The organism is Corynebacterium aurimucosum ATCC 700975 (genome assembly GCF_000022905.1).
Classification (GTDB): Bacteria; Actinomycetota; Actinomycetes; order Mycobacteriales; family Mycobacteriaceae; genus Corynebacterium; species Corynebacterium aurimucosum_F.
The window spans coordinates 170,605-629,563 of record NC_012590.1 but is presented as its reverse complement, the minus strand read 5'-3'; the positions used below and the strand labels follow the sequence as shown (position 1 = coordinate 629,563).

Sequence of the window (458,959 nt, the reverse complement as noted above, 5' to 3'; positions counted from 1 at the left end):
GGCCACTTCGAATTGCTACTTGTAAGCCGAGAAGCCCGTAATCTTCTTGCCCATAATCAGGGACTGCACGGTATCGGTGCCCTCGTAGGTGTGCATGGCCTCGATGTCAGCGAAGTGGCGCGCGATGTCGTTTTCCAGCAGAATGCCCACCCCGCCGAGCATGTCGCGGGCATCGGCGGCGATGCGGCGCGCAGCACGCGTGTTGTGGAGCTTCGCCGCCGAGGCTTGCTCCGGAGCCAAGGTCCCCGCAGTTTCGCGCAAAGAAACCTCACGGCAGGTCAGCATCATTTGGCTCAAATCGAGGACCATGTTGGCCAAGCGCTGCTGAATAATCTGCGCCTTCGCCAGCTCACGGCCAAATTGCACGCGCTCCAGCACATAAGAGCGGGCAATCTCATAGCAGGCCACCGCCGAGCCCAGCGCCATCCAGGAGACACCAATGCGTGTAGCAGTCAGCACGCGGGAAACATCCTTGAAGCTACGGCAGCCCGGTAGCTGATTAGAAGCGGGGATGCGGCAGTCGGTCAACGTAATGTGCGCCTGGTGGATGGCCCGCAGCGAAAGCTTGCCCTCAATCACGGATGCCGAATAACCGGGGGCCTCCTGCGGCACGATGAAGCCGCCAACGTTGCCATCCTCCATGCGCGCATAAATGATCGTGATGCCGCCGGAAGCGCCATTACCAATCCACTTCTTCTCACCGTTCAGGACCCACTCATCGCCGTCGCGCACCGCGGTGGTCTCCAAAGCAATCGAGTCCGAACCGTGAGCTGGCTCCGTCAACCCGAAAGCGCCGAGCAGCGAACACGAAGCCATCTGCGGCAGGTACTCAGCCTGCTGTTCCGGAGAGCCCAGCATGGCAATCGAACGCATAGCCAGCCCAGCCTGCACCGCAATCACCGTGCCCATCGAGGCATCCGCACGCGTGACCTCCATGAGTGCCAAGCCAGCACCGAGCGTCGACATCTGCTCGTGGCCTTCCACCGCCAGACCATCCGTCATCACGTCCAAGTCGCCCAAGCGCTGAACCAAGTCCAGTGGGTACTCCGCGGCCTGCCAGTGCTGGTTAATCACTGGGGCGGAGTACTCGCGAAACTGCGCCGCACGCTTCCACCCAGCAGCATCTGATGCAGAGAGGTCGTCAAAAACACCCAAGAAATCAGTGGTGGACTCGAAGAGGTTGTGAGACATGGTGAGTTCTCCAATAAACAGGCAATACGAATGGCGATTAGCCACAATTGTGACCCGAATCTCCATCGGCTGTCAAGTGCCCCACACATAACGCGGCACGACCCCACATAATGCGACATCACCACGCACGCACAGTCCCCAAACAAACCAGCCCCCCATCCATCCCCCACAGTCCACATCGCAGGTACACTAACCACCATTAGCTCATTGAGGAGGACGCCCACCATGGCCAACCAGAGACGCCGCGACCAAATCGCCGCCGCCGCACTCGACCTCTTTGACCAGCGCGGTTACCACGCCACCGGCATGGAGGACATCGCCAAAGCCGTCGGCATGCGCGCCTCCAGCCTGTACAACCACTTCTCCTCCAAGCAAGAGCTCCTCGCCGAAGTCACCATCACCGCCATGGAGGATCTGCTCCGCGCCAACGCCGCCTGCCTCGCCGGGCTGAGCGATCCCCGCGACAAGCTCGTCGCCACCATGAAAGCCCACGTCATCTACCACGCCACCCACGCCCGGCGCGTCCGCGTGGTCAACAACGAGCTCACCAACCTCGAAGAGCCCCACAAATCCGTCGTCCTGCAGCTGCGCCGCGATTATGTCGCCCGCTGGATGGCCGTGGTCAACGAGGGCGACTTCCACGCGGAAAACCTCAAAATCGCCTGCTGGGCGCTCATCGATATGGGCATCGGCGTCGCCCAATGGTTCAGCCCCGACGGTGATTACACCGCCGAGGCTTTAGGTGACATGTACGGCCAGTTCGCCCTGCGCCAACTTACCTAAGAGCTTGCCTAGGGCGCGCAGCCAATCTGCTGCTCTTCCTCACGCCCATCCGGGTACTGCACGCGCACGCGGGAGTAGACCTCGGCGTGGTATCCACACGCCACGCGCTTGTCGACGACCACCTTGACGCGATCCTCACTGAATTTGCCCTCCGCACAATTGGGGTCGCAGTCGTTCTCAATGGCCACGCCCTCCGCCTCCGCGGAGTCGGCTCCCCAGCGCTGCCAGTCCAGCTCATTGACCAAGTAGTTGTTATCCGCACAGGCCAGCGAGATGCGGTCTGGGCCCTCGAGGCCCGTCACGGACACACAGTCTAGGATCGCGGTGGCATCGATGGTGGTTTCCACATCCGGTCCCACTAGGCCGACCACGCGCACCAGTTGGCCGGTGGCGGGCAAGACGGAGAAGGAGACGCGGTCGGAATCGCGAATCACGGTGACCAGCTGGTCCTCGCCTTCGCCCTCAACAGTGCCGACCTCATTGCCCTCCGCGTCCGCCAGCATGTCATAGGCAATCTTCTGCTGCTCGCTACTTAGTCCCGGCTGGAGCAGCAGCTCCAACGCTCCAAGGGCGTGGTTCGGGAAGGAATCCGCCAGCTTCTCCAGCCCGGCGCGATCAGTCGCAACAACGAGGTCTTCCGGGTTGATGGAAGGCTGCGGGTCGAAGCCCGGGACCTCTCCTTGCGAGGAAACCTCCACGGCACCGCCGGCATCCACCGCATATTCGGTGATCGCGGTGGCATCGCCAAGCGTGTCGACGCGCTTCATGTATTCCTTCGCGGTCACGCCTTTATCCACGGCATCAGGCTGGGTGGCAGCAGCTTCGCCGGCCTGCGTCAGGATTTCCGCGGCCGAGGCCACAGGCTCCGAGTTATTGAGCAGCGGGAAGGCACCGCCGATGAGCGCGAGCACCGCGACGGAGGCCGCCGCAATAGTCCACGTGGGGCGGCCCTTCGTAATCTTTGCGAGGGTATCTTCGGAGCGGGCGAGGGAGGCGTCGTCAAGCGCGGCGTCAGGAACGGGGTTGGCGGCGCGGAGCATATCGAGAGAGTTAGGCATCGGTTTCTCCTGTGAGTTCGGAAAGGTGGGTACGCGCGCGGTGTAAACGAACGCGCACGTTATTGCGGGAAATGCCGAGGACCTCGGCGATATCGGGGTGGTCGAGGCCCTCCCACGCATGGAGGGTGAGGATTTCGCGCTCGGCATGCGGCAACTGCATCAACGCGCGAGTGATGTCGAGATTGGCATCGACAGCGTCATAACCGGCATAGGATTCCAGCTCATGGTCGTCGAGGTTCTCCGTCTCCCGCCGGGTGCGGTAGAACTCCCGCATCACATTGCGAGCGATGCCATAGAGCCACGGCAGCGGCGTGCCGCGCAAGGAGTCGAAGCCAGCCCACGCTCGCTCAAACACATCAGCCGCCAGCTCTTCCGCGTGACTCGGAGGGACGCGGCGGCGCAGGTAGGCCAGAACCGCCGGGTAATGCTCGCGAAACAAGCGGGAGAACTCCCGTTTGCGCGAACCAGGCAAGGTAAGGACAGACACTAAATAACTCCATATTGTTCGTGGGCTCACTGAGTATGTTGCATCAGACAGTCGAGCGTTACAGATAGGCACTGAAATGGTTTACTAGTAGAGCTATGGAACCACTCGAGCTCTCCGCCCTGACGGGCACGCAATCGCGCACCTACGGCACGCGCAAGATCACCAAGGATATGATCTCAGCACCCGTGCACGTGGCTATTGCACTATGGGATGAGCGCTGGGATTCCGCCGAGAACGGCACGATTGACGGCTGGGTCATCGCCGTTAATACCAAGAAAACGCGCTTCGTGCGCAAGGGCCAGATTCAGAAGGGCGACATCGTTGAAGTAGCCGTCCGCGAATTCGAGAAGGCCACGAAGAATATTCGGGGGCGCAAATGGATCGTCACTGGGCGCCGTCAAGCGGCACTGCGCGCCGCACTGGAGGAACGCGGCTATACCGTGACGGGGAGTTTTGCGGAGGAGAATAGGGCGTCGAAAAGCGCTAGCTCCGTGCGACGCAAGCAGGCCGGGATCACCGCTCGCCGCGCGAAGAAGGAAGGCGAGGCCCCGCGCAAGAAGCAGGTGGTCAAAGTGGAGACGCCGAAGGCGCACTGGTGGCCGAACTTCTCGACGGCCTCCTCGTGGCCCGAAGGCGCCACCGTGCGCATAGCCACGGATGCCTCCTCGGACACGGTGTTTAAGGGCTCGATGTGCTTCGTGGCCAGCAATGGTGACTACCGGTTGCGCACGCGCAGGACGACGGCCAGCACCGACGAGCTTGAGCTCGAATCCTTAACGCTCGCACTGAAGTACCTGCTCAAGGTCGGCGCAACCAAGGCGATCATCGAGTCAGACTCCGTCGCCGCCTTGGAGGCGGTGGAGCAGATTCGGACGAAGGGCTCGAAGGCCATGCGCTCCCGGGGCGTATGGAGGGGGCTGTCTTCGGGCTCGCGCTCGCGCTTCCAGCAAGCATGGCATGACGTGGAGGGAGTCTGCGAGGTGACCATTCGCCGCGTGATGGGGCATGCGGGCGACCCGCTTAACCGGGCGGCCGACCAGATTGCCTACATGGGCCTACGCGCAATAGCGCATCCGATGAAGCAATCACGCGCAACGCTGAAAGAGGGCATCAGAAAGACCTTGGCCAAGCTCTAATTCGGGGTTGGGTGCACCGGTGGCCTAGTGTAAATCGCATGAGCAATCCCTTTGACTCCAATCCTTTCGAGGAGCCGGCCAAGCCATTCAACGGCCGTGGAGCTAATCCCTTCGCGGAACCTGCGCGCGAGTCCTATGCGGAGCCCTCTGCGAATCCTTCGGTAGAACCTTTCGCGGATCCCATCTCGGAGCCTTTTTCCGAGTCTTTTGCCGAGCCCGAGCGCGCCTACGCCCCGGCGCCCATGCCGGACTATTCCCTTGAGCAACACTCAATGAATGGCACAATCCACAGCTTCTCCCTTTTCAAGGGGCTTTTGAGTCTGTTCTCGCTCCTCGTAGGCTTCACCGGAATTACTGATGGCGATGTGGCGATGGGCATCGGATTCGCGCTGCCCGGAGCGTGGTACTTCCTCAAGACGCTGCAGCAGAAGGCCAACCCGACCACGCCGCAAAAGCGCCACTGGTTTGTCATTTGGTTCATCGCCATCGTGCTCATGTTCTTCGGCGCCTAGGCCACAAGCCGCCGCCGCGCAATGACCCGCCGCCACACGATGCGCAGCAGCGAATGCGGAGTCGCCACTACCTCACGCAGGTAGTTCCACGGGCGGTCTTTCCGCGGTGTTCCAACACCATGCATGCGAATCCGAATCCCCAGGTGCCAGGCCCACAGGCGGGTGCGCAGCACGTGGAAGTCATTGGTCACCACGCGAAAGTAGCTATAGTCCGAGCACAACGCGTGGGCGCGCTCGAGGTTCTCGTTGGTGCTGGTGGCCAGCGGTTCGAGGAAAATCCGCTCCGGATTAACGCCCCGCTCAATGAGGTAGCGCGCCATCGGCTCTGCTTCCCCGTAACCGGAGACGATGATCGGCTCCTCCGGCAGCACGCGCGCCATCACCACCGCGCGATCCAAGCGGCTGCGCAGCAGCGAGCCAGGCACGCCGCTCTCGACGCGCGCACCCAACACCAGAAGCGGAAACTGCATGCCCGCTAGCTTAGCGTGCATACTGGTCAGCATGAGCATGTGCGTAGTCGGTTCCATCAACGCTGACCTCGTGGTCCACACCGCGCGGCACCCGCAGCCGGGCGAAACCCTGCTGGGCAGCGGCGGCACCATCACCGCGGGCGGCAAAGGAGCAAACCAAGCGGTTGCCGCCGCCCGCCTGGGCGCGCAGGTCAGCTTCGTCGGTGCGGTGGGCAGCGATGCTTATGCCGCGCCCGCGATGCACTACTTGCAAGCCAGCGGCGTGGACCTCACGCACGTCGAGGCCAGCGAAGAGGTGACGGGCCTGGCTGTCATTACCGTGGATAAGCAGGGAGAAAACACCATCATCGTGGTGCCTGGTGCCAATGCGCTTGTCAGCGATTCCTTCGTCACCACGCACTCCTCCCCCATCACCGGATCGGAGCTCATTCTGCTCCAGGGCGAGATTCCGGCGGAGGGTTTTGCCAAGGCCATCGAGCTGGCGAAGGGACGGGTCGTGGTCAACCTCGCACCGGTCATCGAGGTGGAAAAGGAAGCGCTCCTGCGCGCTGATCCGCTGCTGGCCAATGAACACGAAGCCGGGCTCATACTCGAGCAGCTGGGCTTGAGCGGCCAGGGCGCGCCAGCGGAGCTGGCGCAGCGTTTAAGGGAGGCAGGCTTTGCCTCGGTGGTTCTCACGCTGGGCGCGCGCGGCGCGCTCGTGTCTGAAGGCACCAAGCTTATCGAAGTCCCCTCTCCACAGGTCACCGCCGTCGACACGACGGGCGCGGGCGATGCCTTCGCAGGCGCGCTGTGCGCGAGACTACTCCACGGCGACGACCTCGTGGAGGCCGCCACCTATGCCGCTCGAGTCGGGGCTTACGCCGTCACCGGAGAAGGTGCGCAGGCGTCCTACCCCGATCTCGGGAGCAAGCTCCCCAGCTAATTACTCCCCGAGGAGCTGGGAACGCAGGTTCTCGTCCTTCTTCTCTACTTCGGCGGCCATGTTCTCCTGGTAAGCCGCCATCTTCTCCACCAGTGCTGGGTCGCCCGCGGAGAGGATGCGCACGGCGAGCAGGCCGGCGTTCTTCGCACCACCGATGGATACGGTGGCCACTGGAACCCCACCCGGCATCTGCACGATGGAAAGCAGCGAATCGAGACCATCGAGATCCTTCAGTGCGCGCGGGATACCGATCACCGGAAGCGGCGTGGCTGCGGCAACCATACCCGGCAGGTGGGCCGCACCACCGGCACAAGCGATGATGGCTTTGAGCCCGCGTTCGTGGGCAGACTTGGCATAAGCCAGCATCTTTTCTGGGGTGCGGTGCGCACTGACGACGCCCACCTCAAAGGGCACGCCGAACTCGGCGAACACCTCTGCGGCGGGCTTGACGGTGGGCCAATCGGAATCGGATCCCATGATCAGACCGACGAGTGGTTGCATGAAAAATCTCCTTCTTAGTTCGGGCTTAAGCCCACTGCGCGTAGACGAGGAAGTGGGCGGCATCGTGGGCGATGCCGCGGGTTTCCTCCACGTCCTCACCAACGACGTTGACATGGCCGATCTTGCGGCCCGGCTGGTGGTCCTTGCCGTAGAGGTGGATCTTCGCCTGTGGGTAGCGCTCCATCACTTCGCGGACGCGCTGCGGCATGGGCATCTGCGGATCTTCTTCGGCACCCAGCACATTGGCCATGACCGTAACCGGAGCCAGGGCTGCGGTGGACCCGAGCGGCAGGTCTAGCACGGCGCGCAGGTGCTGCTCGAACTGGGAGGTCACGCAACCATCCTGGGTCCAGTGGCCGGTGTTGTGCGGACGCATGGCCAGCTCGTTGACCGCGATATCTTCTTCCACGACCGCTCCTGGCGCGCCTGAAGCGGACGCGATGATGCAGCCGGCGTCTTGCTTCGTGGCAAAGGCGAAGAGCTCCACCGCCAACACGCCGGTAACGCCAAGCTCAGTGGCTACCTTGATGCCTACCTGCATGGCGCGCTCTGCCAGCTCCGGCGAAAGGTTCGGGGCTGGGGCAAAGGCCTCGGCGCAGATGCCGTCCCGCTGCACAGATTCGGTGACCGGCCAAACCTTCACCTCACCGGAGGGGCGGCGAGCGGCGAGCACGGACAGCTCGCGGGTAAGGGCAACTTTTTCCTCTGCCATAAGTGGGGTGCCTGCTGCGAGAAGTTCTTCTACCAGCGGCTCCAGCTCCTTCGCGGAGGGGAACCACACGCCGTGACCGTCGTAGCCGCCGCGGCGGGCTTTGAGGCACACATGACCGTCGACAAGCGCGGCGAAATCCCGTGCATCCTCCACCGATTCGATGGCGGCAAAGCGCGGCACCGGGGCGCCCAGCTCGGCCAGTTTCTGGCGCATGAGCAGCTTGTCCTGCGCGTAAAGGAGGGCGGAAGGCTGGGGCTGGACGTTGAGGCCGTCGGCGATGAGAGCCTCGACGTGCTCCGTGGGGACGTGCTCGTGCTCAAAAGTAATCGCGTCCGCGCCTTCCGCAGCGGCGGTGAGCACGTCAAGATCGTGGTAGTCGCCCAAAACGACGTCCGGGATCACCTGGGCGGCGGACTTGTCTGGCGCGGAGGCCAGCACGCGCAGGTGGATGTCGAGCTCCGCGGCGGCCGGCTGCATCATGCGTGCAAGCTGGCCGTCTCCATAAACAGTAACGAGGGGTTTGTGTTGTTCACTCACTCTTTCAATACTAGCCTTGGGCCATGATCGTCCGGCATACCATCTTTCAGAACTCCCTCATGACCGCGCTGTTGGATGGCATTTACGACGGCGAAATGACCATCGGCGAGCTCTTGGGCAAAGGTAATTTCGGCATCGGCACCTTCGATGCGCTGGACGGAGAGATGATTATCCTCGACGGCGTGTGCTACCAGCTGCGCGGTGATGGAACCGCGACGGTGGCTGACTTGGACCAGGGAACCCCCTTCGCGGTGGCGACGAACTTTGTCCCCCGTATTAAGGTGGCCGCGCCCAAAGGATTAAAGCGCGAGGAGCTGTCAGCCTTCATCGATGAGGTCGAGCCTTCCGCCAACTACATGTACGCGGTGCGTATCACCGGACGCTTCAGCAACGTAGTTACCCGCACGGTGGTCAAGCAGAGCAAGCCTTATCCACCGATGGCTCAGGCGGTGGGCGGCGATAAGGAGCTGCGCTTTGACGACGTCGAGGGCATCATCGGCGGTTTCCGCACGCCGGTCTTTGAAAAAGGAATTTCCGTTCCCGGATGCCACGTGCACTTCATCGACGCTGCGCGTACCTCCGGCGGGCACGTGTTGGACTACACGGTGGATGAGGCCACCATTGAGCTCTGCCCCGGAACGGACCTCGATCTGCGTCTGCCGCTGACCCACGATTTCCGCTCCGCCAACCTGGCCCCTGATGACTTGGACCAACAGCTGCACACGACAGAGATTAAGGGCTAGCCCCAGACCGGTTGCTCGTTGAGGATGTCTTCGACGCGCTTTGCTTTGGGGATGGAGGGGAAATACATCGGCTTGTCATAGCCGTGGAGTGCCAGCGAGATCCCGCCGCGGCGACGGCGCGCGCCACGAATATCGGTGAGCGGGATGGAATCAACGCGCTTGCCTTCGCGGGCGATGACGCGCAGGTTGGTCACGATGAAGCGCTTACGGCGGGCTTTCACCAAGGGAAGGACGAAGCGCCAGGCAGCAAGTAGGGCCCAAATAGCTACTAATCCATTGCGAAGCGCTAGGTCAATGCCGTTATAGTCACACCAGCCGATGGCAATCCAGCACACCCCGGTAATCACGACGAGCTCTAAAAAAGGAAAGAGCAGCGTGCGAAACGGGGCGGTCATGTCCGCGCGAACAACTTCGCCGCGGCCCATCTGCATGAGGTTCATGGGGCACATGGTACCTACTACCCCAGAAACACCGTTCTTTACCGAGGCCTCCCCTGCCCACGGCAGGCTCTGGGGCGCTTTAGCGCCGAGCCCCACAAATGGCATCTCACAGAAGGCATTAGTCAAAAGGTGTCTTTGGGGTCAAAGACACCTTTTGCGGGCCTGTAGATGGCGTTTTCAGGGGCAAAGACACCTTTTGACTAATGCCATTTGATAGATGCCATGTGGAAAGCACCTTAGTTGAGTGCCCTGGATGAATGCCCTAGTTGAGTGCAGCGCCTTCTATGGTGCTTCGCCGGTAGATGCCAAGACGCAACGCAGCGCGGACGGCTAATTATCAGCGGGACGCAGGTGGATAACATCACCGGCGGAGTAGTACTCGCCGCCGACGTTGATGCGGCCGTCGTCAGCCACGCCCTCGACGGTGCCGATCACATCGCCCGTCGGGGCTTCGAGCCGGACTTCCTGCCCGATGGAAGAACAGACCTTACGGTAATCAGCCATAAGCTGTGGGTCCTGCTGCTCCCACTGGGTAATGCGGTGGCGCAGGTTTTTCAGCACGGTGATAGCCAGCTGCGTGCGGTCGGTATCAAGGCCTTCGAGCGCGAGCGATGTCGCGGCCTCGATGGGTAGCTCCTCGCGGGTCAGGGTGACGTTGATGCCCATGCCCACGACCACGCGGGCTGAAGGCGGGTTCGCAGACTGCGTCTTGGGCGCGACCTCGGCCTTGTTGATCTCGGCCTTATTAACTTCAGCCTTGTTGATCTCAGCTTTGTTGATTTCGGCCTTGTTGACCTCGGCCTTCGAGACTTCAGTCTTCGGGGCAGACTTGAAAGCCTCCCCCACCGGGCCGGCTTCGGCGAGGATGCCGCAGAGCTTCTTGCCATCAATCTGGACGTCATTCGGCCACTTGAGTACCGCTTTCTCCACCGAGTCGGTCACGGCCAAACCGGCAGCCAGGGGCAGAGTGCCAAGGTGCTCTAGCGACTCCGGGAGGATCAGCACAGAAAAGATGAGCTGTGATCCCGCCGGGCTCACCCACTGGCGGCCCAAACGGCCCTTGCCAGCAACCTGTTCGTTGGCCAGCAGTACGGTGCCATCAGCCACCTTCTCCGCCTGCATGAGATCGGTGTTGGTGGAGCCGGTGGACTCGGTGTAATCGATGACAGCGAAGTCGTCGCTCAGCGCCTCGCGAATTCGGTCCATATCAAGTGCAGTCATGCACCCTAGGTTACCCGCCGAGCAGTGGCCTTCTAGAAGTAACTAAAAGTAATCCGGGTTGGCCAGAATTGTGCGGGCAGTAGCATCGTCAAGACAGGTAGTCAGCACCGCCTGCGGCAACGCATGGGTGACCTGCTCAGGCGTGACGGTGATCTGCCGCGTATCCGCCAGGAAAGACACAGTATCCCCAATCAACTTGTCGTAATCAGCGCGGTCTTGCGCCCCGAGGTTATCCGGCTTTCCTTCAGTCACCAGCACGTAACGAGTTGCTGGGGTGACCCATTCACAAACCCACTCGCCGTACTCTTGCAATTCCGAATCCGAGACATCCAGGCCCATCCCCTTCATGCTGGCGCGCATGGTGGAGCGATCTACACGGCCATTGTCCACCAACTGTGAACGGACTTCAGATGCGTCGACAGTATCGGCGAAAATAGCGCGGAACACGGTATCGCGCTGAGCCTCTGCAGCCGAAGTGGTCGGCGACGCCACGGATTCCTTCGAGGACATCGTCGGGGAAGGCCCTTCCGAAGAAGACTTGGTAGCGGAGGTCGATGACTCCGTAGTGGTCTCTGAAGATGCCGAAGACGCATCAACGGTCCCAGTAGAAACGGTTGTCAGTGGTGCAAAGGACTCAGTGGATTCCGTGCTGGAGCAACCGACCAAGAGCAGCGCGAGGAGAGGGGCGAACTTCTTCATAGCGAATTCCAGCCTAATGCACGCACCGCCAGGTGCTAGTGTGAATCCATGGCAAAGGTCACTTTTGAGAACGTCGGCATCACCTATCCCCGTGCCGAGAAACCCACGGTCAAAGACCTCAACCTCGAGATTGCGGATGGCGAGTTTCTGGTCCTCGTCGGCCCGTCCGGCTGCGGTAAGTCCACCACCTTGCGCGCCCTCGCGGGGCTGGAGCCGGTCTCCAGCGGCCGCATCCTCATTGACGGTAAGGATGTCACCGGACTTGAGCCTGGTGATCGCGATATCGCCATGGTCTTCCAGAACTACGCGCTCTACCCGCACCTCACTGTGGCCCAGAACATGGGTTTTGCCCTCAAGCTGGCCAAGATGCCCAAGGCTGAAATCAAAGCCAAAGTAGAAGAAGCCGCCAAGACCCTTGGGCTCACGGAGTACCTGCAGCGCAAGCCCAAAGACCTCTCCGGCGGTCAGCGTCAGCGCGTGGCCATGGGCCGCGCCATCGTGCGCGAGCCGAAGGCCTTCCTCATGGATGAGCCCCTGTCTAACCTCGACGCTAAGCTGCGCGTGCAAACCCGCGCGGAGCTGGCCAGCCTCCAACAGCGCCTCGGCACCACCACTGTCTACGTCACTCACGACCAGGTGGAGGCCATGACCATGGGCGATCGCGTGGCCGTGCTCAAGGACGGTGTTCTGCAGCAGGTTGCGCCACCACGCGAGCTGTACGACGCCCCCGCTAACGAATTCGTCGCCGGTTTCATCGGCTCCCCCGCGATGAACATCTTCGACTACAACGGCGGGCGCGTCGGCGTTCGCCCGGAAAAGATGTTCATCAATAAGGGGCCGATTGGCTTCCAAGGCACGGTGGAGTTCGTGGAAGAGCTAGGCTCCGAGTCCTTCGTCTACGTCATGGTGGGCGAGCAGCGCTTCGTGGCCCGCGCGAGCGACGACGTTCCGCAGCGCGGTGAGAACGTCGTGCTGACCTTTAACCCCCGCGAGGCTCACCGCTTCGATCCGGAGACCGGTCAGCGCGTCGAGGCTTAAGAAACACCACGGACAGGGGTGATTTCACCCCCGCTTGGAGTGAATTAAAAGCCAAAACCACGTGCGATGTGGGGATGATCCCCTATTTTGTAGTCATCAGAAGTTTTCCGAAAGGTGAATATTCAATGAAGAAGCCCTTCCTCCCCAGCTCGCTGCGTTCTGTCCGCCGCGGCGTTGTCGTCACCACCGCTGCACTCGCACTGACCTTGGCGGGTTGCTCCTCGAGCGACGAGGGATCGTCGTCAAGCACTGGCTCCGATGCCTCCACGACTGATGGTGACGGCCGCGGCCCCATCACCTTTGCCATGGGCAAGAACGATACCGACAAGATCACCCCCATCATCGAGGCATGGAACGCCGAGCACCCGGATGAGAAGGTCGAGCTCAAGGAGCTCGCCGGCGAGGCCGACGCTCAGCGCGAGACCCTCGTGCAGTCCCTGCAGGCGGGCAACTCCGACTATGACGTCATGGCGCTGGACGTGGTCTGGACCGCGGACTTCGCCGCTAACCAGTGGCTGGCACCGCTGACCGGTGACCTCGAGGTCGATACCTCCGGACTGCTGGAGCCCACCGTGGAGTCCGCCACCTACAACGACACCCTCTACGCGCTGCCGCAGAACACCAACGGCCAGCTGCTCTTCCGCAACACTGAGTTGGCGGACAAGGCTCCGGAGAAGTTCGAGGACGTCGCTTCTGCCTGCGAGGCCATCAAGGATGATGCTTCCTGCTTGACTACTCAGCTCAAGCAGTACGAGGGCCTCACCGTCAACACCGCCGGCTTCATCGAGGGCTGGGGCGGCTCCATCTTGGATGACGAGGGCAACGTCGCCGTTGACTCGGACGAGGCCAAGGAAGGCCTGCAGGCGCTTGTCGACGCCTACGAAGACGGCACCATCTCCAAGGACTCCACCGCCACCACTGAGGAGGAGACCAACCTCGCTTTCACCGAGGGCAAGACCGCTTTTGCCATCAACTGGCCGTACATGTACACCAATGCTGAAGAGGCTGGCGTCAAGTTCGAGGTGCAGCCGCTGGTGGGCAAGGACGGCGTCGGTGTCTCCACCCTCGGTGGCTACAACAACGGCATCAACATCAACTCCGAGCACAAGGCTACGGCCCTGGACTTCATGAAGTTCATCATCAACGAGGAGAACCAGAAGTCCTTCGCTGAGGCTTCCTTCCCGCCGGTACTGGCCTCCATCTACGACGATGAGTCCCTCGTCGAGGAATTCCCGTACCTTCCGGCTCTCAAGGAATCCCTGGAGAACGCCGCTCCGCGTCCGGTCTCCCCGTTCTACACCGCCATCTCCAAGGCCGTGCAGGATAACGCCTACGCGGCTCTGACCGCTGACAAGTCCGTCGATGACGCAACGAAGGACATGAAGGCAGCCATCGAGGCAGCCTCCCAGGGTTAATCCTCCCAGCGTGAAATGGGGGCGCGAGTAAGTCCACGCGACTTGCCCGCGCCTCCTTCTTTGATCTGGCTTCGTTCTAATGAATGTCTCAGCCACCCGCTATGATTTTCCCCAACCCCCGATAAACCCCTCCCCCCCTATTAATTAGAAAGGCAGGCACCGCATGGCTGGAGCACCGGCTACCGCGCAGCCCCGCAGACAGTATCTGCGCGTCGCTGCGCTCATCGCACCGGCGCTGATAGCGCTGGCCGTGGTCATCGGCTATCCCATCGTGCGCGCTGTGATGTTGTCCTTCCAGGGCAACAAGCGGCTTAACCCGACTACGGGTGTATTCGAGGAAGGCGCATTCGCAGGCCTCGAGAACTACCTGTACTGGATCACCAATCGCTGTATGTCTGCCACCGGCCAGGCCACCGCGTGCCCGGACGGCATCATTGCCACTGATTTCTGGCCCGCGCTCAAGATCACGCTCTTCTTCACCGTGGTCACGGTGACCCTGGAAACGATTTTGGGCATGTTCATGGCGCTGGTGATGAACGGTGAGTACCGCGGACGCGGTCTCGTGCGCGCGGCGGTGTTGGTCCCCTGGGCCATTCCCACCGCAGTCACTGCGAAGCTGTGGCAGTTCATGTTCGCGCCGGACGGCATCATCAACGCGCTCATCGGCTCACGCATTGCGTGGACCACGGACCCGTTTTATGCCCGCCTGGCGGTCATCATCGCCGACGTGTGGAAGACAGCCCCGTTCATGGCGCTGCTCATCCTGGCGGGCCTGCAGATGATTCCGCGCGATGTCTATGACGCGGCCCGCGTGGACGGCGCCTCGCGCATCCAAACCTTCTTCACTATTACCCTGCCGCTGGTGCGGCCAGCGCTCATGGTAGCCATCCTCTTCCGCACGCTGGACGCGCTGCGCATGTACGACCTGCCGGTCATCATGATCTCGGCCTCCTCCAACTCGCCGACAGCCACCATCTCCCAGCTCGTCGTGGAAGATATGCGTCAGGGCCACTTCAACTCGGCCTCCGCGCTGTCCACACTCATCTTCCTGCTTATCTTCACCGTCGCGTTCATCTTGGTGCGCTTCCTCGGCGCTGATGTCTCCGGTACTGCTCGCCAGAAGAAGGAGAAGAAGTCATGAAAAAGCTTGGCCACTACCTCGGCATCCTCTTCATCATGTTCTGGGGGCTCGCGCCCTTCTACTGGATGGTTGTCACCGCCTTGCGGCACAAGTCCCATACCTTCGACACCACCCCGTGGCCCACACACGTGACCTTGGATAACTTCCGGGACGCGCTGGCAACGGACAAGGGCAATGACTTCCTCAACGCGCTGGGGAACTCTTTGATCATCTCTCTGGTCACGACCGCAGTGGCGGTCCTCATCGGTGTTTTTACCGCCTATGCACTGGCGCGCTATGACTTCCCGGGCAAAGGTATTGTCACCGGCATCATCCTGGCCGCCTCGATGTTCCCGGCCATCGCGCTGGTGACCCCGCTTTTCCAGCTCTTTGGCAACCTCGAGTGGATTGGCACCTACCGCGCGATGATCATTCCGAATATCTCCTTCGCGCTGCCCCTGACTGTCTACACGCTGCTGAGCTTCTTCCGTCAGCTGCCCTGGGAGCTGGAGGAGGCTGCCCGCGTGGACGGCGCTTCCCGCGGTCAAGCTTTCCGCCTCGTACTCCTGCCCTTGGCCGCGCCCGCGCTGTTTACCACCGCCATCATCGCTTTCATCACAACGTGGAACGAGTTCATGCTGGCCAAGCAGCTATCCACCACTGCTACTGAGCCGGTGACCGTGGCTATCGCGCGCTTCTCGGGCCCCTCGGCCTTCGAGTACCCCTACGCCGCCACCATGGCCGCAGGCGCGCTGGTGACGGTTCCGCTCATCATCATGGTGCTCATCTTCCAGCACCGCATCGTCGCCGGCCTCACCGCCGGAGGTGTCAAGGCCTAATGCGCCGTGAACTGCTGTGGGACACCGCGCTGGGATTCGTTGGCTTCTTTGCCTTCCTGGCGCTGGCGCAAGCAGTCCTCAATCTTTTTCACCCCTCCCCCGCCATCTGGCCGGGGCTCCTCGCGGGCGCGCTGTGCCTGGCGGAGTATCTGCTGTGGCGGGCCAAACGGAAGGATCTCCGATGACCTGGCACGATAACGCCATCTTCTACCAGGCCCTCGTGGGCTCGTACAAGGACGCCCACGGCGAAGGCGTTGGCACGCTGCGCGGAGTTATTGAGAAGCTTGATTACCTCAAGTGGCTCGGCGTGGATTGCCTGTGGCTCTCCCCTTTCTACGCCTCCCCGCTGCGCGATGACGGCTATGACATCGCCGACTACTACGCCATCCACCCTGATTACGGCACGATGGAGGACTTTGACGAGCTCGTTGCCGAGCTCCATACTCGCGGCATGCGCCTCATGACGGATTTGGCTTTCAACCACACCTCCACCGATCACCCGTGGTTCCAGGCCTCACGCACCGATCCGGAAGGCCCTTATGGCGACTACTACGTGTGGGGCGATGATCCGTTGCGTTACCCGGAGATCCGCATCATCTTCACCGATACGGAGACCTCGAATTGGGCGTGGGACCCGGAGCGCAAGCAGTACTACTTCCACCGCTTCTACTCGCACCAACCGGACCTGAACTACGACAACCCGAAGGTCCACGAAGAAGTATTCAAGATTCTTTCCTTCTGGCTGGATAAGGGCGTAGACGGCTTCCGCCTCGATGCCATCGCCTACCTGTACGAGCGTGATGGGGTGGGCGGCGAGTCTCTGCCGGAGACCGTCGACTTTGTGGAGAAGGTCCGCGCCTTCATCGACGAGAATTACCCCGAGGCCATCATGATCGCGGAGGCTAACCAGCCGCCCGAAGAAACCATGGAGTTTTATGGCACGGGCAATCGCTTCCACATGGTGTTCAACTTCCCTGTGATGCCGCGGCTCTACCAAGCCCTCGCACTGGGGGACGCCACACCGGTCTACGACATCATGGCGGAACTTCCAGAGCTTCCCCAGGGCTGCCAGTGGGGCACCTTCCTGCGCAACCACGACGAGCTGACCCTCGAGATGGTCGACGAGGACCAGCGCGCGATCATGTATCAGCACTACCTGCCGGATGAGCAGATGCGTGCCCACGTGGGCATCGCGCGGCGCCTTGCCCCGCTGTTGGGGAATGATTACCGCAAGATTGAGCTTTTTTATTCACTACTCATGACTCTGCCGGGCGCACCTTTCTTGTATTACGGCGATGAGATTGGCATGAACGATGCCCCTGAATTGCCCGACCGCGATGCCGTGCGCACACCCATGCAGTGGGAGCCTGGCGAGGGTGCAGGGTTCAGCACCTCCGCCCAGACGCGCCGGCCCATCGTCGGTGGCGTTGGAGTTTCGGTGGAAGAGCAGCTTGCCGACGACTCCTCGCTCCTCCACCGCCTCCGCGGCCTAATCCAGCAGCGTAAGGCGCATCCGAAACTCGGCACCGCACCTTTCGAAGCCGTGGAAACCGGTCAGACGGGCGTGCTGGGATTCCAGCGCGGTGAGTTGTTGTGCCTGCACAACTTCACGGATCAGACCGTCGACCTGGGCCCAGTGGAGCTCGGGCCATATGGCTACGCCTGGCTGCCAGTTGAGGTCTAGAAGGCGCCGTGTTCCTCACCTCACATTTCGCGCTAGGTTAACTAAAAGTTAACTCGCCGTGAACGAAAGCTAGCTTTTGGAGGATTTTACCTATATAGTTGGTTCAACCCCATGATGTGGACGGCCGCATCATTACGACAAGAAATAGAGAGGTGAGCCAAATGAATACCCTGACCGGATTCCTTTCCGCCATCACTAACGAATTCAAGAGCGCCACCGGAATCAACCTTGACACGGTGCACTCGGCGCCGCTGGTGTCGCACATCGCCGAAGACCTGCTCAAGCACGGTCTCATCCCAGCCACCCACAAGGACATCGAAGAGTCCTACGCCACGCTCACGGGCACCTTCCCCAAGGAAGAGGATCTCGTAGACGCCGAACTCTTCCTCTACAGCCTGGGCTGGCTAGCCCCAACCTCCGAATAAAACCGCATAATCCAAGCCTCGCCCCAACACCCTAGGGGCGAGGCTTTTTATTGACCCCTACCGCCCAAACACTCGAAAACCGCGGTCACTACACTGACAGCCATGCATCCAACACGCCGTTTGCGAGGAAACCCTCACCTTTCCCACCCCGCCTACCTGCACAAACGCAGGCTGTGAGGGAAATCACCCGCATGCCGCTATACATTCCTATACAAAACTTCTCTACACTGTCGAAACATGACTATTTCCTCACATTTGTCGGAGCTTGACTCCCTGAGCGCCGACACCACCGCAGGCAAGATCGCTGAACTGAAGAGGCGTCGCGAAGCAGCGGCGCAGCCCATGGGCGAAAAAGCCCACGAAAAGGTCCACGCCCAGGGCCGCCTCACGGCTCGGGAACGCTTGGACTATCTCCTCGATGAAGGTTCCTTCGTAGAAACCGACATGCTCGCCGTGCACCGCACCACGGACTTCGGGATGGGCAAGAAGCGCCCGCTGACCGATGGCATCGTCACCGGCTGGGGCACCATCAACGGCCGCGAGGTCTGCATCTTCTCCCAAGACGGAACCGTCTTCGGCGGTGCGCTCGGCGAGGTCTACGGCGAGAAGATGATCAAGATCATGGAACTGTCCATCACCACTGGCCGCCCGCTTATCGGCCTCTACGAAGGCGCCGGCGCCCGCATTCAGGATGGTGCCGTGTCCCTGGACTGGATTGCCAAGACCTTCTACCAGAACGTCAAGGCCTCCGGCGTCGTCCCGCAAATCTCCGTCATCATGGGCGCTTGCGCCGGTGGCAACGCCTACTCCCCCGCACTGACCGACTTCGTGGTGATGGTGGATGAGAAGTCCAAGATGTTCGTGACCGGACCAGATGTCATCAAGACCGTCACCGGCGAAGAAGTCAGCCAGGAAGAACTCGGCGGCGCTGGCGTCCACATGCACAAGTCCGGCACCTCGCACTACACCGCTTCTAGCGACGAGGAAGCGCTCGATTGGGTCCACGACCTACTGACCTACCTGCCCTCCAATAACCGGCAGCTGACCCCGGTTGAGCCCTACGAAGATCTCGGCGAAGAAACCGTCGATGACCTCGTGCTGGATAGCATCATCCCGGATTCCCCGAACCAGCCCTATGACGTCAAGGAGATCATCGAGGCTCTCACCGATGACGGAGATTACCTGGAGATCCAAGCCGACCGCGCCGATAACGTAGTCACCGCCTTCGGCCGCATCGAAGGGCGCACCGTAGGGTTTGTGGCCAACCAGCCCCAGGTCTTCGCCGGCTGCCTCGATATCAATTCTTCCGAGAAGGCCGCGCGCTTCGTGCGCACCTGCGATGCCTTTAACATCCCGATCATCATGCTGGTCGACGTCCCTGGCTTCCTCCCCGGCGCCGACCAAGAACATGACGGCATCCTGCGCCGCGGCGCCAAGCTGCTCTACGCCTACGCCGAAGCCACCGTTCCGAAGATCACCGTCACCCTGCGCAAGGCCTACGGAGGCGCTTACTGCGTGATGGGCTCCAAGGGACTGGGAGCGGACGTCAACCTGGCCTGGCCCACCGCCCAGATCGCGGTCATGGGTGCTGCCGGCGCCGTCGGTTTTATCTACCGCAAAGAGATCAAGGCAGCCCACGAAAAGGGCCTCGACGTAGCTGAGCTGACCAAGTCCTTCGAGCGCGAGTATGAAGACCACATGCTGAATCCCTATAAGGCAGCGGAGCGCGGGCTTATCGACGCCGTCATTCTCCCCTCCGAAACCCGCAGTGCAATCGCCAAAAATCTGCGCTTCTTCACGGACAAGAACGTGGCTCGCCCGGCGCGTAAGCACGGCAACATCCCGCTCTAGGCCGCGCTCGGTTCGGCACAGATTAGTACAGAAGACGCACTGTATTACACTAGTGTCCCATGACTGACTTGAAGACGACCGCTGGCAAGATCGAGGACCTGAGCGCCAAGCTCACCGAGTCCCGGGCGCCGCAGGGAGAGGTTCCTGCGGCCCGCAGCGCCATCGAGGCGCTCTTTGACGCCGGATCCTTCGTGGAGACCGACGCGCTCGCTCGCCACCGCTCCACCGAGTTCGGCCGCGAGCACATCCGCCCTTACACCGATGGTGTCGTCACCGGCTTCGGAACCGTCGATGGCCGCAAGGTCTGCGCCTATGCGCAGGACGCCTCGCTGTTCGACGGCACCATGGGCGAGGTCTATGGCGAAAAGGTCACCAAGCTCTACGACCTGGCTATTAAGACCGGCGTGCCCATCGTCGCACTGGTGGCTGGCGATAAGCCCCGCGCCCAGGAGGGCATCGTCTCCTCCGCCATGCAGGCTCGCATCCTTGCCCGCGCCACCACCGCTTCCGGCCTCATCCCGCAGATCACGGCGGTCTACGCGGACTCCAAGGAGGCCTCGCTGGTGGCCGCGCTGTCCGATGTCGTCATCGCTCCGGACGGTGACCTGCAGGCGGACGGGGAGCATGAGGTGAACGTCGCCAAGCGCGTGCTCTCCTACCTGCCCTCCAATAACCGTGCCGCAGCTCCCCGCACCGAGGCCACCATCGTTGCGGGTTCCGTGGAGGAGAACATCACCGACGCCGACCACACCCTCGATACCCTCGTGGACGATGATGGCGCCGTCAATCTCGCCGACGTGGTCACCGCCACCTGCGAGGATGTTTTCGAGCTCGGCGCCCAGGTGCGCGGTGTCTTCACCGGCTTCGGCCGCGTGGAGGGACGCACGGTGGGCATCATCGCCAACCGCGACTCCTTCGATGCGGAAGCTGCCGCTAAGGCCGCGCGTTTCATCCGCCTCTGCGATGCCTTCAACACCCCTATCATCGAGTTCGTCGACACTCCGGCGCTGGACGTGGAGAAGGCAGCGCTGGCCAAGCTCGTGCACGCCTACTCCGCGGCGAGCGTGGGAAAAATCAGCGTCATCGTCCGCCGCGCGCACGGCACCGGATACATCGCCTTCGGTTCCAAGGAGCTCGGCGCGGACCTGTCCTATGCGTGGCCGACCGCCGAGATCGCCGTGGCTGATGCCCCCGCACTGGCCACCGAGCTGGAGCTGAGCGAAGAGGAGGCCGCCGCCTACCTCACCCCGTACCAGGCCGCTGAGCGTGGTCTCGTCGATTCTGTCATTACCCCGGCAGCCACCCGCGGTTCCCTCATTGAGGGCCTGCGCCTGCTGGATCGCAAGATTATTCCGACCCTGCCGAAGAAACACGGCAATATCGTTTTGTAGAGGTTTCCTATGACCGCTTCCCTGTTTACCGTTCTCAAGGGCAACCCCACCGATGCTGAAGTGGCGGCCCTGACCACGGTGCTCAGCCAGCTTGACTCCGAGGCGCGCGCCAAGGCCGCCGATACCCGCTCTGAGCGCGACCTGTGGGGCCAGCCGGGCGACGTGTTCAACCCGTCCGCCTTCCGCAACGTCCGCTACTACTAAGCACATGCGCCTAGTTCTGGCTTCTCAGTCCCCCTCCCGCCTATCCATCTTGCGGGGCGCGGGCGTGGAACCCGTCATTGCGCCGGCCCACGTGGATGAGCGGGCCATCGAGGAGCGCCTGGCCGGTGCTGAGCCCGCCGAGATCGTCTGCGCCTTGGCTGCCGCGAAGGCGGAGGCCATTGCTCCCGACTATCCCGAGGACGTCGTGGTGGGTGGGGATTCCATGCTGCTTCTCGACGGCTCCCTCCAAGGCAAACCCCACACCCCCGAGGCCACCGTGGAACGCTGGCACGCGCAGGCCGGCCGTGCCGCGGAGCTCATCACCGGACATTGCGTGCTCTACGGCGAGGAGCGCTTCGTTGAAGCCTCACGCACCACGGTGCACTTTGCCCAGGCCTCGGACGCCGATATCGAGGCCTACGCCCGCACCGGCGAGCCGCTCGAATGCGCCGGCGCCTTTACGTTGGAGGCCCTCGGCGGCTGGTTCATCGACCGCATTGAGGGTGATCCTTCCTCCGTCATCGGCCTTTCGCTACCGGTGCTGCGCCGCGCGCTGTATTCCTTTGGGCTCAACGTTTCCGAATTCTGGGCCCAGCACTAATTCTGAGCGAGCCCTTCTAGGTTCGCCCGCTCTGGTGGCCGTTGCGCCACATGGCTAGAGTGGGGCGGCATGGAAATGAAAGATATGCTCGCTCCCCCGCCCATCAAGCTGCCGGCCGATCCGGGTGCTGACAGCACTTCCGATCTCACCGCAGGAATTGTCGCCCACCCGGATTCCCCGCTGCTGTGGGCACTGCTAGCGGAGCAGGAACTAGACAAGCACAAGGGCGCTGAGCCCACCGCTTTCATCACCGCCTACGCCTATGCGCGTACCGGCTACCACCGCAGCCTCGACCGCCTACGCGGCAATGGGTGGAAGGGCTGGGGCCCAGTCCCCTTCTCCCACGAGCCCAACCAGGGCGTGCTGCGCGCGATTGCCGCACTGGGCCATGCTGCGAAGGCCATCGGTGAGGACGCGGAATATGACCGCATCCGCCAGATGCTTTCCGACGCCGACCCCGAATCCGTCGCCACCCTGCTGGACTAAACAGCCAGTAGCGCCGTTGCGTGCTTTCCCGCCTCCCCCAGTCCGCTACATGGTTCTGGTCACCTGGTTCTACTCAAAAGGTTTAGCTGGGGGCAGGTGAACCATCTAGGTGCCCAAAGATGGTTTGTTTGGGGGCACATGAACCTTCTGATCCGAACCATATGACTGGAACCACCCATGGCGGCTAGCGGACCTCCCCGACGGGCACGGCGCTTTAAATACAAAAATCCCGCGGACCTCGAATATTGAGGCCCGCGGGATTAGTCTGACTAACTTAAAGCAGCGCAGGGATTGGTATGCGATTAAGCCTTGTCGCCGTCTGCCTTGGCAACAAGGTCACCGGTGTTCTGCGCGGTACGGATGTTCGCCACGAAGAACTCCAGGATCAAGCGGAACTGGATGACATAGAAAAGGAACGCGATTCCACCGCCGATCACGGCACCGAGGAACGCCAGGATTCCGACAACAAAGCTGTCAGCGAAAAACGCGAAGGAGAAGAGAATCGTTCCTACCCAGAAGACTGCTGACAAAATGACGAGCAGCATGTAGATGAAGGAGGAGAACTTCAGGGTGACAAAGCTGCTGAAGGAGAAATCAAACAGCGCCTTGAAGAAGCCCGTGCTCTTAGAAGAACCACCGTTCTGTGCGGCCTGCTGCGGGTACTGATTGTTCTGCGGAGAGGCAGCAAAGGGCGAGTTCTGCTGGCCGAATCCCTGCTGCTCCTGTGCGCCGAAGCTCTGCTGTCCCTGGGAGCCGAAACCTTGCTGTTCCTGAGCGCCGAAGCCCTGATTCTGCTGGGAGTAGCTGTCAAAACCGGACGTGGAGTTGGAGTGAGAAGCCTGGGAGCCGAAGCCATCGCTAGACTGCTGCCCAAAGCCATGGCCCTGGTTGGATTCCGTCTGCGCACCGCCGCCAAAGCCGTCATTACCATAGCCGTTGCTGCTGTAGCTCTGGTTCGAGTTCGTCGACTCAGCGGAGTGCTCGGCACCAGCACTGCTATCGGTGTTGTAGGAAGCGTAGGAGGCGCCAAAAGAATCATGGTTAGCGCGGGTCTCATGGTTTTCAGACTTGTGGTCTGCTGACTCCGTGTTGGCAGAACCAGAGGCAGACTCGGACGCGGCAAAGCCGGAGCCAAAAGTGCTGTCCTTAGCTTCGCGGTCAGTGTCCGGCTGCGAATCCTGGGAAGAGGCGCTACCGAAGGAAGAAGTCTCAGCAGAGCTCTCAGAGTAATCGCCGTAGCCTGCTTGGCCGCCCCAGCCAAAACCGGAGTTTGAATCCTGAGCATTCCAGCCAGACGCCGAGCTATCATTGTTGGACTGGGGGCTGCCGTAGCTGCCAAAGCTACCGAAGTTATCGTTCCCAGCGTTCGCACCGTTGGAACCATTAAAGCTGTTATCGCCCACGTTGCTATCGCTGTTGTCGGCGTTCTCACCAAACTGGTTGGGGTTCGTCATTATTCCTTAGACCTTTCGGAGAATCATCGAATTTCGCAGCACGCTACAGCACTACACTGGCGCAATTTTTTACCCCTTCGAAGGTACCTGAGATCTCGCTCACTGGCAGCCCGGCTTGGGAATAAGCCCCAAGAAAATGAAAATTTCCCCTGCCACGGCAGGGGAAACTTGACAAGGCTAGCGCGAAAATAAACGCTTACGCGTGCTTGGCCTCCACGCGCTTGATGGCCTCAGCCGCGACCTTTTCCTGGATGCCCATGTCCAGCTCAGAGGTGAAGCCCACGCAGGAGCAGTTGATCTCACCAAGGACATAGGTGTCCTCACCGTTTTCACCGTCCGCCAGCATGAAGTCTGCGGTCCAGATCAGCGGGATGTTGTCGCCACCGAGCTTCTCAGCAATGACCGGGCGGACCTCAGCGAACATGTCGACGAGCTCCTGCCACTCCTCCGGCTTCTGGTAGGTGTACTTGGCGCCAGAGAACAGGGTGGCGGAGAAGGCGTCGCCGCCCTCAGCCGGCTTCTTGTGCACAACGAAGACTGGGTCTGGGCCCACGAGGAGAATACGAATCTCACCTTCGACGATGCGCGGCATGAAGCGCATGTCCACGAGCATGCCGTTGTCACCCACGATGTACTGGTCACAGAAGTCCATGAACTCGCCGAGCTCGCGCTCCTCGGTGTGATTGTCTACAGCCTCGGTGCACTTGATCTTGGTGTCGAGCGGCAGTGCGGTGCCCGGCTCCACGGACTCCGCCAGCTTCTCGTCGGCAAGGCGCACGCGCCAGATGCCGGAGCCGGTGGAGCCGCGGTTCTGCTTGAGCACGCGCTCGCCGTAGGACAGGGAGGCCGGGAAGGTCTTGTGGAAGGACTCGACGTCGTAATAGGCGGCGGTGTCAGCCGGAACCAAGTCCGTGTCATTGAGCTTAACCAAGGCATCCTTGGCGCCGTAGGCCATCATCTCGTACGGAGTGGACATGCCGACTAGGCCGGCGTCGGAAAGCTTGGTGAGCAAGTCGAAGTAGCCCTTCTCACCGCCCGGGATGTTGCCCGGGTTCACGCGGGAAATGTACGCATCGAAGTTTTCAGATACGTACTCGAAGAGCTTCTCGGACCACTCAGGGCGGTAGAACACAACCTCTGCGTGCCAACCTGCATCCTTGATGCAGTCGACGATCGGCATGGTGTCCTTACGGTGTCCATTGATCTGCTTGTCGGATCCGCCCTCAACCTCGAAGACGACGATTGCCTTGTGCACAGTGCTTCCCTTTCACTAGGGGTTAATGAGTGTCTCTTCTTAAAATAACGCAGGTTGGGCCCGTTCGCTCACCTGAAGAAGCGACGCCACAACGCGATAAAAGGCGAGCTTAACGCAGTTTTTATCCCCTGACCTGCACACTTGTTATAACCAGTCCATGCGAGCCGCCACTCTACGGCATAAAAATGTATCCAACACCACAAAAGGCTCTCCCCCGTGACCACTTTTCGGCCAAGCACGCTAGAGTTGAAGCGAACGTTTCCCCTTAACGAGAAAGGCAGGTGGACCGTGGCCGAATTCGACCCGAATCCCCCTTTCCAGGAGTACGCGCACCCTGAGCGCCTCGTGTCCGCACCGTGGCTATCCGCGCGACTGGGCATCAACGGCCTCCATGTCATCGAGGTTGATGAGGACTCGCTCCTCTACGATATCGGCCACATCCCCACTGCTATCCGCATCAACGTCCAGACAGAGCTGCTCGACAGCGCAACGAGGGATATCATCAGCGCCGAGGATTTCACCGAGCTCCTTCGCTCCAAAGGTATTGAGCGCGAGGACACCGTCGTCCTCTACGGCGACAAGTCCAACTGGTGGGCCGCATTCGCCCTGTGGATCTTCGAGCTATACGGCCACGAAGACGTCAGGCTACTCGACGGGGGACGGGACGCCTGGATGTCCGAAGAGCGCGATACCTCGTTTATGGTCCCCGACTCAACCACCTCCTCCTACCCTGAGGTTTCCCGCGAGGAATCATCCCGCATCTTCGTCGACGAGCTGCGCAGCTCCACCGCCACGGTGGTCGATACCCGCAGTCCAGACGAGTTCTGCGGCGAAGCTGCCCTCAAGAACGGAACTGGTGAGTCTGCCTACGGCACCACCTTGACCCACGGCCACATCCCAGGTGCCATCAACCTCGAGTGGGATCGAGCGGTCTACCCCAATGGCTGCTTCCGCGCGCTCAGCGAGCTGAAGGTAAGCTACGGCGAACTGGAGCCAGATACGGAAACAGTGCTCTATTCCCACGTCGGCGCCCAGGCCGCGCACACCTGGTTCGTACTCAAGTACCTGCTCGGTTTCAAGGCAGCGCGCGTTTACGATGGCTCGTGGGCAGAGTGGGGCAACATGGTTCGCATGCCCGTTGAGCGCTAAGAACACGCCGAATTAACCCCGCATCCACGCTGGTGCGGGTTTATTTTTTGACACGAAACCAAGATGTGAAGGTATCCTCATGTTTTGGTGTGCAAGAATAGTACGCAGTCCTATCAGAAAAAATGGAGGAGGGTTCCTGCCGTGGCAGTTGAAACCAAGAACATCACCAAGGTCCTCGTGGCCAACCGAGGTGAGATTGCGGTCCGCGTCATTCGCGCGGCTCGCGACGCCGGCATCGCATCCGTAGCGGTCTACGCCGAGCCAGATGCTGACGCCCCATTCGTCACGCTTGCCGACGAAGCCTTTGCACTCGGCGGGCAGACTTCCGCAGAGTCATACCTCGACTTCAGCAAGATTCTCGACGCCGCCTCCAAATCCGGCGCCGACGCGATCCACCCCGGCTATGGCTTCCTCTCCGAGAACGCCGATTTCGCCCAGGCCGTCATCGACGCGGGCCTGACCTGGATCGGCCCCTCCCCGAAGTCCATCGCCGACTTGGGTGACAAGGTCACCGCCCGCCACATTGCCGAGCGCGCCGACGCCCCCATGGCACCGGGCACCAAGGACCCGGTTGCCAGCGCAGATGAGGTCGAGGCCTTCGCCGACGAGCACGGTCTACCGGTTGCCATCAAGGCCGCTTTCGGCGGCGGTGGCCGCGGCATGAAGGTCGCGCACACCCGCGAGGAGATCAAGGACCTCTACGAGTCCGCCACCCGCGAGGCCGTCACCGCTTTCGGCCGTGGTGAGTGCTTTGTCGAGCGCTACCTGGATAAGGCCCGCCACGTCGAGGCCCAGGTCCTCGCCGACCAGCACGGCAATGTCGTCGTCATGGGCACCCGCGACTGTTCCCTGCAGCGCCGCTTCCAGAAGCTCGTCGAAGAGGCCCCTGCCCCATTCCTCACCGATGAGCAGCGTGCCTCCATCCACGAATCGGCCAAGCGCATCTGCCGCGAGGCCGGATACTACGGCGCCGGCACCGTGGAGTACCTCGTGGGCGCTGATGGACTCATCTCCTTCCTTGAGGTCAACACGCGCCTCCAGGTGGAGCACCCCGTCACTGAGGAAACCACTGGCTTCGACCTGGTTCGCGAGCAGTTCCGAATCGCGGAGGGCCGTGAGCTCTCCATCTCCGAGGACCCGGCTCCGCGCGGCCACGCCATCGAGTTCCGTATCAATGGCGAGGACGCCGCTGCGGGCTTCATGCCGGCCCCCGGAACCGTCGTCACCTACTCCGAGCCTTCCGGTCCGGGTGTGCGCATGGACTCCGGTGTGCGCGAGGGTTCCGTCATTGGTGGCCAGTTCGATTCCATGCTGGCCAAGCTCATCGTCTGGGGCCCGGACCGCGCGACTGCCATTGCGCGTGCACGCCGCGCCCTGGCCGAGTACCGCATCGAAGGCCTGCCTACGGTTATCCCCTTCCACCAAGCAATCCTCAACGATCCTGCCTTCACCGCTGAAGACGGCAACTTCAAGGTCTACACCAAGTGGATCGAGGAGGAATGGGTCAACGAACTGCCTGAGTACACCGACACCACCGAGACTCCCGAAGCTGAAGAGCAGGAAGCAGCTCAGAAGTTCGTCGTCGAGGTGGGCGGCCGCCGCATCGAGGTGGCCCTGCCGGGCAACCTCCTCTTGGGAGGTGGCAACAAGCGCAAGAAGTCGAAGAAGCGTCGTGGCAAGGGAGCCGCGGCCAACGTGTCCGGTGACACCGTGACCGCGCCGATGCAGGGCAGCGTCATCAAGGTCGCCGTCGAGGAAGGCCAGGAAGTAGAAGAGGGCGAGGTCGTCGTGATCCTCGAAGCCATGAAGATGGAGAACCCCGTCAAGGCCCACAAGTCCGGCACCGTGACCGACCTCAAGGTGTCCACCGGCACGCAGATCAACAAGGGCGAACCGATTCTGGAGATCAAGTAGTTCGCTGATGCCTTTTCGCTATCAAAGGGAACTGCACTACCCTTGCCTCGATTGGCACTGTTAAGTACTCTTTGACGTGATACCCCGGTGGAGCTCTGCTCTGGGTCACTGACCCGCTGAGTACTACTTACCGGGGTGCTGACTTGTCGCTCCGGGGGGATGCAGCAGTGGCGCATCAGGATAGCCAGTGGATTACGCAATGGCTCTCAACACCGCGTTGGCAGCCATTCCTTCGTGCTGCCCATCAAGACGGCGACGCTGCATTAGCACTATATGAATGGAACATCAGCGTCGCGATGGCTTTTCTCCACGACGCCTCACATGCCGAAGTACTACTCAGAAACTCTTATAACACTGTTTTAGAGCGGTGGTGGTTGGGAGACCAGCATTGGCTTATAGATCCCCAGTCCCCAGTGAATGCGCCCCTCCACCGAATGCGCGACGGAGTAGAAATAGATTCGAACGATAAGAACCGGCAATCAATAGCCGAAGCTCTACGACGCAATCATACGAAACATGCCAGTCCTGGAGCTTTAGTCGCCGAGCTCCCCTTTGGATTCTGGCGCCACTTAACAGACGCAGCTCATGAGCAGTTGCTGTGGATTCCTGCGCTGCACAAGGCATTTGCGCCGCGGACACGCCGCAAGGAAATCGAACAACATCTAGCGCGAATCAATCGTGTCAGGAACCGCGCTGCCCACAATGAGCCATTTATTAGCTCACGACGTCGCAGGGAGGCCCTTCACGCCTTCCGCTCGATCTTGAAAGTCGAGGACTTACTGAACCCACAAGTTACACGCCATACCACCGCCACGAGCACTCTTCTCTGGACCATTGAGAATCCACCAACTCCCCTCGAACCACTCAGTGAGTGACTAAATTCAGAGATCAAGTAGCCTCGAAAGGCATGAGCGTTAACGATTCTGAGTTCGGTGTACGGTTGGCCAAGGAGCACGACCGTACCTACCTCTCCCGCCTCCTTTTCCTCGCCGATGTCCTCGGTGATGAGGACGCCCATATCGGGGATTTCCACACACCTGACGTGGGGCTGTACATCGATGAATGGTCTCCCCATGTCGACGGCGGCGTCATCGCTGTCTCCAGCCATCGCGTGCCCGTCGGTGGTGCGTGGCTGCGCTACTACACCACTGAAGCGAAGGGCGCTGCCTACACCGGCAACCCCGAGGCCGATCCTTTCGATGAGTCCCAGTGGGCCACCGACCTCGACCCGGAGGAAATCCCCGAGCTCTTCATTGCTGTGGAGTCCCGCTACAGGGGCTTGGGCGCTGGGCGACGCCTCCTGCGCAACGCCTGCGACCTCGCCGAGGCGCAGGAGGCTCCCGCGGTATCGCTGTGGATTGAGCCGGAGAACACTGGTGCACGCAAGCTGTATGAATCCGAAGGCTTCGTCGACATCGACGTCCCCGGCCGCCCGGATGCCCACGTGATGCTCAAGCGCTTCTAGTACCGCCAGCCAACAAAGGTGTCGACTGTTGCGACCGGCTATTTGGTAGCAGTGTCGTGACTATCTGGTAGCGCTTCAGTGAGTATCTGGTAGCAGCTCACGGGGCTCGGGGTGATACTTCCGGTAGCCGCACCACTCGGGTGCGGCGTGTACTGGAAGGAGTCCGCTGATGACGGATTACCGTGCGGTGATGACGCTGCTGATTAGGAAGCGTTCTTACCGCCAGATTGAAGACCAGCTCGGGTGCTCGCACCGCGCGATTTCCCGAGCGAACCAAGCGCTGCGAAGCCTTGGCCTGACTACTGCCCAGCAGGTCGCGGCGTTGACGAATGACGAGCTGGACGAGATATTCGTTGATAAACGCACCAGCGGGCAAGGCGAGTTCGTCCCGATTGACTTTGACGCGGTCGTCAAAGCACGCACAGGGCGTGTGAAGCAGACACTGCAAGTATTGTGGGCTCGCTACACCACGATCCCCGCCCAGCCGGGACAGCGTCATTACAGCTACGACCGGTTTCGCCAGCTGGTTGCCTCCCATGTCGATGCGGCCGGGCTTACCGCCCGGATCACCCATGCACCAGGGCATACGATGCAGGTGGATTGGGCTGGGACCAAGATACGCCTGTACGACCCTGCGGGCACACCGGGTGCGAAAGTCAGCATTTTCGTCGCTTCGCTGCCGTATTCAGGGATGCTGTTTGCCTGTGCGTGTGTTGACCAGCGGCAGCAGTCCTGGCTTGATGCGCATCGTCAAGCGTTTGACTACTTCGGTGGGGTCTGTCAGGTTGTTGTCCCCGATAACGCGTCGACGGCGTCGAACGCGATCAGCACTGCTGATAGGAATCGGAAGGTCAACGACACCTACCAGCAGTTCTTGGAGCACCACAACACAGCAGCACTTCCCACACGCGCGCGTCGGCCGAAGGATAAAGCGAATGTGGAAGCTGCGGTAAAGATCGTCACGCACAAGATCATCCACGCCCTTGAAGGCCACCAGTGTGTTGACTTGGACGAGCTCAACGGAAAGATTGTGGGCTTAGTCGACGCGATCAACAGGTCCGTGCCGTTTCGCAGCCAGCAGTCAAGCCGCAGGGAGCTCTTCGAAGAACACGAGCAGCATCTCCTTGCTGACCTGCCGACAACCCCGTGGCAGCACACCGAGTGGAAGCGTGCGAAAGTGGCCCCGGATTTCCATATCACGGTTGCAACGGTGCGCTACTCCGTCCCGCACCAGCTTGTTGGCCGCACTGTCGATGTGCGCATCACAGGCCAGGTCTTGACCGTCTTTGACCAGGGGACAACCGTGGCAACCCACAGGTTTCGCATAAGCGTGGGGCCTATGTCACTGACTATGAGCACATTCCATCTGGAATGGACTCCACCCGTGGACTGTGGACAAGCGACTACTTTTATCGCGAAGCCAGCAAAACCGGCCCGGCAACACGCAAGGTCATCGAAGAACTCATCGCGGCGAAAGCCATCCCGGCCCAGGCGTACCAGTCCTGCCGAAACGTGCTGTCGATGGGCAAACACGGCAACAAACCAATCCTGGAAGAGGCATGCCAGCGCCTGACCGCCAACGACGGCAGCCGACGGGCGGTGTCATATACCGCAGTCAAAAACATGATGGCCGCCATACGCAAAGAACACGCCACCCGGCCCCGCGGGTTAGACCAAGCCCCGCGCAGCACCACAACCAACCAGCCCACCGCCCCTGTAGTCACCGACCGGGATACCACCGGCGCGTTTCTCGGCGGTGCAGAACAGTTCAGCATGGACAACCTCGCAAAGAAAGGAAACTAAACCCCTTGTCATCACCAACCCCGCCAACAGATCGCTTCCTTGACGAATCCGTCCTGCCCGACTTCACCGCGCTGCGGATGACAGCCTTCGGCAGAAGCGTCATCGACATCGCCAACGATCCCGCATTCGACGCATGGACGTTTTCCCAAAAGGTGCTCTACGCACTCGATAAAGAAGTCGCGGCCAGGCGTGAACGACGCATCAACAAACTGCTGAAAGCATCCCGATCGCCAAACCTTGATGCTTGCCTTGAAAACGTGGTCTGCACACCTGACCGCAACATCAACCCCGAGCAAGTCAGCAGACTCGCTCACGGACAATGGTGCCACCTGGGCCAAAACATTGTCATCCTGGGCAAATCCTCAGTCGGCAAAACCTACCTCGCCCAAGCCCTGATCACAGCAGCATGCCGCAACGACTACTCAGCACGGTTCTACCGCACCGACATGCTCGCCGCCGAACTAGCAGTCCTCCAACCCGATGACCCCGCACGACTGAAGTTCATCCAGCACCTCCACGACGTCGACGTCCTGGTCCTCGATGACTTCCTGACCACACCTGTTGATGCCGCAACCGCGCACCAACTTCTCAACATCCTCGCCGGGCGTGAAGGCAAAGTCTCAACGATAGTGACCTCACAATTCACCCCACTGGAGTGGTACAAGTCCATCCCCGACGCCGTGATCTCCGAGTCAATCCTCAACCGACTCGTCTCCGGCGCCGAGATCATCACACTCGAAGGACCAAACATGCGCCTGAACACCAACGCATAACCACCAACAACGCCTGAGTGAGACACCGCTACCGGATACTCACTCAGGCGCTACCAGATACTCACCACACCGCTACCATTTCAGTCTTCTGAACAGTCGACTATACTCGACACTTCCTCGGTTTCTTCTAAAGGTGTCGACTATACTCGACACCTTCGTCGGCGCGCCGACGGCAGCGCCAAGAGCGACGTTGCTCACCCACCCATGACCCAGGTCGGGTCACAACGACCGTTTCCGTAGAACGCTGCACGCATCTTCGCGAAACGGATTGCCTTCTTCGCTCCCCTAGCAACGCACAACGTCTACGTGTCTCCATCGACATGCGGGAGGCATCTGACAAAGGGCGCCTGGCAAAAGGCATCAGTCAAAAGGCGTTTTCACGGCTAAAAACGCCTTTTACTTAGGGCAGATGGCGTTTTTAGACCCAAAGATGCCTTCTACCAGATGCCTTTTGCGAGACACCCTCCTGACTTAGGCCAATGCAGTGCGGAAAAATCCCACCCCACCGCCGAAAACCACCGGTGAGCAGCGCCAAGAATGACGCTGCTCACCCATCCATGACCTAAGTCAACTTTTAGTTGATAACGGCGATGAGGTCGCCGCCCTCAACCTTGGTGGCGGCGCCAATGGCGACGCGCTCGATGGTGCCATCCTTGGTGGCGGAGATGGAGGCTTCCATCTTCATGGCCTCGATGACAGCGATCTGGTCGCCGGCCTTGACCTCGTCGCCCGGCTTGGCGGTCGGGTTCACCACGCCGGCAAACGGTGCGGCCACGTGGCCCTCGTTGGACGGGTCAGCCTTTTCCACGGTGGCTACGGTGGACTCAACGTTGTTGTCGCGCACCTTGAGCGGGCGGATCTGGCCGTTAACGTTGAGAACTACGTTGCGGATGCCCTTCTCGTCCGGCTCGCCCATTGCATCAAGACGCAAGGTAATGGGCTTGAGATCTGCACGGTCGTTGGAGCCCTCCGGGAAGTGGTGAACAATGTAGTCCTTACCTTCTTCCAGACCGTAGAAGAAGACCGTGTCCGTCAGCGCCTCGGTATTGCCGTAGGTGCGGCGGAACTCGTTGAACTCCTCGAACTGCTTCGGGAAGAGCAGGCGGTTGAGGGAAGCTCGGCGCTCAGTGGAATCATCCGAGGCGAGATGTGCCTTCTCTTCTTCCGGAACCGGCTTGACGGTGACGTCGCCAGGCGCGCGGCCTTCCAGAACCTTGTCGCGCAGCGGCGGCCAGCCACCCGGAGGCGTGCCGAGCTCACCGCGTAGGAAGGCGATGACGGAATCCGGGATGTCGTACTTGGTGGGGTTGACCTCGAAATCAGCCGGGTCCACGCCAGCACCCACGAGGTGCAGGGCGAGGTCACCAACCACCTTGGAGGACGGGGTCACCTTGGTCGGGCGGCCGAGCATCTCATTCACCGCAGCGTAGGTGTCCTCGATGACTTCGAAGCGATCCTCCAAGCCCAGAGCGGTAGCCTGCGCGCGCAGGTTGGACAGCTGGCCGCCCGGAATCTCGTGGCGGTAGACGCGGCCGGTCGGTCCAGGAATACCCTTCTCGAAGGGCTGGTAGAGCTGGCGCACAGCCTCCCAGTACGGCTCAAGGTCGGAAACTGCCTTGAGGGAGATGCCGGTGTCACGCGAGGAGTTCGAGAACGCCGCGATGATAGCGGACAGCGAAGGCTGAGAGGTGGTGCCCGCCAGCGGTGCGGAAGCACCGTCGACGATGTCGGCACCAGAAAGCGCTGCCGCGTAGTAGGTAGCCAGCTGGCCGCCAGCGGTATCGTGCGTGTGCACGTGAACCGGCAGGTCGAACTCCTTGCGCAGAGCCATAACCAGCTTGGATGCGGACTCCGGACGCAGCAGGCCCGCCATGTCCTTAATGGCCAGGACGTGGGCGCCTGTGTTGACGATCTCTTCGGCCAGCTTGAGGTAGTAATCCAGCGTGTAGAGCTTCTCATCCGGGGAGCACATGTCGCCGGAGTAGGCCATGGCGACCTCGGCCACGGTGGTGTTGGTCTCCAGGACGGCGTCGATTGCCGGGCGCATCTGGGTGACGTCGTTCAGCGCGTCGAAGATGCGGAAGACATCCACACCAGACTTGGCGGCCTCCTGCACGAAGCCGGTGCACACGTCGTTAGAGTAGGGCGAGTAGCCCACGGTGTTGCGGCCGCGCAGCAGCATCTGGATGTTTTGGTTCGGCATGGCCTCACGCAGCAGGTCCAGGCGGACCCACGGGTCCTCCTTGAGGAAGCGCATGGCGACGTCGTAGGTCGCACCACCCCACGCCTCCACCGAGTACAGCTCTGGCGTCATGCGGGCGACGGCCTCAGCAGCCGTGACCAGGGCGGTACCGCGCACGCGGGTAGCCAGCAGGGACTGGTGCGCATCGCGGAAGGTGGTATCGGTAACGGCCAAGGCGTCCTGCTTGCGGATCTTTTCTGCCCACTTCTTCGGGCCCAGCTCCAGCAGGTCGTCGCGGGAACCACGCGGCAACTCGAAGTTAAAGTCCAGATCCGGCAGCTTGTCAAAGGGGCGCAGGGTGGTCGGGCGCTCGCCGTTCGGCTTGTTGACGGTCACGTCAGCGATGTAGTCGATGATGCGGCCAGACTCATCCACGGCCGGCGGGGCCTTCAGCAGGTCTGGGTGCTCCGGAATGAAGCTGGTGTCCACGCGGGTGTTGACGAAGTCCGGCTCGCGCAGCAGTGCGCGTAGGAAGCCGATGTTGGTGGCCACGCCAGCCACGGTGAACTCGTTGAGCGCGCGCTGTGCACGTGCCACGGCCTGCTCGAAGGTGACACCACGGCAGGTCATCTTCACCAGCAGGGAGTCAAAGTTCGGGGAGATTTCCGCGCCGACGGCCGTTGCGCCGTCGAGACGCACGCCTGCGCCGCCCGGCGAGCGGTACTGGGTCAGCGTGCCGGTATCCGGGCGGAAGCCATTGGAGGGATCCTCGGTAGTGATGCGGCACTGGAGCGCCGCGCCGGTGATGTGGATTTCCTCCTGCTTCAGGCCAAGAGCTTCCAGAGAGAGGCCCGCGGCGATCTGCATCTGGGACTTCACGATGTCCACGCCCGTGACCTCCTCGGTCACGGTGTGCTCCACCTGCACGCGCGGGTTCATCTCGATGAAGACGTGGTTGCCCTTCTCATCGACGAGGAACTCGACGGTGCCGGCGCCCTCGTAGTTGATGTGCTCACAGAACTTCACGGCGTCCGCACAGATGCGGTCACGCAGCTCCGGGTCCAGCGTCGGCGCCGGGGCAATCTCCACGACCTTCTGGTGGCGGCGCTGCACGGAGCAGTCGCGCTCATACAGGTGCATGACGTTGCCCTGGGAGTCAGCCAGAATCTGCACCTCGATGTGTTGCGGGCGAATGACCGCGGTCTCGAGGTAAACGTTGCCATCGCCGAAGGCTGCCTCAGCCTCGCGGGAGGCCTCAGCACACTTGGTCTTCAGCTCCGCCTCGTTCTCGATGAAGCGCATACCGCGGCCGCCACCGCCGGCCACTGCCTTCACGAAGACGGGGAAGTTAAAGTCCTTGGCATATTCCGCCAGCTTGTCGACGTCCGTCGAGGGCTTCGAGTCCTTCAGAGTCGGCAGCCCCGCCTCCTGGGCAGCGGCTACCGCGGCGGCCTTATCACCGGTCAGGTCCAAGGTCTCCGGGGTGGGACCGATGAACTTAATGCCGTTGTCACGGCAAGCACGCGCCAAATCGGCACGCTCCGACAGGAAGCCGTAACCAGGGTAAATGGCATCCGCGCCGGACTTCTTGGCGGCGCGAATGACCTCATCGATGTCAAGGTATGCCTTGACCGGCTGGCCCTCGTTACCGATGCGCACTGCCTCATTGGCAAAGGCGCGGTGGAAGGAGTTGCGGTCTTCCTTTGGATAAATTGCAACGGTCTTGGAGCCGACCTCAAAGGCAGCGCGGAAGGCGCGCACGGCAATCTCACCGCGGTTGGCCACCAAGATCTTAGAGAAGGACTTGTGAGCAGTATCAGACACTGGGAGTGATCCTTTCAGATAAGCACAATACGAACTTAAGGATAGTGTCCGAGGCGACAACGCGGGCGGAAATCGACATATCGGTCAACAGATTTCGAATAGGTTCTCGCCAGACTCCTAGGCACACCCCTAGAAGACTCACCCCTTCATGAACAGCTCCCCTTCCCCATTACGTTGTTGGCAGTTCCGCTTGAAGGAACTCAGGATTCGTACTCCTAGCCCCATGCTGGGGCAGGTTATGTTTGTCTGCGTTCCTTCTGCCTTGGGGCAGTGGAACTAGTCGCTGGCTTCGGTATGGCTTGTTTTCGTCCCTGTCTGAAAATGATCCGGGGGGTGATGCCGCCGAAGGCAGTGGCATACTCCAGACTGCTAATAGGAACCTGACCCGCACAGAATGTGCGAGGTCTCAAAGTAATGTGGATGCCAGCGTGAAGTATGTCCGACCACCAGCGATGAAATAAGTCCCATACTCATTCAATTCGCTAGGAGGTCTGGCATGACCTACGACTATGTCATCGGCATGGACGTCGGTAAATACTTTCACCACGCTTGCGTCTTAGATATCGACGGCACCCAGGTGCTATCTAAGCGCATCAACCAAAACGAAAAATCCCTGCGCGCACTGTTTTCAGCGTTCAGCGCACACGACCACAAGGTCCTTGTCGTCGTGGACCAGCCCAATAACATTGGTCGACTAACTGTCGCGGTTGCTCAAGAACTCGGGATCGACGTGCGCTACCTTCCCGGTTTGGCTATGCGTCAACTCTCGCGCATCCACGCTGGCAATGCCAAAACTGATATCCGGGACGCCTATATCATCGCCCACGCTGCAAAGAACCTTCCGGAATCCCTCCGCAGCGTCGACCGCGTCGAAGAAGCCTTCCTCCAGTTGAAGGTCCTCAACGGTATCGACGAAGATTTAGCGCGCTCCTACACCAGGCTCATCAATCAGATTCGAAGTGCACTAGTAGGCTGCTACCCGCAATTCGAACAGGCCCTTCGCGGTCAGATAATTCACCGCAAGTGGGTTCTGCACCTACTTGCACGCTACGGCGGACCGACCAAGATAAAACGCCTCGGAAAGGCCAAGGCAACTGCCTTCGCTCGACGCTATAAGGCACGCAATCCTGAACCTGTCCTCGATGCCATTTTCGCTGCCATCTCTGAGCAAACAGTTGCCATTGCTGGTGCACACTATGCCGAAATGGGCGTAGCAATGTCGGCGAAGGACGCGCTTTTAAAGCTCGAGCACCGCACACAAATCGAGCAGGAAGTCATCGAGCTCATCAACGACATCCCCCACACTCAAATCCTGCTATCCATGCCAGGAATCGGACCAAAGACGGCAGCACAAATTCTCATGACCGCGGGCGACATGACCGACTTCCCGACAGCTGGGCACCTAGCCTCTTACGCTGGCTTATCACCTCGGACAAACCAGTCCGGGACCTCGATCATGTCGAACTCACTGAACCGAGCTGGCAATAAAAAATTAAAGAACGCCCTATGGCAATCATCTTTTGCATCCATCAGATTCCATGAGCGTTCCCGGCAATTCTATGAACGAAAGCGCCGTGAAGGCAAGAGACACAACGCCGCAGTAGTAGCACTAGCCCGCAGACGGCTCAACGTCCTCTACGCCATGATGCGCAACCACAAGCACTACCACGATCCCGCACCATCACAGGAAGACCTAGCAGCCTAGACACTAAGAGTAAAGATAGCCGACCGGGTAAAATCCCAGTCGGCTAGCAGCCATGCCCGAAAACAACACGACCAAACAACCCCGCAGAGAGAATCCGCCCCCAATTTCTCCACCCGCTAGGTTGACAACCTATATAGGAACACCCCCCGCACACAAACAATCGGACACCCTCTGCCCGGTATGCGCCTGCTCGCGCGCGCAAGCCGCACACTTGGCGAATACCTAGGCCGCGCCGGATGGCCGCCCTCGGACCGCGACGCTGCGGCTGGCGAGGGAGCGGACCAGGGTCAGACCGAGGAGAGCGCCCTTGCCTTGATCTGGTCGAACTCCTGCTGGGTAATCGCTCCCGAGTCGAGAAGGGCCTTCGCCGAGGCGATCTCATCGGTCGGGCTCGATCCGGCGGAGCCGCCGGCGACGGACTTGATGTACTCATCCTGCCGCTGCTGGAGCTCCTGGCGCGCCTCGACCGCGCGGTCGGTCATCCCCCGACCTCGAACAAGCAGGTACGCGAGCATTCCGATGAACGGCAGCGCGAGGATGAACACCACCCACAGCGCCTTCGCGAAGCCGCCGAGGTCCTTGCTGCGGAAGAGATCTCCGAAGATCCACCACAGGGACATGAACCATGCGAAGAAGATGAAGAACTCGAACATGGCGAGTAGGAATGAGCCGTTGTCGTCGAACATTTGCTGACTTCCTCCTGACTGGATGGACGCTGGCCGAGCGGTCCACGCGGACCCCAGCGCACGACGGTTAGGAACAAGGACGTGCCCGGGCCGTCGCCGAACCATGTTAGCAGCTTTTCCTCACCAAGCGTGGTAGCCGGGTTGCGACGCGCTGACCGGGTTGGGCTGGTGAAGACGGGCCTGGGACTCCACGATTCGTAGCGACCAAGCAACGGATCGAGAGGAGTCCCAGGTGAGTGTTGAGGCTACCGTCCTGCCCGCTGCGATGCTCGGCATCTCGGGGTTGGTGGTGCTTGCCGTCGGTGAGTACGGCGGTGAGCTGGAGCTGTTGGTGGAGACCTCCGAGTCGGTGACCGGGTGCCCGCGGTGCGGGGTGGTCGCGGTGGCCCACGGCCGGCGTGAGCATCTGGTGCGTGACATCCCCTCGGCGGGGCGGCCGGTGCTGCTGGTGTGGCGCAAGCGGCTGTGGCGGTGCGCCGAACCGGCGTGCCCGCAACGTACCCGGTCAGTACACCTAATAAAGCGACGTCAGTACGTTCGCTAATGCTCGAGCTGATCTTTCATCGCTCGTACCTCTTGGCTGCCAGCGTGGTCACTTATTCGCAACCGCCCACCGTGCGTTCTCTACACCCCTCACCGTTGCACTCATGTGAGACATTTGAACGCGCTGTGGCCTTATCCGTCCCCGCGGATTGCTCCTCGCCTGTCATTCCTGAAGGGTGTCAGGAAGTTTGTGTGTGAGGCTCTGATCTAGAAGGAGTTTCACCGATAATGACTACGGTGTCACCGAAGAAAACCATGACCCGGCGAGGGTCAACGAGATCAGCGAGAAGCTGATGGAAAATTCTGAAATCGCCAGCTTGATTAGCGAGCTGTCGAGCTCCGCTGATGATGCAAGCGAGCTGGTCAAAGGCCTGCTGCAAGCATCAATCAACGCTGGCCTTAAGGCGGAGATGGATGCGCACTTGGGCTACGGCCATTCCGACCGCAAAGCGAAATCCCAGGTCGAAACCGCACAGGAGAATAATCACCGTAACGGGTCGTACACCAAGACCGTCAATTCTGGCTACGGCGCAGTTGAGGTGACCGTGCCCAGGGATCGTGCCGGCACGTTTACTCCCCGGATGGTGCCCAAGGGTGCACGTCGGCTCACAGAGCTCGACGACATGATTATCTCGCTCTACGCCGGTGGGATGACCGTGCGCGATATCCAGCATCACCTCGCGACCACCCTTGGGGTGGATATGAGCCCGGATACGATCAGCACCATTACCGATGCGGTGTTAGACGAGGTCATGATCTGGCAAAACCGCCAGCTCGACGAGTTTTACCCGGTGATCTTCCTCGACGCGCTACGCGTGAAAATCCGTGACGGCCACCGCGTGGTCAACAAGGCTTGCTACATGGCGGTTGGTGTCGACATGGACGGCATCAAGCACATCCTGGGACTGTGGATCGCCGACAATGAAGGAGCCGCATTCTGGGCATCGGTGTGTGCGGATCTGGCTAACCGCGGTGTCCAAGACGTGTTCATTGTGTGCTGCGACGGGCTCAAAGGCTTGCCGGAAGCCGTGGAGGCAACCTGGCCGAATTCCATGGTACAGACCTGTATTGTGCACCTGATTCGGGCTGCGAACCGGTGGGTGTCCTACCAGGACCGCAAAGCAGTCTCCCGCGCGCTGCGTGAGGTCTACACAGCCGCTAACGAGGACACCGCACGTGCCAGCCTGGATGCTTTCGAGGCCAGTGAACTGGGCCGGAAATACCCCCAGTCGGTCAAAGTCTGGCGCGACGCCTGGGAGCGGTTCGTGCCGTTTCTGCAGTTTCCGCCGGCGGCACGCCGGGTGCTCTACACCACCAATTCAATCGAGTCGCTGAATGCTGAACTGCGTAAAGCTACCCGCAACAGGGGCCAATTCCCGAACGATACTGCCGCACTAAAGACGCTGTGGCTGATGATCTGCAACATCGAACAAGCGTGCCGCCCAGCGAGCGAAGAAAGCAAAGCGCGACATTGAGTGCAACGGCTATATTGAAGGAGCGAAAGCCACCGGGTGGAAACAAGCCATCAACCAACTAGCCGTGGCTTACCCCGACCGATTCGCGGACTACTTGTAAACCACCCCCCTTTAAACATGCAGCGGCCAAATAGGAGAAGAGTTACTTCGCTTTTAAAAAAATATAAACCTATTGACATGTTCTACCCTCCGTTTCTATCCTTCAATCAGGTTCATAAGAACCAACTTCATCCTTCACTTCCAAAGACCGCACGGTGAAGACAGAAAAGAGCTTATGAACTCAGTCACCATTTCTAACGTCCACAAGTATTTAGGCGAAGGCGCCCAGCGCACGCATGTTCTCAAAGGCGCAAGCCTAGAAGCTGGTGAAGGCGAGTTTCTCGGCATTTCAGGAAAGAGCGGCTCCGGTAAAACAACTCTCCTGCGCGCGGTTGCAGGTCTTCTACCTATCGATGAAGGCTCAATCTCGGTCTTCGATACCTGTGTATCCACCGCTGCTCCCAAGGAACTACTCGCCTTGCGCCGCAACACAATCGGCTTCGTCTATCAAGACGACCTGTTGATGAATGAACTCACAGCGCTCGAAAATGTCATGCTTGTGCTTGCTGCAGCGGGATTCGATGAGACGACGGCACACGACAAGGCTTGCGAGGCCTTAACCCAGGTAGGACTTGCAGAACTCGCTCAACGATTTCCCGCAGAGATGTCGCGCGGCCAATGCCAAAGAGTAGGAATCGCCCGAGCACTGTCTGGGAAACGGCGAATTCTCTTGGCTGATGAGCCGTCTGCTGCGCTCGATTCTGAAAACTCGCACGGCATTTTTCGACTCTTCAAGAAGCTGGCATCAACTGGCACAACCGTGATAGCGACCAGTCACGATCCCATCATGCTCGACTATTGCAGCACGGCCTACACGCTGATCGACGGCCAGCTTGGGAAAGCAGCCCCGAATGCTCAATGAACTAATCACGAAAGTCGTGCATTCTTCGAAACGGTATCGTTTCGGCGCAGCGGCAATCGCAGTGTGCTTAGGATTATTCGCATTTGCTGTCTCGGCTGATCTCTTCATGATGTTGTCCCCGCAGCAGAAGGCGCAGTCAGAATTGGGAAACAACGCCGTGCGGGTGGACGTGCCTGTGTACACGCGGGCGGGCGTGGTTGAACAGACGCTGCCGCAACTTGATTCCCCAGAGAGGGGCTTTACTACCCAACTCGAGACTTACGATCTCTATGTCGATAGCAATCCATCAGCTTCCCTTGTCTACAAGGAGTCTCACTGGGAAGAGCAAGCTCCCGATTTTGGGTTGGCATTGGTTCAGGGCCATTGGCCAAGCGCCCCCGGGGAAGTAATCGTCACTGAGGACGTTAACCTTAGCCTCGGAGAGAACACAACTGCATTCAACGGCACGCTACCGCTCCGCATCGTTGGCGTTGTATCGAATTCCTTCCACAGCCAGGAGAAAGCGGTGTACGGCGCATCGGGAACATGGAACACCATCGACGCCGACGCTTATTCCATGACCTCCGCTTCGGTCCGGCCGATTGTGTTCGGTTCCGAAGGAACGACTCCTGCCGAGCTCACCGACTTCATTAGCAGTCAGCTCGAAACTACAAACCTCGTTGATCGCGCCGCGCTTGACGACGCCTTTTCGACCTCACTCCTCACCCGCGAAAGCCTGCTCGCCACGCCGCCTTCAGGGTTCGCCGATAGCTATTCTTTCTTCTTCGGCCTGTTCGCCATTGTCATACCGTGTGCTTTGATCCTCTTTTTGTGGCGAGTCACGTACCTAGTTCTTCACCCGTTGAACCGGCGGTTCTTCGAGCTAGGAATCTCCCCCTTCCTGTTGTGGAAGTCCAACACATCCACCCTGCTTCGTTCAGCCCTGATGTACTCCGTCTTAGGCCTCGTTGTAGGTGCAGGCCTGGCGCAATGCGTGCGCCCTTTCATTTCGGGACTTGCGGGGTTGCCTGATCCTGGAGTCCTCATTCCGTGGAAATGGTTAGTGCTTCTTCTCGCTAGCTCGCTAGCAGCACTCCTGATTGGCGGTGTTGCCACCGCGCCGTCGACCCAGCCGCATCCGTTCTGGAAAGACATCCCGCTGCCGGCCTTATCGGCATCATTCTTGCGTTGGAGTGCTATTGCTATTGTCCTTGTGGCCGCGCTCTTTACGGTCGCTTCAGCACTGCTGGGGCCAGACGTGTTCGAAACCTGGGCGCCATTGCCAACCATGGCATTGTGCATCGTCTTTTCTCTTTTTCTCGCACGCTGTCCGCGAACCAGCCGGCCCTACACTCCAGCAGGCGTGGCCCTGAGATTTGCAGAGAAGCACCGGCAGCTTATTGGCACGGGTCTGACGTTGTTGGTCCTGTGCATGGGAACCGCCGTGTTTAGCAGTTCGATGTCAGCCAGCTTCACAGCCAGTGAGAATGACAGTTTGACGTCAACGATCGCCCCAAACCAGGCACACATTTTAGAGAAGACAGATGACGGGCTTTCCACGCGTGCTGAATCCGTTCAGCACCTAGCCACTGCGTTGGGCGTGCCCGCCCCAGTTCGTGTTTCTTATGTCCAAGCCACGCTGGACATGCCCGCGGAGATGTCGGGGACTTTTGGCGTACTGAGCGTCGAATCCGTTCGTAACGTAGAGCAACTCTTAGACCGAGAGCTTACTGCCTCAGAAAAAGAAGTCCTTAAGACTGGGGCATTAGTCCGCGATCACAGATTCATCAACCAAGACCACGTTTCAATCAACACGAGCAAGAATTCAGGCCACTCATCACTTTCAGCGCTGAGTATGGACTTCGGGCCACACTGGGAGAAGCTAGCTGGAGGATTTATCCTCGCATCCACGGCGCAAAATCTAGATGCACCGGCAGGTAGGACACAATGGGTCTTTACGGGTCTCCAGGAAGACCAAGAAAAGCGCTTTCTTGATAGCGCTGCACAAGCTCATATCCCCCACGAGCTCGTACTACTGCCACTGATTCAAACTTCTTCGACACCGCGGGCATTCTATATCAGCTTGGCAGCCGCGCTTCTCAGCGCGTTAGCCGTAACCTTTGTTTTCTCGCGGCAACTTGCTCGCGCTACCGAAGCAATCGAGACCACCTTCAAAGTACTAGGCCTCGATTCCTCCTGGCACCTAAGAATCGTTGTACTCACTACGGCCACACTGGCATGTGCCGCGATCATTACTGGCTGTCTCGCTGGAATCCTCCCGCTTGCCGGAATGGTCTACGCAATGGGAGATGGCCTCACTTTTGCCATCGATTGGAATGCACTTCTTGTTGCCGCAGGCGCAATAGCATTAGGCGCTGCATGTGGCGTCGGCATGACATGCCTTCGCTACGTGCAGCGCCCGTCGTCAAGCGCAACTGCTAACTAGATTTCCTTCGGCGGAACGGAGCGCTGCTCCTTGCCGTTGTAGGCGGACAGCGGGCGGATGAGGGAGTTGTTCTCGTTCTGCTCCACGATGTGTGCGGTCCAGCCGGTGATGCGGGCCATCACGAAGATCGGGGTGAAGAACTCAATGTCGAAACCAAGGATGTGGTACGCAGGGCCAGCCGGGAAGTCCAGGTTCGGCTGGATCTTGATGGAGGTGTTCTCGTACATGGTCTTGGCCATCTTCTCGTACATCTCCACCCACTGCTCCTGGCCGTGGTCCTTGGCCAGCTCGCGGAAGGCAGCCTCCATGGTCGGAACACGGGAGTCACCGTTCTTGTACACGCGGTGGCCGAAGCCCATGACGAGCTCCTTGTTCTTGAGCTTGTTCAGGGTCCACTCCTCTGCCTTGGCCGGGTCGCCGACCTCAAGGAAGTTCTTCATCACAGCCTCGTTAGCACCACCGTGCAGCGGGCCCTTCAATGCGCCAATAGCAGCGGTGACAGCGGAGTAGGTATCCGACATCGTGGAGGTCACCACGCGGCCAGCGAAGGTGGACGCGTTGAAGGAGTGCTCAGCGTAGAGGATGAGGGACTTATCGAAAGCCTCAATATCGGAGCGCGACAGGGCCGGGGAGCCTTCTTCCTCACCGAAGACCATCCACAGGAAGTTCTCCGCGAAGCCCTTCTTACGGGAAGGCTCGATGTAGCCCTCACCGCGACGGCGGCGAATATCGAGTGCGACGATGGTCGGCAGCTTCGCCATAAGCTCCAGCGCGGTGCGGCGAATGTGCTCAGAGTCCTTGGTGTACTCCTCCGGATCCTGGGAGCCGATGAAGGAGACTGCGGTACGCAGCACGTCCATCGGGTGGCAGGACTTCGGCATAGAAGTAATCAGGTCAATGAGGTGGCGGTCCAGGTGGCGCAGCGCCTTCTCACGAGCGGAGAAGCGTACGAGCTCGCCCTGGGTCGGCAGCTCGCCATTCCACAGCAGGTAAGCAACCTCCTCGAAAGAGCAGTAGCGTGCGAGCTCCTGAACCGGGTAGCCGCGGTAGGTCAGGGAGTTGGTCTCCGGGACGACCTTGGACACGGCGGTCTCGTCGACGACAACGCCGTACAGGCCCTTGCGGATCTCTGGGGATTCAGACATGGTGTTTTCTCCTTAAGCGGGGGGTGGTGTGAGTTCTGGAAAGTGGGGTTTAGTCAAAGGTGGGCTTGTAGCTGTCCTTGGAGTACGTGAACACGCTCTGGTCAAAGGCGTTGTACTCGTCGTAGCGCACCAGCTCGTAGAGGCGGGAGCGATGCTGCATGCGCTCGAGCCACTCCTCGGATTGCAGGCCGGTTTCCTGCATGTCGCGGAGGAACTCTTCGGTAGCACCCATGGCCACGCGCAGGGTGGACACCGGCCAGATGACGGCGTTATAGCCCAAGTCTTCGATGCGCTTGGCGGATAGCAGCTCGGTCTTGCCGAACTCTGTCATGTTGGCCAGCAGCGGGGTGTCCACGGCGGCACGGAACTTTTCAAAGTCCTCCGGCGAGTAGAGGGCCTCGGTGAAGATGAGGTCCGCGCCGGCGTCAGCATAGGCCTTGGCGCGCTCGATGGCCTCATCGATGCCGTGGATGCCGGCGGCATCGGTGCGCGCACAGATGATGAAATTCTCATCGCGGCGCTCGTTGACGGCGGCGGTGATGCGGCGAACCATGAGGTCCGTCGGCACCACTTCCTTGCCATCGAGGTGGCCGCAGCGCTTCGGGTTGACCTGGTCCTCCAGGTGGCAACCAGCCAGGCCGGCGTCCTCCAGCGCGGCGACAGTACGGGCGGCGGACATGGGTTCGCCGAAGCCAGTGTCGGCGTCGACAAGCACCGGCAAGTCCGTGGCACGGGCGATGTGCCCGGCGCGCTGCGCTACCTCCGTGAGCGTGGTCAGGCCGATATCCGGCAGCCCCAAGTCATTGGCCAGCACCGCGCCGGAGACGTACACGCCGCCGAAGCCGCCGATGTCCTGGATAAGCCGTGCGGTAAGCGGGTTGAAGGCACCCGGCAGTGTGGTGATTTCCGGTGCGTTCAGCGCCTCGCGGAAGCTCTTGCGCTTGCCGGCATTGCTGATAGTGGAGCCAAATAGGCCAGCCATTTAGAACAGTCCCTTCGAGGTCTCGGGTGCGGTGGCGATAGCCTCATCGGTGAGGCGAACGTTGAGCTCGCTGAGGTCAGTGAGGTTTTCCAGGTTCTGGGCGGCGGCGAGGAAGCGCTCCTGCTCCTCCTCCGAGACCTTGCCGGCGGCGAGCTTCTTGAACTTGTTGATGTACTCCTCGCGGCCGAAGGGGCGGGCGCCGAGCGGGTGGGCGTCGGCAACCGCGCGCTCATCCTCGATCACGGTGCCGTCCTTGAAGGTGATGACGGCCTTGCCACCGAAAGCCTTCTCATCCAGGTCGTTGGAGTGGTAGCGGCGGGTCCACTCCGGGTCCTCGACGGTGGAAATCTTGTGCCACAGGTCGATGGTGTCCTGGCGGTGCTTGCGCTCGTCAGAGTAGGAGGTCTCGTAGTCCCACTCGCCGTCCTGCAGGGCCACGGCGAAGATGTACATGATGGAATGATCCAGAGTCTCGCGGGAGGCGTTCGGGTCCATCTTCTGCGGGTCGTTGGCGCCGGTGCCGATGACGTAGTGGGTGTGGTGCGAGGTGTGCAGGACGATGGACTCAATGTCCTCCACCTTCAGGCCCTTCTCTGCCAAGGTCTTCTTGAGGGCAAAGGCCATATCAATTGGGGCCTGTGCCTGGTACTCCGCGGAGTGCTCCTTGGTGTAGGTGTCCAGGATGGCTCGCTTGGGCTCCCCGCCCCCCGGCAGGGGGACGGTGTAGGTGCGCTCCGGGGAGTGCAGCATCCACGCGATGAAGCCGTCCTCACCTTCCCAAATCGGGGCCGGGGCACCCTCGCCGCGCATGGAGCGGTCCACTGCTTCGATACCCATCTTGCCGGCAAAAGCCGGGGCATAAGCCTTCCAGGAGGAAATCAGACCCTTGCGGGACTGGCGCGTCGCGGTGGTGGTGTGCAGCGCCTGGCCGATGGCCTGGTAGATGGTCTCGACGTCGAGGTTCAGCATGGTGCCGAGGCCCGCGGCGACGGAGGGGCCGAGGTGCGCCACGTGGTCGATCTTCCACTCGTGGAGGCAGATGCCCTTGACCAGGTTGACCTGGATTTCATAACCGGTAGCCAGGCCGCGGATGAGGTCCTTGCCTGTCAGGCCCTTGTGCTGTGCCACGGCCAGAATCGGCGGGATGTTATCGCCCGGGTGGGAGTATTCGGCGGCGAGGAAGGTGTCGTGGTAGTCCAGCTCGCGCACGGCGGTGCCGTTGGCCAGGGCTGCCCACTCGGCGGAGTAGGTGCCGTCAACGCCGAAGATGGTGGCGCCGCCTTCTTGAGCCGGGTGGGCCTGCGCGATGACGCGGGCGGAGGTCACCGGGCGGCGCGTTGCGGAAGCGACGGCCACGGAAGCGTTATCGATGATGCGGTTGATGATCATCTCGGTGGTCTCGGCCGGAACCTCGACGGAATCCGCTGCAACCTTGGCGATCTTGTAGGCCAGGTGCTCTTCAATGGGGAAGTCCTCGGCGGACTTGTGGGTACGTACTTCGTGGTTAATCAACGGGGTTTTCCTCCTAGACAACAACAACGATTGCGATAGGCATCACACTAACCCTGGCCCGTGCGCCCTGCCACATGTGTAAACTGTGACTATCTGTTGCAGGCATGTGCGTTGTTTGCAAAACTTGTGGAAATACCAGCTGGGACGGCTTTTTAGGAGGGCGCAAGCAGTGAGCAAACACTACGCGGGGGCGAGAATCCACGCACTACGCAAGGAACGCCACCTCACGCAAGCCGCCATGGCGAAGCAGCTGGGGCTATCCACCAGCTACCTCAACCAGTTGGAAAATGACCAGCGCCCCCTCACCGTCACCGTCCTCATGCAGCTGACCCAGCGCTTCGGTGTTGATGCCACCTACTTCGCCGGGGACCGTGACCTGCGTGCGCTCGCCGAGCTTCGCCAGCTCTTCCCCGAGGCATCTGAGGCAACTCTTACCGACCTCAGCGGGCGCTTCCCTGAACTTCTGCCCCGGCTTGTCGACGCCGCCGCGCACACCCCCGCGGAAACCGGCCCTTTCGAGGCGGTCCGTGACTTCTTCTATGACGCGCACAACTACGTCCATAGTCTCGATATCGCCGCCGAGGAGCTCTCCGATTCGCTCGGGGACCGCGTCCTGCGCCGCGGGCGCTTAGCTTCCGTCTTACAGGATGAGTTCGGTGTCACGACGCGCTTTTCCTCCTCTTCCCCGCGGCGCCGCACCTTCCACAACCGGGAGCTACACCTACGCGCGGGCCTGACGGAATCCCAGCTGGTTTTTGAGATGGCGCTCCAGTACTGCCTGCTGGCCTACCCGGAGCATTGCGCGGAACTCGTCGCTGAATTACCAGGCGAGGAAGCACAGACTATTGGCACGCTGGGCCTCGCGCAATATTTTGCCGCCGCCGTGACCATGCCGTATACCCAGTTCCTCGCCACCGCGGAGGAAACGCGCTACGACATCGACGTCATCGCGACGGCCTTTGGCACTGGTTTCGAAACCACCGCGCAGCGCTTGTCGACGCTACAGCGGCCCGGCCACCAAGGTGTTCCCTTCTCTTTCATCCGCACCGACCGCGCAGGAAATATCTCCAAGCGCCAGTCCTCCACCGCTTTCCACTTCGCCCGCAGCGGTGGTTCCTGCCCGTTGTGGGTGGTGCACCGCGCTTTTGAAACGCCCAACCGCATCACGCGCCAGGTGGCCTCGATGCCCGATGATCACACCTACCTGTGGATTGCGCGCTTCGTCCAAGGCCAGGCCCAAGCCTGGGGCACGCCGCGCAAAGAATTCGTGGTGGGTTTAGGCTGCGATATCGCGCAGGCGGAACGCGTGGTCTACGCAGATGCGCTCAACCTCTCCCCTTCCGAGGCAACCCCCATCGGTCCCGGCTGCGCTGCCTGCCCGCGCCCGGCGTGCCCACAACGCGCCTTCCCACAGGCGGGCCGACCCGTCAGCCTCGACCTCAATGCCTCTCCGGTTTCGGCTTATGCCACCTCGTAGTTCTCTCATTTTCGCCTAGGCTTTCGAATTTCCTGCGGCAATGTCCGGTGGGCTTGCCAAGATAGGAGCTGTTCGGCACCGCGCCGAGCTCTCTTCCCTCACCTACGCAGGAGGTTCTCTCTCATGTCCAACCCTTATGCAGCTCCCCAGTTCTCCCCGGAGCCAACCCCGGAGCAGCCAGCACCACAGAAAAAGAAAGGCGGTTGCCTCAAGTGGGGCGCGGGTGCCGTTGCGGTATTCGTACTCGGCGGCATCGCCCTCAACGCAGGTTCTGATAGCGATCACCCGACTAACACCGCCGCATCGGAGCCAAGCACAAGCATCACTGCCGCCGAATCGCTGGAGTCTGCGCTGAGCACGCCGTCGCTCGATATCAACAACGCCGTAGCTGACGTGGAAACCGCCGGAGGCAATACCGGCAGCGATGACAACACCGTGCCCGCAGAACACAAGAATGCTCTCCGTGCGGCGAAGCGCTATCTGGACTTTTCCTCATTCTCCGAAGCTAAGCTCTATGACCAACTCACGAGCGAATACGGCTCGCAATTCTCACCCGAGGCAGCGCAATACGCCATGGACCAGCTCGATGTGGACTGGAACGCTGAGGCTCTCGAGTCCGCAGAAAGTTACCTCGACTTCTCCTCCTTTTCCAAGGCAAAGCTCTATGAGCAGCTGACCTCCGAGTACGGAGAGAAATTCACGCCAGAGCAGGCGCAGTACGCCGTCGACACAGTGAATGCTGATTGGATGGCCGAAGCCGTCGAGGCAGCGGAGAGTTACCAGGAGCTAATGCCAATGTCCGGCCCGGCACTATTAGAGCAGCTCACCAGCGAATACGGTGAACAGTTCACCATGGAAGAAGCCCAGCATGCGGTGAGCACACTGGGCTTATAAGCGCGAGCCGTAGCTAAATCAGACCTGGGTCTGATTTACGCGAGGGCTTTACTCAAGGTCGTCGTGGGCAACAAGGCGGCGGGCCGCCTCCGTGATGGTGCCCGACAGGGACGGATAGACCGCCAGGGAATCCGCGAGCTGGTTCACGGTGAGCTGGTTGGTCACCGCCACGGCGATGGGCAGGATGAGCTCGGAGGCAGTCGGCGCGACGATAACGCCGCCAATGACTCGGCCGGAGGTAGCGCGGCAGAAGAGTTTCACAAAGCCGTGCTGCAGGGAGCGCATCTTGGCGCGCGGGTTGGTGTTCAGCGGCATCATGATGGTGCGGGCGGCGACCTCACCGGCCTCAATCTCCGCCTGGGTAAAGCCCACGGCAGCGATCTCCGGGCGGGTAAACACGGCAGTCGCCACGGTCTTCAGACGCAGCGGGGACACGCCCTCACCCAGGGAGTGGTACATGGCGATACGGCCCTGCATCGCGGCAACGGAAGCCAGCGGGAACAGATCAGAGCAGTCACCGGCGGCATAGATGCCAGCGACGTTGGTGCGGGAGACGCGGTCAACCTCGATGTGGCCGGACGGCGTGGTGGCTACACCAACGTGCTCAAGGCCCAGGTTCTTGGTATTCGGAATGGAACCGATGGACATGATGACATGGGAACCGTGGATCTCGCGGCCATCCTGGGTCTTGACCACCACGTTGCCGTCCTCAGTGCGGGAGACCGTCTCCACGCGGCAGTTCTTCTCCAGCTCCACGCCACGCTCAGCCAGGACGGTCTCGAGGACGTCGGCAGCATCGGCGTCATCATGCGGCAGAATGCGGTCGCGGGAAGCCACCATGGTCACGCGCACGCCCATCTCCGCGAAGGCGGACACGAACTCCGCACCGGTCACACCGGAGCCCACCACGATGAGGTGCTCCGGCTCCTCCTTGAGGTCATAAACCTGCTGCCAGGTGAGGATGCGCTCGCCGTCCGGCTGCGCGCCCGGCAGAATGCGCGGGGTAGCGCCGGTGGCAACGAGGACGAGGTCCGCGTCGAGGGTTTCAGTGGTGCCATCCTTATGGGTGACATCAACCTTGTGTGCTGCACCCTTCACACCATGCTGATCCTCAGAGAAGGCGGCGCGACCATCAATGACCTTGACGCCAATCTTCTCTAGACCCGCGCGGACGTCACGGGACTGGTTAGCAGCCAGCGCCTGCACACGGCCGTTGAGGGCCTCCAGGCTCAGCTGCAAGGAGCTGAGCTGGTGGTTCAGGCCCATGTCATCCGCACGGCGGAAGTCGGTACGAATGTTGGCGCCAGCGATGAAGGACTTCGATGGCACGCAGTCCAAGAGAACGGAGGAGCCACCGGGGCCCTGTTCCTCAACCAACGTAATGTGGGCGCCGTACTTGGCGCCGGCGGTCGCAGCCTCGTAGCCTGCGGGGCCACCGCCGATGATTACGATGCGGGGGGCTTCCTGTGACACTGTCGCTCCTTTTTTAAAATTCTGCCTATAAGAACTCTGGGGAAATCCTTGTCACAGTGTAGTGCTTAGGCGCTTAATCCTCCACGTTGGCAAACTGTTCTGCTACGGAGCCAAAGAGTTTGACGCCTACGCCGATAGCCCGCTCATCAGGTGCCAAATCTCCCATGTGGAGATCGTGCTGTTCGCCTTCACCGGACCAGCAGCCAAGGCGAGCCATGGAGCCGGGGACCTTCTCCAGGTACCACGAGAAGTCTTCGCCGCCCGAGGACTGCGGTGCCTGAACCACGGCTTGCGGGTCGATGGCCTGGGCAGCGCTGGCGAGGAGGGCGGTGGAGACGTCGTCGTTAAGCACGGGCGGAACCCCACGGTGGTAAACCAGCTCATGTTCCACACCCAGGGGCGCTAACACCTGTTCCACCAACTCGGAGAAGAGCGTTTGCATATCCCGCCAGATTCCGATGTCTGCCGTGCGCATAGTGCCGGATACAGAACCGGTCTCCGGAATCGCATTCGGGGCATAACCCGAATTCACCTGGCCAAAGACCAAGACGGTGCCAGTGCGCGGATCAACGCGGCGCGAGAGCAAACCCGGCAGGTCCGTCAGCAGCTTGCCCAGCGCATAGACGACGTCCGCCGACAAGTGCGGGCGCGAGGTGTGCCCGCCGGGGCCAGAGACGTTGATTTCCACAACGTCAGTCGCGGAGGTAATCGCCCCGGCGCGGACGCCGATACGCCCAACGCGCAGCTTCGGTTCAACGTGGACAGCGAAGATGGAGTTCACACCTTCGAGCGCACCCCATTCAATGACGTCGGTGGCACCGCCCACCCATACCTCTTCAGCGGGCTGGAAGATGACACGAACTCCGAAATCTAGCGGATGCTCGCGGTTGAGGTCCGCCAAGGCGCAGGCCGTGGCCAGCGCAATGGTGGTGTGCATGTCATGCCCGCAGGCATGCATGACTCCGGGCACCTCGGAGGTGTATTCGAGGCCGGTGACCTCGGTGACGGGAAGCGCGTCAATATCGGCGCGGAAGGCCAAGCGCCCAAGTTCGGTATCGGGACCAATGTCCACCATGAGGCCGGTTTCGGGGAAAAGATGCGGCTCCAAGCCGTACTCACGCAGGGTGCGGGACAGGAAGCGGGTGGTTTCCACCTCGTTATTGGAGGTCTCCGGGTGGCGGTGAATATGGCGACGCCACGCGATGACCTCCGCGCGGTGGTTGCTGAACCACTCACTGACGTAGTCCGAGATCACTGCTTCCTCCTCCGTGGTTTTCTCTTGGGAAGAGTCTACAACTAGACCATGCGGTTCAGTTAGTCGGGCAGGTCACGCGCTAGATATACTGAGCGGTCTGCCCTGCCCGACGGTTTCGCTACAGGTCGATATTGCGGGGGCCGTAGAGGCGATCGCCGGCGTCACCCAGCCCCGGCACGATATAAGCGTCCTCATTGAGGGCAGGATCAATCGCTGCGGTGACCAAGCGAACCGGCAAGCCCGAGTTGGCCAGCGCATCAACGCCCGGCTGGGCGGAGACCATGCAGATCGCCGTGATGTCGGTAGCGCCGCGGTCCGCGAGGAGCTTCAGAGAGTGCAGGAGGGAACCACCCGTGGCGAGCATCGGGTCGACCACGAAGACGCTGCGGCCACTGAGATCCTCCGGAAGGGCCTCCAGATAAGGCACCGGCTCGTGGGTTTCCTCATCTCGCGCCATGCCGATGAAGCCGACCTGGGCATCCGGAATCATAGACAGCGCCGGGTCAATCATGCCCAGACCAGCACGGATGATGGGCACGATAATCGGCGGGTTCTGCAGGCGAGTGCCCTCCGCCGTGGCGACGGGAGTGACGCAATCAAAATGCTCGACGGGCAGGTCACGGGCTGCTTCATACACCAGCATGGTGCCCAGGTCTCGCAGGGCGGCACGGAAAGCGGTGTTATCACTGCGGGCATCACGCATCAGCGTGAGCCGGGAGGCGGCGAGGGGGTGGTCTACTACGTGGATATCCATGCCCTTCACTGTATAAGAATCCGCCGGGAACCGATCAGCGGGCGGTGCAGTCTAATAAGGCATGACTAGCTTTGACACATTCACTATTGACACCGAGCACACCCGCCGGCTGGCACACGAACTCGCCACCGTCTCCCAAGCCTCCGCCACTCCCCCTCCGGAGCTACCTATAGATTCCGTTCTGGGTGGTTTCACCGGCGCATTTAACTCCGCCATGGAGAACCTTGCTGCCCGCCTTGCCCAGGTCAGGGCGGATGCTGGTGCCGTGGCGGACTCCAGCTTCCGCATGGCCCGCGAAGCGGAAGACGCCGATGGTGTTCTCGCGAACGCGTGCGGGGGTCTGTGATGTTGGAGTCAGCACTCGCCCACATTGCCCGGATTCAGCCGGCGCAGCTTCCCGACGTCTCCCTGCCCACTGTGCCCGATCTCACTGCTGCAGGGCCGCTAGCGGAAATCGCGCATGGGGATCCACGGGCGTTGTTAGACACTGCGCGCCAAGCCACTGAGGATCTCTCCACCGCCCGCTCCGCTCTGGATGCTGCCCGCGGGCTCATCGCGGCGACAGTCAGGGACCTCATCGGTCTGGGCTTCGAGCTTCTCCAGCGCGGACTACCTATCGCCCTCGGGTTGCTCATCCCGAATCCTGCAACACAGGCTGCGGCGCGTTCAGCATTGCAAGCCCTGGCCATGGAATACGTTGGCAAAGCGATGCTTCGCGTCAAGCAGCTGGCTGGGGAGCTCCTGCAGGCAGCAGCTCCCCTCATACCCATTGGCCAGCGTGCTGTTCGCCCCTCGGTGCGCGGCCCGCAGGAGGAAGGCGTGGTGCGCCACGCACTCACCGCGTCCTCCACCGCAAGCGAAGGAACCACGCAAGGGCAGGCCGCAGTGCAAGCCGCGCTATCCCAGCTGGGAACACCCTATGGCTGGGGCGGTACCGGCAACGGCAGCTTCGACTGCTCGGGGCTGACCCAATGGGCCTGGCGCCAGGCTGGCGTGGAACTGCCGCGCACCGCTGAAAACCAGACCGTGGGCCGCCAGGTGAGCGCTGATGAGCTGCAGCCCGGCGACCTCGTCGTGTGGGATGGGCACGTGGCCATGTACTCCGGTAATGGGCAGATGGTGGAGGCCGGCAGCCCCGTGCAAACCAATCCGCTGCGCACCAACAACATGGGGATGGCTTTCAAAGGCTTCTGGAGGCCCACAGGGTAGACTATTTGCCCATGAACACCCGCGCTATTGTCCCCATCAAGCTCTCCCTCTCTGAGGGCGATTTTTATACCCTGTGGGCGCCAAAGTGGCGCCAGAACGGTGCCGAGTGGCAGGCCTTTCTCGGTGATGACGAATCCGTCCTGCTCTTTAATACCGAAGCCGAGATGCTCTGCTTCCTCGAATCCGGCACGAAGCATGACTTGCTCGACCACCCGAAGTGGGAGGTCTTCAACTCCCAAGCGGCGGACCGCGTCGTGCCGGAAAAGAAGCACGTCTACGACCTCATCGGGATGCCGAAGCACCTGGCCGGCCGTCCCAGCCACGAGAACGTGTCCACCGTCGCACGCTGCCTCGAGATTGCGCAGGCGCTGGCAGAGGTCAGCGCCGCAGAGCACACCGTCATCTTCTTCGCATCGCATTCCATCCTGCGCAATCCTGCCCGCGGTGCTGATCACTACGCCGGTGAACAGGGCATGAGCGAGTGGTCCGGCGTGGGCCGCGTTATCCACAGCAACTGGCGCTCGGTTATCGAAGACCTCGACAAGGTGGTCAAGGTCGTTCCTTCTTCTGACTTCACCCAGGATGCAACTACGAACGCCGCCACCCGTATCTCCGCCGCCAGCGAAGCAGCGGAGGAAGCCCGCAAGAAGGCCGAGGAAGAGCGCAAGGCCGCCGCGGAATCCGCCGATCCCTATGACAGCTCCCCGTGGGCCGCCGCGGGCATCGACCCGGTGAAGATCACCGCCGACCAAAGGACGGTCTACACCCTGCGCACCTACCTCGACGGCAAGCCGGTTTTCTTGGGCAAGTGGGGCGAAATCTTCACCTTCCCCAGCTCCAAGGTGCTCGTGCGCTGGATCATGGAAAACGATGACCACGACCTAGCAAAGGTCTCCACCTGGGAGGAAGTCGTTGCCGCAGCGAATGCCGGTGAGCTCGAGGTCACCGTTCACCCGGATAACCAGTACAGCTTCTACGGCATCGTCCGCGATATTGAAAAGGGCCCAGAGTCCGTTGATACGGACCAGATGAGCCGTTGCTACGAAGTCTGCGCGGATGCCGCCGACTGGGCCGGGGATGACTCCATCAACTCCTACATGCTGCAGAACCCACGCTTCCAGGACTACCTGGGCTACATGCTTGGTTCCACCGAGCACGCGGGGTACGTACCCTCCAAGCCCTACACCGAGCACGCGGAGTCCTGGAAGGGCTTGGAGGAAATGCTGACGAAGCGCTTCTCCCGCTTCTAGTTTTTACTTGTTACTCGGAAGACTCGCTGTCTTCTTCCACTTCGGAAGCGTCTTCCGCGAATTCCGGATCCGCCAGTTCCTCATAGGCAGGCAGGATTTGCTGCTCGATGAGGCGCTGGCGGTCCTCTTCGCTGGCAAAAGAGTTCTCAATCGCCTTGATGGTGAGGTCAAAGAACTCCTCCAGCCCATAGCCGAAGGTCTCGCTTAGGGCCAAGAAAACGTCGCTGAGCTTCTCCCCCGCCACCGTGCAGGTAAAACCGAGCTGCTGTAGCAGCGGCAGAGGATGATCAGCCAGCTCCTCTGCGGGCAGCTCTTCCAGCGGCGCGAAGGTCAAGGCAATGCGGCGATCCCGCACCCACGCGGATGCCTTGCCTGGGCGAACGCCGTCGAGATCAGCGCTGAAGTCATCGACGAGATCAGTGGCGTGCACAAGGCGCGTCGCACCCGCTTGCACCGCCGCCACGGCCTCCTCATAGGAGGCAACGTCCCGCTCCCACGGGATGAAGTCTGCGCGGAGCTTCTCAGCCGCAGACAACTCAGTCAGCGCCACGCCAACTGCGGCCTCACTGGCATCGCCCTCAACGATGAGGCGAGCATCAATTCCGGGAACGTCGAGTCCTTCCTGCGCCGCAGCGAGCGCCTCGGCAGCATCGAAGGAGAAAGCACTGGGGCGCAGGCGGAGCTCGGCGTAGACCACGTGGTCGTCGGCAAGCGCCTGCACAACAGCGTGGGTGGCCGCGCGGAGCTCCTCCGGGGTGGAAGCATCCGTGGGCAGCGGCGCGAAGAGCGTCACCTTGGGCAGGCCGGCGAAAATCTCGGCGCCGGAGTCTTTATTTTCGGGGCTAATCAGAGGTGCGTCATGCATGAGGATCATCCTAGGACGCGGTCTAGGATTAAGCACGCTATGAAACATGTCCCCGCGCTCCTCACTGCCATCGCCCTGGCCGCGACGCCGCCAGCGTTTGCAGAAGAGGAAGAGTCCTCATCGCCCACGCGCACCACCGCGCCGGATACCGACTCCTGCCCGCATTCGCTCGTCCCCGAAGAGCCGACGACCACCTCTGAGAGGTTAGCGCCCGGCCAGGAAGCCCCCACTCCCCTTCCCGCGGTTGAGGGCGCTGCGTGCGGCGTGACGGCCCCGCGCGGCTTTCGGCTGAACAAGGACGTTGTGGCTTCTGCGTGGATGGTCAGTGACCTGGACACCGGCGAAATCATCGCCATGAAGGATCCCAACGGGCGCTACCGCCCGGCCTCCATCATCAAGGCGCTGCTAGCGCTCGTGGTCATCGAGGAGCTACCCCTCGACCAGCGCATCACCGCCACGCTTGACGACGCCTCCGTCGAAGGCTCCGCCGTCGGCCTCGGCCCCGATGGGGTCTACACCGTGGAGCAGCTTCTGCAGGGTTTGCTCATGGCTTCCGGCAACGACGCCGCGCATGCCCTCGCGCAGGCTGTTGGCGGGGATGAGGAGGCGCTGGAGAAGGTCAACGCGAAGGCACAGGAGATTGGCACGCGCTCGACGGTGGCGGCGAGCTACTCGGGCCTGGACGCGGCAGGGATGTCGACGTCCGCGGCAGATATCTCGCTGATCTACCGCGCGGCTTTTGCCAACGACACCTTCGCGCGCATCGTCGATACAGAGCATGTGGACTTTCCCGGCTGGGGTGAGATGCCTGGTTATGAGCTGTGGAACGACAATGGGCTCTTCCTCAACGACCCGGATGGCATCGGCGGAAAGACCGGCTATACCGAGGACGCGCACCATACCTTCGTCGGCGCGATCAATCGCGACGGGCGCCGCCTCCAGGCGGTGCTCCTCGACACAACCGTCGAGCACGGTTTCCGCGCCTGGGAGCAGGCACAAATGCTTCTCGACGAAGCCTCCGACGTCCGCCCCGGCGATGGCGTTGGGCTTGTGGATGATTTCGCGGCTGGAAAAGAAGAGCCTTCGGAATCTGTACTAACCAGCCCGGTTCCTACCACGCCTTCTGCGCCCGCCACCTCGGAGGCGACTGCGGGGTCTTCGTCCTTTGGAGACTCGCAGGGCTGGATTGGGTGGCTCGTGGCGGGACTCGTCGCTCTCCTCGTGGTAGTGGTTGCTACTTTTTCACTACTTCGGCGTTAGCCAGGATGTCGTGCTGGCCGCGGAGGTTATTCTTGGCCCCAATCGTGGTCACCACGTAGAGGGCACCAAAGAAGGCAACCAGCGGGCCGATGAGCGGCACGAGGGAGGCCACGCGCCACCAGTTGCGCTTGATGCTCTGCTGCCAGGTGAGCTTGTTGTGGGTTGTGGCATCGCGCACCGTGTATCCAGCTATCAGCTTCGCCGGCGTTGCCCCTACGCGGACCTCAAAGCAGATGTAATAGGCCACCGTAATGATGGCGGAGACACTGGTGAGCCAGACCTCGCTCACATCCGAGTTGAATATCCCGACGCTCACGAAGAGGGACGCACCAATCGCCGCTATGACGTAATCGATGACGGCCAAGATCACGCGGGTGCCGGGAGTAGCGCGCGGGGCGTCCTGAGCAGGCGCGGTGGGCGCGGAAGCGTGGTAGCTCTCGCTCCAGCGGCCGGTAGTGGCGTAGTCATCCAGCTGAGCCCACGTGAGCCGAGCACCTGATTCCATCATTTGGTCATAGCCGGCTCGGGACGAGGGCTCGCAGAGAATGCGGGCGGCAACGGCGAGCTCCTCGCGTTCTTCGTCCTCGGGGAGGTAGCCGAGGCCTTCGAGGTGGGCGTCGGCAGCCGCCAGCTGCACGCCCAATTCGCGTGAGGTCGCGCGCGAATCCAGGGTGAAGTGCGCGTACAGGTTCGGGGCAAAAGACGCTGGTAGCATCCCGCCCTACTTTCGGCGCAGCAGGGCCCACGCACCCGCGGCGGCCGCACCAAGGGCAGCACCGGCGCCCAAGGTCACGCCCGTGTTCGGGCCCTGGCGGATCTCGTTGCGGACGCGGATGACTGCCTGATCCGGAACCGGCGGAACCAACAGTTCGAGGGACTCTTCGGTGGTAGCCGTCCACGCGGAGACATAAAGCACGACGCGCCAGACCAGGTACATGACAACCATGAGGACGATGACGGGGCCGAACACGGCACCGGCTGGGTTGCCCGCCGCGGAGGACATGATGACGGTGGACAGCTGCTTGATGGCTTCAAAGAGCACCGCGCCGATGGCCGCGCCCATCAGGCCCGACTTGGTGGGTACCTTCGTGCGCGGTAGGAAGGCCACCATCCACCAGAAGACGAGGAAGTTAGCGATTAGGCCGATCACGATTCCTGCGATAACCAGCACGGTCCCCATACCGGGGAAGGACTCAATGCCAACCCACTCGAAGATCTTTTGGGTCAGCCCGGAGGAACCGGCCGCCGTCACGCCGAAGGCAATAACCATGGCCACGAGTAGGCCGATGAGCCCCAGCAGGTCGCTGAGCTTCTTGGTCACAAAGTTGCCCGGGGCGTCAGTCGGATCCTGCATCCACATCGCCGAAATGCCGATGCGCAAGTTGTTCATCCAGCCGAGTCCAGACCACAGGGTGGTGAGGCCACCGATGCCGTACATCGCGCCGCGCTGTTCAATTGCGGTGTGGAGAAGCTCCGTGATCGAATTTCCCAGATCCCCCGACACAGCGTTGGTGATCTGCTCCTCCAGTTGCTGCATGAGATCGGGGCGATTCGCCAGCACGGTCGCGGCAGCGGCCACGGTGAGCATGAAGATCGGGAAGAGAGCCAGGACCGAGAAATACGTAATTCCTGCTGCGAACTGGTTGCCGCCTTGGCTGCCATAGCGGTCCAGCATCTTCATGATGTGGTCGATGAAGCCGGACTTCTCGCGGACTTTATCTACCGCGCCCGGCTCATCGGCATAGGCACGCTCGATGCCGTAATCATCGGTCTTCTTCTCATCAGGTCGTGTCGTTGGCGCCACAGGCCTTCCCCTTAAAAGTTAATTACAGAATCCTCTACACAGTCTTCGTCATGCTAGCCAACTCAGCCGCGACGCGCGGGGAGAAAGCCCACCGCCTCGTAGACCTTGTCCACGAGCGGGGTGGCAATCTCCATGGCGCGCTCGGCACCCTGGGCCAAGATGCGCTCGAGCTCGCCGCGGTCTTCCATGAGCTCGTCGTAGCGAGCCTTCAGCGGAGTGGTGAAAGCCTCGAGCGCCTCGGCTGTATCCACCTTCAGGTGGCCATAGCCCTGGCCCGCGTACTTGTCCACGAGGTCCGGGATGCTCTCCCCCGTCAGCGCGGACTGAATGGCCAGCAGGTTGGACACACCGGGCTGCTTCTCGCGGTCAAAGGCCACAACGCCGAGGTCATCGGTCACCGCAGACTTGATGCGCTTGGCGGAGGTCTTGGGAGCATCGAGCAGATTCACGATGCCCTTCGGGTTAGCGCCCGACTTCGACATCTTGGACGTTGGCTCCTGCAGGTCATAAATCTTGGCCGAGCCTTCCGGAATGAAGGCTTCCGGCACGCGGAAGACCACGCCGTACTTGTTGTTGAAACGCTCCGCCAGGTTACGGGTGAGCTCGAGGTGTTGGCGCTGGTCCTCCCCCACCGGCACGTAGTGCGGGGAATACAGAAGGATATCCGCGGCCATCAGGACGGGGTAGGTAAACAGGCCCACGGATGTGCGGTCCTGACCTTGCTTGAGGGACTTGTCCTTGAACTGGGTCATGCGGGAGGCCTCACCGAAACCGGTCAGGCACTGCAAAACCCACGTCAGCTCCGCGTGTGCGGGGACGTGGGATTGGACGAAGAGGGTAGATTTCGCCGGGTCGATGCCCAAAGCGATGAGCTGCGCGGCGCCCGCCACGGTGCGGTGGCGCAGCTCCTCCGGGTTCTGCTCCACCGTGATGGCGTGCAGGTCCGGGATGAAGTAGAAAGCCTCGTGCGAGTCTTGCAGGTCAATCCACTGTTTGAGCGCTCCGAGGTAGTTACCCAGGTGGTAGGAGTCCGCCGTGGGCTGGATGCCAGAGAGGACTCGGGAAGCGGAGTTCGATGCAGAAGTGGAGTCAGTCATGGTTGACTACTCTACTCTGCCCGCCTCCGCTGGGGCGGCGCTGCCTCAGTTAAATCTTGCGGGAGGTCGGGCTAATAACGTCCATCATAACGGCGAAACCAGCCACCATGAACGCGCCACCAACGCCCTGGAGGATGATCGGGCCAAGGAAGGCAAAGGACGGTCCGACGATGGTCCACCACCAGATACCCAGGGCAAGCAGAATAGCGCCGAGGACAAAGTAGATGATTGCGCGGGTCATGAGCATCTCCTGCGAAATAGAAAAGGACGTTAAGACGGAATTATCGTACCACTACTTGGAGTGGGCTACTTGTACTCCACCAGAAGCGGAGAGTGATCGGACCAGCGCTCCTCCACCGTTGGTGCTTTCTCCACCCACGTGCGCTGCGCGCGCTCCAGCATGGCCTTCGTGGCCGCTTGATAGTCAATGCGCCACCCGGCATCGTTGTTGAAAGCCTGGCCACGGTAGGTCCACCACGTGTAGGGGCCATCCGCCTCCGGGTGCAGGCGCCTGGCGACGTCAAACCACTGCGGATCCGCAGCCGCCTCCCAGGCGGTCTTGGTTTCATAGTCCACCACGCCGAGCCAGTTCCCGAGCCCCTTCTTGTCTTGCGGCTGCTCATCCGGGAAAGAACCGAATACGCGGTCCATGAAGGCGCGCTCTTCCGGCAGGTGGCCGGACTTTTTCTCGTTGGCCTTGTTGTTCTTTAGGTCCTGGGCGCGGTGGCAAATATTCCAGTCACCGCCGATGACGGCCTCCGGGTACGTTGCAGCCATCTCATCCAAAACTTCAGAGAACTCATCCAAGAACAAGTACTTCTCATCTTGCTTCGGGGAATCGGTATCACCAGACGGCAAATACAGGGAAGCCACCCGCACGCCTTCCACGGTGGCGGCGATGAAGCGGCCGGATTCGGCGAAGGAGCCGAAGCCTACGGAGACGTCGCCAAGCGCATGCTTCGATAGGATGCCCACGCCCGCGCGGCCCTTGGCGGCGGATTCGGCCTGTACCAGGTTCCATCCGGCCTCCAGAGCCGGGGCCAGAGCCTTCTGGGTCTGCTCGGGGTTGGCGCGCACCTCCTGCATAAGGACGACGTCGGCCGGAGTGGTCTCCAGCCACGCGTTCATGCCCGGGTTGTTCTCGTTGCGCTGTTTGCAGGCCGCGCGGATGCCGTTGACGTTGACGGAGGCGATGGTGAAACTCATGCCGGCCAGTCTAACTCTGTTCAATAATCTTCACGGAAGGGGCTAGACGGCGCTTGTCCCACATGGTGATAACCCAGGTGAGGCAGCCTGCCACCGCCAGGCCCGCCCCGGCCAGCGCGGTGGAGTTATAGGAGTAGCCCGCGCCCACGACTGCGCCGCCGATGGCCGCGCCCGCCGCATTGGCGATGTTGAGGGCGGACTGGTTCAACGCCGCCGCGAGGGTCTGCGCATCCCCCGCCACGTTGACCAAGCGCAGCTGCAGGGAAGGCACAAGGATGGAGCCAAAGAAGGCGAGGACGCCAAAGACGACCGTGCCCGCCCACGCGCTGTGCGCCACGAAGTAGAAGGTCACCGACACTCCAACCATGCAGATCAGCGCAAAAATGATTCCGAATTCCAGGTTGCGGTCCGCCAACCAGCCACCGGCGACGTTGCCGGTGGTCATGCCGATGCCATAGGCCATGAGCACAATCCAGGTGTGGCTCGGGTCCATGCCGGCGACGTCCGTCATGGTCCACGTGATGTAGGTATAGACGGCGAACATGCCGCCGAAGCCAACGGTGCCGAGGAACACGGTGAGCAGAACCTGGCTGTTCTTCAAAGCACCGAGCTCAGTAAACATATCTGTTTGTGGCATGCGCGTCATGTGTGGGAAAAGGAAAAAGAGCAGGATCATCGTGAGCCCCGCAATGGCCACGACCAAAAAGTACGCCGCATGCCAGCCCAATCCCTGGCCTAGGGCCTGGGCCGCGGGCACGCCGATCACGGTGGCGATGGACAGGCCCATGCCCACCATCGACATGGCAAAACCTTGGCGGCCAGGAGGTGCCATCGAGACCGCCGCCAGGTTAGCTACGGAGAAGTACGCGCCGTGCGGCAGGCCAGCGATGAAGCGCGCCACCAGCAGAACTCCGTAGTTCGGGGCCAAGGCCGTGAGCAGGTTGCCCACGAGCAAGAAACCAATAAGCAGGATAATGAGGCGGCGGCGTGGGAGCTTGCCCGTGAGTGCAGCGATGACCGGCGCGCCCACGACAACGCCGAGCGCGTAGACGGAGATGACTACCGACGCCGTGTCTTCCGTAATCCCGAAATCATCCGCGATGAGCGGCAGCAGGCCCATCGAGGTGAACTCCGTGGTGCCGATGGCAAAAGCGCCCAGCGCCATGGCAATCATGACGATGGTGCGGCGCGTCGTGGAGATTTCCGTCTGGCGTGGGACGGGGCGGCGTTGGATACGGGTATTCTTCGCTTTCACGTGGGCAGACCTTAGTACTTCCCCTCCCGAGCTCGTAAGTTCAGCCGGAAAGGTTGTGCCAAGTACACAGCCCTCCCCCGCTGGTGGCGCGAGTCACAGGGGGACCAGCACCGCGAGAAAATAAGACAGGTATCCTGTGAGGTTGAACAGTTTTCAACTTCTTTAGGAGAACCATGGCAAAGATTATCTGGACCCGTACCGACGAGGCGCCGTTGCTGGCGACCTACTCCTTCAAGCCCGTCGTGGAGGCCTTCGCTTCCACCGCAGGCATCGAGGTGGAAACCCGCGACATTTCCCTGGCCGGCCGCATCTTGGCCCAGTTCCCGGAGCGCCTTGGTGACAAGAAGGTCTCCGATGCCCTGGCTGAGCTCGGCGAGCTGGCCAAGACCCCGGAAGCTAACATCATTAAGCTGCCGAATATCTCCGCTTCCCTGGTGCAGCTGAAGAAGGCTATTGCTGAGCTGCAGGCCGCCGGCTACGACCTGCCAGAGTACGAAGAGGCTCAGGAGAAGTACGACGCCGTCAAGGGCTCCGCTGTGAACCCGGTTCTGCGTGAGGGCAACTCCGACCGCCGCGCCCCGATTGCGGTCAAGAACTTTGCTAAGAAGAACCCGCACAAGATGGGTGCGTGGTCCGCTGACTCCAAGACCAACGTGGCCACCATGGACGCTAACGACTTCCGCCACAACGAGAAGTCCGTCATCATGCCGGAGGAGGACACCCTCTCCATCGTCCTGAAAACCGCCGAAGGCGAGCAGACCCTGCTGGAGAAGCTGCCGGTCCTCAAGGGTGAGGTCATCGACGGCACCTTCATGTCCGCCAAGGCACTCGACGAGTTCCTCAAGGCGCAGGTTGCCCGCGCCAAGGAAGAGGGCGTGCTCTTCTCCGCTCACCTCAAGGCCACCATGATGAAGGTCTCTGACCCCATCATCTTCGGCCACGTCGTCCGCGCTTTCTTCGCTGACGTCTTTGAGAAGTACGGCGAGGAGCTCGAGGCCGCTGGCCTCAACGGCGAGAACGGCCTGGGCGCTATCTACGAGGGGCTGGACAAGCTCGAGAACGGCGCTGAGATCAAGGCTGCCTTCGACGCCGCGCTTGCCGCGGGCCCGGACCTCGCCATGGTCAACTCCCACAAGGGCATCACCAACCTGCACGTTCCGTCCGACGTCATTATCGACGCCTCCATGCCGGCCATGATCCGCACCTCCGGCCACATGTGGAACAAGAACGACGAGGAGCAGGACACCCTCGCCGTCATCCCGGATTCCTCCTACGCCGGTGTGTACCAGGCTGTCATCGAGGACTGCAAGGCTAACGGCGCCTACGACCCGACCACCATGGGTACCGTCCCGAACGTCGGCCTCATGGCGCAGAAGGCTGAGGAGTACGGCTCCCACAACAAGACCTTCAAGATCCCGGCTGCGGGCACCGTTGAGGTTCGCAACTCCAAGGGCGAGGCCCTCATCTCCCACGATGTAGAAGCTGGCGATATCTGGCGCGCCTGCCAGACCAAGGACGCCCCGATCCAGGACTGGGTCAAGCTGGCTGTCAACCGTGCTCGCCTGTCCGGCATGAAGGCCATCTTCTGGCTCGACCCGGAGCGCGGCCACGACGCCAACCTCATCGAGCTGGTCAAGAAGTACCTGGCCGATCACGACACCGAGGGCCTCGACATCTCCATCGAGGACCCGGTCACCGCGACCAAGATCTCCGTCGAGCGCATCCGCAAGGGCGAGGACACCATCTCCGTCACCGGTAACGTCCTGCGTGACTACAACACCGACCTCTTCCCCATCCTCGAGCTCGGCACCTCCGCCAAGATGCTGTCCGTGGTTCCGCTCATGGCTGGCGGCGGCCTGTTCGAGACCGGTGCCGGCGGCTCCGCCCCGAAGCACGTCCAGCAGGTTCAAGAGGAGAACCACCTGCGTTGGGATTCCCTCGGTGAGTTCCTGGCTCTGGCTGAGTCCTTCCGCCACGAGCACAACACCAACGGCAACGCCAAGGCTGGCGTGCTGGCTGCTGCTCTGGACAAGGCCACCGAGACCCTGCTGGATGAGGGCAAGTCCCCGTCCCGCAAGGTCGGCGAGAACGACAACCGCGGCTCCCACTTCTTCCTGACCCTTAACTGGGCCAAGGAGCTGGCTGCACAGTCTGACGACGCCGAGCTGGCCGAGGCCTTCAAGCCGGTTGCTGAGGCCCTCGAGGCCAAGGCAGGCGAGATTGAGCAGGCGCTTCTCGACGTCCAGGGCTCCCCCGTCGACCTCGGCGGCTACTACGCCCCGAACGAGGAGAAGCTCAACGAGACCATGCGCCCGGTTGCTGCCTTCAACGAGATCATTGATGGCCTGAAGAAGTAACTCCCCGCTTCTCCTCTAGCCCCTGCGTCTTAAGCCAGGGCTAGCCACCACAAAGGCTCGATCCACGATGAGTGGGTCGAGCCTTTTCTTGCTTCATTAACCACAAACAGTCCTAAAACAGCACCCCGCGACGCTATTTTTACCCGTTGAGCTGCGAAGACTGTTTCTTGCTTCTCGCGCCTTATCTCGCGGGGTTTTCATCCTTTGAACACCGAGGCCCCCAGTTAGTTAAAAAGTTTTCAATACTCGGGAACCGAGAAACCATCGCCTCCGACTACTAGTGCAGTTGATATCAGCGCCTGTCCATCACCCCTCCTGAACGCCCCGCGAACGTTCAGCAGGGGCCCTAATCGATAGACCCCGAAAGAGCACTACTTATGAGTCGGACGGCTCTGCGATCCTTCATTCAACGCATCCACTTTTATGGCGGCATGTTCGTCGGCCCCTTCATCCTCGTTGCGGCATTGACTGGCTGCCTCTATGCCATGGCACCCACCCTGGAGAAGGTGGTGTACCGCGACGTCATGACCGTTCCGGCAGTCGAGCACCCCGTGAGCTTGGAAGAACAAATCCAGGCCGCACAGCACGAGCACTCTGACATGCCCGTGTCCCAAGTCTGGCCGGCAACCAGCCCCACGGATTCGACGCGCGTGCTGGTCTCCGATGACAGCATCGATGAAAGCCTGCAGCGCACCGTCTTCATCAACCCCGCCACCGCCAAGGTCATCGGGGACTACCCCACCTATTCCGGCTTGGGCGAGATGCCGCTGCGCCGCTGGATTTCCTCCCTGCACGAAAGCTTCCACTTGGGCAAGGTCGGCGAGCTCTACTCGGAGCTTGCCGCCTCGTGGTTGTGGGTCATGGCCTGCGGCGGCCTCTATATGTGGTGGATTCGCCGCCGCCCGAAGAACAAGGCAACCGCGAACGCCACCCAACGCCAGCCCAAGCGCTCTGCCCGCTGGAAGGCCACCCGCCTGCATTCCACTATTGGCGCCTGGATCTTCATCGGCCTGCTTGGCCTCTCTGCCACCGGTATCACGTGGTCGGGACTGGCCGGCGACAACGTCGATTCCCTCGTCGAGCGCATGAACTGGAAGGCCACCCCCATCGAGACTGCCCTCCCCGGCACCACCGCTGAAACGCATGAGCACACCGGGCATGAAGGTCATGAAGGGCATGGGGTTGGAGGGGCGTCGTCAAGCTCGAGCGTAGCTACCGAGGCCGAGCGCGTCCTCGCCACCGGCCGCGCCGAGGGGCTGACCGGACCGCTGCGCCTGTACCCGCCGGAGGACGCCAACTCCGCCTGGCAGGTCAGCGAACGCTGGGTGGAATGGCGTACCACCTCCGATGCAATTTCGGTAGATGGCGCCACCGGAGAGATCATCGACCGCCAGCCTTTCTCCAGCCTGCCGCTGTTTAGCAAGCTCAGCAGCTGGGGCATCTACCTGCACATGGGCATCATGTTCGGCCTTCCTCTGCAGATTGCGCTGCTCGCACTGGGGCTGTCCACCGCCGCTCTCGTAGTGCTGGGGTACTACATGTGGTGGAAACGTCGCCCACGCTTCCTCCCGACTGCCCACTTCTCCTGGGCCACCACAGGGTTGGGCGCGCTCTTCGCCGCCACCGTCGGCGTCTTCCTACCGCTCTTAGGAATCACCTTGGCAGCGTTCCTGATTCTCGATGTCATCCTGGTAAACCGTGCCACCGCCCCGCGCAAGGAGCGCACACCGGTTCCGGTCGGATAGTTTAGTGAAAGCCATCACATAGGGCGGAGCTTATTAGGTACGGTAGTTTCTTATGACTAACCCACTACTGACCCCCTCCACGCTGCCCTACCAGCTCCCGCCGTTTGCGGAGATCAAGGTAGAGCACTACCGCCCTGCCTTCGACGAAGCACTCGCGCTTCACGACGCCGAAATCGCCTCCATCACCGACAACCCCACCGCGCCCACGTGGGAGAACACCGTGGAGGCGCTCGAGCGCTCCGGCCAGGACCTTGACCGCGTCATGGCGGTCTTTGGCAACCTCTCCGGCACGGATGTCACTGATGAGATGGAGGAGATCGCCGCCGACATCTACCCGCGCTTGTCCGCGCACTATGACGCGATCTACCAGAACGAGGTGCTCTACGCGCGCATCAAGGAGGCCACGCCGCCTGCCGACGACGCCGAAGGCCAGCGCCTCCACGACCACCTCCTGCGCACCTTTGCCCGCAAGGGCGCCGACCTCGACGCGGCCGGCAAGGCCCGTCTCTCCGAAATCAACCAGCGCCTGTCTGCGCTCTCCGAAGAATTCGGCCGCAATCTCATGGCGTCTACCCGCGAGCGCGCGGTTTCCTTCACCGAAGAGGAACTCGAGGGCCTGCCCGCCGAGCGCATCGCCTCCGCCAAGGCCGATGCCGAGGCGTTAGGCCGCGAAGGTTTTGTCATCCCGCTGGAGCTGCCGACCGTGCAATCGGAGCTGAGCCGTCTGGTGCGGGAGGATGCGAGGGGGAGGTTGTATGGGGCGTCGGCAAGCAGGGGCTCCGAGAACAACATCCCGGGTCTCATCGAGGCCGTCCAGCTGCGCGCCGAGCGCGCCGAGCTGCTGGGATTTGCCACGCATGCCGACTACGTCATCGCCGAGGAAACCGCCGCGACTGCCGATGCCGCCCGCACCATGCTCTTCGACCTCGCCCCCGCCGCCGCGGCCAACGCCGAAGGCGAGCAGAAGCTCCTCGCGGAGGAAGCAACGCTCAACGGCCAGGGTTTCAGCGCCGCGGACTGGCCTTATTGGGAATCCAAGGTCCGCGCCCGCGACTTCTCCCTCGATGAGGACGAACTGCGCAAATACTTCCCGCTGGACCAGGTCCTGGAGAAGGGCGTCTTTGCCGCCGCCGAGCGCCTTTACGGCATCACCGTCACCCCGCGCGATGACCTCGAAGGCTATGCGGAGGGGGTTCGTGTGTGGGAGGTGCGAGATGGGGACATCTCGCACGTAGGCATCGACTCGCACGAGGATAAGGGGATCGGCCTTCTCCTTACCGACTACTTCGGGCGCCCCACCAAGCGCGGCGGCGCGTGGATGAGCGAATTCGTGGGGCAGTCCCGACTGCTGGAGCGCAAGCCGGTCATCGTCAACGTCATGGGCATCACCAAGCCCACCGACGGATCCCAACCGCTGCTCAGCATGGACGAGGTCCGCACCGTCTTCCACGAATTCGGCCACGCCCTGCACGGCCTGCTTTCCGACGTCCGCTACCCCACCTTCGCCGGCACCAACGTGCCGCGCGACTGGGTGGAGTTCCCCTCGCAGATCAATGAGAACTGGGCGCTCGATAAGAACTTGGTCAAGGAGTACGCCCGCCACGTGGAAACGGGCGAACCGATTCCGGACGAGCTTCTCGACGCCATCTCCGCCGCCTCCGAGTTCGGCCAGGGATTCGCCACGTCGGAGTATCTGGGGGCATCGATCATCGACCTCGCGTGGCATTCCCTGAGTGCTGCCGACGCCGCCAAGCTGGAGGCCACCCCGGAGGCCGTCGCCGAATTCGAGGCCGAGGCCCTGCGCGCGGCCGGACTGGACAACAAGCTCATCGCCCCGCGCTACCGCTCGACCTACTTCAACCACATCTTCGCCGGTGGCTACTCCGCGGGCTACTACTCCTACCTGTGGGCCGAAGCGCTCGACGCCGATGGTTTCGAGTGGTTCAAGGAGCAGACCGACCTTCACGCAGCCGGTCAGAAGTTCCGCAATGTCATCCTGTCGAAGGGCGCGTCCCGCGACTTCACGGAGGCCTACCGCGAGTTCCGCGGCCGCGACAAGGACGTTGCGCCGCTGCTCAAGCGCCGCGGCCTCGCCGGCGCCTAGTACCCACGAAGCCTGACCCGCGCAGAATACTGACAAGCAAACACCACGAGCTCGGCATCTAAGGCCGAGCTCTCAAACCGAGTGCCGACTAGTTATCCACAGATTTCGGTGGGTAGCTGGTTGGGGTCTTGGCGGTGGGATGGGGTGCTTTTAGGCTGCAGGGTATGAGATTGCAGACGTACTTCGCCGCCCTCGGCCGCGCCATTGACCTGGTGGCCGAGTGCGCGGGCCTGTCTGAATCTGACTTGGTGGCCCTCGGCGCCGCGCCTGCCGACGCCACCGTGTTCCTCTCCCTCCACCACACCTACTTCGGGCACACCTCTTCGACGAAGAAGCAGCGTACGGCGGTAGAAGCCGCGCGCCGGCGCGGGCACGGGCTGGTGACCTTGCAGCTTATCGAGCACTTTGTGGACAAAGTCCGGGACCACAACAAGGCCTGGGACTTGCGGGTAGAGCTGTGCCAGACCAGCGCGGAGCTAGTGGAAAAGGTAGCGCGCAAGCGCCTACGTCAGATGCGCAAGCCCCGCACATATGCCGAGCGCGCCAAGCTCACCCAGCATGGCAACGGCCTGGCCACGCTCACGGTCACCGCGGACTCGCTGCAGCTGACTGGCGTATTCGAGAGCATCGACCAGGAACGCCCCGGCGAGAGTTTCTTGGAAAATCTGGACGGTGGCGGCGTCAAGACTGAGGTTGCCACCATGGCGGTCCTGCAGCTTGATGACTACGCCGAGCTGCTCAAGGGAAATACCGACAAGGACGGCGAAGAGTTCATTGTCCGCACCACCAGTGGCGCGACCATGACCGGCTCGCAACTGGTGGAGCGCGCTTTGCTGGACAAGGGGATCATCGTGGCGGTCAGCCGTGAGCATGGCCCGCTCGATGTGTTCCGCTTCCAGCGTTTCGCCACCGCCAAGCAGCGCCTCGCCTTGGCCGCGGAGAATCCCTGCTGCGCGTGGGAGGGCTGCAAGGTTCCCTTTGAGAAGTGCCAGATCCACCACATCAAGGCCTGGGCCCGCGGCGGGCCCACCAACATCCTCAACCTGGTGCCGCTGTGCCCGTACCACAACGGAGTCAACGACGATGACCCCGATGCCCCGCCCTCACGCGGCCACATGGATCGCATCGGCGGGCGGGTGGCATGGATCCCGCCATACGACGCCGCGCCGGTCTTCACCAGCACCTTCAACTAACTCTTCAACTCACCCTAATGCCCGTTAAGGCACCGGTGTGCCCCGTCCCGCCAGTGCAGGTAGCAGTGCAAGCAACGCCGCTACCAACGCCAGGGCATTCTTCCAGCACTGTTTGGTCGTACCCCGCAGGGAATCATCTCCTCGCGGGGCATTCGGCGTGCCGGCTTAACTTATGGAACTGATCATGCGCTCAATCCTGTCCCGCAAAAATGTTGGCTGGCCGAGCGGTTGGGCCGGATGTGCGGGGAAGCGGGCGGGCGGTTTAGCCGGCGTTGCGCAGCGCGGTGGCCAACCCGTTCATAGTGACCTGGATGGTCTTGGACACTAGGAACTGGTCATCGCCGCGGCGGTAGCGACGCAGCAACTCCAACTGGATGGCGTTGAGCGGAAGCAGGTATGGGTAGCGCCGCTTGAGCGACCTCGCCTGGCGCTGATTCTCACTGACCAGATCCGCGTTGCCGGTGACCTTGAGGTAGACCTCGCGGGTGCGCTCAAACTCCACGGAAATCAGGCCGAAGATACGGTCCGCGGTCTCCTTGTCGTCGACCAAGTTGGCGTACAGGCGTGCTAGCTGCATCTCCGCCTTGGCCATGACCTGCGCCATGTTGGCGAACACGGAGCGGAAGAAAGGCCAGGTGCGGTACAGCTCGCGCAGCTCCTCCCAGCGCTTCTCCTCATCCCCGCCAGCTTGCTGCACCCACGCCGTCACCGCGCTGCCCACGCCGAACCAGCCTGGAATGTTGGTGCGGGACTGCGACCACGACAGCACCCAGGGAATCGCTCGCAGATCCGTAATCGCGGTGGTCTGTTTACGCGAGGTCGGGCGCGACCCCAAGTTAAGCTCACCAATCTCATGCAGCGGGGTGGACTGGGTGAAGTAAGCGATGAACCCGGGGTCGTCGACAAGCTGGCGGTACGCCGTACCGCTCAAGTCCGCGAGCTCGCGCATGATCTCGTAGGCGCGCTCGGGATCCGCAATCGGCTCGGTATCCAACAGCGACGCCTCCAACGCGCCGGAAATGAAAGCCTCCAAGTGGCGGCGCGCGGTTTCCGGCGCACCGTACTTCGCAGAAATCACCTCACCCTGCTCAGTAATGCGCACCGACCCGGACACCGCGCCCTTCGGCTGCGCCAAAATCGCGTCATACGTCGGACCACCGCCGCGGCCCACCGCGCCACCCCGGCCATGCGCCAGCCGCAGCTCCACGCCGTGGCGCACGCAGAGCTCAACGAGGGCCAGTTCGGCGTCGTACAGCGCCCAGTTCGCCTGCAGGTAACCGCCGTCCTTGTTGGAGTCCGAATACCCCAGCATCACCTCTTGGACATCCCCGCGCGAGCGCAGATGCTCGCGGTAAACAGGCATCTGCCAGAGCTTCTCCAGAATGCTGGCCCCCGCCTTCAGATCCTCGATGGTCTCAAACAGCGGCACCACATCCACCTGGCCCAGGCCTACCTCCTTGAGCAGCACCATCGGCTCCAGAATGTCGGAGACCGTTCCCGTCATGGAAATTATGCAGTGCGACACCGACTTCGGACCAAAGTCCCGCACAGCGCGCGCCGCTGCACGGAAAATCCCCAGCTCCTTCGCGGTATCCTCGGTGAATTCCTTCTCCGTGCCCGGGAATAGCAGCGGACGGTTGGTCTGCAGCTCGCGCACGAGCAGCGCGACCTTCTCCTCCTCCCCCAGCGCGCGGTAATCCGGGGTGATCCTGGCCGCGGCGAAAATCTCGGTGAGGACGTTCTCGAAGGACTCCGAATTCTGGCGCATATCCAGCGTCGAGAGGTGGAATCCAAACGTGGTCACCGCCGAGCGCAGCCGGGCGAGGCGGTCATCGGCGATGATGTCATCGTTGAATTGGCGCAGCGAGCGGTCGATCACGTCCAGGTCACGTTTGAGTTCCTCCGGCGACGCATAGGCGCTTGGCGACGCCTCCCCTTCCAACCTCGCCAGCACCTTCTTACGGATGCCGAAGATGGCCCGGCGATAGGGTTCGTCGACGCGGGATTTTTCATCGTTGTGGGAGGCGTCGGCAAGCGCGCCCAGCTCTTTGGAGCTGGAGGAATAGCGATCCGATAGGGAGAGCTCGCGCTCCAGCTCGCCGAGTTCGTCGGCGTAATACTGGAGCACCGTCGCCGCGGCCTTGCGGGTGGCATAGGTCAGGGTGTGCTCGTTAACAAAGGGGTTGCCGTCATGGTCGCCGCCAATCCAGGAGCCGGGGCGGACGACGGGGGAATCGGGAAGCTGCTGGCCAAAGGTCTCGCGCATGGCGTGGCGGATGGCGCGGTTGAGGGCAGGGACCTGGTCGAGCAGCGACAGCTTGTAATAGCGCAGGCCGACGTCAATCTCGTCTTCAAGGGTGGGGCGGGCGATGCGAATCAGCGCCGTCTGCCACAGCAGCGTCATGCGCAGGTACATTTCCTTCTCGATTGCCGCCATGTCGCCGCCGCGGTGTGATTCCTTGAGGAGAGTCTTGATGCGGGTCTGGGTGTCAAAGACAGTACGGCGGCGGGTTTCGGTGGGGTGCGCGGTGAGAACGGGGGCGACGTGGGCGCCGCGGATGACGGAGGCTGCGTCGGCGGGCGCGACGCCTTCTTCTTTGAGCTTGGCGAATGTCTTGCGCAGGGACACTGGCGCCTCGACAGACTCGTCATCCAAGTCCTCCGCTAGGTTGGCGATGAGCGCGAAATAGCTGAACGCTCGCGCCACGAGGTTGACTTTGGTGATGTCGAGGTCGCGGAAAATAGCGACGAGGTCCTCCGGCTTAGCATCGCCGTGCGCGATGTCGAAGGCCATGCGGCGGGTGGATTCGACGAGCTCAAAGACGTCCTCGCCTTCCTGCTGCGCGATGACCCGGCCGAGCACCCGGCCGAGGAAGCGGATGTCTTCGCGGACTTGTTCTGGGGCAGGTGTGCTCACGGCGAGGAGCCTTTCTGGGAGTGACGTGTTCAGCTAGCACATCTCAATGTATCCCAGAGCACTATCGGGCGATAGTTATTTAAGAAAAGAGCTTGCGGGCAGAAAGGGGCTCGGACAGAAAGAGCTAATGGGCAAAGGAAGCGAGCCACGCGGCGTGGAGGCGCGAGTCACCGTTCTCTTCCGGATGGAAGCTCAGCGCTGTGACGCGCCCCTGCCGCACGCCCACAATCGCTTCGTGCCCCGCGGCAGGATGAGTTAGCTCCCCGTCATGTTCGGCGCCATCTTTGCACGCCGCGCTATCTTCGCCAGCCGCGCCACCAGTCACAGTGTCGGGCGCAGGGGCGGGCACGGTGGCGATGACCTCAACACCTTCGCCCACGCGGGTAACGATGGGCGCGCGGATGAAGCTCGCCTCAATATCGAGCGTGATGCTTCGGGGTCCTATGCCATACGCCTCGCCATCTCGGGACTCGGCACCCCATGCCCCAACCTCTGAGATCTCTGCATCGGGTCGCGGACCTTGCAGCGCGACGGGAACGACACGCTCCTCGGAGAAGCGTTGGTTGCCGAAGGCGTTGCGGCGCACGGTGACGTCGATAAGCCCTAGCGTCTGCTGGCCCGGAGCGGGGTTCTCCAGTTCGCGAGCGCTGTAGATGAGCCCCGCGCAGGTGGCGAGAACCGGCAGCCCACCCTCGACGGCGCGGCGCAACGGCTCCGCGACGCCAAAAGAGCGCGCCAACTTATCGATGGTGCTCGACTCGCCGCCCGGCAGCACCAGCCCGTCCAGCCCGTCGAGGTCCTGCGGCAGGCGCACCCGGCGCGTTTCGACACCGAGGCTCTCCAACACGGCAAGGTGTTCCTCCACGCCGCCCTGCAGCGCGAGGACACCGACGAGTGGTCGCACCGCGTTTACCAACCGCGCTCTGCCAAGCGGTGCGGGGCGGGGATGTCGTTGACGTTGATGCCTACCATGGCCTCGCCCAGACCGCGGCTGATCTTGGCCAGCTCGGCCGGCTGGTCGTAGAGGGTCGCCGCCTTAACGATGGCCTCCGCGCGCTTCGCGGGCTCGCCGGACTTGAAGATGCCGGAGCCGACGAAGACGCCTTCAGCACCCGTCTGGCGGACGAGGGCGGCGTCGGCAGGCGTGGCGACGCCACCGGCGACGAACAGCACGACCGGCAGCTTGCCGGTCTCTGCAACCTCAGCAACCAGGTCATACGGCGCCTGCAGTTCCTTGGCGGCGACGTAGAGCTCGTCGCGATCCAGGTTCTGGAGGCGTGCGATTTCGCCCTTGATGGTGCGCAGGTGCTTGACAGCCTCGGAGACGTCGCCGGTGCCGGCCTCGCCCTTGGAGCGAATCATGGCCGCGCCCTCGGTGATGCGGCGCAGGGCCTCGCCCAGGTTCGTCGCACCGCACACGAAAGGCACGCCGAAATCCCACTTGTTGATGTGGTTGACGTAGTCGGCCGGGCTGAGCACCTCGGACTCGTCGATGAAGTCCACGCCCAGCTCGCCGAGGATCTGCGCCTCGACGAAGTGACCGATGCGGGCCTTCGCCATCACTGGGATGTCCACGGCGTTGACGATGCCTTCGATGAGGTCCGGATCAGACATGCGGGCCACGCCGCCCTGGGCGCGGATATCGGCCGGCACGCGCTCCAGCGCCATGACGGCGGACGCACCTGCGTCCTCAGCAATTCGGGCCTGCTCCGGGGTGACCACATCCATGATGACGCCACCCTTGAGCATGTCAGCCAGTCCACGCTTGACGCGCGTCGTGGCGCGTCCCTGTTCATTCTTCTGTTCAGTCATGGCTCACATAGTGGCCCAGAAAATTGGTCCAAGACAAGAGCCATTTTCCGAGTGTCGAATTAGACCACTTATGATGGGGTCGTGTCTTTCCGCCTCGATCCATCTGATACGCGCGCGTTGCCGGTGCAGATTGCCGAAGCCCTCCGCACCCAAGTCGCGGCGGGCATTTTGCTGCCCGGCGAGCAGGTGCCGTCGACGCGTTCGCTGGCGCGCGATCTGGGCATTTCCCGAGGCAGCGTGGTTACCGCCTACGAGCAGCTCACCGCCGAGGGCTACCTCACCGCGTCGGTTGGCTCGGGCACAGTCATCAACCCGCACCTGCCCCATGGGCGCACCCCACAGCCTCACCCCGCGCCGCGGCCCAGTCCTGCCCCACCGCGCGTGGAGTTGACCCCCGGCTTGCCCGATACGGCCGGAATCATCACCCCCGAATGGAGGGCGGCGTGGCGCAAGGCCGCGGTGAATCCTTCCGGCGATCTTCCCCGCGAGGTGGCCGCGCACCTGCGCCACATGCGCGGGCTCACCGTCGACCCGGCTTACGTTGTCATCACCGCCGGCGCCCGCGACGGCCTCTCGGTGCTGCTGCGCGCGCTGGGAGGCCACCTACGAGTCGGCGTGGAATCCCCCGGCTACCCCAGCCTGCGCCGCGTCCCCCAAGCTTTGGGGCACACGCTTGTCGACGTCCCCACCGACGCCCACGGCGTCACCGTCCCCACCGTTGACCTCGACGTTCTCATCGTCACCCCCTCCCACCAGCACCCTTATGGCGGTTCGCTGCCGGCGGCCCGGCGCGCGGAACTCGTCGAGTGGGCACGCAGCAACGACGTGCTCATCATCGAGGATGACTTCGATTCCGAACTGCGCTACGTCGGCCAGCCCTTGCCCGCGCTGGCCGCGCTCGCCCCGGAGCACACCGTCTTGCTGGGCACGTTTTCCTCGGTGATTTCGCCGTCGATTGCCTGCGGCTACCTCGTGGTGCCGCCGAGCTTGCGCTCGGCGGTGGACCGCGTCCGGGAGGTCTTCGGCCAGCCCGTCGGTGCTATCCCCCAAGCGGCGTTGGCGAACTACCTGGCCAGCGGTGCGCTACGGCGGCATACCGGCCGGATGCGCCGCGCCTACAAGCGCCGCCGCGATCTCGTCCAAGCCGCGCTGGAAGACGCCCCCGCTACCCTTCTGCCCATCCACGGCGGGCTCCATGCGGTGTTGCTGTGCGATAACGCCGTAGTCGACCGCGCAGCTTCCCTAGGGCTAACGCTCACCCCGCTCAGTGACTACTGGGGCGGCGTGGCCGCCGAGGAAGGCGTGGTCTTGGGCTTTGGGCATTTGAGCGATGTCGAACTCGCCGCCGCGCTGGATCTGGTCAAGCAGGCCTTAACTAGCTGACATGTAGCTGGCCTGGCGCGTAGCTGCCCTAGCGCATACTGGGCTAGCTAGCGCTGGCCAAGGTCACGGTGGCGAGGGTGCGGCCCGTCGGTTGCTCGCTGCCACCCGCAGGTTCCTCGGTAACCATGACTTTGACCGCGGCACCGTCGAAGGGCATCCACACCCCATCGTGTGGGTCCTGACCGATAACCCCGGCTGAGGCCATCTCACCATCTGCACTGACTGCCCACACCTGGGCGCCCATGCCGTCGGCCAGTTGTGGCTGGCCATCGACCATCGCGCCGGATTTCGCCATCGAGGCGGAGGAAACGATATCCAGTTGCGCTCCCGAGACATCCGCATTGCCCTGCATAAGGTCCTCTGCCCCCATGATGTCATGCATAGATTTCTCGCCCGGCGATTCGGCTTCGACTCGCGCGCTATCCGCTGCATCGGGTTGACCCAACTGCAAGAGCTGCGGCGCTGCTACCACGCCCGCGACGAGCACTGCCGCGGCCGCTGGCACTGCCACGAAGGCCCGCCACCGGCGACGTGGAAGCTCGATAACCTCGGCAGCTTCGCCCCCGTCAATTTCCGCAAAGATGGCATCTTTCATTCGCGCTGGCGGTTCGACCTCGGGGAGGGAATCGAGGAAGTCGTCGAAAGTCTCATCAGAAAACTCATGCGTATTGCTCATCTTCCCTCCCTTCCGAGGATCGCTTTTAGCTTCTTAACGCCGTCGCGCACGCGCGTCTTCGCCGTACCTAGCGGGACTCCCGTTGATTCTGCCAGTTCAGCATGCGTCAAGCCATTGAAAAATGCGAGGGCTACCGCGGTGGAATGTGGCTCCCCGATCTCGCCGATAGCCCGGCGCAGACGCTGCGCTTCGACATGTCCTAGGGCCTCATCTTCGAGGGGCTCGGTGTAGGTAGCCTGGGTCAGCAGCGCGTCGCGGTCATCACGGTGCACTGCGGCAACGTGGCTACGCAGCTTATCGACGGCCCTCCCATGCGCCAGCCTGCCTACCCACGACCGCGCGTTCCCTCGCTGCGGATCAAATTTCGCAGCGGAAGTCCACACCTCAACGAAGACGTCTTGGGCAACCTCTTCCGCCAAAGCAGGATTGCGCAAAACGCTCAGGCACACGCTGTACACGGTGGGTGCGAGGGCGTCGTATAGCGCGCTGAAGGCATGCTTGTCTGCCGCAGCGGTCTGAACGAGCAGGTGGTTCAGCCGCGCATGTTCATCAGGTGACATCGCAGACACGGGTGTAGAGCTTACCTCCAGCAACGGGGCGGACATGGCACTTTTACTTAGTCATTTCTTCACTCGGCGCCATCATCTCATCGCTCTCCATTTCCTCGGTCATCTTTTCCTCGGTCATCATGGAATCCGACTCCATGGCGTCCGAGCTCGGGGCCATCATCTCAGAGCTGGGCATCATGTCCATGTCTTCCTTCGTGTCGTTGCAGGCAACCAACCCACTGGCGGCAACGGCAAGTGCAGCGGCGGTAGTAACAAGCTTCTTCATTTCGGTGCTCCTTCTTCAGGTTTTCGGGTCCGGTGTTTCCGGGCCCTGTATCTCACCATTCGGAGCCGCCCCGTGACGCGGATTGGATGGATTTAAAAAAGTTTGTGGCAATCCGTTTATCACGTGTGCTCCGAACTGATTGCATACCCACACCGCACCACAAGCGAAGGAGCACAGCATGTTATCAACGCTTTTCATCGGGTTTACCGGTGGTCTTATCACCGGCATCTCGCCCTGCATCTTGCCGGTCTTGCCGCTGGTCCTCGCAGTCAGCGGCGGCTCACGGTGGCGGCCATGGCAGGTCATCGGCGGGCTGGTGACGAGTTTTAGCCTCGTCACTCTTTTCGCCACAACGCTGCTCAATGCCTTGGGCCTCCCGGCCGACATCTTGTGGAAAGTGGGAATCGCGCTGCTCGTTCTCGTTGGCCTAGGAATGGTGTTCCCACGCGTGCAGGAAGCCCTAGAGTGGCCTTTCCAGAAGCTCCCGAAAGCTGGCGGCTTGCAAGCCAAAGCCCGCGACAAGGGCGGCTTCGTCGTTGGCCTAGCCATGGGTGTTGTCTTCGTTCCCTGCGCGGGCCCGGTACTGACCGCAATCTCAGTGGCGGGCGCCACCGGGACTGTCGACGCCCACATCCTCCTCCTCTGCCTCTCCTTCGCCCTCGGCGTGGCGATCCCGCTGCTGGCTTTCGCCTTAGGCGGCAACGAGGTGGGCAAACGCGTCGATGCTTTCCGCTCCCATCAACGCGGGGTGCGCATCGCTGCGGGAATTGTGGTGATCGCTATGGCCGGCGCCATCTCACTCGGCGCGCCCGCGTGGCTTCAGCAGAAACTCCCCAGCATCAACGTCGACGCTACGCCCGTTGAACAGGACGCTCCCACAGCGGAAGGAACCCCCGTGCCCGCGTTCGCGGGGCTGACCGGCTGGTTCAACACGGATGCGCCCGTCGATCCGCGCACCTCCGGCAAGGTCACGCTCATCGATTTTTGGGCCTATGCCTGCATCAACTGCCAGCGCAACAACACGCACCTGACCAAGCTCTATGCGCATTACAAGGACTACGGCTTCGACATCATCGGAATCCACGCGCCGGAATACGCTTTCGAGCACGAGGCCGACAACGTGCGCCGTGCGGCCCGCGAGCAGGGAATCGAGTATCCAGTGGCACAGGATAATGACTTCGCCACGTGGAAGAACTTTGGGAATCGGTACTGGCCGGCGCACTATCTCGTCGACAAGCACGGCATGTTGCGCCAATCCCACCACGGCGAGGGCGACTACGCCGAGACCGAGCGCCTCATCCGCGAGCTTCTCCTCGAGCGCGACCCCTCCATCGCGCTGCCTGAGCCCATTGAAGCAGCCGATGCGAACAGCGCGCCGCGCTCGCCGGAGACCTACCTCGGCACCGCACGCGCACAGTATTTCACCAACCCCGATTACCACGACGGCACGCACCAGTTCACCACGAGCGAGCCGCCGTTAGGTCAGTATTCGCTGGGTGGGACGTGGACTTTGGCCGACCAGCCCATCACCGCCGGACCTCACGCGCGCCTGCGACTGAATTATCGCGCCGCCTGGGTACAGCTCGTAACATCAGGGAGCGGAACGGTTCGCGTGCACCGCGCGGATGGTTCGGTCCGCACCTTCGACATCACCCAGGACGGCACGGTGGATCTCGTCCGGGAGCCTGACAATCACACCGAAACAATCGAGCTGGAAGTAAGCGAAGGCCTCTCGCTGTATTCCTTCACTTTTGGCTAGCGTGGGAATCATGAAGATTTCGCTGCATGGGCAATCCGCCGTGGCCGTCGAGGCTCCCCAGGGGCGCATCGTTATCGATCCCGGCCCCCTTTCAGATCTCAGTTGCCTCGAAGGCGCTGAGGCGGTGCTGCTCACGCACGCGCACGGCGATCACCTCGACGTCGATGCCGTGCGCGCGAGCGGCCTGCCAGTGTGGGGAACGCAGGAAGCCATCAACGCCATCGGCTCCGGCACCGCCGTGCATGCCGGAGAGACGTTCACGGTTCTGGGCCTTGAGATTCACGCGGTGGGCGGGCTCCACGAGGAAATCCACCCCAACATTCCGCGCCCGGAGAACCTGGGTTATTTCTTCGGCGGCGTGCTGCACCCCGGCGACCAGTGGTGCGTCCCTAAGGGACGCACGGTAAATGTCCTCCTGCTTCCCATCGCCGGCCCGTGGGTGCGCGGGGCGGATGCCGCGGATTATGCCATGCGCATCGGCGCGCGCGTGACGGTGCCCATCCATGACGCCGTGCTTTCCGACGCCGGCAAGCAAATCACCGACGGCATGCTCCAGCGCGCCGGCGTGACCGGCTACCAGCGCCCGCAGGTCGGTGAAAGCATCGACATCCAACAGGCGCCTTGAGCCTTCGCGCTGCGGGGAGATCTACAACGCGCACGGGCCACCGAACCAACCGCTCGGTCTATTTTTATTCTCGGGCTTGCCTGCGGTTTCCACAAAGCCACTAACAGCACTGAACCGCTTGGTCTAGCCTTTGTGGCATGAGCACCAAATACGATAATTCCGAAGTCAACGAGTGGTCTTTTGCCACCCGCGCCCTCCACGCCGGCCAGAACCTGGACGGCTCCACCAACGCACGCAACGTGCCGATTTACCAAACCACCTCGTATGTCTTCAACGACGCCGAGCACGCCGCCAACCGCTTCAACCTCTCGGATGCCGGCCCGATTTACACCCGCCTGACCAACCCCACCCAGGATGCGCTCGAAGAGCGCCTCGCTTCCCTCGAGGGCGGCGTCGCCGCCGTAGCTTTCGCTTCCGGCCAGGCCGCCGAAACCGCGGCCATTTTGAACCTGGCCTCCGCCGGCGACCACATTGTTACCTCCCCGCGCCTCTACGGCGGCACCTCCACCCTCTTTACCGTGACCTTGAAGCGCCTGGGCATCGACGTCACCCTCGTCGAGAACCCCGATGACCCGGCATCTTGGCAGGACGCCGTCCAGCCGAACACGAAGGCTTTCTACGGCGAGACCTTCGGCAACCCAGTCGCCGATGTTCTCGACATCCCTGCCATCGCCGAGGTAGCCCACAAGAACCAGGTCCCGCTCATCGTGGACAACACCATCGCCACCGGCGCGCTCGCCCGCCCGCTGGAGCTGGGCGCGGACATCGTCGTCGTCTCCACCACCAAGTTCTATACCGGCAACGGCTCCGCCATCGGTGGTGCCATCATCGACGGCGGCTCCTTCGATTGGACCGTCGAGCGCGACGGCGAGCCCGTCTTCCCCTACTTCGTCACCCCGGACAAGGCCTACCACGGCCTCAAGTACGCCGACCTGGGCGCACCGGCCTTCGCAATCAAGGCGCGTGCGGGCCTGCTGCGCGATACCGGTGCCGCCATCTCCCCCTTCAACGCCTGGCTGACGCTGAATGGCATTGAGACGTTGCAGTTGCGCGTCGAGAAGCACAATGCCAACGCCCAGGCCGTGGCTGAGTACCTAGAGTCCCACGCCAAGGTCACCACCGTCAATTACGCTGGCCTGGACTCCTCCCCGTACAAGGCCACCAAGGAGAAGCTCGGTTACGCCTACACCGGCTCCGTGCTCTCCTTCGACATCGACGGCGGCCGCGAGGAGGCCTGGGCGTTTATCGACGCCCTGCAGCTGCACTCCAACCTGGCCAACATCGGCGATACCCGCTCGCTGGTGGTACACCCGGCTACCACCACACACTCCCAGTCCGACGAGGCCGCTCTCAAGGCCGCGGGCATTACGCAGGCCACGGTGCGCCTGTCGGTGGGCATCGAGGATGTCAAGGACATCATCGCTGATCTCGAGCGTGGGTTCGCGGCCATTGGTTAGCGCCGTCCCGGAACTCGCGCCCGAAGGCGAGCTCGCCGTCGTCCCCATCGGTGACTTCACCACGGAAGCAGGCGCCGTGCTTGCCGACGCCCACGTGGCCTACCAACGCTGGGGCGCTTTTGCCGGCGACCCAGACGGCGTCAACAACGTCCTCGTGGTTGAGCATGCGCTGACCGGTGATTCCAATGTGGCGGACTGGTGGTCCGACCTGGTGGGGCCTGGCAAGGCTCTGGACACCACGCGCTGGTGCGTTATCGCGACCAATGCGCTGGGCGGCTGCAATGGCTCGACGGGGCCGAAGTCGCTGCACCCGGATGGAAAGCCGTGGGGCGGGCGCTTCCCGGCGCTGTCGATTCGGGACTTGGTGGAGGCCGAGCACGACTGCTTGAAGGAACTGGGCATTTCGCGTGTGCACGCGGTACTCGGCGGCTCGATGGGCGGCGCGCGCACGCTGGAGTGGAGCTTGCTGCACCCGGAAAGCGTGTCCGCGGTGTGCGTAATTGCGGTGTCTGCTCGGGCTTCGGGCTGGCAGATTGGCATCCAATCCGCGCAGATTTCCGCCATCGAGCGCGACCCGTTTTGGCATGGCGGAAATTACTACCTCACGGACAAGACTCCGCGGGATGGTCTGGCAGCGGCGCGCCGCATCGCGCATTTGACGTATCGCGGCGAGCAGGAGATCGACGAGCGCTTCGGCGCTACCGCACAGCAAGGCGAGAATCCCTTGGGTCCGCACCGCCAGCTGAACCAGCGTTTCGCGGTGAACTCCTACCTGGATTACCAGGGGGCGAAACTCACCGAGCGCTTCGATGCGGGTTCCTACGTGGTGCTCACGGAGGCGTTGAACCGGCATGACGTCGGCCGCGGGCGCGGCGGGCTCATCAAAGCGTTGGCGGCATCCCAGGTGCCGACGATGGTGGTGGGCGTGGACACGGATATCCTCTACCCCTATCACCAGCAGGAGCACATCTCTCGCAACGTCAACCAGCTGCTGGCGATGGCCAAGATTGTCTCCCCCGTGGGCCACGATGCCTTCCTGACGGAGACCCGGCAGATGAATCGCATCCTGCGCAACTTCCTGCTGCTCTCCGCGCCGAATGGCTTAGATGTAGGCCCTGCGTACGTCGGCGACGAATACTACATCTAAAGAGCCGTGTGGCTCTTTTTAGGAGTCACACGCATCACGAGCCCAGCGCGTCGATGGAAAAGGCCAGGAACGCCATAGCCGCGCCCAAGATGCCGGTAAAGCAGGCATCGAAGCGTCGGGAGCGCACCGCGAGCACGCCGACTCGGGAGGAGTCGCAGGTCAGGCGGACCACCGCCAGCCACATCAGCGCCCCGCCCAGCAGCAACGTGGCGCGGCGCCAGTGCTCAAACACGGCGTAGAAACCCGACACCACGACTGCCACGACGAACAGCCCGATGGCCAGCCACTGGATAGCCGACGGCAGCGCCGAGGGTTTCAGGTGCGCGTCGTGGGGATTGGCCAAAGACACCGGCGGCGCAACCTTAGCCTGCGCACTGGCTCGGCCCTGAGCCGGGCGCCGGGGCATCCGTTGCGCTCGGTGCCGCGGGCTTCCTTCTGACTGTGGGGACATGCTCATTGCTTGGGTGTTCGTGTTGGGGCGCTATTGAGCGGCAAGCTTTTCGGCGCGCTCGACGATATTGCTGACCAGGAACGCGCGCGTCAGCGGACCCACGCCGCCCGGGTTCGGGGAGACATAGCCGGCCTTCTCCCAGACATCCTCGGCTACGTCGCCGGCGAGTTTGCCGTCGACGCGGGACACGCCGACGTCGAGAACCGCGGCGCCTTCCTTAACCATATCGGCGGTCAGCATGTGTGCCTTGCCAGCTGCCGCGATAATGACATCGGCCTCACGGGTTTCCGCGGCAAGGTCCTTGGTGCCGGTGTGGCACAGCGTCACCGTGGAATTCTCGCTGCGGCGAGTGAGCATCAGGCCAATCGGGCGACCCACAGTCACGCCGCGGCCAATGATCACGACCTTCGCGCCATCGAGCTCTACCCCAAATCGGCGCAGCAGGTGGATGCAGCCATTCGGCGTGCACGGCAGCGGGGCCTCCTCGTTGAGCACCAGCTTGCCCAGGTTGATCGGGTGCAGGCCATCGGCGTCCTTGGCTGGGTCGATAAGCTCCAGCACGCGGTTCTCATCCAAGTGCTTCGGCAGCGGCAGCTGCACGATGTAGCCGGTGCAGGCGTCATCATTGTTGAGTTCCTCGATGACGCGCTCCAGCTCCTCTTGGGAAACGTCGGCAGGCAGGTCCTTGCGAATCGAGTTAATTCCGAGTTTCTCGCAATCGCGGTGCTTCATCTTCACGTAGGAATGCGAACCCGGATCATCGCCCACCAGGACCGTGGCCAGGCCCGGGGTAATCCCCTTCTCCTTGAGGGCGGCCACGCGCTGGGCCAGGTCCTCGAAAATCTCGTCGCGGTACAAGTTGCCATCTAGTTTGGTAGCGCTCATGCACACCATCCTAGACTGATGCCTATGAGCAGCTTGCACATCGTCTTCGACAACCCCGTGATCCCTACCAACACCGGCAACGCCATCCGCACCGCCGCCGTCACGGGCGCGAGCCTGCACCTCATTGAGCCGCTCGGCTTCAATTTCGAGGACAAGCACCTTAAGCGCGCGGGCCTGGATTACCACGACTTAGCAGACCTCAAGATCCACAAAGACTTCGACGCCTGCATGGAGGCCCTCCCCGACGCGCGTGTTTTCGCCTTTACCACCCACACAGAAAAGTGGTTCACCGACGTGGAATACCAGGAGGGTGATGTCCTGCTTTTCGGCACCGAGCCCACGGGCCTGCCGGAGGAGCACGCCTTCCACCCGCGGGTAACGGAGCGCGTGCGCATCCCCATGATGCCGGCGCGGCGCTCGATGAATCTATCCAACGCAGCGTCGACGGCCGTGTACGAGGCCTGGCGCCAGCTCGGCTTCCGTGGCGCGGTCTAACAAGTCGCGGCACAATATGGGTGGACTTTCACACCGAAGGAGACACCTTGCCTAGCCTGCGCCCACTTCTTGATTCCCTCACTACCCGCGTCGAAGCTTCGTCTGCCGCGCACGCCGCGCAGATCGCGCGCGTGGATCCCGTCCACCGCCCCGGAGCGGTCAACTTGGTGCGCTATATGGAATTGCGCTCCCAGGACGCCGTCGAACTCCAGGAAGGCCTCACGGCCTTGGGCGCCACGAGTCTCAGCCACCCGGAGCCCGCGGTGCTGGAGCGCCTCCACGCCGCGCGCAACGTGCTCGACGCCTTCGATGGCCAGGCACCGACCTACCCCGTGCAGCCCATCGCCACGGCCTATGCGGACGCGGACGATATCCTCGACGCCAACACCGAAGCCCTCCTCGGCCCCACCCAGGAGGACACCCACGCGCGCATCATGGTGACCCTTCCCACCGAGGCCGCGGAGGATTATGAGTTGGTCCTCGGCTTCGCCCGCGCGGGCATGGAATTAGCCCGCATCAACTGCGCCCACGATGACCAGGCTGCCTGGGCGAAGATGGTGGAGCACGTCCACCGCGCCGCCGAGGAGGTGGGGCGCGAGATCCTGATTTCCTGCGATATCGCCGGCCCCAAGGTTCGCACCGGCAGCATCGAGCCGGGTCCGCAGGTCATCCGCGTGCGCGGCGAGCGCACCGCTGCGGGCGAGCTGCTGAGCCCAGCAACGCTCGTGCTTCACGACGCCCCCTCCTCTACCCGCGCCCACGGGGTGGCGGGGGAGGCGTCGCCAAGCGCGGCCCGCCCAGCGGTAGCGCTGGAGGTGGATGGTGAGTGGTTGGCGCGCCTGTACCCCGGCAGCGAGGTGCGCTTCACGGAGGCGCGCGGGCGCTCCCGTGTGTTCACGGTGGAGAGCGTAGAGGTAGGCGTGGCCGTGCTGCACGGTGAGCGCAACTGCTACCTCGCCGAGGGGACGGTGCTCAACCACGGCGGGGAGATCACTCGGGTGCATGGGGTGCCGGCTCTCGAGCAGAAGATTCGCCTGCACCGCGGCGAGGAGTTGGTGCTCAGCACGTCTGCGGAGCCGGCGCGGATTGTGGAGGGTGAGGTCACCACTATTGGGTGCACGCTGCCGGAGGTGGTCGGTGCGCTCGAAGTCGGCCACCGGGTGATTTTCGATGATGGTGCCATCGCCGGCCGCGTCCGCGAGGTGCGGGAGAATGGTGCGGCGCGCGAGGCCGTCGTCACCGTGGAGCATGCCGGACCGACCGGCACCAACCTGGCCGCCTATAAGGGAATCAACTTGCCGGATACCGACGTCCCGCTGCCCAGTCTCACCGAGGAAGACATCGAAGCGCTGCGTTTTGTGGCCACGCACTGCGATATCGCGGCGGTCTCCTTCATCCGCACGCCGGCTGATGTGGCCTTCCTCTATGACACGCTCGAGGAGATTGCCGCCGAGCAGGAATCAGAGGAGATGGCGCAGCGCGTGCGTGACCTCGGCATCGTGCTCAAGATTGAGACGGTTCCGGCTTATGAGCAGCTGGGAAGTGTGCTGCTGGAAGGCATGCGGCATGCCAAGTTCGGCATCATGATTGCGCGCGGTGACTTGGCTGTGGAATTGGGGTTTGAGCAGATGGTCCAGGTGCCGGGGCGCATCATGAAGGTCGCGGAGGCGGCCCACATCCCGGTCATCATGGCCACGCAGGTGCTGGAGACTCTGGCCAAGACGGGGCTTCCCTCCCGTGCGGAAATCACGGACGCCGGCTATGCGCTGCGCGCGGAGTGCGTCATGCTCAACAAGGGCCCGCACATCACGGAAGCCATCCAGATTCTGGACCGCATGTCCCGCAAGCTGGGCCAATCGCGACTGAAGAATCGCCAGAGGCTGCGCCAGGTGAGCAGCTGGACCAATCCACTCGCTTAATCCGCGGTGCAACTGCGCCGCGTGGTGAGGATCACCTAAGAGATAGCCACAAAACCTAGACGGACCTATATTTACTAAGGGTACCCTATAAAGATAATGCTTATTCGGTAGTGCTTATTTAAGGAAGAGGGCTCACCGTGAAGTTATCTGAGTGCCCGCGACAAACCGCCGACGCTATCCCCGTGGGATGCACCATCACCCTGAGAGCCGAGTGCATTTCCTGCACCTGCGATGCCGCACTGGCAGTGCGCCTCGGCGAGCTAGGAATCCGCCCCGGCGCCACGCTGACTATGGGCCCGCGCGTGGCCGGCGGCGCCCGCGTTGTCTCGGTGGGCAGCTGCCGCTACGCCATCGATAAGGCAACGCTGCAAGCCATCGAGGTCTAAACCATGGCCACCACGAAACCCAGCTGCCACGGCGATCCGGGCGGCGCGGTAGCCCCTGCCGGAGCACCCATCATCGCGCTCGTCGGATCCCCCAACTCCGGAAAGTCCACGCTCTTTAACGCTCTGACCGGCGCGAAGGCGCAGACCGGCAATTGGCCGGGAACTACGGTTGAGGTCAGCCGCGGCGCCTGGAAGCTGGGGGAATCTACCGCCGATCTCATCGATTTTCCCGGCACCTATTCGCTCGATCCGCTCAGCCCCGATGAGGCGCTCACCCGCGCCATGCTCATCGATTGCCCCGATGATGAGCGCCCCGACGCCGTCGTCGTGGTCGTCGATGCCAGCGCCGTCGCGCGCGGCCTCAACGTGGCCCTCCAGTTGGCGGAGCAGCCCTACCGCCTCATTATCGCGCTAACGAAGACCGACGTGGCCCTCAACCAGGGCCAAACGGTGGACCCCGTTGCGCTCGCTGAGGCCACTTCCATCCCAGTGGTGGTGGTTGATGGGCGTAAGCGGGAGGGCGTCGAGAAGCTGCGAGAAGTTGTTGTTGATTCTCTGGTGGCTGAGCCGGTACGGCTGCGCGAGGACACCGGCCTGGAGGGCCGCTTCGCGGAGCTAGATGCGGCGGCGAAGGCCTCGGTGAGCGAGGTCGAGCACGCCACGCCACTCTCCCACCGCCTCGACGCGGTGGCCCTCCACCCAGTGGTGGGGCCGCTGCTGTTCCTGGCCGTGATGTGGCTGGTCTTCCAAATCACCACCACGGTGGCCGCTCCCCTCCAGGACGGTTTGGAAACGCTGATCTCCGGACCCTTGAGCGACTGGGCGCGGGCGGGGCTCGGGGCCATCGGCTTAGGTCACCCCCTCATTACGGGCTTGCTTGTCGACGGCCTCATCGGCGGCGTCGGCATGGTCCTCACCTTCGCCCCGCTCATGGCGCTGATGTTCTTGTGCTTGGCGGTGTTGGAGGATTCCGGCTACATGGCGCGTGCGGCGGTGGTCACGGATCGCCTTATGCGGGCCATCGGACTGCCGGGCAAGGCCTTCATCCCCATCGTGGTGGGCTTTGGCTGCAACGTGCCGGCGATCTCGGCCACGCGCGTGCTCGGCAGCCCGCGGCATCGCATCATGACCGCGCTGCTCATTCCGTTTACCTCGTGCTCGGCGCGCTTGGTGGTCTTCGTTATGCTTTCGGCCACGTTCTTCCCGGAGCACGCCGGCAGCGTGGTGTTCATCATGTACGTCATTTCCATCGCGCTGCTAGTGCTCGTTGGCTTGGCGCTGCGAAAGACGCTGTGGCGCGCGGTGCCTGAGGAAGCGCTGGTTATTGACTTGCCAACGTACCAGCTGCCCACCGCGCGCCTAGCGCTGAGCGTGATGTGGACGCGGTTGAAGGGCTTCCTGCAGACCGCCGGTGGCATCATCGTGAGCACGGTGGTCGTGGTGTGGCTGCTCATGGCCATCCCGGTTGGGGCCGCGGTGCACGAGACTACCTTGGGCGAGCCACCAGCACCGGAGGATTCCGCCTACGGCGCGGTCTCGCGCACCATTGCCCCGGCCTTTGCTCCGGCTGGTTTCGACTCGTGGTCCCTGGCCGGCCCGCTGGTCACGGGTTTCGTGGCCAAGGAGGCGCTGATTTCGACGTGGGCGCAGACCTACGCCGTCGACGACGTCACCGACGCCTCCGCGGAGGAGCAATCCCATAGCGCGCTCAGTGACCGCGTGCGTCAAGATTTCGACCGCGCCTCCGGTGGCCATCCCCTCGCCGCGGTGTGGGCCTACATGCTCTTCCTGCTGGCCTACACTCCGTGCGTGGCCACGATTGCCGCGCAGCGCCGCGAGATTGGCTGGCGCTGGACGCTCTTCGGTTTCGGCATTCAGCTGGCCACCGCGTGGGTGCTGGCAGTGGCGGCCTTCCAGATTCTGAGGGTGTTTATCTAGTGTCCGCCTCGCCCATTCACGCCGTGCAGCAAGCCATCGAATCCGGCGTGCGCTCGCGCGTAGCCATCGCGGCGCAGACCGGGCTGGAGCCCGGCACGGTCGATGTCATCCTGGATCACCTCACCGCCAGCGGGGTACTCGATATGGAGCCGCTCGGCTCCTGCCCCGCGGGCGGATGCGGGTCCTGTTCGGCGGCCTCGGCGTGTGCCGGCCCCAGCAGCACCCGCGGACCGGTGCTGCTTAAGCTTCGTCGCCGCTAGGAGCTGGCGCAGACTCGAGGGCAGGGAGGCGGCGGGAGCGCAAGCGGGTGAGGAGTTCGGAGGCGTCGGCAGGCGTGAGGTCCTGGCCGGCCATCTTGACTGGGCCCGCCACAAGGTCGAAGCGCACGGTGCGCACACCCGCGAGGTGACCCAACGGCCCCACCTTGAGAGTGAGCTCTTGGATGTGCGGGGTGCCAATCACCATGACGCGGCGGTTGATGCGGCCGCGGTGCACGATGGTCACGGGAAGCGGGGAATCCACGAGCGTCACCGACTGCTGTTTGCGGTCGACGGGACTGACCCAGGTGGCCCGGCGCGGGGAGGTATAGGTGGGCTGGGTGTGGCCTTCGGGGCGCGCATAGTCCTCAATCTGCGCGCGGTCTAGATCGGAGATGAGGGCTAGCAACTCCAGCGCCTGCTCGCGGGTGCCCACCGGCAGGATGCGCGTGGAACCTGACTGCTTGCCGCCGCCCTTCGCGCCATATCCGGCCACCGAGACGTGCACCTCGTACCAGCCGAAGCGCCTCCACAGAAAAGGCTGGCTCACCCGCACGCCGTGGATGCGGCTGATGCGGATGGTTTGGCGGCGGCGGTCGGCAAGACCGTAGGAGACGTTGAGGGCGTTGGCGGGGGCGTCGTGAAGCGCGGTGAACGTCCACGAGGAATCCACCAGACTCCACACCCGCCCCACGAAGCCCACGATGATAGGCAGCAGCGCGGTCCACATCCCGGGGAGGAAGAGCAGGCCGCCGATGACGAGTGCGGTAACCAACGTGGGCAGGCGCAAAGCCTCAGCGGCAATCGTGCGCAGGATGGGAATCTCCGGGATCAAGGCGGCGGGAGTTTCCGGCGCTGGCTCACTGGCAGACCCCTTATTTGTGCGCCGCAGCAGCTCCGCGCGCAGCTCTTCTGCTTTCGCCTTGGACAGGTACTCAATCTTGATCACCGACGAGGAACCGCCAGCCGTTTCCACCCGGACCGCCGCTAGGCCCAGCAGGCGCGCAATGATGGATTCCACGACATCCACCGCCTGAATGCGCTCGTAGCGCGCGGAGCGGAAGGACGTTGAGATGACGCCGTGGCGCAGCGCGATTTCATCCTCGGTGAGCTTGTAGCCCAGCTTGCGCCACCAAATTCCGGAGACGAGCCAAATCACCGTGCACACCAGCACGAAGGCACCGATGCCCAGCAGGGTGCCGCGGCCGACCTCGCCCAAGTGCCCACCCTGCACGTAAGACAGGACGTCCGACACCATGGAAGCGTTGACGTTCACCGCGAGAACGGCCACCAGCGCCAGAATCAGCGACCAAAAACGCAACAGCGGGGTGAGGCGGTGGACGCGGGTGTAGCCGTCGGCGTCGATAAGCGCGCGGTCCTTCACAGCCCGCTCATCCTCTCGCGGGCCTTGACGGCGAGGCGCTCGCGCAGGGCGTCGGCGTCGGCAGCAAGGAGGCCGGGGATGGTGGCGTCGCTGCTGGGCGACGCCGTGTGCAGTTTCACCTTTTTCAGCCCCATCGCCCGCTCGACGGGGCCGGCGGTGACGTCGACGAACTGGATGCGGCCGTAGGGCACGACGGTGAAGGTGTGCCAGATTTTTCCGCGGGTGACCAGTAATTCATCGGCGGTTTCCTGCCAGCCCAGGTTTTTCACCTGCGCGGGGATGAGCCACAGTTCGTAGAGTGCCCACGCAACGAGCGCGCCGGCTACCCAATAGAGCCAATCCCACCAGAAATATGCCGCCGCGGCCGCCAGGGCGGCGAGGATAATGTCCCAGCTCAAATTCGTGATGTAGCGGGCTTTAGTGAGTGACGGGGATACGGGGTTCATGCCAACACACTAACATGAACCCTTGACAAGTTGTTGGGTTTATACAACACTGTGGTGCATGTCCCCAAAGAAAAAGCCCACTCGCCCACTATTTAACCGGGTCCGCGTGCTTCGCGTTGAACGGGACATGACGCGCGCACAGCTTGCCGCCGCCATCGGGGTCAACCCCCAAACCATCGGCGCCCTCGAGCGCGGCGACCACTCCCCCAGCCTGGATCTCGCCTTCAATATCTGCGAGGTCTTTGACCTACCCGTGGAAGCCGTGTTCTCCCGGAACGAATTCACCCCCATGTCCTCCGAGATCTACCGAAAGGGATAAGCCACTCATGTCCGCCCCTATTCCCGATTCCGTTAAGACCCGCAAGCGCTACAGCACCCTGGCCGACCTGTCCACCGCCCTCATCATCGCTTCCATCCCCCTGCAGTTCTGGAGCGCCTTTACCTCACTCATGGTGGCCGCCCTTGGAACTTTGCTGTGCGCGTTGATGACCGCTCGCCTGCGTACCACTATCAACGCGGCAGACCTACCCGGAACGGAACTTGATGAGTACCAGATGCAGCAGCACCTTGAGGCCCGCGACGACGGTCTCAAATTCTCGCTCACGGCACTCGTCATCCTGCTGCCGGTGACCGGTCTCATTGCCTGGGGCGCCCGAGCCATGCCCATCATGGATGGAGCATTCGTATCCCAGCTCTATCTCAAGATCATCCTCCTACTCATAGTGTGGGTGCCCTTCTCTGTGGCGCGTTCCCTGGCAGGAAAGATGAACCGCGACGAGCTCATCTCGAAAGAATAAGCCGCTTAGCGGAAATCCCGCGAGCCGCGCGAGAGCGCCTCACCGAATGCCAGTGGCTCCAGCTGGTCCGCGGCAACCGTGACCGCCCCGGAGGCGTTCTGTACGATGCCGCGCACGATGAGCGCGGGTGCCGTCCGCGCGGTGACCTTATCCCGGGCCCACAGGCCGGGCGAGACCATCACGTTCATTAACCCAGTCTCATCCTCCAAACCAAAGAAGACCACTCCGCCCGCGGTCTGCGGGCGCTGGCGGTGCGTGACCACCCCGGCGATGCGCACGCGGGTGCCATCCTCCACGCCCGGCAAATCCGCCGCCGCCAAGATTCCGCGGGACTGCAATTCCCCGCGGACCTGCTCCATCGGCTGTTGGTTGTGGGTCACGCCGGTGCTCGCCACGTCTGCGGCCATGAGCTCAAAGGCACTCATCCCCGGCAAAAACGGCGCCTCGATCGCAGAAAGCCCCGGCAGCATTCCCGCCCGTTCTGTTGCGGCCACACCTGCCTGCCACAGCGCTTGGCGGCGATCCACCCCAAAGACATCCAAGGCTCCCGCCACGGCGAGGGCCTCCACATGATCGACGGTGAGGTCGGCGCGGCGGGAGAGATCGGGGACGCCGGCAAACGGCGCGGCCGCTTCAATGCGGTCGGCGGCCTTATCACCTAGGCCTTTGATGAGGTTCAGGCCCAGACGGATGCGAGTCTGGCCGTCCGCGCCCACCACCACGCGCGCTTCGCGGCCCGATTCGTTGACGCTAACCGGCAGCACCTCCACACCGTGGCGGCGCGCGTCCTGAATAAGCGACTGCGGCGAGTAGAAACCCATCGGCTGCGCACGCAACAAGCCCACGCAAAACTGCGCCGGGTAATAGCGCTTAAACCACGCAGAAAAGTACACCAAGGAGGCAAAAGACTGCGAGTGTGACTCCGGGAAGCCATACGCGGCGAAAGCCACAATCTTGGCCCACAACTTATCCGCCACTTCCCCGACAATCCCGTTGGTTTCCTCCAAGCCCTCATAAAAGCGCTGCTTGAGCGCTGCCATCTTGGCCGGCGAGCGCTTCGAGCCCATCGCGCGCCGCAGGTCATCCGCCTCCGCACCGCTGAATCCGGCGGCATCGACCGCAATCTGCATGAGCTGCTCCTGAAAGAGCGGAATTCCCAGTGTCTTGCCCAAGGACTTTTCTAACACCGGATGGTCATAGGTCACTGGCTCCTTGCCATCGCGGCGGCGCAGGTAAGGGTGCACCGACCCGCCCTGAATAGGACCCGGCCGGATGAGTGCCACCTCCACGACGAGGTCGAAGAAGACCCGCGGCTTGAGCCTCGGCAGCGTGCTCAGCTGCGCGCGCGATTCCACCTGAAACACGCCCACCGCATCCGCGCGGCAGAGCATGTCATAGACTTCCGAGTCCGCCAGGTCCAGCTCCCATAAGTTGACCATCCGGCCAGTGCTCTCCTCCACCAAGTCCATCATGTGGTGCAGGGCTTCGAGCATGCCCAGGCCCAGCAGGTCGAACTTCACCAGCCCGGCCGCCGCGCAATCATCCTTATCCCACTGCAGCACCGAACGATTCTCCATGCGCGCCCATTCCACGGGCACAACATCCGCAATCGGTCGATCACACAGCACCATGCCGCCGGAGTGAATGCCCAGGTGGCGCGGCTGGCCCAGGAACTGATCGGCCAAGGATTCAACGTCCGAAGGCGCGGGCGCAATGCCCTTCGACCAGGCATCGGCCGAGCCCTGCGGGTAGCCCAACGCGCGGGCGGCATCCCGCAGCGCCCCTTTGCGGCGGTACGTAATCACGTTGGCCACCTGCGCGGCGCGCTCGCGGCCGTGCTTGGCGTAGACGTACTGGATAACCTCCTCGCGCCGCCCGGATTCAATATCGATGTCGATATCCGGCGGTCCATCGCGGTCCGGGGAAAGGAAACGCTCAAAGAGAAGACCCGCGGAAATCGGCTCCGCATTCGTAATCCCCAGCGCGAAGCACACCGCCGAATTCGCCGCCGAACCGCGCCCCTGGCACAGGATATTCTCCCGTTTACAAAAGTCCACGAGATCACACACGATGAGGAAGTAGCCGGGAAAGCCCAGCTGCTTGACGACGCCCAGCTCATACCGCATCTGCTCCCACGCCCGTTCCCGAATTTCCTTAGGCCGCGTGGCATAGCGCGCTGCTGCTCGCTCGAAGGTGAGATGCTCTAGCCAGGACATCTCGGTATGCCCCTCCGGCACGTCGAAATCAGGCAGGTTCGGGGCCAGCGCTTCCCAGGTGAAGCTGCATTCCTCGAGGACGCGGACGGTCTCCGCAATAAGCTCGGGGCGCTCAGGCAGCAAGCGCGCCATCTGTTCCCCGGAGCGCAGCCAGGACGAGCCCATGGGGTGGGAGTTGGGGGAGGCGTCGGCAAGCGCGAGGCGTCTGGACAAGGCCTGTTTGGCGCCGGCTAGCCGCGCGTGTTCCCGTGCCGCGGCAGCTGGGCGGGCAGTGGCGATGGCGCGCGGAACCGGCAAGGAATCCATCAGTAGGTGGTGGTCGGCATCCTCCGGGAGCTGGGTACATGCGTACTCCAGAACCATGCTGTCTATTTTTATTCCATCGACCAGAAGATCGAAATGCTCCACCCACTCCCAGCCCACCAGGAAGAGACACTCATCCTGCAACTGCGCACCAATCTCCGCCAGGGAAGGATAGGACACGACCCCCTTCTCTCCCGCCTCCATGTGTGCGCGGGAGATGAGCCGGGATAGCCGCCGGTAGCCCTCCGGGGTGCGCGCCAAGACCGTCAGCGGGGCCGGGTCAAGACTGAGCTCCGCGCCGAAGACGGCGGGCAGCCCCACCTTGGCGGCGGCCTCCGCAAACTTCATAAGGCCATAGAATCCATCCCGATCTACCAGCGCAATCCCCCACAGTCCCAGATCGACGGCGCGCGCCACGAGCTCCTCCGGCTCGGAGGCGCCGCGCAGGAAACTATAGGAGCTCACCGCGTGCAGCTCGGCGAAAGGCACGGCGGAATGCCCCACCTTCGGCGCGTCCGTGGCCTGCGGCAGGTGATCCACCGACACCGGAACGGGCCCTGGACGGCCAGAGAGAATCCTCTCCACCCGGGACCACGGCAGCGCCTCACCCCCATTGAATCTCATAGCTCCACACACTATATTCGAACATGTATTCCAGTCAAGGTTTTCGTTGAACAAATACTCGGATAGACAAAGCGGTTCAATCGTTGCTAGTTTTTCCTGCAGTGAACACTCCTGCGGTGACACGACTTGCCGCACAAACCAAGAAGGGACACTAGGAACCCACCATGAGCATCCGTCGCGTACTTGCTGCCACCTCGGCAGCCGTCATCGCCGCAACCGGCCTGGTTGCTTGCTCCTCCGATTCCTCGGACTCCGCCGAGTCCGAGAACTCCGGCGAAGCCATCACCAAGGACTCCACCATCACCATCGGCACCACCGACGCCAACATGGAAGAGTGGGCCGTCTTCCAGGACCTGGCCAAGGAAGCTGGCTTCGACGTCAAGCTGGAGAATTTCTCCGATTACAACACTCCGAACCAGGCTCTGGACCAGGGCAAGCTAACGACGAACAAGTTCCAGCACCTGAAGTTCCTGGCTGAGTACAACAAGGGCAACGGCACCGACCTCGTCCCGCTGGCCGCCACCGAAATCTACCCGCTGGCCATCTACTGGAAGGACCACAAGGACCTCGCTGACATCGAAGGCCAGGAAGTCGCCATCCCGAATGACTCCACCAACCAGGGCCGCGCCATCGGCCTGCTGGTTCAGGAAGGCCTGGTCACCCTCAAGGAAGGCAGCCCGCTGACCCCCACCCCGCTGGACATCGATGAAAAGAAGTCCAAGGTCAAGGTCACCCCGGTGGACGCTGCCCAGACCCCGGCCGCGTACGGCGAGGGCAAGCCGGCCGTCATCAACAACTCCTTCCTCGAGCGCGCTGGCATTGACCCGCAGTCTGCCGTCGCTCAGGATGACCCGGACTCCACCGAGGCCGAGCCCTACATCAACGTCTGGGCTGTGCGTGCCGACGACGCCGATAACGAGACCCTCCACGAACTGGCCGAGCTGTGGAAGGACCAGAAGGTCACCGACGCCGTTCTGAAGTCCTCCGGCGACACCGCCGTGGCCGTCGACCGCTCCCAGGAGGAGCTCCAGGAGATCCTGGAGCGCCTCGAAGAGCAGGTCTAAGCACAATCCCACCACTGACTAACTAGTAAAGGACGAATCATGCGCATCCGCCGCCTCGTAGCAGCCGCCGCCGCTAGCTTGGTTGCTGCTACCAGCTTGGTCGCCTGCTCGTCTGCAAGCTCCGATTTCGCCGCCGGCACCGCCGAGGATCCCATCATCGTCGGCACCACCGACGCCGAGCTTCCGGAGTGGGGCGTACTCAAAGAGCTCGCTGCCAAGGAAGGCATCGAGATCGAGATGAAGAGCTTCACCGACTATGCCACCCCCAACCAGTCCCTGGCTGAGGGCAGCACGGATACCAACAAGTTCCAGCACCTGAAGTTCCTCGCTGAGTACAACGTGGGCAACGGCACGAACCTCGTTCCGGTGGCCTCCACGCAGGTCTACCCCATGCCGCTGTTCTGGAAGGGCCACGACAGCATCGACGGCATTGAGGGCCAGGACATCGCCATCCCCAACGACGCCACCAACCAGGGCCGCGCCATCAACCTGCTAGCTGCCAACGGTTTGCTGGTGCTCAAGGAAGAGGGCAAGCTCACCCCGGACCCCGCCGACATCGACGAGGCCGCATCCAAGGTGAGCATCACCCCGGTCGCTGCTTCCCAGACCCCGTCCGCCTTCGGCGAGGGCAAGCCCGCCATCATCACCAACTCCTTCTTCAAGCGTGCGGGTATCAACCCGGCCGACGCCGTGCTTTACGACGACCCGGAAAACCCCAACGCCGACCCGAAGATCCTGTTCGACCCTTACGTCAACGTGTGGGCTGTGCAGGAAAAGGACAAGGACAACGAGAAGGTCAAGAAGCTGGCTGAACTCTACCTCTCCGATGAGGTGAAGGCCGCGGTACAAGACACCACGGGTGGCACCACTATCTTTGTGGATAAACCACAGGCAGAGCTTCAGGAGATTCTGGAGCGGCTGGAAGAGGAAGCCTCCTCTAGCTAAGCGAATCTCCATTCTCCCCCGCGCTCACGCTCGTTTGCGTGACCCGGGGGATTTTGCCCGTTACTCCCTCCTCACTCACTACACGGACACGTACAAAGGAAAACCACGTGACTGAACAACAAGGCGCCCACCGGGGCACCCGGATTGAATTCCGCAATATCACCAAAGTCTTTAAGAACAAGAAAACCACCACGACAGCGCTTGATGATGTCTCTCTAACCGTCGAGCCCGGTGAGATCATCGGCATCATCGGCTTCTCCGGCGCAGGCAAGTCCACGCTGGTGCGCATGATCAACGGTCTGGACAAGCCGACCTCAGGGCAGCTGCTTCTCGACGGCACCGACGTCGTCCCCCTCCCCGAGTCCAAGCTCCGCGGCATCCGCCGCAACATCGGCATGATCTTCCAGCAGTTCAACCTCATGTCCTCGCGCACCGCGGCGGGCAATATTGAGTACCCGCTGAAGCTGCAGGGCGTCGACAAGCAAGAGCGTAAGAAGCGCGTCCAGGAACTGTTGGAGTTCGTCGGTCTGGCGGACAAGGGCGATAACTACCCGGAGCAGCTCTCTGGCGGCCAGAAGCAGCGCGTGGGCATCGCCCGCGCCCTGGCTAATAACCCTTCCCTGCTGCTGGCGGACGAGGCCACCTCGGCGCTCGACCCCACCACCACCCACGAGGTGCTCGACCTGCTGCGCAAGGTCAACCGCGACCTCGGCATCACCATCGTGGTGATTACCCACGAGATGGACGTCGTGCGCTCCATCGCCGACAAGGTGGCCGTCATGGAAAGCGGCCGCGTCATCGAGGCCGGCAGCGTCTACGAGGTCTTTTCCAATCCGCAGACCAAGGTGGCGGAGAAGTTCGTGGCCACCTCGCTGCGCAACACCCCGGACGTCGTTGAGGCCGATGACCTGCTGGCCCACGAGGGCCGTCTGTTCACCATCAACCTGACTGAAAAGTCGGGCTTCTTCGGCGCCGCCGGCAAGCTCGCGGACAAGGGCGTGTCCATCGCCGTAGTCCACGGCGGCATCACCACCTTGCAGAAGCACTCCTTTGGCAAGATCACCGTGCGCCTCAACGGCCCGGATGCGGCCATCGAAGATTTCTACGCACACATGCAACGCACCACCGATATTGAGGAGATCCAACGATGAACGTCACCTACCTCGCGCAGGCCAATTGGGATCGACTGGGCAGCACGCTTGTCGACGCCATCAAGGACACCCTCATCATGGTCGCCACCACCCTGGTGCTCGCCGGCATCATCGGCCTCGTGCTGGGCATCCTGCTCTACACCACGCGCCCGGGTGGCATCCTGCAGAACAAGCCCATCCACTTCGTCATCAATATCCTGGTGAACTTTGTTCGCCCGATTCCGTTCATTATCTTGCTGGCCTTTGTGCAGCCGCTGACGGTGGCGGTGCTGGGCAGCTCCATCGGCCGTGAGCCGGCCACGTTCGTCATGGTTATTGCGGCCACGTTCGCGGTGGCGCGCATCGTGGAGCAGAATCTCGTAGCGCTGGATCCGGGCGTGATTGAGGCGGCCCGCGCGATGGGCGCTTCGCCGTGGAAAATCATCACCACGGTCATCATTCCGGAGGCGCTGGGCCCGCTGGTGCTGGGCTACACCTTCCTGTTCATCGGCATCGTCGATATGTCCGCGATGGCGGGCTACGTCGGCGGCGGCGGTCTGGGTGACTTCGCCATCGTCTACGGCTACCGCGCCTTCGAATGGGAGGTCACCGTGGTGGCTACGCTTATCATCATCGTGCTGGTGCAGGCAGCGCAGTTCTTCGGCAACTGGCTCTCGGCCAAGATTATGCGCCGCTAGCCGCGCGCCGCGTCCTGCGACGCGGCGCGTAGGATACGGACGCGACGCGCGGCAAAGTAGGACGAGGTCTTCGGCTCGTCTCCGCAGGAGGAGACGATGCCGGAGGCCTCTTTTTCTTCGAGCTCTACGTCCCATGCGCGGCCGTCGCGGTGTCGCACAACGACGCCATTTCTCGCGGCGTCCACCGCGTCGACGGTGAGGTCGCCGTAGTGGAGGGTCTCGGAGGCGTCGAGAAGCTGGCGTGCTACCGCAAGCTCCGCCACCTGACCTTGAGGCGTGGTGAGGCCGGAACCACGGTTGGCGGGGTAGAAATACTCGCCGTGCAGCGCCTTGCCCACGAGCTCGCGGCCGGCGTCCACGTTGAGGCGACCGAAGGAATATCCCCAGGGCATCAGCAGCACCGACGGCGCGAAGCGGTGGCCTTTGGTGTGGGAGGTTTCCCACACGGTCTCCTCAAATTCGCATGCCAGGGAGGCAGCAAGCGGACGGCCCTTGATTGCGCAGCAGGCATCGCGCTTGGCGTGGGTGCACACGAGCACCAGCGGCAGGCACGTGCCAGTGGGGTGCTCAAGATCCAGATCGAGGATGTCCTCCGGGCCGTTCAGGACGTAATCCTGCACTAAGCCCTCGCGTGCCCACACAACGAAACAGCGGAAGTGCCCCGTCCCCCGCTCATGCCCGGCGCGCCCGGGGCGGCGAATGAGCTGCAGGCCCGCCACGCCTTTGAGCTTGGCCTTGAGCTTCGCAGTCAAGCCGGGGCCAAAGGTACGTCCGTCAAGCACGTCGCGAGACCACGCCATGGGCCACTCAAAAAGGACGTACACGGATTCTTGTTTAGCGGTACCGGCCAGGGGCTCGACCTGGACGTCAGAGCAGAAGGTCATGGCGCCATCTTAACTGGCATCACTTGCTTCACAACAATGTGGTTACGATGCTTAGCGCGATGCATATAATTCCCCGAAGTGCCACTACGCTCGAAGTCATGCCGAAACATAACCTCTTGCGCACAGCCGCCCCAGTGGCCGCACTCGTTGTCTCGGGTGCGCTCGCGCTTCAGGGATGCGCTCCGTCTTCCTCCCCGGACGGCAGCTCCGACGGCCCCACGAAGACTCTCGACGCCACCCTGTCCGGCGCCTCCACCTCCACGGCTACCGTTACTCCCACTGCCCCCTCCCCCGCCGCACCGGCTGGGCTGACCCCGCTGGGCGACGCCAACCTAGAGATGAAAACCCTCCGCCCACCGGCCCCCTCGGAGCTGGTGGTGACCGATGTCCGCGTGGGCAAGCATGAAGGTTTTGACCGCGTGGTCTTCGAGTTTGTCGGGGACGGTTCACCGGGCTGGTTCATTGATTACACCGATGCCCCCGCCCAGCAGGGCTCCGGCAACCCGATTGCTTATGAAGGTTCCACCGCGCTCGACGTCAGCATCGACGGCACCGCTTATCCCTTCCAACTCGACATGGAAGACCCAAACATCGGCACTATAAAGGGTGCCGGCGGGCTGGTGACCCAGGTGGTCAGCAGCGGTACCTTCGAGGCTCGCTCGCAGTTCGTTATCGGGCTTAATGAGCGCCACCCGTATTCGGTTCAGGTGCTCAGGGCGCCGACGCGCCTGGTCATCGACATCCTGAACTAAGCAGTTCAGGCATAGGTTGCCTCCACTGACCAGCGCCCGCCTGCCCACACGAGGAGCCAGGCGCGCTGGCCTTTGTCGTTTTCTCCGACGACTTGCAGACGCGCGCAGCGCTGCGCCGCACCTGCTTCCCACCACTCAGAGTCCACGGGCCACGGGCCGGCCCAACCGGTCACCCGGTAGCGGTGGCGCCCCCACCCCAGGCCTGCTGGCTCCCCGGAGAGGAGGGCCTCGGCGGTGACGATGATGTCCTTCGAGGAGGAGTCGATAAGCCGAATCCGCGCGGCTGGGTGCGCCAGGCTCGCCGGGAGCGGCGCTGGGATGCGCCCCGGCCACGTGCCTTCCGGCTGCGGATCACGCTGCTCACCATAGGGGACGTACTCGATGCGCTCGGCCACCCCGCGCCCGGCCGCCGGGCGGGGCTGCAGCACGCGGTCCACCCCCAGCTGGGATTGCACGCGCGCGATGACGCGCTTGGCCTGCTCGGCGGATTCGCCCGCACCCCACAGGAGCCCATCCCCCGGCGGGGCAACCTCCACTGGCTCCAACGCCAGCTTGACGATGCCCCCTCCCTCACCCGGCGCACTCCCCGCCCGCGCAGCACTCAGCCAGCCATCGAGCTGCCAGCGCACGCGGTCCGCCGTGGCGGCCTCGCTGAGCGCTTTCTGGGTACGCCAAATCCGCTCCAGGCGCTCGCCGCCCTCGAACTCCGCGGCAACGCGCAGCCGCAGGCACACCACGCCGGCCTCCTCGAGAGCGCCGTGTAGCCGCGCCGCGAGCTGGCGCGCGGCAAAAGCCGCAGCATCCACGCGTTCCAGAGGCTCCTCAAAACCCTGTTCCACACCCAAATCAGGGCGTGCAAGCTCCGGCGTCACGCGCCTATCCGGTGCGGCCGCGGCCACCGCGTGGCACCGCCGCCCGGCCTCGCCGAAACGGGTGGTAACTTGGCGCAGCGGCAGGCTCGCTAGCTCCCCTAAAGTGCGCACGCCCAACTGCTCCAAGGCGTGCACCACGTCCGCCGCACACCCCAGCGCCACCTCCGCAGCCAATACTCCCACCGGCTGCTGAGCCAGAAATTCGCGCGATTGCCCCGCCGGAACTACCGCGCCCAGGTTGCGGTGCCGCGCGGCAATCAGCGCGGTAGCAATCTCATCGGCGACGCCGACGGTGGCGTCGAGGTGGGATCTGGCGGTGGCGTCGACAAGCATCTCCACCGCCTTTGCCTCACTGCCGTGGAAACGCCCGGCCGCGCCCGCATCCACGATGACCAGGCCCGGACGCAGCACCTCCACCGAGGAGGCCACCGCATCCAGCCCCGCGGCGATCTCCGCGAAGACCACCCCGTCCCGATCCGGGTTGGCCTCCTCCACGCGCAACTCCGGCAGGAGGGCTTGGGCTTGGCGCACCCGCATCCCGCGACGCGCCCCCGCCCGGCGCGCCGCCGCGTTGCACACCGCCACGCGGTGCTGGGCGGCGATAGCGCACGCTGCCCTGTCGGCGTCCTGCAGCGCCTGGATAGGCCAATCCGGGAACCACAGCGCCGCGACCCTCACACGACCTCCAGGCGCGGGCGAGTGTCCGGCCGCTGCCCACACGTGAGCACTCCACGACGCGGGCGCATGCTTGCCGACGCCACCCGCACCCCTATATCAACTCCCCGAATCCGCCCGCTGCCCCGGCCCAAGCCATGTACCGCAACGACCTCCGCGCCTATCTCCACAGCCGTAGCCGGCAGCCGAGTCCCCACGGTGAGCAGGGCTGCCTGCCCAGCCCGCACTTTCGCCAGCACGGGGCGCGCCCGGGTGGGGCTCAGCTCGCCTGTCCCCTTGTGCACGACGAGGTCCAGCCCCTCACACAGCACGCCGGTTACCGCCCAGGGCTCTACGCCTGGATCGGGCACCGTGATAACCCGGGAGATATCACCTTCCTCGGCCACTTGTGCGAGTGAAAGATCTGACCAGCCCACCACCCCGACGTGTCCGCCCGCCGCGCTAACATGGGATATCAGCTCCACCACGAGCGCAGCACATTCCGCGCAGGCGGTTGCCTGCTTGCGAGGAAGGCCACCGCCCGGGAGCAGCTCAGATAGCCCTTCGGGGACTCCGAGGAGCTCCGCTTCCGGCTGTACCTGTGCAGAATCATCCGGGGTTTCCAGGCGTTGAATCTGGGCGCGCAGGACCGCAATTTGCTCGGCCTGCGATCCACCCACCATACGAACACCTGTTTGATTCATGGTTCCCATTATGAACCTCTCCCCGGACGCGCGCAATTGCGCTGGTAGCGTTAGGCGCCATGAATCCCCTCCGCGCGCACACCACCCCGATCCCCACTCCGCCGTGGGTACGCCTCGGCGCCTCGCTGCTAGCTGGTGCCGCCGTGGGGGCAGGTAGCAGCCGCATCCACTTCGGCCTCGCGCTAGGGCTCAGCCTGCTCTTCCTCCTCGCGGCCTGCGCGCTCGTATTCCTGCACCCCTACCGCGCGGACCTGCGCGATTATGCCCAGCGCCACAACGTCACCATGCTGCCCAACGCCGCACAGCTTATTCCCCTCATGGTGCTGTGGTTGATGGTTATGCTCTCCCCGCTCCTCGCACTACCTGCCTGGGGCAGCGCGCTGGTGTGGGTGCTCGTCGCGGGCGCGGCCTTCCTGCTCTTTCCCCACGTCGACGGCTCCCGCAAGCTCGCCTACGCTCCCCCTGCCTAGGCTGCGACTTAAGCCAGGTCGCGCGAGGTGGCCCAGCGCGTGAGCTGATGGCGGTTGGACTGCTGGGTCTTGCGCAAAATATTGGAGGCGTGCGTTTCCACCGTCTTGACCGAGATGAACAGCTGCTTGCCAATCTCGCGGTACGTATAGCCGCGCGCGAGCAGCCTCAAGACCTCCAACTCGCGGCGCGTGAGCGCATCCACCGCCGGGTCCTGCCCCTCCTCCGGCTCCGGCGCGGGCGATCCGGAGGCAAAAGCGTCAAGGACAAAGCCTGCCAGGCGCGGCGAAAAGTATGCGTCCCCGCTATGCACCTGCACCACCGCCTCGGCCAGGTCCGGGCCGGAAATATTCTTCGTCACGTAGCCGCGCGCGCCCGCCCGAATCAGCGCAATCACATCCTCCGCCGCATCCGACACGCTCAGCGCCAAAAACACCGGCCGCGCCGGCTGATTAGCCGTCGCGTTAATAACGGCGAGGCCGCCGCCGTCGGGCATGTGGACATCAAGAAGCACCACATCCGGCGAGGTGCGCGCAATGCCCTCCAGCGCCTCCGCGACGGTGCCGGCATCTCCCACGATCTCAATCTCCGGAGCCGCCGCCAACTCGGCGCGCACGCCCGCGCGGAAGACGGAATGATCATCAACCAAAAAGACCTTCACCATGCTCATAACGCTACCGCCAGCTCCACCTCGGTGCCCTCCCCCGGGGTCGAGGAAATCCGCACGCGCCCACCAGTTCCCTCTACGCGCGCGCGAATACTGTCACGAATCCCGTGCCTATCAGCGGGAACAGCATCCACGTCGAAACCCACCCCGCGGTCGCGCACAAAGATACTCAGCTCGCCCGCCAACAACTCCGCGTAGACGTCCACCACGTCCACGCCCGCGTGCTTGCCGGCATTCACCATCGCCTCACGCGCGGCCTGAATAAGCAGCTTCGCGGACTCCGTCAACTCCGTGTCCTCACCCACCGTCACTGCGGATACCCGCATGTCAAAGAGATCCTCCACCTCCCCGCACGCTGCTTCGAGGGCGCCGAAGCAGGTGGTGGGGGCGGCGGAAGGGGCGTCGAAAAGCCAGGCGCGCAGCTCGCGTTCTTGGGCGCGCGCCAAACGCGTCACCTCACGCGAATCCCCCGCCCGCTTCTGAATCAGCGCCAGCGTCTGCAGCACCGAATCGTGCAGGCGGGCGGCAATCTCGGCACGCTCCTCCGACACCGCCTTCGCCGCCTGCTCCTGCGACAGCGAACGCCAGAGCTTCAGCACCAGCGGCACCACCAGCGCGCCAAAGCCCACCAGCGTCAGCGCCGTGGCCAGGATCGCCGAACCCGATCCACTCTCCCACGTCACCGCCGCCACCACGACGCCACCGATGACCAGGACAGCACCGGCCGCCACAGCAACCAGGCCCACCGGGGTATTCAGGCCACGGTCATAGGCCAACCACGCCAGCACCGCGCCGATGGCCACCACCGCCAATGGCACCGCCACGCTTAGCGACGCCCCCGAAACCCCCAACACCCCCACCGCACTACCCGCCAGCGCCAGGAACACCAGCACGAGGGAGAGGGGGCTCCGGCGGGTGGAGGGGGCGTCGTCAAGCGCGGGCGTGAAAATCCACAGCCCGGCATAGGCCATCGCCCCCACCCCACCCAGCAGGGTCAACGCGGTCAAGGCGATGCGCACGGAGAGCGCCGAAACCCCCAGATTCTGCGCCAGCCCCGCCGCCACGCCGGCGACCACGCGGCCAGATTGGGGGCGCGACATCACGGGATAAGGCGCCGCGTTTTCTGCAGGCACATAGGGCGAAGTCATACTAGACATAGTCCCACGCACCACCCCTCGGGCACATCAGGGACAACCCTGAGGTCGAAAAATCAGGGCGATTACCGATACCGCCGCGAGACCCCACGCGGCACCATAAAAGCATGACGAAGAACAGCACACTCAACCAGATGTGGACGACCCGCCCCGTCCGCCTTCCTAAGAAACAGGGCGGTGACGCGCACATCGCTGGTGTCTGCGAAGGCATCGCGGTGCGCTACCAGCTTGACCCCACGATCGTCCGCGTGGCCTTCGTGGTCGCAGCACTCGCCTTCGGCGGCGGCATCGCTGCCTACCTCGCCGCGTGGGCACTCATGCCGCGCTTCGGTTCGCCCTACTGCCCGCTCGATGCGGCCCTGGGCAAAGATGGCGTCAAGGAGGAACAAGAGCTCGGCTGGGTGCTGATTATCGGCGTCCTTCTTACGTTTAGCTCCGGCCCGCTGTTCCTCAGCGGACAATTCCTCGCCGGCCTTCCGCCCGCTACGCTGACCTTCGGCCTGTTGGCGCTGGCGTGGTACGCCCTTCACCAACGCGAACCACTACCGCCCAGCGGGCTGTTGGCCACCGAACAGCCGGTGCGCGAGGAACCTGTCAACCTCAACCCTTATACCCCGGCAGACGGCCATCCTTTCCCACCGGGGCGCAGGACCCCGCCGTCCTGGGATCCGCTCGGCGTGGTGCCCGATGCCTGGGACCTGCCGGAGCCGGGCCCGCGGGAAGAACCGAAAAAGAAGCGCGGTTCGCAGTGGGCTGAGGCCGCGATTACCCTCGGCGCTGTGGGGGCTGCCCTGACGATTGCCTTCTTTGGAGGCACCTTCGTCATCGAGGCCGACGAAGAATCCGGCTTCAGCGCCCGCTTCAACGTCGGTGAGCAAGACATCGCGCCCACCCATGAAGATGAGCTCGAGGACTACTACGACCTGGGCATCGGCGAATCGACGGTGGACTTCAGCCAGCTCCACGAACTGAAAGACGAGCACGACGTCACCGTCGACGCCGGCATCGGCGCCGTCGAGGTCATCCTCCCGAAGGACATCCCCGTCGCGCTGACCTGTGATGACGGCCTGGGCGAGAGCAACTGCACCGAACGTCAGGACCCTGACGCGCTGTTGAACATTCACATCGACGCAGGCATCGGCGAAGTCACGGTCACCGGCTAAACTGGCCCACCATGATTCACTTCGGCAACGACTACCACCGCTCAGCCCACCCCCGCGTCCTCGAAGCCATTGCGGGGGCGGGTGGGGCTTATGCCGGTTATGGCGCCGACGAGCTCTGTGCCACGGCCGCTGAGCGCATCCGCACTGCCTGCCAGGCGCCGAACGCCGAGGTGCATTTCATGGTCGGTGGCACGCAGGCCAACGCCACCATCATTGCCCATCGCCTGCGCCCCTGGGAAGGCGTTATCGCGGCGGATAGCGGGCACATCGCCACCCATGAAACCGGCGCCATCGAGCACACTGGGCACAAGGTCATCACACTGCCGAACCAGCTGGGAAAGATCACCGCCGCGCAGGTGCGCGCATGCATGAAGGAATACCGCGCCTCCGGGGTAGAGGAACACATGCCGGAGCCCGCGCTGGTCTACATCACGCAGCCCACCGAGTTCGGCACCGCCTACTCCCGCGCGGAGCTCGTGGCCCTGCGCGCGGTCTGCGACGAGTACGAGTTGGGCCTGTTTGTCGACGGCGCCCGCCTCGGCTACGGCCTGTCCGCTTCGGACATCACCCTGCCGGACCTGGCCACGCTTGTCGACGTCTTCACCATCGGCGGCACCAAATGCGGTGCCCTCTTCGGCGAGGCCATCGTCTTCCCCGCGGGCGCGCCGCGCTTTCGCAATGCCATGAAGCAAAACGGCGGCCTGCTAGCTAAGGGCTGGTTGCTCGGCGCGCATTTCGCCGCCCTTTTCAGCGCCCCTCGTGCCTCCGCCGATGCGCTCCCCGGAACCAACGCTTCCTACGCAGACGCTAGCGCAACTACCCCAGACACTGAGGTCACCGGCACAGCTGCAACCACCCTCTACGAGCAGATCTGCGCCCGCGCCAATGCTCAAGCACAGCGCATAGCCGAGGCATTCCGCGCCGCAGGCATCGACATGCTCTTTGACTCCCCCACCAACCAGCAATTCGCTCTGCTGACACGCGAGCAAGAAGAAAAGCTCTTGCAGGACTTCGTGTGCCAGTTCTTCGAAGAACACGAAGGCCTACGCGTGGTGCGTTTTTGTACGGCGTGGTCGACGGAAGAGGGGGACGTCGATAAGCTCTGCGCTGCGATTTCTGCGCTCAAGTAGCGAGGTTGCCCAACCTGGTTTAGGCTGTGAGCTATGCAACTGGGGGGTTACATTCAAGCACTAGCGCGCGGGCTCGACGTGGTCGAGCAATGCGCCGGTGTCACGCGCGCGCAGCTGGTGCAGATGGGTGCGCGGCCAGATTTCGCAGAGAAGCTCCTGGGGCTGCACGCGCTGTACTTCGGGGACACGATGTTCCGCTCCCGGCAGCGCAAGGCCCGCCGCACGGGCCACGACGTGTTCACTCTCCTCGATATCGAGCGCTACTGCTCCAAGCTCAAGGCCCGCAAGGCCTGGGAGCTGCGCCAACTACTGGCCTCCACCCCGCGGGAGAAAATCCCCATGGTGGCGAAGGCCAAGCTCAAAGAGTGGCGCCCGCCCAAGGACCCAGCGCCGGGCGTGCGGGTGACGCGGCGCGCGGGCCGCAACCACACGCTGAGCATTACGGATTCCTCGCTCAATATTTCCAAACTGCTGGCCGTGCTGAAGACAACCGACAAGGACTTGCTCACCGCGGCGCATACCGTGTTCCGCGGCGGCGGTGGTTCCGGCCAGAAGCTGCAGTCCAACGTCATCGTGCGCTTGGATGAGCTGGACCGCATCGTGGATGGCGATGGTGAGGAGATTGAACTGCAGCTGACGAATGGGGCCACGGTGACGGGGGCGGAGTTCGTGCGCGAAAAGCTTGCCGACGTCGGACTCATCACCCTCGTCCATCCCCACCACGGCCCCGTGAACCTGTACATGGCGAGCCGTTTCGCCAACACCAAGCAGCGCCTCGCGCTGTCGGCGGAGCACCCGACATGCGCGTGGCCGGGTTGCAACGCGCCCGCTGAAGACTCGCAGATTCATCACCTCACCCGCTTCCAAGATGGCGGGCCGACGAATATGTCCAACTTGGTGCCGCTGTGTGCCTACCACAATGCGGTCAATGACGATGATCCGGAAAAGCCCACCGGCCGCGGGCGTCTCGACCGCATCGATGGCCGCGTGCACTACCTGCCGCCGTGGGCGGGGCCACCAATTCCCATCGAAAGCCCGGCCCACCCGCCGCGCTCCGCTCCGGCCCCTGCAACTCCTGCGGCCCCGGGTTCCGCCCTGAGTTCTGGGACGCGTACAGCTGCTCGGACATCCACGGATCCGCCAACATCCGACCCTCCCGCCTCACGTTCCGGCCCACCTTACGGCTCTGGCGCTGGGGAACCGCCGCATAACTCCGGCGAACCTCCGGACCCACCACCGAGTTGATGAGTGGATTTAGCCCGTAGACTTCGCCCTGATCTCACGATCAAAGCGCCACCCCGCCGGAACAACCGGTCGCGAGCCACCAGATCACTGGCTTGCGACACCCTGCGACGCACAGCCGCTTTCACCAGCCGCTCGCTGAGAAAATTTGCTCAGCGTGCGGCTACTCGCGCGCGCGTTATAGAGGTATGCATCTTAGCGCCGTGCGCACTAACGCCGTCGATACTGTCAACGAGCACGCTAGCGGCGTGCGCGCCCACAGTATGTGGGCTGCCGATGTGTGCTCACAAGTACGTCAGCGCCATCTGAAAATTTTGGTGAAGCTGACCAGCACCGTGGCCATGCAGACTCTCTATACCGCACCGCGGGCGGAACTCACGGCGAGAAATACGGGACAGCTTCAAGGCCATCAGCCGCACCAGCAGAACGTTAGGGGCTGAAAACGTAGAACGCGGCCGCGCCCCGTTAGTTAGGGCACGGCCGCGCTACGCAGCATCTGGGAGTTTGCTTCGCTACATGCTCTCTAGCACTGCGCTATCTCACTGAGATACTCCACTGCACTGATGCAGTGCGTGTCCCAGTGCCTTTCGGCTGCGCTTACTCCCACTCGATGGTTCCGGGCGGCTTCGAGGTTACGTCGAGCACCACGCGGTTGACTTCCTTGACCTCGTTGGTGATGCGGGTGGAGATCTTCTCCAGCACGTCGTACGGCAGGCGGGTCCAGTCCGCGGTCATGGCGTCCTCGGAGGACACCGGGCGCAGGACGATCGGGTGGCCATAGGTGCGGCCGTCGCCCTGGACGCCGACGGAGCGGACGTCGGCAAGCAGCACCACCGGGCACTGCCAAATCTCGCCGTCCAGGCCAGCGTTGGTCAGCTCGGTACGCGCGATGAGGTCCGCCTGGCGCAGCGTCTCGAGGCGCTCCTCGGTGACCTCACCGATGATGCGGATACCCAGGCCCGGGCCCGGGAATGGCTGGCGCGCCACGATTTCCTCCGGCAGGCCCAGCTCACGGCCGACGGCGCGCACCTCATCCTTGAAGAGCAGGCGCAGCGGCTCGACGAGCTCGAACTCGACGTCGTCTGGCAGGCCGCCCACGTTGTGGTGAGACTTAATGTTCGCGGTGCCGTCACCGCCACCGGACTCCACCACGTCCGGGTACAGCGTGCCCTGCACCAAGAACGCGGCGTCCTGGCCGTCCAGAGCCTGGTCGACGGCGCGCTCGAAGGAGCGGATGAACTCCGCGCCGATGGCCTTGCGCTTGGCCTCCGGTTCGGTCACACCGGCCAGCTTGTTGAGGAAGGCCTCGCGCTCATCAGCGGTGATGAGCTTGGCGCCAGTCGACGCCACGAAGTCCTTCTCCACCTGCTCACGCTCACCCGCGCGCAGCAGGCCGTGATCGACGAAGACACAGGTCAAACGGTCACCGATTGCACGCTGCACCAGCGCTGCTGCCACGGCGGAATCCACGCCGCCGGACAGGCCGCAGATCGCGCGGCCTTCCTCGCCGATCTGCTCACGCACATCGTTAATGAGCTGCTCCGCAATGTTCTCTGCGGTCCAGTTCTGCTCCAAACCTGCGACCTCAGTCAGGAAGCGCGTGAGCACCTCTTGGCCGTGCGGCGAGTGGAGAACTTCCGGGTGGTACTGCACGCCGGCCATCTTCTTGGACAGGCACTCGAAGGCGGCCACGGGAGCGCCCTCGGAAGAGGCGGTGACCTCAAAGCCCTCCGGGGCTTCAGAGACCGAATCGCCGTGCGACATCCACACCTTGTGGGTGTCCTCCAGACCCTTGTGGAGCACGCCGCCGGACACGGTCATGTCCGTGCGACCGTACTCGCGGGCACCAGTGGAGGCCACGGTACCGCCCAAGGCTTGGGTCATGGACTGGAAGCCGTAGCAGATACCAAAGACCGGGATGCCGAGTTCGAGCAGCTCCGGCTTCAGTGCAGGGGCGCCGTCCGCGTATACGGAGGACGGGCCACCGGAGAGGATCAGCGCGGCCGGGTTCTTGGCCTTGATGTCCTCCACGGAGGCGGAATTGGGGACAACCTCGGAGTAGATGTTGGCCTCACGCACGCGCCGGGCGATGAGCTGCGCGTACTGGGCGCCAAAGTCCACCACGAGGACAGGACGCGGGGTTGTATTTGGGTTAGTCACGGTCATCAGTTTAACGCAAGAACCCGCGCCCTAGACCGCAGGGAGTGGCCCAAAATCTTTAGCGGTGGCAGCCGCCTTGCCTAGCGCCTCCCGGAACGCCCGCAAAGCGGGGTGTCCCTCGCGCCCGGCGCGCACCGCGGTGTAGAGCGTGCGGGTGGGATTACCGGGCAAGGCAACCACGCGCACGCCCTCAATCTCGTCGAGGAAGAGGTCCGAAATCACCGCCACCGCGTGGCCTGTGCGCACCAGATGCGCGTGCAGGAAGGGGTCCGGGGTTTCATAGAGCACGCTGGGGTTAAAACCATGCCGCCGGCACAGCCGGTGGACGAAGCGCCCCAATAAAAACTCCTCCGGGTCCATGGCAAAGGGGATTTCGCCATCGCATGCTGCAAAATCCTCCAAGCGCAACTCGCTCCAGGGGCCGGTGAGTGGGGTGATGAGGCGGAGGGGGTCGTCGAGAAGCAGCTCCCGGTGGGTGTGCTCATCCGTGGCGGGCATGTCCGACTCATACTCTTCACCCAGGATGAGGTCCACCTCCCGGCGCGCCAGCAGCTCCATTGCGCCATCGGCTTCACGCTGGATGATCTGCACGCGCAGGTCCGGGTATTCGCGCGCCAACTCCGTCAGCGCCCGTGGGACCAGCGAGGACATGATCGTTTGAAAGGTCGTGACCTTAATCGTGCCCCGCACCGCGTTGGTTGACGCGATGACCTGCGACTCCGCCTCATCCGCCAAAGCGAGCATCCGCTCAGCGTAGGAGGCAAGGATTTCGCCCTGCTCCGTCAGCCGCACGCGCCGGCCGACCTTCTCATACAGCGCCACGCCGACATCCTTTTCGCACTGCGCCAGTTGTTGGGAGATGGCCGAGTGCGTGTAGCGCAGCGATTCCGCCACAGCGGTGACGGTGCCGAGGCGTTGCAACTCGTAGAGAATGCGCAGACGGTGCAGATCCAACATGACAGAATCCCTAACAGGTACGTGTTAAAAACTGTAGATAGACTAACAGTTTTTCCCACCCCACAATGGACTGCATGACCAATCCGTTTGCAGTTTTGTGCGTCATCGGCTCGTGCATTTCACTCCAGCTCGGTGCGAGCCTCGCCATTCAGCTTTTCCCCATTGGCGGCCCGTGGGGCACCGCCTCGCTGCGTCTGCTTTTCGCCGCCGTGATTCTGCTCGCCATTGCGCGACCGCGCGTGCACACATGGAGCCGCGAGAAATGGATCTCCGCCACCATGTTCGGCCTCACGCTGGGCCTGATGAATGGCTTTTTCTATGCCGGCATCGAGCTCGTCGCGCTGGGCCCGGCGGTCACCATCGAGTTCCTCGGGCCGCTGCTGCTAGCGGCCTGTCTCTCACGCTCGCTTCGCGACGCCACCTGTGTCGCCCTCGCACTTCTCGGCATGGGCCTGATGGGCTTGGACTCCTTCAACGGAGCCCCCCTCGACCTGCGTGGCGTGTTCTTCTTGTTGTGCGCCGGCGCAATGTGGGCCGCCTACATCCTGGCCAGCAAGAAGGCCGGGGCGCTCTTTAGCGGTGCAGACGGCTTGGCTATGGCTTTCCTCATCGGCAGCCTCGTGCTCCTGCCAGTGGGCGGGCGCGGCGCGGTGGCTTTGGCCAGCGACCCCACCCTATTGCTGTTTGCACTGGGTACGGGCGTGCTGGCCTCGCTCATCCCCTACTCTCTGGAATTCATTGCGCTGCGCAAACTTGCCCCCAACGTCTTTTCGATCCTCATCGCTTTGGAGCCTGTCTTCGCCGCACTCTTTGGCTGGATCCTGCTCTCCCAGAACGTGTCCCAGCTCAAGCTGGCGGCTATCGGGTTGGTGGTGGTGGCCTCGGTGCTACAAACCATGGCGCCGGCCCGCGGGCGGGTGGTTTTCCGCAAGGTGGCACTGCGCCCACGCCGCCTGAAGAAACCCCGGCTGCAGTGGTTTCAGAAGCCGCGTAACAGTGACACCGCTGATGCAGTGAGCCCCACACCGAATTCTGAGTCCGGCACCCGCACCACTGAGACGGCGAAATAATTTCAGCCCGGAGCCTTGTTGCTCGGCGCAGCGCTCCCCCGGGCGGCTGCGCCAACGCAGATTAGCGGACGGCTAGTCCGACCTTCTGGAAGGACTTCAGGTCCGTGTAGCCGCACTTTGCCATGGCACGCTTGAGCCCACCGACCAAGTTGAGCTCACCCAGCGGCTCGTTGGATGGACCGTGGAGTACGACCTCCAAGGAAGGCGCACCCGCTGAGGCGTCCTCGGTGGCGCCAGAAGCTGCATTGCCAGAAGCGGCGGCGTCAAAAGCATCGGCGCCAAAAGTGCCGGTGCCCAGGAGGGAATCGGCCACGCCAATCGGCTCAATGAGGCCGCGCGGGAAACGCGGGTGGCCGGCCGTGGACGGCCAGTACCAGCCCTTGCCGCCGGCCTCCGCCGCGCGGGCTAAGACCGGGCCTAGAACGACACCATCGGCGCCACAGGCAATGGCCTTGGCGATGTCTGCGGAGGTGAAGATGTCGCCGTCGGCAAGCACGTGCACGTAGCGTCCCCCGGTCTCGTCCAGGTAGTCGCGGCGTGCGGCCGCAACATCCGCGATGGTCGTCGCCATGGGGATATCAATGCCGACGGTCTCCGGGTTGGTGTTCACACCGGAGCCAACAATGATGCCCGCGGCGCCCGCGCGCATGAGGTGCAGCGCCGTGGTGTAATCCGCCACGCCACCGGCAATCACCGGGGTGTCCAGCGAACCGATGAACTCCTTCAAGTTGAGCGGCTCGCCACCGGTCTGCACGTGCTCGGCGGAAATCAGGGTGCCGTGGATAAACAGCAACTCCGCGCCGGCCTTAATAACCACGGGCGCCAGCTCACGGGCGTGCTGCGGGGAGACCCGCACGGCCACGGTCACGCCGGAATCGCGGACCTGCGCGATGCGCTCGGCCAGCAGCTCCTCGTTCAGGGGTGCTGCGTGCAGCTCCTGCAGCGTCGACAGGTCGCCGAAGTTCTCCGTCACGCGGGCAATCGCGCCCTCCAGGTCCTCGTGGCGGCCCCACAGGCCTTCCGCGTTGATAACACCGAGGCCGCCTTGCTTGCCCATCTCGATAACGAACTCGGGAGTGGCCAGCGCATCGGTCGGCGCCGAGACGAACGGGACCTCAAAGGTGTAGGCATCGATGTGCCACGAGGTGTCCACGTCCTTGGAGGAACGGGTACGGCGAGTCGGCACCAGGGAGATCTGGTTCAAGTCATAGGTGCGGCGTGCCTCGCGGCCGACGCCGATTTCTACGTAATCGCGCATTCTTAGTCCTTAGCGGTAATTCGGAGCTTCGACGATCTGCTGAAGGTGGTGCGGGTGAGACTCCTTGAGGCCCGCAGCGGTGATCTGGACAAATTGCTTGGTCTTGAGCTCGGCCAAGTTAGCGGAGCCGGTGTAGCCCATCGAGGCACGCAGGCCGCCGACGATTTGGTGAACGATGGCATCGATGTCACCGCGGAATGGCACGCGGCCCTCCACGCCTTCCGGCACCAGCTTGTCCTCGCTCTTAACGTCAGCCTGGAAGTAGCGGTCCTTGGAGTAGGAACGCTTCTCCCCCGACAGGCCGCGGCCCTGCATGGCTCCCATGGAGCCCATGCCGCGGTAGCGCTTGTACTGCTTGCCTTGGACCACGACGATATCGCCCGGCGCCTCCGTGGTGCCGGCCAGCATGGAACCCAGCATGACGGTATCGGCGCCGGCCGCCAAGGCCTTGGCGACGTCACCGGAGTACTGCATGCCACCATCACCAATGACCGGCACACCCGCCGGGCCAGCGACGGCTGCAGCTTCCATAATGGCGGTGATCTGCGGGGCACCTACGCCCGCCACGACGCGCGTGGTGCAAATGGAACCCGGCCCGATACCGACCTTGATGGCGTCGGCGCCAGCCTCAATCATGTCGCGGGCTGCTTCACGGGTGGCCAGGTTGCCACCGATGACGTCAATGCGGTCACCAAAGTCCTTCTGCACACGGGAGACCATCTCCAGCACACGGTTGTTGTGGGCGTGGGCGGAGTCGACGACGAGGACGTCTACGCCGGCGTCGACAAGCTGGCCTGCGCGCTGGTAGGACTCCTCACCGGTGCCGATGCCCGCCGCCACGAGCAAGCGCCCAGAAGCATCCTTGGAGGCGTTAGGGAATTGCTCGGTCTTGACAAAATCCTTGACGGTGATGAGGCCGACGAGCTTGTTTGCATCGTCGACGATGGGCAGCTTCTCCACCTTGTTGGCGGACAGCAGCTCCAGCGCCTCCTCCTTGCTGACGCCTTCCTTGGCCACGACGAGCGGCATCGGGGTCATGATTTCAGAAACCTTGCGGGAGAAATCCGCCTCGAAGCGCATGTCACGGTTGGTGCAGATACCCACGAGGGTGCCCTGCTTATCGACGACCGGCAGGCCCGAAATCCGGTACCGCGCGCACAGCGTGTCCACTTCGTCGATAGTCATGTCCGGGGTGGCCGTGACCGGGTCGGTGACCATGCCGGATTCGGAACGTTTAACGATCTCTACCTGCTGAGCCTGCTCCTCTGCGGAAAGGTTGCGGTGCAGGACGCCGATGCCGCCCTGGCGCGCCATGCCGATGGCCATGCGGGCCTCGGTCACCGTATCCATCGCGGCGGAAGCCAGAGGCACGCCGAGGCGAATGTTGCGGGTGAACTGCGCCGAGGTATCCACCTCGGAGGGGACGACGTTGGATTCTGCGGGAAGCAGCAGAACATCATCAAAAGTAAGGCCGTAGAGTGCAATCTTGTCGGGGTTGTCTCCGCCGGTGTGGACGTGGCTCATGAGGGTGGGGCTCTCCTAAACTGACCAGATAGTTGTATGCGGTAGCCCTCACTGTAGTGCGTGGACGCCCCGTAGTGGTAGCCGTGGGTATAGAAAAAGTCTCTATAGGGAATTGCCTTGCGCGCACGGAGTCAATAGGCTCGCAGGCGTGAACTTTTTCGCCAACATGCCCCGCGATCCTTTCGCGGACGACCCGAACGACCCAGCTTCCTTCCTCGAGGAGGATGAGCACGTCGAGCCGCTGTCTGAGGAGGACCGTCTCGCCGTCATTCATGATCTGGCCATGGTCCAAGAGTTTGCGCGTGTTTTGAGCCCGCGCGGCATCGACGGCATCTTCTTTTTCTGCGAGGACTGCGAGGAAAACCACTTCTATGAGTGGGACATCATGGCCTCCAACATGCAGGCTACGCTGGCGGGCCAGCTCGCCCCCGTGCACGAGCCGGGCGCCGAGCCGGATCCGATGCGCTATGTCCCGTGGGATTATGCGGTGGGCTACCTCGACGGTATGGATTCGCGCTACTAGTGCGGCTCGCGCGGTAAAACTACCGCGCGTTAAACGGAAAGAACCTCTTTCCTCCTGGTGTGGGAGGGAAGAGGTTCTTCGTGGTTTTATTGCTGGAACTGCGGCGGTGGGAGCTGGCCGCTATCCCCAGTGCCATCCGAGTTGTCATTCTGCGGCGGCGTCGCCTGATCTCCACCACCCGGCTGACTTGGCTCCGGCTGGCTTTGCGTCGGCGGCTCCAGTGGATTGCCTGCCGATACCGTACGGGTCACCACGACGGTAGAGACCGCAGTCTCGGTCTGCGTGACGGTCTCCGGCTCCGGTGGCTTCTGCTCCTCTACAGGGGCGGGCTTCTCCACCGTCTGCGTCTGCGTCACCGTAGTGCGGGGCTGCTGCTTCGCCGCACTCGGGGACTCCGCCTCGCGTTCCCGCTTGGCCTGATCCACCATCTTCCGGGCTTCTTCAAGTAGCTGACGGGTGCCGTCCATGTCGCCCTCGGCGGAACGCCTCTCCATTTCATCGAGTGTTCCGGCAAGCTCGACCACAGACACATCGTGATCATCCGCGCCGAAGAGCGACTGGTTCACGCCATACAGCGGGGAACCCGGTCCGGCGTTGACCACCACAGCTCCGGTGCCTGCGATGAGCAGCGTAGCTGCGGCCGCTCCAATGAGGCCGTGCATGAATGGCTTGCTCCGACGGCGACGTGCCGCGCCGAGGGAAATAACCTCCGGCTCCTCCTCCGCGCCTTCGATGAGAGGGGCCGGGGGCATCTGCTTCTCGACGTCCCCGCGCAGCTCCAGCAGAAGACCCGCCAACTCATCACCGCCATCGGAGGGATCCGTTCCTTCGGAGAGAGTGGTGAGGAATGCATCATCATCGACCAAAGGCTGCAGCTGCTCAGCGACACCCTGCTGAGGCTGGTCCTTTTTTGCCATGATGTCCTCCCTTCCTTATTAGAAAAATTTTAAATTTGTCGGTGCCAAGTACCGATGGCTCACTGCTAGCTCTGGAGCTAGCCCAACTACTGGTTCACGCTGCTGGTTCACGACGTCTCGTGCGAATCGAGGGATTTGCGCAATTGCGCAAGTGCACGATGTTGCGCCACGCGGACTGCGCCAGGGGTCGACTCCACAATTTCTGCGGTCTCCTCTGCCGACAGCCCCACGAACACACGCAAGATGATAATGTCCCGGGCCTTGTCACTTAACGTATCGAGCATTGCCCGCACTCTGTTACTACCGTCTACTTCAAGGGCTGATTCTTCGGGGGTAGCGTCCTGAGCAGCGTCTTCCGGAAGGTCTTCCGTCGGGTGTGTGTGGTCGCGACTGAGGGCGCGGTGAGCGTCAGTCACCTTGTGGGCAGCGATGCCATACACATAGGCCATAAACGGGCGGCCCTTGTCCTTGTACGTGCCAATCGACGTCGCCACCGCCAAACAGATCTCTTGTGCCACATCCTCCGCCGTGGGCTGGCGGTGGCCGCCAATGCGTGCGCGGCAATAGCGCAGGACCTGCGGATGAATGATGCGCATGATGCGCTGCAGGGCACAGCGGCTACCGTCGACGGCTAGCGGAACGAGATCCGCTAGTTCCTTATCGCTGTCGCGCTTCGCCGCTGTGGAGGAGCCGCCTGCGCCTGTAGCATGTGTAGCCACTGCCATCCTTGCTCTTCTGCTTTGTGCTCTTCTGCCTAAAGTCTTTTCTTAATGAATGCGTTTAATTCATTACTACATATTCTGCATGAACATCATGTCATAACCTTTTGGCGAAACCCGAAACGACGGGTCCATTCCCCAGCCTTTGAGCTGCGATGAAAAAGTTCATTCATCGTTCATCTTAACCTTAAATGCAGGTCACGCCGGGTAAAAGTATGGCTTTTCGGCTAGTTACACCTGCATGTCAGTAATGCTTAACACTCCGTTTACCAAGGGAAGACACACTTCGATCTCGTCTTACTTCACCCTAGCTCTCACGGGACTATCACCCGCGTTGGGTCGCGCTTACAGCACGCCCTGTGCTCGGGCACTCTATCTTTGACGAATAAGGAGAATCGAACGTGTCTCAGCCTTTCCTGCTCCCCGGGCCCAATACGGACTTTTGGGATTGGCAGCTACACGGCGCATGCCGTGGGGAAAACTCTGACGTGTTCTACCACCCAGACGGCGAGCGCGGTCGTGCCCGCGCCCAGCGCGAGAACCGCGCCAAGGCCATTTGCCACACCTGCCCGGTCATCGAGATGTGCCGCGAACACGCCCTCGCATCCGGCGAGCCCTATGGCGTGTGGGGCGGCATGAGCGAATCCGAGCGCGTCGTTGCCTTGCGCTCGCGCCGCACCCACGCGACCGTCGGCGCCTAGTCCGCTCCTTCTTCCTCCCGCTCCCCTAGCGTCAACCGGTTTTACAGGGCCTGCGTTAGGTAGCGGGCGGTCAGCGTGTCCGTTCCTAAGAACTCGCGCGGCGAGCAGGCCGCCACAACCTCGCCACCGGCTGAGCCCGCGCCAGGACCGAGATCAATGATGTGATCGGCGTGCGCCAGGAAGGCGCGGTGGTGTTCGACGCAGATGAGGGTTAGGTGGGCGTCGACAAGCGTGTCAAAGAGGCACAGCAAGGCATCGATGTCTTTGTGATGCCGGCCCACCGTCGGCTCGTCGAGCACGATGATGTCCGCAGTTGCCTTGCGGTCACACAGCCGAACCGCGAGCTTCAGCCGCTGGCGCTCACCACCCGACAACGTAGAGAGCGGCTGCCCCAACGTCAGGTAGCCCAGCCCCAAATCCAGGGCCGCCTCCAACCCGCACAGCGGGGCCACGGCAAGGGGCGAGTTGATGGTGCGGAGCCATGCGGCGGCGTCAGCAAGCTCCATCCCGCAGACCTCCGCGATGGAGACACCGTTAAGGTAGGACTCCCGCGAGTGCTGCGCCAGGCGCGTACCCTGGCACTCCGGGCAGGCCACAAAGACCACTGCGCGCTCGACGAAGACCCGCATGTGCTTCTGTAGGGACTACTCAACACGTTTGTTTTCAGGCGCGTAACCAGCCCCATGTAGCTCATGTTGACGCCGCCGACCTTGACCTTGGTCCCGACCTCATAGAGATCACGCTTCTGCTCCTCGGTGAAGTCCTGGACCGGCATGTCGGCCGGATACAGCCCGGACTCGGCGTAGGCGCGCCACATCCACGAGCCGACCTTCATGCCGGGGTAAATGATGGCGCCGTCGTTGAGGGGCAAGGGCTCCCCCGCCCCAGACACGGCGAAGGCCCGCCGCCCCGCGAGGGATGCGGGCGACGGGCCTTCCTTGCGGCTACGCGGGAATTCCTTATGGCTATGTGGGAAGCTCCTGCTTCCCACGCGCACTTGCTAGTGCGCGTGCGCGTGGCCGGCCTGAGCCGGCTCTTCCTCGGTGGGCTTCTCCACGACGGAAGCCTCAGTGGTGAGCACCATGCGGGCCACGGAGGCAGCGTTAACCACGGCGGAGTGGGTGACCTTCACCGGGTCGATGATGCCCTGCTCCAGCAGGTTGCCGTACTCCAGGGTGGCGGCGTTGAAACCTTCACCGTTGGCCTGCTCGGCGACGTGGGCGACCACGACGGATCCGTCCAGGCCTGCGTTCTCGGCGATCCAGTAGGCCGGGCGGGTCAGCGCGCGGGCTACAGCCAGCACACCAACCTTGGCCTCACCATCGAAGCCCTCGGCGAAGGCCTCAAGCTCCTGGGAAATCTGAACCAGTGCGGAGCCACCGCCGGCGATAACGCCCTCCTCAACGGCCGCGCGGGCAGCGTTGATGGCGTCCTCGACGCGCAGCTTGCGCTCGTTGACCTCGGTCTCGGTAGCGGCACCAACGCGGATGACGGCAACGCCACCGGACAGCTTGGCCAGACGCTCCTCGAGCTTCTCTTTATCCCAGGTGGAATCGGTGCGCTCGATCTCGCGGCGAATCTGCTCGCGGCGCTCCTCGACGGCCTCAGCAGTGCCTGCACCATCCACGATCACGGTGTCTTCCTTGGACACGGTGACGCGGCGGGCAGAACCGAGAACCTCCGGGCCGACCTCCTTGAGGTTGATGCCAACCTCCGGGTCGACGACGGTAGCGCCGGTGACGACAGCCAGGTCGTCCATGAAGCCCTTGCGGCGCTCGCCGAAGTACGGGGACTTCACGGCGGCGACCTTGAGGACCTTGCGGATGGAGTTCACCACGAGAGCCTGCAGCGGCTCGCCCTCGATGTCCTCAGCAATGATGAGGGTCGGGCGCGAGGACTCCGCAATCTTCTCCAGCAACGGCAGGAAGTCCGGCAGGGAGGAGATCTTGTTGCGGACGAGGAGAATTGCGGCGTCGTCAAGCACGGCGTTGTAGGTCTCCTCCTCCGTCGCGAAGTACGGGGAGAGGTAGCCCTTGTCGAAGGAAATGCCCTCGGTGACGTCCACGGTGGACTCGATGGTCTGGGACTCCTCGACGGTGACGACACCGTCCTTGCCCACCTTGTCCATGGCGCCGGCAACCATCTCGCCGACCTCCGCATCGCGGGAGGAAACGGTGGCAACCTGGGAGACCTCCGCGGAGGAGTTCACCGGGGTGGCGCGCTTCTTGAGCTCCTCGACGACCTTCTCAGCCGCCGCGGCGATGCCCTTGTTGAGCTCCACCGGGTTAGCGCCGGCGGCAACATTGCGCAGGCCTTCGAAGACGAGAGCCTGGGCCAGCAAGGTGGCGGTGGTGGTGCCGTCACCGGCAATGTCGTTGGTCTTGACGGCCACGGACTTCACCAGCTGGGCGCCGAGGTTCTCAAAAGGATCGTCCAAGTCGATATCGCGGGCGATGGTGACGCCGTCATTCGTGACGGTCGGGCCTCCAAAAGCCTTGGACAGCACGACGTTGCGGCCGCGGGGGCCGAGGGTGACCTTGACGGCGTCGGCCAGCGTATCCACACCGCGCTGGATGCCCTCACGGGCCTCCTGGTCAAATGCAATCAGCTTTGGCATAGGGTTAATCGCCTACTTTTACTTCTCGATGACAGCGAGCAGGTCGCGAGCGGACAGCAGGAGGTACTCCTGGCCGTCGTACTTCAGCTCGGTGCCGCCGTACTTGGAGAAGATGACGGTGTCACCCTCGTTGACGCCAACCGGGACAACCTCGCCCTTGTCGTTGGTGCGGCCCGGGCCTACGGCTACGACGGTGGCCTCCTGCGGCTTCTCCTTCGCGGAGTCCGGGATAACCAGGCCGGATGCAGTGGTGGTCTCAGCTTCAACGATCTGGACGAGGACCTTGTCCTCCAGCGGCTTGATGTTTGCCATGATGATTTCCTCCAAAGTGTTCTTAATGCGCGTCCACGTGGACGCGCGTGTGCCGGTTGTGGGTAGCCCAGCACAGCCGTCGTCGCGGGTGAACAACTGTGGGTCAAAACAACCTGCCTAGCACTCTACCCTCGCGACTGCTAGCCCTCAACGTTGTGGGCCGCTAACCCGTTCGCCCTCCGCGAACGACGCGGCTCGGGTGTGTACAAAGCCGGCCAACGCCAGCTTGACGACGCCCAGGGCAATAAACATTGCGCCGAATATTACGGCGAAGGACGGCCACCACAACTCCTCTACCAGCGTTCGACCGAAGGAAGCCTGTGGGGTGAGCAGGTGCTGGAGAGGCAGGAGCGTCGCCAAGCACAGCGCCCAGACCACGCCGGCCGCAGTCAAGGTGAGGCACGCCGCCTCCCCCACTTGCACGCGCGCCCAGGCCGAGGGGACGGCACCCGCCAAGGTGAGGCCACGAATATCGGCCGCGATGCGCCCGTGCATAAGCAGCGAGGTAAGCACGGCGCCCACGATGCTGGGTGCAAAGACAGGACCTAAAAGGGCAACAAAAACTTGCCAGGAGGACAGGGAGCCGCCGGTGCCGACGTCGTTCCCAAAGCGCAGGCCCGAGCCGACGGCGACGATAAGACCTGCGACGAGCACCCACGGCACGATGTGCGGGGTGGAAAAGCTCCGGCGCACGCGTACGTTGTTCCCGGCGATGCCGACAGCGCGGGTCCATTGATCGATGCCGGGCATGAGCCAGGGCAAGAAGAGTGCAACGAGGATGACTAAGCCCATCTCGGCCGAGAGGAGATTCCCGGGGTCATCGATCTGCAGGCATCCATAGACGGTACTGCCGACAGCCACGGACGCGAGCAGGAATTTCACCATGAGCCACGCCGGGTGTGCGGTGGCGTGCGGCCGAAAGACTCGGCGCAGTGGAGGGAGCGCGCCAACTAGGGCCGCGGACATGCAGACAACTACCGCAATACCAACGACCTGGCCTGTAATAGCAATGTCTGGCAAAGGAATACCGTCACTACGCAGGGCACGCACACACGGTGCAAGCAGTGGACGGGCCGGCAGAACACCAAGAAATCCGGCGGCCGCGCTAACCACCGCGACTTGGCCCAGAATGAAAAACAGGATCATCCACCCAGGCATGCCCACCATGCGCCAGGAACGGTAGACCGGCTCGCGCTCAGCGATGATAAGGCGCATCTGCGAGAGCGTCACCAGCACCACCACGCACAGTGACATGCCCAGCACCGTGCCGCCCAGAGGCCCAGCGGGGTTTTCTTCGGCTCCGGGGGAAGCGACCAGCATGGCTAGCGCTAGGGTGCACGAGGTGGAAGACACCACCAGGGTCAGCGCTACGGCCAGCCACGATAGCCAATTGGACTGTAAGTCCTTAAGCCACACCAGCATGGGCCACCTCCTCCAAGGAAATGACCCGGTCGGCCGCCTCGGCGGCAAGGTGCGAGTGAGTCACCATGATCACGCTGGCTCCATCGCGGGCAACGGCGCGAAGGTGGGAAAGGACGGTGGAAGCGGTGGCGTCGTCAAGCGCGCCCGTGGGCTCGTCAGCGAAAATATAGGGCGCTTGGGCCAGCAATGCCCGGGCGACAGCCACGCGTTGCTGCTGCCCACCAGAAAGCTGTGCGGGCAGGCGGCTCTCCAATCCAGCGAGACCGAGCGAGTCGAAGACGTCTGCCACCCGGCCGCGTGCAGGGCGCCGTCCGGAAAAACGCGCCGTCAAGGTAGCATTGCGTCGCGCGTTGAGGGATTCCAGCAGGTTGTAGTCTTGGAATACAAATGCACGCTGCTTGCGCCCCGGCGCGTTGACTCGGCCGGAAGTGGGCTTATCGAGCCCGGATAGCAGGTTCAGGAGCGTGGTTTTGCCGCTTCCCGATGGCCCCATGATGGCAACGAATTCGCCTGGGGCGATAGACACATTGACGCGATTGAGCACGGTGCGGCGGCCGTAGCGCTTACTAAGGTTTTCTGCTTTTAACATGCCTTTGATTCCACTCGGCCACGCACGACAATGACATGGGGCGGGCTGCCCAGAAAATGGTGGAGCTAGCTCCACTGCCCTTCCACCGGCATGGCGGATAGGGTCGAAGACTATGCGAACCTTCAAAGCCTGTGCGTGGAGCCTCCTCCTCGGCATGCTGTGTATCCCAACCTTGGTGATTTCGGTGCTGATGCTGCCGTGGATCCCGTTGGTGGGTCGCGCCGCGGAACTTGTCGGCCGGTTGGGCGCGCAGTGGATGGGCGTGGAAATTCCACCCCGGCGCGCAGATCGATGGTTTGATTGGCAGCAGTTCTATCACCTTGTGTTGCAGTTATTGATTTCGGCTGCATGCTTTACCGCGTGGACGGCACTGGGTTTCACAGCGGGTGTGCTAGCGATAACGCCATTCGTACCTAAGGCCGAGTTCTACGTTGGCGAGTGGTCCACCTCCAACCGACCGCTCATTTTCTTAACCTGCTGGCCGGCTGCTCTGTTGCTTGTGGTGTTACTGGTAGGTCTCAACCGCCTCTTGGTCTCAGTGTCGGTCTCGCTGACCCGACTGGCATTGAGTCCTTCGGCCGAGGAAATGGCGGCCTCGCGTGCCACGCTTATCGATGCCTTCTCCGGCGAGCGCCGCCGCATCGAACGCGAACTGCACGATGGCCCGCAGCAGTACCTCACCGCGCTCAAGCTCAACTTGGCCGCGGCAAAACTACAAGCCCCGCCCCAGGCACAACAGGCCTTGACTGACGCAGAACATAATGCCTCTTTGGCTCTGGCTTCATTGCGGGCGACAGTGCGTGGCATTGCGCCGCAGGTGCTTTTCGACGACGGGCTTATCCCCGCCCTCGACGAGTTACTCGCCCATTCCGGGCTTGAGACCACACTTCGCGTAGAGGGCGCTGAGAGCTCGATAGACGAGACCACAGCACTGCTGGCCTATCATGCAGTCGCCGAGGCGCTCACAAACGCCTCTAAACACGGCGCAGCCACCGAAGCCGTGGTAACGGTCGCTTTTAGGGATATGCTACGCCTAGAAATCGTAGATAATGGCATGGGCCCCACGGCCAAAGAGCCGGACGGTGAGAGTGCAGCTGTGGATTCGGGCACGGGCCTCGCCGGTCTGCGCGAGCGCGCTGCTGCACTCGGCGGCACGGTAACCTTTGGTGCTGCTAGCACCAATGCTACGGGTAAAGGCGGTGGCCAGCTGCTGGTCAAACTACCGCTGAAGGAGGCGAAATGAAGCTACTACTCGCAGAAGATTCCGCGCTCCTGCGCGCGGGTCTGGAGCAACTACTCGGTGCTCTCGGTCATAGCGTCACGACGGTCACAGATGCCGAAGTACTGCGCGCCATCGCAGGGCAGGAAGACTTCGACCTCATTATCAGCGATGTGCGCATGCCGCCCACGATGACCGATGACGGGCTTCAAGCCGTGCACGATCTGCGGGCAGCCGACCCCACCCAACCCGTGGTGGTGCTGAGCCAGTACGTAGCGGCAAGCTATCTCGACCGCCTCCTGGAGCACGGCGGATTCGGGTACCTACTCAAGGAGCGCGTTTCTGATGTTGAAGAATTCGTGCGCACGCTAGACGATGTCGCCCGCGGCGGCACCGTGGTGGACCCAGAGGTGGTCACGGCGCTGCTTTCTGCAAGGCACACTGGTCTAGCCCGGCTCACCGCTCGCGAGCGGGAGGTACTGGGGCTTATGGCCCAAGGATTGAGCAATAAAGACATTGAAGACACGCTCGTCCTTACCTCCGGAGCAGTAAGCAAGCATGTCTCCAATGTATTTATAAAGCTCGGGTTTCGACCCGAGGACTCCAACCGGCGGGTGAAGGCCGTATTGGCATGGCTGCGCCACACCGAGCGCTAGAAAAGCGCTGAGGCCCTACAAACAAGGGCTGGAATTAGACCTGCCGGTGGGAGTTCAGCACAGCCGCACGCCACAGCTGGTACTCCTCCGGGTTGTCCTCGCGGTAGTTCTTCACCGCGCGGATGCCGTGCTCCACGGCCTCGGCAACCTCGTCGATGTTCTTGTCGTCACCGTCGGCAGCAACGAAGATAACCGGACCGCAGATGGAACGGATTGGGTCCTGCAAGAAGGCGGAATTGCCGGTCGCAGCTGCATTGCGCGCCAGGGAAGCCACCGGGTTCGGGTCGGCGCCTTCAGCCTTGGCGTTCGGGTTAAACAGCGCCGCGTAGGTCTGGCCATCATCCTGGAAGGCCACAGAGACGCGATCCTCGGTGGTGCCGCCGAGGAATTGATTTGCATGCTCGAGCTCAAACTCGATGGTGCGGCGGGATAGATCGGGGTTAACGAGGAATCCAGTGGTCATAACAGTGTGAGCTCCTTGTGCGTGAGCCGGACGATTATCGGTCATCACACTACCGGCCCCCTGAGGGTTGCGCATCCGCTAGCGTGCGGCGACGAGCGGAACTTCCACCTCAAGCTGCGTATCCGTCCCGCATGCCAGGCCGGAAGGCTCGGCGCCTTCGTGAATGAGCTGGGCGGCCACCGCGGCAATCATCACGCCGTTGTCGGTGCACAGCTTGAAGCGCGGCACGCGCAGCTCGATGCCCGCGGATTCGCAGCGCTTCGCCGCCAAGGCGCGCAGCCGCGAATTCGCCGCGACGCCGCCGCCGAGCAGCAGCACCTTGGCGCCTGTGTCCTGGCAGGCTCGTACGGCCTTGGCGGTGAGCACGTCAGCCACCGCCTCCTGGAAGGAGGCGCAGAGATCCTCAACCTGGACCGTCGTGCCCTCGCGCTCGGCCTTTTCCACGTGGCGCGCCACCGCAGTCTTAAGCCCCGAGAAGGAGAAGTTGTGGCGGTTCGGCCCGCGCAGGTCCTCAGCCTTGGACAAACCTCGCGGCAGGTCAATAGTCGGCTTTCCTTGGGCAGCCAGCTTATCGATGACCGGCCCTCCCGGATACCCCAACCCCAGGAGACGGGAGACTTTGTCGTAGGCTTCGCCGGCGGCGTCGTCAAGCGTGGTGCCCAGTTCCTTCATGGGCTTGCCCACGGCCTCCACCTCGAGCAGCTGCGTGTGACCGCCAGAGACGAGCAGGGCCACCGAGTGCGGCAGCTCCTCGCCCTCCAGGTTGGCCACCGCGACGTGTCCGCCGAGGTGGTTGACGCCGTAGAAAGGAACGCCCCACGCGGAGGCAAAGGCCTTGGCTGCCGACGCCCCGACGAGGAGCGCACCGGCCAGTCCCGGCCCCACGGTGGCGGCTACTGCGTCTGGCTTCTCGACGCCCGCCTCCTCCAACGCCGCCTTCATCACCTGCGGCATGGCTTCGAGGTGGGCGCGGGAGGCGATCTCCGGAACCACGCCGCCGAAGCGCGCGTGCTGCTCCATGGAGGAGGCGACGACGTCGGCGCGGATCTCCATGTGGCCGTTGTCAGACAGCTCGATGATTCCCACGCCGGTTTCGTCGCAGGAGGACTCGATGCCGAGGATTAACATCTCTCACTCTTTCGTGGTCGGTACATGGTGTGGGCGTCCGCACCGGAGGGCTGGTAGTAGTTGCGGCGCAGGCCGTTGATGACAAAATCATAAGCCTCATAGAGGCGAATGGCCGGTTCGTTACCCACGCGCACTTCAAGGAAGATGGGCGCATCGTGGGAATCTGCGAGCTCGACGATGGCGTCCATCATCAGCCTCGCGATGCCCCGCCGTTGGGCAGCAGGGTCGACGCCAATGGTGCGGATTTCGTACTCCGGCCAGGCTGCGGGGCCCATGCGGCCCACGCCGGCGTACCCGAGAACCTCTCCGCGGTTGTCATTATGGCCCACGCGGTTGTCGTTGTGGCCCACGCGGTTGACATTCATGTCAACCGCCCAGTAGGTGGTGTGACCCGCCGCTATTTCCTGCTCGAAGGCTCGCGCCGGCCATGGGCTCTCGCCGGGGAAGAGGACCTTCTCCAGCTCGGCGCAGTGCGGAGCGTCCGCAGACGTCAGTGGCCGCAGCCTCATGATGCCGGTGTCTCCTCGATGCCGCCGACCAAGGCAGCCGAGCGCGGCTTGGCCTGTGGTTCCACGGCATCGGGACGGCGAAGGTAGAGCGGGACGAGCGGCTCAGGTTCAGCGGACAGATCGGCACAAGCAACCAAACCCGCTGCGCGCGGGGTAGCCCACTCGCGGGGAAGGTCAGCGATGCTCTCCGGCAAACGAAGGGCAATAGACTCGGGAAACACTAGGCGCGTGCTCTCCGGGCTCGCGAGTCCGGCGGCGCTGAGATCAAGGGTTTCCGGCTTCGATACGTTCGGGCCGCTGCGGCGCTCCCCGTCGGCAAAGGTGGCCCAGTAGACCTCCTTGCGGCGGGCATCAATGGCCACCAGCCACTCCCCCGCGCGCCCGTGCGCAATGGCGTCCAAGGTGCACACACCATGTACCGGCAGGTTAAGGGCCACTCCCAGGGCGGACGCGGTAGCCATACCCACGCGCAGGCCGGTAAACGGTCCGGGCCCCGTGCCAACGACGATGGCGGAGAGGTCGGCGTAGGTCAGGGAGGCGTCGGCAAGCAGCTCCTCGATGGTAGGGATGAGCTGCTCGTTGTGGGCGCGCGTACCGCTGATGACGCGGTCGATGCTCTCCCCGGTGTCGGTGTCAACGATGCCCGTGACCAGATCCGTGGTGGCGGTATCGAGTGCGAGAACCTTCATTAGCCTGCGAGGTGCCAGTCGGTATCGACGTAGTCTGGGTTGTTCTTACCCATCTTCTCTGCGTATTCCTGGGTGTCGCGCATAAATTGCAGCGGCTGACCCTGCTGGAACGGCAGCAGCGGCGGGAAGTCCTGCTTGGCTGCTTCCGGCGACTTCAGCTGCTGCAGCAGACCGTCACACAGGTCCACCTTCGCGCGCGGCAGCTTCTCCGCCTTGAATTCACCTGTCTGCGAGACCAGCAGCATGTAGTTCACGTCATCAGGCACGGCCCCGTCGGCGAAGTCAATGTTCAGGTTCTTCGTCTCCACGCCGCCCTTCTTGAGCTGATCTTCGGTGGTACCCGGGCAGACGGCGGCGACCGCACTCCACTCCGGGCCGTACACATCCTGCGGGATGAACACGGCGAAGTCCAGGTTCTTCGGGTAGGCGCTCAAAGACTGGGCAACGGTCGACGGCTCCTTCGACTCCGCATCCGCAGTACGGACCATCGGCAGCACGATGAGGGCGGCAAGAAATACGGCGAAGCCGCCGATGACGACGGTGGTGATGAACTGACCGATTTTGTTCATAGAGGGAATGTGCTCCTAGATATTAGGGGGTTCAGTACGGGGAGATATCCTACGCGACCACCTTGCCGCGAACCTGGACAGCCCTTGAGAAGGGTCAGACGATCAACAACGCCAGGACCTGGCACATGAGGATCTTGCCGATCATCGCCGTGGGGTACACGGTGGCATAGCCGCGCTCTGCCAGCTGGGTTCCGGTCTGGGGGTTGAGGTAGGCCATGATCGCCGGGTTCGTGGTCATACCCGCGGCGATGCCCATCGACTCATCAAACTTCAGGCGCAGCACCAGCATGGATACCGCGACGATGCCGATGGCGGAGACCAGCGACAGCACAATGCCCACTCCCATGTACTTCAAGGAGGTCGGATCGGAGAGGGCATCACGGAACTGGCCGCCTGCCGACGTACCCACGCCCGCCAGGAACAAGGTCAAGCCCAGCGTGGAGATTGTCTGCTTGGCGTGGAAAGGAAGCTGCCAGTTAATCGGGCCCGAGCGGCCCAACGCGCCCAGGATGAGGCCGACGACGATAGGGCCGCCGCCGAAACCGAAGGAGAGTGTCGTGCCACCCGGCAGCGGAATCGGGATAGCGCCGAAGAGCAGACCAATGAAGAGACCGAGAGCAAAGGGGAAGAGATCGACGTTGCCGAGTTTGGCTTCGGAGTCGCCGAGGAAACGGCGGACGTCGTCAAGCCTGCCCGGCGCGGTGATAACGCGCACGCGGTCCGAGTAGTGCAGGACGGTTTCCTCGTTCGGCACGACGTCGGAGTCGCCGCGGCGCACGCGCGCGATGAGGAAGCCTTCCTTGACCGTGTCCAAGTCCTTGAGCTGATAGCCCGCCACGCGCGGGCTCGACACGGTCAGGCGGCGGTAGACCAGGCCATCCTCCTCGTGGAGGTTGAGGTGGATCTCCTCACCCAGCTGGGAAATCGCGCTATCGAGCGCTGGAGCCGTGCCGTTGAGTAAGAGCTCCATGCCGGCACGCAGCGGCAGCTCCGGGTAGGCCAGGTTGTGGTTATGGGGATTGTTCACGTGGCGGGTAGCGATGACGCGCTCGCCGGTCACCTCCTGCAGCTCCCCTACCGTTGCGTCGAAGTCGCGGGTCAGGCGCACTGCTCGCCACTCCAGCGGCTCCGCAATCATCCCCTCAGCGCGGGCATCCTCAACGTGGTTCACGCGCAGCATCTTCGCGCCGATGGCGGCAACCAGAATGGTTCCGATGATGCATCCAGGGTAGGCCAAGGAATAGCCCACCACCGGGGTGCTATCGCCGCCCAGGGCCTCAACGACCGCAGCCATACCCGGCGTCGAGCTCACCGAACCCGCGAGAGTACCGACGCTGATCGCAGGGTCCAGATCAAAGAGACGCATCGCCAGGGTAGTCAGACCCGCCAACACGAAGAAGAAGACGATGACCACCACGGACATCTTCCAACCACGCCGGCGGAAATCTTCGAAGAAGCTGCGGCCGAAGTTCAGGCCGATGACGTAGACGAAGATGGCCAGGCCAAATTGATACACGAACGCAGGGACCACGATGTCCGGGTTCGCCGCGGACAAGCCCAAGGCCACGAACATCGCGGCGGCGGCGCCGAGCGAGATGCCGAAGACATTGATCTTGCCAACGGCTAGTCCCACCGCCATGATGAGAAAGAGCGTGAGCAAGGGCTGTTCAGCAAGAAAAGCCAGCACGTTAATTCACCCATTTCCATGTAAATACGCGGACGTCATCATCCGAATCGCGGTTAATTGTGACGGCGAGATACACGTCAGAAAGCCGCTCCATGAAGCCCCCGCCCCACTCGGCGACGACAACAGCATCCTCTATTTCGGTGTCCAAGTCTAGACTGTCCAGCTCCCCCAACGGATCTTCAGAATGGTCGAGGAGGCGGTAGGCATCCACGTGCACCAACGTCGGCCCGCCCACGCGGGAAGGGTGCTCGCGCGCGATGACGAAGGTCGGTGAGGTCACCCGCCCCTTCACCTGCATCCCGCGGGCAATGCCCTGTGTAAAGGTGGTTTTCCCGGCACCTAAGGGGCCGTCGAGGATAACCAGGTCCCCGGCCTCCAGAGCCGCGCCCAGCTCCTCGCCGAAGGCCCAGGCATCCTCTGGCGTGGCGGCCTCACGGCGTCCTTCGTGTGGAAAATCACTGCGCATCGCTAGCTCCTTCGCGGTATGTACGCTCGGTGCGCCCGGTGGGGCGGCACACCACTTCATAGTTGATGGTCCCGGCTGCCTCGGCCAATCCAGTGGCGCTCATACCGCCGCGCCCGAAGATAACGGCGGTGTCCCCGGCGCGCACGCCGTGGGGGTTAGAGCCAAGGTCGACGACAATCTGGTCCATACAGACCCGCCCCACCTGCGGGTAGAGCTCGCCACCAATGCCTACCTGCAGCGCCCCCTGAAAGGCACGCGGCAGACCATCGGCATAACCCACGCTGACGGTGGCGAGCTCGCGCTCACTCTCCGCTGTCCAGGTCAGGCCGTAGCATGTGGACTCCCCCGCCGAAATCGGCTTCACTGCGACGACGGATGCCTCCCACGTCATGGCGGGTTCCAGTCCATGGTCGAGCCCGGCGACTGGTTCAAGCCCATACAGGGCCAGACCGACGCGCACCTGCTCGAAACGAGCTGAGGGGCGGGTCAACGCCGCGGGCGAGTTCGCCAGGTGGTTCAGCGGACACTCCAGCCCCACCTCACGGGCAAGCGCTAGGGCCTGGCGGAACTCCGATTCCTGATGATCATTGTGCGGGTGTTCCGGCTCATCAGCGCAGGCGAAATGGGACATGAGGCCTAGGACGGTGATGTGGGGGGCGTCGGCAAGCAGGCGGAAGGTCTCCTCCCACACATGCTTGTCGACTCCCGAGCGGTGCATCCCCGTCTCCACCATCACGAAGGCTTCGGTTGGGGTCTCGGCGGCGATGAGCGCTTGGGCGTGCGCCAGCGACGGGATGCCGATCTGGATATCAGCGGCAAGGGCTGGGGCCAGGTCCTCCGTCGGCTCCCACAGCCAAGCAGCGATGGGGAGGTTGTCGATGACCTTCCGCAATGCGACTGCCTCGGCCAAGGTGGCCACCCCGAAGGCATCCGCCCCAGCCTGCGCCATGACCGGGGCGCAGCGCTCGATGCCGTGGGCATAGGCATCCGCCTTGACCACGCACATGAGGCGGGCCGGGGCCACCGCCTCCTTCACGCGGGCAACATTGTGGGCAATAGCGTTGAGGTCAACGGTGGTTTTCAACATGCCCACTATTGTGCCACTTAAGGGTGCGGCGCTATTCGACGGTCACGGACTTCGCCAGGTTGCGCGGCTGGTCCACGTCATAGCCCTTGGCGGTGGCTACACCGCAGGCGAAAATCTGCAGCGGCACGGTAGCCAGCAGCGGCTGCATGAGCGTCGGCGCCTGCGGGATGCGGATGATGTGGTTGGCGTAGGCCTCGACGGCCTCGTCGCCCTCTTCCGCGATGACGATGGTGATAGCGCCGCGGGCGCGAATCTCCTGGATGTTGGAGACGACCTTGGCGTGCAGGGAATCGCGGCCGCGCGGGGAAGGCACGATAACGAAGACCGGTTGACCCTCCTCGATAAGCGCGATCGGGCCGTGCTTGAGCTCACCGGCGGCGAAGCCCTCAGCGTGCAGGTAGGCAATCTCCTTGAGCTTGAGCGCGCCCTCCAGCGCAACCGGGAAGCCCACGTGGCGCCCCAGGAAGAGCACCGACTTGGCGTTCTCCATAGCGTTGGCTAGGTCGTAGACCTGCTGCTCGTTATCGATGATTGCCTGGACCTTATCCGGCATATCACGCAGGTCCTCGAGGACCGAGTTGACCTCATCGGAGAACATGTTGCCGCGCAGGCGCGCCAGGTAGAGGCCCAGCAGGTAGGTCGCGGTGATCTGCGCCAGGAAGGCCTTGGTGGAGGCCACGGCGATCTCCGGGCCGGCGTGGGTGTACAAGGCGGCGTCGGACTCGCGCGGGATGGAGGAACCCTGGGTGTTGCAGATGGCGATCACCTTGGCGCCCTGCTGGCGGGCGTGGCGCACGGCCATGAGGGTATCCATGGTCTCACCCGACTGGGAAAGGGCCACGACCAGGGTCTTTTCGTTAACGATCGGATCGCGGTAGCGGAACTCGTGAGCCAGCTCCACCTCGCACGGGATGCGGCACCAGTGCTCGATGGCATAGCGCGCGACGTGGCCAGCGTAGGCGGCGGTGCCGCAGGCAATGACGATGATCTTGTCGATGGACTTGAGCACCGACTCATCGATGCGGATCTCATCGAGGACCAGGTTGCCGGTCTCATCGAGGCGGCCCAGCAGGGTATCGCGCACGGCTGCCGGCTGGTCGTGGATTTCCTTCTCCATGAAGGAGTTGAAGCCACCCTTTTCGGCCGCGGCGGCGTCCCACTTGATCTCGAAAGGCTTGCCCTGGGCAGGGTTGCCCTCATAGTCGGTGATTTCGATGTCATCCGCGGTGATGGTCACGACCTGATCGTTGTCCATCTCCACGGCAGACTTGGTGTAGTCGATGAAGCCGGAGACGTCCGAACCCAGGAAGTTCTCCCCCTCACCCAGGCCGATGACCAGCGGCGAATCGCGGCGTGCGGCCACGATGCGGTCCGCCTGCTCGGTGTGGATAGCCAAGAGGGTAAACGCGCCCTCTAGGCGCTTGCCGGTCAGCTGCATGGCCTTGGTGAGGTCACCGCCGGCCTCATTGTGGAACACATCTGCCAAGAGGGTGGCGGCTACCTCGGTGTCGGTCTCGGACACGAAGTTGTGGCCCTTGGCCTCCAGCTCGCTCTTGAGCTCAGCGAAGTTCTCGATGATGCCGTTGTGCACGACGGCGAGCTTGCCGCCATCCACCACGTGCGGGTGGGCGTTCAGATCAGTCGGGCCACCGTGGGTAGCCCAGCGGGTGTGCCCGATGCCCAGGACGGAATCCTTCAGCGGACGCGCAGCGATTTCGGATTCCAGCGCAGCGACCTTTCCGGCCTTCTTACGCCAGCCGATCTCACCATCGGCGTACATTGCGACACCTGCTGAGTCATAGCCGCGATACTCCAGTCGGCGCAGGCCCTCCAGCACAACGTCTAACGCAAAGTACTCACGGCCATCGGTATTTCGGCCAATGTATCCAACGATTCCACACATGGGAAAAAATTTTACAGCATGATTTATCATGCGGAATCTCAAGGATCGCGTTTAATTCTCCCCCACTGTCTTATAGTGTCCACCGCTTTACCTACTCTTTGCTCTATTCTGTAAAGCGTGTCTGCGAATTTGAAGAAGCATCTCGGTACGTTGTCTAAGCGCGGCCCGCACCGCGTTCTCGTCGGGGACCTGTCTTATGCAGGGCTGGAGGGCAAGGTCTACACCCCGGTTGAGGGCAAGGGCCTTCCCGCCGTGGCATTTGCCCACGACTGGACGAAGAGCATCAAGGACTACCACGCCACCCTGCGCCATCTGGCTAGCTGGGGCATCGTGGTGGTTGCTCCTGATACGGAGACGGGCGTCTTTGCCAAACACCGCAACTTGGCTGCCGACCTCGAATCGGCCTTGCAGATTGCCGCCGGCGTCAGGCTGGGTGCCGGCAAAATTTCGGTGTCCGCTTCCAAGCTGGGTGTCTTTGGCCACGGCATGGGCGGTGGCGTGGCTACCCTGGCTGCCGTGGATAACCCTAAGGTCCGCGCCGTCGCGGCCCTCTACCCTGCCGATACTTCCCCGTCCGCGGTTCAGGCGGCGCACGCTGTTCAGGCACGCGGCCTCGTTATTGGCGCAGGCCAAGATGATATCTTCCGCGCCGGTAATCCTGCGAAGCTGGCCAATGCTTGGGGCGGCCCGGTGGCCTACCGTGAGATTGCTAAGGGCACGCAGTCCGGTTTCAGCGAGGATAAATTCTTCAAGTTGGCGCTTGGCTCCGGCTTCTTCCAGGGTTCCGCCGTTGAGACTGCCCGCGGCCTGGTCACTGGCTTCTTCCTGTCCACCCTGGCTGGCGAATCCAAGTATGACGCCTTTGCGGCTGCCGACGCCTCCGCCAAGGGCGTCGAGAGCTTCGTCGGCGAGGACCTCACCAAGCGCGCGGGTTTCTAGCACGACAAGGAAGCGCTTCAACCAGGCAGCGCCGCAAGGCGCACATGTGCTCCGACTAAAGCAGGACGATCGTTTATTCGTCCTGCTTTAGTCGTTTTAACTGAGGAACCTCAATGAAAAGCCAGACAATTAGTGCAATGCCCGGGAGAAGCAGCTGAGCGGCCGTCCACAGTTTTATGTGGGCTATCTCTCTGTCGTATTTAATCTCAATGCCAAGCACAACAAAAGCCACCAAGAGGTATAAAAGGGGAAGAACGCCCCACAAGACGTCGTAAAGCCAAGGGACTGTCATGCGGTCTTCTCCCAAACCTTGCTTGATACGTGCAGCGGCTACTCACGCCACAGTAACACCTGGGGGATACTGGCGCACAGAGGAGTTGCCCGGTTTCCGTGTCACCCGCGCCTGAGTACTGATTGCACTTGGCCGCGCGGACGGCCTCGCCCCTGCCCCTGGCTTTGACTGTGCGCCCCGCCCCTGGAAGCAGGGTTCCGCCGCTGCGGCTCCGCGTGCGCTTGGGCTTGGGCGGCACGCTGCGCAGACTTTTCTAGCTCATCTTGTGCTTTAGCCATGGCTTTCTCAAACTCCAGCAGCCGTGCGGCTGTGCGCTCGCGAAATCCGCGCGCGAACTCATCAAAATCATTGTGTGGCATTACCACTGCCCTGCCTTTCGTGCGTGTACGGAGGAGGTTTCTGAACTTTCTTGCGGGGGCATTTCTGGTGTGGCCTCAGCCCCAGCGGCTGGACCTGGCGCAGACTCAGGTGCAGGTGCTGGCGCCGGGGTTGGTTGTGGCGCCGGTGCCTCCGCTGCCTGCATGTGCGCAAGTTTCTCTGGCGGTGCCTCTGGCTCAGGAACGTTGTTCAGCTCCGGAGGAGGCGGCGCAACGCCGTTATCGGGAGCAGGCTCTGGCGCGGGTGGTGGGCAGGGTTCTGGCTCTGGCTGCGGTTCTGGCTCTGGCTTGGGCTCGGGTACAGGATCCGGTACGGGCTCCGGCAGATTCTCCACGAAGTCCACAGCGGCCTCAGCCAAAAGCCCCAGTCCCAGAATGGCAACCCCCACGCCAAGCAGGCCTAAGCTTCCACAGCAGGCTTCTTCAGGCTTGCACTCACCTTCTCCCGCAACTGGTGGCTGCTCTGGCTTCTCGCAGTCCTCGCCTCTTACTGGCTCTTCAGGGCAGTCAATCACTTCCTGTTCTACAGGCGCGGCGGGAACCTCCGCCCCCGCATCTGCTGGCTTCGTGGTTCCTATTTCACGCTGATGCTCGCTACAACCGCACGACTGCGCTTCCTTCTCCGTATGGCAGCTGCAGGGTGTGTGCTGCTCTTCTGGTGGAGTCGAAGCAGGTTCAGTCGGCACACTGTGCGGCTCAGTCGGCTTCGCCGGCTGTGGCTTGCCTTCAGCCGGTGGGCACTCTTTTTCAGACACTGCGGCAGGCTGGGTGGGCTCCGGCTTTTCTGGTGGTACCGCCGGTGTCTCTGGTTTCGGTTCGACAGGCTGCTGCGGTACGGCTGGCGACGAAGGCTGGGTTGGCTGAGACGGCTGTGTGGGCTGAGACGGTGCGGACGGGGCCGGCGCTGGGGAGGGCTGGGCTGGTGCACAAGCTTCAGGCTCAGGTTGCGGGCACTCTTTCGGCTTCTCTTCACACCCGCATTCGGGCTCTGGCGGGGTTTCCGGCAGCTCCCGCTCGCACACCTCGGTGCAGCGCCTTTCAAACTCGTCGTAGCAGTTCTCAATGGCGGTATCGCGGTCCCGGCACGTTTGCGTGATGGTGTCATTCGTCTTATCGATAAGTTCCCCACCAATGCGCGATATCACCGGGATGATGACCTTTCCCAGAGGATGCCGCTGCAACAGCATGGTCAAGATGTTAATCAGTGGAATCACAGCAGAGATGAGCTCTGCCACCGCGGAATCAGAAACATCAACGACGTCTTCGATGGCATCCGAACACTGCTGCGCGGATTCCACCAAATCATCGGCTTCGTCCCTTTCCTTCTCGAAGTCATCTTGCACGCCGCGCAAATGATCCATGAGCGCTCCCCCGGCCAGCGATAGAACCGTACCGAGAAGGAATTCCCGCAACCCGTTACCACCGCGCCCTGGGCGGCGAGCACCCATCGCCGACACAGTGTTCGTAACCAAGTCGCCTGGATTGATCCCTTCGACCGACCCCACCATGTCCCCCAACAAGCCAATTGGCGTGCTGGGCCCGGAATAGCCTCCTTGGCTTGCCGCCTGGAACTGGGACACCGCTTGCGAATAATCACCCAAGAGTGACTTGACCATCGTGGACATCAATTCACCCCTGCTTCCTGGTCACCGAGTTGCCCGGCGAGGCCGCGGTCCACGTCCCCGAAAGCACGCAGTTGTTCGCGCGCGGCATCCGCTGTGGCCGATAGGTTCTCCAACCGCCACGCACCGCGTTCATGGAGCCGATTCAGCAGGGCCTGAATCTGTGCACCGTGCCCGCCGAAATCACGCCCCGCGGAGGACTGGGGAAAATTCGGCCTATCCCCGCGATGTGCGTCACTTTGGGCACGGGTTTGGTCCACGACGGCGTCGAGAAGCCGCGTGGCTTCATCCTCATCAAAAAATACGTCGGGCATGTGCGCCCTCCTTCTCGTCCACAACAAACAGTGATTCCTGCTTTTATTGGACTGAGAAACATCCCCTCCGGTTCCCACGCCACCCCACAAAAATGCGAAACCCCAGGCCAGAAGCCTGGGGTTGTGATGAAGTGAGTAGAACTAAACTGCAGCGACGACGGCCGCAAGCTTGCCTGCGACCTTGCGCGCCTGCTCCTTTTCAGCAGCCTCTACCATGACGCGGAAGAGCTCCTCCGTGCCAGACGGGCGCAGCAGAACGCGGCCCGTCTCACCGAGCTCCGCCTCGGCAGCAGCGATAGCTTCCTTAACCTCAGGGGCGTTAAGGATGACGGCCTTGTCGGACACCGGCACGTTAATGAGCACCTGCGGCAGCACCGTCATCACGGAGGCCAGCTCCTTGAGGGACTTTCCGGACTTGGCCATGCGCGCCATGATGGACAAGCCGGTCAGCGTGCCATCACCAGTGGTGCAATCATCCGGCAGCACCACGTGGCCGGACTGCTCGCCACCCAGGGAGAAGTCACCGCGGTTGAGCTCTTCCAGCACGTAGCGGTCACCCACGGCGGTTTCCTTGATATCGATGCCCTGCTCCTGCATCGCCAGCTTCAGGCCCAGGTTCGACATCACGGTGGCCACCAGGGTGTTGAAGCGAAGATCGTTTTCTTCCTTCATGCCCACGGCGAGGATCGCCATGATCTGGTCACCGTCCACGACGTTGCCCTCTGCATCAACGGCCAGGCAGCGGTCAGCGTCACCATCGTGCGCTAGGCCCAGATCGGCGCCGTGCTCGACGACGGCCTCCTGAGTCTTCTCAATGTGCGTCGAACCGCAATCCTCATTGATGTTGAAGGCATTGGGCTTGTTATGAATGGCAACAACTTCAGCACCCGCAGCCTCATAGGCCTGCGGCGCAACCTTGGAGGCAGCGCCATTAGCGGTGTCGACGACCACCTTGATGCCGCTGAGATCCGTCGTGACGACCTCCGCCAAGTGCTTGAGGTAGCGCTCGCGGCCGTCGGGAGCCTCCGAAATAATGCGGCCAATCTTGGTCGCAGTCGGACCATCTTCGGTGAGATTGTCCATGGCGGCCTGGATGCGATCCTCCACCTCATCCGGCAGCTTCTTGCCGCCCGCGGAGAAGAACTTGATGCCGTTGTCTGGCATCGGGTTGTGGGAGGCGGAGATCATCACGCCGAGATCTGCCCCAAAGTCATCGGTAAGGAACGCGATTGCCGGGGTGGGCAGCACGCCGACGCGCACGACGTCGACGCCTCGCGACGCCAAGCCCGAGGCAATCGCCGCATCCAGCATCTCACCCGAAACACGGGGGTCGCGCCCGATAATCGCCAGCGGGCGACGCTCATAAGATTCACGGTCTGAAGTAAGAACTTCCGCCGCCGCCTGGCCCAAGCGCAGCGCGAGAATCGGTGTGAGCTTCTTGTTCGCGAGGCCGCGAACTCCATCGGTTCCAAAAAGTCGAGTCATAGTTGTTCATTATGCCCGCTCCCCCTTGTTTGGCGCAGATCGGTCCGCCTTTGGTGCTTGATCATACCCCACCACATGGCAGGAAATGCGCCCCACCCCTGCCATACATGGCGAAAGCCGCCGCCTCCATGAAAAGGAAGCAGCGGCTTTCGGAAAATGCAGTAAGCGAAGATTAACGCTTGGAGTACTGCGGGGCACGACGTGCCTTGTGCAGACCAGCCTTCTTGCGCTCCACGGCACGAGCATCACGGGTGAGCAGGCCAGCCTTCTTGAGGGCCGGGCGGTCAGCCGGGTTGTAGATGTTCAGTGCGCGGGCGATAGCCAGGCGCAGGGCGCCGGCCTGACCGGTCGGGCCACCACCGTTGACGGTGACCTTGATGTCGAACTGACCCTCGCGCTCGAGGATGGTCAGCGGCAGCAGGATGTCCTGCTGGTGCAGCTTGTTCGGGAAGTACTCGTCAAAGGCACGGCCGTTGACGGAGATGTTGCCGGAACCTGCAACGAGGCGAACACGAGCGATGGCGCGCTTACGGCGACCAACGGTCTGGATCGGGCCCTCGTGGATAGCCGGGGCAGCGGTCTCAACCTCAGCCTCGGTATCGGTTGCCAGGGAGTCACCGATGGTGTTGGTGAACTCCTCGGTAGCGGCGGTTGCTGCAGCGATGTCGGCAGCGTCGGCTACATTGTTGTCGATGTTCTGCTCGGTCATTACTGTGCCACCTGCTTAAACTCAAAGGTTTCCGGCTTCTGGCCGGCGTACGGGTGCTCCTCGCCCACGAAAACGTGCAGCTTCTTGATGGAGGCGTTGGAAAGCTTGTTGTGCGGCATCATGCCCTTCACAGCTTCCTCGATAACGCGGACCGGGTTGGCGTCCAGGGACTGACCAAGGGTCATGGACTTCAGGCCGCCCGGGTAACCGGAGTGGCGGTAGCGCATCTCGCGCTCGCGCTTGTTGGAGGAAATGTGGATCTTGTCCGCATTCAGGATGATGATGTGGTCGCCGCAATCAACGTTCGGTGCGTACTGGGGCTTGTGCTTGCCGCGCAGCATGTCAGCCACGGTGGAAGCGAGCTTGCCCAGAACCACGTCGGTAGCGTCGATGACGTACCACTTGCGGGTGATGTCACCGCTCTTCGGGTGGAAAGTAGACAAAATGACTCCTTGAAAGTCTGTCTCGGAACTGCCGGCCATCGCTATGTAAGCCCCTACGCAGTACATACAGCGGCCGGTGGAGACCTGCAGCACGCGCGCACCCACGTCAATAAGGGTGCGGACACATAGGTGTTTCACTTTAGTACGCAGCAGTTTGAAAACCCAAAACGCCGATATCGCCCCTCATCAACGCCTCCATCCCAGTTAATTCGGGGTGGGGGTTCGAGACAGATACGTTGATGAGAAGCGATACCGGCGCCTTGTACTGAGTGGGCGGAGGGTGGTGTGGGCCAAGGTGGCGCGTCCAGCCCTTCCATTCTCTGCGCCCCTCCCCTAGCCTTCGTGCCTTCCTCCCTCCCGCTCACTGCTCATGGTGGTGAATGGTCAGGCAGAAAGTGTCCGCGCACCCAGCTCAAGACTCACGGATGGAGTGCTTTAGCCCCAGCTGGCGGCAGCGCGACGGTTGACGTCGCTCATATTGTCATTGCCCTGGGAAACCGTGGTGGAGATGGTCGCCAGCACCGTGTTGAGCTCGGCGGCAGCCTTATCCCACTTCGCCTGCGCCGCGTTATATGCCGCGGCGGAATCACCCTCCCACGTCGATACCATCGGCTGCAAGGTGGATTTGAGGTCACCGAGGAGGCCGTTGATACGGCCGGAGGTGGAGTTGATGTCGGCGGCGGCACCGGCGATGGCGCCAAACTGATACTTGATTCCAGACATTGCGTGTTCCTTATCTTCTGTGTTCGTGTGTGATTCAGCGTGTGCAGTAGTCAGTGAAAGCAGCTCGTGTTTAGAGGGCCAGGCCCGCGCCGCCAACGTTCTCGAAAGACTGGGCGTTATCAGCCTCGACCGAATCAAAGTTACGGGCATTGTCCCTGATGTTCTCGCTGATGGCGGTCAGCGCCTCACGCAGCTGCTGCGCGGAGGAGTTGTAGCGCTGCATCAGGTTGTCAAAGGAAACCTGCGCGCGGCCTGCCCAGCTGCCGCGGACGGAGTCCACAACGCCCTGCAGGCGGGTGAGCTCCCCCTGTACCTCATCGTTGGTGGAGTCGACGCGGCCAGCGGTGGCCACCATTACGTCGGCTTCTGTGCGGAACGTTTGAGTCATGTCCTTCTCTTTCCTTCTTGTTCCCTACCTTGGGGCGTATCCCTTATTCCTAGGGATTGGTGTGTGTTTCTTTTCCCCCGAGAAGCACCCTGTGTCCTTCTCACCCTTATTGGACTGAGCTAGTGGCCCATCGGTTCCCGCTAGTTTCCAGATTTTTGAAATTCACAGAACTTCTCCGCTTAGTCCTTCTTGACCAGCGATTCCGCCGCCATTCGGCAGGCGGCCTTCTGCACGACGTTGGGCTCAAACTTGGTGTGGCAGCCCACGGACATCTGATGGCCTTTGTCTTCCCACATCATCCACACCACCCGCGAGCCATCTCCGGGCTCCTCGGTATATGTCAACCGCCCTGATTCTTCTACCGGTTCACTCAGGGCGGGATCGGATTCAACCTGCGCTTTGATCTCTGTGAACAAAACGTCGACAGGCACGTTGAAAAGTGGATCAGCAGCTAGGAGGATGCGCAGGTTGGGGTCTTCACCGGCAGCGGTGACCAGGCCATCTTCCACGCTGGTGCGGAATCCTTGAGGAAGCACCAGGGACATTCCCTCCACGTCGATGGCCTGCTGACCGGGGCGCAGCTGCCTGCTTCCGGATTCCTCAGCTCCAGCCCCCTCAGCAGAGCCCTCGGGCTGTGCCTCCGTGCCGGGATTCGGGGCCGCGCCCGAAGTGCCGGAGGCGGCGGATGTTACTTCGGCGGCCTGATCGGGAGTCGACGCTGCCACAGCCGCATCCTTGCGGCCCACCGCCCACCAGGACACCCCGGCCACCACGAACACCATGACCGCGATGGCGATATAGAAAGGATCGATACCTCCCAACAGCGCGGACCAGCGCGATTCCGCCACACGATGCGAACGCCCACGGCGAGCGGGCCGGGGCCGCTCGACAGTCACCGCGTCCTCATCCCCAAGGTCCTCGTGCGGCACGTCCACGGCCAAACGGGACGAAGACGGTGCAGCACTAGCCGCAACAGACACGGGCGGTGGCGAAGGTTCTGGTTCCTGCACGGTCGCACCCGCGCCGGCAAGCTGACGGCGCAGGATGCTCACGGCCTCGACGCTGACGTCCGTTCCGGAGGGATCCGCCACCACGTCAACGCTGACATCCGGCCATTCCGCCCCGCAGACCTTTTCGGCTTGGTCGAGGACTGCCTCCAGCGCCCAGCCTTCGGCGATTCCGGTACCGGGCAGGTCATAGCGATAAATCGTCTCTGGGCCTTCATAAATCGTGGCGGCATCGAGCACCGTAATAACTAGCGTGGTCTCGGGCGCGGTTGTCGGGGTTCGCAGTGCATGCGTCGCGGTCATTGGTTCTCTCCCTTATTGTTTGCGGTCTGTGGTGAGGTATGTGAACTATCGGCGCTTGGCACATAGACCTGCGCCAAGCCTTGGGATATGCCGCGGACGCCCCATTGGCCGCGGCCGGGCGGTAATGCCGTTGGTTTGATGCCGAAGATGGCGCCTTCGTCACGGTCGGCGTCGAGAAGCAGCAGCGCCGGCTGCAAGTCCCGCACCGCCGAGAGGAACTGCCCGAACATCGCGCGCCCGATGCCGCCTGCTTTGCGCGCGAGCACCAGGTGCAGCCCCACATCGCGGGCGTGCGGGAGGAGCTCCAGCAGAGGTGCCAGTGCTATCTCGCTGACAAGATCGAGGTCATCGATGACAAGATAGATATCCGGGCCCTCCCACCAGCTCCGAGCGGCCAGCTGGGCAGGGGTGACGTCGGGGCCGGGAAGGCGCTGCTCCAGGGTGCGCACCGTATCGAGAATGGCTTGGGTGGCCGCGCTTGCCGACGCCCCATAGGCCGCCACCATCTCTTCATCCAACGTCCCCAAATGCGCGCGGCGCTCATCGATGACCACCAGACGGGCTTTCTCCCGGCTCAGCTGGCTGATCCCGGCGAGAATCACGCTGAGGAAGTGCGATTTACCGGAGCCTTGGGAGCCAATGCACACGAGGTGAGCCTGAACGCGCGGATCCCAGCTAAGGACCTCGAGGTCCGGTCCACCGATTCCCCAGGCCACCCCGTCGGATGACGAGTCCTCTTCTGGCTCGGGTAATTCGGTGAGCACAGCGGGCAGCATCTTCAGCGGTGGAACCGGCTCGGCCTCTGCATGCACGCCGCAAATATGAGCGATATCCTGCGGTGATGTCGCTGCAAAAAGGAGGTTCTCCCCCGCCAGAGTGATCCCTCGCCCGGGTGCTGCCGGTAGCTTCTGCTGCGCCTTGCGGTCGATAAGGGAATCCATGGCTTCGCCCAAGCGCAGCTCAAGGCGGGCCGCGATGAGATCCCGAATCGATGGCCGCAGGCTGGTCCACCGCGCCGCCGCAATCAAGACATGAACGCGGGCGGAGGCACCGTCAGCGACCAGCTGGGTAATCGGCTCGGCTAAGTCCTCAAAGTCTGCCCCGGAGGTGCCGATGTGGTGCCAGCCGTCCACGATCAAGAAGGTGTGGCGAGCTTCTGGGCGGCGCACGAGGCCGGCGACTTCATCGACGATGCGCCGCACCTTTTCCGGTTCTTCACGGCCGGCCACCCCGGCCACGTGGGGCAGTCGGTCCAGCACCCGCAGCTGCCCGCCGCCCAAGTCGATGACATAAAAGCGCACCTGGTCTGGCGAATGCCGCAGGGCCATCCCGGACGCGATACTACGCAGCGCCATCGACTTGCCTGACTGCGGTCCGCCACACAGCGCGAGGTGCCCACCGCCCGTCGTGAAATCCACGATCAGCGGGTCTTGGTGCTGGTGATAGGGACGATCGATAAGCCCCACCTCGGCGCGCAGCCCGCCACCCGCGCCGGGCGGATCCGTGCGCAGAGCGGCAACGCTGGATAGCTCCACCACTGGTGGCAAGGGTGGCAGCCAGATTCGCCGCGCTGACTGGCCGCGCTGGGTGGCTTCCTCCCGGGCGGCAGCCACCACTGTGTCCAAGAGCGTGCTCGAAGAATCCACGAGCTCCGTATAGTCCACGTCCTCCTCCGACGTGCGGTGCCCGCTAAAAAGCTCCACGCGTGCCGAATTCCGCGCTTTCTCGGCCGCGTCATCATGAACCACCCGGCGCGTGACCGGGCCAGAAACATAAGAAGCCTGAAAGCGCGTGGGGGCATCGGCATCGGTTTTGAGGTAGCCGGCTCCCGGCTGGGCGGGGAGGTGATAAGCATCGGGCACGCCGAGGACCTGGCGGGATTCCCCAGCGGAGAAAGTCTTTAACCCAATGCGATAAGACAGGTGCGAGTCCAATCCCCGCAAGCGCCCTTCCTCCAAGCGCTGGGAGGCCAGCAGCAGGTGCACGTGCAGCGAGCGGCCGAGCCTTCCCACCGCGACGAAGAGCTCTGCGAAGTCCGGGTGCTGCCCCAACAGCTCCGAAAACTCATCCACCACAATGACCAGCGCCGGCAGCGGCCCGTGCTCCGCCACCGCGGCAGCGGAGGCGTTGAATTCACCCACGTTGGCAAAATTTCCTGCCTTGCGCAGCAGCTCTTGGCGGCGATTCATCTCGCCGGAGATGGCATCATACATTCGCTCCACCAGGGTGGATTCTTCTTCCAGGTTGGTAATCACGGCGGAGGTGTGCGGCAGCTCCTCACAGCCTAAGAAGGTGGCGCCACCTTTGAAGTCAACGAGCACGAGGTTAAGTTCCTCCGGACTGTGCGTGGCGGCCAGCGCTACGACAAGCGTTCGAAGTAATTCAGATTTTCCGCTGCCCGTGGCACCAATGCATAGTCCATGCGGCCCCATCCCACCCTGGGCGGACTCCTTTAAGTCAAGCATCAGCGCGTGCCCGGACTCATCGACACCGATGGGCACGCACAGCCGCTCAGCAGGGCTGCGCCCCTGCCACATGCCGGAGGCTTGGAGCGCATCCACATCCCGGAATCCCAGCAACGAGGGCAAATCCGCATTGCGACCGTGCCGAGGCGTGGACGTGACATCACCGCCGAACGGGCGGTGATAGGGCGCGAGGGTGCGGGCAAGGAGGAGGGCCGTGGGGACGTCGACAAGCGCGCAGCTTCCCAGCTCCTCCTCGCCCGCGGCAGTAACCACGGAGAGCGTACCTTCCGCCCGCAGGTAAATGCCTTCCTCCTCGGCGAGGCGGCCCAGCGGCGAATGAGGCGTCACGCCCACGGCGATGGTGGTTGTGGGGCTATCCCCCGGCGCGTCCCTGCGCAATTCACCACCGCTATGCCCTTGTTTCTCCGTCATGACGCAGATGCGAAACTGCGCCTGGTCAGGATCCCTGGAATGCGGCAGCCACTTCAACCATTCCCATTCCGGACCGTGATACTCAATGCCCACGGTCTCCGGGCCATGCAGCACCGCCAGGTGTAAAAGCAGGGCACGGGCCATCCCAGCTGCGTCTTCACCGGCTAGGCCGACGACAGGAAAGGCCTGCAGCTGGATGACCACCGGCATATCCGCGAGTGTTCCTACCGCACGCACAGTCTGACGCAGGCTCACCGCGCACACCGGGTCGAGGTCTTCCGCCGCACCCGAATCCGGCACATTAATGGGAGTGCACAGGGCCATCGGCCCCGTCCCCACCCGCACTTCCAGGGCATCCGGGGCATCCGCCGCCCGCTCCCACAGGCGCGGGGTAGGAATCAACGCACCAAGCTGCTCGGGGTCAGGGTTGCGGTGTTCCTCATGCGCACGCTGCGCCGCCCCGCGCTCCAGCGCTTCCTCCCGCAGCGCCTTGAGGTGGCGCAGGTAGGTCCGGCGGGTCTCATCCGGATCCTGCCCGCCTCCCTGCGGGTTAAACATCATGGCCATACTGGCCAGCATCATGAGCGGAAACATGAGGCTCATGGGGCTCATCCGGCGGGCATCCCCCGCCCCGAGAACCATGAGCGCCACCATGCCCAGCATGGCCGCGATCATGACCAGCGGCATGAGTAGGCGAACCAGTGGCACGGGTTGAGCGCGAGCCGCCTCCGGCACCGCTTCGGCGTCAATGCTGCCCTGCGGCAACGGTGGTGCTGGCTCCCGATAGGCCGCCACCCCGGTATCAACGACGCGTGTAGGTACGCGCATGTCAAAGTCCTTCCCCCCGAAGTACTCCACCGCCTCCTTAAGCGGTGGACAGCGTGCCACCAGTAAGCCACAATGTGAGGCAATGGGCAAGGGGTTGCCCAGAAAAATTTCTCGGGGGAGGTATATTCCATGACTCGCGCACTCGCGCATTCCATTCACGTCACCATCCGCATCCATGCAGGCCAGACCCGCAAAGAAGCAGATGTATCGCTACCGCTTTCTTCCAGCGTCGGGGAGGTGCTGGGGGAATTGCTCGTGCTTGTCGACGTCCCTCCCGCCCCCATCCTCTGGCGCGCCACCACCGCGGCGGGCAAGACCATATCGATGACCACGCCGCTCGACCGCACCAGTCTGGAAGACGGCTCCGTCCTGGTGCTCAGCCCAGATGCGCCGACACCGGCGCCCATCGTGCGGGATGCCGCGGAGGCACTCGCTGCCGAGGCCTCGACCACGCAGCTGTCTGGTCTAGCCGGGTTCTGTGGCGTAGCGGGGCTCATCGCCGTCGGCGCGTTGCTCGCCGCCGCCCTATCTCCCTCGATTGGCTGCGCCGCCGCTGCACTCCTCGGCCTCGTACTCGCGGTATGGACCCGGCGCGGTTCTCTGCTTGCGACTGCCCACGTAGCTGCTGGTCTGGCGGGGGCGCTGTCCACTGGCGCACCTGTATCTACGGGCCCATTCGGAACCGCGATTCCGGCCGCGCCACTCGTGGCTGCGGCGGCGGCCGTGGGTACCGTGGCGGTGCTCTCCCACGTGGTGCGTATTGGCGGATTACGCGCTCGGGCAAGTGCTGCCACGTGGTGCCTGCTCGTGCTCGTCGGCGTGCTTGGCCCCGCCCCGTTGCTTGCCGCCACCGTGGTCTTGCTCGCGGCCTCTCCCCTGCTGACCACGCGGCTTGCTGGACTTCGAGTGCCGCAACTGCCCACCGCCGGGCAGGACTTGAGCATCTCGGATGAGGACCCCACGGATAACTCTTGCAAAGCCCGGCGCGCCGGGCAGGCCTACGAAGGTATAGCCGTGGGCTGCACGTTGGCGGGCATTCCTTCCCTCTTTCTCGTCGCGCTCAACGCTCACGCGGACACAACCGTGGTTGCTTCCCAGGCACTGTGCGTGAGTATCGCTGGAGCAGTCATCGTGCATGCGGCACGCCATGCCCGGCCCACTGCGGCGTGGGCACTGGGCATCTATGGCCTGGCCGCGGCTAGTGCCGCGGTGGCGGTTCCTCTGCGCGAGTGGCAGCTACTTAGTGCCCCGACCACGGGAACGTGGGTGTTCAGCGTCATCGCGGGTCTCATCGTGGTGGCCATGCTTTCAGTACCGGTGTGGGCAGGCAAACTACAGCAGATTGAGCCGACCACCATCGTGTGGTTCGAGCGCGCCGAGGCGCTCGCGCTCGCCGCTTGTTTGCCGCTCGCCGCGCACCTGGCTGGGCTCTTCGAGTTCATTAGGGGGTTGGGTGCATGACAGATCTAAGCAGAATCGGCGCTGCCAGCGCAGTCCTTGTCGCCGCCCTGGCTTGGAGCTCCTGCGTGTGGCCCGGGCCGGTAGCAGGTGCCCGCGAACCGGATACCGCCTGTGCAGTGGCCACGCGGTCTGCGGCAGGACCACAACCCTCGGCGCAGTACTCGGAGTATCGGGCGCGGCTGCATTCCTTTGCCACGGGCGCCGGGGTGAAGGTCGCGGTCATCGACACCGGGGTGGCCGCCCACCCACAGCTGCGCGTATCACCAGGAGCGGACTTCGTTACCCCAGAGGAGCCAGACCCGCTGCGGGATTGTGACCTGCACGGAACGGTGGTGGCCGGCGTCATCGCAGGTAGGGAACTCGGTGTGGCTCCGGATGCGGAAATCTACTCCATCCGGCAGACCAGCTCGCATTACCGAGCGCCAGCAGCAGAGAACGGTGAAGCCGAAAGAGCTGGCTCCGGCACACTGGCCAGCCTAGCCGCTGCCATCGAGGATGCGGTCAACGCGGGTGCACGAGTCATCAACGTCTCCGTGGTCTCCTGCGTTCCGCCGGATGCCGCGGCGCGGGTGGACCGCGCTGGTGTGGATGCCGCGCTTCGCCGTGCGGAAGAGGCTGGGGCGGTGGTCGTGGCGGCGTCGGGAAACGCCACGGCTGGCGGCTGCGAAAAGGATGATGTGGTCTTCCCCGCCGAGTCCGCTACCGTCCTCGCGGTCGGCGCTTTAGCCACGCCGCACGACCTCGCGGAGTACTCCATCGCCGCGCCCCTCAGCGCGGAAGGAAGCGTCCCTCTTGCGCTTGAACCTGGCGGTGGCTGGGCCACGGGAAAAGGTGACTCTACTTTTCAAGGCACATCCTTTGCCGCGCCGCTGGTCAGCGGTACTCTCGCTTTGCTGGTACAGCGCTACCCCGGAGACTCCCCGGCACAGCTGCGCCAGCGCATCATTGATTCAGCCGAACCCGGGCACGGGGTAGTAGATCCCCTCACTGCGGTGACCTACCGGCCCGCGAGCGAAGCCCGTGAGGATCGTTCAATTGTGGTCGCGCCTGCGGCGGCACCGAAAGACACGGCCTGGCCACAGGTGCGTTTGCTTCTTGGGGCCTTAGGTTTGTTCATCCTCGTGGCGGTTTTCAGTGCTCAGCCTTTAAGGCCTCCGCGCGGCTTAAGGTAGAGCCTTCCGGCAGCAGGCGCAGGATCTCCCACGGCACCTGTTCCGGTTCCTCCACGCCCAGCGCGCTCAGCTCCGCAGCACCAGCCAGCTCGTGGCGCCTGCCGGTAGCGGACACCACGTGATAGCCGTGCCCGCTATCCACGCCCACGCCAGCTTGGAGGCCAGCGAAACGGTGCGCGGGCGAATCTCCCGGTAGGTCCACCGTTGACGCCACTGGCCGCAACGTGCCAGCACCCTGCTCGTGAGTGGCACACAACCAGCCTTGCTCAGGAGACAGGAAGTCCACGCGGGTGGTGGGCAGGTTGAAGGTCGGTGAGACGTCGCCCAGCGCGGCCACCTCCTGCGCCTGTGCGGGCAGGCGCTGGGCACCCACGCCGACGAGCATCTCCGCCTGGGTGGGCGTGATGGAGAAAACGCCGTGCTCCGTGCGCGCCCAGAGCTGCTCACCGGTGTCGAGGATCTCAGGCGGCGCGGCTGGGAAGCTCAGCGGCTCCAGTTCTGTGAAGGCGTTGAGCATTTCCTCGGGCATGGTCCACACAGCGGTTTCTGCAGTCATCCCCAACGCGCGGCGCAGCACCCTGCCCTGCATGCTCGTGGCCTCGGGCAGCACGACTCGGCCTTGCCCCGTCAGCAACCACTGCGTCCCCGCGGATTCCACCACGGCGGCGTGCTCCGCATCGAAGGTGGGAACGGCATGGTGCGCCACCACGGTGACGGTGCCAACGCGGCTGGAGGACTGCCAGTTTTCCCCCTGCGTAGATTCCTCCAAACAGGCCGACCAGCCTGGCTCCTCCCCCGTTGCCGCACCTAAGAGGTTGGGGGCATCCGCAATTCCCAGCGGTGTGCCCAGGTTCATCTGCTCCAAGAAGCTGTCGCCAGCGACCTGCGCCTCGACCGGTTCGTTGGCGATGAGCCTGGCCGAAGCCAGGTTGGCCACCGGATGATAGGTGCCGTTCACCAGCGCTAAAAGCTGCCCCTCAGAGGAACGCACCACAGGCGCATCCCCTGGCTGTGGGTCCGGCTGCATCCAGGCGATGAGTCCTGAGCCGAGACTCAAAAAGGCCACGGTGGCCACCCCACCAAGCAGGGCGCGGCGCCGTCGCTTCAGCGGATCATGAATCATGCGGATATCCCCGAAGACCAGCCCATGCTCGAGGCGACGCAGTAGAAACTTGTGCCCAGACACCTGGGCCTTGGTAGTAGGCAACGCGCGTGCCATGAGAATCCTCCCCCGAATCAGTGCGCCACCCTCCCACGGCGCAGTGGTTTCTAGATTAACCCAACTCGGTACCCTCCGCAGCACGACGGCTGCGGGTCATCTCCGCGCGTGCAGCCAATTGGTCTGCGTCGGGATAGTCCACGCCGACTAGGCTCAGCCCCGCGGCCGGGGCGAGAGGGATCTGAGAAGACCTGCTGGTTTCATTGAGCATCTGGCCTGCGAACTCCACGTCGCGGGAGCCTTCGCCCACCCGCAGGCAGCAGCCTACGAGGCAGCGCACCATGGACCAGCAAAAGGCATCGGCACTCACGTGAGCCTCATAAAGCTGCGGCTCCGCCGGCGTGGAGACATCCTTCCACTCAAAGGCCAGCAGCTCGCGGATGGTGGTTGCGTGCGGCTTGGCCTTGCAAAAAGCCACGAAATCGTTGAGGCCTACCAGCCTGTCGGCAGCAGCCTGCATGAGGTCCAGGTCCACCGGCTTGAGCCACGTTGCGGTGTCCCGAGCGCGGGTCGGCAGCGCGCCGCGCGGATGAGTGGTGATGCGGTAGACGTAATGGCGGCGCAGGGCGGAAAAACGTGCGTCGAAGTCTGGCGACACCTCGGTGCAGGCATGCACGCGAACGTCAACGGGCAGCAGCTTGGCCAGCCGCCTGACCAGCTTGTGCGGCTCGCCGTCGATGCTGCGTTGGCTTAACGCCGCGCGGGTGGTGTCGAAGTGGGCTACTTGGCCGCTGGCATGCACGCCCGCATCGGTGCGCCCGGCCACCGTGAGCTCCACCGGGTGGCGCAACACCATGCTCAGCTTCTCCTCCACGGTCTGCTGCACCGTGCGAAGACCACCCTTCTGCCGAGCCCAACCATGGAAATCCGTGCCGTCATAGGCCAAGTCCAGTCGCAGGCGAACGCTTTCACTCATGTGGGTTGATGATACCGTGCGTCGGAAGTGCCGCGCGGACTGCGTCCGTGGTCCGTTTTAACAAATAAGGGTCTAAAAACTGCAGTTTCCAGGGCCCTATTTGTTAAAACGGTACTTAATTCAATTGGGCTGTTCCGATCTGCGCCACAAGGCCGTCCGCCCGGACGCAGGAAACGACAGAGGCCCGCGCCCCACCACAGTGGTGAGCGCGGGCCCTGCTGAGACCTAAAGAAGAATTACTTCTCCTCGGTGGTCTCCTCTGCCTCAGCCTCGGTAGCCTCAGCCTCTTCAGCCTTAGCTTCCTCGGCCTGCTTGGAAGCAGCAGCGCGGGTAGCGCGGTTTGCCTCGGAGGTCACGGTCTCCTCGAGAACGAGGGAGATCTGGGACATCGGGGCGTTGTCGCCGGAGCGGTTCTCCAGCTTGATGATGCGGGTGTAGCCACCCTCACGGTTCTCGAACTTCGGTGCCAGCTCATCAAAGAGGTAGGCAACGACATCCTTGTGCGGGATGAGCTTGAGAACTGCGCGACGGTCAGCAACGGTGCCGGCCTTCGCCTTGGTGATGATCTTCTCGATGTACGGACGAAGAACCTTCGCCTTGGCATCGGTGGTCTTGATTGCGCCGTGCTCGATCAGGCTCGCAGCCATGTTGCTCAGCAGGTGCTTCTGCTGGCTGGCGGAGCCGCCGAGACGCGGACCCTTCTTGGGGGTAGGCATTATGTACTCCTCGTGTGCGGATTAAGTGAGCGCGCGACGGGGCGCAAAAAGTCGCGCCGTCACGATTCAGTGGAATTCTTTACTCGGAATCGTCGGAAGCCGGGTCCTTGAAGTCACCGGTTTCTGCGTCGTAGCCTTCCAGCTGGGTCGGGTCGAAGTCCTCAGGGGTGTCCTTGAGGGCCAGGCCCAGGTTAGCCAGCTTGATCTTTACCTCATTGATCGACTTCTGACCGAAGTTGCGGATATCCAGCAGGTCCGACTCGGTGCACTCAGCGAGCTCACCGACGGTGTGGATCTCCTGACGCTTCAGGCAGTTGTAGGAGCGGACGGAGAAGTTAAGATCCTCGATCGGCATGCTGTAGGCAGCGATGTACTCCGTCTCCTGCGGGGACGGGCCAATCTCGATGCCCTCAGCGGCGGTGTTCAGCTCGCGAGCCAGGCCGAAGAGCTCGACCAAGGTGCCGCCGGCAGAAGCCAGGGCGTCACGTGCGGAAATCGAGTTCTTGGTCTCGACGTCGATGATCAGCTTGTCAAAGTCGGTACGCTGCTCAACACGAGTAGCTTCGACCTTGTAAGAGACCTTCAGCACCGGGGAGTAGATCTGGTCGACCGGAATGCGGCCGATCTCTCCCGAGGTAGCAGCAGCCGGGACGTAGCCACGGCCGCGCTCGACGACGAGTTCCATCTCCAGCTTGGCGGACTCATTCAGCGATGCGATGTGCAGATCCGAGTTGTGGATCTCCACGCCAGCCGGCGGCTGGATATCGCCTGCAGTGACCTCACCCGGGCCTTCCTTGCTCAGGTACATAACAACCGGCTCATCGGAGTCGGAGGACAGAACCAAGCCCTTGACGTTCAGGATGATCTCGGAAACGTCTTCCTTCACACCATTGATGGTGGTGAACTCGTGGAGCACACCGTCAATCTTGATGGAGGTTACTGCCGCGCCCGGGATGGACGAAAGCAGCGTGCGACGAAGCGAGTTGCCAAGGGTGTAACCGAAGCCCGGCTCGAGCGGCTCGATAACGAACTTAGAGCGAGACGAGTCGATGAATTCCTCGGTGAGCTGAGGACGCTGGGAAATAAGCATGAAGTTTCTCCTTGTCGGCGCCCGCTATATGACGCCGGTAGAAGGGGTAAAGATGAAAGTGTCGAAGGATTACTTCGAGTAAAGCTCGACGATGAGCTGCTCCTGCAGCGGAACGTCGATCTGAGCGCGCTCGGGCAGCTGGTGCACGAGGATGCGCAGGGTGTCCGGAACGACCTGCAGCCACGCCGGAACGTTGGCGTCTACCAGGCGGTCCTGAGCCTCTTCGAACCATTCCATCTTCTGGGAACGCTCACGAACATCGATGATGTCGTACTGCGTAACGCGGAAGGAAGGAACGTTGATCTTCTTGCCGTTCACGGTGAAGTGACCGTGGGAGACAAGCTGGCGAGCCTGGCGGCGGGTGTTGGCCAGACCTGCACGGTAGATCACGTTGTCGAGACGGGACTCGAGCAGAACGACGAGGTTGTCACCGGTCTTGCCCGGGAGACGGTTAGCCTCGGCGTAGTAGCGGCGGAACTGACGCTCCAGCACACCGTAGGTGTACTTGGCCTTCTGCTTCTCCTGGAGCTGCAGCAGGTACTCAGATTCCTTGATGCGGTTGCGGCCAGCCTGTCCCGGAGGGTACGGGCGGCGCTCAAATGCCATGTCGCCGCCGACCAGGTCGACGCGCAGACGGCGGGATACGCGGGTAGCGGGGCCAGTATAACGAGCCATTTTCTTACCTCTTCCTTTCCCTTAAACCTTGCGGCGCTTGGTCGGACGGCAGCCGTTGTGCGGCTGTGGGGTGGCATCCGTGATCGAGGAAACCTCGAGGCCTGCAGCCTGCAGAGAACGGATGGCGGTCTCGCGGCCGGAGCCCGGACCCTTAACGAAAACGTCAACCTTCTTCATACCGTGGTCCATGGCCTTGCGGGCCGCGTTCTCAGCAGCCATCTGCGCTGCAAACGGGGTGGACTTGCGGGAACCCTTGAAACCGACGTGGCCGGAGGATGCCCAGGAGATGACAGCACCGTGCGGGTCCGTGATGGACACGATGGTGTTGTTGAAGGTGGACTTGATGTATGCGTGGCCAGCGGCCACGTTCTTCTTTACGACGCGACGACCACCACGGCGCGCGCCGGAACGAGTCTTGGGTGGCATGTTTTACTTCTTCTTTCCTGCGATCGTCTTCTTCGGACCCTTGCGCGTACGAGCGTTGGTCTTGGTGCGCTGACCACGAACGGGCAGGCCACGACGGTGGCGGATGCCCTGGTAGCAACCGATTTCAATCTTGCGACGGATGTCAGCCTGAACCTGGCGGCGGAGGTCACCCTCTACCTTCCAGGTAGCTTCAATGACGTCACGCAGCGCCGACAGCTGATCGTCGTCGAGGTTGTCGGTGCGCAGGTCGGGAGAAATGCCGGTCTTTTCCAGCAGTTCCTTGGCACGGGCAGGCCCGATGCCGTAGATGTAGGTGAGAGCAACCTCCATGCGCTTGTTGCGCGGGAGGTCAACACCAGCTAGACGTGCCATATGGCTAGTCCTTTCGGGTTGTTACGATGGTTTTCTCCTCATCCGTCCCCGCCACACATACACTTCGCCCCGGACCGTGCCGGGGAACTGTGGGGATGCTTAGCAGCGTGGGCTCAGGCCATCGCAGCCTGAGGTTAAAAAGGACGCAGCTAGTGCGTCCCGTGGGTGAGGAGGCTTACAGTCTTTACTTGTAGCGGTAGACGATGCGTCCGCGGGTCAGGTCATAAGGAGACAGCTCCACAACGACGCGATCCTCCGGGAGGATGCGGATGTAGTGCTGACGCATCTTGCCCGAGATATGGGCGAGTACCTTGTGTCCGTTGTCGAGTTCGACGCGGAACATTGCGTTGGGCAGGGGTTCGACGATGCGACCCTCAACCTCGATTGCGCCTTCCTTAGCCATAACCTCTACTTTTCTGGTGGAGTGCGGGCCGTGCTTGGCGACGCCCCCACCTGCATGTTTGGTGTCTACTGCCTGGTGTCTTTAGCAACCACTGCGGCTGCGCACAGACACCAGCATTAAAGCATACGCTGCGAAGACGGGTTTTCCAAATACAGAAACCTCCCGTCACTACGTGGTGCGGGAGGCTGATGCTATGTAGCGGTGACTCGCTCACCGCTACGTCTTAGTAGATGAAGACCTTGGAGCCCATCGGCACATCATTCCAGTAGCGCACGGCATCCTGGTGGGTCAGGCGCACGCAGCCATTGGACTGGTATGCCGGAGAACCCTCGTGGAAGGCGTGGCCATTGTTGGTGAAGTACATGGCGTAGGGCATCGGCGCGTTGCCGAACTCCCAGGAGATCTCATCCTTGATCTTGCGGTTGATGTAGAAGGTACCGGCTGGGGTCTCCTCACCCGGCTTGCCGGTAGACATGCCCTGCGCAACGTAGGTGACGTTGCCGTTGCCGTCCTGCAGCCAGGTGCGGCGGCCATCGCGGTCCACACAGATGCGTGCATCCGCCGGGCACGGACCAACATCGAAGCGCTGGGCCTGACGCTCGGCTTCTGCCTTACGCGCGGCTTCCTCAGCGGCAGCCTTCTCGCGGGCAATCTGCTCAGCGTGAGCGCGCTCCTCCGCTTCGCGAGCGGCGCGGATCTCAGCGTTCTTCTGATCAATCAGACCCGGGAAGATCAGCTCGATGGCGCCATCGATAACTGGGCGGAGAGCGTCAGCCGCCTGCGGGTTAACGCTCTGGAGCGTCTCCAGCATCTGGTTGCGGCTATTCCACGCGTTCTCGCGGGTCTGGCCAGCGAACTCATCAAGCTGGGTCTGAACATCGGAGAAAAGGGTATCGATCGAAGGAACCGTCTGTGCGTTAGCAGCCGGAGCAACCGAGAGAGTGGCGGTTACCAGGCCAATTGCGGTGGCGCGACGTAGGGAACGGGCGCCAACTAGGGAGCGAATCTTAGACATGGCAAGAAGTATAAACCTTCTTTAGGTCAAATGCCTACCCAGGACACAGGTTTTAATAACGTTGAGTAAGGATGCGAGGACCATTCGCCGTGGCAGCTACCGTGTGCTCCCAGTGGGCAGACAGGGAACCATCGAGCGTCACGACGGTCCAGTCATCCTCGAGGACTTCGTTGTCTTCGGTGCCCAGAGTCAGCATCGGCTCAATGGCGAGAACCGAGCCCTCCTGAATGATGGGGCCACGCCCCGCCTTACCTTCATTAGCCAGGTAAGGCTCTTCGTGCATCTCACGGCCAATGCCATGGCCGCCGTAGCCATCGACAATGAATAGCTCGACGCCGAATTTATCCTCGGCGCGGTAGGTGGCCTGCTCGAGGGCTGCGGAGACGTCGGTAAGCCGGTTGCCGGGAACCATGGCCTTGAGGCCTTCGTGTAGGACCCATTCGGTGGCGTCGCTCAGCGCCTGCGCCTCAGGGCTGAGCTTGCCGACGCCAAACGTCCACGCACTATCCCCCACCCAGCCATCGAGAGTGGCGCCGCAATCGATGGAAACGAGGTCCCCTTCAGCGAGGACAATCTCCTTGCTGGGTATGCCATGGACGATGACATCGTTGACTGACGCACAGATAGATCCCGGAAAACCGCCGTAGCCCTTGAAGGTGGGAACGGCGCCGGCATCCCGAATGGTTTGCTCGGCTACTTCATCGAGCTCGAGAGTACTCACTCCCACTGCCGCGGCGGCCCGCACGGCCTGCAGGGCGCGGCCGACAATCTCGCCGGCCGCCTGCATGGCGTCGAGCTCGCCCGGTGTGCGGGCGGGGATGGTCTTGGTGCGTCGTCGAAAAGCCATGGCTAGGTTGGCAGATTACTTGCCCATTGCCTGAAGGGTGCGCTCGTTGATCTCCTCAACGGTTCCTTCAGCCTTGATGGAGATGATGGCATCGCCGTAGTGCTCGATGAGCGGGAAGGTCTCCTCGCGGTAGACGCCTAGGCGAGTGCGGATGGTCTCCTCGGTGTCGTCCGCGCGGCCGCGGGCGAGCATGCGCTCGACCACAACGTCCTCGGATACCTCAAAGTTCAGGACACCATCGAGCTTCAGGTCCTTGTCAGAGAGTAGCTTTTCAAGAATGTCGGCCTGCTGCACGGTGCGCGGGAAGCCGTCGAGAAGGAAGCCGTCCTTGGCATCATCCTGGTTAAGGCGGTCCTCCACCATGCGAGCGGTGACGTCGGTCGGCACCAGCTTGCCGGCGTCAATGTAGGACTTGGCCTCGAGGCCGAGCGGGGTGCCCTCACCAATATTGGCACGGAAGAGGTCACCGGTGGAGATGTGCGGAACGCCGAGCTTCTCGCTGAGGAGAGCGGCTTGGGTGCCCTTGCCGGCACCGGGAGGGCCAAGGAGTACGTAACGCATTACTTAAGCAGTCCTTCGTAGTTGGATTGTAGGAGCTGGGACTCGATTTGCTTGACCGTAGTCAGGGCCACCGAGACCATAATGAGGATGGCGGTACCACCGAAAGCGGAGGTACCAGCGGCACCAGCGCTGCCGATTCCGAGATCCAGGAGGATATTCGGCAGGACGGCGATAACCGCGAGGTAGATCGAGCCGACGAACAACAGACGGTTCATGACAAAGCCTAGGTACTCGGCGGTCGGTCGGCCCGGGCGAATGCCCGGGATAAATCCACCATACTTCTTCATGTTCTCAGCCTGCTCGGCCGGGTCATATTGAACCGAAACGTAGAAGTAGGAGAAGAAGATGGTGAGCACGAAGTACAGGACGATGTACTGCCAGGAGCTCGGCGACTGCAAGTGCGCGATGACATTGCGCTGCCACCAGTTATCAGATACGCCCGCGGAACCTGAGTTAACAATCTGGGTGATGAGCACCGGCATGTAGATCAGCGAGGAAGCGAAGATGACAGGGATAACGCCGGCCTGGTTGACCTTGAGCGGCAGGTAGGTGGAGGAACCACCGTACTGGCGGCGGCCGACCATGCGCTTGGCGTACTGCACCGGAATGCGGCGCTGGCCCTGCTCGATGAAGGTAATACCAACGACGAGGAAGATGAGGCCCGCGAGAACCATGGCAAAGACCAGGCCACCATTATTTTGGAGGATGTTAACGCCGTCGGTAGGAAGGCGGGTAGCGATACCGGCGAAAATCATCAGCGACATACCGTTGCCGATGCCCTTCTCAGTAATCAGCTCGCCCATCCACATCACGAGGATGGCGCCGGAGGTCATGGTGATAACGAGCACGATGAGGGTAAAGAAGTTGCGGTCCTCCGCCAGGACGCGCACGCCTTGTCCCAGAAGCTGCTCGCGGTCCGCCAGAGCCACGATGCCCGAAGACTGCAGCAGCGCCAACGCCAGGGTGAGGTAGCGCGTGTACTGCGTCATTTTGGCCTGACCGGACTGCCCCTCCTTCTTCAACTGCTCGAAGTGGGGAATCACCACGGTCAGCAGCTGCACGATAATCGACGCCGTAATGTACGGCATGATGCCGATGGCGAAGATGGACAGCTGCAGGAGCGCACCACCGGAGAACAGGTTGATCACCGAATAGAGGTTGCCTGCTTCCTCCGTGAGGTCACGAAGACGGCCGGCGATGGTGGCGTAATCAACGCCCGGCGACGGGATCTGTGCACCAACGCGGTAGAGAATGATCATCACGATCGTGAAGATGATCTTCTTACGCAGGTCGGCATCTTTGAAAGCCTGCAAAATGGCGGACACTACTCAATCCTCCTGGCCTACCGCGCTTGCTATGCGGTTCGAATTCGCCGCGCACGGGGGTGGATCTCATCTGTTCCCAAACTTTAAGAGTCTTTTTAAGGTCTCTCATAGGAACGGTTGAACACTTTTGACCCCATCACCCTACCAGCCTCGGCCTCATTCGCCACATTGAGCCCGCCCATGCCACGCCGCTGGGCTCCCTATGGTTTTCCCCCTTAGCGCCTTCTACAGATCGGGCCTACCATGGACCCCGTTGCTTTAAGGCAATGTCCTTACAAGATTTTTACGTCTTTTCGACCTTTCCGGCGACGCCTGGAGTGTCTCGGAGTATGGCCGTTCTTGATCTGCCAGACACTGAACCGAAAGAAGTATGTAATTTTATGAGTAAGCGATTCACCCCAATGACCGTGGCTGAGATCATCGATACCTTCGTTCCCAGCCCCAACCCCTTCCGCTGGGAGGCATTCGACGGTTCCTCTACCGGCCCGGCCGATGCGCAGTTCACCGTCAGGATTAACAACCTCCAGGGCTTGGCCTATATCGCTACTCACCCAGGGGACGTCGGGTTCGCCCGCGCCTATGTCACCGACGGCATCACGGTCGAAGGCGAACACCCGGCGCATCCCTATGGCATCTTCGACGCCTTGCATGCGATGTATGACAAGTTCTCCCGCCCGGGCGCCAAGGCACTGGCCCGGGTAGCCCGCTCCTTAGCCTCGCTGGGTGCCTTCCAAATCCAGCCGGTCCCAGAGGTTGAGCGCGCTTCCTGGCTGCGCCGCAAGCTGCACGAAGGCCTGTCCAAGCATTCCAAGGAGCGCGATGCAGACGTCATCTCCGATCACTACGACGTGGGCAATGACTTCTACGAACTCTTCCTCGGCGATTCGATGACATATACCTGCGCCTACTACCCCTCCCCCGACGCCATGCTGGATGAGGCTCAGGAAAACAAGTACCGTCTCATCTTCGACAAGCTGCGCCTCAAGGAGGGCGACCGCCACCTGGACGTCGGCTGTGGCTGGGGCGGAATGGTGCGCTACGCCGCCAAGCGCGGCGTGAAATCACTCGGTGTGACCTTGTCCAAGGAACAGGCTGAATGGGGCCAAGCCAAGATTAAGGAGGAGGGTCTCGAGGACCTGGCGGAAATCCGCTTCCTGGACTACCGCGACGTCACCGAGGAAGGCTTCGATGCCATCTCCGCCATCGGGCTGCTCGAGCATATCGGTGTCAAGAACTATCCCAGCTTCTTCAGCTTCCTTCACGGCAAGCTCAAGCCAGGTGGTGTGATGCTCAACCACTGCATCACCTACCCGGATAACCATAAAACGCCGAAGGGTGGGTTCATCGACCGCTATATCTTCCCCGACGGCGAGCTCTCCGGCTCCGGCACCATCACCAAGTGCATGCAGGATGTCGGATTCGAAGTTGTCCACACGGAATCCCTCCGCTTCGACTACATGCGCACGCTGCATGATTGGTGCGAGAACCTCAAGGAGAATTGGGAGGAAGCCTGCTCGCTGGTGGGTCTGCCCACCGCGCGCCTGTGGGCCATCTACATGGCCGGCTCCGAGTGGGGCTTTGAGCACAACATCATCAACCTGTACCACTTCGTGGGCGTCAAACTGGGCGAAGCCGGCTCCCGCGCCGGCGTGCCAGAGCGCCGCTGGTGGGAAGATTCGCGCTTCTAAAGACTTAAGGGAGTTTTATGTTGACCGATCTCATCCGCAATCACCGCAGCGTTGACGCAGTAGAGATTCCGCCGGTGGGCTGGAAGGCGCACCGGGAGGGCGTCGATAAGCTCCTGCGTAGCTTCCACGCGGTGCCGAAGGATAAGCGTGTGCGTTTGGCCAAGAAAACCTCGAACCTCTTCCGCGGGCGCAGCGGTGAGCAAGCCGGGCTAGACGTCTCCGGCCTGAACGGTGTCATTGAGGTGGACCCGATTGCACAGACCGCCGAGGTTCAGGGCATGTGCGCCTACGAGGACCTCGTCGACGCCACCCTGCCGCACGGCCTCATGCCCTTTGTTGTGCCACAGCTCAAGACCATTACGCTGGGCGGCGCCGTGACGGGGATGGGAGTGGAGTCCACGAGCTTCCGCGATGGACTGCCGCATGAATCCGTCCTGGAGATGGACATCCTGACCGGCACGGGGGATATTGTCACGTGCTCGCGCGAGGAGAACGTCGATCTCTTCCGCCTCTTCCCCAACTCCTATGGCTCCTTGGGCTATGCGGTGCGCCTGAAGATTGAGCTGCGCGCGGTCAAACCCTATGTGGAGCTGCGGGAGGTACGCTTTCACGACTTCGAGTCTTTGGCACACACGCTTGACGACGTCTCCCGCACCCACACCTATGACGATGTCGAAGTGCACGGCCTGGATGGCGTGGTCTTCTCGCCGGAGGAGTCATACCTCGTCATGGCCCGTTTTACGGATGAGGAGGGGCCGACCTCCGACTACACGCGCGACAAGATCTTCTACCGCAGCCTTCAGCACGCCCGCGGGATCCGCCGCGACCGCCTCACGGTGCGCGACTATATCTGGCGCTGGGACACGGACTGGTTCTGGTGCTCGCGCGCTTTCGGGGCGCAGAATCCGCGCGTGCGCAAGGTGTGGCCGCGGCAGCTGCGCCGCAGTTCCTTCTACTGGAAGCTCGTGCGCCTAGACCGCAAATACGAGCTGGAGTACAACTTCATCAAGAAGCCGAAGGGCCTGCCCCGCGCCGAGCGCGTGGTGCAGGACATCGAGGTCACACCGGACAATTTGCCGGAGTTCTTGGATTGGTTTTTCCAAGCCTCCGACATCCAACCAGTGTGGCTGTGCCCGATTCGGCTGCGCGAGGGCGTCGAAGACCTCGTTGACGCGGGCACGCTGGCCGCTGATTCCCCAGCTCCGTGGCCGCTGTACCCCCTGCGCCCGGGCCAGACGTAGATCAACGTGGGCTTTTGGTCAGGCGTGGAGGGCAATCACGTCGACCCCTCTGCTCCGGGCAATGGCGCCTTCAATCGCGTCATCGAAGACAAGGTGAGCGAGCTAGGCGGGCATAAATCGTTGTATTCGGAGGCATTCTACTCCCCCGAAGAATTTGCCAAGCTCTACGGCGGAAACCTCCCGGAGCGCATCAAGGCCGTCACCGATCCGGATGGCCGCTTCCCCGGCCTCTACGAGAAGACGGTCAACGAGGCTTAACCGGCCCGCAACTGCACCTCGACAACAGTGCCATGGCGCCACATAGTTTCGCGCCATAAGGTTCCCCTCAAAAGGTACTAATGCCTTTTGTGCCCCGGGCTTTGCTCCGAAACGCCATAAGCCCTCCCGGAGGCCACTCGGAAGTGGCGCCGCGGGAGGGCTATGGCTCTCACAGAGCCTGTAAGAGAATTACTTGGTTGCGGTGGCGGTGCCGCCAGCAGCCTCGATCTTCTCAACAGCAGACTTGGAGAACTTGTCAGCGGTGACGTTCAACTTAACGTTGATCTCACCGTTGCCCAGAACCTTGACCGGCTGGTTCTTGCGAACCAGGCCAGCAGCAACGATGTCCGCAACGGTGACGTCGCCACCGTTAGCGAAAGCCTCTGCGAGGTCAGCAACGTTGACTACCTGGTACTCAACGTGGTTCGGGTTCTTGAAGCCCTTAAGCTTCGGCAGACGCATGTGGATCGGCATCTGGCCACCCTCGAAAGCCGCTGGTACCTGCTTACGAGCTCCGGTGCCCTTGGTACCGCGACCAGCGGTCTTACCCTTGGATGCCTCACCGCGGCCGACGCGGGTCTTGGGCTTGTTGGATCCTGCGGCCGGGCGCAGGTCGTGGAGCTTGATGATATCAGCCATGGTTTACTCCCCTGCCACTTCTTCGACGGTGACCAGGTGACGCACCTTGTGAACCATACCGCGGATGATCGGGGTGTCCTGCTTCACAACAGAGTGTCCGATGCGCTTGAGACCAAGCGACTCCATGTTTGCGCGGTGGTTCGGCTTGGTGCCCACAAGGCCCTTTACCTGAGTAATCTTCAGAGCCATTGCTTATGCCTCCTGACCTGCGCGCTTGCGCAGCATCTGGGCCGGTGCGACCTCCTCGAGGGACTTGCCACGACGTGCGGCAACTTCCTCAGGGCGAACCAGCTGCTTGAGGCCGTCCACGGTAGCGCGGACGACGTTGAGAGCGTTGTCGGAGCCCAGGGACTTCGACAGAATGTCCTGCACGCCAGCGCACTCAAGCACCGGACGAGCAGCACCGCCGGCGATGACACCGGTACCCGGAGCGGCCGGCTTCATCATCACGATGCCAGCTGCGTCGCGACCCTCTACCGGGTGGGTAATGGTGCCAGCAATCATCGGGACGCGGAAGAAGTTCTTGCGAGCCTCTTCTGCACCCTTCTGGATTGCGGCCGGGACTTCCTTGGCCTTGCCGTAGCCGACGCCCACCATGCCCTGGCCGTCGCCGACGACGACGAGAGCGGTGAAGGACATGTTGCGGCCACCCTTAACGGTCTTAGCGACGCGGTTGATGGTCACAACGCGCTCGATGTACTTATCGCGCTCGTTGTCCTGGTGGTTGCGGCGGTCGTTACGACGGCCGTTGTTGCGACCCTTGCGGTCGTTGTTGTTCTCGGCGGAGCGTCCGCCGTCACGCTGTTCACGGTCCGACATTAGGCGTTCCTTCCGTTGATGTTTCCGTATGCCTTAATCATTAGAACTGCAGACCACCTTCGCGAGCGGCGTCGGCCAGCGCAGCAACGCGGCCGTGGTACTTGTAGCCTGCACGGTCGAAGACGACCTGCTCGATGCCAGCGGCCTTGGCGCGCTCAGCGATGAGCTGGCCTACCTTGGCAGCCTTGGCCTTCTTATCGCCCTCGAGTGCGCGCACGTCGGCTTCCATGGAGGAAGCGGCAACCAGGGTGTGGCCGGCCAGGTCGTCGATGACCTGAACGTGCATGTGGCGGGAGGAGCGGTGAACGACCAGACGCGGTGCCTCAGGGGTGCCGCGGAGGGTCTTACGGATGCGGAAGTGGCGGCGCGCGCGTGCTTCACGACGACGCGAGGAAATGTCCTTGCCAACCGGGGTGCGCTTTGCGTTTTCAGTGTTAGCCATTGCTTACTTACCCGTCTTTCCGACCTTGCGGCGGACCTGCTCGCCGTCGTAGCGAATACCCTTGCCCTTGTAAGGATCGTCCTTACGCAGGCGGCGGATGTACGCGGCGACCTGTCCAACCAGTTGCTTGTCAATACCAGATACGGAGAGCTTGGTTGCGCCATCCACAGCGAAGGTGATGCCCTCCGGAGCCTCGATGAGGATCGGGTGGGAGTAACCCAGAGAGAACTCCAGGTCCTTACCCTTCTGCTGGACACGGTAACCAACACCGAAGATTTCCATCTTCTTGGTGTAGCCCTCGGTCACGCCAACAACGGCGTTGTTGACCAGGGAGCGGGCCAGACCGTGCAGGGCGCGGTTCTTGCGGTCGTCATCCGGACGGGAGACCTTGATCTCGTCATCCTCGACGGCTGCGGTGATCGGCTCCGGCAGCTCAACCTCGAGGGTGCCCTTGGCACCCTTAACGTTGACAACCTGGCCATTGATGGTGATGTCGACGCCCTTCGGGACGGCGATAGGTGCTAGACCGATACGAGACATGTGTCAATCCTCCCTTACCAGACGTAGGCGAGAACTTCTCCGCCTACACCCTTCTCCTGAGCCTGACGGTCGGTAAGCAGACCCTGAGACGTGGAAATGATAGCCACGCCCAGGCCGCCCAGAACCTGCGGCAGTTCGGTGGACTTTGCGTACACACGCAGACCCGGCTTAGACACGCGACGCAGACCCGAGAGGGAACGCTCACGGTTGTTGTACTTAAGCTCGAGGGACAGCTCGTGGCCCTCGACGGAGTAGTCAGCGATGTAGCCTTCCTGCTTCAAGATCTCAGCGATGTTCGCCTTGAGCTTGGAGGTCGGCATCGACACGACGTCGTGGTGCGCATTAGATGCGTTGCGCACGCGCGACAGCATGTCGGCAATAGGATCAGTCATAGTCATATGAGTGACCTTTAACCTTTCTCGTTGCGGTTCCCACAAAAGCTCACCAAAGCGTTTTCCGTGTGATTTCGGGCTACTCACGCTCCCCGCGGTCAATACCACGAGGCGCTCGCCACCCTTTGATACAGACAACGGTCCGCTATCTACGGCGAGGGGCCTACAACAAAGTAGATGTGTTCAATTCTTCCGGCTTGGCACGTTTCCGCACCTCCTGCACTGTTTTCGCGGCACAGGAGTGGAAAAATGCAAGTCCGTCGGATTACTCTACCCGCTGACATGCAGTTTTCCAAAACGCGTTAGCATAGGAAGCCATGAGCGAAACACCTGATCCGATCCGCACCGCCCATCAGTGGCTGAAGGAGGCTGCCGAGCTGATCGGCGCCTCTCCCGAGGAGGCCACCGCTTTGATCAAAGAACTTCTCGATCTGACCAAAGACGTTGCGCATACCCAGTCCCGGCCCGCCGCTCCCCTAACCGCTTACCTGGTGGGGCTCGCGTCCAAGAACACCGATGAGGCCCGCGCACACATTGCCACCTTGAAGGAGGCCCTCAACCGATGAGCGGGCGCGTCAACGCCACATTCGCTGTGACCAAGGTGCGCCTCGATGAGAACGGCCACGTCACCCAAGTCGATACCCGTGGCGATTCCGTCGCCGGCGAGGAGCCGCTGGAGATCCGCGTCGGCGGGCAAACACTAACGACGACGATGCGCACCCCGGGACACGACGTCGAGCTGGCACATGGTTTCCTCCACTCCGAAGGACACATTGAGAAGGTCAGTGACGTCCGGGGGGCCCGCTACTGCGCCGGCGCCTCGGTGGATGGGCGCAATCCCTATAATCTGCTCGACGTGGAGCTGGCTAACCCCCACGCGCTCACGCTCGCCGATCTGCGTCTGACCACCACCACGTCCGCCTGCGGCGTGTGTGGCACCTCCTCCATCGAGGCACTCATGAAGCAGTCACGCTACGAGATTCCACAGGTGCCGGTGGATCCGGGGGTCGTCGCCAAGCTGCCCGAGGCCCTCAAGCGGGAGCAGAAGCAGTTCCGCAAGACTGGGGGCATCCACGCCGCAGGCGCGTTCACTCTCGACGGCGAACCCGTCGTCGTCCGCGAAGACGTAGGCCGGCACAACGCCGCCGACAAGGTCATCGGCAACCTGCTCATGGAAGGAAAGCTGCCCGCCAGTGACCTCATTCTGGTCATGAGCTCGCGCGCCAGCTTCGAACTCGTCAATAAAGCAGCGATGGCCGGCTTCGGCATGCTTGTCGCGGTCTCCGCAGCCTCCTCCCTAGCCGTCACAACCGCCCGGGAGACGGGCATGGCGCTCGTCGGCTTTGCCCGCGGCGACCGATTCAACCTTTATTCGGGTCAACTTAGTCGCGATACGCTTCCGGGCCGGAGTTAAGCCACGCGTAGACCCCACCCATGAGGAAGCCACCGCCGATGAGGTTTCCCATCCACGCGATGGACCAGTTGGTGAGCACCGCGCCCAGGCTAAAGGCATCGGGCAGCGGGCTAGCACAGAAGACCGTCAGCAACATCAGACAGAAGTTCGCGATGACGTGCTCAAGGCTTAAGCCCACAAAGCACGCGATAATGGGAACGATGACGAAGAATTTGGACACCAGCTCCTTGGCCGACATCGCCCCGATGATCGCCATGTTCACCACGAAGTTGGCAACGACGGCCTCGACGAAAAGACCGCCCGGGGTCTTCTCCAGCTTCCCCGCCGACATCGTGGCGATAAGGTGACCCGGGTCCATGTTTCCCAGCTTCGCGGACACCGACATGGCGGCGGCAAAAATCACTACGCCGACGAGGTTAAACAGCGTGGTCACCACGAGCAACCACAGCGCCTTTCCCCACCCCACCTGCTTCTTCACCGCGCCGTAGACCATGTACATCATGTTGCTGGTGGCCAAATCAGCACCCAAGATGACAATGGCGAACAGGCCGAGCCCGAAAAGCGCAGCGAAAACCAAGGAGCCCAAGCCAGCCGCGTGCTTTTCGACACCCATCCCCACTACGCCAGCGAATGCCGTGCCGATGGCTAGGTACGCGCCCGCCAGGGTAGCTCGCACGGCGAAACGGGCGAGGGATTCGTCGAGAAGCGTGAGCTTCTTCTTCACCGCAACGGCGGCGGCTTCGTTGAGAGACATCCAGTACCTCACTGGCTCGAGAAACGTTAAGGCACCCGATATCGTACTCCGTGTCAGGACGCGCGAAACCCCCGGCCTCCTTGCAGGGAGTACCGGGGGTCGTTCTCTATCTCAAAGAGAAAGTGTCGCCGCTTACTTGAACGGGAAGCCGAGCTCGCGCAGGAGCTTGCGGCCTTCCTCGTCGTTGGTAGCGGAGGTGACGACGGTGATGTCCATACCGCGCGGGCGGTCCACCTTGTCGATGTCGATCTCGTAGAACATGGTCTGCTCGCTGAGGCCGAAGGTGTAGTTGCCGTGGCCGTCGAACTGCTGGTCGGAGAGACCGCGGAAGTCGCGAATACGCGGCAGCGCGATGGTCAGCAGGCGGTCCAGGAACTCCCACATGCGGTCGCCACGCAGGGTAACGCGTGCGCCGATGGGCATGCCCTCACGGAGCTTGAAGTTAGCGATGGACTTCTTAGCGCGACGCACCTGCGGCTTCTGGCCGGTGATAGCGGTAAGGTCCTCGAGAGCGCCGTTGATCATCTTGGAGTCGCGGGCAGCGTCGCCCACACCCATGTTGACGACAACCTTGGTGACGCCCGGAATCTGCATCACGTTCTCGTACTTGAACTCTTCGTTCAGAGCCTTCTTGATTTCCTCGCGGTAGCGGGTCTTCAGACGCGGAGTGTAGTTCTCGCTCATTTTAGATGTCCTTCCCGTTGCTACGTGCGATGCGGACCTTCTTGCCGTTTTCGTCGAAACGGTAGCCCACGCGGGTCGGGTTGCCCTCGGAGTCAACGATCGCAACGTTGGACACGTGGATCGGAGCTTCCTGGGTCACGATTCCGCCGGACTCGGCGCCACGCTCGGTAGCGGAGTTAGCAACGTGCTTCTTAACGCGGTTGACGCCCTCAACGAGGACCTTGTCGCGCTTCGGGTATGCCTCGATGACCTTGCCCTTCGCGCCCTTGTCCGGGCCCGAAATAACGATCACCATATCGCCCTTATGAATCTTCATAAGACTAGATCACCTCCGGTGCGAGAGAAACGATCTTCATGAAGCGCTTGTCACGAAGTTCGCGAGCAACCGGGCCGAAGATGCGGGTACCGCGCGGCTCGTTGTCACCCTTGAGAATAACTGCGGCGTTTTCATCGAATGCGATGTAGGAGCCGTCCGGACGACGGGTCTCCTTCTTGGCGCGTACGATGACGGCCTTGACGATGTCGCCTTCCTTTACGTTGCCACCCGGGATGGCTTCCTTGACAGTGGCGACGACGATGTCACCAATGCCAGCAAAACGTCGAACGGAGCCGCCGAGAACGCGGATGACGAGGAGCTCTCGTGCACCGGAGTTGTCGGCGACGCGCAGACGCGATTCTTGCTGAATCACTATGGGTCTCCTGACCTGGATTAATGTGCGCCAAGATTTCCGTCCTTGACACACGCGGTCTATGTACATGGATACTTGCAGGGCTTATTCAACGAACAACTGTCGATGGGTCTCGGGGCACACGGTTCGGAAACGCACCGCCTGCGCCGGCCGGCTGCAAGCAACCTAAATATTGAACCATAGAGACTCGCGTTTGCCAAAACGTTCCGCGCGCCCTCTGCAGCACTCGCCGCAACACACATCACAGCCGAGCCGCTCACGCGACGCACCCCCATCGACCGCCGCGCCCCTCGCCTACCGCGCGCCATTTCCTGTCAGCGAATTTAGCCCCATTACGTTGTTAGTAGTTCCACCCCAGGGCACCGAAGATTCATAGCCTGTCCGCCCGAGTGGGCGGGCTATGTTTATGCCCGTTCCCGCCGCCCGAAAGGACAGTGGAACTAGTCGCTGGCTTCGGTATGGCTTATTGCTGTCCCTGTTAAGATGAGGTGCCTCAGGTTTTGTTCCGTTTGAGTAGATAGGAAAATTTGGAACATGCCAACGAAGTTTAATCAGGATGCGAAGGACCGAGTGGTCCGCCTCGCGGAAGACCGCATCCTGACGGAGAACATTTCCATGCAGGCAGCCTGCAAGATCGTGGCACCAAAGCTGGGCGTCTCGTGGCACACAGCGAGGCAATGGACGCAGGCCGCTCGTCGCGAAGGACGTGTTGTGGAATCAATGCCCGAAGACCTTGCTGCAGAAAAACGCAAGGTTGCGTCGAGAAAATCACGAGCTGCGCGACACCAACGAGTTGTTGAAAGCCGCCTCAGCTTTTTCGCATCCGAACTCGACCTGAAAAGTTAAGAAATGATCCGATTCATCGATCGTCGATGAGCATCGGAATCGTTTCTCAGTCGAGTTCATCTGCCAGACGTTCAACACGCATCGCGAAGGCGGTTTTCTTAGCTCGCGTGGGTACCGCCAATCCAAGACCCGGGGCTTAAGCTCCCGCGCCCTTCGCGACGCTACCCTTGTAGAGCATATTCGCGACGTTCACGCTGAAAATTACGGCGTCTACGGCGTGCGGAAGATGTGGCGCATGCTGCAACGCCAGGGCGTTGACATTGGGCGTGAGCAAACAGCCCGGCTGATGCGCAGCGCTGGTCTGTCCGGCAAGGGAAAAGGTGGGGCACCAATTACGACGCGTAAGCCCACAGGCCCGGATCTTCGCCCAGATTTGGCAAATCGTGAGTTTAAGGCTCCTGGCCCTAATCGTCTGTGGGTGGCGGACATTACGTATGTGCGCACCAGGAAAGGGTTTGTGTACACAGCTTTTGTCACTGATGTGTACTCCCGGAGGATTGTCGGGTGGGCGTTGTCTGATTCGATGCGCACTGAGGCGTTGCCGCTGCGGGCGCTCAACCAGGCGATCGTGTGCGCCACGGAAACGGCGGGCCTAATTCATCACTCGGACCACGGGTCGCAGTATGTGAGCATCGTCTACAACGAGCGCCTGGCTGAGCATGGAATTACGGCGTCGACCGGCACTGTTGGTGATTCCTACGACAATGCTCTGGCGGAGAATGTCAACGGCTCCTACAAGAATGAGCTGATTCATAGGCGAACGTGGGCCGATGTCGTCGACGTGGACATCGCCACGTTCGAGTGGGTTAACTGGTGGAACGAATCACGGCTCCACCAGAGCCTAGGCTACCGCACCCCGGCTGAAGTCGAAGCCGAAATATGGGAACACCACCCCAGTCGAAAAATAATGGAAATCAAGGCAAATGCCTAGGAAAAACCCGGGGCACTTCAGTTATGCCTTCTGGCGGATTCAGGTAGGTAAATAGCGTTCCGTCGTTGATAAGTTCATTGAGCCTGTTGAAGCTTCGCCTAGCGCCACGGTGCGTGAACCAGAATTTTTGACTCGGCTTGACCCACCGCGGTATATCCGCGGCTTTTACCTGGCTGCGGTATGTTTTCTCTTTTAGCCAGGGGCCGAATGTCACGCTGGCCTTGTGGACTCTAGTAATGAACTCGCGTGCTTCATCTTGAGTTTCGATATGTGTGAGCTGATACGCGAACTTGCGCAGTGCTTTATGTGCCAGATAGCGGGGATGACGTGAGATGTCGGTGAGGATATTGCGCTGAACATGAACGAGACATCGCTGGATTTTGGTATCTGGCCAGTGCTTTTTAATGACTGCGCGGGCACCGCCAGAGCCGCCGATCGTGACGATTAGTGGTGGTGCGAGCATGTCTAGGAGTCTGGCGTAGTTGTATTTTGATTCCCCGGTGCACCACAGCCAGGCCACGGGGTGTTCCGCGGTGCACGCAACAAGCAGGCATTTCTTGTGAAAGTAGGTGCCGTCGATAAACAACTGGTCGTAGACGCGGAACTTGTCGGTATGTGAGGGCACCACGATGAACCAAAAGAAGGTAAACCACCGGGTCAGTGTGCGTCGGGTGACGTGAAGGCGGTGTGCTATGCGTTGGGCTGGTTCACCAGTGAGGACCCAGTCTAGAAAGACTTTGAAGTGCTGGATATTGGCGGTGTTGGCCCTGGTGCCGGTTTGAGAAGCGTTGCAGTTGGGGCAACGCCAGCGTGGGGTTCTGGCTGTTGTTGTGCCGTTCTTGTGCATGCTTGTGGACCTGACCCCTGTTAGGTAGACACCTGATATCCAGCCCTGTTGGGTTGGGAAGAAAGGTAATCTACCACCATGCCTAGGTACTCCGAACAGTTCAAACGTGATGCTGTGGCCCTCTACGAAAACAATGAGGACCTCTCACTTCACGCGGCTTCAGCAGAGCTAGGAATCAATCGTTCCTCACTTTATTCCTGGCTTAAGCAGTACGGCACCGGCAAGCGTGTCCGCACAAAAAGCATGCGCGACAAGGCACAGGCGACGACTGATTCTGAACGAATCCGTCAGCTAGAAAAAGAAGTCTCTAAGCTTCGTGAAGAACGCGACATCCTGCGCAAGGCCGCGAAATATTTTGCCGAAGAGACACGCTGGTAATCCGCTTCCAGTTTGTCTACGACCACCGAACCGAATACTCAGCTCACACGGATGTGCCACGTGTTAAAGCTCAATCGCTCCTCGTTCTACAAATGGGTCAACACCCGCGAAAAACGCAGGTTAAAGACGTGTTCCGATGCCCTTATTGGTGCGAGAATCAAGAGCATCTTCGATGATGAGCACGGGCTTTATGGTGCTAAACGCATCGCTGCAAGCCTTAAAGCCGATACGGACTTTCCTCCGATCAATCACAAGAAGGTCGCACGCATTATGAAATCCATGGGGCTAAAAGGCTTTACTAAACAACGTCGATGTGTCACTACCAGGCGCAAGCCTGGTCATCGAGTCATGCCAGATTTAGTAGGCCGCAAATTCACCGCTGATAAGCCGAACCAGGTGTATGTAGGCGATATCACCTACCTGCCGTGTAAGGGAGGCAAGAACATGTACCTTGCCACAGTCATCGACGTCTACTCGCGCAAACTTGTCGGTCATGCGCTCGCCGATCACATGCGGGTATCGCTGGTTATCGAAGCTTTGTCCCATGCCAGCAAGGTTCGCGGAAGCCTTAAAGGGGTAATTTTCCATTCTGATCATGGCAGTGTGTACACCTCACAGGCTTTTCAAGACCACTGCACCCAACTTGGTGTTCGCCAATCCATGGGAGCAGTGGGAACGAGTGCCGATAATGCCCTGGCAGAATCGTTTAACGCCACTTTAAAGCGTGAAGTTCTGCGAGATAGGAAAGTTTTTGACAATCCCATCATCTGCCGCCAAGAAGTCTTCCGATGGTGCATGCGCTACAACACGCGCAGACGGCACTCCTGGTGCAACCTTCTAGCCCCCGATGACTTCGAAGCACTCACATCAGCTACACTGACCCAAGCAGCATAGCTAACCCCCGACGTGTCTACTTTCCGGGGGTCAGGCCCTGTTCCGCAGATCGGGCATGCTGGGCGATTCCTAGACCTGTCATAAGAATTGCCGTAGCAGATTCAAATACCACAGGTTGGCAATGACCGGCGTATTTGAGGGCTAAACCTCGGTTGGAACTGATTCCAATTCAATATCCGCACATTGCCCCAGCTCAAGGAATGAATCGACACCACAAATCCCACACAAATGTCCCTTAAGCCTGTTACCTACTAAAAGTAGGAAACAGAGGCACCCAACCCCCCAGGATCACAACAACTTGACAATTGGCGTGCCTAAAACAGCTTGATCAATTTTCTGTAATTCTCTAAGCTTTGTACTCAATTCTCGGTTAATTCAAAAGCTTTTCCTAAAAGCAGTTGTTTTATAAACCGAATAAATCTGCGCGCAGGCTTTCTGCGCTGCTGCGACCAGTAATGCTCAACTAAGGAACTCATGACGACTCCCAATCTCCGTCCCGCGAGTACCCTCGCTGTCATCCCGGATCGTTCGTCCGACGCCCCGGCGCTGTACACGGGGGCCAAGCGCATCAGCGACATTCTACTCTCCGCAACGGCGCTCATTCTTCTCTCTCCTGTCCTGCTCATCGTTGCGCTCCTCATCAAGCTTGACGATGGCGGCCCGGTCTTCTTCGCGCAGACCCGCGTCGGCTACCGCCAGGGACACTTCACCATGCTCAAATTCCGCACCATGCGCACGAACGCCGAGCAGCTCGTGGACCAGCTCCTCGCCGCCCAAGCCTCCGCAGGCAACGCTGGCAACGAGGTGCTCTTCAAGCTGCAGGACGACCCGCGCATCACGCGCGTGGGCCGCTTCTTGCGCCGCACAAGCCTCGACGAACTGCCACAGCTCTTCAACGTGCTCACCGGCCGCATGTCGCTTATCGGACCGCGCCCGCCGCTGCCGCGCGAGGTCGCCAAGTTCACCCCGCGTGAGCTGGGCAAGTTCAACGCCAAGCCGGGAATCACGGGCCTGTGGCAGGTTATGGGGCGTTCCACCTTGTCGTGGGAAGACTCCATCAACCTGGACCTGCGCTACTGTGCTGAGCGTTCGTTCGGCATGGACATCATGATCTTCTTCCGCACCTTCAAGGTGCTTGCCACGCAAGAAGGCGCGTACTAAACCGCCTTCTTCGCCACTTAGCTCCCCCTGCGGTGTTCTCACTCCCTGACGGCCGCAGAGGGAGCTCTTTCGTCGCTCATGCCATATGCGCCACGGCAGTCACGGCGCGCAGGCCCGAGGAGCCGCGGCGGGCCGGCGCGCTCGCCAACGCAGCAAGGCTGCTGGCGACAGAAAACTGACGGCAGAGAAAAAGCCTGGCTCCAGCATTTGCTGGAGCCAGGCTCTTGTGCGTGAGGGATTTAGCCGCGGTGGAAGCCCGTGGCGTCGGCCTTGTGGGGCAGCACCCGAAGGTCAGACACGATGCGCGGCAGGCGGCGCAGGAAGCCGACTGCATCGACGGTGTAGCGGCCGATGAGTCGGCGCGGCTCGTGCGCTATGCGCCACGCCCAGCCTAGGCGGTACTTGTGGACCCACACCGGGAAGTACTGCTCATTGGCGGCCAGCTGATCGATCCAGCCACCGGCTGGTACACACGATGGCTTCGGGCAGCGCAACGTGCAGCTCGGCAGCGACTTCCTCTTGCAGCGGTGCGCCTAGGCCCAGCACGACGACGTCGGGACGCCAGGCGCGCAGCTGCGACGGATCGCGGCGCAGCTCCTTGAGCTCGCCGTAGCCGTCGAAGGCGCAGGTCTGGTGCCCGCCGATGCGCTCCGCCGCCCGCGTCGCCACGCCCGGCGCGGAGCCGATGAACGCAATGCGCTGGTCCGGCTCGAGGACGTCACGAAACAGGACCGGAAGGACGAGGTCGGCCGAGGTGCGGCCCATGTCCATGCCGCAACGCGCCAGCATGAGCTGAAGCAGCGTGCCGTCGATGCCGATGTCCGTCATGGTTTCGAGCGCAGACCACTGCGCCTGCTGCACCGACCAGTGGTTAAGCCATGTGACCACGGCGCCGGGTCGTGCGATGCGCCGAGCGAACTCCGCCACGGCCGGATCCGGTGCAGGTGATGCGCCCGCGCTGGACGGGACGCGGTCGGTGGTGCTGTTATACGTCATGCGGGATTCTCCTTATTGTTCCGCGTCTGCGTCTGCAGAAGCTGCAGCGTCAACGTCGTCGGCAGCGGCATCGTCAGTGAGCTCGGCTTCTGCGGCATCGTCATCGGCTTCTGCGACGGAATCCTCGGCGAGGTCCGCGGCGGCTTCGGCCAGCGCGGCGAGGGCGGGATCGCCCGAGGGCTCGGTGACCGTGGCGCTGAGGTCGAAGACGAAGGACGGAGCCGACTTATAATTGAGGTGGGTTTCGACGGCCAGGCGGTTGCTGCCCGCATGGAAGCGCGACAGCGGAACCTCGACGACATAGCGGTCGCGCGCGGCAACCGACGCGCTCACGGAGCTATCCGCATACGCGGTGTGGGCGACCTCAGACCGAGGCTCGCCCAAGCGGACGCGGCCGACTTCCTCGCCGTTGAGTCGCACAAGCGCGGCATCGTCGGCCCGGACCTCGAGACGCACCACCGCGTCGTCGCCGTGTTGTTCACGCAAGGCGGCGAGGTCGTCCTCAGAGAGCTCAATGTCGTTAACGAAGTACGCGGTGTTCGCGGCGTAGGTCAACGGCGTGGCAACGTCACCAGCACCCCAGCCGATGGGAGCGGCGTCCTCGTTCCAGTCTGCGACGTCGAGGGTGGTGGCCCAATCCTCGGCGGGGGCATCGGCAGCGTAGGAGTAGCGCCAGTCCGCGCCCGCGGCGATGAGCTCGCTGCGGTCCACCGGAATCTCCGTGATGGTGGCCGGTGCCGAATCCGTGACGAGCAACGACGCGTCGAAAGTCAGGGACGGGCTGGACTTGTAATTGAGGTGGGTTTCCACAGCGACGATATTTTCGCCGGGCTTCAAGTAATAGGACGGGATGTCGATCGTCGTGCGCTCCTCTGCGGCGCGCGCGGCGGAGACCACGGCATTCGCGCGGGTGGTGTCCTTCACGTCGCCCTCGTCCATGCGGACGCGTCCGACCTCGTGGCCATTGACGTAGACCACAGCGCCATCATCGGCAATGACCTTAAGCGTCGCCGTCGTAAACGCTGTCGGGTCCGCGACGTCGAAGAGATGCGCAAACCACGCGGTGACGGGGCGCTGTGCCGCGGCCGGCGTCTGGAATTCGGTGCCGAGATCCGCGCCGCCGTAACCCAGCGGCGCAGCACCCGCCTGCCATCCGTCGCGCGTGCCCTCGGTGGTATTCCACGCAGCGTCCGGCGCGCCCTGGTTATAGGAGTACTGCCAGTCCGCGCCCGCGGCGATGAGCTGAGGGTCGTCGTAGCCGAGCGAACCTGCCTCCGGCGCGACGGCCACGTGGGTCGTCGCGGAACGGTTGCCCGCCTCGTCCACTGCTCGGACGAAGTAGCGGTCATCGCCACCGCGCGGCACGGTGGCGCGCGGGCTGATCGACGTCGCGACGACGCGGTCGTCACGCAAGACCTCGTAGCTGGCGGCATCGGAAGCCTCAGCCCAGGTCAGGCCGACGGTCTTCGCAGTAGATTGGTTGAAGGTGACCTTATCCGGCACGCGGGGAGCCTCGCGGTCCTGGGCCGGGTAGCGGACGAAGCCGCCGTTCCACTGTGCTGTGGTGAGATTCGTGCGGGAACCGGTGAAGTCGCCGCCAGCCCACAGCGCGCCGTCCTCCGCGATGAACAGCGACCAGCCGCCGCCGTTGTTCGACCCCAGCATGTACGGTGAGAACTCGCCCAGCTGCTTGCCGGTCTTGGCGTCCCAGGCACCGACCCACTGGATGTTGTCGATGCGGGTGCGGGACTCGCTCAGCGTCGGCCACGAGTAGGAATCCTGGTAGGCGTTCTCATTGCAGTGGCAGCTGGCGTAGGTGACCTCGCCGTTGGAAGCGATAGTCTGCACGTCGCCGCCGTTGGAGCTCATGATGGAGCCAGAGACGCGGTTCATGCTCTGCGGCTCGTAACCGAAGAGGGAGTGCTGGGCGCCGCCAATGAAGACGAGCTCGCCAGAATCCTCGATGGCTTGCTGGTAGGTGGCGCTGGTGTCGCTGGCCTGGAACTGGAAGTCCACGGCCGGAGCGGCACCTGCGGCCGTGGTGAGGACCGCTGCTTTGTTCACCGGGTTGTCCACGGACTTCGTGAAGTAGCCCGCCGCGTAGAAACGCCCGCCGTCAGCCGAGACGTCCGTGTCCACCACGGTGCCGTTGAATTCGGGATTCCACGAGCGGTCCGGCACGCCGTCCAGGCTCACGCGGCCTGCGGAACGCGCGTAGATGTAATTGTCGCCGCCGCTGGTGAGGTGGGTGAACTTACCGCCGAGGTAAACATGGTCCCCGGAGAGAGACAGCGCCTTGACGCTGATAATGCCGTCGCGCAGACGCGAGACGACGTTGAGCGTCCACGATGCATCGATAGCGCCCGTCTTCGGATCCACGAGGACGGTGCCGCGGTGCTCTTCGCCGCCGGCGCGCAGGAAATCACCGCCGATAAGCAGCTTGCCGTTGGGCAGGACGAGGAGAGCCTTGACCTGACCGTCGAGATCCACGGCAAAGTCGCGGCGGACCTCACCCGTGGTGGCGTCGAACGCGGCGACCGCGGTGCGCGGGAGGGACTCGCCCGTCGCGTGGTTTTCTGCCGCCGTGAAATTGCCGCCCACGAAGACGGTGTCGTCTTTTTGCGCAAAGGCCTGCACGGGGGCGTTACCCTCGGTGCTACGGCCGGTCAGGTTACCTGTCACGCCCCACTGCGTGGGCGACGAGAAGCTCGAGACGACTGCGGAATTCGTTACCTCGTCGAGGCCGGCATCCGGGATGGGCTCAAATCCGGCATCGGCGTTGCTCAGCTGCGGGCGCAGATACAGCTCCGCGTACGGCAGCGCGGCATATCCATTCGTGCTCCAAATAAATGAGTCAGCCCCCGTACGGCCGACCCTTTTCCACGGGCCATAGCCGAAGCCGATCTTGTATTGCCGGGCCCGCGTGGTGGAAATATCTATGCCGCGCAGGCCGATGGCGTTGCCCATGAACCTGTCCGTACGGTCTGCGCGGTACCACAAGGGCCCATTATCGAAACGGAAGAGCGCCGGGTCCTCGGCGGAAAGCGCCCACGACCAGTTCTCCATGCGCTGCGGTTTGATATCCGCGGTCTGCCAGCGCGTACCGGAGTTATTGGTGGCACGCACGACGCGCATACCCTCGTCCAACTCGTTGATGTGCTGGCCGCTCAGCAGACCATCGATGGTCTTGGTGGGCAGCTGCGCCGGAGCGAAGTCCGCCGGGGTGCGATCACGGCTAGTGAGCGCGGAAATATCGCCTTGGCCTGCGGGGTAACGGTCCCAACCTTCGCGGCCGCGACCAATCATGACCCAGCCGCCACCGTCCATTTCCTGATCGCAGAAGAATTCCTGCGGCGCCTCCATCTGCGGGGTGAGCAGCCAGTAGGAGCCGTTCTTGGCATCAGGGTTGTCTTGTTTAATAGCCCAACAGGACGCGGCAGCTCGGTCCGGGCTGGACCCGTCCCGCGTGACGACGGCCGGGGTGTCTTGTGCCGCTGGACTCGGCGCCGGCTCCTGCGCGCCTGCGACGGGCGCGAGGATACCGGCGCACAGCGCAACCGCTGCGGCGAGAAGCGAAAATCGTGAGTGAGACATGGAGTTCTTTCTAAAGTTGTGTTTCGCTGCGAAAGCGGCACCGAGGCGCCAAGTCACGAGCGCTTTCCTTGTTTGGCGGCGACGAGCTCGCCCAGCGCTCCAAGGCGTAGCAGCGCGCGCCACCGCCAGCACACTGCGATATACGCAGCACCGCCGACCGCAAGCGCCCCGAGGAGCGCCCACAGGCTCTGGCCACCCAGCCACACCGCCACACCGGAAGCGAGGCCAAGCGTGCCGAGCACCACGGCGACGGGGGCAAGAATCTCCCGCGCCGTGAGCGCAATGCCCAGAAAGACCTTGACCTCGACGGCGGCCATGAGCGCATCAAGCACCATCGAAGCGGACCACGCCACGGCGGCGCCGATGATCCCGTAGCGCGGCATGAGCACGAAATTCGCGCCGACGTTGACGGCCAAGACGACGAGCTTGTTGAACGCGGCCCATCCACTGCGGCCGCTCATAACGAGCAGCGAGTGGATATTGCCCGCCAAGAACGTCACGGCCACGCCTGCCGCAAGAACCGCCAGCGCCGTTCCGCCCTCGCGGAACTCAGGGCCCAGCAGCCCGAGGAAGATCGGCGCGAAGAAGCCCAAAAACACGTACGCCGGCGTGCCAATGAGCACGAGCCACATCGTGGCGGTGAGGTAAAGCTCGCGGGTACGCGACATCTCGCCGCGGTGCAGCAATGCGGACAGTTGCGGGGAAACGACGACGCGCAGCGCGGCATCGACAAGCAAGCCGGCTTGAACGAAGCGGGAGGCGCCGGCGTAGATGCCTGCCGCGTGGTCGCTAAGAAGCCAGCCGGCAAGCAACACGTCGAACCACACAATGGCCTGTTCCAGTCCCGCGGACAGCGTGCGCGGGACCGCAAACCCGAAGACCTCACGGACCTGGCTCGCGCGCGGCAGCGCACGCTCCGAGGCACCATGAACCTCTTCGATACGGCGTAGGCGCCGCAGCACTAGCACGGCTGCCGCCACCGCCATGAGCGCCATGGGCAGTGCCCACGCCGCCGATGCCGCCACCGCCGCGCCACCCGCTACCGCCACGACGGCGATGAAAGGCGGACGCAGGACGGGAAGGCCGATATTTGCCACCATCACGTAGTCGCGCACTGAGCCCAGGGCACGCAGGATGGCAGCAAGGATGAGAAATACAGAGCCGAAAGGAATAAAGAGCGCAATCACGCGCACCGAGCGCGCGACCTCGGGGTTGTCAGTCCACAATAAGGGCGCGGCGATCTCCAGTGCAACAACGAGCACCAGACTCACGGCCACCGCAATGATAAGGAAGCCGTAGACGACAGGGCGAACCTGCCGCGCATCGTCGATCTTTACGCGGGGAAGAAGGTAATTTGACGTCGAATCCAGCCCGAATTTGGCAAAGGCAAGGACGACGGAAAACGCACCAGTAGCCTGAAAAATAATTCCCGCGTGTGCCGCACCAAAAAGTCGCGAAATGACGATGGTGAGGACAAAACCCAAGGCTGCGCTGGTCGCCGATCCGACAAAGCTTAAGGCTCCGCCGCGGGCGAGTTCGCGCTGCTGTGAGCCCGAGTTCTCTGCCGCCGCCGTCGCTGCGGACGCGTCGTGCGCACGGTCGTTAGCCGCGGTCTCTGCGCCAGCTCTTGGTGCGCTCATATACTTTCACTTTCTACGGCTTTTTAATAGCTATCAATAAGCCAGTTCTATTTCTTTCTAGATTCCTGTACATTCATCTCATTAACACCCTATAGGATGTCTGGATAAAATAAGAATCATGCGGGATTTTAAATACTCTTTTCATGGTCGGCAAGGTTTTTTGCGAAAAGGTTTCTCGACAAGCGTCGGAATTGCCTTGGTCGCTAGCCTCGTTGCCTGTAGCAAGGACGAGGCGGACGAGAACACCGCCACGGATGCGCCGGCCTTGGCCACTGAAAGCACCAAAGAAACACGCTCGGCGTCCGCGTCATCGACCTCGCAGGCACCTACATCTGGTGCGGCAGAAACTACCGATGCCGCGAAGGAGCTAGGGTCGGGACGCCGCGGCGGCTCGTCCGACGGGGACGCGAAGGACACGCCGCGTGCTGGCCGCGCTGCAGCACCGCACTCTCCCACCGCGACGATGGAGATGCCCGCGGGGCTTGATGCGCAGGGCGTCGGTGCGGCCCTCGCCGCAGGGCAAGAAGCCCTTACGAACCCGAGCGAGGCGCTACCGGCACGCGCCTCCGAGGCCCTGGGTGCCGACGCGCTCGAGGACGCGGAGAACCAGCGCATCGAATACGAGTCCAATGGCTGGCGCCGAGAAGGCACCGGTGAGGTCGTGGAGGCCGTCGCACTGGCGCCTGCCGACGAGGGCGCCTCGGACGGCACGACGCGCGTGGTGCGCGCCTGTGTGGACAATTCCGGGGTGCGTACCTTCGACGCCGACGGCACGGATATCACCCCGAACCTGCCGGCGAGCGAACGTCGCTCGATCACGTTGCTCACCTTCGAGCGCGTCGACGGCCAGTGGAAGCTGATGAAGACGAGCTTCCCGGACGATCCACGCTGCTAGACGCGTGACACGCCTCGCTTACGGCTCGCACCGCTAGCGAGCCCGCGCGGATGCCGCCCGAGACGCCGACGCCGCGGCGGTGCGCCGGGATGCAGGATGGAGGGGATTCTGGGTCTCGGCGGCGCGGTGGCGAAGCCCCAGGCCCAGCACCACGAGCGAAACCAGCACGCCTGTCATCATGCCGTAGAAGAAGGTCTCCACGAGCGTGGCGAGCAGAACACCGCCAAGGACGGCTCCCGCAGGGTCACGGCACGGCATGAGCGCAATCCAACCCAGCACGAAGGGCAGTAGGAACAGCACGAGACCAACGATGCCATGGGAAAACAGCACGGTCCACAGCTGACCCTGGGTACCGAGCGACGGCAGCCAGGGATATTCCGCCGGGCGCGGAGAACCAAAGCCGAAGAGCGGGGACTCGAGCGTGCGAGCCCACGTCGTGCGGTAGAGCGCCCACCGGTCGTCCGTGGAGTTCGTCGTGGAGACGCGGTTAAAGAAGCTCGCGCCCAGGGGCGAGAAATACCACGCCGTCGCGATGAGGACGAGCCCCAGTGCGGCGCTGCCCACCGCGCGCATGGCGCCACGCCGCAGAGCCTGAAAGCCCACCCACACGGCGACAACGCCCAGTCCGATAAACATGCCGCGGTTGAGCGTCGCCAAGGCCGGTGGCAGACTCACCAGCGCGATGGCCAGCACGCCCCACATGCGAGGGCTGTTGCGCACGAACCACGCGTGGAGCAGCACCAAGGGCAAGACGAGGGAATACACGTTACCCCACGTATTCGCATAGAGGAAGGGCGCGGCCGGGCGAACGTCCTGGGCGACCCAGGCATTCGGGTTCCACTGCGAAGTGCGACGGATGACCATGTCCGCGATGAGGTCGTTGTGTTTAAGGAAGCCCGGGGTCACATACGACGTGGGCGTGCGGATAACGAGTTCAGGCGCTGCCATCGCGAGGTAACCGCATGCGGTCATGCCCACGAGGAACCACACCATCGCCCGCGTCACGCGGTGCGCCGGCAGACTCCCCCGCGCCGAGTAGACGTGGACTGCGAAGACGCCGGCCGAGGCATAGAGCAACAGGCGGTAGACCGCGCCGATGATGCGCCCCGGGGTGTCGTTGAACGGCACCGAAGCAACGACCCACAGCAAAAACAACGCCCAGATAATAATCGGGACTGCGGCAACGAGTTCCCGGCGGCCGAACCACGTGACGACCATGACGGCCGCGGCCACAATCCAGATGAAGTCTCCTACTCCCAGCAGCCACCACAGCGCGTACGCGGCAAACGGAGCGAGCAACGGCCAAGCAGGCAGGCGCGCTGCGTCGTGCGCGCCCGTGCTCATGACGCCCTCGTCGCCCACCGGGCCTGCGCGTAGAGAACAGGTCCACGCAGGAAACCTCGGATTTCTTGGCGCAGCAACTGAGGGGGCATCGGCAAGCCGCTGCCCGCATTGCCTTGGACGCGCTCCGAACCCGGCGCGATGCGACGCAGGATGCGCGGAATGCGGCGTGCGAGCAAGGCGATCGCAGCGGGATGGTGCGTCACCGCCTTGGTGAGCAGCGCCGCCATGCCGGTTCCATCGCCGTACGACTGCGCGATTAGGCCGGCGACGTTCTCGCGGTGGGTGTGGTGAACGACCGCGTCGGGCGTTGTGATGATGGCGCGACCGGCACGCAGTACACGCGCGAAGGCATCGAGGTCCTCGCCGCCCTTAGTCAGGCTGCCGGCCCCCAACGCGGTGTCGAACTCGCCCATCTCGGAGAGGACGGCACGCGGATACGCCATGGAGACGCCGGCACCGACGCGCGCGGTAGTCAAGGGGAAGAAGGGGCCGCCTTCGCCCGGATCGCCCAACGCACGCACCGCCGCGGGTTGCGGGGCGCTGGCCCAGACGGTGGGGCGCACTTGCTTGGGGAAACCGCCGCGATCCTCAAAGAGGAACTGCGAGGGATAGCGCAACTGCGCGGGGAAGACGGGTCCGGTCACGGCGCCGATCTGTCCGGCGGGGGCCGCGGCGAAGACGTCAAGGATGCTGGCCATCCACTCCGGATGCACCTGCGCGTCATCGTCGCTGAACGCAATGATCTCGCCCTGGGCCGCTGCCACGCCGCGGTTGCGGGCATGGGACAAGCCGCCCCGGGGTTCGTCGACGATGCGCAAACGCGGGTCCTCGATGCCTGCCAGTGCGCGGCGGGTATCCCCCGTAGCAGGCGCGTTATCGACGACGATGACCTCAAGGTCGTTGTGTGTCTGCGCGAGCGCCGCCGCCACGGCGCGTGGGAGCAACGGGTTGCGGCCCATCGTGCACAGAATAAGGCTGGCGCTCAGCCCCGCGCCCGCACCCTGCGTCCACGCGCGCTGGACACCAGGCAGGCCGGCGGCCTCGGCTTGGGCGAGGCGGTGCAGCTCCTGCTCATCGAGCGGAACAAAAGGACTGCCAGTGACCTCGCGGTAGCCCAGCGTGTGTCCGTCTTCGCGGATGAGCACGCGGGCCTCGTGGGACGAAGGCTCGGCGTTCTCATCACCGGAGAGAATCTCCAGAGTGTCGGTGCCGCGGTCGTAAACCGCAATGGCGATAGGTGCGATATCGAGCACGTCGATATCCGCAGGGTCAGGCGTGCCGGGCTTGTCTGCGCCCGGGCGGACGGTGGAGTGCGTCATTCGTGGCCTCCCTTAGTGCTTCGCAGCGGTCGTAATGATGCCGCGCAGCGTCACGCCCACGCTCGCGAGGTCGCGCTGCAGCTCCGCGCACTGCGTCGTGGTCCAGCGCACCGGGCCCACGAGGAGCACGTCGGTTCCCTGTTGTACGGCGGCGAGCCGCTCAGCGCGGTGGGTGTCGGCCGCGAGCATCTGAGCGCCTGTGGCGTGTGTAACGGCGTCTGCAGCCGCAACGGTCTCGGCGTCCTCACCATCACGCAGCACGGTCACACCTTGGGCACCGCGGGTCGCGTGCGCCGCTTGGGCGGCGGCGAGGTCCCAGCGCTGGGCATCGCCCGCGGCGCCGACGCCGATGAACACGGGCGCGTGGAAGACGCGCTCTAGATCCGCGATCGAGCGCGGGCGGCGCATCCAGGTATAGGCCAATAAGGCAAGGACGACGCCGAAGACGAGACCGCCCAGCGCACCCGCGAGGAGGAACTTGACCGGCGACGGGGAGCGATACACCGGGTTATCCCCTGCTGCGGCGATAACACTGCCAGCATCAAAGCTCACGTAGCTCAGAGCCGCCCGGCGGTCGCGCAGCGTAGCGAGACGTTGCGACAAAATGTCCTTCTGCACGACGTTCGTCGAGGTACCAAAATCTTCTTGGGAGCGCGCGATAGCCTCATCGAGAGAGGCCTTCGTGTCCTCCACGCGGGCCCGGGTCAGGCTTACGCGCTGGCTCAGGTACGCCGTTGCCAAGGCATCGGCGCCCACGATAGCGCGGTCCTCGTCCGGGTTCGCGTATGTCAACGTCACCACGGTTCCCTCGGCATCACCGGACGCTTCCACGCCCTGGAGTTCCTCCGTGGTCCAGTCCTCGCCGAGCTTTTCTTTCGCCGCGCGCGCCGTCTCCGCAGACTTGGCGATCTGCAGCTCCGTGGAAAAGTCCACGAGCGTCGACGGCGCCTTGTCCCCCACCAGCGGGTCGGCACTCACGGCGGCGACGTTGACTTGGGTACTCGCCACGTAATTGCACGGCGTAACCACCAGGTACACCGCCGCGGCGATGAGCCCCGCCACGATGCCGACGGCAATCCACCGCGGGCGCTGGGTGAGCGCAGCCCACAAGACGTCAAAACCCACGGCGTCAGACGGGGCATTTCGGGTGTCGTTCATGAATTTACGATCCTCAATCAAAGGGGACGGACAGAAAAGATGATAAGGTCAGGCAGAAATATCGCGCGCCCACGCAAGACGCGAACGCAGGCGATGTTCCAGGGCGGCGTGCTGGACGGGGCCTAGGCGGCGACCAGCGGTGCGAATGAGGTCGGCGAAGTGCGCCAGTTCCCGTTCGCGAGTCGAGGCGTCATGCTGCGCGAGGGTGACAATGCGGGTGAGACGCTCGCCTACGAGCGCCGCGCTCAAGTCCCCGAAAGCCTCCGCCTGGTCCGCGTTATCCCAGGACGCGCTGCGCCACGTAGTCGACGCCGTGATCTGATCCGGGTGGACGCGGTACTTGAGCCCCCACACGCCCAGGCGGCGCAGGCGGAAGCCCGCGCTGACGGCGCGCATCCACAAGTCATAATCCTCGGCGGGCACCGCGCGGTAGCCGCGTACGGAGTCGAGTGCCGCACGCGTCGCAACCATCGCTGGGTGCGAGACGGGATTCGTCAGGAGCAGGTGCAGGCCAAACGCCGCCGGGGTAATGCCCAGTGGCACCGCGGGACGCGTCCGCGCCCCTGTGGTGTAGAGGACCTGGTTAAACACGATGTCCGCGCCACGTCCGAGTGCAGGCAGCGCGCTGCGGAAGCGCCACGGCAGCGTGATGTCGTCGGCGTCCATGCGCCCCACCAACTCGGAGTCCGTGTGCGCGAGAAGCCAGTTCAGCGCTACGGCGATGCCACCAGAGGGCGGCTGGGATTCCACACGCAGACGCGCATCGCCCCGGCCTGCGTCCGCCGCGCGGGCCGCCGTCGCGTCAGTGGAGCCGTCGTCGAGGACGACGAGCTCCGCGTCGCGCGGTAAGGCCCGCAGCGTCGAGGAGACCGCCTCACCGACGGTGTTCTGCGCGTTGCGGGCCGGCAGGAGGACGCTGAGCCTAGGCATGAGCACCTCCAGAGGGGACATCGGCAAGCTCCGCTGCGGCGCGGTCGACGGCCGAGAGATCTTTAAAACGGCGCGTGAGCGAAACCGCAGAGTGCGCCGCGGCGACGGCGGCGAGTAGTCCGTAGACCACGGCAAAGGCCGGCGCCCAGCCCCAGAAGACAAAGCTCCAGCACAGCACACCTGGGTCGGTAGGCAACAAAATCCACGAGCGCAGGTTGCCGCCGCGAGTCTGCTGCGCGCCTGCCTTGCGCACCAGCGCCTCAGCAAGAATCTGGCTGAGGAACTGCCCACTCGTCACAACGGAGTACCCGAGCGCCACCAAGGCCAGCCATGAGTACGGGCCCTCGTGGGCCGTGACCGCGATGGCCACGGCCACGTGAACGAGCGGCGAGCGAAACGCGTCGACGACGTGGTCAACCCACTCGCCCGACTTCGACGACAGCTTGGACACGCGCGCCAGTTGGCCGTCCGCGGAGTCAAAAAGGAAGCCCAGCGCGAGCAGGACTGCAGCAAGTACGCCCGTCGACACGGCAAACGGCGCGAAGATGAGCACGAGCATGCCCGCCACCGACAGGCACGCGGAGATGGCCGTGACCTGGTTCGGCGTCCAGCGCAGCTGATAGCCCAGCGCCGCAATCACGCGGGCACCGCGCCGGTTGACCCAGCGCATATACGCGGGTACGCCTTGCGCGGGCTTCTGCGCGGCGTCAAGCTGCGCGATCGCCCAGCTAAAACGAGACTGTGTCGTCGCCATCGGTCCTTATGCCTCTTCCCGTGCGGCACCAGCGCCGGTGAGCGCCACGTCGCGCTCCGCGATTTCGTGGGCCAGGAACTTACGCAACATCGTCGACGAGGTCGACTTCGTGTACGGCAAGTAGACCACGCGGGCACCGACCTCAGCGAGCTCAGCCTCCAGGCGCGCACCCTTTTCCGTACCCTTCCAGTCGTCGCCCTTGAAGAGCACGTCAAAGTGCACTTCTTCCCACGCGACTCGCTTGTCCTGGTCATGGTCGGCGATCACGCCGTCGACGAAGCTCAAGCTGCGCACGAGCTCCATGCGCTCAGCGTGCGGGACGATGGGAGCACGGTTCTTCATGCGAATGAGCGACTCGTCGGTGGCCACGCCGGCAATGAGCGTGGTGCACAGCTTGCGCGAGGCGCGCAGAATGTTGAGGTGGCCGATGTGGAGCATATCGAAGCCGCCTGGAACATAGCCCACGATGGACTCGAGGGCAGGTTCGGCGAGGAGTTCCTCGACGGTGGTGCGGGTGGTCGCAGTGCGGTCGGCGTGGTGGTCGTTCACAGCGTTCGTGCTTTCTCTTCGTGGTCGTGCGCTCGCGCGCGCACTGGGTGCGCGCCGGAAGTCGTGGGACTTCTCTCCCTTCCCGGCCCAGGCTCCAAAGTCCCGGGCGGATATCGGAGAAAGATATCCGCAAAGCCGTGGAATTTCTAAATTAGATTAATCCGAAATTCGGGATAAATATAACTGTTTCATTCACAGTAGCCTTTATTGCAATAAAGTAAAAGACGCACCAAAAGAATTTCTCGTTCTCGGTTCGTTGCACACTCGTTGCCCCGCCGCCCCCGCCGCGCACCGATTACTGCGACAATGGAACCCGTGACTGATAATTCTCGCCCATTTCCCTCCCCGGCCGACTCCGGCGCCGCCGAGGTGCACGCGACAGGCCTGCCGAGCCTCGAGCGCCTGCGCGCCGCCCTCGCGACCTCGCCCCTGCCCGGCGCCGCGCCGTTGCTCCATCAGGTCGATGACTATATCGCGCCGCGCCTGGCCAACCTCGACGCTCCGCTGCTCGCCGTCGTGGGCGGCTCCACCGGCTCCGGCAAGTCCACGCTGGTCAACGGTGTGCTCCACGAGGAGGTAACGACGTCAGGCGTCATTCGCCCGACGACGCGGCAGCCCTCGCTTATCGCGCATCCTTCGGACGCGGAGTACTTCGGCGCGCCGCACGTCCTGCCTGGGCTTGCGCGCGAGCACGGCGAGGCGAACCCACAGGCGACGACGTTGCGCATCGTGTCCACCGAGGCCGTGCCCGCGGGCCTCGCGCTCATCGACGCGCCGGACTTCGACTCCATCGACGACACGAACCGCGCCCTCGCCTCGCAGCTCCTCGCCGCCGCGGACCTGTGGATCTTCGTGACGACGCCAGCGCGCTACGCCGATAACCTCGTGTGGCAGTTCCTCGAGGACGCCGCTGCCCGCAACATCGAGGTCGTCGTGGTCCTCAACCGCGTCGACGAGGACGCGCTCGCTACCGTCCCCGCGGACCTGCAGCGCATGCTCGCCGAGCACAACCTCGGTGCCGAGTTTTTCGTCGTGCCGGACCAAGGTCCTCTCGAGGGCTTGCTGCCCGCCGCGCGCACGGCCGACCTGCGCGCGTACCTCGAGCGCTTGGCTGCCGATACCGCCGCGCGCCACCAGCTGGCCGCCCGCACCGTCGCAGGCGCCCTGGCCAAGGTCGCCGCAGGCACAGAGACGCTCGCCGCGGAGCAAGAGTCTCGCACGGACTTCGCCGCGCATATCGACGAGGTCGTCGCCGGGCACTACGCCGACGCCCGCGCCCACGTCGAGGACGTCACCCGCGATGGCAACCTCTTGCGCACCGAGGTCCTCGCCCGCTGGCAGGACTTCGTGGGCACCTCGGATGCTTTCCGCGCGGTCGACCGCTGGTTCTCTGCGACCCTCGACCGAATCGGATCCTTCTTCACCGGCAAGCCCGCACCTGTACGCGAGGTCGAGACCGAAATCGAAGCCGGTCTCCACGGCGTCATCATCGACGGCGCCGAGACCGCCGCAGCCCGCGCGTGGTCGTACCTCGGGTCCTCCGCGCCCGAGCTGCGCGCCGCCGCATCCCCAGGCCTCGCCCACGCCAGCGCCGATATTTCCGAGCGCGCCGCCCTCCTCGTGCGCGAATGGCAGGCCGAGCTCGTCTCCGACATCGAGGAAAACGCCGCGGGCAAGCGCATGACCGCGCGTCTCGCCTCGCTGGGTGTTAACGCCGTGACCGTCGCGCTCATGGTCGTCGTCTTCGCCTCGACTGCGGGACTTACCGGCGGCGAGATCGCCATCGCTGGCGGCTCCGCCGTCGTGGGCCAGAAGCTGCTCGAGACCATCTTCGGCGAGGACACCGTGCGTCGCATGGCCAAAGCCGCCCGCGAACGCCTCGACGAGCGCGTCGGCGCACTCATGGATTCCGAGCGCGAGCGCTACAACACCGTGACCGCGCCGCTCACGGAGGGCCCCTCCGCAGACGAGCTGCGCGCGGCCGCCACCGCCGCCACCGAGGAGGTCCGCAATGTTTAACCGTTCCCACTCCCTGTCCGAGCGTCTCGACGCCCTCGACCGCGCCGCCGAGTCCGGCGGCGAGTTCTTCACGCCCGAGCAGCACGCCGCCATCTCCCGCGTCCGCGAGTCCGCCGCCGCCCGGCGCGCGCTGTCCGCCGAGCACACGGTGGTCGGCTTCTTTGGTGCCACCGGCTCCGGCAAGACCTCGCTGTTTAATGCCGTGGTCGGCGAGGATCTCGGCGCCTCCTCGCCACGCCGCCCCACCACGTCGTCGCCGCTCGCCGCCGTGTGGCACCCCGAGGGCTCCTCCGAGCTGCTCGATTGGCTCGACGTCGAAGACCGTCGCAACCGCCTCGGCGACTTCGCTCCCAAGGCCGGCCCGCTCATCCTCCTCGACCTGCCGGACTTCGACTCAGTCGAAGCCTCCAACCGCGCGATCGCCACGCGCCTCGCGGGCCAGGTCGACGTCCTCGTCTGGGTCACGGACCCCGAAAAATACGCGGACAACATCATCCACGACGACTTCATCCGCCCGCACGCCTCGCACTCGGCGGTCACCCTCGCGGTCCTCAACAAAGCGGACAAGCTTGCCGATGCCGACGTCCCCACCATCGCCGACTCCCTCGCCGAGCTCCTGTGCGAGGACGGCCTCACCAAGGTCAAGGTCGTGCCCACCTCCGCGAAGACTGGCCTTGGCGTCGACGACCTGCGCACAGCCATCGCCAAGGTCGCCGCGGCCCACAACGCGCAGACCGTCCGCATCGAGGCCGACCTCGACACGGTCACCGCCGCGTGGGCCGACGAACGCGCACCCAAGGACGTGCCCGCGAAAGCCAAGAAGGAACTCGACGAACACCTCGCCACCGCCGCTGGCGCCGAGCGCCTCGCCGCCGCGACGGCTGCCGCCTACCGCAAGCGCCTGGGCCAGACCACCGGCTGGCTGCTCACCTCCTGGATGCTGCGCTTGCGCGCCGACCCGCTGCGCCGCCTCGGCCTGCGCGAGGCCTCGGACGACACGGGTGTGCACCGCACCTCCCTGCCGCCGCTCGACGCGGCAGGCCGCGCCCGGGCCAACAAGGGCCTGCGCTCCTACGCCGCGGCCGCCGCGGACGGCCTCTCCCCCGCCTGGGCCAATGCCGTCGCCGACCGCGCGGAGTCCATCACCGATACGCTTCCCGATGCCCTCGACCGCGCCGCCGCCCGCACCCGCCTGCCCGCACAGCCCTCGAAGGCCTGGGGCATCCTCACCTTCATCCAGTGGCTCGCACTCCTCGCTGCCCTCGTGGGCGTGCTGTGGTACCTCGCCGCGGCCTTCATCCCCGGCGCACTCACGCCGCTCCTCGGCGCAGACCTCACCCCGGAAATCGAGGGCTGGCCGTACCCCACGCTGCTCATTCTGGGCGGCCTCCTCCTCGGCATCGTGCTGGGACTCATCTCGGCAGCCTTTGGCGGCGCCATCGGCGCCGGCGTCAAGGCCCGCACCCGGCGCGCCCTGCGCAAGGAAATCGCCGCAACCTCGCAGGAGCTCATCGTCGAACCGCTCAGTGAACTGCGCTCGAGATACGGCGCATTCCTCGACGACATCCACGCCGCCGCGCGCTAACCCCCCCACACGCGAACCGGTTGCCTTGAAGGATTTCACGACAACGAAGGGCCCACAAATCCCGGATTTCGGTTCCTTGATTGTCGCGAAAAGCAGCAACGCCGCCCAGCGCATGCTGGACGGCGAGGAAGCTAGACGGGGTTAGGCGGGGGGCATCGGCAGGCTCGGGTTTCGGGGCAACCGTAGCGAGCGGGTCACCGAAGTCGATGGTCTCGCCCGCCATGTAGGTCGGGAGCACCGGGCCGGTCTTCTTCGAGTTGGACACGACGACCGGAGTGGTCACCGGGTAGCCGGCGGCCTTGATGGCTTCGATGTCGAACTCGCACAGGACGTCGCCGACCTTGACCTCGTCGCCCTTCTTCACGTGCGGGGTGAAGTGCTGGCCCTTGAGGTTCACGGTGTCGAAACCGATGTGCATGAGGATGTCCACGTTCTTGCCCGCGGCGTCCTTGCCGCGCACGGCGTAGGCGTGGCCAGACGGGAACGTGACGGTCACCGTGCCGTCGATGGGCGCGACGAGCGTGCCCACGGTCGGCTCCACGGCGGCACCGGCGCCGAGCTTGCCCGCAGCAAACATCGGGTCAGACACGGAAGACAGCGCGATGGCTGTGCCGGACAGCGGCGAGGCGATGCGGAAAGCGTTCGGGTCGGCGACAGCCGACGGGGCGGCACCGTCGGTGGCAGCGGCCGGGACGTCGGTCGCGTCAGGATCAATGGTGCCATTGCGGGAGATGAGCACGCGGCCATACGCGAAGGTTGCGCCAAAGGCCACCACGAGGGAAAGCACGCAGCACAGCAGGAACTGGCCGTAGTCCTCCGGACGGATGGACACGACGCCGATGAAGCCAGCGGCACCGAGCGCGGTGGCCTTGACGTCGAGGAGGGCGACCATCATGGAGGCAATAGCGGAGGCGCCCATGCCGATGTAGAACGGCCAGCGCAGGCGCAGGTTCACACCGAAGATAGCGGGCTCGGTAATTCCAAAGAGTGCGGAGATACCGGATGCGCCGGCCAGGCCCTTCATCTTGTCAGACTTGGTCAGGAAGTAGATGGCCAGCGCCGCGCCGCCCATGGCGATATTGGCCGTGGACGCCGTCGGGAAGACGAAGGAACCGCCCTCGTTCCACAGCATCGTCTCGATGGGCGGGAAGGACTGGTGCAGACCCGTGATCACGATCGGCGAGTAGACGAGACCGAAGAGGAAGCCGGCCACAGGACCCGCGAACTCGGCGAGGTTCGCCAAGCCCAGGCCCAGCCAGTCGCCCGCGGTACGCAGGAACGGGCCGATGAGCGCAAACGTAATGAAGCCCGTGACCAACAGCGTGAGCAGCGGGGTGAGCATGAAGTCCACGGTGCCCTTGAGGCGCTTGTGGAGCCACTTCTCGATGGTCGCGAGGATCCAGGAAATAACGAGCGTCGGAAGAATGGAACCCTGGTAGCCGGCCTGCGCGACGTCGAGGCCGAAGATGTGCCAATACGGCATCTCGCCGGCCTCGATGGTCGCAGCCACGTTATAACCGTTGACGAGGTCCGGCATCACCATGGCCATCGCCATACCCGCGCCGAGGAACTCGTTGCCGCCAAAGCGCTTCGTTGCGGTAAAGCCCACGAGGACGGGCAGGAACGCAAACGGCGCGGACGCCAGCAGGTTAATAAGACCGGCAACATCTGCCATGGCCGGGAACATCTCAATAACGGACTGCTCGCCAAACAAACCATTGACGGTCAGGACGTTATTGAGCGCCATGAGCAGACCGCCACCGACCAGAATCGGGATGAGCGGCACAAAGATATCGGCCAGCACCTTCACGGCACGCGAGAAGCGGTTGCCCGAGCCCGCCGCGATGTCTTTGAGGTTATCCGTCGACACGGCGATGTCCTTGGACGTCGCCTTGTTGATTTCGTCGAACACGACGTTGACGTCGCCCGGGCCGACGATGACCTGGAACATGCCTCCGGCCTCAAAAATGCCTTTGAGGTCCGGATCGTTTTCCAGGGCGGCCTTGTCGACTTTCTTGCTGTCTTTGAGCACCATGCGCAGGCGGGTGGCGCAGTGTGCGAGCGCCACGATATTGTCTTCGCCGCCGATAGCGGAGAGTATTCGCGCCGCGACCTGTGAGTGATCCATTCCGGCGTGCCTCCTCGGAGAGTGAGATGAACTAAATTGGGTCACTTTCCATTAGACATGTCACCCCACAGAAAGCCAAGCATTCGGACATAAATATAGGACGATTCACACCCTAACGGGCAATCCAGCCCTTCCACCGGGCATCGCTGGCACCAAAAACGACCGATGCCCCCGCAATCCGCCCATCACCCGCGAAGACTTCCACTGCGCAGCCATCCGCGATGAGCTCCACGGAGCCAGCCGGGCAGGGTACGATGCGCTCATCCTCACCCACCGCCAAACGGAGTTCTCCCCCGCCATAAGTGACGCGGAAGGCGTCGGCCCCGGAGTCGTCGACAAGCACGTACGTTCCCTCACCGGCCGTCAGCGTGGCTACCGAACCGAACCCAGCACGTGCTGCCTCCGGCGGCACAGCCGGCAGCGACCACAACGGCGCCTGGCGCACCCAGCCATCCTCCAGCCACACGCGCCGCGGCAGGGTGAGTGTGTGGACCCACCCTTCTTCCACAGTCGGGGTGTCATCCTGCGCGGGCAGCCCCATCCATCCCAGCATGATGGCTTCGCCATCCTTTTCCACCAGCTGCGGCGCATAAAACTGGTGCCCATAATCCAACTCGCTAAAGCCCCGCTCCACGTGGAAGACGGTGCCCTCCAGCCGGCCCACGAGGTAACCGCACTGATCGGAGGAGGCGTAGTGCGTGGTGTCGTCGGCAAGCACCGGCTCAAGACCTTGCGGGCAGATGACCAAGACGTCTTTGTCCTCCCCCGTCGCGCGGTCCCGGAGCGTGAGCAAGTTGGGGCACTCCCACATGTAGCCGCCCGGCACGAGGTCCGGGCTCAGGCCCGGCTGAGCACTCGAGGTATCAAAGGTGATCGCACCTTCAAAGGACCACTGCGCCAAGTCCGTGGACCGGTAGAGCACGGCGTGCCCTGTTTCATCCTCCGCCTGGGCGCCGAGCACCATGCGCCAACCCTGCGCGTCGCGGGTGATCTGGGGATCGCGATAGTGCCCCGTGAAGCCCTCCGCGGGGCCATTGATGAGCGGATTGGCGGAATCGTGCTCATAGAAGCCACCTTCTGGACCACCAGCATCGACGGCACGGACGCGATTCTGCGAGGGTATCCGCACGTCATCGCACTTGAGGTTTCCTGTATAAAACAGCCACACGTCCTCACCGTCAACCACCGCGCCGCCCGAGTAGCAACCATGGGCGTCGTGCTCCCGGATGGGGTACAGCGCGTCCGGGTAGTGTCGCCACGGCTTCGCCTCGCCCAAGGAAGCCACGGCATGCCCCCAGCCCGTCTGCTTAGCCGCGTGCGGGAAGCAGGGGTCATGCTGATAGTAAACATGCAGGTTGTTGCCGTCGATGAAGACTCCATTCGGGTCATTGAGACGGCCGGAGGGCGGGGAGAGGTGGAAAAGCGGACGGTAGTTCATGCTCTCGATAGTATGGATTCCATGGACATTATGGTGTGTGGCGAAGGCCTTGTTGACCTCGTCCCGCGCGGACGCGGGCAGCTGGTGGATTTAACACCGGCATTGGGTGGCGGTCCCTTCAACGTGGCGGTCGCGGCGAGCCGTCTGGGCGCTAGCGTGGGATTTCAGTCGCGGCTCTCGCGGGATGCCTTCGGGCAGGCGCTCATGGAGCGTCTACATAAAGAACGAGTGGATACTTCGCTCGTGCAGCGGGGTGAGGAACCCACGACGCTGGCGGTCTGCAACATCGGTGAGGACGGCTCAGCCACCTATTCCTTCTACACGGAGGGCACGGCGGACCGCCTAATAGAGCCTGCGCTTGCCGACGTCCCCTGGGCCTGCTTCGGCACCGTCTCCCTCGCCCTCGAACCTGGCGCCTCCCGTTATGCCGCGTTGCTGAAGGACCTTGCCGCGAAGGGCACCAAGGTCGCGCTGGACCCTAATATTCGCCCCTTCTTCGCCACCCCGGAGCACCGCGAGTTCTTGTTGTCTTTGTTGCCGCACGTCACGTTGCTGAAGTTGAGCGAAGAAGAAGTGGAATTCCTGGGCGAAGACGCACTGGCCCAAGTACCCGTCGTCGTGACCACGCGCGGCGCGGAAGGGCTGAGCGTACGCACGGATTCGGTGTCGCTGCAGGTCCCGCCGGTTAAGGTCGAGGTGGCGGACACCATCGGTGCTGGCGACACGGTCATGGCCGCGCTGCTGAGCCAGTTGCTAACGCGGGATATCAGCGCTTTAAGCGCCGAAGAGTGGCAGGAGATCCTCCACTTTGCGGCGACGGCCGCAGCCATTACGGTTTCGCGCACGGGCGCGCAGCCGCCCACGTTTTCTGACGTGGAGGAGCGCCTATGAAATATCCACTGCGCGCCGGCGTAGTGCACGGCCTGCTCTTTGTGCTGGTGGCCGTGGCCTTTATCCTGCCGGTACTCTTCGGCGCTGCAGCACTACTGCCGGTGCCGCTCGCGGCGTGGGCCTCGGTGGTGCTCGCTGCACTCGCGCTTGTCGACGCCTCCTACCACGCCTTCTCCCCTTCCCAGCGCCCCACCCGCGGTTTGCGAGCCCTTTCGGCTGTCGGGGGCGTCGCGCTCATCGCTGGCTGGTTGATGTGGCTGCGGATCTATAACACCATCGACCTGGTCAGCGCCATGCCCTACCGTATCGGCACGTTCCTTCTCGCGGTGGGCGCGGTGTTGAGCGCGTTCTGTTTCGCTATTGCACTCACGCACCGGGGCACACGCTAGGCTCTTGGACGCTTACGCCCCGGGTTCGCGGCCCGATTCAGAGCACGCGTTCCCTAGAGGACTTCGTCTGGGGTGTAGTCCACGTACAGCGCACCCATGGGAACGCTCGCATCGCTTTGCCACCAGCCACGGTCGGGCTCAAAGGGCAAGGTGACGTGCTTGCCCTCGTAGCCTGCCCACGCCCTTTTCTCAACGAGCCCAATGCAATTCTTGCCGGAAAAGGTCAACGTTTTCCGTGACGGGCTGCCACTCTTGTATCCGCTCAAGGTGGTAGGCGCATCCAAAGCCAAGAACCAGACTTCTGCCGAGGCGTAATCGGACACGACAATGCCTGGCACGCCACCATCGAGGTCGCCTGCTTTGACCTTGTGCACAGTGCCTGACACCGTGGTGGGAGCGTCAGCAGGATTGCCCTCGCTGGCAACGCGATCCTTTCGGTACTCGCACTTTTCGATGCCGCTGGCGACGGAGGTGTCCGCCTCGGCATTGTTTCCATCGGTGGATGCAGATGTCTTCGTGTCCTCGACGGTGCCAGAATTACCGGCACCAGGCGAGTAGCCCGCCGGAAGCGTCGGTTTGGGCCCTGCTGCTTCGATGCTCGGCTGTGGCTGTGCCTCCGATTCCGGATCAGGCTGTGCCGTTGGAACGTCCTCAGCGGATCCGACAGCCGGGGCGTCGGCAGCAACGGTAGCCGGCTCCTCTGCGGCGCAACCGACGAGGGTTGCTACGGAGGAAGCACAAACAAGCGTAAGCAGAGAGCGAGAGAGCGCGGACATAGAGAAATTAGCCTTTCAGGAGATGAACGGCCCTACCCTAGCACGTTCCCGCAGCTCACTCCGCATAAACGGAGACCACTCCCCTGTCAGGCTGCTGCCTATGGTGTGCCAAACCAGTGCATGAAAAAGGGCCCCCACGGTCACTGTGGGGGCCATTGTCATCGAGAAGGGCTAGATATTACTTAGCCTTCTCCACGATCTCGACGAGACGGAAGTGCTTGTCCTTGGACAGCGGGCGAGTCTCGGCGATGAGAACGCGGTCGCCGATGCCGGCGGTCTCGTTCTCGTCGTGCGCCTTAACCTTCTTGTTAGTGCGCATAATCTTGCCGTAGAGGGCGTGCTGCTTGCGGTCCTCGAGCTCGACAACGATGGTCTTATTCATCTTGTCGGAGACAACGATGCCGGTGCGGGTCTTGCGAGCGCCCTTTTCCTTCTTAGTGTTCACGTTTGCCTCACTCATGATTAAGCCTCAGCTCCCGGAGCAACGGACAGGCCCAGCTCACGCTCGCGCAGAACGGTGTAGATGCGGGCGATGTCGCGCTTAACCGTGCCGATGCGGCGGTTGTTGGTCAGCTGGCCAGTGGCCTTCTGGAAGCGAAGGTTGAAGAGCTCTTCCTTCGCATCTTTCAGGCGGTTTTCCAGCTCAGCGTTGTCGAGCTCACGGAACTCGTGGGCGGGGGTACCGGTAGCCATTAGAACTGGTCCTCCTTCTTGATGATACGGACCTTGCACGGAAGCTTCTGGCCAGCGCGGCGCAGAGCCTCGATGGCGGTAGCTTCGTTCGGGTAGGTCATCTCGAAGAGGATGCGGCCCGGCTTAACGTTGGCAACCCACTTCTCGACGGGACCCTTACCGGAACCCATACGCACGCCGAGCGGCTTCTGGGTCAGGGGGCGGTCCGGGAAGATGTTGATCCACACCTTGCCACCACGCTTGACGTGGCGGTTGATGGCAATACGTGCGGCCTCAATCTGGCGGTTGGTGATGTACGCCGGCTCGAGAGCCTGGATAGCGTAGTCACCGAAGTTGATGCGGTTACCGCCCTTGGACACACCCGAGCGGGTCGGGCGGTGCTGGCGACGGTACTTGACGCGCTTAGGAATCAGCATGGATTAGCCCTCCTGCTTCTGCTGTGCGCGCTGGCGACGCTGGCCACCACGACGCGGACGACCGTTGCGGTCACCGCGGCCACGGCCCTGCGCCGGAGCGTTCAGTTCGGACTCGCGGACGCCACCGACAACGTCACCCTTGTAGATCCACACCTTGATGCCGATGCGGCCGAAGGTGGTGTGGGCCTCTGCGGTGCCGTAGTCGATTTCGGCGCGAAGGGTGTGCAGCGGAACGCGACCCTCGTGGTAGCGCTCGGTGCGGGACATCTCAGCGCCGCCCAGACGACCAGACAGGAGGATCTTAATACCCTTAACCTGCGGCTGGCGCATAGCGGACTGGATGGCCTTGCGCATTGCGCGGCGGAAAGCCACGCGGTTGACCAGCTGCTCAGCGACAGACTGTGCCACCAGGGTGGCGTTGGCGTCGACCTGCTTGACCTCGAGGATGTTGAGGGCAACCATCTTGCCGGTGAGCTTCTCCAGCTCGCGGCGAATGCGGTCAGCCTCAGCGCCGCGGCGGCCAATCACGATGCCCGGGCGGGCGGTGTGAATGTCCACGCGGACGCGGTCGCGGGTGCGCTCGATGACGACGTCGGCGATGCCGGCGCGGTCGAGGCCCTTCTCCAGGTACTCGCGGATCTTGATGTCTTCGGCTACGTAGTTTGCGTAGTCCTTATCGGCGTACCAGTGGGTCTTCCAGTCGGAAGTGATGCCCAAACGTAGGCCGTGAGGATGGATCTTCTGGCCCATTACTTGGCCCCTTCCTTCTGGCTCTCGACAACCACGGTGATGTGGCTGGTGCGCTTACGAATCATGAATGCGCGGCCCTGTGCGCGCGGCTGGAAACGACGCATGGTCGGACCCTCGTTGGCATAAGCCTCGGAGATGACCAGGGTGCGCGGGTCCAGACCGAAGTTGTTCTCAGCGTTGGCAGCTGCGGATGCAACAACCTTGGCAACCGGCTCAGCGGCGCCCTGCGGAGCGTACTTCAGGATTGCAAGTGCCTCGGCTACGGACTTACCGCGGACCAAGTCGATGACGCGGCGTGCCTTCATCGGGGTAACGCGGACGTAGCGAGCCGTTGCGGATGCGGAGGTGATGGTGTCACTCATCGCTTATCGACGTCCCTTCTTGTCGTCCTTGACGTGACCCTTAAAGGTCTTGGTGGGTGCGAACTCACCGAGCTTGTGACCAACCATGGAGTCCTCGACGAACACCGGCACATGCTTGCGGCCGTCGTGGACGGCGAAGGTGTGACCGATGAAGTCGGGCAGAATGGTGGAGCGGCGAGACCAGGTCTTGATGACCTGCTTGGTGCCGGCCTCGTTCTGAGCATCAACCTTGTTGAGGAGGTGCTCATCGACGAACGGGCCCTTCTTAAGGCTGCGTGGCATTGTTTACCTCCTCTTAGCGCTTCTTGTTCGGGCGACGACGGCGCACGATCATGTTGTTCGAGTAACGGTTCGGGTTGCGGGTGCGGCCTTCCTTGTGGCCCCACGGCGACACCGGGTGGCGACCACCCGAGGTCTTACCCTCACCACCACCGTGCGGGTGGTCAACCGGGTTCATAACGACACCGCGGACGGTCGGGCGGACGCCCTTCCAGCGCATACGGCCGGCCTTGCCCCAACGGATGTTCATCTGGTCAGCGTTGCCAACCTCACCGACGGTGGCGCGGCAACGGATGTCGACGCGACGGATCTCGGAGGACGGCATACGCAGGATGGCGTACTTGCCTTCCTTACCCAGCAGCTGGATGGAGGCACCAGCGGAGCGGGCCAGCTTCGCGCCAGCGCCCGGCTTGAGCTCCACAGCGTGGATGGTGGTACCAGTCGGGATGTTACGCAGCGGCAAGTTGTTGCCAACCTTGATATCTGCGTTCGGACCAGCCTCAACGATGGTGCCCTGCTTCAGGCCCTTCGGGGCGATGATGTAGCGCTTCTCGCCGTCTGCGTAGTGCAGCAGGGCGATGTTGGCGGTACGGTTCGGGTCGTACTCGATGTGTGCGACCTTTGCAGGGATGCCGTCCTTGTCGGTACGACGGAAGTCGATCAGACGGTAACGGCGCTTGTGGCCACCGCCGATGTGGCGGGTGGTGATGCGGCCGTAGTTGTTACGACCACCAGTCTTGCTCAGCGGGCGCAGCAGGGACTTCTCCGGGGTCGAGCGAGTGATTTCCTCGAACTCGGACACGGAGGATGCGCGGCGACCCGGAGTTGTCGGCTTGTACTTACGAATAGCCATAATTCTTCCTTTTCCTTTCGGCTCTTCGGTGGGGCTTAAGCGCCTGCGCCGAAGACGTCGATGGAGTCGCTGCCTTCACGGAGCGTCACGTAGGCGCGCTTGGTGGACTTACGCTGACCGTAGCCGGTGCGGGTGCGCTTGCGCTTGCCTGCACGGTTCACGGTGTTCACGGAAGCAACCTTCACGCCGAAGATCTGCTCGACGGCATCTTTAATCTGGGTCTTGTTGGAGTCCGTGGAGACGTAGAACGTGTAGACGTTCTGCTCCATCAGGCCGTAGGACTTCTCGGACACAACCGGTGCGATGATGACGTCGCGCGGGTTAGCGAGCTTAGCCATTACTTCTCCTCCTTAGCTTCCTCGGCGGCGCCGGTAGCGCGCTCGACGAAGGTGTGCAGGGCCTCAACGGAGAACACAACGTCGTCCGAGTAGAGGACGTCATAGGTGTTCAGCTGGCCGGCGTCCAGGATCTGGACGTTCGGCAGGTTGTTGGCGCTGCGGCGAGCATTGATGTCCTCGCGGCCGATGACCAGAAGAACATTCTTGCGGTCGGTGAGGCGCTCGATGAAAGCCTTGGCCTGCTTGGTGGACGGGGTCTGGCCCGGGACGAGCTCCTCGATGACGTGGATGCGCTCGTTACGTGCACGGTCAGACAGTGCGCCGTAGAGAGCAGCCTTGATCATGCGCTTCGGGGTGCGCTGGGAGTAGTCACGCGGGACCGGGCCGTGCACGGTGCCACCACCGGTGTAGTGAGGCGCACGGATGGAGCCCTGGCGGGCGCGGCCGGTGCCCTTCTGACGGAACGGCTTGCGACCACCGCCGCGGACCTCGCCGCGAGTCTTGGTCTTGTGGGTACCCTGACGAGCAGCAGCGAGCTGTGCGTTGACAACCTGGTGCATCAAAGCAATGGATGCCTCGGTGTCAAAGAGCTCGGCCGGCAACTCAACGGTGCCGTTGGTCTTACCGTCAGCGGTCTGGACGTCTAGCTTGAGGTTGCTCATGCGTGTGCACCGCCCTTCACTGCGGTCTTAACGGTGACGAGGCCACCGCGCGCACCCGGGATAGCACCCTTGATGAGCAGCAGGTTGGACTCGGCATCAATCTTCTGAATCTTCAGGTTCTGGGTGGTCACGCGGTCCTGGCCCATGCGGCCAGCCATGCGCTTACCCTTGAAGACGCGGCCCGGGAACGAAGCGCCACCAATGCCACCAACGCGGCGGTGAGCAGCCTGGTTACCGTGGGCAGCGCCCTGGCCTGCGAAGCCGTGGCGCTTCATGGCGCCAGCGTAGCCGTGACCCTTGGTGGTGCCGGTAACGTCAACGAAGGACACGCCCTCGAAGATGTCCACCTTGACCTCCTGGCCGACCTCGTATGCGGAGGTGTCGTCCATGCGGATCTCAGCGACGTAACGGCGCGGGGTCACGCCAGCCTTCTTGAAGTGACCGGTTGCAGGCTTGTTGACCTTGCGCGGGTCCTTCTCGCCGAAGGCAATCTGGATGGCGTTGTAGCCATCGGTTTCTTTCGTACGGATCTGGGTAACCACGCACGGGCCAGCCTCGACGACGGTCACCGGCACAACGCGGTTCTCCTCGTCGAAGACCTGGGTCATGCCGAGCTTGGTGCCCAGAATTCCCTTGATCTCGTTTTCACTCATTGTTTGTTCTCCACCAAATACGTTGTGTCGATCGCTTACTGGATATTCACGTCGACGCTTGCCGGAAGGTCGATGCGCATGAGGGCGTCAACGGTCTTCGGGGTCGGGTCGAGAATGTCGATGAGGCGCTTGTGAGTGCGCATCTCGAAGTGCTCGCGAGAGTCCTTGTACTTGTGCGGAGAACGAATAACGGCGTATACGTTCTTCTCGGTTGGGAGCGGCACCGGGCCGACAACACGAGCACCCGTACGGGTAACGGTCTCGACGATCTTCTTAGCAGAAGCGTCGATGGCCTCGTGGTCGTAGGCCTTCAGCCGAATGCGGATTTTTTGTCCCGCCACGCTTATCCTCTTCCTCGCTTCCCCACTTTCACATTCCCGGCGTATCCGGGGCGTGAAGCGGTGGGAAATTGCTTCTCGATTTCTCTATAACGTTGTCCGGGCTGGAAGCCATGGCTCAACGCCAGTTGTCTGACTGTCATGACGACCACGAGAGTGACTTAAGGCAAAAGCCCAGAGTGCAGTGCTCGTGACGGGGTACAAGACCCGTAGTCAAAGTAAATAGGAAGAAGACTGGGGCGTTAGATCTCAATGATCCGCAACCAAAGTCTTATTCATATACTGCCGCTGTTTATTTGCCATGCCCCTTCTCCGGTCCATCTTCTCGGGATTGTCTCTGCTCAAGCGCGGACCTAGCCCGATCGGATGACCTTCGCGTGTAGTTCTAAAAGAACCCCACAACAAAGGTGTCATGTTCGCCTTACCAGCAACAACGCCCTACAAGCTGAAGCCTGTGGTTACGTCGCTGTGTTAAAGCAACCCCTGTATTTAAGCACGTAACCTCGCGTTTTCCAAACTCCTGCGGAAACAGTGGGTAACATCACGTTTTGGCCAAGGATTGACTCTCCGCCGCCCCGCGGACCGCGTTCGCGGTTAAGCTCGTGACGTAGATACATACCTACATCAACTACACAATGAGAGGGATCCACCATGGCTGAGAACACCACCCCCAAGGACGTCGCCGAGCAGACCGCCCCGGCGAACGACACCACCCCGGCCCCTGCCCCGGAGCGCAACAAGAACCTGGAGACCGATTTCGGCACCACCCGCATCGATGATGTCGTTGTGTCCAAGATCGCCGGCATCGCCGCCCGCGAGGTTTCCGGCGTCGCTGCCCTCGGCGGCGGTGGCGCCCGCATGATGGGCTCCATCCGCGAATCCTTCGGCGCTTCCGAGGACGTCCGCCAGGGCGTGAGCGTCGAGGTGAACAACGGCACCGCTTCCATTGATATCGCCATCATCGCCGAGTACGGCGTGGCCATCCACGAGCTCGCCGAAGCCATCCGCCGCAACATCATGAATGCGGTCGAGCGCATGACCGGCCTGTCCGTCGATCGCGTCGACGTCGTCGTCCACGACGTCAAGCTGCCGCGCGAAGAGGACGAGTCCACCGAGGCAACTCCGGCGGTTACCCAGGGCCAGGCATAACGTGACCTCTGCCGAGCTCACCCTCCCCCTTGCCACGTCCATAGCGGCGGCGGTGACGGATCTGAGGGGCGTCGCCAAGCTTTCGCCCGGCCGGTTCGGGGAGGTCGCGCTGCTCTTTCCTGGTGAGCGCGTGCACGGCATCCGCCGCCCCAGCCCGCAGGATGACACGCACCTGGAGCTGCACATTGTCGTTGATGTCAGCGCAGGCGTGCCACTCGCCGAGCTTGGCGACGTCACCCGCACCACCGTCCGCGCCACCTGGCCCGCAGTGCGCCGCGTAGACGTGGTCTTCGACGACGCGGTCTAAAAGGAACCGACATACAGAACTAAAGGAAAACCATGAAGAACTACACCTCCCTCGGCGTGATCGCCGGCTTGGTTCTGGCCTTTTTCATCTACCTCGGCGTGTGGTACGTCGCCCTCGCGGTCTTGCTTGCCGCGGTCGGCGGCGTCATCGGCGCGCATTTCGACGGCCGCATTGACCTCACCGCGGTGTGGAAGGGCGTGGTCGGCCAGGATAGAGGCCGAGGCTAGTGAGCACCGAATCAACCGGGGTCGCCCTCTTCGGGCGAACCCGCTTTTCCCTGCGCGCGATGGAGAAGGTCATTAACGCCGCCATTGCGAGCGTGTCGGGGACCGCGGCTGTCGACGCCAAATTAGCCGGCCTCGCCGGCCGCGCCTTTCCGCGCGTGATGGCGCAAATGGATCCGGATACGCAGATGGTGGCGGTGGATGTCGACATCGCTGTGTACTGGCCCTCCCCCGTCACCGAGGTGGCGAAGGCAGTTCGCACGGCAATCCGGGAGGCAGTCCGCGATTTCACAGGTTTTCGCACCACTCGCGTCAACGTAACGGTGGGCGGTGCGGTCCCAGGCGAGCGCACAACCGCGCCGGCGGTCGAGACACGCGCGCCACTGTCGGCGCAGATTCCGGCGATTGTTCCGGAGCGCGCTGTGAAGCCGGTGGACGTAAGCCAGCGCGCCGCGGTGCGCCAAGTGTCGACCCCGGCGCCGGTCCCTGTACGCACGGTGAGGGTGCCGGAGGCGGTGCGGGTGAGGGGCGTCGGCAAGCCTGCGGACGTTAAGGTGCGCACGGAAGGTTTCGGCCCCGGCGAGAATCGCTACGACAAGCTGCGCCCCATCCACACGCCCGAACCGCAGCCGCTGCGCGCAGTCACGGATCCTGCGCCGGTACAGGTCCGCTCGGTGCCTGCGCCACGGGAGTTCGCGCTGCGCCACGTCGAAGTGCCCCGCCCGGTTGAACCGCGCGGCGTGGACCTTCCGCACACTTCTCCGCTTCGCGTCCCGCATGCCAAGCCGCTTCAGCTTCGCCCAATTGCGATTCGGCCCTCGGCCGAGTTCACACGCCGGGTAGACGTTCCACGTCCGGTGCCGCTGCGCGCCATCACCATCCGCGAAGGAGGTCATCATGAGTGAGAACTCGCTGCCCGCTGGCTTTGGCCAACGCCCGAAAGCCTCCCCACCGGCGCGGGGGTGGACCATCATCGTGGGCATCCTGCCGCTCGCGGCCGCCGTCGTCGTGGGGCGTGAGGCCTGGGTGGCAGGTGCCAACGAGGGCGCAACCTCGTGGCTGCAGCCCTTCATCGACGTGATGTCCTCGCCGGAGATCCATACATGGATGCTTGTGGCCGGGGGCGTGGCGATCTTCGTCGGGTTGATTCTGTTGTGGGCGGCGTGTGCGCCGCGGAAGACAACGCACGTGCGGATTGGCTCCGAGGATGCGTCGATGTGGCTGCGCGCGGTGGATATTGCGCGGGTGGCGTCGGCAACGGCGCGTCGGGTGCCGGGAACGACGGCGGCGCGGAGTCGGGCCAAGATCACCAAGGAGCGCTCCCGTATCACGGTCACGGCCACGGGCGATGCCGATGATGCGCAGCTTAAGGAGCGCGTGACTGAAGCGGTGACGGCGGCGCTGGCGGCTATCACGCCAGCCCCGGAGGTTACCGTGGTGATTGAGAATGAACAGGAGGACATCGCCAATGTCTAAGAAGCTTGCCGGTGTGGACCGTGCGCTTTTGGCCATACTGGGAATCCTGCTTATTGCCTTGGGGGTGTGGCCGATCCTCATCCACTTCGACGTGTCTTTCGCTACGTACTTGGCCTCGTGGGTGGACCACGACACGTGGGCGGGTCTGCCTGGGCAGTCTTGGTGGCCTTTTGCGCTGGGCTTGGCGACGATCATCTGTGCCCTCACCGGCCTGTGGCTGGTGATAAGCAACCTGCGCCATCATCGCTTTAATTCGATGCCCTCGGAGGAATCGAATGAGGAGGGTGCGATTAAGACGGAGATGCCCGCGATTGCAGGGGCGGTAGCGGATACTCTCGCTGACATTGAGGGCGTGGAGAAGGTATCGCGGCTGGTGGCCTACGACCGCTCGCGGCCGACGCTGCAATATGAGGTGCTGGCGGATCCCGATACCCCGCTGCTGCGTATTAAGGATGCCATTGAGGTCAATGACCGCGACTTCCGCGCGGCCTTCCCGGACGTGGATGTGGATACGCGGTACAAGGTTCATTTCACGAAGGTCCGCAACGCGGTCACATAGGATTCTTTCCTACTCATAAGCAGCCACTGAGCTGGTTGTTTGTTCCTCCGGTTGCGGGGTGCATAGACCTGTTTTAGTCTCTGTGCCCATGGGGGATATCGAAACCTACATCCACCTACGCAACTCGGGGATCGCGCTGGTGGAACATATACCTGGCACACCCGACGAGCTCCGCACGCTCGGCGCAGATGCCTCCGATGCCGCCGAGCTTGCCGGCCTGCACCAGGTGTATTTCGGCCCCACCCGCTATACGGGTAAACAACGCAAAGCCCGCCACGCAGCCCTTCAACAACGCCACAGCCTCGGCACCCTCACACTCATCGAAACCTACGTTTCCAAAATCAAAAAGACCCTCGATGCGTGGAACCTCAGAGCAAAACTCGCCGCCACCCCCGCACACCGCATCCCCACCGTCGCCGCCACGCGCCTGAAAGAACTGCGCTCTAAGCGCACAGCCAAACCAGGTGTACGTATCACCTACAGATCCGAAGGCCCCAACACCCTCTCGATTACCGACGACGCCACCACGATCGCCAACATGCGCGGCGTACTCGAATCCACCAACAACACCGACCTGCTAAAGGCCGCCAACGACATCTTCTTCAAAGAGTCAGGCGGTTCTAAACCCGCGGTGCGCACCCAAGTCATCATCACCCTCAACGAGCTCGACCAGATCATCAACGGCGACGGCGACGAAATAGAGCTCAACCTGACTAATGGTGGGCGCATGACCGGCAAAGAATTCCTCACCCACAAGTTTGCCGAAATAGGCTACGCCACCATCGTCCACCCCCTCGACGGGCCCATCAACACCTGGCGCCTATCGCGCGGAGCAAACCTCAACCAACGCCTTACCCTGCATGCCGAATTCCACACCTGCTCAAGACCAGGGTGTAACAAGCCAGCGGATTACTGCCACGTCCATCATTTGGTGCCCTGGCAGGCAGGTGGCTACACCAACATCAACAACCTGACCTTCTTGTGTGCCTACCACAACGGCATTAATGATGATGACCCTTTAAGGCCTACCGGGCGCGGCTACATGTACCGGCTGAACACCGGGGTTAGCTTCATCCCACCCTGGGGCACACCAATTACCGCAATGCCGGAATACCAAGAAGCACTAGCCAGACTCAACACCGAGAAAGCCGCAGGACAAGCCATCACAACAACCCCGGCTACACCACCAGAGCAGCCACCAGACCCACCACCCGACAGCAGCTAACACCCGCAGACACCGCAGACCGGAACGGCAGAAAGGAAAGGCTCACCACCTGCACCAGCACCACCCCGATGGAAGCACCCGCTAACCACAGCAAGGTACGCGGGCGCATCGGCGAGCCCTATGCGAGCGCCACCCGTCAACCAAATCCAGGCTGACGGGGGAATCGGCGATCTCAGGTCCCGCCGCACGTGCTGCTGGAAGTAGCAGGGGCAGAGACAACAGGCCTCCTTAAGCCCTTAAAGGGCGCCGCCAGGATTGCGGGGAAATTGGCGATCCCCGACCCCGCTGCGCGTGCCGCCGGAAACAGCAGGAGCAACGGGGATTCTTAAGCCCTTAAAGGCGAAGCCGCCATTTACAGCCAGGCTACGGAGGAAGGCTCGGCGCTTCAGGACTGATTAATGGGGTGGCGAGGAAGGGGGGCTCCAAGGCTCAGACTCTGCGAGGATGAGCTCCTTGATGACTCCAAACGAGTGCAGGGTGCCGCGCGAAAGATGGATGCGGAGGGGCTTTCCGATTTCGCCTTCTTCGATACGATGCCAGGAGAAATCAGTGCGGATGAGCTCGCGGTTCTTGCGCTCGACGATATGCAAGCCATGGTCGAGGAGGATTGTCTCCATATCGGTGCGGATAAACCACACGCGGTCCCCCACGCTGCGGCGCTTCAAGCCAGTCAAACTGCGATTGTCCTCGCACAGGCGGGTAACAGACTCGATGACGCCGAAGCGATGCTCGAAGCCTTCCGTGTCTGCGAGGACAAGCGGGCGGCCTGGGCCCACCGGAGGGAGCGCTGAGACCTGCCACGCCACAGGTTGCCCGCGCTGTCCCTCCTTGGACACCGATCGCACTACAGCCATGCAACCGGGGCGTGAAATCTGGGCTTCAGAGGGCTCGGTGAGGGCCTTGGCAACTGGGACCGCCGAGGCCTTAGAAAGTGCGTTAGGCGTCAAGGTGACGCGGTGGGAAGGGGTGACGACGAGCCAGAGGCCTTCGGTGATGAGGTGGGCGTCGAGAGGCACGAGCGGCGGGTGGACGGCCGCCATGGACTCGAGGCGGGCGGTGAGTTCGTCGTCAGGCACGCCCCAGCCATAGCCTTCAGCGGCCAGCATGCCGAACAGGGTTCCCAAGGGAAGATCCGGTTGGCCTTCCCACGCGGCGCGCAACGCGGCGAGGGTGCGGTCAATACGGGTTGGGTCAAACATGACTCCCAAGCCTAGTAGGCCCGCGATCACCAAAGCCGCCCAACCCCGTCAGGGATTGAGCGGCTTTCAGACCTGCTAATCAGGAAGGGCCTTAAGCCCTAGCGAGAATTAGTCGAGGATCTTGGTAACGCGGCCAGCGCCGACGGTGCGGGAGCCCTCGCGGATAGCGAAGCGCAGGCCCTCGTCCATAGCGACCGGCTGGATGAGCTCGACGGACATCTCAACGTTGTCGCCCGGCATAACCATCTCGGTGCCCTCAGGCAGCTTGATAACGCCGGTAACGTCGGTGGTGCGGAAGTAGAACTGCGGACGGTAGTTGTCCATGAACGGGGTGTGGCGGCCGCCCTCTTCCTTCTTCAGGACGTAGACGGAACCCTCGAACTTGGTGTGCGGGGTGTAAGCGCCCGGCTTGATGCAAACCTGGCCACGCTCAACCTCTTCACGCTTGGTACCACGCAGAAGCAGACCACAGTTGTCGCCAGCCTCGGTGTAGTCCATCATCTTGCGGAACATCTCGATACCGGTAACGGTGGTGGACATGGACTTGTCCTTGATACCGATGATCTCGATGTCCTCGTTGACGTTCAGGGAGCCACGCTCAACACGGCCGGTAACAACGGTACCGCGGCCGGTAATGGTGAAGATGTCCTCGATCGGCATCAGGAACGGCTTGTCCAGCTCGCGCTCCGGATCCGGGATGGAGTCATCGCAAGCCTGCATCAGGTCGATGACAGACTGTACCCACTTCTCGTCGCCCTCAAGAGCCTTCAGAGCGGAGATGTGAACGATCGGAGCTTCCTCGTCGTAGTCCTGCTCGGCGAGCAGCTCGCGGATCTCCATCTCGACGAGCTCGATGATTTCCTCATCGTCAACCATGTCGCACTTGTTCAGTGCAACGAGGATGTACGGAACGCCAACCTGGCGAGCCAGCAGAACGTGCTCGCGGGTCTGCGGCATCGGGCCATCGGTTGCAGCAACAACCAGGATAGCGCCGTCCATCTGAGCAGCGCCGGTAATCATGTTCTTGATGTAGTCGGCGTGGCCCGGGGCGTCCACGTGTGCGTAGTGGCGCTTCGGGGTGGAGTACTCAACGTGGGAGATGTTGATGGTAATACCGCGCTCCTTCTCCTCAGGAGCCTTATCGATCATGTCGAAGGCGAAAGCGGTGTTCTCCTCCGGGTAAGCGTCAGCCAGAACCTTGGTGATCGCTGCGGTGGTGGTGGTCTTGCCGTGGTCGACGTGTCCGATGGTGCCGATGTTCACATGCGGCTTCGTACGCTCGAACTTCTCCTTTGCCACTGTTTGTCCTCCTGGACTCTATGGCGGCTACGTATTTCGCAGCCACGTGGTTTGTATTGCCATTGGCACTTCGGGCCGAAGCCCATAAGCGCTAATGACGCTTTCTTACGTGCCAGTTACACGATCCTAGATTTATGCCGCAGTTTTTTCAAACTGCCCAAATAGGAGGTAACCCCGCCCAACACGTGCGGACGTTGACCCTCGACAAGAATCAATTTAAAGGATCCTGGGAGGGTAACGGCCGGCTCAACGCGCAAAATGTTTACGCACTCAGCGGACCGCTACCTTCCCAGCGCTGGGAGTTGGTGTCTACTGGCGAAGACTACCAGCCCCCACTGGGAGGGGAATCGATCGGTTCCCCTTTAGCCCCTAGGCCTTGGAGCCGGTGCGCTCCTCGATGATCTCCTGTGCCACGGAGGACGGAACCTCAGCGTAGGAATCGAAGACCATGGTGAAGTTTGCACGGCCAGCGGTGGAAGAACGCAGGTCACCGATGTAGCCGAACATCTCGGACAGCGGAACCTTAGCCTTAACCACCTTGGCGCCGGAGCGGTCTTCCATAGCGAAGACCTGGCCACGGCGGGAGGAGATGTCACCGTTAACGGTACCCATGTACTCCTCCGGGGTCACGACCTCAACGGCCATGATCGGCTCAAGCAGAACCGGCTTAGCCTTGGCAACGGCCTCCTTGAGGACCTGGGAGCCAGCGAGCTTGAAGGCCATCTCAGAGGAGTCGACGTCGTGGTAAGCGCCATCCTCGAGGGTGGCCTTGATGTTCACCAGCGGGAAGCCAGCGACGAAGCCGTACTGCATAGCGTCCTGAATACCAGCGTCGACGGACGGGATGTACTCCTTCGGAACGCGGCCACCGGTGACCGCGTTCTCGAACTTGTAGGTTGCGGACTCGCCCTCTTCCAGCTCCTCCGGATCCGGGTTGTAAGGCTCGATGGTAACGATGACCTTTGCGAACTGGCCGGAGCCACCGGTCTGCTTCTTGTGGGTGTAGTCGAGGGACTCGACCTTCTTGCGAATGGTCTCGCGGTAAGCAACCTGCGGGTTACCGATGTTTGCCTCAACCTTGAACTCGCGCTTCATACGGTCAACCAAGACGTCCAGGTGCAGCTCACCCATGCCGCCGATAACGGTCTGGCCGGATTCTTCGTCGAGCTGGACCGTGAAGGTCGGGTCCTCTTCAGCCAACTTCTGAATAGCGGTACCCAGCTTCTCCTGGTCAGCCTTGGTCTTCGGTTCAATAGCAACCTGGATAACCGGATCCGGGAAGTCCATGGACTCGAGGATGATCGGGTTGTCCGGGTTACAGAGGGTATCACCGGTGGTGGTTTCCTTCAGGCCGATGAACGCGTAGATGTTACCGGCGTCAGCGTGCTCGACCGGGTTCTCCTTGTTCGCGTGCATCTGGAAGAGCTTGCCCACGCGCTCCTTCTTGTTCTTGGTGGAGTTGAGCATGTTCTCGCCTGGGATAGCCTGGCCGGAGTAAACGCGCACGTAGGTGAGCTTGCCGAAGAACGGGTGTACGGCAATCTTGAAGGCCAGTGCGGAGAACGGCTCCTGAACGGAAGGCTTACGGGTCAGGGTCTCCTCGCCATCGAGGGAGGTACCGTTGACCTCGCCGATGTCCAGAGGGTTCGGGAGGTAGTCAACAATGGCGTCGAGCAGCGGCTGAACACCCTTGTTGCGGTAAGCGGTACCGCAGAAGACCGGGTAGATCTCGGAGTTAACGGTCAGCTTGCGGATAGCGCCCTTGATTTCCTCAATGGTCAGCTCTTCGCCGCCGAAGTACTTCTCCATGAGCTCTTCGTCAGACTCAGCGACGGTCTCGAGCAGCTTCTCGCGGTACTCCTCAGCCTTCTCCTGAAGGTCGGCCGGGATCTCCTCGATGGTGCCATCGGTACCAATCTCGGTCTTGCCGCGCCAAGTGATGGCCTGCATGTTGATCAGGTCGACGACGCCGTCGAAATCATCCTCAGCACCGATCGGCAGCTGCATAACCAACGGCTTAGCGCCGAGGCGATCGATGATGGTCTGAACGGTGAAGTAGAAGTCAGCGCCCAGCTTGTCCATCTTGTTGACGAAGCAGACACGGGGAACGTCGTACTTAGCAGCCTGGCGCCACACCTGCTCGGACTGCGGCTCCACGCCTTCCTTACCGTCGAAGACAGCAACAGCGCCGTCGAGAACACGCAGGGAGCGCTCAACCTCAACGGTGAAGTCCACGTGACCCGGGGTGTCAATGATGTTGATCTGGTTATTGTTCCAGAAACAGGTCACAGCGGCGGACGTAATGGTAATGCCGCGCTCCTTCTCCTGCTCCATCCAGTCAGTGGTGGCGCCACCGTCGTGGGTCTCGCCGACCTTGCGGTTGATGCCGGTGTAGTAGAGGATGCGCTCGGTGGTGGTGGTCTTACCCGCATCGATGTGCGCCATGATGCCGATATTGCGGACCTTGTGCAGATCCTTAAGCACTTCTTGTGCCACAGTTAATACCCCAACTTAATTGTCGTCGACGCCGGCGTCAGTTATGCACTGACGCAACTTCAAATGACGTCTTCATGGATAGGTCTTGGTCTATTTTGCCACGTCTAGGCTTCTTCGTCAGCGTGAGAGCTAAAGCCCACGCCATAAAAAATAGCCCGAACAACGCTATTCAAGTTTAGGTTCCCCACTAGCTAGCGTGCAGAGCTCCACCAAAGGGAGCGAGAACACGCACTGTCAGCGCAGGTAAACGATGATATCGCTGTTCGAGCCATGATGCCATGTGGCGGGTTCTACCGGCGGGATTACCAGCGGTAGTGAGCGAAGGCGCGGTTGGCCTCAGCCATCTTGTGAGTATCCTCACGACGCTTAACAGAAGCGCCCAGGCCGTTGGATGCATCGAGGATCTCGTTGGCGAGACGCTCGATCATGCTGTTCTCACGACGCTGACGGGTGAAGGTCACCAACCAACGCAAAGCCAGGGTGTTGGAACGAGCCGGCTTAACCTCAACCGGCACCTGGTAGGTAGCGCCACCCACGCGGCGGGAGCGGACCTCGAGGTCCGGGCGGATGTTGCCCAGAGCCTTCTCCAGGGTGCCAACCGGGTCGGTACCGGTCTTCTCGCGGCAAACCTCAAGAGCGCCGTAAACGATGCGCTCAGCGGTGGACTTCTTGCCGTCACGCAGGATCTTGTTCACGAGCATGGTGACCTGCTCGGAGTTGTAAACCGGGTCCTTAACTACAGGACGCTTCGGTGCAGCATTCTTACGCATTGTTGATTACTGTCCCTTCTTTGCGCCGTAGCGGGAACGAGCCTGCTTACGGTCCTTCACGCCCTGGGTATCCAGTGCGCCGCGGATAATCTTGTAGCGAACACCCGGGAGGTCCTTCACACGACCACCGCGGACGAGCACCATGGAGTGCTCCTGCAGGTTGTGGCCCTCACCCGGAATGTAGGCGGAAACCTCGATACCGGAGGTCAGGCGCACACGGGCAACCTTACGTAGAGCCGAGTTCGGCTTCTTCGGGGTGGTGGTGTACACGCGGGTGCACACGCCACGGCGCTGCGGGGAGCCCTTCAGGCCGGCCGTAGCAACCTTGGCCTTCTTGGAGTGGCGGCCCTTTCGGACCAGCTGCTGAATAGTTGGCATAAATCTAGTCTTTCTCTATGACTTCGGCTTGAACTGACCGCTTTCACAAGTCCAAACATGCAAAAATAGGGGCTCTTCTCCGGGGCCCTTCCGCATGTCCAGAACGTCCCTCAACCACAGAATGGTCGAGATACCGATCAGACTTTTCATCTCCTATAAAGATGAAACCTTGAACAGACTACCACCACCCCGCTGATCTGCTCAAATCCATGATGTGGCTGCTTGGCTTGGCACTCAAGCTGCAGTGAGTATTAGCGCCACTCCCAGGTCAGGTCCGCCTCCACCGCGCGCTCAGCGAAGTGCTGTTGCTCCTGCTTCTCCCAGGTTTCAAACCACTCTTCGTAGCCAGGGTCGCGCTCAAGGGCGCGCTCGCGACGCTTCTCACGCGGCCCGTCGATGCGCACGGTCACCACGGAGCCGCGCTCGTTGGCGGCGGCTACGGTGGCCTCAGTAACCGAACCTACGCCTTCAACGATCAGATCGTCGCGCTCATCCAAACTAGCCCAGTCCTTCGGCGCGTTGGCTTCCCAGTCCCAGCGCCAATAGCCCGGGTTATTCTCCCGCAGCACTTGTTCCGAGACCATCTTTGAGCCTTCTTGCAGCCCATGCCAACCAGGATAGAATTCGTCGAGGTGGACAACGCGCCATCCAGTGCGCTCCGCCAGCGCCACGGAGGTCCAGGTCTTGCCGGCGCCCGAGGGGCCGTCGATAAGCACGGTAATTGGGCGCATCGGCCGCTTACGTGCCGCCGCGAGCGACATCACATCATTCAAGAGCCTGTCCATCTCGGCGGCGTTGGTATCGGCAGTTCCCTTACCGCCTTCCCGATGGTCCGTGCGGTCCGTGTCCTGCATGTTGTCTTTCACCACTTCTGGGTTTGTCTAGCGTGCAGCTTTTAAGAGAGTCATCCTAGAGTCCAAAAAATCTCCAGGACCCACTGAGAACCGAAACTACCACCGGAAGCGCCGCAAGGCCGGTTCCCACCACCATCACCAGCCAGTCCCGGCCGGCGAGACGTGAGGGCCGCGCCCAGGTGCGCTGGCCACCGCCCGGCGGTGTGCGCCCGAATCCGCGCGCCTCCATCGCCGTGGCCAGCTTCCCGCCGCGGCGCAGGGCCAACACCAACAACCCGAAGGACATAGTGATGAGGTGCTTGATGCGGCCTTCGTCAGTAAGCCCACGCGCACGCCGCGCCATGGCCAGGTACTGCCAGTCTGATTTAAAGAGCGTCATCATGCGCACCCCGGCCACAGCACCGATAACGAAGCGTGAGGGAAGCTTGAGGATCTGCGAGAGGGCATCCCCCAGCTCCGTCGGGTCAATATCCCGCGCCAGCACCACCATGGGCAACGCCACCGCCAGCACACGCACAGTAATGGCGATGGCCAGCTCTAGCGAGTTATCACTCACCGTAATCAGCCACCAGCTGAAGTACTCCCTGCCACCGGGCGCACCGTAGAGCAACATCGAAATTCCGGACAACGGCGCAATAAGAAACAGGAACCACCCAGCCTTCACCAACCGCGGCCACGACACCCCACACAGCGGCGCGAAAAGAAGCGTCATAACCAACGACACGACTGCGGAGACCCAATCCACCGAAAGCAACAAGGGCGTAACCCACACGAACATCAGAAAGATGCGTGTCAGCGGATTCACCCCGCGCAGCAAACCAGCACTGCCCAAACGGCCAGCGCCCTTCACGCTCACCGAAGACGAATTAGCCACGGCTCACCTCCACGCGGTGGTCACCCAACGCGGAAATAAACAGCGGATCGTGGGTGACTGAAGCAATCGTCGTCCCCTCATCCGCCATGCGCCGCAATAACCACACCAGCTCTGTGAAGGTATGGGGGTCTTGGCCGAAAGTCGGCTCATCAAGAAGCAGCACCTCCGGCGCCGTGACCAACGCCGTGGCCACGGACAACCTGCGCTTTTCCCCTCCGGAGAGAGTAAACGGATTGGCGTTGAGCAGATGCCCCAGGCGCAGCGACTCCACGAGCTCCGCAATGCGCGCCTCCGGCACCTCGCGGTGCATAACCCGGGGTGCTACGCGCAGCTCTTCTGCCACTGTGCGGGCGACGAACTGATGCTCCGGGTTCTGGAAGACGAACCCAATGCGGTCCGCCAACTCCCGGGACTTCCACGTCAGCGGCGAACCTTTCAGCCCTCGGCGCACGTACTCTGCCACACCAATCTCTCCGGAGACTGCCGGAAGCAATCCTGCGACCGTCATCAGCCACGTGGTCTTGCCCGCACCATTTGGCCCAGTAATCACCGTGGACATCCCCCGCGGCAGGGCGTAGCTACGCGGCGGCCCGAAGCGGGTGACCAGGTCCGTACTCCACAGCGCCGCCGTCTCCGGTACTGCCCCAGTGTTGCTTGGCGACGTCCCGCCGATCTCCCGCGCCCGCGGCAAACCGCTAATAGACCGCGACGCTACCACAGTGTCTAAAGGACCGTCAGCGACGATGCGCCCGTCCTTCAGCTCAATAGCTCGGTCGAGCACGCCTTTCCACGCCGCGTGCTGGTGCTCTACAACGATGAGGGTTGCACCCGTGCGCTCCACCATGGTCGTTACGGCCTCGATGACCTCACGCGCACCCTCCGGGTCGAGGTTCGCCGTCGGCTCATCCAGCAGCACCATGCCCGCCCCCATCGCGATGACACCAGCCAAGGCTAGGCGTTGCTTCTGCCCACCGGAGAGCTGCTCGGTGGGAAATGACAAGTCCACCGATGGCCCCACCATCGATAGCGCCGCCGACACCCGCTGCCAAATCTCCGAGCGTGGGTAGGCCAAGTTCTCACAACCAAAGGCCACGTCATCGCCCACGCGCGCGGCAATCACCTGCGAGTCCGGATCCTGCAGGACCAGCCCCACCGGAATCGTGCGTCCGGGTGGCTCCACGTGGCCAGAGGCATCTTCAAGAAGAATCTCCCCGACACGGGTACCTTCATCATCCCCACCAAGCACGCCCGCTATGGCTGCCAGCAGCGTGGATTTCCCGGAACCGGAATCACCGCACAGCAGCACCTTCTCCCCCGGCGATACAACCAAATCAATATCCGCCAGCGCCGGCGCACGCCTCCCTGCATGCGTCCAGCCATAGCCACGGGCCACAAGCTTCGTGGCCCCAGCACTACCCACATCAGCCATCAGAACCAGCCATCACAGTCAGCAACGCCAACCAACCTCAGTCAAAGATTCACAAACAACAAACAACGCGAAACAAGCAGCAAGCAACGAGCAAATAGCCTCAAGCAATACTCGTTTAAGCACTGTGTTGTTCGCGGCCGACCGCAAAGCGGTCCAGCGCACCAGTCTTCGCAAGAGCCTTAACCACGAAATAGCCCACGGCACCCGCCAACACAGCACCGGATATGCTCAGCGTCACCAGGTAGATGATGTTGAACTGCAGAGTCTTGCCCAGGTTTCCGGAAGTAAACAGCTCCAGGACAAACGCACCCCAGCCCGCAGCCATGCCACCGAGCATCGCAATACCCAAGCCAAAGCGGCGGTAGAGGAAAATAGCCAAGACAATCTCGACACCAATGCCCTGCGCAATACCGGAGTACAACGTACTAATCCCCCACTGGGAGCCCAGCACCGCCGACACGATGGCCGCCAGCAACTCCACATAAAGTGCAGCACCCGGCTTGCGGATAATCAGGCCACCGACAACACCACCCAGCAGCCAAATACCAGTAGCAATACCACCCAAGCCCGGTGTGAGCGCGTCCATAGCCTGAAACCAGGCGTATCCCACCGTGTTCCATGCCAGGAACACAATTCCGCACGCCACACCCAGCACGGACGCCACCACGATGTCAACGACGCGCCAATTCAAACTGCGTGAAGCAACACCATTCGCAGTTTCGCCGCTATTAACAAATCCACCATGAGATACAGAGTTCATGATCCCTCCCTTTCGCCGGCATTATCCGGATCAGGTTCGACGGTTCGCCGCTACTCAGCGGCATCTCAGCCTCCCCAGCCAATCCATGCACAACCCAATAAGACAAAAGAAATGGAATCGGGTTAAGCGCAATCAAGGCAAACAAGGAAGCACCCGTGACGATGTGTAATTGGAAGCCGCCAGCGCCAAAAGAGCACCAGCTAAGCACGCTCAAAAAGCACTGTCAGCTTAGCAAGAAGGACCTCACGAGAGCACATCTACCTCTGCTTTAGACAAAAGAAGCGAGCCGCTAGTTCAGGAGAAAACGAATGTACCCCGTCGCGTCCTCTGACCTACGCGACGGGGTACGTGCACACCGGCTTCAACAAGGCAGCGGCCATGAGCCTCCACTCGTACAGCTTAAGGAAAGGAGAAACTTCGGTAGAGACCAAAAAGATGGGCATTAACAAATAGTGTTTCGGAATTATCGAACAAGCACTATCTAGAAATGAACTTTCAAACAGTACCAGCCGAAAAAGCTTGACTGCAAAGTCTCACTTCATCAACTCTCAAGTCGGGTAGGAGGTTAACGCACCCCCCAGGGTGGTGTTCGCGGACGACACCCGTCCCTGTACTTTGATTACTTAGAGACACCTGCACCCAGAGCACAAGCATCAACACTAAGCCCCATAGCCAGAGCACCAGCATCAATCAACGCTACAGAGCCAGCAGCCTGCTGGTGGTCGCCACCAAAGCGCTCCAAATCGGCATCGCTATCAGCCATGCCACCAGCTAGCGGCCTACCGAACGTACCAATCTTCTTTTGTGAAGATGATGACCATCGAGACCTCACTTTAAAGTTTATAGAACGCCGACCGCACCGTCATGGCTAGTAGGTAGGACACCGGCGCCACGGTCACGACGGTAACGAGGAATTGAATGACTTCGGCGCGGAACTGAATCGCGGCATCACCGGGAGCGAGGTCGCGGGTGACGAAGGTGGCGATTCCAGTGACTAGCACAGCAGCAGCGCCAGCGAGTGCCCCGCTGAGAATAGTGAAGCGCGTGTATTTGAAGGCGAAAAAGGCCGCTTCCATGGCCAAGCCCGTCGCGATGATTGTTGACCACCCCAACTGATCAAAGCTCCCAACCAACGCACGGCACAAAATAACGGTCATGACATAGCCCACGAAGGCCGCACCCGGCTTGCGGGTGGTCAAGGCCGCGCACAGAGCACCCATAAACTGCAGCACCCATAAGGCAGAGAGTAGAACCATCAGATTCTCCCAACTGAGGGGCATATCCTCCCCCTCTGCCACTCGTTGAAAAATCGCTGCTTTGCCCCACAGCAGCAATGCGCCCATGAGGGAGAAACCCATGACAACAAGGGCGTCAACCCCTGTCCATGCCTTACTGCTTTCGGCAGTCGCGCGCGAGGATGAAGTCGAATCGTGGACTTTCTTGTTGGACTGGGTCATGGTTACGGCCCTTCTTGATTGGAGTACGGGGTCGATTGAGGCTGGTCTAGTAACGCTGTTGTTGGCTATGCCGTTGGCGCTATTCTAAGCAAAGCCAAATAATCCCGGATACCAAAAAGACCCGCACCTCTTCCCCACCAGTGTGTGGTGCGTGAAGTGCGGGCTTTTTGGTTTCCCTTTGGTGTTCAAGGGCTAAGGACTAGGTCCTAGAACGTGTAGTCCTCCTCCAGCGGGACGGAGGCGCCGGTGAACTCACCGAAGCCGTCGTCGCCGTAGATGGAATCACCGTAGGTCGGGATGGAGTACGCAGCGTTGCGTGCAGCCTCAGTCGGCTTAACGCTGATGTTGCGGTAACGGGAAATACCGGTACCGGCTGGGATCAGCTTACCGATGATGACGTTCTCCTTCAGACCAATGAGCTGATCCGAGCGCTTGTTAATAGCGGCGTCGGTAAGCACACGCGTGGTCTCCTGGAAGGAGGCCGCCGACAGCCAGGACTCCGTAGCCAGCGAGGCCTTGGTAATACCCATGATCTCGCTGCGCAGCTGAGCCGGCTGGCCTCCCTCAGCGACCTGTGCGGCGTTAACCTGCTTGGCCTCAGAGAGGTCAATGAGGTTGCCCGGCAGCAGGTCGGTGGTACCAGCGTCGATGACGGTACCGCGACGCAGCATCTGGCGGATGATGATCTCGATGTGCTTGTCGTGGATGGCCACACCCTGTGCACGGTAGACAGCCTGGACCTCGTCGATGAGGTGCTTTTCCACACCACGGCGGCCGAGGACCTCCAGCACGTCGTGCGGGTCAGGTGCACCACGCATGAGGCGATCACCGGTGCTGACGTGGTCACCGTCGCGCAGGGAGCGCTCAATCATCGCATCCGGGTTGGACTCCATCGGGCGGCGAACCTGAGCCAGGCCCTGGCGCTTCGACAGCTTCTCATAAACGACGTTGTCGGAGCCATCATCAGGGGTGATGGTCAGCGTCCAGAAGTTGCCCTCATCGGATAGGGAGACGGTGCCGTCGACAGAGGCGATAGGCGCACGGTTCTTCGGGTTACGGGCCTCGAAGAGCTCCTGAACACGCGGCAGACCACCGGTAATATCGCCACCGACACCACCCTGGTGGAAGGTACGCATCGTCAGCTGGGTACCCGGCTCACCAATGGACTGCGCGGCCACGATGCCGACGGCCTCGCCGATATCGACCAGCTGGCCGGAGGCCATGGACTTGCCGTAGCACTTGGCACAGACACCGGCCGGGGTCTGGCAGGTCAGCACGGAGCGGACCTTGATTTCCAGCACACCAGCGTTGACGATCGTGCGGCTGAGTTCCTCAGTCAGGTCGGTGCCTGCCTCAGCGATGACCTCGCCGTTTTCATCCTTGACGTCGTTAGCCACGACGCGGCCGGAGGCGGAGGTCTCCCACAGCTCGTGCAGGTCGTAGGAGCCAGGGGCAACCTCGATGCCGAGCGGGACGCGCACGCCCTGGCGGGTGCCACAGTCCTCCTCGCGGACGATGACGTCCTGCGCCACGTCCACCAGACGACGGGTGAGGTAGCCGGAGTCAGCGGTACGCAGAGCGGTATCCGCCAGACCCTTACGGGAACCGTGCGAGTTGTTGAAGTACTCCAGAACCGACAGGCCCTCGCGGAAGGAGGTCTTAATCGGACGGGTGATGTAGTCACCCTTGGAGTTCACAACCATGCCCTTCATGCCGGCCAGGGTCCAGATCTGACGCATGTTACCGGCAGCACCGGACTTCACGATCATCGGAATCGGGTTGTCGTCGGGGTACATCTCTTCTACGGCGTTACCCACGGTGTCCGTGGCATCCTTCCACAGCTCCACCAGGCGGTCGTAGCGCTCGCGCTCGGTCAGGGCACCCTGCTCCCAGTACTTGCGCTCGATGCGCTCTGCTTCCTTCTCATAAGACTCGAGAACCTCGGTCTTGTTCGGCAGAACCAGAACGTCGTGCATGGTGATGGTCACGCCGGAACGGGTGGCCCAGTAGAAGCCCGCGTCCTTCATCTTGTCCAGAACCTGGGCAACGGTGATCATCGGGTACTTGGCAGCGAGGTCATTAATGACGTCGCCCAGCAGCATCTTGTTGCCAGCGCCGCCCTTACGGACCATGACGCCCTCAAGGTACGGGTAGTTCCACGGCAGCAGGTCATTGAACATGATGCGGCCCAGGGTGGTCTCAGCGAGCCATGCCTGACCCTTCTGCCAACCATCCGGGAACTGCTCTGCCTCGATGTCTGACGGCGGACGCAGGTGAGAGATGCGCACCTTGATCGGGGCCTGCAGGCCCAGAACGCCGCGGTCACGGGCCATGATGGCCTCCGCGTAAGAGGAGTACACGCCCTGCTCCGGACGGTCCTCGGTGGCGGGCTGGTAACGGCCCTCGCCACCGATCTCGTCCTCACCCTTATCCATGGTGAGGTAGTACAGGCCGGTAACCATATCCAGGCGCGGCATAGCCAGCGGCTTACCGGAGGCCGGAGACAGAATGTTGTTGGAAGCCAGCATCAGCACGCGGGCCTCAGCCTGTGCCTCGGCGGACAGCGGCAGGTGGACTGCCATCTGGTCACCGTCGAAGTCAGCGTTGAAAGCCTCACAAGCCAGCGGATGCAGCTGGATGGCCTTACCTTCGACGAGCTTCGGCTCGAAGGCCTGGATACCCAGGCGGTGCAGGGTAGGTGCACGGTTCAGCATCACCGGGTGCTCGGAAATGGCCTCTTCGAGGACGTCCCACACCTCAGGGCGCTGGCGCTCCACCATGCGCTTAGCGGACTTGATGTTCTGCGCGTAGTCGTTCTCTACCAGACGCTTCATGACGAAGGGCTTGAACAGCTCCAGAGCCATGAGCTTCGGCAGACCACACTCGTGCAGCTTGAGCTGCGGACCAACGATAATCACGGAACGGCCGGAGTAGTCCACGCGCTTACCCAGCAGGTTCTGGCGGAAGCGGCCCTGCTTACCCTTGAGCAGGTCAGACAGGGACTTCAGCGGGCGGTTACCCGGGCCGGTGACTGGACGGCCGCGGCGGCCGTTGTCGAAGAGCGCGTCAACGGACTCCTGCAGCATGCGCTTCTCGTTGTTCACGATGATCTCGGGAGCGCCGAGGTCGATCATGCGCTTGAGGCGGTTGTTGCGGTTGATCACGCGACGGTAGAGGTCGTTGAGGTCGGAGGTGGCGAAGCGGCCACCGTCCAGCTGCACCATCGGGCGCAGCTCCGGCGGAATCACCGGGATAGCATCCAGGACCATGCCGGCCGGGTCGTTGCCCGAGCGCAGGAAGGCTGCAACAACCTTCAGGCGCTTGAGGGCACGCATCTTCTTCTGGCCCTTGCCGTTGTTGATGATCTCCTTGAGCTCCTCGGCCTCAGCCTCGAGGTCGAAGTTGCGGATGAGGGTCTGAATAGCCTCTGCACCCATGCCGCCGGTGAAGTAATCCTCGTAGCGGTCAACCAGCTCTTCGTAGATGGTCTCATCGATGATCATCTGCTTCGGAGCCAGCTTGATGAAGGTGTTCCAGATTTCATCGAGGCGAGCGACCTCACGCTCACCGCGCTCGCGGATGTGCTGCATCTCCTTGTCGGCAGCGTTCTGGACCTTGCGGCGGGCGTCGGCCTTAGCGCCGGCGGCCTCCAGCTCGGCCAGATCCTGCTCGAGCTTGGCAGCGCGCTCAGCGATCTCTGCCTCGACGTCATCCTCCACGTCCTTCTTCTCCAGCAGCATTTCTGCTTCCAGAGTGGACTGGTCATTGTGGCGAGCTTCCTCGTCCACGGAGGTGATGATGTTGGCGGCGAAGTAAATGATGCGCTCAAGGTCCTTCGGAGCTAGGTCCAGCAGGTAGCCCAGGCGGGAAGGAACGCCCTTGAAGTACCAGATGTGGGTAACCGGCGCGGCCAGCTCGATGTGGCCCATGCGCTCACGGCGCACCTTGGACTTGGTCACCTCGACGCCACAGCGCTCACAGATGATGCCCTTGTAGCGCACGCGCTTGTACTTACCGCAGGCGCACTCCCAGTCACGGGTCGGGCCGAAGATGCGCTCACAGAAAAGGCCGTCCTTCTCCGGCTTCAGGGTGCGGTAGTTAATGGTTTCGGGTTTCTTGACCTCGCCCTTGGACCAGCGACGGATGTCCTCTGCGGTGGCCAGCCCGATGCGGAGCTCGTCGAAGAGATTTACGTCAAACACGTAATGTCTCCCTTTCATCCCCCGTCAGGGGGAAGTTGATGGCTTTGTATGTAGGTGGTGTTTCGTTATGCCCGCCGCAGCTGAGGCGGCGGACCAAGAAGCTAGGCGATGTCTGCGTCGGAGCGCTCGTCGCGGGACAGGTTAATGCCCAGGGACGGAGCGCCGTCCATGTCATCATCGTCGGAGCCGGACAGTTCCATCGGGGTGCCGTCGGTGGAGAGAACCTCCACGTTCAGGCAGAGGGACTGCAACTCCTTGAGGAGGACCTTGAAGGACTCCGGGATGCCCGGATCCGGGATGTTGTCACCCTTGACAATGGCCTCGTAGACCTTGACGCGGCCGACCACGTCATCGGACTTGATGGTCAACAGCTCCTGCAGGGTGTAGGCAGCGCCGTATGCCTGCATTGCCCACACCTCCATCTCACCGAAGCGCTGGCCACCGAACTGCGCCTTACCACCCAGCGGCTGCTGGGTAATCATGGAGTACGGACCGGTGGAGCGGGCGTGAATCTTCTCGTCGACGAGGTGGTGCAGCTTGAGCATGTACATGTAGCCGACGGAAACCGGGTACATGTACGGCTCACCGGAGCGGCCGTCGAAGAGGCGGGCCTTGCCGTGCTCATCCACCATGACGTCACCATCGCGGTTCGGCTTGGAGGAAGCCAACAGGCGAGAGATCTCCTCGTTGGTGGCACCGTCAAAGACTGGGGTTGCGGTGAGAGACTCTGGCGGGACGTCGTAAAGCTCTTCCGGCAGGGTCTTGAGCAGCTCGGCGTTGGCCGGGTCCTCGGTGTCGATCTTCCAACCTGCGTGTGCCAGCCAGCCGAGGTGAACCTCGAGAACCTGGCCGATGTTCATACGACGCGGCACACCGTGGGTGTTCAGGATGATGTCCACCGGGGTGCCATCCTCCATGAACGGCATATCCTCCGGCGGGAGAATCTTGCCCACAACGCCCTTGTTGCCGTGGCGACCGGCGAGCTTATCGCCGTCCTGGATCTTGCGCTTCTGAGCCACGTAGACGCGGATCATTTCGTTGACGCCCGGGGCCAGATCGTCGTCATCCTCGCGGGAGAAGCGGGAAACGCCGATGACCTTACCGGTCTCACCGTGCGGCACCTTCATGGAGGTATCGCGCACCTCGCGGGCCTTCTCACCGAAGATGGCGCGCAGCAGGCGCTCCTCCGGGGTCAGCTCGGTCTCGCCCTTCGGGGTTACCTTACCGACGAGGATGTCGCCCGCGCGGACGTCGGCACCGATGCGGACGATGCCGCGCTCGTCGAGGTCACGCAGAACGTCATCGGAGACGTTCGGGATCTCGCGGGTGATCTCCTCCGGGCCCAGCTTGGTATCGCGAGCATCGATCTCGTGCTCCTCGATGTGGATCGAGGTGAGGATGTCCTCCTCCACGATGCGCTGGTTAAGGATGATGGCGTCCTCGTAGTTGTGGCCTTCCCACGGCATGAAGGCAACCAGCAGGTTGCGGCCGAGGGACATCTCACCGTTGTGGGTACCGGGGCCGTCGGCAAGCACCTGGCCCGCCTCGACGCGCTCGCCCAGGGACACCAGCGGGGTCTGGTTGTAGTTGGTGTTCTGGTTGGTGCGCTCGAACTTGCGCAGCATGTAGGTATCGCGCTGGCCCTCGTCATCCATGATGGTGATGAGGTCCGCGGTGACGTTCTCCACCACGCCCGCCTTCGGGGTGATGATGAGGTCACCAGCATCGTAGGCAGCGCGCTGCTCCATACCGGTGCCCACGTACGGGGCCTCGGAGCGCACCAGCGGCACGGCCTGGCGCTGCATGTTCGCACCCATGAGGGCACGGTTAGCATCGTCGTGCTCGAGGAACGGAATCATGGCGGTTGCCACGGAGACCATCTGGCGCGGGGACACGTCGACGTAGTCCACGCCGGAGGCGTCGGTCACACCGATATCGCCATCCTTGAGGCGGACTTCGATGCGGTCGCCGGTCAGGGTGCCGTCGGCATCCTTCTCAACCTCGGCCTGCGCGATAGCGAAGCGATCCTCTTCATCGGCGGTGAGGTACTCCACCTGGTCGGTGACCTTGCCGTCCACAACCTTGCGGTACGGGGTCTCGATGAAGCCGAAAGCGTTCACGCGAGCGTAGGAAGCCAGCGAGCCGATCAGGCCAATGTTCGGGCCTTCCGGGGTCTCAATCGGGCACATGCGGCCGTAGTGCGAAGCGTGAACGTCTCGCACCTCAATGCCGGCGCGCTCACGGGACAGACCGCCCGGGCCCAGCGCAGACAGGCGGCGCTTGTGAGTCAGGCCGGACAGGGAGTTGTTCTGGTCCATGAACTGCGAGAGCTGGGAGGTACCGAAGAACTCGCGGATGGCAGCAGAAACCGGGCGAACGTTAATCAGGGAGGTCGGGGTAATCGACTCTGCATCCTGGGTGGTCATGCGCTCGCGGACGACGCGCTCCATGCGGGACAGGCCCACGCGGACCTGGTTCTGGATGAGCTCGCCGACGGTGCGCAGACGACGGTTACCAAAGTGGTCAATGTCGTCGGTGTGGATGGAAATCATCTCACCGTTCGGGGCCTTCATCTCACGCTCGCCGGCGTGCAGGCGCACGAGGTACTCGAGGGTGACGGCGATGTCTTCCTCGGTCAGGGTCATCAGACCGTCGTGGTCTCCGCCCAGGCCGAGCTTGCGGTTGACCTTGTAGCGGCCCACCTTGGCCAGGTCATAGCGCTTGGCGCGGAAGAAGGAGTTATCCAGCAGTGCCTGCGCGAGGTCACGCGTGGGCTGCTCGCCCGGGCGCTGCTTGCGGTAAATCTCCAGCAGAGCCTCATCGGTGTTGGCCACGCCATCGGACTCGAGGGTGGACATCATGAGCTCGGAGAAACCGAAGCGCTCCTTAATCTGCTCCTCGGTCCAACCCAGGGCCTTGAGCAGCACGGTCACCGGCTGGCGGCGCTTGCGGTCGATACGAACGCCGACGGTGTCGCGCTTGTCGACGTCAAACTCCAACCATGCACCGCGGGAAGGAATGACCTTCACGGAGTGCAGAGGGCGCTCGGTGGACTTGTCGATGGTCTGGTCGAAGTAGACACCCGGGGAACGCACGAGCTGCGAAACGATAACGCGCTCGGTGCCGTTGACGATGAAGGTGCCCTTCTCGGTCATCATCGGGAAATCGCCGATGAAGACGGTCTGGGACTTAATCTCCTGGGTGTCGTTATTGATGAATTCTGCGGTGACGTACAGTGGCGCCGAGTAGTTGATGTCCTTCTCTTTGCACTCGTCCACGGTGTTCTTCACCGGCTCGAAGCGAGGCTCCGACAGGGACAGGGACATGTTGCCCGAGTAATCCTGGATCGGAGAAAGCTCCTCGAGGATATCCTCAAGGCCGCTCGTCACGCGTGCGTCTTCGCCGCGCTCTGCCTGCTCGCGCTCGCGCCACTCGGGGGTGCCGATGAGCCACGCGTAAGAATCGAGTTGTAGATCGAGGAGGCCCGGGACGGCGATAGGCTCGCTGATTTTAGCGAAGGAGTATCGCTTCGGGGCTCCAGGGATGTTGGCCACTGACTTGGTCTGGCGGGAGACTGCCAAGATGGGTCCTTCCAGTACCTCTGGCGGATTGCGGCCCCACCCTGGCCGGTGAGGTGCAAAACCGCTGGTAGATTTAGCATTCGGTCTGCTGTGGAATGACTGGGTTTAGAATGCACAAAATCACCTTGTCAAGTCGGTTTTACCATCACCGCTCGAAAGGCTAAATGTGCACTAAAGATCCAGATTCCAGCGCAACGAAATAGCCTATAGCATAACGGCAGCCTTGTAAAGGCGAAACTCGCTATTGGCGTGTCGCTCCGTAGATCTGCACGCGCGGGCCTCTAGCACGCGCGGCTAGCGGGCGTGTCGGCTGGCGGGACGACGGAAAGCGCCCAACGCCCCGAGCAACACCAGAAGTGCGCCGATTCCGACGCCGCCCCAGCGCACCCACTGCCCCACAGCACTGCGCGGGAAGCGCTCAGCTTGCTGGAGCAACTCCGCGCGGGATTCTTCGTCGGTAGCACCTTGAAACGCGAACTGCACCTCGCGCTCGTTGCCCTCACGGTCAGCCCAGTAGTCCCGCACGTCAATGTCCATGCCCACGACGAGTCCGGTGGCCTGATCTACAAAGAGGTCCCGCGTTGCAGCGTGGAAGAGGTAGCCCTGCTCGGTGGAGCCATCCTCGTTGCTCAGCGTGGTGGTCGTGCTGCCGGCGTAGAGGGTAGCCACGTTGGTGGGCTCGATCTCCTGATGGTAGCGGTAGACCGTACGGCCGTCGATGTCGAGGGATTCCTCGAAGACAGCGTCGGCCGCCTTGCGCAGCACCGGGTCAAAGACCGGGTAGGTGGTCTGTTCGGCATCGGCGGGCAGCTTCAGCCAGTAGCCCTCAACCGGGACCTCCGCCGTGGGCGAGCCCATGGTGTGGGAGAGTGCTGCCGGACCTGTGGCCTCACCACTGAGGCGATCGACGGGATAGTTCCACACGCGGGCAAAGCTTAAGTCCTCTACGTTGCCCGTGCCGCCGCGGATGGCGGACTCCCCCACCCGCAGCGTTGCGGTGTCCTTATCCGCCGGATCCTGGATATCCATGTTGAGCTGATAGGTCATCGGCCCCTCGTACTGCGTAACACCCTCCGCGGACAGCGCCTGCGCGGTGGCGTTCTCATCCTGCATCGTCCACGTGGTGTTCTCAATATCCAGCGGTAGGCGCGGGCTAAAGCTCAAGAAGCTCGACGCCGTCAGGCCGGCCGCGATCAGCGCAACGCCGAGGCCGAGCAGGAGGACGGAGAAGATGCGGGACTTGGGCAGCATGGTGGCTTATCCTACCGATTCGTTTGTTCAAAACACATTTCCCTGGAGGGTGCGTTTCAGATTTATGGGGCGCTGCGGGGCGACCCTTACCTCGCATTGAGCGCAAGTTATCTTTTTCTATGAGTGAGAGTCGGCTTCTTCTTTGTGATTCCACGGGACGATGGCGCTGACATCCGTAGTCTGGCGAGCTTTCCACAGATCGTATTCCTCTTGGAGCCCGAGCCAGAACTCCGCGGAATTCCCAAAGTAGGCCGACAAACGCAAAGCCATATCGGCACTGATACCGAGCGCACCGCGAGTGATTTTGGAAACTTGGGAACGAGTAGTGCCAATGTCGTTGGCCAGGCGATACTGGGTGATACCGCAGGGTTTGAGGAATTCTAGGAGAAGGACTTCTCCAGGATGCGGAACGGGAACAACATCAACATGAGTATGCGCGTCAGTGGTAGTCGATAAAGTCAACGTCAACAGCTCCTTCGGGTGTCCACTTGAATATGATGCGCCACTGCGAGTTGACGCGAATTGAGTAGTAGCCCTCAAGGTCACCCTTGAGCCGCTCCAACCGGTTTGCTGGTGGAATCCGAAGGTCCGTGACATTTACAGACCGCCCAATCATAAGTAACTTGCGGCGCACTACCGAGCGCAATTCCGATGGAATATATCGCGGCGGCACACCATCCTGATGGAACCGCTCGAGACTTCTACGCCGAAATTGCACACCCCAATAGTGTCTCCCTTTGACCCTAGTGTCAAGACCTGACACGCAATCCTTAGAATCCGGGGCCGGACCCAACAAAACGGGAACAACCCCGCACCGCGCAAAGCGGAACGAGGTTGTTGGTGCGCAGCGAGTGTGCTGCGCGGGAAAGCTGAGTAATTCAGGTGAATTACTTGAGCTCGACGGAAGCGCCAGCCTCTTCGAGCTTAGCCTTAGCAGCCTCAGCGTCGTCCTTGGAAGCACCCTCGAGGATAGCCTTCGGAGCACCCTCAACGAGCTCCTTAGCTTCCTTCAGGCCCAGGCCGGAGACGATCTCGCGGACAGCCTTAATAACGCCGATCTTCTTAGCGCCAGCGTCGGTCAGAACGACGTCGAACTCGGTCTTCTCTTCCTCAGCGGCACCGCCGGCAGCCGGGGCACCAGCAGCAACAGCAGCAACCGGAGCAGCGGCCTCAACGTCGAAGACCTCCTCGAACTCCTTGACGAACTCGGAGAGCTCGATGAGGGTCATTTCCTTGAAAGCTTCAATGAGCTCGTCCTTGGTGAGCTTAGCCATGATTGGCATCCTTTCTCATTGTTCCTGGCCGCGCTAGGCCGCCAGATAAGTGTGTGTGTTTAAGTTGTGCGCCTGTAATTGGCGTCTTAAGCTTCCGCAGCCTTCTTGTCCTGCAGGGCCGCAGCGGTGCGGACCATCTTGGTTGCAGGAGCGTTGAATACGGCGGCAGCCTTTGCCATAGAACCCTTCATGGCGCCAGCCAGCTTTGCGAGGGTGGTCTCGCGGTTGTCCAGCTTGGCGATGGCCTCAACCTGGTCGGCAGACAGAGCGTTGCCGTCCATGTAGCCACCCTTGATAACGAGTGCCTTGTTGTCATCAGCAAACTTGGTGATGACCTTCGCAGCATCCACTGCCTCACCCTTGATGAACGCAATAGCGGTCGGGCCGGTCAGGTGCTCGTCAAGACCCTCGATGCCAGCTTCGTTGGCAGCGATCTTGAAAAGGGTGTTCTTGGCGACGGAGTACTCAACGTCAAAGCCGAGGTTGTTACGCAGCTCCTGGAGCTGACCCACGGTCAGGCCACGGTACTCGGTAAGCACGATGGAGTTTGCACCCTCGAGCTTCTCCTTCAGTGCCGCCAGGTCTGCGGTGTTCTTCGGGTTTGCCATTTTCTACTTCGCCTCCTTTCGAAACATCTCTTGTGTTTTCCGCCGGGGCCTTCCCTACTCCGCTTGCCCGATGGACAACCGAAATAACAAAAGCCCCGTGCAAGAGCACAGGGCGCGCGCGGAAATCCGCGCTCATTCGCAAAGTGTCTCCTGCGTGGGCCGCCCTCTAGGATGAGGAACCTTCGATCCGGGTATCCGGATGACCGACGGTCTTCGGTGAACTTTGACTCGACCGCAGCGGGCCGTTCAAACTTCGCTAGGTACTTTACAACCCGACCTGCCACAACTCCAAATCGCTCCTGCGGGAGCTGTCGACTCGGGTTCCTGGATTAGCGTTGTTAGTCGCTGAGCACCCCACGCGGAACGATGACGGGGGCGTCGCTGCGCGGGTCGTCCCAGATCTCAGCGTCGATGCCATAGGCGGCTGCCAGCACGTCTTTCCGCAACGCCTGGCGGGGTGTTCCCTGCGCGATGACCTCGCCGCCATTCATGACCACCATGGTGTCGGAGTACTGCCCGGCCAGCATGAGATCGTGCAACACGACGACGACCGTTTTCCCTGCATCGGCTTGCTTGCGCACAAGCTGCAAAACGCTGATGGCATGGGCCGGATCAAGGAAGGTTGTGGGTTCGTCAAGAAGCAGCACTGGCGTGTCCTGCGCCAAGGCCAGCGCGAGCCAGACCCGCTGGCGCTGGCCGCCCGAGAGCGCCGCGATGTCACAGTCGATGAAGTCCGTAATGCCAGTCTCCACGCAGGCCTGCGCGATGATGTCGCGGTCCTTCGCGGATAGGCCCCGACCGCGGCCCAGGTGCGGGTATCGGCCCCGTGCGACGAGCTCTCCCACCCGCAGCCCATCCGGCGCCGTCGGCTGCTGCGGAAGGAGCGCCACGTGGGCAGCTGCTTCCTTCGGGCTCATGGCGTGCACGTCCAACTCGCCGATGTGCACGCTCCCCTGCCGCGGGCGAAGAATCTTAGACAAGGTCTTCAACAACGTGGATTTGCCGCAGCCATTAGGCCCGATAAGCGTGGTGATTTCGCCCGGGCGTGCCACCAAGTCAACACCCGACAGGATGTCTTCCCCGTCCTTATAGCCGGCATGAATACCGGTGGCCGTAATTTCTCTGTCTTTCACTAGCTCTTATCCTCTCCGCCGTGCGGCATTCCACACCAAGATGACCAGGGCGCATCCTCCAATGATGGAGGAGACGGCACCCACCGGAGCGTCCATCGGCAACGCTCCAGCAATGACAGCGCACGCGCTCAACAAGGCAGCGCCAGCAGCACACGAAACCAGCGGCACAGGCGTGGGTGTGCGGGCAACGATGCGCCCCACATGCGGGGCCAGAAGCGCGATGAAACCAATGGGACCGGCCACGGATACGGTCACGGCGCAGATGCCCGTAGCTGCGACCAGCAGCAGCGCGCGTGTTCGCGTGATGTTAACCCCGAGGGAAAGGGCCGAGAGATCATCGTGTGCAAGGAGCGGCAGCTCCCGAGCACACCACAGGCCAAGCACCACGAAAGGAGTCAACCCTACGAGCAGTGGAACAATGACCTCCATCCGCACAAAACCCGTGGTTCCCGCCAGCCACAGCTGGGATTGCGCCGCGCGGAGGAGCTCGGCTGCGCGCAAGAGATACGCCACCAGTGCTTGGAACAGCAGGGAGAGCGCGATTCCGACGATGACGATGCGGTTGCTCGTGCCGATTCCCCCGAGCGCCACCAGCAGGATGGCCGCTAGCACCGCGCCCAGCAGCGCGAGCCCTGCCCGCCACCAGAACATGGAGAGTCCGTCGGCAAGCAACGGCCGGGAGAATACCGTTCCGAGGACCACCATGACGGACGCGCCACCAGTCACGCCAAGAATGTCAGGCGAGGCCAGCGGATTGCGCGACATGGATTGCGTCCACGACCCCGCCAAGCCGAGTGCGGCTCCCACGACGAGGGTCGCTATCGCCACCGGCATGCGCAGGTCCCAGACAACGCGGATTTCGCTTCGGCTTCCGCCGCCGTTGAGGATCTCTAGGACTCGCCCCGGGCTCAAGTCCACGGGTCCTTGGCCCAGCAGGAGAACATAGGAGCTTGCTGCGACCAGAACAAAGAAGCAGGTCGCCGCCCATATCCATGCCCGGCGCTGCCGTTCCTGGGAACGCAGTTGCTTGACGACGTCCCCCTTCACCCGCCCACTCATAGCTTGTGCTCCCCACGGTGTACGGCCCAGATGAGAAATGGTGCGCCCACAAAGGCCAAGACGATGGACATCTCCAACTCAGAGGGGCCCGCGATGAGGCGGCCGAGAATATCCGCAGCAAGTACGGAGCAACCACCGAGCAATGCGGCTGGGACAATCATCGCGGTAACTTCTGGCCCCGTGAACCGGCGCAGCAGATGAGGGATGGCGAATCCGACGAAGGCAATGGGCCCCGTCGCTGCAGTTGCGCATCCCGCTAGAACAACGATGCTCAAGGCAGCGCCGCGCCGCGCCAGCGTGGGAGAACCACCTAGAGCAACCGAGGATTCCTCCCCCATTGCCAGCAGATCGAGCGGGCGCGCCACACGTGCGGCGATGATAAACCCGACGAGCAATCCGGCACCTGCGATGGCGACATCCTCTGGGCCGCGCCCAAACGTGGAGCCGATGGTCCACCGGCGCATGCTGTCTAGGACATCCGTGGAGTACAGGCCGATCAGCATGGCGCCAGAACTCAAGGCAGCAGCAACTCCTGCGCCGACTAGGACCAGAGTCAGGGGATCCTGGAACCGCCGGGATACACCCAGCACTAATGCTGTGGCCATGCCGGCACCGATGAGGGCGAGCGCGGTCCGCATCCCGGTAGAGGTGGCGACACCTAGCGCCGTCCCGAGGGCAACCAGGAACGAAGCTCCCGCAGTAATACCAATGAAGCCCGGATCGGCCAAGGGGTTTCTAGTCCAGGACTGAGCGATAACACCCGATACCGCGATGGCCGCTCCCGCGAAGTAGGCCACGAACGTGCGGGGGATACGCAAATCCCACACGATATTCTCGATATCCGCTTCGCCTCCACGGAGGAGCGCAGAAAACAGATCAGGCAACGGAATAGCCCTAGAGCCCACCACCAGTGAGCACAGCAGAAGGAGGAGGGTCGACACCACTAGTGCCGTGGTGAGCAGTGCGCGGCTTCTCCCCCTCGAATCCAATGCGGCTGCCTCACCACTGTGGCGTGTACCCGCAGCACCGTGGATAGCCTCAGCCTTCCTCGGTAATGCGAGCACTTAGAGCTTCTCTTCGAACTTATCGACGGCCCACGGGATCGTCAGCGGGTTCGGCATGCTCATCGCATTACCGGTGTCCGTGTCCAGGTAGCGCACACGACCATCCTTGACCACATCTAGGCCTTGGAACGTGGAATCCTTCTTCAGCTCATCGGCCGCACCGTTGTAATCCAAGACGAACAGGTAGTCCACGTCGTTGAGTTGGGAGTAGTTTTCCGGTGCGTAGTCCACGAAGAAGCTGGAACCATCGCCCTGCAGTTCCTGCGGGATCTCAAAGCCCAGGTTCTCAATGAACTGGCCGCGGCCGTCGTCTGCTGTGTAGAGGCCTAGCTTCCCGTCATAGGGCATGACGATGGCTGCTCGCTTGCCCTGCAGCTCCGGGTGGGAGTCCCTGAACTGCTCAAAGGCCTCCTCCGATTGGTCAATAAGCTTCTCCCCCTCCTCTTCCTTATCCACGGCAGCGGCGATGGTCTTGACTTGCTCCTCCCAGGGGATCTGCCAGTCCTCGAAACTTTCTGGCTTCACGGTCAGCGGGGCGATATCCTCGAGGGATTTCTTTGCCTCCTGGTCCACTGCCTGGTTCACGGCGATGATCTGCGTGGGATCCGAGGCCGTGACCTGTTCAAGAACCTCGGCCGTGAAACCGGAAGCGGTGTTATAGATGACCTCGGGCTTCGCATCTCCCAAAAGCTCCTTCGCCCATGGGCCAACGCCTGAGCCATCGCCGTCGCCTTGCGAACCCCACGGCGCCACGGCAACCGGAGTGATTCCGAGCGCCAGCACGGTATCGGCGTCACCCAGCCCCAGGCTGGCAACCCGCACCTCCTCAGCGCTGCCCGCACCCGCGTTGTCCTCGCCGCTTCCGCGCGAGCACCCCGTCAGAGCAATCGCTGCCGCCGAGACAATCGCGACCACAGCTTTCACGCGCCGGTGGATAGCAAACATGGAATAAACCTTTCCTTCGACGGGGGCGAGCACATAAGCATTCGCACTCCTAATTTATTTGAGGCTAGCCTAGCCTCTACTCTATGATGGATTCAAATTTCCCTCATACCTAGGAACAATTCCCTTGACGCACCACCGCTTATTACCCGTCACCCTCACGGGGAATACCCGCCTCAAGCCGCGGCTGCACCGCCTTACTTTTCACTCGCCTGCCTTCGGCTCCTACCCCCTAGCCGGGCCTGATGAGTATTTTGGCCTCCTCATGCCCCAGGACGGGCAGGAGTTTTCGCCCTTCCCAGTTGAGGATGCCAATGTGCGCGCCGCCGTCACTGGAGTGCCCGACGACATACGCCCGGCATTGCGGTGGTACACAATTCGCAGGCTCAACCATAAAACCTGCACCATCGATGTCGATGTGGTGACCCATGGCGATAATGGCCCGGGCTCGCGGTGGATCCTCAAGGCCCAACCCGGAGACACCGCCGGAATCTATACCGGGCAAGCACGGTGGCAGGCCCCTAAGAAGTCACAGCTATTACTGGCGGACGCCTCCGCTCTCCCAGCGCTATGGCACATCCTGGAGCACTACGAAGCCTTCTCACCGGAAACCTTGAGCGGCGTCGACGTCGTTGCCATGATTGCGGATGACGCCGAGATTGAAGACGGCTTTGAAAAGAAGTGGCGTAGCAAGGTTCACTCGCTCACCATGGTCACTGCCCCGCACGAGGAACACAGCGCACGCGCCGTTCAGCTTCTTGGTTCCCGTTTCTCCGCGGATACAGCGCCTGATTCGGTGTGGGTATCCGGCGAAGGGGACCTGGCCAAAGCAGTGCGCTCGATAGCCGTGCATGACTGGTGCGTGCCGCGCGAAGACGTCATCTGGTCCGTGTACTGGATGAAAGGCAAGCCGCGACCTTAGTTCCTTCGCACGCATCTAATACTTTAACCGGCAGTGGGTCTCGGTACGCTTCCACATGGTTCCCGTCAGAAGGTTCCTGTCAAGAGGTTTCAGTCAGAAGGTTCACTTGCCCCCAAACGAACCATCTTCACTCCCCCAGATGGTTTGTTTGCCCCCAAGAAAACCTTATGACTAGAACCATCTACATCCAGCGCCCGCGTTTTGCCCCAGGCCTGATGCATCCCCGCTTAAGCCCATGTCCCGAATCCAAGGCAGGGAGCACCTGGCTTGGGCGCACACAGCACAACGCGGGTCCCAGTTAAATCCGGAACCCGCGTTGTAAGGGGTCTTGTTTATCAGGCGGTTTCTCACGCCGCCCGCCCTGCAAGACTCAGGGTGTTCTCTCTATCTCTCATGCGCCTCTCTCAAACGCACAAGGATTAGTATGCGGCACGTTCCTTGTAATGCCATACCATCAACCTGCCAATTGCCTGTCAGTGAGAAAAGTGTCATTCCCCTGCACAAATCCAGCACTAGAAACGGGAAAGGGCCTCCGCTCGCAAGCGAGCGGAGGCCTTGACGCCGTTAACAAGGAATCGCGCCAAACTGCCCTCGATGCCTATGCGGAGATCAAAGACTAAGCGGGCGAGAAAAGCTACAGACAGAGGTCTACCATGGGGCTAATGATCAGCCCACGGATTCATTCTCAGGCCCAACCACCTATTGGCCATACCCCGCTGATGCGCGTGGAGGCCATTTGCCCCCGACCGGATGTGCATCTCTACCTCAAGCTAGAGCAATTCAACGTGGGCGGATCCGCCAAGGAGCGCACCGCACGCGCACTCATCCAAGCCGCGCTTGACGCCGGCGACATAGGCCCCGGATGCACCCTGGTGGAGTCTTCCTCGGGCAACCTTGGCATGGCGCTGGCCCGCCAGACCTCACTTGCGGGTATGAAATTCCACTGCGTGGTCGATCCGCGCGTCAATTCCTCCACCGTGGCCACGATGCGGGCCTACGGCGCCCGCGTAGAATTACTGGATCACCCGGACCCGGAAACCGGCGATTGGCTCACCGCCCGCCGCACCCGCGTGGCCGAGCTTCTAGAAGAGATCCCCGATTCTTTCAATCTCAACCAGTACTCCAACGAGGCCGCCTTTTACGCCCACGCCGAAGGCACGATGACGGAAATCATGGACCAGCTCGGACAGGCGCCCACCCACTTGCTCGTCGCTATGAGCACCACCGGCACTCTCGGCGGCTGCGTGCGCAAGCTCACTGAGCTTGGCGCTGATACGGAAACCATCGGTGTCGATGCCGAAGGCTCCGTGCTGTTTGGGGGCCAGCGCGGCACCCGCATACTGCCAGGCTATGGTGCTGGCATTGTCACCGATCTATCCACCAAATTCTCGCCGTCCTCAGTAGAGCGTGTGCCTGATCTGGATGCCATTGTGGCAGCCCGTCGCCTCGCTCAGGCCGAAGGCCTTCTGCCTGGGGCCTCCGGCGGCGCGGTCATCGCGGCATTCCAGCGTCTCGCGCCTACCCTTCCGGCCGGTGCGGAGGTCGTGGCCGTACTCCACGACGGTGGCCAGCCTTACCTCGATACCATCTACAACGATTCCTGGGTCTGCGAGCACTTCGATATTTCTCCTGCCGAGCTCGCCGCGCGCGTCGAAGGGGATTCAGAGTGAGCCCGCAGGAACCTTCCCGCCGCATCGCCATCATCGGCGGCGGCCCACGCGGGCTGTGGGCCGTAGAAGAGCTCATCGAGCGCGCCCGCGTCCCCGTGGATATCACCGTCTTTGATCCCTACCCCGCTGGCGCCGGCGCGGTGTATCGCCCGCAGCAGCCGCCGCAGTGGCGCCTTAACGTCAATTGCGCCATCGTCACCACCGCACACGATAGCTTCAACGCTTGGTGTACCCGCCGCGGGGAATCCACCACCGATGCCTTCCCTCCGCGCGCGCAGGTGGGGCAATTCCTGGCCGATACGTGGGCTGCTGCCCTGTACCGCGCCCCGCAGCACGTGCGCATTCGACACCTACCCCAGCGTGTACGTTCGGTGTCTGCCGCTGACGGCGGGTTCATCGTCGATGGCTCGCCCTTCGACGAACTCCTCGTCTGCACCGGCCACGATCACCTCCACCCCGGTGCCTTAGTCCACGAGCCTTCCCGCGTTCCGGTCACCGGACTCTACTTCGGCGCCGATTTGCCCAGTGGCCCGCGACGGATTGGGGTGCGCGGTGCTGCCTTGAGCTTCATCGATGTCTGCCTGCTGTACGGCGATACCGCCGAGGTCATCTTCCCGGTGAACCGCAGCGGGCGTTTCATGGAGGTCAAGCCCGCTCCGAGTGCGCCCCAGCCTGAGATTCCGAACGACGTGAGGCGCGCCTGTGCTGACGTGATAGATGCCGATGAATTGCGCGACGTTCTCCTGGCGGCCGCCGGATCGCTGGGTGAGTTTTCCACCGGGGACCTCGCTGCAGTGCTCGACGGCCACGACTTTTCCGGCGATGCCGTCGCGGAGCTGGACGCCTCCCTCCGCGCCGCTGAGGGCACAGGGCCCCTTACCCCGGCGGCGGCTGTGGGCACCGCGTTTCGGGGGCTCTTTCAAGAATGCGTGGACTGGCATAAGGCCCATGGCCCCATGCCCGGGTTCCGTGAGCTCTCGCGCACCCTCGAGCGCGTGGCCTTTGGGCCACCACCGGTCACCGCGCGGCGCCTGCTCGAGCTCATCCACACCGGCGTGGTAGATACCCGCTACCTCGCCGCCCCGGACCAGATAGACCACTGGCGCGAGCAGGGTGGCATTGACCTGCTTATCGATGCCACCGTAGCTCCCCAAGCCACCCCCTCCCCTTTCCACGATGTCCCCGGCGTCGTGGAAATCGGCCGCATGAATGAGCTTGAGCTTCCTGGCCATGACTCGTTGAACCGTTCCGTGCACGATGACATCCCCCGCTGGGCAGAGAAAGTAGGAAACCCATGACCAACCACACCACCCCGTTACCAGTTCATGGCACCGTTGCGCTGCGCGCCCGGTGGGAAGAATGGATGTCAGAATTGGTGGCTGACCCGCAGCAAGTCTCCCGCCTCACCTCCGAGTATGGCTCGCCCGTTAATGTGCTCCACCCCGCACCGCTGGGCCGTAACGCCCAAGAGCTCCTCGATGCCGGCGCCTCTCATGGCGTAGACACACAGGTATTTTTCGCGCGTAAGGCCAATAAAGCCTTGTGCTTCGTCGACGCCGCCCGCGAGGCTGGTCTGGGCGTGGACGTGGCCAGTGAAAATGAGCTGCGCCAAGTGCTCAACCGTGGAGTCGCGCCCGAGCGGATTATCCTCAGCGCGGCTATTAAGACCGACGCGTTGCTGCGCCTAGCTATTGACCGCGGAGTCACCATTTCTTGCGATTCGCGAGCGGAAGCCGAGCGCATCGCTGCCCTTGCCAAGGCCCTCAACCACACCGCGCACGTCGCACCGCGCCTTGCCCCCAACCCGGATAACCTTCCGCCGACGCGCTTCGGTGAGCTCCTTCACGCATGGCAAAGCCATGCCTGGCCCGAAACCATTCACGCTGACGGCGTTCACGTACACCTGCATGGTTATAGCGAATCGGACCGCCGCACCGCACTCGCGGAGGCCATCGCCCTCATCGAGCACCTCCGCTTAGTTGGCCAGCCTGCTTCCTTCATCGATATCGGCGGTGGTGTTCCCATGAGCTACCTCGAATCCCGCGAGCAATGGGAGTATTTCCAAGAGCGCATCGCAGCTCAGCGCGCCGGCACCGGTGAGCCTTTTACGTGGAAGTCCGACCCGCTCTCAAATACCTACCCTTTCTGGCAGACGCCCACCCGCGGCGAATGGTTGAACCACCTGCTTTCTGGTGAGGTGGCCGGGTTTGGCCCCGCCGGCCGTGCCTTGAGCGAGCGGAATATTTCTCTTCACTTGGAGCCGGGGCGCAGCCTGCTCGATGGCTGCGGCATCATCCTCGCCGAGGTCAGCTTCCTCAAAGAGCGATCCGACGGCCTGCCCCTCATCGGCGCAGCTATGAACCGCACCCAGTGCCGTACTGCAGCGGATGATATCTTGCTCGACCCGCTCCTCGTCCCCACTGCCGGAGAGCGTGGTGCGGTGGATCGCGAACCACGCACCGGGTTCGTGGTGGGCGCCTACTGCATCGAAGATGAAGTCATCCTGCGCCGCGAACTCGATTTCCCCGAGGGCATTGCGGTGGGCGATACCCTCGCCATCCCTAACACCGCCGGTTACTTCATGCATATATTGGAATCTGCCTCCCACCAGATTCCGCTAGCACGCAATGTCTACCTCGACGCAGACGGCCGCGACTGGGTGCCGGACGATATCGACGCCTAGCGATCCGAGCCGCTATCTCCACGGGACTGGCTGGGCAAAGGAAAAGGGCTCCGAGGATAAACCTCGAAGCCCTGTGCCATTTAGCGCGATGCGCTAGACCGATTTAGTCGGTGTAGTTCTTCTCCACGGAAGCATCGACCGGGATGCCCGGGCCGGAGGTGGTGGAGATGGTGATCTTCTTGGCGTAGATGCCCTTGGCGGAGGACGGCTTCAGGCGAATGATCTCGTCGTACAGCGCGCCGTAGTTCTCAGCCAGCTTCTCAGCGTCGAAGGAAGCCTTGCCGATGATGGCGTGCAGGTTGGAAGCCTTGTCAACGCGGAAGGAGATCTTACCGCCCTTGACGTCAGCAACAGCCTTGGTCACGTCGGCGGTCACGGTGCCGGTCTTCGGGTTCGGCATGAGACCACGCGGGCCCAGGACGCGAGCAACGCGGCCAACCTTGGCCATCTGATCCGGGGTAGCGATAGCAACGTCAAAGTCGATGTTGCCCTCGTTGATGGCAGCGATCAGCTCTTCGGTGCCCACGATGTCGGCGCCAGCAGCCTTAGCAGCCTCAGCGTTGTCGCCCTCAGCAAAGACGGCCACGCGGACGTCCTTACCGGTGCCGTGCGGGAGGGAGACGGTGCCGCGAACCAGCTGGTCAGCCTTACGCGGGTCAACGCCCAGGCGGAAGACAACGTCAACGGTGGCGTCGAAGTTCTTGGAGGAGGTCTCCTTGGCCAGCTTGGCGGCCTCGATCGGACGGTACAGGCGGGAGCGGTCTACCAGCTCAGCGGCAGCCTTGTATGCCTTGGACTTGGTGCTCATAAGTGCAATTCCTTTTCTTGGATTGATGTGGTGCTAGCGGGCCGAAGCTGGCCCTGCCACGCGCGGCACTAGGCGTGCCGCGCACTGATTCGGTTATTACTTAGCCGGGACCCCGTCAACGGTGATGCCCATGGAGCGAGCGGTACCAGCGATGATGCGGGCGCCGTTCTCGATGTCACGAGCGTTGAGGTCCTCAAACTTGGTCTGTGCAATCTCCTTGCACTGATCCCAGGTCACGGAGCCAACCTTGTCGGTGTGCGGAACGCCGGAGCCCTTCTTGATGCCAGCGGCCTTGAGCAGGAGCTTAGCTGCCGGCGGGGTCTTCAGCTTGAAGTCGAAGGAGCGGTCCTCGTACACGGTGATCTCCACCGGCACGACGTTGCCACGCTGGGACTCGGTCGCAGCGTTGTAGGCCTTGCAGAACTCCATGATGTTGACGCCGTGGGCACCGAGTGCCGGGCCGACCGGCGGAGCCGGGTTAGCAGCGCCTGCCTCGATCTGGAGCTTGATCAGGCCAGTGACCTTCTTCTTGGGAGCCATCGAATTACCTCTTTCCTGTGGTACCGGAGTGCCGCCACGATGAATAACAGCGCCCCGTCCGGATGCTCACGCATTGTGGGCCACCGGAGGATGAACGTTTCAAGATGCGCAAAAGCGCACGGCGTTCAAGTTTAGAACACCGTGCGCCCAGCTCAAAATCGCTTTTTAGGAGATGCGCTCGATCTCCGTCGGGGACAGCTCCACCGGGGTCTCGCGGCCGAAGATGGACACCAGGCCCTGCATCTTGCCGGTCTCCGGGTCAATCTCGGAGATGGTGGCGGACACGGAAGCCAGCGGGCCGGACAGGATGGTGACGGCCTCGCCCACCTCGAAGTCGTGCGCGTAGGCCTTGGCGGCCTCCTTCTCCGGCATGGCCACAACCTGCTCGCCCTCGGAGTCGGCTGCGGAGGCCTCCGGAGAGACCGTCGGATCGTTCGGCATGAGGAACTTGGCCACGTCGCGGATCTTGACCGGGGTCGCGTTGCCTTCGTTGCCCACGAAGGAGGTCACGCCCGGGGTATCGCGGACCACGGACCAGGCGGCGTCGTTAAGCTCCATGCGCACCAGCACGTAGCCCGGCAGCAGCTTGCGCTTGACTACCTTCTTCTTGCCGTCCTTCTTTTCGATGGCCTGCTCGACAGGCACGACGACCTCAAAGATGGAATCCTCCACCTCGAGGGTCTGGGCACGCATGTCGAGGTTGGTCTTTACCTTGTTCTCATAACCGGAGTAGCACTGAATGATGTACCACTGGCCCGGCTGCTTCTTCAGCTCCTTGGTGAAGGCGCGCAGGCGGGACTTGTACTCAGCGTCTGCGGCAGCGGCGGCGTCCGCCTCAGCGCTTGCCGACGCCTCCCCCGTGCCCTCGCCTTCAGCCTCGTCCGAGACGCCACCGAGAGCAGCCTCAGCGGCCTTGGTAGCAGCTTCCTTCTCGGCAGCTTCCTTCTCCTCGGCGGACAGTTCCTCCTGCGGCTGCTGGTTTTCCTCAGTAGCCTCGACCGCTTCAGCGGCCTGTTCCTGGACGTTATCGATCATGGCTTGCTCGAGGGAGGTGCCAGTGTTTTCTTCGCTCATTGTCTGCTACTCCAAATTGGTGTTCATTCTTCTAGTCCCCCACCAGGGTACCCGGCGGGACTAGGACAAAAAGTATCCCGCCGTTTCCCCTAGTCGAGCTAGCGGGAAGGCGGCGGGATGAAAGTATGAGATTAGTTTACTAAGGCGCGAGGATTGCTTCAACTCCGAGGCCGGTCAGCGTGTCCACGCCCCACACCAGAGCGGTGAGGACGACAAGGAAGGCGAAGGTCACCAGAACGTACTGGAGCATTTCCTTGCCGGTAGGCCACACGACCTTCTTCATCTCAGAGACGACTTCACCCGGGAAGGAGCCGACGGATCCGCCGAAAGAATCTTCCTTCTTATCCTCGACGCGCACGACGCGCTTGTCGGTGTAGGAATCAGTAGAGGTGGTCGCTGCGCCAGAGAGCTGACGCTTGCCGGTTGGGCGCGGAGCCCCGGTGCTCGGCTGCTTTTCATCGCTCACGGCGATTCCCTCCTTGGAAGTGATGTGGCAGGGGCGACAGGACTCGAACCTGCAACCTACGGTTTTGGAGACCGTTGCGCTACCAATTGCGCCACGCCCCTCTGCGTGCCCTTTTGGGACAACGCACAACCCTACCAGAACGGTGATTCCCCATGGAAACCACGTGCCGCATAAGGCTGGGAGTCGGTAGTGAAAAAGCGCCCGTAAGCGGGCGCTTTTCTTTCCCGGTAGCGATGGCGAGAATTGAACTCGCGACACAGCGATTATGAGTCGCTTGCTCTACCACTGAGCTACACCGCCATATTCACTTTCTGAAAGCTTCCAGAAACATGAATGGAGCCCCCTGACAGAATCGAACTGTCGACCTTTTCCTTACCATGGAAACGCTCTGCCGACTGAGCTAAGGGGGCACAGCCTCTTAGAGTCACGGAGTTTCTCCGCTGTGCTCTCGTTGAAGCCTTGAAAAGATTAACCCGAAACGCTTAAACAACACAAATCGCCAGTACACCATTGGTTTTTAAGCGCTTTCTAGACGCGCAAACTTCATACCCAACAATCCCCGTACCGCACTCGCGGCAATCCACCTCTTGTCACCTGCATGCCAGATCCAGCTATTGTTGACGTATCAAATACTTTACCGACTACAAGGAGGAAACATGACAACTGGCATCCAGAAGGAACCATCGAAAGACTGGGCCGGGGACGCCCAGAACGCCTCGACGGAGGGCGAATTCAAGCGGGACACCAACTACATCCGCGATCGCATTCTCGCCTTCATAACCAGCGAGGAGCCCGAGCCCGCCAATGATGAACGTGGAGAAGCCCTGCATTGGCCGGTGCAACCCCACCGCTACCGTCTCATCGCCGCACGCGCTTGCCCGTGGGCGCACCGCGCGGTCATCGTTCGGCGTTTGTTGGGGCTGGAGGATGTCATTTCCTTAGGTTTGGCGGGCCCGACCCACGACAAGCGCTCCTGGACTTTCGACCTCGACCCCGACGGGCTCGACCCCGTCCTGCGCATCCCCCGCCTGCAGGATGCGTATTTCGCGCGCTTCCCTGAGTACCCGCGGGGCATCACGGTGCCAGCCATTGTGGAAGAATCCACCGGCAAGGTCGTGACCAACGACTTCAACTCCATGGTGCGGGACTTTCAAACAGAGTGGACCGAGTTCCAGCGAGAAGGCGCACCCAACCTGCTGCCGCCGCCCGAGCAGCAGGAGGAGATGGAAGAGATCAACGACTTCATCTTCAGGAAGCTCAACAACGGCGTGTACCGCGCAGGATTCTCCGCATCCCAGGAGGCTTATGAAGAGGCCTATGCGGATGTCTTCGAGGTGCTCGACTGGCTGGAGGAGCGGCTGGCCCACCGCCGCTTCATCATGGGCGAGCACATCACGGAGACCGATATCCGGGCATACACCACCTTGATCCGCTTTGATGCTGTCTACCACGGGCATTTCAAGACCAACCGGAACAAAATCAGCGAGATACCGAACGTTTATGGCTACTTGCGCGAGTTATTCCAGCTCCCCGGCTTCGGCGATACCACCGACTTCACTGAGATCAAGCAGCACTACTACATCGTCCACCGCGAAATTAATCCCACCCAAGTGGTACCGGCAGGCCCCGACCTTCACGGCTTGGCACAGCCCCACGGCCGCGATCACTTGCCGGGCGCCTCCTTCGCTGAAGGCACTACCCTGCCGGGGCCGTTGTCTGAGGGTGAGCGGTTGAAGAACCCCACGGACTTTCAGCGAGAGCTGTTCAGCTTGGATTAGCCGCGCTTAACCCCGCCCTGCGCCGGGCCGGGGCCGCCGGATGATCGAAAAATCCCGCAGACCCATCTGATGTGTCTGCGGGATTCATTTTGTGCCAGGTAGAAGATTCGAACTTCTGAAGGCAATGCCGGCGGATTTACAGTCCGCTCCCTTTGGCCGCTCGGGCAACCTGGCAAGCACTCTTGAGTGCGGTTATGTACTTTACTACGAACTCCCGCCCAACATGCAAATCGCCAGGCAGGAGGGTATTTTAACCAACGCGCTGAACGGTATAGTCCGCCAGCTGGCGCAGAGCCTCACTAGCCGTGCACTCCGGGAGCAGGGAGAGCTGGTCCTCGACCACGCGCAGGTACGCGTTAACGTCGGCCAGCGCCTTATCGCGGCCGCCCGACTGCCACAGCAGCTCGATGGCGCACTGTACGGAGGCGTCGTCCTCAAGCGGGCCCGTCAGCAGCGCACGTAGCTCATCGCCGACCTCGCCTTCCTCCTCCAGTGCATAGAGCACCGGCAGGGTGAACACGCCCTCGCGCAGATCCGTGCCCGGGGTCTTCCCGGATTCTTCGGAATCAGAGAAGATGTCGATGACATCATCGACGATCTGGAAAATCATGCCCACGGCCGCACCGATTTGGCGCAGGGCCTCGCACTGCTCCGGGCCCGCACCCGCGTGGTAGGCACCCAGGTAGCCGGCGGACGCGATCAGCACCGCGGTCTTTTCCCGGATCACCGCCGTGTAGTGCTCCACGGCATTGGCTTCGCCAGCACCGATGGTTTCCCGCATCTGGCCGGTGACGAGCTCCTCGAAAGTCTCCGCGAAGTGCTCCACCGTGTGGGTGTCCAGCTGGCTCATCAGCCGCGAGGCGTGCGCGAGCAGGGCATCGCCCGCCAGAATGGCCACCGAGTTGGTCCACCGGAAGTTCGCGGAATCCACGCCGCGGCGGCGCTCCGCCTCATCCATGACATCGTCGTGATAGAGCGTGGCCACGTGGACCATTTCCACCACGGTCGCTGCCTTAACCACCTCGGGGGACTGTGAGCGTTCACCGAACTCGGAAGCCAACAACGCCATCATCGGGCGGAAACGCTTGCCACCAGCCAGGGAGAGGTGGCGCACCTTGTCCTTGATGAAGTCCTGCCCGCGGTCGAGCTCCGTATTCAGCAGGTCCTCTACAGCAGCCATCCCGGCGTTGATACGCTCGGTGAGCTGCGCATCCCCCAAGTCCACGTGCTTGGCGTGAGTTTGGCCGTGTGACATTAAACGTGTTCCTTTAAGCTCAAAAATCCTAGTGTTTACTTACCGTAGCCCATGGCACGGCCCTCAACACACTTGTGGCCACTATCCCGTGCAATGATAGTCCCCATGTCGGAGCAGATCGATTCCACCCTTGTTGACGTCGCCATCGTAGGCGCCGGGCCCGCCGGCGCTGCCGCCGCTATCCACGCCGCACGCGCCGGCCATGAGACGCTGCTTGTCGACGCCTCCCCCTTCCCCCGCGACAAGACCTGCGGCGATGGCCTGACCCCGCGCGCCATGCACCAGCTGGAGCTCCTCGGCATCGAGGTCAATGCTTCGTACCGCAACCGCGGCCTCAAGCTGCACGGCTTCGGCGGCACCGTAACCGCCCCGTGGCCATCGACGTACCCCTCGCAGGTGGGAACGGCTCTGCCGCGCTATGAATTCGACGCGCTGCTCGTTGAGGCCGCGCAAACAGCCGGCGCGCAGCTTCTCACCGGCACGGCAACGGCCCCGCAGCTCGACGGCAACCGGCTGGTGGAGTTCTCCGTCGGCAAGCGCCGCGTGCGCGCGCGGTGGGTCATCGTGGCCGACGGCGTCCGCTCGACGTTTGGCAAGCAGCTGGGCCGCACCTGGCACCGCGAGGAGGTCTATGGCATCGCCGCGCGCGCCTATGCCGATTCCCCGCAGGACGGCGAAGAATGGATGCACTCCCACGTCGAGCTCAAAGACCCCGAGGGCGTAGTGCAACCGGGCTATGGCTGGATCTTCCCGCTGGGCCAGGGGGTCAACATCGGCTTAGGCGCGCTCTCCACGGCCGCCCGCCCGGCGCGCCTCAACACCAAGAAGGCGCTCGATTTCTACGCTGAGCAGCAACGTTCGGAGTGGGACTTGGGCGAGCTACGCAACGTCACCTCGGCGATGCTGCCCATGGGCGGTGCGGTGTCCGGGGTAGCCGGCGCGAACTGGATGCTGATTGGTGACGCCGCCGCCTGCGTCAACCCGCTCAACGGCGAGGGCATCGATTATGGCCTGGAGACGGCAGCACTCGCCGTGGAGATGCTCGGCACCAAGGACCTGACCTTGGCATGGCCAGACCGCCTGCGCGCCGAGTACGGCGAGGCCTTCCTGCTCGCCCGCACAGCCGCACGCCTGCTGACTTATCCGCAGTTCCTGCCGCTGGCCGGGCCCGTGGCCATGCGCGGGCCGGTAGGTCGCATGCTCATGCCGGCCGCGGCACGCCTCATGGGCAATCTCATCACCGACGAGGACAAGGACCTCCTCGCCCGCGCCTGGCGGCTGGCCGGTGGGGCGGTCTCTGCGCTGCGGCGCGATACTCCTCTTTGGGCCTAAGGCCCTTGGCCCTTCGGCACCCTTAAGCGGGCTTCACTGCGGAGTGCAGCGCCACGATGCCGAAGGTCAGGTTGCGCCAGCCTGCTTGCTCCCAGCCGTTGCGGTTAATGGCGGCGGCCAGCTCGTGCTGCTCCGGCCACGCGCGGATGGACTCTGCGAGGTAGATATAGGCTTCCGGGTTGGAGGAGACCACCTTGGCAATCGGCGGCAGCAGGCGGGTCAGATACTCCTTGTAGACGGTGCCGAAGACCGGGATGACCGGCTTGGAAAACTCCGCCACGGCCAGGCGCCCGCCGGGCTTGGTCACGCGCGCCATCTCCCGCAGGCCCAGTTCGAAGTCGTGGATATTGCGCAAACCGTAGGAGATGGTCACCGCATCAAAAGTGTTATCCGCAAAGGGCAGGCGCATTCCATCGCCGGCCACCTTGGGAACATCGCGCTCCGCGCCAGCCGCGAGCATGCCGAGGGAAAAGTCACAGGCCACGCACCACGCACCGGACTTGGACAGCTCTTCCGTCGAGACGGCCGTTCCGGCGGCGAGGTCGAGGACCTTCTCCCCCGGCTGCGGGTTGAGCCGCTCGCGGGTCAGGCGGCGCCAACGTGCGTCCTGACCAAAGGACAGCACCGTGTTGGTGATGTCGTATTTCTTGCCCACCGCGTCAAACATGCGCGCGACATCGAAGGGCTTCTTCTCTAGATCTGCCTTAGACACAAGCGCCTAGTTTAGGCGACGCGCGCTCCCAGAGCGCGAGCGGCCCAGCGCGGCAGCTCCGGGCGCTGGCCCAGAATGGTCAGCGGCACCTCGCGAACACCCTCCAGAACTTCCTCGTAGTAGCCCAGCAGCTGCTCGCAGAGAGCCGGCCAGGTCTTGGAGGCAATCGACTTCCGGGCGTTCTCCCGCAGCTCCTCGTGGATCTCCGGGTTGAGCAGCGCGTCGACGGCATTGGGGAGGTCCTCGACGAACGTGAGGACGTCGAGAAGCAGCCCGTTATAGCCCTCCTCGATGAGGTCCACCGGGCCGCCCGCGCGGGGGCCGATGGTGGGCACGCCCGAGGCCTGCGCCTCCTGGATGGCCTGGCAGAAAGTCTCGAACTCGCCCGCGTGCACGAAGATGTCGAGGGAGGCATAGGCCGCCGCGAGCTCCTCGCCGCCCAGCGCCCCCGTAAAGACCGCGTCCGGCAGCTGGGCCTCCAGCAGCGGGCGCTCTGGGCCATCGCCGACGATGACGAGCTGGATGTCCTCGCGTCCGTTAAGGGCCGACAGGCGGTGCACGCCCTTCTCCGCTGCCAGACGGCCGACGAAGCCGACGATCTTCTTGCTTCCTGTGGGATCCCACTCGCGGCGCAGCGCGGCCGAGCGCTTCGAGGGGTGGAAGCGCTCCGAATCCACGCCGCGCCCCCAGTGGCGCACGTTCTTGATGTGGTGCTTCTCCAAATCGGTGATGGTGAGCGAGGACGGCGCGAGAGTCATCTGGCACGCATTGTGGATGGTGCGCAGCCACTCCCACACCCCATAAGCCAGCGCAGAGGCATGGTACTTGGTAGCGAAACCCGCGACGTCCGTCTGGTACAGCGCCACTGCCGGAATGCGCAGCTGACGTGCAGAAAATGCCCCCGCAGCCCCGAGAACGAAGGGGCTGGCCAGGTGGATGATGTCTGGCTTGAACTCGCGCAGCGCCTCATCCACAGCGGAGGTGGGCACCCCGACCGGGAGCGAATCCACCAGCGGCACCCGCACGGTGGGCACGCGCACGATGGTGAAGCCGAGGTAATCCGGGATCTCCTCCTGCCCGTCCCGGGCGCCGGGGGCGATGACGATGGCCTCATGGCCGTGCTCGTGGAGGTGTTCGAGAACACGCAGCACGGAGTTGGTCACTCCGTTGACATTAGGCAAGAAGGATTCCGCGACGATGGCTACACGCATGCGCCCCATCATTCCTTTCCTGGGTGCTCAGCTGGTAAAGCACGCGCTAAATTCCGGTTAATTTTCCCGCTCCCCCACCACAACGCACCGGCGATTAGGGTAGCCACGGCCGCAGAGGACAGCGCCGGAATGATCGATAGCGTCCATTCTCGGCCTTCTACCTTGACCAGGTCCGGGTTGTTTTTGGCATAGAGCACCCAGACCTGCTGGCCCTCCCCCAGCTCGGTGGGATAAAGCAGGCCGGTGGGCGGGGTGTGGTAGATCCCCTCGGAGTCCTGGAAGTCCACGAAGGTACGCAAGGTGCCAACATCCGTCACCGTGGCCAGGGCGCGCCCGGGGTTGGCGCCGATGGTGCGGTCATTGAGAAAAGGACCAATGACCATCCCCGCCATACCGACTAGTGCTGCGGCATAGAGCACCAGGATCAGCTGGCGCACCCGGCGCCGCGGCATTTACTGACCCACCTTGGCGTTCAGCGCCTCCTGCAGCGCGCGGCGTGAGGACCTCGTGGTATGTGCCTCCACGACGGTGATGCCGATGGAGTATTCCTTGAGCTCTGCGAGAACATCGAGCAGCTCCTGCGCCGAGCTCACCTCGCGGTGCTCAGCACCGCAGGCTTCTGCCAGCTTGGCGACGCCCACCCCATGCGGCGTCCCAAACGCCTTCTCGAAGGAGCCGCGCAAAGGCTCGCGGCCTTGTTCAAGCACCTCGAAGATGCCGCCGCCGTCGTCGTTTGAAACGACGATCGTGAGGTTCTCTGGGCGCGGGTTGTCCGCGGGGAGGATGAGGGAGGTGGCGTCGTGGAGGAAGGTGACATCCCCCATGAGCGCCACGGTGCGCGGGGCGCGGGGTGCATCGGCCTCGCGGGACTGGGTGGCCAGCGCGATACCGATGGCCTGCGCGATGGTGCCGTCGATGCCGGCGGCCCCGCGCGGCGAGTAGGTTTCCACGCCGTCGAAAGGCAGGCCGATGAAGGAAGCATCCCGCACCGCGTTGGAGGCGCCCAGGACGAGGGTATCGCCGACAGCGAGGGTATCCCCCACCGCGGCAGCGACGTGGAGGCCGGTAAAGCCGATCTCGGGCTTCGTGGCCTCCTCACCGGCGGTCTCCGCCAAGACTTCGCGAACACCTTCGGCCGCCATCTGGGCCGCGCCTTCGCAGATCTTCATCCACTCGCGCGTGGGCTCGCCGCTGGTCTTAACGGTGGTACCCAGCTGCGCGGCCTCACCGCGCGGGTTGGTGAAGTCCTCCGTGCGGGACAGGCAGATGAGGTCAATATCGGGATCACTCAGCAGTGCCAGCACACCGCGGTGCAGGGTGGGGTGGCCCACGACGATGACCTGCTCCACCTTGGTGTTGACCACGTAATCATTGGCGGAGACTTGGGCGCGGCGGAAAAGGTGCGCCGCGGCCGGATGCACCGGGTGATAGGGCGCGGGTGCCGTGGGCTCGGCGATGGTCGGGACATCCTCCAAGCCTTCGACTTCCCAGGCTTCATCGCCCGCAATGACGAGCGTGTTGCGGCTGAGATCAACGGCCACCTCGCCGTGATTGGACCACCGCGGGGTGCGCGCGCGGTTCTGCGTGTAATCCGTCGGGGTACCGGGCAGCTCCTTCCCTACCAGCGGGGCATCAAGAGCCACGTTGATATGCACCTGGCGGTCATTCAAAAAACGCTCGGCGATGAGCGGAATATCACCCGTGGTCTCCACCTGGGTGGTCTCTGCGTACACGCCAAAGATGCCGGGCTGCTCAATGGTCTGGGAAGCTCCCGTGCCCACCAAGCGGGCCGGGCGGTCCGCGCTGATGACGGCCAGCGGGGTATGGGAGTAATGCGCCTCCACCATCGCGGGCAGGGCGTTGGCCACCGCGGTGCCGGAAGTCATGACGATGCCGACATGCCGGCGTTGGACGCGCGCCATACCTAGAGCAGCGAACGCGGCGGAGCGCTCATCCAGGCGGGTATGCACGCGAATATCGCTGCGCGCGAGAAGCGCCAGAGACAGCGGCGCGTTGCGCGAACCCGGGCAAATCACCACGTCGGTGAGGTGCCGCGACAGCTGGGCTGCCAGTGCTTCGGCCAGCTGCATCGACTCCGGCTGCCCGGCGGCAGTCTTCTCGGAACGAGATTCAGTATTAGGCATTGCCTGCATCACCCGCACCGAGTTCTTCCATGCCCGAATCGAATTGCTCAAAGAGGTCATTGATCAACCCATCGATGTCGTCTCCACCCCGTTCCACTCGGTCCTGGATGTCCGGCGGCAGCTCCGTAGGAAGCTCCGTCGGAATATCGGTGGGGAGGTTATCCCGTGGCGAGCTCTTGGTGGTGGTCACCGTGGTGGGAACCTCGGTGGTCACGGTCTCGGTGACCGGCTCCGGGGCGGGCTTATCGGCATCCGCTGCCGCACCACGCCACAGGAAGAACAACACGCCGGCGATAACGACGGCAAGAGCAGCGATGGCAGCGAAGACATAGGACAGGGCTCCCCCGCCCTTCTTCGGCTGCTCCACCTGGTAGCTCGACGGAACCGGGTCATACTGCGGCTGCTGATAGTTCTGGCCATAGCCCTGTTGATAAGGCTGGCCGAAAGCCTGCGTGTTCTGGGAGCCGGGCTCCGGGAAGTGCTGTTGGGGACGCTGTGGCGGCTGCTGTTGGGGCGCGCCGAACTGGCGGGTTTCGTTCTCACCGTTGACGCGGCCGAACTGCCGCGTCTCGTTGTCGCCGTTGTTGTTGGTCATGGGATTTACCTTATCGTGCACCCGCGCCACTTAGCACCCGGCCGGTGGGCGTCTCACCCGCCGCAACCTGAGCCGGTGTACCATCCGCCACGATCTGTCCGCCCTCCACGCCTGAGCCCGGGCCCATCTCGATGACGCGGTCAGCGCCAGCGATGAGGTGACGATCGTGGTCCGCCACCACGACGCTATGCGAGGCATCCACCAGCGAGTGCAGCTCAGTAATGAGCAGGTCAATATCGGCCGGGTGCAGGCCCACGGTGGGCTCATCCAGCAGGTAGACGGTATGGCCCCGGCGCGAGTTGCGGGAGCGCTGAAGTTCCGTGGCGAGCTTGATGCGCTGCGCCTCACCACCGGAAAGCTCCGGTGCACCCTGGCCTAGGCGCAGGTAACCCAGACCTACCGCTTCCAGGGTTTGCAGCGCGTGGAGAATCGGTGCTTCATCCGCAAAGACTTCCAGGGCTTCTTCCACCGTGAGGTCGAGAATGTCCGCGATGGTCCGGCCCTGCCAGCGGATGGACAAGGTGTCATCGTTATAGCGCTGCCCCTGGCAGTCCGGGCACTGGGTATAGGAGCCGGGCAGGAAGACCAGCTCGACTTCAATCTGGCCGGCACCGCCGCAGGTATGGCACTGGCTTTGCTTGACGTTGTAGGAAAAGCGCGAGACCGTCCATTTCTTCTTCTTGGCCTCCGGGGTGGCGGCGAAGAGCTTGCGCACGTTGTCGAAGAGATTGGTGTACGTCGCCACCGTGGAGCGTGGGGTTCGGCCGATCGGCTTTTGGGTAATGGAGACCACACGCTTGACCTGCTCCGGGCACACCGGGCCCGTGAGCATGTCATGGAGTGCGGCCAGCAACGTGGATTTGCCAGAACCCGAGAGCCCGGTAATCGCCGTGAACTGGCCCAGCCCGAAGTCCACGTCAAGGCCATCGATGGTGTGCGAGTGCACCTGCCGCAGCGGGATTTCCCCGTGCGCCGGGCGCGCATCGGCCTTGGGCGTGGGGCGGGGGCGAGCCAAGGCACGCGCGGTGGGAGTATCGGCGGAGTCTGCTGCCTCTATGTAATCGGCGACAGGGCCCGAGTACACCACCTGGCCGCCGCGCTCACCGGCGAGCGGGCCGACATCTACGAGCCAATCGGCCTGCTTGACCAGTTCCATGTCATGCTCCACCAGCAGCACCGAGTTGCCCTCCGCGATGAAGCGACGGCACACATCGAGCACCGCGCCCCTCTCCACCGGATGCAGGCCTGCAGAAGGCTCATCCAGAACATAGGTCACGCCATAGAGTCCGGAGCGCAGCTGCGCAGCCAGGCGCAGGCGCTGCACCTCACCACCCGAGAGCGTGTCCGTCGGCCTATCCAGGCTGAGGTGCCCCAGGCCGAGTTCCAGTGCGGATTCAAAGGCCGGAAGGAGGGCCTTGAGGAGCAGGTCTTCGGCATCATTCGGCTGTGGGCTTTGGCCGTTAAGCAGCTCGTAGGCCTCGCTGAGCGGGAGGGCATTGAATTCGTCGATAGGCAGCCCGGCGTAGGTGACCTTGAGCGCCTTCGCCGTCAGCCGGCGCCCCTGACAGGTATCGCAGCGGCGGGTTTCCATGAAACTCAAGACGCGGGCGCGGAGTGTATCCGACTTCGTCTCCGCATAGGTCTTGGTCAGGTAGCTGGCCACGGAGCGCCACGTGCCCTCGTAATTGCGCTGGATCTGATCCGCCCCGCGGCGCGGCTTGACGGTTACCACTGGGCGCTCCTCGGTGAAGAGTATCCATTCGCGGTCTTTCTTCGGCAAATCCTCCCACGGTGAATCCAAGTCATAGCCCAGTTCTTGCAGAATGTCGTGGAAGTTCTTGCCCGCCCAGGCTCCGGGCCACGCAGCAATCGCGCCTTCCTCAATGCTCAGACTGGGGTCCGGCACCATGGAGGCCTCCGTGGGTTCGTGGACCACGCCGGTGCCCTGGCACTCCGGGCACATGCCTTCTGGGGTATTCGGGGAGAAGGAATCGGAGTACAGGCCCTCCGGGTTGTCACCGCAGCGCGAGTAAAGAAGGCGCACGGAGTTAGACATGGCGGAGATCGTGCCCACGGTGGAGCGCGCGCTGCTTGCCGACGCCGACTGCTGCAACGCCACCGTCGGCGGCAGCCCCTCGATGCGGCCGACCTGCGGGTCCACCGCTGAAGCGATGAGGCGTCGAGCAAAGGGCGCGACGGATTCCAGGTAGCGGCGCTGGCCTTCGCCATGAATGGTGCCGAAGGCCAGCGAGGACTTGCCGGAACCGGACACCCCCGTCACGGCCACGAGCTGGCCGCGTGGAAGGTCCACATCCACGTTGCGAAGGTTGTGCAGGTGCGCGTCTCTCACGGAAATCGTCATGCCCGCCAGCCTACGCTGACCTCCGGACATGGACCGTGAGCTGTGCTTTTAAAGGTGCGGCCAGCACTGGCGCACGCGCTCAAACCACCACTCGCGGCGCTCGCCCGGCGCGGCGAGCGCGCTGAGGCGATCCGGGTCGGGGGCAAGGGCTTCGGCGCGCAGGTGACCGTCGACAAGCTCGCGCGGTGCCGTGACATCCTCAAGGAACAGCGAACCGGTGGCCAGGCCCGCGGCGGCCGGGGTGACGTCGATGTCTTCGTCGTCATAGATCTGCGGCAAGGCGGCCACGGCGGCAAGCCCCATGGAGATTCCCACCGAGGTATCCAGGGCGGAGGCCACCGTGATGTCCATGTGGCGCTCGCGCAGATGGGAAGCCACCTCGAGCACCTTGCGCACACCACCCAGCGGCGCGGGCTTGACCACGGCGACATCCGCCGCCTGCAATTCCGCCACCCGGTAAGGGTCGCTGGCCTTGCGGATGGACTCGTCTGCCGCCACGCGCACGAAAATCCCAGCGCGCATGAGCTGGGTGCGCACTTCCTTGAGTTCCTCGACGGTCTGGCACGGCTGCTCCATATAGTCCAGCGGCATGAGCTCCTTGGCCGCGGTGACGGCTTCCTCGACGCTCCAGCCACAGTTGGCGTCGACGCGCAGGACCGGCACGCGGCCCTGGGCTTCGATGTGGGAACGGACGGCGTGAACGCGCGCGATGTCGTCCTCTAGGGTCTGTCCCTTCTCCGCCACCTTGATCTTGAAGGTGCGGCAACCGGGGTAGCGTTCCATGACCTCCGGGACCTGCTCTGCGGGGACCGCGGGGATGGTGCCGTTGACTTCTACCCACTCGCGTACGGGTTCCGGGAAGCCTTCGTAGGCGGCCTCCAGGCCGGCGGCGAGCCAGCGGGCGGATTCCTCCGCCCCGTACTCCAGGAAGGGGGCGAACTCACCCCAGCCCGCGGGGCCATCGATAAGCAATGCTTCCCGGGTCGTAATGCCACGGAACTTCACGGCGAGTGGAAGGGAGACCACGTGGGCGCGGTCAAGGACGTCATCAATGTGCATGAGGTTCATCGTACGTGTGGGGGGGTTGAGCGCGACACCTGTCATAGCCGGTGTTACCTTATAACAGTAAGTGGATATAACCAGAAGAAGGATCCTCAGATGCTTTACCTTCTCATCGCACTGCTGGCCATCGCCGCAGTTGTCTACCTCATCTATAAGAAAGTCCACGCCGCGGCCTCCATCTTTGCCGTTGGCGTCATCCTGCTCATGCTCGCCGCCCTCACCGGGCGCGCAGATTTCCGCACCACCGAAATCGAAGCCACCGGTAATGCCTTCTACGATCAGCTGCTTGTCGTGGACGCGCTATTCAAAGCACGCTTCTCCGGCATCGGCATGGCGATTATGGTGCTCTTTGGCTTCGTGTCCTATATGCGGCACATTGGTGCTGATGCCAAGACGGTCGTGGTGCTCTCCTCACCGCTCAAGCGCTTCAAAGGCTCCTACTGGCTGGTCCCAGTGGGCTTCATCCTGGGCACGCTGCTCTCGTTGGTGATCCCCTCGGCCGCAGCGCTTTCCCTATTGCTCGTGGCCACACTCCTGCCAGCGCTCATCGCTGCGGGCCTGACACCGCTGACTGTGGGCGCCATCGTCGTGACCTCCTCCACCATCGTTCCCACCCCACTGGAGGCCGGCCTCATCCAGGGCGCTGATCTGACCAACATGACGCCGACTGAATTCGTCTACGGTGCTGTCGCCCACGCCACGGTTCCCACGCTGCTCATCACCGCCTTCGTCCACATGTGGTGGCAGCGCCACTGCGATAAGGTGGATGCCCGCAAGGCCGAAAGCTCCGGTGAGGTCACCGCCGATTCGATGAGTGATGAGGCAACTAAGGAAGCCATCGCCCGCGCCGCCTCCCTGCCGGGCTACTACGCTGTGCTTCCGCTCATGCCACTGCTACTCATCATTGTCTCCGCCATCCTCAAGCAGATGGGTGTCATCCCCTTCGAAGGTGGCATTCTGCCGGTCACCGTGGTCTCCCTCTTCATCGCGATGATCATCGAGTCCATCCGCAAGCGCACCGTCACCGGTGCTGTGGATTCCATCTCCAGCTTCTTCAAGGGCATGGGCGAAGGTGCTGCGGGCGTCGTGGCCCTGCTGGTGGCTGCTGCTGTCCTGGTGGAGGGTATTACGCAGATGGGTGTCATCGACATGCTCATCGACGCCGCCGAGGGCTCCTCCGGCGCCGCCGTCCTCATCGTCCTCGTCTTCGTCGCTGCCACCGCCGCGATGGCCGCACTCACCGGTTCCGGTACCGCGCCCTACTTCGCCTTCTCTGAGGTGGTGCCCAACCTGGCTTCGCAGACCTCCATCCACGCCCCGCAGATGCTCACCGCCATCTGGGGTACCTCCAACCTGATGCGCCAGGTCTCCCCGGTCAACGCCGCGGTGCTCATTGTCTCCGGCGCTATCAAGGTCAACCCCATCCAACTGGTCAAGCGCACCTCCGTGCCCATGATCGTGGCGACGGTGCTCAACACGCTGTTTGCGTTCATGTTTATTGGGTAGCACTCCCCGTCTATGGCCTCAGCGCCCCCTTAAACCACCATGCGGGGCGCTAGGCTACAACTCATGCGAAAATTCTCTACTCTCTCTTTTCTCGTTGCCGCCGGAATTGCATTGAGCGCCTGCGGCGATACTTCTGACTCCTCTACACCTGCTAGTGAGGCTTCTGCCGACAGCCAATTAACCTCCGTTGCGGCCTCAGTGACTGCCTCCACCTCCGAGGCCGCCGAGGACAGCGGCCCCGCGCCGACTCTTAACGATGCCCCGAGCGACACCCCCGCCACGGACGACAACGCCAACCCCAACCCGGGCGGCCACAACATCAACGTCGGGCAAGTCGGCGGTGCATGCGGCTATACCAATCAAGGAGACAAGATCCACGCAGGAGAAAACACCTCCTGTGAGTTCGCCGCCGCTATGTTTGATGAGGCCATCAAGCACACCTTCACCTGGTCGCAGCGCAGCTCCACCGTGAATGGCTCCTACAACACCCACATTTCTGCAGCGAGCCCAGCGACCAAACAAACCTACGACCTGTATTGCGCCATGGGCTCTGACACTCGAACTTTCTACTGCGGCATCGACGGCGACAACTCTGTCTACGCCAGCTTTGAAGAGGCCAATAGCCAGACGTGGACCAACCGGCTTTCTACCGAAGGCCAGCCTTAGCGAGAAACCGAACATGACGTACACAACGATCAAATAAGGCCCCAGATCATCGAAGTTTTGGGGCACTATTTGTTAAAACCGTCACGACCGCACTGCGAAGCCTCCTGTCTGCCGTACAATTACCCAGACAATCAATCCCATTAAGGGTTAAAGGAGGAACCATGCTACTTGCTGAAGCCTTGGCCGAGCGCGCCCAGGCGCAGGAGCGCCTCAACTCGCTGAGTGACCGACTCGCGGCAACCGTCCGCATTCAGGAAGGCGATGAACCGGATGAGAACCCGACGGATCTCCTCCGTGAGCTCGAGGGCGTGACTAAGCGCATCGATGAGCTCGTCATCGCGATCAACGCTACGAACACGGCTACCGCGTTCGACGATGAGATCACGCTGATGGAGGCGCTGGCACTGCGTGATGGACTGCTGCGCAAGCGCCGCATCTACCAGGGATTGGCAGAGCGCGCGGGTGCGCGCCACGACCGCTACTCCCGCTCGGAGATCAAGTTCGTGGCCACCGTGCCCGTGCCGAAGTTGCGCGAGCGCGCCGATGATCTGGCCCGCCAGTACCGCGAGCTCGATACCCGCATCCAGCAGTTGAACTGGAATACGGAACTGATAACTAAATAGCGACTGCCGCTAGTTGTGCCGCACTCGTGCGGCACGTAGTCATGTCGCGCGCGTCAGGCGCGCGACGGTAGCCCACACTCTTCGCAGCGAGCGCAACCCTTACTGGGCAGGGAAAAGTCCAGTGCTTCTCAGGCGCCTTCGTAGCGCAAGAAGGCAGGGAGGTTCGATTCCGTCCCACTGTATGGTGTACCGCGCTGGTACGGAGTACACGTGCACATTGACGGGGATAATCCCGCAGTATTGTTTATTGTTTATCACCGCCGCGCTGGGCGGAGAGTGTGGGTGAGGGTTGGGAATGGGGACTATACTTCCGGCGCACCGCTTTCCAATTAAGCTGGTGTGCCATGAGCGAGCAGAAGAACTACAGCACCGATAATCCTTTCAAGCCGGAGCTCTGGCAGCCCGTCAAGGGCTTTGAGGATCTCACGGATATCACCTATCACCGACTCATCAGTGACGGTCCAAAGCCCCAGCGCAAGGATGGCATCGTCCGCATCGCCTTCGACCGCCCCGAGGTGCGCAACGCGTTTCGCCCACACACGGTGGATGAGCTTTACCGCGCGCTGGACCACGCGCGCCGCACGCCGGATGTAGGAACAGTACTTCTCACCGGCAACGGGCCTTCCCAGAAGGACGGCGGCTGGGCGTTTTGCTCCGGCGGTGACCAGCGCATCCGCGGCCGCTCCGGCTACCGCTATGCCACGGAGCACGCGCATGATGACGCAACTGCCGACGAATCCACCGTGGACACTGCCCGCGAGAAAGTCGAGGGCGGCCGCCTGCACATCCTGGAGGTCCAGCGCCTCATCCGCACCATGCCCAAAGTGGTCATCGCCGTGGTTAACGGCTGGGCTGCTGGCGGCGGGCACTCCCTGCACGTGGTGTGCGATATGACCATTGCATCCCGCCAGGAGGCCCGCTTCAAGCAGACCGACGCCGACGTCGGTTCCTTCGACGCCGGCTATGGCTCGGCCTACTTGGCCAAGATGGTGGGCCAAAAGTACGCCCGCGAGATCTTCTTCTTAGGCCGCACCTACGATGCCCAGCGCATGTACGAGATGGGTGCGGTCAACGAGGTGGTTGACCACGCCGATCTGGAGGACGCCGCCATCAAGATGGGGCGCGAAATCAACATGAAGTCCCCCACCGCCCAGCGCATGCTCAAGTTCGCCTTCAACCTCACCGATGATGGCCTCATGGGCCAGCAGGTCTTCGCTGGAGAAGCCACCCGCTTGGCCTACATGACCGACGAAGCCGTCGAGGGCAAGGAATCCTTCCTGGAAAAGCGCGAGCCCAACTGGGATGACTTCCCGTACTACTACTAACCGTCATTCCTCGAGGAGAATCCACAGTGCTGTATTTCGCCATTGCCCTCGCTGCCATCGCGCTCATTGCCGTCATTGCGTCGCGAGTGTGGATGTTGCGCCGCATCCAGCAGGCTCAGAGGGACGGCGAGCGCCCCTTCGATCAGGAGGATGAGCTCATCAACCCCTATGAGCACCGCGGGCGGTAACCTAGCTAACCGTGACCATCCTCTCCCCTCTGCCTGTCAATCCACATGACCCCGCCGCCATCCTGCCTGATCTGGAAGCGGCCATCGCAGGACAAGCCACCTTCCTGCCCGTCCCGGCGGAGGACCGTACCCGCGCGCAGCTGCTGCGCAACCACATGCGCGCAGGAGAACCCATTGATTCCCCCATCGCGCTGGTCGTGGCTACCTCTGGGTCCACGGGCACACCGAAGGGCGCGCAACTCACGGCTGCCAACTTGGTCTCCAGCGCCGATGCCACGCACCGGGCTCTCGGCGGCACCGGTCAGTGGCTGCTAGCCATGCCTGCCTCCCACATCGCGGGCATCCAGGTATTGGTGCGCTCGCTCGTCGCGGGTGTAGAGCCGCTCTGCCTTGACCTGTCGGAAGGTTTTTCCATCCCCAATTTCGCCCGCGCCGCGCACGAGCTGGCCGCCACCGGGGATCGCTCATACACGGGACTGACCCCCATGCAGCTGGCCAAGGCCATGGATTCTCTCGAGGGAATCGAGGCACTGCGCACCTTTGATGCCATCCTCGTCGGGGGCGCTGCCACCCACCCGCAACTATTGGATTCGGCGAAGAAGCTGCGCATCAATATCGTCACCACCTACGGTTCCTCAGAAACTTCCGGTGGATGCGTCTACGACGGCCGTCCCCTCGATAGCGCTCTTGTTCGCATCGGCGAGGAAAACCGCATCTACCTCGGCGGGCCCATGATTGCGCAGGGCTACCGAAACGTGGACTCAGACGCCTTTATGGTGGATGAATCCGGCACCTCGTGGTTTGCTACCTCCGACGCCGGCGCGCTTCACGACGGCCACCTCACCGTCACCGGGCGCCTCGATAACATCCTGAACACCGGCGGTCTCAAGCTCCATCCGGAGCAGCTCGAGCAGCACATCCTGCGCGTGCCGGGAGTGGAAGGAGTGTGCGTGGTCGGCATCCCCCACCCACGCTTGGGGCAGATGATCGTTGCCGCCTATACCGGATGGGCGGATGTCGGCGATATCCTCGTGGCTCTCGATGACGTTGGCCTTCCCCGGTGGCACATCCCCAAGGATTTCAAGCGCCTGCCTGAACTCCCCACCACCGGCCCCGGCAAGGTTGACCGCCTCGCCGTCGCCCGCACGTGGGGCAGCTAAACCTCCGCTTCGCCAAAGCTGCGTACGGCAATGCCGCGCGCAGCGGACTCCCCGAGGGGGAAGTGTGAACCGTCATCGACGGCAACCTCAAGCACACCCGCAACCGAAGGGGCAACGACGGTCACTTCCACCCCCGGCCGCACTCCATTTTTATCCAGGTAGCGCAGAAATTCGCCATCCGCGTCAGTGACCTGCTCCACGGTGACGGGGGTCTGCGCGGGGACGTCGATAAGCGTAATGCGCGAGACCGGCTCGGCAGTGCCATCCGGGGCAGGTATGGGATCACCATGCGGATCGCGGGCGGGGTTGCCCAGGAAAGAATCGAGGCGTTCAACGAGCCTGTCGGACGTCGCGTGCTCTAGCATTTCCGCCTCATCGTGCACCTCATCCCAGGTATAGCCCAGAGTGCGCACGAGGAAGGTTTCCAGGAGTCGATGCCGGCGCACCATTGCCACAGCCAGCCGCCGGCCTTCCTCAACAAGCCGAACACCAAAGTAGCGTTCGTGTTCCACCAGCCCCTTCGCGGCCAGGCGCTTGACCGCCTCCGACGTGGTGGGCAGCTTCTGCCCCGCCGCTTTAGCTAGGTCCCCCAGCGGCATCGCGGTATTAGCGCCCTCTTTCTCCTCATAGGTCCAGAGGATCTTGAGGTAATCCTGGGTGCGTTCGGGCAGCTCGCTGATGTGCATACCCCCATCGTAGTTCAGCCTATTGCTTCCAACGGTTTCAGCACTTATGCTCTTTCAAGTTCAATCCATTGAACATCGACATTCACTTTTAATAAGAGAGGTTTCCCGTGAAGAAACTTATTGCGCTTCCCCTCGCTTCCCTCGTGGTCGCAAGCACGCTGAGCGCCTGCACCAGCAGCGACTCCACCGAAGCCCAGAACGATAACCTGACGATCTTCGCCACGACCGGTTACTTGGCTGATGCGGCCGCCAATATCGCCCCGGACGCCGACATCACCACCATGGTCGGCCCCGGCGGCGATCCACACACCTACCAGCCCACCACGCGCGATATTGAAAAGATGCAGGATGCCGACCTCGTCCTCTGGAATGGCCTTCACCTCGAGGCGCAAATGGTGGACCAGCTCTCCTCCCTCGGTGAAAAGCAGCTAGCTGTCGGCGAACAGCTCGATACTGCTGACCTTCTGCCGTGGCCCGAGCAAGGTGACAAGGGCGAAAAACTCTACGACCCGCACATCTGGAATAGCCCCGAGCTGTGGAGCCAGGTCGTCGATCATATCGGCACCAAACTCGGCGAAATCGACTCTGACAATGCCGAAGACTATGCCGCGGCCGCCGATGCTTATGAAGACAAGATTGCAGCCGCGCACGACAAGGCCGCTAAGGAACTCGAAAGCGCCTCCCCGCGCGTTCTTATCACCGGCCATGACGCCTTCAACTACTTCGGCAAGACCTTCGACTTTGAAGTCCAAGCCACCGACTTCGTGACCACCGAAGCCACCAAGTCCGCCACTGAGATCTCCGAGCTCGCGGATACGATCGCGGAGAAGAAGGTCCCCGTTATCTTCCAAGATAACCAGGCGAACCCACAGGCCATCACTTCTCTCAAGGAAGCCGTAGAAACCCGCAACTGGACAGTCACCATCTCGGATGAAGAGCTCTTTGCCGATACCCTCGGCCCGGAAGCCCCAACCGATACCTACCTCGGAGCCTTCGAACATAACGCTAGCGCCGTGGCGAAAGCACTAAGCTAATGCTCAGCGTAGGAAACCTCACCGCCGGCTATCCCCGCACGCCGGTGCTTCACGACGCCTCCTTCACCCTCACCCCCGCGACTATCACCGGGCTGGTGGGTGCGAACGGGTCGGGAAAGTCTACTCTGGTCCGCACGCTGGTAGGGCTCCTTCCGCCTCTAGCCTGCGGGTCGATGACCTTCGATGGCGTCGATCTGGCACATTTTCGGCAGCGTCTCGGATATATGCCACAACATGCGGATATCGACTGGAATTACCCTGCCACCGCCTTCGACATCGCCCTGATGGGCCGCACCGCCGGGCTGCGCTGGTGGCAGTGGCCCAGCCGCGCTGACAAAGACGCCGCTCACGCCGCGCTTTCCCGCACCGGAATGCAGGCACACGCGCAGCTGCCGATTTCCGCCCTGTCTGGTGGTCAGCGCCAGCGCGTGTTGTTGGCGCGCACGCTCGTTAGCGAGCCGGAATTCATCATCCTCGACGAGCCCTTCGCTGGTGTCGATGCCGCGAGTCAGCGCGCCATCATGGATGTACTCAAGGAACTGCGCGAGAACGGCGTGACCATCCTGCTGGTGCATCACAACCTGGCGGAGGTCGCCGACTTTTGCGATGAGGTCCTCATGGTCGGCCACGGCCGGCTCATTGCTGCTGGCCCCACCGAGCAGGTACTTACCGAGTCCGCCATTGCCGACATGTTTTCCCTGCCATCATGAACCCACTCGAGCTTCTTCAGAACTACACCTATACCCAGGCACTCCTGGGCACCGTGCTCATCGGTGGCTGCGCTGGCGCGCTAGGCCCACTGGTATATGTTCGCCGCACCAGCCTGCTGGCCGATGCCATCTCGCATTCTTCCCTGCCTGGACTGCTCACCGCCTTCCTCGTGGCCACCGCCATTGGCTGGGACGGGCGAAATGTCTGGCTTCTTTCTTGCGGCGCCCTGCTCACCGGAACCCTCGCGGTGGGGTGCATTCACCTCATCCCGCGGTTAACTCCCCTGGGGCAAACCACTGCGATGGCGGCCACGCTAACCACATTTTTCTCGGTGGGAATGCTGCTCATGCAGTATATTTCCCGCCGACCATTGCCTGGCAAGGCCGGAATCCAGGATTATTTGCTGGGAAATGCCTCCACGCTCACTCGCGCGGATGTACGGTCCACACTCATCATCGGTGGCTGCGTGCTGCTTTTTCTTTTCCTCATTCACACCCGGCAGGCCGCAGTCACTTTTGATTCAAGTTTTGCCCAGGTAGCCGGCATCCGCACCTCGTTCCTCAACGCGGCTAGTTTCTTCGCCCTCACCGCCATCACGGTGCTCGGCGTCAAAGTCGTCGGCGTAGTGCTCATGGTCGCCGTGGTCATCAGCCCTGCCGCCGCTGCCCGCCCCTGGACCACGCGCTTGCTACCTTTCATCGCGCTCTCCGGGTTCTTCGGCGCGGCCACCGCTGCTCTCGGCTGCTATGTCTCCATTGCGCACGGCCCGCTGCCCACCGGTCCGGTCATCGTCCTGGCTCAGGCGGCGCTCGTCACTATCAGCCTCACCAGTAGAAAGCTAGCCTCATGACCCTCGCCGCGACCGCTTGTCTCCTTGCCGTTCTGACGGCCTTGGCCTGTGCTATCCCCGGCACCTTTGTTGTCCTCAAAGGCCAGGCCATGCTTATCGACGGCATCGGCCATGCCGTCCTTCCCGGAATTGCCGTCGGCTACCTCTTTACCGCAGATCTAGATTCACCCATCTTGCTCGTTACCGCGGCCGCTGGCGCCTTGGTGGTGGCGTTGGGAACTGACGCACTACAGCGCAGCCCGCTGGTGACTGCTGATTCCGCCCTCGGATTGGTCTTTCCCGCCCTGTTTGCCGCCGGAGTCATCCTGATTTCTACGCACATGAGCCACGTGCACCTTGATGTCCACGCCGTTCTCGTCGGTGATCTCAACCTCGCGGCCTTCTCCAATCCCAACTATTGCTACATCATGGCCGCAGTGCTGGGTATCAATGCTCTCTTCCTCGCCCTTACACTGCCGCGTTTATCCGCCACGACTTTTGACGCCGATTTTTGTGCCGCACGCGGGGTGCCCACGCGCGTTCTTCACATCATATTTATGACCGTGGTTGCCTGCACCGCCACCGCCGCCTTTCACGCTGCCGGTGCCATGCTGGTCATCGCTCTCATGGTATTCCCGACGATGACCGCGCGGCTGCTTACTCAGCGCGTGCCCACGCTGGTGTTGACCGCCTGTGGCGTTGCCGCTATCAGCGCGGTCGTGGGATTTTGGGTTGCCTATGTCCTTGACGCGGCTACCTCTGCCGCAATGACAGTCACCAATGCCGTTATTTTCGTTGCAGTGCTCATCATCTACCGCTTTCGCCAACGCACCAGCTCATTGCCGCAGCACACCACACCAGTGGCACAATAGTGAGCATGTCTGCCTATTCCGCCACTCCTGCCGATTGGCTCCAGGGTGCTCGCCCGCATACCTGGGCCAATGCCTTTGCTCCCGTTATCGCTGGTACCGGCGCTGCCGCCGCGGCGCATGGTTTGCACTGGGGCCGGGCGTTGCTGGCACTCATCGTGGCCTGGGCTCTTATCATCGGCGTGAACTACGCCAACGACTACTCCGATGGCATCCGCGGCACCGATGATGACCGCACCGGCCCCCAGCGCCTCACCGGCGGCGGGCTGGCCAAACCACAGCACGTCAAGTTCGCCGCCTTCGCTTGCTTCGGCGTGGCCGCCATCGCGGGAATTTCGCTCTCCCTGGCTGCCAACGCAGCTTGGTTCATCCTCGTCGGCGCCGTGTGTATCGCCGGCGCCTGGTTCTATACCGGTGGCAAGAACCCCTACGGCTACCGCGGGTTCGGAGAAATCGCCGTTTTCGTATTCTTCGGGCTCGTCGCCGTCCTGGGCACCGAGTACACGCAGGCCGGCCGCATCACGTGGACGGGCCTTGCCTTGGCGGTGGGTATCGGCGGTATGAGTGCGGCGGTAAACCTGGCCAATAACATCCGGGACATCCCCTCCGATAAGGCCACCGGCAAGATCACCTTGGCTGTGCGCCTGGGTGATAAGAAGTCCCGCACTCTATTCATGACCCTATTGCTGCTGCCGGTGCTACTCAGCATCGGCCTAGCCTTCGAATCCTGGGCAGCGCTCGCTTCACTGCTCTACTTCCCCCTCGCACTGGGCGCCATCCGCACCGTCAATCGCGGCGCACGCGGCCCAAAGCTCATCCCAGTGCTTGGCATGGCCGGCCGCGCAATGCTGATGTGGGCGGTTATCAACGCAGTAGCGCTGGCCCTGGTTTAAGCACCGATTTAGCGGCCAGCCAGCTCCTCTTGAACCCACTTCTTGTGGGCCTTGCGCTGCGCGGAGTACTCCGCCAGCGTCTGGGTGGCTTCCATGCGCCACTTGGAGAAGATCAGCATGGACAGCGGTAGCGCCACAAACAACGCCAACAGGGCGGAGACCAGCAGCGGAAAGGCCCCGAGTACTGCCATGGCCAGCAGCTGAATCACCGCGGTGAGCACAATGAACAGCACCACGCGGGCAGCCCCGTACTTCCACAGCGCTTGGCGCGAGCGTCGCTTCAGCGCCGGGTCCGGCTGGGGTGGCTCGGGGTTCTGGGAGGTATTAGTGGTGTTTTCTGTCTGACTCATAATTCTCACTTTTGCTTTGCGGGCATTCCGTAGAATACAACGCATGGGTCGATTGATACTACTACTCTTGTTTGTCCTCGCGGCAGTCCTCGTCTGGAAGGCTTTTGGGCCGTCGAGTTGGAATAAGAAGGTGCAGCAGCCACAGCAGCCGCAGCGCCCCGCAATCAAGGGCCCGGACGATGACGAAGAGTTCCTGTGGAACCTAGAGAAGCAGCGCTTCAAAGAGCGCCGCGCCAAGGAGCGGGAAGCAGAGCGCCAAGAAGAAGAGCGCCGCCGGCGCTCACAGGGTTCACACGGTTCCCAGAAGCCCCAAGCCCCCGAGAACAAGGACAGTGAGGGCAAAGACTCTAAAGGCGAAGAAGCCTAGGCCTTAGGCTCGAAGGTCATCTCAAGGTCAAGGGCCTCAGCCACCGCAATCACCTTTTCCCAGCGCACGCCAGAGCCGCCGTGCTCGATGGTGTGCAGCGTGGAGCGCGAAATCCCGGCCTTCTCAGCCAGCGCCTGCTGCAGGATACCGAGTTCTCGGCGGCGCTGCGCAAAGCCCTCACCGAGAGCGATGAGCTGCGGGTTATCGCCCGCCGGCTTGCCCTGCTTGTGCCGCGGCTTAGGGGTCTCCGCCATTTAGTTCAGCCCCGCATAGGAGTGCAGGCCGGAGACAACCATGTTGATGAAGAACAGGTTGAAGATCATGAGCAGCATCGCCGCGATGTTGATATACGGCGCGGCCTTGCGGAAGGCCGGCGTCGCACGGGCGTGCAGATAAGCGGCGTAGAGGATCCAGGTGGCGAAAGAGACGGTCTCCTTCGGGTCCCAACCCCAGTAGCGGCCCCAGGCAGACTCAGCCCAAATGGCGCCCAGCACAATACCCAAGCCCAGGGTCGGCAGCGCCACCACACCCAAGCGATAAGCCAAGCGGTCAAGCTTCTTAGCCGAAGGAAGCGGGCGAGCAAGCACACCAAAGAAACCGGACTCACTGCCCTTCGGCTGGAATTCACGCAGCACGCTGAGCAGAGAGGCAATACCGGAAACCACGCCAATGGACGCGCCCAGCGAGACCACGGTGACGTGGATGGGCAGCCAGTGGGACTGCAGTGCGGGAACCACCGGAGCGGATTCCGCATAGAGCTTGGTGGAGCCATAGAACATCAGCGCCAGAATCGGCGTGAGCAGCCACGGCCACAGGGTTCGCCATTCCTTGCGCTGCATGGCAATGGTCGCCACCACCATGGCGCCGGCGGTCACCATGAGCACGTACTCGTAAAGGTTGCCAAACGGGAAGCGTCCCGTTGCCAGGCCGCGCAGCACGATGGCAGCCAGGTGCAGGGCGATACCCAGCCACAGCAGCATCTGCGTCATGCCGCCGAGCTTGTCGGCGTTCTCCCGCTTCTTCGCCAGATCCGCATCTAGGTCAGCATCGGGGCCAACGTTCTCTGCGCTGGTGGTCGGGGGGACGTCGCCAAGCACTGCACCATCTGCCGAAGCCCCCACGCTGGCGAGTTCACGCTGCTGCGCCGCAGCAGTCGTGCGGGAGCGCATAGCCTCGATGATGCTGTGCATCCGGCCATAATAGACCAGGGACAACACCAAGGCGAGAGCATAAACGACGAACGCGGTTTGCACCGCGATGTCGGAAAAGTTGGACAGATTTTGATCAACCTGCATGAGTGGGAAACCTTGCCTTCACAATCGTGCCTACACCGTGCTTCACACACGAGGCTGCATGAGCGGAGAGATTTATGGTGCTCATAAGGCTACCCCTCAACCGCTGCAGTATCCAACTTTTGAAGGATGTAATCCGCGCCTTTAGTCGGCGGAGTAGAGTTCGTCTTCCTCCACCTCATCAGGATCCGGCAACTCCAAGAGCTCGCGGTGCAGCTTGTGGAACTCCTCGGACCAGCCGGCGCGGTCGGTACGGGCAAGCCCACCCATCTCAATGTCGGTGCCGCCGTTGGCGCCCGGCCGGATGCGTACCCACACGCGGCGGCGCTTAATCACCAGCGAACCAACCAGGGATACCAGCATGACCAGGGAGGACACCAGAACCCAGCCTTGGAAGGGGTCGTAGGACACCTGGTAATTCGCGAACTCGGAGGCACCATCGAAGGTGACCTTGGTGCCGTCGTCCAGCGTGACCGATTCACCCTGGTTCAGGTTGACGCGGTCGATCTTCTGCAGCTGGCCCGTGTGGACCAGGTTGGAATCGAGGGAGAAGAAGGACTGCGGGGTACCCGTGTCCAGGCCGGCATCGCCGCGGTAGATATCGATGGCCACAGCAGGATCGAGCATCGCCGGGTAGGAGGATTGCAGCAGCTTGCCGCTCTCGCCGGACCACTCGGCGGTCGGGGCAAACAGGCCCTGGATGGCGATCTGGTTTTGGCGGCGCTCAAACAGATCCGGGTACATGCCCGCCGGAGGATCGAAACGCATCACGCCCTCGGAGAGGAAAAACGTGGTGTCTGTGGGCTGGAACTGGATGGTCTGCGTGCGCTTTTCACCGTTGGGCCACTCCACCGTCATGGTCGGCGCAAAGCCGTGCCCTTGCAGGTAGACGCGGTTGCTATCAATGCGCAGCGGGTGGTTGACCTGCAGCTGGTAGTCCTCCCAGGTCTCCGGGTCCGTGAAGATATCGTCGCCCGCGGCATAGGACACGTTGGAGGTGAACATCTCCGCCTGACCATTGGGCAGGTAGTCCGCAGTGAAGTCGTGGGCCAGGAAGCAGAAGGGGTGCAGGCCGGTGCCGTCGAACAGCGGGCCGGCGCGGAAGGAGTCATAGACGGAGGTCGAGGTGTTGCAGAACTCCGTGGATTGCGCCTGCTCTTGGGTCTGCCCCTGGGAGTTCTTTTCCGTGACCACGATGACCTGTCCCTCGTAGTGCACCAGGCGCCCGGCGGCCATGGTCAGCAGGATGGCCACGAGCGCAATGTGGAAGATGAGGTTGCACAGCTCGCGGGCATAGCCGCGCTCGGCGGAGAAAGACTGCGCACCCGCACGGTCCTTGTCTGGGGAGACCTCGGAGACTCGCCACTTCTTCAGCATGGTCTTGGTGGCAGCCGCGATCTCCTCCGGGGATTTCTCCGAATGCCCGGTGGCGTTGAGCGGCATCTTTTCCAGATACTTCGGCGCGCGCGTCGGCGGTGTGCGGTAGGCCTTGTAGTGATCCCAGGAGCGCGGGATGATGCAGCCCACCAAGGAAATCATGAGCAGGACGTAGATGGCCTGGAACCAGACGGAGGAGAAGACGTCGAAAAGCTGCAGTTTGTCGTAGATCTCCGCGACCTTGCCGTTGGTCTCAATGAAGTCATTGACATTGGATTCATTGAGCGAGCGCTGCGGCAGAAGCGAACCCGGAATGGCGGCGATGGCCAGCAGGAAGAGCAGCGCCAAGGCGGTGCGCATGCTGGTCAGCCAGTGCCAGGCCTTGCGGATATATCTCACGAAAATTCTCCTTTACAGCAGCGTCGCGCCATAGGACACAGTCCACTGGCGGATGGCGTTAATGAACTCTCCCCAGAGCCCGGTCAGCAGCGCCAGGCCGACGAGGATCATGGCGATGCCGCCAACGATCTGGATGGCACGGGAGTGTTTGCGCATCCAGGTCACGGTGCGCATGGCCTTGGCCGACCCCAGTGCCACGAGCAGGAAGGGCAGGCCGAGGCCCAGGCAGTAGCCAATGATGAGGATGGTGCCGCGCAGCGCGGTGGTTCCTTCGGTGCCGGCAGAAACGGACAGGATGGCGGCCAAGGTGGGGCCCAGGCACGGGGTCCAGCCCAAGGCGAAAACGCCGCCGAGCAGCGGCGCGCCCAGCCACGTGGTCCAGCGCCGCGGCGCCATGCGCGTGTCCTTCTGCAGTACCGGCACCACGCCCATGAACACCACGCCCATGAGGATGGTGATGATGCCACCGGCGCGCATGAGGGTGTCCGCGTTGAGTCTGAGCGCCGAAATGGCGCCGAAAACCGACACGGTGGCCAGTACAAACACGACGGTAAAGCCCAGCACGAAGAGTGCGGCGGCACCAACGACGGCCCAACGCCGGCGCTTGCCGACGCCCACCCCCAGCTCCTCGTCATAACTCACCTCACCGCCGACCACGGAGGCGAGGTAAGAGATATAGCCAGGAACCAGTGGAACCACACACGGTGAGGCGAAAGAAACCAATCCGGCCACGGCCGCGGCGAGCACTCCGATCAGGAGCGGGCCGGACACGGCGGCATCGGCAAAGCTTTGCCCCATACCGTCAGCGGCAAGGATCACTGTTCTTTCTCCAGTTCGTCGACGACCTCGAGGACATCCTTCTCCGTGATCTCGGTCAGGAAGACCGCGGCGGGGCGGTGCTGCTTATCCAGCACGATGGTGGTGGGCACCACGGAGGTAGGCACGCCACCAAGTGCCGCGGCCGTTTTGAAGGGCGGGTCGTAGATGGAGGGGTATTCCAGGCCGTTATCGGCCATAAAGTCCCGGGAGATCTCCGGGTTGAAGTCCTTGACGTTGATGCCTAGCACGGTGCCGACCTTGCGCTTTTGCAGCTCCGAGTGGATGGCCTGGAGGTCATCCGATTCGGAGCGGCACGGCGCGCACCACTGGCCCCAGGAGTTGAGGACCACGATCTGGTCCTGAAAATCCGAAAGCTTGATCGTCGTGGACTCATTCCGCAGGTCCTCACCGGAGAAATCCTTGAGTGGCTTGCGGTCTTCCTCCGCATAGCGGATGGTGGTCTGCCCGCCGGGCGAGATGAACTCGAAGGTGCCGCCGGAGGCTACTGCGTTCTGCGCGTTCTCCTCGCTCTGCGAGCAGCCAACCAAGGCAATCACAGCAAGGACACCGGCCGCGGCGGCGCGGATAGTTCTGCGCGCCATTAGATGTCCTGTGCCGGTTCGGAGTAGAAGATATCGATGATCTCGCGGTCGCGGTAGACCAGCGAAGTCACCGAAGCCAATGCGCACGTGCGGTCCCACGGCGCGTGGGCCAGGCGCTTGCCCAACACGGTGCGCTGCACCATGACGATGGGTAGCTGGTGGGAAACCACGATGGCCTCGTGTCCCTCAGCCTTGGAACGAGCGCGCTCGGCAGCGTCCATCATGCGCGCGGCGATCTCCTCGAAAGGCTCGCCCCACGAGGGCTCGAGTGGGTTGACCATGAGCGGCCAGCGCTGCGGGTTCCACAGCTGCGAGTTCCAGCCCTTGGTGCGCAGGCCCTCGAAGCGGTTGCCGGACTCGATGACGCCCTTGTCGACGTCCACCTCCAAGCCCGTCACCTGCGCAATCGGCATCGCGGTTTCCTGCGCGCGCTGCAGCGGCGAGGCCGCCAGGTAGGTCACGTCATGGCCTTCGAAGGCTTTCGCCGTGCGCGCGGCCATCGAGTGCCCACGTGAGGACAAGTGATAGCCCGGGATGCGCCCGTAAAGGATCTTATCCGGGTTATAAACCTCGCCGTGGCGGACGAAGTGGACGATGGTGGTGGACATATACCTGTGTCTATCCCCTCAAATGGTTGGTTTACTGCGGGCGCTGCGCGCTGGCGGCGGCCTGGGCGGCAGGCTTAAGAGCCGCCTCGATTACCTCAAAATCATTGTCCGTGAGCGCATCAGACACAAACCAGGTCTCGAAGGCTGACGGCGGGACATACACGCCGCCTTCCAGCAGTGCGTGGAAGAAGGGTGCGAAGCGCCAGGTATCGGCGGCCTGCATATCGGCGAAGTTGCGGCCCTGGCCCTCAGCGAAGCGGATGGAGAACATCGTCTCCGCACGCTGGATGTAGTGTTCCACGCCGGCGGCGCTCAGTGCCTCGGTGATGAGGCCGGTCAGGCGGTCCGCGTTATCCTGCAAGCGCGGGTACAGCTCTGCGTTGGCCAGCTCCAGTGAAGCCAGACCAGAGGCCATCGCTACCGGGTTACCGGACAGCGTGCCTGCCTGGTAGACGGGGCCCGACGGTGCCAGCGAAGCCATCACGTCGGCGCGGCCGCCGAAGGCGGCTGCCGGCAGGCCACCGGAAACCACCTTGCCGAAGGTCACCAGGTCACCCGCTACCCCATCGACGCCGAACCAGCCCTTGTAGGAGGTGCGGAAGCCGGTCATGACCTCGTCGAGAATGAGCAGGGCACCGTCGGCATGCGCGATCTCCTTGAGCGCCGCATTGAAGCCCTCCTCCGGGGCCACGGTGCCCATGTTGCCCGCGGCAGCTTCGGCGATGATGCAGGCGATCTCTCCCGGGTGCGCGGCGAAGGCCTCGCGGACGGCGTCGAGGTCGTTATAGGGGACGACGATGGTGTCCGCGGCCGAAGCGCCGGTCACGCCCGGGGAATCCGGCAGCGCGAAGGTGGCCACGCCGGAGCCAGCCGACGCCAACAGCGCATCCACATGGCCGTGGTAGCAGCCTTCAAATTTCAGGACCTTGGCGCGGCCGGTGAAACCGCGGGCCAGGCGCACGGCGGACATGGTGGCCTCGGTACCGGAATTGACCAGGCGTACCTGCTCCACGGCGGTGCGCTTGACAATGTGCTCCGCCAGCAGCGTCTCGCCCTCGGTGGGTGCGCCGAAGGAGAGGCCGTCGGCAGCCGCCTTCTGCACCGCCTCCACGATGGCCGGGTGGGCATTGCCGTGGATCATCGGGCCATAAGAGCTGACCAGGTCGACGTACTCATTGCCGTCGATATCCCAGAGGCGGGAGCCCTCACCGCGCGCGATAACGCGGGCTTGGCCGCCCACGGAACCGAAGGCGCGAACCGGGGAATTCACGCCGCCCGGGGTGACCTTGGTGGCGCGCTCGAACCACTCGGCGGACTGGGACGTATTCTGCTGGTTTAGCTGGCTGGAGTTAGGCATAGCCCACATTGTATCGGTTTTAGCCCTATACAAAAGTTGGACTCCCCTCGTGTCCCGCGGCCGCTCCACCACCGCCTTAAAACGGCCTCTGCGCGCTCGCGCTGCGCGCCCTCCGCGGTGGCGCTATGCTGGCAGCACACTGTTGATTCTGCCTTTCCTTAATTAAGCGCTGGGGTGCGCTGAGGGAGAGGCACTACTTAAGGGGGATTCCCATGGCATCGCGCCGTATTCTTGTCATTTTTGCTTGCCTTCCGCTTTCTGCCTGCGCTGCCACGCAGGCAGAACCTGCTCCGCGAGCCGAGCCCAACCCCACCACCTCGGCCCAGCTGCCTTCCTGGAAGCCTGATGCGGTACCCCAGCCGGTCAACCGCTTGGGTGACACCACCTCCATCGCGCCAGCTCCGGCTGAACCGGAACCTACGGCCGAAGCACCAGCTCCCGCACCCGTAGTAGCCGAAACACCCACGCCACGCGTCGAAGTAGAAACCGTCACCGTCCGCGCGCCAGCGCCCGCACCAGCACCGGCGCCACGCCCGGCCCCACCGCAGCGGCCCAAACCCAAGCTAGAACTGCCCGAGCCTCCGCAGATTCCCCTCCCGCCGGAAGTCCAGGAGGGTCTCGATCAGCTACCCAAACTGCCGCCTTTGCCGAAGGCGGAGGAGATCTACATCGATGTGCCCTTCTAAAAGTCAGATGCCACATACGTTTCGATCAAATAGTGGCAGAAAATCACCCATTTTCGGGACCTTAATTGATCGAAACGTCACCAGACCTCATAGCCTCGCACCATCTAAGGGTAGACCCTGATCTACCTCCTATATTCCCCCCACTGCGCATGACAAGACACATGCCCGAGAGTTAATCTGAACCCGATTTCAATGACGGCGTTAACCTGACAGTAAGGGATTCATGAATAAGAAAGCTCTCGGCATCACTGCTGGCGCTATCGCTGCGGTTCTCCTCGCAGGCGGCGGTGGAATGTACGCACTAACCAGTGGGTCTTCCGATATTCAGCTCACCGCAACCGATGTCACGAAAACCGCCAAAGAAGACCTCATCAGCTCCGTCTCCGCCACCGGCACCGTTTCTGCCGAGCGCGAACTCTCGCTGACCACCTCGCTGACCGGCCCCATCCAGTCCTTGGACGCGAAGGTGGGTGACCGCGTCGAGGCCCAGCAGCTCCTCGGCCGCATGGACACCACCGAGACCGAGCGTGAGCTCGAGGCCCAGCGCACCTCCCAGGAGGCAGGAAAGCTGGAGGCCGTCCACCAGATCGAGGACGCCCAACTCCAGCTGCGCCAGCTTCAGGATTCCCTCGACCAAGGCCTCAACCCCGAGGTCAACAGCGCCCAATCCGCTGTGAACTCGGCGCAGACCGAGTACGCCGAGGCGCAGCGCAAGCTCGATGATGCCCTCGCCACCAAGGGCGACCGCCCCGAAGTTGCCGAAGCCCGCGCGGCCGTCGAACAAGCACGCTCCGGCGTGCGCGATGCGGAGTCCAAGTCTTTCCAGTCCGCACTGGCCTCCATCGGCACCGCCACCGAGGACCCCTCCGGAATCAACACCGCCAGCGCTTTCTTGAGCTATCTGGACTCCGATGAGGCCGTGCAGGACTCTGAACGTCAGCTCAAGCAGTCCGAGGAATCCTATGGCCGCGTCCTCCGCGGCATCGACCGCGAGCTGGGCGAACAACAGCGCGCCACCGCCGCCTCCTACCAAGCGGTTGCCGATGCCGAGCGCGCACTGCAAGCCAGCAACCTGGCCATCGAACAGCAGATTTCCTCCCAGTCCCAGGCGGTGAACCACGCGGTGGAGACGGCGGCGTCGGCAAGCGCGAATAACGCCAAGGAAAACGGGCCGTTAGAGTACCGACTTTCCCAGGCCGACCTGCGCTCCCCGTTGGCGGGCGTTGTCACCGCCGTCAATGGCGAAGCCGGCATGCCCGCCGAAGGCCCCATCCTCACCGTGGCGGATGATTCCTCCCTGTTGGTGAAATCCACGGTCAAGGAGGGCGATATCGCCCGCATCAAGGTCGGCGATGAAGTAACGTTCACCTCGCCGTCGAGCCCCGGCAAGGAGTTCAAGGGCAAGGTCACCTTCATCTCCCCCACCGCTGAGCAGCCCGACGCCGAGGCTGGTGCAGGCGGCGGCTCCGGCAAGCCAACTGGCTCCTCCAAGCCCGAATTCCCCGTACACATCCGCGTCGATGGCAACCGCGAGGGCCTGCGCCTCGGTTCCACCACGAAGGTGAGGATCATTACGAAGAAGGATAAGAACGCCATCACCGTGCCGCTCTCTGCCATCTATGAAGAAGGCGGCAAGAAGAACGTCCTTGTCGTCGACAACGGCACGATCCAGGCGCGCGAGGTCAAAGTGGCCAGCGAATCTGATTTCTCTGCCGCCATCGCCTCCGGCCTCAAGGAGGGCGAGACCGTCATCAGCCAGGCGGATACGCACAAGGACATGGTCGGCATGTCCGCCTCCGTCGATGGCTCCGATGATGCGGAAGAGAACGCATGAGCCGCCTCATTGAGATGCGGGGAATCGTCAAACGCTTCAACGAGGGCCTCGACAGCGAGCTGACCGTCATCCCGGGCCTCGACTTCAGCGTGGAGGAGGGCGAGTTCGTGGCCGTCGTGGGCCAGTCCGGCTCCGGCAAGTCCACGCTCATGAACATCATCGGCCTCCTCGACCGCCCCACCGCTGGCGAGTACCAGCTGGCTGGCGTGGATGCGCTGGCGCTTGGCGACGACAAACTAGCCTCCTTCCGCGGCCAAAAAATCGGTTTCATCTTCCAGAATTTCAACCTGATCGGCCGCATGTCCGCGCTGAAGAACGTGGAGATGCCCATGGTCTATGCGGGCGTTTCGGCTCACGAGCGCACCCAGCGTGCGGAAGAGCTTCTGGAGATGGTCGGCATGTCCGACCGCATGAACCACCTCCCCAATGAGCTCTCCGGTGGTCAGAAGCAGCGCGTGGCGGTGGCACGCGCCTTGGCCAACCAGCCGGAGATTCTCCTAGCGGACGAGCCCACCGGCGCGCTGGATTCGCAGACCGGCCGCATGGTCATGGACCTCTTCCACGAACTGCACCGCACGCATGGAAAGACCATTTTGTTCATTACCCACAACCCGGAATTGGCTGATGAGTGCAGCCGCACCGTCACGATGAAGGACGGTGTGCTGTCATGAATTTTGCTGAATCCACCAAGATGGCGCTGACCAGCCTGCGCACCAACAAGATGCGCTCGGCGCTGACGCTCTTGGGCGTCATCATCGGCATCGCCGCGGTCATCGCCATCGTCACGCTCGGCCACTCCTTGCAGGCTTCCGTGCAGAAAGACTTGGACAAGGTCGGCGCCAATAACTTCACCGTCCAGGTCAAGGAGCGCCCTGAGGAGGGCGAAGAGGAAGAAGCCGATGATCCCTTCATGGGCGGCGGCTTTGTCGAGGACGAGTCCTCGATGCTCACCCCGGACATGCTGGACCGCGCCAAGGAGGTCTTGGGAGATCAGATCGCCGGCATCAATATCGGCGAATACAGCTCCTATTCCGGCACCCTCGTGGTCGAGGGCGAATCCGGGGAGGAGACGGCCAACCTCCTCGTCCGCCCGACCAACCCGGACTATGTCTCCGGCTCCTCCTATTCCATCGTGGCCGGGCGTTTCCTCAGCGAAGACGATATCGATTCCAGCCGGGCAGTAGCCATGCTGGATAAGGAGACCGCCACCAAACTTTTCGGTGCTCCTGAAGACGCCATTGGCCAATACGTAAGCTTCGAAACCCAAGAGGCCTCCCCAATTGAGCTCGCCGTCGTCGGCGTCTTTGAAGAACCGCAAACCGGCCCTCTTGTGGGCGGTGGTCCCAGCCAATCCGCCTTCGTTCCTTACCCGCTGGAAGCCGAACTTTCCGATTCCCCCGGTGCCGGCACCGCCTTCAGCGAGGTCACCGTTCGCGGCAACCCAGACTTGGATAAGTCCGCGGTGGCCAGCAACCTGCAGCGTGTCTTCGATAGCTATTACAAGGACAACCCGGACTACATGGTCAAAGTGACCGACTTCAGCGATGACCTCGCGTCCTTGAACCAGATCTTCACCACGATGAGCCTGGTGCTCGCGGCCATCGGCGGTATCTCGCTGCTCGTCGGCGGCATCGGCGTGATGAACATTATGCTCATCACCGTCACCGAGCGCACCCGCGAGATTGGCATCCGCAAGGCGCTTGGCGCACGCCGCCGTGATATCCGCATCCAGTTCATCACGGAGGCCATCGTGGTCTGCCTCATCGGTGGACTCATCGGCATCGCCATCGGCACCGCCGCCGGCATGGCGGGTGCGGCCGCCATCGGCGCGCTCGTGGCGCCCCCGCTGTGGGCGGTCATCCTCTCCCTGCTCTTCTCGCTGGCTATTGGCCTCTTCTTCGGCTACTACCCTGCCGGAAAGGCCGCGAAGCTGGACCCGATTGAGGCGCTGCGCTACGAATGATCCCACTCACCCTCCCGACTTATCAGGTATTCTGAAGCCCAAAAGTTCGGGGGGACTCCATATTGGATAAGCGGTGCGTTTTGAGCTCTTCGCGCATCAAGCCCCTCCTGCCGGTACTCTCAGCTATCAAGGGGCACTCATGAAACTATTGCAGCGAGAACTAGGTCCTTCTGAAGCAGCGACCATTCTTAGCGTATTACCCTTGTCGCGCCGAAATACCTACCTAAACTGGGCTCCAAAGACCAAAACGGCGCGGAAATAATGTTATGTGAAGGGGGTCACCATAAATATGGAAGATCATGCATAGTCGACTAAAGTCACCACCTTTTTGGTGGTTATGAATTGTAAGGAGGGCATATTAGCCGGTGGTTCAGGCGGAGTAAAGTGTTATTTGCTTAAGTGGATCCTTTTTTGGAGATCCCGAAAGGCCGCAGTTGCGGCATTTTTTCCACATAGTCCGTGAACTCCAGCCCCTGGTGGAGAGGAATGTGAACAGATATAGACACCTTGCACACCAATCCAATATGGATTCGTGGTCATCCTAGGGCGAAATACCAGCTGTAGTCCGTCGTTTTCTCCACCAATAATGTCCCCATTGTGGAAGTTCCTATTGGACGATTCCATTTGCTGCGGGTTAATACTTTTGCTCATAACAATTTGATCACGGAACCCTGGAGCAAATCTTTCTATTTGTTCAGTGACTAGCCCTGTAGCGTCTCCTGAGTATCCTTTAGGCACATGCGCATATGCGTAAATTGGATTTAGATTTCCATTGCTGCGTGCAGGATCTGCCATATATTGCTGTCCGACAAGGACGAACGGTCGTGAAGGCATCTTTCCTTTAGCTCTTAAAGATTCGGAAAGTAGTGTTTCTTTGGCATTGCCACCAAGGTGGACAGTGCCTGCACGTCTACAATGTGAATTTTTCCAAGGGATGTCTCCGCTGATTGCATAGTCAACTTTGAAAGCGGAAGATCCAGATCTAAAATTTGAGTATTGCTTTTTAATTCTTGATGGCATCTCATCTCCATATAAGGAGAGGATCTGTTGGGGAGAAAGATCTAGAAGAACAAGATCTGCGGTTGGAATATCCCTTTTCGAAATAACGGGACTGTTAGTGTGGATCGTTACGTTCTTTTGGGTGAGAGCTTTTTCTAGAGCCGCTACAATTGCGCCAGATCCTCCTTTTGCTACCGGCCAACCCCACTGGTGGGCTGCAGCAGCGAGCATTATTCCGAGCGATGCAGTTAGCGGTCGGTCGAGAGAGGTAAAAGCGTGGGCTGCGATTCCCCCAAACAATGCTTTGCCCGCTTCGGTTTTAAACATGCGCATAAGTGTTGAGGCTGGCAGAGAAGCATATGGGGCGAACTTGGCAAGAGTGACCGGGTGTTGAGGAATATGAAGAAGTGGGCGGAAAATGTCCTCCGTCAGGAGGTCGAAGTTCCTTACGTTGCTCCCGACTATCTTTCTCCAGATGTCTCCGTCGACTCCCAGATGTTCGACAGTTTTGTCTAGAGACCTATACAGGATCCCAGCCCGTCCATCATCCAGAGGGTGAGCGCAGTCAACTTCAGACCATGCCCATTCTAAACCGTACTTCTCTAGTTCTACCTCTTTCCAAAAACTTGATCCGACACCGAAAGGATGAAACGCTGAACAGTGGTCATGTGTCAGTCCGGGGAGCGTGTATTCCCCGGATCGTGCACCGCCTCCAATAGAAGAATTAGCTTCAAGTATTGTCACCTCAATATCGTGATCGGCGAGGAAAAGGGCCGCTACTAAACCATTAGGGCCTGCTCCAACGATAACGGCGTTTGTCATGGTTCTTCCTTCTTATTGTTGTTCATCATTTGTTCAACTGGTTGAGGTGTTTAGCTGGGGTGTACCCCAGTAGAACACTTTGAGAATTGCACCCCTTCATTGTCCCGCCTGTTCGGTAGGGCTAGTGCATGACTAACGGAACAGAACCGCCACTACCCCTAGACATCCCCGAACAGCCAGAGGCGAAAGCCGGGCAGTAAATCGGATATGCACGGGTTAGCTCCAAAGACCAAAACCTAGAGCGACAAATAGCGGCATTGAAAAAGAAAAAGTCTTTCGCTGCTTCACCGACACTGCTAGTGACTCCTCCACGCACCGCCCCGGCCTCGACGGGGCACTCAACTACCTGCGCCCTGGTGACCAACTCACCATCACAAGCATGGACAGGCTGGCACGCTCCCTTATCGACCTCCACCGCCTAGTTGATGACCTCACCGCACGTGAGGTGTCCGTGAAGTTTCTCAAAGAGGGTCAAACCTACTCCTTGACCTCCACACCCATCGCCAAACTCATGCTTGGTCTGCTTGGTTCTGTCGCCGAGTTCGAGCGTTCCATTATCCGCGAGCGCCAGGCGGAAGGCATTGCGCGAGCAAAAGAACGCGGCGTATACAAAGGCCGGGCGAAAGCCCTTACTGATGAACAGCTTGCCCAGGCGCAGGAATGGGTCGGGGCAGGCGTTCCTAAAGCGGAAGTGGCCCGCAGGTTCGGCATCGGTAGAACCACGCTGTATACCTACTTCAAACAGGAGAGATAAGTATGCATCAGAGGACTATGGCTTGGATCGAACGTCAGGACTCTCATTCGTCTTCATGCTCATTTGTTTGGGCTTTTTCCCGGGTGTGAGGTCTATCTGTAATTGATGTGATGAGGCTTAAGATGCATCCAGCCAGTATGAAACCGCTGACCTGCATCTGAGTTGCCGAATCGCCCCCGCCGCCAGCAGTGACCAAAAAAATGGTGTAAGCGATAGCGGCAAGGCACTGGAAGAGGAGTCGACCATACGCTCGTAACCGGTATCTTTTTGACGATATTGTCTCAACGCCCCAATTTAGCGCTGTGAGAATAAAGTAGAAGACAACTCCAGCTAGCAGTCCGGGCACCATATACAACAATATTTTTCCTTTCAATATCCGGAATTTGGAGCTATTTTCAACCTAGCAACCCTATTTTTTCGCCAAGTCAACTTAAGGGGAGAGCAGGCCCTGGCCAATGTTGTTCGGTGTTGCGGTGGTTGTTTTATAAGGTTTTGAATCTATATTTTCGGATTCCGTGGTCCCAGGACTCTTTGAGCCTTCCCTGTTATCAGCCGGTATTTCTGTTTCTAGGGTCGTGGTTTCTTCCGGAGCAGAAATAGCTGGGATATCCGCTGTTCCGAGACTCTTCTCTAACTCAGCATTGTCCGTGCCAATGGGATATAAAGGAACCTTATTCGTAATCTTGGAGGTGTCTACGTTCGCTGGATCAATGACGTCTGTCTCTACGCCGGGGTCATTTGGGGGAGGAGTTGCGTCCTGCGGCGAAATAGCTCGGAAAGCCTGAGCAGGAGGTGTAGATTTGTCGCTAGTGATATAGGTTGTCGAGGCGTTATTGATCCGATTCTGTAAGTTTTTCGAGAACGTTGACCACGAATATCGGGCAATGGTTTCTGAGTTAAATGGGCCAAGGTTAGACGCACGAGATGCCGGACCGGAGGCTTGAACTCGAAGACGGATGTTTGTTGCCCCGTTGTAGTAATAAGTAGTGAACTTGAAGTTGATAAGACGGTCAGCCCCCTCGGGATGCCCTTCCAAAGAACGAATGCTGAACCCATCAGCAGATATTGCTTCAATTCTAATCGGCGCGTATATGCCTCCGACTGTATCTAAGACACACTCTGCTCCAACGTTGATTTCATCAGGACATCCAGTGAATGTGAAGTACTGGTTGAAATGCGTGACGACTTCTCTGTTTATGGATTGCGGTGTCCAACGCTCATTCTGGTCAAATAGTAAATATTGCTGATCGTAGCTCCCGTATCGAGGATTATATGGAGCAAGCTGAGATGAATTCGAAGGAACCCATTGCAAATCTTCTCCCTGGAAGTTTTGTTGTATCGCACCGCCACTAACTTTGTATTCTTCGCTTACAGGGAAACCAAAGCGGCTTTTTTCCCACCCCACCTTCGCCCAATAATCACGGATTCTTCCTTGGACGGTGTGAGCGCCGGTTGCGGGGCTCCAATAGATGGAACCGCCCTCAAAATGATTGAAGTTGCCGACCCCGTTAGGAGTGGCTCTCTCATCCGTGGTGGGAAATCCCAGTGACCCCACTTCCCAGTCTTGGGCTGCCCAACGGTCGCGAATCATACCTTGTATGGTGTGAGCGCCGGTTGCGGGGCTCCAATAGATGGAACCGCCCTCAAAATGATTGAAGCGACCACCAGCGGTACGAGTCGGGAGCTCATCTGTAGTTGGATATTTTAAATGACCATGCTCCCAGTCGTAGTCTTCCCATTTGTCTCGAATCCGCCCTCCGACTTGGCGAGCCGTCCCATTCGATACCGAAGGATGCCAGTAGATTGACGCATTGTTCTGAAAGTTCTGAAATTTTCCGCCTCTAGCAGCATCTCTTTCTTCAGTGTTAGCGTTTCCAAAAGTCTTGTAGCCCCCAAGCCTATTATAGGTATCGAGGATTCTCCCCTTTACCCAATAACCATGAAATTCGTCGGCAATGGCCGTTGAATTGGCAGCTATAGAAAGGGAAGAAATAGCGGCAAAAGTAGCTATGCCAAGGTTCTTGATCTTCATTTTTCTCCTAAAGGTGGTACATATTCAGTCTAGATAGGGTCAGTATAGCGGCAGGTGGGGGTTTGTGAGGTCGAAAGTGTGAAGCGATGTGCAGCTGGTCCAGGCACTTCAGTTGGTCGGGGAAAGAGTTCCTAAAACAGAAGTAGCCCACAAGTTAGGTATTGGCAGAACCACGCTGTACAGCTATCTTTCCCAATCAAGCTCGTCCTCATGTCCGAGGCGTGTCACAATGGGCTTATGATTCTCTATCGAGCTAGCTAAGGCCAAATAAAAGATGGCCCCAGCATCGCTGGGGCCAGAGCCTATTTGCCTTACGGCTTGATATCCAGAAGTCTACTATGCAAGTACATAGGCATCCACTCACCGATACAACGATTCTCCTTCGTCGTTTCCGACGGAGCCTCCTAGTGCACCACCTTCAGGCCCACGATCCCACCAATGATCATGGCGAGGAATAGCACCTTCCATACCGTGGCCGCCTCATGTCCGGCGGCGAAGGAATAGATGACGGTAACCACCGCGCCCACGCCGGCCCACACCGCATATGCGGTGCCCACGGGGATGGACTTCATGGCCCAGCCCAGCCCGCCCATCGAAATGGCGCAGGCAACGAAAAAGATCACCGAGGGCCACAGGCGGCTAAAGCCCTCCGACTTATCCAGCGCTGCTGCCCACACAGCCTCAAAGGCACCGGAGAAAATCAACACGAACCACGCCATTTCTCAGCCTCCCTCGTCCGGGGCTCGCATGAATCGCGGCGAGCCTGCCCACAATGATGGCACACTGGGCGGCATGAAGATTGCATTCCTTGGTACTGGCCGTATGGGCACCGAGCTCGCCCGACACCTCCTCAAGAACCATGAGCTCACCGTGTGGAACCGCACCGCCGAGCGCGCGCAGCCGCTGGTCGACGCCGGCGCTGCCCTCGCCGATTCCCCCACCGCCGCCGTGGAGGGCGCAGAGGTCATCATCACCTCGCTCTTTGGGCCCGATGACATCCGTGAGCAAGTCATTGATACCAACCTCATCCCCGAGGGTGTGACCTGGATCGATACCACGACCGTTTCCCCCGAGGCCGCCCGCGAATTCGCCGCAGCGGTCGACTCTTATGTCCACGCGCCCGTCGTTGGCTCGCTTGGCCCGGCGCGCGAAGGCAAGCTCGGCGTCTATGTGGGCACGCCTGACGACGACCGCCGCGAGCTCGCCATGACCATTGCCGAGCTCTGGGCCGACGAGAACAAGCTCATCGGCGTAGAATCCGCCGCCACCGCGGCGATTGGCAAACTCCTGGCCAACCTAGCCCTCGCCGTTACTGCGGAGGGAGTGCTGGAGGCACTGCACCTCGGTGAGTCTGAGGGCCTCGATTCCGAGGTCATCCTCGAGATGCTCGACATCACCGGCCTGGCCTTCATGAAGAACATGAAGGGGCCGTTCATCACCGGCGAGCGCAACACCACTCCGGGTGACTTCACCGTGGATGCCCTGTGCAAGGACGCCAAGCTCATGGAGATGACCGCCAACAAGCCGCTGCCTGCGGTGGCCGCCGCCATCGAACGCTTTGAGGAGCAGCAGGCCATGGGCCACGGCGACCAGGACTTCTCCTCCATCTTCGTCTTCCGCAACAAGGGCTAGCCCCGCACCTAGGTGCTGCGCTTTCCGACGAACTCTCGCTCTACTTCAGCGAAGCAGGCCGAACACGAGCGATAGCTTCGCCGGCGGATAGTGCCCCTGCGGCCACCTCGCGACCCAGCTGGCGCACATGCTCATCAGTAACATCGTGGCCTGCCAAACGTAGTGCAGCATCACTCAGCGCTAGCGGATCCCGCTCAGGGTCTTCATTTTGTACTTGATTCGAATTCAACACACGACTCCTAACGCGACGAAATAGCATTTCTGGCGGCACGATAATTGAAGCAATCCCTATTTAACTTGCGCCTTAGCGATAGCAATTGCTTCCTCGACCGTCATCTCACCTGAAACGACGGCACGGACAAGCGCTTCCTGCTCCGCAGTCATTTCGTGGCCAGCCAACAGAGAAACCCCCTTCGCAAAAGTCACGCTTTCCTCAACGCTCTTCTGTTGACTTGCTGCCCTTGCCAACTACGCCCTCCCCGAATTACCAGCTTTAGTTGCTCTCATTTTAGCAGCTCATAGCACCAATCCCAAGGGTGTTTCCCGCCTCTAGAAGAACGTTCAGGGCGTGCATTTTGCTACACTCAATCAATAAGTTTTAACTATTTTCTAGCCGCACAGTGTAAGGAGATCGCTGCCCAGCAATGCTTTCCATCGACGCCGATTATGGGCATTCCACGCCCCTTGGACATCTTGAGAAGGACTTCGCCCCAGGCCACATTTATGGCCTCGCTGGGCCCAATGGTTCAGGTAAGTCCACGTTGCTCGCAACGCTCGGCGGGGAGCTTGCCCCTCTCGATGGAGCAGTGGAGTGGGACGGACATCCTATCGGCACGAAGGAACAGCCGGGTGCTGTGATTACGGTTGCCGAGCCGGTTTTCCTCCCCGACCTCACCGTTGGCGAGCACCTGGACTTGATGGGGAAGGCGGCAGGGGTGGACGTCGCCAAGCTCTGCGAACTCTGGACGCTTGAGCCTCTCCTTCCGCACCCCGCCTCGCGCCTGTCCTCGGGCCAGCGCCAACGCGTTTTTCTGGCCGCGCAACTATACCAGCCGGCACGTGCAGTGCTTATCGACGAGCCCGAGCGCCACCTCGACACCGCCTGGACCGAGTTTCTCGCCAGCGAATTGCGCTACCTAGCCGACGAGGAGAATCGCTGCATCGTCGTGGCCTCGCATTCCGACACCATCACCCAGGCCTGCGACGAGGTGGTGCAGCTGTGATGCGTACACTGTCCCGGCTAGGTGATGGCATCTGGTATCTCATCCTCGCCGGCATTTTCATCGGCTTCGGTTACACAGTCTGGCAAGAAGTCGGCGCAGTCCTGCCTATCATCCCGGCGCGCATCACGCTGACTGGTATCGCTCCTATTGCCGGCATCGTGGGAGTGCTCGCGCTTATGGTGCTCACCGAGGTTCTCTATCCCCTGCGCGCGCTATCCCGGGAGCGCTGGGTGTACGTTGATCGCCCGCGCGGCTGGCTCCGCGGCACGGACTGGATCACATGGGCGCAGCTGATCGGCTTCGGGGTCTTGGGCCTCGGCATCTGCGTGTCCACCGGGCTATCCCCGTGGTTCGCGCTGGCAGTCCCAGCCCTGCGTTTCGTCGTGGGGTGGCGCTCGTTCACGCTGGCTTCGCTTCTCAGCGCTGGGCGCACGCGCCTGGTCGGTGGATCTGGCCTAGGCCTTCTCGATTCGGAGGTCACCTCTGATGCCATTGCGAGCCAGTCCGCCTGGATTCCTCGTCGCGCCCATGCGCCCTCCACGTTGACGGGTCTCTTCTTCCGTCGTCTGGGACGACGGTGGTACATCGGCGTCGGTGCGCTCGCGGCCCTCGGTTTATCATTGGGGTTCGCCCCACAGCTCGGGGCGCTGGCTATCGTCGGATTCATGTCCGCGTGGAGTCTCGTCGGCGCGGCGGTTGGGCGCGCCGCCTCCTTCGGCCGCGTCAGCGACGATGCATGGCCCGACTGGGGCCTTCCCCTTATCGCTTCTGTGGGCACGGCGCTCCTTGGTGCCGGTGTCCTCCTCTTGGTGTGGAAGCTCTCCGCCATCGCAGTGGCGCTCATCATCGCCGGTCTTAGCTGGGCGTCGTTTAAGCGTTCCCGCCCGGCACAGGTAGACAGCATGTCCATGCTGGACAGCGGCGGCTTCGGCGTCTCCTTCTCCCCCGAGGTGCTGCACTACATTGCCCGCGGCGCTCTCGGCCTTGGCGTGGCGGCCCTTGCGCTGGGGTATTAGCCGGGGCTAGTCTTTCAGGCATGAAGATTCATTCCTAATTCGACGTCACTCTTTTACGCGACTTACTCGAAGGTGGATTTCTTCATGCCTATTTCTTTTTCTCATCTCACCGTCGTCTGGCCCGACGGCACCCCGTGTTTCACGGAACTCACCGGCACGTTTTCTTCCCACTTCATGGGCTTGGTGGGGGCGAATGGCTCCGGAAAATCAACGCTAGCCAAGGTCCTTGCAGGCCTTATTGCCCCGAGTTCGGGAACGGTATCCGCGGGCTCAGTCCTCTATGTCGACCAGGATTTAGGCCTCCACACGTCTGACACCATCGCCGATGTCTTTGGCGCAACAGATGTCCTCAGCGCCATTGCCCGCATTGAGGCTGGCGAATACTCGGAAGAGCTCGCCGCCACTGTTGGTGAGCAGTGGGATTTGGCAGAGCGCATCGAGGGGGCTCTCGACGCTGCGGGTATCCCCTTCCCGCTGGATCGCACTATCGGCACAGTGTCGGGTGGTGAAGCCGTGACAGTGGCGCTGACCGCCGCATTCTTTCGCAAGCCGGATTTCCTCATACTCGACGAGCCCACCAACAACCTGGACTCAGAATCGCGCCAGCGCCTCCTCGAGCTCATTCGCACCGCGCCGATGCCGGTTCTCGTCGTCTCGCACGACCGCGAGCTCCTCGAGCACGCGGATAGCATTGCGGAACTCTACCACGGAACACTGCGCGAATTCGAGGGAAACTACTCCTCCTACCGCGCAGCGATTGATGCTGAGCAGGATTCCGTGCAGGCCAAGGTCAGGGAAACCAAGGCCGAACACCGCAAACAGATCCGCGAGCGCGCCGCCATGCAGACCCGCATTGCCCGCGATGCCCGTCGCGGCAAGAACTTCGCCGCCTCGAAGCGCAAACCCGGCATGGCCATGGGCTTAGACAAGAACCGTTCCGAGCGCTCGGCCGCTGGGCGTTCTCAACAGGCCAACGATGCAGTGGCTGCAGCCCAGTCGGCGCACGACAAGGCACAGCGCGCGCTTCGCGACGACACCCATGTCCACATCGATCTCCCCGGCACTGAGCTGCCCGCGGGCACCCGCGTGTTGGTCAGCGATCTGCTCAGTATTACTGGCCCCGAGCGTGTTCGCCTCGCCGGCCCCAACGGCAGCGGCAAGACCACCTTCCTCAACCGCGTTGCTCAGGGCGACGTCGAGTACGCGCTGCCCTGCGGATACATCCGCCAACGCATCGTCTTGCCCGCGGAGAAGTCGGTGTTCGACATCGTGCGGGAGGCCAACCCCAGCGCGGACCCGCAATTCCTGCGCGACCAGCTGGCGCAAATACTCTTCATCAACGACAAGATCCACCAGCCCGTGGGCCAGCTTTCTGGTGGCGAGTGCTTCCGCGTCGAAATCGCCCGCGTCCTGCTCAGCGACCCGGCACCGCGCTTTCTGCTTCTCGACGAACCGACGAACAACCTCGATATCCCCACCACCGACTGGCTGGTTGAGGTGCTCACGAGCTACCGCGGGGCATTCATCCTAGTCAGCCACGACGAGCACGTATGCGAGCAGCTCAATCTGACGCGCACCGTTCACGTGGCCCCATAAACTGAAACCTCTCTAGCGCTCATCCCCTTTTCGTTGTACAGTTTCTTGTACAAGAAGGGAGTAGCTTATGAAAACCATGTCCTACTCGGAATCGCGAGCAAGATACGCCGAGGTCCTACAGTCAGTCGTTGATGACCGTGAAGAAGTCATCATCACTCGCAGTGGTCATGAGTCTGCAGTCATCGTTTCCTTAGATGACTACAACTCTCTTCGCGAAACCGCTTACCTTCTGCGTTCCCCTCGCAATGCGCAGCGCCTGCTTGACTCCATCGAGAGTCTCAACACCGGGGAAGCAACGGAGCACGAACTCATTGAGGAAGACTAAGCTTCATGATTCTTTCGTGGACAGAGGAAGCGTGGGAGGACTACCTCTGGTGGCAAGCTCACAACAAGAAGATCCTCAAGAGAATCAATAGCCTCATTAAAGACATTGCACGAAACGGCAATGAAGGGATAGGAAAACCCGAACCACTCAAGTTCGAGTTAGCCGGGTTCTGGTCTCGGCGAATTACGGAAGAGCACCGACTGATCTATCGCATTAAGGGCGTGACCATCGAGATTGCTGGGTGCAGATACCACTACTAGCTAGCGTCAACTTCCCGTATCACCTCTGTCTAAAAGGCATCTGACAAAAGGCATCAGTCATAAGGCGTTTTCACGGCCAAAACGCCTTTTATGCTTGGCAAATGGCGTTTTTAGACCCAAAGATGCCTTTTATCAGATGCCTTTTGCGGCGCGCCCTTTGTGTGAGGTGCCAAAAGGCAGGCGCCGACAGCGAGCTAGCTGACGAGTGCCTGCGCGGCAGCACGGGCGCCCGCGATGACGGCGGGCACGCCGACTCCATCGGCCCAGGCGCCGGCGGTGGCGATACCGGGGACGTCGGCAAGCTTGGCGCGGACCGCGGCAACGGTGGCCAGGTGCTTTTCGTCATAGCGGGGGATGCCGCCGAACCAGCGCTGCGTGTAGATCTCCTCCACGCCGGCGGCGCGGCCGTCGAAGCCTGTGATCTTCTGCAGGTCATCGAGGGCATAGTCCACCAGGTCGTCCTCCTCCGCGCGCACGAGGGCATCATCGCCGAAGCGGCCGAAGGAGGCGCGCACGAGGAAGCCCTCGCGCTCGTTCAGGTGCGGCCACTTATTAGAGGAGAGTGTGAAGGCCTTGGCGTGCACGCCGGGCTCATCCGAGGCGACGAGAATGCCGGTGGCCTCCGGAAGGGAGTTGCCCTCCGGATCCGTGGCAGAGGCGAAGTTGAAGCCAACGACCACAGAGGAGGCCAACTGGACAGTGGACAGCTCCTGGGCGGCCTCGGGGGCCACGGCCTTGAGCAGGCGCGCAGTCGTGGGTGCCGGGGTGGCAAAGAGCACGCGGTCGAAGGGACCGATATCCCCCGGCGCGCCCTTGACCTCGAAGGCATCACCCTTGCGCGTCACGCCGGAAACGAAGGTGTCCAGGTGGATCTGCGCACCGGACTTCTCAGCGAGGGCCTCATAAAGCTCGGCATAGCCGCCCTTAAAGGTGCCGAAGACGGAGCCCTCGGCCGGGCTGCGGCCGGACTCGATCTGCTTGATTGCCGCCGACAGTGTGACGGGGCCGTCCTTCGCCAGGGAGTCCAGCGTGGCTGCCAGGTGCGGAACCGTGGCGCGCAGGCCCAGATCATCGGCCGAGCAGGAGTAGACACCACCGAGCAGCGCGGAGACCACGTGGTCCACCACGTCATCGCCGTACTGCTGGCGCACAAGCTGGCCCACGGACACATCCCCACCGATTTCCCACTCGAAGGGCTGCTCGTTGGTGATGCGCTCGTTGGTCGCCTCGGAGAAGAAGTCCTGCGGCTCGGAAGGAATACCCATGACCCCGCCCTGCGGCAGGAAGTGCAGCTCGCCGCCGGTGTACACGCGCGGGCGCAACTCCGGATTGGGCTCCACGAAGGAATCCTGCAGGCCGAGCTCCGTGAAGAAGTCCACAGCGTCCTGGCGGCGGCGGATGAAGGCCTCCGCGCCCATGTCCGTCGGACCGCCGTTGAAGGCCACGGTGTGCAGCTTGCCGCCGATGCGGTCGGCTGCTTCGAAGACGAAGATGTCGTGGGAGCCCTCAGTGTTCTGCTTGATTTCCCATGCCGCGGTGAGGCCCGCGAGGCCCGCACCGATGATCGCGATCTTCATTTAGCCCTCCTCGTGGATGATGGCGACGGCACGGGTAACGGCCTCCGCCTCCGTGGTCGGCAGCACGCCGTGGCCGAGGTTCCAGATGTGTCCACGCAGGTTGCCTGCCGCGCGGGCGGCATCTACTTCTGCCTTGATGGCGCGTACTTCCTTGCGCACCGCGTCCTCGCCGGCGAACAGCAGAGCCGGGTCGAGGTTGCCTTGCAGGATGTCCGCGTTGACGCGGGCTGCGGCGGCATCCATGCTCACGCGGTAATCCACGCCCATGACCTCAGAACCGGCCTCCGACATCGCGCCGAGCAGCTCGCCGGTCCCCACGCCGAAGTGAATGCGCGGCACGCGGCCCTCCGCGACCTTGAGGATCTGCTCCGAATAAGGCAGCACGAACTCGCGGTAATCGCGCTCGTTGAGGTAGCCCGCCCAGGAATCGAAGAGCTGCATCGCGTCGATGCCGGCATCCAGCTGGAGCTCCAGGAAGGAGATGATCGTCGGGGTAAGACGCTCCATGAGGCGGTGCCAGGTATCCGGATCTGAATGCATCAGGGCCTTGGTGCGCTCGTGGTTCTTCGAGGGGCCACCCTCAATGAGGTAGCTGGCCAGAGTGAAGGGCGCACCGACGAAACCGATGAGGGCCTGCTTGTCGGTGAGCTCGTTCAGAATGATCTCAATGCCCTGGCGTACCTCGGGCACATCGACGTCGAGGATAGGCAGGTTGGCCACGTCCTCCTTAGTGCGGACGGGTGCATCCATGACGGGGCCGCGACCGGGGACGATCTCCACACCGACGCCCGCGGCCTTGAGCGGGACAACGATATCGCTGAACAGGATGGCGCCATCAACATCGTGGCGGCGCACCGGCTGCAGGGTAATCTCCGCGAGGAGCTCCGGCATGAAACAGGAATCCAGCATGCTGATTCCCTCGCGCACCTTGCGGTACTCCGGCAAAGAGCGCCCCGCCTGGCGCATGAACCAGACGGGCGGGCGGGAGGGCGTGTGGCCAGTAGCGGCAGCAATCAGCGGCGCATCAGACAGTCGAGACATACCGTCCATTATGAATCAAAAGTTGGAGTAGGCGCCAATCAGGAGTTTTGGGCGCGGCGGGCCTTGATGAAAGCCGTCGAATCCGGGTGAAAGAGGAAGTAGATGGCAACCATGAGCGCCATCGGGATGAGCAACAAGAGCAGCCCGCCCACGCCCGCGATCAGCGCCGCAATGCTGACGAACATGATGTAGGCAGACACCGCGGTGATGATGCGGCGGGCCCATATCGAGCCGCTTGCCAACTGCGCGGAGCACGCCGCAATGACGACGGCACCCACCACGTTGGAGATGGCCGCGAAACGTGTGTTGAAGCGGATATAGTCCACTTGTTCCGGGCTGAGCTGAGTATTTGTCACCGATGTATAGGAACCAAAGAGCCCCACCATCCCGGCGGTGAGCATGACAACTGCGGCAATCACGCAGACCCAATAGGCAATGCGCAGCTGGGAAGGCCAGGTGGAAAAATCCTGCTCCCCCTGCTTCTTGTGGCGGCGTGGGCGGCGGTTATAGTCCGCGGGACCGGGGCGCTCGCTCATCGCTTGCCGCCCTTGCTGTCTTCTTTCTCCCTGTCCTTTTCTTTATTGTCCTTGTTCTTCTTCTCGCGCTCCTCCAGGTTTTCCTGGCGGCGCTGCTCCTCCATCTCCTTGCGCATCTGGCGCAGCTGCTCCATCTCGCCGGTGTACTCGAGTACTTCCTCCTTGGTCGAGAACATCAAGCCCATCACAGCCGCCACGCCGACGAGGATCTGCACGGCACCGTCGAGCAGGAAGAGCCAATCCGGCGCGCTCGCCCCGGCGGGGCTGCTGATGAAGACGATGAGTACGCGGAGGGCAAAGTAGAGAGAGAAGGCGAACCACAGGCGCCGGCCAGTACCGGCTGCCTTGGAGTTCTTGTGGATAAAGCCCAGCATGATGCCCAGCAGCACCACGATGGCGAGTGAAATCAGCGAGCTGAACGCCACCGAGCCATAGCCCACGAGCTGTACGAGGGCATCGCTAACGTCCTGCCCGGACTTCTCCGCTGCGGACTCCGCGGTGGTGCGGGCCTGGGCGAAGAGCTCCTCCCTATTCAACAGGGTCAGCACGATGCTCAGGACTAGGTGCACCACCTCGAATACCAGGGCAACGGTCCACACCTTGAGCATGAGGGAGACAGCTTCGGTGCGCTTGGGCTGCTCCTTTTCCGGCTCCTTGTCCTGCCCCGCCGGTTGCTTAGCCGACGAGGCTGTGTTCGGGCTGAACGTCACGATTCTCCTTTTACTTGAGCAAGCGGGCGGCGTCCGTGGCGAAGTAGGTCAGGATCTGATCCGCGCCCGCGCGCTTGAACGCGGTCAAGGACTCCAGCATAACGGCCTCGCCATCGATCCACCCGTTCTGGGAAGCGGCCTGAATCATCGCGTACTCGCCGGAGACCTGGTAGACAGCTACCGGAACGGAGGAGCGCTCGACAGCACCGGCCAGCACATCGAGGTACGGCAGGCCAGGCTTAACCATGACGATGTCCGCGCCTTCCTCGATGTCCAGATCCACCTCCAGCATGGACTCGCGGAAATTGCGCGGGTCCTGCTGGTAGGTACGGCGGTCGCCCTCCAGGGAGGAGCCCACGGCATCGCGGAAGGGGCCGAAGAAGGCCGAGGCGTACTTGGCCGAGTAGGCCATGATGGCGACATCCTCGTGGCCGGCCTCATCGAGAGCCTCACGGATGGCGGCAATCTGGCCGTCCATCATGCCCGAGGGGCTGACCATGTGCGCACCAGCGCGGGCCTGGGAGCGGGCCATATCCTGGTAGAGCTCCACGGTTTCATCGTTAAGCACGCGGCCCTGGTCATCGATCACACCGCAGTGGCCGTGGGAGGTGAACTCATCGAGGCAGGTATCCGCCATGACGATGAGGTCATCGCCGAATTCTTGGCGCAGCTCCGCGATAGCCACGTTGAGGATGCCCTGCGGGTCCCAGGCCACGGAGCCGGTCGCGTCCTTATCCTCCTCACGGGGCACGCCGAAGAGGTCAACGCAGGTCACGCCCGCATCGAGGGCCTCGTGCGCGGCACGCTTGAGGGAATCCAGGCTGTGCTGCTGCACGCCCGGCATGGAGGGGATGTCACGGGGTTCATTCAGACCGTCGACCACGAACATCGGGAGGATGAGGTCGGAGGGGCGCAGCGACGTTTCCGCAACCAAATCCCGAAAAGCCGGGTTCTGGCGTAGGCGGCGGGGGCGGCGAGCAATGCTCATGAGTAAAAACTCTCCTTTGAGCTACGAGAAAATTGAACTACCTTCCCGACTCTAGTCGCCCCTCACCTGCCCGCCCGGAAGCGGTCTACGCCGTCTTCTTGCGCGAGCGGCGCTTCTTGCGCGGAGCTGGCAGGTTGCCGGCAGCACGCAGGGCCGCAACGTGCTCAGCGAGGGCGTCGACAAGCATCGGCACATCCGCGACCTCCGGGACCACGTCCACGCGCAGGCCCACCTCCTCAGCCGCCGCCTTGGTGGAGGGGCCAATGCAGGCGATGATGGTGCGGGCATGCGGCTTGCCCGCAATGCCGACGAGGTTGCGCACCGTCGACGGCGAGGTAAAGGCAACGGCGTCGAAACCGCCGGTCTTGATCATGTCACGGATCTCCGCCGCCGGCGGGGCCGCGCGCACCGTGCGGTAGGCCACGACATCATCGACTTCCCAGCCCAAATCCAGCAGGCCAGTCACCAGCGCCTCGCCGGCGATATCGGCACGCGGCAGCAGCACACGCCCCACCGCGTCAATATCCTCAACGTAGTTCGGGAAGACCTCCACGAGGCCCTCGGCGTTCTGCTTCGTCGCCGGCGGCAAAAGCTCCGGGACCATGCCTTTGGCGCGAATCGCATCGGCAGTCTTCTGCCCCACCGCGGCTAGGTGCACGCCGGCGAAGTCGCGGGCATCGAGGCCGAGTTCCGCAATCTTCTTCCACACCGCACTCACCGCATTGACGGAGGTGAACACGACCCATTTGTAGCGGCCTTCGACGATGCCCTTGATGGCGCGATCCATCTGCGCCGGATTGCGTGGCGGTTCCACGGAGATGGTGGGCACCGACTGCGGGATAGCGCCGTGGCTAGCCAGACGGGCGCTCATAGCCGCGGCCTGCTCCTTCGTGCGCGGAACCAGCACGCGCCAGCCATAGAGCGAACGGTTCTCCCACCAGGAGTACTTCGAACGATCATCAAAGCTGCGGCCGAGTGTGACCACGAGCTCGCCCGGCAGCTCAGCGTCAAGCTTGCCCAGCGTTCCCAGCGTGGTCTCGTGCGTGCGCTGCAGGCGTGTGGTGCCGTGAACGGTGACATAAGCTTCGGTCTCCGCGGGCATTCCGCGCTCCACCAGCTCGGCGGAGATCACCGGCAGGTCATCTGCCGTGGCCTGCAGGACCAGCGGCTGCGTCGCCGAGGCCAGCGCGTCCCAATCCGCGCCCTCCGTAATATCAGCCTCGGTGTACGTGGCACCCAGCGCGATGCCCGCAAACGATGGAACCGTCGAGGGCAGGGACATGCCCGGGACCACCTGGAACTCCATGCCCGCGCTGGCCACGGCGGTAATCTCCGCCTTGATGGACTCGCGGTTGAGAGGATTTCCGGTGACCAGACGGATCACGTCGTGCCCCTCGGCGCGCTCGAGCGCTGCACGCAGTTGCTTGACGACGTCCCCCTCGACCTCCTCAAACACCGCCGCCGTCGGCGGGGCTGGGCGCGGCGGCTTGCGGCGCGCACCCGCCTCCTTCGCGGCAGCGCAGATGCGCTCGTACTCTTCCTCGGCGGCGTCGAGTAGCTCCTGCGGAACCGGCACCTGCTGCGCCACCATGTCACGCACGCCTTGTGAAACGGCGGCGTCGGTCACAACGTTGGCGGTCGTCTCCAGAACCTCGCGGGCACGAACGGTCAGCAGGTCGGGATTGCCTGGGCCAGCGCCGACGAAAACGACTTTGCCCAGATCAGACTTACCCAGCTCAGGCTGGGTATCCGGCACGGCATTGCTCATAAGGTTCTTTTCTAGTTTGTGGGTTCCGAGTGCCCCGGCGCCGAAGCGTGGCAGGCGCGGGAGTGGAGACAAGAAAGCCCCTCACTCGCGAGTTAAGGGGGCCTAAATCATTGCTCTCAATGATCGTGTGCTAGATACACACTAAAGGAAAAGGCCCCAAAGCAAAAATTACGTGCGGTTATTCCGCTGCCAGCACGTCCGCAGCTCCCTGAGCGAAGAGCTCCTTGGAGACCGCACGTCCCAATTCTTCTGCCTCGCTTGCCGCACCCTGGGCCTGAGCGATGAGCTGACGGGAACCGTCGAGGGCAAAGACACCGCCGCGAACGACCAGCTGCTCCCCTTCCCAGTGAGAGGTAGCGGCGACCGGCGCAGTGCAACCAGCCTCCAGCTGGGAGAGCACGGTGCGCTCGGCGCGGGTGGCGGCGGTGGCGGGGCCGTCGGCAAGCAAGGCAATGGCCTTCGCTGCCTCAGTTCCCTTCACTGCCTCGATAGCCAACGCGCCCTGCGCAGGCGCGGGCATGAAGACCTCCGGATCGAAGACCTCGGTGGCGCGCTCAGCATAGCCTGCGCGCACGAGGCCAGCGTAGGCCAGGAGGACGGCGTCGAGCTCGCCGCTGGTGACCTTACCCATGCGGGTATCGATATTGCCGCGCAGCGGACGAATATCCAGGTCCGGACGCATAGCGCGCAGCTGGCTGATGCGGCGCGGCGCGGAGGTGCCCACGCGCGCGCCCTCCGGCAGCTCCTTGAGGGTCAGACCATCGCGGGCGATGAGCGCCTCACGGACGTCCTGGCGCTGCGGCACCACGAGGTCGAAACGCTCGTCGGCAGCCGTGGGCAGGTCCTTGAAGGAGTGCACTGCGATCTCACACTCGCCGCGGTCGACAGCCTCACGCAGGGCCTGCGTAAACACACCCACACCGATGCGCTCCACGGGAGCCATGTTGACGTCACCCTGCGTGGTAACGATGTGCAGCTCGGCCTCATAGCCTTTCTGCTGCAACCACTCCTGCACGTGGCCGGACTGAGTAGTGGCCAGGAGGGATCCTCGGGTACCGATCTTCAACATCTATGCGTCCTTTTCTTCCTTAGTATTTTCCGCGGCTTCCATCTGCGCGGCATCCGGCAGCTCCGCCATGTCTACCGCCACGCCGCTGCCCTCCAGCTGGAGCCCAAAAAGCTCTTGCAACGCGGTCTCATGGCTAACCGTGCCGGAGTTGGCCGCGAGCTGCTTCGCGCGAACCGTGGGCTCGTGCAGCAGCTTATCCGCAACGCGCTTGAGTGCGCGATTGATATCTCCCATCTGGCGCTCGTCCAGCTCGGGGTGCTTCTGTTCCATCCGCGCTACCTCGCACTGGACCAGGTTTGCCGCCCGCTTGCGCAGTGCCGATACGGCTGGGACGACGTCGCGGACGCGCTGCTCGGAAGCATAGGATTCGAGTTCTTCACTGACGATGCGCCGCGCCTGCGCGTGTGGGCTGGTACCCGCTGCCAGATCGGTATCGGCCGCCTGCAGAGAGTTGTTGAGACGCTCGATATTGATCAGGTCGACTCCCTCGGCCTCTGCCACGGCATCATCAATATCGCGCGGCAGGGACAGATCCACGAGCATGAGTTCGCGGTCGGCCACGTGATAGCGCTCGACGTCGGCAGCCGTAATAGTGAAGCCCTGGGCTCCCGTGGCGGAAATCGCCACGTCCACATCGCGCAGAGCTTGGGCACGCTCCGAGAAGTCAATAACGTCTGCGTACACGCCCGCCTCATGAGCGTGCTGCGCCACGCGCTCCGCGCGGGCGATGGTGCGGTTCGCGATAATCAGGTGCGCACCCAGGCGCCCCGCGTGCGTTGCCGCCAGCGAGGCCATTGCACCTGCGCCCAAGATGAGCACGCGCTTGCCCGCGAGATCTTCCCTGCCCATGCGGCTTAGCGCCTGATCAAAAGCAAAGGAGACCATGGAGGAGCCCGCCTCATCGATCTCAGTTTCGGAATGCACCCGCTTGCCAGTACGCAGCGCGGACTGTGCCAGCGCGTGGATGCGCGGGCCGACGGTTCCTTGCTCCGAAGCAAACTGGTAGGCGGTGCGCACCTGGCCGATGATTTGCTGCTCACCCACCACCATCGAGTCGAGGCCGGAGGTCACCATCATGAGGTGCTCGGCGGCGGCGTCGGCATAGCGCACATAGAGATAGGAGCGCAGCTTCTCCTCCTCCACCCCGGAGACTTCAGCGAGGTTGTGCACGACATCCTGGACGCCGGAGTGGAAAGAGTTAGTGACGGTATAGACCTCAAGGCGGTTACAGGTGGAGATAATCATCGCCTCGCTCAACGAGCCTGCCGATACCATGGCACGGCAGGTGTCATTCTGCACGGTCTCGTCCATGCTCAGCTTTTCCAGCAGCGCTACCGGCGCCGACTGATGCGACATGCCCACGACGAGCACACTCATGCACAACCCTCCAGTTTTGCATCATCCCTTTGGATGACATAGATCATCCAAAAGACTACTAGTTTTCAGCTCGTTTCCGAAACTCGCGGAAGTCTCCAGGGAAAGCTACTCCATCAGCGCCTGCGCTAGCTCCTCGTTGTCCACTTCCCAGCAGGAGAACTCCTCGCCATCAATCACCACAACGGGGACGCGATCACCATATTCCATGGCCAGCTCCGCGTCCTCATCAACGTTGCGTACTTTAAGCTCTGCCCCAGCCTGTTGAACCACCGGGGTAATCTGCTCCAGAACGCGCGCGCAGGAGCCGCACGTGGTACGCACCATCAGCTCGACGACGTGAGACATTAAGAACTCCTCGATAGGACGTAGAACGGTTCGCGGTTTACTATGGACACGTTAGTCTTCCCACCCTATGAAAGCTGAACGCGTGCCTCTCCCGCTCCCTCCTGGTATGCCCGATTCTCCCCGCGAGTTCCTTGCCAATTGGACCGCAAGCAGGGGAAACTTGCGCAATTTCCTGGAGCAGCAGGCCTTCGCACCGCTGGGTGAAGAGCACCAGAGGGCGGCCGGTGAGGCGTCGGCAGCCGCGGCGGTAGAGCACCTCTTCGGCATCGACCTGGAAGCTTTCTCTTCTGGCGTGGATTCTGTTCGGGGTTCCTTCGAATCCGCCGGCGCGCGCTCCATCACCGAGCCAGACCCGGACATCCCCCAAGACGTCGGCGCTGCGGCTTTCTTCGACGTGGATAACACCTTGGTCCAGGGCTCTTCGCTTGTGTCCTTTGCCCTGGGGCTGGCACGCCGCCGCTATTTCAAACTTTCTGAGATCCTTCCCATCGCATGGAAGCAGCTGAAATTCCGTGTCTCCGGTTCGGAGAATGCCGCCGACGTGGCCGCGGGGCGCGTGCAAGCGCTCGAGTTTGTCAAGGGCCGCTCGGTGGAGGAAATGGTGGCGTTGTGCGAGAGCATCGTGGACCAATCCATGGCCCGCAAGGCCTACCCGGGCACGAAGCAGCTGGCGCAGATGCACCTCGATGCCGGCCAGCAGGTATGGCTGGTCACCGCCACCCCCGTGCAGCTGGCGCAGATTCTGGCGCAGCGTTTCGGTTTCACCGGCGCTCTCGGCACCGTGGCGGAGGTCAAAGATGGCCGCTTCACCGGCCGCCTCGTAGGCGATATCCTCCACGGGCCGGGTAAGAAGCACGCCGTGGCGGCGCTGGCCACCTTGGAGAATCTCGATCTTGAGCGCTGTACCGCCTACTCCGACAGCGCCAACGATGTCCCGATGCTTTCTATGGTGGGAACCCCCGTGGCCATCAATCCGGATTCCAAGCTGCGCGATATTGCAGAAGAAAAAGGCTGGCTCATCCGCGATTACCGCTCCGTGCGCAAGGCCGTGCGCACCTACGGCCTCCCTGCGCTAGCCACCGCGCTCTTCTCCTATGGCAGCTGGCGCTTCGTGCGCCGCTAGTCGCTGCTCTGCGCCTTGGTGCGCAGCATGTCCATGCACATGACCGCACCAATCAGCCCGGCATGCTGTTGCGGGTCAAGCCCCGGCGCGATGCTGAGGCGGTACGTATTCTTCCCAGCGAGGAACCGGCCCACTCCTCCCCACTCGTTGCGCACCTCCGCCAACGGCTGACCCTGGCTGGTAATCGTGATATTCCAATCCCACACATCGCCTTCAATCTCAATCTCCGGGAAGCCCTCCATTTCCAAGCTCAGGCGCGTCTTCAGGAGGGAGAATTTCTTGGTCACGACCGCCATGGGCTTCTCGACGCCCGGCAAATACACCTCATAGGTATCCCTCACAAAGTTCGGCGGATCCTTAATCACCATGAGCGGCTGCTGCGGATTACCTTGTTCATCGGTAAAAGCAACCTCGAGGCTGCGGGAAGAGTTGAAGAACATGTCCTTCAGGCTCGTCGACTGCAGAATCGTCCCGACGGGCACACCTTGTTCATCGGCGATCAGGAATTCATCCTGCATAAAAGACTTGGTCTGTGAGATAACCAGGCTGTCAAGGGTGAGGAGTCTAGGCAACATAGTTCGCCATCCTACGTACGTGATGGGCTCCTGTGGGGCGGAGGAATAGGATTCCCCATCCTGACTTTGAGGTCAAATATACGCTCAATAGGGAGAACTAACATACAGACATATTGGCTGTTCAGGATAGATGTCCGGAGCATGTTTTATAGTGCGTTTAGAACATATAACCGATACGTCAAACCCGGGGGACACCGTGAACACCGCAACCCAAACCGCCTACTTTTCCCATATGAATCCTGATTGCGCCCTCGCCGTGGAGCGCAGTGCCGCCCGCCGCGCAGACTACCGCTCGTGGGTAGCTGCCATGCCAGACCTTGATGAGGATTTTGATGTCGCGTGCCAGAGGCTCGTCGCCAAGCTTGGCGTCGGCGACTATACCGTGAGTGAATGCTGCCTGGCCGTGCACCGCCTTACGGAGCTCCCGCAGGTCAAGGCATTACAGGACAGCCAATTCCTACTGGACATGAAGGCTCTCATCACCATCGACCGCACCCTGACAAAGCTGGGCGCGTTGCCGCCGGAAACGCTCGCGCTTATCGACGATGCCTTGATCACCTTCTTCACCCCCACCTCCCCGAACCAGGTCTTTCCTACCCCGGCGCAGATTGGACGCAAGCTGCGCGATATTTGCAAGAGCATCGATAAGACTTTTTCCTTCCGCGAATCCCCAAAGAAGGACTCATATACCTTCACTGATACCGGCCAGCGCGGCATCCTAGAGCTCAATACGGATAGCGCCACGGGCATGATTTTGGATGGCTACATCAAACAGGCAGCGAAGGAGAATGGGCTCTCGCAGGCCGATGCTTTAAAGAAGCTCATCGCCGGCAGTATCTCCCCGCCGGTGACCGTTATTCTGCACACCTATCAAGCCAGCGATATCGACAACGCCCCCACCTTCGTCCAAGGCTATGGATGGACGTCACAGGACATGCCCGCCACACGCACGCGCGACCTCTCCTCGCAGCCGCCGGAATCACGCAGCTACATCGCCTCGGAGCTCATCCGTAAATACGTGGAAGGCCGGGATGGCACCTGCCGCGCTCCGGGATGCAACCGGCCGGCTTACCTATGCCAGATGGACCACCGCGTCAACTACGCCGACGGCGGCGCCACGCACCCGCGCAACTTGGCCAGTTTGTGCCAGCACCACCACAATATGAAGACTGATGGGCGCGCGCACTACATCATGGACCCGCACACCGGGGACATCGTGTGGCTCTACGAAGACGGGACCTGGGCCATGACGGAGCCGACTGGTCCGCTGGCGAAGAAGACGAAGCGTTGGGCACAAACGGTGGCTCAGAAAATTTCAGCCACCCGCGAGCGCGCCCAGCAGGAAGCTCAGGAAGCACAGGCCGCTGCCGAGGAACCCCGCACCCCGGCCTCCCCTCAGGAAGACATTCCGTTCTAAGCGGCTTCGTCGTCTGAAACGACGGCGCGGTCATCTAAAACGACGGGAAGGAGAAAAATAACAGAAACTCCCCGCCACGATCCCAAAAAGGACCATGCGGGGAGTTGCAGGCGAAGTTTTACTTGCCCAGCTTGCGACGCTGAACGCGGGTGCGGCGCAGCATCTTGCGGTGCTTCTTCTTGGACATGCGCTTGCGGCGCTTCTTGATGACAGAACCCATAGTAGGTTTCCTCACTTTCGGTATCAGTACGTACGTAAACCGGCCGGCAACGCCTAAAATGAAACCACACACGGTGCACTCGTGGCGGCCCCTGCGAAACAGGGAGACACAGGCATACCAGTGCCGAAACGAATGTTCACTATCTTACCTAGCGGCCTGCCCAGCACCAAAACTAAGGGCAGCGCCCACCGCCGCGGACCGCGAGTGGTCCGCAGTGGTGGGCGCTGCCAGAAAGAGGTGAACCCTAGGCTCCGTATACGGAGGCCTCAAGGTATTCCTTGACGGCAGATTCGTGGACGCGGAAGGAGCGTCCCACACGCACGGCCGGCATGTCACCTGCATGAACCAACCTGTACACCGTCATCTTGGAGACACGCATGATCTCCGCAACTTCGGCGATGGTCAGGAAAGTTCCCTTATCTTCATTCGTCATAGTTTATTTAACCCTTCAGCACGTGACGCGCTGTAGGCTTCCCCTCCCACAGGACTATCACGCACGCGCTCCTGCCAGCTTAGCGTGAAACGTGTGACTAATGCGACCCAAGAGCTAATTTTTTCCTCTTTCGCACCGCTGTTCCCCATCAAGCCCGTGTGACAACATATGCCACAGGGCTACCAGAACGGCGGGAACTTTTAAGCAAGCTCCTGCGCACGCTGGGTACATGCTTCGGCGGCACGGAAGAACGCGCCCCGCAGGCCAGACTCCTCAAGTTCACGAAGGGCGGCAGCAGTGGTTCCCCCCGGGGAGGTTACGCCTGCGCGCAAAGCCACGGGATCCTTTCCGGATTCAGCCAGCATGGTGCCCGCGCCTTGGGCGGTGCGGGTGGCTAGCTTTTCGGCGACGTCACGGGTGAGGCCGAGCTGCACGCCGGCGTCGATCAGCGCTTCGGTGACAAGGAAGTAGTAGGCAGGAGCAGAGCCTGCCAGTGCGGTGGCTGCGTCGATGTGCTTTTCCTCGATGACGGCAACCTCGCCAACGGCTTCCAGAAGCTTGACCACGCCAGCCTGCTGCTCCTCGGTGACGTGGGAACCACCCGCGCAGGTGCACATACCCTTGCCCACCAACATGGGGGTGTTAGGCATGACGCGGACGACTGGCACGCTTTCGCCGGCGGCCTTCTCCAACGTCTCGAGGGTCAGTCCGGCAGCCATGGACACAACCACGGCCGTCGTGGGGATGTCGAGGCCTTCAAGGAGCTCCTCGATGGCATAGGGCTTCACACACGCAAAAATGTAATTCGCGCCGTCGATAGCCGCGGCATTATCGCTCGTGACCGACACGCCGTAAGCGCTCTTTAGCTCCTCGCCACGCTCGGAACGACGGTTGGTCACCACGATATCCGCGGCGTCATAGCCCGCATTCACCAGCCCGGAAACTAGAGCTTCGCCGATTTGTCCTCCACCAAGTACTGCAATTTTTGTCATGCTATCCAGGGTGCCAGAAAGGCCAGGATGCGGCCACCAGGCAACAGCGCTGCCTGCGAGCTAAGCTGCTGCCCCACTGACCCCGCGCATGCAAAAGACATCTGTTAAAAGGCGTTTTCTGCCCTAAAAACGCCCTTTGCAAGGGGTAGATGGCGTTTTCAGGGGCAAAGATACCTTTTGACAGATGCCTTGTAAGAAGGTGCCCTGCGGAACTGGTTCTTACATCACCACAAGGAGCGGGCCGAAGGTCAGCACTAGGCCGGCCACGGCTGCGAGGAACATGGAGAGACCATCGCGGCTGGTACGCAGTGCGTGGACGATGCCGACGATGACGCCGGTAACAACCACACCAAGCACCAGGACAACGAGGCGGTCGAAGCGATCCCAGAGGATCTCGAAGCCCTTGAACACGATGGCACCGAGCACGATGCCCACGAGGGCGAGCAGGACGACGGCGAAGGGGTTGAGCTTGCCCTCTTCTTCCTCGTCGTCATAGTCGTCATATTCTTCAACGTCGTGGTCGACTGCTTCGAGCTCACCCGTAGTGAAGGTGTCCACGGCGGCGTCCTGTGGCTTCTCATCGACCGGTGCGGCGGACTTTGCTTCAGGCTTGGTGGCCGTCTTTACCTCAGGCTTTTCAGCTTCCTTTGCATCAGCCTTCTGCTCAGGCTTGTCCTTGACCTTTTGGATGACGCGGGTGTCATCATCAGAGGGCTTCTCCGCAGGAACGGTGGCAGCCTGAGCCTTGTCGTCGGCGTTCTTCTCAGCCTTCTTCGGCGCTGGCTCCTGCTTGGGGGCTTCCTTCTTCGGAGTCTCTTCCTTGGACTCCTTCTTCGGCGCAGGAATCACCGGGGCCGTCTCATCGATGGAGACGTTCGAGTGCTTTGCCTCAGCCGGGGTTGCCTTGACCTTTTCGAGATTGCCGGTCAGCTCCGCAACTGAGATGCCGCCTTCATCGAGGCTCCGGCGACGGCGGCGGGGGCTCTTCTCCTCGCCGGGTCGGTCCTTCGCGTTACGGGCCAGCAGCTCCGCAACTGTCAACTGTTTCTTGTCAGCCACGTTTCTTTCCTATTCCAGTCCCTTATCGGTACGGCGCAAAATGACACCTTCTCGGAGAGCCCAGGGGCAGATCTCCAACTTTTCGATTCCCAGGGCACGCATGCTCGCCTCCGCCACTAAAGCACCGGCGACGATTTGATGCGATCGGGTAGAACTTACACCCTCAAGGTCCGCCCTGTCAGCTGCAGTCATACGGGAGATGAAGGAAATCAGCTGACGCAAACCCGGCGCCGTGAGCGTACGCTTCACGTAAGGGCCTGCCGAGGAAGGCGCAGCACCGGTCAATCGGGCCAGCGTGCGGAACGTTTTGGAGGTGCCCACGGCCAAACCCGCGGGGCCCAGCGCACGCATCTTATCGGCCACGCCGACCAGTTCCGCATCAATGTAATCCCTCAGCAAATTCACCTTGGATTTCTGCGGAGGATCAGTATCAAACCAGTTATGGGTCAGGCGGCCAGCTCCCAAGTCCAGGGAGAAAGCCATTTCCGGATGCTCGTCGGTACCAGTGGACAGCTCCAGCGAACCGCCACCGATATCGAGGTTGGTGATGCGGCCAGCGGACCAGCCATACCAACGGCGGGCGGCGAGGAAGGTCAAGCGCGCTTCCTCCTCACCCGACAAAATCTCTAGGCGGACGCCGGTTTGCTTCTCAACTTCATCGAGGACCTTGGCCGAGTTCGTGGCCGAGCGCACGGCAGAGGTAGCAAAGGCGATGAATTCATCACAGCCCAGCTTCTGGCCCAGCTCAGCGGCCTCACCCACGGCGGAGATGAGCTTCTTCATGCCCTTCTCGTGGATGTTGCCGTCCTTGTCTAGCTGTTCCACCAGACGCAGCGGGGTCTTCCAATCGCTCATCGGCGAAGGCCGCCCACCGGTTGCGGCGTCGACCGCAACGAGGTGGACGGTATTACTTCCGACGTCTAATACACCTAATCGCACGCCTCTAGAGTAGTAGGTCTACCGTGGGTAGGTGTGAATCGCCCGAAATCAAATGAAGTTTACCTGGGTTTTCCCGCCTCCTCCCCAGCGGCGGCTTCTATCTTGGCCGGCCGCGAAAAGGCCCCCGATTTTCCCAGAGAGTGGTTTGAATTTACGGATCCAAACGATCCACTCCACGTCTTTTCCATCGACCTGACCTGGCTCGAATCACACTATGCCTGCCAGTTTGGGACGGAGAGGTGCCACGGCATCGATAAGCAACAGCCCGACGTCGGCTGCTGCGTGCACGGCGCCTACATGGCTGATGAGACGGATCGAGAGCAGCTTCGCGACGCCGTCGCGCGCATGCCCGCCCGCTTCTGGCAGCACCGCCCTGCGGGGGTAGATGAGTTCCTGGAGCACGGAGAACCTGAGGAGCTGGAACCCTGGCTGGAATGGGATGAGCTCGACGGCGAGGATGGCGAGCCGGAACCGGCACTGAAGACGCCGCTTGTCGACGGCGCCTGCATCTTCGCCAACCGCGCCGGCTGGCCCACGGGCGCGGGCTGCGCTATCCACCAGTGGGCGCTCGAGTCGGGTGAGGAACTCACCGTGGTCAAGCCCGAGGTGTGCTGGCAGCTGCCGATTCGCCGGCACGAAGACTATGAGGAGCGCCCCGATGGGGAGGAAATCCTACGCACCACTATCGGCGAATATGACCGCCGCGGGTGGGGCAACGGCGGCGAGGACTTTGATTGGTATTGCTCGGCAGATCCCTCCTGCCACATTGCGGAAAAACCGCTGTGGAAGTCGCTGAAAACCGAGCTGATCGCGCTACTCGGGGAGGAGTGCTACGAAATCCTGGCCACGCACTGCGAAGCCCGGGCGCGGTCCGGGGTCGAGTTCCCGCGGCACCCGGCGGACCCCCGCGCTTAAGCCTCGAACTTATAGCCCAGGCCGCGCACCGTCACGAGTTGCTGTGGGCGGGAAGGCTCGGCCTCAATCTTGGAGCGGAGGCGCTTGACGTGAACGTCGAGGGTCTTGGTATCGCCCACATAATCCGCGCCCCAGATGCGGTCAATGAGTTGGCCGCGAGTCAGCACGCGTCCGGCGTTGCGCAGTAGGTATTCGAGGAGGTCAAACTCCTTGAGCGGCATGGATACCGGCTCGCCGGCCACGAGAACCGTGTGGCGCTCCACGTCCATGCGCACGCGGCCGCCTTCCAGGATTTGCTCGTCGGGCTCCTCCTCAGCGTGCTCGGAAGAGGCATCCTGGCCACGGCGCAGCACCGCGCGGATGCGGGCGATGAGCTCGCGGGAGGAATAAGGCTTGGTCACATAATCATCCGCGCCCAGCTCCAGGCCCACGACCTTGTCAATCTCCGAGTCGCGCGCGGTCACCATAATCACCGGCACAGAAGACGTCGTGCGCAGTTGCTTGCACACGTCCGTTCCAGACATTCCCGGCAGCATGAGGTCCAGCAGGACGATGTCTACGTTATTTGCCGCAAACTGTTCGAGCGCGCTGGGCCCGTCGGGGGCGAGGAGAACGTCGAATCCCTCCTTTCGGAGGAGGAAGGCGAGGGGATCGGCCAGCGACTCTTCATCTTCAACGATGAGGATGGTGGTCATTGCGCTTTATCCTTTCGACGAGCTGCTACACGCGCCACGGCGCGCTGCAAACCAGGGGCGGCAGAGCTGACGGCTCCGTCTTCTATATTATCCCGGTTAATAAGATTATCTGCTGGCTTCTCTTCGGTATATATAGGGAGCTCGATTGTGAAAGTCGAGCCAGTTCCGGGGCGTGACCACAACTTGATATTGCCGCCGTGATTAGCCACGACATGCTTCACAATGGCCAAGCCGAGGCCAGTCCCGCCGGTCTGCCGGGAGCGTGCCTTATCCACGCGGAAGAAGCGCTCAAATACCCGCTTCTGATCTTCCGGGGCGATGCCGATGCCGCGGTCCGTGACTCTGATATGCACGACCTTCCCGCCGACGACCTTCTGCGTCACCGATACCGGAAGCTCATCCGGCGAATAGTGGATGGCGTTGGAGATCAAGTTTGAGATCGCCGTAACCAGGAGGGATTTATCTCCCATCACATGAACACCTGCGGATTCGCCGCGGGTGAGCTGGTTGTGGTGGGAATCGGCGGCGAGCTGGTTGCGGGTAATGGCCTCATCGATGACGTCATCGAGGTCGAGAGGCTCCATTTCTGGCAGCGCCTCCGCGCCCTGCAGCTTGGACAGGGAAATCAGCTCGCTGACCATCTCGGCCATGCGGGCGGCTTCCTTTTGCACCCTGCTGCCGAAGTACTCGACGTGCTCGGGATCCCCCGTGTCCTCGAGGAGGGCCTCGGCTAGTAGGGCGATGCCGCCCACCGGGGTCTTCAACTCGTGCGACACGTTAGCCACGAAGTCACGGCGGGCAGATTCCATGCGCACCGATTCGGACTCGTCGGTGCCGTAGACGATGACGAAGCGATCGTCGTTCAGCGTCAGCGGCTGAACCACCGCGCGTACCTGAATCACGCGGTTACCGGTGCGCCGCTTGGGAATGGCAAGGTCCAGCGTTCGGGTCTCCTTATCGTCGAAGACCTCTTCCGCCACCTTCCAAATATCGGGGTTCACGGCACGGTCGTGCACCATCGACATTTCGTGGGACGCAGGGTTGGAAAAGATGACTTCTTTATCGCGCGAGAGCACCGTCATGCCGGCCGGCGAGCCCGCCACGGCGAGGTGCAGGACCTGGCTCACGCTGGTGACCTGGTTGGCGTCCGCATCGCGGACACGGCGGCGCTCCATGCGTTCACGGAACCGAGTCAGCACCGGAATGGCTAGGCCGCAGGCCACCACGCCGGCAAGAAAAGCTAAAACCAGTTCCACAATCATTCACGCCCCTACAAAGAATCCCCAAGGAGTATATGCTCCCTGGGGATTGCGCGCAGCACGCAGCTTGCTCGGTGTTTAGTTCTTTCCACCCTGAGCAGCCACGGCGGCAGCGCCGGCAGCGGCAGCTTCCGGATCCAGGTAGGTGCCGCCGGGGTTCACCACGGAACCGTCCTCGGTGATCTCGTAGACCAGTGGGATGCCAGTCGGGATGTTGAGGCCGGCAATCTCCTCATCGGAGATCTGATCCAAGTGCTTGACCAGCGCACGCAGGGAGTTGCCGTGTGCGGCGATGAGAACGGTTTCACCCTTCTTGGCGCGCGGGAGGATCTCCTCCTCGAAATAAGGAACGAAGCGCTCGACGACGTCCTTCAGGCACTCGGTGCGCGGAACCTGATCCAGGTTGGCGTAGCGCGGGTCACCGGCCTGGGAGTACTCGGCGCCATCCTCCAGCTCCGGCGGCGGGGTGCCGTAGGAACGGCGCCATGCCATGAACTGCTCCTCGCCGTACTTGTCCTTGGTCTCGGCCTTGTTGAGGCCCTGCAGGGCACCGTAGTGGCGCTCGTTCAAACGCCAGTCACGCACGACCGGGATCCAGTGGCGGTCCGCAGCGTTGAGCGCGATGTTGGCGGTGCGGATGGCGCGGCGCAGCAGGGAGGTGTAGACAACGTTCGGCAGGATGCCCTGTTCCTTGAGCAGCTCGCCGCCACGCTTGGCCTCACCCTCACCCTTGGCGGTGAGGTTGACATCAACCCAACCGGTGAACTGGTTGGACTCGTTCCATTCGGACTGTCCGTGTCGAAGTAGAATCAGCTTTCCGTTACTCATAAACACCAGCATGCCACGTTTTTCGGCAGCTCGCCTGTGAACCCGAGCACATCACCCCTAAGTGTGGGTTTGTGCCCACTTGTGTGGGATTAGTATCCGATTGCCCGGCGCGCGTGGCAGTCCGGAATCTCAATACTCATCGCGTCGGCATAAATATTCTCCAACTGGGTGGCGGCCGCTGCCCAACTGAATTGCTGGGCGTGATCGACGGCGGCTTCGCCCATGGAGATGCGGCGGGGGTCGTCGTCAAGCAACTGCTCTAGCGCGTCGGCCCAATCCTGCGCCGAATGGGAGTGGACGAGCAGGCCAGTATCGCCGTCCGCAACCGCGATGGGCAAGCCGCCGACAGCCGCCGCCACGACGGGCGTTCCGGAAGCCTGGGCCTCCATGGCCACCAGCCCAAAGGACTCGTTATAACTGGGCACCGCGACGATATCCGCGGCCTGATAGATGGCCACGAGCTCCTGCGGCGGGCGCGGGCTGAGGAAACGCACGACGCGCTCCACCCCCAGCTCGCGGGCCAGATTGTGGTAGGTGTCCGGCGAGGAATTCGCCCCGGAGGCGCCGCCACAGATGACCACGCGCAGGCGACGATCCGGATCGCGCTCCATCAGCTCCGCCGTTGCGCGAATGAGTACGTCAGGGCCCTTGAATTTTTGCAGGCGGCCCACAAACGCCACCACCTTGGTGTGCAGGGGGATGCCCAGCTGGCGGCGCGCACGCTCCGTCATGCGGTCCGTGCCCGGGGTGTAGAGATCCGTATCCGCACCCGGGGAGACCACAACGATATTGTCCGGCGATGCATCATAGTGCTCGATCAGATCGCGGGTTTCCTGGGCGGTGTTGACCACCAGGATGTCGGCGTTATCCACCAGTTGCTGCTCGCAGATTCGGCGGGCTTCGGTCTCCGGGGTGTCATCGAGCGTGCGGTGCACGTTCTTCACCGCGGCCAGCGTGTGCGCGGTGTGGACGAGGGGGATATCCCAAAGGTCACGCAGCAGCCAACCCACCTGACCGGAGAGCCAGTAGTGGGAGTGGATGACGTCATAGTCCACCTCAAAACAGCGCGCGAAGTTGAAGATGCCACCCGTGAACGCGGCCAGCTGGGTGGGCAGTTCCTCTTTGCTCAAACCTTCATAGGGCCCCGCCACGATGTTGATGACGCGCAGGCGCTCCTCGACGTCTACCACTTCCCCCTGACTGGGGCGCGTGGCGCGGGTGAAAATATCGACCTCTACGCCGAGGCGCGCGAGCTGGCGGGCAGTGTTGAGAACATAGACGTTCATACCGCCTGCATCCCCGGAACCGGGCTGTTCAAGGGGCGAGGTGTGCATGGAAATCATCGCGATGCGCATAATTGTCCAGTGTATCCCGAAACGAGCCGCGTTATACTGGTCCGTACCTCAACCTACGCGACCGAAAGGTGAATCGATGTCGGCATACGAGTCCAAGGCGTGGCTCCAGTACTACCCGGAGTGGACCCCGCACAGCTTGGAGTACGGGGACACCACGCTTCTCGACGTTTACGACAACAACCTCGCGCTCCACCCCGACAAGCCGGCAACCTACTTCTTCGGCCGCACGCAGACCTACGCCGAGCTGGACAAGCAGGTCCGCCGCGCCGCCGCCGGTCTGCGCGCCTTCGGCGTGCGCCCGGGAGACCGCGTTGCCATCGTCGCGCCCAACTGCCCGCAGTTCATCTCCGCTTTCTGGGCCGTGCTCAAACTGGGCGCCATCGCAGTTCTGCACAACCCGCTCTACACCGCCCATGAGCTGGAGGGTCTGTTTAAGAACCACGGCGCGCGCATCGCTATTGCGTGGGATAAGACGGCCTCCACCTTGGAGAAGCTGCGCCCGACGACCTCCCTGGAGACCGTCGTCTCTATCAACATGATCAACGCGATGCCGACTCCGCAGCGCCTGGCCCTGCGTCTGCCTATTCCGCCGCTGAAGTCCAAGCGCGATCAGCTCACCGCCCCGGCGCCGAACACGGTGCCGTGGGAGTCCCTCGTGGGCAACGCCATTGGCGGCGACGGTTCTGATGTCATCACGCCGGAGGAAGTCACCAAGGACACCACCGCGCTGATCCTCTACACCTCCGGCACCACGGGTAGCCCCAAGGGTGCGGAGCTGACCCACGGCAACCTCTTCTCCAACCTCTTGATGGGCAAGCACTGGGTACCGGGCCTGGGTGATTCCCCTGAGCGCATGCTCGCCGCACTCCCCTTCTTCCACGCCTATGGCCTGACCATGAACGCCACCTTGGCGCCGCTCATCGCCAGCGAGCTGGTTCTGATTCCGAGCCCGCAGATGCCGCTCATCATGGACCTGATGAAGAAGCACACCCCAACCTGGGTACCGGGTGTGCCGACCTTGTACGAGCGCATCGTGGCGAAGGCGGAAGAAAACGACGTCTCCCTCGACGGCGTGCGCGCGGCCTTCTCCGGTGCATCCACCCTGCCGGTCAATACCGTGGAGAAGTGGGAGAAGTACACCGGCGGCATGCTCGTGGAGGGCTATGGCCTGACGGAGTGCTCGCCCATCATCGTGGGCAACCCCATGAGCAACGACCGCCGCCCCGGCTACGTGGGCATCCCTTTCCCGGACACTGAGATTCGCATCGCTAACCCGGAGAACCTGGATGAAACCATGCCGGATGGCCAGGAGGGCGAGGTTCTTGCCCGCGGCCCGCAGATTTTCAAGGGTTACTTCGGCGATGAGGAAGCCACCGAGAAGGCCTTCCACAATGGCTGGTTCCGCACCGGTGATATGGGCGTGATGGAGGAAGATGGCTTCATCCGCTTGGTCAGCCGCATCAAGGAAATCATCATCACCGGCGGCTTCAACGTCTACCCCGGCGAGGTTGAGGAAACGCTGCTGGACCACCCGGACGTGGCGGAGGCCGCCGTGGTGGGCCGCCCGCGTTCGGACGGCTCGGAAGACGTCGTGGCCTGCATCGTGCTGAACGACGGCGCCGCGCTCGACCCCGAGGGCCTCAAGGACTACTGCCGCGAGCGCTTGACCCGCTACAAGGTGCCTCGCACCTTCTACCACTTTGAGAAGCTGGCCACCGACCAGCTGGGCAAGATTCGTCGCCGCGAGGTTCAAGCAGACCTGCTTGAGCGCCTCAAGGCGGAGAAGTAGCACGCCATAACCCCGGAGCGATCCCTGCGTGATAGACGCACATCACCGGGGTTATTGATTTGTCCCGAAAAGATTTCGTTACTTTAAGCAACTTTGCTAAGTTTTGCGAGACTTCTGTCACAGATTGGCTATACTGTTCCACACATAACAAGTTTGACCACCTAAGGAGTTCGCGAACATGTCCGAATCCCCTGCCCAGGCCCCCTCCGCCTTTGAGTCGAAAGCCTGGCTCCAGTATTACCCTGAGTGGACTAAGCCCAATCTGGATTACGGCACCGAAACGCTCTTGGACTCCTACCGAGAAACCGTGGAAGAGTTCGGCGAAAGGCCCGCCACGTGGTTCTTTGGCCACCAAATGACCTACCGCGAACTCGATACCCACGTGCGCGCCGCCGCAGCGGGGCTTAAGGCCTTCGGCATTCGTCCCGGCGACCGCGTCGCCGTGGCACTCCCCAACTGCCCCCAGCACGTGGCGGTCTTCTATGCCATCTTGAAGCTCGGGGCGACCGTCGTGGAGCACAACCCGCTCTACACCGCGGCCGAGCTCGAGCCCCTCTTCCAAGACCACGCCGCCCGCGTGGCCGTGGTCTGGGATAAGGCGAGCCCGGTCTTTGAGGAGCTGCGTGATACCACGCCGCTGGAAACGATCGTCACGGTCAACATGATCGAGGCCATGCCGCGCCCCAAGCAGCTGCTACTGCGCTTGCCACTTCCCATCATTAAGGACAAGCGCGCCGAGCTCTCAATTCCCGCCCCTAACACCGTTCCGTGGAGCACGCTCACCGGGCGCGCCATCGGCGGACAAGGCCAGAAGCTACAGGATGCCAAGGTCAACCGCGAAGATACCGCGCTGATCCTTTACACCTCCGGAACCACCGGCAAGCCCAAAGGCGCGGAGTTAACCCACTCCAACCTCTACTGCAACATGAAGATGGCGGAAGCGTGGGTCCCCGAAATCGGCAAGAAGCCCGAGCGCATGCTCGCTGCCCTCCCCCTCTTCCACGTCTATGGCCTCACCCTCATCGCAGCCCTCGGCGTACACATTGGCGGCGAGTTAGTCCTCACCCCGGCGCCAAAGATTCCGCTGCTCCTCGACATTATGAAGAAGCGCCGCCCCACTTGGATGCCGGGTGTGCCCACGATCTACTCCAAGGTCATGGAGGCAGCCAAGGAACAGAACATCGATCTCCACGGCATCGAAAACAGTCTCTCGGGTGCAGCGGCGTTGCCAGAGGACATCGTTGAGGAATGGGAAACACTCACCGGTGGCCTACTCGTGGAAGGCTACGGGCTCACGGAAACCTCGCCGATTGTCGCTGCAAACCCGCTCAACACGAGCCGCCGCCCCGGCTACATCGGCATTCCCTTCCCGGATACCGAGGTGCGCATCGGCAACCCAGACAACCTCAGCGAGACCCAGCCGGATGGCACCGCGGGCGAGCTCCTCGTGCGCGGGCCGCAGGTATTCAAGGGTTACTTCAACATGCCTGAGGCCACCGAGCAGTCCTTCCACGATGGTTGGTACCGCACGGGCGACATGGCGATCATGGAGTCCGATGGCTTCATCAAGATCGTCTCCCGCATCAAGGAGATGATCATTACCGGCGGCTTCAATGTGTACCCGGCCGAGGTGGAAGACGTTATCCGCCAGCACCCGGACGTCACCAACGTGGCCATCGTCGGCCGCCCGCGCGCGGATGGTTCCGAGGATGTCGTGGCCTGCATCATCCTGGAGGATGGCGCGGTGCTCGATCCGGAGGGCCTCAAGGACTACTGCCGCGAGCGCCTGACCCGCTACAAGGTGCCGCGCACCTTCTACCACTTCGAACACCTGGCCTCCGACCAGCTGGGCAAGGTCCGCCGCCGCGAAGTGCAGAAGGACCTGCTGAAACTGCTCGGAGAAGAGGCTCCCGCCTAGGCCGCGCGGTCGATATAGCGCATCACGCGCGTGGGGTTGAAGGTTCGGTAGAACGCTTCACCAGCACCGACAAGCTGGCTCACCAACGTGCTGAGCTGCCAATCCAGCTGCTCATCGGTGTAGCCCCACTTCGTGGGGATGCGGGCCGTGGTCACGAGGACCAAGTCCTGCTCATCGCCGCCGTCGAGGTTCACCACTTCGATGCGAGCAGAGTAGACATACTGGTCGTCATTCATGAACTCGGCCCAGCGCACGAGCGCATCCAGGTCACACGCGCAGCGGCCGGAGGGGGTGACGAGGCTGAGCTCAATATCCCCGGAGCCATCGCGAGCAGCTTCAATAGTGATCGCGTGTTCATTAATAAGGATGCTCACGGCTCCATTCCGGTGGTCCACTACGTGAACGGGCGTGCCGATCATCGCCAGGCGCGTGGCACGCTCGTGCACCCGCCACATCCCCACCGCTGAAACCCCATAGGCCTCGCTGAAATAGTGGGGAGATACCGGCTTAAGCCCAGACCCCTTCTGTGGCTTGGACGGCTCCTCCGGAAACTGTTCATCCAGGCGCGCGAAGACCGCTGACATCTCGGCCGCATAGCCCGCAATAATGCTCTTGAGCTGAGCGTTCGTGGCCGTCGACGGCAGATAGGGCGGCGCGAAGACCCGCAGGTGGGTATGCATAGCGGAGCTTCCACAAGGCTCGGCCACGAGGCTGCCGGATATTACACCGCCGTTGAGATCGTTGACTTCCATACGCAACGGCTGCCGGTCCGGGTCGAAGCACACCGCGCCGCCCCAATACCCAAGGACACAGAGGCCGCCCATCTCTTCGTTGACGTCGATGCTTAAGAATCCGCCCGCAATTTTGATGGTGGGCATGCCGGTCGAGGAATCCTCTTCAAGCTTTCCGGCCAGCTTGGTCATGGTTTTGATTACTCGGCTTTTGCTGAGCCGAGCCGGTGTCTTAGTCGTTTTCTCTGGTGTTGATTGAGACATAGTCCCCCCTAGTTTTTCTTTTCATTCATGCTGCGCGGGCCGATGCCGAGCCACCCCTGCTCCTCCCCGAGCCGCTGCAGTGAGGCCAAGAATACAAAAGGTTGCGCAACTTCGCGCGGCGGAGACGCGGCGAGCACCCCCAAAAACCAAACGTGAGAAAAACCTCACATTTTCCGCGCGGGAGGCCGCTTTGCGCGAAAGCTTCGACTACGGTGGCACATCATGATTGTTCTGTAGGGCTAACTAATCCTGCCCACAGCTCTTCATAAAACCGTTCCCCATCAGCTCAAAAGAGGAAAGATGCCTGTTACTATGCTGCATTCCATGCCCCGCCCGGCCGTACTTTTCGCCGGACAAGGCTCCGATTGGCAGGGTTTCATCACCACCGCCGCGCAGACTGCCGCCACCGCTGACACCCTGCGCGAGACCCTCGCCCAGGCACGCAGCCTCACCGGCCCCGCCGCACGCACCATCGCCTCCACGTGCCCCGGCGCGCTCGAGCGCCTCGAGCAGCTCATCGCTGGTTCCACCGAGTCCACTTCCCTCGACGCCCTGCCGGCGGTCTCCATCCCCGGCATCGTCCTCGGCCAGATTGCCGCTATCGAGCAGCTGCGCGATCTCGGCGTCGACATCGACGAGCGCGCTGGGCATTCGCAGGGAAGCTTGGGCGCGTTGGCCGTCGACAAGCCAGCAGAAGCCCTGGCCCTAGCCATCCTGATGGGCACCGCCGCCAGCGCCGTCAACGGTTCCGATCCGCGCTCCCAGATGCTGTCCATCCGTGGTCTGGAGCGCAGCTTCATCACTGAGTACCTGCACGGCACCGCCGCCATCGCCGTGGTCAACGGCCGCCGCCACTTTGCGCTGTCCGGCAGCCCGGAGGACCTAGCTGCCACCCGCACCGCCATCGACGAGGCAGTGAAGAGCTTCAACGCCGAGCTAGAGAAGCGCACCGTCGGCGGCGATGAGCTCAACCCGCGTTTTGATGAGCTGCCCGTAGCTCTTCCTTTCCACAACCCGGTGCTCGCCCCGGCAGCCGAGCGCACCGTGGCGCTGGCTCAGGAGTGCGGCCTCGACGTGGATGAGGCCCGCGCGCAGGCAGAAGCCATCCTGGTCAAAGAACACGACTGGCCAGCCACGCTGGCCACGCTCAACTCCGAGCACCTCATCGTTCTCGACCGCGCACTGACCAACCTCACCCGCCGCGTGGTGGAAGGCACGGGAGTCACGGTGGTCTCGGCCGCCACCCCGCAGGAGCTCAATGCACTGGCGACGCCGGGCACTGAACTACCCAAGGCCCTGAACTACGCCGACTTCGCCCCGCGCACCATCGAGCTTCCCAATGGCCGCACCTATACCCAGACCCGCTTCTCCGATCTCACGGGCCTGTCCCCCATCATGCTGGGCGGCATGACGCCGACCTCCGCTGATGGTGAGATCGTCGCCGCGGCGGCGAACGCCGGGCACTGGACGGAGATGGCCGGCGGCGGCATGTACTCCGATGAGGTCTTCCGCGCCCACCTGGCCACAATGGAGCAGCACCTGCGCCCCGGTCGCACGGCGCAGTTCAACACCATGTTCTTTGACCGCTTCCTGTGGAACCTGCACTTCGGCCAGGCGCGCATCGTGCCCAAGGCACGCGCGGCCGGTGCGGCTTTCAACGGTGTGTGCATCTCCGCCGGCATTCCGGAAGTAGAGGAGGCCGGCGAGCTGCTGGACCGCCTCCACGCCGATGGCTTCCCCTTCATCTCCTTCAAGCCCGGTACCGCAAAGCAGATCCGGGATGTTCTGGCCATCGCCACGGCCTACCCGGAGGATCGCATCATCATGCAGGTCGAGGACGGCCACGCCGGCGGCCACCACTCCTGGGTCAACCTGGATGACATGCTGCTGGATACCTACGCCGAAATCCGCCAGCACCCCAACGTCTACCTGGCAGTCGGCGGCGGCATCGCCTCCCCGGATCGCGCCACCTCCTACCTCACCGGTGAGTGGGCGAAGAAGCACGCTATGCCCGCCATGCCTGTCGACGCAGTCTTCCTCGGCACCGTCGCCATGGCCACCAAGGAAGCCAAGGCCACCGATTCGGTGAAGGACCTGCTGGTCAACACCGCCGGTATTTCCCCGGAGGACAACGATGGCTGGGTCGGCCGCGGCACCGGCGCGCACGGCGTTGCGTCCTCGCAGTCGCACCTGCTGGCGGACATCCACGACCTGGATAATTCCTTCGCCGCCGCTTCGCGCCTGATTACTTCCCTAAGCATCGAGGAATACCCGGCCCACCGCCAGGAGATCATCGACGCCCTGGCCAAGACCTGCAAGCCCTACTTCGGCGATGTGGAGTCCATGACCTACGCGGAGTGGCTCGAGCGCTTCGTGGAGCTGGCCCACCCGTTCGTGGATCCCAGCTGGGATGATCGCTTCTTCGATCTCCTGCATCGCGTCGAGGCCCGCCTGAACCCGGCTGACCATGGCCAGATTGAGACTCTCTTCACCAGCGTTGAGGATGTTCACGATGCACCGCAGGCAGTGGCCAAGCTGCTGGCCGAGTACCCCGCCGCACGCAGCACCGAGGTCTCCGCACGCGATGCTGCTTGGTGGATTTCCCTGCACTATAAGCACGTCAAGCCCATGCCGTGGGTACCGGCCCTGGACGGTGACCTGAAGTCCTGGTTCGGCAAGGACACGCTCTGGCAGGCGCAGGATGAGCGTTACACCGCTGACCAGGTGCGCATCATCCCCGGCCCCGTGGCCGTGGCGGGTATTACCAAGAAGAACGAGCCCGTGGCAGACCTGCTTGCCCGCTTCGAGCAGGCCACCACGGATGCGCTGCTGGAGCAGGGATCGACCCCGCAGAAGGCTTTCTCCCGTCTGAATTCCGCCGCCGATGAGGCCGCGTTCCTGCGTACTTCCCCGACCCTGCTGTGGCACGGCCACCTCATGGCCAACCCGGCTTATGAGATGGATGAGAATGCCTTCGACCTGCGCCAGGATGCCGAGGGCAACTGGGAGATCGTCATCACGGCGGACTCCTACTGGGATGATCTGCCGGAGGAGCAGCGCCCCTTCTACGTCCGCGAGGTCACCGTCCCAGTGGACCTGCCGGAAGATGTGGCCACGGGTGGCTCCCCGGTGGTCTCCGAGGAGCGCCTGCCGAACTCCGTCTTCACCCTCTTGGAGGGACTGGCTGGTGTCGGCTCCACGGCGGAGCAGGGCGATGAGATTACGGAGATGCCCACCGTCGACTCCGGCTACTCCTTCCACTTCCCGGCCTCTCTGCTCTCCGCACACAGCGCGGTGACCTGCGGCGATGCTGCAGCCGAGAAGGCCGGCACCCCTGACGTTCTGGTCGGCCCCTGCTGGCCGGCCATCTATGCCGCGCTCGGCTCCGGCCGCCTGGAGGATGGCTACCCCGTCATCGAAGGCCTGCTCAACGCGGTGCACCTGGACCACGTCATCGACCTGCGCGTGCCGCTGGAGCAGCTTGCCGACGGCCGCCAGATCGACGTCACCTCCTCCTGCACCGCCATCGAGGAATCCGTCTCCGGGCGCATCGTGACGGTCGAGCTGGAGCTCAAGGACCACGCCTCCGGCGACATTGTGGCCACGCAGATGCACCGCTTTGCCATCCGCGGCCGCGCCACCGGCACCGCCGCGCCGAGCCAGGCACCGGAGTGGGGCGGCGGCAAGTCCGCCACCAAGGTGGTGCCAACTCCGCGCTCCTTCGTCGACCGCGCCACCGTCACCGCCCCGCAGGATATGACTCCCTTCGCGCTGGTCTCCGGTGACTATAACCCGATTCACACCTCCTATAACGCGGCCCAGCTGGTTAACCTGCAGGCACCGCTGGTGCACGGCATGTGGCTCTCGGCCGCCGCGCAGCAGGTGGCCGGACGCCACGGCCGCGTAGTGGGCTGGACCTACTCCATGTACGGCATGGTGCAGCTGGGCGATGACATCGAGATCACCGTCGAGCGCGTCGGCCGCAAGGGCATCCACCAGGCCCTCGAGGTCACCTGCCGCATCGACGGCGAGGTGGTCTCCCGCGGCCAGGCCCTGCTCGCCGCGCCGGCCACGGCGTACGTCTACCCCGGCCAGGGCATCCAGACCGAAGGTATGGGCAAGGGCGACCGCCAGGCCTCCCCGGCAGCGCGCGAAGCCTGGCGCCGCGCCGATGCGCATACCCGCGAGAACCTCGGCTTTAGCATCCAGAAAATCATCGATGAGAACCCGACGGAACTTTCCGTCCGCGGTACCACCTTCCGCCACCCGCAGGGCGTGCTGCACCTGACCCAGTTCACGCAGGTGGCCCTGGCTGTCGTGGCCTATGCCCAGACCGAGCGCCTGCGCGCTGAGAACGCCCTGGCCCCGACCTCCTACTTCGCCGGCCACTCCCTGGGCGAGTACACAGCACTGGCCTCGCTGGCGAATATCTTCGACCTCGAGGGCGTCATTGACATCGTCTACTCCCGCGGCTCCGCCATGGGCAGCCTGGTCCCGCGTGATGCGGAGGGCAATTCCGAATACGCCATGGCAGCGCTGCGCCCGAACATGGCCGGCATTGCTGCCGATAGCGTCGACGCTTGGGTGGCTGAGGTCTCCGAGGCCACCGGCGAGTTCCTGGAGATTGTTAACTACAACATCCGCGGCCAGCAGTACTCCGTCGCCGGCACCAAGAAGGGGCTCAAGGCCCTGGTGGACAAGGCCAACGCCATCGCCCCGCGCGCAGCCGTCATGGTCCCGGGCATCGATGTTCCTTTCCACTCCCGCGTGCTGCGCGAGGGTGTCCCGGCCTTCGCGGCGAAGCTCGATGAGCTCCTGCCACAGGAGCTGGACCTGGATGCCCTAGTAGGCCGCTATATCCCGAACCTGGTGGCCCGCCCCTTCGAGCTGACCCAGGACTTCGTCGATGCCGTGGCTCCGCTGGCGCCCTCCGGCAAGTTGGACGGGCTGAAGGTGGAGGACCTCTCCGAGCACGAGCTCGCCCGCCTGCTGCTCATCGAGCTGCTGTCCTGGCAGTTCGCTTCCCCTGTGCGCTGGATTGAGACCCAAGAGCTCCTCTTCGGCAAGGTCGAGCAGATCATCGAGGTCGGCTTGGCTTCTTCCCCGACGCTGACCAACCTGGCTACCCGCTCGCTGGCCGTCGCCGGCATCCCGGAGGGCACCATCCGCGTGCTCAACGTGGAGCGCGACCAGGAGCAGGTCATGCTTGCCGACGTCTCCGAAGCCCCCGCCGCCGAACCCGCTGCGGAATCCGAGGCCGAAGAGGCACCGCAAGCCACCGAGGCACCAGGCGAGGTTGCCGAGACTCCGGCTGAGGTAGCACCGGCACCGACTCCTGCGCCCACCACCGCAGCTGCCTCCAGCGACGCCCCCGAGCTGCGCTTCGGCGCAGCAGAGGCCATCATGGTGCTCTTCGCCTTCCAGAACAAGATCCGCGTGGACCAGATCACGGACTCCGACACCGTGGAGGAGCTGACCAACGGCGTGTCCTCGCGCCGCAACCAGCTGCTCATGGACATGTCCGCGGAAATCGGCGTGCCGGCCATCGATGGCGCCGCCGATGCCGACGTGGCCACGCTGCGCGAGAAGGTCGCCACCGCCGCACCGGGCTACTCCGCTTTCGGCCCGGTGCTGGGTGAGGCCGTCGGCGCGCGCCTGCGCCAGCTCTTCGGCGCTGCGGGACTCAAGCCCACCGCCGTGGCGGACTACGTCACCGGCACCTGGGGCTTGCCCGAGTCTTGGGTTGCCCACGTCGAGGCGGAGATCCTGCTCGGCTCCCGCGAGGAGGATTCCGTGCGCGGCGGCTCGCTGAGCACCGTGCCGGCGAGCGCCACCTCGAAGTCCGCAGCACACGAGCTGATCGACGCCGCCGTCCAGGCCGTCGCCGCTACCCACGGCGCCTCCGTATCCAAGGGCGCTGCCGCCGGTGGCGCCGGTGGCGGTGCCGTGGTGGACTCCGCTGCTTTGGATGCCTTCGCCGAAACCGTCACCGGTGAGAACGGCGTGCTGGCTACTGTCGCCCGCCAGGTTCTCTCCCAGCTGGGCCTAGACTCCGAGCCGGAGCTCATCGAAGCCCCTGATACCACCGTCATCGATGCCGTCGAGGCAGAGCTCGGCTCCGGCTGGCTCAAGTCCGTCACGCCTTCCTTCGATGCCAACAAGGCCGTGCTTTTCGACGACTCCTGGGCCATCGCCCGCGAGCGCCTCGCCCGCCTGGCCCTGGGCCAGGCCGAGTACCCGGTGGACAGCTTCCGCGGTGCCGGCGAGGACCTGGCGCGTCAGGCCCGCTGGTGGAAGCGCGAGGACATCGCGCAGGCTGCCGTGGACACCACACCCAGCGCGTTTGCCGGTGAGGTTGCCCTGGTCACGGGTGCTGCCCCTGGTTCCATCGCCACCGCGTTGGTGGAGCGCCTGCTGGAGGGTGGCGCCACGGTCATCATGACCGCCTCCCGTGTCAGCCAAGCCCGCAAGGAATTCGCGCGCACGCTCTACGCCGAGCACGGCGCTGCCGGTTCCGCCCTGTGGCTGGTCCCGGCGAACCTGTCGAGCTTCCGCGATATTGACGCGCTCATCGACTGGATCGGCTCCGAGCAGCGCGAGTCCGTGGGCAACGAGGTCAAGATTCTCAAGCCTGCGCTGACCCCGACGCTGGCCTTCCCCTTCGCCGCGCCGAGTGTGTCCGGCTCGCTGGCGGATGCCTCCGGCACCACCGAGACGCAGGCCCGCCTGCTGCTGTGGTCCGTCGAGCGCACCATCGCGGGGCTGGCAAGGTTGAGCCAGGAGGATGTGGACAAGCGCTGTCACGTCGTCCTGCCGGGCTCGCCCAACCGCGGCACCTTCGGCGGCGACGGCGCCTACGGCGAGGTCAAGGCCGCACTCGATGCCATCCTCAACAAGTGGAAGGTCGAGGCCGGCTGGCCGCAGGGCGTCACCCTGGCGCAGGCCAAGATCGGCTGGGTCGCCGGCACGCACCTCATGGGCGGCAACGACGGGCTGGTGCCCGCCGCCGAGAAGGCCGGCATCAAGGTGTGGAGCCCGGAAGAAATCTCTTCCGAGCTCATGGACCTGGCTAGCCCAGAATCGCGCGAGCAGGCAGCTCACGCACCGGTGGAGAAGGACCTCACCGGCGGCTTGGAAGGCTTCTCCCTCAAGGAGCTTGCTGCCGATGTGGAGCCAGCCGAAACCACTGGCGCAGTTCCGAGCGAGGATAAGGACGCCTCCGCCACCATCACCGCGCTGCCCAACCAGGTGCAGGCAGTACAGCCTGGATTGGAGGAAGAAGTTGGCCAGGTCACCACGGACCTAGAGGACATGGTGGTCATCGCCGGCATCGGCGAGGTCTCCTCGTGGGGTTCCGGCCGCACGCGCTTCGAGGCCGAGTATGGCCTGCAGCGCGATGGTTCCGCGGAGCTCACCGCTGCCGGTGTGCTGGAGCTGGCCTGGATGACCGGGCTGGTGGAATGGCGCGAGGACCCGCACCCGGGCTGGTTCGTCGTGGAAAACGACGAAGAGATCGCCGAGGAGGACATCTTCGAGCGTTTCCGCGATGAGGTCGTCGCACGCTCCGGCGTGCGCACGCTGACGGATAAGTACCACCTCACCGACCGCGGCTCCATCGATCTCACCACCGTCTTCCTGGACCGCGACGTCACCTTCACCGTGGATTCGGAGGCCACCGCCCGCGATATCCAGGACGCGGACCCGGAGTTCGTCAGCATCGTCGAGGTGGACGGCGAATGGCAGGTCACCCGCCGCCAGGGTGCCACCGTCAAGGTGCCGCGCAAGGCCACGCTGACCCGCACCGTCGCCGCCCAGATGCCGGATGACTTCGACGCCGCTAAGTGGGGCATCCCGGAGCACATGCTCGACTCCCTGGACCGCATGGCGGTGTGGAACCTGGTCAGCGCGGTGGATGCCTTCACCCAGGCCGGCTTCTCCCCGGCGGAGCTGCTGCGCTCCATCCACCCGGGCCAGGTGGCCACCACGCAAGGCACCGGTATCGGCGGCATGGAGTCCCTGCACAAGGTCTTCGTCACCCGCTTCCTCGGTGAGGAGCGCCCGTCCGACATCCTGCAGGAGGCCCTGCCGAACGTCATCGCGGCGCACACCATGCAGTCCCTGGTGGGCGGCTACGGCTCCATGATTCACCCGATTGGTGCCTGCGCTACCGCAGCGGTGTCGATTGAGGAAGCCGTGGACAAGATTGCCCTGGGCAAGGCCGACGTGGTCGTGGCCGGCGGTATCGACGACGTCCAGGTGGAGTCCCTCCAGGGCTTCGGCGACATGAACGCCACCGCGGAGACCGCGAAGATGACCGCCAAGGGAATCGATGATCGCTTCATCTCCCGCGCCAACGACCGCCGCCGCGGCGGCTTCCTCGAAGGCGAGGGCGGCGGCACGGTCCTGCTAGTTCGCGCCTCACTAGCAGCCGACTTAGGACTGCCAGTGCTCGCGGTGGTCGCGCACGCTGCCTCCTACGGCGACGGCGCCCACACCTCCATCCCGGCCCCTGGCCTGGGTGCGCTGGGTGCTGGCCGTGGCCGGGAAAACTCCCGCCTGGCGCGCTCGCTGCGCGGTCTGGGCCTCACACCCAACGACGTCAGCGTCCTGTCCAAGCACGACACCTCCACCAACGCCAACGACCCCAACGAGTCGGAGCTGCACTCCCTGCTGTGGCCGGCGATTGGCCGCGATGAGGACCAGCCGATGTTCGTCATCTCCCAGAAGACGCTCACCGGCCACTCCAAGGCGGGTGCCGCGCTCTTCCAGACTGGCGGCATCATCGACGTCTTCCGCACGCACCGCATCCCGGCGAACGTGTCTCTGGATTGTGTTGACCCACTCATCGCCCCGAAGGCGCCGAACCTGGTGTGGCTGCGTTCCCCGCTGGACCTCGGCTCTGCGGGCCACAGCGTGAAGGCCGCGGCACTGACCTCGCTTGGCTTCGGCCACGTCAGCGCGCTCATCGTCTACGCCCACCCCGGCGTGTTCGAGCAGGCCGTGTCCCAGCAGCGCGGGGCGGACGCCGCCGCCTCGTGGCGTGAGCACGCCGAGCAGCGCCTGCGTACTGGCCGCGCCCACTTCGAGGCCGGCATGCTGGGCCGCGCCCCGCTCTTCGAGGTCATCGAAGGCCGCCGCCTCCCGGCACGCGACGCCAAGGTGATGATTGACGGCTACGGACTCGTCGACGCCGACAAGGCCGCGGAAATCTCCATGCTCCTCGACGCCGATGCGCGCCTAGGCAGCAACGGTGAATTCTCGAGTGTGTAGCCGTTAGCTAACTGGCTGGCCAGACCAGCCAGTAGTAGATAGAGCTCAGGCCCGCTTCTTGAAAAGGGGAAGCGGGCCTGAGCTTTTTGTAGCCGCCATCGAATCGGCCACTACGTTTCAGCTAACGCTCGACCAACTTTTGCTTCTCAACTCCGTTAATCTTTTCCACTCATCCAGTGTCATACGAAGCATAGGACCGTATCAAGCGTCTTTAACAAGGCAGTGACTCACGATAAGAGTTATCTGGCGCATTGCGCTCGCAGTCCACCGGGATAACAGCTATCCCGGTAAACTAAGAAATCGATCTACCGGGATAAGTCTTATCCCCAATGCGTCGAGCGCATGAGAGGAGTCAACTGTGGCAAAGACAGTCGAATTGGAATGGATCCCCGCTGATGGCAGCGGTCTTTCTCGACGCGCCAAACAAGGAGGTAAGTATCACGCTTTCGTTCCCGATCCCCTCGCAGGCATGTCGTTGAAGCTTCCGTCCGAGCTCTCGCGACGTATCGTTCGCATCGAGCGGGAGATTCACAATCTTGGGATGAGAGACAATACCCACTCCCTTGAAGGAGTTGCGCGACTCCTGCTCCGTTCTGAGGCCGTCGCTTCCTCCCGGATCGAGGGAATCGCTCCCAACTCCGACAAAGTGGCCATGGCGATCCTCGCGCGCGAATCAGATTCCGAAATTCGGGGTTTCAAAGAATCCGCAACAGCTGTCGCCCGCAATGTCGCCATCCTCGACACCATCAATACAGACTTGGCTTACAAAGACGAGCTGGTCCTGGATGACATTGTTGCAATGCAGACAGCGCTCGTTGCAGAAAAGCCTTTGCAAGGAGTACGTACTACTCAAAACTGGATTGGCGGATCTGACTATCACCCCATCGATGCGGCTTTTGTCCCCCCCGCCTCCTACACAAGTCCCAGGACTCCTCGACGATCTCATTGAATACTTCAACGGGGCAGACCACGCGGCGCTCGTTCAAGCAGCGCTCGTTCATGCACAGTTCGAGACCATCCACCCATTCCCGGATGGGAATGGACGCGTGGGGCGAGCCATGATTCACGCACTTTTGCAGCGCAGAGGGCTCACCGATGCTGCAGTTCTCCCCGTCAGTATGGTTCTGGCAACACTCGGTGACCGTTACGTCGACGGACTCACGAAATTCCGCGAGGGTGACGTGCTGGCATGGATCTCCTTCTTCGTCGAGGCTGCACAAGTTGCCACCACCAAAGCAGCTGAACTTGCGGATAGCGTCGCCGCCCTAGAAGCAGAATGGATGGACAAGGTCAATCACCACCGCACTGCGCAAGGAAGCAAGCGCGCATTGAAATCGAATTCGACAGAGTTCCAACTGCTCAAGAAGCTTCCTGCCATGCCTTTGGTCACGGTGTCCATCGTGAAGTCCGAGCTGGGGATTTCATCGACAAGCACGGCCCGAGATGCTCTCGATTCACTCACCGACGCTGGCATTCTGCGTAAGAAAGTCATCGGTGCGGGCGGGCTTCTCGGTTACTTCGCTGACGATGTTTTCATGTTGGTCGACGATGCTGAACGCCAACTCGCCTCGACGCAGTTTAATACTCGGCTTTCACCTCCGACTGGACGTGCAGTTCCAGCCCTTCGCGATAAATAAAAAGTAATCAATAGTGGTCACGCACTTTGTTTCCTTACATAAGGCAAAACGTCGTGCTGATGCGACGCTGCAGGAGGGGACATCGGAAAGCTTGAAAGGGACCGTCACTAAAAATGACGGTCCCATCATGGCGCAGGTTAGGTGCCCTTGACGTTGAGGATCTGGCGCAGGGTGTGCTTGACCTCAACGAGCTGGGCGGCATCGGCCATCACGCGGTCGATGTCCTTATAGGCGTCCGGAATCTCATCGACGAACTCGGCGCCGGGACGATAGACGATCCCTTCCATGCGTGCGGCAAGGTCCGCCTCGGTGAAGCGGGCCTTGGCCTGGGTGCGCGACATGACGCGACCCGCGCCGTGCGACGCAGACTTGAGGCCCGGCGGGTAGCCCTTGCCTTCCACGACGTAGCTAGCGGTGCCCATCGAGCCGGGGATGAGGCCGCGGTCGCCTTCGTCCGCCTTGATGGCGCCCTTACGCGTGAGCCACACGTTCTTACCGTAGTGGTTCTCGCGCTGGGTGTAGTTGTGGCGGCAGTTGATGCGCTCGAGCTCGAGGGCCTCGCGATCCGCGCCAGACCAGGTGGCGACGCAGTCGAGGAAACGATCCATCATCTCATCGCGGTTGAGCAGCGCAAAGTGCTGTGCCCAGTGGAGATCCGCAATGTAGGAGTCGAACTCTTCCGTGCCCTCGACGAGGTAGGCCAGGTCCTTGTCCGCGAGCTGGATCCAGTGCTTCTCGCAGTGACGCTGCGCGGCCTTGATGTGCTTCTGGGCAATCTTGTTGCCCACGCCGCGCGAGCCAGAATGCAGGAACAGCCAGACGCGGTCGGATTCGTCGAGACACAGCTCGATGAAGTGGTTGCCGCCGCCCAGGCTGCCCAGCTGCTGACGCCAGTTTTTGGAGTGGCCGAGATCCACGCCGGTGTCCTGGGCCAGCTGCGAGAGCTCGCGCGTGCGGGCCTCGGTGCGCGGGTCCATGATCCAACCGTTGTAGTTTCCGGGCGAGAGCGGAATGGAGTCTTCGACCGCGGTGCGCAGGTCCTCGAGAGCGAAGTCCTGGATCTCCGCGTGCGTGAGGTGGGTCCGGACGGCAATCATGCCGCAGCCGATGTCCACGCCGACGGCCGCCGGGATGACGGCACGCAGCGTGCCGAAGACGGTGCCGACCGAGGAGCCCTTGCCAAAGTGGGCATCAGGCATGAGCGCCACGTGTGGGTGGACGAAGGGCAGGTCAGCGACGAGTTGTGCCTGCGCCACCGTCTTGTCTTCAACAATGGAGGCGAAGTTGTGCAGGCGCATAAGAGAGCCTTTCTCTGCGTTTGCGTAACGCAGTTCGTGAGAAAGGGCCTGCTTGGGCGGCTGACTTGTGAGTTGTGCGCGCGGGTCGCGCGGCTGGCACCAACGTCCGGGATAAGCAGGGCCGCTTTCCCGGGAAATGGTCAAGTCAGCCTGTTAGAAGAGTTGCTTAAAGAGGCGTCCTAGCGGCTGATTGTTGTGGGTCATCATCGCGGTTCGCCTCCTTTATGCTTTCTTGTTCTTCTTCTTTCGGGCTGTTAGTGCTGCGTGTGAGCCTACACGATCTACGCGATTTCTACATGCGATTGGTGATGCAAGGAAAATTCAGCCAGCCACGAAAAACTTGACACCATCCATTCAACCGCATTCGCTGCCTGCTCATTTGTTCGTCCGTCTGGCGGGGTGTTGTGCACCGTGACAAGCTTCGTTTAATCGTTCAGCCCGCCTCGACCTAGTCGAGAGTGGGCTGGATCTTTATCTGGGTTATGCAGCAAGAGTGCACTGGGCAAGGCCGACGTCGTGGTCGCCGGCGGCATCGACGAGCGCTTCATCTCCCAGAAGACACTCACCGGCCACTCCAAAGCGGGTGCCGCGCTCTTCCAGACCGGCGGCATCATCGACGTCTTCCGCACGCACCGCATCCCGGCGAACGTGTCCCTGGACTGCGTCGACCCGCTCATCGCCCCGAAGGCGCCGAACCTGGTGTGGCTGCGCTCCCCGCTGGACCTCGCTGCGGCGGGCCACAGCGTGAAGGCCGCGGCGCTGACCTCGCTCGGCTTCGGCCACGTCAGCGCGCTCATCGTTTACGCCCACCCAGGCGTGTTCGAGCAGGCCGTGTCCCAGCAGCGCGGGGCGGATGCCGCTTCCCAGTGGCGTGAGCGCGCCGAGCAGCGCCTGCGTGCTGGCCGCGCCCACTTCGAGTCCGGCATGTTGGGCCGCGCCCCGCTGTTTGAGGTCATCGAAGGCCGCCGCCTCCCGACACAGGATGCCAAGGCCGCCGAGATTGCCATGCTTCTCGACGACTCCGCGCGCCTCACCGAGGACGGCACCTACCCCTCCGCCTAAGGCGCTGGCCCCTAACAGCAAGCCCTAAGAACAAGCCGAGGACGTCCGCAAAGAAGCGGGCATCCTCGGCTTCTTTTCTGCCTGCGCCCAAGTGCCCCAAAGGCGTCGCAGGTGTCCTATCTGCCAAACTTATCGCCGATCCATGCAACGCGGGGGCAAGGTTTTGTCAGCTAGGCGCGTTTTTGCCTGCTCCCTCTGCTTCCTCCACCAGATCATCCTGCGCCTGCCGCGCGTTATCTGAAATCTCACGCGCCCTTTGCTCCAAGCTCTCCTGGGCGCGGGCCTGAGCTTGGGAAGAATTATCGGCGCGCGGCGGGGCTTGGATGAAACGCTCGGAGTGCAATCCCAGCTGCAGCTCCTTGGCGCGCAGCACCTCCGCATCAATCTTGAGACCGACGATCAGCACCGTGTTCATCAGCCACGTGGCCACGAAGACCGCCATGACGGTGCTCAGCGCACCATAGGCGCTGGCCGCAGCGAAGTACTTCAGGTAGAGGCCTACCAAGCCCCAAGACGCAACCGTGCCCACGAGCGCCACCACGGAACCATAGGTAATCCACCTAAAGCGTCCGGGCCGCACGTTGGGGCTGAAATGATAAAGCACCGCGATGAGCGTGAGCACCACTACCACCGTGACGGGAAAGCGCAGCCAGTTCCACACCGGCAGGAAGATTCGCACCAAGTACGTGGCGACGTCTTCTAGTCCTACATTGCGCGCAAGCGGAATCAGCCCCTCATTAAGAACTGCATCACGCAGCAAGTTGGCAAAGAGCACGATGACCGCGCCCACCACGATGACCGCTGTCAGCCCCCACATCAGCGCCCACGTCCGGATGATGCCACGGCCCTCCACCCGGCCGTACACGGTATTGGCTGTCCGCGAGAAGGCCCGCACATACGCCGATGCTGAAAACAGCGAAATGGCCAGGGAGATGACCAGCGCCAACGTGCCCTGCGCGCTGGATCCGATAATCGTGCCGACGACCGTATGGGCTTGTTCTGATAGCGAACCGGGAACGTATTGCTCAATGAACTCAGAAGTCAGCTGCTCCACTTCCGCTTGGCGGGAGGAGAAGATGAGCGTGGCGATGGAATAGGCGGCCAGCACCGTGGGCGCAAAAGCCATGAGCGTGAAATAGGTCATTCCCGCGGCGCGGTCCATGAAAGCATCGTGGAAGAAGTCATTCCACGTGCGGCGGATGACTAGCCCCCAGCTCTCCTTGCGCAGGCGATTACCTTTGGCGAGGGGGTTGCGCTCATCATCGTGTCCCTGGACCTCCAGGACGGTCGAGCTCTTAAACGGCACGATGGTCTCCGGCTCCTCGGCCGGCATAGCGTTGCCTCGGGTCTCCTCTTCGCTCATATCTGACCAGCGTATGCGGCACAGCCCGCATTCAGGGGAAGGACACTCAGGCCACAGGCTAAGCCGTGGTTACACTGGGAAAGCATGACTGAGAAGAACTCCGAGAACAAGATCAACGTAAAGTCCTTCGAGCTCGACCACCGGCTTGTCGCCGCCCCCTATATCCGCGTCGCCGACCGTACCGATCTGGGCGGCGGGGTCGAGATTATCAAGTATGACCTGCGCTTCTGCCAGCCCAACAAAGAGCACCTCGGTACCGAAGCACTGCACTCGGTCGAGCACATGATGGCCAACTTCATGCGTAACTACACCGACAAGCTCATCGGTTTTGCCCCGATGGGCTGCCGCACCGGCTTCTACGCCATCACCAACGGCATGGAGCAGGACGAGCTGCTCCGCGCCGTCGAGGGCGCACTCAATGACATCCTCAACGCCACCGAGGTTCCCGCCGCCAACGAGGTACAGTGCGGCTGGGGCGCCCACCACTCACTCGAGGGCGCACAGGAGGCCGCACGCGATTTCCTCGCGGCCAAGGATGAGTGGCTCAACGTCATGGCCTAGCCACCCCAGTCCTCCTTAAATACTCACACCCAGCCAGATGGGCTCCGGCTCCAAAGTCACGCCGAAGGCCTTCTGAACCCCGGCGCGAATGTCGCGGGCCAGCGCAACGATGTCGTCTGCAGTGGCCTCACCGCGGTTGGTCAGCGCCAGGGTGTGCTTGGTGGACAAGGTTGCCTTCGCACCCGACTCTTCACCCGGGTAGCCCTTGGCAAAGCCGGCTCGCTCGATGAGCCACGCGGCGGAGAGCTTTTCTTTTCTTTCTCCCGACGCGGTGGTTTCAGCCGCCGCGTGTCGAGGCATGCGGTCCGCATCCTCATCGCCGCGGGCGGCGCGGACAGCTTCCTGGATGGAATCGGCAACTTGTGGTTCCGCGATGGGGTTGGTAAAGAAAGAACCGGCTGACCAAGTGTCGTGGTCTTGCGGGTCGAGCACCATGCCTTTGCCGCGGCGCAGCTTCAGTACTTCCTCGCGGACGTCGGCCACGGGGCGGCGCTCACCGGGGTTCTGGGTGAGCTGGCCAAAGCGCAGGGGCTTGGACAGTCCATCGGTGGTGAGCTGCAGCTCAATAGCCAACACCACGCCGCGCCCGGTGAACTTCAGGTTGGAGTAACGGTAGGCCAGCTCCAGTTCTTCCGCCGGTACCCACGTCGCGGTGCGGGTGGCGCGCTCATAGAGGTAGACCTGCGTGAGGACGTCGGAGGTCTCCGCGCCATAGGCGCCGACGTTCTGTACCGGTACGGCACCCGCATTGCCCGGGATGCCGGACAGGCACTCAATGCCGCCCAGGCCGCACTCCACGGTCAGGGCCACGACGTCATCCCACACCGCGCCCGCATCAGCGCGCACGAGTCCGTTGGCCACGGTGACGTCGATGTCCTCGAAATCGAGGATGACAACCACGACATCCAACTGGCCTTCCGCCACCACGAGGTTGGAGCCACCGCCGACGACGAGGTAGTCCTGGGAGGCGTCGTCAAGCGCGGCCAAGGCCGCAACCGCCGACTCAGCGCTGCCGCAGCGCACCGTCACCAGCGGTGCACCACCGATGCGCAGCGTCGTGAGATCAGCGAAGGTGGTCTCGGAATCCAGAGTGACTCCGTCAATGTCAGCGAGGGTCAGGAATTTATCTAGCACGTCTACCAAGGTAGTCTGTAACTCATGTCAACCCGTAGCGAAAACACCGTTATCATCAACCAGCCCATCGATAAGGTGCACAAGGCACTGACCACTCGGGAGTACTGGGACTTCATTGTGGCCAAGCTGTCCCCGGAACCGGGTACCGTGCACGAGTTCACCGGCAACACCGCTGTGCTCTACGAAATTCTTCCGACCTCCCTCCTCCCGGAGGCTGTTCGCGCCATGGTCTCCCAGGACCTCAAGGAGAAGCGCACCGTGACCATCGGCGAGCTGGTGGACGAGCAGATTTCCGTCTCCTTCACCGCTGACGTCAAGGGCACCCCGGTCGACTTCAAGGGTGACATCACCTACAAGTCCCAGGATGAGACCACCGTTCTGGATTACGTCACCGAGGTTTCCGTCAACATCCCGATGATGGGCGCTGCCATCGAGCCGAAGGTCGCTGAGGCTCTGCAGGAGCTCTACACGAACGAGGGCAAGCTCACCGAAGAGTGGATCTCCAACAACCTCTAAACAACTCTCTACACCACAGTTGTTGCCATGGCCGATCACGCGCATAACCTGAGGGCTCAGGAAAGCGCTGGTCGGCCTTTTGGCGTTATTACCCGCGGCACCACCAACCCCAACCGCCTACGCCGCTGCGATCGGTGGATGGTGGCGCACCCGGACATTTCCTCGCTGCTGCGCTCCACAACTAAGCCGCTGGCTCTCGACGTCGGCTACGGCGCCTCCCACACCACCACGGTGGAGTGGGCCGGCTGGCTGCGCAGCGTTAACCCGAACACTCGGGTAACGGGCCTTGAGATTTCCCCCGAGCGCGTCCTGCCGCCGCGCGATGGCGTGACCTTTGAGCTCGGCGGGTTTGAGCTCGCTGGCTACCGCCCGCACCTGGTGCGCGCCTTCAACGTGCTGCGCCAGTATGACGTCGACCAAGTGGAGAAGGCCTGGAACACGGTGACCTCGCGCCTGGCACCCGGCGGCTTCTTCGTGGAGGGAACCTGCGACGAGCTGGGGCGCAGGGCAGCCTGGGTGCTTCTCAGCGCCGCCGGCCCACGCACCCTAACCCTCGCCTGGGATCCCTTCGACGTTGAGCGCCCCAGCGATATCGCGGAGCGACTGCCCAAAATCCTCATCCACCGCAACGTGCCGGGCGAGCCGATCCACGAGCTCTTGCAAGCAGCGGACGCTGCCTGGGACCGCGCCGCCGGCTGGTCGCCGTATGGCCCGCGGGTGCGCTGGCGCATGGCGCGCGAAGAACTCCGGCAGACAGTGCCCATCCATCCGGTGAACCGCCGCCTGCGGGATAACGTGCTCACAGTGGATTGGGACCTCGTAGTTGGCCAACTTTAAGCCCGTGCGCCACACTAGTAGTCATGGCTTCTTCTAAATCTCCCGCCTCAACGGCCTGGAAAATCTTCATCGGCGTGCTCGTCGCACTCCTGCTCATCATCTTGGTAGCTGAGCTCGGCATACGCTGGTTCTTGGGCTCGCAAATGAAGAGCGAATTCACCCAGTCCGCCAAGGAACAAGGCGTGGAGACCTCCGAGGAACCGGAGGTGAGCTTTGGTGCCAGCCCCATGGTTTTTGGCTTGCTCAACGGGAAAATTTCGCAGATGGATATGAAGACCCCGTCCACGCTGAAGATTGATGGCACCACTATCACCGGCCAGCCGGCCGCTGATATCCATGTCGAAGACATGACGCTGTCCCAGGAGCCGGTCGCGGGCACTCTGCGGGCCTCGACCACCGTTCCGGATCAGTTCCTGCTCGCGAGCTTCCAAAAGGCCATTGCTGAGCAGTCTGGCTATGACGCTTTGGGCAACCTCGTGGTCACCGCGATTACCGCCAACGATGCCGAGGATGACCTCGAGGTGGAATTTGCCGGCGGCCTGGCCACGCTCTCGCTCAAGCCAGAGGCTCGCGACGGCAAGCTCGCCATCGATGCAAAGGAAGCATCGCTCTTCGGCTTCGACCTGCCCGAGCAGGCAACCTCCGCGATTTCGAATGCCTTGGCCGAAGGCATGGAGGAACAGCTCGCGGGCCAGCAGCTGACCTTCGAGTCCGTGGATGTTGGGGCTGGCGAGCTCACGCTCACTCTCATTGGCCACGACGTTCCTATGAGCGAACTCGATTCCGCCACCGCACCAGCACAGCAGGCACCGGCCAACTAAGGACTGAAACTAAAGCACAGAGTTAAAGGCTCTCTATGGAGAGCTGCGTATCCGGGGCTTCGTCGTCTGAAACGACGGAGCCCGTTTCGATGAGGCACTGATAGCCCGCCTGCTCGGCAGCACGCACATACTCCACCACCGGCAGAGCTGGATACTCAGGAAGAATGAGCCCCAAGCGCACGGGCAGCGGGCAGGCTTCGCGGAGGGTGACGAGCTCGGAGAGGAGCGAGGTGGCATCCCCTAGCAGCGCATCCACCGCGACCCACACCTCGGCCGCACCAGACTGAACTGCCAGCCGCGCCTCCGCCGCCTTCACCAACGAGTGGTGGCGCCCGGTGGGATAACCGGCAACGGCAATGACGTGCTCGGCGCCCTCAGCGGCAAGCACGTGGTGCGGGGAGACAAGCACTCGATGCTGCCCCGCCGACTGGCTTCGCACCTCCTCCACGGAGGCCTCAAGCAGATTCAGCATTAGTAGGAATAATCGCCGTTGATGATGGCTTTGAGCTGCGGGCGCACGTCAAACCAGTACACGCCGGTAATGATGGCGCCAATCCAGCTGACAAAGGGCAGCGGCAGGTTCATCAACAGGGCGGAACCGAAGAGCAGCCCGACCCACACCCATTTGTTCTGGCGGTCACCGGCGCGGAAAGCATCCTCCCGCGTCATCGCCGCTAGGACAGCACCGATGAGGGCAAAGAGGGATACCGCCATAAAGATGTACTGCGGTATCGCCGCGATAATGTTTAAAAAAGTGTGCATCAAGAAAGACTAACTAGTTCTCGTCAACTACTTCGCCGTCAATGACATCGTCATTCGGCTTCGGGGCATAGGGGTTGCGCGGGCTCTGCGGCTCCTGCGGCTGCTGGGCATGCTTGCCCTCCGCGCGCTGCTCCTTGGCGTTGTTGATAGCGCCCTGCACGCCCTCACGGGTCTCGTTGACGGCGGTGTTGAAATCCTCGCGGGCCTTCTCAAAAGACTGCGAGTTGCGGGTCTCACGCGCTGCGGAGGACACGGACTCCCCCAGGTTCTTCGCCGTGGAGGTTACGCGGTCGAAGAAGGATTCTTCCTTCGCGGTGCCATCACCCATACCTGCCGCATCGGCGGCGCGGGCGATGCGATCCGCCTGCGCGCTCTGGGCTTGATTCTGGCGCTCTTCCTTGAAACGGCCACCAAAATCCTTGGCCACATCAAAAGCAGAGGAACCGGCATTCTTGATTGAGTCAAATACGGACATGGTCGTCACTCCTTGTTAGACGCCAAAAAGCAGATGATTAACAGTGTAGATAACCAACCCAGCCAGTGCACCCACGACCGTGCCGTTCAGGCGAATGAACTGCAGGTCCTTGCCCACCATGAGCTCGATATTCTCGGAAGCCTCCTGGGCATCCCAGCGCTTAATGGTCTCCGGAATAATCGCGATGATCTCCGGTGCGAACTTCTCCACCGCGTAGCGCGCGGCCTTATCCACCAGCTCGTTGGCCTGGGCCAGGAACTCCGAATCCTCCAGCAGGCGGTGTGCCAATTCTTTCACCTTGGCGGTGATCTTCTGGCGCAGGAAGGACTCCGGGTCGGTGAGCTGCTCAATGAGAGTGGAGGAGACCGTCGCCCACATCGCCGCCGGCGCCTTCTGTGCCTGATCGGAGGCCAGCATCTCCTGCTTAATTCCCTCGATGCGCCCGCGCATATCTTCATCCCACTGCAGGTCCGAAGCCAGCTTGGACAGGTTACGGCGAATGGCCAGGCGGGCTTCATGGTTGCCGTTGCGGCGGACCTCATCGGCGAATTCCACGAGCTCGGCGTAGACCTTCTCCCCCACCATCTCGCGGGCAAAGCGTGGCGCCCAGCCGGGCATGCGCTCATCGATGGCGGTGACCACCGTGGATTCCATGCCGAGGATCTTCCCGTGCGCCCACTCAATGAGGTCATCCTCTAGCGGCCGCGCCTTGCCTTCCGCGATATAGCCCTCCAGTAGGCGTCCCAGCGGCGGGCCCCACTCCGGCTCTGCCAGACGGTCCATGACCTGGGTGCGGATGAACTGCTCCGCCTCCGCTGGGTCTAGGTCCGCGACCACGCTGGCTGCGCGCTCACCAATCCATGCGGAGACCTCCTCCGCCCGCCCTGGCTCCACGCCCTGGCGCGCCAGCCACAGCGGAATCTCCGCCTCCCGTACCTTGGCGCTGAGCGCATCCGCGGTGAGGAAGTTCTCCTCCACGAAGTCCTTGAGCGCATCACCCACGCGGTCCTTGTTGTTGGGGATAAGCGCGGTGTGCGGGATGGGCAGCCCCATGGGCCGGCGGAACAGCGCGGTCACGGCGAACCAGTCCGCCAATCCACCGACCATTCCTGCCTCTGCCGCCGCGCGCACGTAGCCCACCCAGACGGGAGCCCCGCTTGCCGACGCCTGCCACCACGAGCACCCCAAAAAGATCACCGCCGCAGCAATCAGGAAGGACAGCGCAATCGCCTTCCAACGGCGCAAATCCGCCCGGCGCGCCTCCTGGTTTCCTGGCTGCGGCACAAACGACGTCTGCGCCGCCGACGTTTCCCGAGCCTGCTCAAGCCCTGCGTCTGCGCGGTGCGTCATGGGTTGGTTCTCCTTGAGGGTAAACGAGGCTTCGTGATGGATAGCTAATCCATCAATCAACATTAGTGCGCGTAACGGACACACTCGATCGACGCCAACACTAAGATCGACTCCTAGCTTTATGAACGCCAGCCTGCCGAGGGCTATTCCACTGAACTGAAGGGTGAACTAGGTGGCAAGACTCAGCCTCAAAGCAATCGAAGAACGCATCAAACCGCTTGCTGGGAAAGATGAGTATGACCGCGAGTTCATCTTCGATCTCATGCTTGCCTACGGCCGCTCCAAGGGAAACATCACGCGCCTCCGTAATGGCTCTCTCAACATCGCTGATGATCCGGCACACGAAGTAGCTCAGAAGAATGTCATTTACTTCCGCGAAACGACAGGCGATCTGCTTGAAGAACTGGAACGACTGCGCGTCTCCCCTACGGTGGTGAAGTTCGCCACTCGCTTCGTCATTGTCTCCGACTACACGAAGATGATCGCTTACGATCTCAAGACCACGGAGAACCGTGCTTTCCCCCTGCGCGATATTGACCAGCACTTCACGTTCTTCCTCCCATGGGCGGGCATGGAGAAGGCCCAGTACACGGCGGAGTCCCACGCGGACGTCAAGGCCGCAGAAAAAATGGGCCAGCTTTTCGACGAGCTCGCCTCCGCCAACCCCGGCCTCATGGAGGACACCGAGCAACGCCACGGGCTCAATGTCTTCTTTACCCGCCTTTTATTCTGCTACTTCGCCGAGGACACCGGCATCTTCGGGGAGAACCAATTCACCAACGCAGTGGGCTCCCACACGCTGGAAGATGGTTCGGACACGGCCGACTTCATTCGCGATCTTTTCGCCGCTTTGGATGAAGCCGACCCGAAGAAAAAGCCCGGCCACTTAGCTGACTTCCCTTACGTCAACGGCCGCCTTTTCCGCGCGGACGCCCATCTAACAGTCCCACGCTTCTCCCCCAAGGCCCGTGAGATGCTCATTGGTCTGGGCCGTCAGATCTGGCTGAACATCAACCCGGACATCTTCGGCTCCATGTTCCAGGCAGTCGTGGCCCCTGGTAAGCGTTCCAACCTGGGCCAGCACTACACGTCTGTGCCGAACATCTTGAAGACCATCGAACCCCTCTTCATGGACGAGCTCAAGGAGGAATTCGACAAGGCCTACGACAGCACCAAGAAGCTGGACAAGCTGCTCGACCGCATCGCTCGCATCAGGGTTTTCGACCCGGCCTGTGGCTCCGGCAACTTCCTCGTCATTGCGTACAAAGAACTACGCCGCCTCGAGCACGCCATTCTGCAACGCCAAAGCGAACTCGGTTCCAACCACGCCCTGTTCAATGAATCCCGCATCAACATTGAGAACTTCTATGGCATCGAAATCGATGACTTCGCTGTCGAAGTAGCCATCCTCTCCATGTGGATTGCCAAACACCAAATGAACCGCGAGTTCCAAGAGCAGTTCGGCATCTGGACCTGACCCCTGTTTGGTAGACACCTGATATCCAGCCCAGTTGGGTTGGGAAGAAAGGTAATCTACCACCATGCCTAGGTACTCCGAACAGTTCAAACGTGATGCTGTGGCCCTCTACGAAAACAATGAGGACCTCTCACTTCACGCGGCTTCAGCAGAGCTTGGAGTCAATCGCTCCTCACTTTATTCCTGGATCAAGCAGTACGGCACCGGCAAACGTGCCCGCACGAAGACCATGCGTGACAAGACTCAGGCGACAACCGATTCTGAGCGGATCCGCCAGCTAGAAAAAGAAAACGCAAAGCTGCGCGAAGAACGCGACATCCTGCGCAAGGCCGCGAAATATTTTGCCGAAGAGACACGCTGGTAATCCGCTTCCAGTTTGTCGATGACCACCGAACCGAATACTCGGTCAAGCGGATGTGCCACGTGTTAAAGCTCAATCGCTCCTCGTTCTACAAATGGGTCAACACCCGCGAAAAACGCAGGTTAAAGACGTGTTCCGATGCCCTTATTGGTGCGAGAATCAAGACCATCTTCGATAATGAGCACGGGCTTTATGGTGCTAAACGCATCGCTGCAAGCCTCAACGACGATACGGACTTTCCTCCGATCAATCACAAGAAGGTCGCACGCATCATGAAATCCATGGGGCTAAAAGGCTTTACTAAACGGCGTCGATGCATCACCACCAGGCGCAAGCCTGGCCGTCGAGTCATGCCAGATTTAATAGGCCGCAAATTCACAGCTGACAGGCCAAACCACGTCTACGTAGGCGATATCACCTACCTGCCGTGTAAGGGCGGCAAGAACATGTACCTAGCCACGGTCATTGACGTTTACTCACGCAAGCTCGTCGGCCATGCACTCGCTGACCACATGCGGGTATCGCTGGTTATCGAAGCTTTATCTCATGCCAGAAAAGTCCGCGGAAGCCTTAAAGGGGCAATTTTCCATTCCGATCACGGCAGTGTGTACACCTCACAAGCATTTAGAGAGCACTGCGCTGTACTTGGTGTTCGCCAATCCATGGGAGCAGTGGGAACGAGTGCCGATAATGCCCTGGCAGAATCATTTAACGCCACCCTAAAGCGTGAAGTTCTGCGTGATCGGAAAGTCTTTGACAATCCCATCATCTGCCGCCAAGAAGTCTTCCGATGGTGCATGCGCTACAACACGCGCAGACGACACTCCTGGTGCAACCTTCTAGCCCCCGATGACTTCGAAGAACTCACATCAGCTACACTGACCCAAGCAGCATAGCTAACCCCCGACGTGTCTACCTTCCGGGGGTCAGGCCCTCTCTATCCCCCTCATCCCCCTCAAGGAAACCGGACAAATCCACGCCGGTAACGCCACCCGCATTGACTGGAACGAGGTGTGCCCGAACAACGGGACAGATGAGATTTACTTGATTGGTAATCCACCTTATAAGGGTGGAAAATCACAACCAGCCGAGTTGAAAGCCGATTATCCTTACGTTTTTGGCGAAAGAAAGTACTCCAAAGACCTCGACTACATAGCTTTATGGTTTGTCAAGGGAGCGGATTACATCTCTGGCACGGACGCAGAGCTCGCATTCGTATCCACTAACTCGGTAGTACAAGGCGAGCACGTCGGACTAATGTTCCCATACTTCACAACTGCAGGAGTTGAAATCGGATTTGGACACTCCTCCTTCAAATGGGCAAATAATGCAAGGCAAAATGCAGGAGTCACTGTAATCGTTTTGGGAATGCGAAGAGTACAAAAGAAATCAAAATTTCTGTTTACCGACGGTATACGAAAACAAGTATCTAACCTGAATGGATACCTAAGTGACGCACCCGATGTCTTTGTGCGACGGAGAACCACCCCCATCACTACCTGGTTACCCCGAATGACCCTAGGCTCAATGCCAAAGGATGGCGGCCACCTAATACTCGAAGCAGATGAGCGCCAAAAATTGTTGGCGAATGATCACGCATCCAGAAGGTGGATCAAACGATACACCGGAGCAGCTGATTTCATAAATGACACAGAGCGGTTCTGCTTCTGGATCCCAGACAGCGACGTTGAACAAGCGCGTTTAAACAAACTTATCGCTCAACATTTAGACGCTGTTTCCAATTGGCGGCTAAAGAGTTCTGCACAAAGCACGCGCGACTATGCACAATTCCCAAACCGATTCAAGCAAATGGCATATAAGAATACAGACTCCATCATAGTCCCAAGGGTCTCCGCAGAAAGGCGCCAGTATATTCCGATAGGATACTTGGGCCCCGAAACGGTAATTGCCGATTCAGCCAATGCTGTCTACGATGCAAAACCCTGGCTTTTTGGACTCCTTACCTCGAAAATGCACATTGCCTGGGCTGGAGCCGTAGGCGGAAAGCTTAAAACAGACTATCGCTACGGAGCCTACCTCGTCTACAACAACTTCCCTGTTCCCGAGCTTTCTGATCCGCAGAAGCAACGTTTGACTGAGCTGGCCCTGCGGGTGCTGGATGTGCGCGAGTACCACTGCGATAAGACGTTGGCACAGCTCTACGATCCGGACCTCATGCCGGAAAACCTGCGTCAGGCTCATCACGAGATTGATATGTACGTTGACTCGCTGTACTCCAAACGCGCGTACGAAACGGATGAGGAAAGGTTGTCCGACCTGTTTGCTATGTATGAGGACATGGTCGCTGCGGAAGAAGCAGCCAAGCCTAAGAAGAAGACACGCAAACAGAAGAAGTAGGTAAAGCACATGGGCAAGCACTCCCGAGACAATCTGGTCAATGTTGAGTACGCGCAAGCAGGAACGTCGGTAAGCACTGATGCTCTTGGCATGCGAGAGATGCAGCGTCGCGTTTATGAGAAACGCGATTCCGAGTACCTTCTGATTAAGGCACCCCCTGCGTCAGGTAAATCGCGAGCGCTGATGTTTGTCGGCCTGGACAAGCTATTCAATCAGGGCCGTAAGAAGGTCATCGTTGCCGTTCCGGAACGCTCCATCGGTGGTTCCTTTAAGAACACGGAACTGAAGAAATTCGGATTCTTCGCAGACTGGGAAGTAAAAGAGGAAAACAATCTCTGCTCACCCGGTAGCGCGAAGAGCAAGGTCGATGAGTTCATTCGCTTCCTCAAAGGCAAGGACGCAATCCTCGTGTGTACTCACGCCACCCTCCGCTTCGCTTTTGAGAAGCTTTCGCCCGAGGACTTCAACGGCACAGTACTCGCCATTGATGAGTTCCACCATGTCTCCGCAGACTTGGAGAACAGCCGCCTAGGCAAGCTCTTACGAGAGATTATGAACGGCTCCGATGCGCACATCGTGGCTATGACCGGCTCCTACTTCCGTGGTGACGCGGTTCCTGTCCTGTTGCCCGGTGATGAGGCAAAATTCACGCCTGTCACCTTCAACTACTATGACCAGCTCAATGGCTACAAGTACTTGAAATCATTGGGCATTGGCCACCACTTCTACCAAGGCCGGTACACCGATACAGTTCACGAAGTCCTTGACTTGGACAAGAAAACCATCGTCCACATCCCCAGCGTTAACTCTGGTGAATCCACGAAGGACAAGATCGAAGAAGTCGGTCTCATCCTCGACGTTATTGGTGAACACGTCGGGGTCGAAGAAGACACCGGCATCATCCTCATGCGCCGCCGCGATAATGGTGAGATCCTCCGCGTCGCGGACCTGGTCGATGACACCGACCAGAAAGCACGTGCGCGAACCTTGCTGTATCTCACCGAGACGGCTTCGGTTGACCGCGACGCAGTGGACATCATCATTGCTCTCGGCATGGCAAAGGAGGGCTTCGACTGGCCTTTTGCAGAACACGCACTGACCGTGGGCTACCGTGCCTCGCTGACGGAGATCATCCAGATCATCGGTCGCGTGACACGCGATTCTGAGGGCAAAACCCACGCGCAATTCACTAACCTTCTTGCTGAACCTGACGCAGCACAGAGTGAGGTCACTGTGTCTGTGAATAACATGCTCAAGGCCATCACCGCCTCCCTGCTCATGGAGCAAGTCCTTGCCCAAAACTTCGACTTCAAGGCTAAGGCTGGTCCCGATGACACAAGCGAGCCGGGAACGCTCAAGATTAAGGGGCTGAAGGAACCATCCACCGACCGCGTACGTCAGATTATTGATACAGATCTGAATGACTTGAAGGCGAAGATTCTTCAGGACGACACATTCGCCCGTGCCGCGATTGGCAGCGTGGATGCCGAGACCACGAACCAGGTCCTCATCCCGAAGATCATCCGCGAGCAGTACCCAGAACTCACCCCGGCAGAAGTCGAAGAAGTCCGCCAGCGCGTAGTGGTTGATTCTGTCATCAAGACCGGTGAAGTACGCGAAGTAGGAGACAAACGCTTCATCAATCTGGCCAACCAATTCGTCAACATCGAAGAACTCAATATCAATCTCATCGACAAGATCAACCCGTTCCAGCGCGCGTTTGAGATCTTGTCCAAGTCCGTGACACCTACGGTGCTGCAGCTCATCGCTGATTCCATCTATGCCAACAAACTCGACATGTCGCTGGAAGAAGCGCTTTCTCTCCATCCACAGATCCAAGCGTGGGTGAAGGCTAACGGGCGAAAGCCACAACACCGCACTGAGGACGCAGAAGAACGCAAACTCGCTGACGCCCTGCTTGTTCTTCAGAAGGCCGCCGGCGAGCGTAAGTCCGCTTTGGCCGCCGAAGAAAACACCGGTTCCGCTACCTCTGAAGGGAACGATGCATGAGCAAGAATATTGAGAACGAGTCTGTAGATCCTTCCGTCCTCGCCCAGCTCGATGCGCTCATTGCCGCAGACACCGATGGCTTGCTCGACCTTCCTGAAAAGCCGAAGCCGGTTACTGACGTAGATCGGCTCACGAAGGCCTTCCGAGAGGTCTCCGAGTTCTACGCCGAGCACGGACGTGAACCGGACCCTGACACAATGAATATTTCGGAACGCAAGCTTGGAGCACGGCTCGTCGGTATCCGTGCCAGTACCGAGAAAACCGAAGCTTTGAAGGATGTTGACGAGCATGGACTACTTACTGCAGTCGAAGCTCCGAGCACGCTAGAGGAATTGCTTGAGTCAGATGTCCTCGGCGTCATAAGCGACATCCCGGACATTTATGACACTTCCACTCTTCCTACGCGCAAGAGTCCTTCCGATGACGGTCAACGCGCAATGAGGGTGAAGTCCTCAGACTTCGATGCCTTCTCGGAGCATTTTCAGGCAAAGCACGCAGGACTTGCGGACGGTACCTGGGGCCTGAGCAAGTTTGCGGGTGAACAAACGATCCGTGAAGGACGCTTCTTCGTCATCAACGGCGTCATGTGTTTCGTTGCCGAAGTCCGCGAGCCCAAAGTTGAGCTCGGTGAAGACAAACCGCGCCTCCGCGTCATCTTTGAAAACGGCACCGAATCATCGATGTACCGCGAATCCCTGGCTAATCGCCTCTACGAAACTGGAGGCCAAGCGCTGACTCGTTCTTCGATGGAAGCGACTGAGATTGGCGACGCTGACGAAGAGACTGGGTACATCTACGTCCTGCGCTCACTCAGCGATAACCCGGATATCGCTAGCTTGGACAACTTGTACAAAATTGGTTTCTCACGTGGCCCAGTAGAACAACGCATTCGCGGGGCTGAAAAGAGTCCGACTTATCTCATGGCGCCCGTCGAAATCGTAGCGAGCTACCGTGCCTACAACCTACGTCCTTCAGCACTTGAGCATCTCTTACATAGAGTATTTGCGTCCGTACGGCTCAACGCCTCGGTCATGAATGATTTGGGCTCTTCAGTTGCCGCAGCAGAATGGTTCTTGGTGCCGCTTGAGGTCATCGATGAAGCCATCCAGCTCATTATGTCTGGCGACATCGTTGACTATGTGTATAGTCCTGCCACCGGAAGGCTGGTAGAAAGGACTGATTCCTAAGCTAGGGATTTCCACGCTTTAGCGTTCGCGTCGCTCCCTACGGCACCATTTGCGCGTATGGCACCGTAGGGGCGTCGCCAAGCGCCTGCTCCCCTCCGCTCCCGCCGCGCCACTCCCCAAACGTCAACAACCCCCACCTCCTCACATGGTCTCCCATGTGTGTTTGGAGGTGGGGGTTGTGGTGGTGTCAGTACAGAAACTTAGGCGTTCAACGTCCTAGGAGGTGCCTAGTTGATGCGGCCGGTTTCCTTGCGGTACTGGCGGTAGTAGCGGCGGCCATACTTGACGGAGCCGACGGCGAGGATGGCAACAACGACGAGCGCGATAGCGCCGACGATGATGTTGATTTGGTAGTCAGCACCAGCGGTGCCATCCGGGTAGAGCCACGTACCGAGGCCCCAGATGAGGATGCCGGCTGCCGGCAGCATCGAGAGGACCAAGCCCATGCCCACCCAAGTGGAGGTGCGCAGCAAAGAAGAGTGCGGTGCACCGTAAGAAACGGGGTCATATCCCTCGATGTAGGAGTCCTGAATCTTACCGGAGAACTCCGGGTAGGTCTCGCTGTGGTGATCAGCAACTGCCGGGTTGAGGTCGCTCATGGCTGAAACTTTCTCTCGTTCCTGTTAATCCTGTGAATGACTATAGCTTAGTCGTCCTTGCCGCGGAAAGCAGCACGTGCACGTTCGCGGGTAACCGCGGAAACCGCGGTCAGCGGCACACCAGCCGGGCAGACGTCGGCGCACTCGCCGTAGAGCGAGCAGTGGCCGAAGTTCTGCTCCAGATCGTCCACCATGTTGCGTGCGCGGCGGCCGCGCTCTTCCTTGCCCAGCGGCATGAGGGAGAGGTGAACCAGCTTGGCGCCGGTGAACAGGTGAGCAGCACCGTTCGGGCAGGATGCCACGCAGGCACCGCAGCCGATGCAGGCAGCGTGATCCAGGGCGTACTCGGAGGTCTCGTGGTTGACGTGCAGGGTGTCAGCGTCCGGAGCGGTACCCGCATCCATGGACACGTAGCCGCCCTGTTCCATGACGTGGTCCAGCTTGGCACGGTCCACGATCATGTCCTTGATAACCGGGTAGGCAGCGGAGCGGAAAGGCTCCAGCTTGATGGTGTCGCCATCCTTGAACTGGAAGAGGCGCTGCTGGCAGGCCGGGGTGTTCTGACCCGGGCCGTGCGGGCGGCCGTTGACCAGGAGGCCACAGGTACCGCAGATGCCCTCACGGCAGTCGGAAGCAAATGCGTACGGCTCCGTGCCTTCCTCAATGAGGCGGTCGTTGACGTGGTCGAGCAACTCCAGAATGGACATCTGCTCGGCGGCGTCGTCAACCTGCACGGTCTCGAACTTGCCTTCTTGCGTCGGTCCGGCTTGACGCCAGATCTCAAGTGTCAGTTTCATTACTTGTAGTTCCTTGTCATCAGCGGGATCGAATCAAAGTACAGCGGCTCAGCGTGGCGGATGAACTCGCCCTCAGCAGCGCCCGGCTCCCAAGCGGAAACAAAGCACCAGTTCTCGTCATCACGCTCGGCCTCGCCGTCCTCGGAGAGGTGGTCCTCACGGAAGTGAGCACCACAGGACTCGTCGCGGTCAAGGGCGTCAATACACATGAGCTCACCCAGGTCGATGTAGTCAGCAACGCGCAGACCGTACTCGAGGACCTGGTTCATGTCGTTGGCGTCACCAGTGATGCGGACGTTAGCCCAGAAGTCCTTGCGCAGTTCGCGCACCTTCTCGATGGCAACCTTGAGGTCCTCAACGTTACGGGACACGCCGCAACCCCAGTAAAGGATGTCACCCAGCTGGCGGTGGTAGTACGCCGGGCCGTGTGGGTTCTGGCCCTGGACGGACATGAGGCGGTCGATGCGAGCCTGAGCGCGAGCGACAGTCTCGTTGGCCTCAGCAGAGTCCTCAGCCAGCTTGGCCTCACCCAGGTGGTGAGCCAGGTAGTTCGGAATGGTGAACGGCAGGGTGAACCAGCCATCAACGGAAGCAGACAGCAGGGAGTTAGCACCCAGGCGGTTTGCACCGTGGTAGGTCCAGGAGCACTCGCCGGCGGCGAAGAGGCCGTCGATGGTGGTCATCTCGTTGAAGTCCGTCCACAGGCCACCCATGGTGAAGTGGCAGGTCGGAGCGATACGCATCGGGGTCTCATAAGCGGACTCACCGATGGCCTCTTCGTACATTTCGATGAGGTTGGAGTAGCGCTCACGAATCTTGTCCTTACCCAGGCGCTCGATGGCGTCGCGGAAATCCAGGTACACGGAGTTGTGCAGCGGACCAACGCCCAGACCCTTGTTGATCTGCTGGGAGATGGCACGGGAAGCCACGTCACGCGGGACGAGGTTACCGAAGGCCGGGTAGCGGCGCTCCAGGAAGTAGTCGCGCTCCTCTTCCGGAATCTCGTTGGCAGGACGGTCATCGCCCTCCTTGATCGGAGACCAGATGCGGCCGTCGTTACGCAGCGACTCGGACATGAGGATGGTCTTGGACTGCCACTCGGAGTTCACCGGCAGGCCAGTCGGGTGGAACTGGATGAATGCCGGGGAAGCCAGGTAAGCACCGTTCTCGTACGCACGCATCATGGCGCCAGCGTTCGAGTTCTTGGCCAGCGTGGACATGTGGTAGACGTTGCCGTAGCCGCCGGTACCAAGGATGACTGCGTGGCCGGTGAAGGCCTTCAGCTCGCCGGTGATGAGGTTACGGGTCACGATGCCGCCGGCGCGCTTCTTGCCACCGTCGGTGTAGGTGATGATGTCCTGCAGGTCGTGGTGAGCGAAGAGCTCCACGTTGCCCAGGCCAATCTGGCGGTAGAGCGCAGACGTGGTGGACAGCTGCAGCTGCTGACCTGTTTGGCCACGGGTGTAGTAGGTACGGGAGACCTGCACGCCACCGAAGGAACGGGTAGCCAGGGTGCCGCCGTACTCGCGAGCGAAGGGAGCGCCAATGGCGTTCATGTGGTCGATGACGCGGATGGACTCATAAGCCAAGCGCCAGCAGTCGGACTCGCGGCAGCGGTAGTCGCCGCCCTTGACGGTGTCCTTGGTGTGGCGGTAAGCGGAGTCGTTATCCACCTTCTTGTGGCGGGAGGAGTTCACACCACCCTGCGCAGCAATGGAGTGCGCACGACGCGGGGAGTCGTGGTAGGTGAAGACCTTCACCTTGTAGCCCAGCTCGCCGAGAGCAGCCGCAGCAGAACCAGCAGCCAGGCCGGTGCCGACGACGATGATTTCGAACTTGCGGCGGTTCAGCGGGGAGACCAGCTCCATGTGGTCCTTCTGGTAGCTCCACATGTCCTTCATCGGGACGCCGTGCGGCTCGTGGGACTCCAGGATGCGGCCCGGCTTAACGCCCGGGACGATGGACTGCGGGTGCGAGAAGTTCGGGTGCTCGCGCTTGAGTTCAGTATTCGCGTTAGTCATGGGTTCAAAACTCCTTTAGCTGACCCAGCCCAGGGCGACGGACAACGGCATAACGATGTTTGCCAGGCACACAACGGCCGGGACGACGTACGCCAGGATGACAAATACCTCGCGCCACTTTGCACCGGTAATACCCAGGTCGGAAGCCGCAAGGCGGATGCCGTGGGTCAGGTGCAGGAAGAGGCAGAGCATGGCAACGATGTAGATGATGGTCACCGGCCAGCGGGAGAAGGTAGCGATCATGTTGGCCTTCACCTCACCATGAGCGAAAGCCTCCGGAGCGATCGGCTGAACACCCATCGTCAGGTCCAAGATGTGGAAGACGATGAACAGGAGCAGCACGACGCCGGTCACCAGCATGGTCTTCGTTGCGAAGGAATCCATGCCGCCCATCAGGTTGGTGCGCTTGAACTTACCGCGGGATGCCTTGGAGCGAGCGGTCAGCGCAAAGGCACCGTAAATGTGGGCGATCACGCAAGCCAGCAAAACGATGCGGATGATCCACAGAAGGTGGCCGCTCGGAATCAGCGGCTCACCCATGCTGCGCAGGAATGCACCGTAGGCATCGAGGGCTTCCTGGCCGTCATGAGCCGGCAGGTAAAGCTTCAAGTTGCCGGCCATGTGTCCCACAACGAAGAGCGCGAAGAACAGACCGGTAATTGCCATCGTCAGTTTCAAAGCCCAGGACGGAATTCCTGGCTTAGGACGAATCGTTTCATTAGTAATACGGCCGTGAGCGAGGGCTTCACGGTCAGGATTTTTTACAGACATGACACCTCCATAGTCGTCCTTACCTTACGCAGAACTTCACGCTGACCACTAGTTATCCCCTTGCTTTGCGCACTCCTTCCCCCTCCTCTGGCCCGCCGAAAGATTCGAGATAAGGCAAGGATCACCTTAGGTGCTCGATCCCTTTTGCCGCTCTACCTTGATCACTTCCCTTTACGCAATATTGACCTTGCGAAAACATTTCACGGATGAGACTTTTGTCACAGGGTGTGGCGCGAGTGACGACCCTACCCCTTTAGGTGTCAAACTTTCGCTTGGTATCCACCCCTCAATGCCCGCCTAGCACCCTGCCAACACCCCCACTTCGCAGCGGAGTTAAAATACTTCACACATTCCTTGCAAAAATATTGTTATGAGTGAAAGGCACTAGGTAACCTAGCTCACATGAGCAAGACATACGTGGGTTCGCGCCTGCGCCAACTGCGCCGCGAACGTGATCTCAGCCAAGCCTCCCTCGCCGCTACGCTGGGGCTTTCAGCGAGCTACGTCAACCAGATTGAGCATGATGTGCGCCCGCTTACCGTCCCGGTCTTGCTGAAAATCACTGAAGCATTTGGCGTTGATGCCACGTTCTTCTCCCGCGATGATGACTCACGCCTGCTGGCAGAAATCCAAGATGTCGTCCAAGACCAGGAAATCTGCCCCTCCCCCGTGGAACTTCAGGAATTGTCCGAGTTGGTTTATAACCACCCCACCGTCGCCCGCACGCTTGTGGATATCCACCGTCGCTACCGCAACATCCGTGACAAGCTTTCGCTCGCCACCGATACCCGCCGCTCGGATGGCAGCCAGGCGCTATCCATGCCGCACGACGAGGTCCGGGATTTCTTCTATGCCCGGCAGAATTACCTCGATGAATTGGATATCCACGCAGAGGGAATTGCCGCGGAACTCGGCGTCACCCCCTTCCACATCCGCGATATTGAGCAGTCGCTGAATGACAGGCTCACATCCCAGCACGGCGTGGAGATTCTCACCACCGACCGCATGGATGGCACACTGCACCGCTTTGACAAGGACAGCGGCACCCTTCGCCTGGCCAGCCGCTTGAGCGTGGGTCAGCGCGCCTTCCGCATGGCAGCCGAGCTGGGATTCCTGGAAGCGGGTGGGCTTATCAGCGACCTCGTGGATGAAGAGCCCTTCACCTCAGATGCCTCAATCAACTTGGCCAAGCGGGGAATCGCCAACTACTACGCCGCAGCCACCCTGCTGCCTTATAACCTCATCCATAGCGAGGCCGAGCAATCCGGGTATGACGTGGAGTACCTCTGCAACGTGTTCGGGGTGGGCTATGAAACGATTGCTTCCCGCCTTTCCACGCTGCAGCGCCCCAACAGGCGCGGCATCCCCTTTACCTTTGTGCGGGTGGACCGCGCGGGCAACATGTCCAAGCGTCAATCAGCCACGGGCGTGCACTTTTCCAACTCCGGCGGCACCTGCCCGCTGTGGAATGTCTACGAATCCTTTTCACGCCCCAACACCATTTCCCGCCAGCTGGCGCAGATGCCGGATGGGCGCAATTACCTCTGGGTTTCGCGCACGGTGAGCTACCCGCAAGGCCGTTTCGGGGATACCAACAAGCTCTTCTCCATCGGCTTGGGCTGCGAGGCTCGCCACGCCAACCGCACTGTCTACGCCCAGGGACTTAACCTCGATGCTCTTTCTTCCGCGACGCCGATTGGCGCTGGCTGCCGCACCTGCCCGCGCCAGAACTGTGCGCAGCGAGCTTTCCCCGCCATCAACGAACAGTTGGTCATTGATGCCCACCGCTCCGCGGTTGCGCCGTACTAACCCACCCCTTGCGGCACGAGCAGTCTGGGCAATCCAAAAGGAACGCTTTTACACCACAAATAACCTTTTTATTGCCTTTTGCGGGGAGAGCTCTCCAGTGTCGGGATGAATTTTTCCGGAGGGCAGATCTCTCCCAGGAGCCCTTTTTACACACCTTGAACTGGTCATTTAAGCCGCTGACAGCTCACATGTATTTCCTTTAAAAAGCTTTGGCATGATTTTGACTATCAAAATTCATAGATTTTCCAGGGTTGAATCTCTTATAATGGAAGATGACCGATATCCCCTATCGAAAGGATTGCTATCATGAGCAGCTTTGCAAACAACTTCCTTGGCCAGATCCAGGGTCTTCTCGTAACCGTTGTTAATGCACCGTTCGTTCTGTCCTCCAAGCTCTTCGGCTAAAGGCAGGAGCGCTACGGCGCTAAAACCAACTCTCCCCCCTCAAACCCTTTCTGGGTTTGAGGGGGGAGAGTTCTTGTTTTGGCTTTTCGCCTTGGCCTTAGAGGTTGATCATGTGGCCGCCGATGCCCTCGGCTGCTTCCTTCATGGCCTCAGACAGAGTCGGGTGCGTGTGAACGTTGCGTCCGATCTCCTCAGCGGTGAGGTCAAAGCGCTGTGCCAGAGTCAGCTCCGGCAGCAGCTCGGAAACGTTGGAGCCCACCATGTGGCCACCAATGAGCTCACCGAACTCGCCGTCAGCGATGAGCTTGACGAAGCCCGCGGTCTCATTGAGACCAGCCGCCTTACCGTTAGCGGAGAACGGGAAGGTGGCAACCTTGATGTCGCGGTCGGCGAACTTCTCGCGAGCCTGCTCCTCGGTGTAACCGAAGGAGGCAACCTGCGGGTTGCAGAAGGTAGCGCGCGGCATGTTCATGTAGTCACCGAGCAGCTGAGTCTCAGCGCCGGCGATAACCTCAGCGGCCACAACACCCTGTGCCTCAGCCACGTGTGCGAGCTGCAGTTTCGCGGTGACGTCACCAATGGCGTAAATGCCCTCTACGTTGGTGCGCATGTAGTCATCGATAGCAATGGCACCGCGCTCGGTGAGCTCGACACCGGTGTTCTCCAGGCCGTAACCCTCGGTGCGCGGGGCGAAGCCGATGGAGACCATACAACGGTCCACGGTCAGAGTATCGGTCTTGGAGCCGTCCTTGGACTCGACCTCGACGGTGACATTGTCGCCGTTGTCCTTGATGGCGGTGGTCTTGTAACCAGTCAGGAGCTTCACGCCAAGCTTCTTGTATTCCTTAGCAATCGCCTTGGAAACATCCTTGTCCTCGTTCGGCAAGACGCGGTCCATGAACTCCACGATGGTCACGTCCACGCCGTAGTTGGCCAGAACATAAGCAAACTCCATACCGATGGCGCCTGCACCAACGATGACCATGGAATCCGGGGCGTCATCATTGAGAATCTGCTCCTCGAAGGACACGATGTTGCCGCCGATTTCCACGCCCGGAAGGGAACGAACGACGGAGCCGGTGGCAATAATGCAGTTATCAAAGGTAACGGTCTTACCCTTGTCATCGCCCTCGGTAATCTCGATGGTCTTGGCGTCCTTGAAGGAGCCGAGGCCATTGATCTCCGTAATCTTGTTCTTCTTCATCAGGTAGTGCACGCCCTTGACGATGCCCTCCGAAACCTTGCGGGAGCGCTTGTGCGCAACACCGAAGTCGAAAGAAACATCGCCGGAAATACCAAAGGCCTTTGCCTCATGGTTGAAGGTGTGTGCAACCTCAGCGTTCTTAAGAAGAGCCTTGGACGGGATGCAGCCCACGTTGAGACAGACACCGCCCCAGTACTGCTTCTCAATAACGGCAACCTTCTTGCCCAGCTGGGCAGCGCGGATGGCGGACACGTAGCCGCCGGGGCCCGCGCCGAGTACTACAACGTCAAAATGTTCATTAGTCACGCTCTACAGGATACGTAACTTTAGGCTCGCTGTCCCACCACCCCCGAACCTGCACCCACTGGACGTTCATAGCTGTCCCGATGCAGGCCTAACGCGCAGAATGCAAACTGGCACAAATAAACCCCTAACCCCCAATGAAGGGGATTAGGGGAAAGAAAGCGGGGCACTACCCCCTGCAGACTTCTTAGAACAGACCCCAGTCCAGGGCAGCCTTCGAGGACGTGGAGGAGCCGAAGTGAGCGATCTGGCCCAGCACCTGGTTGATGGAAACGAGGATGGTGTCAAAAAAGTTCATTCTTCTTCTTTCTGTTGGTATTTGAGCGGCGTGCGCGACTTCACGCGGCACCCCTCCCGCGAGGTCACAGCGATGCAGGCGGCCGCCGCCGAAGGCGGTCTCGGTACCTAGCTCCACTAACGAACGAGACTGTCGTTGCGTTACATAACCCAGGAATAGGCGCGGAAAGATTATGACACGGTTTCAACTCCAATACCACCATTCACTCTAATAACTTGGTATGTTTAATCTCGCTACCCTTATCTTCGGGGGTACTGGATTACCCGTCTATCAGTACTTTTGCCCATTTCAAGGGTGGTCTGTCCGGAGCATCTTTTAAACTTGCCCCTACACTTCCGCTCATCATCAAGAAAGCGAGATTCCATGAAGATTGCGCGCTCTCTCACGACGCTGGCAGCGGCATCAGCCTTAGCCCTCGGCGCCGTTGTATCCCCTATCGCCAGCGCATCCGACATCGACCCGGCTCAAATCCGCGGTGAGGCTACGCCGTCCGACATCTCCGACATCGACCTCTACACCGAGCTCGAGGAGTACCTACCCAAGGATGGGGCCGGCAACCCGACGCCTTCCCGCGAGCAATTTGAGGCTTCCTTCGACAAGAAGGTTTCCTATCCGGACGTCAAGATCAGCAACCTCCCAGAAGAAAAGAAGTGGATGGGCTACGTCTTCAAGTACTGGGATTATCGCCACAAGGTGAAAGCTCTCAATGCCACCGCGCCCGCAATGGATAACCGCGAAGTCCCCCTCGCGGTGATCACCCCGGACGGCAACTTTGATGCTTCCCGCCCCACCCTCTACTTGCTCAACGGTGCCGGCGGCGCCGAGCAGGGCATGGACTGGATTAGTTCCACCATTGCCAAGGATCTTGATCCGGATACGCCGGATGTTCAGGACCTCGTTCACTTCTACGCCAACCGCAACGTAAACGTCGTCATCCCGCAGGCGGGCGCTTTCTCCTACTACACCGACTGGCTGAGCACCCCGGACCGCGGCTATCTCAAGGGTCCCCAGAAGTGGGAGACCTTCCTAACCAAGGAGCTTCCGGGACCGCTGGAGAAGCGCATTAACGGCAACGGCAAGCGCGGCATCGCCGGCATGTCCATGTCTGCTACCTCCTCGCTCGTGCTGGCACAGCACAACCCGAACTTCTACGATGCCATCGGCTCCTACTCCGGCTGCGCTGCTACCTCGACGCCGCTGCCGAACTTCTACGCGCAGCTCACCGTGAACCGCGGTGGCGGAAGCACCGAGCAGATGTGGGGCGCGAAGGGCGGAGACTACAACCGCTACAACGATGGCCTCATCAACGCCACCAAGAACAACATGGGCAATTCCAAGGTCTATGTTTCCGCCAACTCCGGTTTGGCTGGGGCAACGGACTTGGGCTCGTCCAAGATTGAGAGCGCAGGCTCGTCCCAGGCCTTCAAGTCCTCCTCCACCCTCGTGGTTGAGGGCGGCGTCATCGAGGCAGCCATGAACGCCTGCACGCATGACCTGAAGGCAAAGATGGAGCGCGAGGGCGTTAAAGACGCAGTCTTCAACCTGCGCAACACCGGTACCCACTCCTGGCCGGGCTGGTATGACGACATCAACTCCTCGTGGCCGATCTTCGCGCAAGCCTTCAACCTTCCTAAGGATCCCTCCGCACCTGAGGCGGCGACTTATGCAGCAGAAGAGGGCACGAGCGCTAACGAAATGAACGCCGAGGCCGATACTCAGGATGCGAAACTGGATGAGGCAGAGGCAAACACCGAGGCCCCCGCTGATTCCCTGCCAGTAGATACTGAGGCGACCGGGCACTAAGCTCTATTCGCCGTACCAATTATTGAATAAGGAACGTTATGAAGCGTCTTAGCTCTCTCCTCGCCGCCGGCGCGCTCAGCGCCGCCGCGCTGGTCAGCCCCGTTGCGGGTGCTGCCACCCTCACCCCGCAGCAGGTTGCGGGTGACACTGCCCTATCCACCATCTCGGACCTGCAGGTCACCCCGGAGGTGGAGAGCCAAAAGTGGTATGGCAAATACAAGGATGACCCCCGAGTCCTCAAGCTAGAAGCTACGTCGCCGGCAATGAACGGCCGCAGCATTCCGCTGGCTGTCATCTCGGCCAAGAACCCGGACCGCCCGACGGTCTACCTGCTCAACGGCGCTGGTTCCGCTGAGCAGGACTCCGACTGGCTGCACATGTCCGATGCCGTGGACTTCTACGCTGAGAAGGACGTCAACGTAGTGGTTCCGCAAGCAGGCGCTTTCTCCTACTACACCGACTGGTTGGAGGAGCCCAACGGCAAGTACCTCAAGGGCCCGCAGAAGTGGGAGACCTTCCTGACCAAGGAGCTGCCTGGTCCGCTGGAGGAGCGTCTGAACGCCAACAACAAGCGCGCCATCGCCGGCATGTCCATGTCCGCGACGTCCTCGCTGCTGCTTGCTCAGCACAACCAGGGCTTCTATGACGCAGTTGGTTCCTTCGCTGGCTGTGCTGCGACCGCCTACCCCACTGAGTACGAGTTCCTGCGCCTCACCGTGAACCGCGGTGGCGGCCAGCCGGAGCAGATGTGGGGGCCGATGGGTTCTGCCTACAACCGCTACAACGACGCCCTGATGAACTCCGAGAAGCTGCGCGGCACCAAGCTGTACATCTCCTCCGCATCGGGCTTCGCCGGTGAGCAGGATACCCCGTCCTACTACATCAACAAGGGCTACAGCCCGTTGACGGCATACATGGGATCAGCTCAGCTGCAGGTGGAAGGCGGCGTCATCGAGGCGGCCGTTAACCACTGCACCCACATGCTCAAGGCAAAGCTGGATAAGCAGAACATTCCGGCAACCTACAACTTCCGCAACGTGGGCACGCACTCCTGGCCGGGCTGGCGCGAGGACCTGGTGAAGTCCTGGCCCACCTTTGAGGAAGCCTTCAACTCCTAAAAGTGAGCGGAGCACGTCGCGGGTGCGGCGTGCCTGCTCCCCTGGCTTCGGATAAGCCAAGCAGGGCGGTAGGATAGCGGCATTATGAAGCTGCTTTCTACCGCCCTTTCGCATATCTCGTCCGCCCGCGGCCACGCCGCGCCTTCCCGGGATAGCTACACGGGGGTGGATTTTAACATCGGCTTCGAGGTCACCCACTATGACTTGGACCTGGCCTACCGCGTGGAGCCCAACATGCTGCAAGGCGAAGCAGTGCTCCATATTCGTGCGTTGGAGGACTTGGACAAGCTCACCCTCGACCTCGGCGGCGCCATGGTGGCTCGTCGCATCACGGCAAAGCACGCGCCGCGCGTGGCCAAGTTCCGCCTATCCGGCGGGAAGCTGCGCTTGAACTTCGCCGACACAATCGCAGAAGGCCAAGAGTTTGAGCTGCTGATCCGCTATGGCGGCTCACCCCGCCCGCTGCGCACGCCATGGGGTGAAATCGGCTGGGAGGAGACGGATTCCGGCTCCTTGGTGGCTAGCCAGCCCAACGGCGCGCCCAGTTGGTTCCCCTGTGATGACACCCCGTCCGCAAAGGCCACCTACGATATCCGCATCACCGCAGACGATCCTTTCGTGGTCATCTCCAACGGCAAGCTGGTCTCCCGCCGCAGCGCGGGTGGATCCATGACGCGCTGGCACTACCGCGTCAAGCACCCCATGGCCACCTACCTCGCCACGGTCCAAGTTGGCGAATACATTGAGATCCCCCTTGGCGCCAACGTCCGCGCGTGGGCACCGGCCCACCTCAAGCAGGTGGTGCTCGAAGAGTTTTCCCAGCAGCAGGAAATGGTGGATTTCTACTCCGCGCTCTTTGGCCACTACCCCTTCGCCGACTATCAAGTGGTCATCACCGATGACGAGCTAGAGATCCCACTCGAGGCCCAGGGCCTGTCCATCTTCGGCTCCAACCACGTCAAGGGTGATCACGTCTTCGAGCGACTCATCGCGCACGAGCTCTCCCACCAGTGGTTCGGCAACTCCGTGGGACTGATGGAGTGGAAGGATATCTGGCTCAACGAAGGTTTTGCCTGCTACTGCGAGTGGCTGTGGTTCGAACACGCGCATGGCCGCCCGGCACATGAATCGGCGCGCTCGCACTATCAGGTGCTGGCCCGCAAGAAGCAGGACATTCTGCTCAGTGATCCTGGTACGCGCGATATGTTCGATGACCGCGTCTACAAGCGCGGCGCGCTGACCGTGCACGCGCTGCGCCGCCTCGTGGGTGATGAGGCTTTCTTTGCCACGGTGCGGGAGTACCTCACCGCAGCGCAGCACTCGGTGGTGAGCCCGGAGGATCTCATCAGCCGCATGCGCGAGGCAGCGGAGAACCCAGGTGACGTCGACCAGCTCCTAGCCCAGTGGCTGGATAAGCCGGAGCTGCCGCGCTTCCCGCTATAAGTATCGGCCGCATAATCTCGGCAGTCCCGTGAACACTGCATGCTCTAAACTGGGAGACCATGCGCAGACTGCTTGTTACCGGCGGCGCCGGCTTTATTGGTGCAAACTTCGTGAGGCTCGTGGCCCAGCAGCGCCCGGAGGTGGAGATCACCGTCCTGGATAAGCTCACCTATGCGGGCAATCGCGCCAATCTCGACGGCGTGGACGCCGAGCTCGTGGTGGGGGACGTAGCGGATGAGGGGGTCGTCGACAAGCTCGTGTCCCAGGCCGATACCGTGGTGCACTTCGCCGCGGAATCCCACAATGACAACTCTTTGCGGGATCCTTCGCCTTTCCTCCACACCAACATCATGGGTACTTTCGTGCTGCTGGAGGCCTGCCGCCGCCACGATGTGCGCCTCCACCATGTCTCCACCGATGAGGTTTTTGGTGATTTGGAAATTGGCGCAGATACCTACTTCACGGAAGAGACACCTTATAACCCGTCTTCGCCCTATTCGGCCACGAAGGCCGGTTCGGATCACCTGGTGCGCGCGTGGGTGCGCAGCTTTGGGCTGCGGGCAACCATTTCGAATTGCTCCAATAATTACGGCCCCTACCAGCACATTGAGAAGTTCATTCCGCGGCAGATCACCAATCTGCTTCTGGGCCAGCCGGCGAAGCTCTATGGCACCGGCGAGCAGGTGCGCGATTGGATTCACGTGGATGATCACAACGAGGCCGTACTCGCCATCCTGGACCGCGGGCGCCTTGGGGAGACCTATAACATCGGCGCCGACCAGGAGGATACAAATAACCGCCAGGTCATCGAGATGATTTGTGAGCTCATGGGGGCGACGGACAATGGTCAGGCGCGCTTTGAGCACGTGGCGGACCGCCCGGGCCATGACCAGCGCTATGCCATGGATGCCAGCAAGCTGCGCCGCGAGCTGGGCTGGGCCCCGCGCTACACGGATCTGCGGGAGGGCCTGGCCGCCACCATTGAGTGGTACCGCGCCCACGAGGAGTGGTGGCGCGCGGGCAAGGAAGAAGTCGAAGCCAACTACGCGAAGCAAGGACAATAAATAGCCATGAAGGTGCAGTCAACGGCCATCGAGGGCCTGCTCATTGTGGAGCTCGACGTCCACGGCGATAACCGCGGCTGGTTCAAGGAGAACTGGCAGCGCGAGAAGATGGTGGCGGCAGGATTGCCGGACTTCCAGCCGGTGCAGAACAATGTCTCCTTCAATGCGGAGAAGGGTGTTACGCGCGGTCTGCACGCGGAGCCCTGGGACAAGCTGGTCTCCGTGGCCTCCGGCCGGGCCTTCGGCGCGTGGTGCGATTTGCGTGAGGGCTCTGCCACGTTTGGTCAGCTGGTGACGCACGAGCTGCGCGAGGACGTGGCGGTTTTCGTCCCGCGTGGCGTGGCCAACGGCTTCCAGGCGCTGGAGGCTTGTGCCTACTCCTACCTGGTCAATGACCACTGGTCCCCGGATGCGGAGTACACCTGCGTCAACCTGGGCATGGTGGACTGGCCGCTGGAACCGACGGAAATCTCCGATAAGGACAAGGAGCACCCCGCGCTTGCCGACGTCTCCCCCATGCCCCCTCACCGCATCCTGGTCACCGGGGCCAACGGGCAGCTGGGCCGCGCTTTAAAGAAGTTCCTGCCTTCCGCTGGTCTGGGCGCGGTGGAGTTCTGTGGGCACGAGGATTTCGATATCACCAACCCGCCTGCCCGCCCATGGAAGCAGTACTCCGCCATCATCAACTGCGCGGCCTATAACGATGTCAACGGCGCGGAGGACAATCGCGCCGCGGCCTGGGCGGTCAACGCTTCCGCCCCGGCGAAGCTCGCGCGCATTGCGGCGGAGAATAACCTGACCTTGGTACACGTCTCCAGCGATTACATCTTCGACGGCACTGAAGAGGTCCACTCCGAAGATGAGCTGCCCTCCCCGCTCTCGGCCTATGGGGCGTCAAAAGCCGCAGGCGATACCGCCGCGCAGACCGCCCCGCGCCACTATGTCATCCGCACCTCGTGGGTCTTCGGCGATGGTGCCAACTTCATGGCCACGATGCGCTCGCTGGCGAATAAGGGCGTCAAGCCCTCCGTCATCCATGATCAGCGCGGGCGCCCCACCTTCGCCGAGGACCTAGCGAAGGGCATCATCCACCTACTCAAGACCGAAGCCGAGTACGGCGTATACAACATCTCCAACTCCGGTGATGTGGTGGGCCGCGATGAGATCGCCATGGCCGTCTTCACCGGCGTGGGCCAGGACCCCGCGGATGTCACGCCGGTCAGCACTGAGCAGTACCGCGAGATTGCCGGGCCCGAAGCTCCCCGCCCGAAGGAGTCCACCTTCGACCTGTCCAAGATTGAAGCCACCGGCTTTAAGCCGATGAATTGGCGGGCCGCTTTGGCGCTTTACCTGGCGCTTTACCCGGCATAACACTTAACTTCCCACATAACATAACACCTGGGAAGTTAAGTGGTATGTTGAGTGTTATGCTGGGGCACACCGAGGGAAAGGCCTGCTCATGACCCCTACAACACTCTCCGAACTCATCGCACAACTCCGCGTCATTGGAAGCGATAAACAATCCGTAGAGGTCAAATCATCCGTCAGCAAGGAAGTACTTTCTACGCTCAGTGCCTTCGCAAACGGGGACGGCGGGACGCTCATCATCGGCCTTTCAGAGCAGGACGGCTTCACCCCAGTTAAGAAGTTCTCTGCCTCCACCGCCCAAGACCAATTGGAAACTCGCTGCCAACAGCTCATCCCGCCGGTCCGCCCGCGAATCGACATCATCGAATTTGAAAGCAGTAACATACTCGTCGCAGAGATCGACGAGCTTCCCGCGCGCGATAAGCCCTGCTATGTGGCCGAAAGGGGGCTGTACAAAGGCAGCTATATTCGCACCGGCGATGGTGATACGCGCCTGTCCCAGTACGAAGTAAATCGACTCGTTGAAGAGCACACGCAACCGACCTGGGATGAAGATGCCATCCCAGATGCCACGCTGGAGGACATCGAGGGTGCCGCTCTTGACGGCTTCCTCCAAGTGCAGAAAGAGCGCCGCCCCAAGACTTTTGCGAATGGACAGGACACAGCCCTCAAGCGCCTGCGAATTCTCAAGGACGGCCACCCCACGCTGGCCTCACTTCTTGTCATGGGAGACTACCCGCAGGAGTTTTTCCCCCGATTAACGGTTACCTTCGCACTCTTTCCCGGAACGTCGAAAGGTGATGTCACCACGGGCATCCGCCTCCTCGACAGCGCCACACTTCACGGTACGATTCCGGAGCTGGTGAGCGAAGGCATCGATATTGTAAAGAAGAACATGCGCACCGCTGGCTTTATCGGCGACAAGTCCCGGACCGCACTTCCGGATTATCCACTGGTCGCTGTCCGTGAAGCATTAGTCAATGCGCTCATGCACCGTGACTACTCCCCGACTGCTCGCGGCAGTCAGGTGCAAATCAACATGTTCGTTGACCGCTTGGAAATCACCAATCCGGGAGGCCTATATGGCGGGGTTACGCTCCGAAATCTTGGAGAAGCCGGCGTCAGCTCTACCCGCAATCAGCGCCTTGCGACGTTCCTAGAGGACATTCCCCTGCCAGAAGGCGGAGTCGCCGCAGAGAACCGCGGTACAGGCATCGCCACCATCCATCAGGCCTTAGCAGACGCACTCATGCCCAAACCGGAAATTATCAACCGGCTCGACAGCTTTACCATCATCTTCCACCGCCGCAGGGTAGCCACCCAGGAACGCTATGGCACCGCACGTGACCATGTGGAACACCTGCTCCACGGCAGCCCGTCCGTATCGACAACCGAATTAGTTGAGGCTACAAAGCTCAGCCGGACAGCGGTCCAGAAAGCACTAAATGAACTCATCCGCGATAACATCGCCGAAAAGACTGAACCCGGACGCAGCCCTAAACAGCGCTACAGGCTGCGCAAATAGAGCATAACACTCAACATAACACTTAACTTCCCACGTGTTATGTTATGTGGGAAGTTAAGTGTTATGCTCGCCAGCCCGTGCCGCCGCACCCCGGCGCGAGACCCCTCCGTTAAGCTTAAAGCTCATGAAGGGCATCATTCTCGCAGGCGGTTCTGGAACCCGCCTCTACCCCATCACCAAGGGCATCTCGAAGCAGCTCATGCCCATCTATGACAAGCCGATGGTCTACTATCCCCTGACCACCCTGATCCAGGCCGGCATCCGCGAGATCCTCATCATCACTACTCCAGAAGACCAGGCCGCCTTCCAGCGCCTGCTTGGCGACGGTTCCCAGCTCGGCCTCATGCTGCACTATGCGGTCCAACCCCGGCCCGAAGGCTTAGCCCAGGCCTTCCTCATCGCGGAAGACTTCATCTCTGAGGATGACGTGGCCCTTGTCCTGGGTGACAACATCTTTGATGGCCACGGCTTCTCCACGGCACTGAATGAGTGCAGCCACCCAGGCGGCGGCATCATCTTCGCCTACGAGGTTTCCGATCCGCAGCGCTATGGTGTCGTGGACTTTGATGACTCCGGCCAAGCCCTGTCCATCGAAGAAAAACCCACCGCGCCCAAATCCAACCACGCTGTGGTGGGCTTGTATTTCTATGACAATTCCGTGGTGGAGATTGCCAAATCCATCACGCCCAGCGCACGCGGGGAGTTAGAGATCACCGCCGTCAACGAGGAATACCTGCGCCGCGGGCAGCTGCGTGTCAAGCGCATGCAGCGCGGTGACGTCTGGTTGGATACCGGCACGGTGGACTCCATGAGTGAGGCCTCGGCCTACGTGGAGGTAATGCAGAAGCGCACCGGCACCGTCATCGGTTCGCCGGAGGTGGCTGCCTTCGAGGAGGGCTTCATCGATGCCGCGGCACTCACCGAGCTGGCCAAACCCCTCCTGAAGTCCGGCTATGGCCGTTATCTTCTCGCCGCTGCGCAAGAGAGCTGAGACCGAGGTACATATCGATCAAATAAGGACCGAATACCAACGGGCTCTGAGGCCTTATTTGATCGATCCGTACGTGCTTAAGCCTCCCCACCCAGTTTCAGGCCGCACTTAACCGGCCCAGTGTCAGGAGCCGCAATCACCCAAACGAGCCTAAACGCGTTAAGGTAATCGCATGCCTAGTTCATCCTCTCGCCCCACCAGTGATCCGAAGAAGTCAGCGCTTTCCGCCATCAGCCCCGTGGCATGGGGATTGTTGGTGATCGTTGTAATTTTGGCCATCATCATTGGCTTCCTGCTGGCGGAGCGCAATTCTTCTGGCAAGGAAAGCACTCCCGCAGCGCAGGAGACGGCGACGAGCACGGCGCCTACCGAAGACCTGGCGAAGGATGCTGACAAGGCCACGCCCGGCACGAAGTTCTCCGATGGGAAGGGTGACCCGATGATGTTCGGCCCCGGCGGCGACACCAAGTCCGGGGATATCACGGTGGTGCACCGCAAGAAGGAGAACGATCCTTTCGCCGTGGGCGCCGTGGACGCGCCGGTGGTTATCTCTGAGTTTTCCGATTTCGAGTGCCCGTTCTGCTCCCGCCACGCCAACGTCACTGAGCCAGACCTCCTCAAGAAGTACGTGGAGAAGGGCCTGGTGCGCATCGAGTGGAATGACTTCCCCGTTAACGGCCCTGCCGCCGTCGAGGCTGCCAAGGCCGGGCGCGCGGCCGCGGCACAGGGCAAGTTCCAGGAGTTCAAGCACGAGCTCTACACCGCTAGCAAGGACATCAGTGGTCACCCAGAATTCGGCATCGAGGACTTCATGAAGTTCGCCGAGAAGGCTGGCGTTGCGGACTTGGATAAGTTCCGCCAGCAGGCCACGGATGATACCTACACCGAGGTCATCGAGAAGGCCACCAGCTATGCCTCCCAGATTGGTATTACGGGCACCCCGGCCTTCGTGGTGGGGGATCAGTTCGTCGGCGGCGCACAGCCGCCCGAGGTATTTGAGCAAATCATCCAGGAACAGCTGGGAAAGGCGGCCAATGCCTAAACCACCGCTGATCGTGTGGGTCTTCATCGCACTGGTTATCTTGACCGCATTCTTAGGCGGTTATGCAGTGGGGGTGAGCCTGTGAGTATCGGAATTTTTGGCGCCGCCATCGCCGGCGTACTGACCTTGATCAGCCCCTGTTCAGCGCTGTTGGTGCCAGCCTTCTTTGCCTATGCTTTTGAATCGCAGCGCCAGCTGCTACTGAAAACCCTGGTCTTTTTCTTAGGCCTGTGCACCACGCTCGTGCCCATCGGCATGGGACTGGCTGCAATCCTCGCGCAATACCGCGGCCAGGTCATCACGGTGGCGGGCTGGATCATCATCGCGCTAGGGATCTTTACCGCCTTGGGCGGCGGTTTCCGCATCCCCGGTATGGATGCCCTGTCCGGTAAAGCACGGGGCAAGGTGTTTCTGCTCGGCGCGGTCTATGGCTTCGCGGGCTTTTGCGCGGGCCCGCTCTTGGGTGCTGTGCTTACCACGGCCGCGGCATCCGGCAGCGCGCTCTACGGCGGGATCATCATGGTGGCGTATGCCGCGGGCATGGCCGCACCGCTCTTTGTGCTGGCGGCGCTGTGGGAGCGCCTCAATGTGGGCTCGTGGTCCTGGCTGCGCGGGCGCGAGGTGGTTCTTGGCCCCGTGCGCACGAACACCTTGTCCATTGTGTCCGGCGCGTTTTTCGTGCTCATCGGCGCGCTATTCATTGCCAGCTATGGCACCGCAACCTTGCCCGCGGTCTTAAGCACGGATGCGCAGTTCGCAGTGCAAGAAAAAGCCCGCGCCTTCAGCGCGGGCGTGGCGGATGCGTGGGTCTGGTTTGGGCTCTCACTCGCAGCCACAGTGGCCGTGGGCGTGAAAGCCGCCCGAACCCCGGCCTAGGGCGGCCTAGAGCTTAGCTCTAGGCCAAGGTCTAGGCCAAGGTTTAAGGGCTAGTAGCCGCGCGCGACGTACTCGTCGATGCGTGCCGCCTCCGCACCAATGGTGGTCTCATCGCCGTGGCCCGGCAGGACGCGGGTCTCCGGCGGGAGGTTCAGCACGCGGTTGCGCAGGGACTCGATGATGACATCGAAGTCGGAGTACTTGCGGCCAGTAGCGCCCGGCCCGCCGTTGAAGAGAGTATCTCCCGACAGAAGCGTGGCCTCGTCCGCAATGTAGAGCACCACGCATCCCGGCGAGTGACCCGGCGTGTGGAAGACCACGAAATCGCTATCACCCACGGTGAAGAGCTGGTTATCCTCCAGCGGCACGAAGGTCGCGTCCTCGTGCGTTTCCTCCCACAGGGGGCGGTCATCCGGGTGCAGGTAGACGGACACACCGAAGTGCTCAGCCACCTGGGGTGCGAGCTCACAGTGGTCGTTATGCGCGTGGGTGAGAATAACGCCTTTGACCGTGCGCTGTCCCACCTCTTCGATGACGCGCTCGGCGTCGTGGGAAGGATCGATGATGTAGCACTCGGCATCGCTTGACGCGCCACCAGCGGCCAGGATGTAGACGTTATTGTCCACGTCCCACTCACCACCATCCAGGCGGAACTTTCCTGAGGTTACAAACTGTTCAATGATCATTTACAGCTCCACTACGGATCGGAGTACCTTGCCAGCCTTCATGGTAGCGAAAGCCTCTTCCACGTCGTCGAGACCAATGCGCTCGGTGACGAAGTCCTGCAGCGGGAAGCGGCCCTGCAGGGAGAGGTCGACGTACATGGGGAAGTCACGCTCCGGGAGGCAGTCGCCGTACCAGGAGGACTTGAGTGAGCCGCCGCGGCCGAAGAAGTCAATGGCCGGGATGTCGAAGCGGCTGGTGAGGTTCGGCACGCCCACCATGACCATGCGGCCGGCCAGGTCGCGGGAGTAGAAGGCCTGGCGGGTGGTGACCGGGATGCCCACGGCATCGATGGCCACGTCGGTGCCGAAGCCATCGGTGAGCTCGCGGACTGCCTCGATGACCTCGTCCTCAGACTTGTCCTTCGCCGCAACGGTGTGGGTAGCACCGAACTTCTTGGCCAGCTCCAGCTTGTCCGGGTCCAGGTCCACGGCGATGACCTTGGAGGCACCCGCCAACACCGCGCCGGCGATAGCCGCCATGCCGACACCACCGCAGCCAAAGACCGCGACGGACTCGCCGCGCTTGACGTCCGCGGTATTAACAGCAGCGCCCAAACCGGCCATCACGCCACAGCCCAGCAGGCCCGCGGCGGCCGGATCTGCCTCCGGGTTGACCTTGGTGCACTGGCCTTCGTGAACCAGGGTCTTCTCCGCGAAGGAACCGATGCCGAGCGCCGGGGTGAGCTCCGTGCCGGCATCCTTATCCCCGTCCGCAAGCGTCATCTTCGCGGAGGCGTTGTGGGTGTTGAAGCAGTACTTCGGTTCACCCTTCTTACAAGCGCGGCACTCGCCGCACACCGCACGCCAGTTCAGGACCACGAAATCACCGACCTCGACGTGGGTGACGGCATCGCCCACGCGCTCGACGACGCCCGCCGCCTCATGCCCGAGCAGGAAGGGGAAGGCATCCTCGATATCGCCATCGCGATAAGCCAGGTCGGTGTGGCAGACGCCGCAGGCCTGAATCTTGACCACGACATCGTGCTCGCCCGGAGCGGGCACGACGATGTTGACGGTCTCGACGGGCTCGCCCTTGGCGCGCGCAATCACGCCGCGGACAACCTCCGATCCTTTCTGGGAGTTATTTTCATTTAGGTTTTCATTAACAGCCATGTCCGCGAGGGTACGCGAAAGGCCCGGGCAACGTTGCCCGGGCCTGAAAGTCAGAAGAGCGCGCTTCTAGAAGCTAGCAAGGTGGTTAGCCACAAACTCGTGACCGCGCGCATTAATGTGCAGCGGCAGGTTGCCCGGCCCCGCGGAGAAGTCCACCAGGCCCGCCCACAGGCGCTTGTTGGCATCGGCACACATACCGCGATCCCAGGTCATCGGCTTCATGTCCACAAATTCGGTTCCGGTAGCGCGCGCCAGGTCCACCTGCATCCACTGCGCGACGTTTTCATAGCGCTGCACCATCGGCAGCGCCGTAGCGTCGGCCGGCTTCGGGCCAAAGTGGAGGAGGCAGTAGCGGTCGCCCGAGCCGATGGTCGGGTAACCCACGATCTGGATGCGGGCATTGGGGGCTGCCGCGCGAATCTTGTGGATCAGCGGCGCATTGGCGCCGACCCAGCGGGCGCGCATGTCGCCGTCGGAAAGCCCGGCGTTGTTGTACGTATCGTTGAAGCCGCTAGCAAAGAGCACGCGCTGCGTATCCGCACTGAGCGCGCCGCGGCGAATGGCGTCGTCGATCTGCGCGTTCACTTGCGGGCCCTGAGACATGGACACAGCACCAGAGCAGGAGAAGTCCGCCACCGGCATGCCCAGCTTGGCGGCGGTGCGCTTGGCGTAGTTATTGCCCGACGGGCAGTTCAGGCTCGGATTGCGCTGAGACGAGCCCATTCGCGAGGACAAATATGTATCCAGCTGCGGATCCGCCAGCACGGAATCACCAAAGGCGACGAGGTTGCGCTCGCCGGCAACTGCCTGCGGAGCTTGGGACAGGCCTACCGCCACGAGGAGGGAGGCGCAGAGGGCGGCGATGCGCTGAGTAGACTTCACGTGACTAACGTCCTTCCAAAAGAGTATGTTCTAGACCGAAACCATAATAGACTACGCTTGCGGTTGCAGCTTATGTAACAATAGCAACACCCGTAACAGGTTGTCGTTTTGATTGTGGCGAGTCCGCCGTCTCCGTAACCTCTTTCCCCCTCCTTTCGATGAGAACCTTATGAAGCTTTCTGATGTAACCTTCCACGCCGCCGCCCTCGCGCGCTTTATCCCCTCCCTGTTCCGCGCGGGCCTCATTAGCCCAGCCGGCGGCCCGCGGGCGGTGGCCCTGACCGCGCCGGTTCTGGCGCGCTACCGCTTCACCACCGCCCGCGAGGTGGAGCAGGCCTACCTGACCTGCCCGGAACGCCTGGCGCTTATCGACGACGACGGGACCCTCACCTACCGCCAACTGCGCGAACAGTCCCAAACCTTCGCGCGCTGGTTGCTCTCTTTGGGGCTGGAGGAAATTCGCCTCGGCGTGATGGCCCGCAATGGCCGCGACATCATCACCCCGCTGGCCGCCAAGGGCTATGCGGGGGCACACATCTTTTTGCTCAACGTCGGTTCCTCCCCCGAGCAGCTCGCCGGATGCATCGAGGAAAACCGCATCAATGTGCTCGTTATCGACGATGAATTCATCGACCGCCTCGCCCCCGCCGACAGCGCCAGCCCCATTGATGGCCTACACGTCGTGATTGGCCACAAGTCCGGTGAGGAGATTCCCGCCGAGCTGGCGCAGGCGGCATCGCTGCGCAAGATCGTAGAGAATCCGCGGGACGTCGAGAAGCAGAAGCTTCCCACCTGGCCCAAACACGGGCATATCGTGCTGATGTCCTCCGGCACCACGGGCATTCCTAAGGGGATCATGCGCCCGGAGCCGACGCTGCCGGTGGTGGTTGCTTCCATCGTCGATGCGGTGCCGTGGCGCGGGGACCAGAAGGTGCAGATGACCGCTTCCATCTTCCACACGTGGGGCTGGGCCTGCCTTAACATCGCTCTGGGCCTGCGCAATACCATCGTCACCCGCCGCGTCTTTGACCCGGCGGCCGCGCTCGATGACATCCAGCGCTACCAGCTCGATGGCCTGCTCTCCTCCCCCGTCTTCTTCCGCCAGATGGTTGAGGTAGATCCGGATTCGGCGTATGACACCTCGAGCCTGAAGTTCATTGCCTCCGCTGGGCATGCGCTGACCCCGGAGATCGTCAAAGAAACCCACGAGCGCTTCGGCCCGATTCTCTGCAACGTTTATGGCTCCACGGAGCTAGCACTGGCATCGACGGCCAGCATGGAAGAGGTGGCCAAGGATCCCACCATCGGCGGCAAGATTGCCTCCGGCACCAAGCTGCGCATTCTCGATGAGGAGGGCAATGAGGTCCCGCGCGGCGAGGTCGGCGAGATTTACCTGACCAATTCCACCGCGCTCATTGGCTATACCAACCCGAAGATTCCGCTCAACAAGGTCGATGGTCTCATTTCCATCGGGGACTTGGGTTATATCGACCCCGAGGGCTACCTGCACGTGGTGGGCCGCGCGGATGACATGATCATCGTCGGCGGTGAGAACGTGCACCCGCAGTCGGTAACGGAGGTTCTTGAGGCCATGCCGGGCATCGCGGAGGTACATGCCGGCGGCGTGGAGGATGAGACCACCTTCCAGCGCATCGCCGTGTGGGCAGTGACCACGCGCGATGCCCTGGGCAGCACCGTGACTGCCGATAGCATCCGCACCTGGGTCCGCGAGAACCTCGCCGACCACTCCGTGCCGCGCGACGTCCACTTCCTGGACAAGCTGCCGCGCAATGCCACAGGCAAAGTGGTGCCGCGCCTGCTGCACAGCACCGACTAGCCCACCCTTTAGGCCCCCAAGCCAAAACTGCCCGAGTTGCCAAAACCTTCGCCCCTAACCGCAGGGAACAACGTTGTTTTTGGCAACTCGGGCAGTTTTTATGTCTGGGATTTAATCCAGCCCGCTAGCTGCTGCGCTTGACGGTTGCGGCGACATCGCCAGGTTGGGCATGGCCCTCGCGAGCAATGTCGACTCCAGCGACCTGCTTGGCCGTCGGGCACACCACCGGGGTGATGAGGTTGACGCCGCGCTCGCGTAGCTTCTGCGCCTCTACCGCGATGATCGGCGTGCCGGCAGTGACGGTATCGCCCTTCTTAGCCAGGGCCGTGAATCCTTCTCCCTTGAGCTCCACGGTGTCGATACCGATGTGGATGAGCAGGTCCAGCCCGTCCGCGGTCTTCATGCCGAAGGCGTGGCGCGTCTTGAAGATCATGGTGATGGTGCCATCTACCGGGGCGCAGACGTCGAAGGCATCGACGGCATCAGGCATTACGGCGAAGCCTTCGCCCACCATGCCTTGGGCAAAGGAGGCATCCGGGACCTGGGAGAGTGCAACGACGTCACCCGCGAACGGGGCACGCACGTCCACGTCAGCGGCATCACCGCTGATGCTCTGAGCGGAAGCGGCACCGGCGCCGGCCGGCACGCTGGCCGAAGCCCCCGCAGCACCCGCCGCGCTCGCTGCACCAGTCGTCGCCAGGGCCGGGGAACCGTGGCGCAGCTGGTGGCTGACCTCGTCATACATGAACTGTACGGCCGGGCCCACGATGACCTGGACACTCTTCTCCGAGGGGTGGATGACGCCGGAGACGGCGGCGCGTTTGATCAGGGAGTCGTCGACAAGCGCGCGATCCTTGACGCCCACGCGCAGGCGCGTGGTGCAGTAGTCCAGGGAGTCAATGTTGTCCTTGCCGCCGAGCCCCTCGATAATGCGGGCGGCATCGGCTGCGGTCTTGTCATCGCCCGTGGCGGAATCCTCCGCGTCCTCGGCTTCGTCCTCGCCGCGCCCCGGGGTCTTGAGGTTCAACCAGCCGATGAGGAAGTAGAAGATGACGAAGTAAAGGAAGAAGAAGCCCACGCCCATGACCAGCAGCATGTACCACTTGTTGGCCAGCGGGTTCTGCGAGGAGAGCAGCATGTCCACGAAACCGGCGGAGAAGCCGAAGCCCGCAGTCCACTCCATGGTGGAAGCGATGAAGACGGACAGGCCCATGAGCAACGCGTGCACCACGTAGAGCAGCGGAGCGACGAACATGAAGGAGAACTCCAGCGGCTCGGTCACGCCGGTGAAGAAGGAAGCCAAGGCGCCAGCAGCCATGAGCGAGCCGACGACCTTACGCTTCTTCTTATCCGCGCGCAGGTACATCGCGAGCGCCGCGCCCGGCAGGCCGAACATCATGACCGGGAAGAAACCGGCCTGGTAGCGGCCCACGACGCCCTCGACCGTGCACTGCCCGTTGGCCCAAATGCCCGGGCAGTCCGCAGCAGAGGTAGCGGCCGCGGCTGCCTCGATGGTCTTCTGGCCGGCCTGGAAGTTGCCGATGTCATTGATACCGATGACGTCGAACCAGAAGACGGAGTTCAGCGCGTGGTGCAGGCCAGTCGGGATGAGCAGGCGGTTAGCCACGCCGTAAATACCGGCACCCGCCGCACCCAGGCCCTGGATGGAGGTACCAAAGTTGAAGAGCGCGTTGTAGATGAACGGCCACACGAAGTAGAGGATGCCGGAAATCACCATGGCAATGATGGCGGTAAGAATCGGCACGAGGCGCCGGCCAGAGAAGAAAGCCAGGAAGTCCGGCAGCTTGGTTCCGTGGAAGCGGTTATATACCCAGGCCGCCATGATACCGGCGAGGATGCCGAAGAGGACGTTGCCGCCGCCCACGGCGTTCCAGCCTTCCGAGGCCCACTGCAGGGCCTCATCACCAGTCAGCGCGGTGGGATCTTCGATGCCTCGGTAGCCGGCCACGGCCTCCGGGCCGAGCAGCTTCATGAACGTGGCGAAGGCCAAGAAACCAGAGAGTGCCGCGGCACCGTTGGAATCCTTGGCCAGACCGAAGGCAATGGCGATGGCGAAGATCCAGCCCAGGTTGGCCAGGACCGCGTCGCCGGAGCTAATCAACAGCTGGGCGGCAAGGTTATCCGGGCCGGCGGCGCTGGAGATCCAGTAGCCAAGACCACTGAGGATCGCCGCGACGGGCAGCACCGCCACGGCGCCCATGAGGGCTTTTCCGAGCCGCTGCAGCGGCCCCATGACATCTATTTTCATGTCTGAAACGTCCTTTCAAGCGGAAGAGGGTGGAAGGAAGAGCTTTAGTGCAGCCTGTTCTGGTCCGCGAAGAGGTAGTACTCGCGGTCCTCCAAGAGAGCGGCGGCGGCTTCATCAACGATCACGGTCGCGCGCGGGTGCAGCTGCAGCACCGAGCCGGGGCAGCGCGCTGAGAGCGGTCCCTCAACCATCGCTTGTACCGCGTTGGCTTTGTTGGTGCCGGTGGCGATGAGGAGCAGGTGGCGGGCCTCGCTAATCGTGCCCAAGCCCTGCGTCAGCGCGTGGCGCGGAACTTCCTCCAGGTTGTCGAAGAAGCGGGAGTTATCTTGCACAGTCTGCGGGTGCAGGGCCACCACGCGGGTGCGAGACGTCAGGGAGCTCGAGGGCTCGTTGAAGCCAATGTGGCCGTTCGCGCCAATGCCGAGCAACTGGACATCGATGCCGCCGGCATTCCGGATGGCCTGGTCATAGGCGGCGGTGGCTGCCACGGGGTCGGCAGCGCTGCCTTCTGGGCTCTTGACCAGGGCATCATCAAAATCGACGTGGCTGGTGAAGTCACGGCGGATGGTGGCGTAGTAGGACTGCTCGTGCTCGGGGGCGAGGCCTAGGTATTCGTCGAGAAGAAAAGCGCGGCTGCCCGCGAAGCTGACCTCGCCGCGCTCGTGGCGGGCGATGAGCTCCTTGTAGGTGGCCACCGGAGTAGAACCCGTGGCCAGCCCCAGGGTGGCTGAGGTATTGGCGTAGCTTGCGAGGATATCGGCGGCCGCGACGGCCACGTCGGCGGGGGTGGAGCGGATGAGGATTTCCATGAGTGCCTTTCTGATGCGAGTGAGAGTGTTTTTAAGAGTCTATGAATTCAGCGCCACCGACAATGACGCGTACCGGTTCTAGCTGGGCATTGAGGCCCACCAGGTTGGCGCGCGCGCCAACCGCGATGCGGCCTAGATCCTTCTCCCCCAACACGTCGGCGGCCGTGGTGGAGGTAAAACGAACTGCTTCCCCGAGTCCATGACGCTCGGCGAAGCTGGCGAATTGCTGGGCCAAGGTGGAGGTACCACCCGCGATGGCGCCGCTGGGCACGCGGGCTACTCCCCCGCTCACGGTGACGGGCAGGGAGCCCAATTCATAGTCACCATCGGCCATGCCGGCGGCCGCCATGGCATCAGTGATGGCGAAGGCGCGGTGGCTGTGCACCATGTCCACGGTGCCGTCGACAAGATGCACGCCATCGGCAATGAGCTCGACGGACACATCCCCCGCCTTCGCCGCGGTGAGCAAGGCCGCTACCGGGCCCGGCGCGCGGTGGTGAATGGAGGGCATACCGTTGAACAGATGCGTTCCAGTCACGGTCAGGCCGAGCTCCTTGGCCTTGGCAATGACGCCCAACATGGTGTCGTAGTCGGCCTCGGTGTGGCCCAGGCTGGCGATGATGCCATGCTCCGCGCAGACTTCGAGCAGCTTGTCAGCGTTGTCCGTTTCCGGCGCGAAGGTAATCGAACGCAGGTGGCCGCGGGCCGCGGCGATGACCGCGCGGAAGAAGTCCGGGTCACCGGGCACGATGCGCGAGGGGTCCTGTGCGCCACACTTGGCCGCCGCGATGAAGGGGCCCTCCATGTGGATGCCGGCGATTTCACCCTCCTCAGCCAGCTGGGCCAAAAGCTCCGTCCGCGTGCACAGCTCTTCTTGCGTGCCGGAAACCAAGCTGGCCAGCAGCGTCGTGGTTCCGTGCGCGCGGTGGAAGCGGGCGGCGGCCAGGCACTGCTCGTAGTCGCCGTTGGGGAATCCCCCGCCGTTGCCGCCGTGGTTGTGCAAGTCCACGAAACCTGGCACCCACAGCAACGCATCCGAGTCCCCGGCGCGCCAAGCGGCCTCGGCTTGGGGGACGTCGCCAAGCTTTATGCCCTCAATATTCTCCCCGAACGTGACGGCCCCGGCGCGCAGCTCGAAGTTCTCATCGATGTAGAGGCCCTCGACGTGGCCTTTCGCCTCTGTCTGCATGACTCATTCGATTCTGCTTGTACAGGCTGGCGTGGCGCAGCCCGGTTGACAATTCACTTGAAATTTATCAGGGCTGCTGATTTTTGTGAATCACACCTCCACCGAAGGGGGTGTGTGAGCACAGCTGACTTTTAGCGTGTTAGGTGCACCGCGTGGGATGTCGAAAGGCCCGGCGAGCTACCAGCCGCGGGTGGCTACTCGGTCCCAGAGCTCGTTGTTCGCCAGCTCTCCAGCGCCCGCAGGCGAAGTACCAACGAACACGTCTCGTGCATCAGGATCATCAGCAAGAATGTAGCGGAACCACGCGGTGGCATAGCCGTCTCCGAACTCTAAAACGTCCTTGTGGTCCGCGCCCAGGCGACGGGCAATGATTGCCGGACCACCAGCTGATTCAAAGCTCTCCTGCAAATCTGACCACGGGCTGACAAGCCAGCGGTCTGAACGGCCATCGCTCGTCATCAGGAATAGCGGTGCCTCAACATCCGCTGTGGTGTAGTCCCAGTCATTGGACTGTGCCACTTTGTGGGAGGCCGGGCTTGCCGCATACACGGCTGCTACCTCCGTGTGGGCTGCAGCGTTGATGGCACCTGCACCACCTTGTGAGTGTCCGAAAATACCGACTCGTGATCGGTCCACTCGGGAATCCATTTCTGGCAATCGCTCGATTAGGTGCACGACATTTTCCCCTGTTCCGGTGTGGGGAGTCTCATCGCCGACGACCACGAAGCCCCAACTGGCCAGGTGTTCCGCCACGGGCAGGTAACTGCTCAACGGCGTGTTCGTGCCATTAGCCATGACCACCGCCGGAAATGGTCCCGCGCCCGTCGGTGCCGCGATGGTCACGTCACCATCACGCCGCACGTCGACCTCGTGCGGCCCTTCGCCCGCAAACGACGCTTCCAGCGGGCCACCTGTCTCAGCGCTGTATCCGGCAGCCACGCCGTCATCACCGGTCACGCTGTCTGCGTCCACCCATTTCATGAATCCCACAAACCCGACAAACGCCACCACAATCACGGCCACCACGGCAATCATGCCAACCACAAGCTTTTTCATGCTCTATATTGTGTTTCCCATAAGCGCGAAGGTCACTAGCGCTAGCACTACTTTTACCTCTACACAGCGCACGACCTAACTCACCCGAAGGGAAGCTCGTACAGAGAATAAAGTACGAGCACTCCTCATCCCGCAACGGTAGAGTTGAGGCCATTTAGCCCACCTGCCGCACCACTCAAATGGAGCTATCCTCATGGCCCACTTCACTGCACGCCAGCTCAAGCGCTTCATGGGCTTCTGGCCGCCCTTCTTGGGCGCTGGCATCAAGATCCAAGAATTCGCTGATGACGGCACCCGCGTCGTGGTCAGTCACAGGCCAAACATGCTGACTAAGAACGCCATGGGCGTTGCCTTTGGCGGCACGCTGTCCGCCATGACGGACCCGTTCTTCATGCTCGCCTCCATGCACCGCCTGGGCAAGGAGTACCGCATCTGGGATGTCGCTGGTGAGATTAAGTACCTGAAACCCGGCCGCGGAACGGTCACCGCCGACATGCGCATCCCGGAGGAGACCTACGCGCTCATCGAAGAAAAGACGGCCAACGGTGAGAAGTATTTGCATTGGTTCGACGTGGACATCCTCGATGAGGAAGGCGATGTCGTCGCGCACGTGCGCCGCCAGGTCTATTACCGGCGCAAGCAGAAATAAGCTGCACTTGGCCACAGACGCTGGCTAGTGACGCTTGGACTACTGAGGGTGCTTCCCGAAATTCTTGTGCTGTGTTTATCTAGTGTTTTGAAGCCATTTTGAGCACACCGGGAAAAATTGTGTTGTAGAAAGCCTCACGCCCAACTATTCTTGCGGGTACAGCGCCAACCCGAGAAGGATAAAGCTGGGTTCCCGAATGGGAGTAGGGCTTCGGCCTGAGAATTCCTTTGCTCCGAGGGTTGGCGTTTTTACTTTGCTTTCGCCTTGGCCTGCAAAGCATCAATACACGTCCCTGGCTCTTTTTCGAGTTGTGCAACGATAAACTCGATTGCTCGCTGAGAGTATGTCCAGGATGAATTGGGTTCTCCAGCGGTGCTGCGATCGTGTGCGTACCTGGCATCCTCTCTAAATTGGAATACCTTATTGAAGAGATTGAAGTGCCACCGGTTGAATAACTTTTCCTCGCCTCGGAAGTAAATAGTGGTTTTCGACTTCCTTAACCGGTTTCGCACCTCTTTTACTGCATTACCAACTGTGTAAGGGTAATAGGAAGCAGCATCTCGGATGTCTTTAACGATGGTGACGCCGGCTTCCGCGTCTTTGTCGACATAGACGTTAAGGTCGGCATCCTTCGCCTTCTTGACGATGCGCAGGTTTGTCTCGTAGATGACGGCAGCAGCACCTCCTTCTCCGGTTCCTGCCGCGTCGGCGGCTAGCTGACTCATCTTGAGAAGCTTCTCTGCGACATGAGGCTCGTACTTTGTCCGAATCACGTCGGGGTCAATTGCGCCGCGGCGCACGGCCAACGTCAAGTGATTCTCCGGTATTAAATCGCTAACGGATTCGCCATGAAGGTCGAGGAGCTTATCTGCATAATTCATTACAGACTTTTGCAGGAACGGTCCGATGAAAATCTCATACTCATCAGTGATGAAGTGAGTATTGACATTGCGGAAGCGTATGATTTCCGCCATATTGATGCGCAGGGGATCTTTATCATTCGTAAAAATCTTCTTGAGACAGTCGGCTAGCGCAATTGTCTTTCCAGATTCGTCCGAGTAATAGATCGACTCGATTCCCCGATCTCGGATCAGGTACGCCTTGAGCATCAACTCCCATGCGTTGCAGAGAAAAATTGAACAGGTCTCCGCGTGGTATTTCAACGTTGGCCTGTTGTACAGCTCCACTGCAAGAGCAAAAGCTTCCTTGCTCTTTTCTAGGAGCCGCTCAATAACCTCTTCCTGTCCCTTATCCACAGGAACCATTCTAACTTCTGCCCCGAGTCACCTCTTCGGCGTTCTCAGCCTGTCCCCTGCCTACGCTCGGTAATAGCACGGACGATCCGGAAGGAGGTCAGTGCTGATAGGAAAATACCCCAGCTGAAACACTGTTCTAGCTGGGGATTAATGGAGCCGCCTGCGAGAATCGAACTCGCGACCTTCTCATTACGAGTGAGATGCTCTACCGACTGAGCTAAGGCGGCACGATGCAGTGTGTATATGCACCGCGTGAAAGTTTAGCCTAGGCCGGGGTTGAGAAAGAAATCGGGCTGCTTGATGTGGGGCGCGTGCAGCGCATGCTGCAGGTTAGCGCGCACCGCAGGCCATGCGCAGGCGGCCCACCATGCCGTCGAAAGCCACCTGCGGGGTGACGTTCTGCGGCAGCTGCTCACGGCAGGTGCGAATGGCGGATTGGGCAGCCAGCAGGCCGTCTTCGCTGACGCGCTGGGCAAGTTCGCCCGCCAGACCCGCGAAGTCCGGGTGGGTCATCTCCACGTCAGCGCCGACTTTCAGCATGAGCGCATCGCGGTAGATACCGGCGAGATCCACGAGGGCAATATCGAGGCCGTCAGCAATGCGTCGTTTAGCGCGCTTCTTGTGGAGATCCTCCAAATCCTTCAGGGCACTGCGGGCGTCGCGCTGCGCCTTGGTCGCTCCCTTGCCCTTGGCACCGACGCCGAAGGATTGCTCAATCTTGGAGCGCTCCGCCTCCTCCGCCGCCGCGTGGGAGTCCTTGGCTTCCTTCTCAATGAATTTCAGCAGCGCGGTGACAGATTGAAAGGCCTGGGAGCCGTGGAAGACATCCTCGGCCAGGTTGATGGCCATGGCGCGGCGTTTCTGCGCGGCGGGTTCGTTGACCAGGTGTCGCGCACGCCCCACGTGGCGCAGGGTGGTCACGGCGGCCAGGCGCGCGTCATCCTCGCTAGTGCCTTCGGCGACGAGCTGCTTGACGACGCCCTCCACACTCGGCGCCGGTATATACAGGTAACGGCAGCGCGAGCGCAGCGTGACCGAGAAGTCCTCCGGGTCCTCCGAGGGCGCCACCATAATGATGACGGTGCGCTCCGGGGGCTCCTCCACGGTTTTCAGCAACGCGTTGGCGGCCTCGTTGCGCAGGCGGTCGGCTTTGTTGAAGATGACCACGCGCCAGGGTGCGACACTCGGCAGGCTGGCCGCGCGCCCGATAACCTCGCGGGCTTCACCGACGGTGATGAACTGCTCCTGCGGATCCACGTAGACCAAGTCGGTATGCGCCTGCTTGGCCAAGACGCTCTGACAGGAAGGGCAGCGCCCGCAGCCGGGGTTGCCGTTCTCGTCGGCGGACGTGCACATGAGTGCTGCGGCGAAGCATTGCGCGGCCAGCGAGCGGCCGGCACCGGGAGGACCGGTAAAAAGCCAAGAGTGGCTCATCGCCCGCGGGTCGCCCTCACCGCGTGCCGCGCGGGCAGCACTGAAGATGGTGTGGGCGACGGAGGGGGCGTCGGCAAGCCTTTCTGCAACGCTTGATGTATTCACTCGCCCTAGCCTACTGGGATAACTAAAGTGAGTAATCATGAATAGACTGATGCGTGGCGCCCGCTGGTTATGGGGTACTCAATGGCCGATGTACGCCGCGCTCGTCCTTGGCTCCAACATCATCGGTGCCATTGCGATCATGACCTTCGTGGTCTTCTTTCTGCCCATGCCGGAGATCTCCGACTTCATCGCCCACACACCCCACCTGTGGACCTATGGCACGTTGTTCGTGACCTTCGCCGTCATCATCGGCATCGCGGTGACCCTGCGGCTGTTCCGGCCGGTGTTGGACTGGCAGCGCAGTCCCGATGACCACGATCCCAATATGGTGCGCAACTTGGTCCTGCGCATCCCGCTCTACCAAGCCGGGGTGGCCGCGGGTGTGTGGCTGCTGGGCATTGTTTTGGCGGTGATATTGGCGGGCCAGCACTCGGCACGGCTGGCCATCGTCGTGGGCGTTTCTGCGACTTTGGCCGGCGGCCTCATCGTGCTCTTGACCTACCTGCAGGCGGAGCGCCTCGTACGTCCCGTGGCGGCGGAGGCCGTGGCACGCCGCTTCGAGGATTCCACCCTGGAGCCGCCGATTAAGTACCGGCTGCTTTCCACGTGGCTCATGACCTCTGGCATCCCGCTCATCGGCATCATCTTGGTGCACCTGGGCCAGAAGATGGGGATGTTCACCGCCGATACCGCCGATATCATCCCCGCCATCATCGCGCTGAGCATCACGGCGCTGGGCACGGGGCTTATCGGCACCATGTTCGCCATGATGAGCGTGGTGGATCCGATCCTGGAGTTGCAGGACGCCATCAACCGCGTGCGCCGCGGCGAGAACGACGTCCAGGTGGACATCTACGACGGCTCCGAGCTCGGTGTTCTCCAGGCCGGCTTCAACGAGATGATGCGCGGCCTGCGTGAGCGCCAGCGCGTGCGCGATATCTTCGGCCGCTATGTCGGCACTGAGGTGGCCCAGCGCGCCCTAGAGGAACGCCCGGAGCTGGGCGGCGAAGACCGCAAGGTGGCTGTGCTGTTTATCGACGTCATCGGCTCCACCACCTTCGCCGTCAACCACACCCCGGAGGAGGTCGTGGAGGAGCTCAACAAGTTCTTCGAGCACGTCGTTGAGGTGGTGCACCGCAACAAGGGCATCATCAACAAGTTCCAGGGCGATGCCGCTTTGGCCGTTTTCGGTGCGCCGCTAACGGTCTACGATGCCAACTCCATGGCCTTGCAGGCAGCCCGCGAGCTGCGCCAGGAGCTACGCGGGCTGCGGCTGCAGGCAGGCATCGGTGTGGCCGCGGGCCACGTGGTGGCCGGCCACATTGGTGGTGCGGATCGCTTCGAGTACACCGTCATTGGTGATGCCGTCAACGAGGCCGCACGCCTTACTGAGCTGGCCAAGGACACCCCGGGCCAGGTGCTCACCAACTCCGCCACGCTGCGCGGCGCCAACGAGGCGGAGCAAGCGCGCTGGACGCTGATGAAATCTATTGAGCTGCGCGGGCGCCGCCGCATGACGCAGCTGGCGCGCCCGATTCGCCCGACGTTGGCGGAACGCGCTCTCGGATAAATAAGTCTTTGTGATTCTGGTAGCTTCGGGGCCATGCTCCAACAGCCACATCAGCACCATCCGCCACGCCGGCCTTCGAGTCCTCGCCTCCTCGTCCCCGATGTCGCCCGCGGCATGGCCCTGCTGGGCATCGCGCTGGCAAACGTCTGCACCGCGTGGATCATGAACGACGGCGATGGCCCCGATGCTTATTTCGGCGGCGTCGAGACCGTTGCAGACAAGATCTACGTGGTCTTTGCCGCCATGTTCATCCACGTGCGCGGCCTGCCGATGTTCTCCACGCTTCTCGGCTTTGGCGTGGGGCTTATCGCGATGAGCCTGTGGCGCCGCGGCTTCCCACTGCGCCGCGCGCAGGCCGTGCTGGCAAAACGCTATGGCTTTCTCGCCCTATTCGGAGTTTTGCACTGCCTGTTTCTCTTTTCCGGCGACATCATGATCCTCTACGGCGCGATGGGCATGCTCATTGCGTTACTGCTTTCTTTCACCGACAAGCTCCTCATGCGCGTGGCCTACGGGCTCTGTGCGCTACTGGTTGTGTCGGGCATCGGAATGGGTATTGGGGCCGCGTTCATCGATACCTCAGATTTCGATTTCAGCGGTTTTAGCGCCGCCGAGTCCTACTGGGAATTGCTGGGTGAGCAGGCCATCATGGTCGGCGCCCAACTAATGTCCATCCCTCTAACGGGCGCCATGGTTCTTCCGGTCATGCTTGTGGGCTTCGTGTGGGCGCGCCGCGGCACCCTGGCCGGGGGTCATCGGCGTGAGCTGTGGGCGTGGACCCTTTTGGCCCTAGCCATCATCCTCTTCCTCGGGCTGCCTTGGGGTCTGGCCACGATTGGGGTGCTGGACCCAGTACTAGCGGATCCCCTCAACGCGGCGAATAGCTGCATCGGCATGCTCACCGGGCCGGGCATCGTGGCGGCGGCGACACTTGCCCTAGAACCGCTGCAGCGCCGTGGCGCGCGCCCGTGGTTCCTGTGGCCGCTCATCGCGCTGGGCAAGCGTTCCATGACCGGCTACGTGCTGCAGTCCGTGTTCTTCCTGGCGCTGGTTTACCCCTTCACCCTCAACATTGGGCCGGAGCTCAGCGCCGCAGGCCAGGCAGCGCTGGCCGCCGGCGTGTGGCTGGCAACGCTTCTCATTGCCTGCGCGCTCGAGGCAGCAGGCAAGCCCGGGCCCTTCGAGTGGGTGCACCGCCGCCTGTCCTACGGCAAGACGATGCGCCCGGAATTAGGTGCGGCGTCTAGCTCCGAGCCTTCCGCGCGAGCCCATCCACCAGCAGCACCAGGCCTATCGTCTGCGCCGCCGACTGCGCCGCATCCAGGGCTCGGCCACGCAGGCCCGCATCCTGGCGCTGCTCAACCGGGTTCAGGACCGTCAGCGCCTCAGAGGCCAGAAGCAGGTTAGCGCCGTGGCTCAGGCCCTGCGTGGCCTGGTTGGCGCGGAGCTTCTCATCACCGGCTAGCGCGGAGAGCGCAGCCGCCGGGATTCCGGCGATAGCCGTGGCGCGGCGCTCACCTCGGGTGCGGGAGAGCGCAATACCCGCGGCCCACGCCCCGGCGCGCAAGCCCCAGCCCACCGCATCATTGCGCGCACCGCGCAGCGCCCATGCGAAGGAAGCGTATTGCACGCTCACGCAGGTTACGCCGAACGTTGTTGGCTCACCGCGCTTGGCGGCTTGGCCCAGGGACGCGGCGATGAGCCCCACGCGGGTCTCCGGTGCGCAGTCCGGGCGCAGGGCCAGCAGCACTGGTGCAGCGGCCGTCGTCACCGTGCCGAGCGTGCGCCAGTTAAACAGGCGTGACCAGACTGCAGTCTCCCCCGCGGCGAGTGCGCCGAGGGTGAAGTGATCGCGGCCAGCAAAAGCCGGACCCACCGCGCGCAGGAGAGCCTCGGCGCCCTCCTGGGTACGGGCCACCATGTCGCGGGCGAAGCTGGTCTTCATGTCCGACTACTTCCTGCGCGATCCGGCCTTGACCACATTCTTCGTGCCGGGCGAAGGCTTCTTTGTAGCCTTCTTACTCGACTTCTTCGTGGCCTTCTTCGTCGATTTCTTGGTGCTCTTCTTCGTCGACTTCTTCGCACCACCGTTCGCAGCATCCTTGGCGCGGCGCTCGGAGAGGAGCTCGTTCGCGCGAGCGTCGGTAAGCTGCTCCGGATCGTCACCGCGGCGCAGCGAGGCATTCGTGGTGCCGTCGGTGACGTACGGGCCAAAGCGGCCGTCCTTGACCGTCATCGGCTTGCCGGAGACGTCGTTGTCACCCAGTTGCTTAATCGGCGGCTGTGCGGCCGCGCGGCCACGGCGCTTCGGCTCCGCGTAGATGCGGCGCGCCTCATCCAAGGTGATGGAGAAGATCTGCTCTTCCTTGGCCAAGGAACGCGAATCCTTGCCCTTCTTCAGGTACGGGCCATAACGGCCGTTCTGTGCGGTGATGACCTCCCCATCCGAGGGGTCCACGCCCACCTCGCGCGGCAGGTTCAGCAGCTTGAGTGCTTCCTCCAGCGTGACGCTGGACGGCTCCATCGAAGCAAAGAGCGAGGCCGTGCCCGGCTTCAGTTTCTCCTCGACGTACTCAGCAATGCGCTTTTCCTTCTGCTTCGCCGCGGTCTTGGTCTCCCAGTTCTTGGCGCGCTTGCCCTCGGCCGCACGCTGGGCGTCCTCGGCGGCGCGCTCTTCCTTGACGATCTCCTCGGCTTCGGCCTCGGCCTTCTCGCGCTCGTCGTCACGCACCTGCTCGGTCACGTACGGGCCGAAGCGGCCTTCCTTGGCCACGATGGTGCGGCCATTCTCCGGATTCTGTCCCAGCTCGCGCCCACCCTGCGGGGTGGCAAAGAGCTTCTCCGCCAAAGCCTCGTTGAGTTCATCCGGGGTGACCGTCTCCGAGAGGTTGGCGCGCTGGTACTCCACCGTGCCGTCCTCGTTGGTTCCCACAGCGCGCTCAATGTAGGGCCCGTAGCGGCCCACGCGCACGAAAACATCGCGGCCCTCCGCGTCGGTGTAGAGACGCAGCGAGTTGACCTGGCGGGCATCGATGGCCTCCAGGTTGATGTCCACCAGGGACTTCAGGCCGCCGTGGCGGGCAATGGACGCGGCCTTGCGTTCGCCGGCCTCCGTGTTGCCGAAGTAGAAGTTATTCAGCCAGTCCGTGCCGTTCTCCGAACCGGCGGCAATAGCATCGAGCTCATCCTCCATGGAGGAGGTGAAGTCATAATCCACCAGCTCGGTGAAGTTATTCTCCAGCAGGCCCACGACAGCGAAGGCAACCCACGAGGGCACCAGCGCATTTCCGCGGGAGAGCACGTAGCCGCGGTCCTGGATGGTCTTGATGATGGAGGCGTACGTCGACGGGCGCCCAATGCCTAGGTCCTCCATCTTCTTGACCAAGCTGGCCTCGGTGTAGCGCGCCGGCGGGTTGGTGGAGTGGCCGTCGGCAGTCACCGCAGCGGTCTTCAGCGTGTCACCCTCGTTGAGGTGCGGCAGGCGCGACTCTTCCTTCGAGCCCTTCGACGCCACGTCCTCGTAGGCCTTGAGGAAGCCCGGGAAGGTAATCGTGCGGCCAGTGGCGGAGAAGTCGGCGTCGTGACCACCAGCGCTCACGGCCGCGGTCACCTTCATCGAGGTTCCCTTGGCATCGGCCATCTGGGAAGCCACGGTGCGCTTCCAAATCAACTCGTAGAGCTTGTACTCCTCGGCGTCGAGCTGCCCGGCCAGTTGGCCTGGGGTGGCAAAACGCTCGCCGGCCGGACGGATGGCCTCGTGGGCCTCCTGGGAGTTCTTCACTTTACGGTCATAGGTGCGCGGCCCGTCGGCAACGAACTCGGCACCGAAAATGGACGTCGCAGCCTCACGCGCAGCGTCCAGGCCCTGCTTAGACAGGGAGGTCGAGTCGGTACGCATATAGGTAATGTGACCGTTCTCGTAGAGGCGCTGCGCAATGCGCATCGTGCGCTCCGAGGTGTAGTGCAGGCGCCGGCCGGCCTCCTGCTGCAGAGTCGACGTCATAAACGGCGCGGAAGGCTTGCGCGAATAGGGCTTGTGCTCGACGCTAGCCACCGTCATGGTGGAGCCTTCCAGCGCGCTGGCCAGCTGCTCCGCTTGGGCCTGCTTGACGACGACCACCTCGTCGCTCTTCAGCTGACCCCGATCATCGAAGTCACGGCCAGCGGCCACGCGCTTGCCGTCGAGGGCGCTCAGGCGCGCGTCGAAATCCGGCGTGGACTTCAGCGTTGCCGTGAGATCCCAGTACTCGGCGGGGATGAACGCCATGCGCTCGCGCTCGCGCTCGACGATGACGCGAGTAGCCACCGACTGCACGCGTCCAGCCGACAGGCGCGGCATGACCTTCTTCCACAGCACCGGGGAGACCTCGTAGCCATAGAGGCGGTCGAGGATGCGGCGGGTTTCCTGGGCGTCGATGAGGTTCTCATCGAGCTCACGGGTATTTTCCGCTGCCTCCAGGATGGCGGATTTGGTGATCTCGTTGAAGACCATGCGGCGCACCGGCACCTTGGGCTTGAGTACTTCCAGCAGGTGCCAGGCAATAGCCTCGCCCTCGCGGTCAGGGTCTGTTGCGAGATAAAGCTGATCGCACTGCTTCAGCTTGGCTTTAAGGTCAGCTACCTTCTTTTTCTTGTCCTGGCTGATGACGTACAGCGGGGTGAAGTTATCCTCCGGGTTCACACCGAGGCGCGCCCAGGATTCCTTCTTATACTTAGCTGGGACGTCGGCAGCGCCGCGGGGAAGGTCCCGGATGTGGCCGACGGAGGCCTCAACAATGTACTTATCGCCGAGGTAAGGCTGAATCTTCTTCGCCTTGGTTGCTGACTCGACGATGACCAGGGTCTTCCCCGGGCCGGTAGCTTCTGCCACTTCGACTTCATCCCTTCCGATGGCTAGTCCTCTGCTGGGCAATTGCCCCTAGAGTACACAGATAGAGGTTCACTCTAGTTATTCAGGCCAGTACACGTCCACACAACAGGGGGTCTATACTGGCCGTCCGAGGATTCGCCTCACAGTACACAACCGGGAGACAGCGTGATTGCGTCTATTACTGCATGGTTCGAGGTCATCATGGCCACCCAGTGGATTTATCCGCTGGTGGGTTCACTGATTTTCCTCGACTGCTTCTTCCCCGTTTTACCTTCAGAGGTTCCCCTCAACATGGTGGGCGCTTGGTCTGGTTCCCAAGGTTTCCCCCACCTTCCCACCATGTTTTTCGTCGCTATGGTTGCCGCAATTTTGGGGGATAACTTGTGTTTCCTTTTGGGAACGCGGCTCATTGGCCTTATTAATAGAGCCCAAAAGGGCACGAAAGCTTATGACGCCTTGACGTGGGTCAAGCGCAACATTCGGCGCAGCGGCGGCGCGGCCATCATCATTGCGCGTTTCATCCCCTCGGCCCGGCTGTTTATGACGATCCTGCTGGGCTCCATGCGCTACCCGTGGGTACTGTTTTTCTTCTTCGACACCATCGGCGTCCTGCTGTGGGTGGCGCAGGCGCTAGCCATTGGTTATCTCGGCGGCGTGGCTTTCTCCGGCTCGCCCGCGATAGCCATGCTCATTTCCATCATCGCCGCTGTCATCATCGGCTTCGGCCTGCAAAAAGGGCAGAATAAGCTGCTGGAATGGTGGGATACCCGGCGCGGCTATGCCGAGTCCCCCTAAACCACCTCGACGTTGGTGGCCTGCTGGCCTTTAGCGTCTTCCCCGATCTCAAAGGAGACGCGCTGGTTATCTTCGAGGGTGCGGAAGCCGGTTCCTTGGATTTCGGTGTAGTGCACGAAGATATCGCCGGAGCCGTCCTCCTGCTCAATGAAGCCGTAGCCTTTTTCGGCGTTGAAGAACTTGACGGTACCGTATGCCATGATGAGTTGTCCTTTGCGGGAATAAAGTAGTGCAAACTAGTGCACCAGTGTGCCACGTTTGGACACCTACAGCAGATTAGTGGAGGCAAGCGTGAGTGAGAACCCTCTGGGTGAGGAGCTCGTCGAGCACCTTGTTGAGCGTTTCCCCGAGTCCGAGCTAACGCACTCCACCACCCTGCCCGCCCAGCCAGCAAGCTACGCCGAGTGGCCCGAGTGGGTCCTACCGAAGTTGCGGGCGGCGTTGGAGGAGCAGGGCGTCGCCAAGCTCTATGCCCACCAGGTCGCCGTGGCACAGGCGGCGTGGGAGGGGCGCGACGTGGTAGTCTCCACCGGCACGAGTTCCGGAAAGTCGCTGGGCTATCGTTTGCCCATTCTGTCCCGCTTGGCGCAGGACCCGACCGCGTGCGCGCTCTACATCACGCCGACGAAGGCGCTGGGCTCGGACCAGCTGCGCGCGGTGCTCGAGCTCACGCAGGGCATCGCCACGCTTCGCGACGTCCACCCCGCCCCCTACGACGGCGATACCCCCACCGAAGCCCGTGCCGGCATCCGTGATCAGGCTCGGTTCATCTTCTCCAACCCGGACATGATTCATTCCTCCCTGCTGGGCGCTCATCAGCGGTGGGCGCGGGTGCTGCGGCACTTGAAGTTCATCGTCATCGATGAGGCGCATGCCTACCGCGGGGTTTTTGGCGCGAACGTAGCGCTCGTGCTGCGGCGCCTGCTGCGGCTGTGTGAGCACTATGGCTCGCGGCCGGTGGTGATTGCGGCCTCGGCGACCATGCGGGATCCTGCCCGGCATGCTGCACGGCTGACGGGGCGCGAGTTTTTCCCCGTAACCGAGGATGGCGCGCCGACGGGTGCGCGGACGGTCGCGCTATGGGAACCGGGCTTCATGGAAGGCATCGAAGGGCAGAACGGTGCTCCTGTGCGCCGCGCCGCCACCACGGAAGCGGCGTGGATGATGGCCGCGCTCGTGGCGCAGGGCGCGCGGACGTTGACCTTTGTGCGCTCGCGGCGCGCGGCGGAAACCACCGCGCTGCGGGCAGCTGAGGAACTCTCCGGGAGGCTGGGCCGGCCGGATTTTGCGCGCCGGATTGCCGCCTACCGGGCGGGCTATCTGGCCGAGGACCGCCGCGCGCTGGAGCAGGCGCTGGATGATGGCTCCTTGCTCGGAGTGGCCACCACCTCGGCTTTGGAGCTGGGCATCGACGTCGGCGGGCTGGATGCCGTGGTCACCGCCGGGTTCCCGGGCACGGTTGCTAGCTTCTGGCAGCAGGCCGGGCGCGCGGGCCGCCGCGGTCAGGGTTCGCTGGTGGTACTGGTGGCCCGCGATGAACCGATGGATACCTACCTGGTCCACCACCCAGAAGCGCTCTTGGGCCGGCCGGTAGAAGCCAGCGTGTTCAACCCCGCTAACCCCTATATCCTGGGCGGGCACGTCTACTGCGCGGCGGTAGAGAAGCCGCTTAGCGACGCCGACGTAGCCGCCTTCCGCGCCGAGTCCGTGGTCCACGACTTAGCCCAGCAGGGCTTGCTGCGCCGGCGCCCGCAGGGCTGGTTCGCCGCTCCCCTGCCGGCTGGCTCAAGCGAGCTAACCCCGGAGACCGCGCACACGGCCGTCTCGCTGCGCGGCGGCTCGGGCGAGGAGGTCATGATTGTGGATTCCTCCGATGGCCGCCTGCTCGGCACCATCGATTCAGCCCGCGCGGTGAGCCAGGTGCATCCCGGCGCGGTGTACCTGCACCGTGGTGAGAGCTTCGTCATCGAGGAACTTCACCTCGGCGGCGCTGGTGGCGCAGCTCCCGCCGAACCGGGAGTGGCACTCGCCGTACCGAAGACGCCGGACTACACCACGCAGCCGAAGTCCACGACGGATATCCGCATCCTGAGCGAGGCCGATGACCTGGTGAACTACGCCCCCGGCCTGTGGGTGGCCAGCTTAGAGGTTGAGGTGACCGATAAGGTCACCGGCTACCAGGTACGGCTTCCCGATGGCTCCGTGGGCGAGGATATCCCCCTTGACCTGCCGGAGCAGCGCCTGGTGACCCGGGCGGTGGCCTACACCATCGATCCGCTGGCACTCGCAGCGATGGGAGTCACCGCCGGGCGCACCCCGGGCACCCTCCATGCGGCCGAGCATGCCGCCATTGGGTTGCTGCCGCTCATTGCCACCTGCGACCGCTGGGACATTGGTGGTGTGTCCACCGCGCAGCACGCCGATACGGGCTTGCCCACGGTCTTCGTCTACGACGGCCATCCCGGCGGCGCCGGCTTCGCCGAGGAAGGTTTCCGGCGCTTCCCCGAGTGGATCAAGGCCACCTTTGAGGCCGTGCGCTCCTGCCCTTGCGAATCCGGTTGCCCGTCGTGCGTGCAATCCCCCAAGTGCGGCAACGGCAACAACCCTTTGGACAAGGCAGGCGCTATAGCTCTCCTCGGTGCGTTGGTCACCATGACCTCTTAGACCGGACCAGCGCGGGCGATGGCGCTGCGCCCGCGCAGCCGGGCAGTGACCTCAACGTCGCGCCCATCGATGTCGCAAGAGCCGAGTTCCGCGCCGTTGAGCACGGCAATCTCTGTGGCCTTCGTGCAGGCGTCCCTGCCCTTGGCCACCTCCCACGCCCCGGCCACCGCGGCGAGATCCGCCGCCACCTGCGCTTCGTGCCGCGCCACAACGAGCGAAGCAACTGCCGCAACCGCCAACAGCAACGAACTCACTGCGGCGATAATCCCGGCGGTGACGACGGTGGCATAGCCCTCCTCACCCACCAGGATCCGCGACCAGCTGCGCTGACGACGCCTCACGGCTGCGCCCCTGTGGAACCACCGGCTGCCATCTCTGCGGGGAATACCGCCTGTGCACGCATGGTCCCCAAAGGTGCCGGCACGGCGGCCTCAGCGGTCATGAGGCCTGCACCCTCACTGAGGTTGACTGTTACTCCCTCGCGCTGAAAGTCCACGCCAATGGCGGCGGAGCGAGCCGCAGCGCCCGCGGCGTCAACGGCAGCGAGGTGGGCGGACAACGTGGCGATGCCACCCACGATTCCCGCGGCAACGATGACGAGCGCGGACAGTGTCAGAGCCGCCTCGATGGTGACGGAGCCGGCGTCATCAAGCGCGCGCATTAGCCTGGGGTGTTGGACAGAGCGTCGGTGATGATGGAGGTAATGGCGCTGGTGACTTCGCCACCGTTGACCACGGCATAGAGCACCGCGGCGAGCGCTGCCGCGGCCAAACTTCCCATGGCATATTCAATCGTGGACATACCATCATCATTAGCTAATAGTGACTGGTAGTTTACCTTTTTCTGCATGATATACCTAGCTTTCTTTTCTTGTGTTCATGAAGGTTGCGTGTACTGAGTTGGTGAGCGGTTATTGGAATGAACTGCCCTAGAAGAGTTGCTGGCCCAAGCTGATGAGGACAGGTATCAACCCAAGGACCAGGAATGCGGGAAGGAAACACACCGCTAGCGGTGCTGCAATGAACACGCCAGCGCGCTCCGCCCGCGCGGTAGCTTGCGCCGAGGCTTCGGCACGCAGCTGCGCCACCAAACGGTGGCACCCAGTTGCCATGGCCGCGCCCGATTCACCAGACAACTGCGTCAAACGCACCAGTTCTTCCAAATGCGGCTGGCTGGCCAGCGCCGACCACGCAGTGTTCATGGGAACGCCCACCCCGATGAGAGCGGCCGCCTCCGACCACTGCGGCGAGGCTTCAGCGACGGCTAGCACGGCACTGCGCGTGGAGAGACCGGCCTCTAGGCAAGCAGCAAAAAGCTCCAAGTCACTTGCCGCATCGAGCGGGCCGTATTCTGCCGCTGGGCCATCGCGCGGCGTCTTCGGGCGCGGTGTGCGCGAGCCCGATTGGGCTATCCGCCCAGACGGTGCGGAAGCGGTAACAGCGAGTGCCGCAGCCATTAATGCAGCGGAGATATACGTCAAGACCATCACTGCGCCGCCTTCCGCAGAATGAGGCGCGACCAGGCAAAGCCGGCGCAGACGAGAGCCACGCCGACGTCGAGAAGCACTCCCCCTAAACCACCGCCGAGCAAGAACCCCAGGGAATCCGCGCCCATCGCCCTGCCCATAAGGATGCCCGCCAGCGGCAGGCACGCCAGGATGACCGCGGTAGCCTGTGGCCCCTGCAAGGAGGCGGCGGTCTCACCTGCATGACGACGCGCAGTATCCAGCTGACTTTGAGCCTGCTCAATGAGGTTCGCCAGCGCCACGCCATGGCGCCCGGACAAGGTGAGCAGCGCAGCAAAGCGCTTAACCTCCGGTGCCGTGAGGGCAACCGCGGGTGAACCCCCTTGCGCCGCGAGACCCGCCGCTGTACTCAACGCGGTGCGGAGACTCTCCGGAGTGAAGTCAGGAAGGGCGTCTGTACCCCGGCGAAGTGCGCTCGCCGTTGTCGATCCCGCCCGTAACTCAGCGGCAATAGAACCAAAATAGGAGGCGAGCGCCTCAGCACCGCGGCGCTCGCGCCGGGCGGCTGCCAGGTCATTGGCAAACCACAGCGCACAGGCCACGATGCAGCCCACTGCCACCACAACGGTGGGCCTGCCAAAGAAGACGCAGCACCCAACCCCGAGGAAAACCGCCGCGGGTGCCAGCGAGCGAGGCTTCGGTGATTCCAGCCGCGTCACCGAAGCAGGCTGCGAGAACAAGCACGCCGCTGCAAGGAGTAACCACATCATGGTTCCACCCCGAGCCGCGAGCACAGCTGCGCAAACCCGGGAAGCGGGCCCGCTTCGGCCGTCCACACCAGCTGAGGTGTGACCGGGTTCCCCTCCAGCACACCGAGGTGCGCGAGACGCCGCCCCTGCGGTGTGCGCTCCATTCCGAGGACCACATGTACGGCAGCCGCCAACTGTGAGTGCAGCGCCACGCGGTCGAGCCCACCAAGCGCGGCAAGGGCCTCCATGCGGGCAGGCACTTCATCAACAGAGTTAGCATGCACGGTGCCAGCCCCACCATCGTGACCTGTGTTGAGCGCGGCAAGCAGTTCCACCACCTCCGCGCCGCGGATTTCCCCAACAACAATGCGGTCTGGGCGCATGCGCAGCGCTTGGCGGAGCAGGAGCGACATGGAGATCTCACCGCGCCCTTCCGCGTTGGCCCGGCGCGATACCAAGGTCACCACGTGCGGGTGATTCGGGGAAAGCTCCGGGGTGTCCTCGATGATGAGCAAGCGCTCGGTGACAGGCACACACCCCAACAAGGCAGCGAGCAACGTCGTCTTTCCTGAACCGGTACCACCAGTGACCAGGAAGGATGCCCGCCGCTCAACCACGGCACGCAAGACATGCTCCAGGCTGGAATCAATGCTGCCATTGGCTATTAATTCCTCCAGGCTGGTTTGGGCCTGGCGCAGCACACGGAGGCTGATGCAGGTTCCACTAGCCGAAGGAGGCGCCAGCAGCGCGTGGAGTCGGATCCTCGTGCCATCGGGGCGGGTCAGGCGCCCATCGGCAAAAGGCTGCGCATCATCCAACCGCACGCCGGCCACCGCAGCCAGCCGGGTAGCAAGCTGGCGCACCTCGGCGTCATCGGCAAAGCCAATATCACGTGGTTGTAGGCCCTGCCCGCAATCGACGAAACAGGAATCGGGGCCGTTGACAACAACATCGGTCAGCCCCGGCAGCGACAGGACCGGTTCCAATAATCCCAAGCCCACGGAATCGTGGCGCAGGCGCTGCAGAAGGTCGAGCACGTCGACATCGCTGATGACTCCGGCCTCCTGGCGAATGCGCCGCGCCAAGGCCGGTGCATCGTGGGCTAGCTGCGGCTCGGCGGCCACGATGGTGCGCATCGTATCGATCAGGTTCATGCCACGGCCTCCCACATCTGGCGCGCGGCACGCGCAAGGGCTCGGGGCAACTGGCGCGGCAGCCCACTGGTTTCCACCGTGCGGGTCAGACCACGGATCGTCGGCAGCTCAGCGATGGGGTCTGCATGGGTCACCGTCGCAATATCGCTGACATCCAGGCCGGCCCATTGGCGGTTGCGCACGACGACGGAACACTCCTGCGGCCGGGCGCGAAGTTCCGCCACCAGCTGCGCACAGGCGGCGGCCGCCCGCACCTCTGAGGCAGTCAGCACCACCACGTGATCCGCCGCATCGGGGATATCCCACGGCGGGCAATCCACCACCACGGTCCCCGGGTATAAACACGCAGCTTGCATAATGGCCGCGCGCCGGGCGCTACTCATCTGAACCACCTCTGCGCTGGCAGACCTCGCAGCCGAGAGAACCGCGATACTGTCCGGAGTGGTGGGCAGAGCACGGACAAGGTCTGCTGCATCAACCGCACCGGTCCCCGCAGCGAGATCCGGCCACCGCGCGCCGGGCTTGTTCTCAATACCGGTGAGCAAGTCAAGACCGCCGGAATACGGGCTCGCATCAACCAGGAGATCCGCGCCCGCCTCGCGAGCCAGCGCCACCGCCACGGTCGAGGCACCCAACCCACCAGCGGAACCGGTCACCGCCAGGGTTAAACCTGTGGACACGGTGGTCTCAGGAGTAGCGTCCGCAGCTAATGCGCCCAGGAGTTCTTTCGATTGGGCTGGAACGATGAAGGCGGCAGCCGCGCGGCAACAGAGTGCGGCCTCATAATCGATCGGCCCCGGATCCAAGGCCAGGAAATACACCCGCGGATGCCCCGCCACGAGCCGGGCCGTTAGTGCATCAGCCAAGACGGCATCTGCCTTGGGTAGGTGCCGGGAGAAGTCCCGCGGGTCCTCCACGGTGCTTACTTGCGCAGTACTGGCGGCCGCTGCGGAGGCTGCCTCTGCTCGCAGCGTGGCATCCCCAACGGCGATAACTAGGTGAAACGTGCTCATGCCTGAAGCATGCGCGAGCACGCCAACCGCGCGCTAGAGCTTCCTAGCCACCTGTGGATAACTTCGCCATTATGGCGTCTTCCGCACCTGTTTTGCTGACGCTTAAACAAAATTACCGGGGTTCGCGTACCGAAAATTCACAGGAAACCACGTTTCCACGATCCTTAGAATTCGGGGTTAAGGGTCAAAAGTAAACACCCAGCACGGATGCAGGCGGAATAAAAAGGCGATGGCCCGCGCCTCGGGGGGGTGTGCACGGGCCATCGGTAACCCGGCATCGGGGGGTGCGCCGGGGCAGGCCGCACTGTATATCGGGGCCTTGCACCTGACATTATGACATGCGAAAGAAGAGATGACAACAGCGAAATCCAACATTCCTTGAGTTTTCTGGCAATATGTTTGCGCACTCCCGATTCTTCCTGCTAAGAGGCTACGATGAGCAGGGTAACTCGCACACTAATGGCAGGCCTTCCTCGATGACCGGTACCCCTTTCCCCACCGACGGCACCACCCGCGCGGCCGCGTTTTTCGACTTGGACAAAACGATCATTGCCACATCCTCGGCCTATGCCTTCGGCCGCGAGTTCATGCACAACGGGCTCATTACGCATGCGGAGGCACTCCAGCTGTCTTTAGCCAAGGCCAGCTATATGCTCGCCGGCCACAGCAGCGAGCACATGGACACCACCCGCGATCAGCTCGCCGCCATGGCCACCGGCTGGTCCGTTCAGGAGGTCCACGACATCGCGGTAGAGACCATGCACACTGTGGTCACCCCCGCCATTTATGCGGAGGCACGCGCGCTTATCGACGCCCACCGCGCCGCCGGCCACGAGGTGGTGATCATCTCGGCGTCGGCAAGCGTGCTGGTCGAGCCCATCGCACAGGAGCTGGGCATCGAGCATGTCGTGGCCACCGAGCTCGCCGAGAAGGACGGCCGCTTCACTGGGGAGATTCTGTTTTATTGCAAAGGCGCCGCAAAAGCTGAGGCATTGGCGCGCATTGCCCAGGAGCTCAACGTCGACCCCGACGCATCCTTTGCCTACTCCGATTCCGCCACAGACATTCCGATGCTGGAACAAGTTGGCCACCCCGTTGCCGTGAACCCGGACCGTTTGTTAAAGAAGCATGCCCTTGCCCATGACTGGGAAATCCGCACGTTTAAACATCCCGTTCCCCTCTTCACCGCGCCCAGCGCCCGCGAGTTCGGTATTGGCTCGGCCGTCGTGGCCGGCATCGCTGCCCTAGTGGTTGGCGGTGTTTTCTTTGCGAGGCAGCAGCTGCGCGATTAAGCCGCTTGCGCGATGCCGTCGGCTTCGCGGGCGCCGGCCTCCCAGGCGTCGAGAAGCAGCGTGATGAGCGCCCCCGGATCCTTGTCATAAGCGTCCAGTGCCGCACGGTAGTCCGCGCGATGCCGGTTGAGGTAGGTCTCAGGCACGGCGAATCCCCGCGGATCGAAGCCGGTATGGATGGCGGCGGTACGGGCGGCGACGAGCGCCACGACGGTGCTGCGCGCGCCGAACAGCGAGCGCGCGGCGATCTCCGCGTGCAGCACCACCGGCAACAAGCGGTCAAAATCCACCCCGGCCCCGCGGGTGGTGAGCTGCGCCAGCGCCTGCGCCACCGCTGGGTTCTGATCGGGGCGGCCCGCGCCGCCCGCGGCAACATCAATCCGGGCTAGGACCTGCAGTGGAGCCCGCGCGAAGGTGCGCACCGTAGCCGCCTGTGTTTCGGGGGCGAGGAGGGAATAAGCGCTGACTGCGGGCGGGATGCTGTCAGCCTCAAGCGGCGCGCCGTCGATCGCCGCGGCCGCCCGCGCACCGCGCAACAGCGACTCGGAAGAAATAACGTCAAACTTGCGCAAGCCCGCGGGCCGGCGGTGCACGCGCGCTATCGCTGCGACGGCAGAAGCAGCTTTATCCTCCACCCCAGAAAGGGACATCAGCGGGGTCAGCGGGTCAGAATGCGGCATACCCATTACAATAACGCCGTACCCACTTTGCGGGCCGCACCACATGAACTCTGGAAAGTTCATTACTATGGCTGATATAGATTGCGACAAAACAGTAGGAGTATTAAACCGTGAGCAACGACGGACTATTCACTGACGGGTCCAACAAGTTCGCCCCGAAGGTAGACGGCATTCCCTTGAGCGATGCGAATACCTCCCGCCGTGGCGAAGCATCCATCGGCCAGCTCGTATCCAACGCCACCGAGCAGATGTCCCAGCTGGTTCGCTCCGAGGTTGAGCTAGCCAAGACCGAGCTCGCTGCTTCTGCCAAGAAGGGCGGCATCGGCGCCGGGATGTTCGGCGTGGCCGGCACCGTGGCTCTGTATAGCTCCTTCTTCTTTTTCTTCTTCCTGGCGGAGCTGCTGGCCGTATGGCTCGACCGCTGGGCTGCCTTCCTGATTGTCTTCCTCATTATGGTCGTCCTGGCCGCCGTCGTGGCCTTCATCGGCTTCAAGCAGGTCAAGCAGGTCAAGGCCCCGGAGAAGACCATCCAGTCCACGAAGGAACTCAAGAAGTTGGTTCCGGGTAAGGCTGAGAAGTCCATCGAGCGTGGCCTCTACACCTAAACCTTTAAGGCCCTTTTCAATCTCCCGCCCCGAGCACATGCGTTCGGGGCGGATTTCTTCTGTGCACCCTTCCCACGAAAGGCCCGCCCATGAATCCCCTACCGCCCTCCGTAGTGGAGCTTGACGGTCCCTTTGAACACGAGTTCCTGCACACGCGCGGCATCCGCCTGCACGCCGCTACCGCTGGCGACCCGGATAACCCGCTGGTACTGCTGCTCCATGGTTCCTTTGGCGGGTGGTTCGACTTCCGGAATGTCATTGCCCCGCTTGCCGACGCCGGCTTCCACGTCGCCGCCCTCGACATGCGAGGTTTTGGCATGTCCGATAAACCACCGCTCGAACCCGGCCAGGATATCCGCGTGGCGGTTGGCGATGTCAGCGGTGCTATCCGTGCATTGGGCCACGATGATGCCTACCTGGTTGGCGCGGATACCGGTGGTGCGGTGGCCTGGGCGCTGGCTACCGAGCGGCCCGAGCGGGTACGGGGGCTGGTATCTGTTTCGGCGGCACACTCAGCTGATCTACGCCGCGCTATCGCTGCGCGCCCCTGGGATTTTGGGTGGGTTCTCCTGCGCGCGGCATTGTGCCGCCTCGGAAAGATTGGCGCCCCGAGCCTCCTGCTGAGAGAGTCCGCTTACCTCCGGGAGATGGATCTCGATGCCCTCGGATCCTTCAGCGGCGCCGAGCGTGAGGAGGCCCTGCGCTTGCGTGTGGCCTCCTCACGTATTGGAAACGTCCGCCGCGGAATCATCTGGAACCACCGACTGCGCACCGCCGTGGTTCCGCTGAGTTGGCTCGAGCTCAGCGTGCAGTGTCCGACGCTGTTCATTCATGCCGATCAGATGCTGTGGCGGCCAGTGGCGCGGCGGGCGGCGCGGCGCTGCCGTGGGGACTTCACTGCCACCACCATCCCCGGCTCCAAGAACCTCCCCTACCTTGAGAACCCTCACGGTTTTACTCAGACCATCATTCAGTGGCTGCGAGATAGGTAACATTCACTCCCCTCCGTGTCCCACCCCTCTCAGGGGGATGGGGCTTTTTTCATTCTCCAACAAAACCGCAGGTCAGGAACAAATACCTACCGATCTATAGCTTTCATTGCAGGACATATTTTTCGATTCCTTGTATATGAGACGAGCCACGCGGTAGCTTCATATAAAACCAACATCACAGGTTTTCTACATCTTTCGCACCACGGAGGTCTAAGCCCCACATGACGCTCAAGAAGACACTCGCTGCTCTCTCTGTCGCTACCCTGCCGCTCACCCTCGCGGCTTGTGGTGGCGACAACTCCGGTTCGGACTCTGCCTCTGGCTCCGGCGATGGCATCATCACAGTCAACGGCTCCGAGCCGCAGAACCCGCTCATCCCAGCCAACACCAATGAGACCGGCGGCGGGCGCATCGTCGATTCCATCTACGCCGGCCTGGTCTACTACGACGGCGATGGCGAAGCCCAGAACGAACTGGCTGAATCCATCGAGCCGAATGACGACAACACCGAGTTCACCGTCAAGCTCAAGGAATCCACGTTCTCCGACGGCTCCCCGGTGACCGCGAAGAACTTCGTGGATGCGTGGAACTACGCTGTGGCTAACGATCAGCTCAACGCTTCCTTCTTTGCCAACATCAAGGGCTTCGAGGAAGGCGTCGAGGAGATGGAAGGCCTTAAGGTCGTCGATGACCTCACCTTCACCATCGCCCTGAACAGCCCGGAGCAGGACTTCCCTGCACAGCTGGGCTACTCCGCGTTCTACCCGCTGCATGAGTCGGCCCTGGAAGACATGGACGCCTTCGGCCAGAACCCGATTGGTAACGGCCCGTACAAGCTGACCGAGTGGAACCACAACCAGGACGCCACCGTCGTTCCGAACGAGGAGTACAAGGGCGGTCAGACCCCGCAGAATGACGGCATCAAGTTCGTCTTCTACGCCGGACAGGACGCGGCCTACGCCGACCTGCTGGCAGGCAACCTGGATGTCCTCGACGCCGTTCCGGACTCCGCCTTCGACGTCTACGAGGCTGACCTCGGTGACCGCGCTGTGAACCAGCCGACCGCCGTGTTCCAATCCTTCACCCTGGGCGAGAACCTCGAGCACTACTCCGGCGAGGAAGGCGTCCTGCGCCGCCAAGCCATCTCCTACGCCATCAACCGCGAGGAGATCACGGACACCATCTTCAAGGGCACCCGCACCCCGGCCAAGGACTTCACCTCCCCGGTTATGCCGGGCTACTCCGAGGACATCAAGGGCAACGAGGTCCTGAAGTACGACCCGGAGAAGGCCAAGGAACTGTGGGCCGAGGCCGACAAGATCAACAAGTGGGATAACCCGACCCTCGAAATTGCCTACAACTCCGACGGTGGCCACAAGAGCTGGGTGGATGCAACCACCAACTCCATCAAGAACACCCTCGGCATCGAGGCTGTCGGCGCTCCGTACCCTGACTTCAAGTCCCTGCGCGATGAGGTGACCAACCGCACCATCAAGACTGCCTTCCGCACCGGCTGGCAGGCGGACTACCCGAGCCAGGCCAACTTCCTTGCTCCGCTGTACAAGACCAACGGCTCCTCCAACGACGGTGACTACACCAACCCGGAGTTTGACAAGCTTCTCGACGAAGCCCTGACCTCCTCCTCCGAGGAAGACGCCATCAAGAAGTACACCGAGGCCCAGGAAATCCTGTTCAAGGACCTGCCGGCTATCCCGCTGTGGTACTCCAACGCCACCGGTGGCTACTCCGAGAACGTCGACAACGTCGTCTTCTCTTGGAAGTCCCAGCCGGTCTACTACAACATCACCAAGAAGTAACGCCATCCCCGCTACTTCATACGGCCCCCGCAACCTCTGTGGAGCGGGGGTCGCCCCACGTTTTCACCCCCGAAGTGTGATTAGAAACGCGCTATAGATTTCTCGAAGCGTGGGATCACACATTAGAATTCTCGTAAGCTTTGACCTGCGTCCCAAAAATCGGAGAACGCTGGCAAGCACCTGCCCCACAATGAGTAAAGGACCACACTATGCTGCGCTATATCGGGCGCCGAGTGCTCCAGATGATTCCGGTGTTCTTCGGAGCCACCCTGCTCATCTACGCGCTCGTCTTCTTGATGCCCGGCGATCCAGTCGAAGCCCTTGGCGGTGACCGCGGCCTCACCGAGGCTGCCCGCGCCCGCATTGAGGCTGAATACAACCTCGACAAGCCGTTCATCATTCAGTATCTGCTCTATATCAAGGGCATCTTCATGTTGGACTTCGGCACGACCTTCTCCGGCGTGCCCGTGACCCAGGTGATGGCTAATGCCTTCCCGGTTACCGTGAAGCTCACCGTCATGGCGATCATTTTTGAATCCGTCTTCGGCATCCTCTTCGGCGTCTTCGCCGGTATGCGCCGCGGCGGCTTCTTCGATTCCACCGTGTTGGTCATCTCCCTGCTCGTCATCGCCGTGCCCTCCTTCGTTATTGGCTTCGTCTTCCAGTACCTCGTAGGCATTAAGTGGGGCGTCCTGCCGGTTACCGTCGGCGCTAACGCCACGGTGAAGTCCCTTCTCATGCCGGCCATGGTGCTCGGCGCGCTCTCCCTGGCCTACGTCATCCGCCTGACCCGCCAGTCCGTGGCTGAGAACCTGCGCGCCGACTACGTGCGCACCGCCCGCGCCAAGGGCCTCTCTAACGGTGCGGTGACCCGTCGTCACGTGTTGCGCAATTCGCTGATTCCCGTGGCCACCTTCATCGGCGCCGATATCGGTGCACTCATGACCGGCGCCATCGTGACCGAGGGCATCTTCGGCATCAACGGCGTCGGCGGCACCATGTACCAGGCCATCCTGCGCGGTGAGCCGACCACAATCGTCTCCTTCACCACAGTGTTGGTGATCATCTACATCATCGCCAACCTGCTCGTTGACCTCCTGTACGCCGTACTTGATCCGAGGATCCGCTATGCCTAATTTCGAGAAAACCACTCCCTACCCGGGCCAAGAGCACTTCGTCTCGGAAACCGATGAAACGGGTCTCGGCGCGGTCGATGCCGTTAAGGACGAGTCCGCGCCTTCCTCCCAGTGGGGCGAGGCATGGCGCTACCTGCGCCGTCGCCCACTGTTCTGGGTCGCCGCCGTCATGATCCTCGTGGCCGTCCTCCTGGCCATCGCACCGGGCCTCTTTACTAACACTGACCCCCGCCTGTGCGAGCTGTCCAAGTCCCTCGCCCCCGCCGAGCCAGGCCACCCCTTCGGCTTCAACCGCCAGGGCTGCGATATCTACGCCCGCGTGATCTACGGTGCGCGCGCGTCGGTAGCCGTCGGCATCCTCACCACGCTGCTCGTCGTGGTACTTGGTTCAATGATCGGCGCTATCGCCGGCTTCTTCGGCGGCTGGATTGACTCTGTTCTCTCCCGCATCACCGACATCTTCTTTGCCATCCCGCTGGTGCTCGCCGCCATCGTGGTCATGCAGATGTTCAAGGAGCACCGCACCATCGTCACGGTGGTCTTGGTGCTCGGCCTCTTCGGCTGGGTCTCCATCGCCCGCATCACGCGCGGTGCGGTGGTCTCCATCAAGAACGAGGAATTCGTGCAATCCGCGCGCTCCATTGGCGCGTCGAGCTGGCGCATCTTGTTCAGCCACATCCTGCCGAACGCGGCCGCGCCCATCATCTCCTACGCCACCGTGGCGCTAGGTACCTACATCGTCGCCGAGGCCACCCTGTCCTTCCTGGGCATCGGCCTGCCGCCGACGTTCGTGTCCTGGGGCGGAGACATCTCTGACGCGCAGGCTTCCCTCCGCGTCGCTCCGGCAGTCCTGTTCTACCCGGCGGGCGCTTTGGGCCTGACCGTGTTGAGCTTCATCATGATGGGTGACGTCGTCCGCGATGCACTCGATCCGAAGGCGAGGAAGCGTTAATGACTAAGCCACTTCTTGAAATGAAGGACGTCCAGATCTCCTTCACCACGTCTACCGGCGTGGTTGAGGCGGTGCGTGGCGTCAACATGTCCATTTATCCGGGCCAGTCCGTGGCCATCGTGGGCGAGTCCGGTTCCGGTAAGTCCACCACAGCGATGTCCATCCTGGGTCTGCTGCCGGGCACCGGCAAGGTCACCGGCGGCCAGATCCTCTTTGAGGGCGAGGACATCACTCACTACAACAACAAGCAATTCGAATCGCTGCGCGGTGACAAGATTGGCTTGGTCCCGCAGGATCCGATGTCCAACCTCAACCCAGTGTGGCGCATCGGCACGCAGGTCGAGGAATCCCTCAAGGCCAACAACGTGGTGGAGGGCTCCGAGCGCCACCAGCGCGTCGTGGAGCTCCTGGAAGAGGCCGGGCTTCCCGACGCCGAACGCCGCGCCAAGCAGTACCCCCACGAGTTCTCTGGCGGTATGCGCCAGCGCGCGCTCATCGCGATCGGCCTGGCCGCACGCCCGAAGTTGCTCATCGCCGATGAGCCCACCTCCGCACTCGACGTGACGGTGCAGAAGACCATCCTGGATCACCTGGAGCTCCTCACTGAGGAGCTGGGGAACGCGGTGCTCTTCATTACCCACGACCTCGGTCTGGCGGCCGAGCGCGCGGAACACCTCATCGTGATGCATCGCGGTCGTATCGTGGAATCGGGCCCCTCGCGCGAGATCCTGCGCTCCCCGCAGCACCCCTACACGCGCCGGCTTGTCGACGCTGCCCCCTCCCTCGCCTCCTCCCGCATCCGCGCGGCCAAGGAAGCTGGTGTGGAGGCCAAGGAGCTGAAGTCGGGTGAAGCAATCGGCGCCGCCGCCGAGCCTGGCTCCACCGCTGCTGACTCCGCTGAAGGTTCATCTTCCGTGGCTCAGGCCCCGGTCATTTCGGTGCGCAACCTCACCAAGGAATTCGATATCCGCGGCCAGCGCGGCGGCAAGAAGCTGTTGAAGGCCGTCGACGATGTCTCCTTCGACATCCGCCGCGGCACCACCCTGGCGCTGGTGGGCGAGTCCGGTTCCGGCAAGTCCACGGTGGCCAACATGGTGTTGGGCCTTTTGGAGCCGACCTCCGGCACCATCGAATTCGAAGGCCGCGATACCTCGACGCTGTCGAAGCAGGAACTCTTCAAGCTCCGCCGCAAGATGCAGGTGGTCTTCCAGAACCCTTATGGTTCGCTGGATCCGATGTACTCGATTTATAAGTGCATCGAGGAACCTATGGCCCTGCACAAGGTGGGCTCGCGCAAGGAGCGTGAGGCCCGCGTGGCCGAGCTCCTCGACATGGTCTCCATGCCCCGTTCCGCCATGCGCCGCTACCCCAACGAGCTTTCCGGCGGCCAGCGCCAGCGTATCGCCATTGCCCGCGCGCTGGCGCTACGCCCAGAGGTCATTGTCCTCGATGAGGCCGTCTCCGCCCTCGACGTGCTGGTGCAGAACCAGATCATCCAGCTTCTCGCGGAGTTGCAGTCGGAGCTCAGCCTGTCCTACCTCTTCATTACCCACGACCTCGCGGTGGTCCGCCAGACCGCCGACGACGTGGTGGTTATGAAGAAGGGCCAGGCCGTCGAGCAGGGCACCGCCGACGATATCTTCGACAACGCCCAGCAGGAGTACACCCGCAACCTCATCAACTCGGTTCCGGGCATGCACCTGGAAATCGGCACCGGCCACTAGCCCAATCTCTCCGGCCAACCCGTCAACCATTTTCCGGTTGGCGGGTTTCGCCCTTTAAGGGCTTAGAAACCCCCGTTGCTCCTGCTACTCCCGGCTGCACGTGCAGCGGGGCTTGGGATCGCCGAAGTGCCCGTCAGTCTGGCTTCGGCTGATGAGCTTCGTCCTTTAAGGGCTAAGAGACTCCCTTACTCCTGCTGCATCCGGTGGCGTGTAAAGCGGGTCTTGGGATCGCCAGATTGCCCGTCAGCCTGACTTTGGATGACGGGTGGCGCTGGCATAAGGCTCGCCGGTTTTCCCGCGTACCTTGTTGCGGTCCGCGGGTGGTGTGTCTGAAGGATCGCCGATATGCCCGTCAACGTTGCTGTGGTTGACGGGTTCCTCCATCAGGGCCGATGTTGGAGCAGGTGGTGAGCCCTGTCCTTTCTGTCGTTGCTGTGTGGTGGCTGTGGGTGTTAGCTGCTGTCGGGTGGTGGGTCTGGTGGTTGTTGTGGCACTGTGCCCGGTGTTGTTACAGATCCTTGGGCTGTGGCCTGTGTCTTTGTGGCTGTTTCCCGTTCGGCGTTGAGTCTGGCTAGTGCTTCTTGGTATTCCGGCATTGCTGTGATTGGGGTACCCCAGGGTGGGATGAAGCTAACGCCGGTGTTAAGGCGGTACATGTAGCCGCGTCCGGTAGGTCTTAAAGGGTCATCGTCGTTAATACCGTTGTGGTAGGCACACAGGAAGGTCAGGTTGTTGATGTTGGTGTAGCCACCTGCTTGCCACGGCACCAAATGATGGACTTGGCAGTAATCAGCTGGTTTATTGCACCCTGGGCGTGAGCAGGTGTGGAATTCGGCGTGGAGGGTGAGGCGTTGGTTGAGGTTTGCTCCGCGTTCTAGTCGCCAGGTGTTGATGGGCCCGTCAAGAGGGTGGACGAGGGTGGCGTAGCCGATTTCGGCAAACTTGTGGGTTAAGAATTCTGCCCCGGTCATGCGCCCACCATTAGTCAAGTTGAGCTCGATTTCATCACCCTCGCCGTTGATGATCTGGTCTAACTCGTTGAGGGTGACGATGACTTGGGTGCGCACCGCAGGCTTCGTACCGGAGGCTTTGTTGAAGAAGATGTCGTTGGCGGCTTGGAGTAGGTCGGTGTTGTTGGTGGATTCGAGTACGCCGCGCATGTTGGCAATCGTGGTGGCGTCGTCGGTTATGGAAAGCGTGTTGGGGCCTTGCGTGCGGTAGGTGATGCGCACACCTGGTTTGGCTGTGCGCTTGGAGCGCAGTTCTTTCAGGCGCGTGGCGGCTACGGTGGGGATGCGGTGTGCGGGGGTGGCGGCGAGTTTGACTCGGAGGTTCCACGCATCCAGGGTCTTTTTCACCTTGGATGTGTAGGTTTCGATGAGTGTGAGGGTGCCCAGGCTGTGGCGTTGTTGAAGTGCTGCGTGGCGGGCTTTGCGTTGTTTACCCGTATAACGGGTGGGGCCGAAGTACACCTGGTGCAGGCCGGCAAGCTCGGCAGCATCGGTGGTATCCGCTCCGAGCGCGCGGAGCTCATCGGGTGTGCCAGGTATATGTTCCACCAGCGCAATCCCCGAGTTGCGTAGGTGGATGTAGGTTTCGATATCCCCCATGGGCACAGAGACTAAAACAGCACCGTGTACCCCGCAACCGGAGGAGGAAAATACCTGCTTAGATGGGGCGTGTCATGGCGGAGGGGGAAGGTTGGGCACAGGTCGGGTTAATGCCGACCAAGGGAAAGCGCTCGCGAAAACTAGCCGACGCAGGAGCCGGTTGGGATGGCGTCGACAAGCTGCGTGACGTCGCCCACGTGGCCGCGCACCTCGTCCGCGGTGAGTGCATAGCCCGTATCGGAATCCTCCACCGAGGCACCAAACACCACGCCGAGTACCTGGCCCTCCGGGTTGATCATCGGGCCGCCGGAATTGCCCTGCCGGATGCTGCCGCGCACCGTGTAGGCATCGCGCTCCACGCGGCCCGTGGAGTAAATATCCGGCCCGGCGATGGTGAGGCGGTCGCGCACGCGCGCCGGCTCCGCCGTGAACGGGCCCGACTGCGGGAAGCCTAAGACGATGGCATCGTCCCCCGTCGCAGCCGCTTGCTCCGCCCACGACAACGGCTCCAGGTCCAAGCCCGGGCTATGTAGCACAGCAATGTCCACGTCCGAGTTGTAGTAGACCACATCCGCCTCCTTGAGCCCGAGCACGGTATCAAGACGCACCTTATCCGTACCCGCCACAACATGGGCGTTCGTGATGACGTAGTCCGGCTCCGTAACAAAGCCCGAACCCATCAGGCGGCGCGAGCATGCCTCCGCATCACCCAGCACGTGGATAACGGATGGCCGCACGCGTTCTGCGAGTTTGGGATCCCCAATGTTTACCGCCGGCGCATCCACCTCGACATCGGCGCCAGATCGCTGCCAGGGCGATACCAACGGCGGCAACCCGGACTCGTTGAGGAGCGCAGCCAAGCCATTCGGCAGCGCCGCCAGGCGCGAGGGCGCCACCGCATTCAGCGAGCTCAGCACACGCGATTCACGCAGCGCCTGCCCCGGCTGGCCGCCCAGGTTGGAGGCCAAGGGCAAGGACACCAGCCAAATCACCACGATGGCCGCCGCGGCTTGGAAGACCGCGCCAATCGACGAATCCACGCGCTGCCCCGAGCGGGTTCGCATGCGGTCTCGCAGCGCCATACCAAGCGACGTCCCCACCAGCTGCCCCAGCCCCACCAGCAAAATCAGCACGCCGACAGCCAGCAAAAAGCGCACGGCCGCCTGGTCCGTCAGCCCCATCACCAGCGGGGCAACCACGGTTCCTAAGACCAACCCCGCAATGATTCCCACCGCTGCGAGGACCGCCGCTAAAGCGCCCTGCCGCCAGCCCACGCGCACGGCGAGGAGCACGGCAATAACGATCAGAACGTCAACGACTAAGGACACAGGGGGAATACTTTCTAAAGGGCTAAAAGGAGCAGAACTAGCCTATCTTCTCATTATTCAAAGAGCGATCGAGTGAGTCACGCAGATCATGAACCAGATTCTTATCCCAGTCCACGCTCCACCCCGCGTGGTCCATGAGCCCGGACAGCACTCCCGCTGTAAATCCCCACACCAGGTAGCCGCGTGTCCGAAACGCCGGCCCCTTCCAACGGCTAAAGCCCACCATCAGGCGGTTGGCAGGATCCGCCAGCTCCCGCAGTGGGACGGTAAAGACGTCGTCTGTTTCCGCCGGACTCGCCGGCCACACGGTGCCCGGTTTATGCCAATACGCCAGGACTGGGCTCACGGTGTTGCCGGTCGCCGGGATATCCAGCTTGCCCCACTGTTCAAGAGGAGTAACGGTGGAGCGGTCGAGGCCGGTTTCTTCTTCGGCTTCGCGCAGGGCGGCGTCGACAAGCGAGGCGTCCTCCTCATCCTTGCGCCCACCAGGAAATGCAATCTGGCCGGAGTGCGAGCGCATCGAGGGCGAGCGGTGCGTGAGCAGCACCTCGCCATCCTCAAACCTCATGCCTTTCAGCAGCACCAACACTGCCGATTCGCGACGGCGCCGAGCGGCCGGGAGGTGACGGATGAGGCGCTCTTGTACCTTGCTGGTATCGACCCCGAGCGCGGGGCGCAGCCACTCAGGGGCGTGCGCGGGAAACAGGCGGCTCACTGGAGAACCTCCTCGACGGCCTCCTCCAATTCTTCTGCGGAGGTAAAAGGTTTAATAAACTTCTCCTCCACTATGCCGTCGCGCACCACGAGGGTGATTGGGATGACGCCCGGCAGCCCGAGCTCGCCAGCGAAGGCTCCATCATCGTCCTGGTAGCTGGGGATATTGACCTGCAGATCGTTCAAAAGCGCCGCCCCGTTAGCTGCGTTGGCATCCGCATGCACGCCGACGACATTCCACGTGGAGTGCGAGCGCGCAAGGTCTTCGAAGAAGGGCAGCTCCGTGCGGCACGGTTCACACCACCATGCCCACACCGTGACGATCTGAACGTTCTTGGCCGCCGCGGTACCGGCCGCGCCCAGGCAGGGAAGGTCCACGCCAGCGATGGGACCTTCGGGGCACTTGGGACGCTTAGCTACCTCTTGCTCCTGCGCCTCGGGGACGGGGACCTCCGGCTCATCATCTTCAAGGAGATTCACCACGCCGACGAATGCGAGTGCTGCCAGCGCGACAATGGCAACGATGCTCGCCTTCACGTATCCAGGCCACCGAGAATATTGGCTCATTGCTCCACCTTAACCCCGCGACGGGCACCATGGCGCAAGGACGCAGGCCGCGCACTTCGGCTTCCGGGCGGTGCACACGCGCCGCCCGTGGAGGATGAGGCGGTGCGAAAACACTGTCTGTTCTTCTTCGGGCACGCGCTTGGCGACGTCCCTCTCAATCGCCCGCGGCGTCTTCGCCCCAGTCAGACCGAGCCGCTGGCTTAAGCGCGTGACGTGGGTGTCCACCGTGATTCCCGGTAGCCCGAAGGCATTTCCGCGCACCACCAGTGCGGTTTTGCGGCCGACGCCCGGCAGGGAGGTCAGCTCGTCGATCCCTTGGGGCACCTGCCCGTCGAAATCTGCGACGAGCTTTTCCCCGATGCCTAACAAGTGGCCAGCCTTTGCGCGCTGGAATCCGAGGGGGCGGAGGATGCGCTCGAGATCGGCGCGGTCCGCAGCTGCATAATCCGGTGCGGAAGGGTAGGCAGCAAAAAGCTCCGGGGTGACCTGGTTGACACGGGCATCCGTGCACTGTGCGGAGAGAACTGTCGCTACGAGCAGCTCCAGCGGAGAGGTGAAATCCAGCTCGCAGTCGGCGTCGGGATATTCCTCCGCGAGGGCGGTACGGATATGGACAATACGCGCTGCCTCGGTAGCGTCGTCATGCGGTGCGGAAAGGTCAGGGGACATAGAAGTAACTCTAGTGACGGTGGTTAGAATGGGAAGCATGATTTCACTCGTCCTCTTCGTGCCGCTGTGCCTCGCGCTCTTTGCCATTCTCATGGAGAAGCTAGAAGCGACGGCCTTCGAGGATTAACCAAGGCGTGTGATTATTTTTCACGTTGGTGGAAATAGTGACTAATTACACTGTATGATAGTTGTGCAGTGCCTCGTGGCGCACTGGAGTCTAGGTGCGTCAACATAAACCAAACCAGCTTGTGTCCCCAGTGTTTTCCGGGCTGCGCAGGCTTTAAGGAGTAACAGTGGAAGGCGTACAGGATATCCTCTCCCGCGCTGGCATTTTCCAGGGCGTCGATCCGGTAGCAGTACAGAACCTTATTGAGCAGATGGAAACCGTCCGTTTCCCGCGCGGCACCACCATTTTTGAGGAAGGTGAGCCGGGAGACCGCCTCTACATCATTACCTCGGGCAAGATTAAGCTCGCCCGCCACGCCCCAGACGGCCGCGAGAACCTGCTGACCGTGATGGGCCCGTCCGACATGTTCGGTGAGCTCTCCATCTTCGATCCGGGCCCGCGTACCTCGTCCGCAGTGTGCGTCACCGAGGTTACCGCCGCCACGATGAACTCCGAGATGCTCAAGCAGTGGGTAGCCGATCACCCGGCGATTGCCCAGCAGCTGCTGCGCGTGTTGGCCCGCCGCCTGCGCCGCACCAACGCCAACCTGGCGGATCTCATCTTCACCGACGTTCCGGGCCGCGTGGCCAAGACCCTGCTGCAGCTGGCTAACCGCTTCGGCGTGCAGGAGGGTGGTGCGCTCCGCGTGAACCACGACCTCACCCAAGAAGAGATCGCCCAGCTCGTCGGCGCTTCCCGCGAGACCGTAAACAAGGCGCTGGCCACCTTCGCCCACCGCGGCTGGATCCGCTTGGAGGGCAAGTCGGTGCTCATCGTTGACACCGAGCACTTGGCCCGCCGCGCGCGCTAGCCCTTAAAGGCCGAGGCCGCTTATGCTGCCTCCAGCCTTGGGCTTGTCCTAATGCAAAATCCCCCGAGAAATTCTCGGGGGATTTTGCTATCTAGTGCCTTAATTCTGGGCTGCGAGGTACTTCAGCGCGGTACGCGTCGACTGCTCAGCTGCGTGACGCAGAACCGGGTCAACGTCGTCATACATCTCATCGACGAGAGTCTTGACGTCGACATCCTCACCAAGGCGCCCGCGGACCTCCTTGATCTGATCCAGGCGGTGGTGGCGGCGGTCGATGTATTTACGGGCAACCGCGGAGGTGTCCTCCAAGTCCGGGCCGTGCCCCGGGAAAAGCGCTACATCCTTGCCACGCTCTTCAAGAAGATCCAACGTCTTCAGATAAGCACCCAAATCACCATCGGTCTCAGACAGCAGCACGGTGTGGCGGCCGGCGATGGTATCGCCGGTCAGAATGCCCTCCAGCGTGGAGTTCTTCGCTTCCGCCGACCACACAAAGAAGCAGGTCGAATCTGCGGTGTGGCCCGGGGTATGGACCACCTCAAGCTGCGGGGTGATGCCGTCGACGGTGATCACTTCTCCGTCGACAAGCGCGTCCCCTCCGTTGCAGTAATTCGGATCGAAAGAGCGGATGGGGGCGCCGGTGAGCTGGCGCAGACGCTGGGCGCCCGATGCGTGATCATCATGGCGGTGGGTAAGAAGAATCAACGCCACCTCGCCCGCTTTCGCGGTCACGACATTGAGGTGACCTTCATCCTCCGGGCCCGGATCGACCACAATGGCGCGGGAATCTTCTCCGGCGCGGATGATCCACGTATTGGTGCCCTCCAAGGCGGTGTAGCTGGGGTTATCACACAGCACGACACCGACGGACTGGCTCACGGGACGCAGTTGGCTATATGCAGGATGCTCCATGGTTCTAACCCTATCCGATTACTCAGCGATTTCTACGATGATTTCAATCTCAACGGGGGAATCCTTCGGCAAGACCGCTACCCCCACCGCAGAACGCGCGTGGATTCCAGCGTCCCCGAAGACCTCACCGAGGAAATCCGAGGCACCGTTGATAACTGCGGCCTGATCCGTGAAAGAGGGATCCGAAGCTACGAAACCGACTACCTTTATCACGCGGGTAATGCGGTCAAGCCCGACGAGGCCATCGATTGCAGCCAATGCGTTCAGCGCCGCCGTGCGCGCCAATTCCTGTGCCTTGTCGAGGCTTACCTCTGCGCCGACCTTGCCGGCGGCAGGCAATTCCCCGCCCACAACGGGCAGCTGGCCAGATGTCCAGACCTGGTTACCCACCTGGGTAGCCGGGATATAGGACGCGAGAGGAACAGCGACGGAAGGCAGCTCGACGCCGAGCTCTTCAAGGCGGGCAAGCGCACCCATTAGGATTCCTCCAGAGGGCGCTTGAAATAGGCGACAACATTCTCCGGGTTCATGCCCGGGGTGATGGTGACGAGCTCCCAGCCGTCCTCACCCCAGGAATCGAGGATTTGTTTCGTCGCGTGCGTAAGAACCGGCGCGGTGGCATATTCCCATTTAGTCATGGATTCAATGCTACTAAATACCGATGAGTTCGCCACCCTCAGCAAGGTAGTGAGCCCAGCTAGTGATGTGCGGGTTCTTGCGCAGAAGGGCGCGGCGCTGACGCTCCGTGAGGCCGCCCCACACGCCAAACTCCACGCGGTTATCCAGAGCATCTGCACGGCACTCGTTGAGTACTGGGCAGTGGCGGCAAATCACCGCAGCTTTTCGCTGCTCAGCACCTCGCACAAAAAGTGCATCGGGGTCGCCGTTGCGGCACTTAGCTTGGGTAACCCACTCACCACGCTCAGTAGTTAACGAGGCATTCTTTAGCATTGTGGACCGTCCTGCACCTTTGACACTGACTGTCACGGCTAGGTAACTCCTTCCAAGCTCACCCCCGCCGAAGCCGAAGATCGTGAATAACCCTCTACTCGACGGAATATTATGTACCATTGGTAAGTCTATTCACAGACCGGTATCCCTGTCTAACAGGTCACACTTTAGGGGGGTCTCCCGGATCTGCACCTGAACCACTAGTGTGTGGAGGGTGACTGTGATCAAATCCCTGGGAAAGCTCGTCCTGTCCACAGCACTGGTCGGCATCCTCATCGCGCTGGCCATCGCCCCCGTCGCCGGCGTTAGTGGCGTTGCCGTGGCCAGGACGAACGACACGATGCAATCGGACATCCAGGATCTCACCAACGGCGAGGCCCCTGGTGTGAGCACCATCTTGGATGCCAAGGGCAACACCCTTGCCTATATCTACGAGCAACGCCGCCATCCGGTGCAGCCGGATGAAATCTCGGACGCCATGAAGCAAGCGGTCGTGGCCATCGAGGACCGCCGTTTCTATGAGCACGAGGGCGTCGATCTGCAGGGCAATCTGCGCGCTTTGTGGACCAACTTGGCCGCGGGCGGTGTCTCCCAGGGTGCGTCGACGCTGGACCAGCAGTATGTAAAGAACTATCTCCTCTTGGTCAATGCAACGACCGACGAGGAACGTCAGGCCGCGACGGAACAGTCCGTGGCTCGCAAGCTGCGCGAGATGCGCATGGCCACGGATATCGACGCCAAGCTCTCCAAGGATGAGATTCTGGCCAACTACCTCAATCTCGTGCCCTTTGGTAACCACGCCTATGGCGTTGAGGCTGCGGCCCGCACCTACTTCGGAACGAGTGCCGAGAACCTCACGGTGCCGCAGGCAGCGATGCTCGCCGGCATGGTGCAGTCCTCGGAGTATCTCAACCCTTATACCAACGAGGAAGGCGTCATCGAACGCCGCAACATGGTGCTCCAGGCCATGGCCGACACCGGTTCCCTCTCCCAGGAGGACGCCGATTCCTTCGCCCAGGAACCCCTGGGTGTCTTGGATAGCCCCGCCACACTGGCCAACGGCTGTATCGGCGCGGGCGATCGCGGTTTCTTCTGCGACTACGTGCTGGAGTACCTCAACGAGAAGGGCATCGACCGCGAGCACCTGACACGCGGCGGCCTGACCGTCAAGACCACGCTTGACCCTGAGGTCCAGGACCAAGCGCTCAACGCGGTGCGCAGCCATACCGCCCCGGATGCGGAAGGCGTGGCGGAGGTCATGAACGTCGTCCAGCCGGGCACGAGCACCCGCAAGGTGCTGGCCATGGTCTCATCGCGCACCTACGGGCTCGACCTCGATAACAACGAAACCCTCCTCCCCCAGCCGAACTCGCTGGTGGGCAACGGCGCCGGTTCGGTGTTCAAGCTCTTTACCGCCGCAGCGGCTTTGGAGGCAGGCTACGGCATCAAGGACAAGCTAGCTGTGCCGAAGCGCTACGAGGCGGAAGGGCTAGGATACGGCGGCGCTGCTAACTGCCCGCCCAACAAGTACTGCGTGGAAAACTCCGGCAACTACGCCCCCACGATGACCATGCAGGACACGCTGGCTTACTCCCCCAATACCCCTTTCATCCAGCTCACCGAGCAACTGGGCGTCGAGCGTCAAGTCGACATCGCCGTTAAGCTCGGGCTGCGTTCTTATGAAGAACCCGGCAGCTACGACGGCGAAACTTCCATCGCCGACCACATCAAGGAATCCAACCTGGGCTCCTTCACGCTCGGCCCCACGGCAGTGAACGCGCTGGAGCTGTCCAACGTGGGCGCGACGGTGGCCTCGCAAGGCATGTGGTGCGAACCGAACCCCATCGAGGAGGTCACGGACTCCCACGGCAACGAGGTCTACCTCAAGCACACGCCGTGCGAGCGCGCAGTGGGCAAGGAAGTGGCCAAGGCGCTGGAAAACAACATGACGGCCGATACCGAAAAGGGCACCGCCGCCGACTCGGCACGCGCTGCTGGTTTCAGCGGCCAGGCCGCCGCCAAGACCGGAACCACGGAGTCCAACCAGTCCTCGGCTTTCTTGGGATTCAACTCGGCCATCGCTGCCGCACCGTATATCTACAATGACGGGACCACCACGAGCCCGCTGTGCACTGGCCCAGTGCGGCAGTGCGCCAGTGGCAACCTCTTCGGCGGCAAGGAGCCGGCGGCAACCTTCTACACCATGGCTGCGCGCGTTCCCGCGGCCCAGAAGGGCACGGTGCCGGACTATGACCGCGCCTACGACTCCGGTACGGTATCGCCGCTTATCGACGGCCTGAAGGGCAAGCCCGAAAGCCAAGCCCGGTCCGCTCTGGAGAAGGCCGGCTTCGTAGTGAAAACCACCGAGGTTCCCGCCCCCGGTGTGGGCTACGGCAAGGTGGTTCGCGTCATCACCGGCGCATCCGGCGCAAAGAAGGGTTCGGAGGTCACGCTCCAGCTTTCCGACGGCTCCGCAAGCGACTCCTCTTCCGCGAACTCGGACCAAGCAGCTTGGGACTCCACCTACGGCGCACCCCCTGCCCCAAGCGGTGACGGCGCCGGCACTGGTGGCGGCCAGCCCTCGCAGTCTGAGCCGTTATTCAGCCAAGAAGACGTCGACCGCTTCACGAATGACGTGCGGAGCTTCTTCGGGCTCTAGCGCCGAGCGCTAGAGCGTGGAAAATCGAGCTAAAGCGTGAGTATCGAGCTAAAACGTAGAACGGACTAGAGCGTGCGGAGGAGTTAAAGCGTAGGGTGCTTGCGCTCCTGCGCTAGCACGTTAGTTGAGGGCGGCCTTCACTGCGGTAGACAGGCGCTTGCCGTCGGCGCGGCCAGCGGCCTTAGCGGTGGCCACCTTCATGACGTTGCCCATCTGCTTGATGGTCACCGGCTCGCCGGAATCCTTCTCAACCTCGGCGATAGATTCAGCGACGAGGGTGTTCAGGGAGTCGTCGTCAAGCTGCTCTGGTTGGTAAGCCTCGAAGAAGGGGACGTCAGCAAGCTCTTCCTCCGCCAGCTCCGGGCGGCCATTTTCTGCATAGACCTCTGCGGATTCGCGGCGCTTTTTAATCTCGCGGGCGATGACCTTGAGGATGTCCTCATCGGTAATCTCATGGCGAGAACCAGTCGTTTCCTCCGCCTGGATGGCAGACAGCAGAGAACGGATGGCGCTCGTACGGGCCTTGTCCTTAGCCTTCATCGAGGTCTTGAGGTCAGCACGGATAGTTTCTTTCAACTCACTCATGCCCTTCAATCTACGCCTGCCGGCCCAGGTAGTGTGGTGAGGGTGAAGATTTACCCTGTCCTTGGCGGACTCGCCGCCGCTGGTCTGGGCACTGCCGCATGGGCGCATTCAGAGCTCACCAAGTTCGAGCTCAAGGAGTACACCCTGCCGCTACTGGAGCCCGGTACGCTGCGCGAGGAGTCCGAGTTTCGTATCCTGCACGTGTCCGACCTCCACATGATTCCGGGCCAACGCGCCAAAATCGAGTGGGTCTCGGGGCTTGATGCCCTTGACCCGCACTTGGTGATCAACACCGGTGACAATCTCTCCGACGAGCGCGCCGTCCCCGAGGTACTCCGCGCCCTGGGCCCGTTGCTGAGCCGTCCGGGCATGTTCTGTTTTGGTACCAACGACTACTGGGCGCCGCGCATCCCGAATCCCTTCAACTACCTGATTGGGAAGAAGAACGAACCTTCCTACGTGAACCTGCCGTGGAAGGGCATGCGCGCGGCCTTCCTCGAGCACGGCTGGCACGACGCTAACCAGGCCCGCGTGGAGTTCAAGGTGGGCGATGTCCGTCTCGCTGCCGCCGGCGTGGATGACCCGCACCACGACTTGGATGACTACTCCGAGATTGCCGGCGCTCCGAACGAGGATGCCGACCTCTCCTTGGCGCTACTGCATTCCCCGGAACCCCGCGTCCTGGAGAAATTCGCCGCCGACGGCTACCAACTGTCCCTGTCCGGGCACACGCACGGCGGCCAGCTCTGCCTGCCATTCAAGGTGGCGGGTTCGCGCTCCATCGTGACCAATTGCGGCATCGACCGCGTTCGCGCGGAGGGCCTCCACCGATTCGGAGAGATGTACATGCACGTCTCCAACGGGCTGGGCACCTCGAAGTTCGTTCCCTTCCGCGTGTTCTGCCGCCCGTCGGCCACTCTCCTGCGTATCACCGAGAAGGACGCCTAGAGATACCCCCTCCACGCTGCCGTTTTGTCCTTTCAGACTGGGGTGCGTTACAGTAATCCGGTACCGCTTAGAGCGAGACACCGGGATATGGCGCAGCTTGGTAGCGCGCTTCGTTCGGGACGAAGAGGTCGCAGGTTCAAATCCTGTTATCCCGACCACAAACCCGCAGGAAACTGCGGGTTCTTTTGTGTTTTCACCTCTAAAAGAGGGTTAAGGGGGCTTAAGGGACATTTCGTGTGGATTTGCGGCGTGTCGCACTAAGGGACATTTCGTGGCCTAAACGACAAAACGTGTTGTTTTCCGGCGTGTCGAGTTAAACGACAGATTGTGTTGGTGGGGGTTGGGGTTTAGTGTATGTGACCTTTGCGTATTCCCATAGAGTGGTTGTAGGCAGTGTCGATGGCGCTGTCGTAGGTTGCTGGTCGGCCGTCTTCGTGGCCGCTGGTGGCTTGTGTTTCCTGGTTGGCTAGGGTTTGTGCTTTGGCGAGTGCGTCCTGGCCCCAGTTTTGCTGCCTGGCGATTTCTACGGGGTCGCCAGGCAGCTGCGTGTGTAGGTACAGCCACCAGTCACAGGCGATGCGTTGTTGCTCGTCGCGTAGTCCTCGGTGGGCGTGCATCAGTTTCTTGATTTGTGAGTTCACTCCGCCTTCCAGGCTGTTGGTTGTGCGCTCTAAGCGTTGGCCTTCTTTAGCTTGGGTGAGGTAGGCAAAGAGGTGTCCGTGTTGACTCATTTTCTTCAGCTGTAGGTAGATTCCGCGGTGAACATCGTGGGTGTACCACCATTTTTTGTTGCCGCGTTTGGATTTAGGAATCTGCTCGAAAGGGACGTCTTTGACGTAAGTTTTGGCTTTGAGCTGGGCGCTAAATACAGTGCCGAATTGGTGTAGCTTGGCAGTCCATTCGGCTGCTTCATCCAGGTTGTCAACGGCTAGCAGTTCGAAGGAAAGCCGTCGCAGTGCTTTGCCCATCGGCGAGGTGGGGTGCAGGCCTGTGGCGCGTTGAATGTTGCGTTTGACGTGGACAATGCAGCGTTGAACTGGAGTATCAGGCCACAAGTGGCGTAGTGCTTTAAGTCCTCCGGAATCCCCATCACAGGTCACCAGTTGTGGTGGGGCTATCTCGTCTAGCAGGCGCATGTAAGACCAAGAGGATTCCTTAGTGCACCAGAACCAGTTGATGACATGGCAGGAGTCAGCAGCTACGACAAGGCACTTGGTGTTGAAGTAGGTGCCGTCGATGAAGATTTGGTCGTAGATTCGCTGCTTATCAACGCTTCGGGGAGGTTGGATAAGCCAAAACGTTTTGAACCGGCGTTGCAGAGTTCGTGATGAAACTCCGCAGGTCTTAGCTGTCTCTGCCAGGCTGTGGCCTGACATGAGCCAAGAGATGAAAAGGCGAAACCATTTTGCTTGAACTGCGTCGTCATTGGCGCGGGTGAAAGTGGCCTTGCAAGTGCGGCATCGCCATCGTTGGCGACCGGTATTTGTCGTTCCGTATTTGATGCATACCCCGCTACAGACAGGGCATCGAGGATGATTCTTACTCATCCTCTCATCGTGAACCTAGGCAGCTAGCACACTGGCACTTCCCCGGCGGTATTTCCGGCCCGAGGCTGGGTTATCCCTCCGGATAAGTGAAATCATCCTAATACCAGCACGCCAGACCAGCTAACCACCCAACCTCACCAACACATCCTGTCGTTTAGGCCCATTTCGTGTGGATTTAGGAGCGTCCGGCCCAGCCTTTTCTTATGCCTAAGCTGGGGTTCCATTCGTTGTCGATGTGCGTGTCGTATGTGGCAGGTCGCCCGTCTGGGCGGCCGCGTCGTGTGAGCTCTTCTTTCGTCCAGGCCGCGTATGCCGCTTTCCCCATCGCGTCCGAAGTCTTAATGCCTGGCTAGCTCCAGTGTATGTACAGGGGCTTTGCTGCGGACGCCGCCATAGGAATTGACCTAACCGCACCAGCAGCAGTCCCCCTATCACAGACCTAGGACTATCCAGTGTTGATTTCATCGATCGGGCTGTTGGAACCGATCCAAAATCAAGATCACCGCATTATCCCAGGCTGCCCCGGGAATCCGAATCGGTTTATCCACACGAAATGTCCCTTAAGCCAGGGACATTTCGTGTGGATCTAACTTGACGGGCCAGGCTTTTCCTCTGCCACCTACAACCGCTCAAACTCTCACACAAGTTCCAACAGGAAACTACTCCCGCTATCTTTAGCGACATCGAGCAGGTAAACAACCTGACATGCTGCACCCCATCGACCGTGACATACCGCGTCCGGGATTTCTTCCCTGACCGACATCGTGACCAGAGCCAATGAGATTGGCAAGTTTGGCAAGCTCTGCAAAGATGACCAGGTTTGTTCTTCGAACTGAGGACACACCGCACCAGGGCCAAGACGAACAGTGAAGCAGTTTGAGCACCGGGTCACAGTTAGGCCAGCCTAGACCTCCTCAGGGCTAATGCCGAGGGTACATCCCCTCTTCCGCGATTGAAGGTATCGCATCATTAGAAAGCCACCGATTGCCGACGCGTAAATACACATATATACTCACAGAAGTACGCCAGGCGTTGAGCCGCGAGGCAAGAATACCCCGGGCAACAACTCCGAGAGCCGATGCTTAGCATCGGCTCTCGTGCCATTTTCCGGAGTCACGGAGTTCAACTTGCTGCTCGCATACCTTGATGAAATTGGTTCCCCTGGGGCCTTTGTCCATCCTTCACATAAGAAGTTCTCTGACAGCCCCGCTTTTGGTTATGGCGGCTTTGTAATCCCCGAAGATAATGCTCGGCAATTTGGTGCCTTCTTCGCGGAACGAAAGAAACAATTTTTCCAAAATGATATTCCAGACGACGTTGATCCTGGTCGATGGGAAAGAAAAGGCGCAGATTTACTGTTCGCCAAAGCGTACGATGAACGTCCCCAAAATTTAAGACTACTTGGAAGTCTGATTTCCAAACTTAGGCAGTTGGATGGAAACCTTTTCTACTATGCCGAAGAAAAGCCAATAGGCACTCCCAAAGAGACCAACTGTGGTCCGAGTGAATTTCACCAGCGCGAAGAAACCTCAATGCGGGAAACCTTAAATAGGCTGGCAAATCATGCGCATTCGCTCGACCAATCGATGCTCGTGCTAATGGATCAAATCAATGAAAAATCCCGAATCCAGCGCTTACCTGTGATGTACGCCCATATTCTGGGGCGGGCTACCGAGCATAAGGAAATGCGACGATTGATTGAACCGCCGATGCACATTGACAGTAAACTCTCTTCTAATATCCAATTTGCTGATTGGGTATGTGCCTTAGTAAAACGAGCTGTCGAATATCAACTAGTAGAAGATTCTCGCTATTCATGGATCCCCAATGCGAGTCAGTTATCGGCTGCGCGAGGAGCTTTCACCTATGAATCGAAACTCCACCTATGCGGGCGATCCATCTCAGATCTCCACCATTCAGAGATTATCTATGCCGAGAGGCCAGTTATCGACTTCCTAAATGTGAGTCAGGAAAACCGGGAAAAACTAGAACGGGTAAGGAAAGCCACACTCAGGTAAATGCATGGTTGCCACAAATCTCCTGCAGGAAGTCAATTCCCTGTGAGAGATTTTACCAAGGGGAACCAAGCAGTAGGCAACTTCGAGTTCTTTTGCGTTTCACGGTTAAAGGCTTTAGCCAGCCCTAGAAGCTTGAAGAACCACCCGAACCAGAAAAGCCCGAGCTAAACCCGCTGTTGACGCCACCGCTGCTGGAGGAGCTATCGCGGGCGGTGGTGGCATCGCTGTCCCAGGTGCTCACAACGTAGAAGGGCACGTAGCCGTGGTAGCCGGAACCGGCGAAGAAATTGGAGTCATAGATACGCGTGCGCTCCGGCCGCTCATCGGCCTCGTTGCGCTTCTGCAGCTGCGCCTGCAGGTGCTCCGAGAGCAACGCCGTGCGGTCCAAGAGCTCCAAGTAGCGTTCCATGAACTGCGGATGATTCGGTTCCTGGGACAAAGCAACGGCGGCACCTTCCAGCTCCTTGGCGTGACGCTCCAGAGACGAGTCGATATCCGCGGCCAGGTAGCCCGCCTGGGCCAAGTCCTTACCCAACTCGTAAAGCTCGAAGCGGCGGGCATCAACATCAGCGTCTTCGATTCGGCGCAGCTTTTCAATGTTGACTTCGGCGGTTTCCACGCGCTCACACAGTTCGCGCGCGTGAGCGATGGGTTCGGCATGCGAGCGGAACTGGTCATCCGGCGCGTCAGCCGGTATCGACATAAGGGATCCCACCTGGGCATCGATGGCCAGGAAGTCATCGCGCAGGCCCTCCCAGTCCTCACGCAGACGCTCATCCACCAGTCCCGATTGCAGCGAGTGCGCCCGGATATCGATCTCCCTCAGGCGCTGCGCCACATCGGTATAGGTCTGCGACACGTAGTCCCAATCCTCGCGCGCCTGCTGCGCCTTCTTCTGCCGGCTGCGACGAGCACCGCCGGCGATGCCCGCGCCCGCGCCACCAACGCTCAGTCCCGCCGCCCCCAGGCCAATGGCCGCCCCAATGCGCCCATTTTTCGCGCTCTCATACTGGGTATCCGCAGCACGGTCCACATCGATCGCTGCCGCCGCACCCGCAAAGAGACCAGCAGGGATGTTGTCATCCCGCACGCCCGGCTTAATGGCTTCGATGGACTGCTCCAAATGGCTGTCACCCTTGCGCAGCTTCATCCGATCGGCCACGTCCTCACCCACGAAGATGAAGGCCTGTCGCGGGTCAAGGCCTACGCCGACGAAGACCTGACCATCGGCAAACTTGTCCTTGCCAATGAGCTCCGGGTGATGATCGCGCAGGTACGCCTCCACGGAGTCGTTGACGTTTTCTTTGTTCTTGGCAAAGACCATGTAGTGCAGCCCCTGGACCACGTCGGGGGCGGCGATCCGGGAGACATCGCCGAGCATGCGCTCTTCTTCCTCCGGGGAAAGCATATCGTCTGGGTCCATGATGTCGGCCTGCACCTCACGCTGCGCGGGCTGCATGAGAAAATCGGAGCGCTCTGGCTCATCGAAGACCGCCAAGCTCGTACCCACACCGATTCCCCCAAGCAGCAACCCGCCCACCAGGGCCGTACCAATAATCGCGCCAACGGAGGTTATTTTGGGGCCGCGGCTGGCAGCAAAAGGTTTGATATCGCGGGAGTCGGTCACGGTGATCCTCCAATTCCGGAGCGGTCGTTTCGGCCAACTTTACCCCCACAATTGGAAACGACGCGGTGCCCCTACAGCAGCCGCGTCGCCCCTATTCCCTATCACTCACAACGGATTGGAGAAACCGTTTGCCTACCCCCCTAAGTAGGCTTTGTGAGCGCCTCTCACTCTAGCACTCTTTTCATTCACAGCGGTAGCAAAATCTGGAAATGCACGTAACGTATCTTGACACTTATGCGATGTGCCGTCCGCAGACCTGTGAGCTAGGCCTTTTCTTTGCCTTCCCGCCCGGCGGGTGCGCCTACGAGCACGAAGGCCGCGACCGCGATCACCCCCAAAATAGCCAGGGCTGTCCACAGCTGCGGGGACTGCCCACCATTGCCCGCCACGGTAATGGCGGAGGTTGCCCATTGCATGGGGAAGAGGTGTACGAGCGCGCTCATCGCGGCGTTGAGATCGGTGCCGGTCGACGCCGCCTTCCACGCCCATCCCACGACGCCGACCTGTGCGACAGCAAGCACACTTCCCAGGAACCAGCCGCCCGCACCAAGCCAGCGCACCAGCGCGAACACCATGCTTGCCGACGCCACCCCAGCCCCCGCCGCCGCAAGCCCCGCCCAGGCCACCGCGGCCGCGGTCACGCCGGTAGCCAAAAGAGCCACGAGCAGGCCCACGACAACACCGATGAGCACCGCTCCGCCGAGCAGCACGAGGATACGGCGGTCGACGCGCGTGAGCAGAGCACCAATAACGCCCCCGCCCAGAACCGCAATAGCCGCAAGGAGCATAGCGACGATGGGGCTCAGCAGCTGAGCGGGCTCGGCACCGGCCTCAGCGGGCCCGGCGACGGTCGGCATCGCACGCTGCGCTCCCTGCACCTTGGTCTGATTCTGCTTGGCCATGCCGTCGACCTTTTCTGCTCCTTCCACAAGCTTGTCCACGCCCTTAAGAGCCTCATCGACCTTGGCATTGAGCTCACCAATGCCAGCATTGAGCTGTTGTGCGCCCTCCGTGGCTTGGTAGACACCATCGTGATAGGCATAGCCGCTCACGGACAACTGGTTGGAAAGCTCGCGCGAGCCATCCTTCAACTGCGTCAGTTGGTCCTGAATGGACTGATCAAATTGGAAGTTCTCCACTTGGCTGCGCAGATCACCCAGCTGCGAGCGGATGTTCTTTGCCTCCGCCGAGTTATTCCCTTCCAGGTCCTTGAGGGTGCCGTCGATTGCCTGCAGGATCTGTCCGCGAACCACCCCGAGACCGATGACTTGGTCGACGGCTCCGCCGACGCCGTCGGCCAGCTCAGTAGCGCCGTTGCCCAGCTGCGCGGTGCCGGACTGCAGCTGCACAAGCCCGTCATAAAGCTCTTGCGAGCCGCCAGCCAGCTTGTCTACTCCGCCGCCGAGCTCGCCGGCGCCATCCTGCAGATCGCCGGTGCCATCGGCAAGCTGCTGCGCGCCATTAGCCAGGAAGCCGGCCTGGGCATTGGCTTCGGAGAGGGCTCGGGCGACGTCGTAAAGCTCAGCCGGATCGATGGTGCCATCGCTGGGCGCACCCGCCTGTTCCTGGGACCAGGTCTCGGCTGGTTGCCATTCGGATACGGCGGCGACGGCCGCGCCGATGATGAGCGGCAGGATGAGCACGAGGGTGAGGATGAGAGCGCGGGCGCCAATTTTCCGGTTGGCATCTGCAGGGCTGGCTAGGCGTGAGGTCATGTAAAAGAAACTATCGTTCACGCTGCGCAAAAGCGGTCAGGCGCGCGGAAAAGCCCCGCCAGGAACTAGCTTTAATGAACTAGACCGGCGGGGCTTTTGAAGCCACGAGATTAACTCACTGAGGTGGTATTACTTCTTTTCAGCGAAGAGCTCGCGCACGCGCTTGCCCAGCTGCGGGGAGACAGCATCCCAGTAAGCGTAGATGCGCTCCTCGGTCTCCGGGGACACGCCTGCCATGGCATTGGTGATGTTGTCTGCCAGACGCTCCTTGGCGCCATCGTCGTAGACGTTCTCGTACAGGTCGGTGGCCTGTACGGTGTCATTGTCTTCAGCGTGATGGACGTAGGGCGCGCGAACCAGGTCGATACCTGCCGGGTCCGGGTTTACGTAGAGGTCCGGCGCGGTGGTGGTCTCCTGCTCCTTGAAGCGCAGGTTCTCATCACCGTCGAGGTAGCCGCCGCCCTTGGCGTGGCGGTTCGGGGAGTAGACCGGATCCTCCGGGGCGTTGAACAGGTACTGCATCGGGCCCTCGTGCTCGTAGGTGTTGACCTGGTTGAGCGGCTGGTTCACCGGCAGCTGCTTGTAGTTCGGTCCAATGCGGTAGCGCTGCTGGTCGGAGTATGCAAAGACGCGTGCCTGCAGCATCTTATCCGGGGACAGGCCAATGCCCGGGACGATGTTAGACGGATCCAGGGCAACCTGCTCAATCTGCGCGAAGAAGTTGCGCGGGTTGCGGTTGAGCACGAAGTATCCGACATCTACCAGCGGGTAATCCTTCTTGGACCAGGTCTTGGTCAGGTCGAAGGGGTTGAAGCGGTACTCCTCAGCCTCCGCCACCGGCATGATCTGAACCTTGACGTCCCAGACCGGGAAGTTGCCTTCCTCGATGGCGTTGTAGAGGTCCTCGCGGTGGTAGTCCGCGTTCTTACCAGCGATCTCCGTGGCTTCGGCGTCGGTGAAGTTCTCCACACCCTGGCGAGTCTTGAAGTGGTACTTCACCCAGAAGGCATCGCCGGACTCGTTGACCCACTGGAAGGTGTGGGAGCCGTAGCCGTTCTGGTGGCGGGTGGTCTTCGGGGTACCGCGGTCACCCATGAGGTAGGTCACCTGGTGGGTGGTCTCCGGGTTGCGGGTCCAGAAATCCCACTGCATGTCAGCATCGCGCAGACCGTTGGTGCCTAGGCGCTTCTGGGAGTGGATGAAGTCGGGGAACTTGATGCCATCACGAATGAAGAAGACCGGGGTGTTATTACCCACGATGTCGTAGTTGCCGTCCTCAGTGTAGAAGCGCAGCGCGAAGCCGTGGACGTCACGCCAGGTATCCGGGGAGCCTTGCTCGCCGGCGACGGTGGAGAAGCGGCCCATCATCGGGGTCACGGTGCCCTTCTGGAAGAGCTTGGCCTTGGTGTAAGCGGAGACGTCCTCAGTAACGTGCAGCTCGCCGAAGGCACCGTGGCCCTTGGCGTGCGGGGTGCGCTCCGGCACGCGCTCGCGGTTGAAGTGTGCGAGCTTCTCAATAAGGTGGATGTCATTGAGCACGACCGGGCCGTTTTCGCCTGCAGTGATGCTGGTGTTTTCCGTTGCAATGGGCTGACCGGACGGGCGGGTAGTGTTCGGGCCGCCCGGGGCGCGCTGCCCCTTGTCTAGAACCTTGTCTGCCGCGGACTCATTCGAAGCGTTAGTCATGGGGTTAATGCCTCCTAGATCGGTTGATAATTTGCTTTACATTATCAATCACGGACCTTTCATAGACTACCCATAAAAAATGACCTGCGCAACAGTTTTTAAGGTTGCCAGAGGTCATAGCCTTAACACCGAGGTGTCCAAATCCCACCTCCCCGACTGGTAAGTTATGGGAGGTGAAACGACACTCCGAGCGCGACGATGCGCGCGTCACCGACCTCGCCCTCAAGGCAGGCCGCGGCGATCGCGCAGCCCTCACGGAGTTCATCAAGTCCACCCAGGATGATGTCTGGCGCTTACTCGCCCACCTCGGCGGCCCCGACATCGCAGACGATCTCACCCAAGAGACATATCTGCGCGTCATCGGCGCACTCCCCCGCTTCGCCGCCCGTTCCTCAGCGCGCACATGGCTGCTTTCACTTGCCCGCCGCGTATGGGTAGACAACATCCGCCACGACATGGCCCGCCCGCGCAAGTCCGCCACCGAGTACGAAGACGCCGCCGCCCTTACCACGACCCCGGAGAGCTCGGGCACGTGGAGCGAGTGGATCGACGCCCGCGCGCTTATCGACGCCCTCCCAGAAGACCGCCGCGAAGCCCTCATCTTGACCCAGGTTTTGGGCTACACCTACGAGGAGGCCGCGAAAATCGCCGGGGTTCGCGTGGGTACAATTCGCTCCCGCGTCGCCCGCGCCCGCAAGGACCTCATCGACCAACGCGGCTAATCGTTATCGAGCCGTTACAAATCGGCTTTGCCGGTCATAGAACCTGCACCTACATGCACCAAACGGCAAATTCTTGCACCCCCGCCACTGCCTATCCTGGAAGAAACCGCAGTCCCAGCTGGAAAATACCTATCGAACACACCTAATATTTTTCGAAGCACACGTGATAAATCGATAGTCGAACCGGGCCCGCGAGGCTTTCCCATTTGCCCGCACCACACCTTGGGTAGTGATGGCATCCCCCGGCGCGTGTGAGATTGAGAGACCTCTTTACTTTATGTGGAAACGCGCAGCGGCCATTTCCATGGCCTTCATTGGTGTCGTCGTCGGCGCCGGCTTTGCCTCCGGCCAGGAAGCAATCCAGTACTTCGTGGCTTTCGGAAACATGGGCCTATGGGGCGTACTCCTTGCAGCCGCCCTCATGATCATTACTGGTGTAGCCATTTTGCAGCTCGGTTCCTATTTTCAGGCAGACGAGCACACGGCCGTCTACGACAAGATTAGTGGCCCCATCGTCTCCCGAGTGCTGGACTGGGGCACCCTAGCCACGTTGTTCTCTATCGGCTTCGTCATGTTCGCCGGTGGTGGCTCGACCATCAGCCAGCAGTTTGACGGCGTGCCCATTTGGGTGGGTGGGGCCGTCATGCTCGTGCTGGTCCTGCTGGTAGGCCTCCTCGATGTGGATAAGGTCAGCAACGTCATCGGCGCAATTACGCCCTTCATCATCATCTTCGTGGTTCTGGCCACGGGTTATACCATCATCGTTACCGACGTGGATTGGTCCTGGGCCAATGACTATGCCATCAACAATGTGGAGAGTCCCCTCAACAACTGGTGGCTGGCCGCGCTGAACTACACCGGCCTCAACGTCATGTGCGCGGTCTCGATGTCCATCGTCATCGGCGGCAACATCCTGGATAACCGCGCCGTCGGTGTTGGCGGCCTCATCGGTGGCTTCTTCTACCTGCTCCTGCTCGCTCTCCTCGTGGTCTCTCTCTACATGGTAGCCCCGGACGTTCACGAGCAGGACCTGCCGGTACTCTCGCTGATCAATAACGTGAACCCAATCCTGGGTTACTTCATGACGTTCATCATCTATGGCATGGTCTTCAACACCGCTATCGGCATGTTCTACGCCATGGGCAAGCGCCTCACCCGTAAGAAGCCGAAGCTCTTCTACCCTGTCTACGCAGGCGCCTGTGTCGTCGGCTTCATCCTCTCTTTCATCGGCTTCAAGCAGCTGGTCTCCAGCGTCTACCCGATTCTGGGCTGGATCGGCCTGCTCATGATTGCCGTCATGGTCATCACGTGGATTACCCAGCGTGACAAGATCACCTCCGAGTCTGACCGCCGCGTGCGCGCCCGCACCCTGGTCAAGCGCCGTCTGGACCCACGCGAGCACTTCACCAAGAAGAACGAGCGCGAGCTGCGCAAGCTGGCAGCGGCCTCCAACATGGAAACTGAAGAGTTTGTCTCCACCGTCGCCGATGAGATCCACGAGGAGCTCGAGGCTGACGATGAGATTGAATACGACCGCGAGGACCCGGATCCCTCCGTGACCTTTGTGGAACACACCAAGCCCGAGGTCCCGAAGGACTAATAGGGTTAAGGGCAAAGCGGCCAAACCAGGCCGCTACTCCCTAAATAACGCCACTCAGCAATTAGATGCTCTAGCCACTAAAACGATGAATGCCCGCGGTAGGGGCGTTCCCCCATACCTTCCCCGGTATGAGGGCCCTACCGCGGGCTTGGTGCACGCAGCACAAGTAGTTCCTAGTTGGAATCATCCTGTACGCTACGGCGTCGCGTTAACCAGAAACCAACGAGCAACAGCACGGCACCTACGCCTACCACGCCGAGGACGTTTGCACCGGTATTAACCAGCCTTGAGGGCGGGGTGTTCTCGTTTGGTGGCACCGGTTGCGTCGGCGGGACCGTGGCCGGCGGGGTGACCGTAGATGGCGGCGGAGTGATTCGTGGCGTGGTTGCCGGCGGGAACGGTGGGGTGGTCGTAGTCGTCACAGTAGTGGGAGGCGGCGGGGTTTCCCTCGGCGAGTCCTTAGAAATCACTACCGCGTCACATTGCCATTCCTTGGATTCCTGACTTGCGGAACCTACCGGAACTACGATCAGAAAGTCTTTAGAGAACCACTGGCCTTCCACTTCTTTCGTGGGGCCCTCCTCATGCACCAGGTACAGGCCTTCCTGTAAACCGGTAGCAGTGGCACGACCGCGGGCATCAGTAACGATTTCTACGGAGTCACCAGAGAGAAGCTTCTTGGCCTCCCCCACGGAAAGCTCTCGTGCCTTCTCCTGTCCCTCGCGCGTGGTGATATCTACACCTTCGATGCGGGTAACAGAGAAGCGGAAGCCGGAAACTAGGTGCTCAGGCAACGCACTGAGCGGTTTGTTTTCGTAATCTCCGCGCGGGGTTTTCACAATCGTTAGCGTCGCGGCACCGGCGCAATCGATGCTCTCTAGAGAAAGACCATCGGTGTTGCCCGTGACCGTACGTGCTTCGGCCACGCTCACACCCGAAATCAACAGACCGGTCACTGCGCAGGCCGCAAGCCCTGCACCCATCTTCGAACTCAGACCGTGCGTCCTCATTGCTGCGATTGACATTATTGCTTTACCTCGCTGGGAAAATTGGTGATTAAAGAAAGTTTATTAAGAACAATGACTACAAAGGCAGTGCAGTTTCTAAGATTCATGCACACCCCTTTCAGCTACCGTGCGACGCCGCTTACGGGCTAAGCGGAACGCCCCGAGCAACATGAGGAGAATCAAAGCCAGAGCAGCACCAATAGCTAGCTTCATCCACCATTGCCACACTAGAGCATCACCGCCCAGGGCCTGTTCGGCTTCGGCGGGATCGAAGTCCACGCGCTCAGCTGTCACGAGCAAGCGGTGTGTATTAATTCCATAGGGAGTGCACGTTACGAGTGTGACGAGATCCTTCCCCTCTTCAGGGGCCAAGCGGTCAAGCTGGTCCGGGAGGATGACCTCTGTGTCACGCACTTCGTACTTCAAAGTTTCGCCAATATTGCGAATGAAGATTGCATCACCAACCTGGACATCTTCCAAGTTGTCAAAGAAGGTGGAGTTTTCAATACCAGAATGAGCCGTCAAAACGGTGCGCCGACCTTCACCGCCGAGCGGCAGCGCCGTACCGAAGAGGTGCCCCACGCCTTTAAGAAGAGTGGTATCACTCGTGCCGTGATAGATGGGCAAGTTCACGTTGATGGAAGGAATAGCGATCTGCCCCATAGCTGGGAAATCATCAAGCACCTTGAGGTACTGCTGATACGCTTCGCTGTCTGTTGGCGCCCCGCTACTCCATGGATCCTCGAGACTCACACCCGTATGTGCCTCATCGAATGCCCGCGCCTCCGCCAAAGCAGCGGCGGCCTGCTCCGGAGACACTGCAGAGGAGTCATCCGAGAACTGGCGGGCCAGTTTTGATTGCTCCCAGTTATTCATTTGCGTGGCCACTACAGGGTAAAGCAGGATGCCCACGCCAAGCAGCGCACACAGCACCATCACGATGGCGGCCACACCCTTGCTGCGGTTCGACCGTTTCCTGGCTGTCGAGCGCGATGGGGATTGCAAATTAGAGGTTGTCATCTGAATTACTTTCTAACTGCTCTTCCCCTGAATCGGACTCATTGCCGGACTCATTCTTCTTTGTCTTGGCCGGAACCATATAGCCCGCGCGCCAGAACAGGAACGCTAGGAGCAAGAAGCCGCCGATGAGCGCCACGGCCCACCATGGGAATCCCACCTTGCTGGCACCGCGAGCAGCATCGATATCAGATTGCGGGGTCGGAGTAACCCTTTCGGCGGTAACCAGAATACGGTGTGTGTTAATTCCCAGCGGCGTACACGTTACTAGCGTAACCAAGTCACGATTCGGATCCGCTTTCAAAAAGCGGGTGTTTTCTGGGTGCACCACGCGTGTTTCACGGATTTCATAGGTTAAAACCTGTCCCGCGACCTCGATGGTAAAGCGGTCACCAATTCCTACCTTGTTAAGGTTCGTGAACATCGTGGCATCCGCTAATCCGCGGTGAGCGGTAATGACGGAGTGCGTGCCTAGCCCTCCGACAGGCAGCGACGTACCTTCAAGGTGGCCGGCACCTTTATTGAGCACCTCATCGGAAGTTCCGTGGTAGATAGGCAAGTCAACGTCAATTTCCGGGATACGAATGCGGGCCATGACATCGGTTCCGTCGATGCGTAACTGGTCCTTGTAGGACATACCGTCCTCATCCAGGTCACCGGTACCGCGCGGCACGTTGGCAAAAGCGTCCAAGGCTGCACCGGCGCTGAGCCGGTCGTTGTAGCGATGCGCTAATTCAATGAGTTGACTAGCACTAAGCGGCTTAGCGTTGTCCAGTTTTGAATCATAAAGGTCAACTAAGCGTGCCTGTTCGCGCGCGCTAAACCAAGACGCGGTGGTGGGATACAGACCAACAATCAAGCCGGCAAAGGCCGTCAGGCAGGCAAACAAGGCAAGGCCCGAAAACGTCCAGGTCTTCTTGTCATCCTGTTCATTTTCTGAAGGAGACGCAGGGCGCTCAAGAAGGGGTGCTGCCATGAAAGTATCCCATTCGTTAATACAGTGCAGAATGCAATTTTGAGATGTAGATAAAAAGACTAGGGAGGAATAGGCCCTCCCGATTGAGGGCCTATTCCTAGCACGGATTATCCGTGTTTAGGCCTCAGCGCGGCGGATGAAGACAACGCCAGCACCGACAGCCACTACGAGCAGCAAACCGCCCAGAACCATGAGCATGATAACGCCCTTGCCACCGGTCAGCGGCAGTTCAGGGGTATCACGCTTAACGTTTTCGACCTTGGAATCGTACTTTCCCTGAGCGGTCTGACCAATGGTGACCTTCACAGGGAAGAGCTGGTTACCGTCAGTCGGGGTGACGAAGCCAGACGGTGCCTTGGTCTCTACGAGGACGTAGCAACGGAACTCTTTAGACTTCGGATCGTTCTGATCATCAGAAACGAACAGGCCCTCGAAGTGAACGTTACCGTTCTCATCAGACTTGACAACAAGATCTTCGCCCTCGACGCCGTTCTTCTTTACCGCGGTAGCGTTCTCGTCGTACTCCGGGGAGCACTCGCCAGCCGGGTACGGATCCTTCGCCGGGTAGATCTTGAACTCAGCGTCCTTCAACGGCTTCTGGGTGCCCTGGTCAACCTTTTGGATTTTCAGGTCGCCCCAGAACTGCTTCACCAGCGGGGTACCACCCGGAGGGGTGGTCGTAGTCGGCGGGGTGGACGGCGGAGTGGTCGGCGGAGTGGTACCCGGGGTCTCCGGCGGGGTGGACTCACCCGGGTTCGAAACGGTGTCGGAGTACACGTATGCCATGTTGAGAATACGGCCGAAGTTATCGCCCTCACCAAGGTTGTCGAGCTGACCAACAAAAACAACCTCAAGCTCTTGGCCTGCAGCGTTCTTCAGCTTGCCCAGGCCCTGCTGGGTCAGGGATACGGTTACCATCCAGTCCTGAATAGCAACAGTGTAGTCGTCGGAGGTCAGGTCGACGCCGCTGAGCTTCACGCTAGCGACCTTCAGGCTCTTCTTGTCGAAACGGGTATCCATCGGATCCACGACCTGGAAGTACTTGAATACGCGATCCCCAGCGATCTTCGGAACGGTCGCGGTCACTGGGAAGTGAACCTCGGAACCGATGTTCAGGCCATAGGAAGCCTGACCCTTAACGGTCTTGCTCAGCTCGGTCTTACCGTTCTTCGGGAAGACGTTGACGTCATACAGCCAATCCTCGGAGCGCTTACCCAAGCGATCGTCGTTGGCCTTGGTGTCCGGGTAAGGCAGGGTGACAACGAACGGCGCTGCGCGGTCAATGATGTCAGCTGGAGCATTGGTCTCAACGACGACGTAGGCAGCGAGGTCAAGGTCCTTGAGCGTAGCTACGCCACCGCCCTCGGTGGTCACGGTCTTAACCTTCACAAGGTTTGAATCAGCCTCCGGGTCCGCCGGGATCTTGTAGGAGTTTACCTTTTCCCAGTCCTCATTCTTGGAGAGATCAATGTCCTTGATCTTGTAGATGGTGAACTCAACGCCATCAATGCCCTCGGCCGGCTTACCTTCGTAGACACCGGTGGCCGGGTCACCTACAGCGGAGGTGCCGTCCTGGTGCAGGTGCTTCTTGATGGTGAGGCTGCCCTTTTTGGTGAAGTCAATGTTGCCGAGTTCAGCAGTCTGGGAGGACTCCGCAGTCGGCTCCTCACCGAGAGCAGTCGGAGCAGCGAAGCCAGCACCGGTGACAATGAGAGCAGAGGCGCCGAGCGCGCAGGCCAGACGACGGCCGATCGTGGTGCTCTTTACACGCATATTAATTTCCTTTCGGACCCCTCTTTCCACTGTGGAAAGGGGGTAAGAGATTTGATTAGGGGAATTAAAAGCCATGGGAGGCTTTGTAGTTTGAGCGATTAGCTGTTACGACGTCGCATTACATGCGCGCCTCCCATCGCTGCCGCTAGAACCCCGAGGAGCGCACCGAGGAGTTGGTACAGGTACGCACCTCGTCCGCCGGTTAGTGGCAGCTCAATGCCTTTACCAAGTTCGTTAACAAACGATCCGGCCACTACAACCTCCTCACTGGTTCCATCATCTTTAATTTCGAAATAGTGTTCTGTGGCATCCAGCTTGTAACCAGCCGGTGCCTTGGATTCCACCAACTTGTACTTTCCGGCCTTCAGATCCTTGACAAGGAACTTGCCTGGCGTTTGATCAGCGTCAGGGCCTGCACAGTCCGCCTGCTCACAGTCGGTGACTTCAAGTTCAGTACCCTTGATGGGCTGGTCCTTGTCATCGACCTGCACCAGCGACCACTCAGAGCCAGCAAGCAAGGTGGTCTTATCTGCCTGGACCTTGGTCCAAGAGACCGCGCCCTTGATGGGCTTGTTCTCCACCGGGTCGAGCTCGATGACCTTGCCGACCGTTTCGGCGTTAACCTCAACGGTCCAGGTCTTGTCTGCAGCGATATAGCCTTCCGGAGCCTTCGTCTCCTTGAGCTCGTACTTGCCACCACCAAGCTTCTCTACCTTGAGGTAACCATCGCGGTCGTCGGCATCGTTCTTTCCGTTATCCACGATGACGATCTTGTTGTCCTCATCGAGTGAATTATCAGAATTCAGCGGTGTCAAGATCCACTCAGAACCGGCCAATACCTTAGCCTTATCCTCTGCATCGACCTTCGTCCATGTGACGTCCGACTCCACCTTGTCATTCACGCAATTTCCCAAGGAAAGGTTCGTGGAGAGATTCTCACGAGTGAGAGAGAATTCCTTACCTTGCTTGAGCTCCTCAGAGATGATGTAGCCCTGCGGAGCCTTGGTCTCGACAAGACGGTAGTCACCTGTTGGGATGGTTACCTTGAACTTTCCTTCGTCAGAGTCTTCATCCTTCAGCTGCTTATCCTTGAGCTGATCAGTGGCATTATCAACAACGGTGTAGGCATCAGTCCACCCGCCTTTATCATCCTTGCGCTGGATCTTCCACTCGGAACCACCCAAGAGCTTAGATGTGTTAGCGGAATCGACCTTATTCCACGTCACCGTGGCCTCATCCTTGGTGTTGGCAATCTTGCCAACGGGGATGCGGACAGCATTGTTTTCTACCTTGTACGGCATTGGCTGCGATTTGCCGTCTCCATCTTTAGTAACACTGTAGTGATTCGCATCTACGACAATGGTGAACTTGAGGTTTTCTTCCGCAAGGTAACCTTCCGGCGCCTTGTGCTCCTCAAGGGAGTACTCGCCTTCACCCAGATCATTAACTGAGAATTTACCAGGTGCTGGATCGAGGTCCCCATCCTTGGCACAGGGAGCCTCCACACAATCCTTGATGATCACCTCAGCAGCTTTACCCTTGGGATCGGACGGCTTGTAAGTCAGCTTCCACTCGGAGCCGGCCAAACGGTTTTTATCGTCAGCAGCGTCGACCTTTTCCCATTCAATACGGCCCTTGTAGTTATTTACTCTGCCTTGAACACCGATGGTCGCCTCAGGTTTGTCCTCCGTTACCTCGAACTCGAAAGTCGGTTGAGTATTCCTATAGCCCTCTGGGGCCTTGGTTTCTTCAATCACCCAAGTACCAAAATCGAGTCCCTTGACTTCAAAGGCGCCTGGAAGTTTGTTGGCATCTCGCCCCTTGTAGCCATCTTGACCCGTGTTGTCCTCAATGAGAACACCAGGTTGCTCTAACTCGCTACCATTCTTCTTGTAAAGCTTCCATTGGGAGCCGCCAAGCAAGAGGTTATCCTTCTCTGGGTCAACCTTGTCCCACTTCACGGAACCCTGAAGCTTCTCATTCAAGATTCGGCCCAAGTTGAAAGTATTAGTGTCCTTATTGTATCGATTCAGCTCATCAAATGAGTCGTAATGAATACCATCACGGTCGAAAGTAAATTTGATCGGCTCGGTAAGCTTCTCATACCCCTTAGGAGCTACGTCCTCACGCAGGTAGTACGTTCCGTATTCTAGGGCGGTCACACGGAATTTCCCAGTTGCGTTGTCGGAGTCAGCACCAGCAGCTTCACAGCCTTTTTCCGTTAGCTCACAGTTAGCAAAGTTATCGTAGCTAATGCCGCGGTACCTAGGGATAACTTCCTTGTTTTCATCCAGAAGGCTCCACACGGAACCACCCAGGGAAATAGTGTTTGATTCCCCAGTCTCTGAGTCAGTTTCCCTAGCCACCTTGGTCCAACGCAGATCACCACGGTAAGGCTCGTTCGTGATAGTACAGGAGATCTGCTTGGCTTCGCCCTCAGGAATCGTTACATCCCAGGCGCGCTCATCATTCGATCCTCGAGTCTCGGAGTCAGGAACTGGATTAATATTGTCGGGCGGCAACGAGTCCCCATCCTGGTCAACACACTCAAGCTTAGGTGCATGATCTTTGTCCAGCGTGTAATACTCAAACTTTGCGTTCTCGTATCCTAGATCAGCTGTAGCCACCTCACTCACACGGAAAGTCTTGCCTTGTCGAGCAACAATCGGACCAGCGATGCGTGACTGAACACCAGCCTTGTCACCGTCAGTCACGTTCCAAGTCAAACGATCCCACTTCTGCTGCGTACCATTATCTCCATAGATTTCTAGCTGGAACTGGTCGCCCTTTGCAGCGCGCCCCCGAGGAAGGTTTTTCTGCAGCTCAAGGGTAGAAAAGTTTGTACAGGAAGCCAAGTCGGTTTGACCGCCGAACAGCCCGTAGGCTTCACCGCCGTTCTCGAAACGAACCTTAGCCTTTCCTTGTATAAAGCTCTTTGTGTCGCCGCTTGTTTCACCCGTCGTAGGGTCAACCATCACATAAGTAACCTTGGGATTGTATACGTTTGCTGAGGTAATCTCTACCACAAGTTCGCCATTCGCCAAGAAGGCAATGCCATTGGTCTGGGTATTCCGACCGGCAATAGCTCCAGCAGGAAAGTTCAGCGTATTCGCGAATTGCGAGTCAATCTGCCCGCCGTTCGCCCCGTCAAGGTTTTCAGAGGTCACCGGCACAATTTTGTATTGGGAATTGCCCAAAGGGTTATAGAGAATATACAGGTTTCCCGCAGGGTCAAAGGCAATATCGCCATTCACTGCCGCTTTAGCCGTTGAGTTCCAAATTGGAATGTCACCAACATGTTTTACAGAAGTCCCATCATAAGAGTAGAGACGGAAACCTTGAGTTGCCGTGACATTAGCCCGTACTTCCGGGGAATAGTACTTATAGCGTTTACCATTGTTATAAAAAGGGTAGGCTAATTCCCCATCGGCGCCAATGTAGTACTTTCGGCCATTATTTGAATCCTTATAGTAACGACCTAGGACGCCCACCTTATCGTCGCTATATAGCTCAGTAACATTAACACTAGGAGGAAGTTCGTTAGTATATTTTACCGCCTCGAGTACTTCTCCTCTACCTTCCTTGATTGGGGCCTTTCCTTCACCGTTTTGGCCGTAGACAAAATAGCCGCCAAAATAATACGTATCATCAGGAGCTACCGCACCGGTCACCAAAGACAGGCGCTTTTCTAGCGTGTAGCTCGCCTCCAGCGTGGAGCCATTTTTGTCGGCAGTGCCGATAATCAAGCTACCGTCAAGGCCGTCATTACCCCCGTCCAGCCTCCTGTACGCATAGGCCGTTTGACCGTCACTGGTAATTCCAAGACCGTTCCACGCCACCTGTCTGCCTTGCTCATCCCATGAGACATACGGATCCCCATTTCTGTTGTAACCTATTCTGAATCTATCGTTCCTAAAATTAAAGCCCGGGTTCTTAATGGTCGGCGTTTCCCAGTTATCATTGTCAACGTTAAATTCCAGAATCTCGCCCCACTTGTGGATGGCGTAGAAGGTTCCAGCCTCACACTTTAGGTCAGAAGACTGGCCCGCACGCACAGCCATAGGCTGCATGAGTTCACCGAATTCGAGCTCATCGGCGTCAAGCTCGCTCGCCTCAGACTGGTCCACTTCGAGTTGCTCGACGGCACCTGCATCCGCATCAACAGAGTCCTGCTCAACCACCTGCGAATCATCCGCAGAGAAATCATCATCCAGGTCAAGGGAGTCTGAAACGGTTGCATCGACATCAACGTCGAGCTCCGATCCCTCCTGGGCGCCCGCCACAACTGGGCCAGCGATGAGAGATCCGGACACCAGTGGAACTAAAAGTGCGGCGCTAAGACGCCTAAGAAAGCCATATCGCTTTCTCTGTAGGTTTTTAGTCATAAGAGGCTTTCTTTCTTGCGTTCCCGTCGATAGACGGAGAAGTCACAGCAAACGAGAGTTACGGGAGCATGCTCCGCGCCTGTTTGCACTCTATAAGCTGGCTTTAAGGTTGTCCAGTTATCTGAATGTTTCCTGGATTTCGCAGATCATAGAAATGCTCCACGCCCAGCACGTGCTGTGTTGGGGCGTGGAGCTAAGTTAACGGGGGTTTCTTAAACCAGGAGCTCTGCAATCTGAATGGTGTTAAGCGCAGCGCCCTTGCGCAGGTTATCGCCGGAGACCACGAAGATGAGACCCTTGTTCTCCTCGACCGTCTGGTCTTGGCGGATGCGACCGACCAGGGAGAGGTCGATGCCTGCTGCCGCCAGCGGGGTCGGCACATCGACGACCTTGACGCCCGGCGCAGAGGACAGCACCTCGCGGGCCTGATCCGGGGTAATCGGCTTCTCGAACTCCGCGTGCACCACCATGGTGTGGCCGGTGAATACCGGAATGCGCACGCAGGTGCCAGAGACCTTCAGTTCCGGGATGCCCAAGATCTTGCGGGACTCATTGCGCAGCTTTTGCTCCTCGTCAGTCTCTTCCGTGCCATCATCGACGAGGTTGCCAGCCAGCGGCAGCGCGTTATACGCAATCGGGGCGACGTAGGGGCCCAGATCCTCCTCGGAGACCTCGAGCGCCGAGCCATCGTGGACGAGCTCCACGCTGCGGTCACCGATGGACGCTACCTGCTTAACCAGGGTTTCCACGCCTGCCAGGCCGGAACCGGAAACGGCCTGGTAGGAGGCGACGCGCATGGTGGTGAGACCGGCGGCGTCGTGAAGCGCCTTCGTGACCGGCATGATCGCCATGGTCGTGCAGTTCGGGTTCGCGATAATGCCCTTCGGGGTGTTGCCCTTTTCCTGCGGGTTCACTTCCGAGACGATGAGCGGCACATCCGGGTCCTTGCGCCACGCGGAGGAGTTATCCACCACGATGGCACCGGCCTCGGCGAAGAGAGGGGCATACTCCTTCGAGGTAGCGCCGCCGGCGGAAAACACAGCGACGTCGATCCCAGCAAGGCTTTCGACGGTCTGCTCCGCCAAATCTTCCACGACAATCTTCTCCTCGCGGAAGGTGAGCTCCTGGCCCGCCGAACGCGCGGAGGCAAAGAAGCGAACCGTATCGGCCGGGAAGTTGCGCTCCTCCAAGAGGGTGCGCATCACGCGGCCGACCTGGCCGGTGGCGCCTACAACTGCAACAGTGGTCATGACCTTAACTCCTTAATTCTTAGCGTCCGGTACCAGCATAAACGGTGGCCTCTTCCTCGCCACCCAGCTGGAACTTCTCGTGCAAAGCAATGGCTGCCTTATCGAGATCGGCCTCGCGGGTCAGCACAGAAATGCGGATCTCAGAGGTAGAGATGAGCTCCATGTTGACCCCAGCATCACGCAACGCTTCCGTGAAGTCGGCGGTGACACCCGGGTGGGACTTCATGCCTGCGCCGACGAGGGAGACCTTGCCCACCTGGTCGTCGTACAGCACGTTGGCCCAGTGGCCCTCCTCCTTGAGCTTGGCCAGGATCTCCATTGCCTTCGGGCCATCGGAGCGCGGGCAAGTGAAGGTGATGTCGGTGGTACCGGATTCCAGGGAGGACACGTTTTGCAGGACCATGTCAATGTTAATCTCAGCGTCCGCGATGGCGCGGAAGACCTTGGCTGCCTCGCCGGGGCGGTCCGGAATTCCCAAAACGGTGACCTTGGCCTCGGAACGGTCGGTGGCGATACCGGTAAGTACTGCTTCTTCCACGGGGATATCCTCCATTGATCCGGCAATCAGCGTGCCGGGGTCGGTTGAATAAGACGAGCGAACTCGAAGGGGAACGTTGAACGCGCGAGCGTACTCGACGCTGCGCAGGACCAGAATCTTGGAGCCGACGGCCGCCAGTTCCAACATCTCTTCAAAGGAAAGTTGGTCGAGTTTCTTGGCGTTATGGACGATGCGAGGGTCAGCGGTGTAGACGCCGTCGACATCGGAGTAAATCTCACACACATCGGCCTTAAGTGCTGCCGCCAGCGCCACCGCGGTGGTATCTGAACCGCCGCGGCCAAGGGTGGTGACATCACGCGATTCCTTATTGACGCCCTGGAAACCCGCGACAATGCAGATCTTGCTTTCTTCCAGTGCTTCGGTAAGGCGGCCCGGGGTGACGTCAACAATGCGGGCGTTTCCGTGGCGCTCGGTGGTGAGCACGCCGGCTTGGGAGCCGGTGAAGGATTGAGCCTGCGCACCCAAGGACTCCACCGCCATAGCAACGAGCGCATTGGAGATGCGCTCGCCAGCGGTCAGCAACATGTCCATCTCGCGCTGCGGCGGGACGGGGTTAACCTGGGCGGCGAGGTCTAGGAGCTCATCGGTGGTATCCCCCATGGCGGAGCACACGACAACCACGTCGTTGCCCTGTTTCTTCGTCGCCACAATGCGCTCCGCCACCGCGCGAATGCGCTCTGCGCTTTCGAGGGAGGATCCCCCGTATTTCTGTACGACTAGGGCCACTGATGGTCCCACCTTTCCTGTTTGTGAGGGCCAATATCTGTTCACCGCCCAATACCTATAGACCGGCAGCCAACTCCTTTAGCCTACCGCCCTTTGGTTACCATCGAAACACGTACTGGGTATTAATTCCAGGTAAGGTAGAAACGATGCTTTCAAACCTGGTCGCCGTTGCGTTTGCACTGGCCTCGGCACTAGTCGTGGCCTGGGGAACTGTCATACGCCACCGCATCGTGTTGGACGCCAGCTCCCGCAGCGTCATGCGTACCGCAATGCGCACACCCCTATGGTGGATTGGTACCGGCGCCGCCGTTGTCGCTTATGCTTTGCAGCTCATCGCGCTCCACTTCGGCACCCTGCTCATCGTGCAGCCCATCCTTGTCCTATCCCTCATGTTCACGCTGCCGCTTGCCGCCTGGTATTCCCGCCGGCCGATGCCGGCACGAGAGATCTTCTGGTGCCTGGCACTGACCATCGCGGTGAGCGTTATGGTGGTCTACGGGCGCCCCACCGCAGGCTTGACGACGCCCACCTGGTCCCAGTGGTGGCCCGCCTTCGCCCTTGGCGCCCTCACACTCACCGCGCTCTTCGTGGCAGCCTATAACCGCCCGGAAGAGTCCGCACTGGCACTCGGCAGCGCGTGCGGCATTCTGTACGGCTACGTGGCGCTCGTGGCCAAGGCGGTGGTTGATGTCCTCTCCCACCAAGGCATTGCGGCCTTGCTGGCTAGCTGGGAGCTATATGTGCTCATCGGGCTGGCGGCCGCCGGCACTGTCATCCAGCAATACTCCTTCCACGCCGGTGCCTTGGCGCACTCCCTTCCCGCCATGACCATCATGGAGCCCATCGTGGCTTTCGGCTTGGGCTACTGGGTGCTCGGTGAAAAATTTCAGGTCAGCAGCGTTGCGGGGTGGTGCGTGATGGGCGCTTCACTCATCATCATGATCGTCGCCACGATTGTCTTGTCACGCATTCCAGTCAACCCGGGAAGCACTCAGCGCGCAGAGCAAAGCCCGCGTTAGATCGCCCACTCAAAGACCACCAGCATGTACGCGGAAAACCACGCGGACCACAGAACCCACGCGCCGCACGCGGCCCACAGCACGCGCGGCCGCAGGGCACTAGCCGCGCGCACAACCCACGGCAGGATCAAGATAATGGCGGGCAGGAGGAGACGCGGGCGCGAGTGCATGATGCCGTCGGAAAGCAGCACATTCGCGCAGAGCGCAGCGCTAAACCACCAGGCCACCGGGGTAACCCTCCCCCATGCTGCCAGCAGCAGCACAGGAACGCCCACGATCACCAGGGTGGTGAGCAGGTAGCCCACGTCGTTGTTCTCAGTCAGGGTTTCCCACACGAACTGCACGGTTGCCGCACCGCCGTCAAAGGTGGAATTCCAATGCTCAGTTTGAATCCCGAAGTAGCCACCAGCATCTGCCAAATAGCGCTGCGTCCACAGTAGATATGCCGGTAGCGGGAGCGCTGCGACGACGAGGCCAAGCCACGCCTGCCAGGAGCGCCGCCCATAAATGAGCGCCCACAGAGCAAAGACGGCGAGGAAGTCGACGGAGGTCAACCGAACAAAGGATAAGGCGAAGCCGAATGCCGCTGCACGCCACCAGGCGCGATCATCTAAGGCTATAAGCCCCCACACCACCAGCGCCCCGAAGAGGGCCTCGGTATAGGGCATCGAAAATACGATAGACATCGGTGCGCTGCTCACCACGAGGGCCGCCGCACATTGCCCACGACGCTGCGCACCCACGCGCCGCGCCAAAACCATGACTCCGGCGGCCATGACTGCAGTAAGCAGGGTGTTAACAATGAGCGCGGCTATCTCCAGACTGATTCCAGTCCAGCCCAGCACCCGCAACAGCAAGGGAAAGCCCGGAAAGAAAGCCATAGTGATTTCATGGACCGGCCCATCCGTGTTGATGTCGGCGTCGAAATACCCCGCGCGCGCGATTTCCAGGTAGTACTTGGAATCCCAGGCTGTGAGCCGACCCCACATTTCCTGTTCATTAACCCCGGCAATGACGCTGAGAACAGTGATACGCACTGCGGTGCCGACAACCGCGACCAGCACGGCAACTGGTAGGAGCGCTAGCCTCCCCTGTGCACCTGCGGGGGAGGAAGGGGCTGATGAGGCACCTTCTACCTCGGTATCCGCCCCAGGCTCCGGCGTCGTCTTCGTGGAATTCTCTTCATGCACGCCAATCATCCTATCCACACCCCACCACGTCCCAATATGTGAAATCAGTTGCCACACAATGAGAAGCGTTGTATTGTGGCTCACATGACTTTGCGGCACACTCTTCTCCTTAGTAGCCGCGGCGGGATTTAGGTTTGTAGCTTTACGGCCAGCGCCCCGTCGCGGAGCGTGGTGATGCCAACACACACCACAGCTGGCCGTTCCCGTCAATTCGCCCCGTAGTTGCTCATCACAGCAACGCGGCGAAACAAACGCTTCAGGCCTCAGGCCTTCGATAAGGAAGAGAACAAACACCATGTCCCCGAACGATTCTTTCATCTCCGCTCCCCGCGAAATCACCACCCCAGCCGGCCCGCGCAATGACAACCAACCTGCCTGGAACAAACAGCGCGGTTCCTCGATGCCAGTTCACCGCTACCAGAGCTTCGCCGAAGAGGTCGAGCCGGTTAGCCTGCCTGACCGTACGTGGCCGGATAAGAAAATCACCGTGGCCCCGCAGTGGTGCGTGGTGGACCTGCGCGACGGCAACCAGGCCCTCATTGATCCGATGAGCCCCGAGCGCAAGCACCGCATGTTCGACCTGCTGGTCAAGATGGGCTACAAGGAAATCGAGGTGGGCTTCCCTTCCGCCTCTCAGACGGACTTCGACTTCGTTCGCGAAATTATCGAGGGCAACAAGATTCCCGAAGACGTCACCATTCAGGTCCTGGTACAGGCTCGCGAGCACCTGATCCGCCGCACTTTCGAGGCGTGCCAGGGAGCAAAGAACGTCATTGTGCACTTCTACAATTCCACCTCGAAGCTGCAACGCCGTGTGGTCTTCCGCAAGGACCGCCCAGCCATTAAAAAGCTGGCAACGGACGCCGCGGAGCTCATCAAGAGCATTGCCAAGGATTACCCGGACACCAACTGGCGCTGGGAATACTCGCCGGAATCCTTCACAGGAACTGAGCTGGACTTTGCTGTTGAGGTCTGCGATGCCGTTGTCGACATCATGGAGGCAACTCCAGAAAACCCCATGATCATCAACCTGCCCTCCACCGTCGAGATGATCAGCCCGAATGTCTACGCCGACCAGATCGAGTGGATGCACCGCAACTTTGCTCGGCGTGATTCCATTATCATGTCCCTGCACCCACACAATGACCGCGGCGAAGGTATCGCCGCCGCTGAGCTGGGCTACATGGCCGGTGCAGACCGCATCGAGGGCTGTCTGTTCGGCAACGGTGAGCGCACCGGCAACGTGGACATCGTCACCCTGGGACTGAACATGCTGACCCAGGGAGTGGATCCGCAGATCGACTTCTCCGATCTGCCGAAGATCCGCGAGACCGTGGAATACTGCAACCAGCTGCGCGTGCCGGAGCGCCACCCCTACGGCGGCGAACTGGTGTTTACGGCCTTCTCCGGCTCGCACCAGGACGCCATCAACAAGGGCCTGGACGCCCTGGCGCAGGAGGTACGCCCAGGCGCGAACAACACCGAGGTTTCTTGGGAAGAGCTGCAGGAAACCACCTGGGAAGTCCCCTACCTACCCATCGACCCGAAGGATGTCGGCCGCGATTACCAGGCGGTCATTCGCGTCAACTCGCAGTCCGGCAAGGGCGGCGTGGCCTACATCATGAAGACCGATCACGGCATCAACATGCCGCGCGCCATGCAGGCGGAGTTCTCCTCCGTGGTCCAAGCGGTGACCGATGCCGAGGGCGGCGAGGTCAACTCCAAGAACATGTGGGACATCTTTGCCAACGAATTCCTTGAGCGCACTTCCCCGCTGGAGCTGGTCTCCTTCCAGGTGGACAACTCCACCACGGAGGATGAGGACGCTAAGGTAACCGCGACCATCGCCTTCAACGGTGAAAAGCGCATCGTCTCAGGCATCGGCAACGGCCCTATCGCCGCATACGCTAATGCCTTGGAGGATGTCGGAATTGATTTTGAGGTCATCGACTACTCCCAGCAGTCCCGCACCTCCGGTGACGATGCGGAGGCAGCCTGCTACATTGCCGCCGAAGTCAACGGCGCCCAGGTTTGGGGTGCCGGCATCGCCGGCTCCACAACGCGCGCGTCCATCAACGCGATTACGTCTGCTGTCAACCGCGCTGACTAAATCCGCCACCAAGCAAGCAGAAGAAGCTCAGCCCTTCGGCTACCTTGTTCCCCTCCGCAAGCGACTTTGGATAGACATCCTGGAGCGGAGTATTTCTGCCAACGCCGCTAGCCTGCAACTCCGTGATGAGAATGCGCTGTTGTAGGCCAGCATGGCAGGTTATATAATGTATGGACACGACACTAACGCAATGAATTCTAACCCCCGTGTGCCTTAGAGGATTTTAGTTTGCACTATGGTATTCCCTCCTACGCTCGGTTGACCACCGCGCGCATGTGTCGCGGTTTGAGCAGTGAAGGCGAAAAATATGACGGTCACTAACTACGTTGTCCCCCACTGTGGTTTTGGTGAGCCCCGCCGCCTTACGGTTGGCACTGTCAACCCAGAGGTGTTTTTGCAGCTACTGTCTTCAGCAGAGGACAACCTTCTCCCTGTCACTCTGTGCGGGCACTCAAAATCCGGCTTCCGTGTCCGATATGAAGAGGACATCGTCGGTATCATTCCCGCCTCCCAATCCGCCGACTACGCAGAGCTGGATCCGATCATTGGCGCTGGATTAACTCCGCAAGCTACCGCAGAAATCCTTCTCCGTGAAGATGCGGAGACAGACGGAATCCCTTCGTTCGAGGTGCTGCTCCCCGAACCAGGTCTCTGCGTCCCCCAGAATGTCCCTCCAGCACAACGCTGGGGCTTACTCAGCGGGGATCACTCGCTGCACATCACTGAGTTTGCAAGCTCATCCCATTCCCTGCCGGAGCACCCCGCCCAACTCCTCGTGCGTTTGTCGAATAGCCGGCGCTTCTTCCGCCGCGCTATCGAGATTCACGTGGACGATGAGCTTGTTGCCACCATTCCGCACAATCAGGCCACACGGTTGAGCACTACTATCGCGGGTTTCAAACATGAGGGTCTCATCGCAGTTGCCCGCGCCTACTTCACACCGGATCCCGATTCCCCAACTCTCACGATCTACGCCGAAGAAGGAACGCCAGACACTTCTCTCGCCGAGGGAACCGCAAGTGTCATCGCGGCCGCGGCGGGGGCGGCTGCGGCGACGGTCGCGAACGCCGGTAAGGCACATGCAGCAATCTCGCCACTCGGAGGCACCCATGCTACTGCCGTAGCGCACACTGCAACTTCCACTGCTTCGCAAGGCGCGCAAGTTCTCTCCCTGAATTCCGCTGCGGCTAGCGCTACGGCTGGAACACAATTAGCTGCGGCCAGTACCGGTTTTAAGCTTGCCTGCGCAGCAGGTGCTGCTGTCGTAGTCGGTGGCACCGCGGGCGTTGCATTTTTGCCGGGCACACCACGCCCCAGCCATGATCATGTCACCGACTCAGCCATGACGGAGAACGGCACCTCGCTGCACGCTGCCAAGCCGGATAGAGATATAAGAACTAACAGCGAACGTTCCGCTACAGCGGAGGCAGCCAAAGGTACGCTCCCAGGCGCTCGCCGCTCCGAAAGCCAGGACGTCGAAGCTACCTCACGCACGCTCGATCACTCCGCTTTTCCAACCGCGGCAGAAACAACAGTGACAACGAAGCTGTCTGAACCAACGGAACTGCCCGAACCAACGGATCTGTCCGAACCAGCACTCCCGGGAGAGCCTGCAGCACGCACGCCGCATCTTCACGGCAATAGCCCCACCGCTGACGCGGGCACGCCGAGCCCGACGCCAGCCCCGCAGGCGACGCAACCTAGCCGGGCACCTTATAGCGCGCCTCGGACTGCGCCCGCCTCGACGCCAATTCCAGCGACGTCGGCACCCGATACCTCAGCTCAACCTACTCCACACACGCCACCGACCACCGCCCCTCCAGCGAACCAGGATCGTTCGGACGAAGGCGGCCAGGCCCCTGTGACTGTGACCGCTAGGCCGACTGCGACGCGAACCGTACAGCCACCTCAAGAACTCGTACCAGACCACGACGGCGATGTCACCGTCATCGAATTCGGTTAGCCCACGGCACAGCTCGCCTCTCCACCATTTAGATGGTTGACGCCTACGTCACGTGTGCCCTTTCCAGCTTCCTAGCAGTTGGGGACTAAACTGTGAACAATGACTACGACACCCGGCCCCTCCAAGCCTGCAACGCAACCTAGCGCAGCAGGGACGCCGGCCGCGGCGTCACCGAACACCAACGCCCCGAAGCCGGGACCACGCCCGCACCAGGCTGCCCAAAAACAGACCGGGAATGAGCAACAAACGGCCCAGCCGCACAAGGACGACAACAAGGACAAGGCCACCGCCCGCGAGGAAGCCCTCGCAGCTTTCCCCTTCGTGGCGCTGACCATCCAAACCACCGGCATCCACCCTTCCACCGGCAGACTGCTCACTGTGGATGCGCTAACCCTCAACGCCGAAGGCGAAATCGGCCAAGAGTTCCACGCCGTCATCAATCCGGGCGAGGACCCAGGCCCTAAACACCTGCACGGTCTCAGTGCTGAGGAAGTCCAGGCAGGACAGTCCTTTTCCATGCTCCTCAAACCACTGGACCGGCTCATCGATGGCCGCACGCTCATCGTCCACGACGCCCCCTACACCTGGGGTTTCATCGTCTCAGAGGCACGCCGCGCAATGACCGCCGCCGCCCGCCAAAACCGCGCGCGCAATCGCAACCGCGGCAAAGGCCGGCGCCGCCGATTCAAGGTGGGACACGTTCCCACCCCAGTGGCGATCGTGGATACCCTCGCCACGGCTCGTCGCCAAAGCGTGTGGGGCACCGATATTCGTCTGGCAACAGTTGCTCGCGATACCGGCCTTCCAGCGCCTGACCCCACGGCCAGCGTCGAACGTGCGCAGAAGCCGGAGAAGGAGACCTCCCGCGAAGCAACCCGCCTGCTTGTGGATCTTTATCGCGCGCAAGCTTCAGGCCCACTGAGCAGTGCAGCACCGGATGATCTGCGAGCGGACCGTTTTGGGCTGCAGCGTTCCCACGTCCGCGTCGACGCTGCTGAAGCGCCCCGCCAGCACCACAACCCTGGCGCGTATGTGCCCGGCAAGGAGCTCATCCGCGGCATGGAGATCGTTGTAGCCCCGGAAATCACCGAGGACCCCGATACCATCATCGCCGCCCTAGCCCGCGAGGAGCTCAACTACTCGGAAAAGCTCACCCGAGAAACGTCCCTGGTGGTCTGCAACATCACCACCAACCTCGTGGGCAAGCCCATGCACGCTCACCGCAAGGACATCCCCCTGATGTCCGACGTTGCCTTCCTTGCCGCTCTCGAGCGCATCGAGGAACCCACGGAGCCAGAGGAAGAATCCGGGTCTAAGTCAACGGGTAACTCGGGCGGACGCCACAGCAGCGGACAATCCAACCGCAATCGTTCCACGAACAAGAACCGCCGCCGCTCGCGCCGCAAGTCCTCCGGTACTCAGCACTCTGCCAAGCAGGAACACGCGCAGAAGAAGCACCAGGGCTCTTCGTCCGACGGATCTGCGAGTGACAAGCGCGCCCAGTCGGACTCCGACTCGAACAACCGGAACAGGGGCGGCAATAAAGGTCGCCGCCGTCGCCGGCGCGGTGGACGTGGCCGCCGCGGTAGTGGCAACCACCAGAAGCAGCAAAACTCGGGACACAACCGCTCACACAACACCGATAGCTAAGGTCCCCCGACTACTCTGGGGAACATGAATTTTAACTTCCGAAGCGCGTTTTCTTCCGCGCGCACTGCGGTCGCTACCACCGCTGCGGCGCTGGCCACCACCGCCTCGCGCGCCACGGGCCGCGGCGCGGGCGGCATGATTGGCGGACTCATCGCCAATGCCATCGACCCCACCATCATGCAGAACTTGGCCAATCAGCGCCCGGCTATCCTGGTCACCGGAACCAACGGCAAGTCCACGACCACGCGCATGCTGGCCGCCGCAGTGCGCGCCGAACACACCGTGGCCACCAACGATGGTGGCGACAACATGGATGCGGGAATCATCTCCGCGCTCTTGGCCGGCAAAGATGCGAGCCATCTAGTCCTTGAGGTAGACGAGCTTCACGTTCCCCACGTCGCGGATAATCTCAACCCCACCGCGCTGGTGCTGCTGAACCTTTCCCGCGATCAGCTGGACCGCGTGGGTGAGATCAACAAGATTGAGCGCGCCTTGCGCGGCGCCGTCGAGGCCCACCCGGACATGCTCGTCATCGCCAACTGCGATGACGTCCTCATGACCTCCGTGGCCTATGACGCGAAGAATGTCATTTGGGTTTCCGCGGGTGCCGGCTGGATGGGTGAATCCGTCACTTGCCCGCGCACTGGGGGCCACATCGTACGCGAGGGCGAGGACTGGCACGCGGTCAAGCCGCTTGCCGACGGCCGCGCATTCCGCCGCCCCACCCCCACCTGGGCAGTGACGGAGGACGGGCTGGTGAGCCCGGAGGGCGTCGATAAGCTGCGCCTTTCCCTCCCAGGCCGCGCGAACCGCGGCAATGCTGCCCAAGCCGTCGCCGCCGCGGTCGAAGCTTTCGGCGTGGACCGCCACAAGGCCATTGCCGCTGCGGAAGGCGTCGATGATGTGGCCGGACGCTACTCCACCATCACGCTGGGCAAGCGCACGATTCGTCTCCTCCTGGCCAAGAACCCGGCCGGCTGGCAAGAAGCGCTGTCCATGGTGGACCGAGAGGCAGATGGCTTGGTCATCGCCGCCAATGGCCACGTCGCCGACGGTATTGATATGTCCTGGCTATGGGACGTTCGCTTTGAGGACTTCGAAGGTATTCCCGTCAAGGCAGCGGGTGAGCGCGGCACCGACCTCGCAGTGCGTTTGGTCTATGCGGATATCTCGCACGAGCTCATCGCAGACCCACTCGCCGCTATTCAATCCTGCCCGGAGGGCCGCATCGAGGTCTTGGCCAACTACACCGCCTTCCGTGATCTGAAGAAGGCCCTCACCGCCGCAGCAGCAAAGGAGCACTCGAATGACTAGCCTGCAGATTGGCCTCATCCTCCCTGACATCCTGGGTACCTACGGCGATGACGGCAACGCCCTGGTCCTGCGCCAGCGCGCCCGCATGCGCGGCCACGAGGCTGAGATCGTGCCCATCAAGCTAGGTGAGCCGGTGCCGGATTCTCTCGACGTCTACACCCTTGGCGGCGGCGAGGACACCGCGCAGATTCTCGCCGCAGAGCACCTCATCGCCGATGGCGGCCTGACCCGCGCGGCGGCCGCGAAGCGCCCGATTCTGGCGATTTGTGCAGGCCTACAGGTACTCGGCGAGTCCTTCCGTGCGTCCGGCCGCGTGGTGGATGGTGTGGGGCTCATCGACGCCACCACCGCCTCCATGACCGAGCGCGCTATCGGTGAGGTAGCCACGGAACCGACCAAGGCCGGAATCACCGCTGAGCTCACCGAGCCGCTCACCGGTTTTGAGAACCACATGGGTGCAACCATCCTGGGGCCTGCCGCCCAACCGCTGGGAACGCTCACGCGCGGAACCGGCAATGCGGATACCGCCGCCATTCTGGACCTCTCCGACAGGGCCGTCCAGCGCGGTGCCGAGGGCGCGGTACAGGGCAGCGTTATCGCCACCTACATGCACGGCCCCGTCTTGGCGCGCAACCCGCAGCTGGCGGATCTGCTGCTGGCCAAGGCCATGGGAGTCGCGCTCAGCGAGCTTGAGCCCTTGAACATCCCTGCCATTAACCAGCTGCGCACCGAGCGTTTTAACGCCTCGGAGCCGCCGCGCTCGCAGCGCTAGATATCAATAGAAGTAACTAACTGAACCGATTGACCACAACCTTCGGCACACGGTACCGTAGGCAACGGACGCACTAAGGTGCTCCACTTCCGAAGCTCGTGTGAACAACACGAGTTTTCGCGTATCCAGGGGGTGTTCCTATATAGTTTGTCAACCTCGCGGGTGGATTAGCCGGGGTTATTCGGCAGGGCGAAGGCGATCCCTCGCCCACTTTTCGGCCTCTTCAGTCGCAGCGGTAGACGCGTCCAGAGCGTTCACGATGCTCCGTTGCTGGCCACCATCAAGACGATCCTACTGCTCGTTCAAGGCCGCGACGATGATCGCCTGGGCGTGCACGCTGACCCCAATCTGAGTGTTCCCGATACTGCCCAGGAGCAGCGAGCCCATATGACTACTTGTTCAAGTCGGTTAGAATCCAAGCACTACCCGGATTATCCAGAGAAAAAGTGAGAGCAACTGTCGTTGACTCCATGATTAAAGAAGACGGACTTGATGGAGAACACAGATCGAGAGCCTGTCGAGAGAACCTCACCCATTGTTCGCTGTCGCCCTTTCCTCTAAGAAAGAGGAAGTTTTCGTGATCGGAGAAGCCGTGTTCTGGAACAGGGGGATCATCAGCCATAAGTGTTTCTTTGACTGTTTGATACGGAGTGTATGGGCACACGAGCGAAAACTCAGTCCACTCTGGTCCGTAGAGTTCCTCCAGTGTGATGGACTCAGTAACGGGCATTGCATGTCCCGATCGTCCTAGGGACGCGAGATGAGAAGCCAATGGGTCATCAAAACTACAAGAGGAGAGTAATAGGGAGACAATACTAGTGAACCCTATCCGCGCCATCATGCGTCTCATTAACATAAACCCCTTCTCGTGCCTATCCTAGGAAAGTGGAGATAGCAGTCCAATGCTAGCCCAGAGGGCGCACTGGTTCAGAGCAGAAGCTTCGTCGCCACTACTTGCGAAAGCAAATCCAAGAAATCGACCTTGGGCATTGTTATACAGGTCCATGCTGGTCTCATCCGCTGGCCCCTGAGCGACAGTTTCGTGGTTAGTAGCAATGCGTTCAGCTGCATCTGCACCGATTCTCATCGTCATCAGGGCATTCCACGAGCAGTGCCGAAAAACATCGCCCTTTCCATTGTGGAGTGATGTGGCGCCAGGAAACCGGTTCTGCGCTTCCATACTCGCGGTTGTGGCTGCCTGATTGGCGATGCCGCATGATACTACATCGACCAGCGCGATGCAGGACAGCATTTCAAGGCCCTGGATATATATCCGGTAGGGGTCCAACTGGGCGGTCGCAAAAGGCGCTACCTGAGGATTGATGTCAGTGACCCTGGCACGTTCAACTGCAGCAATGATTGCGCGTTGTTCATTAGCTGACAGGGATGCGAAGTAACCGTACGGGTCGGCTCGAAGTAGAAAGCCATCTTTACCAAACAGTTCAGTGCGCAGATTGGATCTTTGCCCTACTTGGAAGGATTTCAGCCTACAAATATGACCCAGATTTCAAGGATTTCGACTGGGCAATCAAGTATTTCGGAAACCGACTAGCCCATGCGAGTAGTCCCCACAGCAAGATTCGTGCCGCAGGAACAGGTCGGGACGTTTATGCGAATCATCTTGGCAGCTACCGCAGTTGTTTTCCAAACCCGAAATCCCCATGAGTCCTACCGATATGGAAGCTCTGGCGAAAAAGTTCAACGGTTAATTCTCTATTTTCTGAAGCGCCGGTTTAAACCGTTAGGCGGCCGCTCAACGCACGCGAAAGCGTCAGCTCATCGACGAACTCAAGGTCGCCGCCCAGCGGCATGCCGGAAGCTAGGCGCGTGATTTTCAGTCCCGGGAAGTCTCGTAGCAGACGCACAAGATAAGCTGCGGTGGCCTCGCCCTCGGTGTTGGGATCGGTGGCGAGGATGACCTCGGTGATGTCCGGGGAGTCGTCGTAAAGCGGCTCCTCCGGGGTGGAGTCCGCCAGCTCTCGGTCCGGTAGCACGCCGCCGAGGCGCTGCAGTAGTTGCGAGATGTTGAGATCCTTCGGGCCCACGTTCGCCAACGGATCGAGTGCGCCGCCGAGCACGTGATAGCGGCCGTCATATTCGCCGGTGCGCTCGATAACCTGAATGTCCTTGGGCTCTTCCACCACGCAGATGGTGGAAGCATCGCGCTGCGAATTGATGCAAATGCGGCAGACTTCCTCGCGGGAAATATTGCAGCAGATGCGGCAGAAGGTCACCCCATCACGCACTGCCCCCAGCGCCTTCTGGAGGCGGTCAATCTCCTCTGGGTCTTGATGCAGTACGTGGAAGGCGATGCGTTGCGCTGACTTCGGGCCAATACCCGGCAGGCGCGAGAACTCATCGATGAGATCCTGCAGAGGTCCTTCAAACACGCAATGCTCCCCTCACTCAACAATCCCCTAAGCCCTAGCGGCTGGAGACACAACAAAAGGCCGCGCCGCCCTCCGCAAGAGGGCAACAACGGCCTTTAAGTCTAACGCGCGGCTTACTGGTTACCGCCGAAGACATCCTGGATGGACGGACCATCGTAGTTCTGCTGGGACTGCCCCATGCCCTGGGACAGCGGGCCAATCTTCTCCTGGGCCAGGCGGCCAGCAGCAGCGTGAGCCTCCTTGAAGGCGCCAACGATGAGGTCCTGAAGGGTATCGATATCCTCCGGGTCGACGACGGACTTATCAATGGACACGCTCTGCAGCTCAGCGCCGCCGGTCATGGTGACCTTCACTAGGCCATTGCCAGCGCTACCCTCAACGGTGGCGGCCAGGATTTCCTTCTGAGCCTTCTCCAGCTCAGCCTGGACACGGGCGGCCTGCGCCAGGATCTCGTTCATGTCATTTGCCTGCTGCATCGGGTCGTTCTCAGTCATGCTAAAAATCCTTTCACACGGTTATTTTCACTACGGGCCAAGTGTACAGATGCCACGCTAGAGCCGCCGCGCTCCCAACTCCTGTGCGAGGAGCTCCATCGCGACTTCCGTGGCATTGCGGTGGTCCATCTCGCCGGCGTTCTGCGCGGCCTCCATCATCTCGCGTTCCTCATCCGCGCGGGTGTATTCTGGCTGCGGGGCGGGAGCTTGTTGAGGCGCAGGCTGTTGTGGCGCGGCAGGCGCTTGGCCTGCGCTTTCCGGCGCCCCACCCATCCCTGCCGGCGGACCGTAGTCCTCCGGTGGTGCTTCGAACTCACCCTCGTCCGGGCCCGGCTCCGGCGGCAGCGGAACGCCGTTGCCAAACTTGGGAACCTTGGAAAACTCTTCATCCCGCTGGGCCGCTACTTGGCTCGCTTGCGCGATGCGTGATCGCCATTGGCTGCCACGGGCCTCCCTCTTTGGGGGCACTGCTGCCCCGCGCGGGGCAGTCTCCGGTCGCGTGCCTGCATCCTCGCGCGCACCGTGCTGAGACTGGGGCTGATCCGCCGTCATTTCAGACGACGGCCCCTGCTGCCCGATCCGACGCGGCGCGCCCCACGGGTCATCGCTAGCGTCGCCGCGTTCCTTCACCTCGGGTTCGCTGGTCTTGCCGACCTCTTCAGATTCTGTTTCTGCTGTGGAAGCTGGCGCAGTTTCGGAAGAGTGCGAATCAGTAGCGTCGTCCGGAGTCTCCGGACTCTCTGCCTCCTCGTCGGGCTCAGCGGGCTCACGTGGCGGTTGGTTGGGGTTCCACTGGGTACGTTGAACTGGCTCAGTCACCGTGAACCCGTGGGCCTTCGGGTCGGTGCCGATGACACACGTGACCTTCAGGGTGCGGTTGAGCTCCTCCTGAAGGACGGTCACGATGACCTCGTTGGTGCCTGGAGAATTGATGCGTTCCGCCAGCGCACCGGTGGTGTGCCCAAGAACCAAGGTGTCATCACGCACGCCAAGGACACGGGCTTCGGCGAGCATGATTTCAGCGACCTTGTTGCGACGGCCAATGGTGGCGCGCAGGTCCGACCAACGCCCGCGAATCTCCGCGGCTGGGTCCTGAGGCTGCTCAGCCTCAGGATGCTGTTCTCGAGCCTGTTCTTGTTGTTCCGTCTGCTCCTGTTGCTGCTGTTCGTGCTGTTCCTGTTGCTGGCGCTCCGGCTGCTCTTGGCGCTGTTTAGGCTGCTCTGGCTGCGGCTCAGGCTGCGCCTCCGGCTGTGCAGAACGCTCTGGCACTTGGGGCTGCGAGTCCTCGGGGGCTGGGGTCTGCTGCGCCTGCTGGACTGCTTCCTGAGCCTTTTCGGCCTGCTGCGGTTGCTGCAGTGGTTGCTGTTGCTGGGCCTCTTGCTTTGCTGCTTGACGGCTGCGGCGCTGCGCGATGATAGCCGCAGCGGCGGCCGCGGGATCCTGGGCGCTGGCGACCGCAGATTGCTGGCGCTGAGCAGGCGCGGTGGGCTGCCCTGCGGGTGCCGAAGGCTGCGCTCCCGCACCTTGCGGGGCAGCGGTGGGTAGCTGACCGGCCGCTGCCGCTGCGGGGGCGGCACCAACGATGAGGTGCGCACACAAAATTTCTAGAAGTAGCCGTGGGGACGTCGCTCCCCGCAGGGAGGACACGCGCTCGTTGACGGTTTCCGCCAGGTAGGCCAGCTGCGGGCCGGAGAAACGCTGCGCCTGGGCAGTCAGTACTTCCCCGCGGTCAGTCGGAGCCGAGACCAAACCTTCCTCCAACGCGGATGGCACGGCCTGCAAGATCATCAAATCCCGCAAACGATCCAAGAGGTCAATAGCAAAACGACGGGGATCGTGGCCGGCTTCAATGACATCGTCGACAAGCCGGAAAAGCCCCGCTTTATCCTGGCTAGCCAGAGCCTCAATCGTGTTATCCAGCAAGCCCTCGTCCGTGACACCCAGAAGCGGACGGGCCACATCGTAGGTCAAGCCATCGGGCCCCGCGCCCGCCAACAGCTGGTCCAGGATGGATAACGTGTCACGCGGTGACCCGCCGCCGGCCTGGATGACCATGGGGTACACGGTGTCATCCACGTGGACGTTCTCCGAGGCCACGGTGCGCTCCAACAGCCCCTTCATCGCCGGCGGGGTTAGCAGGCGGAAGGGGTAGTGGTGGGTACGCGAGCGGATGGTGCCGATGATCTTTTCCGGCTCCGTCGTGGCAAAGATAAAGATCACGTGCTCCGGTGGCTCCTCTACCACCTTGAGCAAAGCATTGGCACCGGAGGCGGAAATCATGTGGGCCTCATCGATGATGAAGATGCGGTAGCGCGACTCCGCCGGCGCGTAGTAGGCGCGGTCACGCAGCTCACGCATGTCCTCGACACCATTGTGGGAAGCGGCATCGAGCTCCGTGACATCCAAGTTGCCCGGCCCGCCAGGGGCCAGCGAGACGCAGGAATCGCACACCCCGCACGGCGTGGAGGTGGGGCCCTGTTCGCAGTTCAGCGAGCGGGCCATGATGCGCGCAGACGACGTCTTTCCGCAGCCACGCGGGCCGGAAAAGAGGTAGGCATGGTTAATGCGCCCCGCATCAAGGGCGGCGGACAACGGCGTGGTGACCTGCTCTTGGCCTACCACTTCCGCGAACGTTGCTGGACGATATTTCCGGTAAAGAGCCACGGTTAGTCAGTCTAGCGTCTCGCCCCGACACGTCACTCCGAGCGCTGCCAATCCAGTAGATCGATGCCTTGCTCCGCCACCGCCTGCTGCAGCGCCGGCACGCCTTCCTCGACGGCGTAGGCGTACTCGGCGTCGCTCAGCATCAGCAGTTGGCAGACCAGTGTCAGGCGGCCCTCCTCCGCCACCTGCGGGGTCTGTCCACCCCACAGGTACGGGGCGATGAGCATGCCATGACGCACGCTCACGTGGGCGAAGCGCTCGTCCCCTTCAGCAAAAAGTTTGGGCAGGAGCAAACCCGGCTGCGCGGGCAGCAAGCCTGCGGACTCTGTGAGCAATGCCGCTGCCGCACTCACTGCAGCAGCCGCTTCAGCCTGGTTGGTGCGGGCGACGGTGAGGAGCTCGCAGCGCACATCGATCCCCTGCTCGGCGTGCGCCAAGCCGGTATCGACGTCGGCGAATCCACAAGTGACCGCAAGGGACTGTTCACCCTCCAGCGAAGCTAAGCCCAAGCGCTGCCCCTCGACATTCTTAAACGCCAGTTCAGCGGGAATAATCTGGTCGAGCCAGTAGGCCGTCTCGTCAGAGTTGATTGCCTTATGCCCCCAGCTTCTCCAGTGCGGCGAGCAACACACAGGTGGCCACGCCATCCATTGCTGCCTCAACTTCTTCCTGCGGCGGCAGGGACGGGGCCAAGCGAATGTTGTGGTCCTTCTCGTCCTTGCCGTAGGGGAAGGCCGAGCCAGCCTTGGTCAGGAGAATGCCGGCATCGCGGGCCAGCTCCCACACGCGGGTCGCGGTGCCCTCCAGCACGTTCAGGGAGATGAAGTAGCCACCCTCCGGGTGGGTCCAATCAGCGATTTCGTGATGGGTGAGGTTCTTATCCAGGATGCGCAGAACCGCTTCGAACTTCGGCGCCAGCAGCGCAGCGTGGCGGCGCATAACCGCACGCACGCCCTCGGCGGAACCAAAGAACTCGTAGTGTGCCAGCTGGTTAATCTTGTTCGGGCCAATGCCGCGGATTCCGGCATGTTCCAGGTACCACTTCAGGTTGTCCGCGGAGGATCCGAAGAAGCTCACGCCGGAGCCAGCGAAGGTGATCTTCGACGACGAGGACATAGCCCAGAAGCGGTCCGGGTTACCTTCCTGCTCTGCAATCTCCAGAATCGGCAGAACCTCCGGGAAGTCCTCGGTCAGCGTGTGCACGGCATAAGCGTTATCCCACACGATGCGGAAGTCCGGTGCACCGGTCTCCATCGCTGCAAGGCGGCGAGTCTTCTCTTCAGAGATGACAGCGCCCGAAGGGTTGGAGAACATCGGCACTACCCACATGCCCTTGACCTGCGGGTCCTTGGCCAGCTCCTCTACCGCCTCGATGTCCGGGCCGTCTTCTTCCATCGGTACCGAAATCAGCTCGAAGCCGAAGGATTCCGTGATGGCGAAGTGGCGGTCATATCCCGGGGTGGGGCAGATCCACTTGATGGTCTCTTCCTTGGACCACGGCTTCTCAGAGCTGTTGGTGCCGAAGGTGTAGGCCCACAGGATGAGGTCATACATGATGTTCAGGGAGGAAGAATCCGCCGCGATGAGGAGCTCCGGATCCATGTTGGTGAGCTTGCCCCACAGTTCACGCAGCTCCTTGATGCCCTTCTGGTTACCGTAGTTGCGCAGGTCATTGCCTGCGGCATCGGTGTAGTGGCCGCGGCCCGGCAGGACGAGCAGATCATTGGACAGATCAAGCTGAGCCTTAGACGGCTTTCCTCGGGTCAAGTCAAGTTCCAAACCCTCAGCCTTGAGGGCCTCGTAGTCCTTGCGTACCTGCGCGGCAAGCTCAGTAAGCTCGGACTTTTCAAGATTAAGAAGAGACATCCGTCTTCCTTCCGGGACGTAGTGCGGACATATGGCAACCATACTAACGCCCCGTTACATCCCCCGTGTTAAAGCACACAAAATAAAAGGGGACCCCGCGCACCCGCCAGAGCCTCCTGACCCTTGCTGCATTCCTGCCCTGGGGGAGTTCAGAGGATGGACGCCACGCGGAATCCTGCAGTCTAGCCTAGCGTGCCTTGCTTGTCGACGCCAAACCGCTCCCCCACCGCCCGGCTCCCGCTCCGCTTCCAAGCGCACTTCTTACCTCGCGCCCCTAAACCCTCAAGTTCTTCGCGCTGACCTGGCGATTTTGCTTCATTAGGGGGCTCATGTAATGTTTCTCAGCGGAGGATTCGACTAGCGGCCTATGTCACACGCCTGGAACGCGTGCGGGAGTCACATCCCTCAGGGGTTCAAATCCCCTATCCTCCGCCACTGGGAAATCCCGGGCTTCACAGCATCACGCTAAGAGGTCCGGGATTTCTCGCATTTAGCACTGTAGACCCTTAAGCCTTAAGCCGACCGGGCAAAGGAACCAAAGTAGGCTTAAGGGACATTTCGTGTGGATTTGGGCTTAAGGGACATTTCGTGTGGATTTGCGGCGTGTCGCGCTAAGGGACATTTCGTGTGGATTTAGGAGCGTCCGGCCCAGCCTTTTCTTATGCCTAAGCTGGGGTTCCATTCGTTGTCGATGTGGGTGTCGTATGTGGCTGGTCGTCCGTCTGGGTGGCCACGTCGTGTGAGTTCTTCTTTTGCCCAGGCTGCGCGTGCTGCTTTTTCTCCTTGGCGTCCGAAGTCTTGTTGCTTGGTTAACTCCAGTGGCGCTACCGGGTCTTCGGTGTGGGTGTAGAGCCACCAGTCCATGGTGATGCGCTGATGCTCATCGAACATGCCCCGATGGTTTCCTGCTAAGTCTTTGAGTTGTTTGTTGATGCCGCCTTCCAGCAGGTTTGTGGTGGCTTTTAAGTCCTGTGTGACACCTTCAGGCGGGTCAAGGAAAGTAAATAATTGTCCAGCGTGAATAAGCTTTTCTAGCCGTTTTAGAGCCCTGCGGGCGTTGCGGTGGGTGTACCACCATTTCTGGTTGGGGCTGACCCATTTCGGTACTTGGCCTGCTGGTATAGCACTGCGGTAGGTTCGCTCTTTAAGCCAATCAGCAAAGGTAATGCGGGTGTGGTGGACTGCAGCAGTAAACCGCGCAGCATCTTCACGGTTGTGTACCTGGACGAGCATGTAGCCCAGTTTCCGGATTGCTTTATGCGCTGGGTGAATCGGGTTGCGGCTGATATCAGCAAAAGTGTTGCGCTGGACGTGGACTAAGCAACGCTGGATGGCAACGTCGGGCCATTTAATGCGCAGTGCCTTGAGTGCTCCGCCTGCCCCGTCGGTGGTGACGATGAGTGGTTGCGCGATTTTGTCGAGCAGTTTCAGGTACTCGTAGGAGCTTTCACGCAGGCACCAGTGCCAGGCGATGACGTGTGTTTCGGTGCAGGCTACCAGCAGGCATTTTTTGTGGAAGTAGGTGCCGTCGATAAAGACCTGGTCATAAACCCGATAGGGGTCAGTAGTCGTGGGCACGGTGATAAACCACAGCAGCTTGAACCACCGGGTTAAAGTCCGCCTTGTTACCCCAAGGCGTTTGGCTAAATGGTCTGCGGATTCGCCGGAAAGAATCCAGTCGATAAAGATTTTGAAGTGCCGAATATCGCTGGTGTGTGCGCGGGTATTAATCGATGAAACGTTGCACTGAGGACACAACCAGCGTTGGGTTCCTGCCGCGGTTTTGCCGTTCTTAACCAATCCGTGGCCGCACATGTCACACGACGGCCGATTCCTATTAGCCATAGGAATTGGCCTTACCGCACCAGCAGCAGTCCCCTTATCACAGACCTAGGACTATCCGGTGTTGATTTCACAGATCGGGCCGTTGGAACCGATTCAAAATCAAGATCACCGTATTATCCCAGGCTGCCCCAGGAATCCGTATCGGTTTATCCACACGAAATGTCCCTTAAGCCCCAAAGTAGGGGAACCATTTGCGGAACTCCAAACGGAAAACCCCAGGTGGTTACATGCAACACTTCGCATAAGGTTTCAGTACTTTGGTTTCTTTGCAGCCCGTCTGCCAGCCGTGCAATCCAACCCAAACGCTGTTAATCGAACTCGGGAGCCTCGTAGCCGTCTTCCTTGAGCCACTCCACGTGTGGCGGGGTGTTCATGCCCCACTCGGTGCGGGCAAGCAGGAGGGCCTCTTTCACCTCGGCCTCGCCATAGCCGCCATCGCGCAGGTACTGGCGGAAACCGTTGGGCCCCGGTTCTTTGATCCACAGCCACACGTAGTCATCCAGTGTGCTATCCCCCAGGATGTCTTCCATGCCCGCCGGTAGCAGCTCGCGCCCGGCGCGCACGCGCTCCTCCAAGTCCTCTTCAAAGAAGTCATAGAGGTAGTCTAGACCGTCTTCCAGATGGGCGTACTCAAAGGCTTCCATGCTGCTCCGTTCTACACCGTTCCATCCCAGACAAAGGGCTCCCGTGAAAGCTTATCGGGGATAAAGCGTTCGAGGAGGTCCGCGGCGGTATTAATCCCTTCGGCGTCATAGCCCAGCGAGCGGGAGAGCAGGCGGATCACATCGCTTAGTTCTCGCCCCGGATCCGCGAGTAACTGGCGGAGAGTTACTGCCCCATCGCGCTTGGACAGGCGGACGTTGTTCGAATTCAGCACGAGCGGGACATGAACGAACTCCGGCTCCGGATAGCCCAGCTTGTGCGCCAGGTAGGCCTGACGCGGGGCGGAAGACAGCAAGTCATCGCCGCGCACGATCTGATCGACACCTTGGAAGGCATCGTCAACGACGACCGCCAAGTTATAGGCCCAGTCCATACCCTGGCTCGGATCCGCCGGGGGCTGGCCGCCACGGCGCAAGATGAAGTCATCCACCTCCCCGGTGTACTCGCCGGCGAAGGCGTCATGGATGGTGAAGGAGGAGACGTCAGCACGCAAGCGTATGGCGGGCACGCGGTTCTGGGCGGCGAGCTCGGCGCGTTTGGCCTTGCGCTCGGCGTCACTGAGATCGCGGCACGTTCCCGGATACTGCCCAGGAATAGCATGCGGCGCACGGGAAGCTTCCTGGATATCTTTGCGCGAGCAGTAACACTCAAAGGTAGGAAGCTGCGCCAGCGCCGCCTCATAAGCCGCATAGCGATCCTGCTGGTAGATGACTTCCCCGTCCCAGTCCAGGCCGAGCGCGGCAAGGTCCTCCAACTGGCGTTGTGCCGACTCCCGGGAGGAGCGCTGCGTGTCAATGTCTTCCACGCGAACAAGGAAGCGGCGCCCACTGCTTCGGGCGTAGAGCCAAGCCAGCAACGCCGTGCGCAGGTTACCCAGATGCAGATCTCCGGACGGGCTCGGGGCATAGCGCCCAGCGGGGCTGAGAAAATCCATGGCAACCAGTCTACGAGGAGTCCCGCGCGCGTCGGGGTCCTCTACTAGAATCTCCCCCATGGCTTCTGATGCGACGTATCCCCTGCTTGATTCTGCCGACGCCGAGAAGATGCTCGCCTTCGCGCGGGCCCAGGCGCCGGGGGTTTCTCTCCCCACCGATGAATCCGCCCACATTGATGAGCAGATCAACCGAGTACTCGCAGATGACAGGTTCTTGGGCAGCGTGGAGGACGCCGTCCCCGCCGCCCAGTACCTAGAAGCCCGCGAAACCCTTCGCGTGGCTGCCGGCACCATCGAGAACATCGACGATTCTCTCACCATTGCCTCACTGGGCGCGCTGACCGGACAGCCTGCGCTCGTGGCTACCGGCTATACCCGCGTGGCCCGCGCATGGCTGGATAACAACAACACTGAAGCGGCAGAGAAATTCGCAGCCAAGGCCGCTGCAGCTGGCGACGACACGGCGTTGAATGAAATTGCCGCAGCGCGCACCGCGGCCAGCCAAAAAGACTTCTCTGAATCCGCCCCCACCAGCGCGGAGGTGTCCTCCGGCTCCGCCAGCAACACCTCAAGCACCGACAGCAATGTATCACTGGCCGTGCTCCAAGAGCGCCTAGAATCTGCCAAGAGCGGTGAAGCGAGTGCAGTGAAAGGACACGCTGCTGAATTCGTGGCTATCAACGACGCCGTCACTGGAGGAGATTTCGACGGCGCAGGGGCCACGATGGGTGACATCCTCCGCACCATCCTCGAGTCCGCCGTGGGCGCGCTGTGGGCATCTAATTCTGCCGCCGACTGCGAGCGCGTGGCTACGCAATCTTTCACCATCCTCTCCAACGCACGGACGGACGAGGAGTACCAGCAGCTCCCCGCAGTGATGCTAGCCCGCTTCTATAGCGATGCTGCACAGCACTCTTCTTCAGACTTAGAGCAGCGCGTGGCCTGCTTTGCCGCTGCTGCCCGCGAGTTCCAACGCTGCGGAGACCTCGATGGCGAGCTCCATGCTTTGCTCAAGACCGTGGCCCTCGATGTTCGCCACAGCGATCCAGAGGAGGCCTATGACATCTTGGCCTCGCGCTACGTGGATTCGCTCAAGCTCCAGAGCCTTCCCGTATCCGCCAAGTGGACCGTCCTGTATTCCGAAAGCCTCCGCTTGCAGGCGCAGGACATGTTTAAATCCACCCAGGTTTTGCTCGATTTCTTGGACCGGCACTCTGTCGCCGAAGCCACGACACCGTCGGAGCAAAACGCCATGGCGGAGGTCGCCGAACTTTTAGGTGATCGCTACTCTTCCGCCGACGCAACAGACCGCGCGCGCAAGATGTACCACCTTGCGTTCAACCTCTTTGCCAAGGCCAATAATGTGCGCGCTCTCGAGGAGCTGCGCAAGAAGGCCTAAGCCCCGCGGTGCACGGGGCCTAGGCTTGTCACGCTTGGCCGCCGAACCACTGCCGGTTCGCAGGCAGCCACAGCAGCACAATGACCACCGCCGATGCGATGGACGCGGGCATGACCGAACTCGCCGGAATGAGCAGCACCACGATGGCGCTGATAACGGTCAGCGCAATCCGCGCGGACTGCTGCGCGTGCAGCACATAGGTGGTGAGGGCACACACCAAGAGAACCAGTACGGCAAGTAACACGCCGAGCTCAGTGGAGAGCTGGTCCGTGCGGCTTACCGCCGCCGGGCTGTTTTCAAAGGCGATGAGCCGGCAGATGTTGTATACCGCGTAGCTCGTGATGAAGACCTCCAGTACCGCTGCAATCTTCAACGGCCACGGTGCCCATTGCGCCTTCATATCGGCGGCACGGCGGGTCTGACGGACAGAATCGGTGACTGCACCGTAGCGATAGTCCGGTGCGGGCGCGGCAGGCGAGCCTGTCGGCGGGGTTCCTGGGGGTTGTGGGCTACCGAAAGTCATGACACATCCTGCGCAAAGACGCCGCGTTGGCTCAGCAACCAACGAATGGGATCCAGAACGCGGTAGGGCGCAATGCCGCTGCGGGCTAGCTGGCGGCCCGTCGGGGCCTCACCCAACGCGGAGACCACGAAGAAGCTACCGCCGCGCGGAGCTGCCGAATAGATCTTGTTGATAAGGTCATTAGCACCCAAGAAGCGCAACAGCGATTCGGCTTCAAGGTGGACCATCCAGCGGTCCGAATCGCGGAAGTTCCACCCGGTATCCCGGCGGAAAGCGGAGCCGCGGTTGGCCATGAGTTTCTTCCAACGCACGTCATCCACCTGCTCAAGTTTCTGCACCGTGTCGAACTTCGAGATGGTCACGGCCAGTGGCGGCGGGGTATCCGTATCGAGCAGCGCCAGCAGGTTGTCCAGAACCCGCAGGGAATCCGCACCGAGCTCACCAATATTGGGAATCAGACCGTGGATAAAGTCCTGAATTTGCTGCACACGCAGCGGGTCAAAGAGGAAAATCACCAAATCCGCGTGGGAGAAGAAAGCGAGGTTCTCGCGGTCGGCTTCGTTCTCTGGCGGGTTCTCCAAGTCTTCGCCCGCCACGTCGCGGAAGACCAAGTAATTCATGCGCTCGTGTCCCTGTTCATCAGGCCACTTACCGAGCTCAAAAATCAGTGGGTCGCGCTGGTAGGCGTCGGTAGCCACCGCACTTGGCGTGGGGTCCATGGCACGCATCTCCTCAAAGAGCGGCTTCTCATAAACCTCGGCGTAGCGCTCGCGCGTGGATTCATCCGCCGCTTGGACGGAGCGGTTGTGCTTGTGCGCCAGCTGCTTGAGCTGCTTGATCATCACCGCGGTGTAGAGCGACTTACCGGAGTTACGCGCGCCGGCCATGGCCACGCAATGTGTCACGGCGTCGGTCCATCCCTGCGGCAGCTCCCGGTTGGTGTATGGGCTTACCGTCACACCATCCTCGAGCGGTTTAAAGGTCCACGGGCAACGTGCCTGGCTCATTAGTTCCTCTCTTTCAGCATGGCAGTGACGCGGTCAGTCAATTCCGAAAGCTCCGTGTTCGCGCCGGATTCGAGCTGCTTGACGACGTCCCCGTCGATCACCGCGTACGCCACATGAGCCGGGGTTCCGTTGATTCGCGCGAGCTCCAGCTCCTGGCGTCCGATAGCGCTCGTGATGAGCACCACGGTGGGCACCTGGGTTTCCAGCATGGAAGTCACGGGAGAATCGGTGACGTAGATGACCAGCGAGGACGTGGAGGTGAGAGTCGGCAAGCGCCACGGCCGCTGACCTACACGCTCCGCTCCACTATCAATGACGTCCGCGATGAAACGGGTCAGCTCATCCACCTTATGGGTCTCGATGCTGTCCTGCCCATCAGTGGCGCGGAAGTGCCGGAAGGCATCCGAGAGCGCATCGATATATTTGGCGGTCGCCTCGACGATCTTCGGTGTGACATTGATCTGCATGGAGGCGGAACCATCGACGACCACGGTGACATTATCAAGGCCTGCGACATCCAGCTCCGCGCGACGCATCTTGGAGCGCACCTCGCGGGCGGAATCGGTGATTCCGGCGCCTTCGGTCGTGCCGAATGCTTCTAAGTGGTAGCTGCCGGATTCCGGGGTGACCTCGGCGAGGCGTTCGGCGGAGTCCTCGGCGGCGTCGATAAGCACGCGCGGGAACGTCACCGAATCACTCGAGTTGCTCACCGTCAGGCGGACCTCGCTGCGCAGGCCGAAGGTCCCATTCCGCTTCGGGCGCACGACGATGGTGGCGCGCTCGGGCAGGGAGTGCACCATGATGGAGAGGTCGTGGACGCGCACGGCATCAACACCTTCTCCCAAAATCGCCAGCTCCATGGAGGCGCCGCCGGTTCCCATCTCGAAGGCTTCGACGCGCAGGATGCCGTCTGAGCCGATGCGGCGGGACTCTCCGTCCCGCAGTGTGTATTTAGCCATGACGCTTATTTCCTTCTCTTACCTTCCGTGGAATCCCATGTTTCGACCGTGCTCACCGAGAGCTGCTCCCCGGTGTTGCCATGCTGTGTTCGGTTCAAAATACGATGGGCCCGGTCGTTGCTGCATGGGAGCTGAGCGCTCCGCCAGCAACTGTGTCGTGCCATCTAGCAACATGGCGACGCGCCCCGTGGCATAGCGCTCGCAATGATCCAGTGCGATGATTCCGGCGAAGTGCGTAGCGGTGAGGTATCCGATGTGCTCGAGCTCGCGGTCCTCCCAGGGCTGCAGGGCATCCTCTGCTAGGAGGTTGAAATCCCGCGGGAAGTAGAAAACCCAGGAGGCAACAATCGCGGACATCAACAGCTTGTCCAACCCCTCACCCAACGAGTTTTTATCGAGGTAGGCCAGCTGGATGGAGCGACCACGGTGGGTATCAAGGTGCTCGATCCACCAGCGCGGATCGAATTCCTTGAGCCTATGCCACTCCTCGGCGCTGAGTCCAGGAACGTTGGCGTTGCCGCCCGACGCCGTTGCCGGCGCGGCCTCCGCCTTCGTGGCAAAAGGGTTCTCCTGCGCCGTGTTCGGCTCAGGCGCATCGAGGGGATTTGGCGGAGTACCCGCGGGTCCATGACCCGGGAGCGCAAAAGGTGAGGAATCTGCGATAGGTGCTCCGAAATCAGCTGAGTCCTGACCCCAAGAATCGTCAAAGCTCTGCGCGTCTCGCTGTGCAGGTTCGCTACCCGTTGCAGCGTTCTCCTCTGCTATGGGTGTCGTAACAGTGCGCTGCTCGGCCTGCTCTTGCTGTGGCTCCGGAGCCGCAGACTCAGCTTCTTCCGCGGCATTTTCTGCATAGGAGCTGACGTCTGGCAGGGCCTCATCGAGGGCGAACACGACCGGATTGCCGGGGATCGCCGTCTCCGCGAGACGCTGCTTCTCGCTCGGCGGCACCACGAGCATGGTGGAAGTGCTCAGCGGGAACTCATTGATGGCGGCGGCTTTTTCAAAAGTGGAGAAGCCGAAACCATCCTCCCCCACCTCGCGGGCGGTGGCAGCAATCCACAGCGCTGCCTGGTTATCAGGGGCCACGAGGATGACCAGGCCGTTGCGGGAATTCAACACTGTGGCCATGGCAGAAACCAGCGCACGGTTGAAGCTCGGATTCGGGTTCGGGGCTACCGCCTTGAACGGTGCGGGAAGCTTCTCTGGGTAGCGGAATTCGCCATCCAAAAACTCTTCCAACAACACGTCCGAGTGCAACGGTCCGCGCGCTGAGATCTTTTCCGGAATCTGCACCTTATCCACCTCGTAGATGGAAAAAGGTGCTGGGATGTCAGGAGAAAACAGGACCGTCGCCGGTGCCGGCGGGGTTCCCGTGCGCGAAATCGAGGTGTAGGTAAAGACGTTGCCGCCGCGGCCGGTCGCATCCAGGCCCGCGGGGACGGATACCATGGTGACCCACTTTTCCGCCTCAGGGGTGAGCGCAAAGACCGCAGTACGGCGAACCAGTTCCGCGCGCTGCTGGGCAGAGGGGAAATCCGGGATCGTCGTGCCGTTGTTGAGAGAGGTCGGCACGAAGGACACGAGCTCAGCCAACTCTTCTTGGGTGATATCACCGGCCTTCTGGCCTACACCCCAGCCACCGGCGCGGCCATTGGCACGGGAAAATGATGCATAGCTAAAGGCGCCGCCCATAACTACTGGCCTCCTTGAAAGTACTGATCCTGCGAATAATCCTGCCCGTAGTTCTGCTGGTCGTAGTTCTGCTGCTCATACTGCGCCTCATAGTTCGGAGCCTGATTCTGCACGGGTGGGTACAGCCCCAGTCGGTAGGACACATCGCCTTCTACCACCACAGCTTTATCTGATGCGCTCAGCGTCGAGGAAGCATCGCTGTAGCTTTCCGAGAAACCACTGAAGGCATCATCACCACCGAAGCTGTCGAACGAGGTATCAACCTGGCTATCAAAGCCCTCGACGGCGAACAGGCGGATGAAGCCGCCGCGCTGAATGCGCTCGCCTAATGCCACCGTGAAATCTGGGTGCTGCCCGCGCATCGGGCCCAAGCCATGAGCCACGTGCGTGGTGCTCTGCAGATTGGTCTCCACAATGCCGAGCGCCTCGCCGTCTTCGGGGAAAAGCGGCAGGCGGTCAGCTCGGTAGACCACCTGGCAGGAGAACTGGCGCTTATCGCCGTTGCCCAAGCTCCAGAGGAACACCCTGGCTTGGCCTTGGGAGGAATCGACCTCAAAGTCATAGGTCACTGGGCGCAGACCTTCGTACTGGATCACGCGCTCATTGCCCTCGGTGCGCTTGCCTGCGAAGACCGCATAAGGCTTCAGCCGCACGGTATCACCGTGCTGATCGAGGTGCAGGCGGATGCCTCCCTGGAGGTCGTAGTCCTCTTCGCGGATCTGATCGTGCTCGCGGTTGGTGGAGTACTCCACCGCCGTTGCACCCTTCGGCCAATCGAAGGTAATGAGCTGGCTGTCCACGCGCTCAATGAGCCGGAACTGGTCATCCTCAATGGACTGCACGCGCTGCAGCACCTTGGATTCACCTACCCAGGCATCAGCATCGTTGAAGTTCACTGGGGTGATGTAAACCTCGTACCAATCTGGCGGCCACGGCACCGTGGTGGTTTGGAAGGAGCCCGGTTCGGACACACCGCGGGTCTCACTGATAGCACTCGACAGTGCGCTTTCGACGTAGGTCTTCGGCACTGCGGACGTGCGCAGGTCCGCCTGCGGGGCGGTGGGCGTGAGATAAATCTTTACCTCGCCGGTCTTGGGCGAGTACCAATCCACCTCGATGGTGTCCTGTCCGTATTCGCTGCGGCGCTCGCAACGG

At 61.8% G+C, this 458,959-nt stretch carries 417 protein-coding genes, 7 tRNA genes, 1 other RNA gene and 7 pseudogenes (1 of these 432 cut by a window edge); 171 read left to right on the top strand and 261 right to left on the bottom strand.

Annotation, left to right across the window (positions count from 1 at the left end):
* Positions 1-15 precede the first annotated feature (15 nt).
* Complete coding sequence (locus CAURI_RS03110) at positions 16-1,191, bottom strand: acyl-CoA dehydrogenase family protein (protein ID WP_010189325.1); 1,176 nt, start codon at positions 1,189-1,191, stop codon at positions 16-18.
* 225 nt (positions 1,192-1,416) lie between these two features.
* Between CAURI_RS03110 and CAURI_RS03105 the strand changes: the two genes are divergently transcribed.
* Positions 1,417-1,974, top strand: a complete 558-nt coding sequence (locus CAURI_RS03105) for a TetR/AcrR family transcriptional regulator (protein ID WP_010189326.1) — start codon at positions 1,417-1,419, stop codon at positions 1,972-1,974.
* 8 nt (positions 1,975-1,982) lie between these two features.
* Here the strand turns inward: CAURI_RS03105 and CAURI_RS03100 are convergent, their stop codons facing one another.
* Positions 1,983-3,032, bottom strand: a complete 1,050-nt coding sequence (locus tag CAURI_RS03100) for a hypothetical protein (RefSeq protein ID WP_010189327.1) — start codon at positions 3,030-3,032, stop codon at positions 1,983-1,985.
* Complete coding sequence (locus tag CAURI_RS03095) at positions 3,025-3,519, bottom strand: RNA polymerase sigma factor (RefSeq protein WP_010189329.1); 495 nt, start codon at positions 3,517-3,519, stop codon at positions 3,025-3,027. Before CAURI_RS03095 ends, CAURI_RS03100 begins: the two co-directional genes overlap by 8 nt.
* A gap of 95 nt (positions 3,520-3,614) precedes the next feature.
* On the opposite strand from CAURI_RS03095, the gene CAURI_RS03090 reads away from it, so the two are divergent.
* A complete protein-coding gene (locus tag CAURI_RS03090; protein ID WP_010189330.1) occupies positions 3,615-4,655 on the top strand; it encodes an RNase H family protein in 1,041 nt (346 codons plus the stop codon).
* 38 nt (positions 4,656-4,693) lie between these two features.
* Positions 4,694-5,167: a hypothetical protein gene (locus CAURI_RS03085; protein WP_010189332.1), complete on the top strand. Its 474-nt coding sequence runs from the start codon at positions 4,694-4,696 to the stop codon at positions 5,165-5,167.
* Here CAURI_RS03085 and CAURI_RS03080 read toward each other — a convergent pair.
* The gene (locus tag CAURI_RS03080) at positions 5,164-5,637 is read right to left on the bottom strand and encodes a YdcF family protein (RefSeq protein WP_035117189.1); all 474 of its coding nucleotides are present in this window, start codon (positions 5,635-5,637) and stop codon (positions 5,164-5,166) included. The two genes, CAURI_RS03085 and CAURI_RS03080, sit on opposite strands and share 4 nt — an antisense overlap.
* A gap of 31 nt (positions 5,638-5,668) precedes the next feature.
* Here CAURI_RS03080 and CAURI_RS03075 point away from each other — a divergent pair, with 31 nt between their 5' ends.
* Positions 5,669-6,562, top strand: coding sequence for a ribokinase (locus CAURI_RS03075; protein ID WP_029158943.1), 894 nt, complete (start codon positions 5,669-5,671; stop codon positions 6,560-6,562).
* On the opposite strand, the gene purE is transcribed toward CAURI_RS03075, so the two are convergent.
* Together purE and CAURI_RS03065 are read right to left on the bottom strand one after the other, a co-directional pair.
* A complete protein-coding gene (purE, locus tag CAURI_RS03070; RefSeq protein WP_010189335.1) occupies positions 6,563-7,063 on the bottom strand; it encodes a 5-(carboxyamino)imidazole ribonucleotide mutase in 501 nt (166 codons plus the stop codon).
* A gap of 25 nt (positions 7,064-7,088) precedes the next feature.
* Positions 7,089-8,312 (bottom strand): 5-(carboxyamino)imidazole ribonucleotide synthase, encoded by a 1,224-nt coding sequence (locus CAURI_RS03065; protein WP_012714876.1) that lies wholly within the window; start codon positions 8,310-8,312, stop codon positions 7,089-7,091.
* Between the two features lie 23 nt (positions 8,313-8,335).
* On the opposite strand from CAURI_RS03065, the gene budA reads away from it, so the two are divergent.
* Positions 8,336-9,055 (top strand): acetolactate decarboxylase, encoded by a 720-nt coding sequence (gene budA, locus CAURI_RS03060; RefSeq protein WP_010189337.1) that lies wholly within the window; start codon positions 8,336-8,338, stop codon positions 9,053-9,055.
* Here budA and CAURI_RS03055 read toward each other — a convergent pair.
* The 3 genes from CAURI_RS03055 to CAURI_RS03045 all read right to left on the bottom strand — a co-directional run bounded on the left by CAURI_RS03055 (position 9,052) and on the right by CAURI_RS03045 (position 11,415).
* Positions 9,052-9,495, bottom strand: coding sequence for a hypothetical protein (locus CAURI_RS03055; protein WP_010189338.1), 444 nt, complete (start codon positions 9,493-9,495; stop codon positions 9,052-9,054). The two genes, budA and CAURI_RS03055, sit on opposite strands and share 4 nt — an antisense overlap.
* A 330-nt stretch (positions 9,496-9,825) precedes the next feature.
* The gene (locus CAURI_RS03050; RefSeq protein WP_010189339.1) at positions 9,826-10,716 is read right to left on the bottom strand and encodes a biotin--[acetyl-CoA-carboxylase] ligase; all 891 of its coding nucleotides are present in this window, start codon (positions 10,714-10,716) and stop codon (positions 9,826-9,828) included.
* A 42-nt stretch (positions 10,717-10,758) separates the two neighbouring features.
* The gene (locus tag CAURI_RS03045) at positions 10,759-11,415 is read right to left on the bottom strand and encodes a hypothetical protein (protein WP_010189340.1); all 657 of its coding nucleotides are present in this window, start codon (positions 11,413-11,415) and stop codon (positions 10,759-10,761) included.
* A gap of 48 nt (positions 11,416-11,463) precedes the next feature.
* Here CAURI_RS03045 and CAURI_RS03040 point away from each other — a divergent pair, with 48 nt between their 5' ends.
* The 12 genes from CAURI_RS03040 (at position 11,464) to CAURI_RS02985 (ending at position 22,469) form a co-directional block, all read left to right on the top strand.
* Positions 11,464-12,453 carry an ABC transporter ATP-binding protein gene (locus CAURI_RS03040; RefSeq protein WP_010189341.1) on the top strand — a complete coding sequence of 330 codons (990 nt, stop codon included), beginning with the start codon at positions 11,464-11,466 and terminating at the stop codon, positions 12,451-12,453.
* A 125-nt stretch (positions 12,454-12,578) separates the two neighbouring features.
* Entirely contained in the window at positions 12,579-13,868 is a 1,290-nt protein-coding gene (locus CAURI_RS03035) for an ABC transporter substrate-binding protein (protein ID WP_010189342.1), read from the top strand.
* Positions 13,869-14,031: 163 nt separating this feature from the next.
* Entirely contained in the window at positions 14,032-15,009 is a 978-nt protein-coding gene (locus CAURI_RS03030; RefSeq protein WP_010189343.1) for a carbohydrate ABC transporter permease, read from the top strand.
* On the top strand, positions 15,006-15,827 hold the full coding sequence (locus CAURI_RS03025) for a carbohydrate ABC transporter permease (protein WP_010189344.1): 822 nt from the start codon (positions 15,006-15,008) through the stop codon (positions 15,825-15,827). The genes CAURI_RS03030 and CAURI_RS03025 overlap by 4 nt, the downstream gene beginning before the upstream one ends.
* Entirely contained in the window at positions 15,827-16,012 is a 186-nt protein-coding gene (locus tag CAURI_RS03020) for a hypothetical protein (protein WP_010189345.1), read from the top strand. Before CAURI_RS03025 ends, CAURI_RS03020 begins: the two co-directional genes overlap by 1 nt.
* Positions 16,009-17,511: a maltose alpha-D-glucosyltransferase gene (gene treS, locus CAURI_RS03015; RefSeq protein WP_010189346.1), complete on the top strand. Its 1,503-nt coding sequence runs from the start codon at positions 16,009-16,011 to the stop codon at positions 17,509-17,511. The genes CAURI_RS03020 and treS overlap by 4 nt, the downstream gene beginning before the upstream one ends.
* A 161-nt stretch (positions 17,512-17,672) precedes the next feature.
* Complete coding sequence (locus CAURI_RS03010) at positions 17,673-17,936, top strand: hypothetical protein (protein ID WP_010189347.1); 264 nt, start codon at positions 17,673-17,675, stop codon at positions 17,934-17,936.
* A gap of 237 nt (positions 17,937-18,173) precedes the next feature.
* Positions 18,174-19,787: an acyl-CoA carboxylase subunit beta gene (locus tag CAURI_RS03005; protein ID WP_010189349.1), complete on the top strand. Its 1,614-nt coding sequence runs from the start codon at positions 18,174-18,176 to the stop codon at positions 19,785-19,787.
* Between the two features lie 59 nt (positions 19,788-19,846).
* Entirely contained in the window at positions 19,847-21,178 is a 1,332-nt protein-coding gene (locus CAURI_RS03000; RefSeq protein ID WP_010189351.1) for a carboxyl transferase domain-containing protein, read from the top strand.
* A 9-nt stretch (positions 21,179-21,187) separates the two neighbouring features.
* Entirely contained in the window at positions 21,188-21,382 is a 195-nt protein-coding gene (locus CAURI_RS02995) for an acyl-CoA carboxylase subunit epsilon (protein WP_010189353.1), read from the top strand.
* A 4-nt stretch (positions 21,383-21,386) separates the two neighbouring features.
* On the top strand, positions 21,387-21,983 hold the full coding sequence (locus tag CAURI_RS02990; RefSeq protein ID WP_010189354.1) for a Maf family protein: 597 nt from the start codon (positions 21,387-21,389) through the stop codon (positions 21,981-21,983).
* Positions 21,984-22,052: 69 nt separating this feature from the next.
* Positions 22,053-22,469: a DUF3151 domain-containing protein gene (locus CAURI_RS02985; protein WP_012714873.1), complete on the top strand. Its 417-nt coding sequence runs from the start codon at positions 22,053-22,055 to the stop codon at positions 22,467-22,469.
* 302 nt (positions 22,470-22,771) lie between these two features.
* On the opposite strand, the gene CAURI_RS02980 is transcribed toward CAURI_RS02985, so the two are convergent.
* On the bottom strand, positions 22,772-23,923 hold the full coding sequence (locus CAURI_RS02980) for a DUF4282 domain-containing protein (RefSeq protein ID WP_010189356.1): 1,152 nt from the start codon (positions 23,921-23,923) through the stop codon (positions 22,772-22,774).
* Positions 23,924-24,119: 196 nt separating this feature from the next.
* Positions 24,120-25,178 carry a Cj0069 family protein gene (locus CAURI_RS02975; RefSeq protein ID WP_010189357.1) on the bottom strand — a complete coding sequence of 353 codons (1,059 nt, stop codon included), beginning with the start codon at positions 25,176-25,178 and terminating at the stop codon, positions 24,120-24,122.
* Positions 25,179-25,466: 288 nt separating this feature from the next.
* Here CAURI_RS02975 and CAURI_RS02970 point away from each other — a divergent pair, with 288 nt between their 5' ends.
* From CAURI_RS02970 to CAURI_RS02950, 6 genes are all read left to right on the top strand, one after another.
* Complete coding sequence (locus tag CAURI_RS02970; protein ID WP_010189358.1) at positions 25,467-26,327, top strand: sulfurtransferase; 861 nt, start codon at positions 25,467-25,469, stop codon at positions 26,325-26,327.
* Between the two features lie 141 nt (positions 26,328-26,468).
* Positions 26,469-28,241 carry an ATP-binding protein gene (locus CAURI_RS02965; RefSeq protein ID WP_010189359.1) on the top strand — a complete coding sequence of 591 codons (1,773 nt, stop codon included), beginning with the start codon at positions 26,469-26,471 and terminating at the stop codon, positions 28,239-28,241.
* Between the two features lie 907 nt (positions 28,242-29,148).
* Positions 29,149-29,706: a GNAT family N-acetyltransferase gene (locus CAURI_RS02960; RefSeq protein WP_010189361.1), complete on the top strand. Its 558-nt coding sequence runs from the start codon at positions 29,149-29,151 to the stop codon at positions 29,704-29,706.
* 169 nt (positions 29,707-29,875) lie between these two features.
* A complete protein-coding gene (gene istA / locus CAURI_RS02955; RefSeq protein ID WP_012714872.1) occupies positions 29,876-31,279 on the top strand; it encodes an IS21 family transposase in 1,404 nt (467 codons plus the stop codon).
* Positions 31,228-31,509, top strand: a complete 282-nt coding sequence (locus tag CAURI_RS14080; protein WP_236660845.1) for a hypothetical protein — start codon at positions 31,228-31,230, stop codon at positions 31,507-31,509. Before istA ends, CAURI_RS14080 begins: the two co-directional genes overlap by 52 nt.
* A 5-nt stretch (positions 31,510-31,514) precedes the next feature.
* Positions 31,515-32,282 (top strand): ATP-binding protein, encoded by a 768-nt coding sequence (locus CAURI_RS02950; RefSeq protein ID WP_041729357.1) that lies wholly within the window; start codon positions 31,515-31,517, stop codon positions 32,280-32,282.
* Between the two features lie 574 nt (positions 32,283-32,856).
* Here CAURI_RS02950 and CAURI_RS02945 read toward each other — a convergent pair.
* Positions 32,857-36,288 carry a pyruvate carboxylase gene (locus tag CAURI_RS02945; RefSeq protein WP_010189364.1) on the bottom strand — a complete coding sequence of 1,144 codons (3,432 nt, stop codon included), beginning with the start codon at positions 36,286-36,288 and terminating at the stop codon, positions 32,857-32,859.
* A gap of 496 nt (positions 36,289-36,784) precedes the next feature.
* Between CAURI_RS02945 and CAURI_RS02940 the strand changes: the two genes are divergently transcribed.
* Positions 36,785-37,993 carry an IS110 family RNA-guided transposase gene (locus CAURI_RS02940; protein ID WP_005297392.1) on the top strand — a complete coding sequence of 403 codons (1,209 nt, stop codon included), beginning with the start codon at positions 36,785-36,787 and terminating at the stop codon, positions 37,991-37,993.
* Positions 37,994-38,280: 287 nt separating this feature from the next.
* On the opposite strand, the gene CAURI_RS02935 is transcribed toward CAURI_RS02940, so the two are convergent.
* Positions 38,281-38,784, bottom strand: a complete 504-nt coding sequence (locus tag CAURI_RS02935; protein ID WP_012714870.1) for an SHOCT domain-containing protein — start codon at positions 38,782-38,784, stop codon at positions 38,281-38,283.
* A gap of 127 nt (positions 38,785-38,911) precedes the next feature.
* Between CAURI_RS02935 and CAURI_RS02930 the strand changes: the two genes are divergently transcribed.
* From CAURI_RS02930 to CAURI_RS02915, 4 genes and pseudogenes are all read left to right on the top strand, one after another.
* Positions 38,912-39,223: a transposase family protein gene (locus tag CAURI_RS02930; protein WP_010189373.1), complete on the top strand. Its 312-nt coding sequence runs from the start codon at positions 38,912-38,914 to the stop codon at positions 39,221-39,223.
* 227 nt (positions 39,224-39,450) lie between these two features.
* A pseudogene (locus CAURI_RS02925) lies at positions 39,451-40,797 on the top strand (IS256 family transposase).
* A 174-nt stretch (positions 40,798-40,971) separates the two neighbouring features.
* On the top strand, positions 40,972-41,658 hold the full coding sequence (locus CAURI_RS02920; RefSeq protein ID WP_010189375.1) for an ABC transporter ATP-binding protein: 687 nt from the start codon (positions 40,972-40,974) through the stop codon (positions 41,656-41,658).
* Complete coding sequence (locus CAURI_RS02915; protein WP_010189376.1) at positions 41,648-44,083, top strand: hypothetical protein; 2,436 nt, start codon at positions 41,648-41,650, stop codon at positions 44,081-44,083. Before CAURI_RS02920 ends, CAURI_RS02915 begins: the two co-directional genes overlap by 11 nt.
* On the opposite strand, the gene CAURI_RS02910 is transcribed toward CAURI_RS02915, so the two are convergent.
* Genes CAURI_RS02910 through prpD form a run of 3 tightly spaced genes read right to left on the bottom strand, consistent with a single transcriptional unit; the run spans position 44,080 to position 47,722 of the window.
* Positions 44,080-45,228 carry a bifunctional 2-methylcitrate synthase/citrate synthase gene (locus CAURI_RS02910; RefSeq protein WP_010189377.1) on the bottom strand — a complete coding sequence of 383 codons (1,149 nt, stop codon included), beginning with the start codon at positions 45,226-45,228 and terminating at the stop codon, positions 44,080-44,082. The genes CAURI_RS02915 and CAURI_RS02910 overlap by 4 nt on opposite strands.
* A 49-nt stretch (positions 45,229-45,277) precedes the next feature.
* Entirely contained in the window at positions 45,278-46,210 is a 933-nt protein-coding gene (gene prpB, locus CAURI_RS02905) for a methylisocitrate lyase (RefSeq protein ID WP_010189378.1), read from the bottom strand.
* Positions 46,211-47,722 carry a 2-methylcitrate dehydratase PrpD gene (prpD, locus tag CAURI_RS02900; protein ID WP_010189379.1) on the bottom strand — a complete coding sequence of 504 codons (1,512 nt, stop codon included), beginning with the start codon at positions 47,720-47,722 and terminating at the stop codon, positions 46,211-46,213.
* Between the two features lie 169 nt (positions 47,723-47,891).
* Between prpD and CAURI_RS02895 the strand changes: the two genes are divergently transcribed.
* Positions 47,892-49,199 carry a short-chain fatty acyl-CoA regulator family protein gene (locus CAURI_RS02895; RefSeq protein WP_012714867.1) on the top strand — a complete coding sequence of 436 codons (1,308 nt, stop codon included), beginning with the start codon at positions 47,892-47,894 and terminating at the stop codon, positions 49,197-49,199.
* Between the two features lie 123 nt (positions 49,200-49,322).
* On the top strand, positions 49,323-50,093 hold the full coding sequence (locus CAURI_RS02890) for an Ltp family lipoprotein (RefSeq protein ID WP_010189381.1): 771 nt from the start codon (positions 49,323-49,325) through the stop codon (positions 50,091-50,093).
* A gap of 48 nt (positions 50,094-50,141) precedes the next feature.
* Here CAURI_RS02890 and CAURI_RS02885 read toward each other — a convergent pair whose 3' ends face one another.
* The 3 genes from CAURI_RS02885 to upp form a co-directional block, all read right to left on the bottom strand.
* Positions 50,142-51,566: an NAD(P)H-quinone dehydrogenase gene (locus CAURI_RS02885; protein ID WP_010189383.1), complete on the bottom strand. Its 1,425-nt coding sequence runs from the start codon at positions 51,564-51,566 to the stop codon at positions 50,142-50,144.
* A gap of 73 nt (positions 51,567-51,639) precedes the next feature.
* Positions 51,640-52,821, bottom strand: a complete 1,182-nt coding sequence (locus CAURI_RS02880) for a M20 family metallopeptidase (RefSeq protein ID WP_010189384.1) — start codon at positions 52,819-52,821, stop codon at positions 51,640-51,642.
* A gap of 118 nt (positions 52,822-52,939) precedes the next feature.
* Entirely contained in the window at positions 52,940-53,575 is a 636-nt protein-coding gene (gene upp / locus CAURI_RS02875; protein ID WP_010189385.1) for a uracil phosphoribosyltransferase, read from the bottom strand.
* A gap of 61 nt (positions 53,576-53,636) precedes the next feature.
* On the opposite strand from upp, the gene CAURI_RS02870 reads away from it, so the two are divergent.
* The 3 genes from CAURI_RS02870 to CAURI_RS02860 are packed head-to-tail and all read left to right on the top strand — an operon-like array spanning position 53,637 to position 56,034.
* Positions 53,637-53,921, top strand: coding sequence for a hypothetical protein (locus CAURI_RS02870; protein WP_010189386.1), 285 nt, complete (start codon positions 53,637-53,639; stop codon positions 53,919-53,921).
* The gene (locus tag CAURI_RS02865; protein WP_010189387.1) at positions 53,921-54,784 is read left to right on the top strand and encodes a C40 family peptidase; all 864 of its coding nucleotides are present in this window, start codon (positions 53,921-53,923) and stop codon (positions 54,782-54,784) included. Before CAURI_RS02870 ends, CAURI_RS02865 begins: the two co-directional genes overlap by 1 nt.
* Positions 54,785-54,795: 11 nt before the next feature.
* Positions 54,796-56,034, top strand: coding sequence for a hypothetical protein (locus tag CAURI_RS02860; RefSeq protein ID WP_010189388.1), 1,239 nt, complete (start codon positions 54,796-54,798; stop codon positions 56,032-56,034).
* Positions 56,035-56,044: 10 nt separating this feature from the next.
* Here the strand turns inward: CAURI_RS02860 and CAURI_RS02855 are convergent, their stop codons facing one another.
* Entirely contained in the window at positions 56,045-56,899 is an 855-nt protein-coding gene (locus tag CAURI_RS02855) for an amidohydrolase family protein (protein ID WP_010189389.1), read from the bottom strand.
* 39 nt (positions 56,900-56,938) lie between these two features.
* Here CAURI_RS02855 and CAURI_RS02850 point away from each other — a divergent pair, with 39 nt between their 5' ends.
* Positions 56,939-58,159, top strand: a complete 1,221-nt coding sequence (locus tag CAURI_RS02850) for a D-alanyl-D-alanine carboxypeptidase family protein (RefSeq protein ID WP_010189390.1) — start codon at positions 56,939-56,941, stop codon at positions 58,157-58,159.
* Here the strand turns inward: CAURI_RS02850 and CAURI_RS02845 are convergent.
* The 6 genes from CAURI_RS02845 to CAURI_RS02820 form a co-directional block, all read right to left on the bottom strand.
* Positions 58,134-58,874, bottom strand: coding sequence for an RDD family protein (locus CAURI_RS02845; RefSeq protein WP_010189391.1), 741 nt, complete (start codon positions 58,872-58,874; stop codon positions 58,134-58,136). The two genes, CAURI_RS02850 and CAURI_RS02845, sit on opposite strands and share 26 nt — an antisense overlap.
* Positions 58,875-58,880: 6 nt before the next feature.
* A complete protein-coding gene (locus CAURI_RS02840) occupies positions 58,881-59,963 on the bottom strand; it encodes a YhjD/YihY/BrkB family envelope integrity protein (protein ID WP_010189392.1) in 1,083 nt (360 codons plus the stop codon).
* Between the two features lie 62 nt (positions 59,964-60,025).
* The gene (gene trpS / locus CAURI_RS02835; RefSeq protein ID WP_010189393.1) at positions 60,026-61,060 is read right to left on the bottom strand and encodes a tryptophan--tRNA ligase; all 1,035 of its coding nucleotides are present in this window, start codon (positions 61,058-61,060) and stop codon (positions 60,026-60,028) included.
* A gap of 49 nt (positions 61,061-61,109) precedes the next feature.
* Entirely contained in the window at positions 61,110-61,301 is a 192-nt protein-coding gene (locus CAURI_RS02830; RefSeq protein ID WP_010189394.1) for a hypothetical protein, read from the bottom strand.
* A 65-nt stretch (positions 61,302-61,366) separates the two neighbouring features.
* Positions 61,367-62,266, bottom strand: coding sequence for an exodeoxyribonuclease III (locus CAURI_RS02825; protein ID WP_010189395.1), 900 nt, complete (start codon positions 62,264-62,266; stop codon positions 61,367-61,369).
* Between the two features lie 10 nt (positions 62,267-62,276).
* Positions 62,277-63,521: an MFS transporter gene (locus CAURI_RS02820; protein WP_010189396.1), complete on the bottom strand. Its 1,245-nt coding sequence runs from the start codon at positions 63,519-63,521 to the stop codon at positions 62,277-62,279.
* Positions 63,522-63,694: 173 nt separating this feature from the next.
* On the opposite strand from CAURI_RS02820, the gene CAURI_RS02815 reads away from it, so the two are divergent.
* The 4 genes from CAURI_RS02815 (at position 63,695) to CAURI_RS02800 (ending at position 70,920) form a co-directional block, all read left to right on the top strand.
* Positions 63,695-65,878: an NADP-dependent isocitrate dehydrogenase gene (locus tag CAURI_RS02815; protein WP_010189398.1), complete on the top strand. Its 2,184-nt coding sequence runs from the start codon at positions 63,695-63,697 to the stop codon at positions 65,876-65,878.
* A 377-nt stretch (positions 65,879-66,255) separates the two neighbouring features.
* Entirely contained in the window at positions 66,256-67,623 is a 1,368-nt protein-coding gene (locus CAURI_RS02810) for a PepSY-associated TM helix domain-containing protein (RefSeq protein WP_010189399.1), read from the top strand.
* A gap of 52 nt (positions 67,624-67,675) precedes the next feature.
* Positions 67,676-69,727: a M3 family metallopeptidase gene (locus CAURI_RS02805; RefSeq protein WP_010189400.1), complete on the top strand. Its 2,052-nt coding sequence runs from the start codon at positions 67,676-67,678 to the stop codon at positions 69,725-69,727.
* A gap of 164 nt (positions 69,728-69,891) precedes the next feature.
* Positions 69,892-70,920, top strand: a complete 1,029-nt coding sequence (locus tag CAURI_RS02800; protein WP_010189401.1) for an HNH endonuclease signature motif containing protein — start codon at positions 69,892-69,894, stop codon at positions 70,918-70,920.
* 262 nt (positions 70,921-71,182) lie between these two features.
* Here CAURI_RS02800 and ppc read toward each other — a convergent pair whose 3' ends face one another.
* The 3 genes from ppc to pdxS form a co-directional block, all read right to left on the bottom strand.
* Entirely contained in the window at positions 71,183-73,837 is a 2,655-nt protein-coding gene (gene ppc, locus CAURI_RS02795; RefSeq protein WP_010189403.1) for a phosphoenolpyruvate carboxylase, read from the bottom strand.
* A gap of 124 nt (positions 73,838-73,961) precedes the next feature.
* Entirely contained in the window at positions 73,962-74,741 is a 780-nt protein-coding gene (gene pdxT, locus CAURI_RS02790) for a pyridoxal 5'-phosphate synthase glutaminase subunit PdxT (protein ID WP_010189404.1), read from the bottom strand.
* 5 nt (positions 74,742-74,746) lie between these two features.
* The gene (gene pdxS, locus CAURI_RS02785) at positions 74,747-75,649 is read right to left on the bottom strand and encodes a pyridoxal 5'-phosphate synthase lyase subunit PdxS (protein WP_010189405.1); all 903 of its coding nucleotides are present in this window, start codon (positions 75,647-75,649) and stop codon (positions 74,747-74,749) included.
* Positions 75,650-75,730: 81 nt separating this feature from the next.
* Here pdxS and pdxR point away from each other — a divergent pair, with 81 nt between their 5' ends.
* Positions 75,731-77,032, top strand: a complete 1,302-nt coding sequence (gene pdxR, locus CAURI_RS02780) for a MocR-like pyridoxine biosynthesis transcription factor PdxR (RefSeq protein ID WP_010189406.1) — start codon at positions 75,731-75,733, stop codon at positions 77,030-77,032.
* Between the two features lie 43 nt (positions 77,033-77,075).
* Here pdxR and CAURI_RS02775 read toward each other — a convergent pair whose 3' ends face one another.
* From CAURI_RS02775 to CAURI_RS02765, 3 genes are read right to left on the bottom strand one after another with little or no spacing between them, the layout of a single operon-like run.
* The gene (locus tag CAURI_RS02775; protein ID WP_010189407.1) at positions 77,076-77,708 is read right to left on the bottom strand and encodes an anti-sigma factor; all 633 of its coding nucleotides are present in this window, start codon (positions 77,706-77,708) and stop codon (positions 77,076-77,078) included.
* Complete coding sequence (locus tag CAURI_RS02770; protein ID WP_010189408.1) at positions 77,705-78,313, bottom strand: sigma-70 family RNA polymerase sigma factor; 609 nt, start codon at positions 78,311-78,313, stop codon at positions 77,705-77,707. The genes CAURI_RS02775 and CAURI_RS02770 overlap by 4 nt, the downstream gene beginning before the upstream one ends.
* A 7-nt stretch (positions 78,314-78,320) precedes the next feature.
* Positions 78,321-78,542, bottom strand: a complete 222-nt coding sequence (locus CAURI_RS02765) for a hypothetical protein (RefSeq protein WP_010189409.1) — start codon at positions 78,540-78,542, stop codon at positions 78,321-78,323.
* Between the two features lie 178 nt (positions 78,543-78,720).
* Between CAURI_RS02765 and CAURI_RS02760 the strand changes: the two genes are divergently transcribed.
* From CAURI_RS02760 to metX, 4 genes are all read left to right on the top strand, one after another.
* Entirely contained in the window at positions 78,721-80,301 is a 1,581-nt protein-coding gene (locus tag CAURI_RS02760) for a redoxin domain-containing protein (RefSeq protein ID WP_010189410.1), read from the top strand.
* Between the two features lie 10 nt (positions 80,302-80,311).
* The gene (locus tag CAURI_RS02755) at positions 80,312-80,926 is read left to right on the top strand and encodes an MBL fold metallo-hydrolase (RefSeq protein WP_010189413.1); all 615 of its coding nucleotides are present in this window, start codon (positions 80,312-80,314) and stop codon (positions 80,924-80,926) included.
* A gap of 137 nt (positions 80,927-81,063) precedes the next feature.
* Positions 81,064-82,383 (top strand): O-acetylhomoserine/O-acetylserine sulfhydrylase, encoded by a 1,320-nt coding sequence (locus CAURI_RS02750; RefSeq protein WP_010189414.1) that lies wholly within the window; start codon positions 81,064-81,066, stop codon positions 82,381-82,383.
* On the top strand, positions 82,331-83,530 hold the full coding sequence (gene metX, locus CAURI_RS02745) for a homoserine O-acetyltransferase MetX (protein WP_012714863.1): 1,200 nt from the start codon (positions 82,331-82,333) through the stop codon (positions 83,528-83,530). The genes CAURI_RS02750 and metX overlap by 53 nt, the downstream gene beginning before the upstream one ends.
* Positions 83,531-83,564: 34 nt before the next feature.
* On the opposite strand, the gene CAURI_RS02740 is transcribed toward metX, so the two are convergent.
* Both CAURI_RS02740 and CAURI_RS02735 read right to left on the bottom strand, forming a co-directional pair.
* Positions 83,565-83,936 carry a DUF3017 domain-containing protein gene (locus CAURI_RS02740; RefSeq protein WP_049754554.1) on the bottom strand — a complete coding sequence of 124 codons (372 nt, stop codon included), beginning with the start codon at positions 83,934-83,936 and terminating at the stop codon, positions 83,565-83,567.
* 75 nt (positions 83,937-84,011) lie between these two features.
* A complete protein-coding gene (locus CAURI_RS02735; RefSeq protein ID WP_010189417.1) occupies positions 84,012-84,866 on the bottom strand; it encodes a bifunctional methylenetetrahydrofolate dehydrogenase/methenyltetrahydrofolate cyclohydrolase in 855 nt (284 codons plus the stop codon).
* Between the two features lie 24 nt (positions 84,867-84,890).
* On the opposite strand from CAURI_RS02735, the gene CAURI_RS02730 reads away from it, so the two are divergent.
* From CAURI_RS02730 to CAURI_RS02710, 5 genes are all read left to right on the top strand, one after another.
* Positions 84,891-85,361 (top strand): tRNA (cytidine(34)-2'-O)-methyltransferase, encoded by a 471-nt coding sequence (locus CAURI_RS02730; RefSeq protein ID WP_010189418.1) that lies wholly within the window; start codon positions 84,891-84,893, stop codon positions 85,359-85,361.
* Between the two features lie 47 nt (positions 85,362-85,408).
* The gene (locus CAURI_RS02725; RefSeq protein ID WP_010189419.1) at positions 85,409-87,280 is read left to right on the top strand and encodes a pyruvate kinase; all 1,872 of its coding nucleotides are present in this window, start codon (positions 85,409-85,411) and stop codon (positions 87,278-87,280) included.
* Between the two features lie 137 nt (positions 87,281-87,417).
* The gene (locus CAURI_RS02720) at positions 87,418-87,666 is read left to right on the top strand and encodes a FeoA family protein (protein ID WP_010189420.1); all 249 of its coding nucleotides are present in this window, start codon (positions 87,418-87,420) and stop codon (positions 87,664-87,666) included.
* A 3-nt stretch (positions 87,667-87,669) separates the two neighbouring features.
* Entirely contained in the window at positions 87,670-89,604 is a 1,935-nt protein-coding gene (feoB, locus tag CAURI_RS02715) for a ferrous iron transport protein B (protein ID WP_010189421.1), read from the top strand.
* A complete protein-coding gene (locus tag CAURI_RS02710; RefSeq protein ID WP_236660846.1) occupies positions 89,556-89,864 on the top strand; it encodes a FeoC-like transcriptional regulator in 309 nt (102 codons plus the stop codon). The genes feoB and CAURI_RS02710 overlap by 49 nt, the downstream gene beginning before the upstream one ends.
* Here the strand turns inward: CAURI_RS02710 and CAURI_RS02705 are convergent.
* Both CAURI_RS02705 and CAURI_RS02700 read right to left on the bottom strand, forming a co-directional pair.
* Positions 89,845-91,245 (bottom strand): PH domain-containing protein, encoded by a 1,401-nt coding sequence (locus CAURI_RS02705; protein WP_010189424.1) that lies wholly within the window; start codon positions 91,243-91,245, stop codon positions 89,845-89,847. The genes CAURI_RS02710 and CAURI_RS02705 overlap by 20 nt on opposite strands.
* Positions 91,242-91,691 (bottom strand): PH domain-containing protein, encoded by a 450-nt coding sequence (locus CAURI_RS02700; protein WP_010189426.1) that lies wholly within the window; start codon positions 91,689-91,691, stop codon positions 91,242-91,244. The genes CAURI_RS02705 and CAURI_RS02700 overlap by 4 nt, the downstream gene beginning before the upstream one ends.
* A gap of 58 nt (positions 91,692-91,749) precedes the next feature.
* Between CAURI_RS02700 and CAURI_RS02695 the strand changes: the two genes are divergently transcribed.
* Together CAURI_RS02695 and CAURI_RS02690 are read left to right on the top strand one after the other, a co-directional pair.
* Positions 91,750-92,010: a helix-turn-helix transcriptional regulator gene (locus CAURI_RS02695; RefSeq protein ID WP_029158947.1), complete on the top strand. Its 261-nt coding sequence runs from the start codon at positions 91,750-91,752 to the stop codon at positions 92,008-92,010.
* Positions 92,011-92,017: 7 nt separating this feature from the next.
* Positions 92,018-92,488, top strand: a complete 471-nt coding sequence (locus CAURI_RS02690; protein ID WP_010189428.1) for a hypothetical protein — start codon at positions 92,018-92,020, stop codon at positions 92,486-92,488.
* Positions 92,489-92,493: 5 nt separating this feature from the next.
* On the opposite strand, the gene CAURI_RS02685 is transcribed toward CAURI_RS02690, so the two are convergent.
* Complete coding sequence (locus CAURI_RS02685) at positions 92,494-95,631, bottom strand: error-prone DNA polymerase (protein ID WP_012714859.1); 3,138 nt, start codon at positions 95,629-95,631, stop codon at positions 92,494-92,496.
* 164 nt (positions 95,632-95,795) lie between these two features.
* On the opposite strand from CAURI_RS02685, the gene CAURI_RS02680 reads away from it, so the two are divergent.
* From CAURI_RS02680 to CAURI_RS02665, 4 genes are all read left to right on the top strand, one after another.
* Positions 95,796-96,695, top strand: coding sequence for a MetQ/NlpA family ABC transporter substrate-binding protein (locus CAURI_RS02680; protein WP_010189433.1), 900 nt, complete (start codon positions 95,796-95,798; stop codon positions 96,693-96,695).
* Between the two features lie 39 nt (positions 96,696-96,734).
* On the top strand, positions 96,735-97,640 hold the full coding sequence (locus CAURI_RS02675) for a MetQ/NlpA family ABC transporter substrate-binding protein (RefSeq protein ID WP_010189434.1): 906 nt from the start codon (positions 96,735-96,737) through the stop codon (positions 97,638-97,640).
* 107 nt (positions 97,641-97,747) lie between these two features.
* The gene (locus CAURI_RS02670) at positions 97,748-98,791 is read left to right on the top strand and encodes a methionine ABC transporter ATP-binding protein (protein ID WP_010189435.1); all 1,044 of its coding nucleotides are present in this window, start codon (positions 97,748-97,750) and stop codon (positions 98,789-98,791) included.
* Positions 98,788-99,468: a methionine ABC transporter permease gene (locus CAURI_RS02665; protein ID WP_010189436.1), complete on the top strand. Its 681-nt coding sequence runs from the start codon at positions 98,788-98,790 to the stop codon at positions 99,466-99,468. Before CAURI_RS02670 ends, CAURI_RS02665 begins: the two co-directional genes overlap by 4 nt.
* On the opposite strand, the gene CAURI_RS02660 is transcribed toward CAURI_RS02665, so the two are convergent.
* Positions 99,465-100,352 (bottom strand): sucrase ferredoxin, encoded by an 888-nt coding sequence (locus CAURI_RS02660; protein WP_012714858.1) that lies wholly within the window; start codon positions 100,350-100,352, stop codon positions 99,465-99,467. The two genes, CAURI_RS02665 and CAURI_RS02660, sit on opposite strands and share 4 nt — an antisense overlap.
* Before the next feature lie 98 nt (positions 100,353-100,450).
* Between CAURI_RS02660 and CAURI_RS02655 the strand changes: the two genes are divergently transcribed.
* Positions 100,451-101,104, top strand: a complete 654-nt coding sequence (locus CAURI_RS02655) for an AMIN-like domain-containing (lipo)protein (protein WP_010189440.1) — start codon at positions 100,451-100,453, stop codon at positions 101,102-101,104.
* Between the two features lie 5 nt (positions 101,105-101,109).
* Here CAURI_RS02655 and CAURI_RS02650 read toward each other — a convergent pair whose 3' ends face one another.
* Both CAURI_RS02650 and CAURI_RS02645 read right to left on the bottom strand, forming a co-directional pair.
* Positions 101,110-102,654 (bottom strand): DNA polymerase Y family protein, encoded by a 1,545-nt coding sequence (locus CAURI_RS02650; protein WP_012714856.1) that lies wholly within the window; start codon positions 102,652-102,654, stop codon positions 101,110-101,112.
* Entirely contained in the window at positions 102,651-103,334 is a 684-nt protein-coding gene (locus CAURI_RS02645) for a hypothetical protein (RefSeq protein WP_236660847.1), read from the bottom strand. The genes CAURI_RS02650 and CAURI_RS02645 overlap by 4 nt, the downstream gene beginning before the upstream one ends.
* A gap of 59 nt (positions 103,335-103,393) precedes the next feature.
* On the opposite strand from CAURI_RS02645, the gene CAURI_RS02640 reads away from it, so the two are divergent.
* On the top strand, positions 103,394-103,804 hold the full coding sequence (locus tag CAURI_RS02640) for a hypothetical protein (RefSeq protein ID WP_010189444.1): 411 nt from the start codon (positions 103,394-103,396) through the stop codon (positions 103,802-103,804).
* A gap of 8 nt (positions 103,805-103,812) precedes the next feature.
* On the opposite strand, the gene CAURI_RS02635 is transcribed toward CAURI_RS02640, so the two are convergent.
* Together CAURI_RS02635 and CAURI_RS02630 are read right to left on the bottom strand one after the other, a co-directional pair.
* Entirely contained in the window at positions 103,813-104,466 is a 654-nt protein-coding gene (locus tag CAURI_RS02635) for a response regulator (protein WP_029158950.1), read from the bottom strand.
* Between the two features lie 2 nt (positions 104,467-104,468).
* The gene (locus tag CAURI_RS02630) at positions 104,469-105,617 is read right to left on the bottom strand and encodes an ATP-binding protein (RefSeq protein WP_012714854.1); all 1,149 of its coding nucleotides are present in this window, start codon (positions 105,615-105,617) and stop codon (positions 104,469-104,471) included.
* A gap of 113 nt (positions 105,618-105,730) precedes the next feature.
* Here CAURI_RS02630 and CAURI_RS02625 point away from each other — a divergent pair, with 113 nt between their 5' ends.
* Genes CAURI_RS02625 through CAURI_RS02615 form a run of 3 tightly spaced genes read left to right on the top strand, consistent with a single transcriptional unit; the run spans position 105,731 to position 109,161 of the window.
* Positions 105,731-106,786, top strand: a complete 1,056-nt coding sequence (locus tag CAURI_RS02625; RefSeq protein WP_010189448.1) for a PspC domain-containing protein — start codon at positions 105,731-105,733, stop codon at positions 106,784-106,786.
* Positions 106,787-106,797: 11 nt separating this feature from the next.
* Positions 106,798-107,916, top strand: a complete 1,119-nt coding sequence (locus tag CAURI_RS02620; RefSeq protein ID WP_010189449.1) for a threonine aldolase family protein — start codon at positions 106,798-106,800, stop codon at positions 107,914-107,916.
* A gap of 33 nt (positions 107,917-107,949) precedes the next feature.
* A complete protein-coding gene (locus CAURI_RS02615; RefSeq protein ID WP_010189451.1) occupies positions 107,950-109,161 on the top strand; it encodes an HNH endonuclease signature motif containing protein in 1,212 nt (403 codons plus the stop codon).
* 594 nt (positions 109,162-109,755) lie between these two features.
* Here CAURI_RS02615 and guaA read toward each other — a convergent pair.
* Both guaA and CAURI_RS02600 read right to left on the bottom strand, forming a co-directional pair.
* The gene (gene guaA / locus CAURI_RS02605) at positions 109,756-111,324 is read right to left on the bottom strand and encodes a glutamine-hydrolyzing GMP synthase (RefSeq protein WP_010189455.1); all 1,569 of its coding nucleotides are present in this window, start codon (positions 111,322-111,324) and stop codon (positions 109,756-109,758) included.
* 24 nt (positions 111,325-111,348) lie between these two features.
* Positions 111,349-112,275 (bottom strand): LysR family transcriptional regulator, encoded by a 927-nt coding sequence (locus tag CAURI_RS02600; protein ID WP_010189457.1) that lies wholly within the window; start codon positions 112,273-112,275, stop codon positions 111,349-111,351.
* A gap of 74 nt (positions 112,276-112,349) precedes the next feature.
* Between CAURI_RS02600 and CAURI_RS02595 the strand changes: the two genes are divergently transcribed.
* The gene (locus tag CAURI_RS02595; protein ID WP_010189458.1) at positions 112,350-113,345 is read left to right on the top strand and encodes an EamA family transporter; all 996 of its coding nucleotides are present in this window, start codon (positions 112,350-112,352) and stop codon (positions 113,343-113,345) included.
* Positions 113,346-113,406: 61 nt separating this feature from the next.
* On the opposite strand, the gene CAURI_RS02590 is transcribed toward CAURI_RS02595, so the two are convergent.
* Both CAURI_RS02590 and guaB read right to left on the bottom strand, forming a co-directional pair.
* A complete protein-coding gene (locus CAURI_RS02590; RefSeq protein WP_010189461.1) occupies positions 113,407-114,603 on the bottom strand; it encodes a GuaB3 family IMP dehydrogenase-related protein in 1,197 nt (398 codons plus the stop codon).
* Between the two features lie 9 nt (positions 114,604-114,612).
* Positions 114,613-116,127 (bottom strand): IMP dehydrogenase, encoded by a 1,515-nt coding sequence (gene guaB, locus CAURI_RS02585; RefSeq protein WP_010189462.1) that lies wholly within the window; start codon positions 116,125-116,127, stop codon positions 114,613-114,615.
* A 148-nt stretch (positions 116,128-116,275) separates the two neighbouring features.
* Here guaB and CAURI_RS02580 point away from each other — a divergent pair, with 148 nt between their 5' ends.
* Complete coding sequence (locus CAURI_RS02580; protein WP_010189463.1) at positions 116,276-116,650, top strand: DUF5319 domain-containing protein; 375 nt, start codon at positions 116,276-116,278, stop codon at positions 116,648-116,650.
* Positions 116,651-116,736: 86 nt separating this feature from the next.
* Here CAURI_RS02580 and CAURI_RS02575 read toward each other — a convergent pair whose 3' ends face one another.
* Positions 116,737-117,567: a hypothetical protein gene (locus CAURI_RS02575; protein ID WP_010189464.1), complete on the bottom strand. Its 831-nt coding sequence runs from the start codon at positions 117,565-117,567 to the stop codon at positions 116,737-116,739.
* 107 nt (positions 117,568-117,674) lie between these two features.
* A complete protein-coding gene (locus CAURI_RS02570; protein ID WP_010189465.1) occupies positions 117,675-118,292 on the bottom strand; it encodes a sigma-70 family RNA polymerase sigma factor in 618 nt (205 codons plus the stop codon).
* Positions 118,293-118,687: 395 nt separating this feature from the next.
* On the opposite strand from CAURI_RS02570, the gene CAURI_RS02565 reads away from it, so the two are divergent.
* A complete protein-coding gene (locus CAURI_RS02565; RefSeq protein WP_010189466.1) occupies positions 118,688-118,987 on the top strand; it encodes a WhiB family transcriptional regulator in 300 nt (99 codons plus the stop codon).
* Between the two features lie 41 nt (positions 118,988-119,028).
* Here the strand turns inward: CAURI_RS02565 and CAURI_RS02560 are convergent, their stop codons facing one another.
* The 5 genes from CAURI_RS02560 to CAURI_RS02540 all read right to left on the bottom strand — a co-directional run bounded on the left by CAURI_RS02560 (position 119,029) and on the right by CAURI_RS02540 (position 123,927).
* Positions 119,029-119,616, bottom strand: coding sequence for an ATP-binding cassette domain-containing protein (locus CAURI_RS02560; RefSeq protein WP_010189467.1), 588 nt, complete (start codon positions 119,614-119,616; stop codon positions 119,029-119,031).
* A 371-nt stretch (positions 119,617-119,987) separates the two neighbouring features.
* Positions 119,988-121,604 (bottom strand): chaperonin GroEL, encoded by a 1,617-nt coding sequence (gene groL, locus CAURI_RS02555; protein WP_010189468.1) that lies wholly within the window; start codon positions 121,602-121,604, stop codon positions 119,988-119,990.
* Positions 121,605-121,622: 18 nt separating this feature from the next.
* Positions 121,623-121,922, bottom strand: coding sequence for a co-chaperone GroES (gene groES, locus CAURI_RS02550; RefSeq protein ID WP_167595557.1), 300 nt, complete (start codon positions 121,920-121,922; stop codon positions 121,623-121,625).
* A gap of 141 nt (positions 121,923-122,063) precedes the next feature.
* Positions 122,064-123,338, bottom strand: coding sequence for an FtsX-like permease family protein (locus CAURI_RS02545; protein ID WP_010189470.1), 1,275 nt, complete (start codon positions 123,336-123,338; stop codon positions 122,064-122,066).
* The gene (locus CAURI_RS02540; RefSeq protein ID WP_010189471.1) at positions 123,322-123,927 is read right to left on the bottom strand and encodes an ABC transporter ATP-binding protein; all 606 of its coding nucleotides are present in this window, start codon (positions 123,925-123,927) and stop codon (positions 123,322-123,324) included. The genes CAURI_RS02545 and CAURI_RS02540 overlap by 17 nt, the downstream gene beginning before the upstream one ends.
* Before the next feature lie 112 nt (positions 123,928-124,039).
* Between CAURI_RS02540 and CAURI_RS02535 the strand changes: the two genes are divergently transcribed.
* A complete protein-coding gene (locus CAURI_RS02535) occupies positions 124,040-125,170 on the top strand; it encodes a sensor histidine kinase (protein WP_010189472.1) in 1,131 nt (376 codons plus the stop codon).
* Positions 125,167-125,802: a response regulator gene (locus tag CAURI_RS02530; protein ID WP_010189473.1), complete on the top strand. Its 636-nt coding sequence runs from the start codon at positions 125,167-125,169 to the stop codon at positions 125,800-125,802. Before CAURI_RS02535 ends, CAURI_RS02530 begins: the two co-directional genes overlap by 4 nt.
* A 34-nt stretch (positions 125,803-125,836) precedes the next feature.
* On the opposite strand, the gene CAURI_RS02525 is transcribed toward CAURI_RS02530, so the two are convergent.
* The 9 genes from CAURI_RS02525 to glmS all read right to left on the bottom strand — a co-directional run bounded on the left by CAURI_RS02525 (position 125,837) and on the right by glmS (position 134,303).
* The gene (locus CAURI_RS02525) at positions 125,837-126,265 is read right to left on the bottom strand and encodes a hypothetical protein (protein WP_010189475.1); all 429 of its coding nucleotides are present in this window, start codon (positions 126,263-126,265) and stop codon (positions 125,837-125,839) included.
* A gap of 78 nt (positions 126,266-126,343) precedes the next feature.
* Positions 126,344-127,393 (bottom strand): tRNA (adenosine(37)-N6)-threonylcarbamoyltransferase complex transferase subunit TsaD, encoded by a 1,050-nt coding sequence (gene tsaD, locus CAURI_RS02520; protein WP_010189477.1) that lies wholly within the window; start codon positions 127,391-127,393, stop codon positions 126,344-126,346.
* On the bottom strand, positions 127,387-127,902 hold the full coding sequence (locus tag CAURI_RS02515; protein WP_010189479.1) for a GNAT family N-acetyltransferase: 516 nt from the start codon (positions 127,900-127,902) through the stop codon (positions 127,387-127,389). The genes tsaD and CAURI_RS02515 overlap by 7 nt, the downstream gene beginning before the upstream one ends.
* Positions 127,899-128,591, bottom strand: coding sequence for a tRNA (adenosine(37)-N6)-threonylcarbamoyltransferase complex dimerization subunit type 1 TsaB (gene tsaB, locus CAURI_RS02510; protein ID WP_010189480.1), 693 nt, complete (start codon positions 128,589-128,591; stop codon positions 127,899-127,901). Before tsaB ends, CAURI_RS02515 begins: the two co-directional genes overlap by 4 nt.
* A complete protein-coding gene (locus tag CAURI_RS02505) occupies positions 128,591-129,160 on the bottom strand; it encodes a hypothetical protein (protein ID WP_010189483.1) in 570 nt (189 codons plus the stop codon). Before CAURI_RS02505 ends, tsaB begins: the two co-directional genes overlap by 1 nt.
* A gap of 94 nt (positions 129,161-129,254) precedes the next feature.
* Positions 129,255-130,847: an aspartate:alanine exchanger family transporter gene (locus CAURI_RS02500; protein ID WP_010189485.1), complete on the bottom strand. Its 1,593-nt coding sequence runs from the start codon at positions 130,845-130,847 to the stop codon at positions 129,255-129,257.
* Position 130,848: 1 nt separating this feature from the next.
* Positions 130,849-131,313, bottom strand: a complete 465-nt coding sequence (gene tsaE / locus CAURI_RS02495; RefSeq protein WP_010189487.1) for a tRNA (adenosine(37)-N6)-threonylcarbamoyltransferase complex ATPase subunit type 1 TsaE — start codon at positions 131,311-131,313, stop codon at positions 130,849-130,851.
* Positions 131,303-132,400: an alanine racemase gene (alr, locus tag CAURI_RS02490; RefSeq protein WP_012714848.1), complete on the bottom strand. Its 1,098-nt coding sequence runs from the start codon at positions 132,398-132,400 to the stop codon at positions 131,303-131,305. The genes tsaE and alr overlap by 11 nt, the downstream gene beginning before the upstream one ends.
* A gap of 31 nt (positions 132,401-132,431) precedes the next feature.
* A complete protein-coding gene (glmS, locus tag CAURI_RS02485) occupies positions 132,432-134,303 on the bottom strand; it encodes a glutamine--fructose-6-phosphate transaminase (isomerizing) (RefSeq protein WP_010189492.1) in 1,872 nt (623 codons plus the stop codon).
* A 117-nt stretch (positions 134,304-134,420) separates the two neighbouring features.
* Here glmS and CAURI_RS02480 point away from each other — a divergent pair, with 117 nt between their 5' ends.
* Entirely contained in the window at positions 134,421-135,242 is an 822-nt protein-coding gene (locus CAURI_RS02480; RefSeq protein WP_012714846.1) for a dienelactone hydrolase family protein, read from the top strand.
* Between the two features lie 73 nt (positions 135,243-135,315).
* Here CAURI_RS02480 and CAURI_RS02475 read toward each other — a convergent pair whose 3' ends face one another.
* The 10 genes from CAURI_RS02475 to eccCa all read right to left on the bottom strand — a co-directional run bounded on the left by CAURI_RS02475 (position 135,316) and on the right by eccCa (position 146,630).
* Entirely contained in the window at positions 135,316-135,534 is a 219-nt protein-coding gene (locus tag CAURI_RS02475; protein WP_010189496.1) for a hypothetical protein, read from the bottom strand.
* Positions 135,535-135,892: 358 nt separating this feature from the next.
* Positions 135,893-137,536, bottom strand: coding sequence for a hypothetical protein (locus CAURI_RS02465; protein ID WP_010189499.1), 1,644 nt, complete (start codon positions 137,534-137,536; stop codon positions 135,893-135,895).
* A complete protein-coding gene (locus CAURI_RS02460; protein ID WP_049754553.1) occupies positions 137,536-137,847 on the bottom strand; it encodes a hypothetical protein in 312 nt (103 codons plus the stop codon). The genes CAURI_RS02465 and CAURI_RS02460 overlap by 1 nt, the downstream gene beginning before the upstream one ends.
* A gap of 141 nt (positions 137,848-137,988) precedes the next feature.
* Positions 137,989-139,332 (bottom strand): phosphoglucosamine mutase, encoded by a 1,344-nt coding sequence (gene glmM, locus CAURI_RS02455; RefSeq protein WP_010189502.1) that lies wholly within the window; start codon positions 139,330-139,332, stop codon positions 137,989-137,991.
* A gap of 172 nt (positions 139,333-139,504) precedes the next feature.
* A complete protein-coding gene (gene rpsI, locus CAURI_RS02450; protein WP_010189504.1) occupies positions 139,505-140,041 on the bottom strand; it encodes a 30S ribosomal protein S9 in 537 nt (178 codons plus the stop codon).
* A complete protein-coding gene (gene rplM, locus CAURI_RS02445) occupies positions 140,041-140,484 on the bottom strand; it encodes a 50S ribosomal protein L13 (protein WP_010189505.1) in 444 nt (147 codons plus the stop codon). The genes rpsI and rplM overlap by 1 nt, the downstream gene beginning before the upstream one ends.
* A gap of 435 nt (positions 140,485-140,919) precedes the next feature.
* On the bottom strand, positions 140,920-141,207 hold the full coding sequence (locus CAURI_RS02440) for a WXG100 family type VII secretion target (protein ID WP_010189507.1): 288 nt from the start codon (positions 141,205-141,207) through the stop codon (positions 140,920-140,922).
* 70 nt (positions 141,208-141,277) lie between these two features.
* On the bottom strand, positions 141,278-141,595 hold the full coding sequence (locus tag CAURI_RS02435; protein WP_010189512.1) for a WXG100 family type VII secretion target: 318 nt from the start codon (positions 141,593-141,595) through the stop codon (positions 141,278-141,280).
* A gap of 179 nt (positions 141,596-141,774) precedes the next feature.
* Complete coding sequence (locus CAURI_RS02430; protein WP_010189514.1) at positions 141,775-142,905, bottom strand: type VII secretion-associated protein; 1,131 nt, start codon at positions 142,903-142,905, stop codon at positions 141,775-141,777.
* A complete protein-coding gene (eccCa, locus tag CAURI_RS02425) occupies positions 142,902-146,630 on the bottom strand; it encodes a type VII secretion protein EccCa (RefSeq protein ID WP_236660848.1) in 3,729 nt (1,242 codons plus the stop codon). Before eccCa ends, CAURI_RS02430 begins: the two co-directional genes overlap by 4 nt.
* Before the next feature lie 129 nt (positions 146,631-146,759).
* Here eccCa and eccD point away from each other — a divergent pair, with 129 nt between their 5' ends.
* Positions 146,760-148,091, top strand: a complete 1,332-nt coding sequence (gene eccD / locus CAURI_RS02420; RefSeq protein ID WP_010189517.1) for a type VII secretion integral membrane protein EccD — start codon at positions 146,760-146,762, stop codon at positions 148,089-148,091.
* A complete protein-coding gene (locus CAURI_RS02415) occupies positions 148,088-149,263 on the top strand; it encodes a S8 family serine peptidase (protein WP_012714843.1) in 1,176 nt (391 codons plus the stop codon). The genes eccD and CAURI_RS02415 overlap by 4 nt, the downstream gene beginning before the upstream one ends.
* Here CAURI_RS02415 and eccB read toward each other — a convergent pair.
* From eccB to secY, 12 genes are all read right to left on the bottom strand, one after another.
* Positions 149,223-150,482: a type VII secretion protein EccB gene (gene eccB, locus CAURI_RS02410; RefSeq protein WP_010189519.1), complete on the bottom strand. Its 1,260-nt coding sequence runs from the start codon at positions 150,480-150,482 to the stop codon at positions 149,223-149,225. The two genes, CAURI_RS02415 and eccB, sit on opposite strands and share 41 nt — an antisense overlap.
* Positions 150,483-150,537: 55 nt before the next feature.
* Positions 150,538-151,398 carry a tRNA pseudouridine(38-40) synthase TruA gene (gene truA / locus CAURI_RS02405; protein WP_010189521.1) on the bottom strand — a complete coding sequence of 287 codons (861 nt, stop codon included), beginning with the start codon at positions 151,396-151,398 and terminating at the stop codon, positions 150,538-150,540.
* A 236-nt stretch (positions 151,399-151,634) separates the two neighbouring features.
* Entirely contained in the window at positions 151,635-152,114 is a 480-nt protein-coding gene (rplQ, locus tag CAURI_RS02400) for a 50S ribosomal protein L17 (RefSeq protein ID WP_010189522.1), read from the bottom strand.
* Positions 152,115-152,193: 79 nt separating this feature from the next.
* Positions 152,194-153,204 carry a DNA-directed RNA polymerase subunit alpha gene (locus CAURI_RS02395; protein WP_010189530.1) on the bottom strand — a complete coding sequence of 337 codons (1,011 nt, stop codon included), beginning with the start codon at positions 153,202-153,204 and terminating at the stop codon, positions 152,194-152,196.
* Between the two features lie 69 nt (positions 153,205-153,273).
* Positions 153,274-153,879 carry a 30S ribosomal protein S4 gene (rpsD, locus tag CAURI_RS02390; protein WP_010189536.1) on the bottom strand — a complete coding sequence of 202 codons (606 nt, stop codon included), beginning with the start codon at positions 153,877-153,879 and terminating at the stop codon, positions 153,274-153,276.
* 21 nt (positions 153,880-153,900) lie between these two features.
* Positions 153,901-154,305 (bottom strand): 30S ribosomal protein S11, encoded by a 405-nt coding sequence (rpsK, locus tag CAURI_RS02385; RefSeq protein WP_010189540.1) that lies wholly within the window; start codon positions 154,303-154,305, stop codon positions 153,901-153,903.
* Positions 154,306-154,308: 3 nt separating this feature from the next.
* Positions 154,309-154,677 carry a 30S ribosomal protein S13 gene (gene rpsM / locus CAURI_RS02380; protein WP_010189542.1) on the bottom strand — a complete coding sequence of 123 codons (369 nt, stop codon included), beginning with the start codon at positions 154,675-154,677 and terminating at the stop codon, positions 154,309-154,311.
* A 184-nt stretch (positions 154,678-154,861) separates the two neighbouring features.
* The gene (gene infA, locus CAURI_RS02375; protein ID WP_003854422.1) at positions 154,862-155,080 is read right to left on the bottom strand and encodes a translation initiation factor IF-1; all 219 of its coding nucleotides are present in this window, start codon (positions 155,078-155,080) and stop codon (positions 154,862-154,864) included.
* A 223-nt stretch (positions 155,081-155,303) separates the two neighbouring features.
* Positions 155,304-156,095, bottom strand: coding sequence for a L,D-transpeptidase (locus CAURI_RS02370; RefSeq protein ID WP_010189555.1), 792 nt, complete (start codon positions 156,093-156,095; stop codon positions 155,304-155,306).
* Positions 156,096-156,147: 52 nt separating this feature from the next.
* Positions 156,148-156,942, bottom strand: a complete 795-nt coding sequence (gene map / locus CAURI_RS02365) for a type I methionyl aminopeptidase (RefSeq protein WP_010189556.1) — start codon at positions 156,940-156,942, stop codon at positions 156,148-156,150.
* A 15-nt stretch (positions 156,943-156,957) separates the two neighbouring features.
* Positions 156,958-157,503 (bottom strand): adenylate kinase, encoded by a 546-nt coding sequence (locus CAURI_RS02360; protein ID WP_010189557.1) that lies wholly within the window; start codon positions 157,501-157,503, stop codon positions 156,958-156,960.
* Entirely contained in the window at positions 157,503-158,828 is a 1,326-nt protein-coding gene (gene secY / locus CAURI_RS02355) for a preprotein translocase subunit SecY (protein WP_010189559.1), read from the bottom strand. Before secY ends, CAURI_RS02360 begins: the two co-directional genes overlap by 1 nt.
* A 380-nt stretch (positions 158,829-159,208) precedes the next feature.
* Between secY and CAURI_RS02350 the strand changes: the two genes are divergently transcribed.
* On the top strand, positions 159,209-160,516 hold the full coding sequence (locus CAURI_RS02350) for a class I SAM-dependent methyltransferase (RefSeq protein ID WP_029158951.1): 1,308 nt from the start codon (positions 159,209-159,211) through the stop codon (positions 160,514-160,516).
* 17 nt (positions 160,517-160,533) lie between these two features.
* Positions 160,534-162,015, top strand: a pseudogene (locus CAURI_RS02345) (FAD-binding oxidoreductase).
* 189 nt (positions 162,016-162,204) lie between these two features.
* Here the strand turns inward: CAURI_RS02345 and rplO are convergent.
* Genes rplO through rpsH form a run of 6 tightly spaced genes read right to left on the bottom strand, consistent with a single transcriptional unit; the run spans position 162,205 to position 164,853 of the window.
* Positions 162,205-162,654, bottom strand: coding sequence for a 50S ribosomal protein L15 (gene rplO, locus CAURI_RS02340; RefSeq protein WP_010189563.1), 450 nt, complete (start codon positions 162,652-162,654; stop codon positions 162,205-162,207).
* A 3-nt stretch (positions 162,655-162,657) separates the two neighbouring features.
* On the bottom strand, positions 162,658-162,843 hold the full coding sequence (gene rpmD / locus CAURI_RS02335) for a 50S ribosomal protein L30 (protein WP_010189565.1): 186 nt from the start codon (positions 162,841-162,843) through the stop codon (positions 162,658-162,660).
* Between the two features lie 3 nt (positions 162,844-162,846).
* On the bottom strand, positions 162,847-163,473 hold the full coding sequence (rpsE, locus tag CAURI_RS02330; RefSeq protein WP_010189568.1) for a 30S ribosomal protein S5: 627 nt from the start codon (positions 163,471-163,473) through the stop codon (positions 162,847-162,849).
* A 40-nt stretch (positions 163,474-163,513) separates the two neighbouring features.
* On the bottom strand, positions 163,514-163,915 hold the full coding sequence (rplR, locus tag CAURI_RS02325; RefSeq protein ID WP_010189570.1) for a 50S ribosomal protein L18: 402 nt from the start codon (positions 163,913-163,915) through the stop codon (positions 163,514-163,516).
* 3 nt (positions 163,916-163,918) lie between these two features.
* Positions 163,919-164,455 carry a 50S ribosomal protein L6 gene (gene rplF, locus CAURI_RS02320; protein WP_010189572.1) on the bottom strand — a complete coding sequence of 179 codons (537 nt, stop codon included), beginning with the start codon at positions 164,453-164,455 and terminating at the stop codon, positions 163,919-163,921.
* 14 nt (positions 164,456-164,469) lie between these two features.
* On the bottom strand, positions 164,470-164,853 hold the full coding sequence (rpsH, locus tag CAURI_RS02315; RefSeq protein ID WP_010189573.1) for a 30S ribosomal protein S8: 384 nt from the start codon (positions 164,851-164,853) through the stop codon (positions 164,470-164,472).
* Between the two features lie 311 nt (positions 164,854-165,164).
* On the opposite strand from rpsH, the gene CAURI_RS02310 reads away from it, so the two are divergent.
* Both CAURI_RS02310 and fdhD read left to right on the top strand, forming a co-directional pair.
* Complete coding sequence (locus CAURI_RS02310; protein WP_010189574.1) at positions 165,165-165,413, top strand: DUF6457 domain-containing protein; 249 nt, start codon at positions 165,165-165,167, stop codon at positions 165,411-165,413.
* Positions 165,410-166,261: a formate dehydrogenase accessory sulfurtransferase FdhD gene (gene fdhD, locus CAURI_RS02305; RefSeq protein ID WP_010189575.1), complete on the top strand. Its 852-nt coding sequence runs from the start codon at positions 165,410-165,412 to the stop codon at positions 166,259-166,261. Before CAURI_RS02310 ends, fdhD begins: the two co-directional genes overlap by 4 nt.
* On the opposite strand, the gene CAURI_RS02300 is transcribed toward fdhD, so the two are convergent.
* The 4 genes from CAURI_RS02300 to rplN form a co-directional block, all read right to left on the bottom strand.
* Positions 166,230-167,015, bottom strand: coding sequence for a formate/nitrite transporter family protein (locus CAURI_RS02300; protein WP_010189577.1), 786 nt, complete (start codon positions 167,013-167,015; stop codon positions 166,230-166,232). The genes fdhD and CAURI_RS02300 overlap by 32 nt on opposite strands.
* 132 nt (positions 167,016-167,147) lie before the next feature.
* The gene (gene rplE / locus CAURI_RS02295; RefSeq protein WP_010189579.1) at positions 167,148-167,699 is read right to left on the bottom strand and encodes a 50S ribosomal protein L5; all 552 of its coding nucleotides are present in this window, start codon (positions 167,697-167,699) and stop codon (positions 167,148-167,150) included.
* Between the two features lies 1 nt (position 167,700).
* A complete protein-coding gene (gene rplX / locus CAURI_RS02290; protein ID WP_005527724.1) occupies positions 167,701-168,015 on the bottom strand; it encodes a 50S ribosomal protein L24 in 315 nt (104 codons plus the stop codon).
* A 4-nt stretch (positions 168,016-168,019) separates the two neighbouring features.
* A complete protein-coding gene (rplN, locus tag CAURI_RS02285; RefSeq protein WP_010189586.1) occupies positions 168,020-168,388 on the bottom strand; it encodes a 50S ribosomal protein L14 in 369 nt (122 codons plus the stop codon).
* 534 nt (positions 168,389-168,922) lie between these two features.
* Between rplN and CAURI_RS14250 the strand changes: the two genes are divergently transcribed.
* Positions 168,923-169,234: a hypothetical protein gene (locus CAURI_RS14250; RefSeq protein ID WP_010189588.1), complete on the top strand. Its 312-nt coding sequence runs from the start codon at positions 168,923-168,925 to the stop codon at positions 169,232-169,234.
* Between the two features lie 19 nt (positions 169,235-169,253).
* Positions 169,254-170,165: an IS3 family transposase gene (locus CAURI_RS13760; protein WP_029158952.1), complete on the top strand. Its 912-nt coding sequence runs from the start codon at positions 169,254-169,256 to the stop codon at positions 170,163-170,165.
* Here CAURI_RS13760 and CAURI_RS02270 read toward each other — a convergent pair.
* Complete coding sequence (locus CAURI_RS02270; RefSeq protein ID WP_012714840.1) at positions 170,149-171,012, bottom strand: transposase; 864 nt, start codon at positions 171,010-171,012, stop codon at positions 170,149-170,151. The genes CAURI_RS13760 and CAURI_RS02270 overlap by 17 nt on opposite strands.
* Before the next feature lie 78 nt (positions 171,013-171,090).
* On the opposite strand from CAURI_RS02270, the pseudogene CAURI_RS13540 reads away from it, so the two are divergent.
* Together CAURI_RS13540 and CAURI_RS02255 are read left to right on the top strand one after the other, a co-directional pair.
* Positions 171,091-172,284: pseudogene (locus CAURI_RS13540) on the top strand (IS3 family transposase).
* Positions 172,285-172,758: 474 nt separating this feature from the next.
* Positions 172,759-173,445, top strand: coding sequence for a sugar transferase (locus tag CAURI_RS02255; protein ID WP_012714837.1), 687 nt, complete (start codon positions 172,759-172,761; stop codon positions 173,443-173,445).
* 239 nt (positions 173,446-173,684) lie between these two features.
* Here the strand turns inward: CAURI_RS02255 and CAURI_RS14180 are convergent, their stop codons facing one another.
* From CAURI_RS14180 to CAURI_RS02240, 4 genes are read right to left on the bottom strand one after another with little or no spacing between them, the layout of a single operon-like run.
* Complete coding sequence (locus tag CAURI_RS14180; protein ID WP_236660849.1) at positions 173,685-173,939, bottom strand: WecB/TagA/CpsF family glycosyltransferase; 255 nt, start codon at positions 173,937-173,939, stop codon at positions 173,685-173,687.
* The gene (locus tag CAURI_RS14175; protein ID WP_012714836.1) at positions 173,875-174,441 is read right to left on the bottom strand and encodes a WecB/TagA/CpsF family glycosyltransferase; all 567 of its coding nucleotides are present in this window, start codon (positions 174,439-174,441) and stop codon (positions 173,875-173,877) included. Before CAURI_RS14175 ends, CAURI_RS14180 begins: the two co-directional genes overlap by 65 nt.
* A 12-nt stretch (positions 174,442-174,453) precedes the next feature.
* Positions 174,454-178,035, bottom strand: coding sequence for a fibrinogen-like YCDxxxxGGGW domain-containing protein (locus tag CAURI_RS02245; protein ID WP_236659328.1), 3,582 nt, complete (start codon positions 178,033-178,035; stop codon positions 174,454-174,456).
* A 53-nt stretch (positions 178,036-178,088) separates the two neighbouring features.
* Positions 178,089-179,675 (bottom strand): oligosaccharide flippase family protein, encoded by a 1,587-nt coding sequence (locus CAURI_RS02240; protein WP_010189606.1) that lies wholly within the window; start codon positions 179,673-179,675, stop codon positions 178,089-178,091.
* A gap of 118 nt (positions 179,676-179,793) precedes the next feature.
* Between CAURI_RS02240 and CAURI_RS02235 the strand changes: the two genes are divergently transcribed.
* Positions 179,794-180,570, top strand: coding sequence for a hypothetical protein (locus CAURI_RS02235; protein WP_012714835.1), 777 nt, complete (start codon positions 179,794-179,796; stop codon positions 180,568-180,570).
* A 33-nt stretch (positions 180,571-180,603) separates the two neighbouring features.
* On the opposite strand, the gene CAURI_RS02230 is transcribed toward CAURI_RS02235, so the two are convergent.
* The 6 genes from CAURI_RS02230 to CAURI_RS02205 are packed head-to-tail and all read right to left on the bottom strand — an operon-like array spanning position 180,604 to position 186,624.
* On the bottom strand, positions 180,604-181,914 hold the full coding sequence (locus CAURI_RS02230; protein ID WP_012714834.1) for an O-antigen ligase family protein: 1,311 nt from the start codon (positions 181,912-181,914) through the stop codon (positions 180,604-180,606).
* A complete protein-coding gene (locus CAURI_RS02225; RefSeq protein ID WP_010189612.1) occupies positions 181,911-183,233 on the bottom strand; it encodes a glycosyltransferase family 2 protein in 1,323 nt (440 codons plus the stop codon). Before CAURI_RS02225 ends, CAURI_RS02230 begins: the two co-directional genes overlap by 4 nt.
* A 12-nt stretch (positions 183,234-183,245) precedes the next feature.
* Positions 183,246-184,391 carry a GumC domain-containing protein gene (locus CAURI_RS02220; protein ID WP_010189613.1) on the bottom strand — a complete coding sequence of 382 codons (1,146 nt, stop codon included), beginning with the start codon at positions 184,389-184,391 and terminating at the stop codon, positions 183,246-183,248.
* A gap of 48 nt (positions 184,392-184,439) precedes the next feature.
* Positions 184,440-185,321, bottom strand: coding sequence for a glycosyltransferase family 2 protein (locus tag CAURI_RS02215; RefSeq protein WP_029158953.1), 882 nt, complete (start codon positions 185,319-185,321; stop codon positions 184,440-184,442).
* The gene (locus CAURI_RS02210) at positions 185,314-186,075 is read right to left on the bottom strand and encodes a CDP-alcohol phosphatidyltransferase family protein (RefSeq protein WP_012714833.1); all 762 of its coding nucleotides are present in this window, start codon (positions 186,073-186,075) and stop codon (positions 185,314-185,316) included. The genes CAURI_RS02215 and CAURI_RS02210 overlap by 8 nt, the downstream gene beginning before the upstream one ends.
* A 6-nt stretch (positions 186,076-186,081) precedes the next feature.
* Positions 186,082-186,624, bottom strand: a complete 543-nt coding sequence (locus CAURI_RS02205; protein ID WP_010189619.1) for an FAD synthase family protein — start codon at positions 186,622-186,624, stop codon at positions 186,082-186,084.
* A 306-nt stretch (positions 186,625-186,930) separates the two neighbouring features.
* Here CAURI_RS02205 and CAURI_RS02200 point away from each other — a divergent pair, with 306 nt between their 5' ends.
* Together CAURI_RS02200 and CAURI_RS02195 are read left to right on the top strand one after the other, a co-directional pair.
* A complete protein-coding gene (locus CAURI_RS02200) occupies positions 186,931-188,643 on the top strand; it encodes a GTPase family protein (RefSeq protein WP_012714832.1) in 1,713 nt (570 codons plus the stop codon).
* On the top strand, positions 188,636-190,228 hold the full coding sequence (locus CAURI_RS02195) for a GTPase (RefSeq protein WP_012714831.1): 1,593 nt from the start codon (positions 188,636-188,638) through the stop codon (positions 190,226-190,228). Before CAURI_RS02200 ends, CAURI_RS02195 begins: the two co-directional genes overlap by 8 nt.
* Here the strand turns inward: CAURI_RS02195 and CAURI_RS02190 are convergent.
* Together CAURI_RS02190 and CAURI_RS02185 are read right to left on the bottom strand one after the other, a co-directional pair.
* Entirely contained in the window at positions 190,167-192,356 is a 2,190-nt protein-coding gene (locus tag CAURI_RS02190; protein ID WP_010189635.1) for a sucrose-specific PTS transporter subunit IIBC, read from the bottom strand. The two genes, CAURI_RS02195 and CAURI_RS02190, sit on opposite strands and share 62 nt — an antisense overlap.
* A gap of 112 nt (positions 192,357-192,468) precedes the next feature.
* Entirely contained in the window at positions 192,469-193,794 is a 1,326-nt protein-coding gene (locus CAURI_RS02185) for a glycoside hydrolase family 32 protein (RefSeq protein WP_010189637.1), read from the bottom strand.
* A gap of 21 nt (positions 193,795-193,815) precedes the next feature.
* On the opposite strand from CAURI_RS02185, the gene CAURI_RS02180 reads away from it, so the two are divergent.
* Positions 193,816-194,685, top strand: coding sequence for a carbohydrate kinase family protein (locus CAURI_RS02180; protein ID WP_010189638.1), 870 nt, complete (start codon positions 193,816-193,818; stop codon positions 194,683-194,685).
* Positions 194,682-195,074, top strand: coding sequence for a hypothetical protein (locus CAURI_RS02175; protein ID WP_010189639.1), 393 nt, complete (start codon positions 194,682-194,684; stop codon positions 195,072-195,074). The genes CAURI_RS02180 and CAURI_RS02175 overlap by 4 nt, the downstream gene beginning before the upstream one ends.
* Before the next feature lie 53 nt (positions 195,075-195,127).
* Here CAURI_RS02175 and CAURI_RS02170 read toward each other — a convergent pair whose 3' ends face one another.
* The 12 genes from CAURI_RS02170 to rpsJ all read right to left on the bottom strand — a co-directional run bounded on the left by CAURI_RS02170 (position 195,128) and on the right by rpsJ (position 201,197).
* The gene (locus tag CAURI_RS02170) at positions 195,128-195,850 is read right to left on the bottom strand and encodes a hypothetical protein (protein WP_010189640.1); all 723 of its coding nucleotides are present in this window, start codon (positions 195,848-195,850) and stop codon (positions 195,128-195,130) included.
* A gap of 178 nt (positions 195,851-196,028) precedes the next feature.
* Complete coding sequence (rpsQ, locus tag CAURI_RS02165) at positions 196,029-196,310, bottom strand: 30S ribosomal protein S17 (protein ID WP_010189641.1); 282 nt, start codon at positions 196,308-196,310, stop codon at positions 196,029-196,031.
* A 2-nt stretch (positions 196,311-196,312) separates the two neighbouring features.
* The gene (rpmC, locus tag CAURI_RS02160) at positions 196,313-196,543 is read right to left on the bottom strand and encodes a 50S ribosomal protein L29 (protein WP_010189642.1); all 231 of its coding nucleotides are present in this window, start codon (positions 196,541-196,543) and stop codon (positions 196,313-196,315) included.
* Positions 196,543-196,959: a 50S ribosomal protein L16 gene (gene rplP / locus CAURI_RS02155; protein ID WP_010189643.1), complete on the bottom strand. Its 417-nt coding sequence runs from the start codon at positions 196,957-196,959 to the stop codon at positions 196,543-196,545. The genes rpmC and rplP overlap by 1 nt, the downstream gene beginning before the upstream one ends.
* Positions 196,960-196,962: 3 nt before the next feature.
* Positions 196,963-197,709, bottom strand: coding sequence for a 30S ribosomal protein S3 (gene rpsC / locus CAURI_RS02150; RefSeq protein WP_010189644.1), 747 nt, complete (start codon positions 197,707-197,709; stop codon positions 196,963-196,965).
* Positions 197,709-198,071 carry a 50S ribosomal protein L22 gene (rplV, locus tag CAURI_RS02145; RefSeq protein WP_010189645.1) on the bottom strand — a complete coding sequence of 121 codons (363 nt, stop codon included), beginning with the start codon at positions 198,069-198,071 and terminating at the stop codon, positions 197,709-197,711. The genes rpsC and rplV overlap by 1 nt, the downstream gene beginning before the upstream one ends.
* Before the next feature lie 3 nt (positions 198,072-198,074).
* On the bottom strand, positions 198,075-198,353 hold the full coding sequence (gene rpsS / locus CAURI_RS02140) for a 30S ribosomal protein S19 (protein ID WP_010189646.1): 279 nt from the start codon (positions 198,351-198,353) through the stop codon (positions 198,075-198,077).
* A gap of 13 nt (positions 198,354-198,366) precedes the next feature.
* Positions 198,367-199,203, bottom strand: a complete 837-nt coding sequence (gene rplB / locus CAURI_RS02135; RefSeq protein WP_010189648.1) for a 50S ribosomal protein L2 — start codon at positions 199,201-199,203, stop codon at positions 198,367-198,369.
* A 35-nt stretch (positions 199,204-199,238) separates the two neighbouring features.
* Entirely contained in the window at positions 199,239-199,541 is a 303-nt protein-coding gene (gene rplW, locus CAURI_RS02130) for a 50S ribosomal protein L23 (RefSeq protein WP_010189649.1), read from the bottom strand.
* Entirely contained in the window at positions 199,541-200,203 is a 663-nt protein-coding gene (rplD, locus tag CAURI_RS02125; RefSeq protein ID WP_010189650.1) for a 50S ribosomal protein L4, read from the bottom strand. Before rplD ends, rplW begins: the two co-directional genes overlap by 1 nt.
* Positions 200,200-200,856, bottom strand: a complete 657-nt coding sequence (gene rplC, locus CAURI_RS02120) for a 50S ribosomal protein L3 (RefSeq protein ID WP_010189651.1) — start codon at positions 200,854-200,856, stop codon at positions 200,200-200,202. The genes rplD and rplC overlap by 4 nt, the downstream gene beginning before the upstream one ends.
* A gap of 35 nt (positions 200,857-200,891) precedes the next feature.
* Complete coding sequence (gene rpsJ / locus CAURI_RS02115) at positions 200,892-201,197, bottom strand: 30S ribosomal protein S10 (RefSeq protein ID WP_003848085.1); 306 nt, start codon at positions 201,195-201,197, stop codon at positions 200,892-200,894.
* Positions 201,198-201,845: 648 nt separating this feature from the next.
* On the opposite strand from rpsJ, the gene CAURI_RS02110 reads away from it, so the two are divergent.
* The 7 genes from CAURI_RS02110 (at position 201,846) to CAURI_RS02080 (ending at position 206,134) form a co-directional block, all read left to right on the top strand.
* Complete coding sequence (locus tag CAURI_RS02110) at positions 201,846-202,343, top strand: Asp23/Gls24 family envelope stress response protein (RefSeq protein ID WP_010189665.1); 498 nt, start codon at positions 201,846-201,848, stop codon at positions 202,341-202,343.
* 1 nt (position 202,344) lies between these two features.
* A complete protein-coding gene (locus tag CAURI_RS02105) occupies positions 202,345-202,650 on the top strand; it encodes a hypothetical protein (protein WP_010189667.1) in 306 nt (101 codons plus the stop codon).
* 32 nt (positions 202,651-202,682) lie between these two features.
* Positions 202,683-202,877, top strand: a complete 195-nt coding sequence (locus CAURI_RS02100; protein ID WP_010189668.1) for a hypothetical protein — start codon at positions 202,683-202,685, stop codon at positions 202,875-202,877.
* Positions 202,877-203,779, top strand: coding sequence for an Asp23/Gls24 family envelope stress response protein (locus CAURI_RS02095; protein ID WP_010189669.1), 903 nt, complete (start codon positions 202,877-202,879; stop codon positions 203,777-203,779). The genes CAURI_RS02100 and CAURI_RS02095 overlap by 1 nt, the downstream gene beginning before the upstream one ends.
* Positions 203,772-204,350, top strand: a complete 579-nt coding sequence (locus tag CAURI_RS02090) for a DUF6286 domain-containing protein (protein ID WP_010189671.1) — start codon at positions 203,772-203,774, stop codon at positions 204,348-204,350. The genes CAURI_RS02095 and CAURI_RS02090 overlap by 8 nt, the downstream gene beginning before the upstream one ends.
* Positions 204,343-204,909, top strand: coding sequence for a hypothetical protein (locus CAURI_RS02085; protein ID WP_010189673.1), 567 nt, complete (start codon positions 204,343-204,345; stop codon positions 204,907-204,909). The genes CAURI_RS02090 and CAURI_RS02085 overlap by 8 nt, the downstream gene beginning before the upstream one ends.
* A gap of 88 nt (positions 204,910-204,997) precedes the next feature.
* Positions 204,998-206,134, top strand: coding sequence for an HNH endonuclease signature motif containing protein (locus tag CAURI_RS02080; RefSeq protein WP_012714828.1), 1,137 nt, complete (start codon positions 204,998-205,000; stop codon positions 206,132-206,134).
* A 395-nt stretch (positions 206,135-206,529) separates the two neighbouring features.
* On the opposite strand, the gene CAURI_RS02075 is transcribed toward CAURI_RS02080, so the two are convergent.
* From CAURI_RS02075 to CAURI_RS01980, 22 genes are all read right to left on the bottom strand, one after another.
* Positions 206,530-207,333 (bottom strand): hypothetical protein, encoded by an 804-nt coding sequence (locus CAURI_RS02075; protein WP_041729341.1) that lies wholly within the window; start codon positions 207,331-207,333, stop codon positions 206,530-206,532.
* 108 nt (positions 207,334-207,441) lie between these two features.
* Positions 207,442-208,632 carry an elongation factor Tu gene (gene tuf / locus CAURI_RS02070; protein ID WP_010189688.1) on the bottom strand — a complete coding sequence of 397 codons (1,191 nt, stop codon included), beginning with the start codon at positions 208,630-208,632 and terminating at the stop codon, positions 207,442-207,444.
* A gap of 369 nt (positions 208,633-209,001) precedes the next feature.
* A complete protein-coding gene (gene fusA, locus CAURI_RS02065) occupies positions 209,002-211,128 on the bottom strand; it encodes an elongation factor G (RefSeq protein ID WP_010189691.1) in 2,127 nt (708 codons plus the stop codon).
* Positions 211,129-211,430: 302 nt separating this feature from the next.
* Entirely contained in the window at positions 211,431-211,898 is a 468-nt protein-coding gene (gene rpsG / locus CAURI_RS02060) for a 30S ribosomal protein S7 (protein ID WP_010189692.1), read from the bottom strand.
* Positions 211,899-211,904: 6 nt separating this feature from the next.
* Complete coding sequence (gene rpsL, locus CAURI_RS02055) at positions 211,905-212,276, bottom strand: 30S ribosomal protein S12 (RefSeq protein ID WP_010189693.1); 372 nt, start codon at positions 212,274-212,276, stop codon at positions 211,905-211,907.
* Between the two features lie 251 nt (positions 212,277-212,527).
* The gene (locus CAURI_RS02050; protein WP_010189695.1) at positions 212,528-213,130 is read right to left on the bottom strand and encodes an isopentenyl transferase family protein; all 603 of its coding nucleotides are present in this window, start codon (positions 213,128-213,130) and stop codon (positions 212,528-212,530) included.
* A 55-nt stretch (positions 213,131-213,185) separates the two neighbouring features.
* Complete coding sequence (locus CAURI_RS02045; protein WP_049754623.1) at positions 213,186-213,908, bottom strand: energy-coupling factor transporter transmembrane component T family protein; 723 nt, start codon at positions 213,906-213,908, stop codon at positions 213,186-213,188.
* 88 nt (positions 213,909-213,996) lie between these two features.
* Entirely contained in the window at positions 213,997-215,433 is a 1,437-nt protein-coding gene (locus CAURI_RS02040) for an ABC transporter ATP-binding protein (RefSeq protein ID WP_010189699.1), read from the bottom strand.
* A 115-nt stretch (positions 215,434-215,548) separates the two neighbouring features.
* Positions 215,549-216,193 (bottom strand): ECF transporter S component, encoded by a 645-nt coding sequence (locus tag CAURI_RS02035; protein ID WP_012714825.1) that lies wholly within the window; start codon positions 216,191-216,193, stop codon positions 215,549-215,551.
* Positions 216,194-216,812: 619 nt separating this feature from the next.
* Entirely contained in the window at positions 216,813-216,956 is a 144-nt protein-coding gene (locus CAURI_RS13755) for a hypothetical protein (protein ID WP_010189701.1), read from the bottom strand.
* Positions 216,957-217,026: 70 nt separating this feature from the next.
* Positions 217,027-217,650 carry an ECF transporter S component gene (locus CAURI_RS02030; RefSeq protein ID WP_010189703.1) on the bottom strand — a complete coding sequence of 208 codons (624 nt, stop codon included), beginning with the start codon at positions 217,648-217,650 and terminating at the stop codon, positions 217,027-217,029.
* A 206-nt stretch (positions 217,651-217,856) separates the two neighbouring features.
* Complete coding sequence (locus tag CAURI_RS02025; RefSeq protein ID WP_010189705.1) at positions 217,857-221,852, bottom strand: DNA-directed RNA polymerase subunit beta'; 3,996 nt, start codon at positions 221,850-221,852, stop codon at positions 217,857-217,859.
* Positions 221,853-221,953: 101 nt separating this feature from the next.
* A complete protein-coding gene (gene rpoB, locus CAURI_RS02020) occupies positions 221,954-225,433 on the bottom strand; it encodes a DNA-directed RNA polymerase subunit beta (RefSeq protein WP_010189706.1) in 3,480 nt (1,159 codons plus the stop codon).
* Positions 225,434-225,727: 294 nt separating this feature from the next.
* Positions 225,728-226,684: a cell envelope lipid trafficking protein PgfA gene (pgfA, locus tag CAURI_RS02015; RefSeq protein ID WP_010189707.1), complete on the bottom strand. Its 957-nt coding sequence runs from the start codon at positions 226,682-226,684 to the stop codon at positions 225,728-225,730.
* Positions 226,685-226,801: 117 nt separating this feature from the next.
* A complete protein-coding gene (locus CAURI_RS02010; protein WP_186312136.1) occupies positions 226,802-227,146 on the bottom strand; it encodes a HigA family addiction module antitoxin in 345 nt (114 codons plus the stop codon).
* Complete coding sequence (locus CAURI_RS14070; RefSeq protein WP_231913979.1) at positions 227,124-227,357, bottom strand: type II toxin-antitoxin system RelE/ParE family toxin; 234 nt, start codon at positions 227,355-227,357, stop codon at positions 227,124-227,126. Before CAURI_RS14070 ends, CAURI_RS02010 begins: the two co-directional genes overlap by 23 nt.
* Before the next feature lie 214 nt (positions 227,358-227,571).
* A complete protein-coding gene (gene rplL, locus CAURI_RS02005) occupies positions 227,572-227,958 on the bottom strand; it encodes a 50S ribosomal protein L7/L12 (RefSeq protein ID WP_010189710.1) in 387 nt (128 codons plus the stop codon).
* An 86-nt stretch (positions 227,959-228,044) separates the two neighbouring features.
* Complete coding sequence (gene rplJ, locus CAURI_RS02000; protein ID WP_010189711.1) at positions 228,045-228,566, bottom strand: 50S ribosomal protein L10; 522 nt, start codon at positions 228,564-228,566, stop codon at positions 228,045-228,047.
* 338 nt (positions 228,567-228,904) lie between these two features.
* A complete protein-coding gene (locus CAURI_RS01995; RefSeq protein ID WP_010189712.1) occupies positions 228,905-229,699 on the bottom strand; it encodes an ABC transporter ATP-binding protein in 795 nt (264 codons plus the stop codon).
* 6 nt (positions 229,700-229,705) lie between these two features.
* Positions 229,706-230,758, bottom strand: a complete 1,053-nt coding sequence (locus tag CAURI_RS01990; RefSeq protein WP_012714822.1) for a FecCD family ABC transporter permease — start codon at positions 230,756-230,758, stop codon at positions 229,706-229,708.
* Positions 230,755-231,702, bottom strand: coding sequence for a FecCD family ABC transporter permease (locus CAURI_RS01985; RefSeq protein WP_420805234.1), 948 nt, complete (start codon positions 231,700-231,702; stop codon positions 230,755-230,757). The genes CAURI_RS01990 and CAURI_RS01985 overlap by 4 nt, the downstream gene beginning before the upstream one ends.
* Before the next feature lie 120 nt (positions 231,703-231,822).
* Entirely contained in the window at positions 231,823-232,767 is a 945-nt protein-coding gene (locus CAURI_RS01980) for an ABC transporter substrate-binding protein (protein WP_012714820.1), read from the bottom strand.
* Positions 232,768-232,891: 124 nt separating this feature from the next.
* On the opposite strand from CAURI_RS01980, the gene CAURI_RS01975 reads away from it, so the two are divergent.
* From CAURI_RS01975 to CAURI_RS01960, 4 genes are all read left to right on the top strand, one after another.
* The gene (locus CAURI_RS01975; RefSeq protein WP_010189717.1) at positions 232,892-233,686 is read left to right on the top strand and encodes a siderophore-interacting protein; all 795 of its coding nucleotides are present in this window, start codon (positions 232,892-232,894) and stop codon (positions 233,684-233,686) included.
* A 653-nt stretch (positions 233,687-234,339) separates the two neighbouring features.
* Complete coding sequence (locus CAURI_RS01970) at positions 234,340-235,356, top strand: pyridoxal-phosphate dependent enzyme (protein ID WP_012714819.1); 1,017 nt, start codon at positions 234,340-234,342, stop codon at positions 235,354-235,356.
* Positions 235,353-236,654 (top strand): FAD/NAD(P)-binding protein, encoded by a 1,302-nt coding sequence (locus CAURI_RS01965; protein WP_010189720.1) that lies wholly within the window; start codon positions 235,353-235,355, stop codon positions 236,652-236,654. The genes CAURI_RS01970 and CAURI_RS01965 overlap by 4 nt, the downstream gene beginning before the upstream one ends.
* A complete protein-coding gene (locus CAURI_RS01960; RefSeq protein ID WP_010189721.1) occupies positions 236,651-238,039 on the top strand; it encodes a type III PLP-dependent enzyme domain-containing protein in 1,389 nt (462 codons plus the stop codon). The genes CAURI_RS01965 and CAURI_RS01960 overlap by 4 nt, the downstream gene beginning before the upstream one ends.
* 103 nt (positions 238,040-238,142) lie before the next feature.
* Here the strand turns inward: CAURI_RS01960 and rplA are convergent, their stop codons facing one another.
* The 7 genes from rplA to CAURI_RS01925 all read right to left on the bottom strand — a co-directional run bounded on the left by rplA (position 238,143) and on the right by CAURI_RS01925 (position 241,337).
* Positions 238,143-238,847, bottom strand: coding sequence for a 50S ribosomal protein L1 (rplA, locus tag CAURI_RS01955; protein WP_010189722.1), 705 nt, complete (start codon positions 238,845-238,847; stop codon positions 238,143-238,145).
* Positions 238,848-238,943: 96 nt separating this feature from the next.
* Positions 238,944-239,387, bottom strand: coding sequence for a 50S ribosomal protein L11 (gene rplK / locus CAURI_RS01950; protein WP_010189723.1), 444 nt, complete (start codon positions 239,385-239,387; stop codon positions 238,944-238,946).
* Between the two features lie 165 nt (positions 239,388-239,552).
* On the bottom strand, positions 239,553-240,461 hold the full coding sequence (gene nusG, locus CAURI_RS01945) for a transcription termination/antitermination protein NusG (protein ID WP_010189724.1): 909 nt from the start codon (positions 240,459-240,461) through the stop codon (positions 239,553-239,555).
* Positions 240,462-240,600: 139 nt separating this feature from the next.
* Positions 240,601-240,927, bottom strand: coding sequence for a preprotein translocase subunit SecE (gene secE / locus CAURI_RS01940; RefSeq protein ID WP_010189725.1), 327 nt, complete (start codon positions 240,925-240,927; stop codon positions 240,601-240,603).
* Between the two features lie 25 nt (positions 240,928-240,952).
* Positions 240,953-241,028 (bottom strand) — tRNA-Trp (locus CAURI_RS01935).
* A 127-nt stretch (positions 241,029-241,155) separates the two neighbouring features.
* Positions 241,156-241,227: transfer RNA gene (locus CAURI_RS01930), tRNA-Met, on the bottom strand.
* Between the two features lie 34 nt (positions 241,228-241,261).
* Positions 241,262-241,337: transfer RNA gene (locus tag CAURI_RS01925), tRNA-Thr, on the bottom strand.
* Between the two features lie 246 nt (positions 241,338-241,583).
* Here CAURI_RS01925 and CAURI_RS01920 point away from each other — a divergent pair.
* The gene (locus tag CAURI_RS01920; RefSeq protein WP_010189726.1) at positions 241,584-242,705 is read left to right on the top strand and encodes a glutathione S-transferase C-terminal domain-containing protein; all 1,122 of its coding nucleotides are present in this window, start codon (positions 241,584-241,586) and stop codon (positions 242,703-242,705) included.
* 92 nt (positions 242,706-242,797) lie between these two features.
* Here the strand turns inward: CAURI_RS01920 and CAURI_RS01915 are convergent.
* Positions 242,798-242,879 (bottom strand) — tRNA-Tyr (locus CAURI_RS01915).
* 76 nt (positions 242,880-242,955) lie between these two features.
* Positions 242,956-243,960, bottom strand: coding sequence for a polyprenyl synthetase family protein (locus CAURI_RS01910; RefSeq protein WP_010189728.1), 1,005 nt, complete (start codon positions 243,958-243,960; stop codon positions 242,956-242,958).
* A gap of 93 nt (positions 243,961-244,053) precedes the next feature.
* Here CAURI_RS01910 and CAURI_RS01905 point away from each other — a divergent pair, with 93 nt between their 5' ends.
* Positions 244,054-245,292 carry a geranylgeranyl reductase family protein gene (locus tag CAURI_RS01905; RefSeq protein WP_029158957.1) on the top strand — a complete coding sequence of 413 codons (1,239 nt, stop codon included), beginning with the start codon at positions 244,054-244,056 and terminating at the stop codon, positions 245,290-245,292.
* Positions 245,293-245,314: 22 nt separating this feature from the next.
* Here the strand turns inward: CAURI_RS01905 and CAURI_RS01900 are convergent, their stop codons facing one another.
* The 7 genes from CAURI_RS01900 to CAURI_RS01870 are packed head-to-tail and all read right to left on the bottom strand — an operon-like array spanning position 245,315 to position 253,375.
* Complete coding sequence (locus tag CAURI_RS01900) at positions 245,315-246,004, bottom strand: demethylmenaquinone methyltransferase (protein ID WP_010189730.1); 690 nt, start codon at positions 246,002-246,004, stop codon at positions 245,315-245,317.
* Between the two features lie 11 nt (positions 246,005-246,015).
* On the bottom strand, positions 246,016-247,215 hold the full coding sequence (locus tag CAURI_RS01895; RefSeq protein WP_012714817.1) for a glycosyltransferase family 4 protein: 1,200 nt from the start codon (positions 247,213-247,215) through the stop codon (positions 246,016-246,018).
* A gap of 8 nt (positions 247,216-247,223) precedes the next feature.
* Positions 247,224-247,667 carry a DUF3592 domain-containing protein gene (locus CAURI_RS01890; RefSeq protein ID WP_010189732.1) on the bottom strand — a complete coding sequence of 148 codons (444 nt, stop codon included), beginning with the start codon at positions 247,665-247,667 and terminating at the stop codon, positions 247,224-247,226.
* Complete coding sequence (gene menD / locus CAURI_RS01885) at positions 247,668-249,368, bottom strand: 2-succinyl-5-enolpyruvyl-6-hydroxy-3-cyclohexene-1-carboxylic-acid synthase (protein WP_010189733.1); 1,701 nt, start codon at positions 249,366-249,368, stop codon at positions 247,668-247,670.
* On the bottom strand, positions 249,352-249,954 hold the full coding sequence (locus CAURI_RS01880) for a hypothetical protein (protein WP_010189735.1): 603 nt from the start codon (positions 249,952-249,954) through the stop codon (positions 249,352-249,354). The genes menD and CAURI_RS01880 overlap by 17 nt, the downstream gene beginning before the upstream one ends.
* A gap of 10 nt (positions 249,955-249,964) precedes the next feature.
* Complete coding sequence (locus tag CAURI_RS01875) at positions 249,965-252,316, bottom strand: ATP-binding cassette domain-containing protein (protein ID WP_010189737.1); 2,352 nt, start codon at positions 252,314-252,316, stop codon at positions 249,965-249,967.
* Between the two features lie 48 nt (positions 252,317-252,364).
* The gene (locus CAURI_RS01870) at positions 252,365-253,375 is read right to left on the bottom strand and encodes an o-succinylbenzoate synthase (protein ID WP_029158959.1); all 1,011 of its coding nucleotides are present in this window, start codon (positions 253,373-253,375) and stop codon (positions 252,365-252,367) included.
* Between the two features lie 99 nt (positions 253,376-253,474).
* Here CAURI_RS01870 and dcuC point away from each other — a divergent pair, with 99 nt between their 5' ends.
* From dcuC to menE, 6 genes are all read left to right on the top strand, one after another.
* A complete protein-coding gene (dcuC, locus tag CAURI_RS01865) occupies positions 253,475-254,884 on the top strand; it encodes a C4-dicarboxylate transporter DcuC (protein ID WP_010189739.1) in 1,410 nt (469 codons plus the stop codon).
* A gap of 63 nt (positions 254,885-254,947) precedes the next feature.
* Entirely contained in the window at positions 254,948-255,550 is a 603-nt protein-coding gene (locus CAURI_RS01860) for a hypothetical protein (RefSeq protein ID WP_010189740.1), read from the top strand.
* 161 nt (positions 255,551-255,711) lie between these two features.
* A complete protein-coding gene (locus CAURI_RS01855; protein WP_010189741.1) occupies positions 255,712-256,173 on the top strand; it encodes a DIP1984 family protein in 462 nt (153 codons plus the stop codon).
* 344 nt (positions 256,174-256,517) lie between these two features.
* Complete coding sequence (locus CAURI_RS01850) at positions 256,518-257,498, top strand: 1,4-dihydroxy-2-naphthoyl-CoA synthase (RefSeq protein ID WP_010189742.1); 981 nt, start codon at positions 256,518-256,520, stop codon at positions 257,496-257,498.
* 26 nt (positions 257,499-257,524) lie between these two features.
* On the top strand, positions 257,525-257,686 hold the full coding sequence (locus CAURI_RS13920; RefSeq protein ID WP_010189743.1) for a hypothetical protein: 162 nt from the start codon (positions 257,525-257,527) through the stop codon (positions 257,684-257,686).
* An 11-nt stretch (positions 257,687-257,697) separates the two neighbouring features.
* Positions 257,698-258,846 (top strand): o-succinylbenzoate--CoA ligase, encoded by a 1,149-nt coding sequence (gene menE, locus CAURI_RS01845; RefSeq protein ID WP_010189745.1) that lies wholly within the window; start codon positions 257,698-257,700, stop codon positions 258,844-258,846.
* Here menE and CAURI_RS01840 read toward each other — a convergent pair.
* Positions 258,843-259,532 (bottom strand): metal-dependent transcriptional regulator, encoded by a 690-nt coding sequence (locus CAURI_RS01840; RefSeq protein ID WP_010189747.1) that lies wholly within the window; start codon positions 259,530-259,532, stop codon positions 258,843-258,845. The two genes, menE and CAURI_RS01840, sit on opposite strands and share 4 nt — an antisense overlap.
* Positions 259,533-259,639: 107 nt before the next feature.
* On the opposite strand from CAURI_RS01840, the gene CAURI_RS01835 reads away from it, so the two are divergent.
* From CAURI_RS01835 to CAURI_RS01815, 5 genes are read left to right on the top strand one after another with little or no spacing between them, the layout of a single operon-like run.
* Complete coding sequence (locus tag CAURI_RS01835; protein WP_010189749.1) at positions 259,640-260,566, top strand: metal ABC transporter substrate-binding protein; 927 nt, start codon at positions 259,640-259,642, stop codon at positions 260,564-260,566.
* Positions 260,566-261,276: a metal ABC transporter ATP-binding protein gene (locus CAURI_RS01830; RefSeq protein WP_010189751.1), complete on the top strand. Its 711-nt coding sequence runs from the start codon at positions 260,566-260,568 to the stop codon at positions 261,274-261,276. Before CAURI_RS01835 ends, CAURI_RS01830 begins: the two co-directional genes overlap by 1 nt.
* The gene (locus CAURI_RS01825; protein ID WP_010189752.1) at positions 261,273-262,127 is read left to right on the top strand and encodes a metal ABC transporter permease; all 855 of its coding nucleotides are present in this window, start codon (positions 261,273-261,275) and stop codon (positions 262,125-262,127) included. Before CAURI_RS01830 ends, CAURI_RS01825 begins: the two co-directional genes overlap by 4 nt.
* On the top strand, positions 262,124-262,978 hold the full coding sequence (locus CAURI_RS01820; RefSeq protein WP_010189755.1) for a metal ABC transporter permease: 855 nt from the start codon (positions 262,124-262,126) through the stop codon (positions 262,976-262,978). Before CAURI_RS01825 ends, CAURI_RS01820 begins: the two co-directional genes overlap by 4 nt.
* Positions 262,979-262,983: 5 nt before the next feature.
* On the top strand, positions 262,984-263,868 hold the full coding sequence (locus CAURI_RS01815) for a 1,4-dihydroxy-2-naphthoate polyprenyltransferase (RefSeq protein WP_010189756.1): 885 nt from the start codon (positions 262,984-262,986) through the stop codon (positions 263,866-263,868).
* A gap of 8 nt (positions 263,869-263,876) precedes the next feature.
* On the opposite strand, the gene CAURI_RS01810 is transcribed toward CAURI_RS01815, so the two are convergent.
* Positions 263,877-264,218, bottom strand: a complete 342-nt coding sequence (locus tag CAURI_RS01810; RefSeq protein ID WP_010189757.1) for a DUF4229 domain-containing protein — start codon at positions 264,216-264,218, stop codon at positions 263,877-263,879.
* 43 nt (positions 264,219-264,261) lie between these two features.
* Here CAURI_RS01810 and CAURI_RS01805 point away from each other — a divergent pair, with 43 nt between their 5' ends.
* Positions 264,262-264,585 (top strand): hypothetical protein, encoded by a 324-nt coding sequence (locus CAURI_RS01805; RefSeq protein ID WP_012714811.1) that lies wholly within the window; start codon positions 264,262-264,264, stop codon positions 264,583-264,585.
* On the opposite strand, the gene CAURI_RS01800 is transcribed toward CAURI_RS01805, so the two are convergent.
* From CAURI_RS01800 to hemL, 7 genes are all read right to left on the bottom strand, one after another.
* Positions 264,582-264,839 (bottom strand): helix-turn-helix domain-containing protein, encoded by a 258-nt coding sequence (locus CAURI_RS01800; RefSeq protein WP_010189761.1) that lies wholly within the window; start codon positions 264,837-264,839, stop codon positions 264,582-264,584. The two genes, CAURI_RS01805 and CAURI_RS01800, sit on opposite strands and share 4 nt — an antisense overlap.
* Entirely contained in the window at positions 264,840-265,880 is a 1,041-nt protein-coding gene (ccsB, locus tag CAURI_RS01795; protein ID WP_010189763.1) for a c-type cytochrome biogenesis protein CcsB, read from the bottom strand.
* Positions 265,881-266,021: 141 nt separating this feature from the next.
* Positions 266,022-267,653, bottom strand: a complete 1,632-nt coding sequence (locus CAURI_RS01790; RefSeq protein ID WP_010189764.1) for a cytochrome c biogenesis protein ResB — start codon at positions 267,651-267,653, stop codon at positions 266,022-266,024.
* A gap of 12 nt (positions 267,654-267,665) precedes the next feature.
* Complete coding sequence (locus CAURI_RS01785) at positions 267,666-268,451, bottom strand: cytochrome c biogenesis CcdA family protein (RefSeq protein ID WP_049754621.1); 786 nt, start codon at positions 268,449-268,451, stop codon at positions 267,666-267,668.
* A gap of 17 nt (positions 268,452-268,468) precedes the next feature.
* Positions 268,469-269,074, bottom strand: coding sequence for a TlpA disulfide reductase family protein (locus tag CAURI_RS01780; protein WP_010189766.1), 606 nt, complete (start codon positions 269,072-269,074; stop codon positions 268,469-268,471).
* Entirely contained in the window at positions 269,074-269,682 is a 609-nt protein-coding gene (locus CAURI_RS01775) for a histidine phosphatase family protein (protein ID WP_010189767.1), read from the bottom strand. The genes CAURI_RS01780 and CAURI_RS01775 overlap by 1 nt, the downstream gene beginning before the upstream one ends.
* Before the next feature lie 31 nt (positions 269,683-269,713).
* Positions 269,714-271,048: a glutamate-1-semialdehyde 2,1-aminomutase gene (hemL, locus tag CAURI_RS01770; protein WP_012714810.1), complete on the bottom strand. Its 1,335-nt coding sequence runs from the start codon at positions 271,046-271,048 to the stop codon at positions 269,714-269,716.
* Between the two features lie 203 nt (positions 271,049-271,251).
* Here hemL and CAURI_RS01765 point away from each other — a divergent pair, with 203 nt between their 5' ends.
* The 4 genes from CAURI_RS01765 to CAURI_RS01750 all read left to right on the top strand — a co-directional run bounded on the left by CAURI_RS01765 (position 271,252) and on the right by CAURI_RS01750 (position 275,522).
* Positions 271,252-271,725, top strand: a complete 474-nt coding sequence (locus CAURI_RS01765; protein WP_010189769.1) for a hypothetical protein — start codon at positions 271,252-271,254, stop codon at positions 271,723-271,725.
* Positions 271,726-271,948: 223 nt separating this feature from the next.
* Positions 271,949-273,559 carry a permuted SH3 domain-containing protein gene (locus CAURI_RS01760; protein ID WP_010189770.1) on the top strand — a complete coding sequence of 537 codons (1,611 nt, stop codon included), beginning with the start codon at positions 271,949-271,951 and terminating at the stop codon, positions 273,557-273,559.
* Positions 273,556-274,230, top strand: coding sequence for an ABC transporter ATP-binding protein (locus tag CAURI_RS01755; protein WP_010189772.1), 675 nt, complete (start codon positions 273,556-273,558; stop codon positions 274,228-274,230). Before CAURI_RS01760 ends, CAURI_RS01755 begins: the two co-directional genes overlap by 4 nt.
* Complete coding sequence (locus CAURI_RS01750) at positions 274,227-275,522, top strand: ABC transporter permease (RefSeq protein ID WP_010189773.1); 1,296 nt, start codon at positions 274,227-274,229, stop codon at positions 275,520-275,522. Before CAURI_RS01755 ends, CAURI_RS01750 begins: the two co-directional genes overlap by 4 nt.
* 387 nt (positions 275,523-275,909) lie before the next feature.
* On the opposite strand, the gene CAURI_RS13530 is transcribed toward CAURI_RS01750, so the two are convergent.
* Positions 275,910-277,343 carry a phytoene desaturase family protein gene (locus CAURI_RS13530; RefSeq protein ID WP_010189774.1) on the bottom strand — a complete coding sequence of 478 codons (1,434 nt, stop codon included), beginning with the start codon at positions 277,341-277,343 and terminating at the stop codon, positions 275,910-275,912.
* Between the two features lie 256 nt (positions 277,344-277,599).
* On the opposite strand from CAURI_RS13530, the gene CAURI_RS01745 reads away from it, so the two are divergent.
* Positions 277,600-278,097, top strand: coding sequence for a recombinase family protein (locus CAURI_RS01745; protein ID WP_029158961.1), 498 nt, complete (start codon positions 277,600-277,602; stop codon positions 278,095-278,097).
* Positions 278,098-278,527: 430 nt separating this feature from the next.
* On the opposite strand, the gene CAURI_RS13525 is transcribed toward CAURI_RS01745, so the two are convergent.
* Both CAURI_RS13525 and CAURI_RS01730 read right to left on the bottom strand, forming a co-directional pair.
* Positions 278,528-280,129 carry an LGFP repeat-containing protein gene (locus CAURI_RS13525; protein ID WP_010189779.1) on the bottom strand — a complete coding sequence of 534 codons (1,602 nt, stop codon included), beginning with the start codon at positions 280,127-280,129 and terminating at the stop codon, positions 278,528-278,530.
* Between the two features lie 404 nt (positions 280,130-280,533).
* Entirely contained in the window at positions 280,534-280,848 is a 315-nt protein-coding gene (locus CAURI_RS01730) for a DMT family transporter (RefSeq protein ID WP_010189781.1), read from the bottom strand.
* Positions 280,849-280,921: 73 nt separating this feature from the next.
* Here CAURI_RS01730 and CAURI_RS01725 point away from each other — a divergent pair, with 73 nt between their 5' ends.
* Positions 280,922-281,761: an NAD(P)-dependent oxidoreductase gene (locus CAURI_RS01725; RefSeq protein ID WP_029158964.1), complete on the top strand. Its 840-nt coding sequence runs from the start codon at positions 280,922-280,924 to the stop codon at positions 281,759-281,761.
* 40 nt (positions 281,762-281,801) lie between these two features.
* On the opposite strand, the gene CAURI_RS13750 is transcribed toward CAURI_RS01725, so the two are convergent.
* Both CAURI_RS13750 and CAURI_RS13745 read right to left on the bottom strand, forming a co-directional pair.
* Positions 281,802-281,993 carry a hypothetical protein gene (locus CAURI_RS13750; RefSeq protein ID WP_012714808.1) on the bottom strand — a complete coding sequence of 64 codons (192 nt, stop codon included), beginning with the start codon at positions 281,991-281,993 and terminating at the stop codon, positions 281,802-281,804.
* Positions 281,994-282,049: 56 nt separating this feature from the next.
* Positions 282,050-282,187 carry a hypothetical protein gene (locus tag CAURI_RS13745; RefSeq protein ID WP_010189784.1) on the bottom strand — a complete coding sequence of 46 codons (138 nt, stop codon included), beginning with the start codon at positions 282,185-282,187 and terminating at the stop codon, positions 282,050-282,052.
* Positions 282,188-282,405: 218 nt separating this feature from the next.
* On the opposite strand from CAURI_RS13745, the gene CAURI_RS01715 reads away from it, so the two are divergent.
* The 5 genes from CAURI_RS01715 (at position 282,406) to CAURI_RS01695 (ending at position 286,181) form a co-directional block, all read left to right on the top strand.
* Positions 282,406-282,984 carry an ABC transporter ATP-binding protein gene (locus CAURI_RS01715; protein WP_010189792.1) on the top strand — a complete coding sequence of 193 codons (579 nt, stop codon included), beginning with the start codon at positions 282,406-282,408 and terminating at the stop codon, positions 282,982-282,984.
* Positions 282,984-284,000, top strand: coding sequence for a hypothetical protein (locus CAURI_RS01710; protein ID WP_010189794.1), 1,017 nt, complete (start codon positions 282,984-282,986; stop codon positions 283,998-284,000). The genes CAURI_RS01715 and CAURI_RS01710 overlap by 1 nt, the downstream gene beginning before the upstream one ends.
* Positions 284,001-284,084: 84 nt before the next feature.
* Positions 284,085-285,596, top strand: a complete 1,512-nt coding sequence (locus tag CAURI_RS01705) for an ABC-F family ATP-binding cassette domain-containing protein (protein WP_010189795.1) — start codon at positions 284,085-284,087, stop codon at positions 285,594-285,596.
* A gap of 67 nt (positions 285,597-285,663) precedes the next feature.
* Positions 285,664-285,921: a type II toxin-antitoxin system Phd/YefM family antitoxin gene (locus CAURI_RS01700; RefSeq protein WP_010189796.1), complete on the top strand. Its 258-nt coding sequence runs from the start codon at positions 285,664-285,666 to the stop codon at positions 285,919-285,921.
* Positions 285,922-285,926: 5 nt separating this feature from the next.
* Positions 285,927-286,181 carry a Txe/YoeB family addiction module toxin gene (locus CAURI_RS01695; RefSeq protein ID WP_010189797.1) on the top strand — a complete coding sequence of 85 codons (255 nt, stop codon included), beginning with the start codon at positions 285,927-285,929 and terminating at the stop codon, positions 286,179-286,181.
* A 194-nt stretch (positions 286,182-286,375) separates the two neighbouring features.
* Here the strand turns inward: CAURI_RS01695 and CAURI_RS01690 are convergent, their stop codons facing one another.
* The 9 genes from CAURI_RS01690 to CAURI_RS01650 all read right to left on the bottom strand — a co-directional run bounded on the left by CAURI_RS01690 (position 286,376) and on the right by CAURI_RS01650 (position 295,592).
* Positions 286,376-287,758, bottom strand: a complete 1,383-nt coding sequence (locus tag CAURI_RS01690; RefSeq protein ID WP_010189798.1) for a protoporphyrinogen oxidase — start codon at positions 287,756-287,758, stop codon at positions 286,376-286,378.
* A complete protein-coding gene (hemE, locus tag CAURI_RS01685) occupies positions 287,759-288,799 on the bottom strand; it encodes a uroporphyrinogen decarboxylase (protein ID WP_010189800.1) in 1,041 nt (346 codons plus the stop codon).
* Between the two features lie 38 nt (positions 288,800-288,837).
* Complete coding sequence (locus CAURI_RS01680; RefSeq protein ID WP_010189802.1) at positions 288,838-289,335, bottom strand: hypothetical protein; 498 nt, start codon at positions 289,333-289,335, stop codon at positions 288,838-288,840.
* Positions 289,332-290,045: a choline transporter-like family protein gene (locus CAURI_RS01675; RefSeq protein ID WP_010189804.1), complete on the bottom strand. Its 714-nt coding sequence runs from the start codon at positions 290,043-290,045 to the stop codon at positions 289,332-289,334. The genes CAURI_RS01680 and CAURI_RS01675 overlap by 4 nt, the downstream gene beginning before the upstream one ends.
* 10 nt (positions 290,046-290,055) lie before the next feature.
* Positions 290,056-291,033: a porphobilinogen synthase gene (hemB, locus tag CAURI_RS01670; protein WP_010189806.1), complete on the bottom strand. Its 978-nt coding sequence runs from the start codon at positions 291,031-291,033 to the stop codon at positions 290,056-290,058.
* Between the two features lie 85 nt (positions 291,034-291,118).
* The gene (locus CAURI_RS01665) at positions 291,119-292,801 is read right to left on the bottom strand and encodes a bifunctional uroporphyrinogen-III C-methyltransferase/uroporphyrinogen-III synthase (RefSeq protein ID WP_010189809.1); all 1,683 of its coding nucleotides are present in this window, start codon (positions 292,799-292,801) and stop codon (positions 291,119-291,121) included.
* Between the two features lie 178 nt (positions 292,802-292,979).
* Complete coding sequence (hemC, locus tag CAURI_RS01660) at positions 292,980-293,870, bottom strand: hydroxymethylbilane synthase (protein WP_010189810.1); 891 nt, start codon at positions 293,868-293,870, stop codon at positions 292,980-292,982.
* A complete protein-coding gene (locus CAURI_RS01655; protein WP_010189811.1) occupies positions 293,871-295,247 on the bottom strand; it encodes a glutamyl-tRNA reductase in 1,377 nt (458 codons plus the stop codon).
* Between the two features lie 105 nt (positions 295,248-295,352).
* A complete protein-coding gene (locus tag CAURI_RS01650) occupies positions 295,353-295,592 on the bottom strand; it encodes a glutaredoxin family protein (RefSeq protein WP_010189812.1) in 240 nt (79 codons plus the stop codon).
* Positions 295,593-295,698: 106 nt separating this feature from the next.
* Between CAURI_RS01650 and CAURI_RS01645 the strand changes: the two genes are divergently transcribed.
* Positions 295,699-296,715, top strand: coding sequence for an HAD-IB family hydrolase (locus tag CAURI_RS01645; protein WP_035117287.1), 1,017 nt, complete (start codon positions 295,699-295,701; stop codon positions 296,713-296,715).
* On the opposite strand, the gene CAURI_RS01640 is transcribed toward CAURI_RS01645, so the two are convergent.
* A complete protein-coding gene (locus CAURI_RS01640; RefSeq protein ID WP_010189814.1) occupies positions 296,712-297,290 on the bottom strand; it encodes an LURP-one-related/scramblase family protein in 579 nt (192 codons plus the stop codon). The genes CAURI_RS01645 and CAURI_RS01640 overlap by 4 nt on opposite strands.
* A 232-nt stretch (positions 297,291-297,522) precedes the next feature.
* Between CAURI_RS01640 and CAURI_RS01635 the strand changes: the two genes are divergently transcribed.
* The gene (locus CAURI_RS01635; protein ID WP_049754620.1) at positions 297,523-298,707 is read left to right on the top strand and encodes an HNH endonuclease signature motif containing protein; all 1,185 of its coding nucleotides are present in this window, start codon (positions 297,523-297,525) and stop codon (positions 298,705-298,707) included.
* Between the two features lie 118 nt (positions 298,708-298,825).
* Here the strand turns inward: CAURI_RS01635 and CAURI_RS13520 are convergent, their stop codons facing one another.
* The 5 genes from CAURI_RS13520 to CAURI_RS01615 form a co-directional block, all read right to left on the bottom strand.
* Positions 298,826-298,927, bottom strand: coding sequence for a 30S ribosomal protein bS22 (locus CAURI_RS13520; RefSeq protein WP_003855542.1), 102 nt, complete (start codon positions 298,925-298,927; stop codon positions 298,826-298,828).
* Positions 298,928-299,171: 244 nt separating this feature from the next.
* Entirely contained in the window at positions 299,172-299,360 is a 189-nt protein-coding gene (locus CAURI_RS01630) for a helix-turn-helix domain-containing protein (protein ID WP_010189818.1), read from the bottom strand.
* 200 nt (positions 299,361-299,560) lie between these two features.
* Positions 299,561-300,352 carry a pyrroline-5-carboxylate reductase gene (proC, locus tag CAURI_RS01625; protein ID WP_010189819.1) on the bottom strand — a complete coding sequence of 264 codons (792 nt, stop codon included), beginning with the start codon at positions 300,350-300,352 and terminating at the stop codon, positions 299,561-299,563.
* 219 nt (positions 300,353-300,571) lie between these two features.
* Positions 300,572-301,411 carry a hypothetical protein gene (locus CAURI_RS01620; protein ID WP_010189820.1) on the bottom strand — a complete coding sequence of 280 codons (840 nt, stop codon included), beginning with the start codon at positions 301,409-301,411 and terminating at the stop codon, positions 300,572-300,574.
* 9 nt (positions 301,412-301,420) lie between these two features.
* Positions 301,421-302,350, bottom strand: a complete 930-nt coding sequence (locus CAURI_RS01615) for a Ppx/GppA family phosphatase (RefSeq protein WP_012714802.1) — start codon at positions 302,348-302,350, stop codon at positions 301,421-301,423.
* A gap of 33 nt (positions 302,351-302,383) precedes the next feature.
* Here CAURI_RS01615 and CAURI_RS01610 point away from each other — a divergent pair, with 33 nt between their 5' ends.
* Positions 302,384-303,265 (top strand): DUF3109 family protein, encoded by an 882-nt coding sequence (locus CAURI_RS01610; protein WP_010189823.1) that lies wholly within the window; start codon positions 302,384-302,386, stop codon positions 303,263-303,265.
* Here the strand turns inward: CAURI_RS01610 and CAURI_RS01605 are convergent.
* The 4 genes from CAURI_RS01605 to mshA form a co-directional block, all read right to left on the bottom strand.
* A complete protein-coding gene (locus CAURI_RS01605) occupies positions 303,262-303,960 on the bottom strand; it encodes a response regulator transcription factor (protein ID WP_010189824.1) in 699 nt (232 codons plus the stop codon). The genes CAURI_RS01610 and CAURI_RS01605 overlap by 4 nt on opposite strands.
* The gene (locus tag CAURI_RS01600; protein ID WP_010189825.1) at positions 303,957-305,222 is read right to left on the bottom strand and encodes a sensor histidine kinase; all 1,266 of its coding nucleotides are present in this window, start codon (positions 305,220-305,222) and stop codon (positions 303,957-303,959) included. Before CAURI_RS01600 ends, CAURI_RS01605 begins: the two co-directional genes overlap by 4 nt.
* A 75-nt stretch (positions 305,223-305,297) precedes the next feature.
* Positions 305,298-306,047 (bottom strand): phosphoglyceromutase, encoded by a 750-nt coding sequence (locus tag CAURI_RS01595; RefSeq protein WP_029158966.1) that lies wholly within the window; start codon positions 306,045-306,047, stop codon positions 305,298-305,300.
* Between the two features lie 89 nt (positions 306,048-306,136).
* A complete protein-coding gene (gene mshA / locus CAURI_RS01590; protein WP_010189828.1) occupies positions 306,137-307,402 on the bottom strand; it encodes a D-inositol-3-phosphate glycosyltransferase in 1,266 nt (421 codons plus the stop codon).
* Between the two features lie 76 nt (positions 307,403-307,478).
* Here mshA and CAURI_RS01585 point away from each other — a divergent pair, with 76 nt between their 5' ends.
* Positions 307,479-309,191, top strand: a complete 1,713-nt coding sequence (locus tag CAURI_RS01585) for a long-chain-fatty-acid--CoA ligase (RefSeq protein ID WP_010189830.1) — start codon at positions 307,479-307,481, stop codon at positions 309,189-309,191.
* Between the two features lie 178 nt (positions 309,192-309,369).
* Entirely contained in the window at positions 309,370-311,109 is a 1,740-nt protein-coding gene (locus CAURI_RS01580; RefSeq protein ID WP_010189832.1) for a long-chain-fatty-acid--CoA ligase, read from the top strand.
* Here CAURI_RS01580 and CAURI_RS01575 read toward each other — a convergent pair.
* Positions 311,106-312,032: a hypothetical protein gene (locus CAURI_RS01575; RefSeq protein WP_029158967.1), complete on the bottom strand. Its 927-nt coding sequence runs from the start codon at positions 312,030-312,032 to the stop codon at positions 311,106-311,108. The two genes, CAURI_RS01580 and CAURI_RS01575, sit on opposite strands and share 4 nt — an antisense overlap.
* Before the next feature lie 372 nt (positions 312,033-312,404).
* Between CAURI_RS01575 and CAURI_RS01570 the strand changes: the two genes are divergently transcribed.
* Positions 312,405-321,374, top strand: coding sequence for a type I polyketide synthase (locus CAURI_RS01570; RefSeq protein WP_012714800.1), 8,970 nt, complete (start codon positions 312,405-312,407; stop codon positions 321,372-321,374).
* A 358-nt stretch (positions 321,375-321,732) separates the two neighbouring features.
* Positions 321,733-323,011 (top strand): annotated as a pseudogene (locus tag CAURI_RS01565) (Fic family protein).
* A 137-nt stretch (positions 323,012-323,148) separates the two neighbouring features.
* On the opposite strand, the gene CAURI_RS01560 reads toward CAURI_RS01565, so the two are convergent.
* On the bottom strand, positions 323,149-324,309 hold the full coding sequence (locus tag CAURI_RS01560; RefSeq protein WP_010187866.1) for an RtcB family protein: 1,161 nt from the start codon (positions 324,307-324,309) through the stop codon (positions 323,149-323,151).
* Positions 324,310-324,855: 546 nt separating this feature from the next.
* Between CAURI_RS01560 and CAURI_RS01555 the strand changes: the two are divergent.
* Positions 324,856-325,371: pseudogene (locus CAURI_RS01555) on the top strand (hypothetical protein); the annotation flags it as partial.
* 166 nt (positions 325,372-325,537) lie between these two features.
* Here the strand turns inward: CAURI_RS01555 and CAURI_RS01550 are convergent.
* Positions 325,538-326,704, bottom strand: a complete 1,167-nt coding sequence (locus CAURI_RS01550) for a YihY/virulence factor BrkB family protein (protein WP_010189836.1) — start codon at positions 326,702-326,704, stop codon at positions 325,538-325,540.
* 114 nt (positions 326,705-326,818) lie between these two features.
* Here CAURI_RS01550 and CAURI_RS01545 point away from each other — a divergent pair, with 114 nt between their 5' ends.
* On the top strand, positions 326,819-327,295 hold the full coding sequence (locus CAURI_RS01545) for an S-ribosylhomocysteine lyase (protein WP_010189837.1): 477 nt from the start codon (positions 326,819-326,821) through the stop codon (positions 327,293-327,295).
* Positions 327,296-327,310: 15 nt separating this feature from the next.
* Here the strand turns inward: CAURI_RS01545 and CAURI_RS01540 are convergent, their stop codons facing one another.
* Entirely contained in the window at positions 327,311-328,429 is a 1,119-nt protein-coding gene (locus CAURI_RS01540; RefSeq protein ID WP_010189839.1) for a UDP-N-acetylmuramate dehydrogenase, read from the bottom strand.
* 24 nt (positions 328,430-328,453) lie between these two features.
* Here CAURI_RS01540 and CAURI_RS01535 point away from each other — a divergent pair, with 24 nt between their 5' ends.
* The 3 genes from CAURI_RS01535 to CAURI_RS01525 are packed head-to-tail and all read left to right on the top strand — an operon-like array spanning position 328,454 to position 330,603.
* Positions 328,454-328,945 carry a DUF2505 domain-containing protein gene (locus CAURI_RS01535; RefSeq protein WP_010189841.1) on the top strand — a complete coding sequence of 164 codons (492 nt, stop codon included), beginning with the start codon at positions 328,454-328,456 and terminating at the stop codon, positions 328,943-328,945.
* Between the two features lie 27 nt (positions 328,946-328,972).
* Complete coding sequence (locus CAURI_RS01530) at positions 328,973-329,782, top strand: class I SAM-dependent methyltransferase (protein ID WP_010189843.1); 810 nt, start codon at positions 328,973-328,975, stop codon at positions 329,780-329,782.
* Between the two features lie 23 nt (positions 329,783-329,805).
* Positions 329,806-330,603, top strand: a complete 798-nt coding sequence (locus CAURI_RS01525; protein WP_010189845.1) for an LmeA family phospholipid-binding protein — start codon at positions 329,806-329,808, stop codon at positions 330,601-330,603.
* Between the two features lie 22 nt (positions 330,604-330,625).
* Here the strand turns inward: CAURI_RS01525 and CAURI_RS01520 are convergent, their stop codons facing one another.
* From CAURI_RS01520 to CAURI_RS01505, 4 genes are read right to left on the bottom strand one after another with little or no spacing between them, the layout of a single operon-like run.
* Complete coding sequence (locus CAURI_RS01520) at positions 330,626-331,075, bottom strand: hypothetical protein (RefSeq protein ID WP_010189846.1); 450 nt, start codon at positions 331,073-331,075, stop codon at positions 330,626-330,628.
* On the bottom strand, positions 331,075-331,365 hold the full coding sequence (locus tag CAURI_RS01515; protein WP_010189848.1) for a DUF2516 family protein: 291 nt from the start codon (positions 331,363-331,365) through the stop codon (positions 331,075-331,077). Before CAURI_RS01515 ends, CAURI_RS01520 begins: the two co-directional genes overlap by 1 nt.
* Positions 331,366-331,378: 13 nt before the next feature.
* Positions 331,379-331,840 (bottom strand): CGLAU_01105 family protein, encoded by a 462-nt coding sequence (locus CAURI_RS01510; protein WP_010189849.1) that lies wholly within the window; start codon positions 331,838-331,840, stop codon positions 331,379-331,381.
* Between the two features lie 15 nt (positions 331,841-331,855).
* A complete protein-coding gene (locus tag CAURI_RS01505; RefSeq protein ID WP_010189850.1) occupies positions 331,856-333,190 on the bottom strand; it encodes a DUF445 domain-containing protein in 1,335 nt (444 codons plus the stop codon).
* Between the two features lie 172 nt (positions 333,191-333,362).
* Here CAURI_RS01505 and CAURI_RS01500 point away from each other — a divergent pair.
* The 5 genes and pseudogenes from CAURI_RS01500 to CAURI_RS01475 all read left to right on the top strand — a co-directional run.
* A pseudogene (locus CAURI_RS01500) lies at positions 333,363-334,658 on the top strand (DNA methyltransferase); the annotation flags it as partial.
* 73 nt (positions 334,659-334,731) lie between these two features.
* A protein-coding gene (locus CAURI_RS01490) for an IS3 family transposase (RefSeq protein WP_420805227.1) occupies positions 334,732-335,924 on the top strand; the annotation gives its coding sequence in 2 pieces (ribosomal slippage) (positions 334,732-335,014 and positions 335,014-335,924; 1,194 coding nt in all).
* Between the two features lie 43 nt (positions 335,925-335,967).
* Complete coding sequence (locus CAURI_RS01485) at positions 335,968-337,386, top strand: type IIL restriction-modification enzyme MmeI (RefSeq protein WP_338026541.1); 1,419 nt, start codon at positions 335,968-335,970, stop codon at positions 337,384-337,386.
* A gap of 9 nt (positions 337,387-337,395) precedes the next feature.
* Positions 337,396-339,396 (top strand): DEAD/DEAH box helicase, encoded by a 2,001-nt coding sequence (locus tag CAURI_RS01480; protein WP_010189855.1) that lies wholly within the window; start codon positions 337,396-337,398, stop codon positions 339,394-339,396.
* Positions 339,393-340,583, top strand: coding sequence for a GIY-YIG nuclease family protein (locus CAURI_RS01475; protein ID WP_010189856.1), 1,191 nt, complete (start codon positions 339,393-339,395; stop codon positions 340,581-340,583). Before CAURI_RS01480 ends, CAURI_RS01475 begins: the two co-directional genes overlap by 4 nt.
* Positions 340,584-340,810: 227 nt before the next feature.
* Here the strand turns inward: CAURI_RS01475 and CAURI_RS01470 are convergent, their stop codons facing one another.
* From CAURI_RS01470 to CAURI_RS01455, 4 genes are read right to left on the bottom strand one after another with little or no spacing between them, the layout of a single operon-like run.
* Positions 340,811-341,182 carry a hypothetical protein gene (locus CAURI_RS01470; RefSeq protein WP_010189861.1) on the bottom strand — a complete coding sequence of 124 codons (372 nt, stop codon included), beginning with the start codon at positions 341,180-341,182 and terminating at the stop codon, positions 340,811-340,813.
* A gap of 47 nt (positions 341,183-341,229) precedes the next feature.
* Complete coding sequence (locus CAURI_RS01465; RefSeq protein WP_010189864.1) at positions 341,230-341,979, bottom strand: succinate dehydrogenase/fumarate reductase iron-sulfur subunit; 750 nt, start codon at positions 341,977-341,979, stop codon at positions 341,230-341,232.
* Positions 341,979-344,000 carry a fumarate reductase/succinate dehydrogenase flavoprotein subunit gene (locus tag CAURI_RS01460; protein ID WP_010189865.1) on the bottom strand — a complete coding sequence of 674 codons (2,022 nt, stop codon included), beginning with the start codon at positions 343,998-344,000 and terminating at the stop codon, positions 341,979-341,981. Before CAURI_RS01460 ends, CAURI_RS01465 begins: the two co-directional genes overlap by 1 nt.
* A gap of 15 nt (positions 344,001-344,015) precedes the next feature.
* Positions 344,016-344,771, bottom strand: a complete 756-nt coding sequence (locus CAURI_RS01455; protein WP_012714792.1) for a succinate dehydrogenase cytochrome b subunit — start codon at positions 344,769-344,771, stop codon at positions 344,016-344,018.
* A 402-nt stretch (positions 344,772-345,173) separates the two neighbouring features.
* On the opposite strand from CAURI_RS01455, the gene ramB reads away from it, so the two are divergent.
* Entirely contained in the window at positions 345,174-346,580 is a 1,407-nt protein-coding gene (gene ramB / locus CAURI_RS01450; RefSeq protein WP_010189867.1) for an acetate metabolism transcriptional regulator RamB, read from the top strand.
* Positions 346,581-347,082: 502 nt separating this feature from the next.
* Here ramB and lpdA read toward each other — a convergent pair.
* Complete coding sequence (gene lpdA / locus CAURI_RS01445) at positions 347,083-348,495, bottom strand: dihydrolipoyl dehydrogenase (RefSeq protein ID WP_010189871.1); 1,413 nt, start codon at positions 348,493-348,495, stop codon at positions 347,083-347,085.
* A 658-nt stretch (positions 348,496-349,153) separates the two neighbouring features.
* Between lpdA and CAURI_RS01440 the strand changes: the two genes are divergently transcribed.
* The 9 genes from CAURI_RS01440 to CAURI_RS01400 all read left to right on the top strand — a co-directional run bounded on the left by CAURI_RS01440 (position 349,154) and on the right by CAURI_RS01400 (position 360,020).
* Positions 349,154-350,593 (top strand): alpha/beta hydrolase, encoded by a 1,440-nt coding sequence (locus CAURI_RS01440; RefSeq protein WP_010189874.1) that lies wholly within the window; start codon positions 349,154-349,156, stop codon positions 350,591-350,593.
* A 38-nt stretch (positions 350,594-350,631) separates the two neighbouring features.
* The gene (locus CAURI_RS01435) at positions 350,632-351,711 is read left to right on the top strand and encodes an alpha/beta hydrolase (RefSeq protein WP_010189875.1); all 1,080 of its coding nucleotides are present in this window, start codon (positions 350,632-350,634) and stop codon (positions 351,709-351,711) included.
* Between the two features lie 84 nt (positions 351,712-351,795).
* Positions 351,796-353,154, top strand: coding sequence for a M1 family metallopeptidase (locus CAURI_RS01430; RefSeq protein WP_010189877.1), 1,359 nt, complete (start codon positions 351,796-351,798; stop codon positions 353,152-353,154).
* A 59-nt stretch (positions 353,155-353,213) separates the two neighbouring features.
* A complete protein-coding gene (gene rfbB / locus CAURI_RS01425) occupies positions 353,214-354,218 on the top strand; it encodes a dTDP-glucose 4,6-dehydratase (protein ID WP_010189882.1) in 1,005 nt (334 codons plus the stop codon).
* A 6-nt stretch (positions 354,219-354,224) separates the two neighbouring features.
* Positions 354,225-355,589: a sugar nucleotide-binding protein gene (locus CAURI_RS01420; RefSeq protein WP_010189883.1), complete on the top strand. Its 1,365-nt coding sequence runs from the start codon at positions 354,225-354,227 to the stop codon at positions 355,587-355,589.
* 88 nt (positions 355,590-355,677) lie between these two features.
* Positions 355,678-357,111, top strand: a complete 1,434-nt coding sequence (locus CAURI_RS01415) for an ATP-binding protein (RefSeq protein WP_010189884.1) — start codon at positions 355,678-355,680, stop codon at positions 357,109-357,111.
* A gap of 124 nt (positions 357,112-357,235) precedes the next feature.
* On the top strand, positions 357,236-358,102 hold the full coding sequence (gene rfbA / locus CAURI_RS01410) for a glucose-1-phosphate thymidylyltransferase RfbA (RefSeq protein WP_010189885.1): 867 nt from the start codon (positions 357,236-357,238) through the stop codon (positions 358,100-358,102).
* Between the two features lie 172 nt (positions 358,103-358,274).
* The gene (locus CAURI_RS01405; protein ID WP_012714788.1) at positions 358,275-359,144 is read left to right on the top strand and encodes a DsbA family protein; all 870 of its coding nucleotides are present in this window, start codon (positions 358,275-358,277) and stop codon (positions 359,142-359,144) included.
* A gap of 81 nt (positions 359,145-359,225) precedes the next feature.
* Positions 359,226-360,020: a cytochrome c biogenesis CcdA family protein gene (locus tag CAURI_RS01400; RefSeq protein WP_010189890.1), complete on the top strand. Its 795-nt coding sequence runs from the start codon at positions 359,226-359,228 to the stop codon at positions 360,018-360,020.
* A 50-nt stretch (positions 360,021-360,070) separates the two neighbouring features.
* Here the strand turns inward: CAURI_RS01400 and CAURI_RS01395 are convergent, their stop codons facing one another.
* The 3 genes from CAURI_RS01395 to CAURI_RS01385 form a co-directional block, all read right to left on the bottom strand.
* Positions 360,071-360,706, bottom strand: a complete 636-nt coding sequence (locus CAURI_RS01395) for an MBL fold metallo-hydrolase (RefSeq protein WP_010189892.1) — start codon at positions 360,704-360,706, stop codon at positions 360,071-360,073.
* Entirely contained in the window at positions 360,707-361,858 is a 1,152-nt protein-coding gene (locus CAURI_RS01390) for an S-(hydroxymethyl)mycothiol dehydrogenase (RefSeq protein ID WP_012714787.1), read from the bottom strand.
* Positions 361,859-361,924: 66 nt separating this feature from the next.
* The gene (locus CAURI_RS01385; protein WP_010189896.1) at positions 361,925-362,740 is read right to left on the bottom strand and encodes a GDSL-type esterase/lipase family protein; all 816 of its coding nucleotides are present in this window, start codon (positions 362,738-362,740) and stop codon (positions 361,925-361,927) included.
* A gap of 169 nt (positions 362,741-362,909) precedes the next feature.
* On the opposite strand from CAURI_RS01385, the gene CAURI_RS01380 reads away from it, so the two are divergent.
* The gene (locus tag CAURI_RS01380) at positions 362,910-364,577 is read left to right on the top strand and encodes an acyl-CoA synthetase (protein WP_010189898.1); all 1,668 of its coding nucleotides are present in this window, start codon (positions 362,910-362,912) and stop codon (positions 364,575-364,577) included.
* Between the two features lie 124 nt (positions 364,578-364,701).
* On the opposite strand, the gene nagE is transcribed toward CAURI_RS01380, so the two are convergent.
* The 4 genes from nagE to CAURI_RS01360 form a co-directional block, all read right to left on the bottom strand.
* Positions 364,702-366,846 carry an N-acetylglucosamine-specific PTS transporter subunit IIBC gene (nagE, locus tag CAURI_RS01375; RefSeq protein ID WP_010189900.1) on the bottom strand — a complete coding sequence of 715 codons (2,145 nt, stop codon included), beginning with the start codon at positions 366,844-366,846 and terminating at the stop codon, positions 364,702-364,704.
* Positions 366,847-366,890: 44 nt separating this feature from the next.
* Positions 366,891-367,655, bottom strand: a complete 765-nt coding sequence (nagB, locus tag CAURI_RS01370; RefSeq protein ID WP_010189902.1) for a glucosamine-6-phosphate deaminase — start codon at positions 367,653-367,655, stop codon at positions 366,891-366,893.
* A gap of 31 nt (positions 367,656-367,686) precedes the next feature.
* Complete coding sequence (locus CAURI_RS01365) at positions 367,687-368,844, bottom strand: N-acetylglucosamine-6-phosphate deacetylase (protein ID WP_010189904.1); 1,158 nt, start codon at positions 368,842-368,844, stop codon at positions 367,687-367,689.
* A 177-nt stretch (positions 368,845-369,021) separates the two neighbouring features.
* Entirely contained in the window at positions 369,022-369,900 is an 879-nt protein-coding gene (locus CAURI_RS01360) for an alpha/beta hydrolase (RefSeq protein WP_010189906.1), read from the bottom strand.
* A 193-nt stretch (positions 369,901-370,093) separates the two neighbouring features.
* Between CAURI_RS01360 and CAURI_RS01355 the strand changes: the two genes are divergently transcribed.
* A complete protein-coding gene (locus CAURI_RS01355; RefSeq protein WP_010189908.1) occupies positions 370,094-370,549 on the top strand; it encodes a DUF4442 domain-containing protein in 456 nt (151 codons plus the stop codon).
* Positions 370,550-370,797: 248 nt separating this feature from the next.
* Here CAURI_RS01355 and CAURI_RS01350 read toward each other — a convergent pair whose 3' ends face one another.
* From CAURI_RS01350 to CAURI_RS01340, 3 genes are all read right to left on the bottom strand, one after another.
* Positions 370,798-371,814 carry a DUF3644 domain-containing protein gene (locus tag CAURI_RS01350; protein WP_010189909.1) on the bottom strand — a complete coding sequence of 339 codons (1,017 nt, stop codon included), beginning with the start codon at positions 371,812-371,814 and terminating at the stop codon, positions 370,798-370,800.
* Positions 371,815-371,956: 142 nt separating this feature from the next.
* A tRNA-Thr gene (locus CAURI_RS01345) sits at positions 371,957-372,032 on the bottom strand.
* 103 nt (positions 372,033-372,135) lie between these two features.
* On the bottom strand, positions 372,136-373,383 hold the full coding sequence (locus tag CAURI_RS01340) for a DNA polymerase III subunit delta' (RefSeq protein ID WP_012714785.1): 1,248 nt from the start codon (positions 373,381-373,383) through the stop codon (positions 372,136-372,138).
* On the opposite strand from CAURI_RS01340, the gene CAURI_RS01335 reads away from it, so the two are divergent.
* Both CAURI_RS01335 and CAURI_RS01330 read left to right on the top strand, forming a co-directional pair.
* Positions 373,382-374,914: an adenylate/guanylate cyclase domain-containing protein gene (locus CAURI_RS01335; protein ID WP_029158971.1), complete on the top strand. Its 1,533-nt coding sequence runs from the start codon at positions 373,382-373,384 to the stop codon at positions 374,912-374,914. The two genes, CAURI_RS01340 and CAURI_RS01335, sit on opposite strands and share 2 nt — an antisense overlap.
* Before the next feature lie 33 nt (positions 374,915-374,947).
* Positions 374,948-376,321: a DUF418 domain-containing protein gene (locus CAURI_RS01330; protein WP_012714784.1), complete on the top strand. Its 1,374-nt coding sequence runs from the start codon at positions 374,948-374,950 to the stop codon at positions 376,319-376,321.
* Positions 376,322-376,865: 544 nt separating this feature from the next.
* Here CAURI_RS01330 and topA read toward each other — a convergent pair.
* A complete protein-coding gene (topA, locus tag CAURI_RS01325; protein WP_010189916.1) occupies positions 376,866-379,784 on the bottom strand; it encodes a type I DNA topoisomerase in 2,919 nt (972 codons plus the stop codon).
* A 201-nt stretch (positions 379,785-379,985) separates the two neighbouring features.
* Here topA and CAURI_RS01320 point away from each other — a divergent pair, with 201 nt between their 5' ends.
* On the top strand, positions 379,986-380,579 hold the full coding sequence (locus tag CAURI_RS01320) for a DedA family protein (RefSeq protein ID WP_010189919.1): 594 nt from the start codon (positions 379,986-379,988) through the stop codon (positions 380,577-380,579).
* Here CAURI_RS01320 and CAURI_RS01315 read toward each other — a convergent pair.
* Positions 380,576-380,779, bottom strand: coding sequence for a cold-shock protein (locus CAURI_RS01315; protein ID WP_010189920.1), 204 nt, complete (start codon positions 380,777-380,779; stop codon positions 380,576-380,578). The two genes, CAURI_RS01320 and CAURI_RS01315, sit on opposite strands and share 4 nt — an antisense overlap.
* 91 nt (positions 380,780-380,870) lie before the next feature.
* On the opposite strand from CAURI_RS01315, the gene CAURI_RS01310 reads away from it, so the two are divergent.
* A complete protein-coding gene (locus tag CAURI_RS01310) occupies positions 380,871-383,243 on the top strand; it encodes a DEAD/DEAH box helicase (protein ID WP_010189921.1) in 2,373 nt (790 codons plus the stop codon).
* Here the strand turns inward: CAURI_RS01310 and CAURI_RS01305 are convergent.
* The 7 genes from CAURI_RS01305 to ssd form a co-directional block, all read right to left on the bottom strand.
* On the bottom strand, positions 383,240-383,584 hold the full coding sequence (locus tag CAURI_RS01305) for an Rv3654c family TadE-like protein (RefSeq protein ID WP_012714782.1): 345 nt from the start codon (positions 383,582-383,584) through the stop codon (positions 383,240-383,242). The two genes, CAURI_RS01310 and CAURI_RS01305, sit on opposite strands and share 4 nt — an antisense overlap.
* Positions 383,581-383,904, bottom strand: coding sequence for a hypothetical protein (locus CAURI_RS01300; protein WP_010189923.1), 324 nt, complete (start codon positions 383,902-383,904; stop codon positions 383,581-383,583). The genes CAURI_RS01305 and CAURI_RS01300 overlap by 4 nt, the downstream gene beginning before the upstream one ends.
* Entirely contained in the window at positions 383,904-384,092 is a 189-nt protein-coding gene (locus CAURI_RS01295) for a DUF4244 domain-containing protein (protein WP_010189925.1), read from the bottom strand. Before CAURI_RS01295 ends, CAURI_RS01300 begins: the two co-directional genes overlap by 1 nt.
* Before the next feature lie 79 nt (positions 384,093-384,171).
* Complete coding sequence (locus CAURI_RS01290) at positions 384,172-384,729, bottom strand: type II secretion system F family protein (RefSeq protein ID WP_010189927.1); 558 nt, start codon at positions 384,727-384,729, stop codon at positions 384,172-384,174.
* Positions 384,729-385,478 carry a type II secretion system F family protein gene (locus CAURI_RS01285; protein ID WP_012714781.1) on the bottom strand — a complete coding sequence of 250 codons (750 nt, stop codon included), beginning with the start codon at positions 385,476-385,478 and terminating at the stop codon, positions 384,729-384,731. Before CAURI_RS01285 ends, CAURI_RS01290 begins: the two co-directional genes overlap by 1 nt.
* Positions 385,475-386,611 (bottom strand): TadA family conjugal transfer-associated ATPase, encoded by a 1,137-nt coding sequence (locus tag CAURI_RS01280; RefSeq protein ID WP_010189931.1) that lies wholly within the window; start codon positions 386,609-386,611, stop codon positions 385,475-385,477. Before CAURI_RS01280 ends, CAURI_RS01285 begins: the two co-directional genes overlap by 4 nt.
* On the bottom strand, positions 386,608-387,624 hold the full coding sequence (gene ssd / locus CAURI_RS01275) for a septum site-determining protein Ssd (RefSeq protein WP_012714780.1): 1,017 nt from the start codon (positions 387,622-387,624) through the stop codon (positions 386,608-386,610). The genes CAURI_RS01280 and ssd overlap by 4 nt, the downstream gene beginning before the upstream one ends.
* Positions 387,625-388,100: 476 nt before the next feature.
* On the opposite strand from ssd, the gene CAURI_RS01270 reads away from it, so the two are divergent.
* The gene (locus tag CAURI_RS01270; protein ID WP_010189935.1) at positions 388,101-388,916 is read left to right on the top strand and encodes an HAD family hydrolase; all 816 of its coding nucleotides are present in this window, start codon (positions 388,101-388,103) and stop codon (positions 388,914-388,916) included.
* Here the strand turns inward: CAURI_RS01270 and CAURI_RS01265 are convergent.
* Positions 388,913-389,602 (bottom strand): oxidoreductase, encoded by a 690-nt coding sequence (locus CAURI_RS01265; RefSeq protein ID WP_010189937.1) that lies wholly within the window; start codon positions 389,600-389,602, stop codon positions 388,913-388,915. The genes CAURI_RS01270 and CAURI_RS01265 overlap by 4 nt on opposite strands.
* Positions 389,603-389,706: 104 nt before the next feature.
* Here CAURI_RS01265 and CAURI_RS01260 point away from each other — a divergent pair, with 104 nt between their 5' ends.
* The 6 genes from CAURI_RS01260 (at position 389,707) to CAURI_RS01235 (ending at position 396,822) form a co-directional block, all read left to right on the top strand.
* Positions 389,707-390,201: a phage holin family protein gene (locus CAURI_RS01260; protein ID WP_010189941.1), complete on the top strand. Its 495-nt coding sequence runs from the start codon at positions 389,707-389,709 to the stop codon at positions 390,199-390,201.
* Positions 390,202-390,290: 89 nt separating this feature from the next.
* Positions 390,291-391,193: an alpha/beta fold hydrolase gene (locus CAURI_RS01255; protein WP_010189943.1), complete on the top strand. Its 903-nt coding sequence runs from the start codon at positions 390,291-390,293 to the stop codon at positions 391,191-391,193.
* Positions 391,194-391,414: 221 nt separating this feature from the next.
* Positions 391,415-393,010: a peptide ABC transporter substrate-binding protein gene (locus CAURI_RS01250; protein ID WP_010189946.1), complete on the top strand. Its 1,596-nt coding sequence runs from the start codon at positions 391,415-391,417 to the stop codon at positions 393,008-393,010.
* A 209-nt stretch (positions 393,011-393,219) separates the two neighbouring features.
* Positions 393,220-394,146, top strand: coding sequence for an ABC transporter permease (locus CAURI_RS01245; RefSeq protein ID WP_010189948.1), 927 nt, complete (start codon positions 393,220-393,222; stop codon positions 394,144-394,146).
* Positions 394,139-395,098, top strand: coding sequence for an ABC transporter permease (locus CAURI_RS01240; RefSeq protein WP_010189950.1), 960 nt, complete (start codon positions 394,139-394,141; stop codon positions 395,096-395,098). The genes CAURI_RS01245 and CAURI_RS01240 overlap by 8 nt, the downstream gene beginning before the upstream one ends.
* Complete coding sequence (locus CAURI_RS01235; RefSeq protein ID WP_010189952.1) at positions 395,098-396,822, top strand: dipeptide ABC transporter ATP-binding protein; 1,725 nt, start codon at positions 395,098-395,100, stop codon at positions 396,820-396,822. The genes CAURI_RS01240 and CAURI_RS01235 overlap by 1 nt, the downstream gene beginning before the upstream one ends.
* 452 nt (positions 396,823-397,274) lie before the next feature.
* Here CAURI_RS01235 and CAURI_RS01230 read toward each other — a convergent pair whose 3' ends face one another.
* The 5 genes from CAURI_RS01230 to nth form a co-directional block, all read right to left on the bottom strand.
* A complete protein-coding gene (locus tag CAURI_RS01230; protein WP_012714776.1) occupies positions 397,275-398,432 on the bottom strand; it encodes an HNH endonuclease signature motif containing protein in 1,158 nt (385 codons plus the stop codon).
* A 140-nt stretch (positions 398,433-398,572) separates the two neighbouring features.
* Entirely contained in the window at positions 398,573-399,760 is a 1,188-nt protein-coding gene (locus tag CAURI_RS01225; RefSeq protein WP_010189958.1) for a MarP family serine protease, read from the bottom strand.
* A 37-nt stretch (positions 399,761-399,797) separates the two neighbouring features.
* The gene (locus tag CAURI_RS01220) at positions 399,798-400,475 is read right to left on the bottom strand and encodes an NUDIX hydrolase (RefSeq protein WP_010189959.1); all 678 of its coding nucleotides are present in this window, start codon (positions 400,473-400,475) and stop codon (positions 399,798-399,800) included.
* Positions 400,472-401,041, bottom strand: coding sequence for a TlpA family protein disulfide reductase (locus CAURI_RS01215; protein WP_012714775.1), 570 nt, complete (start codon positions 401,039-401,041; stop codon positions 400,472-400,474). The genes CAURI_RS01220 and CAURI_RS01215 overlap by 4 nt, the downstream gene beginning before the upstream one ends.
* A 9-nt stretch (positions 401,042-401,050) precedes the next feature.
* Positions 401,051-401,710: an endonuclease III gene (nth, locus tag CAURI_RS01210; RefSeq protein ID WP_010189961.1), complete on the bottom strand. Its 660-nt coding sequence runs from the start codon at positions 401,708-401,710 to the stop codon at positions 401,051-401,053.
* Positions 401,711-402,003: 293 nt separating this feature from the next.
* Here nth and glxR point away from each other — a divergent pair, with 293 nt between their 5' ends.
* Complete coding sequence (gene glxR, locus CAURI_RS01205) at positions 402,004-402,687, top strand: CRP-like cAMP-activated global transcriptional regulator GlxR (protein WP_010189962.1); 684 nt, start codon at positions 402,004-402,006, stop codon at positions 402,685-402,687.
* Between the two features lie 99 nt (positions 402,688-402,786).
* Here glxR and CAURI_RS01200 read toward each other — a convergent pair whose 3' ends face one another.
* From CAURI_RS01200 to CAURI_RS01190, 4 genes are read right to left on the bottom strand one after another with little or no spacing between them, the layout of a single operon-like run.
* Positions 402,787-403,599 carry an MBL fold metallo-hydrolase gene (locus CAURI_RS01200; RefSeq protein WP_010189963.1) on the bottom strand — a complete coding sequence of 271 codons (813 nt, stop codon included), beginning with the start codon at positions 403,597-403,599 and terminating at the stop codon, positions 402,787-402,789.
* A gap of 18 nt (positions 403,600-403,617) precedes the next feature.
* Positions 403,618-404,076: a RidA family protein gene (locus CAURI_RS01195; RefSeq protein WP_010189964.1), complete on the bottom strand. Its 459-nt coding sequence runs from the start codon at positions 404,074-404,076 to the stop codon at positions 403,618-403,620.
* On the bottom strand, positions 404,076-404,237 hold the full coding sequence (locus CAURI_RS13740) for a Sp36 family protein (protein ID WP_010189965.1): 162 nt from the start codon (positions 404,235-404,237) through the stop codon (positions 404,076-404,078). Before CAURI_RS13740 ends, CAURI_RS01195 begins: the two co-directional genes overlap by 1 nt.
* A 13-nt stretch (positions 404,238-404,250) precedes the next feature.
* Positions 404,251-404,550 (bottom strand): WhiB family transcriptional regulator, encoded by a 300-nt coding sequence (locus CAURI_RS01190; RefSeq protein WP_010189966.1) that lies wholly within the window; start codon positions 404,548-404,550, stop codon positions 404,251-404,253.
* 214 nt (positions 404,551-404,764) lie between these two features.
* On the opposite strand from CAURI_RS01190, the gene CAURI_RS01185 reads away from it, so the two are divergent.
* Positions 404,765-407,209 carry a transglycosylase domain-containing protein gene (locus CAURI_RS01185; RefSeq protein WP_236660851.1) on the top strand — a complete coding sequence of 815 codons (2,445 nt, stop codon included), beginning with the start codon at positions 404,765-404,767 and terminating at the stop codon, positions 407,207-407,209.
* A gap of 120 nt (positions 407,210-407,329) precedes the next feature.
* Here the strand turns inward: CAURI_RS01185 and CAURI_RS01180 are convergent, their stop codons facing one another.
* On the bottom strand, positions 407,330-407,794 hold the full coding sequence (locus tag CAURI_RS01180) for a GatB/YqeY domain-containing protein (protein WP_010189970.1): 465 nt from the start codon (positions 407,792-407,794) through the stop codon (positions 407,330-407,332).
* Between the two features lie 42 nt (positions 407,795-407,836).
* Between CAURI_RS01180 and CAURI_RS01175 the strand changes: the two genes are divergently transcribed.
* Both CAURI_RS01175 and CAURI_RS01170 read left to right on the top strand, forming a co-directional pair.
* On the top strand, positions 407,837-408,742 hold the full coding sequence (locus tag CAURI_RS01175; RefSeq protein WP_010189972.1) for a metallophosphoesterase: 906 nt from the start codon (positions 407,837-407,839) through the stop codon (positions 408,740-408,742).
* 81 nt (positions 408,743-408,823) lie between these two features.
* A tRNA-Pro gene (locus CAURI_RS01170) sits at positions 408,824-408,900 on the top strand.
* Positions 408,901-409,089: 189 nt separating this feature from the next.
* Here CAURI_RS01170 and CAURI_RS13365 read toward each other — a convergent pair.
* Positions 409,090-410,289 (bottom strand): IS1249 family transposase, encoded by a 1,200-nt coding sequence (locus CAURI_RS13365; RefSeq protein WP_012714772.1) that lies wholly within the window; start codon positions 410,287-410,289, stop codon positions 409,090-409,092.
* A 175-nt stretch (positions 410,290-410,464) separates the two neighbouring features.
* Positions 410,465-410,627: pseudogene (locus CAURI_RS13735) on the bottom strand (IS256-like element ISCau1 family transposase); the annotation flags it as partial.
* Positions 410,628-411,416: 789 nt separating this feature from the next.
* Here CAURI_RS13735 and CAURI_RS13285 point away from each other — a divergent pair.
* The gene (locus CAURI_RS13285) at positions 411,417-412,307 is read left to right on the top strand and encodes a DUF3800 domain-containing protein (protein ID WP_029158976.1); all 891 of its coding nucleotides are present in this window, start codon (positions 411,417-411,419) and stop codon (positions 412,305-412,307) included.
* A gap of 124 nt (positions 412,308-412,431) precedes the next feature.
* Here CAURI_RS13285 and CAURI_RS01150 read toward each other — a convergent pair whose 3' ends face one another.
* From CAURI_RS01150 to CAURI_RS01140, 3 genes are all read right to left on the bottom strand, one after another.
* Complete coding sequence (locus tag CAURI_RS01150) at positions 412,432-413,934, bottom strand: hypothetical protein (protein WP_010189973.1); 1,503 nt, start codon at positions 413,932-413,934, stop codon at positions 412,432-412,434.
* A gap of 263 nt (positions 413,935-414,197) precedes the next feature.
* A complete protein-coding gene (locus CAURI_RS01145; RefSeq protein WP_010189975.1) occupies positions 414,198-415,649 on the bottom strand; it encodes a membrane protein in 1,452 nt (483 codons plus the stop codon).
* Positions 415,650-415,778: 129 nt separating this feature from the next.
* The gene (locus CAURI_RS01140; protein WP_010189976.1) at positions 415,779-417,335 is read right to left on the bottom strand and encodes a catalase; all 1,557 of its coding nucleotides are present in this window, start codon (positions 417,333-417,335) and stop codon (positions 415,779-415,781) included.
* Between the two features lie 173 nt (positions 417,336-417,508).
* On the opposite strand from CAURI_RS01140, the gene CAURI_RS01135 reads away from it, so the two are divergent.
* On the top strand, positions 417,509-418,057 hold the full coding sequence (locus CAURI_RS01135; protein ID WP_010189977.1) for an RNA polymerase sigma factor: 549 nt from the start codon (positions 417,509-417,511) through the stop codon (positions 418,055-418,057).
* A gap of 277 nt (positions 418,058-418,334) precedes the next feature.
* A complete protein-coding gene (locus CAURI_RS01130; RefSeq protein ID WP_010189978.1) occupies positions 418,335-419,657 on the top strand; it encodes a YkvI family membrane protein in 1,323 nt (440 codons plus the stop codon).
* Positions 419,658-419,830: 173 nt separating this feature from the next.
* Here CAURI_RS01130 and CAURI_RS01125 read toward each other — a convergent pair whose 3' ends face one another.
* The 7 genes from CAURI_RS01125 to CAURI_RS01095 all read right to left on the bottom strand — a co-directional run bounded on the left by CAURI_RS01125 (position 419,831) and on the right by CAURI_RS01095 (position 431,350).
* Entirely contained in the window at positions 419,831-420,682 is an 852-nt protein-coding gene (locus tag CAURI_RS01125) for a hypothetical protein (protein WP_012714769.1), read from the bottom strand.
* 78 nt (positions 420,683-420,760) lie between these two features.
* Positions 420,761-421,684 (bottom strand): class C sortase, encoded by a 924-nt coding sequence (locus CAURI_RS01120; RefSeq protein WP_012714768.1) that lies wholly within the window; start codon positions 421,682-421,684, stop codon positions 420,761-420,763.
* Positions 421,671-422,657: a class C sortase gene (locus tag CAURI_RS01115; protein WP_010189981.1), complete on the bottom strand. Its 987-nt coding sequence runs from the start codon at positions 422,655-422,657 to the stop codon at positions 421,671-421,673. The genes CAURI_RS01120 and CAURI_RS01115 overlap by 14 nt, the downstream gene beginning before the upstream one ends.
* Positions 422,658-422,774: 117 nt before the next feature.
* Positions 422,775-424,430 carry a SpaH/EbpB family LPXTG-anchored major pilin gene (locus CAURI_RS01110; protein ID WP_010189982.1) on the bottom strand — a complete coding sequence of 552 codons (1,656 nt, stop codon included), beginning with the start codon at positions 424,428-424,430 and terminating at the stop codon, positions 422,775-422,777.
* Between the two features lie 98 nt (positions 424,431-424,528).
* The gene (locus CAURI_RS14170; RefSeq protein WP_012714767.1) at positions 424,529-428,815 is read right to left on the bottom strand and encodes an MSCRAMM family protein; all 4,287 of its coding nucleotides are present in this window, start codon (positions 428,813-428,815) and stop codon (positions 424,529-424,531) included.
* Between the two features lie 212 nt (positions 428,816-429,027).
* Entirely contained in the window at positions 429,028-430,065 is a 1,038-nt protein-coding gene (locus CAURI_RS01100) for an aspartate-semialdehyde dehydrogenase (protein ID WP_010189987.1), read from the bottom strand.
* Positions 430,066-430,084: 19 nt separating this feature from the next.
* Positions 430,085-431,350, bottom strand: a complete 1,266-nt coding sequence (locus CAURI_RS01095; protein ID WP_010189988.1) for an aspartate kinase — start codon at positions 431,348-431,350, stop codon at positions 430,085-430,087.
* Between the two features lie 146 nt (positions 431,351-431,496).
* Here CAURI_RS01095 and CAURI_RS01090 point away from each other — a divergent pair, with 146 nt between their 5' ends.
* Positions 431,497-432,369 carry a DMT family transporter gene (locus tag CAURI_RS01090; protein ID WP_010189989.1) on the top strand — a complete coding sequence of 291 codons (873 nt, stop codon included), beginning with the start codon at positions 431,497-431,499 and terminating at the stop codon, positions 432,367-432,369.
* On the opposite strand, the gene CAURI_RS01085 is transcribed toward CAURI_RS01090, so the two are convergent.
* Positions 432,366-433,568, bottom strand: a complete 1,203-nt coding sequence (locus CAURI_RS01085; RefSeq protein ID WP_010189991.1) for a mannosyltransferase family protein — start codon at positions 433,566-433,568, stop codon at positions 432,366-432,368. The two genes, CAURI_RS01090 and CAURI_RS01085, sit on opposite strands and share 4 nt — an antisense overlap.
* Before the next feature lie 286 nt (positions 433,569-433,854).
* On the opposite strand from CAURI_RS01085, the gene leuA reads away from it, so the two are divergent.
* The 5 genes from leuA to CAURI_RS01060 all read left to right on the top strand — a co-directional run bounded on the left by leuA (position 433,855) and on the right by CAURI_RS01060 (position 441,368).
* Positions 433,855-435,669, top strand: coding sequence for a 2-isopropylmalate synthase (gene leuA, locus CAURI_RS01080; RefSeq protein WP_010189993.1), 1,815 nt, complete (start codon positions 433,855-433,857; stop codon positions 435,667-435,669).
* A gap of 307 nt (positions 435,670-435,976) precedes the next feature.
* Positions 435,977-437,632, top strand: a complete 1,656-nt coding sequence (locus CAURI_RS01075; RefSeq protein WP_010189994.1) for a hypothetical protein — start codon at positions 435,977-435,979, stop codon at positions 437,630-437,632.
* A gap of 99 nt (positions 437,633-437,731) precedes the next feature.
* The gene (locus CAURI_RS01070) at positions 437,732-439,282 is read left to right on the top strand and encodes a hypothetical protein (RefSeq protein ID WP_010189995.1); all 1,551 of its coding nucleotides are present in this window, start codon (positions 437,732-437,734) and stop codon (positions 439,280-439,282) included.
* 24 nt (positions 439,283-439,306) lie between these two features.
* Positions 439,307-440,596 (top strand): Mur ligase family protein, encoded by a 1,290-nt coding sequence (locus tag CAURI_RS01065; RefSeq protein ID WP_010189996.1) that lies wholly within the window; start codon positions 439,307-439,309, stop codon positions 440,594-440,596.
* Complete coding sequence (locus tag CAURI_RS01060; protein ID WP_010189997.1) at positions 440,589-441,368, top strand: type 1 glutamine amidotransferase; 780 nt, start codon at positions 440,589-440,591, stop codon at positions 441,366-441,368. Before CAURI_RS01065 ends, CAURI_RS01060 begins: the two co-directional genes overlap by 8 nt.
* A gap of 877 nt (positions 441,369-442,245) precedes the next feature.
* Here the strand turns inward: CAURI_RS01060 and CAURI_RS14245 are convergent.
* From CAURI_RS14245 to ffs, 7 genes are all read right to left on the bottom strand, one after another.
* Positions 442,246-442,620, bottom strand: coding sequence for a DUF6973 domain-containing protein (locus tag CAURI_RS14245; RefSeq protein WP_371325732.1), 375 nt, complete (start codon positions 442,618-442,620; stop codon positions 442,246-442,248).
* A gap of 481 nt (positions 442,621-443,101) precedes the next feature.
* On the bottom strand, positions 443,102-443,758 hold the full coding sequence (gene recR / locus CAURI_RS01055; protein ID WP_010190001.1) for a recombination mediator RecR: 657 nt from the start codon (positions 443,756-443,758) through the stop codon (positions 443,102-443,104).
* 113 nt (positions 443,759-443,871) lie between these two features.
* Positions 443,872-444,252 carry a YbaB/EbfC family nucleoid-associated protein gene (locus CAURI_RS01050; RefSeq protein WP_010190004.1) on the bottom strand — a complete coding sequence of 127 codons (381 nt, stop codon included), beginning with the start codon at positions 444,250-444,252 and terminating at the stop codon, positions 443,872-443,874.
* 57 nt (positions 444,253-444,309) lie between these two features.
* On the bottom strand, positions 444,310-446,916 hold the full coding sequence (locus CAURI_RS01045) for a DNA polymerase III subunit gamma and tau (protein ID WP_012714764.1): 2,607 nt from the start codon (positions 446,914-446,916) through the stop codon (positions 444,310-444,312).
* Between the two features lie 32 nt (positions 446,917-446,948).
* The gene (locus tag CAURI_RS01040) at positions 446,949-447,563 is read right to left on the bottom strand and encodes a suppressor of fused domain protein (protein WP_080550381.1); all 615 of its coding nucleotides are present in this window, start codon (positions 447,561-447,563) and stop codon (positions 446,949-446,951) included.
* Positions 447,511-448,782, bottom strand: a complete 1,272-nt coding sequence (locus CAURI_RS01035; RefSeq protein WP_010190010.1) for an aspartate aminotransferase type Ic — start codon at positions 448,780-448,782, stop codon at positions 447,511-447,513. The genes CAURI_RS01040 and CAURI_RS01035 overlap by 53 nt, the downstream gene beginning before the upstream one ends.
* An 81-nt stretch (positions 448,783-448,863) precedes the next feature.
* An RNA gene (ffs, locus tag CAURI_RS13360) (signal recognition particle sRNA small type) lies at positions 448,864-448,962 on the bottom strand.
* 166 nt (positions 448,963-449,128) lie between these two features.
* On the opposite strand from ffs, the gene CAURI_RS01030 reads away from it, so the two are divergent.
* Positions 449,129-449,217 (top strand) — tRNA-Ser (locus CAURI_RS01030).
* 198 nt (positions 449,218-449,415) lie between these two features.
* Here the strand turns inward: CAURI_RS01030 and CAURI_RS01025 are convergent.
* The 3 genes from CAURI_RS01025 to gluQRS all read right to left on the bottom strand — a co-directional run bounded on the left by CAURI_RS01025 (position 449,416) and on the right by gluQRS (position 452,224).
* Positions 449,416-450,627 (bottom strand): IS256-like element ISCau1 family transposase, encoded by a 1,212-nt coding sequence (locus CAURI_RS01025; RefSeq protein ID WP_012714761.1) that lies wholly within the window; start codon positions 450,625-450,627, stop codon positions 449,416-449,418.
* A 308-nt stretch (positions 450,628-450,935) separates the two neighbouring features.
* Positions 450,936-451,271, bottom strand: a complete 336-nt coding sequence (locus tag CAURI_RS01020) for a hypothetical protein (RefSeq protein ID WP_010188430.1) — start codon at positions 451,269-451,271, stop codon at positions 450,936-450,938.
* A gap of 11 nt (positions 451,272-451,282) precedes the next feature.
* Complete coding sequence (gluQRS, locus tag CAURI_RS01015) at positions 451,283-452,224, bottom strand: tRNA glutamyl-Q(34) synthetase GluQRS (RefSeq protein ID WP_010188429.1); 942 nt, start codon at positions 452,222-452,224, stop codon at positions 451,283-451,285.
* A gap of 58 nt (positions 452,225-452,282) precedes the next feature.
* On the opposite strand from gluQRS, the gene CAURI_RS01010 reads away from it, so the two are divergent.
* Positions 452,283-453,623, top strand: a complete 1,341-nt coding sequence (locus tag CAURI_RS01010; RefSeq protein ID WP_010188428.1) for a hypothetical protein — start codon at positions 452,283-452,285, stop codon at positions 453,621-453,623.
* Between the two features lie 28 nt (positions 453,624-453,651).
* On the opposite strand, the gene CAURI_RS01005 is transcribed toward CAURI_RS01010, so the two are convergent.
* The 5 genes in view from CAURI_RS01005 to CAURI_RS00985 are tightly spaced (at most 18 nt apart) and all read right to left on the bottom strand, a layout consistent with a single transcriptional unit that may run on beyond the window.
* Positions 453,652-454,146: a hypothetical protein gene (locus CAURI_RS01005; protein ID WP_010188427.1), complete on the bottom strand. Its 495-nt coding sequence runs from the start codon at positions 454,144-454,146 to the stop codon at positions 453,652-453,654.
* Positions 454,143-455,153, bottom strand: coding sequence for a TRAFAC clade GTPase domain-containing protein (locus CAURI_RS01000; protein WP_010188426.1), 1,011 nt, complete (start codon positions 455,151-455,153; stop codon positions 454,143-454,145). The genes CAURI_RS01005 and CAURI_RS01000 overlap by 4 nt, the downstream gene beginning before the upstream one ends.
* A complete protein-coding gene (locus CAURI_RS00995; RefSeq protein WP_010188425.1) occupies positions 455,153-456,112 on the bottom strand; it encodes a hypothetical protein in 960 nt (319 codons plus the stop codon). Before CAURI_RS00995 ends, CAURI_RS01000 begins: the two co-directional genes overlap by 1 nt.
* A gap of 18 nt (positions 456,113-456,130) precedes the next feature.
* Positions 456,131-457,804, bottom strand: coding sequence for a GAP1-N2 domain-containing protein (locus CAURI_RS00990; protein ID WP_010188424.1), 1,674 nt, complete (start codon positions 457,802-457,804; stop codon positions 456,131-456,133).
* A gap of 2 nt (positions 457,805-457,806) precedes the next feature.
* Positions 457,807-458,959, bottom strand: partial view of a SaeA-related protein gene (locus CAURI_RS00985; protein WP_010188423.1) — the 3' end only. It continues 1,268 nt past the right edge of the window; the window shows 1,153 of its 2,421 coding nt (coding positions 1,269-2,421); its start codon lies off the right edge, out of view; its stop codon occupies positions 457,807-457,809.

Coding starts and splice junctions, on each gene's coding strand:
- truA (WP_010189521.1), bottom strand. CDS start 151,398: ATGAGTGAAAGCGTTCGCCTGCGACTGGACTTGGCCTATGACGGCACG.
- CAURI_RS02210 (WP_012714833.1), bottom strand. CDS start 186,075: ATGGCGACGACACAGTCTCGTTTTAGCTGGGCGATCGCGCAGCTTGAC.
- treS (WP_010189346.1), top strand. CDS start 16,009: ATGACCTGGCACGATAACGCCATCTTCTACCAGGCCCTCGTGGGCTCG.
- rpsC (WP_010189644.1), bottom strand. CDS start 197,709: ATGGGCCAGAAGATCCATCCTCACGGCCTACGTTTGGGCATCACTTCC.
- CAURI_RS02855 (WP_010189389.1), bottom strand. CDS start 56,899: ATGCATGACGCACCTCTGATTAGCCCCGAAAATAAAGACTCCGGCGCC.
- CAURI_RS01300 (WP_010189923.1), bottom strand. CDS start 383,904: ATGCGCGCGCTTGATGACGCCGGCTCCGTCACCATCGAGGCGGCTCTG.
- guaA (WP_010189455.1), bottom strand. CDS start 111,324: ATGACCGTGACTAACCCAAATACAACCCCGCGTCCTGTCCTCGTGGTG.
- CAURI_RS01840 (WP_010189747.1), bottom strand. CDS start 259,532: ATGCACATCAGCGAGCTGCCCGAACGCACCCAGGATTACCTCAAGATC.
- CAURI_RS01390 (WP_012714787.1), bottom strand. CDS start 361,858: ATGGCTGTTAATGAAAACCTAAATGAAAATAACTCCCAGAAAGGATCG.
- CAURI_RS01870 (WP_029158959.1), bottom strand. CDS start 253,375: ATGCACATTGATGACGTCCTTGACCGCGCCCACGTGGTCTCCCTTCCA.
- groL (WP_010189468.1), bottom strand. CDS start 121,604: ATGCCAAAGCTGATTGCATTTGACCAGGAGGCCCGTGAGGGCATCCAG.
- CAURI_RS01240 (WP_010189950.1), top strand. CDS start 394,139: ATGCCTAATTTCGAGAAAACCACTCCCTACCCGGGCCAAGAGCACTTC.
- CAURI_RS03050 (WP_010189339.1), bottom strand. CDS start 10,716: ATGACTGCACTTGATATGGACCGAATTCGCGAGGCGCTGAGCGACGAC.
- CAURI_RS14170 (WP_012714767.1), bottom strand. CDS start 428,815: ATGACTAAAAACCTACAGAGAAAGCGATATGGCTTTCTTAGGCGTCTT.
- CAURI_RS01050 (WP_010190004.1), bottom strand. CDS start 444,252: ATGACTGAGAACGACCCGATGCAGCAGGCAAATGACATGAACGAGATC.
- CAURI_RS01320 (WP_010189919.1), top strand. CDS start 379,986: ATGGCCACCCAGTGGATTTATCCGCTGGTGGGTTCACTGATTTTCCTC.
- rplF (WP_010189572.1), bottom strand. CDS start 164,455: ATGTCTCGTATCGGTCTAGCACCTATCGCCGTCCCGAAGGGCGTCGAC.
- ccsB (WP_010189763.1), bottom strand. CDS start 265,880: ATGCAGGTTGATCAAAATCTGTCCAACTTTTCCGACATCGCGGTGCAA.
- CAURI_RS01190 (WP_010189966.1), bottom strand. CDS start 404,550: ATGCTAAAGAATGCCTCGTTAACTACTGAGCGTGGTGAGTGGGTTACC.
- CAURI_RS01980 (WP_012714820.1), bottom strand. CDS start 232,767: ATGTTTGCTATCCACCGGCGCGTGAAAGCTGTGGTCGCGATTGTCTCG.
- eccB (WP_010189519.1), bottom strand. CDS start 150,482: ATGGCACGCGCGTTGCCTACTACCAAGGCCCAGGTGTCTGGGCACAAG.
- CAURI_RS02560 (WP_010189467.1), bottom strand. CDS start 119,616: ATGCGGGTCTTCGTCGAGCGCGCAGTGGTCTTTGTGGCCTGCCCGGAG.
- CAURI_RS01315 (WP_010189920.1), bottom strand. CDS start 380,779: ATGGCATACGGTACCGTCAAGTTCTTCAACGCCGAAAAAGGCTACGGC.
- menD (WP_010189733.1), bottom strand. CDS start 249,368: ATGCAGGCAATGCCTAATACTGAATCTCGTTCCGAGAAGACTGCCGCC.
- CAURI_RS01360 (WP_010189906.1), bottom strand. CDS start 369,900: ATGAAAAAGCTTGTGGTTGGCATGATTGCCGTGGTGGCCGTGATTGTG.
- CAURI_RS02200 (WP_012714832.1), top strand. CDS start 186,931: ATGGAACCCGTGACTGATAATTCTCGCCCATTTCCCTCCCCGGCCGAC.
- CAURI_RS02590 (WP_010189461.1), bottom strand. CDS start 114,603: ATGCGCGATTACGTAGAAATCGGCGTCGGCCGCGAGGCACGCCGCACC.
- CAURI_RS13525 (WP_010189779.1), bottom strand. CDS start 280,129: ATGAAGATCAAGAACCTTGGCATAGCTACTTTTGCCGCTATTTCTTCC.
- CAURI_RS01680 (WP_010189802.1), bottom strand. CDS start 289,335: ATGAGCGAGCGCCCCGGTCCCGCGGACTATAACCGCCGCCCACGCCGC.
- CAURI_RS02255 (WP_012714837.1), top strand. CDS start 172,759: ATGACGACTCCCAATCTCCGTCCCGCGAGTACCCTCGCTGTCATCCCG.
- CAURI_RS01255 (WP_010189943.1), top strand. CDS start 390,291: ATGAATCCCCTACCGCCCTCCGTAGTGGAGCTTGACGGTCCCTTTGAA.
- rpsS (WP_010189646.1), bottom strand. CDS start 198,353: ATGCCACGCAGCCTTAAGAAGGGCCCGTTCGTCGATGAGCACCTCCTC.
- CAURI_RS01715 (WP_010189792.1), top strand. CDS start 282,406: ATGCTTTCCATCGACGCCGATTATGGGCATTCCACGCCCCTTGGACAT.
- CAURI_RS02195 (WP_012714831.1), top strand. CDS start 188,636: ATGTTTAACCGTTCCCACTCCCTGTCCGAGCGTCTCGACGCCCTCGAC.
- CAURI_RS02665 (WP_010189436.1), top strand. CDS start 98,788: ATGAACGTCACCTACCTCGCGCAGGCCAATTGGGATCGACTGGGCAGC.
- CAURI_RS02825 (WP_010189395.1), bottom strand. CDS start 62,266: ATGAGTTTCACCATCGCCTCCGTCAACGTCAACGGCATCCGCGCGGCC.
- CAURI_RS13755 (WP_010189701.1), bottom strand. CDS start 216,956: ATGGCTGATAGCGATGCCGATTTGGAGCGCTTTGGTGGCGACCACCAG.
- CAURI_RS02180 (WP_010189638.1), top strand. CDS start 193,816: ATGGACATTATGGTGTGTGGCGAAGGCCTTGTTGACCTCGTCCCGCGC.
- CAURI_RS02775 (WP_010189407.1), bottom strand. CDS start 77,708: ATGAGCAATACGCATGAGTTTTCTGATGAGACTTTCGACGACTTCCTC.
- hemL (WP_012714810.1), bottom strand. CDS start 271,048: ATGTGGGCTATGCCTAACTCCAGCCAGCTAAACCAGCAGAATACGTCC.
- istA (WP_012714872.1), top strand. CDS start 29,876: ATGACGGATTACCGTGCGGTGATGACGCTGCTGATTAGGAAGCGTTCT.
- CAURI_RS02050 (WP_010189695.1), bottom strand. CDS start 213,130: ATGCAGGACACGGACCGCACGGACCATCGGGAAGGCGGTAAGGGAACT.
- CAURI_RS01535 (WP_010189841.1), top strand. CDS start 328,454: ATGTCAACCCGTAGCGAAAACACCGTTATCATCAACCAGCCCATCGAT.
- prpB (WP_010189378.1), bottom strand. CDS start 46,210: ATGGCTGGCCTATTTGGCTCCACTATCAGCAATGCCGGCAAGCGCAAG.
- CAURI_RS01960 (WP_010189721.1), top strand. CDS start 236,651: ATGACCAACCACACCACCCCGTTACCAGTTCATGGCACCGTTGCGCTG.
- CAURI_RS02865 (WP_010189387.1), top strand. CDS start 53,921: ATGTTGGAGTCAGCACTCGCCCACATTGCCCGGATTCAGCCGGCGCAG.
- CAURI_RS01355 (WP_010189908.1), top strand. CDS start 370,094: ATGGCCCACTTCACTGCACGCCAGCTCAAGCGCTTCATGGGCTTCTGG.
- CAURI_RS03010 (WP_010189347.1), top strand. CDS start 17,673: ATGAATACCCTGACCGGATTCCTTTCCGCCATCACTAACGAATTCAAG.
- CAURI_RS01140 (WP_010189976.1), bottom strand. CDS start 417,335: ATGACTAACGCTTCGAATGAGTCCGCGGCAGACAAGGTTCTAGACAAG.
- rplO (WP_010189563.1), bottom strand. CDS start 162,654: ATGGCTGATATCATCAAGCTCCACGACCTGCGCCCGGCCGCAGGATCC.
- rplR (WP_010189570.1), bottom strand. CDS start 163,915: ATGGCTAACACTGAAAACGCAAAGCGCACCCCGGTTGGCAAGGACATT.
- CAURI_RS01890 (WP_010189732.1), bottom strand. CDS start 247,667: ATGCCGCGGCGCCGGGTGCGCCAGCTGATCCTGGTGCTCTATGCCGCA.
- rplB (WP_010189648.1), bottom strand. CDS start 199,203: ATGGCTATTCGTAAGTACAAGCCGACAACTCCGGGTCGCCGCGCATCC.
- rpsE (WP_010189568.1), bottom strand. CDS start 163,473: ATGTCGGACCGTGAACAGCGTGACGGCGGACGCTCCGCCGAGAACAAC.
- guaB (WP_010189462.1), bottom strand. CDS start 116,127: ATGAGCCACGTCCACACCGGCGGAGACAACCCCGACAAGATTGCACTC.
- nagB (WP_010189902.1), bottom strand. CDS start 367,655: ATGGAAATCCTCATCCGCTCCACCCCCGCCGACGTGGCCGTCGCGGCC.
- CAURI_RS02940 (WP_005297392.1), top strand. CDS start 36,785: ATGACCTACGACTATGTCATCGGCATGGACGTCGGTAAATACTTTCAC.
- CAURI_RS01760 (WP_010189770.1), top strand. CDS start 271,949: ATGAATAAGAAAGCTCTCGGCATCACTGCTGGCGCTATCGCTGCGGTT.
- CAURI_RS02360 (WP_010189557.1), bottom strand. CDS start 157,503: ATGCGTTACGTACTCCTTGGCCCTCCCGGTGCCGGCAAGGGCACCCAA.
- rpsH (WP_010189573.1), bottom strand. CDS start 164,853: ATGACTATGACTGATCCTATTGCCGACATGCTGTCGCGCGTGCGCAAC.
- CAURI_RS02890 (WP_010189381.1), top strand. CDS start 49,323: ATGTCCAACCCTTATGCAGCTCCCCAGTTCTCCCCGGAGCCAACCCCG.
- hemB (WP_010189806.1), bottom strand. CDS start 291,033: ATGAGCATTGCTCGCCGCCCCCGCCGCCTACGCCAGAACCCGGCTTTT.
- CAURI_RS01020 (WP_010188430.1), bottom strand. CDS start 451,271: ATGGAAGCCTTTGAGTACGCCCATCTGGAAGACGGTCTAGACTACCTC.
- CAURI_RS02310 (WP_010189574.1), top strand. CDS start 165,165: ATGAGCGAAACACCTGATCCGATCCGCACCGCCCATCAGTGGCTGAAG.
- CAURI_RS01810 (WP_010189757.1), bottom strand. CDS start 264,218: ATGAGTCAGACAGAAAACACCACTAATACCTCCCAGAACCCCGAGCCA.
- CAURI_RS01460 (WP_010189865.1), bottom strand. CDS start 344,000: ATGACTAACGCGAATACTGAACTCAAGCGCGAGCACCCGAACTTCTCG.
- CAURI_RS01505 (WP_010189850.1), bottom strand. CDS start 333,190: ATGACGCACCGCGCAGACGCAGGGCTTGAGCAGGCTCGGGAAACGTCG.
- CAURI_RS01115 (WP_010189981.1), bottom strand. CDS start 422,657: ATGGCAGCACCCCTTCTTGAGCGCCCTGCGTCTCCTTCAGAAAATGAA.
- CAURI_RS01125 (WP_012714769.1), bottom strand. CDS start 420,682: ATGTCAATCGCAGCAATGAGGACGCACGGTCTGAGTTCGAAGATGGGT.
- CAURI_RS02440 (WP_010189507.1), bottom strand. CDS start 141,207: ATGTCTGGAATCAAGTATCAGTTTGGCGCCATCGCCGGTGCCGCCGCC.
- rplC (WP_010189651.1), bottom strand. CDS start 200,856: ATGAGTGAAAACGAGATCAAGGGAATTCTGGGCACCAAGCTCGGCATG.
- ssd (WP_012714780.1), bottom strand. CDS start 387,624: ATGAGCACGTTTCACCTAGTTATCGCCGTTGGGGATGCCACGCTGCGA.
- CAURI_RS02860 (WP_010189388.1), top strand. CDS start 54,796: ATGAACACCCGCGCTATTGTCCCCATCAAGCTCTCCCTCTCTGAGGGC.
- CAURI_RS01725 (WP_029158964.1), top strand. CDS start 280,922: ATGAAGATTGCATTCCTTGGTACTGGCCGTATGGGCACCGAGCTCGCC.
- CAURI_RS01970 (WP_012714819.1), top strand. CDS start 234,340: ATGGGGCTAATGATCAGCCCACGGATTCATTCTCAGGCCCAACCACCT.
- CAURI_RS14245 (WP_371325732.1), bottom strand. CDS start 442,620: ATGCTGTCCTGCATCGCGCTGGTCGATGTAGTATCATGCGGCATCGCC.
- CAURI_RS01405 (WP_012714788.1), top strand. CDS start 358,275: ATGCCTAGTTCATCCTCTCGCCCCACCAGTGATCCGAAGAAGTCAGCG.
- CAURI_RS02185 (WP_010189637.1), bottom strand. CDS start 193,794: ATGAACTACCGTCCGCTTTTCCACCTCTCCCCGCCCTCCGGCCGTCTC.
- CAURI_RS01435 (WP_010189875.1), top strand. CDS start 350,632: ATGAAGCGTCTTAGCTCTCTCCTCGCCGCCGGCGCGCTCAGCGCCGCC.
- CAURI_RS02980 (WP_010189356.1), bottom strand. CDS start 23,923: ATGACGAACCCCAACCAGTTTGGTGAGAACGCCGACAACAGCGATAGC.
- CAURI_RS03100 (WP_010189327.1), bottom strand. CDS start 3,032: ATGCCTAACTCTCTCGATATGCTCCGCGCCGCCAACCCCGTTCCTGAC.
- CAURI_RS01640 (WP_010189814.1), bottom strand. CDS start 297,290: ATGTTGCCTAGACTCCTCACCCTTGACAGCCTGGTTATCTCACAGACC.
- tsaE (WP_010189487.1), bottom strand. CDS start 131,313: ATGCGCAGTGATTTTCCACACGAAGGACGCCGTGAGGCCGCCACGCCA.
- CAURI_RS02460 (WP_049754553.1), bottom strand. CDS start 137,847: ATGCCCGACGTATTTTTTGATGAGGATGAAGCCACGCGGCTTCTCGAC.
- CAURI_RS01010 (WP_010188428.1), top strand. CDS start 452,283: ATGGCTTCTGATGCGACGTATCCCCTGCTTGATTCTGCCGACGCCGAG.
- CAURI_RS01180 (WP_010189970.1), bottom strand. CDS start 407,794: ATGAGTGAGTTGAAAGAAACTATCCGTGCTGACCTCAAGACCTCGATG.
- CAURI_RS01510 (WP_010189849.1), bottom strand. CDS start 331,840: ATGTCCGTATTTGACTCAATCAAGAATGCCGGTTCCTCTGCTTTTGAT.
- CAURI_RS01440 (WP_010189874.1), top strand. CDS start 349,154: ATGAAGATTGCGCGCTCTCTCACGACGCTGGCAGCGGCATCAGCCTTA.
- CAURI_RS01800 (WP_010189761.1), bottom strand. CDS start 264,839: ATGGCGGAGACCCCTAAGCCGCGGCACAAGCAGGGCAAGCCGGCGGGC.
- CAURI_RS01195 (WP_010189964.1), bottom strand. CDS start 404,076: ATGGGTGCGCTTGCCCGCCTTGAAGAGCTCGGCGTCGAGCTGCCTTCC.
- CAURI_RS01635 (WP_049754620.1), top strand. CDS start 297,523: ATGAATCCTGATTGCGCCCTCGCCGTGGAGCGCAGTGCCGCCCGCCGC.
- CAURI_RS00990 (WP_010188424.1), bottom strand. CDS start 457,804: ATGGGCGGCGCCTTTAGCTATGCATCATTTTCCCGTGCCAATGGCCGC.
- hemE (WP_010189800.1), bottom strand. CDS start 288,799: ATGTCTCGACTGTCTGATGCGCCGCTGATTGCTGCCGCTACTGGCCAC.
- CAURI_RS01525 (WP_010189845.1), top strand. CDS start 329,806: ATGGCTTCTTCTAAATCTCCCGCCTCAACGGCCTGGAAAATCTTCATC.
- CAURI_RS01415 (WP_010189884.1), top strand. CDS start 355,678: ATGACCCCTACAACACTCTCCGAACTCATCGCACAACTCCGCGTCATT.
- rplQ (WP_010189522.1), bottom strand. CDS start 152,114: ATGCCTACCCCCAAGAAGGGTCCGCGTCTCGGCGGCTCCGCCAGCCAG.
- CAURI_RS01780 (WP_010189766.1), bottom strand. CDS start 269,074: ATGGCGCGCAGAACTATCCGCGCCGCCGCGGCCGGTGTCCTTGCTGTG.
- CAURI_RS01530 (WP_010189843.1), top strand. CDS start 328,973: ATGGCCGATCACGCGCATAACCTGAGGGCTCAGGAAAGCGCTGGTCGG.
- CAURI_RS01700 (WP_010189796.1), top strand. CDS start 285,664: ATGAAAACCATGTCCTACTCGGAATCGCGAGCAAGATACGCCGAGGTC.
- CAURI_RS01765 (WP_010189769.1), top strand. CDS start 271,252: ATGGCATCGCGCCGTATTCTTGTCATTTTTGCTTGCCTTCCGCTTTCT.
- CAURI_RS01830 (WP_010189751.1), top strand. CDS start 260,566: ATGCTCAGCGTAGGAAACCTCACCGCCGGCTATCCCCGCACGCCGGTG.
- CAURI_RS02515 (WP_010189479.1), bottom strand. CDS start 127,902: ATGAGGCTGCGGCCACTGACGTCTGCGGACGCTCCGCACTGCGCCGAG.
- rpsG (WP_010189692.1), bottom strand. CDS start 211,898: ATGCGTAAGAATGCTGCACCGAAGCGTCCTGTAGTTAAGGACCCGGTT.
- CAURI_RS01850 (WP_010189742.1), top strand. CDS start 256,518: ATGAGCGAGCAGAAGAACTACAGCACCGATAATCCTTTCAAGCCGGAG.
- CAURI_RS01905 (WP_029158957.1), top strand. CDS start 244,054: ATGATAGTCCCCATGTCGGAGCAGATCGATTCCACCCTTGTTGACGTC.
- CAURI_RS02770 (WP_010189408.1), bottom strand. CDS start 78,313: ATGTCCGCCCCGTTGCTGGAGGTAAGCTCTACACCCGTGTCTGCGATG.
- CAURI_RS02035 (WP_012714825.1), bottom strand. CDS start 216,193: ATGAACTCTGTATCTCATGGTGGATTTGTTAATAGCGGCGAAACTGCG.
- tsaB (WP_010189480.1), bottom strand. CDS start 128,591: ATGAAGGTTCTCGCACTCGATACCGCCACCACGGATCTGGTCACGGGC.
- CAURI_RS02545 (WP_010189470.1), bottom strand. CDS start 123,338: ATGCTGGTGTGGCTTAAGGACTTACAGTCCAATTGGCTATCGTGGCTG.
- rfbB (WP_010189882.1), top strand. CDS start 353,214: ATGCGCAGACTGCTTGTTACCGGCGGCGCCGGCTTTATTGGTGCAAAC.
- CAURI_RS01060 (WP_010189997.1), top strand. CDS start 440,589: ATGACTAGCCTGCAGATTGGCCTCATCCTCCCTGACATCCTGGGTACC.
- CAURI_RS01270 (WP_010189935.1), top strand. CDS start 388,101: ATGACCGGTACCCCTTTCCCCACCGACGGCACCACCCGCGCGGCCGCG.
- CAURI_RS02300 (WP_010189577.1), bottom strand. CDS start 167,015: ATGTCTCTCAACGAAGCCGCCGCCGTTGCGGTGAAGAAGAAGCTCACG.
- CAURI_RS01580 (WP_010189832.1), top strand. CDS start 309,370: ATGTCCGAATCCCCTGCCCAGGCCCCCTCCGCCTTTGAGTCGAAAGCC.
- CAURI_RS02175 (WP_010189639.1), top strand. CDS start 194,682: ATGAAATATCCACTGCGCGCCGGCGTAGTGCACGGCCTGCTCTTTGTG.
- CAURI_RS01335 (WP_029158971.1), top strand. CDS start 373,382: ATGAATAGACTGATGCGTGGCGCCCGCTGGTTATGGGGTACTCAATGG.
- CAURI_RS02030 (WP_010189703.1), bottom strand. CDS start 217,650: ATGACCCAGTCCAACAAGAAAGTCCACGATTCGACTTCATCCTCGCGC.
- CAURI_RS01545 (WP_010189837.1), top strand. CDS start 326,819: ATGACTGAGAAGAACTCCGAGAACAAGATCAACGTAAAGTCCTTCGAG.
- CAURI_RS02700 (WP_010189426.1), bottom strand. CDS start 91,691: ATGAACCCCGTATCCCCGTCACTCACTAAAGCCCGCTACATCACGAAT.
- CAURI_RS02645 (WP_236660847.1), bottom strand. CDS start 103,334: ATGAATCAAACAGGTGTTCGTATGGTGGGTGGATCGCAGGCCGAGCAA.
- CAURI_RS02100 (WP_010189668.1), top strand. CDS start 202,683: ATGAAGAACTACACCTCCCTCGGCGTGATCGCCGGCTTGGTTCTGGCC.
- rplX (WP_005527724.1), bottom strand. CDS start 168,015: ATGAAGATTCATAAGGGCGATATGGTGATCGTTATTTCGGGCCCGGAC.
- CAURI_RS02750 (WP_010189414.1), top strand. CDS start 81,064: ATGAGCACCAAATACGATAATTCCGAAGTCAACGAGTGGTCTTTTGCC.
- CAURI_RS01035 (WP_010190010.1), bottom strand. CDS start 448,782: ATGTCTCTTCTTAATCTTGAAAAGTCCGAGCTTACTGAGCTTGCCGCG.
- CAURI_RS01070 (WP_010189995.1), top strand. CDS start 437,732: ATGACTACGACACCCGGCCCCTCCAAGCCTGCAACGCAACCTAGCGCA.
- CAURI_RS02540 (WP_010189471.1), bottom strand. CDS start 123,927: ATGTTAAAAGCAGAAAACCTTAGTAAGCGCTACGGCCGCCGCACCGTG.
- CAURI_RS02535 (WP_010189472.1), top strand. CDS start 124,040: ATGCGAACCTTCAAAGCCTGTGCGTGGAGCCTCCTCCTCGGCATGCTG.
- CAURI_RS02530 (WP_010189473.1), top strand. CDS start 125,167: ATGAAGCTACTACTCGCAGAAGATTCCGCGCTCCTGCGCGCGGGTCTG.
- gluQRS (WP_010188429.1), bottom strand. CDS start 452,224: ATGGATTTTCTCAGCCCCGCTGGGCGCTATGCCCCGAGCCCGTCCGGA.
- CAURI_RS03000 (WP_010189351.1), top strand. CDS start 19,847: ATGACTGACTTGAAGACGACCGCTGGCAAGATCGAGGACCTGAGCGCC.
- eccD (WP_010189517.1), top strand. CDS start 146,760: ATGACTCGCGCACTCGCGCATTCCATTCACGTCACCATCCGCATCCAT.
- CAURI_RS02850 (WP_010189390.1), top strand. CDS start 56,939: ATGAAACATGTCCCCGCGCTCCTCACTGCCATCGCCCTGGCCGCGACG.
- pgfA (WP_010189707.1), bottom strand. CDS start 226,684: ATGCTGCCCAAGTCCCGCATCTTCTCCGTCCTCCTGCTCGGCCTCGGC.
- CAURI_RS01245 (WP_010189948.1), top strand. CDS start 393,220: ATGCTGCGCTATATCGGGCGCCGAGTGCTCCAGATGATTCCGGTGTTC.
- CAURI_RS01065 (WP_010189996.1), top strand. CDS start 439,307: ATGAATTTTAACTTCCGAAGCGCGTTTTCTTCCGCGCGCACTGCGGTC.
- CAURI_RS02845 (WP_010189391.1), bottom strand. CDS start 58,874: ATGCTACCAGCGTCTTTTGCCCCGAACCTGTACGCGCACTTCACCCTG.
- CAURI_RS02960 (WP_010189361.1), top strand. CDS start 29,149: ATGAGCGTTAACGATTCTGAGTTCGGTGTACGGTTGGCCAAGGAGCAC.
- CAURI_RS01465 (WP_010189864.1), bottom strand. CDS start 341,979: ATGAAACTGACACTTGAGATCTGGCGTCAAGCCGGACCGACGCAAGAA.
- CAURI_RS01025 (WP_012714761.1), bottom strand. CDS start 450,627: ATGGCTAATAGGAATCGGCCGTCGTGTGACATGTGCGGCCACGGATTG.
- CAURI_RS03025 (WP_010189344.1), top strand. CDS start 15,006: ATGAAAAAGCTTGGCCACTACCTCGGCATCCTCTTCATCATGTTCTGG.
- CAURI_RS14175 (WP_012714836.1), bottom strand. CDS start 174,441: ATGACGTATAACAGCACCACCGACCGCGTCCCGTCCAGCGCGGGCGCA.
- metX (WP_012714863.1), top strand. CDS start 82,331: ATGTCAAGGACATCATCGCTGATCTCGAGCGTGGGTTCGCGGCCATTG.
- map (WP_010189556.1), bottom strand. CDS start 156,942: ATGGCTTTTCGACGACGCACCAAGACCATCCCCGCCCGCACACCGGGC.
- rplL (WP_010189710.1), bottom strand. CDS start 227,958: ATGGCTAAGCTCACCAAGGACGAGCTCATTGAAGCTTTCAAGGAAATG.
- CAURI_RS01290 (WP_010189927.1), bottom strand. CDS start 384,729: ATGGTCTTGACGTATATCTCCGCTGCATTAATGGCTGCGGCACTCGCT.
- CAURI_RS02465 (WP_010189499.1), bottom strand. CDS start 137,536: ATGTCCACGATGGTCAAGTCACTCTTGGGTGATTATTCGCAAGCGGTG.
- CAURI_RS02760 (WP_010189410.1), top strand. CDS start 78,721: ATGTTATCAACGCTTTTCATCGGGTTTACCGGTGGTCTTATCACCGGC.
- CAURI_RS00995 (WP_010188425.1), bottom strand. CDS start 456,112: ATGGCTAAATACACACTGCGGGACGGAGAGTCCCGCCGCATCGGCTCA.
- CAURI_RS02695 (WP_029158947.1), top strand. CDS start 91,750: ATGTCCCCAAAGAAAAAGCCCACTCGCCCACTATTTAACCGGGTCCGC.
- dcuC (WP_010189739.1), top strand. CDS start 253,475: ATGCTTTACCTTCTCATCGCACTGCTGGCCATCGCCGCAGTTGTCTAC.
- nagE (WP_010189900.1), bottom strand. CDS start 366,846: ATGAAAATAGATGTCATGGGGCCGCTGCAGCGGCTCGGAAAAGCCCTC.
- CAURI_RS02985 (WP_012714873.1), top strand. CDS start 22,053: ATGGAAATGAAAGATATGCTCGCTCCCCCGCCCATCAAGCTGCCGGCC.
- rfbA (WP_010189885.1), top strand. CDS start 357,236: ATGAAGGGCATCATTCTCGCAGGCGGTTCTGGAACCCGCCTCTACCCC.
- CAURI_RS01650 (WP_010189812.1), bottom strand. CDS start 295,592: ATGTCTCACGTCGTCGAGCTGATGGTGCGTACCACGTGCGGCTCCTGC.
- CAURI_RS02350 (WP_029158951.1), top strand. CDS start 159,209: ATGAGTAAGCGATTCACCCCAATGACCGTGGCTGAGATCATCGATACC.
- infA (WP_003854422.1), bottom strand. CDS start 155,080: ATGGCTAAGGAAGGCGCAATCGAGGTTGAGGGTCGCATCGTCGAACCC.
- CAURI_RS02625 (WP_010189448.1), top strand. CDS start 105,731: ATGACGAAGAACAGCACACTCAACCAGATGTGGACGACCCGCCCCGTC.
- CAURI_RS02370 (WP_010189555.1), bottom strand. CDS start 156,095: ATGTCTAAGATTCGCTCCCTAGTTGGCGCCCGTTCCCTACGTCGCGCC.
- CAURI_RS02110 (WP_010189665.1), top strand. CDS start 201,846: ATGGCTGAGAACACCACCCCCAAGGACGTCGCCGAGCAGACCGCCCCG.
- CAURI_RS02190 (WP_010189635.1), bottom strand. CDS start 192,356: ATGGATCACTCACAGGTCGCGGCGCGAATACTCTCCGCTATCGGCGGC.
- CAURI_RS01250 (WP_010189946.1), top strand. CDS start 391,415: ATGACGCTCAAGAAGACACTCGCTGCTCTCTCTGTCGCTACCCTGCCG.
- nusG (WP_010189724.1), bottom strand. CDS start 240,461: ATGAGCGAAGAAAACACTGGCACCTCCCTCGAGCAAGCCATGATCGAT.
- CAURI_RS02640 (WP_010189444.1), top strand. CDS start 103,394: ATGAATCCCCTCCGCGCGCACACCACCCCGATCCCCACTCCGCCGTGG.
- CAURI_RS01815 (WP_010189756.1), top strand. CDS start 262,984: ATGTCTGCCTATTCCGCCACTCCTGCCGATTGGCTCCAGGGTGCTCGC.
- CAURI_RS02675 (WP_010189434.1), top strand. CDS start 96,735: ATGCGCATCCGCCGCCTCGTAGCAGCCGCCGCCGCTAGCTTGGTTGCT.
- CAURI_RS02755 (WP_010189413.1), top strand. CDS start 80,312: ATGAAGATTTCGCTGCATGGGCAATCCGCCGTGGCCGTCGAGGCTCCC.
- pdxS (WP_010189405.1), bottom strand. CDS start 75,649: ATGACTGAACAGAAGAATGAACAGGGACGCGCCACGACGCGCGTCAAG.
- rplD (WP_010189650.1), bottom strand. CDS start 200,203: ATGAGCAACCTCAAGCTAGACGTCCAGACCGCTGACGGTAAGACCAAC.
- CAURI_RS01875 (WP_010189737.1), bottom strand. CDS start 252,316: ATGACGATTTCCGTGAGAGACGCGCACCTGCACAACCTTCGCAACGTG.
- CAURI_RS01575 (WP_029158967.1), bottom strand. CDS start 312,032: ATGACCAAGCTGGCCGGAAAGCTTGAAGAGGATTCCTCGACCGGCATG.
- CAURI_RS01130 (WP_010189978.1), top strand. CDS start 418,335: ATGTGGAAACGCGCAGCGGCCATTTCCATGGCCTTCATTGGTGTCGTC.
- CAURI_RS01380 (WP_010189898.1), top strand. CDS start 362,910: ATGAAGCTTTCTGATGTAACCTTCCACGCCGCCGCCCTCGCGCGCTTT.
- rpsL (WP_010189693.1), bottom strand. CDS start 212,276: ATGCCAACTATTCAGCAGCTGGTCCGAAAGGGCCGCCACTCCAAGAAG.
- CAURI_RS03075 (WP_029158943.1), top strand. CDS start 5,669: ATGAGCATGTGCGTAGTCGGTTCCATCAACGCTGACCTCGTGGTCCAC.
- CAURI_RS02815 (WP_010189398.1), top strand. CDS start 63,695: ATGGCAAAGATTATCTGGACCCGTACCGACGAGGCGCCGTTGCTGGCG.
- CAURI_RS02830 (WP_010189394.1), bottom strand. CDS start 61,301: ATGACCCGCGCAATCATCTACTTTGTCCTCGGCGCTATTCTGCTTGCC.
- CAURI_RS01075 (WP_010189994.1), top strand. CDS start 435,977: ATGACGGTCACTAACTACGTTGTCCCCCACTGTGGTTTTGGTGAGCCC.
- CAURI_RS02735 (WP_010189417.1), bottom strand. CDS start 84,866: ATGAGCGCTACCAAACTAGATGGCAACTTGTACCGCGACGAGATTTTC.
- rplV (WP_010189645.1), bottom strand. CDS start 198,071: ATGAGTGACACCATCACCTCCGCATCCGCAACGGCTCGCTACGTCCGC.
- eccCa (WP_236660848.1), bottom strand. CDS start 146,630: ATGCGCGTACCTACACGCGTCGTTGATACCGGGGTGGCGGCCTATCGG.
- CAURI_RS03090 (WP_010189330.1), top strand. CDS start 3,615: ATGGAACCACTCGAGCTCTCCGCCCTGACGGGCACGCAATCGCGCACC.
- CAURI_RS03005 (WP_010189349.1), top strand. CDS start 18,174: ATGACTATTTCCTCACATTTGTCGGAGCTTGACTCCCTGAGCGCCGAC.
- CAURI_RS01665 (WP_010189809.1), bottom strand. CDS start 292,801: ATGAGCAATGCCGTGCCGGATACCCAGCCTGAGCTGGGTAAGTCTGAT.
- CAURI_RS01990 (WP_012714822.1), bottom strand. CDS start 230,758: ATGAGTGGGCGGGTGAAGGGGGACGTCGTCAAGCAACTGCGTTCCCAG.
- CAURI_RS02040 (WP_010189699.1), bottom strand. CDS start 215,433: ATGGCTGATGTGGGTAGTGCTGGGGCCACGAAGCTTGTGGCCCGTGGC.
- CAURI_RS01880 (WP_010189735.1), bottom strand. CDS start 249,954: ATGACCAACAACAACGGCGACAACGAGACGCGGCAGTTCGGCCGCGTC.
- CAURI_RS01100 (WP_010189987.1), bottom strand. CDS start 430,065: ATGACCACTGTTGCAGTTGTAGGCGCCACCGGCCAGGTCGGCCGCGTG.
- CAURI_RS01420 (WP_010189883.1), top strand. CDS start 354,225: ATGAAGGTGCAGTCAACGGCCATCGAGGGCCTGCTCATTGTGGAGCTC.
- CAURI_RS02075 (WP_041729341.1), bottom strand. CDS start 207,333: ATGTTTGACCCAACCCGTATTGACCGCACCCTCGCCGCGTTGCGCGCC.
- CAURI_RS01785 (WP_049754621.1), bottom strand. CDS start 268,451: ATGGGGCAAAGCTTTGCCGATGCCGCCGTGTCCGGCCCGCTCCTGATC.
- CAURI_RS02600 (WP_010189457.1), bottom strand. CDS start 112,275: ATGTTGGATCTGCACCGTCTGCGCATTCTCTACGAGTTGCAACGCCTC.
- CAURI_RS02570 (WP_010189465.1), bottom strand. CDS start 118,292: ATGGCAGTGGCTACACATGCTACAGGCGCAGGCGGCTCCTCCACAGCG.
- CAURI_RS01585 (WP_010189830.1), top strand. CDS start 307,479: ATGTCGGCATACGAGTCCAAGGCGTGGCTCCAGTACTACCCGGAGTGG.
- CAURI_RS02245 (WP_236659328.1), bottom strand. CDS start 178,035: ATGTCTCACTCACGATTTTCGCTTCTCGCCGCAGCGGTTGCGCTGTGC.
- CAURI_RS01730 (WP_010189781.1), bottom strand. CDS start 280,848: ATGGCGTGGTTCGTGTTGATTTTCTCCGGTGCCTTTGAGGCTGTGTGG.
- CAURI_RS02220 (WP_010189613.1), bottom strand. CDS start 184,391: ATGAACGACACCCGAAATGCCCCGTCTGACGCCGTGGGTTTTGACGTC.
- CAURI_RS01825 (WP_010189752.1), top strand. CDS start 261,273: ATGAACCCACTCGAGCTTCTTCAGAACTACACCTATACCCAGGCACTC.
- CAURI_RS02085 (WP_010189673.1), top strand. CDS start 204,343: ATGTCTAAGAAGCTTGCCGGTGTGGACCGTGCGCTTTTGGCCATACTG.
- CAURI_RS14080 (WP_236660845.1), top strand. CDS start 31,228: ATGGGCAAACACGGCAACAAACCAATCCTGGAAGAGGCATGCCAGCGC.
- CAURI_RS02915 (WP_010189376.1), top strand. CDS start 41,648: ATGCTCAATGAACTAATCACGAAAGTCGTGCATTCTTCGAAACGGTAT.
- CAURI_RS02660 (WP_012714858.1), bottom strand. CDS start 100,352: ATGACCTTCTGCTCTGACGTCCAGGTCGAGCCCCTGGCCGGTACCGCT.
- CAURI_RS02615 (WP_010189451.1), top strand. CDS start 107,950: ATGCAACTGGGGGGTTACATTCAAGCACTAGCGCGCGGGCTCGACGTG.
- CAURI_RS01215 (WP_012714775.1), bottom strand. CDS start 401,041: ATGAGCCAATATTCTCGGTGGCCTGGATACGTGAAGGCGAGCATCGTT.
- CAURI_RS02990 (WP_010189354.1), top strand. CDS start 21,387: ATGCGCCTAGTTCTGGCTTCTCAGTCCCCCTCCCGCCTATCCATCTTG.
- CAURI_RS01750 (WP_010189773.1), top strand. CDS start 274,227: ATGAATTTTGCTGAATCCACCAAGATGGCGCTGACCAGCCTGCGCACC.
- CAURI_RS01430 (WP_010189877.1), top strand. CDS start 351,796: ATGAAGCTGCTTTCTACCGCCCTTTCGCATATCTCGTCCGCCCGCGGC.
- CAURI_RS13530 (WP_010189774.1), bottom strand. CDS start 277,343: ATGACAAACGCCGTTATCGTTGGAGCAGGCCCTAATGGTTTAGTAGCG.
- CAURI_RS01120 (WP_012714768.1), bottom strand. CDS start 421,684: ATGACAACCTCTAATTTGCAATCCCCATCGCGCTCGACAGCCAGGAAA.
- CAURI_RS02690 (WP_010189428.1), top strand. CDS start 92,018: ATGTCCGCCCCTATTCCCGATTCCGTTAAGACCCGCAAGCGCTACAGC.
- CAURI_RS01090 (WP_010189989.1), top strand. CDS start 431,497: ATGCTTTCAAACCTGGTCGCCGTTGCGTTTGCACTGGCCTCGGCACTA.
- CAURI_RS01340 (WP_012714785.1), bottom strand. CDS start 373,383: ATGATTACTCACTTTAGTTATCCCAGTAGGCTAGGGCGAGTGAATACA.
- CAURI_RS03030 (WP_010189343.1), top strand. CDS start 14,032: ATGGCTGGAGCACCGGCTACCGCGCAGCCCCGCAGACAGTATCTGCGC.
- CAURI_RS01230 (WP_012714776.1), bottom strand. CDS start 398,432: ATGGGGGATATCGAAACCTACATCCACCTACGCAACTCGGGGATTGCG.
- CAURI_RS02505 (WP_010189483.1), bottom strand. CDS start 129,160: ATGAACAAAATCGGTCAGTTCATCACCACCGTCGTCATCGGCGGCTTC.
- CAURI_RS02870 (WP_010189386.1), top strand. CDS start 53,637: ATGACTAGCTTTGACACATTCACTATTGACACCGAGCACACCCGCCGG.
- mshA (WP_010189828.1), bottom strand. CDS start 307,402: ATGCGCATCGCGATGATTTCCATGCACACCTCGCCCCTTGAACAGCCC.
- CAURI_RS02655 (WP_010189440.1), top strand. CDS start 100,451: ATGCCGAAACATAACCTCTTGCGCACAGCCGCCCCAGTGGCCGCACTC.
- CAURI_RS01690 (WP_010189798.1), bottom strand. CDS start 287,758: ATGAAGATCGCGATCATCGGTGCGGGCCTCGCGGGCCTCACCGCGGCA.
- CAURI_RS02935 (WP_012714870.1), bottom strand. CDS start 38,784: ATGGTTCGGCGACGGCCCGGGCACGTCCTTGTTCCTAACCGTCGTGCG.
- rpmD (WP_010189565.1), bottom strand. CDS start 162,843: ATGGCTCTGAAGATTACTCAGGTAAAGGGCCTTGTGGGCACCAAGCCG.
- rplA (WP_010189722.1), bottom strand. CDS start 238,847: ATGAGCACCAAGTCCAAGGCATACAAGGCTGCCGCTGAGCTGGTAGAC.
- CAURI_RS01755 (WP_010189772.1), top strand. CDS start 273,556: ATGAGCCGCCTCATTGAGATGCGGGGAATCGTCAAACGCTTCAACGAG.
- CAURI_RS01040 (WP_080550381.1), bottom strand. CDS start 447,563: ATGGCGTGGCCACCTGTGTGTTGCTCGCCGCACTGGAGAAGCTGGGGG.
- trpS (WP_010189393.1), bottom strand. CDS start 61,060: ATGACTGACTCCACTTCTGCATCGAACTCCGCTTCCCGAGTCCTCTCT.
- tsaD (WP_010189477.1), bottom strand. CDS start 127,393: ATGTTAATCCTCGGCATCGAGTCCTCCTGCGACGAAACCGGCGTGGGA.
- CAURI_RS14250 (WP_010189588.1), top strand. CDS start 168,923: ATGCCAACGAAGTTTAATCAGGATGCGAAGGACCGAGTGGTCCGCCTC.
- ramB (WP_010189867.1), top strand. CDS start 345,174: ATGAGCAAGACATACGTGGGTTCGCGCCTGCGCCAACTGCGCCGCGAA.
- CAURI_RS13740 (WP_010189965.1), bottom strand. CDS start 404,237: ATGACTAAATGGGAATATGCCACCGCGCCGGTTCTTACGCACGCGACG.
- CAURI_RS01200 (WP_010189963.1), bottom strand. CDS start 403,599: ATGGAGCATCCTGCATATAGCCAACTGCGTCCCGTGAGCCAGTCCGTC.
- CAURI_RS03105 (WP_010189326.1), top strand. CDS start 1,417: ATGGCCAACCAGAGACGCCGCGACCAAATCGCCGCCGCCGCACTCGAC.
- CAURI_RS01570 (WP_012714800.1), top strand. CDS start 312,405: ATGCCTGTTACTATGCTGCATTCCATGCCCCGCCCGGCCGTACTTTTC.
- CAURI_RS01630 (WP_010189818.1), bottom strand. CDS start 299,360: ATGACGAATGAAGATAAGGGAACTTTCCTGACCATCGCCGAAGTTGCG.
- CAURI_RS01910 (WP_010189728.1), bottom strand. CDS start 243,960: ATGTCACACGGCCAAACTCACGCCAAGCACGTGGACTTGGGGGATGCG.
- CAURI_RS01000 (WP_010188426.1), bottom strand. CDS start 455,153: ATGAGCCAGGCACGTTGCCCGTGGACCTTTAAACCGCTCGAGGATGGT.
- CAURI_RS01895 (WP_012714817.1), bottom strand. CDS start 247,215: ATGCGTGTAGCCATCGTCGCGGAATCCTTCTTGCCTAATGTCAACGGA.
- CAURI_RS01265 (WP_010189937.1), bottom strand. CDS start 389,602: ATGGGTATGCCGCATTCTGACCCGCTGACCCCGCTGATGTCCCTTTCT.
- CAURI_RS02215 (WP_029158953.1), bottom strand. CDS start 185,321: ATGCCTAGGCTCAGCGTCCTCCTGCCGGCCCGCAACGCGCAGAACACC.
- CAURI_RS02740 (WP_049754554.1), bottom strand. CDS start 83,936: ATGCCCCGGCGCCCGGCTCAGGGCCGAGCCAGTGCGCAGGCTAAGGTT.
- rpmC (WP_010189642.1), bottom strand. CDS start 196,543: ATGGCTACCGGTACCCCCGCCCACGAGTTCCGTGAGCTCGACAACGCT.
- rpsM (WP_010189542.1), bottom strand. CDS start 154,677: ATGGCACGTCTAGCTGGTGTTGACCTCCCGCGCAACAAGCGCATGGAG.
- CAURI_RS02235 (WP_012714835.1), top strand. CDS start 179,794: ATGCGGGATTTTAAATACTCTTTTCATGGTCGGCAAGGTTTTTTGCGA.
- CAURI_RS01605 (WP_010189824.1), bottom strand. CDS start 303,960: ATGACCACCATCCTCATCGTTGAAGATGAAGAGTCGCTGGCCGATCCC.
- CAURI_RS02430 (WP_010189514.1), bottom strand. CDS start 142,905: ATGACCGCGACGCATGCACTGCGAACCCCGACAACCGCGCCCGAGACC.
- CAURI_RS01550 (WP_010189836.1), bottom strand. CDS start 326,704: ATGCCGGCCGAGGAGCCGGAGACCATCGTGCCGTTTAAGAGCTCGACC.
- CAURI_RS01520 (WP_010189846.1), bottom strand. CDS start 331,075: ATGCTGAATCTGCTTGAGGCCTCCGTGGAGGAGGTGCGAAGCCAGTCG.
- CAURI_RS03045 (WP_010189340.1), bottom strand. CDS start 11,415: ATGAAGAAGTTCGCCCCTCTCCTCGCGCTGCTCTTGGTCGGTTGCTCC.
- CAURI_RS03020 (WP_010189345.1), top strand. CDS start 15,827: ATGCGCCGTGAACTGCTGTGGGACACCGCGCTGGGATTCGTTGGCTTC.
- budA (WP_010189337.1), top strand. CDS start 8,336: ATGATCGTCCGGCATACCATCTTTCAGAACTCCCTCATGACCGCGCTG.
- CAURI_RS02805 (WP_010189400.1), top strand. CDS start 67,676: ATGACTAACCCACTACTGACCCCCTCCACGCTGCCCTACCAGCTCCCG.
- CAURI_RS01860 (WP_010189740.1), top strand. CDS start 254,948: ATGCGAAAATTCTCTACTCTCTCTTTTCTCGTTGCCGCCGGAATTGCA.
- proC (WP_010189819.1), bottom strand. CDS start 300,352: ATGACAAAAATTGCAGTACTTGGTGGAGGACAAATCGGCGAAGCTCTA.
- CAURI_RS01475 (WP_010189856.1), top strand. CDS start 339,393: ATGAGCAAGAATATTGAGAACGAGTCTGTAGATCCTTCCGTCCTCGCC.
- CAURI_RS02395 (WP_010189530.1), bottom strand. CDS start 153,204: ATGCTTATTTCCCAGCGTCCTCAGCTCACCGAGGAATTCATCGACTCG.
- rpsI (WP_010189504.1), bottom strand. CDS start 140,041: ATGACCGAGCAGAACATCGACAACAATGTAGCCGACGCTGCCGACATC.
- CAURI_RS03040 (WP_010189341.1), top strand. CDS start 11,464: ATGGCAAAGGTCACTTTTGAGAACGTCGGCATCACCTATCCCCGTGCC.
- CAURI_RS01645 (WP_035117287.1), top strand. CDS start 295,699: ATGCCCGATTCTCCCCGCGAGTTCCTTGCCAATTGGACCGCAAGCAGG.
- CAURI_RS01350 (WP_010189909.1), bottom strand. CDS start 371,814: ATGGTTCCTGTGGATAAGGGACAGGAAGAGGTTATTGAGCGGCTCCTA.
- CAURI_RS02910 (WP_010189377.1), bottom strand. CDS start 45,228: ATGTCTGAATCCCCAGAGATCCGCAAGGGCCTGTACGGCGTTGTCGTC.
- CAURI_RS01855 (WP_010189741.1), top strand. CDS start 255,712: ATGCTACTTGCTGAAGCCTTGGCCGAGCGCGCCCAGGCGCAGGAGCGC.
- CAURI_RS13365 (WP_012714772.1), bottom strand. CDS start 410,289: ATGAGTAAGAATCATCCTCGATGCCCTGTCTGTAGCGGGGTATGCATC.
- CAURI_RS01005 (WP_010188427.1), bottom strand. CDS start 454,146: ATGACTTTCGGTAGCCCACAACCCCCAGGAACCCCGCCGACAGGCTCG.
- CAURI_RS01285 (WP_012714781.1), bottom strand. CDS start 385,478: ATGATGTGGTTACTCCTTGCAGCGGCGTGCTTGTTCTCGCAGCCTGCT.
- CAURI_RS02090 (WP_010189671.1), top strand. CDS start 203,772: ATGAGTGAGAACTCGCTGCCCGCTGGCTTTGGCCAACGCCCGAAAGCC.
- CAURI_RS01295 (WP_010189925.1), bottom strand. CDS start 384,092: ATGCAGAAAAAGGTAAACTACCAGTCACTATTAGCTAATGATGATGGT.
- CAURI_RS02995 (WP_010189353.1), top strand. CDS start 21,188: ATGACCGCTTCCCTGTTTACCGTTCTCAAGGGCAACCCCACCGATGCT.
- CAURI_RS02810 (WP_010189399.1), top strand. CDS start 66,256: ATGAGTCGGACGGCTCTGCGATCCTTCATTCAACGCATCCACTTTTAT.
- CAURI_RS01280 (WP_010189931.1), bottom strand. CDS start 386,611: ATGAACCTGATCGATACGATGCGCACCATCGTGGCCGCCGAGCCGCAG.
- CAURI_RS01395 (WP_010189892.1), bottom strand. CDS start 360,706: ATGATCATTGAACAGTTTGTAACCTCAGGAAAGTTCCGCCTGGATGGT.
- CAURI_RS01235 (WP_010189952.1), top strand. CDS start 395,098: ATGACTAAGCCACTTCTTGAAATGAAGGACGTCCAGATCTCCTTCACC.
- CAURI_RS01560 (WP_010187866.1), bottom strand. CDS start 324,309: ATGCGCCTGCACAACTTCGCCTCCATTGTTGAAGACAAGACGGTGGCG.
- CAURI_RS01330 (WP_012714784.1), top strand. CDS start 374,948: ATGCTCCAACAGCCACATCAGCACCATCCGCCACGCCGGCCTTCGAGT.
- CAURI_RS01085 (WP_010189991.1), bottom strand. CDS start 433,568: ATGATTGGCGTGCATGAAGAGAATTCCACGAAGACGACGCCGGAGCCT.
- CAURI_RS02635 (WP_029158950.1), bottom strand. CDS start 104,466: ATGGTGAAGGTCTTTTTGGTTGATGATCATTCCGTCTTCCGCGCGGGC.
- CAURI_RS01110 (WP_010189982.1), bottom strand. CDS start 424,430: ATGCGTGTAAAGAGCACCACGATCGGCCGTCGTCTGGCCTGCGCGCTC.
- CAURI_RS02415 (WP_012714843.1), top strand. CDS start 148,088: ATGACAGATCTAAGCAGAATCGGCGCTGCCAGCGCAGTCCTTGTCGCC.
- CAURI_RS02270 (WP_012714840.1), bottom strand. CDS start 171,012: ATGCACAAGAACGGCACAACAACAGCCAGAACCCCACGCTGGCGTTGC.
- CAURI_RS02225 (WP_010189612.1), bottom strand. CDS start 183,233: ATGACGCACTCCACCGTCCGCCCGGGCGCAGACAAGCCCGGCACGCCT.
- CAURI_RS01145 (WP_010189975.1), bottom strand. CDS start 415,649: ATGACCTCACGCCTAGCCAGCCCTGCAGATGCCAACCGGAAAATTGGC.
- CAURI_RS02475 (WP_010189496.1), bottom strand. CDS start 135,534: ATGACAGTCCCTTGGCTTTACGACGTCTTGTGGGGCGTTCTTCCCCTT.
- feoB (WP_010189421.1), top strand. CDS start 87,670: ATGGCCACCACGAAACCCAGCTGCCACGGCGATCCGGGCGGCGCGGTA.
- CAURI_RS01365 (WP_010189904.1), bottom strand. CDS start 368,844: ATGCAGACAGAGGCGAAAGGCCACGTCGAGGGCCTCTACATCGATGAG.
- rplE (WP_010189579.1), bottom strand. CDS start 167,699: ATGAGCGAGAACTACACTCCGCGTCTGAAGACCCGCTACCGCGAGGAA.
- CAURI_RS03080 (WP_035117189.1), bottom strand. CDS start 5,637: ATGCAGTTTCCGCTTCTGGTGTTGGGTGCGCGCGTCGAGAGCGGCGTG.
- upp (WP_010189385.1), bottom strand. CDS start 53,575: ATGGATATCCACGTAGTAGACCACCCCCTCGCCGCCTCCCGGCTCACG.
- rplW (WP_010189649.1), bottom strand. CDS start 199,541: ATGGCTAAGCTCGCTAACCCGCGCGACGTCATCATCGCACCGGTTGTG.
- CAURI_RS02730 (WP_010189418.1), top strand. CDS start 84,891: ATGAGCAGCTTGCACATCGTCTTCGACAACCCCGTGATCCCTACCAAC.
- CAURI_RS03055 (WP_010189338.1), bottom strand. CDS start 9,495: ATGAACCTCATGCAGATGGGCCGCGGCGAAGTTGTTCGCGCGGACATG.
- CAURI_RS01820 (WP_010189755.1), top strand. CDS start 262,124: ATGACCCTCGCCGCGACCGCTTGTCTCCTTGCCGTTCTGACGGCCTTG.
- CAURI_RS01470 (WP_010189861.1), bottom strand. CDS start 341,182: ATGAGCGACCTCAACCCGGCAGTTGCTGATCACCACAGCGAGACCTAC.
- rplK (WP_010189723.1), bottom strand. CDS start 239,387: ATGGCTCCCAAGAAGAAGGTCACTGGCCTGATCAAGCTCCAGATCGAG.
- CAURI_RS02230 (WP_012714834.1), bottom strand. CDS start 181,914: ATGAGCACGGGCGCGCACGACGCAGCGCGCCTGCCTGCTTGGCCGTTG.
- CAURI_RS01710 (WP_010189794.1), top strand. CDS start 282,984: ATGCGTACACTGTCCCGGCTAGGTGATGGCATCTGGTATCTCATCCTC.
- CAURI_RS01595 (WP_029158966.1), bottom strand. CDS start 306,047: ATGAGTAACGGAAAGCTGATTCTACTTCGACACGGACAGTCCGAATGG.
- CAURI_RS01695 (WP_010189797.1), top strand. CDS start 285,927: ATGATTCTTTCGTGGACAGAGGAAGCGTGGGAGGACTACCTCTGGTGG.
- CAURI_RS02575 (WP_010189464.1), bottom strand. CDS start 117,567: ATGGCAAAAAAGGACCAGCCTCAGCAGGGTGTCGCTGAGCAGCTGCAG.
- CAURI_RS01705 (WP_010189795.1), top strand. CDS start 284,085: ATGCCTATTTCTTTTTCTCATCTCACCGTCGTCTGGCCCGACGGCACC.
- CAURI_RS02920 (WP_010189375.1), top strand. CDS start 40,972: ATGAACTCAGTCACCATTTCTAACGTCCACAAGTATTTAGGCGAAGGC.
- glmS (WP_010189492.1), bottom strand. CDS start 134,303: ATGTGTGGAATCGTTGGATACATTGGCCGAAATACCGATGGCCGTGAG.
- CAURI_RS02800 (WP_010189401.1), top strand. CDS start 69,892: ATGAGATTGCAGACGTACTTCGCCGCCCTCGGCCGCGCCATTGACCTG.
- rpsK (WP_010189540.1), bottom strand. CDS start 154,305: ATGCCACCCAAGACTCGTTCCGGCGCGCGCCGTGGTGGTCGTCGCGTC.
- CAURI_RS01775 (WP_010189767.1), bottom strand. CDS start 269,682: ATGTCCACCACCATCGTCCACTTCGTCCGCCACGGCGAGGTTTATAAC.
- CAURI_RS01920 (WP_010189726.1), top strand. CDS start 241,584: ATGACAACTGGCATCCAGAAGGAACCATCGAAAGACTGGGCCGGGGAC.
- CAURI_RS02170 (WP_010189640.1), bottom strand. CDS start 195,850: ATGTCCGCGCTCTCTCGCTCTCTGCTTACGCTTGTTTGTGCTTCCTCC.
- alr (WP_012714848.1), bottom strand. CDS start 132,400: ATGTTGAAAACCACCGTTGACCTCAACGCTATTGCCCACAATGTTGCC.
- purE (WP_010189335.1), bottom strand. CDS start 7,063: ATGCAACCACTCGTCGGTCTGATCATGGGATCCGATTCCGATTGGCCC.
- CAURI_RS02620 (WP_010189449.1), top strand. CDS start 106,798: ATGATTCACTTCGGCAACGACTACCACCGCTCAGCCCACCCCCGCGTC.
- CAURI_RS03085 (WP_010189332.1), top strand. CDS start 4,694: ATGAGCAATCCCTTTGACTCCAATCCTTTCGAGGAGCCGGCCAAGCCA.
- rplP (WP_010189643.1), bottom strand. CDS start 196,959: ATGCTGATTCCTAAGCGCGTCAAGTACCGTCGCCAGCACCGCCCGACC.
- CAURI_RS02595 (WP_010189458.1), top strand. CDS start 112,350: ATGACCAATCCGTTTGCAGTTTTGTGCGTCATCGGCTCGTGCATTTCA.
- rpsQ (WP_010189641.1), bottom strand. CDS start 196,310: ATGAGTGAGGCAAACGTGAACACTAAGAAGGAAAAGGGCGCTCGCAAG.
- rpsD (WP_010189536.1), bottom strand. CDS start 153,879: ATGGCTCGTTATACTGGCCCCGCTACCCGCGTATCCCGCCGTCTGCGC.
- leuA (WP_010189993.1), top strand. CDS start 433,855: ATGTCCCCGAACGATTCTTTCATCTCCGCTCCCCGCGAAATCACCACC.
- hemC (WP_010189810.1), bottom strand. CDS start 293,870: ATGTTGAAGATCGGTACCCGAGGATCCCTCCTGGCCACTACTCAGTCC.
- CAURI_RS01655 (WP_010189811.1), bottom strand. CDS start 295,247: ATGAGTGTGCTCGTCGTGGGCATGTCGCATCAGTCGGCGCCGGTAGCG.
- glmM (WP_010189502.1), bottom strand. CDS start 139,332: ATGACTCGACTTTTTGGAACCGATGGAGTTCGCGGCCTCGCGAACAAG.
- rplJ (WP_010189711.1), bottom strand. CDS start 228,566: ATGGCAAACCCGAAGAACACCGCAGACCTGGCGGCACTGAAGGAGAAG.
- CAURI_RS01480 (WP_010189855.1), top strand. CDS start 337,396: ATGGGCAAGCACTCCCGAGACAATCTGGTCAATGTTGAGTACGCGCAA.
- CAURI_RS01515 (WP_010189848.1), bottom strand. CDS start 331,365: ATGCACACTTTTTTAAACATTATCGCGGCGATACCGCAGTACATCTTT.
- CAURI_RS02630 (WP_012714854.1), bottom strand. CDS start 105,617: ATGACTTCGCCCTATGTGCCTGCAGAAAACGCGGCGCCTTATCCCGTG.
- CAURI_RS03035 (WP_010189342.1), top strand. CDS start 12,579: ATGAAGAAGCCCTTCCTCCCCAGCTCGCTGCGTTCTGTCCGCCGCGGC.
- CAURI_RS01805 (WP_012714811.1), top strand. CDS start 264,262: ATGGGTCGATTGATACTACTACTCTTGTTTGTCCTCGCGGCAGTCCTC.
- CAURI_RS02435 (WP_010189512.1), bottom strand. CDS start 141,595: ATGACTCAAACGTTCCGCACAGAAGCCGACGTAATGGTGGCCACCGCT.
- CAURI_RS01455 (WP_012714792.1), bottom strand. CDS start 344,771: ATGTCTGTAAAAAATCCTGACCGTGAAGCCCTCGCTCACGGCCGTATT.
- CAURI_RS02080 (WP_012714828.1), top strand. CDS start 204,998: ATGGGGGATATCGAAACCTACATCCACCTACGCAACTCGGGGATCGCG.
- CAURI_RS03110 (WP_010189325.1), bottom strand. CDS start 1,191: ATGTCTCACAACCTCTTCGAGTCCACCACTGATTTCTTGGGTGTTTTT.
- CAURI_RS01600 (WP_010189825.1), bottom strand. CDS start 305,222: ATGATTGTGGAACTGGTTTTAGCTTTTCTTGCCGGCGTGGTGGCCTGC.
- fdhD (WP_010189575.1), top strand. CDS start 165,410: ATGAGCGGGCGCGTCAACGCCACATTCGCTGTGACCAAGGTGCGCCTC.
- CAURI_RS02765 (WP_010189409.1), bottom strand. CDS start 78,542: ATGAAGAAGCTTGTTACTACCGCCGCTGCACTTGCCGTTGCCGCCAGT.
- CAURI_RS02525 (WP_010189475.1), bottom strand. CDS start 126,265: ATGACCACTGGATTCCTCGTTAACCCCGATCTATCCCGCCGCACCATC.
- CAURI_RS02240 (WP_010189606.1), bottom strand. CDS start 179,675: ATGAGCGCACCAAGAGCTGGCGCAGAGACCGCGGCTAACGACCGTGCG.
- nth (WP_010189961.1), bottom strand. CDS start 401,710: ATGTCCCCTGACCTTTCCGCACCGCATGACGACGCTACCGAGGCAGCG.
- CAURI_RS02045 (WP_049754623.1), bottom strand. CDS start 213,908: ATGTTCGTGTGGGTTACGCCCTTGTTGCTTTCGGTGGATTGGGTCTCC.
- CAURI_RS02685 (WP_012714859.1), bottom strand. CDS start 95,631: ATGAGATTCAATGGGGGTGAGGCGCTGCCGTGGTCCCGGGTGGAGAGG.
- CAURI_RS02680 (WP_010189433.1), top strand. CDS start 95,796: ATGAGCATCCGTCGCGTACTTGCTGCCACCTCGGCAGCCGTCATCGCC.
- CAURI_RS13520 (WP_003855542.1), bottom strand. CDS start 298,927: ATGGGTTCTGTCATCAAGAAGCGCCGCAAGCGCATGTCCAAGAAGAAG.